This is a genomic window from Sporomusa rhizae, assembly GCF_041428845.1.
Lineage (GTDB): Bacteria > Bacillota > Negativicutes > Sporomusales > Sporomusaceae > Sporomusa > Sporomusa rhizae.
The window spans coordinates 4,880,586-5,341,958 of record NZ_CP156925.1 but is presented as its reverse complement, the minus strand read 5'-3'; the positions used below and the strand labels follow the sequence as shown (position 1 = coordinate 5,341,958).

Genomic DNA, 461,373 nt, shown 5'->3' with positions numbered 1-461,373 from the left:
AGAAGGGTACTTCAGAGAAGTTTTACTGCTCGCACTTATGGCAAGTCTCAAGAACAGAAGTTATGGAGAAGGTCACGAACTATTTGCCAAAGCGCTAAAAATGATGCCGTTAGATAGTGATATTTTATTTTTGTCAGGCTTGCGTCAAGTGTTGCTAGGTAATTTTATTCTTGCCGGGGAGATGTTTGGTAAAGGGGGAATTAACACCGTTTTAGTGCCGCCGCAGCTAGCTTACGCCATTGTTGGCGAGACTTTCTTTCGGCAAGGAATTTGGCATGAAGCAGTTAAGAGTTTCACCCGATCAATACAGGCATATCCTTCGTTGTATTGTATTGTGAGGATAATTGATATTGTAAGACAGGGCGAACCGGAAGCCGTCCGGATTTTAGCAGAGGCCGTTGGTCATGATTACAAACGCCTGGTTCACGAGGCTATTTACCAAGAGGATTATTATGCGGCTGCTATCATTTGTCTTGCCGCAATAGATAGGGATTCGGAAAAGAGTTTTAGTCAATGGAGAAGTTTATATCAATCCATTGTTGTCCGAGTAAATAAAATGCCAGCCGTTATTAAAGATTACTTGAATATTTTATGTCAGCAAATGGAGATATGTAATGGTGCCTTAGTTACCGATAAAGGATCTCAATTTGTACACAGCTATCTGGTAAATGCGGTAAATAGAAGTCTGGGAGTATGGTTAACATTGTGGCCGGAGCATATTGTGCCGGTAACTATTTGGGAGTGTTGTTTGTGATGAAGGTAGTCATTGGTAGTCCTGTAAAGCAGAAAGAGGCCATATTGGAACAGTTTTTGCAATCGTTGGATAATTTGGATTACCAAGGGTTAGCGGTAGACTATATATTTGTTGACGATAATGAGACACCAAGCAGCCTGTTACACGATTTCGCCGCTAAACATGCCAATGCTCTGATTGTAAAGGGAGATATCCAGTCAGAATATCGCTGTACAGAAGAAACCCATTGTTGGCAGGAAAACCTTATCTGGAAAGTAGCTGCGTATAAAGACCGGATGATTGAGTATGCTCTGAAAGCGGATGCCGAATATTTATTTTTAGCTGACTCGGATTTATATTTACAGCCGGAGACAGTTCGGCATCTAATCGAACTGAAAAAGGACGTCGTATCGGAGGTGTTCTGGACAAAATGGACACCGGAGCTCGCGCCTTTGCCTCAAGTATGGGTAGGTGATCAATATAGGCTGTTTAGCGCCAAGCGAGGAGTACAGTATAGCGAAGCGGAACAAGAGGAAAGAAGTCAGGAATTCATAAATATGCTTAAGACACCAGGGGTTTATAAAGTTGGCGGGCTGGGAGCCTGTACAATGATAAGCCGTCGAGCACTTGAGAAAGGAGTTAATTTTAAAGAGATATATAATCTTGGCTTAATTGGTGAAGACCGGCATTTCTGCGTGCGCGCAGCCGCCTTGGGGTTAGAGCTTTATGCGGATACCCGGTATCCGCCGTTTCATATATACAGGGAGTCGGAGCTGGTAACGCTGGCTACGTATAAAAATAGAATAAGAAAAAGCGTAAAGCCGCCTAAATTAACGGTTGGAATGCTGGTAAGGAACGAAAGCGGCCGTTACTTAGAAAAAGTTCTGGATCATATTACCAGGTATGCAGATGAAGTGGTAATTTTAGACGATGGCAGCACCGACAATACTGTCGCCATCTGCCGCCAACAATTAATAAATATACCTCATTGTATTGTGGAAAATAGCATAAGCAGATTCAATAATGAAGTAGAGTTGCGCAAAGCCTTGTGGGATATGGCTGCAAGCACTCGGCCGGATTGGATCATGATTTTGGATGCCGATGAAATATTTGAGACCAAAGCTGTTAAAGAAATCAGGGAGTTAATTACTGATGACAGCATGGATGTGGTTTATTTCCGGTTATATGATATGTGGAATGAACGCAGCTATCGGGAAGACGGCTATTGGATGGCTCACCGGGTATACCGGCCGTTTTTAGTCAGATACCAACAAGATTATTCGTATGAGTGGCAGGAACAGGCGTTGCACTGTGGCAGATTTCCGGCAAATATACATAATCTTCCCGGTAAGAAAAGCAATTTGCGGGTGCAGCATTTTGGCTGGGCCCGGCCGGAAGACAGGGTCGCAAAATACTTACGCTACAAAGAGCTTGACCCTATAGCGAAATATGGAATACATGAACAATATCTTTCCATTCTTGATCCTAAACCAAATTTAATAGAGTGGCGGGATGATGAGTAATTACAGAAAACCACACTGCGTCGAACATTTGCAGTGTGGTTTCTTATTGTACGCTATTAAGATGTTGAAATATTAAGCGGGTTGTTAGGCTGCACGGAACAGTGTTCTGTATGGTATGCGGATACAGCTCCTGGCGGGTTTCCCGTCGCAAGGAAATTAGCAAGAAATGGTTTACATTCATGAGGTGGCAGATAATGATTGGCTCGCGCGAGTTTCACACTCGAAATCTTTACATTTAGTCTTAATTCTATCTCTCTTGCGTTAGAAAGCTGCGGGAACTGGGTAGCAATATTACATTTCAAACAAGCATTCATATCTGTACGTGCATGGGAATAAGCAATCGTTTGGTCAAAAGGCAGTTTAAATAGCGCAAAAGTTACCGGCTGTGTCTCGGTGCGAACTGCTGCTACATATTCTGTAAAAATATTGATATAGCCAGTAATACGTATTTGTCTAGTTGAAACGATACATTGCTCAATTACCGGTGTTGATGTAACTCGCAGCAAAAATTCAATATCAGGTTTGTCATCAGGGATGGATAAGGTATTATTGACGGTAAACTCAGGGACTCTTCTGTACTTTTTACGCGACATAACATGATCCTCCTACTTATGATGTACGCTAATATATCGGTACATAACAATTTTATAGAAATTGTAATATACAATGCTTTAAGAGCTTATTAGTTATATTTACTAATAGTGTATGATCTAAAATGAAAAGTGTTCCTTTGAGATGAAAGTACAGTGTTTGCATAAGAAAAAAGATTAATTACAAAATGAGGTTTTTTAAATTCTTGTTAGATGCGAGATTATCCGACCTCACCACCTTTTATGTAACTGTGTTTTGGAACTATCGCGGGGTATGTAACATATAATGAAACAGATGATAAAAGTACATCCGAAGAATCTTGATAGCGAAATCATTCAATTTCGAGGAGGAATATACATGGATGACAGCTTGGTTACCGTTGCTGGTCTCTGTGATCTTAAAGGAATTAATTTTACTAAAGGCGTAGATAATTTCTGGACTCAAATCTCGATTCAGGATAGTTTAAATATTCCTGAGATAAAACCAGAGATCGAGCAAATCACAGGAGTAAACGTAGCAGTAAAGATCATTAGAAAAAAGGTAATTGTAACACCTAGTACAGACTCGTGTCCAAATTTTGAAGGCAAATTACTTACGGGGCGAAAACTAATTGTTGAAGGAGAACTTTGCCAGACAATAACCTTTATCGCTGATCGCTGTGAACAACCTGTGCACACAGCGCGTTTTATAATTCCTTTTTCTGCTTTTATCGTCATTCCCAAAAGAGTGCGGGTATGGTTTAAGGAGAAAGAGCAAGAGGTCGATTCGCTCAATATTATTTTTCAGGTTAATACTTGCTTAGAGGACGTGTTTGTTAAAAAAATCACCCCAAGAGAGATATTTGATAATGTATTATTACTACTGCAGGCTGTACCGGTTACAGTTAACATGTGTGACGAGTAGTTAAGGCATATGTGCAAAAAGGAGGAATAAATATGAGGTATTGCGATAAAGACCCTGCAAAAGAGAATGCTGCCATAGATTATGTGGATTGTAGAGTTATGGGGACGTTTGAAAACCCAATGCGGTCTGACAGTAAAGATCGAACTCAACTTCTTACTATTAACGGAATATGCCCCCGGGAAAAACTCGAAGATTTTTTGGATGATGGTCGTATCCGGCGATGGACGGAACTAGTGGTACCGGAAGTGTTATGCATTCCATCATATAAACCTGATATTGAACAAATAATAAGCATTTCTTTGGTTGTAGAGATTATCTGTGAGCGGGTGATAAACACACCTTTTAAAACAAACAACCCTAGGCTGTCCCCGCCCATTTTTAATCAGGAAGGCACAGCAATAACCGGGAAAAAGCTGCTGGTAGAAGGAGTTCTTCGCCAAAAAATTGTGTACGCTACTATTGAGACGCAAAGTGTGCATGCCGTACATTTTGATACGCCGTTCTCCGCTTTTATTGTCCTTGAACCGCAGGATTCGTCTGCAAAAAAATTCAAAGTTGACGTTTGTATCGAAGATGTTTTTGTCACAGACATTACTTCGAGAACAATAATAAAAAATGTTACATTGGTTATTAGGGCACTGCCTTTCGTACGCTAACATAGACAGGGAGGGTTTCACCGATGAAAGTATGTCAATGCTTTGGGCAAAGCGCTGTTGAGATAATTGGTTTGTGTGATCCGGACGAAGTGATTATATGTGTAGAACGCCAGGATAAGGATGATTGCCTTGAGGCGGGAGCCTGGACGCAGATATCTGTTCCGGAATTATTTAGATTGCCGTGCGATAAACCCGATATTGGAACAATTGATAAAGTATTTATTGAAGTGAAGAGTATTTCAACAAGAATGGTAAATACTCCAATTGGTCCCTGCCCCGATCGAGAGAACTTGGAAGGCACTAGGCTGACAGGAAAAAAACTGGTTATTGAAGGAGTGCTAAAGCAAAAAGTCGTCTATACTGCAGCCAGACCGGATCAGCCAGTTTTTACAGTGCATTTTGAAGCTCCGTTCTCCGCATTTATCGTTATGCCACCGAAGGCCGAGATGAAAGAATTTTGTGTAGAATCCTGTATTGAAGATGTTTTTGCAATCCCCTTTAATCCTCGAGAAATATTTAAAAATGTAACAATATTTTTGCAGGCGAAACCACTTTGTACCGATGGCCGCGTTTATATTGAATAGAACTCTAAATAGGAAAAAGAGGTCGACTGAAGCTAGTTGCTTTCAGGCGGCCTCTTTTTTGAAGTTTATCCTTCGTAACTGTATCCGAATGATATACCATGACTATTTCCCATTGTGCACGGCTGAATATCGGTTGGTACATGGTAATCATCAGTGAAAACAGGGTCTCTAGCCTGAGGTTTGCAATAACCGCTGTGATATGACTGATAATTGTAAGAAAATGGAGAAGAATTACTGTCGGGATGAGGTTTGTAGTCATGATTGTGAGGGGAAGGCATATAATCATAGCTGTGAGGCGGCTTATAGTCATGCTTGTGAGAATGCGGCATGCAATCGCACTTGTGAGGTGGCGTGCAGTCATGGTCGTGAGAAGGAGGGTAATTGTAGCTGTGGGGCGGCTTACAGTCCTGCTTGTGAGAATGCGGCATGCAATCGTACTTGTGAGAAGGCTTGCAGTCATGGTCGTGAGAAGGAGGGTAATTGTAGCTGTGGGGCGGCTTACAGTCCTGCTTGTGAGAAGGCGATATGCACTCGCATTTGTGAGGCGGCATGCAGTCATGGTCGTGAGAAGGAGGGTAATTGTGGCTGTGGGGCGGCTTACAGTCATGCTTGTGAGAAGGCGATATGCACTCGCATTTATGAGAAGGCTTGCAGTCATGATCGTGAGAAGGCTTGCAATCATGATCGTGAGAAGGCTTGCAGTCATGGTCGTGAGAGGGCTTGCAATCATGATCGTGAGAAGGCTTGCAGTCATGATCGTGAGAAGACTTGCAATCACAGTCATGAGAGGGCTTGCAATCATTGTTATGAGATGACTTGCAATCATTGTCATGAGAGGGCTTGCAATCATTGTTATGAGAAGGCTTGCAGTCATGGTCATGAGAAGGCTTGCAGTCATGGTCATGAGAAGGCTTGCAGTCATGGTCATGAGAAGGCTTGCAGTCATGGTCATGAGAAGGCTTGCAGTCATGGTCATGAGAAGGCTTGCAATCATGATCGTGAGAAGGCTTGCAGTCATGATCGTGAGAAGGCTTGCAATCATGGTCGTGAGAGGGCTTGCAGTCATGATCATGAGAAGACTTGCAATCATGGTCGTGAGATGACTTGCAATCATTGTCATGAGAGGGCTTGCAATCATTGTTATGAGAAGGCTTGCAATCATGGTCATGAGAAGGCTTGCAGTCATGATCGTGAGAAGGCTTGCAATCATGATCGTGAGAAGGCTTGCAGTCATGATCGTGAGAAGACTTGCAATCATGATCATGAGAGGGCTTGCAGTCATTGTCATGAGAGGGCTTGCAGTCATTGTCATGAGAAGGCTTGCAGTCATTGTCGTGAGAAGACTTGCAGTCATGGTCAGGAGAGGGCTTGCAATCATTGTTATGAGAAGGCTTGCAGTCATGGTTATGAGAAGGCTTGCAGTCATGGTTATGAGAAGGCTTGCAGTCATGATCATGAGAAGGCTTGCAGTCATGATCATGAGAAGGCTTGCAGTCATGATCATGAGAAGGCTTGCAATCATGATCGTGAGAAGGCTTGCAGTCATGATCGTGAGAAGGCTTGCAGTCATGATCGTGAGAAGGCTTGTAATCATGGTCGTGAGAGGGCTTGCAGTCATGATCATGAGAAGACTTGCAATCATGGTCGTGAGATGACTTGCAATCATGGTCATGAGAGGGCTTGCAATCATTGTTATGAGAAGGCTTGCAATCATTGTTATGAGAAGGCTTGCAATCATTGTCATGAGAGGGTTTGCAATCATGGTCATGAGAAGGCTTGCAGTCATGGTCATTTGAAGGCTTGCAGTCATGATCGTGAGAAGGCTTGCAGTCATGGTCATTTGAAGGCTTGCAGTCATGATCGTGAGAAGGCTTGCAGTCATGGTCATTTGAAGGCTTGCAGTCATGATCGTGAGAAGGCTTGCAATCACAGTCGTGAGAAGGCTTGCAGTCATGATCATGAGAGGGCTTGCAGTCATGGTCATTTGAAGGCTTGCAGTCATGATCGTGAGAAGGCTTGCAATCACAGTCGTGAGAAGGCTTGCAGTCATGATCATGAGAGGGCTTGCAGTCATTGTCATGAGAAGGCTTGCAGTCATGATCATGAGAGGGTTTGCAGTCATGGTTATGAGAAGACTTGCAGTCATGGTCATGAGAAGGCTTGCAATCACAGTCATGAGAAGGCTTGCAGTCATTGTCATGAGAGGGCTTGCAGTCATGATTGTGAGACGGCTTGCAGTCATGGTCGTGAGACGGCTTGCAGTTATGATCATGAGAAGACTTGCAGTCATGGTCGTGAGAGGGCTTGCAGTTATGGTCGTGAGACGGCTTGCAGTGATGATCGTGAAACGGCTTGCAATCACAATCGTGAGAAGACTTGCAGTCATGATCGTGGGGTGGCGGCATGCAATCACAGTCATGAGACGGCTTGCATTCTTGCTCAAGGACACAGTGTTTATCCGTATGTTTTGGTGAACAATTGTGGCATGGTTCGGAACAATGTGGATGCAAGTGCTTAAATTTATGTGAAAACTTAACTTTGCATAGTTTTAAAAGGATTACGGTGTTAATGATCCTTGAATTTCTAAGTGTAGTCTCACAAAAAGTAATTCTAGTTTTCAGAAAAGCACATAAGCGATCACGGGCAAACGGGTGGATCAACAAACCGTTAAAAGGTATCTCAGTGCGCCAAAAGTGTATAGGCTGCATACAGTCAGATGCGCAGGCCACATACTCTACACAGATATCGACATGTCCAGTAAAGAAAATTTTTTTCCGTGTAGTAATCGTTTTAGCAATTCTTGGTGTTGCCCAGACGCGCAGTATTGAATAGATATCAGGTTTATGTTTAGGGATAGTGAGAATACCATTTACGGAAATTTGAGTACATCCCATATTCAAATCTCCTCCTATCTTATGTGGTATAGCAGGTGCATTTTTTGATAATGGCTAGTGTTTGGTAGAGAGGCTACCTGCCGAGTACTGTGTGTGCCTAACGTCGATAATTGTCATTGTCATCGCGTGGGTAAGAGCTATAATTATGAGGTTTTTCAAATTCCGGGCAGATAAAAATGACTGTTGTTACTGTCAGGCATCTGCAATCTAAGCAGCGAACTGAAATGTCTTCTATTGCGGAACATACCTGTACCACTTCATCTTTAAAAGATCCTAACAGTATTAAGGTGCAAAACGGGATTTCAAAATGAGCACAATGGACAGACTGGCAGGGATCATCGGCAGCAAAAGTAACTTTAATCTGCTTTTTTCCTTCGACAACTACCTTTTTTCCTACAGGGGTACAAATTAGCCTGGATGATAAAAGAATTACGTTTACGCACACTTCTAAAACATCTCGAATGTTAGGATTCGGGTGTGGTATACATAATTTATCAGTTTCACAGAATTCGGTGCAGGGATGACGGGGAGGACACTTTGGAAATTGTGATGTGGGAGTAATACCCGAAACATCAACAAACTTACTATTCATGAGGTTTCCTCCTTGCATTACAAAATATCTTCATATTTCCGTTTAATCCATTTTATGATTTTATGAGGACTTATGTTACAATAAACAGATATTAATTAAAATTATTATGTTTGGTTGAGCCCGCTTGGCGTTACTTATAAGTTTCTTAGGGAGTTAATGGGCCGGAGTGCCAAAATGGCGAAGTCAACTGAAAAATGCCGGTGCGTCTGTGCGCCCCGGCATGGTGGCTTTATGGTATATTATCTGTGAGACAAGCGGTACCGCTGGTTAGTCCTATTGAGGAAATATCATCCCAATTAATTAATATGGAGGAATTCACTGCGTAAAGTGTCTCGGCGGCTCCGGTGAAGCCGATTATCGGTGTAATTCTTGAGGGACTAACTAGGAGGTCGGCAGAAAAAGTCGGGCAGCAGATGTTTCCGGGAATACATTCTAGCGTCAAGCGAATAAAGCGAGGGCCACAACACTCTTCCATGCGTTGTGCTGAGGTCTCTTTTAGGCTATCATCTGCATCAGATGTGGAACTATCCGGGCGGGTATTTGTCAGTCGGCCACAATCCCAGTCTTCAATTGTCCCTTGATAGACAATACCGCATTGAGTGACAACAGTAGCTCTTATATCTCCCAGTATGCAACCCAAATTTACTCTATCTTCATCTCTCAAGGTCATAACTTACGTTACTCCTTTCTTCTAAAATTCATATAAGCGAAGTACAGTGGTCACTATATTTAACTGTTAGTAAGCACGAAACCCCGGAAGACCGGGGTTTCGTTTTTTTCAACAAAGCAAGACATTAACCGGTAACAAGGCAGTTACGGCTTGGGCCTATGACGGCAACATCCTCTAAGTTAATTAATATAGTGTCATCCTCTACAAATAATGGTCCTGCTGCTGTTAAACCTACGATTCTGGCATCACCTGTTGTTGTTTCTGGACAGCACACAAAAGCAGGAGGGCACTCTAGGCGCAGGCAGATGAATTTGGGTTCATCTTCGCATTTGACATCAATATCAATCGGTTTGGGGCAATGATGTTTTTTCTCTTCGTGCTCTTTGCATTCTTCTTTCTCATGTTTCTCATGGCCGCAGTCCATAGTCATAGCTGGGAAAACAACTGGGCAGCCATATTGCGCACGGGTATGCTCGTCGTCTTCTTCAACGATGACTCCTTGGAATATAAAGCCACAGCAGGTTACGACAGTAACATTCACGTTTCCTAATACGCAGTCGAGATTAAATCCTTTTCCTTTTTTCTTCCCACCAAATGGCATAATTGAATCTCTCCTTGTTAAATAATTTTTTTGGCGTTTGCCTACTATATACTATGCAACGCTATTGTTAAGTGCTTATGAAAAATAGATTTTTTTTATTTTCGCATACCTTGTTGCACACTGTAATATATGCATTAACATTGCTGTGGTTAATTGTCCCCACAAAAAAAATAATATTAGAGAAACTATATAGGCTGCCTGCCCCGGAGGCAGACGGTTGTCCTGGTATTCGTTAATTCGAGGTTATTGTTGATCAAGCAGCTCCTCGTCGCAGAGCACCTTCGCACTGCGGTCAATCTCGTCTTGCAGTATCTCATCGATGGGGAGAACTGCAGTAGGAGCCGTTAGAAAATGATAGTAGTGCTGTCTGAAAAGTCGCATCACATGCTCCACTCCTGCCGGCTTCACTGCGCGTAGGTCGGCTTCAAAATACCGGCCACGATTAAAGTTTCCAGTAATGATTTCGTAAGAAGGAAAGTAATCCACCTGGTCGAACTCGTCCGCGATTTCCCCGGCAGCGACCCGAAGGATGGATTTGCTGTAGGTGGTAGATACAAGAACGTGTCTTTGCTCATAAGTTGCGATCAGTGGCACGGGTGAGACCGTGATGATAATCCGCACCCGGGGGTTTACCGCTTGCAGCTTGGCTATGAAGTCGCGCATGTCTTTGCGGATTTCAGTCACGCTGAAATTGACAAATTCGTAGTCGGCCTCATTCAGGCCAGTCGCCACAACGCAGGGGGCTACCGGAAACACTGAGCCATCGGATTTTGCCTGCCAGGATTCGGTCAGGCCAAGAGTGAAGACGAAAACATCCATTGTCTCGAACATGTGTCGCACGGCGGCAAAGTGCTCTTCGCGCGCGGTGATGACGGCCTCGGTGTTAGGGAAGCCGTCGCTTTCCATCTGCGGCCGGAACGGATCAATGAACCGCCCATCGTGCCTGATCCAGGAGATATCGCACGGCTTGAATCGGCCATAGGCACGGCCCAGAAGTTGCACTAATTGACGGGCGGTGTAGATATTGCCGTAACGGGCGCTGAACAGGCCATAACTGCTTGCTGACGCCTGCTCGCTTGATAGGTCCTCGGGAGCAGTCTCGGTTACATAGTAGTTATAGCCGTTCTTGACCAGAGTGCTCGCGATATGCTGGGCAAAACAACTGCCCGCCGTCGCGATCCGGTCAGTTTCGGTGAGCTGGAACTTGGTCCGTACCACCGGATCTACTTCGTTCCAGGGCACTTTGGCTACACTTTTGCGCCAGAAACAAAAGTCGGGAAGACTAGAGTAGGGATTAGCGCTTTTACGTTTTGCGCGAGAGGCGATTTCCGCGAGATTATGGTATAGTTGACTCTGTTCAAGGACCCGACTACAGCGCAGCTCCTCATGGGGAAAGGGAGTAAAGCATTTGAAGGAGCCTTCGATGTATTCCCGCAGCGTAAGGCATAGATCATTCGAAACCCTAAAAACATAATCTCCTTCGAGGCCAAGGCGTTGGGCAATGGGTGGATAAACCGGCCAAACCAAGGAGCTCAGCCTGTCAGGGAGGAATTCCTCCGGCCGATGAGGCATGGGTGTGGGGATGATGCCGAGCTTCTTAAGAATAGCTTCCGCAATACTACTAAGTACAAATAGCTTAGGATGATTCACCGAGTAGGCGAAGCAGCCACGTGCAGCCCAACAGTCGAATGAGCCACTTAGATCAAGGTCTGAGTGGCGGATATCGCTCAACAGCGCTTGTTTGGACGTTTCCCAAAAATCAAAGAACTTAAGATGCTCAAATACCGGTTCGCAAAACAGCTCCTCCGTTTGGTCGACAGTTAATCCCTTCATCCAGGCATAAAATATGATGGAGGACTGATAGTCGCTCATCGGCGATTTCACGATACCTTTCGTGCTAGAGATGTAGACAAGATCAGGATGAAACGCGGGAAAGTACCATGTTGGACAACTCAGGATGTATTTATCTTTAAGACTATCCAACAAATTTCCTTCATTAAGCAGATCGCTAAAATGCGTCTGCAAAATAATAGCGTCACAGCTTTTGGCAGCTTCTACGGAATCTCTGATATCGGGGTGGACGCCGAGATTGGTGGATAATATTTGGCATTCTGGTGCCATAACCCTGAGGCACTGAGAAATACCATCTACTTGGCAACTGCCAAATAGAGCAATCTTCATGGGTTTTCCTCCTATCTTGTATTATGATTAAGTCCATTAGATGTCAAGCAAACAATTTTTTTCGTAAAGTGCTTGATGCAATTCTCACTGCATACTATGTCGACATATACAAATCTGTTCTAAAGCAACTTATTTGAATAAACCTATAAAAGAGACCATTAAAAAAAGCCAGATTCTGTCCCTTGCTGGTTTTTATAGGCTCACTAAATTTAATATTCTTTCTCAGTTGATTATCTAACATTAATAGGAAAAGCTGATCCATTGTAAGGGGATCAGCTTTTTTTCACATATCAGTGCCTTTAGGCATAGAGTAATTATTGACTTATAATCTTTAGGAGGTAGTAACATGCCGGATAGTGCTAAGCAATCTCAGTCACCTATAACTATTAGTTTATGTATGATAGTAAAAAACGAGGAAGCTACAATTGAGCGTTGTTTGCGATCGGTTGAGCAAATTGTAGATGAGATTATCATAGTAGACACAGGTTCAACAGATAAAACAAAAGAACTGGTTAGGCAATTTACTAATAATATTTATGATTTTGAGTGGATAGATGATTTTTCTGCCGCACGCAATTATGCATTTAGTAAGGCTACGCAGGACTACATTCTTTGGCTAGATGCTGATGATGTTATTTTGGATCAAGACGGTCAAGAGTTACTTGAATTAAAAGCAACACTCAGTCGGGAAGTTGAAGTCCTTACTATGCTTTATTATTTAAGTTTTGACACAGATGGAAATGTATTATATCAAATTCGTAGGGAGCGCTTAGTTAAGCGAGAAAAAAATTACCAGTGGATGGGAGCAGTTCACGAATTCTTAGCAGCGAAAGGCATCCAGTTAGATACAGAAATTGCTGTAGCCCACAAGCCTGTAAAACATGATAGTGATCGCAATCTTAAAATCTATGAAAAACAGCAGTTAAAAGGAGAAGAATTCTCACCGCGAGATTTATATTATTACGCCAAAGAGTTAAAGGATCATAATCTCTATAACCGGGCCATAGAATGTTACCAAAAATTTTTAGCAACAAAACAAGGGGCGATGGAAGACAATATTGCCGCCTGCGCTAGTTTGGCCGATTGCTTTTATGAACTCCATGATGCAGAAAATGAGCTTAAATATATATATCAATCTTTTCAGTATAGTACTCCCAGAAGCGATTTCTGTTGCCGGCTTGGTTTCCATCATCTTAATAATAATCAAATAAAACAGGCCATATTCTGGTATACACTGGCTACCCAGCTAAAGACCGCGAATTCCTCATGGGGGTTAGTGAATAATCAATGTGAAACCTGGCTGCCTCATCTTCAGTTGTGCGTATGTTATTCACGTTTTGGAGACTACAAATTAGCTTACGCACACAATGAAAAAGCGGCAAAATTTATTCCCGATAATCCAATGATTCACCACAACCGGAAGTTGCTACAAAGTAAACTGAATATTGAGCCTTCTAAAGAGTGATTAACTGGCATTTTAGAGTTGTATTATGAGCCTGTATAAGAGGAGGTCTCAGATTGGAATACAGCTTAGCCGATAATAAACAAACTGAAGATATCGCCGGAACAGATAAATGTAAGACAATTCCACAAGGTCTTACCAGTATTCTTGTCGTAACTTACAACAAGCTAGAGTATAACAAGTTTTGCATTGAGAGTATTAGACAATATACGGAACCGGACTCTTATGAACTTATTGTAATAGATAACCACTCAACCGATGGGACGGTTGAGTGGTTGCAAGGCCAGCCAGATATCAAAGTAATTCTAAATAGTGAGAATGCCGGTTTCCCCGTAGGCTGTAATCAAGGGATAAAAGAGGCTAAGGGAAACAATATTCTTTTATTAAACAATGATACTATTGTGACGCCCAACTGGTTAACTAACCTTACAAAGTGTTTGTATAGCGCCAGTGATATCGGTGCCGTCGGTCCAGTTACTAACTCCTGTTCAAACTTCCAAAGTATTCCCTGCGAATATTCCAGTGTGGAAGAAATGATACGGTTTGCCAGACAAGTGAACAACTCTAATCCGGAGCTTTGGGAGGATAGAGCAAGACTTGTTGGTTACTGCATGCTAATTAAGGCCGAAATAATAAAGGAAGTCGGTTTATTCGACGAGGCTTTTTCACCTGGAAATTTTGAAGATGACGATTATTGTTTACGTATCAGAAAGGCCGGATATCGTTTGGTTTTGTGCCGGGATAGCTTTGTACACCATTTCGGTAGTGTATCTTTTAGGGAGCAGGCGAATCAATATACCTCCCTTTTGGAAGTTAATAAACGAAAATTTGCCCAAAAATGGGGTTTGCCTCCGCACTTGGCCGCACCATATCAGTTGACAAAAGATCTAGAGGCAGGAAAGTGGTTTAGGTATCAATGCGAATTTAGTTATTATCAGCATTGGATAGAAAATACGAGAAGAAAATTTCTTTCTTTCATTGATCAAGCGGAATTTAGCTTGTTGTCCGGTGACTTGGAGAAAGCTGTGCTGGTAGTGAAGCAGGCAGCCGATTATGCATATCACTCTCATCCTGGTTTTTATATTTCACCCAGGTTAGAACTAATTCTTCGCAAAGTGGCAAAGACACTTAATAGTCGGGTAGCTACACATTTGCCTCCAAAAAATATGGATAAGAGAAATATATTGCATGTACTAAGCCAAGGTTGTGCCGCCAATAGTCACATAAAAACACTAGAGCGCTGGATATGTATGGATTCTGAATCAATTCATTCTATCATAGTCACTCTCAATAGTACGACGAATCCTCAATCGGTAGTAGAGGCGGCAATTCGCTCCGGTGGGTGGTATACTACTCTTGATACGGAAAATCTAAGTCTGTGCCAAAAAGGTAAAGCGCTACGTGATGCGGCAGCTATGTGGGCCGATGTAGTTGTTTTGCATATCCATCCTCACGACCCGGTTGCGCCGATAGCTTTTGGCGTTGCCGGCGGTCCTCCAGTGGTCTTTGTTAACCATGCAGACCAAGCTTTTACGATAGGCATGAGTGCCGCTGATATAATAGCCGATCAACGGGCTGTCGGACAAAGAATAACTTTGTCCCGCCGAAATATCAATAATTCCTTTTTATTGCCGATTCCTTCAGGAATGCCAGAGAATGTTCACGATAAGAAAGCAGCAAAAAAGGATCTGGGGATAGGCGAGGATAGTGTGGTCTTTTTGATTAATGCTACGCCATATCAATTAGTAGCTTGCGGTGAATATAGTTTTTTACATTTGATTAAAGCATTGATTAACAGGTACCAAGATATCGAGATTTTAGTGGTTGGGACTTCTGGAGTTGGAAAATGGACACAACTTAAGAGGCTAAGTGACAAACGAATAAGGGTTTTTGATTTCCAGCAGGATTTGAATAAATTCTACAGTGCGGCCGACGTATTCCTTGATTCAGTCCCATTAGGGTCACTTGCAGCAGCACTTGAAGCAGGTGCTTTAGGTATTCCGGTTATTGGCCTAGCTACTGATTTTACCGAACATTTTAGTGGTGATATAGTTCCCAATAGTATCAAGACTCATTTTCCTAGCCATGAAGAGCTGTTCACGATTATCGATAAACTAGTAACTGATGAAGTATATCGTATTAACGAAGGGAAGCAGCTAAAATCTGCTATACTTCAGTATCATCATTTAGGGTGGCAAAAGAATTTAAATACGTTATATTCGATTCTGCCTATGACTCATCAACCCACGGAACTATCGGTTGTCAGGGAGCAGACCGCTACTAATAGTGATATCGTCTGGGCCTATTTTCAGTGCCGGTCCGGGATCAGCCGTTCAAATTTTGGCTAAAACATCAATCCCCATCTACTCCGGGTGGGGATTTTTTGACGGTTTTTTCCGCCTCCTTCGAGCCGCTAGGGTTAATTGCACAGCTTTAGAGGATAGAGCATAAAATATACTATACTGAAAAAACAGTAACAACTATTTGAAACGCCTTTCAATCTACCTAGTTGCCGCGGCGGTTACGTTTTGCCGATAATTACTCCAGGGATGTAAAGAAAGGAGCATTTTAAATGAGTGGTATAAAAGTTTTAGATGGAAAAGATGGCTGGCTTTTTCTGCAAAACGATACGAACCGTGTTGTAGAGCAAAATAGCAGTGCTTTACAATTAACAGAAAGTGAAATAAAAAAATGGCTGCGTACGTTAGAAGCTAGAGTTGCTATGTTAAAGAATAGGGGTATTAAATATTATTTTTTAATTGCTCCTAATAAAGAGAGTATATATCCGGAATATTTACCGGATGATTATAAAATAAATGACGATCGCGTAGTTTATCAGTTAATAAATGCGTGCAAGCCTTATCATTTACCGGTATACTATCCTGTCGATATCTTAAAATTATATAAGTCGGAATATCAATTATATCCTACCGGAGACACTCATTGGAACGGAATAGGCGGATTTATTGCCTATAAATATGTAATGAATATTATAAAAAAGGACTTTAACATAAACATATTAGATTGGGAGGAAATAGAAATCGTGGAGAAAGAAGCGCTCCTCGATTTAGGTAATAAATTGACTCCTCCGCAAACATCCCTATTTTCATGGGGAATGGTTAAACAACCTCGAGCCCAAATAATCTATGATAATAAGGGAATTAATTCGGGACATATGCGAGTAACGTTAAATAAAAACACGAGCTTGCCTACAGCGGCTATTTTTCATGATTCATTTATTGAAATCATCATACCTTTTCTTATGGAAAGTTTCAGCAAAGTATATTTGCTCCGTACACCTTGTGTTGATTACGATCTAATTGAAGAAATTAATCCAGACGTTGTTATTTCGGAATTAGTAGAGCGTTTTTTGATACAGCCTCCGGTTGACTTTTAAAGAAGGGAAGAAATGAGTTTGAGCGATTTTATTATATTATTTGAGGCTTTCAAAAAATCAATGGATAGCTTACCAGGGTGTACTTCTATCGGGTTAGCAAAAGAATTACTTTTATTTGATAGTGTCAATGTGTATCAAAGCATCAATGAGTATTTCGAAAAATATCCCATTACGGTAAAAAGTATTGATGAGATTCAGGATAATGAATTGGAAGTTTTAGGCTTGAATAGGCAATATCTAAAATATAATTTTATTGATGAGTGGACGCATGAACAGGCAATGAGCAATAGTTCATTTTCAACAGAACGATATCAATATATGCTTCCACAAAGACAAGGAAGTCCACCTCTCTATAACACATATATCTATGCTGCGCTTGAACAAGGTATAGTCAGAGCCATATGCCCTAATTCTGGTAAGGTACTTGAGACATCAACATCATTTCCCATATATCTTGAAGAAAGAGGAACACAGTTTGTTTTCTATAGGGTTAAAGGGAGCGAGGATTTTTATATAGCTACGGCAGGTTATCCAAGTTTGAAAGGTTTTCTTTATTTGCCTAAGCATAATTTAATCATTGTTTCGCCATCGTTTTTTCAGCTTGGCTATCCAAAGGAATATATACTTTTAGCGATTTCTCAATTATATAGAAAGTTTCTACTATTTACAGAAAAAACGATTCGCTTTTTGCAAAGCCCTTCCCGAAAATTGGCTCTATTATATGGTACGCAGACTAATTTGGGGCATTTTTTTCTAAATGAGTTTAGTGGCTTTTTCCGCATCATCATGACTGGCTTATATAGAAAAGTACAGAATATAGTAATTTATAAAAATAGCAAAGTTCCGTTATGCCAGCTTTTTCCTGAGTTTAAAAAAGCAGCTTGTTATAGTTGTGATGATGCAGATGCGTTATTTGAAACATGCATGACACAGGGATTGTTTTTACTGTATCCTTGTGCCTCTCATTTATCTGCTGAAGCAGCTTTTCATATCCAAAAAGTTGCTCAAGGTTACTGCAGTGAAAGTCAAAAACGACAGCTAGCCGATTGTGTGGCAGATCCTCTAATTTTCATTAATCTACGTAAACATAATAAAGCATGGCTGGAGCAGGTTGATGGCATCATTAATCTGGTGAGAGCCTTAAAACAAAACTATCCCAATGTTGGGATAGTTTTAGATGGTTTAAGTGATTGCCAAGAAGATGCAGAATTGATTGAGCATTCGTTGCGGCAGGAAATAGCGGTCTATAATGGGGTTAATATTTCTTTGCTGGATACAATTTGTTGGGCATGCAGGGCAGATACTTATCTGTGTGTTATCGGATCGGGTCTAGTATTGTTAACCTGTATTGCGAATAAGCCCGGGATTGTACATTCTGAACATGGTCATATGGGGCAAGTGCGTCCTGGTGGCTTTTGGAGTGGGCTTAGAAATGATATATTTGCTCCTATCCTAGTATCAGAACACGAGGTTGTAGTAGTAAAAAAAGAAGGCTATTACGCACTTACCAGTTATGAAAATTATTCTATGGATTGGCATTCACTGTATAATCGGTTAATCAAGATATTATATCCACCATCATTATAGAATAATAGTTTAGTCTGTAAGGTGATTTTTTCTACGCTAGCATGAGGTTAGGTATCGTTCCGATGGATTAATCCAGTTTATAAATTACGGGGGGTATACCATGCAGGCTAAAGTGGCAATTGTAGTGACGTCGATCAGCAATCCCAATAGGGTGTTAAGTTCCATTGCCAGCGGTGCTGTGGAACATGGTTACGAATTTATTGTAGTGGGAGACACCAAAAGCCCTGCGGATTTTTATATTGAAGGATGTAAGTATGTTGGAATTGAGGAGCAATTAAAATCCGGATTTGAGTTTGCGGCAATTTGTCCTACGCAGCATTATGCACGTAAGAATATAGGTTACCTATTGGCTATTCGTGATGGTGCAAAAATCATCATTGAAACAGATGATGATAATATACCGAGAAACAGTTTTTTTCTAAAAAGGCAAAGAGATAAAGTGGCTCATACCTTAACGAATGGCAACTGGGTTAACATTTACCGCTATTTTTGTGAAAACCTCATTTGGCCAAGAGGATTGCCCCTGAATGCCATTCACAACTCACTGCCTGACTTAGCTTCTTTGCCTTTAAATACAGTCGATTGTCCGATTCAACAAGGTTTAGCTGATGAAAATCCCGATGTGGATGCGATTTATCGCTTAATCCTGCCCTTGCCACAAATATTTCATAAGAAAAGAGAAATAGCATTAGGTATCAATAGTTGGTGTCCTTTTAATAGCCAAAATACAACATGGTGGTTAGAGGCGTTCCCTTTGTTATATTTGCCAGCTTACTGCTCGTTCCGTATGACTGATATTTGGCGTAGTTTTGTAGCGCAGCGTATCGCATGGGAGAATGGCTGGCATATTCTTTTTCATGATGCGACTGTTTGGCAGGAACGGAATGGGCATGACTTAATGAAGGATTTTGTTGATGAAATACCGGGATATACGCATAATCACCGTATTACCGAGACACTCGGCTCTTTGTCACTGAAGGGTGGCCATAACCATATTTTTGATAATATGAGACGGTGCTACGAGGCACTTATTGAATTAGACCTGGTAGATCAGCAAGAGTTAAGACTCTTAAATGCCTGGTTATCGGATCTGGTACAAATTGGCTGGAGCAAATAAGCCAGTTAGGGCTTATCAATACTTCGCTAAAGTATCCTAAACTCAATGGTATTTAACCCATCGCTTAAAAACCTAATCGATCACCCTGAAGTAATAAGAGTATACAAAAGGGTGATCTTTGGCAGGAATGATTGGAGGTAGTTATGAACGCAAGCAAAATTTGCTTTATAACCTGCGTTAATGATGACGATATCTATCAAAAAAGCCTCTCCTATATTAATAATCTGGATGTACCAGCAGGCTATAGTATTGATATTTTTTTCATAAAAGAAGCGGAATCAATAGCAAGTGGCTATAATAACGCAATCCGTCATAATGATGCTAAATATAAGGTTTATTTGCATCAAGATGTATTCATTATTAATAAGTCTTTCATTCAAGATTTTCTAAATATTTTTCGTGATGAAAAAGTAGGAATGATTGGAGTAGCCGGTAGTTCCCAGATTCCTTCGAATGGAGTTTGGTGGGAATCGCGCTATACTTTTGGCAAAGTATATGATAGCCATACAGGGATATTGCGTTTATTATCCTTTCGCAACGTGAAAACGGAATTTGAAGAAGTGCGATGCGTAGATGGTCTGATAATGATAACCCAATACGATATACCGTGGCGCGAGGATATTTTTACCGGCTGGCATTTTTACGATCTATCACAAAGTTTAGAATTTATACGTGCTGGATATAAGGTAATCATTCCCCAGCAGTGTACGCCATGGTGTATTCACGATTGCGGGCTTACATTTGTAACTAATGATTATCATCACTATCGCCAGGTATTTTTGAACGAGTATGGCAAAGATTTAAAGAGAGGGCAACTGAATAATGAACCTATAATTTACCGTATGTCCTTTAGAAAACAGGCAAACCGCTGGGCCATGGGCGGTGTGGGCAAAGGAAAATCTATGTAACGCGGAGATTGGCGACCTTGTTGTAGTAATCCGGAAAGGAGATGGCAACTTGAACGACATTGAGTATGTCGATTATAGCTTGGGTCAAATTAGTGAAGAAGAAAAAGAAAGAATGCTTAACTACTATCGCTATGACGTCGAAAGTAATGTGTTTATTGCCCAGTCGTATAAGAAGCCGATTGACTACGCCGATGGCAGCGAAGAGTATCTCGAAAAAGTATTCGAAGAATTACCAGAGTTCGGAAGTGAACAAAACACCGGACTCCAGAAATATATTGTTAATTGGCCCAGCCGGTATCACCTGTCCGGTATGCGCGTAAATCTTTTAGAAGCCGTGACCGAGTTGTTTAAACCCGACTGGAACGCTCTTGAGCTCGGCGGAGGCATGGGGGCGGTTACACCGTGGCTGGCTAAGCGGTTTCAGACCGTGGATGTGGTTGAAGGCAGTCTACTTAGGGCAAAAGTATTACGGCGACGCGTACAGGATGTTAATAATGTAGAAGTTTTTGTGGATGATCTGCTCCAGGTTGCGTGGCCGCGTCCGGCTTACGATTTTATTTCCCTACTGGGAGTGCTGGAATACCTGCCGTATTTTTCTGATACAGCCGCCCCGGAACAAGTGTGTATAAATTTCCTGCAAAAGGTAAACAAAACGCTTACGGCTGATGGGATATTGGCAATCGCTATCGAAAATAAACTGGGAGCAAAATATTTTTCAGGCTGCTCAGAGGATCATAATGGCCGCTTGTTTTCAGGCCTGATCGGTTACCCGGAAAAGTCCGCGATAACATTTAGCCGCTATGAATTACTTGAGATACTCAAGAAAGCCGGATTCATCCAGATTCAATTTTATCACCTGTTTCCTGATTACAAATTGCCGAAAGTTGTCATTCGGGAAGACCCAAGTATGTACGATTTCAATGTCGGCGGGATTATGCGGGGATTGTTTGAAGACTATACCGGGCGGCGCGAGTACCTTATGCCTGACCCATTGCTGCTTACTACTTTGAGCAAGGCAAGACTCCTGCATGAAATGTCCAATTCCTTCCTCGTGTTATGCTCCAAATCAGAGGTAGCAAACTTAAAGACGCAAGCCGTTATGACAAAGTTTTGGAATAACGACATTACCAAGCCAATGTATCATCATAAGATTGAATTTTGTAATACCCCGGTTAAGAGCGTAAAGAGAGTTTCGCTGGAAGTTGGCCAAAGAGAAGTTTCAGTTGCGGGGCTACAGTTTTGTTTGGCGGCCGATGAGCCTTTTATCGAAGGCGAGTCTTTGATTTCAGCGGCGTACCGGGCAATCATGCGGCGGGACGGCTACAGCAGTTTACATGAGTTATTAAAAGTTTTGCGCCAGCAGCTTATCGCGGCTTATGGGACTGGCAGGAATGATGAGGAAGGATATCAGCTTATTAGCGGGCAAGCCGTGGATTATTGTTTTAACAATTTAATCCGCACGGAGGCGCAGATAGCCTTTATTGACCGCAAATGGGCACTGGAATCTGAAATCTCCGAGGATTATGTTATGTTTCGGAGTCTTTTTGAGTTGTTCAAAGAAATGTTTCCGTTTATACAGGAAAGTAAAGCATCTGAGTTTGTAGTCAAACTTATGAATAAGATTTTTCCACAATACAACTATAGCAGATTTGATTCCAATCTGGATCTTGAATCAAAATTTCAATCGCTTGTTAATATTAGGCCTGTAATATGTGCAGATATTGATATTGATGCAGGTAAAAAGGCGCTTGAACTGCAGAAGAAATAGATTAGAATTTGCTTTAGACGTTTCCGTTTCCTTACTGGAGACCAAAGGGAGTGGCGCATTTACTCCATTTGGTTTCTTTTTTATGTCTAAAAATAAAATTGGCCACCGCAGAGTGATAGCTCCCAGTGACCAAGGCTTTCCATACAATTTTCATAGGGCATTTTGGTAGCCCTTATTCTATGTCATAAATACCGGACACAGTCTAGATCATCCATTATTTATTTAGGACATTGTTGAGCGTATTGGCAAAGGCGCTACTGCCATAATCTGCGATAATCCTATTTATACTGTTTTCTCTAATACGTAGCCAAAGCTCTTTATCATTATATAGACGCTGACATTGTTCGGCAAATTTTGCTGCCGTATCTCCAACCAGAATCTCTTGCTCATGCCGCCAATTCAACTGCTTTTCTAAAACAGTTGTTAACACAGTAGGAATTCCATGAGCACAAGCCTCAAGCACTTTGAGGGGAATGCCTGCTGCAAATCTCGTCGGCGCAATAAAAATCCGGCAATTATTATACCACTCTGTAAGATCATCAACTGTACCTAACAGAACTACATCCGGAGAATTTATCTTATTGAGCGCGATTGCGCCATTTTTACCAATTACATATAACTTAATTCGGTCTTGACCACCTGCATTGATTAATGGCAGCACTTGGTTAGTAAACCACATCACAGAATCAACATTAGGCGAGCCGTCGTCCGCCAGTTGTCCTACAAACAATATATTTTTTCTTTCTTCAAATATCTTACTCGGGGGGTTAGCGGCTAATGCATGACTTAAAACATGCACATTCTTATGCCCGGCGTTCTTAAAATACTGTGCTTCCTGATTAGAGACAGCTAGAACAGTGTCCGATATCTTGGCTAATGCCACTTCATTGTTAATGCGTCTGGCCGCTTCCTTTTCCGAGAGTAGTTTTCCTTGAATTTTTAAATTGTGAATATCCCTAATTGACCAAATTGCTTCGGCATCATAGATTATTTTTAGTCCGGCAAACAAATCTGGCCTTCTGTCATGTAGTTCCTTTACTCTTAACATATTTGGTGGCCGGCTAATAAATAAAACATCATAATACCCAGCACGCTCTGTCAGGAATTGCTCCAATTTATTTGCGCCATATCCACGCATAACCTCGATCGTATCAGGGATAACTTCATAAATATCTTGCCAATCATCTACCAGGTTCGGTTCGTAAAATGGATAAAAAGTAATAAACCAGCCATTGGCGGAAATTGTCTGTAAGATGCTTCTAGCCCTCGGATAACCGGCTCCTAAATTTCTCAAAGGAACGCGATCATCTATAAATAACACGCGGCCCTTATAATTATTATTCATCCGGGCGTACAATATATTTTTAGCAGCGTAGTTATGACGCGTAGGCAAGAAATCATAGTGAGTGCTAAGAAACTTAAATCTATTTACTCGCATTTTATGCAGGGCGTGCTCACTGACCGCAGCACTTCCATATTCAAAATGGTCTACTATTACGGCCGGATCGTATACAACTCTAAGGCCGCGTTTCCATAACCGCACACAATAGTCAGTTTCTTCATAATAAGCAGGGGCATATCTAATATCGAAGCCACCCATTTGACGAAATAATTCTGTCGGCGTCAGTAGAAAAGCACCGGTACAGTAATCTACATCTCTTACAAACATGGCCTCATTAGTATCAGGTAATTCTCCACGCTGGTAACCCAGGCAGGTGCCGTCCTGCCAAATGATAGACCCTGCTTCCTGCAGCAATCCGTCAGGGAGGATGATTCTGCCGCCAACAGCACCAATAGCAGGAGACGATTCAATTCTGGCTATTGCCTGCTGGATGCTTCCAGGTCGGACAATCGCATCATTGTTTAAAAGTAGTAAATATTGGCCGTGAGCCTGGTCGATCACCTGATTGACTGCTTTTAAAAAACCCATGTTTTCCTTGTTGGTAATGATGTGAACACCATTAATCAGAGATAACAGCTGTGTTGTAGCGTCTGATGAAGCATTATCGACAAGCAGCACTTCGAAGTCGCCGTACTCCTGACGCTGAAGAGCTTCCAAACAAGCAAGGGTCAACTCGGCCTGATTCCATAAGACGAGTAATATGGTTATTTTAGGTGAGACAGGTGTATTAAAATTTAGCTGTTGTTTCGCAGATAAAAAAGCTTCCAATTCTTTTTTGCGAGCTATTCGAAAATCGGATTTAATACTGTTTATATCGGGAACACTTTTCTGTTCTGCTATTGTTTTGCTTCTTGGCGCTGAATTGCTACTAGAAATATTATCCAAAAACGTTTTTCCTAGACTAGTATAGAAACTCCTTCTCAACTCTTTGTGTTTGAGTAGCTGGGTTATGAGCAGACTGTTATTCGGCTTAATTTCAATACTTCTATGGTCTTCCTTTGGTATATCTTCAAAATTTATAGCAGCATTGTTATAATACGGATCACCTTTTTTCAGCTCACTAGCCCATTTAATCAGAAAATTATTCCGCTCATGGGTTGCACGTGTTTTGTTCAAATTAGCAGCATCATTTTTACGTGATTTTGATTCATAATGATATAATCTTGCCATCGGAGTAAATACCACTAATTTGCCAAGTTTTCTTATTTTCATACATAAATCAACATCGTTAAAATCAATGGTAAATAAAGCCGCGTCAAGACCTGCTGCTGCATGATATAAATCCTTTTTGATCATCAAACAAGCTCCCGTTACCGCGCTAACATTTTGGATAAGACTTGTTCTGCTAACCTGCTCCTGGTGATCTTGGGGCAATTTGTAAGAGATATGACCGGCAGCAATTGTTTTATCAATGTATACGCCTGCATGTTGGATGGTGCCATCAGGATAATACAGTTTTGCACCAACAATACCGACATCATCACGCTGTAAATACATTACCATTTTCTCTAACCATGTGGGAGTAATAACTTCTACATCGTTGTTTAATAGTAATAAGTATTCACCTTCGGCAAATAAGACGCCATAATTAACAATGGCAGCAAAATTAAAGCCTCTTTCTTTCCATTCGACGACCGTAAGGTTAGGATGTTTTTTTAACGACTCATAATAGTTGAATGTCTGTTCATCGACACTATTGTTCTCTACAATAATGATTTCATAGTTATCATAGGTCGTTTTACTATAAATTGATTTTAGACAGCGATCCAAATCCGTAACATGATCTTTATTAGGAATGATGATCGATATTTTCTTTCTACTGCTGAGTTCATAGTTGATCTTATAGCTGGCTGAATAGTTACTAAAATCAATACTGCCTTTTAGCCCTAATCGCTGCAAATGTTCTAATAGTGCCTTTTTACCAGCTTCAACTGCGTACATGTTAGAGCTGACGTCAACCGCTACTGAATTTTCATGGGAGCGCTGATGGTATAATATTTTGGGGATGTGCACCACACGATTTGCCTTTTCGGTTGCTCTTAGAATTAAGTCGTAGTGCTGGCTGCTGTCAAAACCGGAACAAAAACCACCGATTCGATTGATGAGGGTCTGTTTAAAGACACTAAAATGACAAATATAATTGTAGCTTCTTAACATATCCGGTGCGAAATCTGGTTTAAAAAATGGGGCAAACCGCTTTTTATTTTCATTCTCGATCTTATCCATATCCGAATAAAGGAAATCAGGTTTCTGATACTCATTTATCGCCTTAATGACCTCATACAAAGCAAATGGCGCTAATAGATCGGGTTGTTCCAATACCCCAATATAATCCCCTTGCGTACAATGTAGCCCAGTATTACTATTAGCGGGATGGTTTTTGTTTTCGCCAAGTATCCTATATTTTATTCTCGGGTCATGCATATACTGACTAGTGATTTTTTCAATAGGATTTTGCTGCTCACTACTGCCAACAATAATGCATAATTCCCATTTCGGATAAGTTTGCTGCCGCACGGATTCAATTAGCTCACATAAAAACGGCCCTAACGTAAAAGTCGGCACAATAAGACTGACTACCGGTTGATAAAGGAAGGTATGTTTTTTCTGTTTTTCCAGCTCGGCCCTGGTAGGTTCATTATTCAATATCCAATGTTTATACTTCTCACCCAGCACGGTGGTATCCCCCCACAGAAGTTTTAATATAAATAAAGGTCTTACATTTAGCTAGACCCTCGTAAGTCATTTATAAACTCTCTAAGGACTACATGTGCCCATTCTAAAAGTTCTTAATTAGAAACTTCCCAAGGCTTTTTAATCCGCTCTTATTTATGTTATTCATCTTTTAAGAAACTGTGAAGAATGCGAGTCGACTTTTTTCCATGACCCAAAGATGAATTGCATATGATAGAGAGTCGAAACCACATTAGCCCGAACTCGGCGCTCCATGTAACCCAACTTCAAGGCTCAGATTTGTAATCAACGATATTTTGTAAATGGACATCAAAGTACACAATTATTGCAGAGTAAAACTGCAAAAAATTGTGTATTTTGTATTTTTAGGTTAGTTCTGGTGTGTAAGTTTGTTTAAAGAATGAGTGAGGGGAGCACTTTTTGATAAATAGATTCATACTATGTAGGAGATAAAATCCGATAGTGTTACAGAAGATAGAAGAACCCTTGGAGGGATAGGTAAATGGCGTTGGAGGATACTCAGAAAAAGATTAGATTTGTTACCCTCTTTCCGGAAACAGGATTTATCCACCTGATTAAAGATGTTGGAATGATACCATATACTATGTATAAGAATTATAATTATGATGCTTCTATTGCAACTTATCAAAATGGCCCCTATCTGTATCTTGATAACGAGGTAAAGGGGTTAAAGCTGGAGTTTTTAGACCGTAGTAATAATGATACGAAAGATGGTATCGATTACTTAACACATAATGCGCCCAATATTGATGTCTTGCACTTGTTTCATTTGTCACAACGAACTTTTGACTGGATTCATGTTTATAAAGAACTAAATCCTAACGGCAAGGTGTATTTAAAGTTAGATACAACTGAAGATATAAAAGGGGCTGACCGAGGATTTTGGAATTGGGTTAATAGTGCGTTAACAAAATGTCATGTAGTGAGTGCTGAAACCTTGGAGGTATGTAAATGTCTTAATGAAAAGTGGCCGATCAGAGTTGAATATATAACGAATGGGGTTTACGAGTGTCCTAAGCGTCTAATAGACTATCAAGAAAAAGAAAATACCATTCTGACAGTTGGCAGAATTGGTGCACCGCAAAAGTTTAATGAAGTTCTATTAGCGGCTTTTAAGTTGGCTCACACCCATATGCCAAACTGGAAACTGAAGCTGCTTGGACCGTCATCGCCTGAATTTCAGCAGGTAATGGCTAATTATTTTCTTGAAAGTCCTGAATTAAAAGACAAAGTTATTTTGCTAGATCAGACTGCTGACAGATCTTTGATAAATGAGGAGTATAAAAAAGCGAAAATTTTCTGTTTAACATCCCGATGGGAAGGATTCCCGCTGGTCTTCCCGGAGGCTGCTATATATGGCTGTTTTATTATTTCCTCAGACCTTGCTTCCGCTAGGGATATCACTGGAAACGGGAGGTATGGTGAAACTTTCCCGGTAGGTGATAGTCAACAACTGGCGGAGCTTTTGATTACGACCAGTAGCGACGAGAATAAAATGAAGGCAACTTGCTCGGACATTCAGCAATTCGCGCGGGATAATTTCCAATGGGTGAAGATTTGCCAAACACTTCATACGGCATTGTCAAATCCAATCGCAAATAAAAACTAGATATTACTGAAGTACGAAACCTAACCACACTTCCCAATGGCTAGAAACTGGTGATTAAGGAGTAATATGCAATAATTGTTGAGAGGTGGGGATTTAATGATAGTAGTACAACTATTGGGCGGTCTGGGAAACCAAATGTTTCAGTATGCCTGCGGACGTGCCTTGGCGTTACGAACAGGAAAGCAGCTCTTCTTAGATGTTGGTTGCTATTCTGTATATTCAGGCAGGCGGTATGAACTGGACGTATTAAATATACAAGCGAATATTATTAATTTAGAAGAGGATAAAGAAATAGGGCAGCGGCTGGGCATCCCAGGTATTCCAGTTTATTCCGAACGCCACTATAATTTTGACCACAATGTTTTTGTCTTACGGGATAGCGTATTTTTGCAGGGCGGGTTTTGGCAGACGGAAAAGTATTTTCAGGATTTTGCCAGTGTGATTCGGGAAGAATTGTCGCCGAAGCTTCCTAGTTTGTCTGCAGAAAGCTTGAACATTGCACGGGACATAAAGAAACAGTTGTCAATAGCTATTCATGTACGTCGTACAGACTATGCAATATACGATAAGCTTGGTTTTTTGCCTATGGGTTATTATGAAAATGTCAGGCGGTATCTTGAAACCGTATTTCCTGCTGCTCGGTATTATGTTTTTTCCGATGATGTTGCATGGTGTAAACGTGAATTTACGGTTTTTCCAAATGCTTATGTGGTAGAACGCAAAGGCGAGGTAGGTTGCCATGAAGATTTATGGTTAATGAGCCAGTGTCAGCATAACGTAATCGCTAACAGCACGTATAGTTGGTGGGGAGCTTGGCTTAACGATAATTCACAAAAACTTGTAATTGCGCCAGACCGTTGGTTTGCAGGCGAACACCTTGATACTCAGGACTTATTGCCAGATAAGTGGATTAAGATTCCGGTACAAAATAGTTTTACGGAGTAAAAGGAGAGCGAATAAATATATGCAAGATCTTTTTAATGAAGTTACCGAATTATTGGGTGAGTTTAGTGAGCAGAACCTTTTGGATTTTAAACAGAATTTAATTAGCCCATTAACACATTGGATAGCATCAGGAAAACCTGTTCCTCCACCCGATATATATAAACATCAAACGATTAAGTGGTATGGAGAACGATTTGACCTAGATACTCTGATTGAAACTGGGACATATTTAGGTACAACTGTTTGGTCAGTTAGAAATTATTTTAGGAGAATAATTTCAATTGAACTAGGTCAGGATTTGTATGAAAGAGCCAAGAAACTGTTTGAGAGTTTAGAACATGTTTCAATTATTAAAGGGGATTCCGGCAAAGTTTTACCAATAGTTCTTGACTTTATTGACAAGCCCTGTTTGTTTTGGCTAGATGGCCATTATTCTGAAGGAATTACTGCTTGTGGAGACATTCAAACCCCCATTATCCAAGAAATTGAAGCCGTTTTTGCACATCCTGTAAAACAGCACGTTATACTAATTGATGATGCTCGCCTCTTTGTGGGTAAGGATGATTATCCCAAACTAGATGAGTTTATTCAGCATGTTAAGCGTATTAATAATAATGTCAACGTAGAAGTAGTTGATGATATTATAAGAATAACACTAGATAAAGGTATGGCGTAAATAAGATGGGACTTTATTATAGTAATGTAACTACTGGGTGGTCAGGAAATCAATGTCCCAGTAGGCGTGTAGCTTACCTCTTTCCTAATTTGTAACATCGGGTTAGTTTAAAAAAAATCACCCCGCACAGCATATTCGTGCTACGGGGTGATAAATTTATATTAAGCTATTATTGCCTAATATAATATAGATTCAGGCCTGTTTGTAAAAGGGGAACATAAAACTCTTCTTACTTGGACAAGTAGGGCTTATATTGTTATATATGCATTGAGTTTGTATCAACCCGATAGCGTATTGGGGTAATTAGCTATGCTGAAATGTTTATTCGTAATAAGCCATGACCAAAGTAGGGGGACAGTAAGTTGCCATGCTTTTTGACTAAGATGGATGGTATCGAAATAATATTCCTGCTTCGTTTCCAACGAATCTGTAATTAAAGCGGGAAAAATGGAAAGAAAATCAATTTCATTGTCCGCGCTATACTTTGATAATAATTTTGTAAACTCCAGAGTGATTTGGTTTCTTTCGATTATTGATCCATAGTTTGGATAATCTGGATAATTTATTGAAAAAAAGTTGGTTGCCACCGGTCCCCAGATTATTGGATGGTAGCCTAGGAGTTTTACTTCATGCATAAAAGATAGATAGCGTAATGCAGTAACAGCAATTGAGTGCTTTACATCATCTGTTAACAGGGCATTTTGATGTCCTAAACGTTTAACTATATGGAATCTGCAGTCGATTTCCCCAAAAGCAAATAGTACGCCATGCCATTCCGACGGCTTTTCACGTTTTAAAACTTCGAAGATATTCTCTCTTGCCATAAGAGTTGATTGTCGTTCTACCAAGCTTGCGGCTAAAGCGGGTCCTACGTGATATATGTGAAAGTTCATATTGAACAGGTTACTTTCCTTTAAGCCATATACAATTAGGTCTTCACCGGAAAAAAAGGAAGAGTGGCTATCTCCAAACACCATAAAACGGGCATTGTCATTAATGTCCACGTTATCACCTTTCTTACAAAATATGGATGAACGATGGGTAAGCCTAGAATCAAAAGTAATCATAAATATACACATGTCCCGACTAAAAAAGTTTATATACGTACTATTGATGATTTTTGCATCGAACAGGGTAAGTAAATTGGATTGTTAAAAATAAGATGTTGAAGGCTGGAAAAATGCTTTCTTAACACAAATACCGGTTGAACATTTCCGGTCGGCGTAGAAATTTTTTATAAATCGCAAGTTTTTCAGTGCCTTCACATATAATGAGTTAATTCTCAAAAAAAACCTTTTATAGGTAAGTTGACTGTGTTAATCCGAAAATTTCTCAATAATGACATAGGAATAGGGAGAGGTGAATTATGGAGAAATCATCAGTAAATGAGTGTATTTCGACCAGCTTATCGGATAATCAAGTATATCCTCAAGTATGCATCGATGCAAGCCGTGATTATAAGATTTTCAATAATTTTAGAAGACATCCCAGCTATACGCAAATTTTAGAGCATGTTACAGAAGAACAAGGTAGTGCTTATCTTCAAATATTAGCTAATGATCCAGATATCTTCGCGGAAATGAATACTTTTAAACTGAATGATAATTATGGTAATCCTGAAATGTATGAATATCCGGATATTGGATTGATTTCGCCTACTACTCTTCGGTATATTAAAGTTCTCGTTGATATCAAAAAGTACTTTCTTACAGCGGATAATCTGAATATCTGCGAAATAGGTGTCGGGTACGGTGGACAGTGTCGGATTATAAATGCATATTATAAACCTGTAACATATTGCTTAGTTGACTTACAGCCGGCTCTTGCACTTACCCAAAGATATTTGGATAATTTCATTCTCAATTCAGTGATAAGTTATAAGACTATGAACGAACTAGATATTAAACTTTATGATCTAGTGTTAAGTAACTATGCCTTTACGGAATTGCCCCGATCGGTGCAGGATATCTATTTAAGAAAAGTTATTTTAAATTCAAAGAGAGGTTATATAACCTATAACGAAATTACACCAAAAGAATATAATTCTTACAAATTAGATGAGTTGCTTTCCGTGATTCCTGGTTCTAAAGCCTTCAATGAAGAGCCACTCACCTATCCAAAGAACTGCTTAATCGTATGGGGAGCGAATGCGTAAAGAACGAATAATGTTTGGACAATAAGTTTTTGTTTGCCAGTTATGGCTACAAAAAGCCCGTTAACAGCAATTTGTAAGTATTTTAATGCAGGTTCAAAAATTTGCTTCTTCGCACAAAATTTTCTACATTCGGCTTGACGCCATCAGCCCCTCTTTTGAAAACCATTGATAGGTTCTCTCAATTCCTGCTCTTAAGGGTGTGCGTGCATACCATCCGAGGTTGTTTATCTTACTGACATCAAGGCGCTTAATTGGTGTTCCATCCGGTTTCGTTGTATCATAAATAATTTCACCGGTAAATCCAATGATTTCAGCCATCATAGCAGCAAGGTCGGCGATAGTAATGTCGTTTCCTGTACCAATATTAACAATTTCGCCATCGTCATAGTACTGCATTAGAAAATAACAAGCGTCAGCCAAGTCATCTACAAAAAGAAATTCCCGCCTGGGCTTCCCGCTTCCCCAGATATTAACTGAAGGTGTACCAGAGAGCTTTGCTTCATGAAACTTTCTCATAAGCGCAGGAAGCACATGGGAAGTGTCTAGGTTGAAATTATCATTGATGCCATATAAATTAGTTGGCATTACTGCTATAAAGTTATCTCCATATTGTCGGCGGTAAGCCTGGCACAGTTTGATTCCTGCTATTTTGGCTATGGCATAGGGTTCATTTGTCGGTTCTAATTCCCCTGTTAATAGGTATTCTTCTTTTAAAGGCTGCGGGGCATATTTCGGATAAATACATGAGCTGCCAAGAAATAAGAGCTTACTGACTTTATACTTGTGAGCACAGTGAATTATATTGGATCCAATTATTAGGTTGTCATAGATAAATTCTGCCGGAAAGCTATTATTAGCCCAAATACCGCCTACTTTGGCAGCGGCTAAAAAGACATATTCCGGACGTTCATTGCAAAAAAAAATTTCGACTTCTGCTTGATTTCTCAGGTCAAGTTCTTTGCTTGTTTTTCCCAAGATATTTGTATAACCAAGTTCTTTTAATCTACGTACAATGGCGGAACCTACTAAACCACGGCTTCCTGCAACGTAGATTTTAGCATTTAGGTTCATTGTATTCCTCCAGCGCAGTAGTAGCACTGCTTTTTACTCGTTCCAGTTGCTAACTTTGAAACCGTTTTTCTTGCACAATAAATCCCGCTCTGTATTTTTGAGGTCTTCTATCACCATCATACGTACAAGCTTTTCGAAACTGGTCTCCGATGTCCAGCCTAATTTTTCTCTTGCTTTGGCCGGATCGCCTAGTAAAAGATCTACTTCGGTCGGTCTAAAATAACGCGGATTTACATGGATAATTTCCTTGCCGCTAGCTGCGTCTACTCCTTTTTCTTCTAATCCCGAACCCTGCCAAACAATAGCAATGCCAACATTTTTGAATGCTAACTCTACGAACTCTCGTACCGAATGAGTTTCTCCTGTGGCAATAACATAATCCTCTGGGTGCTCTTGCTGAAGCATCATCCACATTGCTTTCACATAGTCGCCGGCATAGCCCCAATCTCGTTTAGCATCAAGATTACCTAGAGATAAGCTTTCTTGTGCCCCAAGTTTAATCCGCGCGACTGCTCTGGTGATTTTACGAGTTACAAAGGACTCGCCGCGGATAGGGGATTCATGATTGAATAAAATACCATTGCAGGCAAAAAGTCCGTAGGCTTCCCGATAGTTTACGGTTATCCAGTAACCGAAAATTTTAGCGACGGCGTATTGACTACGGGGGTAAAAGGGAGTCGTTTCCTTCTGCGGTATTTCCTGCGCCTTACCGAATAACTCACTAGTGGATGCTTGGTAAAACCGGGTCTTTGTTGTCATTCCGAGGATTCGGATAGCCTCAAGTATTCTTAGAGTGCCGACAGCATCGGCATTGGCCGTATATTCCGGTGTTTCAAAGGAAACCTGTACGTGGCTTTGCGCAGCAAGATTGTAAATTTCATCAGGTTGAACTTCTTGAATGATTCGAATTAAGTTTGTAGAGTCGGTAAGATCGCCATAATGGAGAATAAACCGAGAATCATTTTCGGGATTATCACATAAGTGATCAATTCGATCCGTATTAAACTGAGAACTTCTTCGGTTTATTCCATGTACGTAGTACCCTTTATTTAACAAGAACTCAGCTAAATATGCTCCATCTTGACCAGTGATGCCGGTAATCAACGCTATTTTTTGCATACAATACCCTCTTTCTTTTTCTTGGAGTAGGACGAATACGGGCTTATATAAAGGAAGTCTTTACTCTATATAAAGTTTTTTACCCTATACTATATGAGTTAGGGCCTGGGAGTGTTACCTATCGAATCTATGTAAAGATGATTCTAAAAAACACAAATATAAAGCCAAAAGTCCCGGTATAGTCCGGGACTTTTGGCTTTATTTCATGTATGTTAGCATGCCAGGCAAGTTAGCTGATGGTTTGGTACTAGACGTGTTGAGGAGGAGAGTCTTTCACGCTTGCAGGCTCTGTTGTCCTCCTCGTAGGACCTTGTGGCAAAAGAGTTTTCGTATCATATAATGGAGTATTCGAGATGATGAGACTCATATCATGGAATAACCAAATAAACTATCAGGAAGTGATTTTTTAGTTGCAAACACTACTCATAACAGGCGGGGCTGGTTTCATCGGTAGTAATTTTGTTCATTATCTTATGGCAAATACCAGTTATAGAATTATAAATCTCGATAAGCTGACCTATGCGGGTAATCTGGATTCTCTGAAATGCGTATTCCATCATCCTCGCCATATATTTATTAAAGGATCCGTTCTGGATCAGTCTCTGATAAACCAACTCCTTGAACAGTATCGGCCTGACGGAGTTGTTCACCTGGCAGCTGAATCCCATGTAGATCGGTCAATTGACAGGCCGGAAGACTTTGTTCAAACCAATATTGTAGGAACTTTTACCCTATTAGAGTGTGTGCGGGATTACTGGTTGCGTCAAACTTCTGCACAGAAAGCCGCTTTTCGTTTTCTTCACATATCTACCGATGAGGTTTACGGTTCACTAGGGTCTGAAGGTTATTTTACAGAAGAAACAAAGTATGCGCCTAACTCGCCGTATTCTGCATCAAAGGCCGCAGCGGATCATTTGGTGCGGGCTTATCTCAAGACCTATGGTTTACCGGTGTTAATAACCAACTGTTCTAATAATTACGGGCCGTACCAATTCCCGGAAAAGCTTATTCCTTTAATGATATTGACTGCGCTTACAGGTGAGCCCTTACCTATATACGGTGACGGCGGCAATATTCGGGATTGGCTATTCGTACTTGATCACTGCAGCGCTATTCTGAAAGTGTTGACACAGGGTCAACCCGGAGAAGTCTATAATATCGGTGGTAATCATGAGAAGTCAAATTTGCAGGTAGTGCAGGGTATATGTGATTTGCTTGATGAAATGCAAGTGCGCCCGAATGGTGGCAGTTTCCGTGAACTCATTACTTTTGTAAAAGACCGACCTGGTCATGATCGCCGTTATGCCATCGATTCTTCTAAGCTGCAAACTAAGCTCGGCTGGATTCCGCAGGAAACGTTTGAAACTGGTCTGCGCAAGACTGTTAAGTGGTATTTAGGTAATCTGGACTGGTGCGAAGGTGTCAGAACAGGCAGTTATTCGGTGCCCAAGCCGCTCGAGACTGCTAATTTCTATAAACGCTAGTTTAAGAGTGGCTTGGGTCCTGGATAAGGTCAAGTAAACTTCAAATGGGTTAACGCTCTGCGGGGAAGCTAAGTCTTGCTTTATCGCAGAGGGCCTGGGGCTTATTAAACGGCTAGGAGTGTTTTTATGATTAAAAAGGGAATCGTCTTGGCTGGCGGCTTAGGTACAAGGTTATATCCGTTAACCAAAGTTATCAGCAAGCAACTTATGCCTATCTATGACAAGCCGATGATATACTATCCACTTACCACGCTAATGCTGGCGGGAATATCCAACATACTGGTGATTTCAACCCCGCAAGACTTGCCTTTGTATCAGCAGCTTCTCCAGGATGGAACACAATGGGGAATAAATATTTGTTATGCGTCTCAACCACGACCTGAGGGAATTGCCCAGGCATTCATTATTGGGCAGAAATTCATCAAGGACGAAGGTTGTGCACTAGTGTTAGGGGATAATATTTTTTACGGTGATGGACTGGCAGCTAAAATGCAGCTGGCGGCTAGTAAGGACGCGGGGGCAACAGTCTTCGGGTATTGGGTTAGTAACCCAAATCAGTATGGTGTGGTCGAGTTCGATGAGACCGGAGTTGCTGTCGGTCTGGAAGAAAAACCCAAACAACCTAAATCAAATTATGCAGTAACAGGACTATACTTTTATGATCACCAAGTAGTCAACATGGCGAAAAATCTCAAGCCAAGTGCTAGAGGTGAACTTGAAATTACAGATATCAATAAGCTTTACCTTAGTCTAGGGCAACTTAGTGTTGAACGTCTGGGACGTGGTTACGCATGGTTAGATACCGGAACACATAGTTCACTTCTTCAGGCGGCAAATTTTATTGAAACAATTGAGCAAAGACAAGGATTAAAGATTGCATGCCCGGAGGAAGTTGCTTTGCGCATGGGGTATATTTCCGATCGGCAACTACTAAAAATTGCAGAGTCTTATAGGAATAATGGCTATGGTAGCTACCTGCTAAAACTAGCACAAGGGGAGGCAGGCTTATGAGGTGTTATGATACATCCTTGCCGGGTGTAAAGATTTTCGAACCTAAAGTCTTTGAAGATAGACGCGGATTTTTTATGGAGACATGGAATGCATCCCGCTATGCAGAGTGGGGTATTTCGGCGGATTTTGTACAAGACAACTTATCGTTGTCAGCAAGAGGAATTTTACGAGGGCTTCATTATCAACAGCCTAATCCACAAGGAAAATTGGTGTATGTACTCTTGGGAGAAGTTTTTGATGTAGCTGTAGATATAAGATGTGGATCGCCGACTTTTGGACAGTGGACGGGGGTCAGCTTGTCTCAACAAAATCGGCGGCAGCTTTATATTCCGGAAGGATTCGCCCACGGCTTTTGTGTAGTGAGCGAAATGGCATTGTTTGCCTATAAATGTACTGAATCTTATTTACCGGCCAATGACAAGGGAATCTGTTGGAATGATCCGGAGTTAAATATTCAGTGGCCGATAGTTGAACCTACGTTATCGGCAAAGGATAAACAACAGCCGCAGCTTAAAGACATACCGATAGAAAGCCTGCGTTTTATATGAAGTATAAAGGATGATAGTATGAAGATTATGGTTACAGGCGGCTCCGGCCAACTTGGGAGGGCCTTCGCATCTCACGCCGAATCATTCGCGGATCAAATGGTTCTGTTAAGTTCAAGCGATATGAATGTTACAATACCGCACCAGGTGAATAGCATCTTCAGTCAAATCCGGCCAGATGTAGTCATCCACGCTGGTGCCTATACCAAGGTTGATGCTGCTGAGACGGCACCGCAGGAAGCTTTCAAAATAAATGTAATCGGTACTCGCAATATAGCTGTAGCTTGTTTAAACTATAATTCCAAAATGGTATATCTCAGTTCCGATTACGTTTTTGATGGACAACAGACCCGGCCGTATACTGAATTTGACCGCACCAATCCTTTAAATGTTTACGGCAGCAGTAAATGGGAAGGCGAAATAATTGCTGCCAGGATTTGTCCTAAGCTCTTTATTATAAGAACTTCGTGGTTATATGGCGATGGGCATAATTTCGTTCGTACTATCCTCAAGTTAGCTCAAGAAAGGGAATTCTTGGCTATTGTCAATGATCAAACGGGAACACCTACCTATACGGTAGATCTAGTACAAGGCATTATGTCACTCATTGCAACTGACGGATATGGTACTTATCATATGTCAAACAGCGGTTATTGTACTTGGTACGATTTTGCAACAGAAATTCTAAGACTTGCTGGCCGGCCAACCATAGTGCACCCGATAACCTCAGATGAATATGTCACAGCTGCTAAGCGGCCCAGGTATTCGGTCTTACGCAATTACATGTTGGAATTGAGTGGCCTTGATAACTTTCGTTACTGGCAGGAGGCACTTGCGGAATATTTAAAGCACAGTGGAATGTTTGCCGGCGATGTTTAATGTAAAACTAGGAGCGGGTTTTTTGGAAACTTGGCTCTCCTCTTTTTTTATGTCAAAAATAAGGAGCTGTCTCAAATGAGACAGCTCCTTAATGTTATTCTGTTCTAGGCGGTAAGGTGGTTTTGCCCATAATGGCCAGTATTTGACTTACTGCGGTATCAAGTGAACCCATGTTTTTTACTACATGGTTAGCACTTTGCCAGTTGCAGAATTCGCCGGTGTTTTTGGCGTATTCAATCCGGCGGTTGATTAGATCACTGCTATCGCCGCGCTCGATCATCCGGTCAATGATAGCCTCTTCATCAGACATAATAAAGATGGATTCTACCCGATTGGCCAGAAGTTTTTTGAGTTGAGCAAGTCCCTGGGTATTGACGGCTACGGCAGTTACCGGGTGTTTGTTGACTTTCTCCAAAACCTCTGTCTTGCTTAGCCCATATAGATTTCCCGAGTACTCAGCACGTTCAATTAGTTCAATCTTTTGGAATTCTTCCTTACTGACAAAGTAATAATTGATGCCATGGACTTCACCGGCCCGGGGTTTACGTGTAGTATGGCTTACCATTTCTGGTATGCCATAGCGGGCAAGCTCATTAATAATACTCGTTTTTCCCGAAGCAGGGGGGCCTATAAGTACATATACTTTGTTCATGCATTCCTCCGTTATTTTTTTATTAATTAACCGTTAGGAAAAAAGCCTCTGAGTTAACTCAGAGGCTTTTGAATTAAACAGATATATCAATGTTGTTACCAAGATGTGGCAATGAAATGCTAGGAGCCGATGTCGACATAAGCGCAAGTAATCCCTGGCTTTGATCGGAAGCTGTATCCATAGCTTTTTTCATAACAAGAATGCTGGCTTGATTATTAACACGGGCTTGTGAGGCTGTTGTTGCAAGCGCGGCAATATCCATAACGATTCGCCTCCTATGTTATTATACACAAATTATACTGCGATCAGGAATATTTAGTCAATGAAATAAATGGAATTATAACCATAAATTAGAAAAAAGCTATACAAAAGATAAAGATTCCAAATTAGTTTTTAAGCTTTATATGAGAATAGTTTGCTGTGTAAATAATTATTTGTTTTACAAATACAACTCAACATGTTACAATGTTTTGTACATAAAGAGTCCGACCAAGGAGGACGATTGTCCTATAAATATCGTACAACAAGCAAAATTTGTATGTATTTCAAGTAGTGGTTAATCTTTCTGAAATGTTAGCCGTGTTTTTTAAAAAAACAAAAAAAATTTTAGTCTATTTTTCGGTTAGCCTCATATACTGTTTATTGTGGTATTAATTTAGGAGGTGGCAGAATGCTGGTGCATATTCAATGTGGCGCCGTAATGGAAGTCGATCAGGAAGGTAATCATACCTGTCCGAAATGCGGTAAGACAATCAAACCACGCGTCTCCCGAAAATAAGCGAGCTGCGAGGTAGTTGACTGGTTTGGGGAAGTTTGCTAAACTAATCAAAACACTAGTCAAGGAAGTATTAAAGTAGAATAAAGGGTGACAAAATGTTGCATGAGTTTTCCCGGACAGAATTGTTGATTGGCGCAGAGGGACTGCGGAAACTGGCACAAAGCAAGGTTGCTGTGTTCGGAATTGGCGGAGTGGGAACATTTGTTGTGGAAGGTTTGGCGCGCTCTGGTGTTGGCAAATTTGTGCTGGTGGATGACGATTGTATTTGTTTAACCAATATAAATCGGCAATTACATGCTACCAGAAAGACAATTGGCAGACCCAAAGTTGAAGTTATGCGTGATCGCATTCTCGAGATAAACCCTAAAGCGGAAGTAACTATATTCCAGGCGTTTTATTTGCCGGATACGTCTGAAGGGATTATTGCCAATGATTATGATTATATTGTTGATGCGATTGATACTGTAACCGCCAAAATAGACCTTGTTTGTAAAGCTAAGGCGAAAAATATTCCGGTCATCTCCTCAATGGGGGCCGGCAATAAGCTTGACCCGACAAAGTTTGAGGTGGCCGACATTTTCAACACTTCAGTTTGTCCGCTGGCTAAGGTTATGCGCCAGGAACTGAGAAAACGGGGGATTGATTCTCTTAAAGTCGTTTACTCTAAAGAGGAACCGCTTAAACCTGTGGAAACTGAGAATTCAAGCTGTAGTTTGCATTGCGTGTGTCCGCCCGGAACAACACGTAAGTGTTCGACTCGCCGCCAGACACCCGGCAGTATCGCCTTCGTGCCGTCAGTCGCAGGCCTCATTATTGCGGGTGAAGTGGTGAAGGATATTGTATTTGAAAGGGTATAACCGCCTGCTGTTTAGAAAAAAATGAATTGTAAAGAACAAACAATAAGAAGCTTTATGGGAGACGTGCCCCATAAAGCTTCTTTTATTTATTAGCTCGTTTGCTGTTGTACGTTTCCCAGGCAGTCATAATTTTTTGGCGGGAAAACTCTAGACGCTTGGCAGTAACTTTGCTGCCTTCTCTTTCTGCATCGGTAGATAAATCGTAAAGGGTATTACTTAAAGCTGCAATAATAGCCGATAATAATTCATGCACTTCATCTTTTGCTGGTTCCATTACTAAGCCTCCGTTCCTCAAGGTATGTTTCTTATTCAATAACAAGAATATATAAATTATAAACGGATATTTATGGGAATGCAATCAGGTTTTCCGCATGAAACCGGCCAATGTGCAGGAAAAAAGGGCAACTGTTCGTCGCCCTTGCCATTTAATATTAAAACAACTGATGATCTTCTCCGTTACTATGTGCTTCGCGAGCTTTTTTAATATTAGCCTGTATCCGCTGAGTCGTGCGCGGTTCAGAGAGAACCGTAATTGAAGAAAGGTTTTTGCTGAAGCCTTTACCGTGAGCATATTTTATCGTAGTTTTCACGGCGGCACCTCCTCTCAGGTAATTAGTTGTTTAAGCGCTGATAATATTCCCTATACTTTTTAAGCACGGGGTCTGTGGCTAAGTCATTTTCCAGATGCAGGTCAAGACTTGCCTTAGGGCAAAATTCGGAGGAAAACTCACAGGAACCGCTTTCAATACAATTATTACATCCCATGATTTTGCGCTGGTGCACAAAATCACCTCCCGAAAGAGCTAAATTCAGCACTAATTTTAGCGCCTGCTATAGTTTTTTGAAAATATGGCGTTAATTATTACGAGTTTTTATACCAATTTTTATTCTGCTTTGTAGAAATTTGATGCTTTGGGTTTTATAGTAAAAAAGCATAATGGCTTGAAAGTTTTGAATGGAAGTAAGAGAGCGTAGGCTACTTTATCATTAATAGCGATGGTATAATAGAATAAGAAAAAACTGACAGAAAAGAGGTGGAAGGTCATGCAAATAGGGCAGGTAGGTCAGGAATTACTACCTGGACAGGCCGCTCTTGAAGAAAAAACTTTGTACCGGTTGGATTGTGATGGTCACGGTCTTTTGATTGTAAAAGAAAGGGTTTGTAATCAGGATGTCGATAATATTCAAAATGCTGGTGTCGAGTTGGGTATATATATTGACGGTCCGATAATTTTTTTACTTTTTAAGTTCGGAAAAGGGACATGGAATGATGCACCATATTCTTGGCATACCGTGCCACGAGAGTCACGGGTGTATCCAGAAGAAGCTGCTGACGCCGGAACTCTTAGGATTGCTCTTGCTGAGACTGGTGCCGGTATCATCAGGGCCGTAAGGAATATCACGTTTACCCAGGAGTTTGCCGATAAACTGAATACTGCAATAACGGTTCAAGCCAATGGTAGCTTTAACGGATTATCTTATGCAAAACACATAAATATGGTTTATAACCAGTATACATCTGAAGATATGATAGAAATGGCTGCAGCGCACATGAAAGTGGAAAAGTAATTTTTGCGTTGCTATAATTAACCATTAAAAAAATGGAAGGGGATTTTTACATGAATGAATTAAAAAGCTGGCACAATCAAACAATTGGCGCTAAAGTAGTGGAGGCTTTGCAAAAGAACAACTTTACCGCCAGTTACGTTGCAACCAAACAGGAAGCATTGGACAAATTGGCTATGCTCATTTCTAGTGATGCGACAGTTGGCATTGGCGGCTCCTGGACAATCAAAGAAATTGGGATTGATACTTTATTAGAAGAGCGCGGTAATACGGTATTCAATCATAACAAACCCGGTTTGTCCCCGGAAGAATCATTGGAATTACGGCGAAAACAAATGACTTGTGACGTATTTTTAACAGGCACTAATGCACTTACTTTAAAGGGTGAACTTGTTAATGTGGATGGCGCTGGCAACAGGGTAGCCGCAATGATCTTTGGACCTAAGAAGGTTATAATCGTTACAGGAATTAATAAAGTTGTTACAAACATAGAATCAGCAATGGAACGGATTGAATTATTTGCTGCTCCTATCAATAATAAGCGCTTGAATCGTCCTAATCCTTGTACTGTTACTGGAGAATGTATGGATTGTCAAGGCCCTACCCGCATTTGCAACGTTACTACAGTCTTGCATAAAAAACCATTTAGTACCGAAATTGAAGTCATTATTATTGGTGAAGAGTTAGGCTTCTAAAATTTAGTATGGCTTAAGTTTATGCGACAGCACTTTAAAGTGCTGTCGTAATTTTTTTTGCTTGTCCAAGATTTAACCCGCATACTGACAGTTGTGTCATCATATATGTTATTGTCTTAGGCATTTGGCATATAAGGGGATGACTGCATGTGTAGGCGAGTAGGTAAGGTTGCTCTTTGGTCTATCCTATGGTTTCTTGTAGTGATTTTGGTAGCTCCCGGGCAGGCAACAGGACAGGAAGATACATCCCGCATTGTTGTTAATCTGCCAAGTCGAACCCTGGAATTATATAAAGAGAATACAATTATTAAAGAGTATCCTATTACCATCGGAAAACCGTCTACTCCTACGCCGGTAGGAGACTTTTCTATTATTGAAAAAGATATTAATCCTTGCTGGTATCCACCAGGTAAGGATTACATAGTTCCTTCTGGCCCAGACAATCCGTTAGGGTATCGCTGGATGGGAATTGGTTCTATGTACGGAATCCACGGAACAAATACGCCTTGGTCAATCGGGTACGCCGTATCCAATGGCTGTGTGCGTATGCAGGAAGAAAGTGTTGAAGAATTATTTGAACTTGTTGGGTGTGATACGCCTGTTACTATTGAGTATGAGCGAATTAAAGTACGGGTAGATGGTCATGGTAAAGCTTCTATTGGTATTTATCCCGATGTATATGGACGACAGCGTGTAACACTGGCTAGTGTAAAGGCTGTGCTAGCTGAAGCAGGAATGGACGGATTGGCTGACGATTCCTTGCTGCAGTCATTGATTGATGAAGTTCCTGACAGGCAAGTAACATTTGCGCAGTTACATAATTTAAAAATTAATGGTGTGCCACGGGCCGAACGTATTGTGTCGTGGGAAGGAAAGAAGCATGTGCCGGTCATGGTATTAGGAGACAGTTTGCAAGCGTCTATTAAATGGGACGAGAGCAGTCAGACTATATCCCGTCAAAATCATATTGCTCCGGCTATTAAACGTGGGAATACAGTTTATGTTAGTGTTGAAAGTTTACCTGCTTTGTTTGGCGGGAAAGAAGTTTGGAATGAAAATGAAAATTGCTTGGAATTATTGCTGCCAGTGGCCAAATATGACGGTCAGCTATTAACAGGCGATATCCAGCGTGTTGGTGATGAACTGTCTTTGTCGGCTTTAGCAGTGGCTAGAAGCATTGGCGAGCGCGTAAAATGGCAGCCTGCATCTGGACAACTAGTTGTACATGGTAAGCCTGCGCCGGTTGTGATTGTGGGAGAAGAGCCCTTTATCAGTGTAAAAAATATTGGCGCGATATTTAATGTGTCAGCTATTTGGAATGACCAAACCCAAACCCTTGACTTGACCTATCCGTTACATCCAATTGATTATTCCATGTATATGGACCCGGGAGAGGAGTATCTTTAATAGAGTGTTCTGGAATTAATTACAAGAAAACAAGTAATTGACATAATGTATAAAAGCATGGTACTATAAGCAAGTCGCTTCGGTGCGAGGGAAAAATAACCAGCGTTGAGGCAACAAAAAATACCAAAAAGATTATGTTGACACGATGAAACAAACGTGATAACATAAATAACTGTCGCCGCTGAAAACGCGGTAACAACAAAAACGATCCCGGACAAAGCGTACCGTCCATGGTACGTCCGTGACACTAGCGCATCCGTGCGCGTCGTTCCCTGAAAACTGAACAATGTAAGTAATGCATCATAAAAAGCCAGATGTGCGGTGCTCATTGAGCACACAAAACAATTTCTTTTATGAATTTTATGAGCCATCAAGGCTCCATAAATATAATTTTTATGGAGAGTTTGATCCTGGCTCAGGACGAACGCTGGCGGCGTGCCTAACACATGCAAGTCGAACGGAGTTGTTAGCAATAACAACTTAGTGGCGAACGGGTGAGTAACGCGTAGATAACCTGCCTCTAAAATGGGGACAACACCGCGAAAGTGGTGCTAATACCGAATGTGGTATCTCGGTCGCATGATCGAGATAAGAAAGATGGCCTCTACTTGTAAGCTATCGTTTAGAGATGGGTCTGCGTCTGATTAGCTAGTTGGTGAGGTAACGGCTCACCAAGGCGACGATCAGTAGCCGGTCTGAGAGGATGAACGGCCACACTGGGACTGAGACACGGCCCAGACTCCTACGGGAGGCAGCAGTGGGGAATCTTCCGCAATGGACGAAAGTCTGACGGAGCAACGCCGCGTGAGTGAAGAAGGTTTTCGGATCGTAAAACTCTGTCGTTTGGGACGAACGTGCTTTGGGTAAATAATCTAAAGTAATGACGGTACCAAAGGAGGAAGCCACGGCTAACTACGTGCCAGCAGCCGCGGTAATACGTAGGTGGCAAGCGTTGTCCGGAATTATTGGGCGTAAAGGGCGTGTAGGTGGATTCTTAAGTCGTGTGTCTAAGTGCGGGGCTCAACCCCGTATAGGCGCAGGAAACTGGGGATCTTGAGTGCAGGAGAGGAAAGTGGAATTCCCAGTGTAGCGGTGAAATGCGTAGATATTGGGAGGAACACCAGTGGCGAAGGCGACTTTCTGGACTGTGTCTGACACTGAGGCGCGAAAGCTAGGGGAGCGAACGGGATTAGATACCCCGGTAGTCCTAGCCGTAAACGATGGGTACTAGGTGTAGGAGGTATCGACCCCTCCTGTGCCGGAGTTAACGCAATAAGTACCCCGCCTGGGGAGTACGGCCGCAAGGTTGAAACTCAAAGGAATTGACGGGGGCCCGCACAAGCGGTGGAGTATGTGGTTTAATTCGACGCAACGCGAAGAACCTTACCAGGGCTTGACATTGAGTGAAAAACTTAGAGATAAGTTCCTCCCTTCGGGGACACGAAAACAGGTGGTGCATGGCTGTCGTCAGCTCGTGTCGTGAGATGTTGGGTTAAGTCCCGCAACGAGCGCAACCCTTATCCTTTGTTGCCAGCGCGTAAAGGCGGGAACTCAAAGGAGACTGCCGCAGACAATGCGGAGGAAGGCGGGGATGACGTCAAGTCATCATGCCCCTTATGTCCTGGGCTACACACGTACTACAATGGGCTTAAACAAAGCGAAGCAAGCCTGCGAAGGTAAGCCAAACGCATAAACAAGCTCTCAGTTCGGATCGGAGGCTGCAACTCGCCTCCGTGAAGTCGGAATCGCTAGTAATCGCAGGTCAGCATACTGCGGTGAATACGTTCCCGGGCCTTGTACACACCGCCCGTCACACCACGAAAGTTGGAAACACCCGAAGCCGGTGGGGTAACCGCAAGGAGCCAGCCGTCTAAGGTGGGGCCGATGATTGGGGTGAAGTCGTAACAAGGTAGCCGTATCGGAAGGTGCGGCTGGATCACCTCCTTTCTAGGGAGAACTGTTCGGTGTAACAACTGAACTACTTCCAGGTCGGTACATCAGGCAGATGCACAAACCTTACATTGTTTGGTTTTGAGGGAATGCAAATTTCTTCAAACAAAATATCTAGTGACGATAGCTGTGGGGCTCCACCTGTTCCCATACCGAACACAGTAGTTAAGCCCATAAACGCCGAAGGTACTTGGTTGGAAACGGCCTGGGAGATTAGGAAGTTGCTGGTTTAGGAACGAAAATTACCAGAACTTACTTGTTGAAATACACGAGTAAATCTGATAACATAGATGTTCCGATGTTCCTTGAAAACTGCACAGAAGAAAGCAAAAGTAAAGTAATGCCTCATATATAAATATGAGAAGTTCTTTACGCGCAATTAGGATACTAAAGGCAAAACGTAAGCTATGTAACGGCTTAGGCTGTTTAGTGTGCGTTAGCTGCTAGGCGGACCGGAGAAGTGAGCCGCGCGCGTACTGGTAAGTACGTAAGCAAACACTTTGAGGACCAACGACGCAGATGACGTGCAATAAACTGCCGTAATTAAGTCAAGTTAGTAAGGGCATACGGTGGATGCCTAGGCGCCAAGAGCCGAAGAAGGACGCGGTAAGCTGCGAAAAGTCATGGGGAGTCGCAAGCAGACATTGATCCATGAATGTCCGAATGGGGGAACCCGGCGGTGGTAATGCACCGTCACCTAGCTTATGCTAGGAGGGCACCCGGGGAACTGAAACATCTAAGTACCCGGAGGAAAAGTAATCAAACGAGATTCCCTAAGTAGCGGCGAGCGAACGGGGAAGAGCCCAAACCAAAGAGCTTTGCTCTTTGGGGTTGAGGACTGACAGAAGTTAGGCCAGGTCTAGTCGAACTACCTGGAAAGGTAGGCCGCAGAAGGTAAAAGCCCTGTAAGCGAAAGACAGAGCCTAATGGTCAGAATCCAGAGTACCACGGGACACGAGGAACCCTGTGGGAAGCAGGGGGGACCACCCTCCAAGGCAAAATACTCCTTGGCGACCGATAGCGCATAGTACCGTGAGGGAAAGGTGAAAAGCACCCCGGGAGGGGAGTGAAAGAGAACCTGAAACCGTATGTCTACAAGCAGTCGAAGACCCTTATGTGGTCGACGGCGTGCCTATTGAAGAATGAACCGGCGAGTTACAGTAACTAGCGAGGTTAAGTGGAAAACACGGAGCCGAAGCGAAAGCGAGTCTAAATAGGGCGAGAGTTAGTTATTGTAGACCCGAAACCGCAGTGATCTATCCATGTCCAGGTTGAAGCGCAGGTAAAAATGCGTGGAGGACCGAACCCGTGAGCGTTGAAAAGCTTTGGGATGAGATGTGGATAGGGGTGAAATGCCAATCGAACGCGGAGATAGCTGGTTCTCCCCGAAATAGCTTTAGGGCTAGCCTCAGGTAATGAGTATAGACGGTAGAGCTCTGATAGGGCTAGGGGCCATATTGGTTACTGAACCTTGTCAAACTGCGAATGGCTATACTTTAGCCTGGGAGTCAGACTGCGAGTGATAAGATCCGTAGTCAAGAGGGAAACAGCCCAGACCATCAGCTAAGGTCCCAAATGCCGTGCTAAGTGGCAAAGGATGTGGAATTTCCGAAACAACCAGGATGTTGGCTTAGAAGCAGCCACCATTTAAAGAGTGCGTAATAGCTCACTGGTCGAGAGATTGTGCGCCGAAGATGTCCGGGGCTAAAGCACGGAACCGAAGCTATGGCATGTCTTATGACATGGGTAGGGGAGCGTTCTTATTGGGTAGAAGCATGACCGTAAGGACATGTGGACTGATAAGAAGTGAGAATGCCGGTATGAGTAGCGAAAAGACAAGTGAGAATCTTGTCCACCGAAAGCCTAAGGATTTCTGAGGAAGGATCGTCCGCTCAGAGTAAGTCGGGACCTAAGCCGAGGCGTAAATGCGTAGGCGATGGACAACTGGTTAAAAATCCAGTACCACCTAAAATCGTTTGAGCAATGGAGTGACACAGCAGGGTAGATGAGCGCGAGGATGGAAATTCGCGTCGAAGCTTGTAGGGTGCTTGGTAGGCAAATCCGCCAAGCTGGAACCTGAGGAGTAACAGATAGCTGTTAGAGATAACGGCGAATTCATTAATCCCACACTGTCAAGAAAAGCTTCTAGTGAGAAATTAGGTGCCCGTACCGTAAACCGACACAGGTAGGCGGGGAGAGAATCCTAAGGTGCGCGGGAGAACCCTCGTTAAGGAACTCGGCAAAATGTCCCCGTAACTTCGGGAAAAGGGGAGCTTGTATACCGTGTAGACTTGAAATCGGTCGAAGCGGGAATGAGTTGCAAAAAAGAGGCCCAAGCGACTGTTTACCACAAACACAGGTGCCTGCTAAAGCGAAAGCTGACGTATAGGTGCTGACACCTGCCCGGTGCCGGAAGGTTAAGAGGAGGGGTTAGAGGCAACTCGAAGCTCTGAATTGAAGCCCCGGTAAACGGCGGCCGTAACTATAACGGTCCTAAGGTAGCGAAATTCCTTGTCGGGTAAGTTCCGACCCGCACGAAAGGTGTAACGACTTGGGCACTGTCTCAACGAGGGACCCGGTGAAATTGAAATACCTGTGAAGATGCAGGTTACCCGCGACTGGACAGAAAGACCCCATGGAGCTTTACTGCAACCTGACATTGAGTTTTGGTAAATGATGTACAGGATAGGTGGGAGACTTAGAAGATAGGACGCAAGTCTTGTTGGAGTCGATGTTGGGATACCACCCTTTATTTACTGGAGTTCTAACCGAAAGAGTAACGACCTTCGGGACAGTATCAGGCGGGCAGTTTGACTGGGGCGGTCGCCTCCGAAAGAGTAACGGAGGCGCCCAAAGGTTCCCTCAGCGCGGATGGAAATCGCGCGAAGAGTGTAAAGGCAGAAGGGAGCTTGACTGCGAGTCAGACAAGACGAGCAGGGACGAAAGTCGGGCTTAGTGATCCGGTGGTACCGAGTGGAAGGGCCATCGCTCAACGGATAAAAGCTACCCTGGGGATAACAGGCTAATCTCTCCCAAGAGTCCATATCGACGGGGAGGTTTGGCACCTCGATGTCGGCTCATCACATCCTGGGGCTGAAGTAGGTCCCAAGGGTTGGGCTGTTCGCCCATTAAAGTGGTACGTGAGCTGGGTTCAGAACGTCGTGAGACAGTTCGGTCCCTATCCATCGCGGGCGTAAGAGACTTGAAGGGAACTGCTCCTAGTACGAGAGGACCGGAGTGGACGGACCAATGGTGTACCAGTTATTCCGCCAGGAGTACAGCTGGGTAGCTACGTCCGGAAAGGATAAACGCTGAAAGCATCTAAGCGTGAAACCAGCCTTAAGATGAGGTCTGTCATTCGAAAGAAGTAAGGCCCCTTGTAGATGACAAGGTTGATAGGCCAGATGTGTAAGTGGCGCAATCCACTCAGCTGACTGGTACTAATAGGCCGAGGACTTGACTTAAACCTCGTTTGCATGAAGTGCAAACATTGAATATATCTAATGCGTAGTCTTTCTTCTGTGAAGTTTTTAGGGAACATGACACTCACTTTTTGTGGGTGTTTTTTATTCTTATTGGTTAGATGCGGAAAAATTTTGATATAGGAATAATAGAACCTTATGCAAGAGTGGTATTCTAGGGGGGACGGTTAATAAGGATGTTCCGCGCTACCACTTGGAACTAAGCGATTCACACAAGTTCTAGCGTCGCTGGCGCTCCTAATAACTTGGTTCTCTGCTTATTGCTGTGCTCCTAATAACCCGGTTCGCTGCTTATGTGAAGCTTTTTAGGGAATATGACACCTCTACTTTGCGGGGTGTTATTTTTGTATATTGTGGAATTAAAATCATGAAAAGCAATGAATTCCTGGAATTCAGGGGATTAATTAGGGAGTTCGGGACTAACACCAACAGTACTCTTAATCTTAATAGCTTGGTTTTCTGCTTAAATCTGTGACTAAATGAATACCTGCGTCATAGTATACATTGAACTAACCCACAAGATTGTTAAGTGGAAGGAGGAAATGTATATGGGTTTTGGTCGCGGTAATTCGAGCGTTTGTATTATTATCATCATAATAATACTGCTGTTCTTCTTCTGTAACGAAGACAGCAGCATTACTTGCTAAGCCCAATATAGTTAATCCATTACTTACAATGAGCCGGAGCATTTTTGTTTCGGTTCATTTGCTATTTATCTTTAATAATGCCTCAATGCTCTAATTATATCTTTCTTGTATGATTCGGTCTAAAAACAGAGAAAGGCAAGTTTGCACATATTTTCCGGGCAAAAGAAGGTAATTTCTGGTATAAGCCACGTATGAACAATTATAGTGTACATTTAAGTGCTAAAATAGATAGTATGTTTGTAGTGGGAAATTTTGTATTTATCCAGTATATTCCTAAAAAATTTCAGATTGATTTTTGTATACACGAATGATATAATATATTTAAGAATAAAGTATACATAGCCGATCGTCGACAGAATGAATCTAAGAATTCGGGGTCTGCCGTTGGTCGTGTCAAGTATACTCGTAAAAAGACCCCATCCTGAGTTCCGGATAACCGGAGTCGCAGGATGGGGTCTTTTCATTTTTTTTTGTTTTTTACCGCGCGCTGCAAATCGGGCATCCTTGCATGCGGAAAGGTTTTTCTAAATGTGCTTGGGCCAGAAGTTCTTCATTGTTAAAGATATCTAGTGTTGGGCCATCGGCCAGCACTTTACCCGCGTGTAAAACTACTGTGCGTTCACAGAGATCCAAGACTAAATCAAGGTCATGAGTAGCAATAATTTTGGTGTGTTCAAAGGTTTTCAGGAGGCTAATAAGCTGGCGCCTTGCTAGTGGGTCAAGGGCGGCGGTGGGCTCATCCATTACCAGGATGCAGGGATCTATTGCCAGTACTGCGGCTATGGCGACTGCTCGCTTCTGGCCGCCTGACAGGCGATAGGGCGTACGGTCCTTCAAGTGCAATGCGCCAACAGTAGTTAGGGCTGCTGTTACCCTGGCATCTACTTCTTCGGGGGGGAGCCCCAAATTCAGAGGACCGAAAGCCACATCGTCATAGACCGTAGGCATAAATAACTGATCATCCGAATTTTGGAATACCATACCGACTGAACGCCTAATATGAGGCAAGGTTTTCTTCGTAACTGGATAGCCACCGATGTTGATAGTTCCTGCAGTAGGAAAGAGTACTCCGATCAGATGGGATAGTAAGGTGGTTTTTCCTGAACCGTTTGCTCCTACAATGGCGACAGACTCGCCATGAGTAATACGTACAGACAGACCTCGCAAAGCTTCTGTTTGGTCGGGATAGGTAAATTTTACTTCTTTTAATTCAACAATATGATGGCTCATTATTAGACCCCCAGAATTAATTTTCCGAGAAGCTGTGGAAGATTAAATAAACGGGCACACAGGAAGAAAACAATCCAGAAAATAAGGTAAAAAATATCAGTTGTTGTTAGCGTGCTTGTGCGCATAAGCCGAACTTCACCGTCAAAACCTCGGCACATCATGGATTGATAGATACGGTTGGCCCGGTCAATTGATCGGATAAGCAGCTGACCGAGTAGTGATCCCCAGGCCCGGAAACGAACACCTTCTCCATGGAACGAACGCAAACTATACGCTTGAATGCTGCGCACGAATTCTTCCAGTAACACATATAGATACCGGTACATGAACATTAATTGCACAACAAAGATTTTGGGGACACCGATACGCAGCAGGGCTGAACCCAAAGCATCTATTCCGGTTGTTGCCATTAGAATCAAGGCTGTGGATACTGTTAAACATAAACGAAGAGTAATTGAGAGAAAGGAGATCCAGCCGCCTGTCAGTATCCAGGAACCAATTTTAGCAACTGGCGTATGATCAAATATCGGATTGAAGATTCCTACAAAAACGACAAACGGCGATACTAGCAGTAATCGTTTTAATATTGGGGCCGCCGGCAGATTACCCAAAGAGAGTAAGGCAGCCGGGAAAATGAAAAATGGTAACAGGGCGGTAATTTCGTATTTGGGGAAGGAAGTAACGGCAATAATAAACGCCAAAACCACTAATAACTTAACCCGGGGATTCAGGCGATGAATTACCGTTTGTTTGGTGGCGAGAGTGTCAAGATAACGTAAATCTATCCAATTGGCTTCAATTTTTAGCATTTGCCACCTGCTTTCCGATAAAGTAGACTTTGCTGCAGATCAGATTTTAAATTAATCGAAAGGTAGTCATTGGAATGAAATAAAGGGCGGAATCGGTAAACCGTCTTCCGCCCTCAAACTATTACTATTTTGCCAACCGCCGCAGGCCTTTGCCGATCGTATAGGCCAAAACTAATGTTAAGGCTGAACCGACGATACCGGCAAAAGAGGTTCCGGTATCAACCGAAGGCCAGGAGGCAGCTTCTTCTTTAGGTTCTGTTGCAGCGGGCTTTTCGCTTTGTTTAAAGTTATAGTCAGGTAAGAATGCGATTTTTTCCTGTAATTCGGCGAGTATGCCGTGAATTCCTTCCGGAGCTTCTAACTCTCCTTTGCCTGTTACGTTGACAATTGACCATTCCAGTCCGTCAGGATCACTTGAAGCAAACCAGGATAAAGCTCCGCCGGTAATAACAGTTGCAATCAAAAGTACTACCAAAACCGGTTTAATAGGAATATTACCAAAAGGCTTACCGCTTGCGGAACGTTTTAAAATTTCGGGAGATTCTTTTAGAATAAAGAGAACTACTGCTGCGGTAACGAGACCTTCAACAATGCCGATAGCCAAGTGAATAGGCTGCATTAAAAGAACAAAAGCAGCAAAAGGCAGTTCAGATATTCCGGATAAGAGTGTTTCCAAAACGACGCCAAAGGCACCCATTTGCAGGCCAATGATTGCCGCTACTAACGAAGCGAAAAAAAGGCGGCCTTGAGAAGGATTATTGCCGGCAAGAGGTTTATAGATTAATGGGTAAGCGATAAAACAGGGGAAGAATCCCATGTTAAAGATATTGCAACCCAATGCCAGCAGGCCGCCATCGGCGAAAAACAAGGATTGTATTGTTAGGATTGAGGCTATTGTTAAAAGGGCGGCATGTGGACCTAATAAGAGTGTTAGCAGCAACCCTCCACCTAAGTGGCCGCTTGATCCTGTACCTGGAATGGAAAAATTAATCATTTGAGCCGCGAAAACAAAAGCTCCCAGTACGCCCATTAAGGGAATTTTGCGATCATCAATATCGTGTTGAACTTTTTTTGCGGCGTAAGTAGCCAAGCCAGCGGTTACCGCCCACATAGCCCCGCCAACGGCCGGGGAAATTAATGCGTCTGCCATATGCATGATTCAATCACTCCTAATAATTTGTCCGACGATTAACCTTCAGTTGGGTTAAAAACCCATCTGAAGCAAAGTCTGATTTATCCAGGGTAGGTTTTGATTTCCGAGTTCAGAAGAACTTCGTTACCGACAAAAAAAGACTACAAAAGAACCCCATGCACTGCTGCTGGGAATAGACTTTCGTAGCCTTGTTTCAACGATATACAGCTTAATGAAAATATAATTCCACGGGTTCTTCTGAACGAAGGCCTCTTCATGATGCCTATATTGTGAATATTTTCATCTGCGTAGTAATATTCTTCATAGAAATTTTTATTCCTGCTGCCTAACAGAATCTTTTTTCAGAAATTTAACTGAATTTATGGAAAAGCAGGTTTTTATCATATCGGACAGAATATTATGGAGTGGATTTAAAAAGATTATGTTATATAGTATGGATAGAATGCGTCGTTCGACGCTGAAATAGTACGGTTGACCCTGACGTCATTACTATGTTCAAGCTCGAAATCATTACCCGGACTTGAGGGAATAATTGAACTTTAACTGTTGTTGCGGGACAAATTTTGGGCTTGCTATAATTACGGTATGGCATATAGCCGCTAAGTAGAGGTGAAACGATGGATACCCATAAATTGCGAACTGCCTTGGCCGGAGTTCTATGCGGTCAGTCAGGCAAGATTACCAATGCCGAAGATTTTTTGCAATCGGCCGTAACCGTACCGCTAATAGATATGGATGGGAAGCCGGCAATTTTATTTGAAGTCCGTTCCAGCAAATTACAATGGCAGCCGGGAGAAATTTGTTTTCCCGGTGGCCGCATTGAGAGCTATGATAGTAGCCCTTTGCAGGCTGCTTTACGGGAAACTGTTGAAGAACTCGGTGTGTCTCAAGAAAATATTGAAGTTCTTGGGGAAATGGATTATTTGGTTAGTCCTATTGGCGTTATTATGTACCCGTATGCAGTTCACATTTCTGAGCAACTTCCTTTTACCCCAAATGAGGATGAGGTTGCTGATGTATTTGCGGTACCGCTTGATTTTTTACTTACCACGAAACCAGAAATTGCTTCCATGGAAGTAGCAACAAAGCCCCTTGAGGGATTTCCATATGAGCTGCTGCCTGCTGATTACCCTCAGGGATACCGGCGCCGGGCTGAATATCAGGTGCTTTTTTACCAGTATAATCAATATGTTATCTGGGGGCTTACAGCCAGAGTACTGACAAGTTTTCTTGATATATGCAGGAACCGCTTAGCGGGAGGTTTTGGAGTGTGATACCTCATGTCATTTTACTGGTAAGCATAACTGGACTGGTATTTACCTATCCTTTTGATGGGTACTTCCGATTTACGCTCAGTGTGGCTGTTCTAGCCACACTGCTCTTATACTTTCAACGATTGCCAGTCATTAGTATTTCGGCTGCTGCCGGCGCGCTTATCCTTATGTTTAGGGTAGCTATTAAATATCCCTTTGATGAAACCTTTGTAAGTACTTTAATACATAACTTACCATCATTTGGTTATTATCTGGCGTACGGTTTGCTGTTTAGGTTAGCAAGGGTTCGTGATTATACAGGAAATATACTGGCACTAATTTTGCTTTTGAGTATATGCGATATTGCCAGTAACTGTGTAGAACTTATTATTCGCTGGGAACTTATCGGACGCAATCTGGAAACTGTATTGACAAGTGTAGTAGCTGTAGGAGTTGGACGGGCTGTAATCGCTGTAGTCGGCTATTACTCTTTGAAACGCTATCGCGATTTCGTGTTGGCTGAAGATCATGCCGCCCGGTATGCGGACCTTATTTTCATTATTGCAAAGCTTAGGGCGGAGCTGTTTTACTTGAAAAAATCATCTGCGGATATTGAAACTGTCATGGAAAAAGGCTATACGCTATATCAAACTCTTAACACCGCAAACCCGGGAGAATTGGCGCAAGCTGATTCTCCCTCGGCGAGGGCCTTGGCGATTGCCCGCGATATTCATGAGGTGAAGAAGGACTATTACCGTGTAACCAGAGGCATTGAGGAAATTCTCAAGGTTGCGGTTAGCGAAGAAGGATTGCCGTTAGCGGAGTTCTTCCAAATTATCGAGCAAAATACCAGGCGGTATATCAACGGTTTGGACAAGCCGGTTACCATTACCTTCGACTACGATGGTACTTTGGTTACTGATAAATATTATGCTATTGTGTCTATCCTGAATAATTTGATTATCAATGCCGTTGAAGCTGTTGAACCGTCAGGAATTATTGTTGTAAGCGGGCTGTGTGGCAGGGGGAAGCTGACACTTGCCGTGTTTGATAATGGCCCGGGCATCAGCCCGGAAGAAATGGAATTGATTTTTGCTCCCGGTTATTCTACTAAATTCTCTGAGGTAACAGGACAAATGTCGACCGGCCTGGGACTCAGCCATGTCAAAAACCTGACCGAATCGTTGGGCGGCCAAATAGACGTAGCTTCCAGGCCAGGGAAAACAGTATTTACAGTTACAATACCGCTGGCTAACTTAGTTGTAAATGGGACAGGTCCTCATCCCAACCGGATCGTTTGATCCATAGCTGCTCCAAGACTTTGGTTTCACAAATGGAGTCGAGAACAGATAAGTTACGGAATTTGTGCGACTAACCTTCAGATGGGTTAGCCCCCAATTGAAGCTAAGTCTACTCTACGGGAGGCAGAAACAGTGCGATTTGTTATTATCGAAGATGACGTAAGTGTCCGAAAAATTGTCAGCAATATTATTGAAAAGTATAACCTAGGAGCAGTTGTTGCTGAATGCGGGGATGGCCTTAATGCCGAGGAAATTATTAACGAGTATGCACCAGATGTAGCTTTAGTCGATTTGTTACTGCCAGGGCAAGATGGCGTTGAACTAATCAAAAAGCTTAAAGAAAAAGGTGTAGAGGCGTCTTTCATTATGATCTCTGAAAGTACCAGTCAGCCAATGATAACCAAGGCATATCATGCCGGAATTGATTTTTACATACATAAACCAATTAATGTATTGGAGATTGTATCAGTCATTCGTAAGGTGGAAGAAAGCCGCCGGCTGCGGCAAGTCATGTCCTTGATTTCTCAGACAACAGCGAGGTACGTCAGTCCGACACCGCGCGTGGGGGAGCTTGATGAAAATACAAAAAAGAACCGGATAAACAGAATTTTTTCTGAACTAGGTATTATTGGTGAGGCCGGGGCTAAGAATATACATCAATTAGCGCAATTAATTGATGTTCGTCTGACGGGAGGAAGTGACAAGGCCTATCAACTGCATGAATTGTATCAGGAACTGTCGGTTTCTATCGGACAGGATGTAAAAACCATTGAGCAAAGGGTGCGGCGAGCTATTGCCAAGGCAATGCAAAATGTAGCCAATATGGGGATTGAGGACTATCATAATGACAAATTTGAAACCTACAGCGGCGCATTGTTTGACTTTAAGGAAATTAGGCAGGAAATGAATTATATCCAAGGCAAGGGTTCTTATCGCGGCAAAATTAATATCAAAAAGTTTATTGAAGGGTTACTCTTCTTAGTTGCTGAATAGCAGCAATCACAAATCCGGTAAGTTTTGTATACTGGGACATACAGGGTGAAACTTTGTGTCTGTTTTTGTAGTTTTTTATAGAGGGACATTTACACTAAATTCTGAAAGATAGCTACAATTAAAAATACAAAGGAGGTAACCTGCTCAATGTCTCATGAACAAAAAACTGAGAAGCCCAAAAAAGGCATGGGCCTAACAACTCAAATTTTTATTGGTCTTATCCTTGGTGTTATTTTTGGCTATGCCTTCCCTAACTATGCCGTACAACTGAAACCGATCGGCGACATGTTCATCCGTATGATTAAGATGATCGTTGTGCCGTTGGTAGTAAGCTCCCTGGTAATGGGTATTGCCGGCACTGGTGACTTCAAAAAACTTGGTCGCTTAGGTGTTAAATCCATCCTCTGGTTCGAAGTTGCAACAACCATTGCGTTGTTTGTCGGTCTCTTTGTAGTTAACGTGTTCCAGCCTGGTGTTGGTGTTAACGTTACTGCCGGTTCTGCAGCCGATGCTGCTGCCGCTGCTAAGAAAACTATCGACATGACCCAAATGATGGTTAACCTTGTTCCTACCAACTTTGTTGATGCAATGGTTCGCGGTGATATGCTTCAAATCATCGTATTCTCAACTTTCTTCGGTGTAGCCGCTGCTGCTATGGAAGCAAAAGGCAGACCAGTTGTTGATCTTTGCATCAGCGTTGCTGAAATCATGTTCAAGTTTACCTACTATGTAATGAAGCTGGCTCCTATCGGCGTATTTGCTCTGATTGCCTTTACTGTTGGTAAATTCGGTCTGGGAATGCTGTTGCCGCTGGCTAAATTAATTGGTTCCTTATATTTTGCATTGATTCTGTTCCTCACAGTGATTGTAACCGGTGCTACACTGGCTCTGCGTGTAAACTTCTTCCACCTGATTCGCGCTATTAAAGAGCCAATGCTTATCGGTTTCTCGACAGCTTCCAGTGAAGCCGCTTTGCCGCTTGCTATGGAAAAACTTGAAAAATTCGGTGTGCCTAAACATATTGTTACTTTCGTATTACCTACCGGTTATACTTTTAACTTGGACGGTTCCACACTGTACAGTGCTCTGGCTGTTGTGTTCATTGCCCAAGTATACGGTATTCCATTTGACTATTCACAACAATTGCTCATGTTAATTACCTTGATGTTATCTACTAAAGGAATTGCTGCCGTACCTGGTGCTTCACTCATCGTTATCGCCGGTACTCTTGCTGCCTTCGGTCTGCCTGTTGAAGGTGTCGGTATCATCCTTGGTGTTGACCGTATTCTTGACATGGCTCGTACCGCTTGTAACCTCACTGGTAACTGTATTGCTGCCGTTGTTGTTGCTCGCTGGGAAAAAGAATTGCCTGACGAAGTACTTCAAGTGGCTTATTCACAAAGCTACGACGACTAATTGTAAAAAAAGAGCTGCCGCAAGGCAACCTTCGAATGTAGACAAAACCCGCTTCAAGCCGAGAGAGAGGCTTGGAAGCGGGTTTTTTGTGTATATTTAAGATTTTGTGAACTCCGATAGTAAGAGGGAAAAAGCTTTTTCTTCCCCATTGCAAATTTCTTTAAATTCATACACGCAAAAGAAGCACGAAGTAGTGCTGTACTTTCTCCAAGCCGCAGTAACGAGTATAATCGTTCTTTTTATTACTTATTTTGTATAGTATTCTGAAGCTTTTAATTGATGAATCAATTTTTTTGCAAATTTCTTCTTGATATTGGGCACTTCAGATTCAACATACTTATAGAATCCTTCGCCAGTCTTAATCCCTAGTTTGCCTTCCGCTACTTTTTGTTTGAGAAGGTCATTTGCATCTAACCGGTTATCCATTTCTTTTAATAAATTATCACCGACAACACACCAGATATCCAGTCCGCCGAAATCGGCTACTTCTAATTGACCTGTTGTTGCATAGCGGAAAGCCGGGCCGAATTTGAGTGCTTTGTCTATGTCGGCTGGCTCGGCGACACCCATTTCAATTAACGAAAATACTTCTCGCGCAACGCCTTGCTGAATTCTGTTAGCGACAAGACCGGGAATGTCTTTTAAAATCTTAACTGTTTGCTTTTTTATTGATACAAATAGGCTCTCTACCTCTTTGTACAGGTTTTGCGGCATATTGCCAAAGCAGGAAAGTTCAACAATTGGCATTAGATGGGCGGGATTATACCAATGGTTAACAATCATCTTTTCCTTTCGTTCTGGTGGCAGCAAAGTCATCATTTCGTCTAGTTTTAGACTTGATGTGTTACTGGCGAGAATCGTATGTGAAGGACAAAGCTTGTCTAATTGTTCAAATAACTGTTGCTTAAGTTCTATTTTTTCCGGGGCGGCTTCGATAACATAATCTCTATCTTCAACAGCTTGGTTAAGATCAGTGCAAACTTTTATGCGATTAAGAGTGGCGTTGATCGCTTCTGGTTTGATAAAATCCTCTTCAGCTAACAGGGACAGCTCATCACTAATTTCGGCCATAGCTTTAGTTAACTGATTTTCATAAGCATCATACATTGTTACCTCATAGCCATATAAGGCAAAAGATAAGGCAATGCCGTGTCCCATTGTGCCCGCGCCAATAACTCCGATTTTATTAATCATTTTTTCACCTACTAATTCTTTTTTAATCCAAGGATCTCTCTTGCTTCATCAGGTGTTGCTGCTGTGCTATTCGCTTCTTTGATGACTCTTGTGGCGCGTTCTACAAACTGAGCGTTTGATTTTGCCAGTTGACCTTTGGCATAAAATACATTGTCCTCCATTCCGACACGAACGTGGCCTCCAAGTGCAATCGACGCAAACATAATAGGCAGATGGCCCTGGCCGATTCCGAATGCTGACCAGGTTGACCCTTGAGGTAACAAGTTTTTAAGATATACTAGGTTTTCGACTGTGGCAGCTGTGCCGCCGGCGGCACCCAATACAAACTGATAATGGGCGGGCTGGGCGATTATGCCTTTTTTTATATAGTAAAGAGAATTATAAATCATACCGGCATCGAAAATTTCTATCTCGGGCTTCACACTGTTTTCGATCATTGTTTTTCCAAGTTTCTCAAGGAATTGCGGTGGATTTAGGAATAAGCTATTATGCATCCAGTTCATTGAGCCACAGTCGTAAGAAGCTAGCTCCGGTTTTAGTTCGATAATATGAGCCATTCTGGTTTCGTCAGTCGCATAAAGGTCACCCGAGGTGGTAAGATTGAGTACAATATCACATTTGCTTCTGATAAGCTCTACTGTTTCCTTAAATTTTTCTTTGGACATGGTACCTCTGCCATTTTCGTCACGCATGTGCAAGTGCGCCACGGATGCACCCGCCTGCCAACATTCGTAAACATCATTCGCGATTTCTTTGGGAGTTAAAGGAATGTTTGGGTTGTGTTCCTTAGTAGGAAATGCTCCCGTTGTTGCGACCGTAATAATTGTTTTTGACATAAAATTCACCTCAAAATAAATTAAATTAATTTTGGTTATTGCGTTGTGGGATGTTTTAGGCTCATTTTTATGATTATGCAATATTTATGCCAAAACGCTGAAAGGCGAAATTAAGTACGATTGTTTACATTTCGGAAAAGGTCCGGTATTCTTATGGGATAAGAACTAGTTGGGCCAATAAAAGGGGGGATATAATGATTAATTCATTGGAAAGCAGCGAGGTTATTATAAAAGAAATTATAAGCAAAATAGAGAAAAGCAGCTGGGACTCTATAACTTGCCAGGAAACGGTGAAGGGATTGCTAAAGGTGATGGACGACCTTGCTGACTTTCGTGATATTGGTGATCATTTATATGATGGAATATATATAACCGACGGTGAGGGGAAGACTCTATATGTTAACAAAGCATATACTAGAATTACTGGTATACGGCCTGAAGAGGTAGTAGGCCAGTATGTAGATGATTTGGTAGCGAAGGGTGTCTATCTTAACGCAGTAACTCCGGAAGTAATTAAAAGTAAAAAACGAGTTAATGCGATGGGTGAAAGCTTGCGTAATGGGACTAAAATGCTTATTACTGGTAGCCCGGTTTTTGATGCTGAGGGAAACGTCAAAAAAGTAGTTACCATTGATAGGGAGATTACCGATTTATTGAAAATGAAAAGCGATTTAGAAGCATCGCAGCGCAAGATACAAGCAGTGAAAACGGACAAGGCGAAAAGTATCATGGAAGCAGAACACCTTAGAAAATCCCAACTAAAGAAGACTTTGATAGGATCTAGCATTGAAATTCAGAAGGTTATGATGCAGATTCAGCAGGTTGCCGATCTTGATGTCACAGTGTTGATTACAGGAGAAACCGGCTCGGGTAAAGAAGTCGTAGCTAATGAAATATACTTAAACAGTAATAGAAAAAAGAGACCATATATTAAGGTTAATTGCGCCGCAATTCCTTTAAACTTGCTCGAAGCAGAGCTTTTTGGCTATGCGAAAGGAGCCTTTACCGGAGCTACCAGTTCAGGAAAAATGGGTTTGTTTGAATTAGCTGATAAAGGAACAATTTTGCTGGACGAAATCGGTGACATGCCCTTAGAATTGCAATCAAAACTGCTTCGGGTGATTCAACACAAAGAAGTAACCCGTGTTGGTGGAACTAAGCCAATTGCGCTTGACGTAAGAATATTGTCGTCAACAAACTGTGATTTGAAGAATTTAGTAAAGCAAGGACGGTTCCGTGAGGACTTGTACTATCGATTAAATGTCTTTCCGATACATATTCCGCCATTAAGATCCCGTATTGAAGATATTGAGCCGCTAGCTAAGCATTTTCTTGATATATATAATACGAAATATGCGAGGAATACAATTATAGATATACCTGGGTTTGAAATGCTGCATAAATACCTTTGGCCAGGGAATATACGTGAACTACAGAATATCATTGAACGGCTTGTTATTATTGCAGAACAAAAGGGTAATGTAAGTAATGAGCAATTAGGAGCGCTTCTAAACCTAAATCCATCCTATTTAGCACAGCCTAGTTTGGAAAAAGCCGGACTTAAAGATATTGTAAATACTGTAGAAAAGAAGGCAATTGAAGAAGCTTTGGCTCTATATGGTAGTACCAGAAAAGCAGCCAAAGTTTTAATGGTAGACCAATCAACTATTGTTAAAAAAGCTAAGAGATTAGGGATTGTTTTAAAAGATGAAAAAACGCATCAAGCCTGATGCGTTTTTTCATCTTTTAAATGTTTAATGTTTGTATAACTTTCTGGAATATTACCATTTTATTTTGATGATTTTTTTCATCGGCCAAAAGAGAAAAGACTGATTTTTTTAATAAGATGCTGGTGTATTCTGTTGGCACTATTATTGCTTATATTAATAGCGTGGGTGTTAATGGCTAAAGATGATGATACATATGGGGGGAATATCGATTTATTTTATAGGATTTACTGCAAGGAGTAAGGTTTTGCAGATATAATACGGAAGAATCAAATGAGTTTGTATAATGTTGATACTTATAAAGGTAGTTTCTTATATTTTTCTAACATCAACGATAAGAATGGATGTGTAAGAATGATAAATCGTATACTAGCGTTCTTTGTAAATTTGATGCAAAGATATTTACCGGATCCCTTTACCATTGTTTGGGTTATTACTTTGTTTGTAGGTGCAATGGCATTAATAATTACCAATACATCTCCGATGGCGGTAATTGACTATTGGGGTAAAGGGTTCTTCGATATTTTAGGCTTTGCTATGCAGATGTCTCTAGTATTAATAACTGGGTACGCGTTAGCTTCTGCAAACATAGTACGTAGGTTTCTGCAGAAAATAGTACTTATTCCCAAAACACCAAAACAGACCATTCTATTTATTGGTTTTGCCTCTATGGCGCTTTATTATTTTAACTGGGGATTAGGCTTAATTGCAGGCGGATTTCTTGCACGAGAAGCTGCAAAACAACACCGTGATACTGATTTTCGAGTTTTAGTAACGGCAGCGTTTTCTGGAATTATTATAACACATGGAGGACTATCCGCCTCCGTACCGTTAGTAATTAATACAAAGGGGCATTTTTTAGAAGGTCAAATTGGACTGGTTCCGTTAACTCAAACAATTTTTCACCCCCAAACGTTACTTATAACATTGACGTTAGCAATTGTAATTCCTCTTGTTTGTGTTCTCATGTTGCCTAAAAAAGAGGAAACAGTTGTAGCTGATATTTCTTTGCTGGAAGATTATACGGTATCTGAAGCGGCTGTTGCGACAGAGGTTCATTTAGCAGATAAAATGGATAATAGCCGTTTTCTGAATTATTCTCTAGGTTTAGCTGGATTGATCTATCTGGTCGCTTACTTTACGAAAAACGGTTTTAATCTAAATGTTAATATATTAATATTTATGTTTATAGTATTAGGAATACTGGCTCATGGTACGCTGCTTAATTACGCAAGAGCTATTTCTAAAGGTACTGCTACTGCTAGTGGTATAATTTTGCAGTTCCCTTTCTATGCTGGAATCATGGGAATTATGCATGGCAGTGGGCTAGTACATGTTATCTCTAACTGGTTATTAAGTATTTCTACTTACGAAACTTTTGAATTAGCATGTTACTTCTCATCGCTAATTATTAGTATCTTTGTTCCGTCGGCTGGCGGACACTGGGTTGTTCAAGCGCCATTTATGTTGCCAGCAGCCGCAACTTTAGGAGTTGAGCCGTGGAAAGTCGCAATGGGAGTTGCATGGGGGGAAAGTATTTGGAATATTGTTTGTCCGTTCTGGGCGCTACCTCTTCTTGCTATTGCAAACATGAACCTGCGAGATTTAATGGGCTTCTCTGTTTTGCTGTTTATAATTGGCAATATAGTTGCGATTGCAGGTATTCTTTTAATAACTCACTAAAACAATCTTCGGAAGATTATAATACTGAATTCTCCTAAACTTCTGCTTTTGCCAACAAAAGTTTTCTTAGCATAATAACTGTCGTTCAGCCAATACTAAGATTGATAGAATTCAACTACTTAGTAACGGAAAGGGTGACAGTTTTGCGCGTTAAAGTTAATTACAAAGTAATCGCAAGTGTTTTCCTCATTCTGTTTGCCGTAGCTGCAGTTTTTGCCGGTGGCTGCGGAACAAGCAAAAAGCCTGCTCCTAAACCTTTACCCGGCCAAACCGAACCGGGGGCTCCTGGTAATGTGGCAATGCCGCCGCGAATGGTTATTGGTTACTATGAAAATCCTTGGCCAGGCACACCTGACCAGTCCGGTTCCTTCCCCAGCATGAAAGCATACGCTAAAAGCATGTCGGCAGTCGGCCCCTTCTGGTACAAGGCGACCAAAGACGGCACATTGGAGGCTAGAGACAGTCAGCTGGTATATGATACAGCGCGTCAACTAGGGCTCAAGATGTATCCATTAATTACAAATAAAACGGGTGCAACAGATGATGTACTAGGCGACCCTGGTACTCGCACCAAAGTAACCGATAGTATTGTTAAACTGGTACAAGAGAAAGGCTACGATGGCGTCAACATCGACTTTGAATTGCTGCCGCCCAAGCATAAGGATAACCTGACTGCCTTCATGGCGGAATTGTACCCCAAAATGAAAGCAATCAATAAATTGCTTATTATTTCGGTATTTCCACAAGTTGATGTTGCTGAAGATGTTTCCGGAGCTTATGACTATCCGAAGCTGGCGCAAAACGCGGATTTCCTTCAAATTATGACCTATGACAATCACTGGTCGACTTCCGAACCAGGTCCTATTGCTCCGATCGACTGGTATGACAAAAATATCAAATACGCTATTGAAAAATGCGGTGGGCCGCATAAAGTCATTATTGGTGTAGGAGCTTATGGCTACGACTGGGTAGGCAAAAAAGGAGAAACAATTAAGTATTCGGATGCCATTGTTTTGGCCGAAAAAAATGGTGTTAAAGTGAATTACGATGAAAAAAATCAAGCTCCTAATTTCAAGTACAAAGACCATGAAGTATGGTTTGAAGATAATAAAAGCACTGCGGCCAAATTAGATGTTGTAGCTAAATATAACCCAGCTGGTATTGCTGTTTGGCGATTAGGACAAGAACAGCCCGAGATTTGGGGAACTATCGACAAAAAGTTTCCGAAAGGTCAGTAAAATTTAACCCTGCCGTAACTGCGGCAGGGTTTTTCTGGTAGTAGTAAACGGTAACTCGGAAGGAGTGATAATATGGCTATTGTTGAAGTGACCATTATTCCCCTGGGTACAGCCTCGCCCAGTGTTAGTCAATATGTGGCAGGCTGCCACAAGGTACTGAAACAGGTGACAGACCTAAAATACCAATTAACGCCAATGTCCACAATTATTGAAGGCGATCTTGGCCGCATTTTGGAAGTCGTACGTCAAATGCATGAAACTCCTTATCAGGAAGGCGCCCAGCGGGTATCAACTACTATTAGAATTGATGACCGAAGGGATAAAGAACTTACTATGGCAGGAAAAATTAAAGCTGTTGAAGATAAAGTAAGCTTAGCTTAGGGTGGGGTTGACCTATCGCAGAGTGTCAGGCGCAGGTATTTTTGTTAATTCACTAAGGAGGTTTAGCATATGGAAAAGCAAGTAATAACAGTAATAGGTATGCGTTGCGGGCATTGTAAAAGCGCAGTAGAAAAGGCAGTAGGTGCGTTAGCAGGCGTGGCAAGCGCCAGTGTAGACCTGGCAGCCAAAACTCTCACTGTGGAATTTGATCCTGCTCAAATTAATATTACTAAAATAAAAGAGAGCGTAGAAGAGGAAGGAGTTACTGTCGAATAAACCAAAAAGTTCTTGACGTAAAACCGCAAAATTTGCTATACTTCAAGACAAGCCCCCGGCGACAGGGGGCTTGTCTTGTTATGTAGTTTCATGGAATTAAATTATATAAATGAGGACGAAAGGGTGATTGTGTCATGACATCACGCCTCGAAAAGCGACTGGGTGAACAGCGCAAAACCCGGCGAAACCGGTTTTTGCTTATTGTAACATGTCTGCTGTTATTTATCAGCGTAGCCGGTGCTACCTACTACTGGTCAACAGGGGGTAAGTTTGAGAAGGCTCGTCGTGCCGGTACCGGATTACCGAATAAAGTCAATATCCTGGTAATGGGTGTAGATGAACGCAGTGATGATGTTGGGCGTTCTGACACCATGTTTGTAGTTACCATTGATACGGCAACAAACCAAGTTTCCTTATTATCGATACCGCGTGATACCAGGGTTAAGATTCCTGGCTATGGCTGGGATAAAATCAATCATGCCTATGCTCAGGGTGGTCATAAACTGTCTAAACGTGCGGTAGAAGATCTATTGGGTATTCCTATGGATTACTATGCAATAGTCAACTTCGCTGCATTTAATAAAATTGTTGATGCGGTTGGCGGTGTTACTATCAATGTTGAAAAGCGTATGTATTATGAAGATCCGTACGACAACCTCTTAATTGACCTTAAGCCCGGTGAACAAAAACTCGATGGCCGGACGGCCATTAAGTACGTGCGGTACAGGGACGAAGAGGGTGACATTGGCCGGATTGAACGTCAACAGAAGTTTATAAAAGCAATGCTTAAGGAAGTAACCAGTCCTTTAATTTTGCCGCGGGTTCCCGGTATTATCCGCGAGGTTAACTCCGCTATTAGCACTGATATGACAACAGCTGAGATGCTCAATTTAGCTAAAATATTAAATGACGCATCCAAATCCGGCTTAAAAGCCGAGATGGTTCCCGGAAAACCTGCCTATATCAGCGACATTAGTTACTGGCTGCCTGATATCCAGGCTTTAAGGAGCTATGTGGCTACGACCCAGGGAATGACGGTAGATGACAAATATGCGTCAGAGGCTCGAACTACAGCCAGCCAGTATGAGAAGTCTATCCCCCAAGAAATGAAAATTGTAGAGCTGCCTAAAAAGCCAACAGATTCCAAGCAGGTACCCGATCCGAAAACTGTAGATAAATCGCAATCAGATAAAACTAAAACAACGGAAGCAAAAACCGCATCCACTTCTGCTAAATTAAGGTTTGAAGTAGTTAATGCCAGTGGTGTTCCCGAGGCCGGTGACAAAATGGCGGCTGTTCTCAAAAGTCAGGGCTATGAGGTTATCAGTGTTGCGGGCATCAGCGCTTCCAATAAGAATACTGTAGTTATTGCTAATAGCAGCGATGCCAGCAGTAAGTTAACAAGTTTGCCTTTCCGCTACGCGCTGCAAATCAATAAAGATGACAGCAGAGCCAATATAGTCAAAGTAATCGTAGGCAAGGATTACGTCCAGTAATAATCCTAGCTTTCCGCTTTAGCGGAGAGCTAGGCTATTTTTTTTTGCCTATCATGGGATACTATCTATGTGATTTTGATGTTTTCGTGGACGGGGGACAGATATGTGGGATGAAACAAGCCGTCGTATTAAGATATTAGCGGTTATTGTTGTCGGGGTAATTGGTTTGCTGATTGCTAGGCTGGTTTGGATGCAGTTGGTTCAAGGGACACAATACAAAAAAATTGCTGAGGAAAATCGTATCAGGCAGATTACTATGCAGGCGCCGCGAGGCAGTATCTATGACAGAAACGGGGCAGTTATTGTAGCTAACAGACCGAGTTTTGCAGTATCCATTATTCCGAATGAGTATATCAATGGTCAGGTGGCCACCCCGCTGCTAGAGTCTATTACCGGAGTTACGGCCGAGGAGATTGGTAAACTTCTCAATGCCAACAAAGATTTTCCATTTAGTCCGGTGCGCATTAAACGGGATGTGGATGAGGCGACAGTAGCCAAAATTGAAGAACGTCAATACTATCTGCCGGGAGTAATTATCGAGGCCATCCCCTCACGGCAGTATGTTTATAAGGAACTCGCAGCTCATGTCATGGGGTATGTCGGCAACATTAGTGAAGACGAATATGAGGAGCGCAAGTCGTGGGGGTATCATCCCAATGATTTGATTGGCAAAGATGGTTTGGAACGGGAATGGGAAGAAGTGCTGAAAGGTACTGATGGTGCCCGCCAGCTTGAGGTCAATGCCGAAGGTAAAGAAGTTCGCCCGCTGGGGGATCGTCCGTCAATTTCGGGACGGGGGCTTGTTTTGACTCTGGATGTGAATTTGCAAAAAGCTGCGGAAACTGCCTTGGCGGAGCAAGTAGAAGCAAGCCGCAAGCTGGGTCAGCCGGCAAAAGGCGGTGCAGTTGTTGTGTTAGACGTAAAAACCGGCGGGGTATTGGTTATGGCCAGCAACCCTGCGTTTGATCCCAATATGTTTGCCGGTGGGATATCTAGCCGGAATTGGAATCAGCTTATGAAGAATCCCAATAATCCGCTAAATAACCGGGCTATCCAAAACGCTTATCCACCCGGATCGGTATTTAAAATTGTCACAAGCGCTGCCGCTCTGGAAATGAACTTGACCACCCCACAGGAAGTATTTGACGACAAAGGTGTTTATGTGCTTAACGGCTGGAGTTTTTACGGCTGGCAGACGAAAGGCTTGGGGAAATTGACAGTAGCCGATGCTCTGGCCTGGTCGAGCGACCCAGTGTTTTATGAACTTGGCAGGCGGTTGGGATCTGACAATTTGGCTAGCTATGCATTGACTTTTGGCTTAGGAAAGTTGTCAGGTATTAAGCTTGCGGGAGAAGCTAAAGGAATAGTGCCTGATAGCGAGTGGAAGCAAATCAACTACGGCGAACCCTGGTATCCGGGCGAAACGCTAATTGCCGCGATCGGGCAGGGATATTATCTGGCAACTCCGTTACAGCAGGCACTCTTAGCCCAGGCTGTAGCCAATGGCGGTATTGTTTATAAACCTATGCTTGTTGATAAGACACTTACGCCTCAAGGCAACCTTGTGGAAAAACTACAGCCAGAGGTGTTAAGGACAATTTATCTCAGGCCGGAAGTCTGGGACACAATTCGCCAAGGTATGATTGGTGTTACCGCTCATGGCACAGGGGCGGCAGTTTTTCAAGGGTTTCCCAAGACGGTAGCGGGAAAATCGGGTTCGTCCGAGACCGGACGGGGAACGACTCATTCATGGTTTGCTTGTTATGCACCGGCGGAGAGCCCTGAGATTGCAATGGCTGTGCTTGTAGAAGAAGGGGGAGAGGGCTCAATGGCAGCCGCACCTGTCACTCGCCGGGTATTGGAAGCTTACTTTGGCCTTAAAAATAAACCAGTGCTTCCTGCAACGAGAACTGATTAAAGCAGCTTTTTTCATCATACTTAAAAATCATAGCGGGGTTGCACGTCAATCTTGTTTTTTTCTATTGCAGCAGAAAGGAAAATTACCATTTGGCCGCGAAATATGGTAAGATATTTATGGCACTTACTCTGTTAGGACGTGAATTTATGGAGTTATATCCCATCAATCTCAAGCTGACGGGGCGGCGGTGCGCTGTTGTCGGCGGCGGTACGGTAGCCGAGCGAAAAGCGGTGGCACTCATTGCTGCCGGAGCGCAAGTGAGTATCTTTAGCCCGGTTTTGACGGCTAAGCTGACTGGGTTACAACAGGACCAATGTTTAACCTGGATACCACGCAGTTATGAGATTGGTGATTTAGATAAATTTTTTCTTGTTTCTTGTGCCACCGATCAACCGGAAATAAACCGCCAAGCGGCTGAGGAGGCGAGGGCGGCGGGCGCGTTAGTGAATGTCGCCGATGCGCCGGAAATATCGGATTTTTATGTACCCGCTCATATAGCACATGGCGATTTGCTGATAACTGTATCTACAGGCGGGGGCAGTCCCGCGTTAGCGCGGCAGTTGAAACATAAAATTGCTGAAGATTTTGGTCCGGAATACGGCTACTATCTCGCGCTTGTGGCCAAGCTTAGGCTTGAGATGAAAGAACGGTTGGCCACTTCTAAAGACCGGGAAAAATTTTGGCGGGAAACTATTGACCATGAGACGCTTGATTTGCTTAGAGCAGGCAAGTTTAGCGAAGCAGAGGAGAGAATACGACATGCAGTTAGTTGTGCTTGGCCTGAATCATCGAACGGCTCCCGTGGAAGTTAGGGAGTGCTTCTCTTTTTCCGAGGAACAAATCAAAGCAGCTTATAAGCGTCTTCATGAATATGATGATATTCGGGAATGCGTTATTTTGTCTACCTGCAATCGAACCGAGATGTATGCGGTTGTAGAGGATGCTGATGACGCTTTGCCGGTGATGCAGGAATTCCTTGATCATATGTCGCCTGGTGTATTAGCCGAGACGATCTATGATTATTTATTTTATTTTCAAGAAGAGGAATGTATCAGGCATTTGTTTCGCGTTAGCGCCAGTCTTGATTCGCTGGTGCTTGGCGAAGGCCAGATACTTAGCCAGGTAAAGACGGCATATGCCATAGCTCGGGCAGCCGGTTCGACGAGTACGGTTCTTAATACTTTGTTCAATCGAGCGATTGCTGTTGGCAAAAAAGTTCGTACAACCACCCGGATTGCTTATAATGCGGTTTCTGTCAGCTACGCTGCCGTGGAATTAGCCAAGAAGGTATTAGGCGATTTGTCATCGTCTAACGTTTTAGTGCTGGGCGCAGGCGAAATGAGTGAGCTGACAGCCAAGCACCTCGTTGCCAGCGGTGTTAAAACCGTGTTCGTATCCAATCGCAATTTCGACCGGGCTGTCGCCTTGGCTGATAAATTCCGTGGTGTGGCTGTGCCATTTGAAGACTTTATGAAATGTGCTGTCGACGCTGATATTGTGATCACTTCAACCGGTGCCCCGCATTATATCATCAGGGCGTGGGATGTTGCTCACCTTATGCCTAAACGGCAGGGACGTCCTATCTTCTTTATTGATATTGCTGTGCCGCGGGATATTGAGCCGGAAGTTGGTGCTATCGCCGGCGTAACTTTATATAATATTGATGATTTAGAGGCTGTTGTTGAGTCAAATATGCGCGAACGGGAACAGGAAGCTAAGCAGGCGGAGCATCTTATCGATGAAGAAATGACCGATATTATTGAAAGGTTTCGCTATTTGTCTTACCGGCCTACTTTGGCGCGGCTGACTGACAAAGCCGAACGAATCCGTCAACGGGAAATTAAGCGGGCTTTGGCCAAATTGCCTGATATTTCGGCCGACGACCGGCGGATATTTGAGAATATGTCAAAAATGATTGTGAGAAAACTGCTGCGTGATCCGATAATCCGGCTTAATGAAGCAGCAGGTACAGATAAAGAGTACTATTACCAGGATGCCCTCCGTGACATGTTTAACCTGGATATCGCCCTGGAAATGTCTCGGGAACGGCAAGATCATCTAGGAGAGGAACGAAACAGTGAAACAAAAACTTGTCATCGGTACGCGCGGCAGTAAACTGGCTTTATGGCAGGCGAATCATGTGGCTGCCTGTTTGCGTGAGCGTTATCCGGAAGTAACGATAGAACTAAAAAATATGGTAACAACAGGCGACAAAATTTTGGATGTGCCGTTGGCAAAAATCGGCGGTAAAGGACTGTTTACAAAAGAATTAGAAGTAGCCATGCTGAGCGGCGAGATTGACTTGGCGGTGCACAGTCTTAAAGATATGCCCACCGAACTGCCGGAAGGCTTAGTGCTTGCCGCCGTTACCAACAGGGTTGACCCCGGTGACGCCCTAATCAGCCCTAAATACAAAACCTTGGATAAACTGCCGGCTAAGGCACGGGTGGGTACTTCCAGCCTTAGGCGTAAAGCCCAGTTATTAAATGCACGGCCTGATCTCACTATTGTTGATTTGCGGGGTAATCTTGATACCCGGCTGAAAAAGCTTACCACCGAGAACCTTGACGCCATTCTGCTGGCCGTTGCCGGTCTGAGAAGGCTGGGCTGGGATGAACATATTACTCAGGTTTTGCCGCAAGATGTTTGTCTTCCAGCGGTAGGCCAGGGAGCGTTAGCTATTGAAGCACGGGGGAATGACGCAGAGACACTGGCTATGCTGGAGTTTCTGAATCATGAACCAACCCGGCAGGCGACACTGGCGGAACGTGCTTTTTTGGCAGAAGTTGAGGGCGGCTGTCAGATACCTATTGGTGTCTATGGGCAGGCTGGAGACGGAGAGGTTACACTAAATGCGGTAATCATGTCTCCTGACGGCAAAGAAGTTGTGCGTGATACTCTGACCGGCCAAGTGGAAAACGCACCCAAATTAGGCCGTATGCTGGCTGTACGTATGCTCGAAAGTGGTGGACGCGAGATATTGGCCAAGCTGTTTGAGATAGAAAAATAGGTAAGAGATGCAAATTTATCCGCTCGCCTGTAACCGTAGGGGGTATAACCTACTTATAGAATCTGGGAGTCTTAGAGCGGATTAGTCGCAGGATAAAGATAGAAGTAATAATTAGGAGGACTCCAATGAAACAGGGATTTGTCTACTTAGTTGGCGCTGGTCCCGGCGATTACGGGTTAATTAGCATAAAAGCAATAGAGTGTATTAAACAGGCCGATACAATTGTATATGATCGGCTCGCTGATGACCGGTTACTGGATCATGCCAGGCCCAATGTAGAACTTATTTATGTTGGTAAAGCTTCGAGCGATCATACCATGCGGCAGGAGGATATTAACCAGCTGCTGGTGGATAAGGCTCAGGAAAATAAAGTGGTTGTGCGCCTTAAAGGCGGAGATCCTTTTGTTTTTGGCCGCGGCGGAGAAGAAGCGCTTAAGCTACTCAAGAATAATATCAAATTCGAAATAGTACCTGGTATTACTTCGGCTATTTCGGTGCCTGCTTATGCGGGTATCCCAGTTACTCACCGGGGAATAGCGACTTCGTTTGCTGTGATTACCGGACATGAAGACCCGACTAAGGCTGAATCCAATATGAAATGGGATAAGCTGGCTACCGCTGTTGATACCTTGGTATTCCTGATGGGGGTGGAGAACTTACCTCATATTACCCGTAAACTTATAGAACATGGCCGTCCGGCCGAAACTCCGGCGGCTGTTATCCGCTGGGGTACAAAACCGGAGCAGGAGGTCTTGGTTACAACTGTAGGGCAGGCAGCCGGTGATGTGGCTGCAAAAGGACTAAAGCCGCCGGCCATTTTTATTGTCGGTCAGGTTGTTGCCTTACGCGATAAACTTGCTTGGTTCGACAACAAGCCAATGTTTGGGAAAAAGGTGCTTGTGACCCGGGCGCGGGAGCAGGCAAGCGCTCTTACAGAAGGGTTAGCTAAGCTGGGTGCTGACTGTATTGAGGCCCCGGCGATAAAAATTATGCCGCCGGAAACGTATCAACCATTGGATGATGCTATTGCCGCGATAAAAGAATATGACTGGTTAATTTTTACCAGTGTTAATGGGGTAGAGCATTTCTTCGCCCGCCTGGCTGCTGCAAAGCTGGATACCAGAGCTATCGCGGCTAAAGTTGCAGCTATTGGTTCCCAAACCGCCAGCCGTCTGCAAAGCTATGGCATTACCGCTGATATTGTTCCAGCGGAATTTAGAGCCGAGGGCATTATCGAAATGCTCGAACCTCACATAACGGCAGGTATGAAAGTGCTTATCCCCCGTGCTGTTGTTGCCCGGGATATCCTGCCCGAAAAGTTGAAAGGATTGGGAGCTTGTGTAAATGTAGTACCAGCTTACCGCACCGTCACCGGTGATACCGACGGCCAGGTGTTGGCTGATAAGCTGACCGCAGGACAAATTGATCTCGTTACCTTTACCAGTTCCTCTACTGTGACAAACCTTTTGCATTTATTAGGAGCTAACGGTGCTCAGCTTGTTGCTAAAGCCAAGATTGCTTGTATCGGTCCAATCACGGCCGAAACTTGCATGAACCATGGCATAAAGCCTGATGTGATAGCCGAAGAATATACCATCAAAGGGCTAGTGGAAGCCATTACGACATTGTTTTGTGACTAACTCTCGCAAAACTACATGGAAGTGCAAGATAGCTTCAGGTGAAATATATTTTACCTGAAGCTAAGTCTACTTTATCCGATAACTAACCCGCTCTAGAACCTCCGACTTCAGTCATTTGGAGTTTAGAATGGATAAGTTTCTGGATAAGGGCGACTAACCTTCGGCAGGAGTTAAAACTCCTGCCAAATCTAAGGCTACTTTATAGCAAGGAGGAATAACTATGTCTATTATTCACCGTCCCCGGCGGCTCAGAGTAAGTGCCGGAATTCGTAGTATGGTGCAGGAAACGACATTAACAGCGGCTAACTTAGTCTATCCGTTGTTTGTTGTGCCGGGTACCAATGTAAAAAAAGAGATTTCTTCGTTACCGGGAAATTTTCATCTATCATCGGATAAGGCAGTAGAACTGGCGAAAGAGGTATATGACTTAGGTATCCCTGCTGTATTGGTTTTTGGTTTACCTGAGTACAAGGATGAACGCGGCAGCAGTGCCTGGGATATGAGCAGCCCGGTACAGCAGGCTATTTTAGGTATCAAACAGGCTGTTCCCGACCTTGTTGTCATTAGTGATGTTTGCTTGTGCCAATACACAAGCCATGGTCATTGCGGTCTGTTAAACGGCCATAAAGTAGACAACGATCCGACGTTACCCTTGTTGGCGGCAGTAGCGCTTAGTCATGCGAAAGCCGGTGCGGATATGGTTGCTCCGTCCGATATGATGGATGGCAGGGTGGCCGCCATTCGCGAAGAACTTGACCGCTCAGGCTACAGCGATGTCAGTATCATGTCTTATGCCGCTAAATACGCTTCCGGCTATTATGGTCCTTTCCGTGATGCCGCTGATTCGACTCCACAGTTTGGTGACCGCAGGGCTTACCAAATGGACCCGGCAAACTCCCGGGAAGCACTCAAAGAAGTTGCTCTGGATATTGAAGAAGGAGCCGATATTGTTATTGTCAAACCGGCATTGGCCTATCTTGATATTGTTCGTCAGGTAAAAGACCAATTCATGCTGCCTGTGGCTGCTTACAACGTTAGTGGTGAATTTGCCATGGTTAAGGCTGCAGCGGCACAGGGATTTATTGACGAGGAACGTGTAGTAATGGAAACCCTTGTTGGCATGAAACGAGCCGGTGCGGATATTATTATTACCTACCATGCTCTTGATGCTGTACGGTGGTTAAAGAGCTAAGAACGGGGAGGATGAAGAGCATGGCATTTAACTTGAAAAAATCAGCTACCGCTTTTGCTGAGGCTAAGCGGCATATTCCTGGTGGAGTAAATAGTCCGGTACGGTCATTCCGGGGAGTTGGCGGAACGCCGCCGTTTATTGCCAAGGCCGCCGGCAGCCGGATTTATGATATTGACGGCAACAGCTATATTGATTATGTCGGCTCGTGGGGCCCTATGATTTTGGGACACGCTCATCCTGAGGTAGTCAGTGAAATTCAGGATGCAGTAACCCGAGGCACCAGCTATGGCGCTCCGACTTTATTAGAAACCGAACTGGCGCGGATGATTACCGAAGTTATGCCGTCAATGAAGCTCGTCCGGTTTGTAAATTCCGGTACTGAAGCTACTATGAGCGCTTTGCGACTGGCCCGCGCTTATACTAACCGTAATAAGATAGTTAAATTTGTTGGTTGCTATCATGGCCATCACGACAGTCTGCTGGTTAAAGCCGGCTCAGGTGCTGCCACTTTCGGTGTCCCTGACAGCCCTGGTGTACCGCCGGCTATTGCCGGTAATACCATCACCGTAAACTATAATGATGAGCAAGCGCTGGCCGAAGCTTTTGCTCAGAATGGCCAAGAAATTGCTGCCGTAATTATTGAGCCGGTTGCGGGTAATATGGGTCTGGTTCTGCCGAAAGAAGGTTATTTGGAGAAAGTACGGGCAATTACCGAAGAGTACGGCGCGTTGTTGATTTTCGATGAAGTTATGTGTGGTTTCCGGGTAGCATATGGCGGAGCACAGGAAGTCTATAATATCACTCCGGACCTCACCTGTTTGGGTAAGGTAATCGGTGGCGGTTTACCTGTCGCTGCCTATGGGGGCCGCCGCGATATTATGGAAATGGTTGCCCCGGCCGGCCCGGTGTATCAAGCCGGTACACTAAGCGGCAATCCGCTGGCGATGACGGCCGGACTTGCCACTTTACGAATTTTAGCACATACACCGGATTTTTATGAAAAGGTAATCGCCGTAACTACTGCCTTGTGTGCAGGGCTTAAAGAACAGGCGGAAGCTTACGGTTTCAACTATCAATTCCATCAGGCGGGAACAATGTTTGGTATCTTCTTTAATGACAAACCTGTTTACGATTACGACAGTGCCAAACTTTCCGATATTGGTGCGTTCAACACCTTCTTCCACGCCATGTTAGAACAGGGAGTATATCTGGCGCCTTCTCAATTTGAAGCCGCTTTCATGTCTGCTGCGCATACCCAGGCGGATATTGAAGCAACGATCGCAGCTAGCCGTAAGGCATTTGCCAAAGTAGCAGAATATTGTCAGAAAAAGTAAAGAGCAATAAAAAGTAAAGAGAATTCCCTCTGTACAGTGTTGCAAAGGGAATTCTTTTTTTATGACGAATAATGTAAAATAATACGAGAAATTGCGAACATTTTTCTTACCAAATTCTAAGATAAGTCTTTGCTTTTACTTCCAAAATACGTTAATATATTACCAGAAGATTGCAAAAAAATATTACTCCGGCAATTGTAAAGGAGTTTTTGAAGCTATATGAGCACAAAGAAACGCCTGCATGCGGCGAGAATGGGAGGAGATCCAGTCTCACAGCTGCAGATTATAGCTAGGCAAATTAGCACTATTTCAGCATTGTTTACTATGCTTGTGGCGATAATTACCCCCGGTACACATTGGGGGATGGTTGTAATACTTGCTGCTTTGTACATAGGTTATAACATGTATTTAAGTTTGAAACGGGCAAAACCGCATCTTGGGGAATTGGCCATTGACTTAATGCTGTGTGCTGGCCTTACTATATCTGGTGCTATGTATAGTAATGTCTTGTACTATCTGCTCTTAATGCGGATGGTGCTAAAGGTAGGTCGTGACCGGGCATGGCGAATGACTATGGCTGTTTCTTCTGTATATTTGCTTGCAAACGCTATTGTTTGCGATGAGGTTGCGTTAACTTTCCTGATGGAACGTTTATATAACGTTCTGGGATTTGCCGTTCTTGCTTTTACTGCCGTTTATATGCTCAATGTAGTAACCTTGCAACTTAAGCATGAAGGGCAAATTGCTGAACTAATGAAAGAGAACGCCCATCACTATGAGTTGGCTCATACCGACGAGCTAACCGGTTTATTGAATCACCGGGCTTACTTAGAGAAGACGGCCGAGTTGCAACAATATGTGTTGCTCATTGTAGATATAGATCATTTTAAGAAACTGAATGACACCTATGGCCATTTGTTTGGCGATCAGGTACTAAGTACAGTAGGTAATATTATTAAAACACGTGTGCGTGGCAACGATATGGCATTTCGTTATGGCGGCGAAGAGTTTGCTCTCGTATTTCCGGATATTCCATTGGAGGTCGGTTTGAAAATTGCCGAAAAATTGAGATTTCAGGTAGCTAACTGTGACTTTTTCCATAACAATGAACGGGTAAAGATTACTATTAGTATTGGTTTATCCCGAAAAAAACCCAGCATAGCAAGTCAGGATGCTTTCCGCGAAGCGGATAGTGCTCTATACAGGGCAAAGCGTCAGGGACGCAATCAATGCGCAGTGTTTTAAAAGTAATTAAGGGACGAATCACTTGGTGATTCGTCCCTTATTGTTTAGCCCATAATGGCTTTTAAATCTTCATCCGGAGTGGTAATTGGCTGGAGACCGAAGTTTTCATTAAGCACTTTGAATACTCCCGGTGATACGAAGGCCGGAGCAGTTGGGCCAAGACGGATGTTTTTAACACCCAGGTGTAATAGAGTAAGCAGAATCGCAACTGCTTTTTGCTCAAACCAAGACAGTACGAAGGAGAGCGGCAAGTCGTTTACGCCACAGTTAAATACTTTGGCAAGAGCAATCGCAACTTGGATACCGGAGTAGGCGTTGTTGCACTGGCCAAGGTCAATCAGGCGGGGAATACCGTCAATATCGCCAAAATCCAGATGGTTAAAGCGATATTTACCGCAGGCTACTGTAAGGATTACGCAATCTTGCGGTACTTTTTCCGCCAGCTCGGTGTAGTAGTTGCGGCCTGGTTTGGCACCATCACAGCCGCCGATAAGGAAGAAACGCTTGATTTTGCCTGCTTTAACAGCTTCTACGATTTTATCAGCTAAGCCAAGAATGGCATTGTGGTGGAATCCAGTAGTCAGAGTGTAGTCGCCTGCCTTTTCGGGAAGAACAGGCAGAGCTTTGGCTTTAGCAATAACAGCTGAGAAATCGTGACCCTCTACGTGGGTGCCTCCTTGAAGGCCGGTTACGCTGCGGGTGAAGATGCGATCGCCATAAGTTTCGTTGGCGGTTAATGGCATTACACAGTTAGTAGTTACTAGGATAGCACCAGGGAAGGCTTCAAATTCTTTGCGCTGGTTTTGCCAAGCGGTACCATAGTTGCCAACAAGATGCTTGTATTTTTTGAGTTCAGGATAAGCGTGCCCTGGCAGCATCTCGCCGTGGGTGTAAACGTTAATACCAGTACCTTCTGTTTGTTTAAGCAGTTCTTCTAAGTCCAGAAGATCATGGCCGGTAACCAGAATGCCATAGCCTGCCTTGAATCCTGTAAATACTTCGGTAGGTACAGGTGAGCCGAAGTGGTCAACATGGGCTTTGTCGAGGAGCTCCATAACCCGCAGGTTTATTTCGCCACATTTTAATACCATTTCTATATGTTTTTCCAAACTGAAATTTACGTTAGTCAAAGTGAAAAACAGGGCATCATGCATGAACGCATCCACTTGCTCATCACGAGCGCCCAGTTCGCGGGCATGATGTGCATAGGCGGCAATACCTTTCAAACCGTAAATCAGAGTGTCTTGAAGGCTGGCAATGTCTTCGTTTTTACCGCATACACCAACTTTAGTGCAGCCTGTGCCACCGGCCGTTTGTTCACATTGATAGCAGAACATACTCATTAGTAAATCCTCCTTGTTTTTGTAGGTTATGGCTTTATTATAGGGGATATAACGGAAAAGGACTGTGACGCGTGTCACAGTCCGGTGTGATTTTAATACGATTATGCTGTTTTTATTTCCACACTGTCGCCGTTTTTTACAATGGCTGTATATTCTGTCGGCTGGCCATTAAGGAGTATTGCGAATTTGCTTGTAACAGGCAGGGTTCTAGGATCAAAGTCGGCCGCCAGCAAGACATCGCTTATTAGCGCCTGGCGGTCTGAGGTAATGGCAAAATTAATCGTACTGCCGGGTTTGGCCGGTTCACTGGCTTCTGTTACTTGACCGTCAACCTGTATCGAATGACTCTGAATAGGGATTGTGCAGGGCGCGCCGTTAAAGGTAACGTTAACCGAGGTATTCTCATAAGTGCCGTTAATGCCCAGTATTTCTGCCAGTGTTGGCGGAGGCAGCTTTACTACTTCGACGGAGTCGCCCGATTTCAGCTGGCTTTCGGGAGCTGCCAAGGACTCATTAATCGTAAACTTCGGCCAAACTTTATAGGAACGTTCAGCACCATTTACTGTATAAGTATATTCGGCAGGCTCAGGATCAAGCTGTAACTGCTGCAAAGCCTCAGAAAGCGTGAGTGATTTGCTGACACAAATTTGGTCACGGTCATATAGCACAGTGTCGGGCGGGACCGCTTTTCCATTGACAGTAACTTTCGGCTCAATTAGATAACTTTTTCCGTCAACGGTAAGGGTGAGTGATTCGGGGCTTGGTACTATTTCGCTAAGCATAGGAGCTGGGGATGTGCCGTCGGCTCCGAGGGTTACACAGAGAGTATCCCGATTTGACAATGGGTCAGTTAACTTGCAGGTTTCTCCGTTTCTCTCAATTTCGCCGGGGGTTCCATGCCCACCGGCAATAAAACGGGTTTCATCGTTGACAGATATGGTGATTCCCATACCTGGACGGCCGCGCAGTGCCCGGATATCTATGCCTGCAGCCAACAGCGCGTCGGCTGCAGTTAACCGGTTCAAATTAAATAACCGGATCGGGCGTTCGTTTACTATAATATTAATGAAATTAAGAGTATGTCCGCCGGCAAGTTTCAAAATCCCTAGCGGGGTTACCGAGTCGGGAGTGCAAAATTTAGCCGGTATGCCGGTAATACCTTGAATTGCGTCCGGACGGCGAATAGCTACTCTGGCAGGCGGAATATTTAACGCGGCCGCCAGTGATTCCGGGAGCAGCGGGGTTAAAGCGCCGCCGCCAACTAATAGTACTGCCTGTGGCTGCTCAGCATTAAGCGCCAAAATTTCGGTGGCAATGCCTTGGGCCAATTCGGATACTTTAGACATCATAGCATCAATAATATCTTTGGCTGGCAGCTTTTGTTCCATGCCAAGCACATCAGTGAAGGAAATCTTTTTATTTTTACTGCCTAGCTGACGCTTAACGGCTTCGGCAACGTTAAAATCAAGCAGGAAATGCTGAGAGATGGCTTCGGTAATTTCATCTCCGGCCAACGGCACCATGCCGTAGGCAATAACTGAACCGTCACGGGTTATAGCTACATCCGATGTACCGGCGCCGACATCAACCAGAACCAGGTTGAGATGACGCATTGTAGAAGGAATGAGCACATTGATCGCTGCAATAGGTTCAAGAGTAAGGGTATCCATCTCGAGGCCCACAGATTGAATGGCAGATTGTAGAGAATCAATAACCTGACGGGGTAAAAAAGTGGCAATAACCTCGATGCTTGAACGTTTGCCGCGTTGACCAACAAGACTTTTGATACGGCTGCCATCTAAACTGAAGCTGACGACACTGTAACCAACACAGTAATAATCGGCAGGGTCGGTAACCGCGCCGGAAGTAGCTAGTTCGGCCTGCGCCGTTTGGATGGCGGCTAGTTCTAACGAACGTTCATCTTCTGAAGTAAGAAAGCCACGGGAGGCTGTCTCAAGTTCAGCGGAAACCCGAAGTGTGCATAACGCCCGACCTGCTGCGGCAACGGACACTTTGGCAAGCTTGCCGGTAGTGGTTTCAAGGCGTTCTTTGACTGTTTTCATTACATCGGCGACTTCTTGCACATCATGGATTTGTCCGTCAAGCATTGCACGGGTATGATGTTCTTCCCGGTCTGTTGCTATAAGTTTTATTGTGCCATTTTGCATTTCGCCAACAAGCCCGATGACACTGCGGGTACCTATGTCTAAAGCGAAGAGGAGTTGTTTATCGTCCATATGTACTCCTTCTGACTTGGAAATATTCTATAAAAAATCAGTTCATTATATAAATTCGCTGCAGGATATCCTATTTCCTGTCAGGTGAAAGAAGATTATCGGTTTTGTTTACGATTTTTGTCAGGGCTTTTTATCAATATTTTAGTATATTTGCAGCAGATTATTTGGTAAAATATAGCTTAGGTAGTAGGAGAGGAGTTTACGTAAGTTGTCCAATATACATATAGTAATTGACAGTACTTGTAACGTGCCTGCTGAGATGCTGGCAGCTTACCCCAATCTACATGTAGTGAATTTAAAGATAATGCTAGGCAGCGATGAGTGGAACGAACCTGAAATAAGTTGTGATGAGTTGTTCAAGCTAGTCAAAGAAAAGGGTATATTTCCCCGCACATCACAGCCGCCTCTTGGTGAGTTTTCGCAGGCGTTTGCACAAGCTGGCGATAATACCCCAATCATTGTTATTGCCGTATCAGGAGGAATAAGCGGTACGGTTAATGGAGCCAGAGCGGTGGCAAAAGACTATAAAGACCGTGAGATATATGTTATAGATTCTTCGACAGTCTCTATCGGTGTAATCAAAATGGCCGAAAAGGCGTTTCAGTTAGCGGAAGAAGGTAAGTCGGCCGCAAGTATCGCTCACTATTTGGAGCGGATGGTGGAAGCCACCCGGACTTTGCTTATACCCGACACGTTGGAGTTTCTTCATAAAGGTGGGCGTATTGGCGGGGCAGCTGCACTATTTGGTTCGATTTTGCAGATTAAGCCGCTGCTTAATCTGCAGGAAGGCAAAGTACAAGTGCTTGAAAAGGTGCGGACAAGGTCGCGGGCGATCAACCGAATGCTGGATGAATTAAATAATTACAAGGATATAGAATATATTGGTATTGGGCATGGGGCAGCACCGGACGTTGCCGAAGAAATATATAATACACTTAGTCAACGTTACCCGGGTGTGCCTGTATCAATCAGTGTAATAGGTTCTGCAGTCGGTGCTCATACGGGCCCGGGGGTTGTCGGCTTAATATTTCAAACGAAGATAGCTGATTGTTGACCTTCAAGGGGGGAAAGATATGCAGCCAAGTATTGATGTAATTAACGGTAAAGATTTTCGACGCATGATTGCCGGGGCATATGGGGCTTTTATGCGCGAACACGAATATATTAACAGTCTCAATGTATTTCCTGTCCCGGACGGTGATACCGGTACAAATATGCTGATGACGCTGGGGGCGGTGGCTAAGGCTGTCTCGGAAGCCCCGGATGAGGGGATTGGTTCTTTGGCTCGCCGCGGGGCAGACAGCGCTATCATGGGGGCCAGAGGTAACTCGGGAGTAATTCTTTCCCAACTGTTGCGCGGTATTGCCCGGGGATTATCGGGAAAAGATACTGCAGCCTCTGCCGAAGTCGGCAAAGCTTTTCAATATGGTGTTCTTTACGCTTACCGGGCAGTAGCCAAACCGGTGGAAGGTACAATCCTGACAGTGGCAAAGGGTATTGCAAAAGGTGCGCACCGCGCAGTGCGGGAACATGTGGCATTTGCTGATATTTTAACCGAAGCGATTAATGCCGGTAAGGAAGAGTTAAAACGGACGCCGGAACTGCTGCCGGCATTAAAAGCTGCCGGTGTGGTAGACGCCGGCGGGTATGGTCTTATTGTGTTTCTGACCGGCTGCCTGGAAGGTTTGGAGGGGCGGTTTAGCGGACCTGAAGCTGATTTTGGCCGCACTCTTTCCGTCCCGGGTATGACAACTGAACTCAATATCGCCCATCCGTACTGTACCGAGTTTATTGTTAAACATTTTGCTGCCAGTTTGAATGAAGTAAAACGTCGGCTGGGGCAAATGGGAGATTCCTTGGTACTGGCGCTGGGGGAAGACATTTTAAAAGTACACATCCATACCGCTCACCCTGGGGCTGTTTTGGAGTCTGCGATCACCTGGGGAACGCTTCATGATATTAAAATCGACAATATGGCCGATCAACACAGGCAAACTGTGGAGATGGGAGCAACTGCCCAAGCCAAAAGCGGTCTGGCGGTAATTAGCGTGGTATCAGGCGAGGGTCTGATTGAAATTATGAAGCAAATGGGAGCAGACGTTGTCATTTCCGGCGGGCAAACTATGAATCCGCCGGTTGAGGAATTTGTTGCTGCCGTGCATAACGGACCGGCAGAAAAGTATATTATCCTGCCCAATAATAAAAATATCTTGCTTGCAGCGGAGCAGGCCAAAAAGCTGCTTGGTGACAGGGTTGCCATTGTACCGACATTCAATGTACCCCAAGGGTTAGCTGCAGTAGTGACTTTTGATGCCAATAGTGACATAGAAACAAATGTCGCCAGAATGAAAGAGGCTCAGGCAACCGTCAAATCGGGCGGCCTGACTATCGCTGTTCGTGATTCCAAGGTTGAAGGGCAAACCGTACCGGAAGGATCATACATTGGTGTGATTGAAGGCAGGGTAGTTGTTTGGGCCGATACGCTGGAGGAAGCATTGACTATGCTGGTATCCCGACTTGCCGATGCAGATGCCGAAGTAGTAAGCTTGTATTATGGAGCTGAACTGACTGAGGAACAGGCCGCAAAATTGACTTCTAAACTTAGCGAACAGTTGGAAGACATTGAGATACAAGTATATTTTGGTGGACAGCCGCATTATCAGTTTATTGTAAGTGTAGAGTAAAACTGTGAAGGCAAGGTGATATAGATATGCTTAGCTCCCTAAGTATCAATGAATATGCCGCAAAGCTGGCTTCCGATGAAGTACCTCCCGGGGGAGGAAGTACGGCAGCTATTTATGGTTTAATGGCTACGGCTCTTTTAGAGATGTCAATTGCATATTCACTAAGAAGCCCGAAACTGGTTGAATGCAGCGAAGCTTTGATTGCTAAGCAGGCTGACTTGAGCCGGCTGCATATAGAGTTAACGATTTTAATTGACCGGGATGCACTTGCACTTCGGGGATTACTGACTGTCGCCGATATGCCGGAGACAACGGCGGAGAAAAAACAGGCGCGGGCTGTAGCTTTGCAAAAGGCGCTCAAACAAGCGGCTGAAGTCCCTGTTGAAACAGCCAGATCCTGTTTAGAAGTTATGGAGATAGGCAAAGCCATACTTAATAAGGTGGATAAATTAGTGGTAAGCGACATGATGGCTGGGGTGGCTGCCGCACATGCCGGTGTTGTTGCCAGTCTGCTGAGTACGGCAATAAATTTAAGCGAAATTGAAGATGAGACGCTGGTAAGTGCCCTCAAAGGACAAATCTATCTATTGCAGAGCGCAGCAGATGAACTGAAAGCAGCGGTTGAGGGAAAAGTATATAGTACTATGCCCTTCAAAGTACTGCGGGGGTAAATATGTGGATAATACTTGTTGCTCTGGGAGCCGGTGTGCTGCTTGGTGCTAGCGGCCGCTTGCCGGAGCGTTTTCTCGTCCATCTTGATAAGCTAACTGCCGGAACTTTATTTATCATGCTAGCCGCCCTGGGCGCCCAGATTGGCGGCAATTCCGAACTGATTGCCAACCTGCCTGTGCTTGGTTGGCGAGCTATGGTGATTACTGTTATGGCGGTTGCGGGTAGTGTTGGCATGGTGTGGTTTGTTGGGCGGTCTTTGCAAAAAGGTGGTGAAGGCTAATGATTTACTCGGTTGTTATAGCCGTTATCGCCGGCCTGTTGGCAGGCAGGTTTCTGCTGCCGCCGGGACCATCTGAGTGGCTGGAACCACTGGTCACCTATACGCTGGCTTTAATGGTCTTTATCGTGGGTGTGGATATCGGCCGCAATAAAGCAGCGCTCATACAGTTAAAACAAGCAGGTTTTAAAATACTCTTAGTACCTTTGGGAGTCGCCTGCGGAACCCTGCTGGGTGCACTGGCGGCCATGCCGATGGTTGGTCTTCCGTTTAAAGAAGTAGCTGCCGTAAGTGCGGGATTCGGATGGTATAGCCTGTCAGGGGTGCTGATAGCCGATATCTACAGTGTTGAATTGGGGGCTACTGCGTTTTTATCAAATGTATTTCGCGAGCTGATAGCTTTTATTATAATTCCGGTTGTTGTAGGTTTTGCCGGTAAACTGGCTGCTATTGCTCCCGGCGGAGCTACAACAATGGACTCTACCCTGCCGCTCATCACCAAGGTTACTGATACAAATACCGGGTTAATTGCATTTTTAAATGGATTGGTTTTATCGGCAGTTGTTCCGCTCTTGGTCCCGTTCTTATTGTCTTTATAATCGAGATACAAAGTTGAAAGAAACAGACCCTGTATCCTTTTATATTTAGGTTACAGGGTCTGTTTCCTTATTCTTTAGGGACTTGCTTTAAGCTTAAGCCGATACGTTTACGCTGTTCGTCAACACTAACTACCATCACATCAACAATATCACCGACGGAGATAACATCAATAGGGTGGCGGAAATGCGTATGGCTGAGTTCTGAACGGTGAATCAAGCCGTTAATTTTGATGCCGATATCGACAAATGCACCAAAGTCAGTTACGTTGTGTACAGTTCCTTTGACAATGGTACCGGGAGTAATATCGGATAACTTAACAATATTTTTGCGGGTTTGCGGCGGAGGAACATCTTCCCGCGGATCCCGGCCCGGTTTGGCTAAAGCCGCAAGAATGTCACGTACGGTCGGCTCACCGGCATTAAGTTCGGCGGCCAGTTTGGCGGCGTCTACTGCCGGTGCTGCCTGCTGCAGGGCTGCTAGTTTGGTTTTGGCTGACAAGTCGGCAAGTGTGAAACCGAGCTTAGCTAAGATCGCTTCGGCCAAATCGTAGGATTCCGGGTGAACCGGAGTATTATCAAGCGAATCTTTGGCTTGGGCAATGCGTAAAAAACCGGCACATTGGGTAAAGGCCGCCTTACCTAGGCGGGCAACTTTTAGCAGTTCTTTGCGGCTTTTGAATTCGCCGTTTTCGGTGCGGTAGGCGACAATATTTTTGGCCACACCGGCGTTGATACCCGCTACATAGGTGAGCAGGGCCGGAGAGGCAGTATTAAGTTCGACACCAACGTGGTTAACGCAGGATTCTACAACATTGGCCAGAGTGCCGCCGAGTTCTTTTTGGTTTACGTCATGTTGATACTGGCCGACGCCGATGGATTTGGGATCAATCTTAACAAGTTCGGCTAACGGGTCTTGGACACGGCGGGCAATCGAGACAGCTCCTCTAATAGATACGTCCAAATCCGGCAATTCATCTTTGGCCAGTTTGGATGCCGAATATACTGAAGCGCCGGCTTCGTTGGTGATTATATAGTGGACATTTAGGTTATTGTTGTTAATAAGGTTTGCGGCAAATTCCTCGGTTTCGTAAGACGCTGTGCCGTTGCCAATCGAAATAAGAGTAACGCCGTATGTTTTGATGGCATCAAGAACTCTGGCAGCCGCTTCTTCCCGTTGGCGTTCGCTCATAGTTATATACAGGGTGTTGATAGTAAGCACAGTGCCGGTAGGGCTGACAACAGCCATTTTACAGCCGGTGCGGTAACCTGGGTCCAGACCCATAACGGTATGGCCGGCCAAAGGGGCTTGCAGCAGCAGTTGGCGTAGGTTAAGTCCGAATACTCTTATGGCTTGTTTTTCGGCATTTTCGGTTAAGAGGGCACGGATTTCGCGCTCCAATGCTGGAAATAACAGCCGTTTATAACCATCGGTAATTGCGTCGTTAATGGTTTGCGTAAAAATAGAATTGCCCGTAATAACTTTATTGGCAACAAGTTTACAGTTGACTTCATGCTCGATTAAGAGATCAACTTTTAACGTACCTTTTGTTTCGCCGCGATTTACGGCCAAGATTCGGTGAGATGGCATACGTTTTACAGGCTCGCGGTATTCTTTGTACATGAGGAATTCTTTGGCTTCAGCTTCGTCGACAGCAAGCTGGGTGGCGATTTCCGCTTTTTGCCACAGTTCCTTACGGAGCAGTGCCCGGATATCAGCTTGTTCGGTTACCGTTTCGGCAATTATATCCTGTGCTCCGGCCAAAGCTTGCTCTGCGGTGGTTATTTCGTGTTCTTCATTTATGTACTGTGCCGCAATATCCAGAGGTTCTCCGCTGGTAAGCTCTTGCGCCAATATGGTTTCTGCCAACGGTTCTAAACCTTTTTCCCGGGCGATTTGAGCCCGCGTCCGTTTTTTAGGCCGGTAGGGGAGATATAGATCTTCCAGTTCTTGCAGTTTGGTTGCTTTTTGGATGGCTTCGGCTAATTCCGGGGTTAACTTTTCTTGCGCTTCAATGCTGGCGAGGATTTCTTCCTGACGCTTAATCAAATTACGCAGGTATTGGGTGCGCTCTTCAATCGTGCGAATATGTTCTTCATTGAGTTCGCTAGTAGCCTCTTTACGGTAACGGGCAATAAACGGGACGGTGTTGCCATCATCCAAAAGGTTTATGGTTGCTGTTACCTGGTGGGGTTTAACTGCTAATTCGCGGGCAATAATTGCAGGAATTTCAGTAATAAGCATATATTCACCACTTTATGTATAATTTTTGACCTTTTATATTATAACAGTTTGTACCATCAGGGCAATATAATTACAATACCATGTTGGCAAAGGAAATTTTTTTCATCACGGAGAAAGTAACTAAAAACAAGATTAGATGTTACAAGGCTTCAGGGGGATCATATTGTGATTGTTTCTATTAGAGATTATATGTGGCGGCAGATTATAAAGCTGGCTTGGCCGGTAATATTTGAAGGCGTTATCATCATGGCCGTCAATGTTTTGTTAACAGCTATGGTGGGCCGGCTGGGGGCAGTGCCGCTGGCTTCCGTCGGCTTAGCGGTAATGATGCAATTTGCGTCGGCATTGGTATTTGCCGCTGCCGGCACAGGGGCCGCCGCGATAGTAGCCCGTGAGACAGGGGCTGGCCGCTGGCAGGAAGTTCGGAGCATAACCGGGCAGGCCATAATGCTGGGAGCCGTTCTAGGTGTAGTATTAGCAGTTGCGGGCTTGCTGGCGGCTGATTGGGTGCTTAGTTTGACGGCAGCCGAACCGGAGGTAAGTTCCCTAGCGGCTGGTCTGGTAAAAATTACGTTTATGTTTACGCCATTCTACTTAATTTTGTCTATAGGTACTGCGATTTTGCGGGGAATGGGGAAAACGCAAACAGCTTTTTATATCACTATCTTTAATAATGCTTTGGCACTAATCATTGCATATATGTTGATCTTTGGCAAAGGTTTGCCGCTTCTAGGGGCCTACGGTGCAGCCTGGGGGCTGGGTATATCGCAGTTGGCAGGTGCTGTGGCCGCTTTGGTGGTTTTACATAAGTTAAAAACGGTACGCTTGTCTTGGCGGCATATATTGTCCATTCAAAGACCGGTGATTAAGCGAATTGTTGATATAAGCGTACCGGCGGGGCTGGAACAGTTTGCTATGCAGAGCGGGAGGATTGTATTTAATTTTATGCTGGCCGGTGCAGGAGCAGCACAGTTTGCCGCCCATCAAATAGCCCTGCAGGTGGAATCTATGTCATTTATGCCCGGCTTTGGTTTTTCGGTCGCAGCTATGACGCTTGTCGGTCAGTATTTAGGAAAGGGTATGCCGCACCGGGCAGTACAATTTGCCTGGCTGACCAATAAGATTGCTTTTTGGAGTATGACCGTCATGGGAGCGTTCATGTTTGTTTTTGCCAGGCAGCTGACTTCCTTATTTATCAATGACCAACAGGTTATCCAGTGGGGAACGCTGTTAGTTATGGTTGCGGTCTTAGAGCAGCCGACTCTTGCCTTATGTTTTGTGTTTGGCGGGGCGCTTCGCGGTTCCGGTGATACGCGCTGGCCAATGTATGTTACGACTTTCGGGGTATGGCTGCTAAGATTACCGCTAATCTATCTGTTTATTTTTGTTTGGCATTATGATATTGTTGCCGCTTGGTATATTACTGCTGCAGATTTTTTAATTAGAAGCATTATCTTGTGGTGGCGGTTTGAATCAAAAAAGTGGGTGTAAATAAGGAACGTCACGCGATTGTTGCGTGACGTTTTTTTAGTCGGCGATAACATCAACAATACTAATAGACGGTTTCATTGCCAAATCAATAATCTGGGTCGGAATAAAACCCTCGGGGCTGGGGCTTGGTTCGGCAATTTGTACAATCGGTGTGGAGGTAAAGCGAACTTTATTCTTTATTACATAGGCCAATTGGTTGGTGCTTAGCCGTACCATACTGCCTATCGGATAAAGAGACGTAGTATGGAAAAACGCGCGTAATAAGTACATATCAAATAGGGTATTTCCATTAGCCATCATGTTTTCGATAATAGCAGAGCGGGGGGCACCTGTCATTGCAGCTGCATTCATAGTATTGTCAAAGTAGTTGGCAATAGTAACCAGGCGTGATAATGGGTGAATTTCTTTTCCAGCCAGTCCGGAAGGCGATCCTTGGCCATCATAGCGTTCATGGTGCTCGGCGGCAATGCGGGCGATGATCGAACCAACTTTATTTTTTAATAAAAGCTGCTGACCGTAAATTGGATGGAGATGGCCGTGGTCGATGGTGGAATAACCGCTAACTGTTGGCATAACGCACTTTCCCAGATCGTGAAAAAGCGCTCCTAAGGCCAAATCCATCAGTACTGAGCGGGGCAGCTTGATATAAAGGCCTGTAGCCACTGACATTAAACAAACGTTAACCGCATGTCCAATTTCATCTTCAAAAGGTTGACGTACTTGAACGTTAATGATTTGTGCGAGATTTTGTTCTGTTTCATCAATAACCTGTCCTATTGTATTTTGAATTTGTTTCAAATACACAGTCCTGAAGCCAGAATTCAACAAATCCTGACTTTTCTTGCTAAATAATGACCGGAAGCATATCATAAGTTCCTCTCTGACTTCCGGGGCAACTACTGTGTGATTTTTTAGCTCAGCTGCAAATCGGTCATAAATAGGAATATTTGTTATCCCCATTTGGGCAAGCCGGGAAATGTAGTATTCTGTAAGGGCGATGCCTTGTTCGAGGAGCAGATTGCCATTGTCATCAACTAGATCCTGTGCCAACACCATGCCGGCTTTTACTTCGCTAATAAACATAGGGTTCCTCCTTGTATCCTTGCCATTATTATACAGAAAAAACTGCAAAAAAGGAATAATTTTTTGCCTGCTAAACCTAGGACTTAAGTCTGAAATAACGACACAAACGCTTATTTTCCGGCATATTATGTTAGTAGTAGTTAACGTAAGGTTTGTCTGAAAGGAGGGATATTATGTCGTTATTTGTAAACACGCTTAGAGCTAATGTGCAACTGGCGGTGCTTACATCTTTGCTCTTTACAATACTGGGTATAGTTTCCTGGATGCCTAACCCCTTTTATATGGTTTATCCTGACAACGTGTACTTGATTATCCATAGTATTATTGAAATGATTTGTTTGGCGATTAGTTTGAGCGTATTTGTTATAGTATGGTATGGCTGGCCGCAGACCAAGAATAGTCGAGATTTGGTTATTGCTATGGTTTTCTTAGCAGTTGGTCTTTTAGACTTTGCTCACTTACTGTCGCATAAAGGAATGCCGGATTTGTTTTCGGCTAATAGTGATAATAAGTCTTCCCTGTTTTGGATTATGAGCCGTCTACTGGCCAGTATTGGCCTGCTGGTTGCCGCTTATATTCCCCGGCGCAGTAAAAATCCGGTGTTCCACCGATTATATCTATTAACGGTGACACTATCTGTTACTACGGGATTGTTAGTCAGTGTGTTGTTTTTTGAAAATTTGTTAATGCCAATGGATATTCCCGAACAAGGTCAGACTATTGCTAAGATTGTTTTGGAATATGTCATAATGGCGTTAAACCTATTAGCTATTTATTTATACGGTTTCCGGAACCCGGCTCAGCAGTCTGTGTTTTTGTTGCGTGTTGGTTTAGTATTTAATTTAGTGGGCGGGATGGCGTTTGCGCTTTACAACAACTGTTACGATAGTTTCAATTTGATAGGGCATATTTACAAAGTTTTGGCGTATTACTGCATATTACGTTCGCTGTTGCAAACCTCCATTCTTAAACCGTATATGCGCATATCAAGGCTTAACCAAGCGCTAAAGAATATGGCAGCCAAGAAAATGAGTCTGTATAAAGAGACCAAAGAAAGTCAAAGTATATTACAGCAAGCATTTATTCAATTAGGCGCAACCTTAGCATCCAAACATGATTTGGAGGCCATGCTTCAGCAGGTTGTGTTGGCCACGGGGACTGTTTTTCAATGCGAGCATGTTTATTTATCGCTTGTTGAAGATGACAAGTTAAAGATAGTGGCGTATATTAGCAGCTTTAAACCTCCGGAAAAGATCGATATTAAAACAAGCTTTATGGGGAAAGTTTTTACTGAGAAAAAGTCACTGGTAATTGATCAAATCGGCAATTACTCTGAAAGAATCATTGACGCTATACAGCAAGCCGGTTTAAATTCAATGGTTGGGGCGCCAATTCGCCATAATGGGAATGTTATCGGTGTACTTGGAGTATTCTCTTATAGAAAAAAGGATTTTACTCAGCACGAAGCACAGTTCTTAAGTGTCTTTTCCCACCATGCCGGTGAAGCGATCAAGAATGCGAAAGCCTATGAGACGACAGTCGAAAGTTTTGCTGAACTTAGCTTGCTATATGAAATTGTTAAAGATATTGCCATGCAAAAGTCACCGGCGGCAATTCTGACAAGGGTAACAGAGAAACTGTACGGTCTATTTTCAGCCAATGGGGCATTGGCCTTTATTATGCATCATCGGGATGATGGGATTCATACTCAACCGGCGTTTATTGACGGGTTTGAACAAAAAGAAGTCGACCATTTGCAGCGGGTGTTTTCAGACAGCAAAATGGTTTGGCCTTGGAGCGGCCTTAGTACTATTGAAGAGAGTACAGTCGAAGAAACCGAGCGGGGTCTTATTATCATGTCGGTGCTAATGTCCAAACGGCTTAATATCCTGCCGCTTTTAGCCAGTGGCAAGCTGCAAGGATTAATTGTGCTTGGCTGGAACGATCCCTTGCAAGAAATTCCGCCAGGAAAAGAACTCGTGCTAGGAACGATCGCCAGCCAGGCAGCCATTGGTCTGGAACGCGCTTATCTTTATGATCATTACCAGGCTATGGCGCTGACCGACCCATTAACTAAGCTGGCCAATCGCAGGCAATTTGAAATTGTTTTGGGGCGTGAAATCAGCCGTACTCTTAACTACCACCGGCCAGTCAGCCTTATTATGCTGGATATAGATTTTTTCAAAAAGGTTAACGATACCTGGGGGCATTTAGCCGGCGACGCAATTTTACAGAAGATGGGGGCTATGATAAAAGAACACTTTCGACCCACAGATATAAGTGCGCGATACGGTGGAGAAGAATTTGCGATTGTACTGCCTGAGACTTGTCTGGAAGAAGCAGCCGAGTGGGCGGAGAATTTGCGTAAACTTGTTGAAGCAGCCAAGTTTGCTTTTGAGGAGGCAGTCATTGCGATTACCATAAGTTTAGGGGTAGCCACATTTGAGAGTGACATTTCCTGGGAGCAGCCGGAAACCAATTTAATCGATGCAGCTGACCAGATGTTATTCCGTGCTAAGCAGCAAGGTCGCAATCGCGTGGAATGCTTTAGAAAATAAGCAAAAAAATGTATAGAAAGAGAATAGCTGGTTGTTGACTTACACATGCTATACCTGATAAACCGTAAAGGAGGGATACATGTGTTATCATCAAAAGAGTTAATGCATTTGGAAGATTTTCTGAGTATGGAACAAACCTGCGCTAAGACAATGAACTATTTTGCCAGCAACGTTCAAGATACACAGATTAAACAGGTTTTCCAACAAATAGCCCAAAAAAATCAACAGAATTTCCAAACTATGAGTAAGCATTTAAACGCAGGTCAAAACTTACAATAATTGAGGTGAAATATTTTGGCACAATTTGGTCAACAATCTGGTCAATCCGGTCAGCAATCCGGCCAAAGCATGCAGGCAGGCATGAGCGGTCAAGGGGCTATTATAACTGACCGTGATATGTTGCAGCTTGCTCTTAACGAAAGCAAGCACGCAGCGGCTGCAGTTAACACTTTTGCCTTGGAGTGTAGCAGTGAATCGCTGCGTCGCGATTATCTGACAGTTTTGGGCGATATCCATAGCCAAGAAAAACAACTCTTTGATATGATGCAGCAAAAAGGCTATTACAATGTTCAAAACGCAAGTTCACAAGACATTTCTCAAGCTAAATCGAAATTTAGCGGTCAATCCCAATAACTTTGTTTATAAAGACTATCCCGCTTTATAAAACGGGATGGTCTTTTGGTTTTTAATTCTATTCGTGCCGCTTTATTTTTTTGCAATATAGAACGATTTGCGTGTTTTACAGGTCGCATTTTACTTTTCCTCTACACCTCTGACGGTGCATCAGGAAATAATCCTAAAATTACGTCTGTTGATACATTAAGGGCATTCGCTAGTTTTTTTACTACTACTTGTCCGGGATTCTTCTTTACGCCACGCTCCAGTGCAGAAATGTACCCCTGAGTTACGCCTGCTGCTTCTGCCAGTTGTTGCTGTGACATATTTTTCGTCAATCGCAATTTTTCAAGCACTATCGCAACACCTCCTATTATAATATTCTAACTCTATAGAGTTAGCTAGTCAACGCCATTGAGTTAGGGGTTTTTATTAATAATTGTGGTATATTATTACTATAGAATTATTGTTAAGGTGGCTTAAATATGGATATCTCTAAAAGGATTATTGAGTTACGCCAGTTAAAAGGATATAGTACAAACAAACTAGCAACTCTAGCAGGATTATCACAAGGTTTTGTCCGTCAAATTGAATTAGGTGAAAAACATCCAACTATTGAATCTTTGCGGAAGATATGTAATGGTTTAGGAATCAGCTTATGCGAATTCTTTTGTGACGAAACAGCAGAACTTCCTTTAGATATTCAGCGTCTGGTAAGAATTGCTCAGACGCTAACCCCTAAACAACGCCAAGCTTTGCAAACGTTTTTAGAATTGATGAAGGGCTAACGGTATATTTAAAAAAAATCTACGTGATTTTATCAAAATAGCACTCTACGTTCTTGCGCAAAGTGCTGTTTATTTGTTTAAGCTGGTTTACTATAAAATAGGACACCCCGTTTAACAGCAGTATGGATTTTATACTTTTTTCTACTTGCATAAAATTACCTTGACAGCAACTAGCAATAAGAGTTATTCTTAAGTAAGAATTACGGAATAACTATTTTCCAGTGATATTTGTAGTAAGGGAGGGGAAAAGAATGGACATTTGCGTTACATCACTGTTAAGGGACAAGGGGTTCAAAGTTACGCCACAGCGACTGGCGATATATAACGCCTTAGCCGCTACTACTGCCCATCCTAGCGCCGAAATGATTTATAATGAGCTCCAGCCGATTTATCCTACGATGAGTCTGGCGACTGTGTATAAGACAATTGAAATTTTGAAAGAATTGAATTTAGTACAAATACTTAATGTTGGGGAAGACAGTTTCCGCTATGATGCCAATACTAGTAATCACCCGCATGTACGCTGCATGTGCTGTGGACGGGTTGATGACTTGCATGGCATAGATTCTATTGATTTTGTTAGTAGGGTTTCGTCGCAAACGGACTATACTATTCAAGGGCAGCAATTTTACTTCTATGGGATCTGCCCTAAATGCCAGAACGAGTCCGCGGCCAAACAGTAGAAGTACGGATAACAGAAAACAGATAAAGAGATTGCCGCATTCCGGCAGTCTTTTTGCTATGTAACCCATTCAAAACAAAATTTCTTTTTCGCTGCGGCTAGACCTCAGAAGGATTGAAATCCCACCTAGAGCTAAGTCTACTTTATAGAAAGGCAGGTTAGGATATGAAGTTGGCAAGTTATATTGACCATACTCTACTCAAACCGTCGGCAACTGTGGAAGATATTATTACGTTGTGTGAAGAAGCCGTTAAACACGAATTTGCGGCAGTATGTGTAAATCCAATCTATGCGGATTTGGCAGCTCACCACCTGGCTGGTACGGGAATAAAAACAGCTGTTGTTATAGGTTTCCCGTTAGGGGCAACGATAACTGCCATCAAGGCGGCTGAGGCTAAAGAAGCAGTGCTGCGCAAAGCCAATGAGTTGGACATGGTCATAAATATAGGCGCAGCTAAAGCCGGACTTTGGGAAGTAGTAACCGAGGATATCAGACAAGTAGTTGAAGCGGCTGATGGCGCTATCGTCAAAGTTATTATTGAAACAGGTTTGTTAACTGAGGAAGAAAAGCGACAGGCATGCCTGGCTGTGATTGATGCCGGAGCGCACTTTGTCAAAACATCTACTGGTTTTGCCTCTACTGGCGCGACAGTGGAAGATATTCATTTGCTCAAAAAAATCGCAGGGGACAAAATTGGTATCAAGGCTTCGGGTGGTATTCGTACCCGTGAACAAGCTCTTGCGCTTATTGCTGCCGGAGCTACCCGCCTGGGAACTAGTGCCGGAGTGACTATTACCGGCGGTTAGTATTGCCTATCGTATTTCTGGTTTATATACTTCTAGCCGATAAAAAAATTGTAGAAAAAGACATAGTTTACATAAAACACCTGTAGAAGTAAACTTGAATGCATGATATAATGTCCTTTACTTGCTCGAAAGGAGGGCAGCATATCATGCGTAATATAGTTGAAATTGTACCCGGCGGCATGCCGGTAATCGTTGGGCTGATTTTAGCCTGTTTGCTTCTAAGTATGATACCTATTCGTCCGCAAATGTGGCTGTACCCTCTGGTGCGGGAGGTAGTCGTGATGAAAATTGAGTATCAGACGCGTAGCATGCTGACAAAAGAAACGCCGCATTTTATTATTAGATATACCGACAGTGACGTCGACATAGTTGATATGGTGGCTGAAGCCTCAGAAGCTGCCTATCGGCCTGTTACCGCGGCTTTTAATTATGAGCCAAGCGGTAAAACGCTAATTCTGGTTTATTCTGACCGTCAAGCCATGAAACAGGCATATGGCTGGTCTGGTGATGCCAGTGCTATGGGCTTTTACTGGGGTGGAATTATCCAAATTCTCTCGCCAAAAGCGTGGATGAGAAACAACCCCTCGGTAGACGAGTTTATCAGAACTGGTCCGTTGGCGCACGAATTCACTCACTTGGTGTTTGACCATTTGACCAGAGGAAACTATTCCCGCTGGTTTACCGAGGGATTGGCACAGTATATGGAATACCGGGTGAATGGCTACGAATGGGTAACAGCTGATAACCGTTTAACAGGAAAGCTATATACACCGGAAGAACTTGACCAGAATTTTGACGGATTGTCCAATCAATCCCTGGCATATCGTCAATCACTGGCGGCAGTTCGCTATATTGCCGAAGTTCAGGGTGATGCTAAACTAAACCAAGTATTGCTGTATCTTAAAGCTGGTGAAAGAACTGACCGTGCTATTGAAAAGACACTTGGTATGGATTACGCCACCTTTATGTCGCTTGTTAATCTGTGGGCGCAAGGCAATATGCAACAATATAGCAAAGCAGCTAATTAAGGAACGTGCTAACGCATGTTCCTTTTTCTTTGTGCGCCCGGCATGGGCGCAATCTAACGGGTGAAAGTCCCGAGCGCGGGTAGATAGTGCCAAGCGCATAGCTCAAGACAAGGGTGTCCACCGCGAGGTGGAATCTGAAGGAAGTCGGCGGCAAATCTCTGGTCTGACGAACAGAAATCACATATAAGGCAGTGTAAACTGGGTAAGGTTGCATAACAAACCGAAGCCCGAAACTATCCGAAAGTTTGCGCTGTAAATGTGGCAGATAGATGGAGAGAAAGATTGCGTTCTTACCCGGGGAGATCTCACAGACATGTGAAGATAACTCAATCGAAGCATGGTTGAAATAAGATTTACTGTGAGAAGTCAGCAGAGGTCATAGTACCGAAGTTTTTCGAGAAGGACTGAACAATAATCGAGTTCTTGAGCAAAGGAAGGTGAAGTCATGTTAAGAGAGCAGAAAACCAGTAAAATGGGCTGCCCTTGCCAGGGTATGCTGGAAGCAGAGAGTAACAAGGGAGCGCGGAGCATGACGACACTGGAAGATGCAAAAGAGAACCGCGTAAATCTGTTAGAAGAAATACTAGACCGAAACAATCTCAATGCAGCATATGCCCAGGTACTGCGCAAGAAAGGTGCAGGCGGAGTGGATGGCATGCAGGTTGGAGATATGAAGCAGTGGCTGAAAGACAATAAAGAAGAGTTTCTTGAATCCCTGCGAACCGGAAGATACACCCCTCAACCCGTGAGAAGGGTAGAAATACCTAAGCCGGATGGAGGAACCCGAAAGCTAGGAATACCGACCGTACTAGACAGGTTAATACAACAAGCCATAACCCGAGTGTTAACGCCCATCTTTGAAAAGAAATTTTCAGAAAGAAGTTATGGTTTTCGAGTAGGCAGAAATGCGCATCAGGCGATAAAGCAAGCCGAAGCATACTATAGGGCAGGATACACGAAAGTAGTAGACATTGACCTGGCGCAGTACTTCGATACGGTAAATCATGACATGCTTATCAACATGCTCCGTGAAGAAATCAAGGATGAACGAGTCATCGTCTTAATCCGGAAATACCTGAAAAGTGGAGTCATGGAAGGCGGTATAGTCAGCCCCAGTACATCGGGAACCCCGCAGGGAGGAAACCTGTCACCGCTGCTATCCAATATCTACCTGACGAAATTTGATCAACTGCTGGAGAAGCGCGGACATAAGTTCGTAAGATATGCAGATGACTGCAATATCTATGTCAGGACGGAACGTGCAGCCAAGCGGGTCATGGCGAGTTGTGTGAAATTCCTTGAGGGAACTTTGAAGTTACAAGTAAATCAGCGGAAAAGCCAAATCGGCAGTCCGCTGAGGGTGAAGTTTCTGGGATTTGCATTGCATAAGGTAGCGGGACAAATCGGAATACGTCCGCATGGGAAAGTCTTGAAACGTTTCAAAGAGAAGATCAAGGAAATAACCAACCGAAGTCGTGGGTGGGCAATCCAAGACACACTGCAAGAACTGAGGAAATATACAACAGGCTGGTTGAACTACTTTTCCATTGCAAGCATGAGCAATAACATGAAAGAAATGAACAAATGGATACGGCGCAGGCTGCGAATGTATCTATGGAAGCAATGGAAGAAAGTTCAGACTAAGTTTGTGAATCTACAAAAGCTGGGACTGGATAGGAATAGAGCTTGGCAGTATGCCAATACACGGTTAGGGTATTGGCGTGTTGCGGGAAGTGCTATTTTACAAAGGACACTAACAGACAAATACCTCGAATCTCTAGGCTATATGAACATAGCGAAGAAATACGAGGCATTTCATTTACGTTAAAATTATTGAACCGCCGTATACCGAACGGTACGTACGGTGGTGTGAGAGGTCGCTAAATAAATTAATTATTTAGCTCCTACTCGATTACAGGGCAACATCGGCATTTGCTGTCGCTATCGCTCAGAACAAGCCGTGTTTTCTTTACCCTAACAGAAAGCAGAGCTTTCTTAAAAATAGGATAAGGGCAACATCGGCTTCCACTATCGCCAAAGGTTCTGTGCAAGCCGTGTTTTCTTTACATAGATAAACCAAATATGGGAAAATTAAGACCGATATGCCTAAGGGGGGAAGTCAATGCTTACCCGACGGGAGTTTCTAAAGATTTGTACGTCGGCAGTTTTATCTGTCAGCTTAACCGATTATTTAGTGCCGCTCATGCGTCAGGGCTATGCGGAAAGTAAATTAACCAAACCGCCGGTAATCTGGCTGGAGCTTGGTTCTTGTACCGGTAATTCAATTTCACTTGATAATGCTGTTAATCCGGAGCTTGTCCAGATACTTACCGACATGATCGACTTGCGTTACCACTGGCTTTTAAACCTTGCCCAAGGAGAACAGGTGGTAAAAGTATTAATGGATACGGTGGAAAAGGAAGCGGGGAATTTCTGGCTGGTGGTTGAAGGTTCGGTCATGACAGCTGAAAATGGCCGCTTCAACCATGTTTTTTTGCGAGGTAACGAGATGGTGACAGGTTTAGCGGCTTTGCAGGAATTTGCACCTAAAGCTAAATATATTATTGCGGCCGGTACTTGTGCCTGTTATGGCGGTCCGTCGGCCGCTTATCCGAATCCCGGCGGTGCAAAAGGAGTATGGGATGTCATAAAACAACCGGTTATTAACGTACCCGGCTGCCCAATTAATCCGGATTGGCTGTCAGGAACATTTAGTCATCTTATTATGTATGGGTTGCCGGAGATGGATAGCTATAACCGTCCCAAGATGTTCTTTGGCCAGACCATTCACGATTTGTGTCAACGGCGGCAGCAGTTTGAGGACGGTATTTTTGCTTCGTTTCCTGGTGAAAGCGGCTGTCTTTATAAAGTAGGCTGTAAAGGCCCTGTTACTCACGCCGATTGTCCGAAACGCCAGTGGAATCACTATGTTAATTGGCCGGTGCGGGCGGGGGCTCCGTGTATTGGCTGTGCTAGTCCCGGCTTTCCTGACAGCACTATGCCTTTCTATAACCACCTGCCTAATTTACAGACTCCGCTGGGTACACTTAACATCAAAAGATTCGGTGCCGCCGCAGCCGGGCTGGGAGCGGCGGGAATCGGAGCCTACTTAGTTACCGGGGTTGTTGCCAAGCGGGTAGGCAAACATTGGCTTGATGGTACCAATCCGCCGGAACCCGATCCGCCTGAAAACCTGGAGCAGCTAAAACAGGAGTTAGATGATCTGATTCGCCAGCAGAATGCGCTGATTAGTGAGAGTAAAGGCTTGGCCAAGACCAAAGTCAAACGCAAACAGCCCCGAACCTTTCGACAGAAGGTTGTTGACTTCTTTCGTCCGGGACAAAGATACAGGAGGTAACAACGATGGCGGTACAGACAATTTTTCCGGTAACACGTATTCATGAGCCGTTGAGAGTTGATGTAGAAGTGCAGAACGGCAAAATTGTTAATGCTTGGTTAGGATCTCATTTGTTCAGGGGGATGGAGGCAATGCTGCAGGGGCGTGATCCGCGTGATGCGTCGTTGTTTACGCAACGGATTTGCGGTATATGTTCTTCTGCTCACGCCATTGCTGCCGGTATGGCTCAACAACAGGCGTTTGACGTGCGGCCGACGCCGACAGGACAACACATTACTAATTTGATATTTGCCGCAGATATAATCCAAAATAACTTACGCCACTTTTACATGCTGGTACTGTACGACTATGTGCGGGGACCGGATATGCCGCCGTACTTGCCACGCCCCGCAGCGGCGGATTACCGTTTGCCGCAGAAGGTAAATAACGAACTTTTGCAGCATGCCAAAGAGGCTGTCACTAAAGGAGTACGTGCTCACGAAGCGATGGCTGTTTTCGGAGCCAAAGCACCGCATCAACAAACTATTTTACCCACAGGTACAACCGAACAGGCATCGGTGGAACGGCTTATGGCCTATAGCAGTATTTTGCAGGAGTTAACCGAATGGGTTGAAAATATTTTTACCAGTGACGTTATGACAATTGCTGAATACTATAAAGATTACTATAATATTGGGGGTGGATACGGTAATTTCTTTTCAGTCGGTATGTTTCCGGCACCTTTGACAGGGGAGCGCGCCTTTAAGTCAGGACTTGTTCTTAGCCAGGGGCAGCCGGAACCGTTCGATATTAACCAAATTACCGAAGAGATTCAATATAGCTGGTATAAAGATGACGTCATCAGCAGACCGCCGGCACAAGGGCGGACAGATCCAAATATTGATAAGCCGGAAGCGTATTCGTGGATAAAGGCTCCCCGCTATAAGAATATGCCGCTCGAATGCGGCCCGTTAGCCAGAGGGTTTATTAATGGTGAGTACCGACGCGGTGTCTCAGTTATGGACAGGCTGGTGGCCAGAGCCAGGGAGACGTTAAAAATATGTAAACTGGCCCAGGGATTTTTCCAGGAGATTGTGCCCAACACGCCCAGTTTTCAGCCATATACGCCGCCTGAGAGCGGCACAGGCGTAGGCTTGACCGATGCCATGCGGGGTGTACTTGGCCACTGGATGGAATATAAACATGGCAAAATAACTCATTACCAAGTGGTTACCCCGACTACCTGGAATTTTTCGCCCCGGGACAGTCGCGGTGCGCGGGGGCCGGTCGAACAGGCATTGATTGGTACACCTGTGGTAGAAGGGGCAGGGCTTGTCGAAGCCGGCCGGGTTATCCGTTCCTTTGACCCCTGTTTTACCTGTGCGGTACATTTACTAGAAATGTGACGGGATATAAGAGGTGTTGAAGCCGGAGTAACAGCGTGATACAATATTTGCTATAAACGATAGGGCAACATCGGCTTTCACCGTCGCTAAGAGCTCGGCGCAAGCCGTGTTTTCTTTAGATAATGAGAGAGGGGCTATCCTATGAGTATTTTTCAAGCTTGTGATATACGCGGCGTAGCAGGCAAGGAACTAACCGACGTAATGGCCAGGCGTATTGCCCTTGCTGTTGGCGTTAAACTAACAGGACAAAGAGTAGTAGTAGGCGGCGATATCCGGCTGTCCACTCCGAGTCTGCAGTGTATAATGATTGATGGCCTGGAGGAATCAGGCTGTCAGGTGATTGATATTGGCACAGTGGCGACCCCTGTGTTTTACTATGCGCTAAAAACCACCGGCGCAACAGGCGGTGTAATGGTTACTGCCTCCCATAACCCGGCGCAGTACAATGGTTTCAAACTGGTACTGGGCCCTAAGCCAGTCACCGAAGAAGAGGTAGCTGAGATTGGCCGGATGGTGATGGCTAACGAAAGAACGCAGGGGAACGGATCGGTAACTCAGCTTCCGGTTATTGCCGATTACCTTGAGTATACCGCCGGTAAAGCCAAGCCAGGAAAGCTAAAAGTAGTTCTGGATGCCGGTAACGGGGCTACTGCCACGATCGCACCAAAACTATTCAAGCGGCTTGGCTATGAAGTGATTGAACTGAATTGCAAGCCTGACGGAAGTTTTCCCAATCACCCGCCTAACCCGGCGCTTGCTGAAAATCTGGCAGCGCTCGGACAAGCTGTACGTGCGCACAAAGCGGCGCTTGGTGTTGGGTTTGACGGAGACGGTGACAGAGTCGGTTTTGTTGACGAAAATGGCCGTCCCCTTGATAATGACGATATTATGGTGCTTATTGCCAAACAATACTTGGCAAACGGGAATGGCGCAATCATTTACGATGCCAAGTGCTCAATGGTTGTGCCTGAGCAAGTGGCCAAAGCCGGCGGGCGGCCTGTTATGGCGCGCGCCGGTCATACCTTTAGCAAAGCGGCTTTTATACGGGAGATGGCCTTGTTTGCCGGAGAAATCAGCGGCCATTTCTTCTTCCGCGAATTAGGCTATGATGACGGCATGTTTTCCGGCTTGAAAATATGCCAACTTGTGGCCGAGCTTGGCAGTCTGGCTGTTCAGATTGATGCCATACCCAACTATCTCCTGACACCTGATATCCGGGTCAAGTATTTAGGGTCGGATAAAGCGGCCGTATTGACGCAAGTGGCTGATAGACTGGCAGCTTACAATCCTAACCTGATAGACGGTGTGCGGATTGAATTCGAAGATGGCTGGGGGATGATTCGCGCCTCCGTTACTGAGCCTCTGTTTACACTGCGGTTTGAGGCTAAAACGGCAGAAAGGCTGAGGGATATTACCAGCATACTGTTAGGTGCATTGCCGCCGGAAATACAGACAACCGTCAAGGAAAAACTACCGGCAGAGTGCATATAAATATAAGCATATAGGGGCTAGCTATCCGGGAGGTTCTGATCACTGATAAAAGCAGGATAATAATTACTGGCAAAGAGGAATTTTAGACAGTTAAGTCGAATACATAACTGTTTTCCTTAAAGTAAAAAAAATAAGAGGTAATTATGCAGATTCATGTTTTGGCCAGCGGCAGTACCGGAAATGCTACGTTCATTGAAATGGAAAATACTAAACTGTTGGTGGATGCTGGGATAAGTACCCGGCGTATTAAGCAGTCACTGGATGCTATCGGTACCAAGGTAGAGGATATTGACGGTGTACTTATAACGCATGAGCACCGTGATCATGTCAATGGACTGACAACACTGTTAAAAAAATATAAAATTCCGGCGTATGCCCGACCGGATACCTGGCAGTCAATGTACTGCCGGGGAGTACTTCCCGAGGAGTGCTGTAAGGCGCTTCCCGACAGCCTTAGCATTGGCAGGATAAAAATTGAGCCTTTTAGCATATCCCATGATGCGGCTGACCCTGTCGGGTTTCGCTTGTATGCGGGCAGCAGCAAAGTCAGTGTTGCCACAGACCTTGGTTTTGTTACGCCTACAGTAAAAGAGGCCTTGTCTTTATCCGACGTCATGGTGTTGGAATCAAACCATGATGTGGAGATGCTGAAAAACGGCAGTTACCCATGGCATCTGAAAAAACGGATCATGAGTAACCGTGGTCACTTAGCTAATACTGACGCCGGCTGGACATTGGCCAGAGTTGACCGTAAAGCGCATACCCATGTTTTTCTGGCCCATCTTAGCCAGGAAAATAACCGTCCGGAACTGGCGGAAGATACAGTAGCTGAAATTTTAACAAATCAGGGCTGCCGGCTGGGGCAGGAGGTTACTTTGCATCTTACCTATCCCGAACAGATTTCAGGACTATCTGAACACAAATAGGAGGCGATATAATGGGATGGTTTAAACGCTTGACTCCTTATATTGTGGTTTCATTAATCAGCATGGTTATTGGCGCTACTTTTGTGGTAGGCTGTGCCGGTAATATTACCGGTGATAAAGCGCAAAAACCTGACACCGCCGGTTCCCCTTTTAAGGCACTTCAGCCGCCGGCGGCACAGGCACATATCTCTGATGCCCGTAACACGCCTATTGTCCGGGCAGCTCAGACCGTTGGCCCGGCTGTTGTCGGTATTACTAACAAAGGGATCGCCCGCGACTTTTTCAGCAATCGTCAAGTCATGGTGGAACAGGGCACAGGTTCTGGCGTTATTTTTGATGAACAAGGCTATATAGCCACAAACTATCATGTTGTCCAAAATGCTCAGGAGATTTCGGTTTCCCTAGCTGATGGCCGCACACTTGACGGCAAGGTGGTTGGCGGTGACCCCGCTACCGACTTGGCTGTTGTTAAAGTTGATGCTTCAAACCTGCCTGTAGCGGTATTGGGTGATTCCGATTCGCTAATGGTAGGCGAACCGGCGATTGCTATTGGCAATCCGCTGGGACTTGAATTCAAAGGCAGCGTAACGGCCGGTGTAATCAGTGCCCTCAACCGTTCGTTGGATATCGGCGAACGTCGCTTCAAACTGATTCAGACCGACGCTGCCATCAACCCCGGTAACTCGGGTGGTGCTCTTGTCAACGCCGACGGTGTAGTTATCGGTATTAACAGCGCGAAAATATCCCTATCCGGCGTAGAAGGCATTGGTTTTGCCATTCCTATTAACAGCGCCCGGCCTATCCTCCAGTCACTTATTGACAAGGGGCGGGTTATTAGAGCTTATCTGGGCGTAGGCGCCCTTGACCAAAGCACTGCGGCAAAATACGGTTATGAACTCAAACTGGATAAAGGCGTTTATGTAGCAAAAGCATCGGCCAGCGGCCCTGCTTACAAAGCCGGTATTCGTGAAGGGGACATTATCCTCAAAGTCGCCGGAGCCGAAACCAACAGTGTCGCGGAACTTAGAGCAGTTCTTGATACTCAGCAAGTTGGTGGAAAAGTAGAAGTCGTTATTCAGAGAAACGATCAGAAACAAACGATTAACGTGTTATTAGAGGAAATGCCAGGACAATAAGATGAAGATTACTATTATTACCGTAGGTAAGATCAAAGAAAAGTATCTAACCGCCGGGATTCAGGAGTTCCAAAAACGCCTTACCCCATTTTGCAAACTGGATATCATCGAACTTGTAGAAGAACGAATGCCTGATGCCCCGTCAGCGGCCGAAAAAACACAAGCGCTCACCCGGGAGGGTGAGCGCATTTTAAAAGCCGTACGGCCGGGAACGTATCTTATCGTGCTGGACGTAGCCGGACAAGCCCTGTCGTCAGAACAACTGGCTGCCAAGTTTGAGAATCTGGCTTTAACCGGACAAAGCGATCTAACATTCGTCATCGGCGGTGCTTTTGGGTTGTCGGCAGAAGTAGTAAGTGCGGCTAAGGAAAGATTGTCGTTTTCTAAGATGACATTTACACATCAGATGATTAGACTATTGCTCGTTGAGCAGATTTACCGGGCGTTTAAGATTTGGCGTGGAGAACCGTATCACCTCTAACGGCGAAAAGTGGCCTCAACCCTTGAAAATCCGGGTGGAGGCTTTGTTTTTTTTTGTACATAACTTGGTCGAAATAAAACGTCTTGACAAAAAAAGGCAAATTATAATACACTTAGGTTAACGAATGTTAACCTAAGTGGGTGTGAAAATACAACAAAGCGGTAACGATCTATGTAAAATGCGATAGGGGTAGATAAGTAAAGGAGTTAGAAGAGAATGGACTACAGATCTGTTAAGATTGCAGCGACAGGAACGTATATCCCGCCTATGGTGGTAACAGATCGTGATCTGGAAGAAAGGTTACAGTTACCGCCAGGATGGATCGAGAAGAAAACTGGAGTATGTAAACGACATTATGCATTGGGAGAAACACAGTCGGAGATGGCAGCGAAGGCGATTCTCAATGCACTACGTAGTGTAAATCTGACAATGGATGATGTGGACTGCCTAGTTGGTGCAAATGGTGCAATGGAACAAGCCATCCCAAGTAATGCGGCTTTGACAAAAGAGGCATTAGGGGTAAAGAATGCTATTCCGGCATTTGATATAAACTCAACATGCTTAAGTTTTGTGGTGGCAATGGATATCGTATCGCACATGATTGCAGCTGGACAATATAACCGCGTCGTGATATTTTCCAGTGACATAGCCTCTAATGCATTAAATTGGGACCATAAAGAAAGTTGTGTATTATTCGGCGATGCCGCTGCTGCCGTTGTAGTTGAACGAGAAACAGATGCCAATGGAGCAAAAATATTAGCATCGCATATGGCTACCTATATTGATGGTGTGCATTTAGCCGAAGTAAAAGGTGGAGGTACGAAGCTTCATCCCAGGGAGTACCGGGAAGAAAATAGAACAGATTACTTATTTCATATGGAGGGAGAAAAATTGTTTCGTCTCTCCATGCAATATATCCCAGCGCTATTTAATGTGCTTCTCGATACCGCGCAGTGTAAGATAAGGGATATTGATCTGGTTATTCCACACCAAGCAAGCTTACTTGGCATGAGGCTAATCCAACGGAATTTAAGAGTTCCTGACGAACGGTTTATGGTTACAATCAGAGAATATGGCAATACAATTGCGTCCTCAATACCTTTAGCCCTTCATGAAGCAATCTCGCAGAGTCGAGTTAAGCGTGGTGATCGTCTGATGCTATTTGGGACATCGGCTGGCTTATCCATTGGAGGGATGATTCTTGTCTATTGAGCTTCAAGGTAAAAGTGTATTGCTTACAGGCGGACGAGCGCCGGTAGCCCTTGATTTGGCACGGAAACTTAGTGCATGTGGATGGACTGTATACGTAGCTGAAAGTGTACCCACCCATTTGTGCACATATAGCAGGGCAGTGAAAGCCAGTTTTTTTCTACCGGCCCCCAGAATATCTCCCAAAGAATACATTCAGGGTCTTAGTAAGATCATTATTGCCAAGGAGATTGATTTACTAATTCCAACCTGTGAAGAAGTATTCTATATTGCACGTTATAAAGAGCAGCTCATTTCAGTACGGCCGGGACTGAGTGTCTTTGTAGACAGCTTTGAAAAACTCAAGATGCTTCATAACAAGTGGGAGTTCATTGAATATGCTCGTAATTTGGGAAAGATTGTCCCTCGTACATGGGTTTCAACATCGCAGGACGATATGAGATGTGTGAAACAGCAGCTTCCTTCCCACCTGATCTTAAAGCCAGTTTATTCGCGCTTTGCCTCGAAAATATATGAAATCAATAATAACAATATACCTCTGCCACAGATAAATGTATCAGAAAATGATCCCTGGGTAATGCAAGAATATATCGATGGGAAGCAATACTGTTCCTACTCGATTTGCCATGATGGTATTATTTATGCTCATACGGTATATACTGCCAATTTCAAAGCCGGGAAGGGAGCCTGTGTGTGCTTTGAGCATACAGGTCATGCCGGTATCTTACATTGGGTTCAAGAGATAGTGGAGAAACTTAAATTCACGGGTCAGATTGCATTTGATTTTATCGAGACACCTGAGGGAGACGTGTATCCTTTGGAGTGTAATCCACGGGCAACGAGTGGCATCCATCTATTATCCGCTCAAAAACTAAACCACGCGATATCGTTTCTTCCTACTTCGATAGAGCAACAAGAGTCAAAGCCGAAAATGTTAGGTCTAGCTATGCTGCTGTTCGGAATAGGCCAATGCAAGTGCTGGTCTGATTTTAAAAATTGGATCGGTGTTTTTCGGCGTTCTCAAGACATTGTTTTTTCTCCAGCAGATCCGATGCCTTTTTTTCATCAACTACTAATAGTGAAAACATTTTATGCTATTTGCAGGAAAAACGGAACATCGATACTCGAGGCAACAACGCATGACATTGAGTGGAATGGCGAAATGCTATGAGGATACTTGTTACTGGCGGAACAGGTTTTTTGGGAGGGGCACTGGCAAACAGGTTACTGTATGATGGCCACGAAGTTACCGTTATTGGGCGGAATGAAGCACGGGGAAAAGAACTGGCTTTGTTGGGAATGAACTTCATAAAAGCGGACCTGGCAGACGGAAATGCCGTCATAGAAGCTTGTCAGGGGCAGGATTATGTTGTTCATTGTGGAGCATTATCGGCTCCTTGGGGCAAATATGTAGACTTTTATAAAAGTAACGTGCTTGGAACGGAAAATGTTGTTCGTGGATGTCAGCAGCACCGGATTCAGCGGCTGACTCACGTCTCTACCCCCAGTTTGTATATGGAATACCGGGATCGCTATCAAATTGCAGAGGATGACGTCTTGCCATCAAAGGCTATTAATACCTATGCACAGACGAAGCGTATATCAGAAAGTATAGTGGATACGGCATATAAGCAGGGATTACCTGTAATTACAATCCGTCCAAGGGGGATTTTTGGTCCGGGAGATACAACAATATTTCCTCGGTTAATACGTGTCAATGATTCCAAGGGGATTCCCGATTTTGGCAAGGACGTTACGGTGGATATAACCTATATCGAAAATGTAGTAGATGCATTGGTGTTGTGCTTACATGCATCAGAAAGGTGCTTTGGTGAAAAGTACAATATTACAAATGGAGAACCGATGCAGATGCAAGAGTTATTGCAATTACTCTTTGCGAAACTGAACTATCCTTTGCGGCTGAAAAAATTGCCGTTTTTCCTCGCATATTCTGCAGCATCGCTAGCCGAGTTCTACGCGAATATCATGCCAGGAGCGAGAGAACCGGAAATTACGCGTTATGGAGTTGGTGTTTTATATTACTCTCAAACGCTGGATATAACGGCCGCACGTCGTGAGCTGGGATTTAAGCCTAACATAAGTATTAGCGAAGGTATTGAAAGATTTGCTGATTGGTGGAGAGGGGAGCGGTAATGAGTTCACTTGAAGTGTCTTTGTTACGCGCGGGGTATTGTGTTCATCCTGAGATAATAGCTATGCGTAATGGATCTTTTCAGTTGCGTGAATTTCCAGCCATGGCAGCATTGATTAAACATCCTGAGAAAGGGTATATCCTATTCGACTCAGGATACACAAGGCGTTTTTTTACTGAGACAGCGCGCTGGCCTTTTTCGTTATACGGTCATATTACTCCTGTTTATCTGAAAAAAGGGGAGAGTATCACGGAGCAACTTCATCTACAAGGAATTGAAGCAAATCAGGTTCGATATATTCTGTTATCCCATTTCCATGCGGATCATATTGGCGGATGCAGAGACTTCCATTCTGCTACCTTTGTTGCTCACCAGGAAGCCTTTGCGACCGTAAAGAGTCTGACAGGGATGAGAGCATTACGTGCGGGATTTATAAAAGCATTGTTACCAGAGGATTTTGAAAGTCGGTTAGTGACTTTAAAAGATTCCCAGGCTATAAAGTTACCTGAGTTGCATCGTCCTTTCGAATACGGATTCGACGTATTTGAGGACAAAACTTTATTTTTGGTTAAGCTGCCCGGGCATACAACAGGACAGATGGGGCTAATTATTCCTGAAAGTTCTACGGGGGGATATTTTTTTATTGCTGATGCATGCTGGCAGAAGGCTTCATTCCGCAAGCTGATTCCACCCCACTGGTTAGCCCGGTTTATCACTGCGGATTGGAAGGAGTATTTACAGACGCTGCATCGAGTACATGAATATGCGGGTAACCACCCGCATATAGCGGTTGTCCCTTCCCATTGCAAAGAAACCTTGGAGGATATGTTCAATGCTGCAAGAGGTTAAGATACTGGCGCAATATATTACAACAAAATACGGCCATAAATTTGGAAGTCGAAAGGAACTGGAAGATTGGCAAGAACGAAAGGTTCGAGTTCTCTTGCAGCGTATTTTGCTAATCTCAGAATTCTATCGAGACTATTTTGCGGGGTTGGATATTGCTGAATGGCGTAATTGGCCAACAATCAATAAACAAATTATGATGAAGAATTTTACGCGCCTGAATACGGTGGACGTTTCCAAAGAAGAAGCATTTAGAGTTGCATTTGCTGCGGAAGAGTCTCGTAATTTTACACCCACTGTTCATAACATTACAGTGGGGTTATCATCTGGGACTTCGGGCAATAGGGGACTTTTTTTGGCTAGCCAGGACGAACAAGCCAAATGGGCCGGTGCGATACTGGCTAAGGTATTACCTGGATCCTTATTGAAGGAGCATCGAATTGCCTTTTTTTTGCGTGCTAACAGTAATCTATATAAAACTTTAGGGAAGCACCGGATCCGATTTGAGTTTTTCGACCTACTAAAACCTATGGCAGAACATATAGCTAGCCTTAATGCCCTGCAGCCAACGATAGTGGTGGGCCCGCCGTCCCTATTGAGGCTCTTGTCCGATGCGTTGTGTCGGGATTTGCGCATAGTACCGGAGAAGGTAATTTCAGTTGCAGAGATACTTGATCCATTGGATAAAGTATACTTAGAACAACGGTTCCAGCAGATCATTCATCAAGTTTACCAATGTACGGAAGGTTTTTTAGGGGTAACATGCTCCCTGGGAGTGCTCCATCTAAATGAAGATCTGGTTGTAATTCAGAAGGAATATTTGGATGATGAATATAAACGATTTAGTCCGATTATTACTGACTTTAGCAGGATATCGCAACCTATTATCCGGTATCGTTTAGATGATGTTTTAAAGGAAAAAGTTGGGGGCTGTGCTTGTGGATCTCCACATGTTGCTATCGAGAGCATAGAGGGGCGATGTGATGATATCTTTTATCTTCCTGCGAAAAATCAACAAGGCGTAATTCCGGTTTTTCCTGATTTTATACGGCGAGCCATCATTACAGCTGATGAATCCATTGTGGAATATATAGCCATACAAAGAGATGAAAGCCATATTGATATCGGGCTTCGCTATATAGGTTGTGATAATGTTGAACAACGTGTCAGGCTAAACTTAGCTACATTATGGGAGAGTATGGGTATCGCTCCACCGCACGTGAATTTCATTGAGATTCCCGTGCAAATTCCAGGACGAAAGCTCAGACGAGTAGAGAGGCAGTTTGAAGTGGCATGGAAAAAGTAGAGTTGTTCGGTAAGCAGAATCTTCATCTCTTAATATGGCCCGAAACATGCGATGGCCAATATGCAAAAGAATATCTTACGCCCCTCATTCTGGATGGAGTTGAGCCGTACATTAAAAATGTAAACACTGAAGTGATGATAGTTAAAGTAGGAGATTGCATACTCCCGATTACTATAAACAATGGTGAATACGATAATCCGTATGTGTGTTCACCTTATAACCACTATGTTTCCTATGCGGTGGAAGAGTTACGCGAATTGAAAAATCCGACTTTAGAGAAAATGTTATCCGGGGTAATCAATACCGTGGGGTATTTTCTTCGGAGAATGGATTTTAATAAGGTCGTGCATGTGAATAATTGGTTACTTTCCACTAATTTGTATCCAGCTCTAACTGATGATGAAATTTCGGAAATCCTGGGTTTTTTACAGATGAGATTTCCTTGCCATACACTCGTATTCCGTTCAATAAACGCGGAGACGAACAGTTCAACTATTAACTCGCTAACAATGCAAGGATGCGTTCCTGTAGCCAGTAGACAAATATATGGGGTAAACCTAAGATCGGGGGTACTGCCATCTACGTATGACCTAAAAAAGGATATAAAACTGCTGGTTAATACTCCTTACGAGATACACCAGGTTTCCCAACTGTCTGCTGAGGATGCCTTGCGAATAAAGGAAATATATAACATGTTGTATCTCGATAAATACTCTTATCATAACCCCTGGTTTACGGAGAAGTTTATCGAATATGCAGCACGGTCAGGAATTTTAAATTTTGTTTGTTTTTGCAAAGAGCAACAGATTAATGCGGTGATTGGCTATTTTCAACGAAATGGAGTTATGACAACACCTATCGTTGGCTATGATACTAATATTCCGACGAAGACAGGATTATATCGATTGATTTCCATTAAGATTTTGTTAGAAGCCGCGAAGAACCGATTGTATTTAAACAATAGTTCCGGTGCGGCACAATTCAAAAGGAATAGAGGATCAGTCGGACATATTGAGTATAGCTTAGTGTATTATAAACATTTACCGTGGTGGAGGAGGCTACCATGGCTTGTTCTAGCGGCTATCGTTAATAAGATTGGAATTCCGTTGATGAAAAAGTACCGCCTATAAGATTTGAAATCCCGCACGTTAGAGATGATACGGAGAACCATATCATTGGTAACGGCAAAAATGGCTGCAACCCTTGCGAATGCAGGGTTGCAGCCATTTTGATTCATGGGAGGCGCCACGAATTAATTGTAAGAAGACATAAACGAATCTTGGATAAAGGAGTGATTTACGGCTTTACTGATAAATCTTGGTTTTCCTTTTCGTTTTTTGAACGGAATTTATCGTCCCAATTAATTTTCGCCGTTAAATGCATTACTATTCCAAGCGTGAGAATAGAACCTATTGTCACTATCAACCCGGTTAATCCCTTGAAGAAATGGGAGAAAGTAAATAATACAAGGAATATGAATTGCGAAATGGCTACTTCTCTAAAAGCAAATTTTGAGTCGACAACAATCCTCATATACGAAACTACAAGCCCCATTGAAATGATAGACGAAATAACAAATGTAAGATAGATATCAACTAAATCTACCAAATAAGAAAAAAGGAGGCTAAAGGCGAAGAATGATGCGGCAAGAAAGAAGTAATTCATGGGATGAACGGATATATTTCTTATCACGCAGAACATAAAGAGAACAAAGAACAGGAGGGAGATAGGAGCAAAAAAGCTCATTTGACTGGCCAGATGTCCTGGACTAGGTTTTTTGGGCATATCTATACCTAATTTTGAACCGGTTAGAAGGTTAGTAAAGCTCCATTGCAACTCCCACCCGTTACCAATCTTTGTTTTAGACGAAGGCGACAATGTGTTTTCAGGAAAATCAATATCGTTAAAGTTTGTTGTCATCTTCATTGTAAAGTTATTCACAGCAATGACCTTATCGCCAAACTTGTAAAACCACTTATCCATACCCTGGGATACATATGCTATCTCAACGGTAGCCTCTTGGTTTGCTTCAAGTTGAATAGGCACTAAAATATTGTTGAAGTCGCGAACCTCAACCGGCTTGCCGTTTACCAGAACCCGGAAGTTGTCATAAGTGCCCTTTTCAGAAGGCATCTTATGGTTGACAAAGAAACTTTTGGGGGTGGGTTATATTAATAGATTCCGTTTCTAAGTGCCTTTCCCTTCAAATTATGGTAAATAATGGGGGTGAAGGGATGACCGGACAAAGCGTACCAATTGCCTACGCCGACGGCTGATGCTTTTTAATTTCATTTCAACTTCATCAATTGTAGGTACCGTCTGTAACGATTATTTAACTTGCTCCATATAAGGAGCCATCATCATGAGTGTCAGAATTTGTTAAAACCTCTAGAATCATGTGTAATTTCAAATTGAGTAATCATTCCGTTAGAGCTGCAATAGCGACATTATTTTTGCGGCATCCTACATCCACACCAACTAGCAATTGTTGCTGCATATTTCTCCTCCATCCTTAAGTTATCCAATGTCACATCTACTAACAGAGCCATTTCCCACAGGCCGGCATAATCCCGGCCAACGTCACAGATAACAAAAAAACGAGGGCGGCATTTCAGAGCTGAGTTATCTCATTTATGAGAAACTAACCCCGCGAGCCACACCCTCGTCTATATTTTATTATATCATTTTTTTAGGGTATGGCTTACATTTACCATGGTAGACCCTGTTTGCTTTTCTAAAGAAAAAGTGGGTGAAAGTATAAGCCTAAATGGAATTCTGTAGAATTAGAAATTTTATCCAGAGTGATTGACGATGGTTTGAGAATTGCCAACATGCAATTTGCGACATGAATGGTAAGAAGCGGCCACAATGTTCCATTCGGCCATAAACAAAGCGTGGCGGAAAGTGAACTCGTCTCAGCAATGCTGAAGCGAGTTCACTGTGTTAGGGCCGTAGGACGGATAGATATACGAAGCTGTTCACAATGACTTTCGTAGTAATTAAGCGCAATCGCCAAGATCTATTATTATATTATTTTCCAAGAACCTTTCAAAGCCGGCAGCGTCACGAATAATGGCATCAGTTGACACATTGTTGTACTGCGCAAGACATATTGAACCGTGGAAATTCACACTACGCCCCTTGGAGACGTCGAAGGTTATTTCACACAGCGCCTGGAAATGGTTGACGTCTTGGCGTAGGTCTTCAAATATCTCTTTGAGGCAAGAATCAAGCTGTAAGTTGTGTGTATTTATACGAGCTCTGTAGCATGAAATGACTTTTTGTTCGTCCTGTTGTAGGTGGTTTTTCGCTATACCCCAAAGCAACATCCCGATGCTGTTGCCGACCAATGAGCCTAAAACAGGCAAAGGGACCAAAGCTTGGCCTACTGCTGAAGCGACTGCGCCGATCGTCACATCAAGGCAGAGCGCCTCCGCGTTAAGGACAAATTCATCGCGGCCAATTTCGCTTTTTCGAAGTCGGTTGGCTTGTTCGATCACACCGAAAGATGCGGAAAACACTGCGGTTGCGGCAGGCGCAGGAACGCCTGCAATTTTTGTCAGTGAATATACGCCACCACCCCGAATACTGCCCTTGACCACGCCAACTCCTGCCTCAGCGGCAATTTCAAGCCAGTCGTCTGAGGTGTAGTCGGCCAGAGTCAGGCCTTTTTTGTGACGCTTAGCTATGCTCATCACAAGCGCGGTTCCGCCTTCGAGGGCAGCGCCGATGGTTGCGGCCTGTAAACCAGCTTTCATAGTAGGACGCGCTTTTTCGATGTGTCTTTGGCGAAGCTTTTTATCGATTTTCTTGAGTTCCTCCTCCTTTTTGGCAATAGTGTCGTCCACTTTGTTCAACTGAACCTCACCGTAAGTCGTGATGGCGGGTTTTACAGCTCGCTCGAACTTAAAACCGGTGGCCTGCTCGAAAGCTCGGATGTTCCGTACCAAAGTCGTCTGACTGCCTTGCAGTTCTGACGATTTTTTCGCAAGAAGTTTTGTTATTTCCATATAACGGTCTTTGGGGATATGATAAAACCCACCATTAGCTAAAAAATCCTGGTATTTTTCAAGATGCTTCTTAATATGGTTGACCGTGGCGGCAGCGCCGTTTATGTATTTACTTTGAACCTCAGCGCCGTTTAGTAAGTAGTCGGCAGGAGCAAACCGCTCTGCACCATTCAACCAAATATAGATAGGTTTGCCGCCCTTGATTTGTTCAAGGGCATTGCCGATAAAAACCTCACAAGCTTCGGCTATTTCACCATGCTTCGTCGTTTGGCTTCCCAAAATGTGAGAAGGATCGCTAATGAAATTACGGAGGGCGTTAATTCCATCTATAGCAGCATTTAGGTTGATCTCCTGCATCTTCAAAGCGTGAGCAAGCTGCTCCGTCTCCATCTGTACGATGTGTCCCAACCATGCCGCATGAGCGTGGGCGATTGTTTCATTAACAATTGCCATTATGCCACCTCTTTTTTGTATTTTCAGGCTGTATAGCAGACACAAGCGCCATTGCCGCGTTTACCAATGTCCAAAGTTGCTGCTGGTCGTTGCCGGGTAAATCTTCGTAATTTGTCGCGCGTAGTCTTCCACAACGCTCGAGCAAGTCTGCGACGCCCTCACTAAGCGACTTGATTTTCTTGGACAAAGCATTAGTTTTTGCAATATCAGTTGACAAATCATGCGAGTTCTCTCGCAGCTTTTGCGCCGCATTGAGCGCATCGTGTGCGATTTTTGCGTTTTTCTTTCTGATTGAACACGCGGCCCATACGACCTCAGTGCCCAAGAGAGCCCAGCCAATCGGTCCGATAAGCCCTCTGAGTGCAACGCTTCCCCCCGCTTTGAGGGCGGCGGTACCAATAATTTTTGGTGCAGCCTTTACCAAAAATCGATTTGCTACTTGTGTACCAACTATAGTTGTAGTTCCGCTAACCGCAAGCACCCCACCAGTAAAAAGGGTTTCCTTGCGAGCTTCTGCATTAAAGTCGCGGGCGTAATACCGCCCCCTTGTGGGTGTAATTTGCTTAACCTCCTGCGCCAGCTTGATTGGGATACCCGTAATGCTCCCGATGAGGTATTCGACCGCATATAAGGAAGACACACCACCTTTGATTGTTTTGTTAAAGTTTGCAGCTGTCGTCTGCGATTCGTCGATTAATGTATTGAAAAACGCAGCAGCAATTTCATATTCCCTGACAGCTTCGCTTTTAAAATCGTGATTGAACATTTTTCAACCTCCTTATTGTATACTTTTTATTGACGGGTTAATTGCGTTGTTGTATTATAAGTTTACAGCACAACGCAACTGGCGTCAATGGGTTACGCAAATATCGTTTTAGCGCCATTCGGTGTTTTGGGATAAATAGTAACAATGCAATTGCATGCAATAATGCAACTGTGCAATAATAGGAGGTATCTAATGGCAACAGTCCGATTTGAAAAAGACAGATACGATTTTTACATTGGTGGTTACGCTCCGTTCAGCAGTGACAATAATAGGCATGACTTACTGTTCAACTACGTTAACAAAGATTTATCACAGCTTCCCGTGCTGCTTGAGGGTTATATATCGAAAGCATTGGACATTCGAAGATTTGATTTAACAGGCTATCGTTACAGCAAAAACGATGCTGCACAAATAAACGATATATTAATGTCACTACATCCTTACTATAAATTCGATTATGAATTTAATCATTACAGCACCTTTATAAACGCGATAGGTGAATATCTGAATGTGCTATTGCTTAATGCGAGTTGGAAAGAGGAAGATGGCAGATTCGCCGGGTTTGAGCGCTTGTATGAAAGAGAAGAGGAAAGAGAATGGTATAACAAGAGATTTAGCATTCTGACTGAGCCTTATTTGGACTTTTTTCTTTCTGATGACTCTAGTCATCCTAAAAACAAGTTTTACGAAAAGTATAGATATCTAATAGGCGAAGACTGCCCCGACGATTTTGAGGTCATGATCAGTATACCGTATTGGAAAAAAAATGAAAAAGGATTTGACCATGAGCTTAAAACGCAGGAATTTGTAAAACGTACGTTGTTTTGGACAATGGATTTGTCGGCACCTTATTTAGGGAGGATGACAGTTCCGCAACGCGTGTGGCTTTATGGGAATATGTTCGGGGCTTGGCATAAGGAATACGAGTTAAAAGTAGAAAAACGGCTTTCGTTTAAAATCCCTTACCTGTACAGGCATGGAGAAACCGCCGATAAATCGAGAATATCCCTTGAGATGGACGGGTTATCAAGACAGCTTGAAGCATTATATGATTCCTATATTAGCAATACCGAGATATCAGAAGAAGCGAAAGATGCTCTTGATATTGCGGCGAATTATGCAGCAAGGTTGGCCAGCGATGTAGTAGATCATGAGGAATATGAAATCGTAGATATTCGCGAACTGCTTTTCCTTGAGATATTGCATATGATAGAATGCCGTATGCAAATAAAAAGATGTAATAACTGTGGACTGTACTTTGTCGTCACAAACCGAAATCAATTATATTGTGACAGACCAACCAGTGATGCAAAGCAGACTTGTGCTGAAGTCGGCCCAATGCGTGCTTTTAGCCGCAAGAAAGAGAGCGAGCCCGCACTGAAAAAATATACAAAGGCATATAATACGCACCGTATGCGGGTTAAAAATAAAATCATGACACAGGATGATTTTGAAGCATGGCACAAAGAGGCGAAAGAAAAGCTTGAAAAAGTCAGGGCGGGAAAGTTGGACGAGGACGAATACGCTAAGTGGCTTAAAAAATGAATATCTTAGCACAATACCCCAAGTTACCTACGAGAACCCGTTTCAGCATAGAAGAAGCGCAGGGGCGGTTCCTGAGCTTGCATTGAAGAAAAATAAATTTGGTCGTTATACCGATACGGAGAACCGTATCACTGGTAATGGCGAAAAGAGGCGTCAACCTTAAATCTTAAAGACTGACGCCATTTTAATTATTGGGAGGAGTCAAGAATTAGTTATAGAAAATTGATTAAACATACAGTGAAAATGCCCAAAAACTAATGCTCATGGGTGAGCAAAAGGACAGCATGAAGGAGAGATGTCTATGTGGGATGAATTTTTGAAAATACTAAAATTATACCCTAGTGTGCTTAAAGACTTAAATGAAGGATGTACAAAGGAAGAAATTTTAAGTGCTGAGAGTAATATAGGTGTCAAATTTCCTTCCACATTAATACAGGTTTACTTGAAGAACAACGGTCAATGTATAGATAGTAAAGGGATATTTAAGGCCGTTTCTGGTTATGACAAATATTCTCGTCTGAAATTGCTTAGTTTGAAGTCAGTAGAAAATATATGGAAGATACTTTATCATACAGATGGTCTTGATGTGTTTGAGAAAACATATATACCTTTTGCTGCAGATGATGAGAAGTGTATTGATGATGTTTATTGTATAGATGCGAAAACAGGGGAAGTATTTTTATTATGGACGTCAATTTATGACTGGAATTATCCCATTGACTGGCAGACACATAGATTTTCTAGAGGAAAGAATATGGAGTTATTTTTACAGAAACAAATAGAAATGTACTGGTGATTTTTATGAAGTTAACTCAAACCTGACCCTTTTTTTCCTAGTCTATCAAATTATAAGGGCAACAATATAAACACAACCGCAAAAAGAGGATACGAACTACACTGCGTAATTCGTATCCTCTTTTTGATTTTCATAACGAGACCGACCAATCGATCGACATGGACATTCCTCAGACTTACCGTATGAAAGCCTCGGTGTCAGGGTGACAGAGAGTTTATCAGGTGAAAGCCCATTAAGGAAAGAAATACAGCAGGATTGTCATGTTAGGTCAGCGTGATTGACACTGACACGCCTTTGACACAGAGTAACGGCGAAGAATAACTTGTTATATAAGCAGATACACAAATAGTCGAAGTTCCTGCAGAAAATTCTAATAATTTGCAGGAACTTTGCATTTTTATGATAAATTTATTAGTTGTAAGGCTTAATAGGACTTTTAGACTTAAGAGAATCGTCATTGTGAGTCCGGGCATGCTATTTACATGGTTTCTGCTGTGCTTTAGTCACGGGGAAAGCACATTTTACGTCGTAGGCTTTACTCAGGCAGAGTTTTAGACATTTAAGATAAGAGAGAGTATTAACAATGTTTGATAAAATATCGATCTTTTATATGACCGGTACAGGCAATTCCTTTAAAGTTGCTCTGTGGTTTGCCGAAATAGCGAAAAGCTTAGGGTTATTAGTTAACTTAAGGCAAGTGAAAATGACAAAGTTAGAAACTAAGACTGATATAAGGACATTATGTGTTTTTGTATTTCCAACCCATAGTTTTACTGCTCCGATATTGATTTTAAAACAAATATTTTTTCCCTAAGGCTAATGGAGCATGTGCTGTAATTTTGCCGACGCGTGCTGGAACAAGGGTGAAAGGATTGTGTTTCCCAGGGATGGAAGGGACAGCCGGGTATTTGACTGCGTTCTTGCTGCTGTTAAAAGGCTATAAAACTCGGGGTGTGATGGGGATTGATATGCCCAGTAATTGGACTGCCCTCCATTGGGGCCTATCCATAGAGAATGTAGAGCATATTATTTCACAGGCAGAAAGTAAGGTTAAGCGTTTTGCAACCCTTATACTGCAAGGAGATACAAAATTTAATGGAATTATCTCTTTGGTATTAGGGCTGATGCTAGCGCCAATTTCACTGATGTATCTTGTATTGGCGCAGTTTATGTTAGCTAAATTATTTTTTGCATCAGATAAATGCGTTGGGTGCGGAGTTTGTGCTCGATACTGTCCCAAGCAGGCTATAAGAATGACCGGAGAAGATAAAGAAAAACGGCCGTATTGGCGGTACTCCTGCGATAGCTGTATGGCCTGTATGAATTATTGCCCGCACGAAGCTATTGAAGTAAGTCCGCTATTAGCAGTCGTTTTTTATTATATAGCTACTGTACCGTTTATCTCTTATCTGATAAGTAATTGGACTGGGTATTATATCGAAAAAAACTGGATTGACCTTATTCAATATATATCAATATTAATAACAGTTTATTTGGTGTACTTAATCAGCCACCAGTTTATGAGGTTTCCTTTAGTAAGAACTATTTTTAGCAAATTAACACATACCCGTTATTTTCGCAGGTATCAGGCACCGGGAGTACCTTTTGCGAAATCAGATAAATAAAAAGCATGTCACTGAGTATCAAGAGTTAACCGATACAGTGTCGATAGTAATGGCAAAAGGGATATGTGTCAAAGATAAAAAACGCGCGAAAGACCTATGGAAAACGCTGTGTTTTAAATCAAAAAACTCAAAAATAAATAAAGATCGGAGAAAATACTCTTTTAAGTTAAATAGCCAGTTGAAAGGAGTGGTGGTATGAAGGAAGAAAAAATTGCTTATATAAATCCGGAGAATATGATGACCCCGCGAGGGTTTTCGCAAGTTGTTACGGTATACGGCAACCATAAAACAATATATGTTGGCGGACAAGACGCAGTAGACGAAAATGGAAATACTGTCGGCAAGGGTAGTCTTAAATTGCAAACAAAGCAGGTGCTTGTAAATATTGAGAAAGCACTGGCGGCAGCTGGAGCCGGGCTGGAAAATGTGATTAAATGGAATGTCTATCTAGTCCAAGGCCAGAATCCGCAAGAAGGCTTCGAGGTTTTCCGGGAAAAATGGGGTAGCCGGCAAAATCCTCCAACTTTGACCGTTTTATTTGTGGCAGGATTAGCAAACCCCGAATGGTTGATAGAAATAGATGCTATTGCGGTAATTACGGAATAACGCTCGGATAAGTACAATCTGTAGTTTGACGAGGGAAGGAGAGTCGTTCTTCTTCTAGCTCAGCGATCTCGGTATAATTTATTTTTGGTTTAAGTACTACGCACATTTTGATATCTCTCCATTAGCGAGAATAATTGTTCTGCCATATATTCTGATGAATAGGGCATTGAATTTGTAATCCACCATTCAACTACACCGATGGTTGCCGAAGCAAAATATTGTACCATAATTTCCTTATTCACATCTTCATTGATGCCATTCAAATCAACTTGTTCTTCAATACTCTTCACCATTAAAGCATGTAATCGGTTTCTAAAAGCAGTAATGCTTTTACTCATTAGCATTTTTGAATAGAAAAAAGCATGTTGCTCTAAATATTTAAATGTTTTACAAAGCGAATCCTTACCAGAAATATTGTTATCATTTCCTTTTTGCTGACAAGTTTCAAATAATTTATTTAAGTGATTCTCTATGCATTGATTTAATAAATCAAATATGTCTACATAATGCGAATATACAGTTCCCCGATTTACATTTGCCAGTTCTGCAATTTCGTTAATTGTAATTTTTTCAAAATCTTTTTCTAACATCAGCTTAGTAAAAGCATCCATAATGGCTTGCTTAGATTTTTCAATACGCCTGTCCATAAGAGATTCTCCTTAGTATTGTAAAAATGAACATTTTTATCTGTTTTGTTTATTAATCAACATATGTGGTCGTTTTACTCATTGATTTCAGTTAACAGCGTTGCTACTATTATATTAAACAAATGTTTGAAACTCAACATTTGTCGGTTATTTTTATTAAGGAGATGACTACAATGAGCTTAATAACGGTCAATGAACGGTGTATTAAATGTGGGCTTTGCATTAAAGAATGCCCAGTATATGTTCTAAAGATGGGAGAAAAAGGGCCAGAAGAAGTGGCGAGCACCAATTGCAATGCCTGTGGACATTGTGTTGCAATATGTCCTAATTCTGCAATAGATAACGAAAAAGCACCGCTAGCACTACAAGTTGATGCTAATGATTTTCCTAAGTTAAATTCGCAGCAGGCGGAGTACTTTTTAAGATCTCGTCGTTCCATAAGAAATTATCATGACAAGTCTGTATCAAGAGAAATTTTATCAAAATTAGTAAATATAGCTAGACTAGCTCCTACTGCGTCTAATAGTCAAGGTATATCCTATGTTGTAGTAGAAAATAAACAACTACTTGAAAAAGCTGCTGAAATCACTATTCAGATGCTAGAAAATTCCCCTGTAAGGCATTTATTAGAAGTGGCGATTATAGGTTATAGGGAAAAAGGACTTGATTCAGTTTTCCGCGGCGCACCAAATTTAATTATAGCTATTGCAGACAAGAATTTTCCATACGCTAGAAATAACGCTATTTCATGCTTAACTTATCTGGAGTTATTTGCCACTTCATTAGGACTTGGAACCTGTTGGGCTGGAATTTTTGAGCATTTTGCATCTATCGAAAATTCACCGCTAACTAATTTATTCAATATTTCAGAAGAAAAAACTGTAGCAGGTGCAGTTATGGTTGGTTATCCTAAGTATAAATATATGAGATTAGTGGATAGAAATTCACTAGATGCTACATACATAATTTAACGCAGTTTTTTCCTGCAGCAATACTCTGGGTTCGTAATTAATGCGATGAGTGCGATTAATCTATTGGAGCAAATGAGACTTGTGGAGTTGTTGCTAATTTATGGGGCAACAAGCGAGGGAAATTTTTGGATAATGGATAGCAAGGGTTCTAAATCGTAGGTGATAAATTTAAAAATGGAAAAGCAACTAGGTCTCCCATGGTGAGAGTCTAGTTGCTTTTTTTTTCGTTTATAGGGGACGAACATCGACTACTATCCAGTTTCCGTCATTAGATCGTTCCAAAAGTACATTGTATAATTTGCCGGTGTCATTTTTACGTACTTCGACGAGTGCCCTTCGATTATTAACAGTGAGAAGAGAAAATGAGTCACGGTCCGAATCAAAACCTAAGCTTGCTGCGCGAGCTTTGACGTAATCAACAGGACTATTGATTTGATACGCATAGTCTCTAAGGTAACGATGGCTATTATTATTATCACTTCGATAATAAATTTTACCATCCTGATACCAGGCTTGGTTCTCATCTGAAGTTGGCCAGCTATGATTGTGCTCATGCCAGCCACGACCTGGCGGACGCTGATCTTTAGTAACTTGTACGTTGGAAACTTTGCCTTGGTAACTGGGTACAGCTTCTGCAGCAAGGGCCTTTGTTACTGGGATACCAGACAATACTGCGCCTGTCATGATTGCGGTGCCCATTAAAGCAGCGGCACGGCGTTTGAATTTTAGTCTCAGTTGCTTGCGTTTAGCTGAGTTTTTCGCCATTATTTTCCCCCCCTCGACGTTACTTAATTCTAGTGTCTCAGCTTTAATTCACCATAATTCAAGGTAATTATAACAAGTGATGAGGTTATTGCAGAAAATAGTTATGAATTTTGTAGGTTGCTTTATTTTTGTTGGATAGTCAACCCATTTAACTGTGATATGATTAAAAATCAACCTTTGTATAATGCGATCCTTTGCAGATGGTAATACTGCATAGGGTCGCGACACCTTGACCTAAATATATTGATCAATCTGATCATAGCCGAAACAGTTGAGCTACACGAAGGCTATAAACTGGCAGCTGCCCGGCTCCTCTCCATTTCGCTAAAACGAGACTATAGCGGATTCAATCCGCGATGTAATACAAAAGTGGCGTGCTGCGAGGCGTGTTTCTACTCGACTGTCAGCCCTGCTTACGAATGGCCTCGCACCGTTCGATCGGCTTTCAGCGATCCGACAGTGGAACACCGTGATACCAAAGTGGCGGGCCGGGGAACGGAAGAAATCAAAACAAATGAGATAACGGGGCGGATTAAGCGAGGTTTTGTGGGGATTTCCTGCGAGATGGGTCGACCCAGTGTCGGCGCTCGCTTTTACGATATTGAAAAAATCGCTGTCGCCCTGGCGCGGCTCGGTGTAGAGTTTGAACCCAATAACCCCTGCACTAGACTCATGACTGATCCGAAAACAGGCTTCTTTAAGGATGAGGTAAAGCAGGAAAAGGTTCTTTCGGCAATTATTGAGATGCTTGTACCCATAGAAAAGATGAGAAGCATCCTGGAGACCATCCGCCAAATCGGGAAAGAAGTTGACTGCGTATTATCTGTGGATCTGATTTCTATTCTTGAGGAGGATCATACTATTCCGACGCTTCCCATATTACCGGCAATGCAGTGGCCGGTGCTGCCGAACGGCAAGATGAATACCGGACTTGGCAGGCCGCTTGCAAAGGAGGATTAACCGATGTCTCATACCTTGCACCGCCGGGGTACACCGGAAAACCTGGCGCATGATTTTCCTATGCATGCTATGCCGGCCCGCGGGTTTAACCATGAAGGTGCGCAACCAAAACTGCAGGAGTTTCTGCGTATTGCGCATGGAAATAACCCGGTTAATCTAGGCGACGTCAAACTGGGCAATCAATTTGTGACTGATTATGATGAACTGCATGAAAAGCTGACCATCAGCAGTACCCATGCTGTCTTGGCAAATGAAAGCGATCTTGTCACTTTGCTCCAGGAAGTTAAGGAGGCCGAGCTTGGCATGTCTCTCACCATATCCGGCCTTTTTGACAAACTGTTCGCATGCTGTGCCCACGCGGGGATTCAACCCCACGCCGTTGAACATTCGCTGGGGGTATTGGGAAAAACGGAAAAAATGCCTGAAGACGAGATCGCTCAGGTAACCAGCATGTGTGGACATGCCATGGTGGCGCAGGGACTAGTCCGCCGCCTGATACGCCAAGTGAAAAAGGGGACTATTACGCCGGAAGAAGCGGGTGTTGAACTGGCTAAACCCTGCCGGTGCGGCATCTTCAACCCTGTGCGAGCTGCAACGCTTATTGACGAATACTGTGCGTTGTATACTGTTTCTGATCGATAGCCGCTTTAGCTGCTGCGGCAGCCTACGCTATTCGCCGTCAAAAAGTCTGTGGCGCCCTAGCATTATACCTAGTACGGAGAACCGTACATGGTAACGGCGGCGAAAAAAAGAGTTAGTGAGACAAAAGACGATGGTGGTGTCTGTACATAGACACCACCATCGTCTTTTGTCTTCTGAGGGAAAAATATCAAATTAATATTACTGAAATTGCAGAACAGGATTATGAAGTATGACTTTTATCAACCTCTGCCGGAAGCTCAACCTTGAAGATATTAACATTTTTATCAAGGGAAAGGGCGATATCATCGTCTTGCGCCGCTGTCATCGACTTTAATTGAGGCCTATGGCGTTTTTGAGTACTTTTAAATTCTTGGAGTAGTATATTTAATTATCATTTCGATCGGTACAATGTTTGTTCAAACTGCACCGCCGGGGTTCCGGTTGGCTGGCTGGATACCGCCAGCCGCCTACGGCAGCTACGATTGCCGGCTGCTGCTGCCTCATCGGCAAGCTAGCGTAACGGCTCAATATAAGAATTAGTAAATCGTTATATGAAGGGAGAAAGGGTATGAACAAGGTTGTTGGGATTGATCAGGCGATTGAAAAGGTTTACGATGGCGATAGTATGTTTTTAGGTGGATTTTTGGGGGTAGGGTCACCGCTGAAATGTATCGAAAAACTGGCTGCATCCGGGAAGAAAGAGTTAACCATTATCAGCGAAGTAAGCGGGATGCCAGGCGGTGGCTTTGATATGGCTGTCTTATTTAAAAACCGTCAGGTAAAAAAAATCATTACCTCGCACATCGGCACCTGCCCGGAATTATTAGAAGAATACCAAGCCGGGCGTTTGGAGGTAGAACTCTATCCTATGGGAACCTGGGCAGAAAAAATCCGGGCAGCGGGAGCAGGCTTAGGTGGCGTCTTAACGCCAACTGGAGTGGGGACTCTGGTGGAAGAAGGAAAGCAGAAGTTAACGATTAGCGGTAAAGAATATTTGCTGGAGTTACCATTATCGGCAGAGTTTGCCTTTATTAAAGGGTATCGTGGCGACAAAAGCGGTAACATTGAATATCGCGGTGTAGCAGTCAATTGCAATAAGGTGATTGCCGCCGCAGCTAAGTTCACGGTAGCTGAAGTGAATGAAATTGTCGAAACCGGCGAAATTGACCCCAATCAGGTAGGAACACCGGGCATATACGTCAATGCAGTGGTACAAGGCTATAATTTTGATGAGCATGTTCAGGTGTTTAAACAACGTTGGGACGCAACCGGACAATTAAAGAAAGAGTAGAAGGAGGAAAGTCTCATGGATATAAGAGAAAAAATTGCTCGTCGTGCCGCTCTGGAATTAAAAAATGGAGAATTTGTAAACTTGGGCTTTGGCATGCCTACTGCAGTACCAAACTTCTTGCCTGAAGGGGTGCAAGTTACTCTGCAGTCGGAAAATGGCTGCCTTATGATGGGACCTACTCCTTCTGCCGGCGAAGCCGACCCTGACAATGGCAATGCTGGCGGACAGCCAATTACTTTACTGCCGGGTGCTGCAATTTTTGACCTGTGCGAATCATTTGCTATTATTCGGGGAGGTCATGTGAATACTGCTATTCTGGGAGGGCTGGAAGTAGACCAAGAGGGGAATATTGCAAATTGAGCAAAGAATGCAGCCAAAGGTGATTTTTCGCCAGGAATGGGTGGTGCTATGGATTTGGTCAGAGGCGCCCAAAAGATTGTCTGCACTTTGCAGCACAATGACAAAAAAGGCGAATCCAAGGTTCTGAAAAAATGTAGTTTGGCAGTAACCGGCCGTGGTGTGGTCAATGTTATCATAACGGAAAAGGCCGTGTTCCATGTTGTTGACGGGGGGCTTGTATTAGTAGAAAAAGATCCGGCGCTGTCAGTAGAAGATCTGAGAGCCTGTACGGAAGCCGAATTTACTGTATCCCCGGACTTGAAAGATTATCGCATGAGTGGCATTAATGCGTAGTTATCTAACCTAAGGTAAGGAACAATTCATTAGATAGAAGAACTTAAATATTGCTTGGCGACGTTCAGAGTTGTGCTGCCAAAAACAAGAGGATCCATACACTTAGTCGAAGCGAATGGGTCCTCTTTTCGTTACTTAAAAGATTATTACTTTATTTACCTGCATGAAACTATAGTTTGGCTTTTATCAATTCACTTTTAAAAAACAGTCACAGATTCTCTGATAATCAAATTTGAATCGTACTGTACATGGGATGGGGTGTCAATTCTATGTTCTAAAACATCAACAATTAATTTCACACACCCCGCAGCGAGTTTCTCAATCGGTACCTCTACCACTGAAAGTGGTGGATATTTGTCCCCGTTTTGGCCCGGATTTCACAATCACGTTTGTTAGCTAAGTCGCTTATATGCATTTTTTAGAAATCAAACAACAGTCTAAAGCATCCCCGGCAATGGGAGCTTTAGACTGTTGTTTTAAATATAGTAGCTTACTTACGTACATTTTATTGCTACTAGGATTATTGGATAGTCCAACCTTGACAGTCACCATCTAAGTGACTGGGATTAAGGCCTTTTTCAATTTCGAATTCGGAAACTGTTGGAGATTTTTAAAATTAAGATTTCAGGTCTACTTGTTTCGCAAATATTTTCCTCTAATCTCAACATCAATAGGATTAAAAAATGCTGCTACTTCGATATTTAGAGCTTCCGCAATATCGAAAAGAATATCTAAGCTAAATTCCATATCGGAGTTTTCTGCTTCTATCTTTGATATATAGGATCTTGACTTATCGATCATTTCACTGAGACGCTCTTGCGATAAATTACGAAGTTTGCGGTAGAATGCAATTTTACGGCCAATTTCTCTATATTTGGCTAGATGTTTACCTCTCATATTAGTCACCTCATAAAAAATGGAACTGTCTAAATTATAGAGATAATAGACTGAAATATCTGTACAGTTTTAATGAAATATTATTGCATAAATACTGAACAATATGGTATAATATGGATTGCGAGTTGTGTTTACTCTATAAGATTTCAATAGTTTCGGCGAAATCTCAATGATTCCGCTTGCATACGAGGTGATAAATGTGCGAGTCTTTTATAATTATGCTCCACTAGCACTTGCTGTATTAGGAATGTTAGTAGGCCTAGCAGGTTATTACTTGGACATGGTTTTACAGATAAGCCATGAAAGCCTATTATGGGCGGGAATAACCCTGCTATTATGCCTAGCCGGATTTATGACCGGCGGGCTGATCCGCCGGTTGGATTTGACTTCTCACACCGATCCGGTGACATGCTTATGGAATAGAAGGTACTTCTACCGGCGGCTGGCGGAAGAAAAGATCCGCGCGAACCGGAGAAAGACACCGATATGTGTTGCTATGATTGATATAGACAACTTTAAAACGATTAACGATAAATATGGTCATGCCGCCGGGGATTTGGTATTGTTGAAGCTGGCGGCTATCTTTAAGAATACTGTCAGGACTACCGATATTGTTACGCGTTGGGGTGGTGATGAATTTGCCATCATCTTTTCCGGGGCTCCGTTACGGGAGGCATATGCCGTTATGGAACAAATCCGCTATAAAGTCGAGACAAAGTTTAATTCTTCCTATGGTCTAGCCATAAGCGCAGGCGTCATTCCTCTGGGACCTGACCAAGCGGTAAAAGACCTGCTGCTAACAGTCGATCAGGCCTTATATAAGGCAAAGGTCCAGAAAAACTTAGTTATTGCGCAGGCGGATCTTCTATGTTAGTGTGGCGAACATTATCACCAAACCGCCAACGAGAAACTGAGATATATGATAAAATATGTGAGGCATCTGATGAGGTTTCCCGGCTTAGTAAAGCAGGTATGGACACAACCGAAGCGCTCCGGCGGCTAGAGGCGGCATTAGTAGAATTTGAGTTATTTAGGTGTATACGAATATTGCGGCAATAAAATGATACAGGGACGGTTTGACATGTTTCCTTTAAATAATAACAAGTAAGCAGCCGGTTGAGGTGATTAAATCCGCCTAACCGACTGCTATTTGCTTTGAGAAGAGGCAAAGGGGAAATATGGATATAAAGAGAATGTAACTATTGTTAAAAGCCTGAGTCAGGGGACGGTTCCCTGACTCACTCATAACATAACTTAGAACGAACGCATCGTAGCATCACTTTTTCCTCCGGGACAAGGGACCTGTTCCTCCAACCTTGTTGCATAATAGAAATAGCCTAAAGTTTCAGGCACAACAAACTCGGGGAATCCGCTCCCTTAGCCTTGCTGTACCTGTTTTTCATTTTTTAGGGTCAATCGATGGCTAATCGCCTTAGTTGGGGTTACCCAATTGAAAAGAGGGAGTCTCAAACTGGTTTTTATACCTGTTATGAGACACCACCAGTTTAAAGCTTACCGAACCGCCGTATATCGAACGGTATGGTACGGCGGTTAGTCATGCCTCCTACTCAACTTCCAGTACCACTAAGTGATAGAGTAGTTCTAGTTTGGTTAGGCAGGGGTATCTTCAATTCTCGACTGTTATAGCAGGTATAATTGTGTCGGATATAGAAGAAAAATATCATGCTATGGTATTTAAGAAAATTGAGCGGAAAATAGAGGAGAGGGGGTAAGAGATGTGAATATAACCGTAGCGCAGCTCTGTAGGTTACCACTCTTTGTGAAAGGGTTTAAACTAATTGCCGGCGCTGAAGGTTTAAACAGAGAAGTCCGGCTTGTTACCGTTATGGAAGTTCCCGACTTTCCCGAGTACATGCAAGAGAATGTTTTTGTGCTTACAACTTTATATGCACTTAAAGAAGATCAAAATCTTGTAGGTGAAATTGTTGCTAAACTTGGTAACATGAGGATTGCGGCTTTGGCGATAAAAGTAGGGCGTTTCATTGAAGAAGTGCCATCCTATGTGATCGAGACTGCCAATAAATATGGATTGCCACTTTTTTCGATGGATAAGGATATAACTTTCCGTGAAGCTATTAGTACAATATCTACAGAAATAATTGAAAGTCAATTTAATACATTTAAAGATTTGAACAACCAATATGAATATCTCCTATCGTCCGTTTTAAAAGGAGATAAAATTGAGGTATTTGTTAGGAGTCTTGGAGAGAGTCTAAATTGTTATTGTGCTTGCGTATCGCCGCTAGGACAAATAGTGGCTCATTATTTCCCTGCTGAATTTCAAGGGGGGGAAGAGGACGTTGAATTGCTGGTTAATGAAGCCGGTAAATCACGACGAAGCCTTTTGGGATACACGCAAATAGATAATGATTACTTGTTTCCCTGCGTGGCGCGTGATCAGTTCTTGGGGTATCTTGTATTAAAAGATATTGATCCAATGAGTGACAGTCAATTGCTTTTTGTAAGGCAGATGGTCGCGTTCTTGTCAATAAAACTATTGGAGAAACATCTCGTTATCGAAACAGAGCAACGTATGATAATCGCTATTGCGGATGAGATTCTTTTTCAGCGTTATGAAAATGAAGCTTTATTGAAGGAGCGAATTAAGCTTTTAGGATTAACTCCCCAAAAATATCATTTTGTTATATTCATCTCCTTTCGTCATACAGATTCTAACGATTCGCTGCAATTTGAAAGTCACCAGTTGCTTACACGATTGCGATCGGTATTTACCCATAGCGCCGTTTTTCTTAGATCGACAGAGATTGTGGCGATTGTTTCATTACCTGACCAACCTGGGACTACTTACCATAAAACTATAAAACGGGCTATTACGACCCTTATGAAAAGCGGGCAAGGGCAACAGAATAATGAATTTGATTTAGGGTATAGTCAGATAATTAGAGATTTAAGGCAAATTCCGGACTGTTATGAGCAGGCGAATAAGGCTGTAATGTTAGGAAGAATTTTTAAACCCGAATCTAATTTATTTTGGTATGAAGAGTTCATCAAGGAAGGTTTACTTCTCCACAGTTTGGATACTAACGAGTACAACATGATGGCAAGAGCGATTATAGAGCCAATTAGGGAATATGATAAAAAGTGTAATGCTGAATTATGGGCAACGCTTGAAGCATGTCTTGTCAAGAGTTCTTTAGAGAAAGCGGCGCAAGCGCTGCATATTCACTCTAGTTCGCTTCGTTATCGGTTGCAGAGAATACATGACATAACCGGTACTAACTTCTTTTTGCCGGAGGGAAGATTTGTCTTGCAGATGGCCTATGTTTTATCGAAGCTGGATTCCGGGGTAACTCCTGAGGTTTCTCTTAAGTAATATCAGATGTAAGAATATTGGTATTTATAATGTTATTCGTAGAAAATTAGGAAAATAGCCTTGTTCTTTTAGAGCCTTTTTGCAAAGGCTCTATTTTTATTTTGCAGAAATCAAATAATGTAGTCAAAAACAAAGATAAGGGGGGCTTTATGATGAGTGTGGGAATTTCATCATTGAGCGCATATGTGCCGTACTACCGTTTAAAACGGGAATCTATAGCACGGGCATGGGAACGACGTGCAATCAAAGGGGAACGAGGTGTAGCAAATACGGATGAAGACAGTTTAACAATGGCTGTTGAAGCGGCAATTTCGTGTCTCCAAAATTCTGATCGCCAGGAAATTGATGCACTGTATTTCGCTTCGACGACTGCACCATATGCGGAAAAGTCGATTGCAAGCACGATAGCTGTTGTATGTGATTTAAAAGATGATCTTGTTACATCGGACTTTTCCAATTCGACGAAAGCTGGAACAGGCGCCTTGAACGCAGCAATTAACGCGGTAAAAGCAAAATCGGCAACAAAAGCGCTAGTTACTGCAGCTGATTGCCGCAACGGTTTTCCAAAATCCGATCAAGAGCAGCTATTTGGCGATGCGGCTGCTGCTCTGGTGATTGGTTCGGAAGACCTAGTTGCAGAAGTAGTCGAAACCTATTCGGTAAACACCGAGATTATTGATGTATGGCGAAATGTTGGCGAAAAATACGTAAATCATGGTGAAGGACGTTTCATCACTGATAAAGGCTATATTGCCGCTATGACCCAGGCAGTAAAAGGTATCTTAAAGAAAGCCGGGAAAAAACCGGAGGATATTCAAAAGGTAGTTTTGACTACTCCTGGCCTGAAAGATAATGCTGCTGTTGCAAAAAAAACTGGCTTTATACCTGAGCAAATTCAAGATTCCTACATGCTGCAAATCGGATACTGCGGTACTGCTCAGCCGCTATTGCTGCTGTCTGCTGCGCTGGAAGAAGCCAAGCCTGGTGATCTCATATTGCTGGCCGCATACGGAAACGGTGCAGATGCCTTTTTGTTCCAAGTAACAGATCAGGTATCTAAAATCCAACAAAAACCGAGCGTTAAAGCCGCGTTGAAAAACAAGAGAACGTTGGAATCGTATAGTCGGTATTTGTCTTTCCGCGACCTGCTTGAGACTGTTCCCGGCGAGCCTTTCCGGACTTTTCCATCTAACTCTGCCTACTGGCGGGAACAAAAAGGCATCCTGCGTCTTTATGGCAGCAAATGTACAAACTGTGGTCAGGGAATTTTCCCAATAAACAGAGTCTGCCCTTCCTGCGGTGCAAAAGATGAGTTTAAGGAAGTTAGGCTTTCTGACCGTCATGCAAAAGTATTTACCTATTCCATTGATAATTTGGCAGGGCGTGGTGACGACCCGGTAGTTGTCCAGACAGTTGCTGAAGACAGTGAAGATTTTCGCTACTATCTGCTAATGACTGATTTTAATAATGAAGAAGTAAAGGTCGGTATGGAAGTAGAGTTTACCTTCCGGAAGATATATGAAGGCGGCAATTATATTAATTATTTTTGGAAATGCCGCCCAGTAAGAAATGGAGGTGACCAGTAATGTCAATTAAAGATCAGATTGCAATAGCTGGTATGGGATGCTCGAAATTTGGCGAGCGTTGGGACTGCGGAGTGAGTGACCTGGTCGTTGAATCGGCCTATGAAGCCTATGCGGATGCAGGCGTAGGTCCTAAGGACATCCAGGCGGTATTTGTCGGGCAAATGTATGCGCCGGTTGGCGGTTTGGCGGGCGCTCAAGTAATTGATGCGTTGAAACTTAAGAATATTCCGGTCATCAGAAACGAGAACTGGTGCTGTGCCGGTCACGTTGCTCTGATTTCCGCAATTATGGCTGTTGCCAGCGGCGCGTATGATGTTGTCATGGCAATTGGCGTAGAAAAACTGAAAGATACCGGATTTCCGGGACTGGGAGCCGGGCGCGGCATGAACCCTGTTTATGAAGCCAGAAGGACAGCCCCCGGGTCGTTCTCCTTGATTGCCACCCGGTACTTTGAACAGTACGGGCTTACTCTGGAGGAAGGCAAGCAGACCATTGGCAAGATTGCCGTTAAAAACCATAAGAACGGTATGCTGGCACCTAAGGCCCACTTCCATAAGGAAATTACGCTTGAGGAAGTTATGAAGGCGCCCATTATTGCTTCACCGCTTGGTTTATTTGATTGCTGCGGCAACAGCGATGGCTCGGCCTGCGCAATTATTACCCGCGCCGATACAGCAAGAAAATTACGCCAAGATCCCATCTATGTAAAAGGATTTGGCATGTCAATGGATACGGTTCTGCCTCATTCAAGACCCGGATTTAGCTGGACAAGTTTTGACGCTTTAAAAACCTCTTCAGCCAAAGCTTACGAAATGGCCGGTATTAAAAATCCGCGTACCGAGATTGACGTGGCAGAGGTTCATGATTGCTTTACCATCACAGAAATGCTGATTTATGAAGATTTTGGTTTTAGCGCCAGAGGAAAAGCAAAAGAAGATATTGACGCCGGTTTTTTCGAACTGAACGGAGGATTGCCGGTCAACGTCGACGGAGGACTTAAATGCTTCGGCCATCCCGTTGGTGCCAGCGGTTTGCGTATGACTTATGAAATCTATAAGCAACTTCAGTATAAGGTGGATAATCCCCAACGTCAGGTAAAGGATGTAAGCCGTGGCCTTTCACACACCTTTGGCGGGGGACCACAATTGAGTTGCGTGTTCATTGCCGGCAACGAACGAGGTTAACAACAGTGTTGCCAAGTTAGTTTCGCATGGAAATAGAATGTAGGCTTGTACTCGGCAGAATATAAAAGGAGGATTTCGTGATGGCACAAAAAGGAGCGCTTGAGGGAATAAAAGTGCTTGATTTGACTAGGGTATTGGCAGGTCCCTATTGTTGCGCTATTTTGGCGGATATGGGCGCCGATGTTATAAAAATTGAGCAACCGGGCACAGGTGATGATGCAAGATTTTTCAACCCGTTTAAAAATGGCGAGAGCTCCTATTATATGAATATGAACCGCAGCAAGCGGGGAATTACCTTAAATCTGAAAAAGGGTAAAGATATATTCTTGAAGATGGTCGAAAGTGCTGACGTTGTGGTTGAAAATTACCGTCCCGGAGTCATGAAGAAGCTTGGCTTAGATTATGAGGAACTGAAAAAAGTCAATCCACGGATTATTTATGCAGCTGTTTCGGGATTCGGGCAAACCGGGCCCTATAGCCAATGGCCGGGTTATGACCTCATCGCTCAGGCAATGAGCGGCATTATGAGTGTTACCGGTGAGGAGGACGGAGATCCGACCCGGGCGGGGGGGCCGATCTGCGATGCTGTCGGCGGCTTGACGGCCAGTATTGGAATTTTGGCCGCGCTGCAATACCGCAACAAGACTGGTATTGGGCAAATGATTGACATTTCGCTGCTTGACTCGGCGGTCTCTATTATGACTATCATTAATCAGCATTATTTAGTGGATGGCCGGATACCTCAACGCCGCGGCAATTCGTACGAATCGGGGGCGCCAATGGAATCTTACAGAGCAAGTGACGGTGACATCGTTCTTGCTGTCGGCAATGACAAAATGTGGAAAAAACTGGTTGAATTAATGGAAATGCCAGAACTTCTTGAAAAGCCTGAGTTTGCAACCGTTCATAAGCGCGTACAAAACCGAATTGCGTGCAAAGAGTATATTGAGCAGTGGTCGCAGCAACGGACGGTAGACGAATTGGTAAAAATAATGATTGATACCGGTATTCCGGCAGCCCCCATTTATAATATTGCCCAGGTATGCAATGATCCGCATATTGCCGGGGCTCGCAATATGTTCACCGAATTTGATCATCCGGTTGCGGGTAAAGTGAAAGTCACAAATACCGCAATACGAATGAGTGAAACAGATGCATGCGTCAAATGTCCGCCTCCTGTTTTGGGGCAGCACAATGACGAGGTATATAAGGAGGTCTTTGGCTTTAGCGAAGCAGAGGTGGAAGATTTCCGTAAAGCGGGCATTATTTGATATTAGATTGACAGGTTAGTGGAGTCAAACCCGACTGTCTGTCATGGGTGATCCATTTTCAGTTTGACAGCGGCTTCTATTGAGAGAAGAGATTGTTGAACTTCAAAAGAAAGGTACTATCTAATTCCAGACCGATTATCCAAATATAGTTGAGGGGGAATTTATATTATATGAACGCGCAAACGAACACGGTCACTCCAGCAGATCAGCCGGTAACCAGTGAAGTCTGGAAAGTATTTGTTTTTGTCTTCCTGGGTTGGACCCTGGTTAATTTCAGCAATGTTTATACACTTGCTTCACCATTTATGATTGAGGAACTTCATTTCGAAATTGGCATGATCGGTATTATCGCCAGCGTCTACTCGGCGGGAGGGTTTATCAGTTCTCTCTGGCTGCCGCTGTTAGCGGATAAAAAAGGCAGACGCCTGGGGATGAGTTTGAGTATCCTGGCAGCTGCTTTGTTTAACGGCGGTTTGGGGATAATTAATAATATTTTTCAGGTATTCGGACTTCGTTTTATTGCAGCACATGGACAGACCTGCCAGTGGGGAATAGGTGCATCCTATCTTTCTGAGATGGTTCCTGCCAAAAATCGCGGGGCATTTTTAGGCGCTATGCAAAGTGGAACACCGGTGGGGACCTTCCTTTGCTCCGGCGTGTTTGCGCTGGTATCCGGCTGGGGCTGGGGCTGGAGAGAGTTTTGTTATGTAGGTTTGTTCGGGCTTATCCTGATCCCATTTATTATGGGTATGCTCAAGGAAAGCCCTCAATGGATCAAGTATAGAGAAGATGTGGAAAAAGGCTTGATTGATCCTGCCCAGAAAAAAATCTCATTGTCCGAGCTGTTTAAGCTAAAATATCGCAAGAACACGTTGATCGCGATGTCCTTGCATATCGTTGGCGCATTCTGGGCGTGGGGAAATATGACATGGTTTCTTGTTGCCATGCGGACAGACTTCCATTTTGACGCTGTGACATGTGGTAAAATGAATATGCTTCTCTGGGGAACTGCTATTATTGGCTATCCGATTATGGGTAAGATTTCTGACATCATTGGCCGGAAGAAAGGAATGCTGCTGGCCAGTTCGCTGACAGTAATCTCCTGCATATTGCTGTATATCGCTTCGAAAGGCAGCGCAGCGGTAGCCTCACAGGGTAGTATGCTTTTATATATGGCAACCATTATGCTGGGATTCGGTATGGGTCAACATTCTGTTTTGATAGCTTACTCGAGTGAAATATTCCCGTCTCACATTCGGGCTGTTGGTACTTCTGTTTCAATCGGCGCAGGGCGTGCCTCTGCCGTCTTTACCATGCTTTTGCTTGGATATATTGCGCAGAATTCCTCTGCTACAACAGCGGAATTAGTTGCGGCATTTGGTGGCTGGCTAATGGTTCCGATAGTCTGGATTTTCGGTAAAGAAACCGCCAGAAAGAATTTGAACGACATCATCGATTGAGTGGACTAGGTGAACAGGAAAACAGTGCAAGCTTAGGCTGACAATGAAGTTCTTTACAATAGCCTATTTGCTCATTGACAGTTAAAGCTGCTGGCTTTCTGCTATATATAATTTAAGAGGAGGATCATTAATGTTTGAAAAAATGATGCAGCTTCAAGCGCTTATTAACGGCGCGGAGGCAGAAAAGTTTCGGGAGTTTTATTATGGAAAGTTTTTTACGGGAGATATTACCATTGCCGACAGCGGTGAAACAGCTACACTGTCGTTTCATTTGGGAAAGTGCGTCAGTGTAGTAAGGGGAGTTCCCAACACCGGTGTGGACATTGGTGTAGCTGGTGCTAAAGAGGACTGGGAAAAGTTCTGCACCCACAAATCCCTCAGTGTGGCCACGAATAGGGGAAATACCAACAATCTAACCACCATGGGCGGCGCCATTCGTTTCAGACAGAATTTTAATGTTGTGGCACAACTGATCCGGGTATATGCGGGTATTCGCTAACAATTATAGGTAAAGGGAAAGGGGAAATAACTATGGCAATTACAGGTTTTTATATTAAAGTGAACGGTATTAATATATATTGCGAGACCAATAATGCACCCGATGACAAGGCAACAATCATTTGCCTGCACACAGCAGGGCGTGAAAATAGGCAGTATCATGATATGATGAATATTTTTGCCGACAAGTATAAGATGATTTCATTTGATATGCCGGCTCATGGTAAGAGCTGGCCACTGCCCGGTAATAAGGTTATCAATAACTATAAAGACTACGGTAAGTTTGTTTGGAGTGTTATTCAGGAGCTTGGAGTAGACAATCCCATCGTTATTGGTTGCTCGATGGGCGGCAACATCGTCTACCATATAGCCCAGGAATATCCTGTCCGCGCAATTGTTTCGATGCAGGGCTCCGACTATACTCCTACTATTGATGAACGTATTTTGGAACTGTTGAACCATCCTTATGTTAGTTGCCAGCATTCTCACTTGGAATTTTCCGAGTGCCTGATTGGAAAGGCCACTACACAGGAAAGGAGAGATTTCATTCTCTGGGGGGTTATGTCGGAAATCGGTATTACCAAACAAGGGGATCTGACACAGTATAACGGCTTTGATGTCCGGGACAAAATGGACAAGGTTACCTGCCCGACACTTGTTATTCATGGACTTGACGACCAGATTGCTACCGAGGAGATGGCAAAAGCCACTATTGCCCGTATTACCAATTGTAAAAAATTGGTTTATAAACCGATTCCAGACTACGGTCATTTTATTCTTGTCGAAAATCCGGAAAAGGTTTGCGAATACATGGACGAATTCATCTTGCAACTTAACTAATTAAATGATGTTAGCCCCTGCACCGGAGGGCAGGGGCTAACATCCAGTATTTATGGATGGTTCCTACAAGAAGTATGACGAAAATAAATTGAATATATAGAATACTGAAAGAACAATTAACTTTATGCGAGTTATTTATGAAACGCTAATTTTTAATATAGGAGAGAATTTTAGTGAATAAACTTCAGTCTATAATTCATGTATCTGAGATTATTCAAAAACTAAATGTTTTTGATTGCAGCGTTACAATATGTGATATGACAGGGACGATCATCCATTATCTTTCGCCAGCAACTTTCGAACTGAGGTTGGTTGAGGGTGACAAAATTTCACCTAGCGGCGCGCTGGCGGCGTGCTTGAATACAGGCAGACGACAGCAGGTATTTATGCAGAAAGAATTGTTTGGTACTGCCGTAAAGGTTGTTGTTGAACCTATTTACGATGAAGGAAAAATGGTCGGTATTGTTGGGCTGGCGATTAATTTGTCTACCCACAACACCCTGCGGGAAACATCGCAGACTCTCGCCGCTGCCTCAGAAGAAATTACGGCTACCACAGAGGAACTAAGTGCTGCATCTGTCTCATTCGCCAATGACTTGGAGAAGCTGCGAATCAAAGGTGACGGCATTATGGCAAAAATTGCACATACAGACGATATCTTGAGGTTTGTCAGCGATGTAGCCTCCAATTCTAACTTATTGGGACTTAATGCGGCTATTGAAGCTGCCAGGGCGGGGGAAAATGGGCGCGGATTTACTGTTGTCGCAGGGGAAATACGCAAAATGGCTGAAAATTGCAGCAGCGCTGTCAAAAATATAAAAGACACGTTAGTAGAAATACGGCAGGAAACCTCTGAAATTGTTTCAACAATTAATCAGGCTGCAGCCTTTGGCGAGCGTCAAGCCGCAGTTGCAAGTGAAATTACGGCTTCTATGCAGCATTTGGCTTCATCTGCTACTAATATCGAAAAAATTATCGAAACTATATAAATTGGACTATCATTTCTGTATATTTTTGCAAAGGAAGGAAAACGGAAAAGCTGAATTTTTGGAACATTGAGATATAATAATGAGTCTATCTTAGTGCTCGCGGAGTATCCTGTAAGACCGGTTATAAAAGCACTATTAAAATTATACTGTTTTTCACTATGCTAAAGTTCATCTGTGAGGATGTTGCATAAAGGTCGTAGATCCGAAAAATCACAGTTATTCGGTCAATGTAACAGAACAAATCTTGAAACACAAGGGGTGAGTAAGATGATGCAGGAAGCAAATCAAAAAGAAGTCATGCACGAAAGTCAGGAAATGACTCCATATTCATGGAAAGTATTATGGTTTGTATTTTTTGCATGGGTTTTTGATGCTGCTGACGGGACTATTTATGCATTAACTTTACCGATGATACGCGAAGAATTTGGGCTTTCACTATCTCAAATGGGGATGATTGGATCAATTTTTTTGGGTGGCGCGGTTATGGGGTCAGTTATTCTGCCTTACTTAGCAGACCGTAAAGGGAGACGGTGGGGTATGGCTGGATGCATAGGTTTATATTCGGTCTTTTCCGGCTTTACTGGGCTTGCCCAAAATTTTTATCATTTGGCAATGGCAAGGTTTTTCACCGGTGCTGGGACTGGCGGTGAGTGGCCAGTAGGAGCAGCGTACTTGTCAGAGGTAGTTCCCGCCCAAAAACGCGGGTTTGCCATGGGACTTATGCAGTCTGGATACCCGGTTGGTTACTTTCTTGCAGCAGCAATTTTCGCAGGATTTGTAGCGATGAATCTAGGGTGGAGAGGTTGTTATTTTATATTGCTGATCCCTGCAGTGATGTGTTTCTGGGTGCTTACGACACTGCAAGAAAGCGAGCGCTGGCTAAAAGGGCGGGAAGAAGCTTACTTGGACAGTAATAAAGCTAAAGTAAGTTTCGGGGAACTGTTTAAGCCGGAATACCGGAAGTTCACAATCATTGGGACTTTCCTTCACATTTTTGGTGGTTTTTACTCGTGGGGACTTGTACTATGGTTTCCCAGCGTACTAATGATAGATTTCAACATTGACAAATTGACAACTTCATATATAACAATGTTTATGTGGGGAATTGCCACCATCGGCTATGTAGCTGCAGGGCCTCTTTCCGATAAAATTGGTAGAAAGCCAACACTGACAATTTTTGTAACGTCTAGCTTGATCTGCGTAGCCTTCATAAACTACTTGAAAACTATTCCTGGAGTGCCTCTGTCGGCGATTTATATTATTGCAGCATTGATTGGTTGTGGTATGGGTGCTCATACCGTGCTGATTAGTTACAGCAGTGAGATATTTCCGTCTCATGTAAGGTCTTTGGGTCTTGGCCTTGCTGTGGCTGTAGGCAAAGGAACAGCAATGCTAGCCCCCTTTTTATTAGGGGTTATTGCGCAAAAATACTCGGTTTCTGCCGGTGTGCTTGTCGCTGTGTTTATAGGCTGGCTGATGGTACCAACCATCCTTACAGGGCCTGAGACAGCGCAAAAACGCCTGGAAGATATAGTAGCAAGTCCGACTATCAGGCAATGAGTCAGGGAACCGTCCCCTGACTCACTTAAATACCGATTTTTTCTTGGTTATTCATGGAATATCCACCTTTTTCAACATCATTTATATCGGATGTATTGTCTTTTATCTCAATATGATTAAGCTTTTTAACGACCCCATAAGCTTCTTTTAATGATAGCTTATCTCCTCTCCCGGAAATAACCCATAACGTTTTATACCCCCTAGGTATTGAGAGAAGCTTGTCTTCCCCTTTGCCATCAGTAAAATACACTAATAAATTAATCTTCTTAGTATTAGCATATTCAAAAACTGGAGTAAACCGGGTGTTGCCTCTAATATTGATTCTATCTTTTATATCCTTTGCAGATTTCACTTTATACACACGCCTAATTTCACTATCACATTCTATAATCGTAATTTCATGATTATAATTTTTCACGATACTGAGTACTTCTTTAATAGCTTGATTAAATTCTTCATCACTAATGCTGCCACTGATATCAAGGGCAACGGCAATTTTTGCTTTATGGCTCCTAAGCTGGCCTCGTAAATCCAAGCGATCAGGCTGTCTTCGATTTCTTCTTGTTATCGTTTTCTTTTGATTACTTTCAACAGTTCCCACTAACCTCTTAAGATACAAATTCCAAGGTAATTCACCCTTGCTATTTTTAAGTGATGATAGAATGCTTTCTAAATAGTTTGGAATAGTGCCTTTTTGCGAAGCATCAATAAAATTCTCCGTAAATTCTTTGAGCGTTTGTTCATCCATCTCACTGGAATCTTCCCAAACAGCATGGGTTTTTTCAGGATCATAATCAGTTTCTATTTTTTCATCTTTATTGCTATCATCCTCTGCCGCATCTTCATCTTCTTCTAGTAAATGTATGGCGGTTTGAATCTTTTCCACATAATATTCAAAAGGTTCGAATGGCAAGAGCTTCAAAGAATAATTTAAATTTACCCATTCCAAAGTAGTAGCATAGGGCGGTAGATGATCTAAATGTGTGTTTACTACGATATCCATTGCGATATTAATCGCTAAGGTGCTATAATTACCCTTTAATTCTTTTGCTCTGATTAAATGCATAGAGACTATATGGAGTATTTCATGCTTAATCGTAGTTTCCATTTGTTTTATAGTAAGAGTCAAAAAAATGATAGGATTAAAATAGATAACATATTTCGTTCCTTTAAAATTCACAGCAGTAGGACTGCTGATATCAAATCGTATTTCCCTTGCCATTTGAAACAAAAAATATCCATAGAAATTATCTTTGTCTTCCATAAGGCTTAAATTCACTTTGTCTACAAGGCTAAAAAACTCTTTTTTAAAATCTTCCGGAATCTGTATCTGAGCAGTATCCTCTTGCTGTTTTGCTTTTAAAAAAGAATTAATAATTTCATATGCTTTTTCATAAAGTCTTTCTACGTGAGTTTCAAAATAAGTTTCCATCCATTATCACCTGATTGAATGATAAGATTCAAAATATGCTTCGACAAAAGCTTCATTTTCTATGGCATATTTGTATACTTCCATATAATTATTTTTGATGTCCTTCATAATTCCGATCATTAAATCTACCGGATATATTTTCAAAAACTCAATCAGCCTGTCAATAGAATCGCTTGGGTCACGATCGCCATTGTTTATATTTGCTTCTAAGTGTTTTAGAATATTTTTTGCAGCTAAATAAAGTCTTGTATGACTTTCATTTTTTATCTTAACTTTGACCGATTCAGGCAGAGAATTTCCTGAAAACACATCTTCATAAGAGAGTAGTGCGTTATAATCGGATTCAACAAAGGTAACAAACTCTTCGGCAATGAGTTTCCCGACATTTCCTCGGATGACATTTAAAAATACCGACCTAGGTACGGAATCCTTTTTCTGCTTATAAACTTTATAAATGCCAGAAATTCTTTCATAGCTTCTTGGCGTTGCTCTTATATCATTTTCGTTGACTTTATGCAAATATTCCGGGAAGGTGGAAATAAACTCGATAACCTTTTGCTCCAGGCCTGCAGCTATTGCCCAATCTAACCACTGCATAGAATCAGGTTCCATGTGTAACCAGACAAAGCGATTTTCTTGGGCTACATCCATATCTACCACTTGATAATCAAAATCCGCACCATATTTACTGGAAGGATTCATAGCGGCTACAATTTTTACATGTTCATGTAACTTATAGCCATTAATTTCTCTATTTAATATCAAATTCATGAGTTCCTGTTGTACGGTATGTTCACAACGATTAATCTCGTCGATAAATAAAAGAACGGTTTTTCCTTTTGCTATTTCTTCATCAATTTCTCGTAGCGTATTATGAACGGCATATACGGTAGTTTTCTTTTCAACGGTATCTCCTTGATGGTTGACTTTTGTATAAGATTCTATCGTTGGCAGGCCACCTATTTCCCCTTCTTTAAGGAGATTCCCATCAATGATAATTAAACTCCACTTATTTTCATGAGCAATTTCCTTGACTAACGCCGTTTTTCCAACTCCGGTTTCCCCAACGATTAAAGGCACTTCCCCTGTAGCCAGTACTAAATCAACACTCTTTAATGTATCGTTAAAATTCATGATATCTCCCACCTATTTGATCTTCAGCTTTTCATCTACAGCTATTTTTTTTGCCTTTTTACTGCCATATTTATAAATAAACATTAACTTGTCAATGGGTAGAATGTCGCTATTTTTATCTATAGTACTACAATTTAAATAATCTCTAACATACTTTTCTTCAACATCTTCATTGGATAATGCTTCTTTTAGCACTTGTTCTAATTCATCTTTAGACAGTTCTATTTCTTTTATAACATATTTAATCACTAAAATATTTACTTTCAAAAATTCCAGCACTTTATTTTTATCAAGATTATTGATAAGCCGAATTGCCCGTTCGTCATTCTTGATAGCAATAAGCTCTGCATGATGTGTGGGTGAATTGATATATCTTAATGCCTCATAACTTATTTTTACTGCCTCTTCCTGTACGCTTTCGTAAGGTTCTTTTATAAATTTTATGGAATCGTAATTTTTGCTTACTGCTAATAGTTGTAATTCCTCGCTTGGATTATTGACATATTTAATAGCCCAGCCAGCTTGCTTGATAGCTAATTTAATTAACTTATCTGTTGGATTTTTAATATACTCTAAGTTATTCCAGCCATCGTTTATAGCTTTGATCATCATAGTTTCTGTAGGATTATTTATAAATTGAATCGCTCGGGCATTATTGGCTATAGCTAATTCTTGCATCTCTCTCGTTGGACAATCTATATGCTGTATCGCAAGTCCATTTTTTTTAATGGCCACTAGCTTCATCTCGTCTGTAGGGTTATCTATGTATGCTATAGCATAAGGATTATTCTTTATCATTTCAATAAGCTTTAATTTTTCCATAATGAACTTTCCTTCTGTTATTTTTTATATGTAATGATTACTTATTATTTTAAGTGTTATAAATAGATTAATTATACCACTCTATAAAAAAAGGATCTATAAATGCTATAGAAAAGCCTCAACCTTGTAGAAGCAAAGATTGAGGCTCGATTTCTGGCGTATTGAGTTTGAAAGAAATTTATATACCGTCTCCGTCTAATCCTGAAACGGAATAAGTATTACTTCGTTTAGTCGTAGCTGCTCTGGTAATTAAGATTACGGCTGCTAATATGCTGATAGCTGCAAAGACATCATTTTTAGTCAACTGTTCATTAGCAAAAAAGCAACCGAGGAAGACGGCGACAACAGGATTGACATAGGCATAAGTAGAAACAACGGCAGGCTCTGCTTTTTTTAATACCCAAATATAGGAGCTAAAACCAATGAGCGATCCGATGAAAATTAAATAAGCTAGAGATAATAAGGAACGCGTCGATATATTGTCAACATGCAGTTGACTTAACTCGCCGAGCGAAATGCCAACAAGCAGGCAAAGAATGCCTCCTGACAAATTCTGAATGGCTATTGACATAAGAGACGAGGAAGGTAGCTGGGCTTTGCGCGAATAAACGGAACCTGCTGCCCAAAAAAATGCGGAAAAAGTTAATATAAGATACCCGGAAAATTGTTCCGACTGATACGTTGAACTTTGCCAAGAATTAATGACCAATAGAATTTGACCTAAAAAGCCTAAGAGTAACCCGGTTATTACATACCTATTAGGTTTCGCACTTCCTTGCCATAACCAGGCTAATAAGGTCATCCATAAGGGAACGGTCGCGATGATTAGGGCCGCGATTCCTGAGGGAATCGTTTGTTCTGCCCAAACGACGAGGGAATTCCCACCCAAAAGCATTAGACCTCCAATAATGGTAGCGTTACGCCAATGTAGCTTTTCCGGATTCTTTGTACCTCGTGCAATTTCCCACAAGTATAACAACAAGCCGGCGATCACAAAGCGAATGCCCGCCAGTAAAAATGGCGGTAGAGTCTCCACGGCGAACCTCATTGCAAGGTAAGTTCCTCCCCACGCAAAATAGACTGCTAATAAAGCTAAAGCGATTGGATAGGAAACACGACTGGCAGAACTCATGGTTTTTCCTCCTGTTAAAAAAATTAATTAAAAATTGAGTTGTGTAGTTTCTTTTAAAGTACTCAATACAATGATAGTCTTCGTAGATATTGACTCTCCCCGTACTTTTTCTTTCAATAACTGACTTAAGGATTCCGTATTGCGGGTTCGTATTTTTATAAGGTAACAATCGTCACCGGCAACGTTATGCACTTCCTGCACGCCGGGGATAGCGACAAGAGCACTTTCAATATCCTTATCTCCCGTTACTTTGATTAAAACAAAAGCAAGCATATCCATGCCAAGAGCATGAGGATTTAGTTTAGCTTCATAACCTGCGATGATGCCTTTTTCCTCCAATTTGCGTATACGGGATAAAGTAACTGAAGGCGCGAGTTTGACTTCACGTGCAATATCTGCGTTAGACATTCTCGCATTAGATTGCAGTAAATCAAGAATTTTTCTGTCGATATGGTCCAAGATATCTTCACCTCGGTCTAATTATATTCTTTAGGATAATACGTGTAAATAATAAAATTCTTTAAATATCTTTAAACACGGAATATTATTCTTTAAAATGCAATATAAACAGGATAATATTCTTTAAATATGAATTGATAAGAAATTTTTTTTGTCTTAGTTGATTTTGGGGATCTGTAAACCGGTACCAAATCCTGCTTGTTGAGTTTTGAAAAGCAATATGATATAGTATTTACAAATGAAGAGATTGGAGTTGAAAAGATGATTAATCTTTCTTGCTAATTTTAGAGCATAATAAATTGGAGCAGAAAATGCCTCTTGTTTTGTTATGCTTATGCAAGAAAGATACTAATTCTTTTCACTCAAAAATATATCCTCGTCATGCCCGATCATGGGCTTGGCTTTGCTGTATTTATGAGCTGCAAGAAGGTACTTTCTTGCAGCTTTATAATTTTTATACAGGAGGATAATTCATGTCATTAATAAACGTTTCAAATCTGACCTTTGGTTATGACGGCAGTTATGATAACATATTTGAACACGTGAGTTTTCAAATAGATACAAATTGGAAATTAGGCTTTACAGGAAGAAATGGCAGAGGCAAAACCACATTTCTCAACCTGTTACTTGGTAAATATGAATATAGCGGTACTATCTCGTCACCAATAAGCTTTGAATATTTTCCGTTCGCGGTAACTAACGCGGAGAGTAATACCATTGATGTAATTGAAGGCATCTATCCAGACTATCTTCTTTGGAAAGTTATGCGTGAGCTTTCCCTGCTGCAAGTTTCAGAGGACGTATTATATCGTCCTTTTGATACACTTTCCAACGGAGAACAAACAAAGGTATTGCTTGCTACTTTGTTCCTTAAAGAAAATAGCTTTTTGCTGATTGATGAGCCGACCAACCACCTTGATATGAAGGCAAGAAAAATTGTTGGTGATTATCTCCGTTCCAAACGTGGTTTTATTTTGGTTTCGCACGACAGAGCATTTCTTGATAATTGTGTTGACCACATCCTATCAATTAACAAAACAAATATTGAAATTCAAAAAGGAAACTTTTCTTCGTGGTGGGAAAACAAAAAAATGCAAGATCAATTTGAGCTTGCAGAAAACGAGAAACTCCAAAAGGATATTACACGCTTACAGTCTGCTGCGAAACGCACAGCTGAATGGTCGGATAACGTGGAAAAAACAAAGTTCGGAACAAAGGATTCAGGCTTAAGGCCGGATAGGGGTTATATCGGTCACAAGTCAGCCAAGATGATGAAACGTTCAAAGGGAATTGAAGCAAGGCAGCAAACCGCTATTGATGATAAGTCAAAGCTTCTCAAAAATATTGAAAGCGCCGAGAGTCTTAAAATTTCCCAACTGAAATTTCATGCTGACCGCTTGGTAGAACTTGATAAAGTATCAATATTCTATGACGAAAAGACAGTCTGTGAGGGCGTAAGTTTCATCATTGAACAGGGTGACAGAGTAGCGCTTTACGGTAAAAACGGTTCGGGCAAGTCAAGCCTTATCAAACTTATCTGCGGAGAAGATATCAACTATACCGGCACTTTCCGCAAAGCAAGTCAGCTTAAAATATCCTACGTTGCGCAGGATACCTCCCATCTTAGCGGTAATTTAACCGACTATGCCAGGGAGAATGGCATTGATGAAAGTCTTTTCAAAACTGTTTTAAGAAAATTAGATTTTTCAAGAGTTCAATTTGAAAAGGATATGGCTGCTTTTAGCGGTGGACAAAAGAAAAAAGTGCTGATTGCCAAAAGCCTTTGCGAGAAAGCGCATTTGCATATCTGGGATGAGCCACTTAATTTTATTGATGTTATCTCTCGCATGCAAATAGAAGAGTTACTGCTTGAATATTCGCCAACGATTCTATTTGTGGAGCATGACAGTGAATTTTGCAAAAACATTGCAACAAAGGTTTTTGAACTGTAAGTTTGTTCAGACAAAAACAACAAGAACCCGTGAATTTCGCGGGTTCTTGTTGTTTTATGTTGGGTTTGAGTATTTACACTAAAAAACCGGAGTCTTAGTGTCGCCTACGCAAACCGCAATCGTTGAACTGAAATAGTTGACCATTAAAAAAAACAATAATAAAATTAAATTGTCTCCATAATAAAAGAATGATTTTACGAATGTGAAGGATACGGTTTTGTGAGGTGATTAACAGCATGATTGTACTGAATGAACAGTTAAATGAGCCTTTATACTTTCAGATTTACAAGCAGCTAAAGGATAAAATATTATTAGGTGAATTTGCTGAAAACAGTAAGCTTCCCTCAACACGAATGCTTGCTAAAACGTTACATGTCGGCAGAAATACGGTTGAATATGCTTATTTGCAGCTTTGTTCGGAAGGATATGTGGAAGGCAAGACCGGCAGCGGCTTTATCATTAATAAAATCGATACTATTTCTTATCCTGCATTTAGTAATCAAAATTCGCCTGACTATATAATAGCACCGGATAAATGCGGTAAACTGGATTATGAGTATAACTTTCAATATGGCGAATTAAATCCCGCTGATTTTCCTTTGAAATTGTGGCGTAGGTATACAAATCAGGTTTTCTCGTCTGTCGATATAGGAAAAATGGCAGCTTATAATGATCGGCAAGGCGAACTGGGGTTACGAATAGAAATCATGAAGTATTTGAAATTGTCCAGGGGTGTTAATTGCCAACCGGAACAAATAGTAATATGCGCCGGTACTCAGTCATGTTTATTTTTGCTTTGCCAGCTTTTTAGACAATATTCAACCATAATAGCCTTTGAAGATCCTGCATACGACGGGGCTAGGGATGTTTTTATTAATAATGGCTACAATGTCATACCCATAAGGCTGGAGGAAGACGGTATTGATTTAGTTCAGCTTGAGAAATCACAGGCTAAAATAGTATATATAACACCGTCTCACCAATTTCCAACAGGAGCAGTTTTGCCTATTAGAAAACGGATAAATATTTTAAACTGGGCCGTACAAAAAGACGGATTTATTATTGAAGATGATTATGATAGCGAATTAAGATATAATTCAAGACCCATACCATCTGTGCAAAATCTGGATACTAAGAATCGAGTGGTTTATATCGGTACTTTTTCAAAAACACTGGCACCGGCGCTAAGGTTAAGCTATATGGTTTTGCCACCGACTTTACTGGAGCGATACCAGAAGATCTTTACAAAATACAATAATCCTGTTCCCTGGCTTCAACAAAAGACCCTGGAGTACTTTATGAGTCTGGGCCATTGGGAACGCCATCTACGAAAAGTATGTCTTTCGCAAAAAAAGAAGCATGATATCCTGATTAGGACTATTCACGAATTAATGGGGACTCGTGTCACCATCCATGGAAAAAATGCAGGGTTGCATGTTTTATTGGAATTTAACGACAAAAAAGAGCACGAACTAATCGATAAGGCCAAACGCGCAGGGGTCATTGTTTATCCCGTATCCAATTATTGGCTGAGAACTGATAAATATGCCGACAATATGGTTCTCCTGGGCTTCAGCAGTTTACAGGAGCCTGATATTATCAAAGGATTAAAGTTACTAAAGTCAGCCTGGTTTGGTAATCAACGCTGAGCCGGCTTCACAAGTACTTTCTACGGTTTGCCGATCTGTCTTGGTTTAAACTGTATCCATAAATATTGCTTGTATTGGCCCTTCTAAAGATGGCAATTTTTATGTATTATTGTTTATAACTGAAATACAGAGGAGAAGATAAACGATGAAAAAGTTTCTTGTCATTATTCAATGCGATATTGCCCAGAGAAGGTGTAGTGGCTGGGCCTGTATGAAATCCTTTTACGACAGAACCGGTTCCTTCGAGGATCTTGGAACGGAAGACGTTAAATACATATCCTTTACCTGCGGTGGCTGTTGTGGAAAAGGTGTAGCTGCAAAGATTGAGCATTTTGCCAACAAACTGGCGAATCAGAGCGATGCTTCAAAAGATGAAGTAGTAGTGTATCTATCTTCTTGTATGGTGACGGACCACCATCATTATAGCAGATGTCCCCACGTTGCCATGATAAAAGGAATTCTTGCCAAACATGATTTTTCAAATGTTATCGAAGGCACTTATATAAGCCCAAATGCTGCGCAAAAAAGAGAAGACGGGATTTACAAAGAATATCATAAGGTTCAGGGGCGTTAAGGTCCAATAACCCATAGCCTGCTTACTGCAGGCTATGGGTTATTTAATATATTAGTAGGTGGGAAGGTTCAAAACCAGGCCTCTTTCAATAAACGGATCGCTGCTGGCATTTCGGCGGCAGGAATCTTAGAAAAATATAAGATGATTTGGGAAGGCGTAACCGGAGCCTCGCCCAGATAATAATCCTGCAAGAGAGCAATCCGGCACCCTTTTAGTAGCGCTCTGTCGTATAGCTCATTTGGCGTTAAGTTAGATTTTACGGTCAGAACCATATGGAGGCCCGACTCCGTTTCATTGATTTCAACCCGCTGGCCCAACATGGTTCGAATATTGTCCAGGAATAGAGCGTGTTTCTCATTATAAAGCTTTCTAAGCCGGCGGATTTGCCGCTCCAAATGACCGTCGGCCATGTAGCGGGCCAGAGCCACTTGTTCAATGGTGGAAGTCGCCTGATTGTACAGCGACGCTCTTTTCTGATAAATTTCCAGCAGCCGGTCTGGCAGCACCATATAACTGATCCGAATGGAAGGGGGGATTACTTTAGAAAAAGACCCCATATAAATTACCGCCCCCTCGGTATCCAGCCCCTTCAGCGCCGGAAGAGGGCGTCCAAAATAACGGAATTCACTGTCGTAATCATCCTCAATTATGGTTGCTCCCGTTTGTCCAGCCCAGTTTAAAAGTCTTATCCGCTCGCCGATCGGCATAATATAGCCGGTGGGAAACTGATGGGACGGCGTCACATAAACAAGCCGCGCACCGCTGCCGGCAAGTTCGTCGGTATCGATACCCTCCCGCCTGAGCCCGACCGGAATAATCCGAAAACCGCGATCCTCCCATATCCTCCGGCCGATTTTAAATCCCGGTTCTTCAAAGGCTATGCCATCATGACAGGGCTTTAAAATACTGGCCAGCATATTTAACAGACTTTGCACGCCTGGCCCGACAATGACCTGCTTGTGATGGCAATTTACTCCCCGGGAACGGATATAACCGACAATCTGGCGGCGAAGTTCAGCCTCGCCTTGAAGGTCGCCATAACGCATAAGACGGTTTTGATCCATAAAAGCTTTATTGATATAACGCTTCCACAGGACAAAGTCAAAGCCCTCCATATCCATTTCGCCGCTGGCAAGATCGTATCTGAGAGGAACTTCCACAGTACTACTCTCCGCCGGCAGCGCGACAGCAGGCACAGGATCCGGCCAGGAACTTTCGACAAACCGGTTAACTGCATATCGTGTCCGGTTACCGTTTTTGATATATCCCTCGCAAAGTAGCTGCTGATAAGCTTTTTCGACCGTTATCTTGCTAATGGACAAGCTGTCGGCAAGCCCGCGGATAGAAGGTATTTTATTGTCTTCCTTCAGATTGTTTTGTTCTATTTCGGTGCGAAAATGGCGGTAAAGCTGCATATATAAAGGTTCTTTGCTTGCGTGGTCAAGAAGTATCAATTTCGGCATTTTTTCACCCCTTTATCTGTACCTATCTAAAATATAAATTCTGTATATTTTAATAGTATCAGATTTGATTTATAATACAACCATGTTTTGCAAAGAATTAGTGAAAAGTACTATTTTAGGTTGACAGGGGGATTTTTCGAAATGAAAGTACCTAAGGCACTCACCATAGCCGGATCAGATACGAGTGGCGGCGCCGGCTTGCAGGCCGACATAAAAACGTTTCAGGAGTTTGGCGTATATGGTATGACGGCAATCACCGTGCTTGTTGCCCAAAATCCTGCAAATAACTGGGCTCATGATGTTTATCCGTTATCGCTTGAAGCTTTGGAAGCTCAAATCAATACTGTGCTCGGCGGTATCGGCGTAGATGCCATGAAGACCGGTATGCTTGGCACCGTTGAGATAATTTCGCTTGTTGCCAAAAAACTGGACGAATACCCGGTAAAAAACATCGTAATTGACCCGGTCATGATCTGTAAGGGCACTGATGAGGTGCTGCATCCGGAATCGGCAGTTGCCATAAGCCAGCAGCTTGCTCCGCGGGCTACCATTATTACTCCCAACGTGTTTGAAGCCAGCCAATTGAGCGGTGTTCGCATTCAGTCCGTCGATACAATGAAAGAGGCGGCCGTTAAGATTTACGCACTCGGTTCCAAGTACGTTCTGATCAAGGGTGGCGCCAAGCTGGGTACGGAAAATGCGATTGACATATTGTATGACGGCAAGGACTTTACTATTTTCGAAACACCGAAAATTAACACAAATTACACGCACGGCGCCGGCTGCACCTATGCTGCCGCCATCACGGCCGGATTGGCTCAGGGCTTACCGGTGCCGGACGCAGTCGCCCAGGCCAAAAAATTTGTTACACAGGCCATCCAGTATGGGTTTCCGATAAACTCCTACGTGGGTCCGACCTATCACGCCGCCCATCGTCTTGCCAGCGCATCCGATCTCAGCGGCAATAGTAAAGTCAGGATTTAATAAGGTGGGAAAAACTGTGGAGCAACGGACCTTAAGTCAAACCAAACAATTAGTTTATGCAGCATTGGGCATAGCGCTTGTTTTTACTTGTACGGTATTTGTAAATGTTCGTCTTCCTGTTGCCGCCAATGGTGGTTTAATTCATTTGGGGAATGTGCCGCTATTCATTATCGCCATTCTTTACGGGCGCTGGTTAGGCGCTTTGGCGGGAGGAATCGGCATGGCTCTTTTTGATGTGGTGGGCGGCTGGTTTTTGTGGGCGCCCTTTACACTGATTATTGTCGGGCTCATGGGATATACAGTTGGCGCTATTTGCGAAAAAAAACAGACGCTGACGGCCTATGTCCTGGCCTTGGCGGCGGCCTGTATCATTAAAATAGTTGGTTATTATGGTGCTGAAGGGATTATTTACGGCAATTGGCTTGCACCGATGGCATCGGTACCCGGTAACCTCGTTCAGATTGGCGTGGCGTCAGTACTTGTGCTACCTGTCGTGCCCAAGTTGAGAAAGTATGGAGCTGTTTTTTCCTGGGCAGGAAGCCGTAGATAAAAATTTAATTATTGCATAGCAAAAGCCATGTTGGTTCGGCTCAGGCAATATCCTGGGGACCAACATGGCTTTTATTTTCCTGACAGAAAGTATACTTTCTGTTGGATAAAGGTAAGAACCGTTTGCTTTTTCGTCAAAGGCTCGGCGCAAGCCGCAGCATCTTTTAAGGAATTTTTTACTACTTGGTATAGTCAAAGAAGCCTTTGCCGGTCTTGCGTCCAAGATATCCGGCCTGCACCATTTTCTTAAGTAAAGGACATGGGCGGTATTTAGGATCTCCGTAGCCGGCGTATAACACTTCCATAATGTACAATACGGTATCATTGCCGATTAAATCAGACAGAGCCAGTGGCCCCATGGGGTGATTAAAGCCTAACTTGGCCACGGCGTCAATGTCCTCAGCACTGGCCACTCCCTCCATTAGCGTGAAGATGGCTTCATTAATCATGGGAATCATAACCCGGTTACCGACAAAACCCGGGAAATCAGCGACCTTTACAGGAGTTTTACCTAATTTCACGGCTAATTCCTGCACAGCCAAAAAGGTTTCTTCGCTGGTAGCTAAGCCGTTAATTATCTCTACAAGCTTCATAACAGGTGCCGGATTGAAAAAGTGCATGCCAACTACCTTTTCCGGGCGTTTAGTAGTTGCGGCTACGGCAGTGAGCGGCAGGGAAGAAGTATTGGTTGCCAATATAGTATGAGCAGGGCAGAACTTGTCCAATGTCCGGAAGATTTCTCTCTTAATATCCATGTTTTCAACTGCGGCTTCAATAACTAAATCTACGTTACAGGCGGAAACATCCAAATCCACTACGCCGGAGATTCTTCCGGTGATAGCAGCCTTCTCTTCGGAGCTAAGCTTGCCTTTCTCAATCGCTTTTGTCAGGCTTTTCTCAATACCTTTTATGCCTTTTTGAACATACTCTTCGGCGATGTCTCTGAGTATAACAGTAAGTCCGCCCTGGGCCATAACCTGCGCAATGCCGCTGCCCATCTGCCCGGCGCCGATAACTAAGACCTTATTAATTTCCACGATAATGACCTCCCGAATTATTTTGGTGTGAAATATGGAAATGCAATAGGCGTTGTTTGTTAGACAGCGCCTATTGCTGACAATTTAATTTTTTTTCATTACAGTGGCTTTGCCGTCAGTGACCAAAGTGCCTTCCTGGTTGGTGACTGTGGTTTTTAAGATAAGCCGGTTTTTGGCTTCGATTTTTTCTATAACTTCTACTGTGGCAGTTACGGTATCACCGATTTTTACCGGAGCTTTGAAGGCCAGTTCCTGGGCAAGGTAAATGGTATTGGCGCCAGGCAGTGTTGTGCCAAGTAACGCCGAGATAAAGGAGGCTGACAGCATGCCATGGGCGATACGCTCTTTGAACATAGTGGTTTTGGCAAATTCCGCATTGATGTGTACCGGATTAAAGTCGCCGCTGACACCGGCAAAGGTATAAACGTCATGCTCGGACACGGTCTTGGCCATGCTGGCTTTGTCGCCAACTTTGATGTCGGCAAATTTTACATCTTGCACCATAGAAAACACCCCTTGTTATAGAATAGTAACCCTGTGTTAGTCTGCGGATTTAATCTTTTTAAACTCGGTAATCAAAGCTGGAATTACTTCCAGTACGTCTCCGACAATGCCATAGTCGGCCGTTTTAAAGATAGGAGCATCAGCGTCTTTGTTGATAGCGATTACAATATCAGACGAGGACATACCGGCTAAATGTTGAATAGCGCCGGAAATGCCGCAGGCAAAATAGACTTTGGGGCCAACGGTTTTACCTGTCTGGCCTACCTGGTTTAAAGCCGGTATCCAGCCGGCATCCACAGCCGCGCGGGAAGCGCCTATAGCTCCACCCAGAACTTTGGCCAGTTCTTCGATAAGCGTGAAGTTTTCAGGTTTACACATACCGCGGCCACCAGAAACAATAATTTCGGCTTCTTCCAAATTGCAGGAAGCCGTACACACTTGGATTACATCAATAAGCTTGGTACGAATATCTTCCAGATTTACTTTACTTACTACCTTAACGATTTCACCGGTGCGGGAGAAATCTTGTTCCGGACGCTTAAATACTTTAGGACGAACGGTACCCATTTGCGGGCGGTGATCAGGACACAAAATGGTAGCCATGATATTGCCGCCAAAAGCCGGGCGAGTCCAGGCGACCAGGCCTGTAGCCTCATCTATGTCTAAATTTGTGCAGTCTGCAGTAAGGCCGGTACCGACGCGGCAGGCAACACGGGGGCCCAGATCACGGCCATCATTGGTTGCGCCCATAAGAATAACCGATGGGCGGTAGGTATTAATTAAATCGGTCAGGGTTATGGTGTAGCCATCGGTCGAGTAGTGCTTAAATTCAGGGCCTTCAACCAAGTAGATTTTGTCCGCACCACTAGCAAAGATATCTTTGGTTAGACTGGCTACGTCCTGGCCAATTAAGACGGCTGCTAATTCCTGTCCCATGGCATTGGCCAGCTTACGGCCTTCACCCAGGAGCTCATGGCTCACGTTGCGAATGGTTCCCTTTACTTGCTCGATATATACCCAAACACCTTTATACAGGTTTTTGTCGACAGCAACCGTTTTCTCCTCTGCTTCCCGCAGGGTGGCTCCCACCGGACAGACATCCACGCAGGCGCCGCAGGCAGTACACGCTTCGGTGATTACCGCTTTATCGTTTTCCATGTTGATGGCACCGAACGGGCAAGAGCCTACACAGGCGCTGCAGCCGATACATTGTTCCGCGATTACTTTTACAGCCATTGTTTACTACCCCCTAGACAATCTTGGCATCTGATAATTTTTGAATCAAGAGCGCAGCCGCTTCGCGGGCTGTATCTGCCAGAATAATCTCACCCTGAGTACGCCGCCTGGGGGTAAAGATTTTACGTACTTGTGTAGGTGATCCTTTGAGACCGATTTTCTCGGCTGCTACCGTAACTTCGTTTGCCGTCCAGACAGGAATTTCTTTGCGGTTGGCTTTCATAGTGGCTTTAATTGTTGGCGTCCGGGGAATGTTGATGGATTTTACCACAGTCAGCATAACCGGCGTGGATACTTCGATCACTTCATAGCCTTCTTCCTGTTCCCGCTCTACTCTAAGCTTGTCGCCGTCTGCGTCAATTTTGGACACATAGGTAACCTGAGGGATATCCAGGTGCTCGGCAATTTCCGGGCCCACCTGAGCAGTATCGCCATCTATGGCTTGTTTACCGCAAAGAATAACGTCTACCTTGCCCAGCTTCTTAATACCGGCGGCCAGAGTGTGGCTGGTAGCCAGGGTATCGGCACCGCCAAAGGCCCGGTCGCTTAAAAGGATGGCTTCGTCAGCACCCATGGCCAGGCACTCTTTAAGGGCATCTTTGGCTTGGGGCGGTCCCATGGAAATGGCGGTTACTTTGCCGCCATGTTTATCTTTAAGCTCTAAGGCTGCTTCTAGCGCATTTTTGTCAAAGGGATTGACAATACTGGGTACACCTTGACGAATTAGGGTATTGGTGACTGGGTCGATTTTTACTTCGGTAGTATCAGGCACTTGCTTGACACAAACTACTATTTCCATAGGTAAATTGCCTCCTGTTAATGAACGTGTTGCACCACTGCGGGTATAAGGGCGACATCGGCTTCTGCTTTCGCTAACGCTCGGCACAAGCTTTGTCTTCTTAACGTAAGAGAGCGCCGGAAATGACCATACGCTGTACTTGGTTAGTTCCTTCGTAGATTTGTGTAATCTTGGCATTGCGCATGAGGCGCTCGACAGGATATTCGCGGCTGTAACCATAGCCGCCAAAAACTTGTACGGCATCGGTGGTAACGGCCATAGCCGCGTCGGAAGCATACAGTTTTGCCATGGCTGCTTCTTTGGAATAAGGCAGACCTTTGTCTTTAAGAGAAGCTGCGCGATACACCAGAAGGCGGGCTGCGTCCACTTTGGTGGCCATGTCAGCCAGCATGAAAGCAATGGCCTGGTTGCTGGCAATAGGTTTACCGAACTGAACCCGCTCTTTGGAGTATTTTACAGCATGGTCAAGAGCCGCCTGAGCGATACCAAGAGCTTGTGCCGCTACCCCAATACGGCCGCCGTCAAGGGTAGACATAGCGATTTTAAATCCGTCGCCTTCTTTACCTAACATGTTTTCTTTAGGCACTTTAAGTTCCTGGAATACCAGTTCCATGGTAATGGAGGTGTTGATGCCCATTTTGTGCTCTTTTTTGCCAAAAGTGAAACCAGGCATGCCCTTTTCGATAATGAAGGCCGAGATGCCTTTTACACCTTTGCTTTTATCTGTCATGGCAAAGATGACATAGGTTTCTGCTTCGCCGGCATTGGTGATAAATATTTTGCTGCCGTTAATGACATAATGGTCACCTTCCAAGACTGCAACTGTCTGCTGGGAGGCGGCGTCAGTGCCGGCGTTTGGTTCGGTCAAACCAAAGGCTCCCATTTTTGTGCCTTCAAGGAGAGGGGCAAGATATTTTTGTTTTTGTTCTTCTGTGCCATAAGCGAAAATCGGCCATGCGCACAAGGAAACTGTGGCGGAGAGGGTAATACCGATACCGTCATCTACTTTAGAGAGTTCTTCAACAGTCAGGATGTAGCTTAAGACATCGCCGTCAGCCCCGCCATACTTCTCGGGGAAACAGATGCCTGTCAGGCCCATTTCAGCCATGGCGTCAAAAAGTTCGCGGGAGAATTCACTGTGTTCATCGCGCTCGGCAACACTGGGTGCTACTTGCTTTTCAGCAAACTCCCGTGCCACCTTCTGAGTCATTTTTTGGTCTTCGCTAAGTTCAAATAACATAATACAGACCTCCTTATTTTTAAAAAAATATTGATAACCACCTCCCGTTCTGGTGCTTCATCCGGCGGGGTTGTGAAGTATAGCGCCGAGAATTTTTGTCGTCAGGCGCGGCGGAGGAGCCGCGCATATCGGGAATATGTAAGGCGACGACAACAAAGCCTGGCGGCAAAAAGGCCGGTGATATACTTCATGTTCTCGCTGGATGAGGCACTAGGGAATGGGAGGTGTCAGCTAACATAAGAAATTAGATACGTTCTACGATAGTGGCAACGCCCTGGCCGCCGCCGATGCACAATGTAGCTAAACCAAGCTTGGCATTTCTGGCCTGCAGGGAATGCAGCAGGGTGACAAGGATACGGGCGCCGCTGGCTCCGATCGGGTGGCCCAGGGCAATGGCGCCGCCATTGACATTGACCTTTTCCTTGGCAAAGCCAAGCTCTTTGCCTACTGCCAGGAATTGAGCGGCAAATGCCTCATTGGCTTCAATTAAGTCGATATCGTCGATAGTAAGTCCTGCCTTTTTCAGGGCTTTGCGGGTTGCCGGTACCGGACCCATGCCCATGATAGCGGGGTCAACGCCGCCTGAAGCAAAGGAACGAATCCGGGCCAGGGGTTTAAGTCCCAAAGCATTTGCTTTGTCTAGTGACATAACGACTAAGGCAGCAGCGCCGTCGTTAATACCTGAAGCATTGCCGGCGGTTACGGCTCCGTCTTTTTTAAAGGCGGGTTTTAAACCACACAGAGATTGTCCTGTTGTACCGGCTTTGGGATATTCGTCAGTATCAAAAGTGATATCGCCTTTTTTACCTTTTATGACAACCGGATAAATTTCTTCTTTAAAAGAGCCGGCTTCGATGGCTTTGATTGCTTTTGACTGTGATTCAAAGGCAAGTTGATCCTGCTCTTCCCGGGAGATGTTGAATTTGGCGGCCACATTTTCGGCGGTAATTCCCATGTGATAATCGTTGAAAGCGCACCAGAGGCCGTCGTGAATCATAACATCAGTGAGTTTGGCATTTCCCATGCGAAGACCCCAGCGAGCTTTGCTGTCAAGCAAATAGGGAGCCTGACTCATGCTTTCCATACCGCCGGCAACTACAATATCAGCATCGTCAGTCATAATAGCCTGGGCTGCCAGGTTTACTGTTTTTAAGCCGGAGCCGCAGACTTTATTAACGGTGTAGGAAGGCACTTCGTATGGAAGACCTGCTTTTATGGCCGCTTGCCTGGCTGGATTTTGACCCAGTCCGGCTTGCAGTACATTGCCGAATATGACTTCGTCAACAGCATCGTTATTGACGCCGGCTTTTTCAAGAGCTGCTTTAATGGTTAGCGCTCCCAGGTCTGTTGCGGCTACCGAGGCCAGGGAACCGTTAAAATTTCCGATGGCAGTACGTACTGCACTTACAATGACAACTTCTTTCATAATTGCACCATCCTTATGATGTATTTAGTGTGTAATTTACTGCTTATTCAGACCCATGGGCTCATCACGGAAAATGCGCTCATCCATGGTCTTTAAGTTAGGAGCAATAATTGGTTTGAAGTCCATAAGGGCAAGAATATCTTTTTCTAGGTTTATGCCTGGAGCGATTTCGGTAAGCATCATACCGTCGGCGGTTAATTCAAATACCGCCCGTTCGGTAATGTACATAACCGGTTGTTTTACTTTTTGGGCGTACTGACCGCTAAAGGTAATCTGTTCGACTTGTTCTAGGAATTTTTTGGCCTTACCTTCGTTCAGGATGGAAAGCTTGCCGTCAGCAACCTGGACTTTGAGACCGCCGGCAGTGAAGGTACCGCAGAAGAAAACGCGCTTGGCATTTTGGGTAATATTGATGAAACCACCGCAGCCGGCTACGCGTCCCTTGAATTTACTGACGTTAATATTGCCGTGCTTGTCGGTTTCAGCTAGTCCAAGGAAGGCAAGGTCTAAGCCGCCGCCGTCATAAAAGTCGAATTGCTCAGGCTGGCTTAAAATGGCTTCGGCATTGATGGCAGCGCCAAAACTCAACCCGCCGGCCGGGACGCCGCCTACCGGGCCTGCTTCTACCGTCAGTGTTAGGGTATCACCGAGGCCTTCCTCATTAGCCACTAACGCTACACCTTCAGGAATGCCGATGCCCAGGTTTACTTTGGCATCAGGAATTAGTTCAAGTGCGGCGCGTCTGTTAATAACCTTGCGCTCATTAAGCGGCAGGGGAGCAATGGCTGACAGCGGCACGCGGGTTTCACCGGAATAGGCGGGATTATACTGCTCACCAAAGGTTTGCATATGATGGGCGGGGTTATCGGCGACGACAATATAATCTACACTGATTCCCGGCACTTTCACACCCATTGGTTTAAGGCTGCCGTTGGCCACAATCCGTTCTACCTGGGCGATAACAATACCACCGGAGCTTTTGGCTGCCTGGGCAATTGCTAACGATTCTGCGGAAACGGCTTCCCGCTCGATGGTAATATTGCCGCGTTGATCGGCACTGGTACCCCGGATTAGGGCAACATCAACGGGGAATGGTTTGTACCATAGCCACTCTTCGCCGCCAAGTTCAATGACTTCAACCAAGTCTTCTGTTGTGATATCATTGATTTTGCCACCTTCAATCCTTGGATCGACAAAGGTATTTAAACCTACTTTAGTAATTACACCCGGCTTGTTGCCTGCAATACTGCGAAACCAATGGGTAAGGGTTCCCTGGGGAAAGTTATAAGCTTCTATTTTATTTTCAACTGCCAGTTTGCCGAGTTTTGGGGCAAGGTTCCAGTGACCGCCGATGGCCCGTCTAACCATGCCCTCTTGTCCAAAATGGTTAAGGCCGCGGTCTTTGCTGTCGCCTTGCCCGGCACAGTATACAAGTGTTAAGTTTCTGGGAGCGCCTTCCTCAATGAATCGTTCTTCCAATGCGGCTGTCAAGGCTTCCGGGTGACCACTGCCGACAAAACCGCTGGTAGCAACTGTAGCGTCGTCTTGTGCGAGTTTGGCAGCTTCCCGTGCGCTGATTATTTTTGCCATTTGTTCACTCTCCTTGTTGAAGTATTACACTGCTAAATTAATGCAAAGAGCGATGCCTTCGGATTGTAAAACTACTTTGTTAATAAAAACCTGTGTTGATTTAGCAACACAGGTTTTTGGTTGTTCGTTATATTACAGTAATCCGGTTATTGCGTGAATGAGAATAACTACAAACACCATAAAGGCCTTGAGGCAAGTCAGGACAAAAATATCACCATAAGAGTCTTTGTGAGTTAGGCCGCATACCGCAAGCAAGGTGATAACTGCGCCGTTGTGTGGGAGAGTATCCATACCGCCTGAAGCCATAGAAGCTACCCGATGCAGGATTTCCGGCGACATGCCGATAGAATTGGCCCAGGTCAGCCAGTCTTTGGCCATAAGGTCTAAAGCGATAGACATACCGCCTGAGGCCGAACCGGTAACACCGGCAAGGACATTGACTGTCACTGCTTCGGATACTAATGGAGAACCGCCTACCTTAATTGCCATCAAAGCATCTGAGATGGATTTGAAGCCGGACAGAGAAGCAATAACGTTGCCATAGCCCACTTCGGAGGCCGTATTCATGATTGCCAGGAGGGAACCGATGGCACCGGCGTTAAGTGATTTTGCCAGCATGCTGGTCGAACCGAGGTTTCGATAACCTAAGGCTATTGCAAAGGCAATACCGGTAATAAGCGCGATAATTAACGACCAGATACTGATAACATTTTTAACGGCTGCAGCAGTTAACGGCAGTTTCATGGCCTTAAAAGGTTCGAGCAGTTCGGAATTCCAGGTGAATACATTGGTCATAAGGAAGTTAACTACAAGTACGGATAACAGCGGCAGAATGGCTATTTGCCAGGAGGGAAGCTTTGTATCATTTTTGATTTCAGGCTCGTTGAGCGTATGATTGCCATAGCCTTCACCTGCAGCGGCAGCTTGTTTCCGACGGTAGTCCAGCCATAAAATACCAAATCCCAGAATCGCAAAACCGCCTATCAGACCCAGAATAGGAGCGGCATAAATATTGGTGCCAAAAAAGTTAGTGGGGATCAGATTCTGAATTTGTGGTGTGCCGGGAAGACTGTCCATAGTGGCAGTAAATGCACCAAGTGCAATGGTGGCTGGCAATAATCTCTTGGGAATATCGGCTTCTTTAAACAGCGCCGAGGCAAAGGGGTATATAGCAAATACGACGACAAACAGGCTAACGCCACCGTAGGTAAGCACACAACCTGCCAAAACAATGGAGAGAATAGCGCGATCCCTACCCAAGCCTTTAATAATGGCGTGGGCAATGCCTTTGGCTAAGCCGGTATCTTCCATCATTTTTCCAAACACTGCACCCAGTAAGAATACAGGGAAAAATGATTTAATGTAGGTGACCGCTTTAGCCATGAACAGTTCGGTATAGGCCGGCATGAGGGCAAGCCCGGACAGGGAAGCGGCCAGTAAAGCAAAAACAGGAGCAAATAAGATTACTGAAAAACCACGGTAGGCAAAGAACATGAGTAAAAATAAACTAAGGAGAATCCCGATTACTTCCATTGAATAACCTCCTAAAATAGTAAAGAGTTTTAGCAATAATGGACCTTCTATAATATCAAAAATACCTCTTTTTTGATAAAATATACTTCTTAGGATACAGACGGCTTTGCCGGCGTCCTAAAGAATTTGGCATACGCCAAGTCTTTTTTGCTTATGCTAACCTCCTTTCTTACAGGTTGCTACATTTCAAATAATTTTATGAGCAAGTAAGTGACATTTTATCGCGATAATCTACAAGGTGACATTATCACAAGTTAAACACACATGCCCCATATTTATACTTGACATACAGGAGCTCCTATTTTATAATGTCATTGAGAATGAAAACCATTATCAATTAAGAGAGAGCCTAAGAGCTCCGTGCCAACAAATGTATAGCACGGAGGTTTCTTTTTTGGAGATAACCATCCATGCGTCATTGTTGCCGACTATGCCAAGGAAGGTGAACTCATGCGAAAAGTTTCTCTTACAGTTACAGTCCAGAATGCAGAACCAAGAACGTTTCGTTGTCCTAATTGCAATCGTCTGTTATTTAAAGGTTGTATAAAGTATGTGGAAATAAAATGTCCTAGATGCGGCCATATACAGTGTATGGAAGCGAACGATTTCAACTGGTACACTGCCAATGCCGGTTGCCCCCAAAGCCATATAGAATGAGGAGAGAGCCAAGAGCTCCGTGTTGATGCACGGGGTTTTATTTTTTTGTGAGAGGTGCGGTTATGGATAGTATACGGGAAGCAATACGGTTATTCCAGCAAGGGGGACTAGTTATGTATCCGCTCTTGTTGTGTTCCATTTACGTTGTAGCAATTGTGTTGGAACGGTGGCGCTATTATCGTCGCAGCAATCGGCAGTCACCAGGATTCTTTCAGCATATGCAAGAGAAAATTAGTAATGCCGACTGGGCGGGTGCAAGTAAGATTTGCGAACAATCACCGGGAGTGGTTGCGCGCGTTCTTGCTGCCGGGCTGCGTTATCGCGGCGATATAGCGGGGATGAAGGAGGCATTTGAAAATGTTACCGCCTGGGAATCTGCCCAGTTGCGCAAGCAGCTCGGACAACTGGATACCGTTGTTACTCTGGCACCGCTGTTGGGACTATTAGGAACGGTTGCCGGCATGATTGGCTCCTTTAGTGTATTTAACGTGAATAATAGCAATCCGGCGGCGATAACCGGTGGCGTTGGTGAAGCTTTGGTGGCGACGGCGACCGGATTGAGCGTAGCGGTTTTAGCTTTGGTGTCGCATAGTTACTTTTGCCATCGTCTCGACGCCTTGATAACAGAGATTGAGAAAAGCTGCGCGTTTATTATTGAAAATGTCAAAGGTGAACAAGTATGAAGCTTCGTGCGTACCGGGTGGAAAGTTCGCCCAAATTGATGATTATTCCGATGATTGATATTATTTTCTTTTTATTGGTGTTTTTTATGATGAGCACTTTACATATGGTTTATCAGAAAACTATGCCGGTGAATTTGCCGCTGGCCGCGACGGTTCAACAGGATGTGGCGAAACCGCTGACGATCACCATTTCACATTCAGGCACACTTCATTGGGAACAAGAGGAAATAGCGCCAGAAGCATTGCGGGGGCGGCTTCGGCAGATAATGGCCAGTCAGCCGCAGCAAGCCGTTGTTTTGCGGGCTGATCAATCTGTCGAACACGGCAAAGTGATCGCTGTTATGGATGAACTAAAATTAGCCGGTGTACAAAAATTAGCCATTGCGGCTCAGCATAAGCAGAGGTGAGTATTGTGACACAGGCTGCATATTGGCCCAAAGCCTTTGGAATCTCCTGCATTATCCATTTCATGCTGATACTTTTACTAGGATTATTGATAGGGAATCTGCCTGCCCGTCAATCGCCGGAAGAATATATTGTGGTTGATTTATCGTTAGTTAGTGGCAGCGAAAGTGGTACTGGTGGGGCTCCTATTCATTCTGCGGAAAAAGCGGCTGGATTGCCTGCCACACCGGGGATATCTTCGCAGGCGTCCAATCAATCGCTTGCGTCGGAACCAATGCGGAATTTTTCAACTGCTGGACTACAAACAACGAATTTGCCGCAGGCCGGGTCTGATAATGCCGGTAAGACGATGGCTGCGACGGTAGGCGGAAATGCTGCGGGTATAAGTATGGGGAATGGTACGGCCATAAGTGCAGGACCGGGAACCGGTAGAAACACAGGCAGTGGTAGCGGCTCTGGCATTAGTTCGGGAAGCGGGGAAAGTACAGCGCCTAACATTGATGGTGCTATTTTAGCTTTCCTGGCCGAGGTGGAAAAACATAAGGAATATCCTTATATCGCCCGCAAGCGGGGGTATGAAGGGGTGGTTACCGTATTTGTTGAGTTAAGCGCCGGTGGCGAATTGCGGCAAGTACGGGTTGAAAAATCGTCGGGATTTTCTTTGCTGGATGAGGCTGCCGCTGCAGTGGTCCGGCGTGTATCTCCGTTCCGGCATGGGCTGGGGCGCCCGGTAGCGATGAAAATACCGATTAGTTATCAGTTGTTGCCGTAATTGGCCGGAAAGGTGTTGATGATAGCATGTATGGCATGATGAGGTGGAAAAGTGCATAAACGGATTGGCATGATATTGAGTATTTTAATCATAGCTATGTTGGCGGGGGGGATGGCTTTATTTCAAGATGATTTGGTGGGTAAACAAGCGGATACAGCGAGTTTGCGGTCAGTAACAGACAGCGCCGGCCGGACAGTGCAAATTCCCACCCGGCCGCACAGGGTCATTGTTTTGAATGCTTCGAATCTTGATTTATATTATGCCGCAGGCGGCAGTGTGGTTGGCAAGCCGACGACAGAAGCGCTTTCGCCGGAAGTTAAAGAGGCGGTAAAGTCCATTCCTGCGGTTGGCACTACCGCTAACCCCAGTGTAGAGAAGCTGGTGGCGCTGAATCCTGACTTGATACTGGGTGTCAATGTGCCGCCCCATCACAATTTGCTCGCAGTTTTGGAAAAGGCCGGTATCCCAATTCTGCTGCAGACATTGGATAACTACCAGCAGATTCTCGATACTCTGCGTTTTTACGGTGAACTGACCGGACAGCCGGAACAGGCGGCCGGAGCAATAGCCGGTATCGAAGATGCATACCGGAAAGTAATTGATAAAAGACGTACCGGCCCTGCGCCCAAAGTCTTGATTGTCTGGGGTTCTACCGAAAGCTTCAATATGGCGACTCCGCGCAGTTTCTCCGGTGATTTGCTGCAACGGATCGGCGCGGAAAATATTGCCGACACGCAGACTGTTGTGAGTGCAAAAATGAATTATGTGCCGCTGAGTATGGAATATGTAGCCGCAAAAAATCCGGATGCCATTTTATTAATTACCCATAGCTCTGATGAAAAAGTGGGCGAGAAATTTCGTAATGAATTGGCGAAGCATCCTGCTTGGCAAGGCCTGAAAGCGGTAATGAATAACAGGGTGCATATACTGCCCTATCACTTGTTTGCCGTTAACCCCGGCACGCGGGTTGGCGAAGCGTTGGCGCTGCTCGAACAATTGGTCTATCCGGAGGTGGCAGAGCCGTGAACGAATGCAATGTAGATCCGCGCGCCAGAGTGCGAACATGGGTCAGTGTCTTAGGCTTTGCGGCCATTCTGGCTGCGCTGCTTAGTGGTGTCATGGTAGGAGCTGTGAATGTCACTATAGCGGAAATAGGGGCGGCAGTATCCGGACAAAGCGGCAGCGAGTCGTATCAAATCATTCGCAATATCCGTGTGCCACGTCTATTAGTCGGTGCTTTTACCGGCATGAATTTGGCTTTAGCCGGTTGCATTCTGCAAGGAGTTTTGCGCAATCCCCTGGCCGATCCCGGAATTATCGGCGTTTCGTCAGGAGCAGGATTGGCTGCCATGGTGGTAATGATTCTATGGCCGACCCATAGTGCACTTGTGCCGGTCGCTGCTTTTGCGGGAGCGCTAATTGCTTTAGCTGTCGTATTTACATTGGCATGGGAGCGTGGTGTTCATCCGCTGCGATTGATTTTGGCGGGAGTGGCGGTTGCCGCATTTTTTGGCGGCGGCATGAGCACACTGATGGTTTTCCATTCTGATAAAGTGCAGGGAACGGTTAATTGGATGGTTGGTGGTTTTCAGGGACGCAGTTGGGAACATGTGCGCATGATTTTGCCCTATAGCTTTGTCGGTATCATTGGCTCCTTGGTTGGCTACCGGTACCTGAACACTTTGCAGTTAGGCGATGAAGTAGCTAAAGGACTGGGAATTCGTGTGGAAACTGCCCGGATTTTATTGGTCGGACTGGCGGCGTTGTTAGCGGGGTCTGCGGTCAGCGTTGCTGGACTACTGGGTTTTGTCGGTCTGGTTGTACCGCATCTCACGCGTATGATGGTTGGTTCCGATTTTGAATATCTGATGCCATGCTCCGCTCTGCTTGGGGCCGCGTTGGTAGTGGCGGCCGACACTGTGGCGCGCACTGTTTTCAGCCCGGTAGAACTTCCGGTCGGTATTTTCATGGCTTTTCTGGGAGCTCCGTTCTTCCTGTATTTGTTGCGAAAGAGAGGGATGCATCGATGAGTCATTGTATAGAAGCGCGTTCTGTTCTTCTGGGATACGGAGCAAAAGTGGTCGCGACACGCCTGGATCTATGTATTGATAAACCGGAAATGGTTTCGATTATAGGACCGAACGGTTCAGGAAAATCCACTTTATTAAAAGCTCTTTGCCGCCTTTTGCCACCAAAAACCGGCAGTGTTTTGCTTGACGGCAAAGACATTCACCGTATGCCGCCTAATGAGGTCGCGCGAATTATGGCGGTCTTGCCGCAGTCGGTGCAGGCGCCTAGCGATATTACGGTACATGATTTAGTTTCTTATGGTCGTTCGCCGCATCAAAGTATGTTTGCTACGGTGAGTGAGATAGACAAAAGCCAGGTGATGGATGCGATTATTGCCACCGGCATGACGGAATTTGTGCACCGCCGCTTAGATACCTTATCAGGCGGTGAAAGGCAAAGAGCCTGGCTAGCCATGGCTCTTGCCCAACAACCGCAAATCCTGATGCTGGATGAACCTACAACGTATTTAGATATTTTTCATCAGCTGGAGCTGATGAAGCTGGTGCAGCGGCTTCATCAGGAAAGGCAGATCACCGTTGTCATGGTATTGCATGATTTGAATCATGCGGCTCGTTTCAGTCAGCGGGTTGTTGCGGTAAAAGCAGGGAAAGTCTTTGCTGACGGTGCTGTGAATGAGGTTTTTACCGCTAATACGCTCAAACAACTGTATGGAGTGGAAACGACAGTAATGACGGTTAAGCAGGGAGGTGATGAGCATCTTGTCTGCTTCCCCCACGACATTTGCCTGTCTTGCGGCGCCTGAGAGTGTCCTTAGTCTGCGGCAGGTATCCAAGCAATATGGCAAAGATACCGTTGTTGATCAGGTTTCTCTGCAGGTTGGCAAGGGCGAAATTTTTGGTTTGTTAGGTCCGAACGGAGCAGGCAAAACCACGCTGATAAAAATGATTGCCGGCTTAAGCCGCCCGGATGCCGGCAGCCTGGATTTTTTTGCAGACGGTAAGGCGGTGCCTATGTTGGAACGCAAACGCTTTATCGGTCTTGTACCGCAGGAAAGTAACCTGGAAAGAGAATTGACAGTCGAAGAATCCCTGCTGCTGTATGCCCGCCTGTTCGCTGTCGCTTATCCCCGCCGGCGAGTCGAAGAACTTATGGAGGAGTTTAATCTGATCGACATTAGAAGCAAGAAAGTTGGACTTTTATCAGGCGGTATGGTGCGGCGGGCCTTGATTGCGCGGGTTCTACTGCCGCAGCCGCAGCTATTGCTTATGGATGAGCCAACAGTCGGGCTTGATCCTGATGTGCGGCAAGATATTTGGCAGATTGTCCGTAATCTGGCTGCAGAGGGTAAAACCATATTAATGACTACGCATTATATGGATGAAGCCGAAGTATTGTGTCACCGGATTGCCTTGCTAAAATCCGGCAGGGTTGCGGTCACCGGTACGCCGGAGACGCTAAAAGCGCTTGCCGCCAATAAAACGGAATCGCAGATAACCTTGGAAAAAGCCTTTCTGCAACTCATTCGGGAGGAGAGCGCCTAATGGGGTGGTATGCGGTATACGTCCGGGAAATGGTGCTGATGAAAAAGAAAATTGGCAAACTGGGTCATGTTTTTTCTTCCATCTTATTTCCGGTTATTTATTTATTCGCCTTTGGCTTGGGACTGGGTTCGCGGGTTGATGTCCCTGGCGGTTATGTCCCGTTTTTAGCAAAAGGAATCTTAGGGATAACGGTTATGCTCAATGCTTTTCAGCAGACGTCGTTATCTACCAGTGTCAGCCGGTTACATTTTCGCACCTTTCAAACCCTGGTCATGAGCCCGATTTCACCGCTGCAGACAGGATTGGGTATTGTACTGGCAGGCGTGACCCGGGGGCTCTTGATGGGAACCTTGCTGTACAGTATTGCCTATTTTTTGTTTGCTGCGCCCGCCTTATCCGTCATCGGGATTGCCGGTATGTTTTTAACCGCTTTTTGCTTTGCCTCTTTGGGCATGGCGGTAGGGTTATGGGTGTCTGATCCGGACGAAATCTCACTGGTCAACAATTTCTTAATTACACCAATGATTTTTTTCTGCGGCTCATTTTTCCCCATTAAGAATCTTCCGGTACTTGTTAAGCCGGTGGTAGCCGCTTTGCCGTTGAGTTTGGCCAATAATCTGCTGCGGACAGAGGCATGGGAGAATGCCGCACAACCTATTCTGCTGCTAGGCATCGCCGGCATGTTCCTGTTATTGGGGGGAGTGCAAATGCTGAAACAATATAATGAATAGTTTTGCCAACGATAAATTACACCTGAAAAATTTTTCGAAGGAGGCTTATCCAATGAAACACTTGATTGTTTATTCCAGCGTTACCGGTAATACGAAAAAAATCGCAGAAGCGATTGCACAGATCTTTGATGAAGGTGCAGATATTTTTCCGGTTGAGGCTGCTCCGCCGGCGGATGACTATGATTTCATTGCTATTGGTTTTTGGGTGGACCGGGGAACTGCTGATCACAAAACGCAAGCCTATCTGCGGACCATCCATGGGAAAAAAGTGGCGCTCTTTGCCACGCTCGGTGCCTATCCGGATTCCGAACATGCCGCCAAATCGATGGCTAACGCCGCCGCATTGCTGGCAGATGACAATAAGCTGCTGGGAAGTTTTATTTGTCAGGGAAAAGTAGCTTCGCGCCTGCTGGAAAAGTTTAAAGACCTGCCTGAGGGCCACCCCCATGCGATGACGCCTGAACGGGAAGCGCGTCATCGCGAGGCAGCCAAGCATCCGGATGCCAACGATCTTCAAAAAGCGCAGGAGATCTTTGCTTCACTATTAACGAAAATAAGCCTGGTTCATTAGGTTAAGGAGGGAGCTGCGACTTGACAGGCGATAAATTAAACCAACTTTTTTCCGCGATGAGCCCCGAACAGTACGAGCTATTGGTGGGCATGGAAACCAGCGATCCACTGACCTCATCTTTTATCAAAAAACGCGTGATTCATGCCGGGCTTGGCGGCAGCGCGATACAACCGGAAGAATGGCAGACCACGTGGCAGAAACTAATGCATCAACCCGCAGAAAAGGGCAAGCGGGTCGCCTATCTACATATACCATTTTGTTTGAAGCGCTGCCTGTATTGCGGTTTTTTCCAAAATATATCTGCTGAAGAGAGAGAAACCGCCTATATTGACCGATTGATTCGTGAACTAGCGATGAGCGCACATGACCGCTATATAAACAGCGGACTGGTTCATGCTGTTTATATTGGCGGCGGTACTCCCAGCACCCTTTCGCCCTATAACGCAGCCCGGCTGCTGCAGGCTATCCGATCCTACTTGCCTTTGGCCAATGATTACGAATTGACACTGGAAGCGCGGATCCATGATTTAGTTCCGGGCAAGATGGAGGCTTGGCTGGAAAACGGAGTCAACCGTATCTCGATTGGCGTACAGTCTTTCAATACCCTTGTGCGTCAGGCGGTCGGGCGGCTGGATGCCAAGGAATTTATTCTGGAGCGGTTGCAGCAGCTTTCGCATTATGAGCAGGCGGCAGTTATTATTGATTTAATGTATGGATTGCCGTACCAAGATTGGGAAGTTTGGCTGGAGGATCTGGCACTTTTAAGTACAGCGGACATAGATGGCTGGGACTTATATCAATTAAATGTTTATGAAAGCAGCTTACTGAAAAGATCCATTGATACCGGACTCCTGCCACCGGCGGCTTCAACCGCAGAGCAAGCCAGGATGTTTGCGGCGGCAGAGGCAATCTTGGCAGATAATTTATTTTCGCGCATCAGTGTTTGTCACTGGGCAAAAAGTAACCGCGAACGCAATATGTATAACACTCTGACCAAGAATGGCAATGCAGTCCTTCCCTTCGGCTGCGGCGCCGGTGGTTCTATTAACGGTGTTTCGCTTTCGCTGGAAAGAAAGTTGGAGCAGTATCTAGCCAGTATTGACAAGGGGGAGAAACCGATTAAAGGCATGAGGCAGCCTCACGCTGTTCACGGATTGCAAAATGCCATTCTCGGGCAGATAAAGCAGGGTTATCTAGCGATACGGCCATTAGCGGCCCAATACGGATCGGATGTCCTGGAGATTGAGCCGCTATTGAAATTATGGGAAGCGCGGGGACTGATGCATTTTGGCTCCACTGCCGCCCGGCTGACTGTTGCAGGGCAATTTTGGTATATGAATATTGCGCAATCGGTGTTGGAATGCCTAAACGCTCTCATTACGGGTGAGCAGGTCGTACAAGCTAACATGTCCTAGGGTGAGTCTTTATAATAGAAAACAAGGAGCCGGGATTTTATGCAAAAAATACTTTTAAGAAAGAAATGCAATGTCTTGCTGACTTTGTCCGTCGCAACCTGGATGCTTACTCCCGTTTATGCGGCGGAAGAGGCGGTAGCTACCCGTGATGTTGTCATCACCGCCACACGGACTGAACAAGAGGTAAAAGATGTCCCCTCGTCAGTCGAAATTATCACCCAGAAGGAACTGGCGGCGAAAGGAGCGGCAACGCTGCGGCAAGCATTAGAAACAGCGACCAACATATCCTTTGGTGTGGACGGCATGAAGGGATCGACGATTTCCATTCGCGGCTCGGATGCGCGGCATGTTCTTATCCTGATTGACGGCAGAAGGATTAGTGGTGAGGTATCGCTGGAGCGCGGCAACTCCTTTGAAATTGACCGCATCGGTATGGAGAATGTCGAAAGGATAGAAATTGTCCGCGGGGCAACCAGTGCCTTGTACGGTTCTGACGCCATGGGTGGCGTGATTAATATTATTACGAAACGGCCGAATAAACCGCAGGTAAGCCTGGAACTGGAAGGGCGTAAAGCCGATGATTTTAGTAACGGCCGCAACTGGTTATTTCGCTATGACGCCGGCAAACAGGGACGTTTCGGCTGGTCTCTGAGTGCCGGTGAGCGTAAAGAAGACCCCTTTACGCAAAGTAACGGCGATACCAATAACTATTATGGCACGCGCCGTCCCTTTAACTTTCAAGGTGAATGGCAATTGAATGATCAGAAAAAAATCACTTTTGGTCTGGACTACCTGCAGGAAGATACACAGCGCATCAGCGGTAATACCCGTTATGTCAATGATAATCAGAGAACAGGTTACCATATTGGATATGAAGGAAAAACGACAGATACAGACTATAAAATCCGCTTTTATCAATCCGTCTATGAAAAGGATTATGAAAGCAGAAACAAAAATACAGGTGCTTTAAGCAGCTTTGATGTTATTAAACGCACGATTAACACTTTGGAGGCCAACGCCAGCACCGTTCTGAATCAAAACCACATCTTGACCTACGGTGCCGAATACCGGCAGGAAGAGGTACGCGGGACCCGGATCAATTCCGGCAAGAATCCCTATATACTGAAGCGTGAAGGAAAAACTTCGGCGGGATCTGAGGCGGAGTTAGACTATTATGCCGGTTATTTGCAGGATGAGTGGGTCGTTAATGACCGTTTGCTCGTTATTTCTGCATTGCGTTATGACGACAGTGATAAATTTTCCGGCGCTTTAAGCCCTAAACTCGGTGCAACGTATAAACTTAAGCCTAACAGCCGCCTCAAGGCGAACATCGGGTATGGTTTTAAAACACCAACAACCACTGAGCTATATCACTCCTTCCAAATGGGTGGACTATACTATTTTGTTGGTAATCCTAATCTTGATCCGGAGCGGTCAGTCAACTATGACCTGAGCTGGGAAGGAGAGAATGGTCCGCTGTCAGGGAAAATCGGAATTTTCCATAACGAAATTAAAGATCTGATCAATACATACGATACTGGTGAAATACTGCCCGGAGGAAAAATTAAAGTCAAATCGTATAATAATATTGCGGAAGCAAGTATGCAGGGCATTGAAGCAGAGATCGGACACCAGCTTACGGATAAACTGAAGTTTAAAGTCAACTATACCTACTTGGATGCGCAAAACAAAAAGGACGGCATTCGCTTAGAGGATCGGGCCCGGCATTTAATTGGCGCCAGCCTGTCCTATATTAATAACGAGAAAGGCTTGACCGGGAACTTATGGGGAACCTGGAAAGGGGATGTCATTGATTCTGATCGAAATACGAAATCTTATGCCGTCTGGAATGCTCTGGTCAGTAAAGAACTTAACCCGACGACTACCGTTTATTTAGGCGTAGATAACATTTTCAACTATAAGGATTATGATAATTGGATTAACGGTACTATTTACCGTACAGGAATAAAAATGAAATTTTAGCAACTCATAAAAACAAACCTTCTTTTCGAGTATAACGGTGAAACTGGCCCCAACCCGTGCAACGCACGGGTTGGGGCCAGTTGGATATAAATGGAGGATTCGTCATGTCAAAATGGGCCATCAGATAGCGTATAATGAAGTGCTTAATTCAGAAATGAATTATGATCAACTTAATATATATACGTAATCGATATTCAGACTTCCATTTGGTATTGTTGCATTTAACGATGACCATATTGTTATACCGAAACAATAGGCCATGAAGGTCCGAATAAGATACACATATTATGTGCATTTTATTTGGTTCTTCTTTTTTTGCTTATTATCAGAACGTATATCCTCTTTCTGATAATAAGCAAGAACGACTAAAGCTTCTGCCCCGCTCTGAAGGGCTTGGAAAACCTGATTATAACCGTCTGACACTAGCCGCACAGCAAATCATTGCCTCTTTGGGTTATCCCCCTGGCAATCCTGACAGTAGCCATAAAATTCAAGCGAATGAAAAGTAACCTTAAAGCCGTTTTTTTCGGCTTTTGCCACCTCATCGGCATGTATTGGACAAAAATTTAAGCATTCCGCTTTGCCACACTCCAGGCACACCAAGTGATGATGATGCTCTGCCAAGGAAATTTCAAATATGTTACCATCGCGACGCCGGGTGTTTATTTCATGAACTAACCCTAAATTAGTCAATAAGCTTAAATTTCGGTAAACGGTATCCAGGCTCATATCAGGAAAATTTTCTTTTACATGATCCAGTACCTGTTGAGCAGTGGTAAACTTGCCACAAGCTCGGAGTGCGCCAATTACCGCCCGGCGTTGGGGTGTTATTTTATAGCCGTGACTGCGGAGTGCAGCAATAAATTCTTCCAATTCGTATCCTCCTACTTAATAATTATACTACCTACGATTATACTTTGTTTTAGGCATAAATGTCATCAACCGGCATTATATTACTTTAGGTGTAAGTTTTTTGGATTATGGGATAAGAGCCAGCGCTCTTAACAATGAAAAAGCCAGGGGTGAGAAGATGCCGGATAGAGAAGGAATACTGAATGCCGTTTTATCAACCATTGTAAATATGAACTGGAGTGACATTCTAAATCTAAGAATCATTTTTTTGAGTATCATTATTGAAGCACTGCCATTTATTCTTCTAGGGGTATTCGTTTCTGCTCTTATTAACCAGTTTGTGTCCGAACAGCTCATTCAGCGTCTGCTGCCAAAAAATAGACTATACAGTATCATACCGGCTTGTTTCCTGGGGGTACTTTTCCCTGTTTGTGACTGCGCGATAGTACCCATTGTCCGCCGGCTCATTACTAAAGGGGTACCCCTGCCTGCCGGTATCGCGTTCATGCTTGCCGCGCCTGTCATTAATCCGGTTGTAGCTTCCGCCACCGCGTTTGCTTTTAATACCCAGGCTGTGATGTGGCTCCGTTTGTCGATGGCTTTTGTTGTTGCGGCAGGTGTAGCGCTCTGCCTGGGATATTGTTTCCGTGGCTCCGGACTGAAGCTTCAGTTTAATCTACAGTACCACAGCCAGCCCTGCGGTTGCGGACAGCATCACAGTCACTCCCGCCAGACCGGCTATGACCGTTGTTTTAATGTCTTAGCAGATGTCTGCGATGAATTTTTTGAAATGGGTCGTTTTTTAATTTTCGGGGCGTTGTTTAGTGCTATTGCTCAGACCTTAATACCGAGTGCAGTTATGATGGGCATAGGCAAAGACCCTGATTCGTCCATACCGTCTATGATGGTTTTTGCTTTCCTTGTCTCCGTTTGTTCTACCGCAGATGCCTTCATTGCCGCTTCTTTCAGTGGTACCTTCACGCTTGCTTCGCTTCTTGCCTTCATGACTTTCGGCCCCATGATTGACCTAAAGAATACTTTCATGTTATTTCACACCTTCCGTTTCCGTCTGGTCATAGCACTTATTCTGCTTACCAGCATACTGTGCTGGGCCAGTGCCTATCTGCTCAATATCTTCTTGACGGAGGGTCTTATAATATGAAATACTCTGCTATTTCTATAACTGCAGTTTTCCGTACTATCGTTCTCGTGGGTTTTTTTCTACTATTGGCCTGGCTTACTCAGACCGGGGAATTAGCTAAGTTTATTAATCCCCGCTTTGCTAAACTTATGGAATTAACAGGCTGTCTGCTTTTTGTAATGAGTGCCGTTCAGGCTGCTCTGATTTTTTGCCAGCATTCAGGACATAGCTCTGACCATTGCTGTAACCACAACCATAAAGCATCCTGCCTGCCTTTTATTTTGACACTGTTAGCTGCTGCCTTTCTGCCCAACAATAACCTGGACGCCAGTGTCGCGGCCAATAAGGGACTAAACTCACGCCTTATTATCGACGACTCCTATGGCCGGCAAAGTGTTCCCAGACCGCTTGCAAAGCAATTAGCCCAAGTCCGGCTCATTCAGGTAACAGATATCAACTACACGGAAGTAATGTTTGAAATTAATAATTTTCCAAAAGAGTATATTGGCAAGGAGATTGAAATGACCGGATTTGTAATAAAGGATGCTTCATTTCCTGCTGCCCGCATGGCATTGGCCCGCTATGTGGTTGTGTGCTGCGCCGCAGATGCCAGTCCCTACGGACTGCAATGTGAGTCAGAACATACAGGGCAATACCCGCCAGATACCTGGCTAAACATTCGTGGAATTATCCAAATGGGAAAAGATCAGGAACAAAATATTCCTGTTATCAAAATTACCACTGCAAAGCCCGTGCCTGAACCCGCCCGTCCCTACGTATATCCTGGGTACGAATAAAACAGAGACTTTAAAAAATCAAAGTCTCTCTATGAAACGTATCTTCTTTACTCAAATTATGAAACTCTAACAAGTCTAAAAAACAAAGATTTATTCTGTCCAGTGTATCGGAGCCGGTACTATATTACCCCATAGACCCTGACGTGCTTATGAAAAGAATTCATATGGAATTTGACGAAAGAATGGAAGACCTGACGGATTGCTAACTGTTTTAAGGGGAACGTATAATATAAATACCTTTTTAAGGGCGGCAACGAGTCAATGGCATAAGGCTTGAACAAAGTGAAAGGCCAGCGCCTTTAGGCGCTGGCCCAGGTCGTTCTGATTTTATAATATTATGTAGGTTTACCATTTAGCTCGAGTTAAACGAGTTGAGATACTATTTAATTCAATACCACCATCTTCACCCACAATTACCGTACCGCCTAAGTTAACTACCTTTTTACCAATAGCACAGTTAGGCTCAAAAGCAAATACCATACCGGCTTTTAGAACTGTTTCTAGCCCCATAGAGGGGATCATCAGTACTTTGCTGCCATAGTTTTTAGCTTCAGGTACATCGAGCATCCTGTCGCCTACCCCTATTAAACCAAAAGGGCAAATCGAGTGTATTAGCGGATGAACATGCCAACAATTCTTAACATCATGCATCGGAGCCTTCATAGCTTCAACTATATCACCAAAAGTCGTACCCGCCTTAAGAGCCTTTACGCCCGCTTCATATGATTTTCGCGCTGCATTAGCGGCTCTTTCAAAATCCGGATGAACTGCACCAACTGCGATTGCTAGCTGGTGCTGTGTTTCTAACATGCCAAAGGAAGAAAATACTTCAGCTAATATGATGTCTCCTTCCTGAATGACTCGTGGTTCTTCGGGGCGATATAACCAGGCAGGTGCTCCCCAGCCTACATGTTCTGGGCCAGAACCCAGTAAGATCTCTGATGTAAAACAAGCATTTTCTGCACAGACTTTTACAGCAGCAGCGTAAATTTCACTTTCACGCACACCTGGTTTGGCTGCATCAAGCATCGCTTGACACATTTTTTCGCCGGTAGAAGCTGACCATTTGATGACAGCAAGCTCTTCATCGCTTTTGGCCGCAGTTAATTCGAAGAAGCGGCTGCCGACAGTTTCGAAAGTTGCATTTGGAAGTTCTTCTAATAAGGTTTGCCAAGTATTATATGGCATCGATCCATCAAAATGAAAAGGTGGATATGCTTCTAAGCCAATAACCCCAAACTTACAATTCTGCATACCTCTATCTTCAATAACTTCAACAACTTTAGAACCCATTTTTCCAACATAAATATTTTCAGATTTTAACCAGCCGGATTTTTTAACATATCCCGCTTGAATGTGGTCTCCAATAACAGTTGGTATGATAACGAAAGCGATTGGTTCTTGTCCTCTTGGGAAAAGTACAATTGAGCCTGGGCGATCGTTCGTAAAATAGGTATCTGGACAAAATGGCGCAGGGGAAGCTCCCTCGCGATCACCATAGATAATCAAAGCATCTAATCCCGCTTCACCCATTATTTGGTTAGCTATAGTCCAACGGCGATCTCTCTCGGCCAGTGAAAAAGTGGGGACATTTAAAGGTGGCTGAGTTTTCATAATGGTTACGCCTCCTCTCTTCGAATGCCATGAATTTGAGCTGAGCCTAACTGTAATTTTGCTACTGCAGTTAGCTGATTACCTTCAACTGCTCCAGTAATATGGGCTTTCATTTTACCCATTGGAGTAGGGATTTTTGTGAAAAAATCCAACTTGTTACCAATAATTTTTCCATCCGTTAAATCAACAGTGCCTTTAGGTGTAGTGAATGAACCGGTTAATCGTTCTCCCTCAACAACGAATACGAAAACGCCAGGTTGTTCACCTACTGGTGTTTTTGCGGTAATATCAAAAGTTCCTGCAATTGACATCTTATCTCTCCTTAGTGCTAAAATATTATTTACGTTGTTAACCATGATGCAGAGTTTCTATTAATTCAGCCAGAGAAAGTCCTCCTTTCTTTAATCATTCATTTAGGTTTTGAAATATCTTTCTAAGGATTTTTTTAGTTACGTTAATTTCGTCTTGATCAATGTCATTAGAAGCATTCTCCATTATTTTATTAACAATTTTAACAATATCGGTTTTTATGGCATAACCTTCTTCAGTTAAATAAATAATATAGTTTCTGCGATCCGCCTCATCAGTCTTTTTAGTTACATAGGATTTTTCAATCAAGCGGGTAAGCAAACGTGTCACTCGAGTCTTATCTTTTAATGTTTTTTCTATCAGTATGGTTTGTTGAATTCCGTCTTCCTCCCAAAGTCTGCTGAGTAATGCGAATTCTTCAGGCGTAATGTCATATCCCGCCTCTTTTGTCATTTTTGCTAGCCGTTTTCTAATGATTATTGCCGCTCTATTGATGATAAAACCAAGCGTATCTTCTATCTTAAAAGGGTCAAAGCCTACACCGAAATCATATTCTTCCTTGTCTTCTAATGTGTCTTTTAATGATTCTTCTTTGTTCAATTATGTCACTCCAATCTGTTTGATCTAAACTTTCTTATGTTGTGGCATCATCGTAAATTGTCTTTGCGAACCCTACCGATGCGCTCTTTTGTAATAAGCTGGCTCGTTAATTATAAAATACTGTAATTCGTTGCTATTGTCAACAGTTATTGATTGCTATCAGCAACCTTTTTATTGTCTAAATTAAAATAATGGTTAAGAGACGCTTCTTTGACATAGATAAAAGCCATTCGTCCAGGCAGTTACTTAATCGCCTTGAAAGGGGGAGACAAGGCTATAGATCGATTTGTATTGTACAATATGAGGCTACCGCTGATAAATGCTTGGACAATAAAGGGACGGCACATCTATCCGACAAAGCAGTGATGAAATATTTGAATGAATTAGGGATTTCCAGTAGCAGTGCATTACAGAGGATGGAAAAGGAAGAGCGAGATGCTATAATAAGAAAGATGAAGGCCATGCAGGATGTCTCGATAAGGCAGTTATCAAGGATAACTGGGATATCGAAGAGCGTGATTGATAGAATCTGATTGGGACAATGAACCTGTCCCCTTGTCCCTCTCCCCTTGTCCCTCCAGTGGGCAACGATGATTTTACGAGATTTTGCCATTCGCGGCTATGTATTGGACAAAGAACGGTTTATACAGGACAGGTTGTATGAATCTGATTTTAATAAGCATATTAAGAAGTTTTTCGCAAATGAACATGGTGATAAAGATTCAAATTAGAGAATGCCTAGTAGGAAAGGAGTAAACATAAATTGAAAATTCGTTTGGGCGTAATTGGCGATGAAGCATGCATAAAAATTGTTGAAGAAATTAGCAATGAATATCCGAAATTCTCAATTCGTTATTTTACGTTTAATACTAGGGAAGATACCGTTTCTATTATACAAGCGCAAGAGGATGAAACAGACATGTGGCTGCTGTTGGAACCGTGCGCTTATTTATATGTGAAAGAGTGGGGCGGGTCGAGAAAGCCGCTTTTTCATATTCCATATCGCGGTGCAAGTCTCTTCAAGACGTTGTGTGAAATATTTTACAACGCAAACCTTGCAATTCAAGATATCAGTTTTGATACAGTTCCTTATAATGATATAAAACGTGGTTTGGCAGAGATGAATATCCAATGTGGTGATACCATTTTTGTTAATGACTTTTGTGTGCAGACGCCGGTAAATGAAGTATTTCAGTATCATTACGATTTGTGGAAAAACAGTAAGACAAAGGCGGCCGTAACCTGCATAGACAAGGTTAAAGATATGCTGAAGGAAGCCGGAGTGCCGGTTTACCGGGTTTTGCCGGTGCGGCTTAGCATTCGAAGTATGTTTTATAATATGTTGAGGGAATTTGATTTGCAAATCGTCAAGGATGCACAAATTACAGTTCAGGTATTTGAGTTTTGCATTTTGACTGATGACGAAAAGGTGTACTCTACTGATGAAATATATAATGAGGAAATTAAGCTTACGCAAAAACTTATTGCTTACGCCAAGAAAGTACGAGGATCTTTAAAATCAGTCGGGCAAGGAAAATTTTTTGTTTTTACAACACGTGGTTTATTGAAATACATCACTGACAATTTTAGTGCAATTCCCCAAATAGAAGAATTTGAAGCGAGTGAACACAAATTGATTGCATGCGGCATCGGCATAGGCTTGTCGGCATATGAAGCAGAGTTTAATGCGACAACAGCTTTACGGAATGCCAAACGATATGAAAAGGGTACTTGGATGATTGTTTTTGATGATAAAACTATCACGGGACCGCTTGGGAAAAAAGAACAGTTAACCTATTCGCATTTCTCGGATGAGCTCCAGAGTATCAGTTACAAAACATCGATTAGCGTTGCCACTTTGAGTAAAATTGTTGGGATTATGGAGAAAAAAAAGAGCGATACGATTAGCGCACAGGACTTGGCGCAATATATGCATATTTTACCGCGTAGCGCGAGGAGGATCATTGCCAGGTTGGAGGAATGCGGAATTGCCATAGAAGCGGGGGAGGAGAATCCAAACCCGCGCGGTCGACCTAGAAAGCTATATTGCATGAAATTGGGACAGGCTTAACATGCCTGTCCCAATTTCATGTCGGTATGCATTTATGAGTTGGCCTATATTTACAAGTATATTTTGGGATGATAAAATAATTATAGTCGTGACCGAAAATAGTCCCTTAAATAAAATATAATATACGCGGTGGTGTTTGCTGGGAAAACATTTGAGTTTTACAATCGGTTATGTATGAAGGAAAAAGGAGTGTGGTTATGCAAATAGCAGCAGGTGTTTTAATTATTTGCGGGATGCTTTACATGTTGGCTAAACGTTATGAAACAAGAATGGTATTGTTTGGGGCCGGTCTTTTGCTGGCGTGCGTTGCTGGCAATCCGGCGGGAGCTTTGGTTGAGTTTTCAAAATCAATGAAGCAAAGTAACATATTTGAAGTTATTATAGCTAGCATGGGGTTTGCTGCGGTCATCAAAGCAACAGAGTGTGATAAGCACTTAATTGCTGTGTTTATAAAGATTTTAAAGAAAATGGGGCCGTTTTTGATTGTTGGCGTTTCATTAGCAACAACGATTGTGAACATCTCCATTCCTAGTGCTGCAGGAACGTCTGCTGCAGTAGGAGTTATTTTCATTCCGCTGCTGATTTCGGCGGGGGTGCCTGCGCCAGTTGCAGCGGCTTCCATTCTGGCAGGTTTATACGGCGGCAATTTAAATCCCGGCCATGTACATCCAACGATTGTTGCGGAATTGGCTAAAAGCACGCCTATGACTTTTGTATCTACGGTTGCAGTACCGCTCATTGCTTCTGTTGTCGCAAGTTCAATTGTGCTGATGTTAACTTCAAGGTGGATAAAGAAACAGCAAAAACAGAACGCAAGTATCGAAAAGCCGTACGAAAATGAACAGGGTAAGCTTGAGAATTTCAAATTAAACTACTTATATGCCATACTACCGCTTTTCCCGCTAATTATTCTCTTTATCGGCAATACGCAAATGATTCCGGCGCTTAAAATGGAAGTGTCTCATGCAATGATTATCGGCGGAATGCTTACACTTCTGATTACTCGCTCGAATCCGCAGAATGTCACCAAGGTCTTTTTTAAAGGCATGGGGGATTCGTTTGGTGAGATTTTTGGTTTAATTGTTACAGCCAATATATTCGTTGCAGGCCTGCAGGCACTAGGCTTAATCAAATTTTTGATTAATTATATGACTACTTCTCCGGCGATTGCTAAGGCGGCAGCTATCTTGGGACCGCTTGGCATGGCTATTATTTCTGGTTCAGGAGAGGCGGCGTCAATCGCATTTAACAAAGCAGTTAGTGTGCATGCGTCGCAATTTGGTATGGATGTAATGCATATGGGGTCATTAGCCGTATTGTCAGGTGGAATTGGGAGATCTATGTCGCCTGTTGCCGGTTGCGTTATTATTTGTGCAGGTATTGCAAAGGTTAATCCGCTTGATGTTATAAAATACAATTCACTGGCCATGATAGCAGCGCTTTGCGTTGCGATTGCATTACTCCTGATTTAAATGGGTAAACGGTGATCAACTAGGAGAAGGCGGTACGAAATGAAAGAGTTATTAATTGTAAAAGAGTTTATTGAACTTGTTAAAATTGATGTGCAATCACGTAATGAAAGAAGGATTGCCGATGTTTTAAAAGATAAATTAACTGCGCTTGGTCTTGCGGTCACGGAAGATGATTCGGCGATAAAGGTTGGTGGCAATGCGGGGAATATTATAGCCCGCTTAAAGGGGGAGCCCGGCATTCCGACCGTGTTGCTTTCGGCGCATATGGATCGCGTAATGAATTCTGGTAATATTAACCCGGTCGTTCATGCGGATACAGGTATTATTACGAGCGATGGAAACTCAATTCTGGCAGCTGACAATATCGCCGGTGTGTGTGCCATCTTAGAAGGAATACGTAAAATTAAAGCAAACAATACGCCGCACGGTGACATCGAAATAGTTTTTTCAGTATGTGAAGAGATAGGAGTTGTAGGTGCCAAGCATCTTGATTTTGAACAACTGAAGGCGCAGATTGCGTATGTTTTTGATGCGCCAGGCAGAATTGGGCGTATTATTACGCAGGCACCGACAAAATGCAAGATTAAGGTTGGCGTAAAGGGACGGAGTGCCCATGCTGGCAATGAACCGGAAAAAGGCCTGAGCGCCATTAGAGTTGCGGCAGTTGCGTTGAGTCGGCTAAAGGAAGGGCGCATTAGTCCGTGTACGACTTCAAACTTTGGGTCTTTTCATGCCGGAAACGCTACTAATGTTGTATGCGATTATGCTGAGATTTTGGGAGAAGCCCGCAGCACTAATGACTACGAAATGGAACAGTATTTGCAAGAAGTAAAGCAAATCTTTGCAGCCATCGCAGATGAATATCAGACTGAGATCGAAGTGAGTATGCAAATGCTTTACCGCGCCTTTTCGATAAATGAGACGGATGCAGTTGCCCAGATTGCCGCCAGGGCAATGCGAAATATTGGTATCGAAGCCAATTTTACGTCTGGCGGCGGCGGTATGGATGGTAACCATTTCAATGCCAACGGCATTCAGGCAATTGGCATAGCCTTGGGGTATTCTAAGAATCATACGCAAGATGAACAGATTGTCATTTCCGACATGGTGAAATGTGGAGATTTAATTCAGGAACTAGTGAAAGAAATATATAGGTCTGCTAGTAGGTAAGACGGACAGGAAAAAGAACTCAAATTGGAGGCGATAAAACGTGTCAATTTCTATTGTTGCAACTGGCGATGCATTACTTACGCAGCGGTTGCCGCGTAATGATGAAAGCTGCTTGAAAATCAAGACTTTGTTGGAACAAGCGGATGTCAGGTTTACGAATTTCGAACTGCAAATTCATGACTTTGAAGTATCTCCTGCTGCTGTTAGCGGCGGAACTTGGGTTGCGGCCCGTCCGGCAGTTATTCAGGATTTGAAATGGCTCGGTTTTAACATGTATGCCTGCGCTACCAATCACGCGCTGGACTGGGGACAAGAAGGATTAGTAACTACCATGAGGCACTTGGAAAATGCAGAATGTATTTATGCCGGTGTCGGTAATAACATGGCGGAAGCAAGCCAGCCCCAATACCTGGACACGCCAGAGGGACGGGTTGCACTGATTAGCGTATGCTCTACAGGCAAAGACTGGCATATTGCCGGTGAACAGCGACCAGATGTTAAGGGTCGTCCGGGAATCAATATGCTGCGATTTAATGCGATACATTATCTGCCTAAAGAAGATATCGAGAAATTGAAAACAATCGTAAATAAAACAGATGTTAACGCCCGGCGCTTGCAATTGGAAAGAGAAGGGTTCGCTAAGCCGGAAGAAGGTTTTGCCATTGGTAATATCCGTTTTGAAGTTGGCGATACTGGATCGGTTACTACATACAATAAAAAAGATGCTGATCGCATTGTAAAAGCGATTAACGAAGCGAAACGTCAGGCTGATGTCGTTCTTGTAAGTCATCATGTCCATGAATTTAAAGGGGCAACAAAGGATATATCCGCCGACTTTACCCGCGATTTTGCCAGATTATGCATCGACAGCGGTGCTCATGCTTATCTTGGGCACGGGCCACACATTTTGAGAGGCTTCGAAGTCTATAAAAATCATCCGATATTTTATAGTTTAGGCGATTTTATCATCCAAAACGATTCAGTTGAAAGGCAACCAGCGGATTTCTATGATATTTACGGCTTATGCGCGGATAATACGCCTTCGGACGGATTTGATGCGCGCAGCGGCAATGGGACAAAAGGGCTGGTGGTGAACCGCAAGGTTTTTGAATCGGTTATCGTCTCGTTTAAAGTGGAAGATGGAGAAATTGATTGCGTGGAGATTATTCCGATTACACTCGGTTTTGAGAAAAAACGATCAAGAAAGGGTAGACCGGAATTAGCTGCTGTCGAAGACGGTGAGCGCATTTTAAAAGACTTAGCTCAACTTTCAGCAGAATATGAAACGAAAATAGAAATTAAAGACGGACGTGGTCATATTCGATTGTAGAGTCTTTATAATTTCACTATAACTGTCTTGGAGGAATATGTATGGGTTAGCACCGGTAAAAGTCAATAACAAATGGGGATTTGTAGATAGGAAAGGAAAGTTAACTCCTTGGAGTTATTAATGCGGTGAGACTAAAAAAACCTGCCAAATTTCGTTAGTTTGGCAGGTTTTTTGTTTTTTTAGGGGAAACAATATGACTTTTTACATATATAAAAGTGAATCAAGGAATCAATCTCTGATTTATGCTTAACTAGCTGGTTTTTGTTTCCACCGGTAGCCAGGGAGTGCTTGTTGTAGGAAAAATATTATGTGCCCAAAATTTGGTTATGTCTTCTTTGGAAACAGGTTTACTTATCAGATAGCCTTGGATTGCATCACAACTGTATTGTTTCAGATAAGTGATCTGTTCCGGCCGTTCAACGCCTTCGGCAATGACACGTAAGCCCATTTGTTTGGCCAGCATAATAATGGAGCCTATGATACGATCTTTGCTGTTAACTTGCAAAATATCAGAAACAAAGGTCTTGTCAATTTTCAAGACATCAATCGGCAGCTGCCTTAGATAGGTGAGGGATGAATAACCGCAGCCAAAATCATCTAAGGCGATTTTAACGCCAGTTTGGCGGATTTCCAGCAGTGTAGATATAATCTGATCAAAAGACTCGATTAAAACGGATTCAGTAATTTCCAGCATGAGATAGTCAGGAGGGAGGTTTTCCGTGGTTAACACATCACACACCAGTGCCGCAAAGTTATTTTGCAGGAGCTGTATAGCAGAAACGTTGACAGAAATATGAAAATCACGATAGCCTAGTTCGTAAAGCTCTCGCAAAAAATGGCAGGCATTTTTTATGACCCATGTGCCGATCTCAATCATTTTGCCGGATTCTTCGGCAATGCCGATGAATTTATCCGGTGCAATAAGCCCTTTGACCGGATGCTGCCATCTGATCAAAGCTTCAAGCCCGCTTAGATGTCCGGTCTGCAGATCAATAATAGGCTGATAGTATAACATGAACTCGTTAGTTTCAATCGCTTTATGCAAATCATTCTGAATGCTGATTTTTTTTAGGACTGCCTCACCCATAGCATTGTTATAGAAGGTATAGGTCCCTTTTCCCGCTTCTTTGGAATGATACAAAGCCATATCGGCACTTTTAAGAAGATCATCGCAGCTTGACGGGATGTCGGGCGAAAATACTATGCCGACACTGGCATTAATGTGAAAGTAGTTATTTTCTATGTAATAGGGCTTGGATAATGTTCTAATCATGTTTTGCGCAAACTGTTCCGACTTTTCCTGTTCGTTATAATAAGGACAGATGATGATGAATTCGTCGCCGCCAAGGCGAAAAGCTATCGCCTCTTTCTCTATTATTTCGCATAACCGTCCGGCTACCGCAGCTAATAATTTATCACCGGTTGAATGGCCGAAAGAATCATTTACCATCTTAAAGTTATCTAAATCTATAAAGAACAAAGCCGTATCTTGCCTGGTTTTTATTAGTTCATTTACTTTTTCCTGAAATGCTGCCCGGTTGGGCAGCCCGGTAATGGTATCATAATAGGCAAGCTTATTTATTTTTTGCTTCTGTGCTGTTAATTCATCAAAGTTCTGCCGTAGTATTTTTTTTGATGCAGACATTTCCTTATACAGGGCTGAAAGTTGTTCATTATTAGTTATGAGGTTTGCTTCCACTTTTTTTCTTAGTCTTATCGTATGGAAAAGATAGAGGATTAAAGTCATAAGCAGTAAAAATACCGCACCTATTATATGAATTTGTGTTTTATAGGTTTCATATGTCGAAAAGGGCTTATTAATGATGATAGTGTTTTCAGGCAGCCGTTCAGGCGGGATTGCGAATTTTGTTAAAACACTATTGTCAAAGGAGTAATAGACGGACTTTTCGTCTACGATTGGCGTGGCATTAATATCTTGTCCTGCTAAGATTTTTTTTGCGAGGTTGCCGAGCATCTGCCCATGCAGGCTAGGACTCAGTAGGCTTCCTCCTATGGGACCCTGGCCGAGTATTGATTCGGCAGTAGTAAAGACAGGCACAGCACTTGTTTTACAAAGCCTGCTTGCAAAGTCTGTTATTGATAGTGACGGGCCGGATGCGTCGAGATTATAGGCATCCATAAGGATAATGCTATGGTTGTCCAGCTTTGAAGCAATTTTGCATATCTCCTCAAATGAATAATCGCTGAGGTCGTGCAGAACAATACTGCTGTCTATCGCAGCACAGGCGGCTTTTATTAAATTCCCGAAAATGACACCGGTTTCTGTCTTGTCGTGTACAATATATATGTCTTTAATTTCAGGTACCATTTTTTTTGCCGCGGCAATAGTGCCTTCCGGATCCGCTTGTTCATATATCCCTGTTACGTTACTGACTCCGGCCAGCAACACATCGCTGGTTTCTTTATACACACCGCCGAAAACGATGGGCGCGTCAGAAAAAAGTTCCTGGCGGTGTTTAAGCGCAAAGAGTAAGGCGGCATCATCGGTGGTTATAACCATGTCGATTTTTTTTGCGGCGTACTTATATTTATAATAGTTATATAAATATTCCAGGTTTTGTTCGGTCGGGTATTGTTTCCAGTCCATATATTCAATACACAGCGATACACCCTGATCTGCGCTAAATGCTTTCTGGAGGCCTTCGCATTCTTGCGCAGACCAGTCATGATTCTGGCTGTAGGAATTAATAATTAATACATTCTTATTTAGATCACCGGCACTTGCTAGAGGTGCATAATTGAAAAATCCGAATAATGCTAGTAGGAGAAATACTATTTTTCTGAATTCGGTACTTGTTCTCAAATATTGCATCTCCTTATAAGACATATCAAATAATATATGCGCTAAGAGAATAATATGTAACAGCTTTCTACAGAAACATAAATTTTCCTTTTAAAAATGTAAGTGTCCTAGTAGAGCTCATAGCAATACCGGATCGTGGTACAGGTAATCTACTTTCAATCAAATGAATTCGTTATCCAGGACTCTCCTCGCTCGTATACAAGAGGCCTCAATCCTTTGTTTTTAGGGATTGAGGCCTTGCCTTTGGAGGGAGACATCAAAATGAAGTATAGAGGGCATGGATGTATTGCATAATGGGCAGAATAACTGCCAATGTACGAAATAACCAAAGGAGACCAAGAAAAGCATGATTAATAAAGTCGGAAAAGTCACAGTATATGTTAATGATCAGGAACAGGCAAAAGATTTTTGGGTAAATAAAATCAATTTTGTTTTAAAGTTTGAACAACAGATGGGGCCAGATGCATCTTGGATAGAAGTCGCTCCAAGTAAAGATGAATTTACTACTTTAGTACTATACTCGAAATCACTTATGGAAAAGCAAAATCCGACCAAGGTATCTCATCCGAGTATTTTATTTAGCACAACTGATATCGAATCAACTTATGAAAAAATGAAGCAAAATGGAGTAATAGTTGCGGAAATGTTACGAATGCCTTTTGGCACAATGTTCACATTTAAAGATCAGGACGGCAATGAATATTTGGTAAGGGAAGATAAAGGGTGACAGCGGGAGGGGGTTATGGTTACGTGAGATATCAGTGGTTATAATAAAATTAAAGCGGAGAATTCCTCGATTGGAATCTCCGCTTATTTTTTACGTTGCTATTGTTCTCCCTTTTTAATTATGCTAGGCTTGTTTTGAGAGCATATAAGGGAGGGTTGAATATGGTTGAAGGTATTAGCCATCTAACATTTATCGTGAAAGACCTGGAATGTGCGACACGATTTTTCAAGTTCGTTTTTGATGCTGAAGAAATCTATGCAAGCGGGGATAAAACATTTTCGCTAACCCAAGAAAAGTTTTTCCTGCTTGGTGGTCAATGGATTGCAGTAATGGAAGGGGACTCGTTATCTGAGCGCACTTATAATCATGTTGCCTTTAAGATCCGGGAAGAAGACTTCGACATTTATAAATCACGCGTGGAAACGTTAGGCTTAGATTTTAAACCACCGCGCCCACGCGTGGAAGGCGAAGGCCGTTCACTGTATTTTTACGATTTTGATAATCACCTGTTTGAATTACATACGGGTACACTAACAGAACGGTTAGCAAGATACTCTAGAGGATAGGGTGCAGTGCTTTTCCTAATGCAGAGGCCTGTTCCATTAGGCGAGTATTTGCTGCGATTTCGCCTGCGGCAAGGGCGTTGCCGTGAACTATGCCCACGAGATTGGCCTGGGCATAATTAAACTCATCTTTCAACGCATTTATGGCATTTATTGCGCCAGATTTATATTCATCAGAATCTCCATAGGTTAACACTACGCCAACCCGCTTGCCCTTAAGTGCCTGGGATACGGCGTAACACCTGTCCAGAAACAGCTTTAACTGCGCCGAGACATTGAACATATAGATTGGACTGGTTATAAGCAGGGAGTCGGCTTCTGGCAGTTGGGGATATAAAAGATGCATATCGTCTTTGATGACGCACGTATTAAGGTTGTTTCTCTTGCAGGAATCACAGGCCTGACAGGGGCGAATGTTCATGCCATTTAAATAAAAAGTCTCATAAGTTCCGCCGGCGGCGGTTATTCCTTCGATGACCTTGTTTCCCAGAATGGCGCTGTTGCCGTTTTTTCGCGGACTGCCCAAAATGACGAGAGTTTTATTCATAATATTTTACCTCCAAAAGTAATGGATTTTTTTATGGGAAATTCTTCTAGAGCGCAAATGGATATTCCTTCCAAAACGTAAAAAGACCTGTAGTCCTTTTGGCTACAGGCTTTATCATTTATAGGAAGTTTCGCGGCAAATGCAGTGAACTAAAGCAATCAGCGGGGAATAACCCTGCATTATGGCAATCATTCAGGATTAAAAGTTTGGGAGGTATCTTTTAATTTATGGAGATTGTCAATGAAAGCTGTAAGCGAACTGGTCATGAGAGAATCTTGATGATATATAAACGATGTAATTACGAAAGCATCTTTCTTATGGATAGGATAACACTTAACAATACCGCTTTTGGTATATTCCTCGGCAAACGTTTTTACCATTATAGATACCCCGAGATTTGCTTTGACGTAATTCATCATATTATCAAGAGTATCCAGCGATGTTATGTTACTAGGAAAGATCCCTTCTTCTTTAAGCCATAGATCGAGTTTCGTCCGATAAAAACAGCCGGTTTTATGCAGGAACAGCTTCGTATCATATAAGTTAGCAAAGGAAAGAACCGGCGGGTGTAATGGTCCTGCAACAAATACCAGTTCCTCTGTAAAAAGCGGCTGTCGGACGATAGCGGGATGGTTAACGGGTCCGCCAACAAAAGCAACATCAATTTTTCTTTGCAAAATCATGGAAACCAGGGCTTCCGTCGTATCTGAAAATAACGAGATATTTACCTTAGGGTACTGTGTATGATATTCGGCAAGAATACCGGGCAGTCGAACGAAAGCCGTTGATTCAATGGCACCTACCGAAATTGATCCGTTGGGAATGGAATCATGCTTTACCGCTTTTTCCGCTTCTTCTAATAGTATATTTATTTTATTTGTGTAGTCCAGAAGGGTCTTACCCACCGACGTCAGAGTGATACCACTCCGGTTCCGATAAAAAAGCTGAGTTTGGAGATCTTTCTCTAAATGCTGAATTCGTGCCGAGACATTTGATTGAACATAATTCAGGGCATGGGCTGCCTTGGTCATGCTGCCATATTGCGCTACGGTACGAAATATCATCAAGTCATTTACATTCATCAGGGGCTCCTTGTATTATCATAATAGATATTTAAAAGCAATTTCTAACAACAATATAGCAGATGTTCGATAGGAAGGAAATATGGCCAATGATTACGCAGGCCATCACTGTCGATGATGACCTGCGTAATTTTTAATCGTTTTATCTGAATCGCCTTTAGGATTTATAATAGAATTAATTCATAATTTGAAAAATATGCCGGCTTCTTTAGTTGGGAAATAAGGAAACCAAATATCTATATTGTTATGATTGAGAATTCATAATAACTCATAAAAAAATGGAGGGTTTGCCATGACGAAAAAAATAGTTCCTGTGATTCATACTGTGGTTTTTAGTGCGGGGCCTGGCGGTGGTAATCCGTGTCCGGTCGTATTTGACTGCGAACAATTTACTGGTAGAGAGATGAGACTTTTTGCTGCTCATTATATGGAAGAAACCGCTTTTATAATTCCCTCGGAAAAAATCGATTGTGATATACGGCTAAGATATTTTGTTCCTAATCATGAAATGGAGATGTGTGTGCACGCGACGATGGGAGCGATTGCGGCGCAGGCTCATAAGTCCGTGTTTAATAAAAAGGAAGTTCAGGTTGAAACTTCTATGGGGAAAATATCTGTACTTTATGAGCAATGCGACGGTTACTACGAAGTCACTGTGGGACAGTTTTTACCTCGTTTCTCTACGGATAATCCAAATATTTCACAGGTTGCGGCCGCACTAAATATAAGCGAAGAAGCCTTTGACCTCACCTTTGGGCCTATCCAGTCTGTATCCACATCGCGGGCTAAATTAATGGTGCCAATAAAGGATAGAAAGACGTTGGACTCATTATCGCCGCAATTTGAGTATTTATGGCAGCTTTGTGCCGAACATAACATTACCGGATTCTATCCTTTTACAATTGAAACGGTACAAGGAAAGACGGTTATTTATGCCCGGCAATTTCCTAACAGAGCGGGCTATAATGAAGATGCAGCCACCGGTTTGGCTGCATGTGCTTTAGGGGCTTACTTATCGCAATACGACATCATAGGTTCGAAGGTGGATGGTTGGCATACCTTTGAAATCCATCAGGGCTATGCCATGGGGAGGCCAAGTGTATTATATGCTGAAATATTGATTAGGAATGAGGAAATATCTGACGTAAGAATTAAGGGAAAAGCGGAAATAACTAGGGAGGAATTACTCTCTTTTCCATTTGAATAGTTAGTACTACAATAAAAGTATCTTTGTTATCTTAGAAAGTGAGGATATGATTATGAAATATCAGTTTATATGCTATCCGAAATGCACTACCTGTCAAAAGGCAAAAAAATGGCTAACTGATAATGGAATTGCCTATGATGAACGGCATATTAAAGAACAAAATCCAACGGCAGAGGAATTGAAGGAATGGCGAGAAAAAAGCGGTCTTCCGTTAAGAAAGTTTTTTAATACCAGTGGGCTTTTGTATAAATCCATGCAATTGAAGGATAAGCTGCCGAATATGTCTGATACAGAGATGGTCACGATACTTGCGTCCGATGGAATGCTGGTCAAACGGCCGATTTTACTTGCCGGCAACAGGGTTTTGGTAGGATTCAAAGCAGAGGAATGGGAGCAAGTCAAATAAATTAATTAAAGGTGTAAAAAATTAATCCAGTACCCAAAGGGTATCTGGATTAATTTTTGTTAGCCTAATTTCTGTAAAGCGAGCTTAGTTAAAAGTTCAACACTGTTTTGTAAAGCCAATTTGTTAAAGGTCGTATTATTGACACGCAGAACTCCTGTAAAATTTTAGAAATTGGCAGGAATTTCTGTTCGTTTTTAAGAACAGATGTAAAAAGGATGGTGATTTTTATGCCAATATCACTTCATACATGGAGAGTTTATCCATTGACATGGATATCTTTACTGCTGGTGGTGCTGTTATTTCCCTTAGGGATTTTGCTTCCCTCGTGGTGGAGCTGGGAAAACGGACCGATAGAAAACACGCAAGTGGTTATCCTTAGTGCCGGGGTGGTATTGTCATGGTCGGCGGCGTATCACAACCGTGACGATAACCAAATGCGCAAGTTATGGTTATGGACAATTCCTGTTTGGCTGTTAATAATTGGGCGCGAACTGAGTTGGGGGCGGGTATTTTTTGATCCGGTTACTGTTGGGCCAGACGGACCGATATTCCCATCAATTTGTGCAATTTGGTATGGACGATATGTGTACCCGGCAATTACTATTGTCACTATTGTCACTTTATACGGTCTTTGGCATAACTTTAGTTGGATCAAAATTAAACAGAGATGGTGTATACCTACTATTGACGGGATATTGTTAATTCTGGCTGCAATAGCTGCGCAGCTTGTTTTCGAAAGAGACCTGATTGCTGCGTTTGAACCTTATTCGCAGATGCTTGAAGAATGGTCCGAACTGATAGTTTATTGGTGCATGATTAGTATTGTAAGGGTGTGTGGCTTTAAGCGTACAGGGGATGTTGGGATGAATGAAAGATTTTTTTAAAAAAAGTTACAAAAAATCAAAGAAATATAAATAAGACCATTGACAATGTTACACAAATGGTAGTAGTATTGTGTACAATATACTATAAATATTTATCAGTGGCATTTAGCTGCCAGCAAGGTGGAGACATCATGGAGAACGTACAAATAGTGAGTCAGCTCAATAATGTTGTTTGGTTTAGCTACTTTAGCCAAAGCTTTTATTTTAGCTTTGGTTATTTTGCTTTTCCAAAAACTGAATACGAGGCGGACTATTTGGAGGATCTCACTACTGCCGGATTGATATAAAAATACTTGTAAAGAATTTATATTAATACTATACGGGAAAAAAGGAAGAGGTTCTTACCAAAGAACCTCTTCCTTTTTCTATATCGGTAACCTTGCTCAGGTTTGCAGCTAATGAGTAATGATACGTAACAAATTTTATGAAAGATGTTAAGGAGGAAGGGCTTATGTTAGTAGTCATGAAAACAGGCGCTCCCCAGGAGGAAGTGGAGAAAGTGCATAGGAGGCTGGAACAAATGGAGGTAAACATCGCAAAAATTGAAGGAGCACAGCAAAGTGTTTTCGCATTAGTCGGGGATACCGCTAAACTGGACTTAGAGTCAATAAAGTCAAATCAACATGTGGAGAAAATTATCAGAGTTCAGCAACCATATAAACTAGCCAGCCGCACGTTCCATCCGGCCGACACGGTTGTGGAGATCGGAGACTGCAAAATCGGCGGAGGCAATATAGCGGTCATTGCCGGTCCCTGTTCGGTTGAAAGCGAGGAACAAATGGTACACACGGCCACTCTTGTTAAAAGTTACGGGGCTACTATGTTACGCGGCGGAGCCTATAAACCCCGAACTTCTCCCTATGCCTTTCAAGGTATGGGCGAGGATGGCCTACAATTGCTGGTAAAGGCCCGGGAAGCTACGGGATTGCCTTTTGTGACGGAAGCGATGGGGGTGGAAGCATTTGATGCCATTGAAGAAAGCGCCGACCTCATTCAAATTGGCGCAAGGAATATGCAGAATTACGATTTGCTCAAAAGAGCAGGCAAAAGCACTAAACCTATTTTGCTGAAACGGGGTCTTAGCGCAACGCTGGAAGAATTTCTGATGTCCGCCGAGTATATTTTAGCCGGCGGCAACCCGAATGTTATTTTATGTGAGCGGGGAATACGTACATTTGATACGTATACACGAAATACTCTTGATTTGAGTGTTATACCGGCAATAAAGGAGCTCAGCCATCTGCCCATAATCGTCGATCCAAGCCATGCCTGTGGTAAATGGTCGATGGTGGAGCCACTGGCTAAAGCAGCCATGGCTGTCGGTGCCGACGGGCTTATTATTGAAGTGCATCATAATCCCGAAAAAGCCCTCTGTGACGGGGCACAGTCATTAAAACCCGAAAAGTTTGGGCACCTGATGTCCGCAGTGCAAAAAATCATCGCTGCAGTATAGACCCGATTTTACGAACTATCTTAACGGAGGAGAACCACATGCTTATTATCGAAAAAATTGGCAGAATTTCTGGAACGATTACCGTGCCAGGAGATAAATCGATCTCTCACCGGGCCGTGATGCTGGCCGCTATCAGTAAGGGAAAAACTATTGTTGAAGGATTTTTACAGGGGCAGGACTGCTTAAGCACTATAAACTGTTTCCGTAGTATGGGGATTGATATAAAACAGCAGGGACAGAGGGTAGAAATCGCAGGCCGGGGACTGACGGGTCTACAAGAGCCCAAGGAGGTTCTGGATGCCGGAAATTCCGGAACGACAATGCGGCTATTATCAGGTATTCTAGCGGGACAGAACTTTTTTAGCGTACTCACCGGCGACCAATCACTGCGTCAGCGTCCGATGGCACGCGTAATCGAGCCTTTGAAACAGATGGGCGCTTCCATTAGCGGCAGGCAAAGCGGACAATTAGCGCCGTTAGGTATTAGTGGCGGCGGTTTGCAAGGCATAATCTGGGAGACTCCCGTAGCTAGTGCTCAGATCAAGTCAGCTATACTACTTGCGGGATTATACGCCAGCGGCAAAACCACAGTGAAGGAGCCTGCTATATCCAGGGATCACACCGAACGTATGCTAGCCGCGTTTGGCATTCAGGTGGAGCGTGAGGGGACTGCAGTGACAGTCCGGCCGGGTATTCTAGAAGGGCGGCATATCCTGGTTCCCGGTGATATTTCCTCCGCTGCTTTCTTTATGGTTGCCGCGGCCGCGAAACCTGGCTCGCATTTAGTTATCAAGGATGTGGGATTGAATCCCACCCGTACCGGCATTATCGATGTGCTGCGTCAGATGGGCGCAGATATAGAGATAGAGAATCTGCGCAGTTTCGGTGGTGAGGAGGCCGGTGATATTATCATCCGTGGCGCGCAGCTTAAGGGAATTGAAATGCAAAGCGAAATAGTACCGCGGTTAGTTGATGAAATCCCAGTTATAGCAGTAGCGGCGGCATTGGCAGACGGAGTCACCTATATCCGGGGAGCGGGTGAACTCAAGGTTAAAGAATCCAATCGTCTGGCTGTCATCGTCTCCGAGCTGCGGAAGATGGGCGTCCAAATTAACGAACTGCCCGACGGATTGGAAATTAACGGGCCCAATAAGATCCGGGGCGCCGCCATAAACAGTTATCATGATCACCGGATCGCGATGGCCATGGCGGTTTGCGGTCTGTTTGGGGAAGGTAAAACCACGATTGCCGACAGCGCTTGTATCGATATATCCTTTCCCGGTTTCGGCGAACTGCTCCGGCAAATTGCCAGGTGAAGTGCCGGCAAATGAGGTGAATATATGAAAATTGGTTATCTTGGGCCTCCTGGGTCGTATAGTTATGAGGTGGCTTGCCAATATGCGGCAGAAACGGCCGGGGCGGCAGAGTGCATAGCGATGCCCAGTTTTTCTTCTATCATTGAGGGGGTAGAGCAAGGGCAGTTGGATACCGGTATTATTCCGATTGAAAACTCAACACATGGGGCTGTTGCCTCTGTCATGGATTTACTTGCAAATTTGCGGCAAAGCTCGGTTTGTGGTGAGATGGTTCTTGCTATCGAACATTGCCTGTTAAGTCAAGGTACCAGCATCGAAAGTATCAAACATGTCTTTTCCCATGAGCAAGCTCTCGAACAATGTCGTGGATTTTTTAGCAGTCAACATCCCCATATGGAGCTAATCCCTTGTTCCAGTACTTCGCAGGCCTGCGAAATGGCTCAAAAATATGGCAATGCTTATGGCGCGGTGGCGAGCAGGGCAGCGGCTCAGCTTTATGATTTGGCGGTAGCGGCACAAAACATTCAGGACAATGCGTTCAACCAAACCCGGTTTTTAGTAATTGCAGTTACAAAGACTAAACCTACCGGCCGGGATAAAACTTCTATCGTTTTTGCTTTTCCTGATGATTGTCCGGGTAGTTTGTTTAACGTATTAAAGTCCTTTGCCAGCCGCAATATTAATTTGACGCGCGTTGAGTCGCGGCCGGCCAAACATATAATGGGAAAATACATTTTTTATATTGACTTTTCGGGGCATGTTGACGAGCAAATCTGCATTGCCGCCTTAGCGGAAATTAGTGAGCAAGTGTGTTGGCTGAAGGTGTTGGGGTCTTACCCGATTGATAGCAGAAGAATGGGCAGGTGACTAAATATGCTGCGGTATTTAATCGGCGGTGAATCGCATGGTCCGGCCTTAACCGGAATTATTGAAGGATTTCCTGCCAACGTGGGTATTGACATTAACGAAATTAACAGAGATCTGGCACGCCGCCAGCACGGTCATGGACGCGGTGGCCGCATGAAGATTGAAACAGATAAAGTACGTTTTTTGTCCGGTTTGCGGGGCGGAAAAACGTTAGGCAGTCCAATCACTTTTTTAATCGAAAACAAAGACTACGAAAATTGGAGTGATTACATGGATCCCTGTCAGGTTGACAGGGAGACCAAAAAGGTTACCGCACCCCGTCCGGGGCATGCTGACTTGGCGGGAAGCATCAAATATAACTTTGACGATATCCGCAATGTGCTTGAACGGAGCAGTGCCCGTGAAACCGCTACGCGCGTCGCTATTGGCGGCATCATCAGGCAATTTCTGAAAAACTTTGGCATTACTGCTGCGTGTCATGTAATCCATATTGGCGGTATCTCATCAAATGCCCGGGTTCCGTCTGCCGATGATCTGAAAAAAGCGGAGCTGTCGCCGGTCAGGGTTGCCGATAGCGCCGCTGAAAAGCAAATTATTGAGCTGATAGACCGGACCAGGGAGGACGGTGATTCTCTAGGAGGCGTGTTTGAAATCGTCATTACTGGTGTACCTGTCGGTTTGGGGAGCTATGTCCAGTGGGATCGAAAACTTGACGCTAGACTCGCGTATGCTCTACAGAGCATTCAGGGAATTAAGGGAGTTGCATTTGGCCGGGGTTTTGACTGTGCCTGTCAAAAAGGATCAGAAGTGCAAGATGAAATCTATTACAGCCAGGAAAAGGGATATTACCGCCGGACAAATAACGCCGGCGGCATTGAAGGCGGTATGTCTAATGGACAGACGATCGTTATCCGCTGCGCCATGAAGCCAATACCTACCCTGTATAAACCTCTGCAGACTGTGGATATCAGAACCAAGCAGCCGTGTACGGCAACGGTGGAACGCAGTGACATCTGCGCCGTTCCTGCCGCCGCCGTCGTTGGTGAGGCAGTTGCCCTGACGGTCATCGGTGAGGAACTGCTGCGTAAACTCGGGGGAGATAGCATGGAGGAGGTACGGTTGCGGTGGAAACAGTGGCAGTCTCGTTAGGAGAGAAAAGCTACCTTATTCATATAGAAGAAAACATACTCGATCGTTTGGCCGCGCAGATTGGCAAAGCTGACAAATGGTTTGTGTTGACGGATGAAAATATTGACCGGTTATTCGGTGATCGTTTATCTAAAGCCTTGGGCGACTTGCCACACAGTAAAATGACCGTGACGGAAGGCGAAATATCTAAAAATTTTCAAACCGTCGAGGCGGTTATCAATGCCATGGTTACAGCCCGGCTTACCCGCCATTCCGTCGTAATTGCTTTCGGTGGTGGGGTTATCGGCGATTTGGCAGGGTTTTGTGCTTCCATCTATATGAGAGGAATTCGGTATGTACAAATACCGACAACGCTGCTGGCTCAGGTTGATAGCAGCGTAGGCGGAAAAACTGGTGTCAACGTTGTGACGGGAAAAAATATGGCCGGTACTTTTTATCAGCCGGAAGCAGTAATCATTGATACAGCGCTGTTAGAAAAGCTGCCGGAAAGGGAGTTTACTGCAGGTTTGGGCGAGGTTATCAAGTATGGTATCATTTACGACTACGATCTATTAACCTTCCTAGAGAAGCACTTCCGCAGGTTTTATGTTCCCGATTTTACTCTGTTGAATCAGCTTATCAGCCGGTGCTGTCAGATTAAAGCTGAGGTTGTGGCGCAAGATGAGCGGGAGAGTGGTTTGCGCAAGATACTGAACTTCGGTCATACCTTTGGCCATGCGCTCGAAACGCTGACTGACTACCGGGGTTATTTGCACGGTGAGGCTGTGCTGGTTGGCATGCATTACGAAACGCTGATGGCGCAGAAACTGGGACTTATCAGCGAAGAGTACGGACGGCAAATCACTGCACTTATCGGCCAGGCAGGAATATCCGTAGATATAAGCGGTACACCGTTAACCGCAATTGTAAGGCAAATGACTGCCGATAAAAAGAACAGCGGGGGCTTACTATCTTTCATTCTGCCGACAGGCAGGGGCAGGGTTGCCGAGTATATGTTGACTCCGGAACAAACTCACTCATTACTTTGCGACACATGAGGGGGAGTTCCATAAAGAAACGATACAAAATAGTATTGTTTTTTCGTGTAAAATCTAAACAGTATAAGTAGAATGGTAGGAGAGTTTATGTTAGATGTATTACGGTCAGAAATAGACGAGTGTGATGCCATAATAATAGAGGCACTACTAAGACGCCTCATGACTGCTTCCCGCATTGCTGCCTATAAAAAGGAACAAAACCTAGCTTTATATCAGCCTGAGCGTGAGGCCGCCATCTTAAATAGAATTGAGAAAAGCTTGGAAAATACTCCTTATGCAAAACATATACAGGAGTTGTATCGGTGTATATTCCGGCTAAGCCGCTGTATTCAAATGAAACATGTATTTCCCCATAATATTGTTCTCGTTGGCTTTATGGGCAGCGGCAAGACGACGGTAGGGCAATACTTGGCGGACATGAGCGGGTATGCCTATTATGATATAGATACTATCATAGAAGAGGAGGCTGGTTATTCCATTTCCGAGATGTTTAGCCGGCACGGCGAAGCTTTCTTCCGATCAGTGGAGCGGAAGACGATTGAACGCGTTAGCAATAACGACCAGGCAGTTATCTCCTGCGGCGGCGGGTGTATCTTAGACCAGAGAAATGTGGTTTGCCTGAAGCAAAAGGGGAAAGTGGTCTGGCTTATGGCAGAGCCGGAGACTCTGTATGAGCGAATTAAGCTTCAGGGCACCCGGCCGCTAATAATTAATAGAACTTTTGCGGAAATTGAAGATATGATAAAAAAGCGTCAGCCGTTATACAGCGTCGCAGCCGATTATAGAATATCAATTGACCGTAAGCCGGTCAGCGACATTGTTGATGCCATTTTAGACCTGGTTATGCGTTAGTCATAATAGTGATCAGATAGCAGCCGCTTCTTTACTTTTTAAGCGTGTAGATAGTACAATTAGCCTGAGAACTCTGGATTTTATAATTCTATAGGAAATAGAGTCGGAAAAGGGGAAATAGCATGAGTGGAATACAATTTTATCGCGATAGAGATTTGCCCTTTTTTGAACTGAAAATATGTAATACAAGCGAAATGTCTTATAAAAAGCATGCTCATGAAGAGTATTCTATTGGTATTATTGATCAAGGTAGAAGTTGCTTTTGGTATGAGGGAAAGGTCGATGAGGTATATCCGAAAACTATGGTTTTCCTTCCGCCTGATTTAATACATTCCTGTAATCCTGTCAATAGGGACTTGTGGAAATATAAAATGCTATTTATAAACCGGGACTGGGTGCAAGGCTTTATGAAAAGCAAGGGCAGCTTTGTATTCAATAATCCAATTATCAAAGATGTTTCGCTCTATAGGACTTTCCAGGTGGTAAACAGCATGATGAATAGTTTAACCGGTAATGCTAGTCCATTGGAAAAGGAAGAAAGCATAATCGCTGTGTTTGAGCAATCTTTGCAAGGGGAAAAAAAGACAGGCGGCAATTGCCCAAAAACGCACCCTAAGCTGAAAATCATCAAGGAATATTTGGATAGTCTCTTTTTGGAAAAAATCACCTTGGAACAATTGGAACATGCTTCAGGTCTAAACAAGTTTCATATTATCCGTTTATTTAAAGAGGCGTTCACTATACCTCCCCATGCCTATCAAACCTTGCTTAGAGTAAATTATGCTAAAAAAGAGCTGTGCAAGTATAGACAATTAGCAGAAGTCGCTGTTGAATCGGGATTTTATGATCAAAGTCATTTTGTCAAAGTATTTAAGAGTTATACCGGTACAACTCCGGATCGGTATCAAAAGTTAATGTGAATAGTTTAATTGACGGCACTATAGCAGTGCCGTCAATTTTTTACAATACATTGTCAGCGTTTTTAACTAACATAAGTTGTAAGAAGGGGGATAAATGAAATGAAAATCGCCATGGTTATTAATAAAGAACTGCCGGTAGGCTTGGTAGCGAATACCTCTGCTGTCCTGGGAATTAGCTTGAGTAATCTGCTTCAACAAGATATCGTAGGGGGCGATATTAAAGATGCTACCGGCAATGTACACGCAGGCATTACTACCAAAACAATTCCTATACTAGGAGGCAGCCGGGAGCAGATAAAAGATATTCGGGATACGATGTTTGACAGTGCTTACTCTGATATTACGGTTATCGATTTTAGCGAAGCTGCCCAGAAGTGCCTGGAGTATGAGGAATATATAAGAATGCTGTCCTTTTTGCCAAGTTCCGACATTTACTATTTAGGGGTTTGCTTGTACGGTCCCAAGAAAAAGGTTAATAAACTGACTGGAAGTTTTGGCTTATTGCGATAGGAAGTCTATTTTACCTGGGACAGGTGATTTGTCCCGGTTTTTACCGGCTAAAGCCTTGCTGTTTCTAAATGAAGAAAAACTCCTGTCAATTTTTTAATTTTGACAGGAGTTTAGTTATATAACGGTAAAACTGCATATCGTACCTTAAAAGAAACATCGTTAGATGCTTCTTTTTTTATAGATTTTTAAATAAATATTTTAGTGTAATTATTTGATTGCCATGAAATATATGGTAAGTCTGTTTAGCGAAATATTGTTATATTGGAAGGGAGAAATAATGCGGCCGCATGTCCGAGAATTTGTCCGAATTTGTTCAGAAGTATTGCCTTTGATGGAACCCATTGTAGAAATCGGCGCACGTTTGCCCGAAGGTCAGGAGAAAATTGCTGATTTACGACCTTTATTTCCGGGGAGGCGCTACATAGGCTGTGATATGATCGAGGGACCAGGTGTGGAACGCGTGGAGTCTCTAGAGAAGATGACATTTTCCTCAGGCGAGGTAGGTACATTTCTTATATGTGATACCTTGGAGCATGTTAGAGATCTTTCCCATAGTATTGCTGAATTGAAACGTTGCCTTTGCAGTCAGAAAGGTATTCTAATAGCTACATCAGTAATGTCTTTTCCTATTCATGGATATCCGAATGATTACTGGCGATTTACACCTGAAGGATTCCGGGAGTTATTTAAAAGTTTTGAGATGGAGTTAATTTTTTTTGCCGGCGATCCTGGTTTTCCCCATACAGTTTGCATAATTGCGGGTAAGCGTGAATTACTGGAATGTTATCAAGAGAAACTTGTTAATAGATTCTCTCAACAAGCAGTCTATGCGCCGCATTATACGGATTGCTTATCACAATTGCTGGTTCAAACGCTAGCTAGAGATATTGTCCTTTCGGAAAAAGTAGAGCAGCATACCCAGGATGCTTACTTTGGCTTTACAGAACAGTTATTACAACCAGGATGGGTTATTTTGCCGGGGACGTGGATTAAGGCTACTATCAAGGAACAATCTGATATAAATTCCTTTCATCTGCGAACTGACAACACCCTTTTGATGACTTTACAGCCATCTCAGATGAATGCTCTCACTAATTGCTAGGTGATATTTGCTTTCAATTTTATCCTTCTCAAGGTCCTCAATATCGAATTACATCACTATATTTAGATGCTATTACAAAAGACGGCAAGACGAAATGTATTGCAAGAAGTCCAAGAGGACTGCTGGTAAGTCATACCGGTTTAAGTTCTGCTTTTGTATTCTACGAACCACCACTTTCGGAAGTAGTTGTATCTGAAGCAGACAAGGGGAAAGAACTTATCAAGAAGTTACAAAAGCAAAAAGAAAAAATTGTTGTGGATATTGGCTGCGGTTTTCGAAAAAACGGTAACATTGGCATTGATTGCAGACGATTGGAAACAAGTGCCGATATTATCTGCCTTCTTGGATTTGAAAAAATTCCTCTGGAAGATGGTGTAGCGGATGAAATTTTTTGTCGAGATTTTCTTGAACATATACCAAAAGCCGTATTCCTTGAGTCGCAACGAACACTTTATTATCCTATAATGCAGCTATTTGATGAGATCTGGCGGATATTAAAACCAGGAGGAATTTTCACATCCTATACTCCAATGTATCCTCATGGTGAGATATTTCAAGATCCTACCCATCTCAGCGCTTGGACCATAAATAGTATGAATTATTTCTGTGGGGAGCACCCTGGTGCACGTCGGATTTATGGAATTCGTGCTTGCTTTGAAAAAATTGTCTTGAGGGAAGAAGGATTTTATTTGTATGCTCAATTACGCAAACCGCAGGAGGACGTTTGATGGCTTTATTATCAATAATTGTAGTTGTCTTTAATATGAAACGGGAAGCGCCGCGCACCTTATTCAGCTTATCGACACAATATCAGCGTTCAGTATCTGAATCAGACTATGAGGTTATTGTTGTTGAAAATGGGTCGTCAGAGCCACTCGGAGCAGAGAAGGTGCAGTCTTTCGGAAACAACTTTCATTATATTAACTTGCAAGAACGGTCGCAGCCTTCTCCTTGCAAAGCAATTAATTATGCTTGTTTAAAGGCAAGTGGAGAATGTGTAGGCATATTAATTGATGGTGCTCGAATCGTTAGTCCGGGACTTGTGCACGCTGCAATTAACGCTCTAAAAATTGCTCCATCCCCTGTTGTTGCAACGCTAGCATGGCATCTAGGTCCTGAACATCAGTCTATTTCTATTAAGCACGGATATACTCAAGAAGTAGAAGATTTACTAATTGCCTCAGTTAACTGGGAAGTAGACGGGTACAATTTATTCACGATCAGTGCATTAGCCGCTTCAAACGCACAAGGCTACTTTGGAACATTATTTGAGAGCACCGCTATTTTTATGGAAAAGAGCAAATATGATCGCTTAGGTGGATACGATGAGGGCTTTGATTTAGCTGGTGGTGGATTAGCTAATCTAGACTTTTATAAGCGAGCCTGCGAGTATGATAATGATGAATTAATTATTTTACTTGGTGAAGGAACTTTTCATCAATTGCATGGGGGAATTTCATCTAATACTAAGACGCCAGATTATTTTGAAAACGCTTCCCGCCAGTATTTTCAGCTAAGGGGCAACCCGTTTACTCCCCCCAGAAAAAATCCGCTTTATTATGGGCATGTGGCTTCACAAGCTTCGCGATGGATTAGTTTATGACAGTATTTTCTAAAGCAGTTGTACCTATGATTCGGTAAAGTTCAGCGTATCGAAATAGTCCTTTCAGAAAAGTGAACGTTCTGAGAGGACTATTTTTTATAATTTATCTTTAGAAACTGAATTTTACTGTGAGACACAGGGCAGAAAAGCGTCCGAGTGTCTTTTTTATTTTCCTGTTATTAGAATACCGTTAGTTTTTGTCAAAAAAATTTTACAAATCGTTAAAAACCTTCCGCTAATAGACGGTAAGGGGGTGACAAAAATAATTTACTTGTCAAAATAATTTGACAAAATGAATAAATTAGTTAACTTTAGTTATTCATTTTTTGCTTAAAATTCAAATTTAGGCCCGTTTTTTTGTAATTTTTTGCTGTATTTTACGTGGAAAGTGTCGAAAAATTGGTACAGATATTGCAATATAAATCATTACAATGCCAAGTAGTTCTTAAAAGTCAATGCACACTGCGCAAAAAAAGGGGGTGATGAATAACGTAAAGCTATAGAAAGGACAAGTACGCCGAGCAGGACGAAGCCTGCAAAATGGAGGGAGAAACCGAATGTCAGAACTAAAAAAAATGAAAATTGACCATGTAATATTCTGGCCGCCAATTATCCTTATTTCAATTATTTGCGGGTTAATCATCAAGGATCCGAAGACAGCCAATGATATCTCGAATAAAGCGCTGAGCTGGACCACCGATAAGCTGGGGTGGGCATTTGAATGGTATGTAGTCATTCTTTTCCTTATTGCTATGTATTTGACTTTTGGCAAGTTCAAAGATAAGAAGTTTGGCGAGGGCCAGCCGGAATTTAAAACAAGTACATGGTTAGGCATGATTTTTACTTCAACCTCAAGTGCTGCTCTTGTTTACTGGGCAACCATTGAATGGTATTACTACATGCAAACCCCGCCGTTTGAGGCTGCGCCTTTTTCCGTTGAAGCCTCACGCTGGGCGGCGGCGTATGGGATGTATCACTGGGGACTAATCCCGACCGCGATGTATGTTGTGATTGGAACGGCAATTGGGTACAACTTTTTTGTCAGAAAACGGAGTGTCATTAAACCGAGTAGTGTTTGTGGAATTTTAGGCCAGCAGAAAGATGGCTTCGCAGGTCAGGTCATAGATATCCTGTATATCATCGGCATGGTTGCCGGAGTGGGAACGTCACTTGGCCTGGGAACTCCCCTGGTAGCAGAATTGATCTGCAAGATATTTGGAGTTCAACATACGTTATCTTTAGATGGCTGGATTATTATTGCATGGATGGCCTTATTTTCCACAAGCGTCTACTTAGGCTTGCAGAAAGGAATAAAAGTTTTAAGCGATATCCGGGTTTACTTAGCTTTTGGGGTCATTATCTTTATAGCTCTGTTCGGGCCGACGGCATACATTTTAAACGGTTTTACAGATGCTCTTGGTACCATGCTGCAAAACCTTATCAGAATGACTTTGTATACCGACCCTTATGGAAAATCAGGATTCCCTCAGGGCTGGACAATTTTCTACTGGGCCTGGTTTCTCAACTGTGTGGTTACGTATGCTATTTATCTTGTGCGAATTTCCAAAGGCAGAACAGTCCGTGAATTTTGCCTGGCAGTGTTAGGCGCTATTGTTCTTGGTGAAATGGTATTTTTCGCCGTATTTACAAATTACGCGATGTTCATTCATAGTCAGGGCGTTATGGACATTGGATCGATCATGGAGAAATTTGGGGCGGCCAGGGCAATTGTGGAAATTTGGTCAACAATTCCTTTAAGTGCAGTGGTATTACCTGTGCTGCTTATTTATTCTTTTGTTTCAACTGCAACATTTATTAACGGTGTGGCTTACACTTTGGCTATGGTAACAACCAAAGAAATAACTGAGAATGACGAGCCTTCCCGTTTAAACCGCGTTGTTTGGGCCTTGTTACTCGGTGTTTTAGCCATATCCCTGCTGCTATTGGGAGGGCTGAAGCCATTACAAACAGCAGCTGTCGTCGGGGGCTTACCCATGATGGTTGTCTGTATTATTATTCCCATCTCCTTCTTTAAAGAAGTTAAGGCCGGTTGGATAACCGGGGAAGAAAGTCAGAAGAGACAGGAGTAATCCTGAAAAAAATCAGAGTGTGTGGAGGTTAATATAAATGGATTTTCGACTTACCGACGAGCAGGAACTGTTAGTAGCGGGTATTCGGGAACTGATGGCCCGGGAAAATTGGGACAACTACTTTGCCGAATGTGATGCTAATAGCCAGTATCCGGAACGATTTGTGAAAGAACTGGCCGGTATGGGAATTGACAGCCTTTTATTACCGGAGGAACATGACGGCTTTGCTGCAGGCCTGGTAACGGTAACAGCTGTCTGGGAAGAACTCGGAAGATTGGGTGCGCCTACCTATGTACTATATCAACTGACAGGATTTAACACGATATTGCGCGAGGGAACCCAGGAACAAATTGAAAAGATCATGGCCCTGCGCGGCACCGGCAAGCAAATGTGGAATTCAGCCATTACTGAACCGGGAGCAGGATCCGATGTTGGCAGCCTTCAGACCACGTACACCCGCAAAAACGGCAAAGTATACTTAAACGGTCATAAAACTTTTATTACTAGCAGCGCCGGGGTTCCTTACCTGGTAGTTATGGCCAGGGATTCCGAAAATCGCGATTGTTTTACCGAGTGGTTTGTGGATATGTCGAGGCCGGGTATCAAGATTGAGAAACTTACAAAGTTAGGCTTGAAAATGGATAGCTGTTGTGATATCTATTTCGACAATGTTGAAATGGAAGAAAAAGATATGTTTGGTAAAGAAGGCAATGGCTTCAACCGCGTTAAGGAAGAATTTGATGCAGAGCGCTTTTTGGTTGGTTGTACCAATTATGGTATTGCTTTATGTGCTTTTGAGGATGCGGCTAAATACGCAAACCAAAGAGAGCAATTTGGGCAAAAAATCGGTAGATTTCAATTAATTCAGGAAAAGTTTGCGCATATGGCCATTAAACTGAAAAACATGAAAAATATGTTATATGAAACGGCTTGGAATGCGGATAACGGCAAGATGAATTCCGGCGAAGCCGCAATGTGTAAATATTATTGCGCCAATGCCGGCTTTGAAGTTGTTGATTCGGCAATGCAAGTTTTTGGTGGGATCGGTGTTGCCGGTGATCACCGTATCAGTAGGTTTTGGCGTGATCTGCGTGTGGACCGGGTGTCCGGGGGCAGCGACGAAATGCAGATTCTTACCGCCGGCAGAGAGGTACTTAAAAAGTACCGGTAAGCTCTTTTAGAAACCCGGCGCAGCAGGCAGAACGAGAGGAGGCAGTAGCAACTTATGGCAAAAGGAATGAACATTCCTGCTTTTGGAAATTTACAGGGGCTAAAGGTTGTGTATTCGGCAGTGGAAATTGCCGGACCGGAGTCGGCCCAGTTGATGGCTGAATGGGGAGCAGATGTAACCTGGATTGAAAATGTATTTACCGGTGATTCCATGCGGGATACAACGTATGTAAAGGAACTGGAGCGGCGGAATCAGCGCAGTTTATCGCTGAATATCTTCTCAGACGAAGGCAAAGAAGTATTCTTAAAACTGATTGAAACCGCTGACATTTTTATTGAATCAAGTAAAGGTCCGGTTTATGAAAAGCGCGGCCTTACGGATGAGTTACTTTGGAAACATAATAAAGCTTTAGTTATTGTACATGTTTCCGGGTTTGGCCAGTATGGGGTAGAGTCCAGGGTGAACCGTGCAGCTTATGACCAAACGGCGCAAGCGTTCAGCGGCTATTTAAGTCAAAATGGAACCCAGGACCAGCCAATGATTGCATCACCGTATACGGGTGATTATATGACGGCCCTAATGGTAGTGGGATCATCCCTGGCAGCTCTTTACAGGGCGCAGAAGACGGGCGTTGGTGAAAGCATTGATGTTGCCATGTATGAAGTTATGCTTCGCCTCGGGGCGTACTATATGATGGACTACCTCAACGCGGGAATAACTTATCCGCGGGCAGGTGCCAGACATCAGAACTTATGCGGGATTGGCGTATACAAATGTAAAGACGGGTTCCTCAGTTTATGCCTGTATGGGGCCAAACAGAACAAAGCCATTCTTGACAGGATTGGTCTTAGTTATCTTTGGGGCACAGATGAGTATCCGGAAGGGACCAGTGCGCTTTGGCTCAATGGTCCGAAAGCAGCTCTCATTGAGAAAAAGCTGGAAGAATACCTGTTGACCAAGCCGGTAGCCGAAGTGGAAGAGGACTTTTCCAAATGTAATATTGCGGCGAACCAAGTGATGAGTGTTGAGGAACTGGTAGATCATCCGCATTATTTGGCACGGGAAGCATTTGTTGAATGGGAAACAATGGAGGGAAAAAAATGCAAGGGCCCCAATATATTTCCCAAATTTAAAAGGAATCCGGGGCAAATTTGGCGCCCCATGCCGACCTTGGGGATGGATACGGAAGATATCTTAAGCAATCTGGGCTATTCCAGCGAACGTATACAGGATTTAAGTGACCAAGGTATCGTTAAAAAATCCGCAGCACCGGAAAAAGGGTGAAGGTATAAGTGAAATGTGCGGAATGGGGTGCATCGAGCGGCTTTAGATGCACCTCGCCGCTCAAAAACGGTATGTTATGTTGTGGCACAGACTACTAAAGGAATGAGAAGGTGAACTGATGAGAGTGATTTCATGTTGTAAGGCGGTACCGGAAGAGCAGGATATTGACGTTGCCAAAGACAGACAATTATCCGTTGAAAAAGCGGAGTGGAAGTTCAGCCAATATGATCTCAATGCCGTTGAGGCCGGAAAACAAATTATTGAATTGGCCGGCGGGCAATTATCCGGTTTGAGTGCAGGGGGAAAGGCCCTGGAAAATTCCAAACTGCGCAAAGATATTCTTTCCCGCGGGCTTGACGATCTATATCTGGTGATGGATGAAATGCTGGAACAAGCCGACACGTATCAATCGGCCAGAGTGTTGGCTGCGGCTATTAAGAAAATAGGTGCTTTTGATTTGGTGCTGTGCGGAGCAGGCTCGTCGGATCTGTATGCCCAGCAGGTGGGGAATCAGCTAGGTGAATACCTCGGCATACCAGTCGTCAATGCGGTCAATAAAATTACGCCGCAGGGAGACAAAGTCATTGTAGAACGGGCGCTGGAAGACGCGATTGAAGTTTTAGAAGTGTCTTTGCCGGCAGTCCTGTCTGTTACTTCGGAAATCAATATCCCGCGGATTGCAGGCATGAAAGATATTATTACGGCGAACAAAAAACCTGTTACAAAATTCAGCCTGTCCGAGATTGAGGCCGCAGATACGCAAGCGTCCAGTGTGGTAGTGAGTACGCTGGCACCGGAGCAGGTCGAGCGCCGGATGAATATTCTGGAGGGCGAATCGGAGGAAGTTGTGAACGCGTTTGTGAAGCTGCTCCGGGCCGAATTGAAGTAATTCAAAAACGAGGTGAAGATTTATGACTATGAATCATGTTTGGATTATAACTGACGACCAAAGTGCCGTAGGCGAGCTGTGCGGCGGCGGCCGGCAACTTGGCAGCCAGGTATCTGTCATTTTATTTAGTGGTCATGAGCAGGCGGAAGAGGCTATAGCCGCAGGGGCCGATCAGGTATATCTGTTTGGCAAGCCTGGGGAGGACGTGATCCCTGAAACCTATTCCAGATCGATTGCGGAATTGCTGCGAGAAAAAACAGCGGACTTAGTAATGGTCCATTCTTCTATACGCGGCAAGCTAATGGCCGGACGGATTGCCACCCAATTCGCCACAAGTGTTTTATCGAATATCGTGGAGCTTACGGTAGAAGACAGCAGCATGATTGCCAAACACATGGTTTACGGCGGTTTAGCGATCAGGACAGTGAAGGCGTTATCCGAAACGGTTATTGTAACGGTAGGATCGGGAATATTTGAAGCAATGCCCAGGGATGCAGCAAGACAGGGAAGAGTAATCGCCGTCAATCCGGAGGTTGTCAATTCCGGTATTCGTGTTCTGGAAACCCGCCCCAAACAAGGTGAATCGATAAATCTAAGCGCGGCGAAACGGGTGGTTGGTGTTGGACGAGGCTTTGCCAACAAAGAGGATTTGAAGCTGGCCGAAGATTTAGCTGCTATAGTCGGAGCCGAGATGGGGTGCAGCCGGCCAATCGCCGAAGGTGAGAAGTGGATGAGCAAGGAGCGTTATATTGGGGTATCCGGCGTGTTTCTGAAGCCGGACATCTATATTTCCCTGGGTGTGTCAGGGCAGATTCAGCATATGGTAGGTGTACGTCAGGCTAAAACGCTGGTAGCCATCAATAAGGATAAAAATGCGCCGGTTTTCAAACAGGTAGATATTGGTCTTGTAGGCGATATCTATAGTGTTCTACCGCAAATCCTTGCCAAAATGAAAGTGCAGCATTAGAACCTATTAGCAGCAATCCTATTTTATTAAGGTGGTGCTACAAATTGAGTGAGGACAAATTTGACGTCATTATCGTAGGCGGAGGACCGGCTGGTTCTACTGCGGCTTATGTTTTAGCACAGCAAGGGTTAGAGGTTTTGCTCATTGAACGGGGCAATTATGCCGGTGCTAAAAATATGACCGGGGGACGCCTCTATGCTCACTGTTTAGAAAAATTAATTCCTAACTTTGCCGCGGAAGCACCGGTAGAGAGAAGAGTTGTCAAAGAGCGCATCAGCATGATGACGGATAATGATGCGGTAACGATGAGTTATCGTTCACCCCGCCTGGCCGTGGCAGGCAATGATTCGTATGTGGTACTGCGCGGTAAGTTTGACCGCTGGCTTTTTGAAAAGGCCGAAGCGGCAGGAGCCATTGCTACGACAGGAATTAAGGCCGATCAATTAATTATGGAAAATAACCGGGTAGCGGGTGTTAGCTGCGGCGGTGAGATAATGAAAGCCGATGTAGTAATTCTGGCCGATGGTGTGAATTCGCTATTGGCGGAACAAGCGGGATTGCGGAAACGGGTTCTGCCTTCACAAGTTTCAGTGGGTGTCAAAGAAACCTATGAACTGCCGGCAAAGGTGATCGAAGACCGTTTTGGTCTAACCGGTAATGAGGGAGCCGCCTGTTTATTTGCCGGTTCTTTTACAAACGGACAGGTTGGCGGGGGGTTTCTGTACACCAATAAGGAAAGCCTTTCTGTTGGTTTGGTTTTGGGACTCCAGCATATTGGTGAAAGCAATAAAACAATCGAGGATATGTTTGCTGATTTTACCAGCCATCCTGAAATCGCTCCATTAATTAAGGACGGTAAGCTGCTGGAACGGAGCGGTCATGCTGTACCGGAGGCCGGTATCTCGATGGTATCAGCCTTATATGGTGACGGCTTTCTGATTTGCGGCGATGCGGCCGGCTTTTGCCTAAACCTTGGTTATATGGTAAGAGGAATTGATTTGGCGGTTACTTCAGGCGAGTTGGCGGCTAGGGCCGTTCTTGCTGCCAAAGAAAAGCGGGATTTTAGTACGGAGTCTCTTAGAATTTACAAGAAAATGCTGGATGAAAGCTATATAATGAATGACCTTTCTCTGTATAAAAACGTTCCCGCGTTCATGGAAAATCCCCGTATGTTCAACCAATATCCCGCGATGGTATCCGGTATTATGGCAGATATGTTTGTTATCGACGGCAAACCTGCCGTTCCATTACGGAAAAAGGCTATAAAACATGTAAAGGCTGCCGGTTTGATGAACCTGATAAAGGACGGACTGAAAGGGATGACAGCAATATGAGGATAACCGTTGAAGAAAAACTGGCGGTAAATAAATATTTTGTTGATGAAGGGAATGCTCATATCGAGATAGACCCTGCCTATCCGGATATGAAAGAAAATATGAAATTGATTAATGCTTGTCCGGCGGGATTGTACAAGCTTAACGAAGATAAAACCTTATTCTTTGATTATGCCGGTTGTCTGGAATGTGGTGCTTGCAGGATTTTATGTGTGGATACAATCATTAAAAAATGGGAATTTCCAGAAAACACAATGGGGGTAGAATTTCGCTACGGATAGTGAGAGGGTGTATTACCTTGGGTATTCCTGGTTGAGGGGGTGAAGTGAATGGATATAGTAGGAGACAAGACTTTGCGGGATTTGTGGGACGAGCTGGCTCGAAATTACAGCGAAAAAACCGCCTTAATCTTTGAGGATTGCAGTGGCAAAACCAGTGAATTAACTTATGCGCAGCTTAATGAGGAAATTAATAAAACCGCCAATCTTTTTCTTGATTTGGGAATTCAAAAGAATGAAAAGGTTGCAATTCAACTTTATAATTGCCCGGAATTTTTAATGTGTTGGTTTGGACTGGCTAAAATCGGAGCGGTTATGGTTCCGTTAAACACACAGTACACCCAGGAAGAATGTGGCTATATTATCAATAATTGCGGTATTCAAACCGCAATTATTGAAGAAGAATTTTTGCCTATTTACGATGGAAGCAGACCGAACAAGGATATCGGTATTAAAAATATATTGCTGGCAAGAAGTGAAAAACAAATTCCCGGAACTATAAACTTTGGGGAAGGTAAGGGCAGACAACTCGGAACATTACAGGAGTTTAGGCCGTTAAGCAGTGACGATGTTGCGGAAATTTTATTTACCTCAGGAACAACAGCACGGCCCAAGGGGGTTGTGATTACCCAGTGCAATATGTTATATGCGGGTATTTTTACTGCCTGGCAGGTTTCGCTCAGACAGGAAGACCGTTATTTAACAATCATGCCGGCTTTTCATGTTGATTTTCAGCTCAATAACTTAATGCCTGTACTTACCGTGGGTGCAACTATGATTGTGGAGGAAAAATACAGCGCAAGGCGGTTTTGGCGGCAGATCTGCGACTATAAGGCAACAATCACCGAGTGTATGCCGATGATGACCCGTACCCTCATGCTGCAACCGGAGCAAGCATGGGAAAAAGACCACTGTGTCAGGGAAGTGTTCTTTTATCTTGCTTTTACCCGACAGGAAAAGCTGGCTTTTGAAGAGCGTTTTAATGTGCGGCTTTTAAATACCTATGGTTTGAGCGAGTCGCTTGTTGGCGTAATCGGTGATGCTCCCTATGGCATGAGAAACTGGCCTTCGATCGGTAAGCCGGGCTTATCTTACGAGGCGAAGATTATTGATGAGTGCGGCAATGAGCTTCCGCCGAATACGATTGGCGAGATTTGTATAAAAGGCGTACCCGGCAGAACGCTTATGAAGGAATATTATAATAATCCGGAAGCAACCGCAAACACCTTGCAGCCCGGGGGGTGGCTGCATACCGGGGATAAGGGCTATATTGACGAGTCTGGCTGGTTTTACTTTGTTGACCGCAAGGTAAATATGATTAAACGGGCGGGCGAAAACATTTCGACTATTGAAATTGAAAATATTCTCATGTGTCATCCCAAAATTGCGGAAGCGGCGGTAATCGGAGTGCCTGACCTGATTCGCGACCAGGCTGTAAAGGCCTTTGTCATATTTAAAGAGGGGGAAGAACTTAGTAAGGAGGAGATTTTGGAATATTGCAGAGGCCGTATGGCTAAATTCAAAGTGCCATCTTTTATTGAAATAAGAACCTCTTTTCCCCGAACCTGTACCGGTAAGATCCAAAAAAAATTATTGGACTAAAATGAAAGGGTGATTGAAAATGACAATAAAAATGGAAATGGTTGGGAAAACATTTGGACCTTTTGAACGGGAATATGATTTCAGAGAATTGATGCTTCTCGGACTCGGCTGCGGTGCCGGCGCCGATGGGATCACGGATTTGGAATATGTTTACGAAAAGAACTTAAAAATTCTTCCTATATTTGGGGCGATGCCGATCGTGGATCAAATAGTCACCAAAACCATTGATTATGGCTATAATTATGCAGGATCACTACATTGGGGATTTGATTTAAAATTTCACCAGCCACTGACAAAAACGTCGGGTAAATTAAGTACATATGTGCTGCTTAAGGGTTTATATGATCGTGGTCCCGATAAAGGTTTGTTAGCGCAGCATATAGGAGATACCTATGATGAAACAGGTGCCAAAATATTTACCAACGAAAGCTGGGATTGTTTGATTTATGATGGTGGTTTTGGCGGTCCCAAACCACCGAAGGATATAGTGGAAATCCCGGACAGAGAGCCCGATTATGAGGTTTCGGAGCAGATACCTTTGAATCAGGCGCTAATTTACAGATTACAGGGGGATTATCACCCTCAGCACGTTGATTGGGAATATGCTAAAGAAATTGGCTATGAAAAGCCCATTCTTCATGCTGTGAGTACGGCAGGAGTTGCTTGCCGGCATATCATTAAAACATTGTTCCCTGGGGAACCTGAGAGGTTGACGCGTTTCAAAACTCGTATTACGTCTCCGCTCCTTCCGGGGGTAACCATCAAGACTCAAATGTGGAAAATGGGCGAAAATCTGGTTCACTTTAGGGTCATAGATGCAGCAACAGAAAAAGCTTATTTAAACTTTGCCTTGGTTGAATGGAAATAACTTAATATCAACAGAGGGTTAAACTACCGGAAGCAAAAGAAGTGTATTTTGTTATAAAATATTGAAAGGGAGCCAAAGCGAAGTTTAAACAAACATGCTTCGCTTGGCTTCCCTAAAATAATAAAATAAGCAATAATCAAAACAAAGAAGTAAAGAAATATTACAATAATAAGTCGGAATATTTATAAATTTTCGTTGATTATGGTTCGATGATATTGAGTGCCTTAGTAGTGTTAGCCGCAGTTACTATATAGAACCTTGGATGTAATGATGTTTGGAATAATCGACGGATAGCCGCTTCCTTGGTCAAGTATTGATACCATTGTTATAAAGCATCCTTTTTGGCGTTTTAATTTGCATGAATGGTCATAGTGCAGTCAAAAAAGACCGGTGATGGTTTACCAAAAAGGGAGATGAAAATATGCAATCAAAAAAAACGCTCGATGATTATGAATTAACGCCTTATCTTAAGAAAATGATATTTTTTGCCAGTGGTGGTCCGTTTTTAGATGGGTACGTCCTGGTTATTATTGGTGTCGCCCTTGCTCAATTGGGGCCTGAAATGAATTTAAACGCCCACTGGAGCGCGCTGGTTGGCGCCGCTGCCCTGGCGGGAATTTTTATCGGCACCGCCCTTTTCGGCTATGTAACAGATTTAGTGGGCCGTCAATTGATGTTTACTGTTGATATCTTCGCAATTGCGGTTATTTCTCTCGGGACTATGTTTATTGATACGCCAACACAGCTTGTTGTCATGCGGTTTTTAATAGGAATTGTTATTGGAGCGGACTATCCGATTGCAACTTCATTGGTGACGGAATTTACACCACGCAAATACCGTGCTCTTTCTATCGGATTTATAGCCGCAGTTTGGTATGTAGGCGCAACTGCAGCGGATATTGTGGGGTATTATTTGTGCGATGTTGCCGGCGGTTGGCGATGGATGCTAGGCAGCGCGGTTATTCCTTGTGTGATCCTGCTGGTAGGACGGTGGGGCACGCCGGAATCACCCCGGTGGTTGGCACGTAAAGGGCGGATTGATGAAGCCCGGGCAATTGTACAAAAGATATTTGGTGCGGATGTTGCATTAGAGCTTGAAGAAGCTACAGAGACACGTTATAGCAAGATATTTGAAAAGGGATATTTTAAAAGAATGGTGTTTGTTGGTACCATATGGGCATGTCAGGTCGTGCCTATGTTTGGTTTATATACATTTGGTCCGGAGATCATCAGTGCTTTTGGCTTTGGGTCAGGTAAGCAAGCTATTTTAGGTGATATTGTTATAAGTATGTTTTTTTTAATCGGCTGTATTCCTGCAATGTTCTGGCTGAATTCGATAGGTCGCCGTCCCTTAATTATAGGAAGCTTTACCATCATGAGTGTCGCGTTGGCCGTTTTAGGTTTTTTCCCGAAGGCCAATATATGGATTGTTGTTGCCGCTTTTGGAATTTATGCATTCTTTTCCGGTGGCCCCGGCATTTTGCAATGGCTTTATCCCAATGAACTGTTCCCGACTGAAATTCGGGCTTCTGCCGTAGGAGCAGCTATGGCATTTAGCCGGATTGGGACAGTTTTATCAACTTATGCATTACCAATTTTCATGGAAGCTTATGGAATTGGACCAACAATGCTGGCCGGATCTGCCATATCGGTTCTTGGCTTAATTGTATCAATTACTATGGCGCCTGAGACAAAGGGATTGACGTTAGCTGAATCAAGTGTAGTGGATTGTAAAAAATAAGTGAATAGGTGCTGTGACTGCGGATGCATTCAGAAGTGAAAAAACCTCAATTATTCGATATGAATCTCGTGCTGAATGGCGATATCTAATCGTTTTAGTTTATAAAACAAACATTGCCTGGACAGATTTAGTTCCTTGGCGGTTTGATTAATATTTCCGTTATTTTTTTTGAGGGCTTGTGTCAATATATCTTTTTCCACTTGCAGCATGAGTTGTTTATAATCATTAAATTTAGGCATTATGATCGGCAAAATTTGATTCTTGAGGGTTTTGTCCAAAAGAAATGCAGGTAAATGCTGTACTGACAGGGAGGTATCCGCAGTATCAACCATATTCATCGCATGCTCGATACAGTGGCTTAATTCGCGGACATTGCCCGGCCAGTTATGGTTTTCCAGTATTCGGATTACTTCTTCCGAAATCCCGTCAATTTTTCGCCCCAGAATTTTATTGTATTTGGCTATGTAAAATCTGGCTAAAGTAAGGATATCTTCTTTTCTGTCCCGTAAAGGAGGGCATTTTATGGTGATTACAGCAAGCCTGTAATAAAAATCACTCCGTAATTTTTCGGTTTCAATGGCTTCTTCAGGTTCGATGTTCATAGCACTTATAATGCGGGGATTCACCGGGATTTCTTTGTTGCTGCCTAACCTACGGATTCGATTTGTTTCTAATGCCCGCAACAGTTTGGACTGGAGGACGAGACTCATTGAATTTATTTCGTCCAGAAAAAGAGTGCCGTTTTTCGCCTCTTCAAATAATCCGGGTTTTGTCTCAGCCCCGGAAAATGCCCCTTTATTTGTTCCGAACAGGATGCTTTCCAATAAGGTTTCAGGAATAGCGGAACAGTTTACCGCGATAAACGGCTCAGTTGCTCTTGTACTGTCATTATGGATGCTCTGAGCCAAAAGTTCTTTGCCTGTTCCTGTTTCTCCCAGAATCATGACCCGTGATTCCGAGCGGGCCACCTTTTTCGCTGTGTTAATCACGTTTTGCAGGGCTTTGCCGGAACCAATGATATCATCAAAACAGAATTGGGTTACGTTGGTGTTGTTTTTTTGTGATTGATTATAAAGCGCTTTCTGCAAATCAACTACTTTAGTGGTAAGTACTTGTATTTTGCTTGTGTCGCGACTTACGGCAAAGGAGCCGATGACTTCCGGTCCGGAAAATACCGGATAGATATCCATTACCAGATCGACCGGTTGACCATCGGCGGAAGTATAGCGCAAACGGGTATTTTTCAATATCCGTTTTTCCGTCATCGCTTTCATGTGTACACTATTTTCTTCACCCAGTTTGTAAACATCCAATACGTTTTTTTCCAATATATCATTAATTTTAAAACCATCTACTTTTTCAAATTCCTTTGACAGAAAAACAATTTTGCCTGCTGCGTCCACTATGGAAAAATAACAATCTTCCAGGCAATTTAAGGAATGAATCAGCAGGTCAAACTTGGCACTGTTGTTTTGCCGGTTTTTCTCCAGTTCGGTGAAATCTTCTTGAGATTTAGACAGTTGGTTTCTTTTCATCTGGTGCATCTCCTTTTTTCGATAAGACGGACTCAGAATAAGGTTTTAGAAAGTTTTATCCGATGACTAACCCGTTCTAATACTCCCGTCCTCTGTAGGCGGGAGTAAAGAACGGCTAAGTTCCTGGATAATTCGACTAAGATTCAGGTGGGGTTAAACCCCAGCTGAATCAAGTCTCATTTATCGGATTGTTATAAACAAAAGTAGATAGGTCGCTAACCTATCTACTAAAACTTTTGGCACCTAACTGTAAAATACGAGTTCTATTTGCATCCTATTATTAATTATTATACTTGGATTGGTGAAAAAATCAAATCAATTTGCAATATTAAATTAATTGCAAAACAAGTTCAGGCACCAAAGAAATTGTTGCTTATATTTCTGCAACTACCCGGCATGGCAAGCCTGTAAGACCTTTGTAATTAACGGGGTAGGTATGAATGATGAAATTGTTGGTTCCGGCTTTCTGGAGTAATACATCCAGTTGATTTAGATTTTCGATTACAAAGACTCCGTTATTAGCGCAATACATATCCGCTTCCTGATGTTCGGACGCTCTCCGTATTCCTGCGGCGTCTATACCAATCATACTGACTTTTTTATTTACCAGATAAGTTATCAATGCGTGGGATAGTTGCGGATGATTTGTGAAGTATTCCAGATTACCATATTTTTTTTCTTTCAGCCAGCCTGTATAAAACAGGATAAAATCCTGGGTTTCAATTTTGGTCTCGTCAATATCTGCTATTTCGATATCTCTATCTTTTATATGACTGACATCAAAGATTTTTCCTTTTCTTTCGGTGTTTTCTAATTGAAATTCCTTATCCATAACGTCAAAATGGGTGCCAATATGGCCAAATTTTCCGACCGGCGGTATCTCACCGGTTTTATTTAGCGTTAAGAAGTTATTCAGTATTTCCTCAGTGATAGCAACAGACAAATCAATCTTCATAGTGTAAGCCTCCTTATAATCACATAGTTTCCCTGGAAACAATGTGATTATACCATGATTATAGTTTCCTTGTAAACTATTCTGGCGAATCTATTTGGAATAGGTTGATAACCTGTTATAATATAATCAGCTCTTAGTATTAAAACTATTAAAAGTCAGGTTGGTAAAATGAAAAATAATACGTCGCCAGTTCAAGATCTGGTACATAAGATTGAAACGCTAGTGTATTCTGTTAATGATATAGAAGGTTATGAGAAAAAATTATTGCGGGAGATTTTAAATAAACAGGGATGGGAAGAGCTCCGGGATGTGAGTATTTCTGTGGCGGAATGCCATGTCATAGATTGTATTGAGAGAAACGGGCTGATCAATACAACGGCAATTTCACAAAAGTTAGCTATTACGAAAGGCGGCATTTCTAAGATAACCGCTAAATTGATAAAGAAGAACATGATTGAGGTCAAACGATTAGAAAATAACCAGAAAGAAACATATTATGAACTAACGCCGTTGGGAAAGAAAATTTTTCAGATACACGACATTCTCCATAAGCAAGTTACGGAAAAATTTGCTGCGATCTTTCGCGTTTATAGCTCTGAAGAATTGAATTTTGCCAGTAAGTTCGTGGGGGATTTGATCTCAGGATTTACAACTCCATTGCCACAAGATAAAAGATGAATGTTTTAAGTAGGCGTAGATTTATAGTCAGCAGCTAAAACCAGACAGCCATCCGTACATATAATAGGGAAGAGTTAGATTTTACAAAAAGGGGGAACTGATATGTCTATAGATTCTGAAAAAGATCTCAAAAAATTAGCCGCAATAGGAAAAATCGTTGCTGTAGTACGGGATGAAATGGTTAAACAGGTGAAACCCGGAATTACGACGAAAGAACTTGATGAAATCGGTAAGAGAGTTCTTCGAAATTATGGAGCGCACTCGGCTCCTATGTGTGAGTATAATTTTCCGGGCTATACCTGTATTAGTGTAAATGATGAAGCTGCTCATGGAATCCCGGGTGCGAAAATTCTTAAACGAGGCGACAGTGTAAATATAGATGTATCAGCCGAGTTAAATGGCTATTTTGCCGATACAGGAGCCACTGTTGTTGTCGACAATGCCGATCAACTAAAAAATAACCTATGTGAATGCTCGAAAAGTGCTTTATTAAAGGCTATTGCCAAGGTGAAAGCCGGTACTCCGATTAATCGGATTGGTAAGGCTATCTATGATGAGGCTGCAAGCAACGGGTTTAAAGTAATAAAAAATTTAGCAGGCCACGGTATAGGCAGAAGATTGCATGAAGAGCCTTCTCGCATCCTGAATTACTTTGATAAAAGGGATAGGAAAAAATTAACTTACGGACTTGTTTTAGCCGTAGAAACCTTTGTTTCGACAGGGGCGCGATATGTCATTCAAGATCGCGACGGCTGGACATTGAGAACGCCTGATAAGAGTATTGTTGCACAGTTTGAGCATACAGTCGTAGTAACGGATAATACTCCTATTATTTTAACGATATAACAAGAAAGAGGCCTTATAGAGCAATCACGATTATGAGTTATCTATATTTTTCTCTTTTTTTGCTATTGTCAGATGATTTGTGATATGGTATTATGAAATCACAAATAGTATTTTTCTAATACGCTACAATTCCATATTGTGGCGGCAAATGTATATATAGGTGGACCGATGGGAACAGACCCATTTTGAGAAACCGAAAAATACAAGCCGTGCAGTTACGGTTTATTGCTTTAAGCGGCAATAAATACGAGTATTCTACACCTGGTTTGTTTTGAATTAATCAAAACAAACCAGGTGTTCTTATTTGTAGTTTTTGAAAACCAGATCATGTAGTATTGGAAACTATATGATCCGCTCATAGCAATAAAGCGGACAGGAAGTACGTCCGTTTACGTCAACCATTTGCAAAAATCAAGTATACAATATGCAGTATACAAACGAAAGAAGTTGGATATACCGGAATTGGTGGCTGGCGTTATGCAAAACGAGTTTGGAAAAGGGGGCCGAAAAGATAATATTTCATCTTCCATCAGCATTCGAGATATACAAGTGCATCGCTAATAAAATGAAAAGGAGGAATAAGCATGACAGTACCTGATACTATGGAGGGCGCTATTGTATTGAGCGTGATTGACTTTTTTCTAAGCATTGTAATTATTTGGGGGATTAGCTTCATTCTTCACATTTTTCCTCTTCTGAATAAAGTAGGAAAAATAAATGACGATGAGTTGACGAGTGGTCACTAAGCAACACATTTTAATGGAAAGGGAGAATTTATAATGATAGAACAAATATACTCGTTGATGTCGTCCCTGGCCGAACAAACCGGGCTTGCCCAGCTTTGGTGGGGCAATGTCGTCATGATTTTGGTTGGCGCTAGTATGGTTTATCTTGCCCTTGCGAAAAAATACGAACCATTCCTACTGCTCGGCATTGGTTTTTCGTGTATTGTTTCCAATGTTCCAGGTTCTGACCTTACTCAGCCAGGTGGACTTTTTTACTATGCTTTTCGCGGTGTAGAGTTGGTTATAATTCCTCCGCTAATTTTTCTTGGTGTAGGTGCTATGACGGATTTTGGACCGATGATCGCCAATCCAAGTCTAATGATTCTTGGAGCGGCGGCACACTTAGGCATTTTTATTGCTATTATTGGGGCAAAAGCGCTTGGCTTTACATTGGCTGAAGCGGGTGCGATTGGAATTATCGGAGGCGCTGACGGCCCCATGGCAATTTTTGTTACTATGAAACTGGCCCCGCATCTGTTGCCGCAAATAACGGTAGCTGCTTACTCCTATATGGCCTTAATGCCGCTTATTCAGCCGCCTATAATGAAGTTGCTCACAACCCCGGAGGAACGGCAGATTATGATGTCTCAAACCCGGGAAGTCAGTCGGCTGGAGAGGATTGTGTTTCCCTTTGTAATAGCAATAATTGTAAACCTTCTGTTACCGCCGGTAGCACCGCTAATTACCATGTTAATGTTAGGAAATATGTTAAGAGAGGTTCTGATTGTAGATCGCCTTGCCAGTACTGCCGCCAATGATTTAATGAACGTGATTACAATTACCTTAACCGTCGCTGTTGGCTCAACCATGGCGGCTGAGCGTTTCCTAAACATTCAAACGCTTGAGATTGTCCTTCTTGGATTAGTTGCTTTTGTGGGAGGCACTGCTTCGGGGCTAATAGCCGCTAAGATTATGAATAAGTGCAGTGGCGGCAAAATCAACCCATTAATTGGTTCCGCGGGAATTGCCTCAGTACCTATTGCCGCTAGGGTTTCGCATACGGTTGCATTAAAAGAAAACCGTTTCAACTTTCTAATTATGCATGCTATGGGACCAAACCTGGCTGGAGTATTCGGAACGGCTATTTCCGGAGGTATCATGCTGGCATTGCTTGGCGCAAAATAAAGTAGACTTAGCTCCTGGATAAACTCATTCGAAAGAGGTGTTTTTAGTGAACGCTACTGCATTTATTGTGGGCTTAGTGATTAGTTTGGCTTATTATTTTTACACAGCGCGAAAGTGCCGCTAAATCTTCTCCCAAAATAGAAAGAGGCTATACCGCTACTTTAGCCACCCTAGGTGTTGTTTCAATGCAGTCGGGTTGCATTCCGGTAAAATATAAACAAGGGCAAAAAATACAACGATCTTTTGCCCTTGTTTTTTATCGCTTTTTTTATAGCATTTGCAGTTGCACCAATCTGGGGCTACACCTTAAGCTGTAATCCAATGTGCCTGCCTTATCTGCGTACCATATCTTTTGTAATTTCGCTCAGGCTAAAAGCACCGCACATAGCCATTGTATCCTTTAATTCTTCGGCCAACTTTTCAATATAAAGCTTCACGCCTTCCTTTTCACCGCCATAAACGGCTGTTACAAAAGGACGACAAATGAGGACACCGTCTGCACCAAGTGCGAGAGCCTTGAAAATATCTGTGCCGGAGCGGATGCCGCCATCAACGAGAATCTTCATTTCGCTTCCAACCGCCTCGGCAATTTCTGCAAGCACTTCTGCAGTTGACGGACATTGATCCAGTACCCTGCCGCCATGATTAGAAACGACAATTGCTTTTGCGCCCGCTTCTTTTGCCTTCAATGCGCTTTTTATGTTCATGATCCCTTTTACAATAAACGGTACTCCGGCAATTTCAGCTATGCGACGAAGCTCGTCAATTGATTTTCCGCCGGCCGGAGGTGTCATGTTTTTCAAGAAAGGCAATCCGGCGGCATCAATATCCATAGCAACAGCAAAAGCGTCTGCTTTACGCACTAGATCCATTTTCACGTGAATGGTATCAATATTCCACGGTTTAATTGTCGGAATACCACGCCCATTCACCTTAGCAATTGCCGTTGTTGCACTCTCCATGACTTGTGGATTTGTACCGTCTCCGGTAAACGCAGCTATCCCGTTTTCCATGCAGGCAGAAACCAGAATATCATTGTAGGTCATGTCGGTAAATTTCTCACTGTAGTGCATATTTACCGCGCCAACAGGACCCGCGAAAAATGGATATTTGAACGTCTGACCAAATAAATTCAAGGTTGTATCTACAGGTCTATTTTCACACAACGTGTCCATATTAACACGAATTTCCTGCCATTTTTGATAGTTGCGGATGGCTGTGTCGCCAACGCCCTTAGCCCCTGGTCCAGGAATGCAGTTTTTACATGCAATGCCGTTACAGATGCCGCAGGCCTTGCAGTAACTACCAATACAGGTACGTGCATTTTTCAGTAATTCTTGGTAATTCATAGTACTCTCTCCCTTTCCTTTTCTTTAATAATGTACATGATCAGAGGTATATATGTATTTTTATAGATTTGGTTGACCTGAAATAATCGGCTGCAGTAGTAGCAGGAATAAGGCAGCTACACTGGTTTTACCGGGAAATCCCCATGTTTTATACTCTTCAATACTATTACATGAAATCCTTCTTTGCATTTCGAGGAAACGATGAGCCTGACACGTTGATAGCAGACAATGGTATTGTGATGAGGCTCACAGTGCAGATAGAGCCAAGCGTGTAAAATAAGGGTAAAGCATGGGCGTACGAAGCTAAGTAAAAAGCAGGCGGGTGCATAAAATATGTTAGGAAAAAGAATTTTGCGCGAGCGCACGAGTATTGAAAAAATGATTGTTATGTATTGTAAGGCCAAGCACGGAACCAATACAGGCTTATGTGATGACTGCAGCTATTTATTGGGATATGCACTTCAACGGCTTCAGCATTGTATTTTTGGTGAGGCTAAACCCGTATGCGCTAAATGTCCAATTCATTGTTACAGCAAAGTTATGAAAGATAAGATTATCGCTGTTATGCGTTATGCAGGACCGCGTATGATATATAAGCATCCAATATTAGCTTTGCTTCATTTATCTGATTCATTTAAGAGTAAATCAATAAGTTGGAATAAGTAATCCCCACGGTCGTTGCTTATTTTTATTAGAATATATTTATCTCGGGATTTAGATTAAAGTACGCTATAGTGCTTATTTCATTTTATGACACATATAACAGGAGCTGGATGTCTTGAGTCTACCGCAATATGGGGCTGCAGAGTTTTTTATTCTGCAGCCCCATATTTTTTTGCAATCCTAACTTTTTACGTTTTTTCTTATATGTTCAACACAGATTTGCACAGGTACTATGTAAATACTGTGGGACGAAATAAAAAAGTAATTCAGGAGTGTATAAAGAATCAAGTATATGAGTAGGGTAGTAGATCAAATGAGTATAGAAGAATAACGGCCCTTTTAAGGGTGGCGGGTAACAGTTGCTGGCAGGGTTTTTAAGATGCTGATAGGTGATATCTTATTTTTGCTATTTAACCAAAGAATGATTAAATAGTAAAGTAATTTATCAACTATCGGTTTTTTGTTACTATTGCTGTTTTTTCGTAAAGATCGTTGATAACTGAATATCGCATAGAAAAACTTGTTCATGGGCATTAGGACTGCCGTGCAGAAGAGCGGCAAAAGGAATGTGCCATGCCCTGCAAGGGCTAGAAAAGCTGGTGGTAAAATCATTCATTACATGTCAATATGACGAGGGGGAAAAGAGTTGGAAAAGTTATTTGATTGTAGCCCGGGACAGGGCAGGGGTGCTTCTGGGAAAGGAAATAGTAGTTGCTTCAATAGGGATGAAATAGTTGTATCTTCCTTGCGGGATGCTTTTATCATTATTGATAATACCGGGAAAATCGTTTTCTGGAATGAAGCCGCAACTCGTATATTGATATATACAGCCGAGGAAGCTTTAGGAACGGAGTTGTGTGAATTAATTGCACCAAAGCATCATAAAGATCAATATAAACAAGTATTTCGAGTTTTTCAATCAACAGGAGAAGTTGGTGAGATTAATCATAAGATTGAACTGCAGGCGATACGAAAAGATCAAGTTGAAATTGCGGTTGAACTTTCAGTATTTTCTGTAAAAACAGTGGACAAGGAGTGCACTGTTTGTATACTGCGGGATCTTTCCGGGCGTGAATGGGATGAGCAGGTTTTACGGCGCGCCAATGAACAATTGGAAGCCGGGACGGCAGAGCTAACGGAAACAATGTATGCTCTTAATCGAAAGCTTGTGGCTGTACAGGAGGAAGTAGTAGCGGTCAAGCAAAAACTGATCCAGACCATGCGCGAAAAGGAACAAGAGATTGAGGTTCGTCGGCAGGCCGAGCATGCCCGGATGCGTAAGACCGAGGAAATGGAACGCTTTTTTTTATTGAACCGGGATTTACTATGCTTTGTTGATATGCAAGGCAGTTTTATCAGGGTAAACAAAGCCTTTGCGTTGACTTTAGGATATTCGACAGAAGAAATAACGGGACAGCCATTCCTCTATTTTGTCCATCCCGACGATATAACGAGCACAAAAGATGCATTCACCGGCGTTTTAAGAGGACAAGTAATCAATGGTTTTTGCAATAGATACCGGTGTAAGCAGGGAAACTATCGATGGTTCGAATGGACAACTCTCATTGACGAGATAACCGGTATTGTCTATGGAACGGCTAGAGATATCACCGCGCGAAAAAAAGCCGAAGAGGTATTGCAGAGAAAAAATAAGAAAGTTGTCGTGGCTAGAAGGAAGGCCGAGGAAGGCTGGCATCATCTGAATAATGTTTTACAAAATGTAGACGCGGTTATTTGGCAGTTGAACAAAAATGGCGTATTTACGTTGTATGAAGGTCAAATGTTGAAAAAAATGGCCCGCAAACCAGGACATAGCGTTGGAATATCCATATTCAAGCTATGCAAAGAATACCCGGATATTATAAAGACAGTGAAACGTTCTTTACAAGGTAAATCATCCAAAATTGAAACTCAGTATAAAAATATGATCATAAGTATGATTTGTACCCCTTTGATTGATTTAGACGGAAATATTAACGGAGTTGTGGGCATAACGATAGATATCACTAAGCATTGCGATTTGGAAAGACGCGTAAAATTCATACAGGAAAACTATCGGCGGAGTGCGGATTTTAATGATATATTGACAGGAAGGGGGAGTGTAGAAGAACAAAATCGACGATTGGGTAACTACGGTATTGATGTTATAAAGCCGGTGACATGTTATTTGCTCACGGTTTCTCCTAAAAGTATGGCGATAGAAGACGTACCATTTTCTAAGGAAGATATTATGGAATGGCTGGTTGAAGAGGGGTATATCTGGAATTGGTATACCCATCATGGTATTGGGATGTTAATGCAACCTCGCATAGGGGTATCGAGGGATGAGTATGATGAGCGGTGCGGGGCTAACGCGTTGAAGGAAAATTTGGAGAAGCATTTTCCTGAGATTATGGTAAAAATCGGTGTTGCCACTACCGGAAGTGGCACTTTGAATTTGAGTCAATTGTATTACAAAGCTTACGCCGCACTGCTTTTGACTTTGGATAAAGAGGGTTCGGCTGTTTGTTGCTACAGCGACAGTGGAATATACCAGGTATTGCCGTTTGTTATGGAAAATATGGATATTGATGATTTTGTGAATCGAATTCTTGGTGGGATTATTGAGTATGAAAAAAATAAGGGGGGAGATTTATTCGCAACGTTAGGTGCAATACTTACCTATCCTAATTTGAAGACTGTAGCCATAGAACTTCAAGTTCATCATAATACGGTTTTATGGCGCAAGAATAAGATTGAGACAATTTTAGGCTATACTCTTGATGATGCGAACCAAAGAATAAATTTAGCAGTAGCCATTAAACTACAAAAAATACGAAAATTCATGCAAGGAAAATTCTGAACTAATAACTAGTTATGTATATAAAATGTTTTTTTTGTAGTGAAAGGGATAGTTATTGTGAGGAATCACAAAATTATCCCTTTTCTGTTTGGAATTATACTAATGAAATCGATTATACCAATATTTATAATATATACATACTTATCGAAAAAGATGAAATATCCCCGAATTTTGTCATGATAGTAGGCAGACTTTGGGTTTATACCCCTGGGTTTGCCCAAACTGGTGTTGCTGAAATAGATGAAGTTTTGTATAGCAGTGCTTTTCATGCAGTTTATTTCCGGGAGGTACTTGTTGGTGAGGCTTGAAACGAAATTCCTTATACCTGGTATGCAAATTGCGCAACCAATTATGGCGCCTACAGGACAAATTTTTTTGGAACAAGGTATGATTCTTACGATTAGAGATATAAAAAGGCTTGCGCAATGGGGCATTGCAAGAGTTAATGTAGTTTTACCCGCAAATTTCGATCCTTCAATGCTGCCTTGTTTCCTTACCGACAGGGAGACTGTTGAATTGGTTGCTGCAGCTTTTGAAGAAGAACCGATTTTTGGAAAAATTCCCCTCGCCGAATTCAGGGAACTGGCGGGAACTTATAGAGAACTCATGATGGACGTGCTGGGAGTTGTGGATTATTTGTCCCAGTTGCGAGCTCATAATCATTATACCTTCAGACACGCAATCGACGTGGCAAGTATTTCCGGCTTAATCGGAAGATGGTTAGGATACACTGGAGAGAAACTGAAAGACCTTATTTTAGCAGGCCTCTTGCACGATATTGGCAAAATAGGCATTCCTTTGGAGATACTTAACAAACCGGGAAAACTTACGGTAAAAGAAATGTGCGTTGTGAAACAACATTCATGCTATGGCTATGACTTACTAAAAAGACTTAAGGTAACTTCAGACGCGGTAAATTGTAGCATCTTACAACACCATGAGAGACTTGACGGCAGTGGTTATCCTTTTGGATTATCTAAGGATAAAATATCTGTTTTCGCTAGAATTATCGCTATTGCTGATATATATGATGCCATGACAAGCGAAAGGGTATATCGAAGAAAAAAGTCGCCTGTCTCTGTCATGAAGACTATAGCAGGCGATATGCACGATAAACTGGATACCGGCATATGTATAACCTTTTTGGCTAACACACGGGATTATTTGACAACTAACTCCGGTTTTGCCCGATAACAGATAAAACACTGAGCGCAGTATCTGCAGCAATCATTCGGTAGCTAAGCGGTTAACACAGCAAACTATAAAATATGGGAAAACAGTAAAAGGGGGAAATAGGATGAGTTTTTTTAACGATATGAAAGTACGTATGAAATTAGGTGTCTTACTTCTGGTTGCATTCCTATCATTAGCTATTGTGGGCGGTATTGGGTATTATTATCTACAACAGATCAATAAGCAGGCGACGGTCATGTATCGGGAACGCTTTGTGCCTAATGATCTGATTACGAGCAATCTTGCAGCCGTACATTACATTAACAGTTGTGTATTGGAATTGATGTTAACCACTGATGTGAAGAGGAATCAGGAATTGTCCCAGGGGATTCAGGAGCGTTCGGAACTAATCGGCAAGAATTTTGCAGAGGTAGAGAAATTGCCGTTGGATGATAAAACAGCAGGGCTGCTGGATAAGGTAAAAACATCGCAGCAAAGTTATCTTGCCGTTCGAAGAGCGATTAGTGAGTTAGCGATGCAAAATAAAAATGCGGAAGCCTATGCACTATACGTCACGAAGGGAGCACCTTTGAGCACTGCATATGTTACCGATATGAGAGAACTTTCCCATCATTACACCACAATCGCAGATCAAATGAATAAAGAGAATGCTGCAGCATTCGAGAAGAGTAAACAGATTACAATAGGGTTTACGATAATCATGTTTGTTATATTAGGCGCAATTGGGGTATTCATTGCCAAGATAATAACAAGTCCACTGCAAGCGATGGTAACCATTTGTAAAGAATTGGCTGCCGGCGATTTTCGTGATAAGCCCCGGAGCGTGATAGGAAAAGATGAGGTTGGTCAATTAGGTGATGCTTTGGCAAACATGAGCGGAAGTATCCGTATTATTCTAAAACAGGTACATGAATCGGCCGAACAGGTGGCAGCTTCTTCGGAAGAATTGACAGCCGGGGCCGAACAGTCGGCTCAGGCTGTAACACAAGTAGCCGGATCCATTAACGATGTGGCACAAGGCGCAGAAAAGCAATCAAAGGCAGTAGATGAAACATCTGCCGTGGTTGAGCAAATGTCAGCCGGTATTCAGCAAGCGGCCGCTAGTGCCAATCAGGTAGCCGGCAATTCATCTCAGGCTGCTGAAAAGGCAAACGAAGGCGATAAGTCGGTGGAGAAGGCAGTCAGCCAAATGGCTTATATTGAACAGACTGTCAACAATTCCGCGCAAGTCGTTGCTAAATTAGGCGAGAGGTCGAAAGAAATCGGTCAGATTGTCGATACGATATCCGGAATTGCCGGACAGACAAACTTATTGGCGCTTAATGCCGCTATTGAGGCCGCCAGGGCGGGCGAACAGGGAAGAGGCTTTGCTGTTGTTGCGGAAGAAGTGCGTAAGTTGGCCGAACAATCCCAAGATGCGGCAAAACAAATTGCCACGCTGATTAGCGAAATTCAAGGAGATACAGATAAAGCCGTTGTCGCTATGAATGAAGGTACCCGGGAAGTCAAGGTCGGGACAGATGTTGTTACTATGGCAGGCCAGGCGTTTAAAGAAATTAAAATGTTGGTCACGCAGGTATCAGAGCAAGTAAAAGAGATTTCTGCCGCGATGCAGCAGATGGCTGGTGGCAGCCAACACATTGTAACGTCGATGAAAGAAATTGATAAGCAAAGCAAAATGGCGCTTGGAGAAGCTCAGACGGTGTCGGCAGCCACGGAAGAACAATCCGCATCCATGGAGGAAATCGCATCTTCCAGTCAGAGCCTTGCTAAGCTGGCTCAGGATCTCCAGACAGCCGTCAGCCAGTTCAGGATTTAGTATTTATTAGTATTTAGAGGAAAGGATGGTGATATTGTGTCATCCGAACAATTAGTTGTTTTTCAGTTGGCAACGGCAGAGTATGCAATACCCATATCTCAGGTCAAAGAAATCATCCGCTATAACGGCGCTACTAAAATACCTACCACGCCTGAATATATGGAAGGAATTATTAATCTTCGGGGTAAAGTGATATCAGTTGTTGATCTGTCAGGAAAGTTTGCCTTACCAACTGAAAAAGGCGTGGCAAAACAAGCTCTTATTATCGAAGTGGCAGGCCGGGAAGTAGGGCTTGTGGTTGATGAGGTTACTGAAGTAATACGGCTGGAGGAGACTGAAGTAGAAGCCGCAAATGATTTAGCGCAGTCGAATGTGTTTATCAAGGCCATCGGTAAAGTGGATAAGAGATTGCTGATTATATTGGATTTGAGTAATCTTTTTACCGAAGAAATGTTAGCCATGAAAGCGGCCGGGTAACAATTCTCAATAAAAATTTTATACACACCGGAACGGATTACCTCACCTATCTAATATGCAAAAGATCCTTAACCTACGCTAAGCGCGGGTTAAGGATCTTTTATGTTCCATGATAGGGCAACAGCAGCTTCTGATGGTGCCAAAGCTACTGCTTACTAATTTGTATCTTGTGCAGCGTGAGAAGCTATCGTATGGATGAATCGTTGTTTAGCGTGCATTGAGTTTACTATTTGCCATGTGCCGGCCTTGCGTGTTGATTTTTTCAATTACCTCTCTCATGTATCGATTACTTCCAGACATGATGTCCTGTAAGGATTCACTTTTGAATTGCAGCAAATCGGCTTTAGTGGTGTAGCCGATTGCTTCTGTCATCATCAGGCATTCATCGGAAATATCTGTTGGAATGCCCAGGGCCGCAATTGCGGTTCTTAACCTACCTGTTTCTTTTATAATTTCAGGCGTGGTTTTGCCCTGTAAGGAAAAGCCCAGATTACCCCATAACTCGACCGGCTTATAAGTTGAGTATTCGTATTGCATCATATTGTAGACAAAATCCGGAGTGATAGAAAAGCCAAATGCGTTTGCGTTATTCATCCAGCTAGTTTTAGGAAAGACCGCCGGTGGGTTGACAATTACCGTGTCCGGCAGTGTTTCTTGAATCAAACGCATATTCTCTTCAAAAACGTCCTGCAAAGTAACACCGTCAACAACTGGGGTGGGGTAGATTAGGGACAACCCAATCCGGCAGCTTTTGCCTACGGCTGTGGCGGCAAGCCTTATGCAGGTGATGGTGTCCACAAGCTCTTTCTTATGAATCCCTTTATTCATGACCTTTTCATTGATTAGATCATGACCGGTTTCACCTCCCATAAACACGGCTCGCAGTCCGGATTGTATTAGCAGACAATAGGCGTCGTAAACTTCAGGGGTCACTTTAACCGCCCGGATGAACATCGAGTAATTTACTGTAAGTCCTTTCTCTAGAATCGCCTGGGCGATATTCTTGCCATGTTCGACAGGCGTCTCTGAACTGCTGAATCGAAAAAAGCCAATACCCTGCCGGCTCATCAATTCGAATTCTTTTACTATTTCTTGTACCGGGCGTGGTTGGTAGAAGGCCTGCCTGGTATGAGAACAAAAGTTGCATTTATTCCAGGTGCAGCCAAACCCGTCTACTAAGGTATGGAATAGCAGCTTGTCTTCTAAATCTACTGCCCTATATCTGGGGATAATAGTAGGCTGGTATCTATGTTCCTGATCTGCGTCTACGCCGTCCATGCACTGGAAAATTCCCGATTGGACCAATCTTGACGGGTCAATTTCCGCATGAAACCTGTGTAGAAATTCGCTTTTACTGCTGACCTGCCGGTCTAAAACAATCATTTTTTCCAGGATTTCCTCACCGGGACCCATGATCGCCACATCAAAATCAGATTCATGGAAGATGTGTTCCCCATATACTTTTACCTGTGGACCGCCCGCGATGATAATCACTTCGGGGCAGGCTGCCTTAACTTTGGCTGCAAGCAGTTTGCTCCATTTAAAGGAATCACCGTACCAAACCTTGATTCCTAATAGATGGATATTGTTATCACGGAGGGTTTGGATGATGTCGTCAATTTTGCAGCTTAAATATTGGTTTCGATAATGCATTGACAGAGCTTGGATGGGCCAGCCAATCAACATGAGGACAAGCCAGAAATACCTCGCTTTACGATAGGCTTTCATCTGCAGCCGGACTATAAGTTGCAAAAGTTGCAAGCACCACTTAGGCACACCTGCTTCTGTCGCTGAAATCCTCTGTTCGTCAATAATTTCTACCAGGAATTCCTTGTCTTCCAAATATGTGCGCAGGGTCGCCAGACTATTTTCCAGCGCTGCATCTGAGGCGATGCGTTGACGCGGAGCCATACTGTTAACAAGCAATATATCAAGTTTACTTCGCATTATTATCCCTCCGTACATTCGTCATGTGAGACAGATTATCTAGTACCTGATTGGCAATAGCCGGGTAGCGGTGACGGAATTTTGTAAAACAAATTCGCGACAGCACCAGTATGTCTGTCATAGTAGTCGCAATAATATCCTGGGTATTAATGGCCGGGTCGACTAGACCGATTGCTCCAAAGTGCTGACCAGGATAAAATCCATTTGCACCTGGACCAGCATTGGCTATTTGCAATTTTCCCGAAAGCAAAATGTTAAGCTCGTTGCTGGGGTCACCGCTGGTTGTAATACAATCACCCGCATGGCACTGGGCAACCAGGCTGCATTCGCGTAAAAATTTCATTGCTTCCGTTTCAGACAGTCCTTGTAGTATAGGCATAACTTTTTCCGGAGAGTTGCCTAAACGAGCAGATAGGGCGCTCCATAACTCTTCTTCTGTGATTAATCGACTGTTTATTACATTGGTGGCTTCGGGAAATTCATTAAAAAACCAGTCAACAACTTGTTTGTTTACTCCTTGTCTTTTGCGCGCTAGACGATAGAACGGGGAGTGCAGTTTTTTCATATACTCGATATCATCGACAAGCCAAACGATCGGCGTAATTAATCCGTATCCTGGATCTGTAAAATTCCTGCCAAAACGCCGGAGCCCTACCTCTTCATATAACCGGAGCAAATACATGTTACAACCCCCAAAGCTAAATTGCACCCGATGCTCGCAATATAGTTCATATGCTTTTGCTATGACTAGATATAATACTTGGGAATTACGGTATTCTGGCGCCACAACAACCTTTGTGCTAAGAGCAAATTTACGATCTTCCTTTCTTTCATAAAACTTCTGAAACCTATCTAAGGAGAGTTGGTCGATTAAGTCTGGAGGAAACTTTTCAATCTCTCCGATGTTAACCCTGGCGGTACCGACGATTTGTAATCCGGCTTTGACGTAGACTAGATAGCTCCAATCATCCATTTCATCATAGAGCAATTCCTCTTCATTTTCCGTTGACTCCAACTTTCGTGACATTTCTTCCACATAGACTTGATAGCGAAAAGCATAGATTTCTTTCTTTTCTGCAGCAGTTGTTGCTATCCCCACTTTAAGATTTTTTTGCACCTCTTCGCTGTAATTTTCCGTTGCTTGTAAATTGTTGTTCATTGTTTTTCACTCCTTTAATTTCTTTGCTGGTGGCAGTACATAAACTAGGTCTTCATAATACGCACCTCCCTCTGACGAGAGATACGTGAAAGTGGTACCTGATTCCTATAAAAAAAATGTAGAAATTGGGAATATTATGAATTGTTTTGGTGTATGAATGGCAAAAAAACCCCCCTTTTCTTAAAAATAAAGAAAAGGGGGGGAGCAATTATCTAACCGTATAGGATTAGGGCTGTCTTTTTCATTAATTAAGCAATACTGAAGCGAATGAAAAACGTTGTGCCCTGATTGCTTGTTTTGACTTGAATATCAGCCTGATGCCGCTGGGCAATTCGATAACACATTGGTAATCCTAAACCAGTTCCGGTGTCCTTAGTTGTTAAAAAGGGTTTACCCAAATTATTCAATATGTGATCAGGGATGCCATGTCCTTTATCGTTCACTGATAGAATGACCTTGCCTTTGTCCATGAACGTGCGTATAGTTAGGCTGCCGCCTGTGGGCATTGCCTCTAAACCGTTACGGACCAAATTCAGCAGTAGCTGCCGAATTTCATTTTCATCTAATTGTAGTTCGGGTATTTCAGAAAGTTCATGGGCTACGTCTGTCGCGGATGCAATGGCCTCGGCTTGAATAAGCGGCAGCAATGATTTGATAATGCGGTTCAGGCAGCATTTTTTGAGGTCAGTCCGTTTTTCCTTTGCCATGCAAAGATATTCCTTAATAATCGAATTCGTTCTGTCAAGCTCCTGAATCATCAACTCAAACCGGTCCCGATAGAGAGAAAATTCCTCTTTGCTTACTAAAAACTGCAAGTAGCCTCGTACCGTTGTCATAGGGTTTCGTATTTCATGAGCGACACTGGCAGCCATCTCTCCTACCGTATTTAACCGATCCGCTCGTAAGGCAATTTGTTCCAGACTTTTTCGGGAGGTGATGTCGCGAATAATACCTTCTAAGGCCAGAAGGTTGCCATCGTTGTCATAAATAGGAACACAGGTCTGTTCAACCCATATCGTATTTTTGTCTTTGCGGGTTAAACGAAATGAATGAGGGACGTAGTCCACGAAGGCCGGATTATTGAAGAACTGGTAAAACGTCGTGAAATCTTCGGGATGGATCAAGCTAAACAAAAGATTTGCATCCACATAGAATTCTTCAGGCGTATAACCGGTACAAGCATAAATGGATGGGCTTATGTATTCCAGTTTTGGCGTTGGCATAAGACGGTAACGGTAAATGCTATCGACAGCATTTTCTGCTAATAATCGATAAAGAGCTTCTTTATCCATCAGATCTGATCTTGTTTTTTCAAAATATACTAACAAAGTGGCAATGGCAACAAAAAGTCTTAGCAAGCTTTCAATTAAATATCCCCAGGGCAAAAGCCATGTCTCGTTAATTAAGAAGGGCAGGTCTAGGAAATGGATGCCCCAGAATATAAAGCCATAGCCAAGTAAAAATTTACTTATACTTTTTAGCTGCAAATGGCGCATGAAGGTTATACCTAGCCATATGCCCGTAATTCCGCCAAAAACGGTGCAAGGTAAGAGACGATACCCTAAAGGCAAATGCATTATTGCAAACATACAACCCAGAAAAAAGAAGCTTGTTGCCGCATATTGCCATCGTCTATTTACCGGTTTGCCGACGAATAGATAGGTACCTTGTACAAATATTAAAAGAATACCAAATGTTATGATTTGAAAACAGCTAAACCATACCAACGATTGCGTCCAATCAAGCATACCGGAATCGAAAAGAATATTCCGCAGAAAAAGGAGTAACCAGCTTAAAATCCAAAAGCCAAAATAGCGTTCACGATAAACGATATATAGATAAGTATAAATCAGTATCATTAACGCTGTCCCTATTATCGAACTGGCTATAGATACAATAAAATAATCCATACTATCATCCTCTACTACATGCTCGTTTTAATGTCTGACAAGACTGGTGCAAACTGGAAAACATAAATAGTATGTTTTTCTTACCGTGTGTTAAAATATCCTTCTAATTTATGGAAATATATTAATATTATTTTGAATAATCCGTTCAATAGTACTCACAGAGGTCATGCGGGTCCTATTTAGTCACTTGGCTGTTAGTGCATAAAGGAGTGTGCCGGACATGGTGAAACTATTGACAAAAATTAAAATGACAGGTAATATTGATACTGCTTTTAATAATACTTATAATAAGTATTATTAAATACTGAGGGGGTAAGATATGATTCCCATAGTAAATAATACGATGAGAGTGAAGCAGGTCAATGTTGAACTTGTTAAGGCTGCTTTGAAGGCTTCAAATGTTGGGACTAAATCAACGATAGCCAATGCAACAGGGTTAAGTGTAGCAACTTGCGGCAACATTTTAAATGATCTGTTAGAACGTGGCGAGGTGCTAGAAGCTGATTTAGAGCAGTCGAGCGGCGGACGTCCGGCACGACGTTTTATGTATAACGCAAATTATTCTTATATTGTTTGTATTTATGTAAGTAATGAAGGCGGAATCAATAGAACGGTTTATGCTGTTGTCAATTTAACTGGTGAGATAATTGAGGAAAAATCGTCGACAGTAGAACGCATTAACTATGAAGCCATAGATAACCTAATCGAAAACCTGATTGGCAGGTACGAAAATATCAAAGCTGTTGGTATCGGTATACCAGGGATTATACATAAAGGTGTAATTGGAGCCGGTGATATTGAAGAGTTGATAAATATTCCGTTGGCTGCCTGGTTAAAAGACAAATATAATCTGCAAATTACAGTTGAGAATGATATGAACTTAACTGCCTACGGTTTCTACCAAAAGCAGTACTATGAGGAAGATAAAACGGTTGCGGTTGTAATATTTCCACAGGATAACTGCTCCGGAGCGGGTATCATTGTCAACGGACGCATTATCCGGGGGAATACAAACTTTGCGGGTGAAGTGTCCTATTTGCCTTTGGATTATTCACGTGAAGAGCAAATCCGGCGAACCCAAAATCCAGAGGCTTTCTTCAGGCTAATAGTGAAAACAATTGCCTCTATCATTGCTGTTATTAATCCGGCGACAATCGTAGTAACAGGGGGGGCAATCCGATCTGCTATGATGGAGGGTGTTTTAAATGCCTGTGAAGCGATTATACCTAAGGAACATATGCCCCAGCTTATTGTTGAAGAGAATATGCAGGCGGATTATATCAATGGCTTGATTGCGATTACATTAGAAAGCCTGGCCTGTGATATTCAACTGATAGAAAAAAAGCTGTAAGAAATTCTGACGTAATGAGAGGTTACAATGGATGAAATAAGTGTGAACAAAAACGGGTCGAAATTACGATTAGATGACGATCCAACTTCTAAATATCCAGTACCGGGTCTTCGGGAAAAATTTCCACACGGGTAGCTTTCTTTATTGCCGGATTTGGGATATCCGCATGGGCGCCGCTTGTTCCTTATGCCAAGGATCGTCTTGGTGTTGATGCGGGGGAACTGGGTCTGCTTTTGCTGTGCCTGGGTGCTGGAGCTATTATAATGATGCCTTTCGCCGGTGTGCTTGCAGCACGCTTTGGCTGCCGTTTAATGATTTGGATTGCCAGTTTACTTATCTGTGTCTCTTTGCCGCTTCTTGCCGTAGCTGCAAGTGTTCCGGCAATCGTGATTGCATTGCTGAGCTTTGGTGCTGCAATTGGTATGGTTGATGTGGTGGTCAATATCCAGGCCGTAATTGTTGAGAAAGCCAGTGGCAGAGCAATGATGTCCGGATTTCATGGACTGTGGAGTGTTGGCGGTTTTGTTGGGGCAGGTAGTGCTAGCGGGCTTCTTTGGGCAGGTGTATCACCACTAGCGGCAGTGTTATGTGTCGCAGCAATGATTGTAGTGCTGTTGTTGATTTTTGGCAGGTACTTGCTGCCCTATGGGAGTGAAGAAAAGAATGGCCCATTGTTTGTTTTTCCTAAAGGAATTATCCTGCTTATAGGGATATTATGCTTCATGGTTTTTCTGGCGGAAGGGGCAATGCTGGATTGGAGCGCTGTATTCTTGACTTCGCTGCGCGGGGTTGAGTTTTCTTATGCAGGGCTTGGCTATTCTTTATTCTCAGTTGCGATGGTGATCGGCAGATTAACTGGTGATCGTATTGTTTCTAAATTTGGCGGCAAGAAGATACTTCTTTATGGGGGAATAGGCTCGGCGTTAGGGCTTGTCATTGCCATATTCATTCCTAACTGGATAGCATCACTTTTTGGTTTCTGGCTGCTCGGCCTGAGCGCTTCCAACATTGTGCCGGTACTGTTTTCTGTGCTGGGCAGACAGAAAGTCATGCCGACAAACTTGGCAGTGTCAACCGTTACTACCCTTGGATATGCAGGTATTTTGGCGGGACCGGCGTTTATCGGTTTTATTGCTCAGGCAATGAGTCTCTCTCTTGCTTTATTGGTTGTAACCGTAATGCTGCTGGTTGTGGCAGCCAGTTCTCATATTGCAGCTGAATCATAAAAAAACTAGCCTCAGCCCTTGGAGAGTGCGGGTTGAGGCTAGTTTTTATGTTCTATGAATAAGGCAACAGCAGCTTTCGTTGTCGCCAAAGGTACTGCGTGATTACGCAAATAGTCTCATGATTATCATGGCAATACAAGAATTAAGAATACTTGCCACCATTAGTAAAGGCCAGTATTTTTTAGGAACATCCGCTACTCCTAGCAGACGCCCCATATATTGCAGTTGAGCACCCATCAGGAAAATGGCGGGAATCAGTATGGTAGCATGAGTACTGTTCAAAATTCCTTTATTCAGCAGGCTGACTGCGATGCCTGTTCCGGCCGAGGATGAAAGCCAGGCTGTAAGCAATACTGTGACGGCTTCACCGGGAAGACCGAATATACCCATTAAAGGTCCGAATAAACGGCCGACAAATTCCATGGCACCAATGATATTTAAAATTTCTGCGACAACGTAAGCCATAAGTACATTCGGCATTAAATTGTTGACGGCAATTTGAAAGCCTTTGCGTGCACCGATTACAAAAATGTCAAAAGGATTGCTGGGCGTAGTTGTTTTTTCATTATTACTCATTGCAGAAATCCTCCTTATATACGGTGTTTAATACAAAACGTACAAATATCGCGCCCACGAATTTCAGCACAAACATCAGCAATAACGGAAGGATAACCGGTACTGTCAAAAAAGCAAATAAGGCCGAGCCGATAGCAAAGAAATTATTGATAAGACCAGCACCGGAATATTGCCAAGCACCCATTACTACCAGATCTTTTTTGGTAATTTGATTTTCATCATATAATTCCTTGGTCAGTGCCGCACCGGCATCTGTACTCTGCAAGTCTGTGATTAATGCCAATCCTGTAAGTCCTGGAAGCCCTAATAGTGGTTTGAGTAAAGGTGTAAGTAGTTTGTGAGCCGCCCGGATAGCCCCATAGTGGGTAAAAATTTCTAAGACGCCTAATGCCAGCATAACGGTCGGAACTAAGGATAAAGCGAATAAGAATCCCGCTTTTGCACTGACTCCGCCTGCACCTAAAAAAGTATTTTTGGCCGGTTCTTTCATGGTACCGAATGTGCCACCCAGAGTAGTGAAGTCAAAAGCACTTAACCATTTCATGCCATCGACTTTCATAAAGAGTCCTGAAAAAAATAAAATTGCAGCAAGCAAAGCTACATATGCCCCTGTGCTGACTTTCCACTTGTTGCAAGATGGCTCTTTTTTTTCTTCTGCCATTAGTAACCCCTCCCAATAAAAAAATTAGTACTATATACATAACTTGTTTATTTGTACTATTACATAAGGAGTATACATAGTAATAAAAAATATGTCAATGAATAGTTGAAGCTGTATCAATAAAGAAAACAAAAACGGAAATTTTGCTATAAATGTATCTGTGAAAAGGACATAATGCATTTTAGCCTTGAATAATATGCTTATATCCGATACAATGCAAATAGGAGGCGATATTATGTCAAGAGTTATAGAATTGTACGACTTTTTACATACCATACCAGAGCTTGGTTTTGAGGAACATAAAACAGCGGCTTTTTTGGCCGGGGAACTTCAAAAAGCCGGCTTTACTGTCACAGAACGCGTTGGAGATACCACCGGAGTCATTGGTGTGTATGACAGTGGAATAGACGGCCCAACATTAGCGTTGAGAGCGGACATAGATGCTTTGGGCCATATGATTGATGGAAACTTGTGTGCTATGCATACTTGTGGACATGATGCTCATTCTGCGATGGTACTTTCCGCGGCTGAGGAACTGATTAAAACAGGTTCTGTACAAAAAGGAAAACTGAAAATAATTTTTCAGCCGGCAGAAGAGTTGGGAACCGGTGCTCCTGCCATGATTAAGGCCGGGGCTATTGCTGATGTGGACATAATTTTGGGTGCCCATTTACGTCCTATTGAAGAACTAACAATAAAGCAATCAACTCCTGCCCTTTATCACGCTGCATCCCAAAGACTGAAAGGTTTGTTTCATGGGGTTCCGGCGCATGGTGCACGACCCCATTTGGGAGTCAATGTGATCGATGCCGCCGTCGCTGCGATTACTGCTGTCAATGCCATCCACTTAAATCCGAATGAGTCGTATAGTATTAAAGCAACCAGGTTTACGTGCGACTCAGGCGTAACGAATGCCATTCCTGCGGAAGCAAGCGTGATCTGGGACGTACGGTCTGAGCTGAACAGCACCATGGAGAAATTAATTGAAAAAGCAAAAGCAGCCATTGAAGCGGGAGCTGCCACTGTCGGAGCTACCGTGGAGGTCACTAATTATCAAGGGATTCCTGCTGCAGAGTATTCGGATGAGATGGTAGACTTACTAGCAGAAGCCATTACGGCAGCATATGGCGCGGGAGGATTGCATGCGCCGGTTAAAACGGCAGGTGGCGAAGACTTCCATTTCTATAGTAAAGAAAAACCATCAATCAAAGCCGGCTATTTTGGTTTGGGCTGTGATTTAATGCCTGGGCTTCATCATCCCGATATGAAATTTAACAAAGACTCACTCGAAAAGGGAAAAGAGATATTCTTATATGCAGCCAAAAAGATACTACAAGGATGAGGCTGGTACTCGCGGCAGAGCCTTTGGTTTTTTATTAGAAAAACGTGTACGGGCAATTGTATAATTGGTTAAATCAACAGAACTCCTATCAGTTTATCGCTAAAATGAGTAGGGGTTCTGTTTGATTTTAGGCGCTGGGTTATGTAATATTGGTTATAATTACTGCGGTAATGAGTAAGAAAAATGACAAGAAAATTCATGTATTTGATTCTTGACAAGACAGGTAGGGTATGATATTCTCTGAATGAGAATAGTTATCATTATCAAACCCATTGCAACGCGCCTTGTTTATATCTTTGCGAAGCAAAGGTTTTTCTTTTGATCACTTAATGAGAATGATTATTAATTTCGATTAATTAGACAGGGGGAACTAGTATGCTCAAAACGTTAGACTCGTTACTACCTGGCGAAACGGCTGTAGTAACAAAAGTTGTGGGGAGTGGGCCGGTGAAGCGCCGCATTATCGATATGGGGCTGGTTGCCGGAACGTCAATTAAAGTGCAGAAGTACGCTCCGCTCGGTGATCCCATGGAAATCAAGGTCAAGAATTTTAATCTCTCTTTACGTAAATCCGAGGCTGCATTGATCGAAGTGCGCGAAGGATAAGCCTGGCTTTAATCATACCTACAAGAAAAGTTGGTAGATAGAACTGTAATAAATAGCAAGGAGATGACGAAATGACGACTACAAGTATGACTGTAGCGTTGGCCGGCAATCCCAACTCCGGCAAGACAACTATCTTTAATAATATCACGGGGGCTCGCCAGCATGTAGGCAATTACCCCGGCGTAACAGTGGAAAAGCGAGAGGGTTTTCGCCGGTTTCAGGGCAAGGATTTACTCTTTGTGGATTTACCCGGTACATATAGTCTGACGGCAAATGCGTTAGACGAGTTAGTTGCACGTAATGTAATCATTGATGACAAACCGGATATTATCGTTAATATTCTTGATGCATCCAATTTGGAGCGGAACTTATACTTAGCGGTACAATTGCTAGAGTTAGAACGCCCGGTAGTACTAGCGCTCAACATGGCCGATATGGCTGAAAAAGCGGGGCAGACAATAAATGATCATATATTAACACGAAAGCTGGGGGCTGCCGTGGTGCGCACGGTAGGCAACCGAAACCAGGGAACGGCTAATTTGCTCCAGACTGTCACTGAAGCAATAAAGATGAACAAACCCAGCTCTTTTGCTTTAGATTATGGAAACGAAATTGAGGCAAAGATTACTGAAGTAACAGGTATTTTAGCCACCATGGCCGCCGTCAAATATCCCTTGCGTTGGTTGGCCATCAAGCTTTTAGAAAATGATCAAGATGTGATAAACTCAATCAAACTTATGCCCCGGGGATCGGAAGTCCTCGCCGCAGTCGGAAATGCGCGGGCAGAATTACAAACTGTGTTCAATGACGAACTGGAGCTTGTGATTGCCGAAGCTCGCTATCGCTTTGTTGGTCAGGTCTGTCAAGAAGCGATTTCTTATCAGAAGCATGGAGCGCAAACGACATCGGACAAAATTGACCGTATTTTGACTCACCGGATATTAGGGTTGCCTATCTTTTTTGCAATCATGTGGCTATTATTTAATTTCGTCTTTACCGTTGGGAACTATCCGAAAGAATGGATTGAGGGTGGCATGGGCTGGCTAGGTGCATTTGTCGGGCAGCACATGGCCGAAGGTGATCTTAAATCCTTACTGGCTGATGGCATTATCGGGGGCGTAGGGACGGTTATTAGCTTTTTGCCTCAAATATTGTTGCTGTTTTTTGGTATTGCTTTACTGGAAGATACGGGATATATGGCGCGAGCCGCTTTTGTTATGGACCGTGTTATGAGGGCGGTTGGTCTGCATGGCAAATCTTTTATTCCATTGCTATTGGGCTTTGGTTGCAGTGTTCCAGCCATTATGGGAACCCGAACATTAGATAACCCGCGGGATCGGATGGTAACCATCTTGGTAAGTCCGCTGATGAGCTGCAGTGCGCGGCTGCCGGTATACACCTTGTTGATTTCGGCCTTTTTCACAGAACAAATCGCCGGTAGTGTAATGTTTTCCATCTATCTTATTGGTATTTTGTTGGCCGTTATTATGGCACTTATCTTCCGTAAATTTTTGTTCCCTGGAAGCACAGAAGCTTTTGTCATGGAACTGCCGCCTTATCATCTTCCCACACTTCGCAGCATTTTGACTCATATGTGGGAGCGAAGTGTACTGTACCTGAAAAAAGCCGGAACGTTGATTTTGGCCGCATCCATCCTAGTATGGTTTTTGACCAATTATCCTAGTGAAGTGCCTTATAATAAAGATTTTGATGGGTTAAAGGCAACTGTGGAAGAGAGTTTTACTGCCCAAGTAACGGAAAAAGTTTTGGTGCCGTTGCAAATAGAAGCACTTGAGGACAACTCTTCCTTACAGGCGCTGATTACGCAAATCGACGAAATTAAATCCCAGGAAGAAGTGGATGAAGAAGCTGCGGGCAGTACTGAAAAGGCAGATCTAATGACTGCAGTCAAAGTCGGAAACGATACTGGGGACGAAGCAAGTAATCCTGTTGCCGCTGTTACGAATAGTGCGGCGGACGAAGAGGAGAATCCTAACAATCCGCAGTTAGCAGAACTCAAACAGGCTAATCCGGTGCTTTACCCCTATGCGTTAACTTACTGGCAGTTGGATGATGAACGGAAAGCGCAAATGGAAACGCTGGATAAGGAGCAAGCATCGGAAAAGCTATCCTATAGTTACGCTGGCCGTCTTGGGCATTTCGTCGAACCAGCCATTCAACCCTTGGGATTTGATTGGAAAATGGGCGTAGGCTTAGTTTCAGCCGTCGCAGCAAAAGAAGTATTAGTAAGTACTCTGGGGACCATCTACAGTGTAGGCGCTGTTGAGGATGATGCATCTGGATTAGAAAAAGTTTTGTCTAATGATCCGGCATTTACTCCGCTGGTGGCTTATACGTTAATGATTTTCACATTAATTTATTCGCCATGCCTGGCAGCATTGGCTGTTATTCGCCGGGAGACTAACTCCTGGAAATGGCCGGCGTTCAGTTTTGTATATTCTACAGTTCTGGCTTGGGTGGTAGCTTTTGCCGTATACCAGATCGGAACGCTTCTCGGATATTAATATTGGTTAGGCTCTAGCGAGAAAAAAAATTAGTACAGCTCGAATGTTATACTTTCGAGCTGTACTAAAAAGCGGTTTACACATGACGTTCCCATTCTTGCAGTATATGTTTTGTCTTAAAAAGGAGAGTCTTTGTATGCAGCTTCAAAAGCTTGAAACCGTTCTCAATGATTATCTAGCTCTAGGAGAACGAAAACTAACACCACAACGTAAATCTATTTTAGCTGTGTTTGTTAATTCGGACTCCCATGTAACCATCGAAGATTTGTACATTAAAACCAGACAAAAGTATCCCAACATTGGCATAGCGACTGTCTACAGAACGGTAAAATTACTGTGTGAATGCGGATTAGCCAGTGGTTTTAAACATAGTGACGGAACTTTTCGATATGAGCTTGAAAAAGAGCATCATAATCATCTGATATGTATAAAGTGTGGACGGCTTATCGAGGATACCGATCCCCAAGCCGAGGCAATACAAAATAAATTAGCTCTGAAGAATAAATTTAAAATTTTGCACACAAGAATGGAAGCGTATGGTATTTGTCAAGAGTGCCTTTGTACTTTTGGACGAATGAATTAAGATACCGGGAAAAAAACGGAGGTGATTTTTTATTTTCCTTTTTGATGATAATGATTATCAAAAAGGACTCGATGAGATATTTGGCCATAAATGGCGTTGTGTGGTGCTTGGTTTATAGGGGGGATATACTTTGGTAAGTAAGCTTCGATTGGCCCTGTTGGCGCTTGTGGTAATACAACACGGAGTTGTTTTTGGGATGACCTATAAATCTGTGTTGATTACTGAAAAATCTTTTAGTCAAATTGAAGCAATATCTTTAGTGAGTGCCCTGCTTTTAGCCTTAGCAACACCAGGAGTAATTGTAGAGTGGTTGATCGGGAAGTCCTTACGAAAAGTGCGGCAATTTTGCTTGCGGGTCCAACAAGGTAATTACCAGGAACGTCTGGTTCTGCCTAATGAATCCTGCGACGGGGAAGGTGAGGACGAAATCGTTATACTAATGCGTGATATGAACTGGATGGCCCGGCAAATTAATATACGGGAAAACCACTTGCAGCAGGCAGTTGACGATTTGAGCGAATCCCGTCGGCAGATAGCAGAGCAAAACCAATACTTAGTTTCTACCAATGCGGAACTGATGGTTATGCAAAAACAGTTGAAAGAACGAACTACCGAACTGGAAAATGCCTGCTTAAAAATGCAGGTCATGGCGATGACTGATCCGTTGACCGACATTGCCAATCGACGGTGCTTTTTTGACACCTTGGAGCGGGAGTTCGCAACTCAGCTATGCAATTGTCCGCCAATGTCATTACTCAACATAGATATTGACTGGTTTAAAACCATCAATGATACATATGGCCACGAAGCCGGGGACAAAGTTTTACAGGAATTGGCTGGAATTATCCGGGCTAATTCCAGAAACGGTGATCTGGCAGCGCGCATTGGCGGTGAGGAATATGCATTACTGTTGACTAATGCCGATTCTCAAAGAGCAATTACTGTTGCGCGCCGAATTCAGACTGCGGTTGCAGAACATAATTTTATTTTGGATGAAAACCGCAGGGTTTCAGTCACGGTATCGATTGGCGTTTGCACCCTGGAAAAATACCCTTGCTATAGCAAGAGAAAAATATATAGTTACGCCGATCAGGCGCTCTACCATTCTAAGCGTTGTGGCCGTAACCGTATATCTTTTTTTGATCCTGGTACCCGGTTAATAAGCCAGGTAGTCTAAGCTAGCCGCTTAGGAGGAATTTTATGTTTAAACGATTTACACAGGAAGACTTACACGAGATTGTTGAGGGATTAACTACTGCGTTAGATGCTAAAAATTCATTCATGTGCGGGCATTCCGAGCGGGTGGCCGAATTATCATTGCTATTAGCAAAAGGGATGGGTCTGCCTATAACGGAACAGGCAAGGATTCATATTGGAGCCCACTTGCATGACATCGGTAAAATTGGCATTCCTGACGCTATTCTTAATAAACCGGGGAAGTTATCGGAAGCAGAATTCGTCATGATTCGCAAGCATCCTGAAATCGGTAACAACATTATTAACAAAATTCGAGTTCTTCACCCGGTTGTTGATATTGTAAGGCATCACCATGAACGTTTTGGTGGTGGTGGTTATCCCGATGGACTTCGTGGTGAGGAAATATCATTAGGCGCTAGAATCGTAGCTGTCGCCGATGCCTTTGACGCCATGACAAGTACTCGTGCCTATCGGTCTGCGCTTAGTATCGATAAAACAATGCAGGAAATGAGGCACTGTCAGGGGAGTCAATTTGATCCGGCTGTTATCAATGTTTTGGTTACTCTTCAGAGGAAGGGCAATTTAGATAAGCACTGGTGTATACAAGGGGCTTCATAAGTCTACCTATAAATAAATCATACTAAACAATAAAGAACAGGGCGAGCGATCGCACAGAAACTTCGAGCAGGGATGTTGTTGGTCGAAAAGTGAATGGATAGTGGAAGGGGGACAGTACGATGGAAACAGTAGTTTTGAGTGGAATTGGCGCAGCGGCCTTTGGGTATATTGCTTATCTAATTTGGCGGGGCATCAAGGGCAAGGATGTATGCAATTGCGGCGACGGTGGTTCTTGCCAAGGTTCATCAGGAAATTGCCATTGTGGGTCAAAACGATAAGTGGTGGCCAAAAAAATTCGAAACTGGAAGCAACGTTCAGCCATAGTTTTTAAACCAAACTCACAAAATTTACATAAGATGTGACAAAAGCAAACAGAACTCCTATCAATTTATTATTAAAAAAGTAGGAGTTCTGTTTTGTTTTATTATTTTGATATTATTTGTAATAAAACTGGTGGAGCGGAAGTTCAAAATCGATAATGGACTACAGGCGAAGTTGAATTTCCAGGAGTGATTACCAAAAGTTGAAGTTAGCAGAAAATTAAATTTTATGCTACAATATTATGTAAACATATAATCTGTCAAATTGCTCAATAGAGAGGAGATGTGATATGAAAAGAGCAAGGTGCAAAATTATTCTCAGTTGGATTTGTCTCCTGATGGGCGGGTATTTTATGCTCGCACCCTTGACGACAACTGGATACGCGGCTGAAAAAATGATGGTTGTACCGGCAAATATTGAACCAGCTCAGCAAGTGGCACTGAGCTTTGGCAATAGTATGGACCCTGTGGCAGTCGTTACTAGTGCATCCGAGATATTAGGCTTTAATCCCAAAATAGATACATTTACGCTAATAAGCCAAGATGCTTCTAAGGCAATTGTTCAGGTTACGCATAACGGAATTAATTTTAATGTAACCTTGGAAGCCTCCGGTGGTTCATGGACGATTTTGGCGATGAATTCCCGGATCTAAATAGCCTCGTAAAACCACCTTTCTATTTATGGGAGGTGGTTTGTTTTGTGTTAACTGCGATATTTTTTTTGATAGTTAATAGAAATTCTAAAGAAAATCTAAAGATTACCGTGTAAAGTAATTTTGGGTAAATAATTACAATGAAAATTATGTTACCTGGACAGTCTGCATCAAAAAAGGTTTAGTGAACTATTAATTTGTGGGGAGGATTTACCATGAAAAAGAGTCTGTTAATTTTAGGTGCTTTTGTTACTTTAAGCACGGCCACTAGTTTTGCTGCTCCGCTCAACAACTTGAACAGCCAACAAACAGCGGTGGGCGTAAGTGGCGATACAGTTTACATTGAACACAAGTTGGGGGATCGTTTTACGCTTGGATATCAATCAGTTGATCGTGATTACTACGGCGATATGAAAGATATCTATGGACAAATTCAGCTTTCTAACAATTTAAGAGGTATCGTTGGCAACCGGGATTTTGATTATAGGGATTCCTCCATGTATGCGGGAATTGGCTTGCATGGTTCTTTAGGACAGAACCTTAATGGCTTTACCTCTTACATTGCTGGTGATAAATTCAGCGAGGTACAGGTGGGTGCGAGCTGTCAAGTAGCAACCAATGTTGATTTAAACGCTACATATACTAATTTTATGCCTGATGTTGGTAAGGATAAAGATAAATTTTCAGTTGGTGCAACCCTTAAGTTTTAAACACTTGAGGATGCATTTGCTAAGGCATCATACGCCTTGCAGTAACACCATTGAAGGTAAACAAAGGCCTCAGCCCTTGCAAAAAAATGCGGGGTTGAGGCTTTGTTCATTTGGCGGAGGGCCTTTTTCCCTGTTCCAGGAAAGCATTAATTTTTTCAATTACTTGTGGCAGGTCTTGCATTGTCTTTATAGTAAAATCGGCCCCATACTGCAAAAATGCTTGTTCTGTATTTTCAATTGCTTGTTGTTTTTGTAGTAGTCTCTAATATGGTCTTTTTTGAGCATACCCATAGGACCTCTTGCCTCCTGAACACTTATCTCTACACCTGCTTCCTTAAATATTTCCAGAAAAACATGCACGGGTGCGAAACAACCAAAATCAACTGTGGTTCCGGCCCAGTCAAATAGTACACCTTCTACTTTGTTCACTTTTTTGCCCTCCCAAACGCTATTTGGGGCTGAAGCGTGTGAATGCGCGATTGCTCCCTTTCATTATTATTCTTAGAAAGACTGCGAACTCCTGCGTTCAAGAACCCCGGTTAATTTCGGGTGAGAGTCTAAATTACTTAGATGGAATGCAATTAAAGAAATTTTTCTCATAGGAGCAACCAAAATGAAAGGGATATTATTTTTGTTGTTGAATGTATACTATGTAGCTTTTTTTACGTTGTAGTAATAATCTGAAAACAATCATTATTCAAATGGAGGACTAACTTAAATGGCAACAACTCAAACTACTGAAGTTGTAAGAATTCGCGGCAGACTTTTGGAAGAAGTTGCAAAACTGGCTTATGCGGGTCGGCTGGAAAAAGATATAATGGGCATAATGGACAGCATCGTATCTGAGGATGGACCTAGGTACCGGTGTTGCGTTCATAAAGAAAGAGCTGTGTTACGGCAGCGGATTAACTTGACACTGAGTCAATCGTTAGATATTAGTCAGGAAGAAGCCGTAGCGGAGGCTTTGGCCGGTAAGGTGGCCGACGTGCCTTGGCTGAGAGTATTACCGGAAGCTTGTGACCAGTGCCCTATTGATAAATATTTGGTTACAGATGCTTGCCGTAATTGCCTGGCTCATAATTGTATCCACAGTTGTCCCAAAAAGGCCATCATGGTGGTTCAAAACCGGGCTTATATCGACAAAAGCCGATGTGTGGAATGCGGCTTGTGCAAAAAGTCCTGCCAATACGGCGCTATCATTGAGATAAGTCGTCCCTGTGAACGCGCCTGCGCTGTGGGAGCTATCGTTGCCGGTGGTGACCGCAAAGCCGTAATCGACAAGGATAAGTGTGTTGAGTGTGGGATTTGCCGGGAGGCTTGCCCTTTTGGCGCTATTGGTGACAGCTCAGTTATAGTACAGGTTATTCGTCAAATTCTGGCCGGCAAGAAGTTATATGCAATGCTTGCGCCTGCGTTTGTCGGACATTTTGGCCCTAGAACCAAACCCGGGCAAATTGTGAACGCCATCAAAAAATTAGGCTTTTATGCCGTAAAAGAAGTAGCGTATGGTGCCGATATTGTAACCCTTAAAGAAGCACAAGAGTTTTTGGACACTGTTCCAAGCCAGCGCTCTGTTATGACATCTTCTTGTTGCCCGGCCTTTATCAGTATGATAGAGAAACATTTTCCGGATGTAAAAGATATGGTATCGTCTACCGTTTCTCCTATGGTGGCTACAGCCCGGGTTATTAAAGAGAATGACCCTGAGGCGGTTACCGTTTTTATTGGGCCGTGTATTGCAAAAAAAGCAGAAGCCCGCAAATATGCTGAGCTAGTGGATTATACCCTAACCTTTGAAGAGGTGGCCGCCATGATTACCGGCAAGGGACTGGATATTGACTTAATGCTTGATGATGGTTTTGAGTCAGCCGCTTCCGGTACCGGCAATGGTTTTGCCTGTGCCGGAGGAATGGCTGAGGCTGTTGTGGCAGCAGTCGCCAGCCTTGATCCTGATGCTATAGTTAAGCCGGTTAATGCACAAGGGCTTGAGAATTGTGCTGAAGCCATTAAACAGATCCGATCCGGCAAAATAGAGGCCAACCTTCTGGAAGGCATGTCATGTTCCGGCGGGTGTATCGGTGGTCCCGGTGCTCTGGGTAATGTACGGGTAGCCAATAAACTAGTCGAAAATTTTGCCAAACAGTCAGCGGCAGCCAATGCTAGCGCAAACGAAGCGGCAAAAACCGACAGTGAAAAACTGGGTCATTTGCATCGCTAATAAAGAGAATTCTCTTTTCAGCCGGGGAGAGAAAGATTTTCGATAATTTGACAGGACTGAAACCTTTAGATATAAGGGTTTCAGTCCTGCTTTTAATGTGGCGGGGTAAGCCTTAGCCTTTTTAAGTCTGGGGTTGGGTTTTTGTATTAACGTTTAGATGGATAATTAATTTATAGCTTATAGTAGGGCCGGTTGAGGAAATATAAAAAAATGAAGACAAAAGTGTGTACTTTACACTGATATTTTTCGCCAATTTATACTAGAGTGGATATACAAAGGCAAGGAGGTATTAAAATGACTTCGAATGAAAGCAAACTGCAGGATGTATTGAAAAAACGCGGCATTAGCATGGAACGTGTGGATAAACTTTTGGAAGCTGATATTCCGGAAGCGAAAGAAAGCACGAAAAAGTTAATGGACATTTATTATACTTTAAAAGTTACCGCTGATATGGAGGCGGCATATTGGTATAACAGAACCTGGTGGGAAAACGACGGCGATATCCTTGAAGTAAGAAGAGCGAAAGCGGTAGCAGCTTCCTTAGCCCATATGACACCGACCATTTTACCTTATGAAAAGCTTGTTATGAATAAGACCAAAAATGTCAGAGGAGCCTTTCCCTTTCCCTGGGTATGCGCAAGTTTCTTTAATGCCCAGGCGGAAGCTTTAATGAAGGAAGTGGATGCTCCGGCGGAAAGCGAAGCTGATGCGGTCAGTATGGTTGGCGCCGGCGGCGGCAATGTAACCGAAAGTTATGGCAATATCATTTCCATTGCCAAGAAGTTTGGCATGCGCAAAGAAGAAATTCCTGTGCTTGTTAAAACATCGGAGCCTTGGAAAGGCATTTCAATCGAAGAATTAAGCGACAAGTACTCACGGATGACACCCGGCTATGATCAGTTTAAACGTATCATGGACAGCGTTATCTGTATGTTTGATTCTTTTGCCATTCCGCAGGGACGTGAGGTTATGAACTATTATCTGCCCTTGCAATATGGTTTCGACCACATCATCGAAATGTGTGATGAAAAAATTGCCGAAGTTATGGGCGAAGCCGGCGATGATGGCGACTTTGGCATGAGCCGGGGCTATTACTATGTTGCAATGAAAGAAATTACCAAGGGGCTAAGCACTTGGTGTGAAAACTATTCAAAACAAGCCAAGTATTTGGCTTCCATTGAAAACGATGATGCATTGAAAGCTAACTATGAAAAAATTGCCGAGGTCATGGGCAATATTGCCCACAAGAAACCGGCAAGCTTTTGGGAAGCAATCCAGATGACCCTTTGCTGTCATTTAGGCGTTGTTAATGAAGATCCCCAGTCCGGCCTTTCCATTGGCAGACTTGGACAAGTATTGCAGCCCTTTTACGAAAAAGACATGGAAGATGGTGTCATGACCGAAGAAGAAGTAATTGAAATTCTGGAGTTATACAGAATTAAAATTACTTGTATTGAATGCTTTGCTTCAGCTGGCGTATCCGGCGGCGTTCTTTCCGGCAATACCTTCAACAACCTTTCCTTGGGCGGGCAGAATTACGATGGCCTTAGTGCAGTTACTCCCCTGGAATATTTAATTATCGAAGCAGGTATGCGAAATCAAACCCCACAGCCGACACTGAGTGTATTATATGATGAAAAAACTCCGGAAGATTTCCTGATGAAAGCGGCTTCCTGTACAAAAATGGGACTGGGCTATCCGGCATGGATGAATAACCAGACCGGTATGAATTTCATGCTAAGAAATTATGGACCGGAAGGTATGGACCTTCATGATGCAAGGGCCTGGTGCCTTGGCGGTTGCCTGGAATCGGCGCCTGGTTGCTTTTTGCCCCTTGATTACAACGGAAAACAAACCATGATTCCTGGCGGGGCATCGCCTACCTGCGGCACAGGTGTTCATTTCATTGCCATGCCTAAAGTTCTTGAACTTGTTCTGACGAACGGGTTGGATGAGCGAACAGGCAAACAGGTATTCCCGCCTCATAATAAGAAAATTGACTCCTATGAAGCAATGCTGGCGCAGTGGAAAGAATACATGGAGCTGACCACCGAAGTTGTGAACAGATGCAATAATATTCAGATGGATATTTGGCGCAAATACAACATGCCTGCCGTTAACTCCTTATTAAAGCCTGATTGCTTCACCAAAGGCAAACACATTGGCACCATGGGCGCAAGATATAACGCCAGTATTAACTTTGAATCCTGCGGAACGATTACTTTCATTAATTCCCTGTCTTCCCTCAAGAAAAATGTATTTGATGACAGGAACTTTACACTGGCGGAAATGACCGAGGCAATGGTCAATAACTTTGGTTTCAAGACTGCCTATGCAACTAATGTATTTTCCCCTGATTTCCGGGAAAGTACGGAAAATAGTCCTAAATATGATAACATCTTTGCCGCCTGTGTTAATGCGCCGAAATACGGTAACGCTGACAGGTATGTGGATGAGATTTTTAAAGCATACCACAATTATATGTACGACATGGTTCATAGCTATCGTTCCTACTATGGAAAGCCTTTATATCTGTGTCAAATCTCGGTATCAACACACGGCCCGCAAGGTTTTGTGACTTTGGCGACGGCTGACGGCAGACTGGCAGGTACAACCTATTCAGATGGTTCGGTATCGGCAGCAGCCGGCACCGATAAAAATGGTATTTATGCAATATTTGAATCGGCAACCGTTTATGACCATTCCCTGCATCAGAATTCACAGATGAATTTAAAACTCCATCCGTCGGCAGTCAGAGGTATCAGCGGGACAAGAAAGCTTCTCGATGTTGTCCGTGCCTATATGCGAAAAGGCGGTTTCCATGTTCAGTTTAATGTTGTCGATAGTAAAACCTTAAGGGATGCGCAACTTACGCCGGAAAAATACCGGGAGCTTATGGTGCGGGTAGCCGGATTTACCCAATATTGGTGTGAGATCGGCAAACCTATCCAGGACGAGGTTATCTACAGAACAGAATACGATGAGGCGTAACGGAAATTAATTACGGGAGGACATGGGCATGAGCATGAGACATTATGATTGTAAAAATTATATAAACTTAGATTGTGAAAAGGGAATGTGCGCAGTAAGCAAGGGTTTTGTCCCTATTGACGGCGAAGGAAGCCAGGCTTGCCCCCAGTTCAAACAAGCCGAAAAATGCGGCAACTGCAAAAACTTCATCAACAGTGATAAATACGGAGTCGGGACCTGCACAGGCTTAGAAAAGGAAAATTGGGCTTATGCTACCTGCGGCGCTTTCGCCTGTCGGGGCTATGCGGCTAAATAAGGTAAGCTATGAACAACAAAGGGTTACTGTTTGATATCCAAAGTTTCTCAGTCCATGACGGCCCGGGCTGCAGAACGAACGTGTTTTTCGCGGGCTGTCCACTAAAGTGTAAATGGTGCGCCAATCCGGAAAGCTGGCTGAAGAAAAAACATATCCTGTTTGCCGAAGCGGTTTGCAAATGGGAAAAGGGCTGCCGGGCATGCAAAAACGCATGTCCCCATGGCTCAATCGCCTTTTCCCCTAACGGCAAACCAGGTATAACCTGGGACATCTGTAGACAATGCACTACCTTCGACTGTGTGCTAATTTGCCCTAATCAGGCGCTAAAACAGTGTGTCAAAGAATATACGGTCGATGAGCTTGTGGCCGTTTTGCGGCGTGATTTCAATAATTGGGGATCCGAGGGTGGAGTAACATTTTCAGGCGGAGAGCCCCTGCTGCAGCATGAGTTTCTTACAAAGGTATTGAAAAAATGTCATGAGCTGCAAATTCATACGGCAATTGAAACCAGCGGCTACGCAAAACAGGAGCTATTTTTAGAAATAATGAAATACATCGATTTTGCCTTCATTGATGTAAAGCACATGGATGGGGAAAAACACCAAGCAGGAACCGGCGTTAGTAACGATGTAATACTTGTTAACATGGAAGCGCTTACAAGATCCGGCTGGAAGGGAAGGCTTGTTCTAAGACAACCTACGATTTCAGGATATAATGACAGTGATGAAAATGCACACAATTTGATTGCGTTCATGAACAAAAACTCCTTGTATGAAATTAATCTTTTGAAATTTCATAGGCTTGGGCTGACTAAATGGAATCAATTGGGGAAAGACTACGAATACAGTGAGCATGGACATGTGGATGATGAAAAAATGGTACATCTGCAGGAGTTGTACCTGGATAATAATATAGCCTGCTACATTGGTGACAATACTCCATTCTAATACTTATTAAATAGCAATTACAGCATTGTGATTGCTATTTTTTTTCTTTATAATTTAGCTATAAACAAGTACTGAAAGGACAGAGGTATGGAATTGAGCGATATATATATATATGGCTTCATAAAAGAATATTTGAATGAAATATCCATTGTGCAGTATAAAAAGGGACAATATATAGCGCGTGCTGATGAAAACTTTACCGAGGTCTTTTATATTTTAGACGGCGATGTTATTGTGGAATGCATTACTAAGTATGGCAAGATATTTTTAGTGGATGAACTTTCTAAAAATGAATTTGTGGGCAAATTTAGTTATATGTATGAGCAAAATCTGTTTTGTGATATTAAAGCCGCGAGTAATGTTTCTCTCTTGAAAATAAATAAAGATACTTTTGACAAATTGCAAAAGAATCCCGAGTTTCTGAAGTTCTTCTTATATAAAATTAGCAATAGAATATATTATATGTACAAAAAGCTAATGATGAAAAATTTATTTACTTCGGAAGAAATGTTTGCCTTTTATTTGTTAAAAAATTCGAAGGACGATGTCGTCAAGTGTAAAAACATGAACGAATTATGTAATACTATCCCCATGAGCAGAAAGGGTTTGTATAATGTAATTAATAAATTTATAAAGAAGGGCTGTATAAGAAAAGAAAAAAATTCAATTATTATTACCGATAAAAATCAGTTGCTTGAACTTTCCATGCATGTTAGAGAATTTAATATGACAAATGGCAGCAATATTAAATTTGATATATAGGTTCTAGTGTATTAGCCGCATAATGAATCGATGAGGTGATCTAAAATGGATTGGATTCTGCAATCCACGCGCTTGGGTTTTCGTGAAATAGTAGAACATGATTTTAATGATCTATGTGCAATTCTTCAGAATATCGAAGTAATGTACGCCTGGGAACATGCATTTTCAGATGTGGAGGTCCGGGAATGGATTGCGAAAAATCTTGACAGGTACGCCAACGAAGGCTTTAGTTTTTTTGCGGCGATAGAAAAGAATACACAGGAATTGGTTGGTGTAATAGGTCCGCTCCTGGAAACGGTTGACGGTGTTTCGTATATTGGCATTGGATACATAGTTAATAAAAATTTTTGGGGTAAGGGTTATGCCTTGGAAGGCGCAAACGCCTGTATGCAGTTTGCGTTCGAAGCTCTGCATGCCGAAAAAGTAATTGCTCAAATCAGGCCTGGTAATTTGCGATCGCGCAAGGTTGCAGAGAAATTGGGCATGAAGATCGAAGGCGAATTTACGAAACAGTATCGGGGGGTAAATATGCCCCACCTGATATATAGCATGGAACGCAGCGTCTGGCTGCGGGAGGGCTGATAGATTATGGAGATGATGGCAGTGGAAGTAAGAGAGCTCATGGCAGTGGAAAAGACGGACGCTATCCGCCTGGTATGGGACGTATTCTTGGAGTTTGAGGCTCCTGATTATTCCCAACAGGGTATCCAGACTTTCCGGGATTTTATTCATGATGAAGCAGCGATGAATGCACTTAGATTCTATGGTGCTTATGAAAAAGAAAACCTTGTCGGTGTTATCGCCACAAGGCATGCAGATACTCATATTGCATTATTCTTTGTACCCGGCAACTATCATAGACGAGGGATTGGGCGGAAGCTTTTTGAAGCAATACTAAAAAACTGTACAGCAAGTATCGTTACAGTAAATTCTTCGCCCTTTGCCGTCGAAGCGTATCACAAATTGGGATTTATTGATACTGATACGGAGCAGACCATCCAAGGAATAAGATTCACGCCGATGCGGTATCAAAAAATCACGCCTTGCAAATCTTTGCAATAAAAGGTAACATCGGAAAGCAGAGTCCTGCCATTTTGAAATTCGGCGGGATTTTTTGTATTTATAAGGAGTAATGCTTTCTGGTATATTCTTATACGATGCAATATAATTTGGCAATAACCACCTTGAAATATGTGGAAACAATGTATATGCTTAGTAATAGCAAGGAATAGGAGGGGACCTATGTTTAAAATCGGAGAATTTTCCAAGCTTATGCAGGTTTCCGTCCGGATGCTGCGATACTATGATGAAATAGGTCTTTTAAAACCTGGCAAGATAGATAAATATTCCGGCTATCGGTTATATTCTATTGAACAAATTCCTATTTTGCAAAAAATCATTTTACTGAGAGATATAAAATTCAGCGCGCCGGAAATTGCATTTGCTTTAGAACATTGGGATGAGCATTTTATGATTCAGCAATTAGAAAACAAAAAGGAAAAAATTCAAGCTGAAATACGGTTAGAAGAACAGAGAATTGATAAGATAAAAATAGCGATCAATGCTTTTAAAAATAAGGAGATTATTACTAATTGCAATGTTTCGTTTAAAAGTATTCCCAGTTTTATAATTCTGTCGTTACGAAAAGTAATCCCTACCTATAATTGTGAAGGTATATTGTGGACCGAATTGTCTAGGTTCGTTGAACAAGAACATATTGAAATAGTACGTCAAAGTAATAATAACCTGGCAATTTATCATGATGAAGGGCACAAGGATGCTGATGTAGATGTTGAAGTTGGAGTTATGGTTAAAAAAATAGGCAAAAATAAAGATGGTTTTACATTTCGAGAAACGGAAAAGATTGATAGAATGGCTTGTATGATGGTATATGGGCCATATGAAAATATCGGTTTGGCATACCAATCGTTTGCGTATTGGTTGGAACAACATGCACAATATAAAATGACAGGATTAAACAGACAAGTTTGTCACAGGGGGCCATTTGAAGAGAAAAATCCAAATAATTATCTTACAGAAATTCAAATGCCTGTTATAGAAAAATCTAAAAAGATACATTAGCAATAAGTCAGCAGACATAATCTGTTGATTTATTTTTTTGTTATTGACTCTCACATTATGTGAGGGTTTAAGGTGATTTTATAAATAAGTAGGGGGTATAACAATGACACAATTTTATGTAAAGCCTATTGGAAAAATAAGAATTTGTGACGAGGGAATGTTTGTAGATGTGGATAAACAATATATTCAGGCGTTGAAGGAACTGAAAGGTTTTAGTCATCTTGTTGTTCTCTGGTGGTTTACTGAATGCGATACTGAAAAATCCAGAAGCATACTTGAAATTAAAAATCCATACAAAAACGCTCCTGCGGTAATGGGGACATTTGCTACAAGATCACCAGAACGGCCTAATCCGGTCGCAATTTCTACCGCGGAAATTCTCTACCTTGATGAAGTTAAGGGCGTGATTCAGATTGCCTACATTGACGCAAATGATGGCAGTCCCATCATTGACTTAAAACCGTACACACCGAGTCTTGATCGGGTGCAAATGCCAGGCGTACCCGCATGGTGCAGCCATTGGCCCAAAAGTTTAGAAGAATCCGGTAAGTTTGACTGGGAAAATGAATTAAATTTTTAAGTAAAACTGCAGCTTGGTGGGACCGGAAAAAGTTAGTTGTATAGTCTCGCAAAAGAATGCTACCGTTCATTCTTTTTGCGGGACTATTAATTTGTCCTCGTGTCCATATGTAGACAGGAGCCAAGGTAATCGCAGTGATAGGGAGGGCACTCGGATTGCATCGACTCATTTAGTCGGAATGTGGTGAAACAACTGTTGTTAATGAATTACTCGTTAATATAAAGATAGCATTACTTCTAAAGAAATAAACAACAAGAGCAAGAGTTGTTCATTATTTACTAAATAGGTGTGGTAAATTTGTTACATGAAAATACTATTGCAGTGTTCTTCATGACTGTGGATTGCTGTTATTACCTTTAAAGTTAAAGGAAATTTAGACTACGATTTTAAATTGGAGGTGTTACCATGGAAAGACGTGTAGTCATTACTGGTATGGGAGCAGTAACTGCTCAGGGAGTAGGGGCAGATACTCTTTGGCAATCAATAAGAAATGGAAAGTCTGGTATTACAAGAATTGAGCGAATAGAGGTAGCCGACCTTCCCACACAGATTGGTGCGGAAATAAAGGATTTTGACCCAAATGTTTTTATAGAAAAGAAAGAATTAAAAAGAATGGATAGGTTTGCGCAATATGCCATGGCGGCAACAGGCTTGGCTGTAGAGGATTCACAGCTGGATTTAGCTGCGATTAATCATAAACGCCTGGGCGCAATCATTGGGACAGGTATCGGAGGCATTGAAACCTTAGAAAAACAGCATAATGTCCTAATAGAGAAAGGGGCCGATAGGATTAGTCCTTTCTTTGTACCGATGATGTTACCCAATATGGCTAATGGACTTGTTGCTATCAAGTATGGAATCAAAGGTTTTTCTGAGTGTATTGTGACTGCCTGCGCATCTTCTACGAACGCAATTGGTGATGCTTACAAAGTAATCCAGAGAAACATAGCCGATGTTATATTCGCGGGTGGAACGGAAGCACCGATTACAAGGTTGGCGATGGCTGGTTTCTGTGCTATGAAGGCTATGACAACAAATACGGATGCGTCGCTAGCCAGTCGCCCCTTCGACTCAAACCGGGACGGTTTTGTCATAGGAGAAGGATCTGGTGTTTTGGTTCTCGAAGAACTTAACCATGCTTTACAAAGGGGTGCGAAAATCATTGCGGAAGTAGTAGGGTATGGCTGTACCAATGATGCATATCATATTACTGCGAGCGACGAAGCAGGGGCGGCTAATTGTATGAGAGTGGCTTTGGAGGATGCAGAAATAGCTCCGACCGATATTGGCTATATAAATGCCCACGGGACATCGACTCCCATCGGTGACCGGAATGAAACGACGGCAATAAAATCGGTTTTTGAAAAGTATGCCTACCAGCTTCCTGTCAGTTCCACAAAATCAATGACCGGTCACTTACTTGGTGCAGCAGGCGCAATTGAAGCAATTATTACGGCTTCAGCTCTTAGAGACGGTTTTTTACCACCTACTGTTAACTATAAATCTCCAGACCCGGAGTGTGATTTGGATTATATCCCCAATGAGGGGAGAAAAGCACGTATTACGTATGCGATGTCTAATTCTTTTGGTTTTGGCGGTCAGAATGCTACACTGATTTTAAGGGCGTTCTAATTTAAGATTTCCCCTTTGTATTCCGCGTCTGCGCGTTACCCTACGGAATGTCAGGTAGAATATGCACTTTGTATATGGGTGCGAATTTAAATTAAAAGCGTTGTGAGTGAGGCGTCATGATAGACACAAAAGATACTATTGCCAGATGTATTAATTTCATCGAGGCTAATCTTTCGAATAAGATTAGCCTTGATAACGTTGCGCTGCACTGCCATATTTCTAAATACCACCTGCACAGAATGTTTAAATCATTAACAGGCGAAGCGTTAATGGATTATTTCCAATCCCGAAAACTTTCGGCGAGTATTAATGATTTAATCCATACGAATATGAGAATTGTTGATATTGCTTTCAACTATGGGTTTGATTATGAGCAGTCTTATATTAGAGCCTTTCGTAAAAAATTTGGCTACACTCCGCAAAAAGTTCGGTCAGGACAAATGTCACTGAGAGTTACAGAAAAGTTAAACCTCAATGATATTTATGCGGTTGATAATTCGGCTATATACAAACCTTTCTTTGTATTTAGGCCGAAAACATATCTGGTAGGCGCTAAGCATAAGATAATGAGCAAATCGGGGGATAAGACGGCTAATCGTTTTGGCAGAGAGTTTTTCTTTAATCAGAAGCAACACATTACAAATCCGATTAACCCGCATGTTTACTATGGGTACACGGATTGGAGCGGCAGCAATGACGGCTATATTTACTATATGCCATCTGTTCAGGTTCAGGATTTGTCAAAGGTTCCCCCAGAAATGTTCGGAGTGGAAATTCCAGCATATAAATATGTAGTTTTTCGTTTTGTAGGTTTTTTTCGGCCGGAGGAGATCAATGGAAGGCAAGTTGGTAGATTGTTGGTTCACATGTATTCTAAATGGATATTGAATTCTGGCTTTACGTTTGCAGATACGTTTCGATTTGAACTGATAGATACCTCAATATCAAGAGATAATTATTGTGAACTGGATATTTATCAGCCGATTACGTCCCTACATGATATGTTCCAGCACAAAGACAATATAGATTATTGAATAGGTACCACACTGAACCGTGGTATAAGATAAACGCTTGGATATATAACGGCTAAGAACCAACCAATCCGTATGGTTTGTTGGTTCTTTTTATTATGAAAAATTCGGGATGCCTGAGGAAGTAAAGCAGGAAAAAAAGAGAAGTTGACGAATAATATATTATGTAAATTTAAAAAGCTGCTACACTGTGAGAGGAGCCAATGCTCATGATATTTACTGACATAGTAAACCAGATCATAAACGGCGGCTTCAAAACGCATTTGATGGTTTACTTACTTAGCTTAGCATTAGGGATTTTCATAATTCAGCTGGTATTTAACAAACTGCTCAAAATAGTAGTAAGAAAAACCAACATCTCATATTCCTTGTTGCAACAGACATTAAAAGGAATCCCGACGTTGTTGGGCATTGTTATTGGCCTCTATGTTGTTATGGAAATCTTGACAATTCCACCGCGGCCGCTGCTCTTTCTCCAAAGGCTATTTAACGCCCTTGTTATTATGTCCCTGACTCTCTTGGTTGCACGTTTATTCTCCGGCTATCTTAAGCAAAAGTTCGGGAAAACATCCGGAGCTTTCGCTTCCACTTCGATCTTAGCAACAACAATTGACCTGACTGTTTACACTATCGGCATACTGTTTTTGCTAGAATCTTTTGGAGTTGCGATCTCTCCTTTGCTCACTGCTTTGGGCGTTGGCGGTTTGGCTGTCGCATTGGCGTTGCAGGACACTCTGGCGAATTTGTTTTCCGGCATCAATATTCTGGTGGCCAAACAAATCAAGATTGGTGATTTCGTTAAACTCTCGACCGGCGAAGAAGGTCATATAGTGGATATGAGCTGGCGCAATACCACAATAAAAACCTCCAATGAGAATATGGTGGTCATACCTAACCAAAAATTTGCTACATCTACAATCACCAATTATGCACAACCGTTTGCTGAATGTTCCATTGCCATTCCTGTAAGAGTCAGTTATGAAAGTGATTTGGATCATGTGGAGAAAGTTTCTATTGCGGTTGCAAAAGAAATTCTCCAAGAAACGAATGGCGGAGTCAATAGTTTTGAGCCGTTGGTCCGGTACTTCAGTTTCGCTGAGTCCAGCATTGACTTTAACGTCATCATGAGAGTGAAGACCGTAACAGACCAGCACCTCATTCGCCATGAATTCATTAAGAGACTTCATGACCGGTATCAACAGGAAAAAATAATAATTCCGTTTCCGACTAGAACGGTCAACTGGGAGCGGGCACCGCTGTTGTAAGAACGCTGGGGCCTACCATGAAAATATGAACCATGGTAGACCCCAGCTTTATAAGAAAATATAGTTTTGTGTAAATGTACATAATAAAAAAGATTAGAATTAACCAGGTAATACAGGTAAGATTCCGTTACCTTACTTACAAAGGGGTGCTATTATGCTTACTGCTAGCAGCGAAACTGAATACAGAATTTGTGATTACTGTGGTAAAGAAAGAAAATGTTTCGTAGAACGAAAATTGGATAGCGAACAGGCCATGTGCGCCTATTGCTTAGCCGTTATGTATTGCTATTATTGAGAGGCAGTATAGCGAATTCGGCATAACTTGACTTTAGGGGATAAGTTGGACTGACCGCAATCTTTGCAGTAGGCAAGGTTGCGGTCTTGCTTTTTAACATATGTTTGGTTTGGCGGTGTCTGTCCGGAATGCTCTGCTATTTTGAAAGGGAGAGTGGAGCGTGATCATACCAGTCAAATATGGGAGTGCTCTCGTATTCTCTAGAATAAAAGATTTACTTGCACAGCGGGAGTAGGTAAAATGGAATATATAAATGGCAAAATTCGTCGAAAAAAGAAGGAATTTAGAAATTGGTTGACGGTAATAAATTGATGCTGAAGATTTCACGGATAAGCTTGTTACTAATCTTAATTACGATATTTATCAATGGTTTACCTAATGTGGTGTTTGCTTGGCAACGTCTTGAACAGCCTGACGTGTACTCCATAACGAATTTTGAAATTATTGAAGACGTAAACGGCGTATATGATTTTGCTGCAATAAATTCTGATGCTTTTACAAATCAATTTCAGCAGTACACGGAAAAGGTGATTTCGCTGGGAATTACTAAATCAGTCTACTGGATACGCTTTCACTTGCCGCACAACGATAACAAGGCAATGGAGTACGATCAACTGCTACAGCTTAATAATCCTAATATAGACAAGATTGATGTGTTTATCCCTGTTGCCGATAAAAGCAGTAGTTTAGGGGTGCAGTATTTTGTAAAAACAGTGGGAGTGAGCAGACCTTCAACGAATAGGGACGTTTGGGATAACACATGGGTGTTTCCTATTCCGCATCAATTTTGCCAGGATCAATTTGTGTACCTCCGGCTTGAAAGTAGTTCGGCCTTGCGTTTGCCGGTTTTAGTGTGGCAGAATAAGTCCTTCCTGTCACAGGCTTTTTTGAAGAATATGGGTTTTGGCATTTTCTATGGTATCCTTTTCGCGATGTTTCTTTATAATCTTTTTATTTTTTCCGTTTTGCGGGATAAAGCCTATTTATTTTACATTTTATATATTGGGTTTATGCTGCTTTATCAGTTGCAGGTGCACGGGCATTTAAAACTATGGTTGGATACTTCCTATCAAATATATAATTCGATATTTTGGGTAGATTTAGCGGCCGCTTTTATAGCATCAATTTATTTTACCTATAATTTTCTTCAGGTTCACCATGAAGACGCTCCTTGGAGCAAAATTAGAAAGGCCTTCGTGGGAATGGCGATAGTACAAGGAATATTAGGTGTTTGGGGCTATAATCTTTGGGCTAACCAGATTGCCCATGGCTTGGGTCTGGTTGGTCCATTGTTTATCATGGGTCTGGCTGCGTTTCGTTTCCGTCAAGGGTTTAGGCCGGCTCGCTATTACTTCTTGGCCTGGGGGATACTTTCCGTGGGAATCGTGGTATGGGTGCTGGCGGCTTATATACCAGACACATTTTCTGCGATTAACTATCTAATGGTTGCTACCGCTTCCGAATCAATTTTGCTTTCTTTTGCTTTATCAGATAGATTTAAAACTATGCGAATGAAAGAATTGGTAATGAAGAAGTATATTCAGTATTACCGCGATTTAAGTTTAACCGATGAATTAACCGGTTTATATAATAAACGTTATTTAAAAAAGAGAATGAAACAAGAAATAGATATAGCACACCAGAATGGCGAGCAGCTTACGCTTATGGTCATTGATATTGATCATTTTAAATCGTATAACGATCGGTATGGACATTGGGAGGGAGACCGGGTGTTGCTTAGGTTCGGTGAAGTATTGTTAACTGTTTTGGAAAGTTGGCATTTGGCGTTTCGTTATGGTGGAGAAGAATTTGTCATATTGCTGCCTAATGTAAGTTGTGAGGATGCTATGCCTATTGCCGAAAGTATTCGAAATAAATTCAAGAATGAAGAGTTTACCCCCGTTTCCAATATAAAGGCAACGGTGAGTGTCAGTATCGGTTTAGCTGAGTTAAGGTCTGATGATACTGTTGAATCGTTGTTTCAAAGAGCGGACGACGCGATGTATAAAGCGAAGACAACCGGAAGAAACCGGGTTGTTTATTATGCGGATCAGGTGAAAGCCTCTGGTTAATGAAAAACTTATCTGCCTAAAACACATTTATTAGTTTTTTGCGCCTGTCACTTTGACACTTGAAGTTGAATAATTTTATAATTTTTTTAGCAAATTTTATAAAGTTTTTAAACATCCTTTATAGCCAGTTTATATTCGGCTTGTATAATGAGCTCATAACAACGAGGGAGGTTATTATACATGAACAAACTGCTAGTACTCTACGATATGCTGAAAACCATGAAAGGCAAAGAAGTGATTACAGGCAGTCTCACTGCCAAGGTGGAAAAAGGTCAGGTAAAGATGTTTGGCCTGGAAAGTGAATTTGAAAAAAATCTGGTAACCGGGCAAACCAAGTCCAAGGTGAATGTGGAAATGGACTATGAGGGAAAAACGGCAGACGGTGAGGCTGGGAAATCTCAACACGAGCATTGTTGGGCGGGGGAAAGGCACCGTGGTTTTGAGCACCACCATGGTTTTCACGACCGGGGCGATCTACGGGCCAGGTTTTCCCGCTTGGCCGTTTGCATCAGTCTCCTGCACTCTTTGCAATTGGATAAAAGGGAAGACAAAAAGATGGTTTTCACTCTTAATGGTCAGGATCTCCCCGAGGATGTTAAGGAGTTGTTTCAGCAAAGAATGAGACATGCTGCTTGCCATCATCCTCAGGGTGGCGGACTGATGAAAGTATTTCAGTCGTCGACATCCCTGGATTTTGTAATGACGGTGCTGGTCAATGAACAGGCAGAAGTGGAAAAAATCCGGGTTGTGGCTGTCAATGAGGAAGAGCTAACGGCCACCGGAGAATTATCCCTTCGGTGGTGATGATAAACAGCAAGGGGGCGGAAAAGCTTTGCACCCTTGCTGTTTTCTCCTATAATAAGGAGAGAATAAGGAGTGGCAACGGAAGGGGAAACCTATGAAGCGATTCAGAGGCCGGCGTAACCATCATGAGCATTTTCTCCGGCATTATAAAATGTTCCGGCTGCTGCGGCCGGCCGGAGTATTATTTAATCTTGTCGTATTTTACTTACTGTTTATCTGGGCAGTCGATAAACAATTGGTTATTCTGTTCGGGACACTGCTGATCCTGAAAGAAATCGCCCATTTTCTTTTTTTACTGCGGTTTGATCGCCGAACTATCCAGCCCATGATTAAATTGAAGCAGGGCCTGGATGAGGTAACCCAGGGAAACTACCTCGTGAAGGTAGAGAATAGTTTGCCCAATGATATGGCCATTGTCCTTGATTCCTTTAATCAAATGACAGCCAAACTCCATGAAGGGGAACGGCTGCAGGCCGAGTATGAGGAAAATCGGAAGGCTCTGTTGGCTAATATTTCTCATGATTTAAAGACTCCTATTACGGCCATTCAAGGGTACGTAGAAGCTTTACTGGATAGTTCACCGGGAACCGGGGAAAACCGAGAAAAATATATCCGGACGATTTACCACAATACGGTGTATGTAAATAAATTAATTGATGACCTGTTTCTTTTTGCCAAACTAGACATGCAGAAGCTTGAGTTTCAATTTAAACGGACGGATATCGGGGCCTTTATGGATGACCTGATGGAAGAGTATGGTTTTGACTACCACGAACGAAATATAGTTTTTGAGTACCAAAACTCCCTGAAGGAACCGGTTTGGGTGGATCTGGACGGCAAACGGCTGCGGCAGGCCATCAATAATATCTTAAACAATGCACTAAATCACGGACCTAGCCAGGGACTTGTCCTGGAAGCTAGTCTATCGAGACAAGGAGAATTGATCTGTCTGGATATCCGGGATAACGGACCAGGTATTCCTGCTGAGAAACTTCCGTTTATCTTCGACCGGTTTTACCGCATTGACCAGGAACGGCCCAAAGAAATTGCCGGCACCGGCCTGGGGCTGGCAATCGCCAAGGAACTGGTTGAGGCCCACCGGGGGGAGATTACCGCTCAGAGCGTGGAACACGAAGGCTGCTGTTTTTCCGTTAAACTGCCGGTAAGCGAGGACGGGAAGAGGAGATGGACAGATGAAACAAATCCTGATAATTGAAGACGATTTGGATATCGCGGAATTGGAGCGGGACTATCTCCAGCTAAACGGTTATAAGGTTGATATTGTTCAGGACGGCCTGACCGGGGCCCAAAAAGCAGCTTCCGGTGTTTATGACGCGATAGTGGTGGATCTGATGCTGCCGGGAAAAGATGGTTTTGATATCATCCGGGACATCCGTAAGATCCAGGAAATTCCTGTCCTGGTGGTATCGGCCAAGACGGAAGAAATTGATAAAATTCGTGGTCTGGATGTAGGCGCCGACGATTACTTGACCAAGCCCTTCAGCCCGGCGGAGCTGGTGGCAAGAATCAAGGCGCATCTCAACCGCTACCAACGGCTGAAAGGCGCTGCTCCGGGCCAGGATATTTTGCAGGCTAAAGGCTTGGAGATTAATATGGCATCCCGCAAGGTTTGGGTAAATGACCGGGAAATTCAGCTCACTACCAAGGAATATGAGCTTCTGCTGTTCCTGGTTTCCAATCCTAATATTGTCTTTAGTAAAGAGCATTTGTTTGACGCCATCTGGGGCAATGATAATTTTGGCGAAGTTGCCACCGTAGCTGTTCACATCCAGAAGATCCGCAAAAAGGTGGAAAGGGACCCAGCCAATCCTGAACTGATTGAAACCCTCTGGGGAACTGGGTATCGCTTCAATTCTGTTTAAAATATTATTGCAAACATGTTACGGCAGTCTATTTCTCTTTAAAGAACAGGAGGAATAGACAACAACATGTCAGAAAGAAGACGTGAGGTCATCCGGAGGTAGTTATGATAAAAGATCGTTTCAGCATAGGGGAAATGTCAAAATTACATAATATTCCTGTTAAGACCTTGCGCTATTATGATGAAATTGGGCTATTCAAGCCGATGGAGGTTGACGGCAATAATAGCTACAGATATTATTCGATTGAACAGTTTGAGAAACTGAACACCATCAAATATTTAAAATTCCTGGGGCTGCCCCTTAAAGAAATACAGAGACATCTGGAGATACGCGATGCAGGGTTGTTTTTAGAATTGCTTAAGAATCAAAGAGAAACTACTCAAACTATCATCGAACAACTGGAATTGGTAAAAAACCAATTCCATAATCGGATTGAGGAAATAGAAGGGTTTTTGAATAGAGAGTTAATAGAGGAGCCGATTATGAAGACATTGCCATTGCGTATGATTGTCAGTCTTCATGAGCCAATCTCTTCTGAATATGAGTGGGAACTTGCGTTACGGCGACTAGTAGAAAAAACTAATGGAAATCCGATGCTGTTTATTGGCAGAGTAGGGTTAACCGTTTCTCAAGAGAATTTACGTATCAATAAGTTTGACGAATACAATTCGGTGTTCATTCTCTGGGAAGAACCGCTCGATGAAATGCAAAGGGTAAGTTATTTGCGGGAAGGCGATTATGCATGTATTCATTATCGAGGAAATCATAGTATCTCAAAAGAGTATTATGAGCGGCTAATGCAATTTATTGATGATGCTGGTTATGAAATTGAAGGAGATTCAATAGAGCGGACGGTCATCAATCAGTATATAACCTGCGATAAAAGTAAATATATTACGGAAATACAAATTCCCGTCAAAAAGACCGATTGACACTCCAGTTACTGGATACTTTATAATTGATATTATCAATGAAAAGCTATATATGCAGGTAAGAACCAGGGGGTTCAATTCGGTTTTGGGTTGGAGGTTACTATGCGATATTCTGTGGATACATCCGTATTTGAAATCAATCCCAACATTAAGTTTGGCATCTTAATAGGTAAGAACATAAGGAATTCGGAGACGACGCCCGGTGATGAAGGAAAATTAAGAGATGCTGAGAGAAGGATGCGTGAAAACTTTCGGGCTGATCAGGTGAGAGAACTGCCTAATGTATTGCTGTATAGGGAATTTATGACCAACGCAGGTATCAACCCCAATAAGTTTCCTCCTTCTGTTGAAGCAATGTTTAAAAGAATTCTTAAAGGTGGGACGCTGCCGATTATTAATGCCGTAGTTGATTTATGCAATGCTGTATCGATAGCGCGGACTATATCTTTGGGAGCACATGATTTGAAGGACATACAGGAGGATCTTGAAGTTCGTTTTGCCGGGGAAGGAGATAGATTTCTTCCTTTTGGTGCCACAGAATATGAAAATGTAGACAAAGGTGAGCTGATTTTTACGAGCGGAAATACCGTTCAAACCAGGAAGTGGATTTGGCGGCAAAGTGAATTAGGAAAAACTGCAATTGATAGCAAGGATATTTTCTTTCAGCTTGTAGGATTTGAAGCAGCTGACCTTGCCAAGGCCATGGCTGATATAGAAAACTTAGTCATAGCGAGGTTTCAAGGGACATGCCAAAAGCATATTGTTGATTTGAATAATAGATACATTGACTTTTGAAAATTTATAACTATTTGGTGGTCACCCGTAAATGATCAATCATGCCCTAAATTCTTAGCTGGATCAGGATTTACAAGAAATATCAGATACCTGTGAACTATATCGCTGGAGATGGCGAAAAAATAAGAGCCAGAATGTCTCGATTGTAGAGATGTTCTGGCTCTTTACTATGAAAATGCTTTGTATAGGTCAATTTAGGCTTAAAACTCGGCAGGAGTATGGCGATAGGCGTTTCTGATTTGGGAAAAACGCGACTTATAGTTATAAATTTAATACAAAAGTTAAATTTACAGGGACGATTATGAAATTACATTAAGTAAATAATGTATACATGTAAATAAAAACAGCAAAAATGGAGGATTTTTCTAATTTATGTATAACATTTACAGTTATTGTAGTAACTCAGTTTCAGGTGGAGTTTTCACTCCATTTGAGGCTAAGTTTCCCTATCCAGGACTTAGCACTTTTAAACTCCGTCTAAACCCTTGAGGTCAAGGAGAAGAGAGAGTCGCAGAGTGGATTAGTCATCGGATAAATTTATATGAGGAGGAGTTTGTGTTGACCAAGAAAACAATATGCTGGCTGGTTGCGCTTGTTTTGGTAATGGGTGTTGCCTTAACTGGCTGTGGCGGAGCCAAGAGTACTTCGGGGACGAAAAATGCTTTAGTGTTTGCCCAAGGTTCAGACCCCCGCGGCCTTGATCCGGCGTTTGTCGATGACGGGGAATCCGCTAAAATTCTTACCCAGGTTTTTGAAGGATTGGTGCGTTATAAGCCCGGCAGTACTGAAATCCAGCCGCTGTTAGCTACCGAATGGAACACTAGTGCCGACGGTAAGGAATGGACATTTAAGCTCCGTAAGGGAGTAAAATTCCATGATGGTACACCCTTTAATGCGCAGGCAGTAAAAATGAGTATTGAGCGTCAACTTCCTCCTAATCGTAAAGAAGATATGCCTTATGCTGAATTTACTTATGACGGGGTTACGAGTGTAGAAGCAATAGATGAGTATACTGTGAAAATTACTTTGGAAAAACCATCGGCAGCCTTTTTAGCCAACATGGCTATGCCGCTTTCGGCGCAAATCGTAAGTCCGGAAGCAGTGAAAAAATATGGCGACAAATTCATGGAAAATCCGGTAGGTACCGGGCCCTATAAATTTGTGAAGTGGGAAAAAGGGCAGCAAATTGAATTAGCCCAGTTTGATGATTACTGGGGCGATAAGCCGAAAATGCCAACGGTTATTTATAAATTCACGAAAGAAAACTCCGTCCGTGCCTCTGACTTGATTACCGGTGCTACCGATATTATGGACGGAGTAGATATCAATGATTTAAAAATGCTGCAGGACAAAGGTATGAAAATTGTTAAAGAGCCTGGTATGAATATCAACTATATGGGTTTCTATACTAACAAAAAGCCTTTTGATAATCAAAAGTTGAGAAAAGCGATCAGCATGGCTATCAATCGCCAATATCTAGTTGATTACTTGTATCAGGGAAATGCCCTGTTGCCCAACTCCATTCTCCCGAGCTTTATTCCTGGTTACTCTAAAGATGTTAAGCCGTATGATTTTAATCCGGAAGAGGCTAAGAAATTGTTAGCAGAAGCCGGTTATCCCAATGGATTCGAGTTTACGGCTATCACCTATTCAAATCCTCGTCCTTATAACCCGGCCAATGGTGAAAAACTGGCAGCAGCTATTCAGGCTGATTTAGCTAAAATCGGTGTGAAGATGAACATCAAGTCCTATCCCTGGAAGGAATACAAGCAGGTTCTGTTTAATGCGGAAGGCGATGCGTACTTCTATGGCTGGATCGGCGATAATGGCGATGCGGATAACTTCCTGATGTTATTAGACACTACGCAAATTAAGGGAAGTCTGAACTCTTCCAAATACTCTAATGCTGTGCTCGACAAGTTGCTGGAAGAAGGCCGGGCCTGTTTAGAGCCTGCCAAACGGGCCGCTATTTATGCAGAGGCTCAAAAAATTGCTGTGGAGGACGCTCCCTGGGTACTGTTAAGTCATAACATGGATATGGCTGCGTACCGGCCAAACGTGAAAGGATTTGCTTTGCATCCGACCGGGGTTCACTGGTTAGATATTGTGGCCAAAGAATAGAAAATATGAGTAAGAAGGTGGTTTCATAGTGAAATCACCTTCTTTTGTGAACAAGCGGTTGTAATTAAATGCAAGAGGTGGAGAATTTGACGAGTTATATTATCCGCAGGCTGTTACTCTTAGTGCCTGTATTGTTTGGAGTGTGTCTGGCAACCTTTTTAGTCATGCATTTGTTTACCGTTGATCCGGCTGTAGTAATATTGGGCGAACATGCCACAACGGATAAAATTAAAGCTTTGCAAGAGGAGTTAGGACTTAATAAGCCGATATATGTGCAATTCTGGGACTATATTTCTTTAGCGGTGCAAGGTGATTTCGGGAAATCGGTAATTACGAAAACTTCCATTACTGAAGAACTAATGAAGCGATTCCCTGCTACCGCTGAACTGGCCATTGTATCTATTGTTATTGCCTCCGTGTTTGGTATCCTTTTTGGTACCATCTCTGCGGTAAAGCAAAACTCCGTCTTTGATTACGGGACAATGGTGGTCGCTTTGCTAGGCGTCAGTATGCCCATTTTTTGGCTGGGGCTTATGATGATTATCCTTTTCTCTGTAACCCTTGGCTGGCTGCCGGCTTCCGGACGAATTTCCATAGGTATGGATCCTGGCCATATTACCGGAATGTATTTAGTGGATGCCCTTCTTACCTCGGATATGCCTGCTTTCATTGACGCGCTTCAGCATTTGCTGATGCCGGCTATCGCTTTAGGGGCCTACTCTATGGCTATTATTGCCCGGATGACCCGGGCTACTATGCTGGAGACCATTCGGCAGGACTATATTCGTACTGCCAGAGCCAAAGGACTGGCGGAAAAAGTGGTCATTGTCAAACATGCACTGCGTAATGCTCTTATTCCGGTTGTCACCGTTATCGGCTTGCAGATGGGTGCCTTGCTTGGGGGCGCGGTTCTTACTGAGACGGTGTTTTCCTGGCCGGGGATTGGTTCTTATGTAGTGGATGGAATTATGAAAACAGATTACCCGCGCGTGCAAGGTGCAGTGCTATTAATCGGCACAATTTTTGTTCTGGTCAATTTGATTGTTGATATTATCTATAGCTACTTAGACCCACGAATTCAGCATAGGTAGGAGGCGCGACTGTGGAATCAAATGTACAACTTCAAAGCAATCCTATAGCACACGCACCGGTAAAAGGTCCTGTTGCCGACTTTATCAGCCGGTTTATAAAATCGACTTCGGCGATGATCGGGTTAGGACTTTTGGTTATTCTGCTTTTATGTGCGGTATTTGCGCCGGTTTTGGCGCCCTACGACCCTTATGAAAGCAATCTTCCCCAGGCCTTACAGCCGCCTAGTGGGTCACATATTATGGGGACAGATGAACTAGGCAGGGATATTTTATCCCGCATTTTATACGGCGCGCGGATATCGTTGATAGTAGGCGTGGAAGCCGTAGGGTTAGCTCTCCTATGTGGAGTAATTCTTGGAGCCTTGGCCGGTTACTATGGCGGAAAAACCGATACGGCTATAATGGGGATTATGGACATTATGTTATCATTTCCTGACATTTTATTGGCTATAGCCTTTATGACCGTGATGGGGCGTGGTGTGGAAAAGGCTGTTATTGCTATCGGAATTGTCTCCATTCCTCAATATGCCCGTATTGTTCGCGGTAGTGTGCTGTCGGTAAAGGAAAATGTGTATGTCACTGCAGCCAGAGCCATTGGCAATAGCGATTTCCGGCTCATTTTCGTACATATTCTCCCCAATGTCCTGGCGCCCATTATTGTTCGCGCTACTATTGGTGTATCGGTAGCTATTTTGGAAGCGGCCGCACTGGGCTTTTTGGGTCTGGGTGTGGTACCGCCTGTTGCCGAATGGGGAACTATGCTGGGCTCTGGCCGGCAAACTATTTTTAATGCCCCCCATATAGTTACTTTTCCTGGCTTAGCTATCACGCTTACCGTAATGGCCTTCAACTTATTAGGGGACGGCCTGCGTGACGTGCTGGACCCGCGGTTGAAATAGGAGGAACAGCTGATGACACAAAAACCACTATTGGAAATTAAGAATCTACAAACTCATTTTCATGTTGATAAGCGGGTAGTAAAAGCAGTGGATGGAGTTAACATTAGTGTGAACGCGGGCGAGATGCTGGCAATAGTAGGGGAATCCGGGTGCGGAAAAAGCGTAACAGCCATGTCTGTTATGCGCCTTCTGCCTGAGCCGCCTGCCCGAATTCAGGGAGAGATCTTTTACGACGGACGCAACCTACTAAGCCTGTCGATGGATGAGGTCCGTGACATTCGTGGCAAGGAAATTTCCATGATTTTTCAGGAACCGATGACCTCCCTAAATCCCGCTTATACTGTGGGTGAACAGATTTCCGAAGCCATTCGGGTTCACGGTAACATCGATAAAAAAACGGCCTGGGCCAGAGCGGTGGAAATGCTGGAGAAGGTCGGAATTCCCGCGGCTGCTCAACGGGCCAAGGAATACCCTCATCAGATGAGCGGCGGTATGCGACAGCGGGTCATGATTGCCATGGCCTTGGCCTGTAATCCCAGAGTTTTGTTGGCTGATGAGCCGACAACAGCTTTGGATGTGACTATCCAGGCGCAAATTCTTGATTTAATCCGCCAATTGACTAAGGAGTTTAACACCGCGCTAGTGATGATTACCCATGACTTGGGAGTAGTAGCTGAGACTGCTCAGAATATGGTGGTAATGTATGCGGGAAGAGTGGTGGAGCAGGGAACGGTAGCCGACGTATTTGATAACCCCTGCCACCCGTATACAGTAGGTTTAATGAACTCCATTCCCAAACTGGAGGGGGTCAAGAAACAACGATTGCATACCATCGAGGGAACAGTGCCTGACCTGGCTTACCTGCCTATAGGCTGTGCGTTTGTTGACCGCTGCGAATACGCCAGAGAAAGTTGCCGGAATGAGCAGCCCCAACTTAAAACGTTGATGAATGGAAGGCAAATAGCCTGCCATTATCCGCTGGGAGGGAAACCGGTATGAGCGCACAAGAGGTATTATTAAATGTACGAAATCTTTATAAACACTTTCCCATCAGAGGCGGCATTTTTGGGCGTCCGGTAGGAGCTGTCCGGGCGGTAGACGGAATATCTTTTGATATTAAAAAAGGTGAGACGTTAGGTTTAGTAGGGGAATCAGGGTGCGGTAAGTCTACGACCGGTATGCTGATCCTGAGGCTGTTGGAGATGACTACGGGCGAGGTAATGTTTGAAGGCCAGAATGTGGGAAAAATGAATAAAAAGGAACTTCGTGGTTTTCGCCGGCATGCGCAGATCATTTTTCAGGATCCGTATGCCTCTCTTAACCCCCGGATGACAGTAGGCGAAATCATCGGCGAGCCGTTAATGCTTCATGGAATAGCCTCCGGACCGGAACGTGCCAAGCGTGTGGAGCAATTGCTGAATCTGGTAGGTTTAGGGTCTCATCAGGTGATGCGCTATCCGCATGAGTTTTCCGGTGGTCAGCGCCAGCGGATAGGTATTGCCAGAGCCCTGGCTGTAAATCCCAAACTTGTTGTATGCGATGAGCCGGTATCCGCCTTGGATGTGTCTATTCAATCTCAGATTCTGAATCTGTTAGTAGAACTTCAGCAGGAAATGGGGCTAACTTATTTGTTTATCGCTCATGGTTTGAATGTAGTAAAACATATTTCTGATCGTATTGGTGTCATGTATCTAGGAAAACTGGTGGAGTTAGGCGAAGGTGACGAATTAATCAGTAACCCCCTTCATCCCTATACCAAGACCTTGATCTCTGCCATTCCCCAGCCTAATCCCCAGGCGCAAAATAGCAGGATTCTTCTCTGCGGTGATGTGCCTAGCCCGGCCAATCCCCCAGCCGGCTGCCGTTTTCATACACGTTGTCCCAGCTGTCAAACCGTTTGTAGCGAAAAGGAACCGGAATTTAGGCAAATTGATAAACGGTTTGTTGCCTGCCACTTAGTAACCGGATAAAGAGAAAACATGTAAAGTCTTTAACTAAACCCTGTAAAAATGACTAATTTTTTACAGGGTTTTAAATTTAATTGGCGTATTCCCTTAGTAGTCCTTTGCGGGAGTGGAAATTCAGTGATGGAGGGACAAGGAGTGCGTAGCGATATCACTTTTGTTGTAAATCAAGCGATAAATTATATATATACCAATTTGGATAGAAACTTGACAGTCGAAGAGATAGGCGATAAATGCTGCTTTTCGAAGTATTATTTTAATCGATTATTCAAAGTAGTTGTAGGCGAAAGTATTTATTCCTTTATTAAGCGAATGCGGTTAGAAAGAGCAGCCTTCCAGATGAAGACATCGCGGAAATCGATTACTGATATTGCAGTAGAAGCCGGTTACAGTCCATCGAATTTCGCTTCGGCCTTTAAGCAATATTTTGGTATAAGTGCGTCCGAGTTTAGGCAAATGAATACTGAACCGTTTAAGGATTCCTTTGCACGTGTGGCCGAACACATTCAAAACCTAAAAAAGAACGAGAATGTATTTTGTGAAATTGACGCGAAGATGCAGATTAAGAAGATACCAGGTATGCGGCTTGTCTATAAAAGAGTTATTTGTAACTATTCGAGAGAACTAAAAGAAGCCTGGGAGCTCTTTTGCAAGGAAATAGAAGAGAAATATTCATTAGATAAGGTAGGGAGATTTGTAGGAATATCCTATGATGATCCCTTAATTGTTGACGAGGATCGGTGCATTTACGATATGTGCATGGAAGTCGACGAGGCCTCAGGTCTCAATGTATATCAGATTGAAACTGGGATATATGCTTGCTATGAGTTTTATGACAAACCGGATAAGTTGATTCTAACTTTTAACGAGATATTTTCTTTGTGGCTTCCTTTTTGCAACTATGAGCTTGATAATAGACCAAGTTTGGAAATCTATCATAGCGGGATAGATGAAAAAGGCAATATTCATGCTACTATTTGTCTGCCGATACAGCAACCGTAATAATAAAGTTATAGGATAAAGCCCGAATTCAGAAGCCCCTGTCAATCAAAAAGTTTAAACTACAATAGCAAACGGATTTTTAGACGGGGGTAATCAAATGCTTGAAACAAATAAGGACAAAAGTATTGTAAAGATATTTCTTAGTTATTCCATACCGACGATAATCGGCTTATTTCTGACATCTTTCATTATTATCGTAGATGGAATTTTTATCGGCTGGAAGATAGGGGAGAATGGTCTTGCCGCAGTAAATCTTACCTTGCCGGTGATGTATCTTTTGTTAGCCTTAACGACTACCATAGGGGTTGGGGGAGTAACTCTTGCTACCCAGAGCCTTGGTGCCAAACAAAATGACAGAGCAAATTATTACTTTTCATTTTCTCTGGCAGCAATTTTGGCTATTAACGTAATTATAGTAATCCTATTGGCGGTATTTATGGATGAAATCGTAGTGCTGCTAGGTTCAAAAGGAGTTGTGTATCAATATGTAAAGGACTTCCTTGGAGTTCTGAAATACTTTTATCTATTCAGTATGCTAAATATAGCTTTTTCTATGTTCATCAGAGCCGAAGGTAAGCCCGGGCTGTCTTTATTTTTCGGAGTGTCCGGGAATGTCATAAATCTTATTCTTGATTATGTGTTCATCCTGAGGCTGGAGTGGGGAATGAGCGGAGCGGCATTAGCATCAGGCATAGCTGTTTTGCTGCCTTTCTTATGTGGTCTGGGATATTTTTTGACCAATAGATCCGTCTATAGATTTGTTAAATTTACTGCTGATTGGCACGATTTCAGAGCCATACTATTGAACGGTTCGGCGGAATTTATCTCACAAATTTCTGTGTCTATCACTACGGCAGTGTTCAACTTACTATTGCTGGAAAGGATGGGGGTCAATGGGGTTGCCGCAATGACCATTATTGGCTATGTGTTTTTCGTCCATAGTATGGTAATTACCGGTGTTGCCGTAGGTATTCATCCGGTTATGAGCTATAATTATGGCGCGAAAAATACAGAAATAATATTTAAGCTGCTGACAGTAGCCATAAAAGCAGTGTCTTTAGTAGGCGTATTGCTATTTGTAGTGTCCTTCGCAGCCCCTGAAATAATTATAGGTATTTTTTCTAAAGGAAATGATGAACTTTTACAAATTGGTAAATTCGGACTGCAGTGCTTCTCCTTAGCTTTTTTACTAAACGGATATAACTTCATCGCGGCGGTGTTCTTTACTTCCATTGGTGAACCCAAAACCGCTGCAATTGTTTCCTGTTTGCGAAGTCTTGTGCTAGTAGTTACTTTTCTAATGGTTTTACCGCCAATTTTTGGCGATATAGGAATATGGCTTACCACACCGTTGGCAGAGGTTGTGACTTTTGTGATTGCGTACCTATTTTTGAACAGTTATAAAGGAAAACTGAGCTATCCAGTAAACAAGTAGGCAAGTATTAGCATAATATCTTCATTATTTCTTTAGCGCAGGACTAGAGCAAAGACAATTTTCGAATATATAAGGGGAACGTAACAATAAAACCCTGCAGATTTTGAACTGCAGGGTTTATTCGATCCGACGGTATTTTTCAACTTACCGGCACTCTAATTAAACACTCTGCTTATCTTATTTAAATTAGCTGATAAAATAGCCCGTGACTTGAACAATGAAAATAAAGTTTGCCGTGTCCAAGCTTATGAAAGCGAAATTGCAGATTCCATTCAGGATATTGCTTTACAATAAAAACCTTATCTCCTGTCACATAGGCAACAAAAGATATATAATGCTCTTTTTTCATCTCATGCGAAGATGACACATACAGTTCATCTTCTACAGAATCGATATTTAGTAGATGGCTTTCGTTTGCCTTTGCCGCAGCTAATGGTTCCATTCTCTTTCCGCAACAGGAAATGTGGGCATCTCCTGTTGCCGTTATCAGATTTCCGCATTGCGGGCAGATATAAAATGTTAGCTTTTTCATATTTCCTCCGACTGTTTCATTTATCACCATTTCCCCCAATAGGATCTCTTCAATATTGACTCCAAGTATTTGTGATAGTTCCGGGAGTAATGACACATCTGGACAACCAAGGCCACGTTCCCATTTACTTATTGCTTTGTCACTGATATTCAACAAATCAGCTACTTGCTTTTGTGTCATATCTTTTTCTTTTCGCAAAGTGTATATTAACTTGCCGATTTTATCGCAATTCATTAGTTTCACCTCACAAAGTTAGTTTAGACTATATTAAAAATACTATCAATAAACGAACCGTAGAGTTGCGAGTAATCATTCGTGACGGCTCTTGTCTTTATCGGGTCGGATCAAAGGACGGGGTATCGACATAGAGCGCTCCTGCCTTTGGCCTAAGTAAAAGGAAAAACCGACCCCAACGAGGTCGGCTTTCTGCAGGTTTTGCTTTACTTTATATGTTTGATCAAGGAAGCGGCCACACCGACATACTGTGACGGTGTCAAGGCCAGCAGGCGTTTTTTGTCTGCTTCCGGCAATTCTACACTTTCGATAAAGGCTTTAATGTCTTCTTCGCTAATACCTTTACCGCGGGTAATGGCTTTCAGTTTATCATAGGAATTGGCATGGCCGTGTTTGCGCATCACTGTTTGCACTGCTTCGGACAGAACTTCCCAAGCATGGTTCAGATCGGCGTCAAGTGCATCTTTATTAACTACTGTTTTTCTAAGGCCTTTTAAAGTATAAGTAATCGCAAGATGGGAATGGGCGATACCAGTGCCGATATTGCGCTGCGCCGAAGAGTCGCTGAGGTCACGCTGCAGACGGGAGATAGGCAGTTTGTTGGCCAGATGATCAAGAATTGCGTTGCTTAGGCCAAGGTTTGCCTCCGCGTTTTCAAAGTCGATGGGATTTACTTTATGCGGCATGGTCGATGAGCCTACTTCGCCGGCAATTGCTTTTTGCTTAAAGTAGCCAAGGGAAATATAAAGCCACATGTCGCGGTCAAAATCCAGAAGAATGTTGTTAAACCGTGTCATAGCATGGAACGATTCAGCCACATAGTCATGGGATTCAATCTGGGTTGTCAGCGGGTTGTAAGTCAAGCCAAGACTTTCGACAAAAGAACGGGAAACAGCTTCCCAATCAAGGTCCGGGTAGGCAATGTTGTGCGCGTTGAAGTTGCCGACGGCGCCGTTGAATTTGCCCAGATATTCCTGGGAGCGAATTTGTTTTAACTGACGGTTCCAGCGATAGACAAACACGGCTAATTCCTTGCCTACCGTTGTGGGGGAGGCAGCTTGTCCATGGGTATGGGCCAGCATAGGTATAGCTTTTTCTTCTTCCGCCATAGCTGTAACGGTTTGCACCAGATTTTCCGCAGCCGGCAGCCAGACTTTCTCGATGCCGTGCTTAAGCATCAGTGCGTAGGAAAGATTGTTGATATCTTCTGAAGTACAGGAGAAATGGATAAATTCCAGTATATCCGTGAGAGTCATGGCGCCTAGCGTTTCGCGGAGGAAATATTCGACCGCCTTTACATCGTGATTGGTAGTGCGTTCAATTTCTTTAATCCGTAGAGCCGCTTTATCATCGAAATTATCGACAATGTTGCGCAAAAAAGCGGTTTCTTCCGGGGTGAATTGGCGAATCTCAGCAAAGGCAGGATTATTTGCCATGGCAATGAGCCACTCTACTTCTACATGTACACGGTATTTTATTAAAGCCCATTCCGAAAAATAGTCGCCCAAAGGCTGGGTAATAGCTCCGTACCGCCCTTCCAGCGGTGTAAGCGATTTAATACTCATTTGTATCCCTCACCATTCTTTCAAAAATTAACAGCATCTATAAAATTGCGTCAAAATATATGCCTAGTATACTACATTACAGCCATAAAATGCCACGTTCTGGAGTAAATTCTTAACGGTTATCTCTTATTTTTTGTTTCCGCTTGGATGGATAAGCAAGGGAATACAGATTATTTAGAGTATTGTTAGATATACGACTCAAAAAGAGGTGGCAAAAGTGGGAGTGCTCGCAAGAAATTCACCCCTTAATAAGGTGTTCAGATGCTTCATCTGCGCCAAATTAAGGGGTGGTTTGTTTCTGCCCGAATCCGAATTTGTTAGCGGCTTTCCGTATTGTATAGGTTTTTATTATGCTGCTTGGTGATGTCTCCAGTCGTTTCAATCATTCCGGCAGATTTTAATTCTTCAGCTACCTGGAATAATGATTGGCGCTTAGTTTCAGGAAGATTGCTGACGAAACGGTTTATAGTTTTTCCAAACCTTATGAATACAGTCCTTATTTTTTGAGATTCAAAGACGGTAATTTTTGAAACTTGCGACTCATAAGATTGATTGGGTATTGTTGACCGTAAGGACATTTAGAACCGCCTGGCTGAGTTTAAAAATGCAATTGCAGGTAATTTGTAATGGTGATAGAATTTAATAGAATCAAGCTTATAGGTAAGGGGTTAGAAGGTATGAACCAGCATTGGGTTAGGTTCGCAGTATGGTCGTTGTTAAATCCAATTTGCATCATTGCATCTTTCGCTATTACGAATTACCTTGGAATGTATTATACAATCTCACCGAATGTCATCAGTTTTGCTAAAGAATTCTTCCCGGTATACGTCTTTTCCGGTATGTGTGCTCTAGTAGTGCAGATTATATTGGCTTGTGTGATAAGCAGAGCGATTTCTCCACAGGCGACGATTGCGAGAGTATTGGAAGCATTCCTTTATGCTCAGTATCCATTTATCGTATTTGTTTTTATCGCACCCTGCCTTTTTTCTAATATAGAAGGGAATATTATGGGCTTCTTATATATTCCGATCTTTTTAGTATTATCGGCGATAAGTGGTGTGGTTTCCTTACGTATTTATTACAAAAAAATTACGAGGCTTACAGAGAGCGAAGAATTCCATAAGGGTGGTTTCAAAGGAGTCGGTTACGTCCTACTGGCCTTTCTTATAATATCGCTTTTCTCAATCTACCAGTTCGGGTTCAATACTCACCTGGTCAAATACATGGGATGGCGGACTGACATACCGCAATACGCGGTCTCGCAGGCAATCAAGGCGATAAAAGAACGAAATTCCGAAGTTTTCGCTCAGTATGTCGACATTGATTCATTTCTTGTATCAACGGAAATGGCAGATAAAGCATTAGTAAAGGCTGAAATTCTTAATGCCGTTGAGCAAGGCCGTCTCTTAACCGGCGATGGTGAGAGAATGAGAATAGGCGAATGGGTCCTGGCTAAGCGAAATGCTAGGCGGGAAGTCGGTACATTTACCCAAATACCGGTTGTTGATTCATTTGCATTTTCCAACAAAGGCGATGTAACGAAGATGACGGTGAAGTTTAACTCAGATATCAATGGTGATGGGATAAGCGTGCCGGTTGTCCTTCAAAAAAGAAATGGAAGATACATAATTGCTAGCGGCTCAGATTTTCGTGCATTATTAAACAAAATTAATGATTACCATAAAGCTCTTGAGGCTTTTCCTTACCTTGCCAATGAGGACATTGCTCAATCTGCGATAACTGTAAATTTGCAAGATTTTTCAGCAAGTCTGCCGAAAAGCGGTTCCTTAGTAGATTCCTATTGGGTCGAGAATAAAGGGGAGATGAAGTCAACCTTTGAGGTGCTGCCTGTTAATATTACGGCTGAAGTAAATAATACCACTAATATACAATTGAACCGCGTTAACATTGTCGCAGTCTATCGCGATACGCGGACTAATCAGGTATTGGCCGTCGCGAGTGGTTATATGTATGGTGGTAAAGAGCTTATACAACCAAACGAAAAAAGAAATATTACTTTCGTCAGCCTTGTAAGTCCGGTATTAGTAGACGCGGTTGCAAGTGGCAAAGCAAAAGTAGCCGAGATATATCCCTCGAAAGCTTTTTCTGACGATGGGCAGAATTTAGATTTATTAAAAGTGCAAAGTCCGAAATTATGAGATGAATTAACATAAGGCAAAACTCGGGGTAGCGGAGGTTTCATCACATAATAGGATAAATAGACACCAAAGGCTTCAACCATCATCATGGTGGTTGAAGCTTTTTGCTTTGAAAAAATCGTAGTTTCCATATGTGAAGAGTCTGATTGCAAAAACATTCGAAGATGAGAACCGTATAACTGCTTATGGCGAAAATCTCCTGCTTATTCTACTGAATTTGGCAGGAGGTTTATAATTTTAAGGGAAGTAATATGTGTTAGCCCCAAAATGTTCCAATGGGAATTTGTGTACGCCAAGGTGATATAGAAAGTAGGGATACTGTGGTTCGTTTTGCAGTAATAGGAACGAATAAAATAACAGACAAATTTATAGCGGCTGCTGAGCGATGTAAAGAGTTTGAACTGGTGGCAGTTTATTCGAGAACTAAGGAGAGGGCAGTAGAATATGCCGGCAAGCATAATATTCCATTGGCATATAACGACTTAGACGATTTGGCGGCATGTAATGAGGTAGACGCCGTTTATGTGGCCAGCCCAAATAATTTACATGCTGAACATACTATTAAGATGTTAAACAGTAAAAAACACGTATTATGTGAAAAGACAATTGCCTCAAATAGCAGAGAATTAGCAGATATGCTACAAGCCGCTAACTATAATAGTGTTATTCTTCTGGAAGCAATGCGTCCTGTATTTGATCCTGGATTTAAAGCAATAGAATATGGTATAAGTAAGCTTGGAACAATTCGAAGAATTACGTTTCAATACTGCCAGTACTCTTCCCGATACGATAATTTTAAAAAGGGAATTATTGAAAATGCATTCAATCCCGTTTTTTCAAATGGAGCATTAATGGATATTGGCGTGTATTGTATTCATCCGTTGGTGAAACTCTTTGGTATGCCGCAAAAAATATGGGCTAACGCTATTATTTTAAATAATGGAGTAGATGGCGCCGGAACTATTATGGTCAAGTATGAAGGTATGCAAGGTGAATTAATCTATTCCAAGATTACCAATTCGATATTGCCAAGCCAAATTCAGGGGGAAAAGGGCTGCATGATCATTAAGGAAATCCATGATCCAAAGGAAATTACTATTATTTATAATGATGGCAATAAAGAGGATATTCCTATTGATAAGTGTGATAACAATATGTACTACGAAGTAGAAGAGATGATTCGGTTAATCAAAACCAAGTCTGATGCCCGGAAACATAATCAATATTCTCTCATGCAGCTCAGTATCATGGATGCAGTAAGGAAGCAGCTGGGAATTACCTTTCCCGCCGATTGCCGCTGGATTAACGACTGAAACTTAAAATGATTAGTGGTATTCACAAGGAGTGGTGCAAAATGGATTTTAACAGCCAGGCCATAATGTGGGATTCAGAAAGAAGAATAAAAAGGGCAAAACTTATTGCAGACCAGATAGCAGAGGCCGTTGAAATTAAAAAACACTATAATGCTTTGGAATTCGGTTGTGGAACAGGCCTGATTAGTTTTAACCTGTGTGACAAGCTCAACCATATAACCTGCATTGATACCTCGGCAGGAATGATTGATGCATTACATGCCAAAATTCAGCAGTGTAAAGTGGATAATATGGTGGCGTTCCAATGCGATATTAATGCCAGCCAAACAGTAGTACCTAAATATGATTTGATTTTTACATCAATGGCATTGCATCATATTGTCGATATTGAAACAACGCTGGTAAACTTATATCGCTCCTTGAACATAGGTGGATATTTATGTATCGTTGAGCTCGATGAGGATGACGGAAGTTTTCATAAATTGGAAGAAGGTTTTAATGGACATAATGGGTTTAATCAAAACGATCTAAAAAATGTACTCGGAAAAATTGGCTTTAAAGAAGTGGATTCGAATACTTTCTATAATGGCAAAAAAGTAATGGAAGAGGTAAGTGTCAATTATTCCTTGTTTATTATGACTGGAAAGAAATAATTAGCTAAAGTAATGATTATGAGCTTTATTCCAATAAAACCGGTATTGGAAGGATATGTTTTTAGAATTGAATGCTAATGAATTAGGGTTTTGATACTCGAAGCAGTTGTTAGAGAAAAGGAGGCAAATATGCGTAAAATAATATTCAAGACGTTTATCCTGTTTATGTTATTGGGGATAGCTGCTACTTCCATAGCCTGTGCGGCAGGTATTGAAGAAAAGCGCCAATCAATACGGGACATGGGAGATAGAACACTGGCAAGGCTGTACAAGCTACATCCGTCAGCCAGGGATGCGGTTGAGAACTCTGCGGGATATGCTGTATTCAGCAATCATGGGATAAAGCTATTGGTATTAGGTAGCGGTCATGGCCGGGGTATAGCTGTTAATAATAACAGTGGACGGGAAGTTTTCATGAAAAAAACTGAAATTGGTGTTGGGCTAGGTTTGGGATTAAAAGATTATAGTGAAATATTTGTCTTTGAGAAGGAAAGGGATTTAGCTCGGTTTATTGACAAAGGGTGGAGCTTTGGCGGCCAGGCTACATTAGCGGCAACCGACGGCGTTAATGGTGGTGCTTTTCAAGGGGCCGTCTCAATTTGGCCGGGAGCTTGGCTATATCAATTAACCGACAAAGGACTTGCTCTTGAAATTTCGGGACAGGGCACTAGGTATTATAAAGATAACGGCCTAAACCGCTAAACGGCATACAGAGTGAAAAAGTAATTAAGTTTGATACAAACTGCAAAAATTTGACAAATGGCTGTCTTTTGTACTACAATGGAATACATATTTAATAAGATCAAAACTGTGATAGAGAGAGTATCTGTTAATGAACCCGAGCAGAGATAGGATGTCACCGGCTGAAAGCATCCTTTCGGAGTTAATAGAGAAGACCACTCTTGAGTTGCGTGCTGAACGGAAATCATTTCATTTTCAATTAAGCATAGCCGCACACCTTGCGTTATCGAGGTTTTAAGCGATGTGCAAAGGATTGTTTCCTATTGGGCATAACCAGGGTGGAACCGTGTGAATAAAAGCTCTCACCCCTGATTTTTCAGGGGTGAGAGCTTTTATTATATAAAAAATAAAGAAAGAGGTGTTGATGGTGATTCGAGTAACGCTGAAGAACGGAATTTCAATAGAGGTGCCGTTCTCTACCACCTGTGCTGAAATTGCTAAACAAATCAGTTCGGGCCTTGCTAAAGAAGCACTTGCTGCTGAATTTGACGGAAAGGTGGTGGATCTAACGACCACCATCAGTGCGGATTGTTCTTTGCGCGTGGTTACTTTTGACGATGAAGCCGGTAAAAAGGTGCTGCGCCATACGGCTGCCCATGTTCTTGCACAAGCGGTTAAAAATCTTTACCCCCAGGTGAAACTTGCCATTGGACCGGCAATCGAAACCGGATTTTACTATGATTTTGACTCGGAAGTTTCGTTCTCAGCAGATGATTTGGGGAAGATTGAAAACGAAATGAAGCGGATTATCAAACAAAATTTGGCTCTGGAACGCTTTGTACTTAACCGCGCGGAGGCAATACAGTTTGCCGAGCAGAGTAATGAACCGTACAAGGCAGAATTAATTAGGGAACTGCCTGATGGTCAGCCAATTACATTTTACCGGCAGGGGGATTTTGTTGACCTTTGTGCGGGGCCCCATTTACCCAATACGGGCAGGATAAAGGCCGTGAAGCTTATTTCCTGTACGGGAGCTTATTGGCGAGGCAATTCCAATAACAAAATGCTCCAACGTATTTACGGAACAGCTTTTACTAAGCAGTCGGAGTTAGATTCTTATCTGACTGCGCTGGAAGAAGCAAAAAAACGTGATCATCGAAAAATTGGCAAAGAACTCGATTTATTCTCCATTGATGAATACATCGGTCCGGGGCTTATCCTTTGGCATCCTAAGCTTTCTGTTGTGCGCGAGGAAATAGAGCTATACTGGCGTAAAGAACACCGCAGGCGTGGCTATGAATATATCTATACTCCTCACATTGGACAAAGTAATCTCTGGGAAACTTCAGGACATTTGGACCATTTTGCCGAAGGCATGTACCCGGCAATGAAAATGGCCGCCAAGGATGAAGCTGAGAATACTCGCTATTATGTAAAACCTATGAGTTGTCCGTTCCATGTGAGAATGTATAAGACCAGACCACGCAGTTATCGAGAACTGCCAATTCGCTGGTGCGAGCTTGGCAGTGTTTACCGCTTTGAAAAATCAGGGGCTTTGCATGGTATGCTGCGTGTACGGGGCTTTACTCAGGATGACGCTCATATTGTTTGTACCGAAGATCAGTTTGTGGATGAAGTAAATAATGTTCTTGATTTTGCGCTTGCTATCAATAAGGCGTTTGGTTATGACAAACTTAACGTATATCTCTCTGTGCGTGATCTTCAGGACAAAGAGAAATTCATTGATAATGAGCCTGTGTGGCAACTGGCCGAAAGCACCCTGGAAAAGATTCTCGGGGATCGGGGAATTGAATTTAAAAAGGATATTGGCGGTGCTAAGTTTTATGGTCCGGCCATTGATTTAAAGGCCGTAGATGCTATGGGACGTGAATGGCAGGGAACAACGATTCAATTAGACATGAACTTACCCGAGCGGTTTGGCATGACCTATGTCGGCTCTGATGGTAAAGAGCACACGCCCATCATGCTGCACAGAACTTTGCTTGGCTCGATGGAACGCTTTGTTGGAACATTGATTGAACACTATGCGGGGGCTTTTCCGGTATGGCTTGCACCTGTGCAAGTAAAGATATTAGCCATATCGGAAAGAAATCATGAGTATGCAAATAAAGTTCTGAAAACATTAAGGAAGTCAGATATAAGGGTCGAACTGGATGACCGGAGTGAAAAAATCGGTTACAAAATTCGTGAAGCTCAGTTGGGAAAAGTGCCATATATGCTTATCCTCGGGGATAAAGAACAAAATGAGAATGTGGTTGCGGTCAGGGACCGGAAGAACGGTGAAACAAAAACAATGAGTATGGAAGCGTTTCTTGCTTTAATCGACGACGAGATAGTGAACAAGAAGTAATATGAAGGGGAGTAAGGCTGGAATGCTTTACTCCCTTTTCATGATACAGTTTAACCGTATTGGCTTAATCACGTAATAATATAAAAAAACAATAAAGTCTGGGAGGAATTGGGTGGCGAGTACCGAAAGTATACAATGAAACATATTTGAATATGTGCACTGCTTTGTTTCCATACGCATTTGTAATCCGGATGCGGACGCAGACAAAATCCAGTAAAAGGAAGACTTTGGGGTCAGAGTCGTCGTTTTGCTGGATTTTTTTATTGTCTGGCGGCGCGGCCCCTAGGGCAAAGGGCGGCTCCATTACTTACAGGCCGAGGCTTGGAAGCTTTTGGTTGAACCAAATTAGGAAGGGAGAGAAAAATGAAAAACATGAAGTTTGTAGTAGTAGCATTTACTTTGGTTGTACTTCTGGGTGCGGCCATTTTCCCTGGTACAGTGAGTGCCAGCGAAAAGATCACGCCGCAATGGATTGCTGATCAGATCAAAAAAGAATGCAAAGACCAGACCACCTATCATTCGGTTTATGTTAAGCTTCTAGACTCAGGCGAGGAAACATACCTGAACCCCATGCGGCACAAATCGGCTAGCTTGATTAAAGTGTTCATCATGGCCGAAGCTTTCAACCAGAAAAACCAGGGAAAGTTAGACTTCAATGAAATTATCACCATTAACAAGCAGGACAAATTTGCCTGGGGTGCTCTGGACAAAGTTCCCGATGGTACTAAGGTAACGGTTGGCGATCTTGTCGAACAAATGATAGTAGTCAGCGATAATACCGCTACCAATATTCTTATTTCCAAGCTGGGTATGGATAACGTCAACGCGCTGATCAAGAAACTTGGCTGTAATGAAACTGTTCTTGGCCGAAAAATGTTGGATTCGGCTGCGGCCAAAGCTGGCCGTGAGAACTATACTTCCCCTCGCGACATGGCAATAATTCTTGAGAAAATTTACAGGAAACAATGCATTGATCCGAAAAGTGACAAAAAGATGCTGGAAATCCTCAGTAAACAACAATGGAATGAACGTATTCCTGCTAATTTGCCTCATGATTTGAAAATTGCCCATAAAACCGGTGAACTCGGCGGTGCCTTGCATGATTGCGGTATTGTTTTCGGTCGGCAGCATGATTATATTATTTGTATGATGACCAAAAACGTTCCTGATGAGCATCTTGGTTATGACGATAACAACATTCTAATTTACAATGACATGGCCCTTATCTCTAAATTAATCTGGAATAAGATCGATGACCCAATTTTGTCTAAAAACTAAATAAGTGTTCAAAAGCCAGTCTTCGTGTTATTGAACGGGACTGGCTTTTTGGTGTAACAGTGCCCCGATCTTTGCAGAATGCAGAGATGGGGGCACTGTTGTTTGTTTCTGTGAAAACTAGGTTAATCGTTGGTGACATAAAGCGATAAACGCTTGCATGGCAGGAGATAACCATTTGTCGCGATGATAAGCCAACTGGGCATTTATGTTGAAGGTAGGGCCGAGCCACTTTAATGATACCAGGCTGCCCGCAGCTAATTCACGTGCAACCGCCCGCTGGGATAAAAAGGTAATGCCCAGTCCCTGGATTGCAAACTGCCGAAGGACTTCGACACTGCTAATCTCCAATAGGGAATGTGGCTTTATTTGATATTGGCGCAGCATGCCTTCAAATAATAATCGGTAGCTGCAGCCTGGCTCGGTTAAGAGTAGTGCTTGCCCGGATAAGTCTTGAGGAACTACGCTTTCGGCCTGGGACAGGGGATGTTCGGGAGCGGCTAAGAGTGACATAGGCTCTGGAAATAGGGTATGAATGACTAAGTCTTGATCTTTTAGCGGTTCATCAAGAATTAAAGCTATGTCTAGGGTGCCTTTGCGTAAGGCGTTACGGAAATTTTGGCAGGTATCGAAGCGGAGCTGCAAATCCACTTGCGGATAGGTGAGACAATACTCCTTAACTAAGGCAGGGAGGATTTCCGCTGACAAAGATTCAGGAGCGCCAATAAACAGTTGGCCACTGGGGCCGGTCGGATTTTTTACTTCTGCTTCCGCTTGTTTGGCCATGTTTAAAATGGCCTGTGCATGACGGTATAATATTTTTCCGGAAGCCGTTAAATTTATTTGGCGGCCGATTCTTTCAAATAGACGTGTTTCTAAGCTTTCCTCCAAGGCTTGGATTTGTCCGGTAACCGTAGATTGTGCATAATCTAATTGCTCGGCAGCCGCAGTAAAGCTGCCGGTATGGACTATGGTCACAAAGGTTTTAAGGTGATGTAAATTCAAGATAAATCCTTCTTTCCATCGGATTTAATGAAGAAATAAATCGAAATAATCAATTTTACCGATTAATATATATGTGCTATTATAACAAACAATACATGGATTTCCAAGGTGTCATTGGAGGGGAAGGCATGGAGCAAGAGTTAAAGAAAAGTATTGGCTGGTTGCAGGGCAGTGCTATGACTATTGGTGCTGTTTTAGGCTCAGGAGTTCTGGTTTTACCGAGTTTGTCGGCGGATATGGCCGGGCCGGCATCATTAGTGAGTTGGGGACTAATGGGCATATTGACCATTCCCTTAGTAATCGTATTAGCGAATTTATCAATATTGTATCCCAGTGCCGGTGGTATTGCAGCCTATGCCCGGCAAGCGTTCGGAGAAAGGGCGGGGCGTATTACCGGATGTTTGTTCTTGGGTACGGTACCCTTCGGTGCACCTATTTGCGCTTTGATTGGCGCCTATTACTTAGGGCACTTTTTCTCGCTGAATGTTGCCGGTGTTACAATGATTGCGATTAGTATGCTGGCTATTGCCTTACTGGCCAATTATCATGGTATCCGGTTTTCCGGTAATATCCAGGCGTTGGTGGTAGGTAGTATTGCCGCGGCCTTGTTAGCTAGTATTATAGCGGCTTGGCCTACTGTAAAAACGCATGCATTTTATCCTTTTGCGCCCAAGGGCTGGCAGCCGGTAGGAAGTGTTATGGCTGTGCTATTTTGGGCCTATGTTGGCTGGGAAATGATTTGCCATTTGGCAGAAGAATTTCAAAATCCTAAACAAGATATACGCCGTAGTTTAGGTGTGTCGCTGGTGGTTGTTAATTTGCTATACTTAGGCCTGGCTTATGTAACTGTTGGTACTGGCATTTATTTAGGACAAGATAAACTAACTGCACTGACGGGCTTGCTTGAAGGTGGCTGGGGCCGGATTGCGGGAAGTGTAGTAGCTATATTAGGTGTGGCTGCCTGTTATGCTACTATTCATACGTATGTAGCTGGATTTTCACGGCTTGTTTATGCAGAAGCAAGAGAGGGACATTTCCCGGCTTGGTTCGATAGACTGCATGCTGTCCATGGGACCCCCTACCGGGTCTTTATGGTATTGGGACCATTTTCGATGCTGGTCTTGCTTATTGGAATGTGGTTAAATTTGGATATGAGTATGTTGATCCAATTTCCCAGCTCTATATTTGTTATGTTATATATAATCACTACAGCGGCAGGTATTAAGCTCTTACCCGCTAAGAGCTTAGGCTATTACTGCGCGTGGGTGGCGTTTATTGTATGTGTGCTGATCTATCTATTTAATGGCTGGGTAAGTTTATATCCGCCAATTTTAGCTGGTATGACATGGTTATTTGAACGCCGGGGCGCGATAGGTGTTTTAAGAAAAGTGTCGTGACAGTTTCGAAACAGAGTAGGCAGCTCACTTACTTTATTAAATACTGTATAACTAAATAAAAGAACTCCTGCATATGATTGGCAGGAGTTCTTTTATTTAGTTATCAAGGTCCTGATTAAAAAAAAGTAGGTAACTGGAAGATGTGGAAATCTGAGCATGTATTGGTATTATAACTACGATATCGCAGGGGATTTGCGGTTGTATCCCCAAAGGGGAAGCTATATTGTCGTCTCATTAATAAAGTACTTTGTGAGTTGAAAATAATAGTACAAGTGGTATAATAAATCGAAGAAATTTTTAGGAGAAGTAAAAATGCAAGACTTGATACGTTTGGCGATTGTTGGGCCGCCGGATTCTGCGGCTATTGCCTATGAGATTGCCTTGGAAAAACGTGATTGCCTGATTCCTATGGTCTTACCTTATGAGGATGCTTCAGAAGTACCCGATATTCTGAAGAAGAATAGCAATGATTTTGATATGTGGCTATTTTCCGGGATAATACCATACCAGCGGGCGCTAATCGCAGATAGTAATAAACCATTATTTTATGTTCCTCATGCTGGATCAAGCCTATACCGGGCGTTACTGGAAATTTTGTATATAAAAAAATTGACTTGTGACAGTGTTAGTTTTGACACTTTTAGTGAGAAGGAAATTGTCGAGACGTTTAAAGATACCACATTGCCGTTGCCGAAGATTTATGCAAATCAGTATAAAGGCATAGTAACAGCAAGCGAAGTTACCGAGTGGCATTACGACTTATGGAAAAGTGGCAAAACCAATATTGCTGTGACCTGTTTTCTGGCGACTTATAATAAGCTGGCAGAACTTGGTGTGCCGGTAGTAAGAATATGGCCAACTCGCTGCAATATCAGGACAACTTTGCAATTGGCAATAAAATCATTTGAAACGCAGCGTGTTAAAAGGAGTCAGCTAGCAGTACAACGAATCGTCATTGATGATTATGACGATATTATTCGTTCAAGCTCTAGTTATGAGGCTAAGCGGCTGGAATTAAAACTGTACGAAATATTGCTGGCATATATCGAAAAACTTAAAGGCTCGATCAGCATGAATGGCGGCGGTAAGTTTACTTTATATTCGACACGGGGTACTCTTACCGAAATTACGGAAAACTTTACGGTCATGCCGATAATCGAGGAAATGACCCGGCAGGTTGATGTCAATATTAGTGGCGGGATTGGTTTGGGGCTTACTGTTTATGATGCGGAGGAAAACTCTTTCTCAGCGTTGGGGTTAGGCAAGCAGCAGGGCAAAGGTGTTTGGATGGTAGTTAATGACGATCATACGGTTATCGGTCCGTTGAGTTCGAAGGTTCATCTGAAGTATTCAGTTCGTACCAATGATCATGCATTAAGGAACCTTGCCGACCAGCTTAACATCAGCGTTACCACGATAAACAAACTGTTGGCGACTATTGATAAACTGGATCGTGATGATATTGTTGCTGATGACTTGGCAATGTATCTGAAAATTACCGTGCGCAGTGCCAGGCGAATGCTTTCCAATCTTGTTGAAAAAGGTTTTGCCAGAGTAGTTGGTGAGGAACTTGTCGGGAAAGGAAGGCCTCGGCGGTTATATAAAATCAATATCAGGGAACTTTTGCAGCCTGTCCAAGAGTAGATAGAGGCAGATTTTTTCTAAAACTGTTTTGAACCCCGCGGTCAAGCGTGGGGTTTTCAAAATCTTATAAAAGTTTTTAAGGAAATGTCTTTTAATTGTCCTAATATCATGCTATAATCAAATTAACTTAAACAATCAACGCAAAAAAAATGCGTAATTGAGGAAGGAAATGGTAAAAATGGATACGGCATTTGACCAGCAATTAGTTAAATGGCGGCGAACTTTTCACATGTTCCCCGAGGTCAGCAGAAAAGAAGAGAATACCGCTAAAGTCATCGTCGAAGAATTAAATCGCATGGGGATAAAAGCGCAGACGTTTAACGATCATTTTGGTGTGTGTGCGGAGATTCGCGGAGCTGCCGATGGACCTGTAATTGCGGTACGGGCAGATATGGATGCGCTGCCTATTAAGGAAATAAATGAGGTGCCGTATAAATCGGTCAATGATGGCGTTATGCATGCATGCGGTCATGACGGACATATTGCGATAGCGCTGGGTGTCGCAAAAATGCTTGCTGATGCCAGAGACAGTTTCAACGGAACAGTAAAGGTTATTTTTCAACCTGCGGAAGAATCATCACCTGAAGGTGGTGCCTTGCTCATGATGAAGGAAGGCATACTTGATGATGTTGATATGATTTTTGGATTGCACTTGTGGCCGGAATTGCCTTTTGGTAAGGTTGGTGTACGCAAAGGAGCCTTAATGGCGGCCTCTGACCGAGTGACGATCAAAATCCTGGGTCGTGGCGCTCATGCTGGTCAACCGCAGAATGGTGTTGATGCGATTACGATATGTGCCGATGTTATTCAAGGTATTGGCCATATTATGAGTCGGCAGCTTGATCCTTTGGAAACGGCAACCATTAATATTGGTATGATTCAGGGCGGCGAACGCTACAATGTAATTGCAAGAGAGGTAGTGATGAATGGAACAGTACGTACATTAAGCGCAAAAGCTAGAAAGGAAATTCCGCAAAAAATTGAAAGAATGCTCAAGGGCAATACCGAAGGTCAAGGGGGCAGCTATGAACTTTCTTATCAGTTTGGGTATCCGGTGCTAATGAATGCCGATGAACCTGTTGAAATAGTAACCCAGGCTGTACAAGAAGTGCTTGGCAGTGAGGGGCTCTGCAAAACGATTGTACCTGTGCTTGGCGCTGAGGATTTTGCCAATTACCTAGAAAAAATTAAGGGGGCATTTTTCTTTCTTGGCTGCGGTAAGGAAGGCGAATCAAAGGTTTTGCATGGGCCGGATTTCGATTTTGATGAGAGTATTTTGGCGCATGGTGTCCGCGTTATGTATCAGACAGTTCTTAAAGCAATAGAAACAAGCGCAAAAGAACAAAAATCAGAAGCCATTTAGGGACAATTCCTTTAAAAGACCTAATTGATGTCCGTAAATAATGTATTATAATAGTCTTAGTGAGTTTGTAGGCAATAAAATATTAGGTTATGTAGAAAAAGGGGAGAAACTGTATGAATCAGGTGGCGATACAAAACGATCCTAAACCGTCTGGCGGTTTTTTGAAGAAGGTTGAAGTATTAGGTAATAAGTTGCCTAATCCTGCGGTATTATTTTTGTATTTGATTGCGATTCTAGCTATTATTTCAGCTGTCTTGGCCTATATGGGCGTAAGTTCCGTTCATCCGGCCACTCATAAAGTCATTAAGATCCAAAGTTTGCTTAGTGTCGAAGGTCTCGACTGGATCATGAGCAATATGATAAAGAACTATATCAATTTCCCGCCACTCGGCATGATTATGGTATTGACACTGGGGATTGGGTTAGCGGAAAAGGTTGGGCTGATGGATTGTGCCATTAAATCATCGATCCACTCCATACCCAAAAGCTGTATGACAGCGGCAATTGTATTTATCAGCTTAATGAGCCATATTGCTTCAGACGCTGCCATTGTTGTGGTGCCGCCTATCGCCGCTATGCTGTTTTATTCACTGGGCAGACATCCTTTTGCCGGTTTTGCGGCATCACTGGCTGCAATTTATTCAGGTTTTACAGCCAACATTCTGATTGTTACTACAGACGTTCTGTTGTCTGGTATTACAACGCAGGCGGCACAGATCGTCGATCCCAAAGCTGTGGTTACACCGATTGATAACTGGTATTTCATGAGTTTTTCGGTATTTTATCTTACCGCCATTACTACTATCATAACCGAAAAATTTGTTGAGCCGCGTTTAGGAAAGTATACCGGGCGCATCGAAACGATAAGTCTGGAAGCACCTACTCAGGAGCAGAAGAAAGCGCTTAAAGCGACCGGCTTTGCCGCACTGGCTTTTATCGGCGTACTTTTACTGCTTGTTGTACCTGAAGGCGCAGTTCTGCGTAATCCTCAAACCGGTGGCGTACTTGGTTCACCATTAATGAGAGGTATCGTACCTCTGCTGTTTATGTTCCTTCTGACTTTAGGTTTGACATTTGGAATCAAATCCGGATCAATCAAAAATGCCGACGATGTTATTAAGAAGATGGGTGAAGCCATGAAAGGACTGGCTGGTTTTATGGTCATGGCTTTTGCGATTGCCCAATTTATTGCCGCTTTTACTTGGACCAACATCGCAACTCTTCTTGCAACCAGCGGTGCTGAATTCTTAAAATCTATCGATATGGTTGGTCTGCCGGCATTTATCTGCTTTATGCTGTTTGCTCAGTTCTTGGGCTTGTTTACTGCCAGTGGTTCTGCTGTGTGGGCATTGCTTTCACCAGTATTCGTACCAATGTTCATGTTGCTTGGCTATCACCCGGCATTTATTCAGATGGCTTTCCGTGCCGGTGATGGTTCTCTGAATACTGTGGGTATTGTTAATCCGTTCTTACCTCTGTTTTTGGAAGGTATGGGCAAATACGAGAAAAACGTGGGTATCGGTACGTATCTGTCGTTGATGATGCCATATGCAATAGCATTCTTAATAATGTGGTATCTATTGTTTAGTTTCTGGTTTTTCATGGGATGGCCGTCCGGCCCGGGGGTTACCCAACGTTTATGGTAAGAAAGTAAATGATGTGTAGTCTGAACCCCAAAAGTGGGAATCCTTAAAAAAGTCTTATGCCGTATGTAGCTGCTCTCGATATTTTATCGGGGGCAGCTTATTTAATTTTAATTGTAGCCGTTCATTGTTATAATAATAGATGTATTCTTCCACAATCTCAATGATTTGTTCGTTGGTAGCGTTGAAATCTTGAGAGTAGAAGGGTGATGTAGCGAAGAAGTCATTTAATTTAATTGCCAAGAAGAACACGAAGAAGAATGTCATACCTTCAGGTTCAACATATAAAATACGGGAAAACGAGTATTACTACGGTACTGTTCGAGTGTTTCCATCCTATATAATGACAGGTGGAAATATTTTAATTGAAAAATCAAAGTGTACCATGATTTCCGACGATATAAAGCGTATGATGCGGCTTTTGTAATAAAAATGTCTGCAAAGTCTAATTTGAGTTTACTAGCCTAAAGTCAGAGGAGTGTTATAAGAGTGAGAATAAGAATGGCGCAGCCTGGCGATGAGCAGAGCATAGCAAGTGTTATTATTGCTACCTGGAAAGTTTGTTACCGGGGCATTGTACCAAATAGTTTTCTGGATTCGTTAACAACAGAAAAACATGAAGAATTATTTAGAAATAATATTGCGAATAAAACTGAAACAATACTTGTGTTGGAGAATGATAAAAACCAAATAGTCGGCATGATTTCCGGCGGGCAAGACCGCTCAAAGTTATATGATTGCGAGCTGGTAGCGATATACATATTGCCTGATTATCAAAAAAAAGGCTATGGCAAAAGGTTGTTTCAAGAATTAATCCAAGCGCATAGACAACATCAGTTCGAATCAATGCTAGTCTGGACATTTAGAGATAACCGAGATAGGGAATTCTATGAAAAGCTTGGCGGTCTGGTTAGGGAAGAAAAAAGTTACTCTTTTGCCGGGAAGGAACTTGCTCTTGTGGGATACACCTGGAGTAACATTAATAAAATAAAATTCTAAATCCCGGTGATCCCGGCTGACTAGAACTCGCACAACTTTTTTCGATATGTAAGAACCGTAATTGATAACGAAAACAAAGAACCAGAATATCTCTTTATAGCGAGAAGTTCTGGTTCTTTGTGCTGTAGTACTATTAGGTGATCTCAGTTAGCAGGATACACGCACGTTACGGTACAGTTGTGTGGTCACAGATCATTAATTCGTATACTGCTTAAGTTTTTCCAAGACCACAGTCAATTGTATATGTTGTCGAAAGTTATGATATGGCAGGCTGCGGTGTCGGTTTAGAAGTTGCCGGGTCAATATTGTCCATAGGTACGGTTACCTTTACTGATTGTGAGCTCCATACTGTTCCATCATATTTCAGTGTTGTTTCTACATCGGCTAGCCCATCTGCCCGATAGGCGCCGGAAATACGCTGAACGCCTTTCAGTTCGAAAACGCCGTCATTGTCAATATCTATAGGATCTAATTTACTAAATGGAGCGGTCATTGTTTTGGTTTCGCGCTTAACAACGCCATCTTCATTATAGATTCCCAGACGAAGATAGTCGCTCTTGTGTGCACTTATATCAATGGCTAATGTCTTGGTGCTGCTGCTATTCGTTAGTTCCACCTTCCAGCCGTCGATAAATCTGCCGGTAATGTTTTGATTCGGATTCTCCTGGATATTGAATATTTGTTTTGGTTTTTTGTCTTTGAAAGAAACTATATTGTAATATGACCAGCCGCCGCTGCCGCCGGATGCGGTGGCAACATATACGTCTGGCACCTTATCACCGGAGAAATCACCGATAAAGAGGTGCGGTTGATAGCCGCCTACTTTGTTGAGCGGAAAGGTAGTTAAAACTTTATCGGCCCCGCTCTTTACCGTTACGCTTACATCGTCTATATATTGAGAAGTGGGCTGAACTTTATGACCGGAAAGATATATTGTATCAGTTATACCGTCACCGGTCACATCGGCTTCGGCAATCTCGAGGATGGATTTATCGGCAGACAAGTTTATTTTTGTCGCCGGGATAAAGGGCGCTTGCCCTTTGTTGTTATATACGGGTTGGGGGAAAGTGCTTGCATTGGCCGATAAAATTGGTGTAATAAATAAGCCTAGTGTAAGTACTGTTGTAAGTAACTTTGCTTTTTTCAATGGGATTTACCTCCGTTTACTCAAGTTCCGATTTAATAAACGTTAAACAAGCCAAAAAGTAACGGGTAACCGATTGGCTGCTTTATTTCAAATGACCGACAAAATGAAACCCCTGTCAGCGACAGGGGAATTTGCAATTTATCCGCACTCATCCACAAAACACACCTGATTTCTGCCTTTTCTTTTAGACTTATACATAGCCATATCTGAGTTCCGGATTAGTTCCGTGATGTTCGTTCCGTCGTAGGGAAACATGCTCACACCGATGCTTGCAGAAACACACAATTTATTTCTTTTTATGGTAAATGGTTTTCTGCAGACTTCCAGTAATCGTACAGCCATTAGCTCGGCTTCTGCTCTTTCGTGAATATTAGGGAGAATAACGACAAATTCGTCGCCCCCAATACGGGACACGGTGTCACTATCACGTACACACCTTACAATTCGGTTGGCAAGATGCTGTAGCAGCTTGTCGCCGGCATCGTGTCCATAGGTATCGTTAACAGGCTTGAAGTTATCCAAATCCATAAAAATTACTGCAACATTTGTATTTGTGCTTGTTGCTTGCAAAATAGCATCTGCTAGCCGGTCATCAAGCAGCCGACGGTTAGGCAGTCCGGTTAAGTAATCCTGATAGGCATATTTTTGGATTTCCTCTGCACTTACTTTTTCCTTGGTTATATCAGATACTACAGCGCCTAAATAGCCTTTTTTGGGACTATAGATGGATAAACGAAACCACTTTGAAAATATCTTTGAATGATATTCCAGTAAAGATGATTCTCCGGTAGTATATACTTTATTCATGACAACCAACCACTCCGGAATTTCATCGCCTACGCCGTCTGGCAGCAGCACTTCGGTAATAGGCCGATTTATTACATCTTCGCGCGACTACCCTAATATTTCTTCGTACTCTTCGTTGACGTCCAGAATAATGAAGTTATTCATTTGCCCATTATCCATAGGAACAGCCTGAAGAAAAACAAACCCATTTATCATATGTTTAAATAATGAATGATAGTTTTCCTCGCTCTCTTTCAGTTGAGCTTCCATTTGTTTGCGAGCTGTGATATCGAGGATGACACCAACCACACCAACGGATTTATCTGTATTAGTAAAGGATGCTTTATTGAAAATAACACTTCGTTCTACTCCGGACGCATCGGCTACTATATATTCGTAAGATTGATTCTGATGAGATTCAAGTAGTGCGGTATCCATTTTGCTATATTTATTCGCGAGGTGAGCAGGCGCTATATCCGAGGCCTTCATACCGACTATTTCTGCTTTTGAACGCCCTAGAAATTGAGTAAACGCCTTATTACAGCCTAAGTATACACCGTTGTTATCTTTAAAAAAAACGGGATTTGGTATTGATTCCAGTAGAATATCTTTAAAAATTTTAGCTGCTTTTGCTTCTAGAACTTGAAAACCCAAATTCGCAAGTATCGACGCCAGTTGAGAAAAGAACTCGATTACCTTGGACACTTTTTTTTCGGATAGTATGGGTACTTTTTGTACCGCGTCTAAATAGCCTTTTTCATCAAACCCAAAGGTTCGCGCCTGTTGTTTGAAAAATTCCAGGTTGGGCTCTTCTATAAAATACTGGCCAACAAATAAAGAAGCCACATGCTGCCCATCGATTATGATAGGACAGGCGCAGTCATAAAGTCCATTATCACATCGATAACTTATCTGCTTATCGTCTGCTAAATGCTCAGAAATGAGTATATCATTTTTATGGCAGCGTTTTGAAGTTTCGGGACAGATCCGGTGATAGTTTTTACAAATATCCTGCCAGCCACTAGAGGTTAAGAAGTTTGAGTTGTTATCCAGGATCGCAGAGGGCATCCCTGTTGCAGCATACATGGCATCGAGCAGCTGCTGTAATTTTCGTATATCAATCAAATCCGAAAATTTCATTCTGATAGTCCTTTCGATAGATTTTATGTCTGAACCTTGGGCTGCTAGGATAACAAAAAAATTGTAACGAGACTATCGAACATTTATTTGTATGCCAGATGTCTATTTTTGTCTAATTTTATCATATCTTGTGAGGGGGTCGCAATCAAAATCCATATTGTTTCGCTAGTGTACTTGGGATACATTTTTATCGTGTATATTTGTTGCCGAAGTCCATGCTTTTCTCAATGCTGACGTACAATTTGATTTGATTAATAGCAGGAATAACAAGCGTTATCCGAACATGACAAAGATACAAATTTTTGCTAGGAGATGAAGTCGAACAAAACCAATTTACGACATTGTCAGACATCAGGAAAAGTGCTATTCTGAAACAATGGAGGTATAATCTATGTCTGAACATTTATTGCTAATAGAAATGATTGAGCGTATGAGCGTAGCTGCGACGCTTGCTTTTATATTGTCTCAGACCAGCGTATTCAGGCGGCTGATTAACCAACGCAATACCTGGCAGGATGCGGTGTTGCTAACCGTGTTTTTTGGGCTTGTCGGTATTGTTGGCACATATGCCGGCATACCGGTAAATGATGCTATTGCTAACTCGCGTGTTATTGGCGTCATGGCGGCCGGTCTGATAGGCGGGCGGCTCATGGGCGTATCGGCCGGGATAATTGCTGGCGGTCACCGCTATCTCTTAGGTGGCTTTACCGCTTTTTCCTGTGCGTTAGCTAATATTTGCGAAGGTCTGCTTGCAGGTATGATCTATCGGCTATACCCTGGACGACCCATCCCGTGGTGGCTGGCGTTAGCTGCGGGAATGCTGGGGGAAATAATCCAAATGGGCATCATCCTGTTAACTGCACATCCCTATAACTTGGCCCGGGAGCTTGTTGGCCAGATTGCGTTACCAATGATTGTTTCCAACTCGTTGGGCCTGGCAATTTTTATGATAATAATTAAAACAGCCATGGATGCCCAGGAAAAAATCAGTGCCGAACAGTCACACAAAGCGCTTGATATTGCCAACAAGACCTTGCCGTATTTACGTCGGGGCCTTAACGCACAGTCCGCTGGTGAAACCGTTCAAATCATATTGGCGGCTGCCGGTTATGATGCGGTAGCCATCACCGACAAGGAAGGCGTTTTGGCTTTTGTCGGAGCCGAAAGTTCTCATCATGCTCCTCCAGCCAGCAACAGCCTAACGACTGTTACCCGTCAAGTCCTTGCTACCGGTCAAATGCAGATTGCCCGGGACAAGGAAACCATCGGCTGCCAACATGCCGGTTGCCGCCTGACAAGTGCTATTATTGTGCCGCTCAAATGTGCCGACAGAGTGATTGGCGCCTTGAAATTATATTACACCCGCAGCAATCGGGTGGGTCAGTCTGATATAGTTTTTGCTGCTGGTTTAGCCCATCTCTTTTCGACTCAATTGGAACTTACCGAGATTGATCGTCAGGCTAAATTGGCTGCGCGAGCTAAGATGAAAGCACTTCATGCTCAGATAAACCCGCATTTTTTGTTTAACACTTTGAATACCATAACTTCACTGGTTAGGACCAAACCTGATTTGGCTCGTGAGCTATTACTCAAACTGAGTGCCATTTTCCGCTATACCCTTCACAAAAACGGTCAAAATATTACTATCGATGAAGAACTGGCGCAAGTTAAGGCTTATCTTTCTATTGAGCAGGCTCGTCATGGTGAAAAACTTTTGGCATCAGAAGATATAAAGCCAGGCCTCGGACACTACCGAATTCCCTCTCTCTCCATCCAACCGCTTATTGAGAATGCGATTAAACATGGATTGCAGCCAAAGCCGGAAGGTGGTTCCATTTTTTTAAAAGTCACCGATTATGGTCAAACTATTGAAATCAGTGTTGCCGACGATGGTGTAGGTATGGATTTAACCGCCCATAACCCGCTTGAACACCCTAGCGGCGAGAGTATTGGCCTAATTAATGTGCACGAGCGTCTATATAGTCAGTATGGCGACAATTACGGCTTACAGCTTGCGAGTCAGCCTGGCCACGGAACAACAATAACATTACGTTTGCCCAAGTGCGCAAGCGACGAGGGGGAAGACTGTGCTTAAAGCTATTATTGTTGACGATGAACTACCGGCCCGCGATGAACTAAAGTTTCTCCTGTCACAACTATCAGGTATTACTGTAGTGGGAGAGGCAGACAATGGCCCGGCGGCAATAGGGCTGGCCGCTCAGCATTGCCCAGATGTTATTTTTTTGGACATTCAGATGCGTGGCATGAATGGAATGGATACAGCGCAAGGCCTCAGGACAGTCGCTCCGGATTCACTCATTGTTTTTGCCACAGCCTATGATGAATATGCGATAAAGGCCTTTGAGATCGGGGCTATTGACTATCTTTTAAAACCATTTGACGGCGAACGGGTAGCCGCTGCCATCGAGCGGCTGCAGAAGTATCATCCGGACGATTGGCAAGCGGCAACTGCACAGCTTGATCAAGTGCTGACGGTGGCCGCCAAAACGTCTGTGCACAAGTTAGCCGCTGAAAGAAACGGCAAAATTGTATTGGTGAATTATACCGATATCATCTATGCACATACCCAAACCGGAGCAGTTACCATTGTTGCGGAAACTGGTGAATATAACTATTCAGGTACACTATCAGAATTACAAGAGCGCTTGCGTGGTACAACCATCCTCAGGATACACAAAAGCTATCTTGTTAACATGGAAAAAATCAAAGAGATTATTCCCTGGTTCAAAGGAACCTACTGGCTTAAATTAACCGTGCCCGGCAGTAAAAAGATTGAAATACCTGTCGGCAAAGGGCAAATAAAAGAAATTAAGGAACTGTTAGGATTGAAATAGGCGCCGTCCAGGCGCCATTTCTTTTTGTCCCCGTATATTTCTATTGAACGCCCAATTTGTTCTGTTGAAAGAAATTATGTACCCAAGAGCCAGTTCGCTAAGTTATTATAAGTTTGCAAATTATCAATCTTTATTAAAAGGAGGAACAATCTTGAACGGTATTTCTTTAGTTATTGTCGCTGCACTTGTATTAACCCTAACTTACCGTTACTATGGAGCCTTCATGGCAGCCAAGGTACTAGCTCTTGATCCCAACCGTATTACCCCGGCTGTTCGTCACAATGACGGCCGCGATTATGTGCCAACTAACAAATGGGTGACTTTTGGCCATCACTTTGCCGCCATTGCCGGTGCCGGTCCCCTGGTAGGCCCGGTTTTAGCCGCCCAATTCGGTTATCTTCCCGGAACAATTTGGCTTTTAATCGGTGCCGTTTGCGCCGGTGCGGTACATGATATGGTTATTCTGTTTGCCTCGGTTCGTTACGATGGCTTATCTGTTGCCGAAATTGCCAAAAAGGAAATAGGTAAAGCTTCCGGTTTGGCAACCAGCATCGCTGTTCTTTTTATCCTTGTCATCACCATGGCCGGTCTGGCTATAGCCGTTGTTAATGCTCTGTACGACAGCCCCTGGGGTACCTTTACAGTAGCTGTTACTATCCCAATTGCTATCTTCGTCGGACTGTATCTGCGTTACTTACGTCCCGGTCACATTGGCGAAGCTTCCTTTATCGGAGTAGCACTAGTCTTACTAGGTGTTTTTGTAGGTCCTATGGTACAAGAATCCTGGCTGGCTCCTTACTTTACCTTTAATAAATCCCAGTTATCGATTATGCTTGCAGTTTATGGTTTTGTAGCTGCCGCTTTGCCGGTATGGCTGCTCTTAGCCCCGCGCGATTATCTTAGCACTTATATGAAAATCGGGACAATTGGGGCGCTGGCTATGGGCATTCTGGTTGTCCAACCGGAAATTCATATGCCTGCCTTAACCCAGTACATTCATGGCGGCGGACCGATTATCCCGGGTCCGGTTTGGCCCTTCATGTTCATTACTATTGCTTGTGGCGCTATATCAGGTTTCCATTCTTTGATAAGCACAGGCACTACTCCGAAAATGCTGACAAACGAATCCGAAATCAAAGCAGTAGGCTTTGGTGGTATGTTGGTAGAGTCATTTGTGGCTCTGATGGCACTCATCGCAGCTACCAGCCTCTTTCCTGCCGATTACTTTGCCATTAATACTGCACCTGCTGTATTTGAAAAACTAGGCATGCAAATAAACGAGCTGCCGGTGCTTTCTCAAATGGTTGGTGAAAATGTAGCCGGTCGGCCGGGCGGTGCGGTATCACTTGCTGTAGGTATGGCTCATATTTTCAGTAAAATTCCTGGTATGCAGAGCCTTCTCTCCTTCTGGTATCACTTTGCGATCATGTTCGAAGCTTTGTTCATCCTGACCACCATTGACGCCGGTACTCGTGTTGGCCGTTACCTGCTTCAGGAATTGGGCGGCATGGTTTACAAACCGCTTAAAGACGTAAATTGGACTCCCGGTCTTATCCTAACCAGTGCCCTTATGTCTTTTGCCTGGGGCTATCTGTTATATGGCGGTTCTATCTCAACTATCTGGCCGCTGTTTGGTGTTGCTAACCAACTGTTAGCCAGCATGACGTTGGCTATTGGCACAACCGTCCTGTTTAGAATGGGCAAAGGACGGTATACCTGGACGACTATCATTCCGATGTGCTTTCTGACGGTAACCACCATCGCTGCCGGCTATCTCAATATTACCACCATCTACCTGCCGCAAAACAACTATCTCCTGGCTGGTGCCAGCGGTATCATGATTGTACTTGTTGTCTTTGTTATCACTGATGCTATACGCACCTGGCTGAAAATTATTAATGGTGAGCAACTGGCAGTGAAACCGGAGAGCAGTACAGCCGGTAACTAAAAATATTATAAATAATATAAGACAGACTGCGTCGTAACAGATGCAGTCTGTTGTCATTTACGTAATTGCCGCGTATACTTTTATGGACGGGTTTTATTGGTGTCGGAGAAAGTTTTTGATTATAGTAGTAAGGAGATTAAATAGTGGCTGAGAAAAATGTGTAAGATTCTAATGAAGCTCGGATTTAAAGAGGAAGGTCTCCTTAGACAATATGAAAAGGCCAGAGGGAATTTTATCGATATAAATATGTATTCAATAGTGAAGAACGATATCCAGGGCTGACTTTTACAAGAAATTTTTTTGATAAGAAATATATAATAAATATAACCCAAGAGGAATACACATAGAATAAGAAGAATTAAGGGAGCTCCTGCCAAATTTTGTAGGTTGGCAGGAGTTGTTGTATATTTAAGAGAAATAAAAAATATCTGAGTCTGAGAAATAGAAGGAATTAACCGGCCAGCTTCGGCTGGCTTTTGGAATTCTTTAGATTGTGTAATCTGGAGTGATTAGGATTGAATCTGTTTAGAAATGTGCCCAAAACAGTTTGGCTTATTGCGTTTGGCCATTTGGTTGCCGATTTATCACCAGGGGCTCTTTATGTGGCGTTGCCTTTTTTGAAAGCTAAATTTGCTTTGTCTTATGCCGAAGTCAGTGCTATTGTGTTAATGCAAAATGTGGCATCATCGATAAGTCAGCCTATATTCGGGTATCTAAGCGATCAAAAGCATCGTCCCTGGCTGATGCCTGCAGGATGTATGATTACCGGGATATTTATGGCATTGTCCTTATTGGTTCCCAGCTATTATCTGGTCATGGTGTGCACAGCCATCAGCGGCCTGGGAAATTCAGCTTTTCACCCTGAAGCGGCGAAAACGGTAAACTTTATTGGGGGACGAGAAAAGGGGAAAGCTGTCAGCATCTTTTCATTCGGTGGCTATGTCGGTGTTGCCCTGGGATCCATGTTGCTGGCAGCATTGCTGTTAGAAGGGCAAAGTCTCAGAATTCTGTTGTATACATTGCCTAGCCTTATTATTGGCGTTGCTTTATTTAATGAGACAAACAGAATGCCAAGCCCGGAAATCAAAGGTAAAGGAAGTCTGGTAACACTCAAAGAATGTGTCAACTGGTCTCTCTTAGCGCTATTGGGTATGATTTTAACCAGGGCTACGGTTACATCAGGGATTGCTACTTTTGTACCGTTATATTATGTATCTTATTTAGGCGGGGATTCGATATATGCCAGCTCGCTGCTTACTGTTTATTTAGCGGCAGGCGCAATCGGAACCATGGCCGGAGGAATTTTAAGCGACAAGTATGGCAGCAAGACAGTTATGCTGTACTCCATTCTGCCCATTGCCGTAATGATGTACTTATTTTTATCGGCCAGTGGCCCATGGATTTTCGTCCTTCTGGCATTGGCAGGTATTTTGTTGTCGGCAACGGCAACAAGCAGTTTAGTGCTAACTCAAAAAATGATGCCGAAAAACGTAGGAATGGCTTCCGGTTTTACTCTTGGGTTCAGCGTAGGCTTAGGAACTATGGGCGTTTTAGGTTTAGGACAAGTGGCGGATTATTGGGGGATTACCTTTGTTTTTGATATACTGGTATTACTGCCTATTATTGGCTTTATCTTAACGTTATTTATAAAAGAACCTGGTCATCTCGGAGCAAATGCAGTCAACCGGGATGTAGGGACAGATTCGACTTAAGTATAAAAAAATGGGCTGTGTACTATGAGAAAGATATTTTTATGGTACACAGCCTTTATATTTTCTTTATTTCTTTCCTGTTTTTTTAGTCATTTATTATGTGAAATAAATATGTAGTAAAATTAATAAAAAGTCTTCTTGCAATAGACAGTAAATGGAGTTACAATTATTCAGCAATAAAAAAATGTAATCAACGATTGGGTGGTGTTATATGAAAAAAACAGTTTCAATTCTTGGCGTTCCTATGTGGCTTGGTCAGACCCGGTATGGTACAAATTTGGCCCCGGATACTATTCGGTCAACAGGGCTAGTTGAACGGCTGCGGGGCTTGCATCTTGAAGTCAAGGATGAAGGTAATATTCCTATAGATCTAACGGGTCGATGTAAGCGCGATGGGAAAAATATTAAGAATGTAAAAACCATTGCCAAATGCAGTGAAAAGCTGGCGGCAAAGGTTTCGGATATACTTGAACAACAATGTTTTCCGCTTATACTTGGCGGTGACCACAGTATTGCGATTGGAACACTGGCAGGGGCGGCAAAACATTTTAACAATCTAGGTGTTATTTGGTATGATGCGCATGCTGATATGAATACACCGGAAACTTCTCCGAGCGGTAATATTCATGGTATGCCTTTGGCGGCAAGTATGGGGCTAGGGCACCCTGCGTTAACAGGTATTGGGGGTTACCAAGGTAAGATAAAACCTGAGAATATAGTACTGATTGGTGCACGCGATATTGATGACGGTGAAAGACAGCTCATTGCCGAGAAAAATATAAAAGTGTACACTACGGATGATGTAAATAAGCTGGGAATTGAGCGAGTGATAAGAGAGACGATAGAGTATTTAGCGCAGCGTTGTGATGGTATACACCTTAGTTTTGATCTTGACGGTATAGATCCAAAGGAAATACCAGGGGTGGGAACACCGGTAGCCAACGGCATCAGCTATAAGGATAGCGAAAAAGCGGTGCAGCTCTTATTTGCAACTGGCAGAATTACCTCAGCGGAGTTTGTTGAGGTTAATTCTATTTTGGATAGTGATAACATAACGGCACAATTAACTACTAATTTGGTTTGCGATATGTTTGGTGAAAAAACCAAAGGTAAAATGGCCGCTGAACCACGTAGGCAGGCACTACCTGCAGTGGGGCAATAGAACCTGCCGGCAAGGGGCACGCAACCTTGCCTTATATTCCTGATTGACGACGTTGTAGAAAAGGTGTTTGCCGATAAATAAGAAGCTTGAGAAAAACTCCTGCCGGAGAATGTACAATTCTGGCAGGAGTTTTTTTAACATTCCCTGGCACACAGCAGGCCGACGGCGTCCGCACGGCAGCGGCGGCAGTGGTAGATTTGCGGAATATGACCAGAGACTAATTTTCGGATAGAAGCTATCTCGATCTCCGATGGAGGCACAAGATTCTCGAAGGGTGTATCATGAACGGGAATCAGCGGTATGCAGTTCATAACATCAGCACCCCACAAGGCTGCTTTTTCGGCGATTTCAGGAATATGACCGGTATTGATGCCAGGCAGGACGACCGTATTAATTTTGACGGTTAGTCCTCTCTGCTTCAGGCCAATAATGGCTTCTTCCTGACGGCGCAAGAGGAGTTCGGCGGCTTCGGCACCTTGATAGGTCTTGTGATTCAACGTGACCGAAGAATAAATCTGCTGGGCGATATGGGGATAAATGGCGTTAACAGTGACAGTAACATGAGTCACCCCGGCGTCGGCCAGTTCATCGATATGCCCGGACAGATTCAGGCCATTGGTGGAAACACAAATCAGGAGTTCAGGATGCCTAACGTGCACGGCGCGCAGCGTTTCCAGTGTGCGGTTAGGTTCGCAAAGAGGATCGCCAGGTCCGGCAATTCCTACGACCGCAATATCTGAGCGCTGTTTCAGGAGCGTATTTAAATACTCTAGGGCTTGTACAGGTTCCAGGGTTTGGCGGGTTACCCCCGGACGGCTTTCGTTAACGCAGTCATAGAGACGGTTGCAAAAGTTGCATTGAATATTACAGTGGGGCGCCACTGGCAGATGGATTCGTCCCCAGCGAGTACTGGCTTTTCCCTGGAAACAGGGATGATCCTCACGGGTTCTTCGTTTACTCATTGGATTGCTTCTTTCGTCCGAATTTAATCGCGTCTACGGGGCAGGTTTTCAAACAATCACCACAGTTAGTGCAATTTGCTTCATCGGGACGGGTTCCCATTTCGCAGTTTCTTAAACAGGCATCGCAGTTATTGCAGGTGCTGGTCTTGAAAACACGGAACAAAGCAACGCCCTTGAAGAGTTCCAGTAAACCGCCTGTAGGGCAGGCAAAACGGCACCACAGATTGGCAATGAGCAATCCGCCTGCTACCATTCCCAGAACAACAAATGTGCGAATAAGCCAATAGGGAGAGGCGTGCTCGAAGGAAAGACGGATCGAACCCCAGAATTCGCCGACCCGGATTGGAACCATCGACCGGGGATTGTGAAGGCCAAGCCAGAGTATGAGAACGACCGCAATACCGATGGCCATCCCAAAGGGAGCATACTTCAAAAAACGATTGCGAATGCGCAGTTTTGCAAAGGATAGTTTACCTATCATCTGATTGACAAAACCGCCGGGACATAGCCAACCGCAAAATGCCCTCCCGACAAGTATAACAGATAGGGGAAGTAACAACCAAAAACCCCAGAAGTAACTCGTAATTCTTCCCCAACAAGTTATGACCGGGCATTCCTGGCAATTTACGAAAGGAACGAGAAAAGGACAGCGGAAGATACCATAAAAGGACCATTGCCCTAGTACAGCCAGCATGCCCAATTGAACGATTCTGCGAGCTTTTGTCAGAAAGAGACTGCTTGTCTTTGATGAACAGTTTTGATTACACATCTTTAACCCCCAGCTTTTCAATCATGGTACGACCCTTCGCTGAGGCGGCGGGGATGAAGCCATTCCGTTCAAAAATCGCCTGGGCCTCATCGGAACAGATGAAATTAACGTAGTCGTCGGCCAAGACGCGATCCTTGGCATACTTCATTACTCCGACGGTAAATGTCAGCGGACCGGGCGGGAAGAGTGTCTCCGGAATGGGAATCACTTCGACTTTATCTGTAAATCTAGCCATACGGGTCAGACGCCTTTCTACGATGGAAGCCATACCTTTACCATTTATGATTTCCGGCATCATCTTAATGACACAGCTTTCCTTCTCAATCGTGTTTGCGAGAACAGCCTGTTCGATGTTTGCTTTTTTGAGAATGCCCATGACGGCATCTCCGCCCGGTGGGGAGGCTCCTAACGGCAAGATGACCCGTACCCCCGGTTTTGTCAAATCTTGAACCGATTGGATTCCTGCGGGGTTCCCAAGAGGAGTGACCAAAACGTACTCGGTAAAGCATAAGGGGCGGAAATAGATCATTTTTTCGGAGGCTCTTAGGTTTTTGGCCAATTGCAGCACCCGTCCGGCGAAAATTTCTGTGACAGCTCCGCCCAGGAGCGATTTTCCCAATGCGCCTGCGAAAGCTCCAGTATAATTGATCTTGATGCCGTTTCTTTGCTCATACAGGCTGTTGGCCTCCATGAAGGCATCGGACAATCCTCCGCAGGACCATACTTGTAGCGAATCGGATTGAAAACGCCCCGCGAATAGGAGACTTGGTGTCAGGGCTGCGGCAACCGTTGAAGCCATGGCCGCCTTGAGGAACGATCTTCTATTTACGCCATTTTTTTTGTTTTCCATAATTTACTCCTTTCTTGTGGGATTTAGGTATGCATGTAGATGGTTTTTCCGAATGAGAGAATTCATTATAGGCATAAGAAAAGCCCATGAAAGGCAACTGATTTAGCAGCCGTTTTGGCCACAAGCATTACCTGTATCAGCCCTGCGCTAATCTGGAAATACAAGTATTAAATCAGCCTGCTTCATTGGCAATATCTAGTTAAATTGGATTTTAAAATAAGATCGTAGCTGCAAATCCGTCAACTCTTTGAAAAGATGATATTGATAAAATAAATAATTAATAATCAATTTTTCTTTAATACTTTTAAATTATAGCATGAACTTCTTATTCCGACAATTAATTTGTTTTTAGTTTTATGGGTAAAAGCAGTGACGCGCATTCCGCTTAGTGTACTAATTCATAATAGGGAAGGATGAGTGACTCTATAAAGCCAAGACTCTTTGCTAATTTGTACGATCCAGTATTTTCTTTTCTGCAAGTCCAGACGGGAATATAATTATTTTTTTGACAATAAGTCAGTAGTTCTTGGCAGACTTGTCTTGCGAAGCCTCTACCTCTGTATTTTTCAGCTGTTTCCACGCCGATTTCTAAATAGTTTTCATGTTTGCATGAGGAAAATGCTATTGATACGATATCGTTTCCGTTCATTAAGGCATAGCCTATTCCGTCTAATAAAAAGTTTTCTTCTGATTTCCAAAAATACTTAGGAATTACAGATCCCTCAATTCTTTCCCAAATATTCGAATCAATTAATTTTATTTTGTATTGGGGATCAATATTTATAGTTTTATTAGTACCGGCATATTTAAAATTTACCCGCTGCCATTGAAATACATGACTTTTTCGATGTTTTTCAAGCATTGCTTCAAGTTCCCGCTGGGGATATTGATTTGCGAGTGTGTCATGATTTATTATTTTTCCTTTGAGTAATGCTTGTAATTTACTATTCCACTTATCAGGATAAACCTGGAGATACTCATATTTGGAACGTTCTCCATCTTTATTTAACATATAATGCCGGAGGCTGGTGTTAAAACCTTGCCTTTCAGTATCACCGAAAAGAAGCGACATGCCATACGAATTGGCGATAAATACAGTTTTAGGATTATCCTGGTTATCAGCCCATACCAAGCCATTAGCTTTTAATTCCAATACGGATCTTGCAAATAGAGTATTGAAGGGAATTCTGGATAATTGTTCTAAAATTTCTCCATATTTATTTTGTGGCAATACATTCATTCCGCCGTTCATTTTAGTCACCTCGTTTTATCAATTTTGTTACTACTTAGTATATAATGGGAAATAGAGTAGTTCAATTTTGAAATATCTGCTCTGTACTAGTACAGGGATTCTTTTGAGGTGTACTAATGAGCAAAACGAGCAAAACTCAAATGGTTAAAGAATACATCTTTAATGAAGCTGAAGCTGGGAGAATAAAGAGCGGTAAACGTCTTCCCAGTTGCCGGGAAGTAGCAGCAAAGCTTTCCGTAAATAAGCTAACTGTTAACAAAGCGTACCATGAGCTTGAAAGTGAACATAAGGTATTTAGTATTCCTCGCGGCGGATTTTATTTGGTCGATTGTGGCGAAAAACGGTTAATTGCACGCAAACCGCTTGATTTTATCACCGTAAAACCTGATGAAAAGCTAATTCCTTACCGGGAGTTTACTCATGTCATAAATAAAGCTGTCGATTTATACAAAGACAGCTTGTTTGAATATGAATCAACGGCGGGGTTAACAACTTTGCGCGATACACTTATGAATATGTTTCAGCAGGAGGGTATCTACACAACCGCCGACAGGATAGTTATTACTCACGGAGCTCAGCAAGCCATAAACCTCGTGCTTCAGGCTATTTTCCAGAATAACAAAGGTAAATTAATTGTTGAAGTGCCTACCTATGGGCTGGCACTGGAGTATGCAAGTTATCTGGGAATAGATGTTATAGGTATTGAAAGAAAAGAGAATGGCTTTGATTATCATGAACTGGAACTACTGTTTAAGCAAGGTGATATCCTGGCATTTTATGTAATTCCGAGACATCACAATCCGACGGGCTATAGGCTGTCGGAGAGCCACAAGAAAATAATTGCTGAGCTTGCCGGTAAATATAATGTACTTGTTATCGAAGATGACTATTTGGCAGACGTGGGATATAGAAAAGGATCTATGCCGATTCATTACTATGATATAAAAAAACAGGTTGTTTATATCCGAAGCTTTTCCAAGACCTTCATGCCTGGACTAAGACTGGGAGCTGCCGTACTGCCCGAATCTATTATTGAATCAGTTACAAAGCTTAAAAAACTAAGCGATCTTAATACTTCCAGGCTGCCGCAGGCAGCTTTGGATATTTTTATAAAATCGGGTATGTATGAAAAACAAGTCAAGAAAGTGCGAAAGTCTTATGAGGCTAAGCTAAACAAGGCAAGGGAAATATTACTGTCGCTGAGTCCGTCAGAACTTAGCTGGCATGTTCCGGAATACGGAATCTTCATCTGGCTGCGGCTGCCGGAGTATGTAAATATAAATACACTGGAAAAAAAGCTTGAAAGCCAAGGAATTCTGATAAAATCAGCAAGGGAGTTTTTTTTGAAACAAGAAATAGTCCAAGAGGACAATGTAAACCATTTAAATTATATAAGGTTATGTATTTCCGGTATTCCAGAAGCAGATATTAGCAGTATAGCTGCTATAGTTTCAGCAATTCATAGTTTTGATGTGTAGACTTAACCTCAACTGAAGGTTAGTCGGCCAACTTCCAGGGACTTAGCCGCTCTTACTCCCGCTTGGCGAAGAGGGAGTCTTAGAGCGGGTTAGTCATCGGATAAAATTGAGCTTTAAAAAGGAGTTAAAGGAATGGGATTGCCTATGATATGTAAAGATGATAATAAGAAGATTATCTGGATTTTATTAGTTACAGTTCTGACAGTCTGGATGCTAACTATACCGGCTTGGGCAGTTGAACAGGCTGGGAGCAAGTATCGGGCTCCAGAGGTTCAGTTCTTAGAAGAAAAATACGATATTTGCTTTGGCAGCGTTGTTACAAACGGAGAGTTTGCTGCAGCATTGGCTAAAGTGTTGAATTTAGACTATACCGATCAGGTCGGCCTGATTGACGATGTTGCACCTGGCTCACAGTATTTTAGAGCGGCGAACGCTTTGTACAAAAGCGGCGTGTTGACAGAAAGTAAGCTGGCTGCTGACACCAGGCTGAGTAATAGTAAGGCAGTTGCTCTGGCTGTACGGGCTTCCGGCTTGAAAGAAGTAGCTAATACTTATGACAGGCATAAGACCAATGCGGCACTAACCAAACTGAAAGTGTCAAAAAGCAAGCTTGAGTCAGCTGTGGCAAGGGAGTTAGCGGTTGCTGTTGACAGTGGTCTCTTGCCAAAGCCATGGTACAAAGAAATCCAGCTAGACGAACCGGTTACACCGGAATTCGCAACGGTTTTGTTAGCTAGGATATTGGCTTTTCATGGTGAGTATTTACCGGCAAACTATCTTGGCTACATTGCCGACGAGGATATATATGGCAAGGTGTACAAAACATGGACAAGTGCAAAGCTGATTAGGGATGAAAATTTGCTGGAACTAGTCAACAAAGCAGTTTCGGACGGATTAATAACCGGCTATAATCTTCGGGATACGTCTAATGCACACCGATTTGATGAGCGCCGTACTATTCGCTATGGGCATAGCAGTATTAAGCATGCGTTGCAGTTGATTGCGCTTTTAAAGAGTGAAGGGTTAAACGCCAAAGTACAGTTTGAACCAAAAACTTCGGCATTTATTTATTTGAAAGAATGGGGCGAACCGACAATAACGCCTGATTACGCAGTTGCGCAATTAGCTAATGATAAGTATGTTGCTTATGCTAAAGAGTATGATATTTCTTTTGAATTTCAGACAATTGAACAAAAACAGGCATTTCAAAACATCATTTTCCGATTTGCTAAAAAAGACCGTGAAAACCAGCAGGGTTTGCTTTGCGACTCTTGGTGGCAGCCGTTGTATACGTCGTTAACACCGATTGACAGTTATCAGGCAATTACCGATCATGTAATTACGCAAGGACATTATGAAATTCACTCGTTTTCGTTACCGGAAAAATCAGCGCTTGTAAAAGCAGGCTTGCTGCTTATTAATCCTGCTGTAAAGGTGGATTCATGTACGGTGTGGGTGGACGAGCCTTTTTATCAATACTTAATGGGAGGGTATAAATAGTGCGTGAGTGTTAATATTGGTATTGACACTCAAGTTTTCTGTTGCTATAATTGCCATTAATAACAAATAAGTAAAAGCGAAGATCAGGAAAAGTAGGTTATCATGCTTTGCAGAGAGCCGGTGGGTGGTGTGAACCGGTAAGCGGAGTAACTGAAATACACTTGTGAGCAGCAGGTTGAAAAGCAATGAGTAGACTGTGCCGGTGTGCCACCGTTAACAAGGCTAGGGTATCGGACTCTGTTCCCGTACCTGAAAAAGAGCGGCTTGCCAAAAGCAAGCAGGGTGGTACCACGGATTTTTAATCCCGTCCCTGTAGAAATACAGGAGACGGGATTTTTTATTTTTATTCGCTCTCGCCTTGTCAGAAAGCAAAAATATTGGAGGGAAAACAAGATGTTAATAACAGAAATATTGTCCCGTAATGCAATGCTGTATGGCGATGAAGTAAGTCTGGTTGAAATCAATCCGGAGTTACAGGAAAAGCATGAGGTTTCCTGGCGAGAGTATGAACTTATAGAAACAAATCCAATGGCAAGTTTTCGCCGCGAGATAACCTGGCAGGAGTTTGATGATAAAGCAAACAGATTTGCGAATTTGCTGCTTAATAGCGGGATAAAAAAAGGAGACAAAGTGGCGATACTGTTAATGAATTGCCTTGAATGGCTGCCGATCTACATGGGGATTCTCAGAACCGGTGCATTGGCAGTGCCGTTAAATTTTCGCTATGCCGCGGATGAAATAAAATATTGTCTTGAATTAGCGGAAGTTTCCGCTCTGGTTTTTGGACCGGAATTTATTGAACGCATGGAAGTGATTTGTGATAAGATTCCGGGAGTTAAGGTGTGCTTTTTTGTCGGCGAAGAGGGCCCTGCATTTACTAAAAACTACGAACAGCTTACGGCAAAATGTCCGGCTGAAGCGCCGCAAATTCATATTACGCTGGAAGATGATGCGGCAATATATTTTTCCTCCGGTACCACCGGTTTTCCTAAAGCCATTCTTCACGACCACCGCAGCCTGGTATCTTCTTGCCATACTGAGCAGAACCATCATAAGCAGACGCGGGAAGATAATTTCCTGTGCATTCCGCCACTATATCATACCGGTGCCAAGATGCATTGGTTTGGAAGCTTTCTGGCCGGAAGCAAAGCTGTTTTGTTGCGCGGTATCAAACCGAATTGGATACTGAAAGCGGTCTCGGAGGAAAAGGTTAGCATTGTTTGGCTGCTTGTTCCCTGGGTGCAGGATATCCTTGATGCTATTGATAGCGGCGCTGTCAAGCTTGCGGATTTTCAGCTGGAACAATGGCGGTTAATGCATATCGGCGCCCAGCCGGTTCCGCCCAGTTTAATTCAACGCTGGAAAAAACATTTTCCCAACCATCTCTATGATACTAACTACGGTTTAAGCGAATCAATCGGCCCAGGCTGTGTTCACCTGGGGATAGAGAACATTCATAAAGTCGGGGCAATCGGTAAAGCAGGCTACCATTGGGAAGCGGTGATTGCCGACGAACACGGCCGGGTTGTACCGCAAGGCGGTGTTGGCGAACTAGTTGTCAAGGGCCCGGGGGTAATGAAATGCTACTATAACGACCCGGAGGCTACTGCTGCCGTATTGAAAAATGGCTGGCTGTTTACCGGCGATATGGCCCGCATGGATAAAGACGGATTTATTTATCTGGTTGACCGCAAAAAAGATGTAATAATCAGCGGCGGTGAAAATCTCTACCCGGTACAGATTGAAGACTTTTTGCACCGGCATGACGCGATTAAAGATGTAGCGGTGATTGGCCTGCCAGATCAACGTCTTGGTGAAATTGCGGCCGCCATTATCGAACTAAAGCCTGAGTGCAAGTGTACAGAGAACGAAATAAGGGAATTCTGTTCCGAACTGCCGCGGTATAAGCGTCCGCGAAAGATTATATTTGACTTTGTGCTGCGTAACCCCACCGGTAAAATAGAAAAGCCCAAGCTGCGGGAAAAGTATTATGCAGGCAGCTTGGTAGCAGCACAAAACGAATTGGGATGATATCTCGAAATTAACCGTTTACAATAGTTCCACCGTTGACGTGCAGTATTTGGCCAGTCATATAGGAGGAGTCTTGTGAGGCTAAAAATAGATAAGACGGTGCAACTTCGGCCGGCTGGCCGGCACGTTTCATGGGGGTGTTTTGTCCAAATTGGGCTACATGCTGCTCGTTGAATGAGGCAGGAATAAGGGGTGTCCAGATTGGCCCGGGGGCTACACCGTTTACGCGGATTCCTTTGCCGACAAGTGACTGCGAGAGTGAGCGGGTAAAAGAGACGATGGCGCCTTTGGTGGCAGCATAGTCCATCAATTGTTCGTGGCCCTGATAAGCAGTAATTGATGCTGTATTTATAATGGAAGCCCCCTTGGTTAAATGCGGCAAGGCAGCTTTGCTGAGGTAGAAGTAAGAGAAAATATTCGTGCGGAAGGTTCGTTCCAACTGCTCGGAAGTAATGTTTTCAAGAGCTGTTTGAACATGCTGTTCGGCCGCGTTGTTGACTAAGATATCAAGATGCCCTAATTCGGTAATAACTTGATTTACCGCCTGTTTACAAAACTCTTCGTTGCCAACATCACCGGCAATGAGAGTGCAGCGCCGCCCAAGTTTTTCGATATCGCTTTTGGTCATATTGGCATCGTCATGTTCATCAAGATAAACAATGCCGATGTCGGCACCCTCCTGGGCAAATAACAGGGAAACGGCCCGGCCAATTCCGCTGTCGCCGCCGCTGATTAGCGCAACTTTTTTATCTAATTTGCCGCTTGGCTTATAGTCTTGCTTGGTAGAAACCGGGCGAGGGTTCATAGCTATTTCACTGCCTGGCTGTTTATTTTGGTGTTGTGGTGGAAAAGAGGGCATTGTATTGGTTTGCTGGTTGTTATTATCCATTGGTAGACTCCTTTGCTGTAATAACTAATTTGGTTTAACTGAAGCTCGCTACTATTACTATACCGATAAGCGGTATAAGCTATACAACGCTGACTAATCTGATTGGTCACATAAAGTAGACTGAGTTCAGATGGGGTTTTAGCCCAATCGAAGCTCGGTCAGCGAATAAAATAATAATATTTTCCGGAGTTACGTCATATACATATTATGTATAGCTTACATTTTCGAAAGAAGGGAAAGTATGACTAACAAAATTGTATTGGTGATGGTACTCCTGATGTTATTGACGATGCCAGTCTGTTTAGCCTCAAGCCCGGATCATTTTAACGGCTACGATAATATAGCCTGGGGGAACTCGCCGGATGATGAACGGCTAGTACTGTTAGGGTATGATCTGGATGCCAGCTTTTACGAACCGATTGGCAAAGCTCGGGTTGTAAAAGTTGGCAGTAAGAATTTCAGATTAAAGGATATTCAATATGTATTTTTTAATAAACAGTTTAGCCGTGTTTCGATTACTGTAGATGAAATCAGCAGCCCGGCGGTTTTCCAGGAACTTATATCAACCTACGGTCAACCCGATAAAGTAAACCAGTTTCCCGTGTCAACCCGTTATTGTTGGATTGGTGACGAAACCATTATCACGCGGCAAGGAGCGCACATAACGATTGAGTCGAGAAATCTGGTTGGAGCCCAAGTTTTAAAAGAAGGTGGCAGCACTTCTGAGTATCCTTGACGTAAAAAGGGCGTTCCTTTTTGTCATTGGTGACAAGAAGGAACGCCCTTTCAATTTTATTTTGTTTTATTTCTCTACCCGTTCTATAATTAATGGTCTTGTGGGGATATCTACTCCGAATTTATAGGTAAGAGTCTGACCGTTATTCTCAACTTTCTCTACATTTTGGTACACAGAAGCGTTAGGACCGGCTAGGAAAGGGATTTTTATTTGATAAGTTGCACCCTCTGCCCCGGTGTGTGTAAAAGTTAATTCATTTTGTCCTGGGGTTAGAGTTTTGAATACTTGCGGTAATCCTTTATCCAGCAAGACTACGCCGATACCGCTAACTTGTGCTTTATTGCCATTGGGGAACGTAATTTTGCTATTCCAAAAATCTTCAGCAACGATAATCTTTACCGTGAGGGTTTTGTCAGCGGCATAAGCATTCGGAGAGAAAATCCCGAAAACAAATAGCATTAATCCGGCTAATACAAGCGCTATTTTTGTTCTACTCATTTTATTACCTTCCTTTGTTAATTTTTAATATTGTTATGTTTCCGCATTCCAACGACGGTCTCCTGCTAAGGCGGCCATTTTTTAGATCGCTTATTTTGCGTCAATCTTTACGACTGCATCATTGGCTAACGTCATAATCTGAGCGGGAGTATGGATATAAGAAGGTTGTTTGCCGGGAAGATGTACCTTTTCCGGAAGCGTGTCTATAAGATTATTTACATAGTTGATTTTCATGGCAAAGTTAACATTCTGCGGGAATGTCCCTGTTAAGACCAGCGATTTATATGGATCGACACCGGCGGTGACAATACCTACAACTTGCCCCCTGGCGTTTATTAAAGGCCCGCCACTATTACCGGGTTGTACCGGGATACTAATCTGAAACATTCTTACGTCATCCTGAATGCCTGTTACACTATTAATTATTCCTTCGCTTAGCTTGGCTTTAGTGCCTAAGAGACCAGGCAAAGGGAAACCTATAGTATAAACGGTATCGCCATACCTAGAGGGGTGGTTCGTTTCTATTGATAGGGGGGTTACGGCTGCTTTTAATTTATTTACTTTTAACAATGCCAAGTCATTGATAGGGTCTTTGGCAATAACAGTGGCGGTTGCTTTTTCGCCGCTGTTATGTTTTATTTCGATAGTTTCGGCACTGTCTATGACATGATAGTTGGTTACAATTAGGTCAGGGGTTATAAAAAAGCCGGTTCCGGAGCGGGTGCTGGTATTAGCCGGGTCAACATTTCCCGGATATATTCTAAAGAGCAGCCTTTTTTCTCTCTTTTCGTTAGTGAATTCCATAAGATGTTCACGAACTATCCGAAAGATACTACCAGGGGATTGCTCACTGTTTAAAGTGAGGTAACTATCTGGCTTTTTGTGAGATAATCCAACAAAAAACTTAGGAATAGCAGTAGTTTTTAACTGAAATTTGACTTTCCCTTTACTCCATCCAGAATCGGTAGATTCCACTATGAATCCAACATAATCGTAACCTTTGCATATTTCAAAATCGTTTTTGATAATAGCAATTTCATACTTATTATCATCAGTCACCCAAATGCCTTCCAGAGCATTTTGCGGTTTGTCTTTAAAGTAGGTATCAATTGCCTGCTGACGGTCAAAATCTCCATTCGGCAATGGCAGGGCAAACGCTGTCAGAGTTAAAGAGCAAAGTACAAAAAAAACAAAAAAGAATAGTGATAACTTTTTTATCACGGAAAATCCTCCTTAGATACTGCAAAAAATAACCAAATCTAATTCTACCATATTTTGCCCCATGGTGGCTGGGTTTTTATAGAAATAATCGTAGTTAAATTCCTTTATTCAAATAATAGTAGACTGATACACATTGGCTAGTGGGAATAAGTGCTTCTTTTTACTCACTTTCTCAAGCGTTGCTTCATGTACCTTTGAGTATTGCTTATGCAATTTGGTCTGGTGTCGGTACGGCTTTAATGGCCGATGGTTGCTATGCTGGTATGGAAGGAACCTATTAATGCCTATGCCGCAATGGGGATATAAGGAATTTATTTCCTAAATCAGAAATTTCCCCTGAATAAGGGGGGGGGATAGTGCGTCAGCGTTATCACTGATATATTTATCGGCATGTAGCACAAATGCTTCCTGTGTCATAGTATGTAGTATCATCCAACTACATACTTAAAGGAGGTATATATTATGGGTTTTGGTTTTGGTGGAGGTAGTTGTGGCCGTCGCGGCAACAGTATGTGCATAATTATCATTATAATTATCCTACTACTAAGCTGCTGTAATGAAGATTGCAGTTCAACTTGTTAATACTCTGATAAGTAACACTTTAAGCTAATAGAACCTGAATTATTATCACCCGGTTAGGTCTGGTTGTGTGTCATAAGAAGCTATCTTAAAATGGGTTTTAAAAACCTATGAGAGATAGCTTCTTTTATTATCCTGATAGAAAGAGTAACTTTCGCATGGATAAGGGCAACATCGACTTCCACTTTCGCCAAAGGCTCGGCTAAAGCCGTGTTTTCTTTATAGAAATAGAACTGCCGCATGGGTAAATGTAAATATCGACTTTCGGCTGTTTTGCCTTAGCGTTCGCCGTTTTACTATAAAGGTATTAAGAGCGTAAAGAAGAAAATAGTACATATTATAGCTAGTAAGTGCTTCTTTGCCGGAGATAGCTGACTTGACAAGATGCACTCTCGTAAAAAAACTCTGAAGGAGAATTTACGTGATCGCGAAATTTAAAGGTACGGTGCAGCAGGTTAAGCTGAGTACACAAAATCAAATTTACATTGATCCCAGTCCAGCGCTCCGCCGATACATAGCACACTATACGCTATCTTTTGCTAACGACAGTGCTGTACCAGACAGTCTTACACTCATTCCTGATGCCAGCGGCTGCTTGGTTTTTACTTATGACGGAACCTCTCTAACAAGTAGACTATGGGGCGCTACCACTAAAACGGTTATCGTGAAAAATGACGTAAATACTTGTCCTATGCGCTTCTTTATTGAATTTTTGCCTGGCGGTTTATTTTGCCTAACGAGAATAAGGCAAACAGATTTGGCGGATTTGCAGCTCCCCATTTGGCAAGTAAACGCTCGGCTACATTCGCTTGTTGCCGACGCTTTTGAGAATGCCGAAAGCATCGGCAGCTTTATTGATAGTCTTAATACTATCTTCTTATCCTATATACAAAACAGGACTTTGCCGCCTGGCCTATGTTCCGCAATAGATAATATTAACCGGTTCAAAGGCTGTTTGGCGGTAAAAGAACTTGCCAAAAGGGAGTTCTACAGTGAGCGGCATTTGAACCGGTTTTTTAACGACTGTCTGGGGATGAATATTAAAACCTTTTCAAACATTGTAAGAATCAATTACTTGCTCCAAGAAATGAATAAAGGATATTACCGGCCTGTGGATGTTGCTCAGAATACCGGGTTTTATGATCAAGCTCATTTTATTCATACTTTTAAATCAATATGTGGTGCCACTCCCAAAACATATTTTGAAAACATGTCCGAGTTTTACAATGAACCATTTAAATTTAGGGGTAAGATGTAAATGTATTTTTTTAGAGAGGGGCGAGAAACTTGAAATTTACCTGTCCACTTATTGCGGTAAATGATATCGAGGTTTCAAAAAAATTTTACCAGGAAATTCTTCAACAAAAAATTATTCTTGATTTTGGTGCTAATGTGACTTTTGAAGGGAATTTTGCTTTGCAAGCAAATTTCGCGGAATTGGTTGGCTTTAACAGAGAGGATATAATCCAAGGCGCGAAGAATTTTGAACTTTACTTTGAAGAAGAAAACTTGGACAGTTTTGTAAATAAACTCAAAACCAGGCCTGAAATTAAGTATTTGCATGATGTAAAAGAGTATCCCTGGGGTCAGCGTGTCATTCGTTTTTATGATCCTGATCGGCATGTAATTGAGGTTGGCGAAAGCATGGAAATTGTAGTTAAGCGTTTTTTACAGCAGGGATTATCTGTGGAAGAAACAGCGAAACGTACAATGCATCCAATTGAATTCGTGAGGAGATGTTTATAACAATAGGGTGCTAAGCTGGTGCATACTTACCGGGCGTTCCCCAATACTGCGTTCGGCGAAATTCCGGATATACAGATGCGAAAGTAATCCAGATTGGTGCATCATCCAACGTGGGATGGGCTTCAAAGAACTTTCTATCACCAAAGCGAATGGCCTCTAAAGCTAAAGGCAGTTCCTGTTGGAATATTTTATAGCGGATAGAAGATATAGTTTTATCTGCTTTTCCAGCATCTACTTGCACAAGGCCATACAAAGCATTTCCATTTAGATACCGGCGCCATTTTGCCAGAACTTGACCCTGGATAGGGCTGGTTGGCTTACCGTCAAATTGCCGTCCTACTGCAAGGAAAAGCTCGGCGGTGATATCTGAGTGGGTTAGGATGTATTTACGGGGGATAATCGGATTTCCTGGAGTAACGTCGTTAAACGTCGTAAATAGTTTTGATGGATCTAGCCTTTCCACTATGTCCCCTCCTTGCGATTGCTATTTGTTACATACTATGTTGAATAAATGACAAGTGCTACGGTTTTTAAACTCAACAACAACAAGGCCCGGCGGTTTAAATTGAGCTACCTCATCTGCCGGTAAATGTACAAAAAGTCCTGAACCATTGAATTTTATGGTTCAGGACTTCTTTACTATGCGATTAGATAAGAAAGTGAATCGAAATTACGTAAATTAGTATTTATTTTATTTGATTAAACCTAGCAGCTATAGCTTGTGCATCTTCATTTCCTATTGCCGAGATGGTTTCTCTTGCGCTGCCGTATGTAATAACAATTTGATTATCTTCTACTCCAGCACTCGGAGCTTGTTTGCTGTGATAAACCCTAGCAAGCATTCCGGCGATCAAATAGCCGCGTTCTTGAGCAGACATCGAGCCGGTTTTCTCAGGGTTGTACCAATTTTTACCGTTAATAAACAGGGTACTTCCGTTGAACTTGACAACATTATTACTATACTCTGTTAACTTAGTGTCATAATTTTTGATTCGCTGCCCATTTGTCGGGTGGTCATTGGGATTAAGTATATCTCCGAAAAAGTTTTGGTGATTATCGCCGAATTTTTCCTTAACACGAGTCCAGAGTGCTGCTCCGGCTCCGGGATTATATCCGGCATCGACGGCATAGGTAAATCCATAGTTGTCAGCTTCCCATTCCTGCGGCAGAGTAGCTTCTTTGGCAACAAGATAGTTACCGGCCACTTTGGTCATGATGTCGACACGGGCATTATTCCCGGCAAAAATCTGTTGTAGAACAGTGAGGGGAACCGTCTTATTATAGGATTTTATCGAATGGTCGCCCTGACCATGTCTGAATTCGTGACTGAGTAGAAATGCCAGTTCGTCTTCGTTGTAATTCAGAAAGTCAATAGCGCCGGTATTAACTGAAACATTGTGGCCTAAGGAACAAAAGGCATTGAATTCCTTTTTCTGATTAATAAATATTGAGTATTCAGGAGTGACTGGTTCTGTTTTGCTTATTGAATTAAATAAATTTTTGCTGACCCTTTGTATTAGCTCATTTTTTTCGGGATTATTATCGACCCCGTATTTTTCGCGAAAGTGGTTGCCGAGGTCTGCGCGGCCATCAAAATTATAATATTGTAATTCTTTTTTTGTCTTCTCATGTTCACTGACTACCGAGACAATTTTGCCAAAATTGCCAAGGTCTAAGGCATAGACTTGGTACGGAAGTACAGTCAGTATTCCTGCCAAGAGAATTAATGTTACTAGCTTTTTCAATGTATAGAACCCTCCTTGAAACAAACATAAATTTCCAACAAAAAACAGTATATTATAAATTTACCATATTGTCCATATTGCTGGTGTTATGAAATTCGAACAGATGAGTCGCGTTTCATACGGTTAGAGTCAAAAAGGGCTTTAATCATTATGCAGCGATGACTTACAGCATTTTGCCTGATATTTGCATAATTGGAAGTATTGTAACGTTGTAACAATATGGGGCATTTTTATACAAAAATAAATGTAAAATACTCTAGAGGATTTTTAAAGTTATTAATTGAAAATTTAAAATATTAGGGATAATGGAGTATTCATTTCAATATATAAGGCAAGGAGGATGATGAGCGGGACAGGAATAACGATGTGAATATGGCTGTTATCCTTAACGGCTTAAGGGTGGATGCCGTGTAGTGCTTATGACGATGGTTAGTGAGAACGTCCAGAGGTATAGCAAATTTTGCAGTATTGGAGGATGGAGCTAATGCATTCAGAAGAAGTGCACTTAGGGGATGACCGGAAAGACCTAATTGTCGGTATCGAAGACAGGATGAGTTTAAAGGAGTATATAATCTACGGGTTTCAGCAAGTTCTGGTAGAAAGTTCTGCTCTGACGTTCCCTGTTGCAACCGGCCTCGGCTTGGGGCTGCCCAAAGAGACAATTGCTTATATGGTTCAGGCCTATTTAATAGGAGCCGGACTAGTAACAATTACGCAATCATCTAGATTATTAAAATTACCCTGCGTTCAGGGGCCGGCAGCTGTATTCATCTCAGTAATGATTACTGTCGGCAATACATTGGGTGTCGCGGCTGCCTGGACAGGTATGATTATTGGTGCGATTTTATCTACACTGCTATCCTGGCCGCTGGGATGGTGGGGGAAGCTGCGGCCTATAATTGCGGCTCCGCCAGTATACGGTCCATTGGTAACTTTAATAGGACTTTCACTTACAGGTATTGTTATCGGCTTAATTATCGGCAAACCAGGTACGCCTAACTTTGGCAGCGGCTACAATTTCTTTTTGGCAGCAGTTACTTTCCTGATAGCCACCGTATTAACAATATACTTTAAGCGGGGCATTTTACGGTTTGGCGCGATCTTAATTGCTGTAGGCGTGGGTACAATCTTTGCAGCCGTTAGCGGTAATGTTAATTTTGACAGTGTTGGCAAAGCTGCATGGTTTGGTATGCCCCAACTTCTACCATTCGGCTGGGAGATCAATACGGCGGCCATCGTCATCGTATTTGTCGGCTACCTGATAGCTATCGTCGAGTCTATTGGCAATTACGTTCTGCTTGGAGAAGTTATGGGTGGTCAAAAAATGGATGAAGAGCGTATTAACCGCGGTATTCTTGGTGAATCTGTCGGTTCGATAGTTGCCGGGCTGATTGGCGGAGCGGGAACAACCTCTTATGCGCAAAATATCGGTGCTATTTCTATTACCGGTATTGGCAGCCGCCATGTAATCACTGCGTCAGGCATTATTGTTCTGATACTCGGTTTCATTCCTAAGGTTGGGGCTACTGTGGCAAGCATTCCTCCGGCAGTACTTGGCGGAATCTACATACTGACCTGGGGTATGCTGATTATGCAAGGAATACGTGTTCTCGGAAGAATGAAACTGAGCAATCTCAATATGATTATCGCTGGGACAACCTTTATGACCGGCATGGGTGCCTATTTTATCCCGCCACAGTTCCTGGCTACTTTGCCGCCGGTAGGCAAGGCAATCCTTTCAACAGGGCTTATTGTCGGCACGATTGTGGGGATGACGCTATTTATTGTCTTTAAGATGATTTTACGAGTGGAAGAAGAGGGGAAATCTGCGTCTACCGATAATGAAGCGTGTTAATCAGTTCAAAAAAACCACCGCGGTGTGTGAATCGCGGTGGTTTTGCTTTAGTCAGCTTGCTCCATAATAATATCTTCATATTTAAAGAGGCCCAGAGGATTCATTTTTATGCCGGAGATATTATTTCTGCAAGCGTAAGCCATATGGGGATGGTAGAGGAAAATCCAGGGGAAGTCCTGTGCAATTGTTTTTTGAATGTCCTTATATAAGTCAAGTCGTTTTGTTGGGTGCAGCATATGGTTGGCTACGGCTAATTTTTTATTTACTGTTTCGCTGTTGTAGCTGGACCGGTTTGTACGCAGACCGGGAGCAAATAACGGCTGTAGGAAATTATCCGGATCACCTGTATCCGCTACCCATCGGGCAATATACAAATCCGCGCTGCTCTTTATCAGGTTGACATCAAGATATTTTGCACTCGGGACATTAACTAATTCGCAGTCGATTCCGATACGGGTAAGATCTTCAGAGATATACTCTGTAATTTTATTAAACACCGTCGGACCTGCGTCTTGCCGGTACAGAATTTTAAATTTTCGCCGTGGGCCGGTTAAGGAACTCTTCGCCAGTAGCTCTTTTGCTAAAGCCGGATTATAGCTGTAGCCTGTGAGAGTGGGGTCATTTACAATGCTGGGCGGGAAAGGGCCTTTGCTCTCAGTGCCTAAGCCGCCAAGAATTTCACTGATAATACGCTGTTTGTTGACAGCATGGTTAAAGGCTTGTCTTGCCTCACGGCTTTGTACATAAGGAGAATCCGAAGTAAGGTTAAAACCGGCGTAGTAAGTACCCATAATACTGTTAGTATATACTTTTATATCCGGCAAGTTTTTTACTTTATCAAGTAAAGCCTTGTTGTCAATGAATATAAAATCATACTTTCCCTCAATAAAATCTTCAGCTACGTTATTTTTAGTGAGCCGGACATGTATGTTTTTAATATACGGTTCTCCATTAAAATACTCGGGGAAGGCTGCAAGAGTACAAGAATCTTCCTGAGTAGTAAGAATATATGAGCCGCAGCCGATAATATTACCTTTAACATCTTTAGTAACTATGGAGGAGTAGAATTGCCCCAGATTAAGCAAAAAGCCGCTATACGGGAAGGAAAGTTTTATACTGAGACGATAACGATCAAGGATCGTGATTCCGCTGACGGTGTTAGCTTTACCCGAACAGTATTCTTCCGCTCCTTCTACATATTGAAGGCACCAGGCATTAGGGGAGTCTGTCGAAGGATGCAAAAGATATTCAAAGCTTTTCTTTATCACCTCGGCTGTAATTTCCTGGCTGTTATGGAATTTTGCCCCCTTGCGAAGGTTAAATACCCATGTGCAATCATCTTCCAAGTGCCAGCTCTTTGCAATTCCCGGCGACAGATTACCGGCTGCATTAATAGAAAGCAATCCGGCATGAGCATTGGAAAGAATGTGGCCGCCTAAGTATTCGGATGACATAGTCGGATTAAAAGTGGTAATCTCATTAGGCAGGCTTGTCCGTAATGTTGCTCCGGTAAAAGGTGGACAGGACATTTTTTCAAGCATTTGTGTTGATATTTTTTGGAGTCCTGTCGAAGCCTCGGTCAGTGAGGATAGTGTGGTTTTTACAAATTGGGTATAAAGAGAGGCAACTTCAACAGTAGAGATGAGTTGCTGAGAAGTATTAGACATCAGTTCGGTAGATCCCATTACACTTTCCAGACTTGCTGTTTGTTTGGAAATAGCCGTGCTTATTTCTTCATAAACAGCACCGCTGTTATTGACAGCATCGATGATGGTGTTAAAAACCTGAGCGGTATTATTGGCAATCTGCGCGCCTAATTCCACTTTGGTTGCAATGGCATCCATAGCTTCCAGGGTTTGGTTTATGCTTTTATTGATTTCGACAATTGTTTTACTGATGTAATCAACCGATTCGATACTCCGTTCAGCAAGATGTTTTACTTCCTGCGCAACAACGGCAAATCCCCGGCCTGCCTCGCCAGCGCGGGCTGCCTCGATTGAGGCGTTTAAGGATAATAAATTGGTGTTTCCGGCAATGTCTTTAATAACATCGAGGAGATTGTTAATTTCAGCCGCTTTGGTGTCAAGCATTCTGACTACGCCTTTGGCGTTAATAACCGATTGTCCAATGTCGTTCATTGCCTGGATAGAACTGCGGACGGCATCGTGACCTTGGCCAGCCACTTCCAAAGTTTGTCCTGATATCTGCTTGGAACTTTCCGTGCTTGCGCAGACTTCCTGAGCCAAGGCGGAATAATTGCTGATTTCGGATACAACTTTTTCGATAGAATTCATCTGGACTTCGACGGACTGATTGATACTATTGGTGATTTGTATCAAACTGTCTGCCGCGATTTCCGTTTCCTCAATTTTATTGCGAATTTTGCTTACGGCGCATTCCTGATTGTGTTTAAGCAAAGCGGTAGCTGTATCATTAGTTATGCTGCAAGATGTAGTGGAAATAGTAGATGGTTGAAGGAGTGCGGGTTTTGAACTTTTCTTAGACCCAAAAAACAACATATAGTCGTCAGCTCCTTGGAAAAATTTATCATATTCATATTAATACGCCCTTTTACTGGGAAACCCTCTAAATTTTTCCTGTAAATGTTTTTTCGGAAAGGACATTGGGCAAAGTAATCCGGGGAAACAGAAAAAGCAAACTGCAAAGAACGCAAAACTAGAGGTAATTATTGAAAAATGGGGAATCAAGTGTTAATATAAATAAATTGGTCAATGCGGCAAATATCCACGTGAATCTAGGAGGCGTATCGATGGAAATGAACCCCCAAAAAGTACTTGATATGGAAACCGTAGCTTTAGATGATACCAATAGTGAATTGATTATTATTGATCAGACATTATTACCGGGTGAAACCAAATATTTGAGGCTTACATCGCAGGGCGAAATATGGACAGCTATTTATGAACTGCAAGTCCGCGGGGCGCCAGCTATTGGCATTGCGGCGGCATATGGAGCCTATTTGGGTATAAAAAATTCCGCAGCTGCAGACTATGATGCCTTTTACGCGGAGTTCAAAAAAGTTAAAGACTATCTTGCCACCTCCAGACCAACGGCAGTAAATCTATTCTGGGCGCTTGACAGAATGGAAGACTGTGTAAAGTGCAATAGGGAGAAGTCTATAGCAGATATCAAGACAGCTCTGCGCAAGGAAGCGGATGATATTAAAGCGGAAGATATATGGGTATGTAAATCTATTGGCGAGTATGGCCTTACACTAATCGAACCCAATATTGGCATACTAACTCACTGTAATGCCGGTCAGCTTGCCACGGCTAAATATGGCACAGCGCTTGCTCCTATCTATCTTGGTCATGAGAAGGGCTACAAATTTAAGGTGTTTGCGGATGAAACAAGACCGCTGCTGCAAGGCGCGAGACTTACCGCTTATGAGCTTAAAAGTGCCGGTGTTGATGTTACGCTGATATGCGATAACATGGCTTCTATGGTTATGAAAAATGGTTGGGTTCAAGCTGTATTTGTTGGCTGCGACCGGGTAGCGGCCAATGGTGACGCAGCCAACAAGATAGGTACCTCGGGTGTCGCAATACTTGCCAAAAACTATGGCATACCGTTTTATGTATGTGCACCTACTTCGACAATTGATATGAATTGTGCGACAGGCCAGGATATTCATATCGAAGAAAGAAAATCGGAAGAGGTTACGGAGAAATGGTATGCAACGCGGATGGCACCGACAGACGTGAAGGTTTTCAATCCTGCTTTTGACGTTACCGATGCCCCTTTTATAACAGCGATTATTACCGAGTACGGAATCGCGAAGCCTCCATATAATAAATCTCTTACAGAAATTTTTGCCAAGAAGGATGCAGCAAAAAAATGACTAACCGCCAGTTTGGGCTAAAATCCCACGCTGCGAATTCCACTTTATAACTAGAGGAAAACTCCTGCCGGAGTTCTTAAGGAATCTGGCAGGAGTTTGTAATTATTTATTACATTTTGCCGCTGTTTTAGCCAGGACATGGCTATGGCTTGTGAAATTATCACAAAAGGAATAATTTTTATTCTAATATAAATGTAGATAATTCTAGAGGACTTCATTGTCTATAAATTGAAAAAATGGGTATGAGTAATATTAATTCATTTCGGTTTATCCTGTGACTAACCCGCTCTAAAACTCCCATCTTCTACAAATGGGAGTTAAAAGCGGCTAAGTCCCTGGATAAAGGCGACTAACAACCTTCAGATAGGGTTAAAACCCCATCTGAAGCTAAGTCTACTTTATAAGGAGGAGAATAGGAAAGAATTAAACGGTAAAATAGTAGTTGTTATTATAGATAGCGATGCCTGTTTACGTACGCGAATTACAAAAATAAACTAATGGAGGACGACTAGATGACTGAAGCGATGCGGAATTTTTGTCTTGAAGAAGCAACCATTGCTGATGTACATGCAGCCATGTTGCAAGGTAAACTGACCTGCAGAGAATTGGTTGAGATGTATCTCAAAAGAATAGAGGCTTATGACCAACAAGGTCCACGCTTGAATTCGATAATTACGATTAATCCGGCAGCGCTTGAAATCGCTGGTAAATTAGATCAGGCCTTCCAGAAAAACGGCTTTGCCGGCCCGCTGCATGGTATCCCGGTACTTTTAAAAGACAATGTGGATACCAGCGATATGCCGACAACGGCCGGTTCGCTTTCGCTGGAAGGGTTTACGCCTGAAGATGATGCTTTTATCACTAAGAAGATTATAGATGCCGGCGCCATTATTTTGGCAAAGGTAAATCTACACGAGTTTGCTATCTGGGGTGAAACAGCTAGTTCGCTCTTAGGTCAAACTCTTAATCCCTATGATTTAACCCGTACGCCCGGTGGCTCAAGCGGCGGCACCGGCGCTGCTCTTGCCGCCAACTTTGGTATGGTTGGCATTGGTACAGATACCATTAACTCTGTCCGGTCACCGGCTTCAGCCTGCAGTTTAGTTGGTTTTAGGCCTACCCTGGGACTTGTAAGCCGCGATGGGATCATTCCTTATTCCTTGACCCAAGACACTGCCGGCCCTCTTGCCCGGACAGTTGCCGATACGGTAAAGCTGCTTGACGCAATTGCCGGCTATGATTCCGCTGATGAGGCTACTGCTTGGTGTGTCGGTCACGTACCCGAAACTTACACTGCCTTTCTCAACAAGGGTGGAATGAAGGGTAAACGCATTGGGGTGCTAAGAAGCTTCTTCGGCAAGGGCGCAGAACATCAAGAGGTTAACGCTTCGGTAAACCGCTCTATCGGGATCATGCAGGAGCTTGGCGCTGCTGTAGTTGATATTGACGAGACAATTGACTCCAATTATCTGGTATCAGAGGTTAGTGTGCATCTTTATGATTTTAAGGATCATCTGAACATGTATCTTGAGAGTTCTAAAACCCAAATCTCTTCATTAGCGGATGTTATTGCTTCCGGAAAATATCACGCCGGTATTGAAGAAAATATCAAGAAGGCGCAAACCCTTAGCACCAAGAGCCCTGAATATCAAGGCAGATTAATCGCCAGAATGAATTTGCAAACCAAGGTCATGAAACTAATGGCCGATAAGAACCTTGATGCGCTTGTTTACCCTCACCAAAAGCGCCTTGTTGTGCCTATTGGTGAAGTTCAGATTGAGCGTAACGGTGTACTCGGTGCTGTGGCAGGCTTTCCTTCCTTAGTAGTTCAATCTGGTTTTTCTAAGCCGACCGATTCGGTTCCGGAAGGCGTACCAATTGGCCTCGAAATACTGGGAAGACCCTGGAGCGAACCAATCTTAATCGAAATCGGTTATGCCTTTGAACAAGCTACTAAATTTCGGCGACCGCCTGTCACTACACCGGCGCTCTAAGCCTGGAAATACGAACACGAAAAAAGCTCTGTACAATCAAATTGATGTGCAGGGCTTTTACCATTTTTAAGGGAATTATGGTATTAGAAACTTATTCTATAGTAAAGTAACTAGAGAGGAAAGCGGTGCATTACTAATGAAAAAAATATGCTTATTTTTACTCATCCTATTATGTTTTACGACTACTGGTTTTGCAGAAATACAAAACCAGGAAAGCCAAAAGCCTTGGAAGTATTGCGAAGAAATTAGGGGATTTGCCGACACAAAAACGGAAAGTATGCTTACAGCACTCAATAATGATAATTATACCGATTTCAGCCGGGACTTTAATCAGCAGATGCGAGAAAGCATTCCAGTGAATAAGTTTGGGGAAATGACTGCTATTATAAAGAGTAAGTTTGGCAAGTACATTTCGATGGAGTTCGTTGGGATCGAAATTAGAGAAAACTATATCACTGTAGTCTATAAAGGCAAGTTTTCGCAAGGACAGGATTCTGTGTTGATTCGTAGTATTTTTACCCAAGACAATGGGAAAATAGTTGTTGCCGGATTCTGGTTAACGCCGCTGACAGCAGCAGGTAATACAGAAGCCGGGAAGTAATTGGCTAGTTTTTGGCTGCACATAAACATAAATAGCGGATAACACGAGGAGACAGTTCGGATTTCTCTAGCCGTTTGACGAAGAGGGAAGTCTGAACCGTCTTTTTATTTTAAAAAGCATTAGGTAACAGCAGGATTATTTGTTTTTGCATAGAAGATGTGCAGTATAAAAACACAAAGCAGTCTACCGTAAAAACGAAACACTGTTCCATAATACGAAACAAATAGTTATTGGATAAAGAAGGTGCAATATGGCTGGTGACGGCTCAGTAAGCTCTCTGCATAGAGCGATTGATATATTATTTACACTACAGCTCGAAGGTAAGGAAATGGGAGTGACAGAGATTGCCCGCGCTGTTTCTTTGCCCAAAAGCACGGTGTTTCGTCTGCTTTCAACACTGGAAAGCAGAGGCTTTATAAAGCAAAATACGGAAAACGGGAAGTATTGGCTGGGAATTAAACTATATTCCCTTGGCAAAGTAATTAGCGATAAAATGCGAATTAAAACAGTGGCTGCTCCTCATGCCAAAGCATTGTCACAAAAGTTTAACGAAGTATGCAATGTGGCAGTGTTAGATATGGTAGACTGTTCGCTGCCTAAGCAAATCATCATTGAAAAGGTCCAGAGCCAGCAATTGCTTACTTTAACTCCGCCGGAGGGATCAAGTGGTCTGTGCCATTGCTCCGGTGCCGGCAAATGTCTTTTGGCATACAGCCCGCAATCGTTTTTAGAAAAATTCGCACACGTAGAATTACCGCGTTGTACGAAGAAGACAATTGTAGATTGGGATATCCTGCGTGAAGAACTGGCGGAAATAAGAAAACGGGGGTATGCAATTGATGAAGAGGAATTGGAAGAGGGGCTTTCCTGTGTCGGCAGTCCGATATTAGGCAGACACCAGGAATTGATCGCAGCGATTAGTATTTCCGGTCCTGCTGGCAGAATAAGATCCAATCGCGCTGAAATTATTGAAGAGATAAAGAAAACGGCGCAGGCAATTTCTTATCAACTTTATTAGCAGCAAGTTTGCCGGAACATATAGTATTAGAAAGCTGATTGCATTTACCTCATGGTTATTAGCGTCTTTCCTACGGGTTGGGCAAAGTAGGGGGACGTAGTTATCACTATAAAAAAATGAAACGTTGTTTCATAATGCGGAACATAAGGAGGGTTGTTATTGCTGTGAGGTATCTGTTTTAGCTTGCAGCAAAAGTGCTGGTGCAACGAGAAAGTTGCTGAAAATATAAGAAAAATAGGGGTGAAGGATTACTATGCTTAGCAATTTCCAAGAAGTGCTTGATAAGGCCAGAAAATTTGGCCGAAAGACAATCAGCGTAGCAGCTGCCCAGGATAAAGAAGCTCTAGGTGCAGTCAAAGCTGCTTATGACCAAGGTCTTGTACAGCCGATTCTCGTAGGAGATGCGAATATTATAAGACCGTTAATGGTGGAGGTTGGGTTACCTGCAGATACAAAAGTCGTTCATGAACCTGACATGCGGCAGGCGGCGTTAACAGCAGTTACGTTAGTCCGCGAGGGGGAAGCCCAAATCCTTATGAAGGGGCTTGTTAACAGTAGTGACTTTTTACGGGCAGTCGTGAATAAAGAGTGTGGCTTGCGCACTGGAAGACTGCTTTCCCATTTAGCCGTATTTGAGGTTCCGGGCAGTAAAAAACTGATTTTCCATACAGACGGCGGCATGAACGTCGCACCAACGCTGGAAGAGAAAAAGGACATTTTGGCAAACGGATTGCTGGCTCTGCAGGCGCTAGGCGTTAAAGAACCCAAAGTCGCAGTTTTAGCAGCTAGCGAGGTAGTGAATCCTAAAGTATCCGCGACAATGGATGCCAAAGCAATTGCTGATCTTTATGCAAGTGAGCCGCCTTATCCTGCCATTGTTGAAGGACCAATTGCGATGGACGTAGCTTTAAACCCGGAGGCTGCCGAACATAAAGGAATTAAAAGTAAAATATCCGGGGATGTGGATTTATTCCTGATTCCTAATATTGAAACAGGCAATGCCGTTGGCAAAGCCATAGCATTTTACGCTAACATAAAAATAGCAGGGATTATTCTTGGTGCTACTCATCCTGTTGTTATGATTTCAAGAGCAGACAAAGCCGAAGCCAAGCTGCATTCAATTGCTCTTGCCTGTCTCGCAGCTCAATAAGGTTACACCATAACCTTTTGCTGCCGCCCGAATACCGGGTGCTGGTAGCGGCCTATCTCTCAATAGCTCTTGGTACCATTCTGTCTTACGCCAAAAGACGGCAAATGAAACAGCGTAATGTAACAAAATATATGTTAGGAGGATTTTAAATGAAAAAACTATTAACCGGTAACGAGGCTATCGCTCGCGGCGTGTACGAAGCAGGTGTAAAATATGCCTCGGCCTATCCGGGAACACCCAGTACCGAGATATTGGAAAACATCGCGACCTACAAGCAAGATATCCTGGCAGAATGGGCACCCAATGAAAAGGTAGCTTTAGAGGCAGTTATCGGTGCGTCGATTGCCGGGGCAAGAGCCATTGCTTCCATGAAGCATGTAGGTGTTAATGTGGCGGCAGACCCGCTGTTCACCTATGCGTACACGGGTGTTAATGCCGGTATGGTCTTAATTACGGCTGACGAACCTGGCCAGCACTCCTCACAAAACGAGCAGGATAACCGTAACTATGCTAAATTTGCTAAAGTCGCCATGCTTGAGCCAACCGACAGCCAGGAATGCAAGGACATGGTAAAAACCGCATTCGAGGTTAGTGAAGAGTTCGATACTCCTGTTATTATCCGGATGACTACCCGGGTTTGCCACGCCAAAGCAATCGTAGAGTGCGGTGAACGCCAGGAAGTTGGGTTTAAACCGTATGTAAAAGACGTTAAAAAGTATTTAACCGTGCCGGCACACGCCAGAGGCCTCAGGGTAAAAGTGGAAGAAAGACTGCACAAACTACGCCAGTATTCCAATACTACCCCTTTGAATTTCATTGAGTGGAATGACACTAAGGTTGGCGTAATTGCGTCAGGCGCCTGTTATAGCTATGCCAAAGAAGTGTTTGGCAATACAGTGTCTTATCTAAAACTTGGTTTTACTCATCCGCTGCCTGATGAAAAGATTAAGGAATTTGCCGGCAAGGTTGAGAAACTGTATGTTATCGAAGAAAACGACCCATATATTGAAGAACAGGTAAGAATTCTTGGCTTTGACTGTCTTGGTAAAAACCTGTTCCCGTATAACGGTGAGATGACCTCTGATATTATCCGAAAGGCGGTTTTTGGTCAAGAGAACCCGGCAATTGCTTATGCGGAAAACAAAGTAGTTCCCAGACCTCCTGCACTTTGTGCCGGCTGTCCGCATAGAGGTTTCTTCTATCAATTAGGCAAGCGGAAAAATGTGCTGGTTTCCGGCGACATCGGCTGCTATACTTTAGGTTTTGCTGAACCTTACAACGCAATGGACTACAATATCTGCATGGGGGCAAGCATTAGCTGCGGCCACGGTGCTCAGCAAGTTTTCAGCATGCAGAAAGATTCGCCAATGCGGGTTGTAGCTGTTCTGGGTGATTCGACATTCTTCCATACCGGCGTTAACTCTCTGCTGGACGTAACATATAACCGCAGCAATACCATTACCGTAATCCTTGATAACCGGATCACCGGTATGACAGGACATCAGGAAAACCCCGGTTCCGGTTATACCTTGCAAGGCATGGAAACAATTCCGGTAGACATTGAGAAGCTCGTAAGAGCCTGCGGTATCGAGAATGTAAAAACTGTCAATCCGAATGATCTTGCCGCAATGAACGAAGCGCTTGACTGGGCATTAAGCCTGGATGCGCCGTCGGTTATTATTACCAGATGGCCGTGTGTGTTAAAGAAATTATCCCAGCAGGATAAAGAAGAGTTTAGAGGCGTGTTTAAAACCCATTGTTCTGTTGATACCGAAGTATGCGTCGGCTGTAAATTGTGTCTCAAAACCGGCTGTCCGGCAGTTCATTTTGATAAAACTACTAAGAAGTCAAATATCAGTGGTGATTGCGTAGGCTGTGAAGTATGCCTCCAAGTTTGTCCGAAACAAGCCATTAAAAAGGAGGAAGCATAACAATGGTGAAAAGCATTCTTTTAGTAGGGGTCGGCGGTCAAGGTACCATTCTTGCCAGTAAGCTATTAACAACCGGACTTATGGAAGCCGGTTATGATGTAAAGATGAGTGAAATTCATGGTATGTCCCAACGCGGCGGTTCGGTATCTTCCCAAGTCCGCTATGGTGAAAAAGTTGAGTCACCGGTTATCGAAGTTGGCGGCGCAGATATCCTTGTATCCTTTGAGAAAATGGAAGCGTTGCGGTGGTTAAAATATTTGAAGCCTAACGGCAAAGTTATCGTTAATAACTATCAAATCAATTCAATGCCAATCCTTTCCGGCAAATTTGATTATCCAGAAGGCATCATAGAAGAATTATCCAGCAAGGTGCAAACAACAGTAGCCGACGCGGCCAAGCACGCAGCGGAGCTTGGCAATCCCAAGGTAATGAATGTTATACTGCTGGGCGCTACTATCAAATCGATGGGGCTGGAGTCCTTACATTGGGATAAGATTGTTCGCGATAATGTCAAAGAACAATTTGCTGAGTTGAACTTGAAAGCGTTGCAAGTAGGCATGGGTTTGGTGTAAGAATAAAGGGTGAACATCGAAAGTGGGAGGCTCTGAAAAGTGTCGTTTAAAATATTAGCAATAAATCCCGGATCAACCTCGACCAAAATTGCTCTATATGAAGACGAAAAGGAAATTTTTGTTACCACTCTCAATCATCCGGCCGAAGAAATTGAGAAATACAGCAAAGTGCAAGACCAGTTTGAAATGAGAAAGAATGTAGTACTTTCTTGTCTAAAAGAAAATGGTTTTGAGGTTAAAGAATGTGCGGCTGTTGTTGGCAGAGGCGGCATGTTACCGCCTGTAAAATCGGGTGCGTATCAAGTGAATGAGCAGATGGTGGATAGACTGATAAATAATCCGGCTATGGAGCACGCTTCCAACCTTGGAGCGCTGATTGCCTACGAGATAGCACGCAGTATTAATGTACCGGCATATATCTACGATTCTGTTCGCGTAGATGAACTTAGGGATATTGCCCGTATTTCCGGCATGCCTGATATACCTAGAACAAGCACAAGTCATGCCCTAAATTCACGCGCTATGGCCATTAAAGTTGCCAAAAAGTATGGTAAGCCCTACTCGGACATGAACTTTATTGTTGCTCACCTGGGCGGCGGGATTTCCCTGAGCGCCCATGAAAAAGGACAAATGGTCGATATCGTCTCAGACGACGAAGGTCCTTTTTCACCGGAACGGGCAGGCAGAGTACCTTGCAAGCAACTTATCGATCTTTGCTATTCCGGAAAATTTGACAAAGCCATTATGCATAAGAAATTGCGGGGTAATGGCGGCATCAAAGCCTATCTTAACACTGTTGATGTACGGCAAGTAGAAAAAATGCTGGAAAACGGTGACAAAAATGCCAAGCTGATCTTTGAGGCCATGGCTTATCAGGTTAGCAAAGGTATTGGCGAACTAGCGACAGTTCTCGAAGGAAAAGTTGATGCCATTATTATCACCGGCGGCATTGCGTACTCGGAGCGGATGACCGCTTTGATTAAAAAGCGGGTAGACTTTATTGCTCCGGTAGAAATTATGGCTGGTGAGAACGAAATGGAGTCTTTGGCCTTAGGTACGCTGAGAGTACTGAAAGGGGAAGAAATTGCCCGGCAGTATGTTGAGTAAAAATTTCACTTAAATTTGGGTTTGTTAATGCTGAGTTCGGAAAAAGAACCGCTCAAACTATGGCGTACTTGCTATAGCCGGGCGGTTCTTTTTTAGGTTCAGTATCTCATTGCAGGCTGCAGTATGATAAAGGTTTTTTGCTTAAAGAAGAAAAGAAGTTATATATACTAAAGACACAACACTAGCCCTTCTGAAACAAGGCTCCCTGCAGCAATTCTAGCAACTTTTTACGTTGTTCCCTTCGTTCGGGGGTAATTTTTCTTCGTGCCATAATTAAAACCTCCAAGTTGATGCTTCTATTTTACACCAACTTGGAGGTTTACACAGTTTTTGGGATAGTCTCGAAGTGGATGAGAATGAAGTATTTAATGGGTTTTTAGAAATTACATAATAACTTCTTTTGGGAATTAATGACATAAAAAAACTTCCTTTTTGACTTGAATAGAATTCCTACTCTTGCCATTAAGGAAGATTTTTCATACCTATTTACACGAAATTTCTGCGGCCTCTTGTAAGGTAATTTCTTTAAGTGTTTTCAGCCAAGTGTTAACGCGGCAACCTGTTCTACGTCCTTATCCCCGCGGCCTGACAAATTAACAACGACAATTTGGTCTTTTGGTAAATTAGGCACTAATTTAGCTGCATACGCTAACGCATGTGAGCTTTCCAGTGCCGGAATAATACCTTCCGTTCTGCTTAGCAGGTAAAAAGCATCAATTGCCTCTTTGTCGGTAATTGCAACATATTGGACGCGGCCGCTGTCTTTGAGGTAGGCGTGTTCGGGTCCGATTCCCGGGTAATCAAGTCCTGCGGATATTGAATATACCGGCAGGACTTCGTTGTTTTCATCCTGCAAAACATAGCTTTTAAAGCCATGCAGGATGCCTTTAGTCCCTACCGTTAGTGTTGCCGCATGATCCTTTGTATCTAAGCCTCGGCCGGCTGCCTCTACGCCATATATTTTTACACTCTCATCATTGACAAACGCGCTAAACATCCCAATTGCATTACTGCCGCCGCCAACACAAGCAATAACATGATCAGGCAGGCGTTCTTCCAGTTCTAGTATCTGACTGCGAGTTTCATTTCCGATACATTCCTGGAAATCACGCACTATTGTGGGGTAAGGATGCGGGCCGACTGCCGATCCGAGAAGATAAAAGGTGTCATTAGCATTGGCGACCCAATAAGTAAGAGCTTCGTCAACCGCATCTTTTAATGTTTTAGTACCGCTTTCGACGGAAATTACTTCAGCGCCCAGCATTCTCATCCGAAAAACGTTTAAAGCCTGACGCTCTACATCTTCGGCGCCCATGAACACTTTGCATTCCATTCCAAACAAAGCGGCAACTGTAGCAGTTGCAACTCCGTGCTGCCCGGCACCGGTTTCAGCAATTATCCGTTTTTTACCCATTTTTTTGGCTAACAGGGCTTGACCAATTGCGTTATTGATTTTGTGGGCTCCGGTATGATTGAGGTCTTCACGCTTTAAATACACCTTGGCACCGCCCAGGTGTTTAGTCAGTCTTGATGCGAAATATAGCATCGACGGGCGACCTACATAAGACTTCAGGTAAAAATTAAATTCTTCCCGAAACTCCGGGTCTTCTTTGACTTGGCTATAAGTTTGTGCCAGCTCATTTAATACCGGCATTAGTTTCTCCGGTACATATTGGCCACCGAACTCACCGAAAAATCCGTTATCTTTTACTGTCATAGTTTTCCGCCTCCGTTTAAATAATTTAAAATAAAAAAGCTTTTCATCCTCGAAAGGACGAAAAGCTTACTTTCCGTGGTACCACCTTATTGGGCATGAACGCCCACTCTTAGATACAGGAACTCCAATACCTTAGCTTTGTTGGTATGCAACCGGAAAAATAAAAAAATCCTTCATCCAGTTAAGGATGAAAGATTTAACTTCCATGGTGCCACCCTATTAGGTCTTGCGACCTGCTCTAAGATACGGGAATAACCGATATCCTGTCTCCATGGTAACGGTGAGACGTTCCGGCCAAGCCTACTATACTTTCGGTTGGCGGCTCAGAGGCCCATTCATCAAGCTGGCATCTATCAGGCTTGCACTACCCCTGACTCGCTGTAAGACTCATTTCCTGACTACTCTTCCTCGTCAAAGCTGTTACAGGCAATATGTTTTTTTAAACAAATATTAAAATTATTATATTAAATATTGTTTTCCTTGTCAAGGAATGCCAGGATAAAAGACCTGACCCTAATCCACAAAGGCTAGGGTCAGGTCCTTACAAACAATCTGCTATCCTTTTACTTCAAACGACTGAACCGGCTTGGCTGACACGTGCAACAGCCATTTTGTAAACTCTGTAACCAGGAAAGGAATAACGGATACTGCCAATAAAAACGGCCACTCATGTATTCCGGGCTCAATGGTTTTAAATAGTAAATGCAAGGGACCATAGACAGACAACAGTAACAGCACGAAAGAGAGGGCAACACCACCGTTTAAGAACTTGTTGCTAAAAAAGCCGAGGGCAAAAGCCGAATAGTATTCGGAACGAGCGGCGTAGGCACAGGTAATCTGCGTTGTGATCAAGGTAACAAAAGCAAAGGTCCGGGCAATTTCAAGGTCGCCGTTATAGGCAGCCAAGGCGTATTGGAAAGCTCCTAATACCGTGGCGGCAATCGCTATACTTTGTACGCCAATCATAATTTTTAAGGTTTTATCCATTAGCGGTTCGGCCGGGTCTCGGGGCTTCAGCCGCATTACATTAGGCTCTTTCTTTTCCACACCTAGAGCCAAAGCCGGGAAGGCATCAGTTACCAGGTTAACCCATAGTAACTGAATCGGCAGCAGCGGAATCGGCCAGCCAAACAGAATAGCGAAGAAGATGACCAGAACTTCAGAAGCATTACAGGAGAGTAGGAAGTAGACAAATTTCTTAATATTGGTATAAATAACCCTGCCTTCTTCTACCGCCGTGACGATGGTAGCAAAATTATCGTCCGATACGACCATATCGGCAGTTTCTTTGGTAACATCGGTTCCGGTTATGCCCATAGCTACGCCGATATCCGCTTTTTTCAAAGCAGGTGCGTCATTTACACCGTCCCCCGTCATAGCCACAATATGGTGATTGCCGCGCAGATTTTCGACAATGGCTACTTTGTGTTCCGGTGATACACGGGCGAAGACACCGGTAGTTTCTACAGCCTTTTTAAATTCGTCAGCAGACATAGCGTCAAGTTCTTTGCCTGTAAGCACTTGGGTGCTATTTGTGACAATACCGAGTTCTTTAGCTATCGCAAAGGCCGTATCAGGATGATCGCCAGTTATCATCACTGGCCGGATACCAGCACCTTTGCACACCTCAACAGCATCTTTGACTTCGATACGCGGCGGGTCAATCATTCCTAAGAGGCCAATGAACACTAGTTGGTTTTCCACTTCTTCAGGATTGGTCATAGCTGGCTGGACGTCAAGATCGCGGTAGGCTACAGCCAGCACGCGCAAGGCGTGAGAAGCCATTTGTTTATTAGCCTCTTGAATGGCTGCAATATCCTTCTCGGTTAAGGGACGGGACGTTCCGTCAGCGGTAATTCCGGTACAACGACTTAAGAGGACATCCGGGGCACCTTTAGTGAAGATGCGAAGCTGCCCGTCAAATTTGTGCAACGTGGTCATCATTTTCCGGCCGGAATCAAACGGAATTTCCTGCAAGCGGGGAAATTTCTCTGTCAGTTGTGGCTGGTTATAACCGCCTTTGCAGCCGGCTACAACCAATGCTCCTTCTGTTGGATCACCGATAATCGACCAGTTCTTGTCAGCGTCGGAGGATTTTAGTTGAGCATCATTGCATAAGACAGAACCACGCAGCAGCAAGGCAAGATCCGGCTCTCTTACCAAATCTACCGGTTGTTCATCGCGCATGATTTGGCCGACAGGGTTGTAGCCTTCGCCGCTTACAGTAAACATTTTAGCCGGAGTGAACATTTTAACCACTGTCATTTGATTTTGGGTGAGTGTCCCGGTTTTGTCAGAGCATATTACCGAAATACTGCCTAATGTTTCTACCGCGTGAAGCTTTTTCATGATAGAGTTTTTCTTGGCCATTCGCTGCATACCCAGTGCCAGTACGATAGTTACAACCGTAGGCAAGCCTTCTGGTATAGCGGCAACCGCCAAGCTTATGGAAGTCATCAGCAGCAACTGAACTTCGCTAAAGGCTAATGCGCCATCCTGTTGCCCCTTCCATAGCCCGATCGCAAAAATTATGGCGCAGACAGCTAAACAGGCGATACCAAGGCCTTTGCCGAACTCTGCCAGTTTCTTTTGCAGCGGCGTGCTTTCCTCTTCCACAGTCTGGAGCATTTCTGCAATTTTACCGATTTCGGTATTCATGGCCGTACCAACAACGATTGCTTTACCGCGGCCATAGGTTATGACGGTGCTCATAAATCCCAAGTTATGGCGGTCCGCTAGTGGCGGCTCACCTTCAAGCGCCTCAGAAGACTTTTCTACCGGTACAGATTCACCGGTTAATGAAGCTTCCTGGACCTTTACGTTAAACGAATCGATGATTCGTACGTCAGCAGGAATATAGTCTCCGGCATCCAGCAGGATAATGTCACCGGGAACTAATTCACGGGAAGGGATAGTCGTAACAACACTATCTCGGATAACCTTGGAAGTGGGCGCACTCATCTTCTTCAACGCCTCGAGAGCTTTTTCAGCTTTTGCCTCCTGAAATACACCTAATGCAGCGTTGAGCATTACGATAGTGATAATCACCAGGGAATCGGCAAGCTCACCAACGGCAAGAGATACTACACTGGCAGCTAAAAGAATCAACACCAGAAAGTCCTTAAATTGGTTTATAAATTTTTTCCACATCGGATCGCGGGGTTTTTCCTGTAATTCATTATAGCCATATTGCGACAGACGACTGGTAACTTCGGCTGATGATAGACCGTGCTCTAAGTCGGAGTTAAGTTCTGTTACTACACTTGATGCTGGCAACTGGTGCCATTGTTTTTTCATTACAAATTAACCTCCCTATTTTGAAAGTAAGGGGCAGAAAATTAAAATGGCAAGCTGTCATTTTGTTTATTGAGTTTGGCAAATGCCCGAAAGAAATAAATCAGCGCTACCGGTACCGTAAGCCAGTTAATCAGGCATAACCCACCCGCCAACAAGCTGATGAGTAATTCTAAAAACTGCCCGGTTTTCTTTTTGAGATAAATTCCGGTTACAACGACAGCGTAAGCCCATAGATATATCGACCAGCGAACAATTGCTTCAGACTGTTCCAGTTCATAATAATTGGGGGCTACAGAGGCAATCATTTGGGCTAAGACGGCAACTATAATACACAGCAAGCCGACGTAGCCCGTTATTTTTGCCCAGTCCAAGTATATCCCCCCTAGATAGTCTTTTGTTCATAACGTTAAATTTGTCAATATTACAAACATCTGACAGCAGGTTAATCGGAATCACCCTTTCTTTTTGTTATATATATAAAAAGACCTTGCCTTTTAAAAAAGGCAAGGTCTTACCAACAACAGTATGTTGCCAACAAAGCCGGGGCCTGAGCACCGCACTGACGACTTTGCTGTAAAGGTTACTCCCCTTGGAATAACATTTAATTGTGCATTTATTATAACTTTCCTGATAATAGCTGTCAAGTGCAAAATATAGCTGCGAGAATGAGTCGTTGTTAGTAACGGCAATAAACGAATCCATACCAAGCCATTTGTTGAAAAGAGTATTATCTGCAATCTGTACTAATTTGTCCGATGTAATTTTAACATAGGGCAAAAAAATTTGCTTAATGTTAAAAAAATTGGCAGTTAGTTCCTAAAAATTTTGCCCTAATCAAATTCATTCCAATTAAACTTAAACTATTTTAATGAATACCCTGAAACATAGGAAGCCGGTTAGATAGGGATTTGGCTGGAATTAGACCAATAGATGTTTGAGATTTGTTTTATTGGCATCAAACTTGCAAATTGAAAATGGCGGTGAGTATTATTCTTGCAATAGCGGTTATAGATTGTGTAGACAAGAACTCTATATTTGCCGGTAGATTCCATGCGCACATTTTCATTACTATCTAAGTCACTAGCGTTAGCGTTACATGGAGGTTAATATGGAAAAACAGCTAAAATATGATTTGCTACTTTTAGTGGTGGCGTTGGGATGGGGGTTTTCTTTCTATTTTATCGATATCAGTCTGAAATACATGGGTCCATTCACATTAAATGCCTATCGCTTCATTTTGGCTTTTTTAATAATCGGAGCAATTTTTTTCAAAAGATTAGGGAAACCTTCCAAGTCGACTATAATGCACAGTTGTCTCATTGGATCGGTCTTTTTTGTGATGTATGCATCTTCAAATATTGGTATTATGTTTACTTCGTTATCAAATGCCAGCTTTCTACCGGGATTGTCAGTCGTCTTTACTCCTTTTTTGTCTGCAATGATTTATAAGAAAAAGCCGGAAAATAAATTGTTATTGGTAGTTTTATTAAGCGTAGTAGGCCTTGCTTTTCTAACATTAACGGATGGGCTTGTAATAAATTTTCACCATATTTTAGGTGATCTGCTGTGTATTCTTACTGGTTTTGCCAATGGGCTGGCTATTGTTTTGACCGGTGGCGCCGTTGTAAAAAAAGAAGTTGATTCGTTTCAATTAGGTGTTTATCAGTTATTAGTGACAGGTACCCTCAGTCTGATTTTAACTTTTATTTTTGAAGAACCTTCAGTTCCTGCGGTTCCGGAGGCTTGGTTCACAGTTTTGTTCTTAGCATTGTTTTGTACAGGGCTGGCTCTGGTTCTCCAGCCTATTGCTTTACAATATACAACAGACGACCATGTTGCGGTGATCCTCGCGTTGGAACCTGTGTTTGCCGGTTTTGTGGCTTATATTTTTGCGGGGGAAGTTTTAACAAAAATAGCGTACATAGGTGCCATAATGATGATTTCAAGTACATTCATTATGGAAATTAATTTTTCTAAATTAAGAGTAAGCTTATTCAATAAAAATGAATATAAAAAGCCAACACGGGGTAACCGGGAGAATTAAACATAAAAGCGGTGAGGATTCTTTGTCCTTTTTGTCGACGGTCTGAGCAGAATAAATTAAAGTGGGGTTAAAACCCCACTTTAATTTATTCTGCTTTATTTTTGTACCCTTAGCCAACAGACAGGGCGATAAGGCCAATCAGCATAGTTCCGGCACCGGCTAATCTAACTGTAAGATTACTTTCTGACAATAGTTTAGCACCGGCAATAGCACCAATCAGAATGCTTATTTCCCGGGCTGGGGCTATATAGCTTACCGGGCTGAATACCATTGCTGTTAACACGAGAATATAGGCCAGCGGTGAGAAAATGGCAACTCCCAGCGCTTCTTTTTTATGAGTAAGCCATTGTTCTTTGACTTTATCCCAGTTTTTTAATGAATAAGGTGTTAATAATATAACTCTCCCTAAGTTTGTCGACCAATCCATTAACAATGGGGGAATCAAATAGGTGCTTACGGCAACTTTATCGACGACGGTGTAGCTGGCAATCGCACTGCCGCAGAGCAGAGCGTATAGTATTGATTTGCGAGCGCCGGATTTTTTATCCTGTAGGAAAGTATAACTTTCCGCCTGGATAAGGGCAACATCGGCTTTCGCTTTCGCCAAAGGCTCGGCGCAAGCCGTGTTTTCTTTACTGCTAAAAGGATTGCCGGTGATAACAACAATACCTATCCCGATGAATAATGCCCCGATTAAAGCGATGGGGGTAGGGTGCTCTCCCAGTAAGAAGATGGCTGTCAATATGGAAAGTAAAGGGCCGGTACCTCTGGCAAGCGGATATATTACCGACAGGTCGCCGAAACGATATCCTTTGTCCAATAAAATGAAATATATGGAGTGCAATACTGCACTGCCCATGATTAGCCAAAGCTGATAGGAACCGATGACCGGTTGTTCGATCAGCAATATCCACAAAGCCAGTGGAAAATACAGTATTGCGGAAAGACTGGCGAATATCCAGATGAAAGCAGTGCCGCCGCAGGCCTTTTTGGCCAAAAGGTTCCAGCCTGCGTGACAGAACGCGGCTACTATTATTAATGAAAGTGCAAAGCTTGTCATAGTTTAGCCCCTTCCCAGTAAATACTTGGTAATTATACTTTTTTATGATAAGTTTAATATATAAAAAAGTGGAAGTAAAACAAATAAATTTGGGAATTAATATTTAAAACTTTTATATTGTGAGCGGTGATGTATATGGATTTTATGGGTATTGAGGCATTTCTGGCGATTGTTCAAACTCAAAATTTAACGAAGGCGGCTGAAATATTGCATTTGACGCAGTCGGCCGTAAGTTACCGGCTAAAAATGCTGGAAAAAGAAATGGGCACAACTTTGATTGAGCGCCGGAAAGGAATTCAATCAATAACCTTGACACCTTTTGGCGAAAGCTTTGTTCCCTTGGCGGAGCGCTGGCGATTGTTAAATAGAGAGGTGGAGTTTTTACAGGCAAGGGGACCCGAGATTAGTCTCACGATAGGTGCGGCAGATAGTCTAAATGTTTATGTACTGCCGCCGCTTTACCGTGCGATAAGCCAGCAATATCCCGCCTTGCGTTTGAAGATTCGTACGCAACATACGGTGGAGTCTTATGAAAGTATGGAGCGCCGGGAAATTGATGTGGGTTTTGTAAAAATGGAGAGAGTGGTGCCCAACATAATCGCTCAGCCATTTTATGTTGATGAAATGGTGCTAGTCCGGCGTAAAACCGAGGATAGGAATCAGCAAGAATTTGTAGCGCCGTCAGAATTGGATTGCCGTCATCAACTTTATTTTAATTGGGGTCCGTCATACCAGATATGGCATGAACGGTGGTGGGGAGTTTATAGTTCTTCAACCTTGCAGATTGATTCAGCTGCATTGATATTTTCACTTATGTGGGATCAACGGCAATGGGCGATTGTGCCCAAATCAATTGCTGCCGTTTTAGCCAAACCGGATGAATTTATCGTTCAGCAATTATCAGATCCACCGCTGCCAAGAGTGTGTTATAAAATAGTGCCCAAGTATCCGGAGCCGATTAAAGTTCCGTCCATTACTATGATTAATCAATTAGTTGAATTGATGTACTTAGTAGAGTCTAAGATGCAAGGAATCTTTTGACGCAGTTAGAACGGCTCATTTCTCAGTCAAAGATAAAAAACCGGACGATCCGACTAACGGATGGTCCGGTTTTCTTCACAAAATCTTAAATTACAAATCTCAATGTTAGCTGGCCATTACCATGCTGGCAATAGAACAAGCTTGCGATTTAGTCATTGCCTTAATATTCTTCTGAAAGCGTTCATATCTGATACGACAGTAGTCCAGGAAGTCATCACCGTTGTAATGCCTGATCAGCGCCCAGGCTGTCCACAGTAAATCCTGAGCCATTATAAAGCCTTTTATCTTCACTTCTTCTCCGGCAGTCAGCGGCTGGCCGAAGTAGTTTAGAATTAAATAGTCGATGGCCTCGGCAGGGAGTTTGGATTCGAGAATATAGGCGGCTACGTCCCAGCAGGGGTCGTTCATTCCGGAATATTCCCAGTCAATCAGATAGGTTCTGCCGGTGTCGTCGATGATAAAATTTTCCGGAACTGTGTCATTATGGCAGGGAAGCAGGATTGTATTTTCTATATTTTTCTGGACAAAATCGACTAGTTGTTCTTTACGGGTTGGATAGTCAAAGAAAACGTCGCCATTTAGCTGTTTGATAATTTGCTCGTATTTGGACAGCTCTGCCTGCCAGTCAAAACGGTTGGGGAAATGTTTTGGTGCGGAGTGAATTTTCTTCATCAGATGGGAAACTGCATTGAGATTTTTGGGGGAGCAAGGGTCGGCAAAAGCAAGGTTTTGACTGTTTTTGATATATAAGCTTATTTTGATTCCTGTGGTTTCATCAAAATAAATACAATCAGAATTCACGCCGTATTCCGAAGCAATAGTATTATTGACCCTTTCTATTTTGCGATCAATAATCTGTTCAGTCATGCCGCCAGGCTGTCTGATAACATATTCAGTGCCTTTTATATCCATTATGTAGTTGTAGTTGGTAAGGCCACCGGCAAAACGGGATTTGTCGAAGATAATGCTTTCATCATTAAAAACGAGGCGCAGTGTATTTTGTACAAGTTGTTCCATGTTCATATAACTCCACCAAGTAATCTACTTGGATTTTTGAATTTTGATAATTTACTATAGCAAAAAAAGCTAATAAAATCAATGGATTGAGGCCATATGCCGGTTTATCCTTTTATTGGACTTTTTTAGTGAAATGGTATAAATGAAGCTATAGATTTGGTTAAAAAATGTATCCAGCTATGTGGCGCTGGTGCAGATGGCGCCTAGACTACAACAGGATAATTTTTTTGAATGCATCTCCGTTTTTTTTTGCAAAACAAGGGATGCTTATTTTTTTGCCGTTAAAAATAGTCTCGATTTTCCCAAAGAATTGTTTTAGTACAATATCTTAATTTTACTTACTATAATAATGCTAATTTTAATACTGATTTTTCAAAAAAATAAATTGTACAAGCTATATTATAAGGGCTTATTGGAATAAAGGCATCAAGAAATACTTGAGCGCCGGTTCAGACCAGCATGAGGCTACTTCCGGTCTATATCCAGGCATAATCCGAATCTACGCGCACGTAGATGGTAATGTTACCACAGAAAAATATCTCAAAGCTATAAAGGATGGTCATTCCTATGTAACAATGGGACCAATCTTTACCCCGGCAGCAAATACAATGTTTGGATCAACACAAAAAGTACCCGCAGGCGGTAAGTATACGTTACATACCGAAGTTCAAGCGGTTGATGGTCTGGCACGTATTGACGTTTACTGTGAAGGAAAGGCTATTGCTTCACAAGAGTTCAATAATACGCAAGATGCTGCCCAATACACATTAATTGTCGAGCCGACAAAGAACTCTTGGTATAGTTTTGTTGCGATAGACAGCAAGGGTCATTATGCTGTTACAAATCCTATATGGGTTGATGTTGCCGGTACCGTTAAATAAACTGAGTAAATAAAAAAAAGATAACAGATAGGGTCTGCCTGTCTGTTATCTTTTTTTACTTTAAAACTATTTGTAAAGCCGGGTCAGACTGGAGTTACGGTTGGTTAAGAAGGCCTTTTCTATTTTTATTAGTGAATTCTCGCTCAAAGTTCTCGATTTTTCAATAAAATCACTTTTGTACAATATTGCTTTTTACTTAGATATAATAATGCCAATTTTCTATATTGTTTTTTCAAAAAAATCTTTTTTGCTTGCGATATTATATGATTAACAAATAATCAAACAATTTACTCGGTTGAACATAGTGAAGTGACAATCCCTGGAATTCTAAATCTATAGGCAAGAGGAGTTGTATCGATGGAGTACTTTGGAGAAGAGGCGTTGGGTCTTATTGAAACAAGAGGTATGGTTCCGGCTATTCAAGCGGCGGATGTAATGCTTAAAACTGCGGATGTTGTTCTTGTTTCGTACGAAAATATGGGTTCCGGGCTTGTTACAGTCATGATTAAAGGCGACGTGGCGGCAGTGCGGGCAGCTGTAGAAAACGGTGCGGCAGCAGCAGCAGCCATTGGTGAGCTGACAGCCTCCAATGTTATGCCGCGCCCCATCAGCCGGGTAGGCAAGATTGTTTCGAGACATGACATTGATGCGGAATAATACGAATTAATTTTTTAGAAAGGGGAATGCGTATGCACCAAAATGATGCTTTAGGATTTATAGAAACATATAGCCTGGTTTCCGTGCTAGAGGCTGCGGATGCAATGTGCAAGGCTGCAGATGTAGAATTGGTCGGTTACGAAAACGTGGCTTCTGGTTTGATTTCTGTAGTGGTACGCGGTGACGTGGGCGCGGTGAAAGCGGCTGTAGATGCCGGTGTCAAAGCAGCTAGCGCGGTTGGTCCGATTTATAGCTCCAATGTGATTGCCAGACCGCATGCGGATATACAAAAGATTATTGCCAAATATGTTGTGGACTGGTAATTAAAGCTGTTGGTTGGAATATGCGAGTGGAAAGGGGGAGTAATTGAGGTATGGACAGAATGGACAACGATTTGCGCTCGGTGCAAGAGGCGCGGATTCTAGTGGAAACCGCCAGGGAAGCGCAAAAGGTACTGGCGACTTTTCCTCAGGAAAAATTGGACAAAATTGTCCGCAATATGGCCGAAACAGTACAAAAAAGTGCCAGAGAACTGGCCATTATGTCTTGCGAAGAAACGGGATTTGGTAAATGGCAGGACAAGCTTGTCAAAAACATATTTGCCAGTGAGTTTCTTTATAAGAAACTCAAAGACATGAAAGTTGTTGGTATCATTAGAGAAGATCAGGAAAACAGGACAATGGATATTGGCGTACCTGTTGGCGTTATTGCCGCGTTACCCCCAACAACAAACCCCGTATCCACTTCCATTTACAAAGCTCTGATTGCCATAAAGTCTGGTAATGCTATTGTTTTTTCTCCTCATCCTAAGGCTAAAAAAACGATAACCAAGGTGCTTGATATCCTGATCCGAGCGGCCGAAGAAAGTGGGCTGCCCGCCGGCGCTATCGGATATTTGCGAACGGTGGCGGTCGACGGCACGGTTGCCTTAATGAACCACAAAGACACCTCGCTGATCTTGATTACCGGGGTGCCTAAACTGGTCAGGGAGGCCCATACTTCCGGCAAACCAACGATTTATGGCGGTCCGGGGAATGGACCGGCGTTTATTGAGCGGTCTGCCGATATTAAAAAAGCCGTAGCCGCTATTATTGCCAGCAGAACTTTTGATTACGGAATTGTCTCAGCTTCAGAACAATCAATAGTGGCTGAGGAGTGTATCGCCGAGGAAGTGAGGCAAGAACTCAGAAAAAATGGCGCTTATTTCATGACAAGCCAGGAATCCGAACAACTCAGTAAGTTCTTTTTCCGGCCGGATGAAAGTATAAATCCGGAATTTGTCGGGAAACCGGCGGTAGAGTTGGCTCAGCTAAGCGGCCTGTGTGTTCCGGCAGAAACAAAAGTATTGATTTCAGAGCAAAAATATGTTTCTCACGCCAATCCGTATGCAAGAGAAAAGCTTTGTCCGGTTCTGGCGTTTTACGTGGAAAAGGATTGGCTGAATGCCTGTGAAAAATGCATAGAACTGCTGGTGAATGAGGGACGCGGACATACTCTGGTTATCCATTCCAAGAATGAAAATGTCATTCGGGAATTTGCCCTGAAAAAGCCGGTATCTAGAGTACTTGTGAATACTCCCGCCACCTTAGGCGGGATAGGAGCGACAACCAATCTGTTCCCGGCACTGACGCTGGGCTGCGGAGCTGCCGGCGGCGGGTATACTTCGGATAATATCTCACCCCTGAACTTGATTAATATCCGGAAAGTTGGCTATGAAGTGCGGCAACTGGAGGATATAACCAATGGGGCGGCCTGCTTTACAGCCAACCGGCATCCGCTTGAGGATGTGCAAGAATTAAATAAGCTGCTGGAAAAATTACTTAAGCAAATTAGGTAGTACCGCGATGCTGTGAGGTGATTGTCGTTATGAAAAAATTTGTTATTAAACCCAAGATTTATTTTAATGAGGGATCTATGGAATTTCTCAAAGAAATCACCGGATTTTGCGCGTTTATAGTTTCTGATTCGGTTATGGAGAAGCTGGGCTATCTCCAAAAAACCATTGACTATCTTAATGAGACAGGATAAAATCTGCAGTCTTTACCGATGTAAGGCCTGATCCTGATGTGCAAGTGATTGCCGCAGGCATGAAAAAATTCATGGAAATCCAGGCAGATACCATTGTTGCCTTAGGTGGAGGCTCGGTGATTGACACGGCTAAAGGCATTCTATATTCCATGTGGCAGTTCAGCAACGCTGCCGGACAGGAATTTAAGAAACCATTATTTATTGCCATTCCGTCGACAAGCGGTACAGGCTCGGAAGTAACGAATTTCTCGGTAATTACCGCCGAAGGGCAAAAAGTGGTTATTGTCGATGAATGGATGGCGCCCGATATCGCTATACTTGATTCCACTTGTATCCAGCATGTTCCCCAGCACGTTGTGGCTGATACGGGTATTGATGCGCTGGTGCATGCCATTGAGGCCTATGTTTCGACCGAAGCCACCGATTGTACTGACGCTCTTGCCGAAAAAGCGGTTGAATTAATTTTTACCAATCTCAAGACTTTGTACAACGATGTAGGTAATGCCAACGCCCGGGAACGTATTCAGAAGGCATCTTGTCTGGCAGGTATGGCGTTTACCAATGCTAATTTGGGGATTAACCACAGCCTGGCTCATGCGCTCGGAGCAACTTTTCATATTTCCCATGGACGCTCCAATGCATTGCTCCTTAGCGCAGTGGTGGAATATAATGCGAACCTGAGCAGCAGGGACAGCCGGCATGTCGCCGAAAAATACGCGAAATTGGCGGCTGTGATTACTCTGCCCGCCCGGACTTACCGGGAAGGAGCCATAAATTTCATTCAGGCTGTCAAGGATCTGAAAAAATCGCTGGGCATCCCGAAGGGCATTCGTGAATTGGGAATTGATCAAAGCAAGTTCGAGAACGAAGTATTAAATATGGCTGAGCTTGCTCTTCATGATCGCTGTACCCCTACTAATCCGAGACAACCGTCCAGAGAAGATTTAATCACTATTTATCAACAATCATTTTGATACAGTAATTACTAATTAAATAACGAAGAGGGAGGACAAGAGGTTGAACATTCAAGAGTTTTCAAGCAAATTTGCGGATGCAACAAAAAATTTGTCTCCAGAAGAAACAGCCGCTATTATGAAGCTGTTTCAGGGGATTTCCCAGGAACTGTCCGCAAACAGCCCGGTAACTCACAGCGCTCACAAATCGCCTGTGTTTGAAGGGGAAATAACAGGATTGACACCGCGCTTAGAACGACTGCGAGCTGCTTATTTAAAAGTTAAACCAAGTATCAGTACCTATCGTGCCAGAGCTTTTACTCAGGTAACTAAAGAAAATGCGGGGTTGCCTAAAATACTTTTACGGGCCAAGTGCTTCAGAAGAGCCTGTGAGACAGCGCCGCTGGTCATTCAAAGCGATGAACTCATTGTCGGACATCCTTGCGGGAAACCTAGAGCTGGCGCGGTATCACCGGATATTGCCTGGAGATGGATTAGGGACGAATTGGATACCATCTCCACCCGGCAGCAGGATCCTTTCGAAATCAGCGAAGAAGACAAGCGTATTCTACGGGAAGAAATTTTCCCCTACTGGGAAGGCCGCAGCCTTGACGAGATTTGCCAGCAGCAATATCAAGATGCCGGTGTATGGTCATTCTCAGGCGAAGCGTTTGTTAGCGATTTGTCTTACCATCAAGTAAATGGCGGCGGCGACACCTGCCCAGGCTTTGACGTTATCCTGATTAAAAAAGGCATTAACGGTGCAAGACAGGAAGCTGTCGACAGATTAAACAAATTATCCATGGAAAATCCGGAAGATCTTGATAAGATTTACTTCTATAAAGCGGAAATTGAGACTTGTGACGGTATTTTGGCCTATGCCAAACGACTTTCTGATTATGCCAGAGAGCTGGCGGACCGGGAGGGTGACTCAACCCGCCGGAAAGAACTTTATAAGATTTCCGACATTTTGACTCATGTACCGGCCAATCCTCCCCGTACTTTCCAGGAAGCGCTGCAGTCCATCTGGACACTGGAATCACTGTTTGTTGTGGAAGAAAATCAGACAGGCATTTCCGTAGGACGTTTGGACCAATACATTTATCCAATGTTCAAGGACGACATGGAAGCTGGCCGCATGAATAAACTGGAAGCTTTTGAACTGCTCTCCTGCTTTATAATCAAGTGCTCGGAAGTAATGTGGCTGTCCAGTGAACTTGGCGCGAAATACTTCGCCGGCTATCAGCCGTTCATCAATTGCACTATTGGCGGACAGAAACGGACTGGTGGCGATGCGACCAATGAACTTACTTATCTGATTATGGATGCCGTTCGCTTTACCAAGATGTATCAACCGTCCCTGGCTTGCCGGATTCACAACAAATCACCACAGCAATATCTGAAGAAAATTGTCGATGTTGTTAAAGCCGGTTTGGGCTTCCCTGCCTGCCATTTCGACGATTCTCATATCAAAATGATGCTTGCTAAAGGATTTGGCATTGAAGATGCACGGGATTACTGCTTGATGGGTTGCGTTGAGCCTCAAAAATCTGGCAGAATCTATCAATGGACATCCACCGGGTATACGCAGTGGCCGATTGCTATCGAATTTGTCTTAAATCGCGGAATGATGAAATGGCATGGTTCTATGCAAGGCATCGATACTGGTGATCTTGATCATATCAAGACGTATGAAGAGTTTGATGCTGCTTGCAAAAAACAAATTGAACATATTATTCGCTTGTCGGCCATCGGCACTGTTGTCAGCCAGCGCGTTCACCGCGATCTTGTTCCGAAACCCCTTATGTCTCTATTGGTAGAAGGCTGTATGGAAAAAGGCACAGATGTTACCCATGGCGGCGCTCTTGTCAATTACGGTCCTGGCCTGATATTCTCCGGTCTGGGAACCTATGCTGATTCTATGGCTGCCATTAAGAAACTGGTCTTTGAAGACAAAAAATATACCCTTAAGCAAATCAGGGATGCTCTGGATGCCAATTTTGAAGGCTATGAAACTTTACGGACAGATTGCATGAATGCACCGAAATACGGCAACGATGATGATTATGTTGATGAAATTGCCGCAGATCTCGTCAACTGGACGGAAAGGGTTCACCGGTCCTTTAAAATGCTATATTCGCATTTTAGTCATGGTACACTTTCTATTTCCAATAACACGCCTATCGGGGAAATTACCGGAGCCATGCCAAATGGCCGGTTGGCTTGGACACCATTGTCAGATGGAATCAGCCCGACCCAGGGCGCCGATAAAATGGGGCCGACTGCTATCATCAAATCGGTCAGCAAGCTGAGTGTCGAGTCAATGAATATTGGCATGGTCCACAACTTCAAGCTACTTCGCGGGCTTCTGGAAACTCCGGAAGGGGAAAATGGCTTAATTACCTTGCTAAGAACAGCATCCATCCTTGGAAATGGCCAAATGCAATTCAGCTATGTAGATAATGAAGTGCTGAGAAAAGCCCAAATCGAACCTGACAAGTATCGTGATTTGATCATTCGGGTGGCCGGATATAGCGCTTACTTCGTAGAATTATGTAAAGAAGTACAGGATGAAATTATCAGCAGAACCGTTTTGGAGCATTTTTAAACTAGCTATAAGGAATATCTGAAGAATATAGGTTCTTCAGATATTCCCCAAATAAGGAGGGAGAACAGTTTATATGAACATATCGGGAAATCAAACGGCCATTATGATGAAGCGGAAATTGGATGCCGGTTTTGCGAAAAAAGGTATTTTAACAGGTCTTTTTAGTGGCTGTACCTGGGGTGCGAACAATGTAATCCTGGGACTTGCGTTAGGCCTTGTGCCGGTAATGGGTGAAGATGCTGCCTTATATGCTGTACCCCTGGCTGCTGCTTGCCTGAATGATACTTTAGCAGGCTTATGGCTACTCATCTATAACTGTGGGGGCGGACGTTTTCAGGAAATCATTCGTAGTCTTAAAACCGTTCCCGGTCTTATGGTTTGCGTAGCTGCCTTAATGGGGGGGCCTGTTGCGAACAGTGGTTATCTGCTTGGTATTTCCATGGCAGGACCTGCGTATGCGTTGACAATTACCGCATTATATCCGCTAGTTGGCGCTTTGCTTTCCCGGATTTTTCTTAAGCAAGAAATCCTGCCCCGTGTTTGGGCCGGTATGCTGCTTTCGGTTATCGGCGCGATCGTAATATCCTATGTGCCGCCTGAAGGCGAGAACAGTGCAAACTTCTACTTAGGTCTTCTCTTCTCATCGCTAGCCGCTTTCGGTTGGGGCGCTGAAGCCGTTCTGGCCGTATTCGGTATGTCCATGATCGATCCCAAAATTGCAATTAATATCCGCGAACTGACTTCCGGTCTGGTTATGGCGCTTTTTGTTCTGCCAATTGTCGGTGGATGGGCTGTTATTTCTCAGGTTGTTGTTTTGCCGGCAACGATAGGAACCTTTGCCATTGCAGCCTTGGCGGCCGGGGTATCTTACCTGGCATGGTATACGGCCAATAGCAAATGCGGCGTAGCCAAAGGTATGGCGCTTAATGGAACCTATGTCATGTGGGGCGTTATCTTCTCGGCCGTATTCCTGAGCCAGCCTGTTACCCAAAACCTGGCGATCGGCAGCGGTTTGGTACTAGTTGGCGCAACGCTTGTGGCGATTAACCCGAAGGAATTCTTCAGCAAGGGGGAGGCATAATCATGGCAGATTTATTACCGCTGCGGTTTAGAATGCTTCATTATATTTCCACCGTTGACAAAACCTGCGCCAACGATATTATGAAGGCGCTGGAACCCGAATACGGCACCGAGAAACAGTTTAGAAAAGAGGTTTTTGTAGAACATCTATTGGATCTGAAAGCCAACTTCGTTATTGACGATAACGATGTGGCCATTGACGACAACGGGGATTTAGTTGTTTATTACTCTATCAACGAGGAAGGCCTGAGACTTCTTAAAAAATATCTTCCTAAAAGCTGGAGCCAGAAAGAAGCAGATTTATCAGGAGGGTTTTAATCCTAGCATCCTAGCTGATGTTAGTTACCCTATCAGGACAGGCTGTTCCTGACGATAGCCGCAGGATGGCTTTAATAGGTAATTACTAAGGGACGGGACATTATGAGTACAGAAACGGGCAGCAGAATAGAACGAAAAGCGAGAATCTTCAATGTCCAGAAATATTCCATCTATGATGGGCCGGGCATTCGCACCTTAATTTTCTTCAAGGGGTGTCCCCTGCGATGTAAGTGGTGTTCGAATCCCGAGGGACTGGAAAGAAAATATCAGGTCATGTTCAAAGAAGATTTGTGCATTCACTGTGGTAATTGTATTCCTGTTTGTCCCGCCCAAATCCATAGTCTTTCGGCTGAGCAAGCCGGGCAGTTAGAAGCCCAGAGTCAAGTACCTCGCCATAAAGTAAACAGAAGTGTTGACTGTGTGGGATGCCGTAAATGCGAAACAGCTTGTCCCAAACAGGCACTGTCAATTGTCGGCTCAGATAAAACAATTTCTGAAGTACTGGAAATCATCCAGCAAGATTCGCTCTTTTACTTAAGCTCAGGCGGCGGCGTTACACTTGGCGGCGGGGAAGTGACAGCCCAGCCGGAATTTGCCGCCAATCTGCTGATGGAATGCCAGCGCATGGGGATCCACACTGCCATTGAAACAAGTGGCTATGCCAAACTGGACGCGATACTTATGATCGCCCAGTTTACCGATTTGTTTTTGTATGATATTAAGCAAATTGACCCTGATCGGCACTATGAGCTTACCGGTGTTGGCAACGAACGCATTCTTGATAACCTAACCGAACTCCTACGCCGTGGGTTTAATGTCAAAGTCAGGATGCCTCTGATCAGGGGCTTGAACGACAGTGAAGACACCATTCGTAAAACGCTGGAATTTCTTCAGCCTTTTAACAGATACAAGAATTTTCACGGTATTGACTTACTGCCCTACCACAAATTAGGCATTAACAAATACAAGCAATTGGACATGCAGTATCCGATCACCGCAGACTTAAGCTTCAAGCAAGATGAACTGGATAAAATTGAAGCACTCATAAAAGACAGCGACTTACAGGTCAAAGTCATCAAACATTAAAACAAATACCGCTAAAGGTGGACGGAGGGATGTTGTGAGCGCAGCCGATGAATTTGATAAAAAACGCATTATCCAGGAGTATGTGCCCGGTAAGCAAGTAACCCTGGCTCACATTATAGCTTCGCCCGTACAAGACATATATGAACGCCTGGGGATAGAAGAAACAGGAGCCATTGGCATTTCAACCCTTACACCATGTGAGGCGGCCATTATCGCGGCCGATATTGCCACTAAGACATCCGATGTCGAGATTGGCTTTCTTGACAGGTTTACCGGCTCTCTCGTTATATCCGGTGATGTGGCAAGTGTCGAAGCAGCGATGGTTGCCATTAATGAAACTCTGGAAAAATTGCTAGGCTTTACACCTGCCAAAATAACACGCACATGAAGAAACGCATTATGGTCGTCGGACCAACTCAAGCGGGTAAATCAACCCTTGCCAATGTTTTAAACGATGCGGTAAGGCCACTGAAAAAGACCCAGGATGTTATTTATGGGAAAAATACCATGGATACACCGGGGGCCTATATTGAAAACGCTTCGATGTACAGATACCTGATTGCAACAGCCCAAACCGCATCCCATGTGCTCATACTTATTGATCAATCCCGACCTACAGAAGTGTATCCGCCAAATTTTGCAAAGTCGTTTAATTGCCCGGTCATTGGCGTCATTACCAAGATCGATCTGGCTTCGGAAAATACCGGGCTGTGTGCTGAGCAACTAAAAAGAATCGGGGTTTTAGAACCCTGCTTCCGAATTTCGTTAAAAGACAATACCGGCGTAGAAGCCTTGAAAGAGTATTTACAACTGAGAAAGCAAGAAACATCTGAAGAGAGTTGAGTTTCTTTATATATAGACTCCGTATTTTTGTCCAGCGATTATAGGTGATTTCGGCAAAAGAAGAAGGGTGGGTGAGGCAATGAAATTCATCACCGAAATGGAATTACGAGATTTATATAAACGCGAACCCTTTACTACTTATGTTCTGGAACCAGGTACAAAGATCACACCAGGCGCCCGCCAATTTCTTGTAGACCGACGCGTTACGCTGACAACAGCTCAGGCTGATGCCCCCCGAAAGGCAAGTGCCGGCAAGCCGCTAAAGACAGAGGAACGGGAGAAATGGTGCAACCTGAGATTGCAGCGCAGAATGGACAGCATTGAATCCTTATTTATTCTGATTGCGGCAGAACTGTTACACTCCGGGAATGCTCTTATGTCAGAAGAAATCATGTCGTTGGGACATTGCTTTCGCAACGTAGCCAAAGCGGAACAGGAACAGACGGCCCCGGATATCATTCAGTTTTGGGGTTGGACGGCTGAAGAGATCAAGAATCGTGCCGATAATTTGGAGAAATTCGTAGATATCAGTGATTTTCACGTAGGCCTGGAAAACGGAAAGGAGATTGCCCTGTTACATTACCTGCGTGCTTCCCTGCGCGAAGTCGAACCGGCCATTCTGGAAGTCTACTGGAATGAGGAGAAGCAAGACTGTTCACGACAGGATTTGATTGATGCGGTAAATCTGATTATTAACATAATCTGCATGATGATGTGGAAGTGTCTGGGAGGACAAAAATGGAAACGGTAAATTCAACATTTCAATACTGCGACCAACTCGTTGCTGATTTCGAGAGAGTTATACAAACTCCAATAGTGGGTAAATCCTCTGTGTATTACACCGGAGTTGACCTGGGAACTGCCTACATTGTACTTGCAGTTCTTGATGAGAATTATAAGCCGGTTGCCGGCGCATACCGTTTCGCTAGTGTTGTCAAAGACGGCATGGTCGTGGATTATATCGGCGCTATCCGTATCGTCAGAGAACTAAAACAAGAACTCGAAGAAAAGCTTGGCGTAGAACTCATCTATGCAGCGGCAGCGCTGCCTCCGGGAACCGATAGCCTTGACTCAGGAACTATCAAGCATGTGGTCCAGGGGGCCGGGTTTGAAATTACCAATGTGCTTGATGAACCGACTGCGGCCAACGCCGTATTGAAAATTCAGGACGGCGCCATTGTTGATATTGGCGGCGGTACTACGGGGATTGCCATACTGAAGGAAGGCAAAGTCCTGTATGTTGCCGATGAACCTACCGGCGGCACTCATTTTTCATTAGTCATTTCTGGTGCCTATAAAATGAACTTTGACGATGCCGATCAATATAAGCGGGATTTCAAAAACCATAAAGAATTGCTGCCCGTGCTCCGGCCTGTTATTGAAAAAGTCTCATCCATTATCAGCCGCCATGTAAGCGAAAATCCGGTTAAAGAAATTTATCTGGTCGGCGGAACCTGCTGCCTGGAAGGCATTGAAGCTATTATCGCCAAAAAAACCAATCTGCCTACTTACAAACCGAAAAACCCCATGTTTGTAACCCCTTTAGGCATTGCGCTCAACTGTACACAGGAAAGTCTTTAGACAGGAGTGACCTACACATGGAGTACCGGATTATAAAATCCCCGTCTAAAGGGACATTAGACATTCTTTTGCGGCGCCGGGGTTCGGTTGCAAACAGCGCGATCGAGAACTGCGACGCAGTAGGGTTGGTGCAGGGACGGTTGATTGATATGGTGTACGCTGCCGATATTGCCGAAAAAGCGGCCGGGGTAGTAGTCGAAGACATTAAAGGCCATTGTCCGCAAAACCTGATTATGATCGCCATCTTTGGCGATACGGCATCTGTGGAAGCAGCTATTAACGATATCCAACTTAAACTGAAAAAACCAAAAATGGGTGAGGGCTTATGATAGCAGCTAAAGTAATTGATAATATCTGGTCAACCAGAAAAGCGGATTCCCTCGTGGGGTTAAAATTCATGCTGGTAGAAGTCCTTGGTGGTAGTGAGGCCGGTCGATTAATAATAGCAGCCGACACCATCGGTGCCGGCTTTGGCGAACGGGTGCTTGTCTGTACTGGCAGCTCAGCTCGCAAAATGCTGGGGCGGGATGATGTGCCAATTGATGCAGTCATTGTCGGAATTATTGATGAAGACTGCGTATTTTAAGAATTTTGGGGGTGGAAAAATTGGACCTACTAAACGTAGTCAAAGAGGCAGGGATTATCGGAGCTGGAGGAGCCGGATTTCCAACTCACGCCAAACTAACGTCTAAAGCTGAGTATATATTGCTTAACGGAGCCGAATGTGAACCGCTTCTCAGAGTAGATCAGCAATTGATGGAGCTGTTCCCTGATGAAATTATCAGAGGACTCGAAGCGGCGGGGCGCTATATTGAAGCCGGTAAAGCCATCATCGGCATCAAGGGCAAACACAAACAAGTTATTGTCCTTATGCGGGAACGAATTACCGCACTGGGACTTGACGGATACATGGAAGTTATGGAACTAAGAGATATCTATCCTGCCGGTGATGAGCAGGTTCTGGTGCATGAACTTACCCAACGAGTTGTTCCGGAAGCCTCCATCCCACTAAAAGTAGGGTGTGTGGTCATAAACTCGGAAACGGCGTTAAATATATCCCGGGCTCTTGCCGGAACCACGGTTACCGAAACCTATCTTACCATCGCCGGCGATATTCCTCAGCGCATGACGGTTAAAGTACCTGTCGGTGTAGCTATCCGGGAAGTATTCAAACAATGCGGTGTAGGAAACATCGATGACTATGCCGTAATCGACGGCGGCCCGATGATGGGCGGTGTAATGAGTAATATTGACGGGTTTGTCACCAAGAAAAGCAAAGGCTATGTACTCTTAAAAAAAGATCATTTCCTCATCCGGAAAAAGTCTGTCAACCTTGCTCAAGCCAGAGTAATAAGCAGAACAGCCTGTGAACAATGCCGCATGTGTACGGATCTGTGTCCCCGATATCTCCTCGGCCACAATATCCAGCCGCATAAAGTCATGCGGGCACTGAGCTACAACCTGGATGTGAAAGACCAGCAAATTGCCCAACTATGCTGCGAATGCAATGCCTGCGAATTATTCTCCTGCCCCGCCAATCTCCATCCGAAATCTGTCAACATTCTGTTTAAGCAAAAGCTGGCAGAACAAGGGCTTAGATATCAGCCCGTACAAATGGAATTTGCGCCACGGGCCCCCAGAGAATACCGCCTGATTCCCAGTAAACGGCTTGTTGCTAAAATCGGCTTAACGGCTTTTGATAAACCGGCTCCTATGACCCAGGTCGAATTTAAGCCTGAATATATCCAAATTGCTTTAAGGCAGCATATTGGAGCGCCCGCAACACCTGTTGTCACCGTGGGGGAACAGGTTAAAGCCGGACAGCTGATTGGGAAAATTCCGGAGAACAGTCTGGGAGCTGCGGTTCACGCCAGCATGAGCGGTACTGTTGTCGAGAGTACAGATACTTCAATTGTGATAAAGGTGGGTTAGGATATGTTTAGGGCAATAGGTATGATTGAACTTACAAGCATTGCAAAAGGAATTTATGCGACAGATCTGATGCTTAAAACAGCCTATGTTGACGTAGTTAGCGCAACTCCCGTCTGTCCGGGGAAATATATCGCCATCGTTCATGGAGACGTTGCCGCTGTAGAAAGCTCGATCAGCATAGGGGTAGAAACCGCGGGAGAATATCTGGTAGACAGCTTTATTCTTCCCAACGTTCATCCGGCTGTTTTTCCAGCCATTACGGCCACGACGCTGCCGGAGGGATCAGGAGCCCTGGGAATCATGGAATCCTTTTCGGTGGCATCGATGATTATTGCCGCCGATGCGGCACTTAAAGCTGCTGATATTCAGGCTTTGGAACTGCGTTTGGGCAGTGGACTGGGCGGTAAAGCCTACTTTACCTTTACCGGTGATGTCGCTGCCGTCCAGGCAGGTATTGATGCCGGTAAAGCCGTTGTCCTTGAAAAAGGCCTGTTGGTTGATATCGAAGTAATTCCATCACCGGCTGAAAAATTGTGGACATCCCTGTTCTAACTTTAGAATTACATAAAGTGAGACTTGCTCCAGGTGGGGTTTTAACCCCATCTGAAGTTTAGTCGAACATATCCAGGAACTTAGACGCTCGCCAGTGTCCGTAGGGGTATAACTACCGCTTGTAAAAGCGGGAGTCTTAGAGCGACTTAGTCATCGGATAAAACATTTTAGTAAAAGGAGGTGCTACCTTGAAAAGACTTGTTAGTGCAAGTGCGGTAAAAGCAGCAGCAGATCAGGGGCAAAAAATATTTTGCATAGACTGTCAAACCATCATTACCCCGGCAGCCAAGGATCTAGCCAAGGAACTGGGTGTGGAATTTACTACAGAGGCTGCTCAGGTAAATCCCGTCAGTAACGGCAGTTGTGTACAGAAGCAGGAAAGCCAGGCAACAGACATTGACCGCGATATGATCTATCAAGTTGTAAAAGCGGTATTGGCCAACGGACTTCTCGCAAGTATTCCTGCCTCATCTCCCGAAAATCCCTACCGTGCCGACGGAAATCCAAAAAACGGACTTAAAATCGTGCGCGGCAGGACAGTAAAGTTTGACACTTTTGACACAGGCGATCCCAGCACCAACGTAACGTATCAGGAAGTGGTAAGTAAAGATGACTCCCAAATGAGCGCAGGCTTTTTGACAATTGAAAAATCCAGCTTTGATTGGGAATTGTGCTATGAAGAGATCGACATTATTCTTGAAGGAACCCTATCCCTTACCATTGATGGCGAGACTTACTATGCTCATCAGGGAGATGTCCTCTTCGTACCGAAAGGTTCCAAAGTAACCTGGGGTTCACCCGAGTATGTCAAGCTCTTTTATGTAACTTACCCGGCAAATTGGGCAGATCTTATGGCGCAGCAATAGGAGGATAAGCTATGCAGGCTCTTGGCCTAATTGAGACACGAGGACTCCTACCTGCTATTGAATGTGCAGATGTCATGCTCAAAACGGCGCAAGTGGAACTTGTGGGGAAAACCTTGGTAGGCGGCGGTCTTGTAACAATTATCGTAACCGGCGATGTGGGGGCTGTAAAAGCCGCGGTGGAAGCTGGGGCGGCAGCAATTGAAACCATTGGCCGCTTGTCATTGGTTTCTCAACATATAATTCCCAGACCGCACAATGAGATTGAAAGCATAGTTGTTCAACCCATTTCTGTTCAGGAGCAGTCAGAAATCCCTGAACGCCAACAAGAGCAATCAAGCTTTCTGCCAGACTCTGATGTAACCACCGGCATCGACGATTCCTTGCCAGACCAAGACGGCGAACCAGAAGCGACAGAACCTGAAAAGCCAACAAAGGAAAGCGCTGACCCGGCTCCAATAACGCTGAAACAGCTTAGCAAACAAACGGTTGATGCTTTTATAAAGGAATTTGGCTTGGAAGAAAGCATCAACGTCCTCAAGTCGTTTTCTGTGATAAAACTTCGCCATCTGGCAAGAGAATACAAAGAACTTGGTGTAGCAGGCAGGGCGATATCCAAAGCAAACAAAGATTTACTTATTCAGATACTTCAGGAATATTACACGAGGGTGACTGAAAAGTAACTTGGCCCTGTAAATAGGTAAAGACAGTGGAGGGAGAAATCGCATTGGAAAATTTTGATTATGATTTACAGTCTGTGCAAGAGGTCAGAAATCTTGCCCGTCAGGCTAAACTGGCACAAACTCAACTCGCAAAATTCAATTGTGAACAGATCGATAAAATCATCCGGAATATGGTGAAAGTAGCTGAGGAAAATGCCGTTTCCCTGGCAAAAATGGCCGTAGAAGAAACCGGATTTGGTAAAGTAGAAGATAAGATATTTAAAAACCAGTTTGCTTCTACCGAACTATATAAATTCATTCAACCGATGCAAACCATCGGCGTAGTGAGACAAGATACCGTCAATAAAGTCATGGAAATTGCCGAGCCGGTAGGTTTGCTTATGGGGATTATTCCTTCCACCAACCCCACATCCACGACAATATACAAATCGATTATCGCCATTAAATCCCGTAACGGAATTGTATTCTCCCCGCATCCGTCCGCTTTGAAGTGCACATTGCAGGCCGCAAAATTAATGAACGAAGCTGCGGTAGCCGCCGGTGCCCCGGCCAATATCATCGGCTGCATTTCCAAGCCTTCGATGGAGGCAACCAATGAACTCATGAAATGCGACGAAGTGGCCATGATTATTGCGACAGGTGGATCGGCCATGGTAAAGGCCGCCTATAGTGCAGGCAAACCGGCCTTGGGCGTAGGTCCCGGCAACGTTCCGGCCTATATCGAAAGAACCGCCAATATTCCCAAAGCGGTAAAGAACATCATCGCCAGCAAAACCTTTGATAATGGCACCATCTGTGCATCCGAGCAATCGGTTATTGTGGAAGAATGCATTCGCGAGCAGGTAATGGACGAGTTCCGACGTCAGGGCGGCTACTTCATGACTGCTGCCGAGACGGAAAAAGTTGCCAAAAAACTGTTTGTTCGCGGCCATGCTATGAACGCCAAAATGGTGGGAAGATCGGCACAGGTTATCGCCGAGAATGCCGGTATATCCATTCCGCCGGGAACTAAAGTATTATTAGGTGAACAACAAGGTGTTGGCGAAGAATATCCGTTATCTTATGAAAAACTGACTACTGTACTGGCATTCTATACCGTAAAAGATTGGGAAGAAGCTTGCCAGCTGAGTATCAAACTCTTAAATAACGGCGGGATAGGTCATAGCTTATCCATTCACACCGAAACTCCGGAAATGGCAATAAAATTTGCCGAAAAACCAGTATTCAGGATCTTGGTAAATACTTCTTCCAGCCAAGGCGGCGTGGGGGCAAGCACCGGACTAGCTCCGTCCTTCACCTTAGGTTGCGGTACCTGGGGCGGCAGCGCCACTTCCGACAATGTAACCCCAATGCACCTCATTAATATCAAACGTGTGGCTTATGGCATCAAAGACTTCACTGAAAACACAACTCCTTCCTACTCAACCTGTGCTCAAAGCGGCAATGCTAATGCTATCAGTGAAGATCAGATAATGAATGTTGTGAATGAAGTGATTTCCTTACTGAAAAAAAGAGGTGATAACTAAAGTGGGTAAGTATGACGCTTTAGCAGCGCTTCTGCTAGAAGCAATCAAAGAAGGGGGGGATTTTAGAAAGGATACAAATGCCATCCCTGTAGGAATATCTAATCGTCATATTCATCTATCGCAAGCCGATTTGGATACCCTGTTTGGTGCCGGATACCAATTAACGAATACCAAGGACTTGTCTCAACCTAAGCAATACGCCTGCAAAGAAACGTTGACGATCGCCGGTCCCAAAGGCGCTATCGAAAAAGTCCGCATCCTTGGCCCGGTGAGAAACGAAACTCAAATAGAAATACTTCAGGCAGACTGCTTCAAGCTTGGTATAAAAGCCCCGGTAAGAATGTCGGCAGACCTTACTGGAACGCCCGGACTAACTCTCATTGGCCCCCAAGGAAGTGTTATTCTTACCAAAGGCGCTATCATCGCCCAGCGGCATATCCATATGACCCTGGAAGATGCCGCGCGCCTCGGGGTAACCGATGGACAGCAGGTAACTATTCAAGTAGACGGACTGCGGGGAGGAACTTACTCGCATGTCGCTATCCGAGCAAACAACACTTCGGCACTTGAATGTCATATCGATACAGAAGAAGCAAATGCGATGAATCTCTCCGCAAATTCAACAATAACGATTGTAAAATAAATTAAAATTTTAGGAGGAAACAAAAATGAGTAAATCGGAAGCGTTAGGATTAATTGAAACAAAAGGTCTGGTAGGAGCAATCGAAGCAGCTGATGCCATGGTTAAAGCAGCAAACGTTCATTTGATTGGCCGTGAATTAGTTGGCGGCGGTTTGGTGACTGTAATGGTAAGAGGCGACGTTGGCGCTGTAAAAGCGGCCACTGATGCCGGTGCTGCTGCTGCTCAACGTGTTGGCGAACTTATCTCGGTTCATGTAATTCCTCGTCCGCATGGTGACGTGGAAATGATTCTCCCAGTTAGAAAAGAAGCTTAATATTTAATTAGGCAGACATTACGGGTAAAGGTCAAAATCTCCTTTGGGGATTTTGACCTTCATCTTTTGTCAAAAAGTGCCTTAAACACATGAAATACCTGAGTTTATGAGGGGTCAAGTCCTTGTCACTAATAACGTTTTATTTTATAATAATAGTAGGTTGCAAAATAAATGTAATTTTTTAACATGTTTTGTAAAAAAAGCAAAAATATGCTAAATATACTTATAAATAATGGTAATACATTAAACTCAAGCAGTCCTAATAAATCATGTATGATGGGGTTGCATCCGGAACTGTGCCCATCATTCTTTTAGTCTCGTTAACTTAAAGAATTTGGTCACAAACTCGCGGATGCCTTTATTTTTTATCCTGCTTTTAACCATTACTGCTAATACTTCGTTTAATCCGCCAAGCGAAATACAATCAATCATAGAAAAGGAATTTTGGCGAAAAATGAATAAGACTGACAAAACATTGAAGATTTTAATGGATTCCAATCTGTATTCTCGATATAGCGGACTATTATCTTTATCTAATATATCTTTGCTGCTGATAGATCCAAATGGTGATATTTTGCTTGAGTTTAACCCGTCGCCCGAGTTCTGCAAAGTGATTTGCCAAGAATGTGAAACGCGGCTATGCTCAGACTATATTTCTAGATTAAAGCCAGGTAAGGGAGAAAGATTTGTCTGCCGGTATGGACTCGAAAATATTGTTTTGCCAATCCATATTGATAACCAAGCAATTGGTTATGTTATCGGAGCACAGGTTTTTTCTACAGATAGTGAATATCAGAAGTATTTGATTGATATAATGGCCATTGCCACGGAGAAAAAACTGGAACCTGAATTTATTGCAAAATCGATTTCCACGATAAAGACCATTGAAGAAAACAAAATCGAAATTCATGAACAACTATGCAATCACATTGCCAAAAATATTTGTTATGACTTTTCGGAAAGCATTAATAATACCGATAAGGCTATCGCCCGATTATCCATTGAAAAAGAAATGCTGGAAAAAAAGATCATTGACTTGGAAGCAAAAAACATGTCTTTGGTCATTAACCCGCATTTCTTGTTTAATACCTTAAACTCAATCGCGCGTATCGCTTATTTCGAAAAGTCCCATACAACAGAAGAACTTATTTATTGTCTTTCTGATTTATTGCGGTACAACTTAAAGCAAGACGATGAGCTGCATACCATCGGCTCCGAAGTGGATAATATTGAGAAATACTTGTATATCCAGAAAATTAGATTTAAAAATCGTTTGGAATACGAAATTGATATTGCCGAACATATTAAACCCCATAGAATTCCCAACATGATTATCCAACCGATCGTCGAAAACGCGCTTATTCATGGTATTACCCCGAAACGGGATGGCGGCAAAGTAAAAATTTGCGCGGAAAAATATAAAAATAATATCACAATTTCTGTCATTGATAATGGGAATGGGTTTCCCAAAGCGGTTTTGCAAAGTCTTCAGCAACCGGAAAGTAAGCTGGGAATAGGTTTTCGCAGTACTGACAAACGGCTGAAACGTTATTTTGGCGATGAGTATGGCTTAACAATTGTAAAATCAGACTATAGCGGCAGTACTGTAACTATCTCGATTCCCACCAAACCCAATGCGAGGCGATAGCGATGAGTGTAGTTTTGATTGTGGAGGATGAATTACTCGAATTGGAATTTCTCAGATCCATTGTTGAGGAAATTCTTCTGCCCGAGGATACAATACTTACCTGTGAAAGTGGAATTCAGGCTGTCAATCTGGCCAAACAATACCGGCCGGATATCATAGTGATGGATATCCTTATCCCTGAAATGGATGGTTTACAAACTCTTCAGGAGATTAAGAAATTCCTTCCGCGCGTATGTGTAATGATCCTATCCGCCTATTCAGACTTTTCGTATGCGCAAAAAGCCATTCGTCTGCGAGTTCAGGAGTACTTACTCAAACCCATCAAGCCGTCGGCTTTCAAACAGGCATTCCGCGAACTGCTTGCTACGGTAGCTGAATGTCCGGAACAGTTCGAGGCAGAAGTTACCGACACTCAAATTGACCAGATCTACTTCATTGAAAAGTCGCTAAAATATATACACGAAAACTTTAAACAAAAATTGCCCTTGCAGTTGGTTTCCTCCTATGTATTTGTTAATCCTCAGTACTTCAGCCGCATCTTTAAAAAAGAAGTCGGGATTAACTATATAGATTATGTAAATAACTTAAAGATTGAATATGCGTGTAAATTGCTGGAGACGACGAATTATCCCGCCTATCGTATTTCCAGTGAATGCGGTTTTGCTGATCCCTCCTATTTTAACCGCGTATTCGTGCAGCAGAAGAATATGACTCCCAAAGTATACCGAAGAAAACATCTATGTGAAGGTGCAGCAAATAATAGTTGATGCGCCTTGCGGTCTTTTTATAAAATAATATTAATAAAAACAGGTTTTCGCTTTCAGAGCAAAGCGGAACCCTGTTTTTTTTGCCCTTATAGAAAGTATAACTTTCGCCTGGATAAGAGCAACATCGGCTTCGGCTTTCGCCAAGGCTTGGCGTAAGTCGTGTTTTCTTTAAAGATGAGTTATAACATAGCCTCGCTTGGCAGATACTTGTAAAGAAGTAGTTAACAAGGAGGGGCTGGAGTGAAAAGTCAAAGTGGAGGATTATCGGCTTGGCAGCTCACAATGATGGCATTGGGAACAGTAATCGGGGGCTCCTTTTTTCTGGGGGCTGCTGTCGCTATTCGGGCTGCAGGGCCGGCAATCATAATATCTTTTATAATAGGTGGCGCTCTTGTATACGCTATTCTTTATGCATTGTCGGAAATGACCGTAGCTGATCCGGCACCAGGATCATTTCGAACCTTTGCGGAAAAAGCGTATGGTCCTGCTGCCGGTTTTGTTGTAGGGTGGGTGTACTGGACAGGGCTGGTGCTGGCTATGTCCAGTGAGGCAATTGCCGTGTCAGAGTTGCTCAAGACCTGGCTGTATGGATTTTCATTGCCTTTGCTTGGGGCGGCAGTTATTATTGTTGTTACCGTTCTCAATCTGTTTGGTGCCGAACGCTTAAGTAAACTGGAAGGGGGGCTGGCAGCGGTAAAACTGTTTGCCATCGTTGGCTTTGTAGTCTTAAGTGCGGCGATTGTTGGCGGATTAATGCCAGGGACAGCGCCGGCAAAAGCCGGAGCATTGATGACAGAACCAATATTTCCGAAGGGAATCGGTGGAATTGCAGGGAGCATGCTGGTGGTAATGTTTAGCTATGCCGGGTTTGAGGTTATTGGCTTAGCGGCTTCTGAGACTCCCAATCCGCATAAGACTGTACCGCAAGCAATCACTTATACTGTTTTCGGCTTAGTCGGTTTATATATAACAGCCGTCACAGCGATACTGCTGCTTGTACCAACGGAGGGATTAACCACAGAACAAAGTCCTTTAGTGACTGCGCTGACGGCGTGGGATTTACAATGGGCTGGCAATGCAATCAACATTGTGCTTGTCACTGCCATTCTATCAACAATGTTGGCGGCGATGTTTGGGTTAGGACGCATGCTCCGGTCACTGGCGGATGAGGAGCATGCACCGTCCTGGCTTAAAGATGAAGGTGATATTCCTTATCGCGGCATCCTCTTTTCGGGAGCAGCAATGCTCACAGGCCTTGGCCTGGGACTTTTACTGCCGGCACAAGTATATCTCTTCCTTGTAAGTTCCGGTGGTTTTGCACTGCTTTTTTCCTATTTCGTTATTCTGGCAACCCACCACAAACTGCGCAAGCAGCAGGGTTGTCCACCTGAAGGAAAATGCCAGCTTCCCGGTTTTCCCGCTACTTCCGGGCTGGCATTAGTCAGCATTGCAGGAATCATTGCCAGTATGCCGTTAATCCCCGGACAGGGGGCGGGGCTGTTTGCCGGGCTGGGTTTTGTAGTTTTGTTTTCGCTAATTTATTTTGTTAATAAGAAGCTTCTAGTGAAAGAAGCAGGCCCCAATTGGTTGGTTAACAGGGAGGCGCACATAGCAGACCTGCAGTTTGAAACTGCAGAAGAGTTAAGTGATGAGAGTAAATCGCTGCTGGAAAAAAAGAGTGAGAGCAGTAAGGAGATAAAGGATAAACAGGTGTAGAAAAATGTCGTATTACTGCATAGTAAGCTTATACTATTTAATTATTTAGTGTAAAAAATCTCCGCTTTTCAGGCGGGGATTTTTGGCGTTAGATGGAACGTTGGAAATTAATATTTGAGTAATGCTTTAAGATTTCTTTGTAAAGTAATGATTTCATAGTCATTAAGATTGATTTTTTTTAGAGCTTCGCAGAGTTTTGAAGGAAGTTTAGTAAAGTTATTTGCATGTAATAGTTCATCGATATCTGATTCATCCAAGATATCCCTGTAATCTGTTAATATGTTTTGATTCCGGTTTTGAGGACATGCTAGTTGGCAGCGAATACATCCGACTAAGGAGTTGTGCCAATTGTCGTTAATCCAAACGGGGAATGGTTCGGAATTTTCGTTAATATAGGTAAGACATCGTGATGCATCGATAATTTTTTGCTTTATGTCAATACACTTTGTGGGGCAGTTATTTAAACAGGCCCAGCAGTTGTCGCAGTGTGGCATCATTTGTATGTCTTGCCAGGTAGCATTGTCACACGGCATATCGGATATTAGAGCGATTAGGCGATAAAAACTTCCCATACCCGAAATATAGGAGATATTATTTCGCCCGTACTGACTGAGTCCACTTCTCACCGCAAGAATTTTTAATGGGAGCTTTCCGCGAATAAAAGAGTAATTTTCTTTTTTTAATTCATTTTCGACAATATTGAATACAAGTTTTTCTGCTTCGGTATATATGTAAGTCGGTGGCACAACAATTCTTTGTTCTTTTTTGCGATAGGTAAAGCGCAGTATTGTCATTGGCTGTGGTACTGCCGTGATAAGTATCGATTGTGCATTAGGGAATACTTCGGAGTAATCGTAATAAAAATGTCTCAAATATTTGTGTATAAGATTTTTGCTGAGAATACCGGAATTGTATAACTCGTCCATTTCTTGCTGCAGATTAATTAGAAGATGAATAGGTATAATTGCAGCTTTACAATTATTCTGCTGTAATTTTGTAAGTAATGAAGTTTCCTGTACGTTCAATACGGACCCCTCCTTGTAACTGTTATTTTGATTAATGGGGGTTACAATGAAATAATTAGTATAATATCTTGCTTTGTAACTGTCAATAATAATATAAGGGGTTACGAGAAATGAAAGAGCTATGTTTGGATTTTTTAAATACACGATGGTACCTTACTCATAAAATCAACAAGGAGATATTGGCAGATCCCGAATTGCTTAAGGAGTTTCTTGAATCGCACCAGTTGCATATTGACAGTCCTTTTTCTACTGAAATAATAAATGGATTATTGGAATTGCGGGCATTTCTTGCTAAAAATTTAGAGGATTATATGAGAGAAAGAGCAATATCGTCTGAGGCCATTAAAAGGATAAATTACTATCTTGCAATATCAACCTGCATAAGGGTGATGGAAAAAAGGGAGAAAGGATTCAGTCTAGCAATACGGCCGGATGTTGTTGATTGGAGTTGGATTATGGCAGAAATAACCGCTTCTTTTGTTGAATTAATCGAATCTGGTGATTACAACCGCATTAAACTTTGTGAGAACCCGGAATGCAAATGGTTTTTTTACGATGAAACAAAAAGTCGCACAAAACGATGGTGCGATGACCGCTGTGCAAGCCTAATGAAGGTAAGAAAGTTTCGTTCTAAACAGAAAAATATCCTCAAAAAGTAAATGGCATTTTTTTGAATTTGAGTGTAATGTAAATAAGCTGGAGGTTTATATGAAATTAACCGTTTTAGTTGATAATAATACTATAATTGATAGATACTTTCTGGGGGAACCCGCTGTTTCGTATTATATAGAATGTGAAGGGAAAAAATATCTGTTTGACACAGGTTACTCAAATATTCTCTTAACAAACGCAAATAAAATGGGGATAGACCTTTTAGCGCTAGATACAATACTTATATCACATGGCCACAATGACCACACATGGGGATTAAATGGATTAGTCCGTTTGTATACCGAAGCTATATTTGAAGGTCGCAGTTTGAAAACACCCACGATAATTGCTCATCCTGATGCTTTTTTTGAGAAAAGAAAAAACGGACTAACAATAGGTTCAATGTTGTCCGGTCGCCAATTAGAAAATACTTTTCCATTAAACCTTAGCAGAAAACCTGTAATGTTGTCGGATAAACTTATATTCCTCGGCGAAATTGAACGGAGTAATTTATTTGAAGCAAAAAAATCAATCGGTGAGACGCTGCAGGATGGTATGTGGCAAGAAGACTTCGTGCTGGACGATTCTGCTTTAGTGTACAAGTCTGATCAAGGTTTAGTTATAATTACCGGATGTTCCCATTCCGGGATTTGCAATATTATTGAATATGCCAAAAAAGTTTGTAATGAAGAAAGAATATGTGACATTATCGGCGGATTTCATCTTTTGAATCCAAGTCACCAGCAGTTAAGCAATACCTGTGAATACTTAAAAAGAAATCGGATTTGTACTATTCATGCCTGTCATTGTACCGATATGCAGTCGAAAATTAAGCTGGCTCAGGTAGTAAATATTAAGGAAGTTGGTGTAGGCTTAGTAGTTGAATATTAACAAAACCGAAGGTTGCCACAGATTCTCTATAGCTACATTAATTCCCGCTTTTCCTCAAGAAAGAGTATGATAGATACTTTAAAACCCCACTACCTTGCCTTACGGCTTGGTAATGGGGTTTGTTTACTCCGGGCTTCCTAATGTTTAGGCAGTCTGAAGGCCCAAAGTGTCACTTTATGGGATGGAAAAACGATTGTTTAATCATGTTTTCTTGAGTAAATACTCCTTGCCCGTTAATGACCATACCAGTTTTTACTCTTATATTGCGGGCAAGACCATATCCCTTTAATACTCCTCCCCGGACATCCGGATCGGAATTCATGAATGATTCCCCTTCATCTAAATGGCAATCTTGCACAGTTATATTACCAATAACTTGTGAACAAGAGCCTAAGTAGGAACATCCTAATATTTGTACGCCATTAATATAGCGGCCATGATCTCCAATATGTATATTGGATTGTTTAGTATTTGCCTTAATGCTTACTCCACCGTCACCAAATTGGTTGCTGTCTCCAATTTGGACTTTTCCATATTCGGCGCGAATCAAAGAATTAGGCCAAAAGGTGTTACCGTTTCCAATGTATATAGTGCCATTATTTTTTGTTTCGATAATAACTCCACTATAAAATTTATTATCAGTACCAATTTCTACGGAAGAACTTATTAATGTCGAAAATGGATCTAATATCAAATTGCCCTTTGCTTCTAATTCTAGTAGTTCCGGTATAGAAAAAAATCCGTTCTTTTGGCGCTGCTCATTAATTTTCGAGAAAGCTTCTGCCATATTCACGAAATTATCCCCCTATTACATTTATAAATTAATCCTCAAATGCTTTTTGAAATCCGCGCAGATTTTCTTGTAAATGCTGAGGAGATTTTGTTCCAGTTAGTATTACCCCACGAAAATTCTTCTTAATAATAAATTTAAATGCTTCTTCGATAGTATCTGAACTATTATCCAGATTATTTTTATACATTATTTCGCCCATATGAAATGGCCTATTACTAATTACAAATTTATTATTTTCTTTGGCTAAATCTAAAATTTCTTCTAAAGAAGTAAAATTCATATTGTAAGGAATTTGTATCACTGAAAAGGTATTGTTTTTGCATACAATACAACCGGACTCTACATCACTGACACTTGCTCCAATAATATTAATTCCTTTTTGCTTTGCATATTTGACAGCGTCTAGCAAAGCCTCACTTTGCAAAACCTCCACATTAGTTTTGTGAAGTTGAAGAATATCGATACGCCCTAATCTTTCTAAGCTCTGATCAATGCTGCTGCAAAGAGCTTTATAAGAATGATCTACATAGGTAGATGATGTCGTTTCGTCAAAAAATTCTCCAAATTTAGTGGCAACAACAACGCTATTTCTTTGTTTCGTATCTAAACTTTTCAGAAATTTTCCCAGTCGTACTTCACTTAGTCCATAGGCAGGAGCAGTATCAAAAAAATTAATACCCATTTCGAAAGCTTTCATCAAAAAATCCAGAGAATTTTGTTCCTCTGGTATTGAAGATGATTTATATCCCCACGTTCTTCCTATGCCAATTAAACCTAACCCCAGCTCTATATCTGCATTTTTATTTGTCATCCTTACGCTCCTTTTTTATATAAAACTTGAAGTGAATTACTAACGTTGCTGTAATAAATTGCATATATTCGAAATTCTATACAAAACATTTTTTCCCTACTGCATAATAAAAAGAGTATGCGCTTTTTCCCTATTCAGGGAGAGAGGTAAGAGCGAGGCAATAGATTTATTCCGGCTATTTTTAGTGTCCGCAAAAGGAGAATATGCTCCTGAAGGTGAGTGAAATAAATAAATGTGCGTACTGGATAAATAAGTATTGACAATGTTTGTTAATTATGATTAAATTAACAAAAAAAGTATATACTTTTTAAAACTATAACATAAACCGATGATAGGGAGATTAAATCAATTACGCGCTTACAGAGAGCCAAGGGTAGCTGTGAACTTGGTAGAAATGCGGATTGAACAAGTGGACCCTTGAGGGTGGGGCGAAACGTCTGGGGACTTAGTAGCTTTCAACGTGTGCTCACGTTATCGAGCCGGGAATGTGTTAGCATTCTTTATGAGATAGTCAAACGTAATAGTTGTTTGGCAATCAAGGTGGTACCGCAGATGAAACATCTGTCCTTGTAGAGGATAGGTGTTTTTTTATTTGACAAAATTATAGGTGAGGAGCGTTTGAATTATGAAGGCGGAGCAGTTTGCAAAATTAAAGACCTTGCTGCAGCGTGTGCAGCAGAATAGTGTTTTTTATCAGAATAAATTTAAAGAAGCGGGCTTTGATATTGATACTATTCAGGACCCGTCTGATATTGCTTACATTCCATTTACCACTAAAGAAGAGTTGCGGGAAGCTTACCCGCTCAATATCCAGGCTGTTCCTGATGAAGAAATTATCAGAATACACTCTTCCTCGGGGACGACCGGCAAGCCGATCATTATTCCCTACACCGCTAAAGATGTGGACGATTGGGCCGAAATTATGCGGCGCTGTCTGATTGTTGCCGGTGTAACAGCAAAAGACAGGGTGCAGGTTACCCCTGGATATGGTTTATGGACAGCCGGTATTGGATTTCAGGCTGGTGTGGAAAGAGTGGGAGCCATGACGATTCCCATGGGGCCGGGAAATACCGAAAAACAACTACAGATGATGATGGACTTAGAATCCACAGCAATTATTGCAACCTCCTCCTATGCGCTGTTATTGGCGGAAGAAATTCATAAGCACGGATTGAAAGAGCATATCCACTTGCGAAAGGCTATTCTTGGTTCAGAACGCTGGGGGGAAAAGATGCGCACGAGAATAAGCGAGGAACTGGGGGTAGAGTTATACGACATTTATGGACTGACTGAAATATATGGGCCAGGAATTTCGATAAGCTGCAGTGCCGGGAACGGACTACATTATTGGGATGATTATTTGCTGTTTGAGATTATCAATCCCCAGACAGGCCAAATCGTACCTGATGGTGAATTCGGCGAATTGGTTATTACTACTTTGACAAAAGAAGGTGCGCCGCTTATCCGCTACAGAACCAGAGATATTACCCGCTTCTTAACCGGGGAATGCCCCTGCGGTATGACTCACCCGCGCCACGACGTAATCTTAGGCAGAACTGATGACATGGTTAAGGTCAAGGGAGTTAACATCTATCCAGGTCAAGTGGACGATGTTCTTAAACATGTCGAAGGTATAAGCAGTGAATACCAGATTGTCCTGGAGCGGGAAGACGGTAAGGACACCCTGCTTTTGAGATTTGAACAACAGCCCGGTTTTGATGGCAATAATCTGGAAGCGCGTGTAAAAAGGTATTTTAAAACGAAAGTCGGCTTGTCCATCAATGTCCAGGCGCTTAGCATTGGTGAGCTGCCGCGCAGTGAGAAGAAAACGAAACGGGTTATCGACAATAGATAGTAAAAACAACTCTGCGAAAAAGCCCTCGGCCTTGCAAATATATAAATGAGGTTTCTCTCTGGGGGGACAGTAAAGAAGGAATGCTCCTTAACTACAGGACATTCCTTCTTTGTCGTTTAGGCTCGTTACCTAATTATAATGTTTTGCACGTATATACAGCCGCTGCTTTTTTTTCTCAAAATAGTCCTGCCAAATTACATTGACCAAAGCATGGATAATCATCGGCACTACTATATTGAAATCGGAAAGAATATAGCTTCCTCCGTAAACAAATCCGGCAAGTGCCGCCGTAACTGCAAAACGGTATCCGAAATGGGGAATATGCGCCAGCCCAAATATAAGTGATGAAAAGAAATATGCACCGAACAGGCCAATATTAGGATTTAACCGCATATGATTCAGTAAGCCCCAACGAAAAACAACTTCCTCAAATATGACGATGAGTGGTTGGCGCAGAAGTATCGGTTGGATTACTTCCAGTGTCGAATTATATAAATTACCTGGGACAAAATCAACTTTGATGATCCGCCGCGCTATGATGAAAAGCACTAGAACACCTACGATGCCTGCTCCAATTCCAGTAAAAAAACTAACCATATGTTTTTCCTCCTTAATTTTTATTGGACTATTAATAGTCTAATTGATGTGGGAATGGATATTGCATAATACGCAAGGGGGACGCTGAATGTTAGTTTTTTTGCAATACATAATTTTAGCCGTTACCGTATTATTTGTGTTAGTATACAATATTTACATAAAATACCGGTTAACAAATTGATAGCTGAAAACAGGGGCTATGGAGCGATGTTGAATTTATATACAAGGGAGGGCAGCGTTGTGGCGTATTGCTTTCGCAATCTGATTTTCGAGGGAGGCGGAGTAAAGGGGATCGGATACGTCGGAGCTATGCAGATCCTGCAAGAAAAGGGGATAATGGATAGCATTACAAGGGCTGGCGGGGCTTCAGCCGGAGCAATTGTAGCAACGCTCGTTGGTTTGAATTATAGCCATAATGAAATAAGCGATATTCTAAACGGGCTTGACTTTCGTAATTTTCTCGATGATTCATGGGGCCTTGTTAATGATATCAATCGATTAATCGTTAACTACGGGTGGTATAAAGGAGATTTTTTTCTTAATTGGATTGAAACCCTTATACAGCAAAAAACAGGTATTACCAGAACAACTTTTGCTGATGTCAAAAATCTGCAAGACCGCTTTGGGTTTAAGGATATATACATCATCGGGACAAATTTATCTACACGATTTTCCGAAGTTTTTTCCTATGAGAAAACACCACAGATGTGTCTTGCCGATGCTGTGCGTATTTCTATGTCCATTCCGCTTTTTTTTACTGCGCCGCAAAATAGTCAAGGTGAATATTATACAGATGGTGGCGTATTAGATAATTACCCAATTCGCCTGTTTGATCGCCAGAGTTATGTTGACAATGATTACATTATTCCCAACTATTACAAAATGTGTAATCTAAGGATGGATGGCAATGGGCCGGAGAATAATCGCTATGTTTATAACAAACAGACTTTGGGTTTCCGGCTTGACTCCCAAAGCGAAATAGGCGTATTTAAGGATAAAGCAGATCCACCCCGCTGCAAAATAAATAATTTTTTTGATTTTACCTGGGGTTTGGTTGAAACTGTACTGGAATGTCAAAGTAATGAACACCTGAATAGTTATGATTGGCCACGAACCATATATATTGATACATTAGGAGTTCGAACGTTGGATTTTGGCATCGACAATGAAAAAAGACATGCTTTGATACAATCGGGGCGGGAATGCACAGAAAAGTACTTTGTCTGGTATGATGATGCGGAAAATCTGCCAATAAACCATCCTGCATCCAAAAAATCAGCGATAACGTAGACTGACTTTCAGGTGAAGTGTTAGCTCCATAGTTTTATTATCCTTTCGCCAGGTAGGATAGAAAGAAGGAATGTTCCTTTACATAAGAGAACATTCCTTCTTTTCGTTGGGTGGTGATATACTAATAAACCTATACGGGATGAATAATTTCTATTTCATCCGCATTGGATTGGTATTGTTAATCATCTTTGCACTTACAGTCCTTAGGATTGTGCTCTTTTTTCTCTTGATTTGGTGTAGTATCTGTCATACTGTTAAACTTGTGGGCGTGCCCAAGAGAAATACTGGTTTCGCCGCAGAATTGATGGGTATGCTCGCCCCCGCCTACTTCAATAGCTGGCCCTGTCACGGCGTCAGCTACATGCCAATGAATTGGCCCGCATTTTGGCTCAGAAGTAGTTAGAAGGCAAATAGTATGAAAATGACTATTGCCTGAATAGATTGCCGGACCAGTTGTTCCCGGAATTCCATGCTGGTGATCTCGGACTACATCAGCGATAGTGATAAACGCATGATTGTGATCTGTGCTTTCGTAGGCAGGTACTACATAATGCTGCTGTCTTTGATCTTCGTTACTCAATAATTTCACCTCCTTTATTAACATAATATTCATTATGATGGAATAAGTGATTACTTAATCCATAACTCAAATAATTTTTTAGCACTAAATGAATAGACTCAAAATCCAGCTAATTCAAAGGGAAAATACTAAAGAGAATCACCCACCGCAAATGCGCATACAAAATAGTCCTTGCAGAGAGGTGAATGTTTCTGCAAGGACTATTTGTGTTATGATTCGTCTCAAAGAAGCGAATGTAAAGCAATTTTTATATCGCTTTTCCTGCCTTCAATAAAATAGAATATGCGTATTTGTTTTTTCAATTTTACCAATATCTCTATTAATGGTATTATAGGTATTGACAGATGTAGAGCAGTAATCATTCAACAAAGGCTGACCATTGCTCAAGAGTCTATTTTAAAATATCTAAATATTACTAAAGTTTTTAATAGTGGAATTTATTATTCCCAAATTACAACTCCTCGGAACAGTAAGTAGTTTAATGGGGTATTTATTTTTCTTATAAATATAATACAATATATTAAATACTGTATACTGTGTCATGTTTATAAAAACATAATAGAATTTATATTTTACAAAAAGAGGGGTGTTATGTTTGATATTGACCGTATCAAGTGTAAGGATGTGACTCTTGTGTAGGATTTTGTCTTAAAAAGTACTCGCATTAAATTCAGTAAAGTATGTTTTCCTGAAGAGGCGTAATTAAAGTTGATTGGATGCATTGATCAACAAACACATTGAGGGGGATTTGACATGAATACAAATGCTAAAAAGTACATTGACGAACTTTATCGCTGCGTTGTTGAGCGAAATGCGAATGAACCGGAATTTCACCAAACTGTCCAGGAAGTGCTGGGTTCTTTAGTACCTGTCCTTGAGAAAAATCCCGAATATATAGAGCAGGGAATTGTTGAACGGATCGTGGAGCCTGAGCGGCAATTTATATTCCGGGTACCTTGGATGGATGACACTGGTAAGGTAAGAGTAAACCGTGGATTCCGTGTTCAGTTCAACAGTGCAATTGGACCGTACAAAGGCGGGTTACGTTTTCATCCGTCAGTTAACGTTGGTATCATCAAATTCCTCGGTTTTGAACAAACCTTTAAAAATTCACTTACCAGTTTGCCGATGGGCGGCGGCAAAGGCGGCTCTGATTTTGATCCAAAGGGCAAATCTGACGCGGAAGTTATGCGATTTTGCCAGAGTTTCATGACGGAGCTGTATCGATATATTGGTCCTAACACAGATGTGCCAGCCGGTGACCTTGGTGTCGGTGGCAGGGAGATTGGCTATCTCTTCGGACAATATAAGAGAATAAGAGGCAGTTACGAAAATGGTGTTTTAACCGGTAAAGGTCTTACCTATGGTGGCAGCTTGGCTCGTCCGGAAGCTACCGGTTTTGGTATTGTTTATTTCTGCCAGGAAATGTTAAAAGCTAAAGGAACTTCCTTCGAAGGCAAAACAGTTGCTGTGTCCGGTTTCGGTAATGTTACCTGGGGGACAATTAAAAAAGCTACTGAATTAGGTGCCAAAGTTGTTACTCTTTCAGGTCCTGACGGATATGTGTACGATCCCGATGGCATCAGTGGCGAAAAAATTGATTTCTTGCTCGAAATGAGAGCGTCTTGCCGTGACCGGGTTCAAGATTATGCTGACAAATATGGCGTTAAATTCTTCCCGGGCGAGAAGCCTTGGGGTGTTAATGTTGATGTCGTCATTCCCTGTGCTACTCAAAACGAGATTCTTATTGAAGATGCTAAGAAAATCGTTGCGAACGGGATTAAGTTTGTTTGTGAAGGCGCAAATATGCCTTGTACCAACGAAGCAATTGAGTACTTTCTCGAAAACGGCATATATCTTGGGCCATCAAAAGCTGCCAATGCCGGCGGCGTGGCCGTATCCGGCCTGGAGATGTCCCAAAACAGCATGCGGTTAGCCTGGTCTTTTGAAGAAGTTGATGCTAAGCTCAAAACTATTATGCTTAATATCTACAAAAATGCCAGCAAAGCGGCAGAAGAATATGGTTTTAAAGATAACCTGGTTGTTGGCGCCAACATCGCTGGTTTTATTAAGGTCGCTGAAGCAATGAAAGCGCAAGGTTTGGTTTAAGACAAATAACATTCTATAATTAGTTGAGAAGCAATGGGATATTCGAAGCCTAAGGTTGGATCGAATATTCTCATTGCTTTTTAAGGTTGAAAAGTTTAACATTGTGGAGATCTCAAACAGGGATTTAATTGAGGCTACCGGGGTTAAAAAAGAGCGCCCCTAAGGGCGCACACAAATTAACAGCACCAGTCATGCTTGCATTTGTGATGGCATTTCGGACATTCACATTCATGGTCATGATCAAAACAGTGGTCACACTTAGGACATTTATGCCAGTCTTTGTCACAATCACAGTGACATGTAGGGCATTTATGCGGAAATTCATGACAGCACTTCGGACACTTCTTGAAGTGTTGTTTACAGCAATCACCGTCAATATAGATAGCCAATCGTTAATCCTCCTTTTCTAATTATATTACATAATATGTTTACTATACAAAGAAGGTTCCTTTAAGTTCATGGTAAATTGTGTAATAGTCCCTATTCCTTAAAAAGGATCTATATACGTATAGGTGAATGGAAAGAGGTCGCTCCCCCAAGCATAACAAAGCTTTTGGGACGACCTCTTTTACAAAATTTGATTAGTATTTTTGTGGTTTGTATTTTTTGTGACTTTAGTTAGTTGGTTTTTGCGTCTTGGAATAGGAACCTCTTGAACATCAATCCTACTGTTATTCCATAACCAGAGGCACCCACTAGGTGGATATAATAATCAGTTATTGGTCTTAATTCAATGTAACGGCCCTCGATAATTGCCGTAAATATTATTTCCGAAAAGAACCAGAAAGTAAGACTTGCGGCAAAACTCTTTATAACTAAATAATCCGTTCCTAATATACCAAGCGCGTAATAAAAAACAACGCCAAGGAAACCGCCTATTATAAAATTAACAATCATGCCTACGATTTCAGTAGGCCTATTGATGGTAATGATAAAACTAATTAATTGATAAATGCTATACTTACCAATACCTGACAATACAAAACCTCGTGTTATAATCTCACCAATGATTGTAGATACTGCTCCAATACTACACGCTATTAGTGGTTTATCATATGTCAAATGAAATCCTCCCCTGGATTAGAGACTATCATCGTATTTAGTATATCTAAATCTGGTGTAGCCATACGGATGGTTGAACAATACTGGCTTTTCCCGGCGTTATTTCATTAGTTATATACTTTACTGGATGCAGGCCTCATTTTTGCAATTTTATAAATTCCAGGTATTGAAAATTTGATATAATATCAGATATAATATAATTAATAAAAAATAGTGTAGTAATAGCAATAACTAAAAATATTGAAACTCGTTAATTGGAGTGAGTATTCTGCAAAAGAATTATGTAACAAAGAATGATTATGTATATAAACAGCTAAAGTCCGATATCCTCGAGGGTAGGTTAAGGCCGGGAGAGCGTATTGTTGTTGCGGATCTTGCCAGTCGTTTTGAACTCAGTCCTATGCCGGTAAGGGAAGCTTTGGTACGGCTCCAGCAAGAGGACTTAATTGAGATTATTCCTCATACCGGAGCGAGAGTTGCCTTCACGAACATGAAGAAGTTCATGGAAATTGTAACCATTCGGATTGAACTGGAAACCTTTGCAGCCAAACTGGCCACCAAACATATTACTCAGGAACAAATAGAAGAGCTAACTAAACTGGTGAATAAGATGGAACAGGTCGATGATAGGGACCCTGTTGCCTATGAAAACTTAAATAGAACTTTTCATGAGTTAGTTTACTCTTCGTGCCAAAACCAGCAACTCTATGAACTTATTATGTCCTTGTGGGAAAAAAGTCAAGTTTCACGGACCATTTTTCTGCGCTTATCTGATCGCGTGGCTACATCCATAGAAGAGCACAAAATGTGGTTAACGGCCATTATGGAGCGTAATGAGGAAAAAGTAGCCGCCATTGTTCGGCAACACAAAGAAAAGGCATTCAAGCGGTTGTCGGAAGTTTTGGCGAACGAAAGTATTTAATAACCGGGTAAGCGCGTTTAGCGCTATATTATATTTGATATAATATCAAATATAATATAGCGCTAAATAAAGGCGCAAAGCAAAGGGGGATGATAGAAGAAAGGGAGGCAAGCAACTACCATTAGTTTTTGAGGAGGATCAAAATGAAGGATGTGTCTTATTTATTAAAAGGAGCAGTAGACCTTCACGTACATGCTGGTCCTTCGGTTATGCCGAGGGAACTTGATGGCGCCGAGATGCTGCTTAAAGCAGAACAATCCGGGTACCAGGCTTTTGTAATCAAGGATCATTACTTTCCCACGATGATGAGTGCAAGCATTATCGAAAAACACATTGGCAAAGGACAGGTCAAAGTATTCGGAGGCATTGCTCTCAATGATGCAGTAGGCGGCTTAAATGTAAGGGCCGTTGATGTAGCGTGCGCCATGGGGGCCAAGTTTGTTTGGATGCCGACAATTTCGACGAATAACCACATTGTTAGTCATTCTCATGGCTTGAAATTCCCTAGTTCACAAGGCATGCAGCTAGAAGAAAAGCCGCTGGTTTATGTTAATGAACATGGTGATTTGGACAGCCGGGTCATTGCCATCTTAGAATACATAGCAAAAACCGATATGATCCTGGGTACCGGCCATGGTTGCCTGGCAGAAGTCGACGCGCTAGTGCAAGCTGCCCGCAAAATTGGCGTAAAAAAAGTATTGGTGAATCATCCACTCTACATGATTGGGGCCAGCCTAACTGATATCAAACGATGGGCTGCTTTAGGCGCGTATATTGAATTAAATGCAACCGTTTTTGTTCCTGAATCTAAATTTGGGGTAGTTTCGATTGACAAAGCGGTTGAAGTCATTCAGGAAGTCAGCCTGGAGCAAATTGTGATTGACTCTGATTACGGACAGAAGAACAACGGTTGCCCGGTAGAAGGCACGCAAAGATTTATCGAATTACTTGTTAACCAGCATGGTGTCAAGGAAGAGGCTATCGTAAAGATGGTCAGAGATAATCCCGCGCAATTGCTGGGACTAGCCTAGAATCAGAGAAATTTATTATTAATAAAAATGGGGGAGAAGATGGATGTCTAAATGTGTAAAGCTTGATTCTTTGAATTGGGAGCAGGTTCGTTCCGGCGTTTGCCGTAAGGTAGTTCACGGAGAAGGTGGCACTATCTCATTGAATAAGTTAGCGGCAGGACATGAGCCGAAACCTCACCAACACGCCCACGAGCAAATTGCCATCATATTGAAAGGAAGAACAAAGTTTACCGTTGGGAATACGGTATATGAATTACAAGAGAATGATATTGTAGTGATACCGCCCAACGTAGTTCATTTTGCCGAAGTCATTGGTGATGAAGATTGCTACAACCTCGATGTCTTTGTCCCGCGCCGTGGTGACTATGTAGAAACAGCGTTGGGAAGTGAAAAATAGTGACATCTGTTAAGAAAAAGTTAGCTGATAATCAACCGGTTATAGGCACTTTTGGCAAGTTCTCCTGCCCGACTGCGGTAGAAATTCTCGGCTATCTCGGTTTCGACTTTGTTATACTGGATATGGAACATTCCTCACTGGATTATTCTCAGATCGAACATTTAATTCAGGCAGCCGATGCAGCCGGGATATCCACGGTAGTACGTGTGCCGGGTATTGAGGAAAGCCCGATTCTCCGTGTTTTGGATACCGGCAGTCAGGGTATCCAGGCGCCTGGTGTGGATTCGCCGGAAGCTGCGCGGAAAGTTGTAGAAGCAGCCTGCTACCAGCCTCTGGGTTCACGGGGCTTGTCTTATTCGACCAGGGCGGCAAGATACACGCTGAAAGATAAAGGCCAGCATCTTCTCGCTTGCGAACAAGAGCAACTCGTTGTAGTCCAGATCGAGAGTAAAGAAGGCATGGACAATATTGAAGAGATAGCCCAAGTGGCAGGGATAGATGTTTTATTCCTGGGACCGGCAGATCTGAGCAACTCGCTGGGGATTCCCGGACAAACCAATCATCCGCTTGTGCAAGCTGCCTTAAAACGTCTTTGCGATGTTGCGAAGCGTTATGGAAAAACCGCAGGCACCTTTGTCGCCAACCGGGAGCAAGCGGCTAGGGCTCTGGCTGCCGGGGTACGATATCTCGCTTATGACAACGATGTGTCGTTCTTTGTACAGGGGTCCAGGACTGTCCTGGCGGAAGTTAAATCCCTATTGAAAGAGCAGGAGGCTATATAATTGAATAGTACAGCTGCGGTCAATACCATTCAGGGACCATGGTATAAACAGATCAACAGACTACAGTGGAATGCCCTCTTAGCAGCGTTTTTAGGCTGGGCACTTGATGCTTTTGATTTTTTACTATACAACTTTACCATTGTTACTTTGATTAAAGAGTGGGGACTTACCACAACAGAGACTGGTTTAGTCGCTTCGTCCACCGTAATTGCGTCGGCCCTGGGGGGCGTATTATTCGGATGGATTGCCGACCGTATCGGACGTATGAAAGCGCTGACGATGACGATTCTGCTATATTCCTTGGCTACCGGTGCCTGCGGCTTATCGCAGAATATATGGCAATTAATGGCGGCCCGGCTTTTGGTTGGTTTAGGAATGGGTGGAGAATGGTCGGCTGGGGCCGCTCTGATTTCAGAAACATGGCCCAAAGAGCATCGTGGTAAAGCCATGTCGATTATGCAATCCGGCTACGCCGTAGGCGGTTTGGTGGCTGCTTTTATTGCAGGGCCTATTATCCAAACTTACGGCTGGAGAATCTTGTTCGTAATCGGAATCCTGCCAGCTGTCATGGTGTACTGGATTCGGCGGCATGTGGAAGAGCCCGCTATTTGGAAAAATCAAAACCTGGAACAAGCTACCGGCAATACCGGATCCTCGGTATCGATACTCGAAATTTTCCGAGGCAACTTGCTGAAGGTTACTGTGATAGGATCACTTTTTTGTATTGTAGGTTTAGGTGCAAGTTATCCAATCAGTATTTGGCTGCCGGCTTACTTAGGTACCCCTGTGGCGAAGGGTGGCGCCGGTTTACCTATCATTCAAAGCTCGCTGTACGTAATGCCTTATTATATTGGAAGTATTTTAGGTTATTGGGTTTTTGGCTTCCTGTCCGATACGATAGGCAGAAAACGTTCTTTCGCTCTGTATTTCGTAGTAGCCGCGGTCGCTATTCCAGCCTGTTTGCTGGCGGGTACTGAGAACTTAGTTTTATTTTTTGGGCTTCTTACGCTCGTAGGTTTTGTTGCGGTAGGATTTTATGGCGGCTTTGGAGCTGTTCTGGCCGAACTATATCCAACACACGTCCGGGGGACGGGACAAGGATTTTGTTACAATCTGGCTAGAGGAATAGCCGCTTTTGCGATTACAGGAGCAGGAGCTTTAGCAAATTCCATGGGCATTGGAAAAGCGCTTATGTATTCTGGTGGTATCTTTATCCTCGCTCTTATCGCGACCATGATGCTGCCGGAGACTAAAGGTAAGGAATTAGATTAAAAAAAATACCCAGGAAAACACTTGATGAGTGCGCTCCCAGGTGAAAAAAATGCTTAACGTTTATTTTACTATAAAAAAAACACTTATGCAACTAAACGAGTGACTCAAGTCAAAAAGGCATAAAGTGTTATCTACGACAAAAAGATCAGTGGGGAAAGAGGGGGATGAAAGATGAAAATACTAGGCATAAATGGGAGTGCGCGCGTAGGTGGAAACACCGAAATCGTGTTATCGAATATCTTGATGGCGGCCGAAAAATTGGGTGCAGCCACGGAATATATTGCTATAGACAAACTCAAAATCCAAGGCTGTAAAGGGTGCCTTTGGTGCCAGAACAAGGAGACCGGGCGTTGTGTGCAAAGAGATGATATGGTAGAGGTGTATGATAAAGTCGCCTCCGCTGATATCGTTGTTTTTGCATCGCCTGTTTATTTCTCAACTATGACCGGACAGCTAAAAACCTTTATTGACAGGCTGTACCCGTTTTATGGGAGAGGTGGGAAGCCAAGCCGCCTGCCGAAGCAAATTCAGGCTGCCCTTATTTTTACGCAAGGCCAACCGGATGACCTTCTCTATTCTCAGTCGTTTGCTATTGCGGCCAACTCCCTCAGACAGATTGGTTTTAAAGTAAAGGAAGATGTCTTAGTTACCCCGGGAATCCCCAACTTGGGTGATGTCTTAAAGAGTGAACCCCTCCTGAATAAGGCCAGACTATTTGGAGAAAGCTTGCTTCAGAAGCTATAGTGGTATAAAAGCAAAAACCACTTGAAGTGCTGCCAATCAAAGTTATCTAAGGAAAACAAGAAATCCCGCCATGAGCGGGATTTCTTGTTTGGTATTACGTTTTAAAATCCGGTTAAATTCATCATATCTTAAACTTAGCTACTTCTGATTGCAGATCATAAGCAAGGTTAGCTAACGCCTGACTTGAGCTGGCTATTTCCTCCATTGAGGCAAGCTGCTCTTCAGTTGCAGCTGAGACGCTTTGGGATTCATCCCCCGACTTCTTGCTTAATTGATCAATTTTCTTAACCGAATTTACAATTTGTTCACTGCCGGACGCGATTTGCTGAATAGAAGCAGATATTTCTTTCACCTGCCCCGATACCTGATTTACTAAATCGGCTATTTCCCAGAACGCTGATCCAGCGGCATTTACTGCGTCCGCTCCGGTCTTAACCTCTCTGGTGCCGTTATTCATTGCCGCAACGGCTTTTTCCGTATCTCCTTGAATTTCCCCAATCAAATCCGAAATCTTCTTCGCGGCATCCTGAGACTGTTCAGCCAATTTACGGACTTCATCGGCCACTACCGCAAAGCCACGGCCTTGTTCGCCTGCGCGCGCAGCTTCAATGGCGGCGTTAAGTGCCAAAAGGTTGGTTTGACCGGCGATTCCAGAAATAGTATCTATGATCTCTCCTATTTCCTTGGACCTTTCTCCTAGTTTCGTTACCGTTTTAGCTGACGTATTAACCGTCTCTTCAATTTGCGCCATCTGGCTTACCGCTTTCTCGAGCGTTTGCCCTCCGTTTTGGGCTTTGTCGGCCGCTTGCGCCGATTGCGTGGCAACATGATGCGCGTTCTTGGCTACCTGTTGAATGCCGTTTGACATTTTTTCCACCACAACAGCAGCATCATTTGCCGCTCCCATTTGCTCAGACGCACCGGCTGCCACCTCGGTAATCGATTCGGCTACTTGATTTGACGCTTGTGCCGACTGGTGGGCGCTTGCAGTTAATTCCTCCGAGGAGGCGGCAAGACTTTCAGAGTTCTTCTGGATGATTCGAATCAGAGACGTCATATTTGTCGTCATTTTTTTAAAACTTGTTGCTAATTGGCCCAACTCATCCTGGGAATTAATAGCTATATTCCCAATTCTTAAATCACCATCGGCAACCTGTTCGGATATTTTTCGGATAATATCAATCGGATTTACAATCCGGAGGGTAATTTGATAAGTTACGAATATACTAATCGCCAAAACGGCAACTGTTAAGATAAAAAATATCAACATTAACGACGTTAGCTTGCCGGTCAGTTCACCTTTTTCAATGTTAGCGGCTATAAACCAATCGGTACCAGGTATCGGCTGATAAGCCGCAATTTGTTCAACGCCATTATATGTATATTTCGCAATTCCGGTTTCCCCTTGCGTCATCTTTTTGCCTAAACTTTTCAAGTCCTCCGTTATGTTACTGTCATTCAATAAATTGAGTTTCATTACTAAATCGGCATTATTGTGGACAATAACAAAGCCGTCTTTTTGCACCATAAAGTTATGGCCGGTCTCGCCGACTTTAGTTGAATTGACTTGCTCCTGAATTACGCTAAAAGGGATATTGGCCCCAATTAATCCGACTACTTTGCCATCTTTTTTGATGGGTGAAGAAACGATAATTGACAGTTTACCGGTGGACTTATTTACTAGTACTTCGGAAAAAACGGTTTTTTCACTTTTCATTACATCCTGAAAATATTGTCGTTCTTTAACCGAACCTTCCCATCCCCGTGATGAAAACCCATTGCCATTTACATCGGCCACAAATATTCCATCATAAAGAGTAAGCCGTTTATCTTCCTGTATAATATAAGTGAGAATTGCTTCTTTATTACCCGAACGCAAATCCCTGGTACTTGCCAGCGTTTCCATATCACTCTGACGCGCAGTTAACCATAAACTATTTTCTTTACTAATAGAACTAGTTTGCAACTTAAGCGTATCCTCTACCTGCCGAGTTAATAAATCGCTCGTTTTCCAATAGCTAAAACAAGCAATACTGGCTAATGCTAGAATCATCATAACTGCAATAGCAAACATTAACTTTGTTTTGATACTTTTCATAAATATGCCTCCTATTTAACTTCTATTGGTTTAATAAAACTTGCTGCAATTCCGGCTCATTGCTTTTTTGTACCTATGGGCAATCGCTGTTTTCCTGAATTTACTTAATTTTTTTTACTTTAAGAATATTATAAGTCCGAATATTTGTAAATTAATGTCGAAATATAAAAATTGGAGTCGGATTTTTCTTTAGCTATTTACGTATAATACAGTTATGAGGGCGTTAAGACAAATAGCAAATACATCAATAGAACCGCCTCCTTGCGTCTCATTATTATCTTCTCATTGGAAAAAATCATCTAGTGATTTATCGTAATAATTTAGACAACTATTAAGTTTTTGCCAAAAGCCCTATTTACGCAGCTAGTGCTTATATTCTACTTGAATCAGATTAGGTGGGAGACGTTTCAACCGCCTGCCGGGTTTGTCCTGACGGGCGGCTGTGAGAAAAACGTTTGCTATAGGTATAAATTCCAAAAGATATTGGGAACACTTAAAATGAGGTGAATGGTATACATGTCCATAAAAACTACGCGTACATTTTGGTTTTGCTTTTCTATGCTTTTAGCAAGTGCAGCATTAACAGGTGCCTTCGGCCTATTACTCCTTTTATCATCAAATCCATACGTTAGTAAAACCGGCGCCATTATTGGGGTAATAGGAGGTATAATTACCTGCTGTCTAACCTGGAGCGTTGGTATAAGAAAGGATTTGTCACAAAATGAGTCCAAACTCTCCCAACCCAAACTCTGTCGATAAAAAAGAACTGCTACGACAGTTTGTTGAAAAATTACCAATTGACAAGTTAGATAAAAATCAAGTTTTTCTAATTGTCATAGCCGGGGGATTAATTGCTGTTAATATTTTTTGCGGTAATTATTGGCGTAGTGATAATCCATACAAGTTTTGTGTAATTGATATTATTACTTTATGGGTCCTAATACTCTCATTTATCATATTGGTCAGTAATATCATGAGAAAGAAAGATTAATAGTTACATTCCGCTCTGTCCTTAGGATAGGGCGGTTTTTCCATTTTAGTAACTTTCTAAAGATATTCTAAAATTAGGCAAATATAATTAAATATGGACAGACGGTCAAGCTACAGGAAGTAGTAACTTCCTGTTTATATAGACATTCCTATAGGAACTCAAGAGGACGGTTATTGTTTTGACAATGACCGTCCTCTTTAAATTTCACAGCGCTGATTTTTTGGTATGATTTTTGCATTAAAAATATAGTATAGGATTGTAGAAGATAGTAAAGGAAGGATGATCATATGAGAGAGGCTGTTCTAAATCGATTTTTGCGCTATGTGCAAGTAGACACACGCTCTGAATTCGAGAGTGAAACTTATCCCAGCACGCTTAAACAACTAAACTTGGCAAAGATGCTGCGCGATGAATTAATTGAAATAGGTGTAGCACAAGTAGAAATGGATCAAAATGGCTATATCATCGCGAAAATACCCGGTAACGTTGAGGCTAAAGCACCGGCTGTTGGTTTTTTGGCGCACTATGATACTTCACCGGATATGTCCGGCGAAAATGTTCGTCCCAAAATTGTAGAGAATTATGAGGGTACGGATGTTGGGCTTGACGAAGGCGGCAATTATATTTTGTCACCGGCGGAATTCCCGGAACTTTTAAATTATAAAGGGCAGACCTTGATAACTACCGATGGCAATACGTTATTAGGTGCTGACGACAAAGCCGGTATCGCCGAGATAATGACGGCAGTCGAATACTTACTGCAACATCCGGAAATTAAGCATGGACCGATATGCATTGGCTTCACACCTGACGAGGAAGTCGCCCAGGGTACCCAATATTTCGATATTGCCAAATTTGGCGCCGAAATCGGTTACACTATTGATGGAGAAGGTTTTGGCACAATTAGTTATGAAAACTTTAATGCTGCCAGTGCGACTATTACCATTAATGGCTGCAATATTCATCCTGGCTCAGCCAAACACAAAATGATAAATGCTTCGCTGCTCGGAATCGAATTAAATGAAATGCTGCCGTTATTTGATCGGCCAATGTTCACCGAAGGATATGAAGGTTTTTATCACCTTACGGATTTCCGGGGAATTGTAGAAGAGGCAGAACTTAATTATCTCATTCGCGAACATGACCGGAAAATCTTTGAACAACGTAAAGTTATCCTGCAACAGGCTGTAGGTTTCATGAAATTAAAATATCCGAAGGCTAAAATTAATTGTGAAATTAAGGATAGCTACTACAATATGCGGGAAAAAATTGACCCTGTTATCCACATTATTGCCGCAGCAGAACGGGCAATGCGGGATATTGGCATTGAGCCTGAGGTTATCCCCATTCGTGGTGGTACAGATGGAGCAAGATTATCGTTTAAAGGACTGCCATGTCCAAACTTATTCACCGGCGGTCATAATGCGCACGGACGTTATGAATATATTCCGCTTGAATCAATGGAAAAAGCCGTAAAAACAATTATCCGGTTAATAGAAATATTTGCAGAGCCAGATTCATCCCTAAAATAGATAACAGTGCCTTGTATGCCAATAGTATGTATGTAGATGCTGAAGCAAAGCCGATGGCCCGTGTTGTTTTCCAGAAAACAACACGGGCCATTCTCATTTCTGTAAATTTTTCGGCTTCCTTGCTAAAAGGTGAATATTTAGGTTTAAAAATAGGTTGTTACATAAACCTATTTAACCTATTTTTCTTATAGTTATCATAGTTGCTATGATTGTTCTTTAGTTATTGCTTGAGTTATTAAGTAGGATTTCAATGGCACACTTTTTGCACTTACATGCTATTGCAAATATCTTAAACTAAAGTTAGGAGGAGTATTATGTCTGAAGATCAAAACAATTTTGATTCTCACGAACCACCAATGTCCCCCCATAAAGATTATCAGGAAATTAATACGTATGTCGTATGCTGGGGACTATTTTATGCTGCTATTTTTGCTTTGGCAGTAGGCTATCTTTGCCTGAAAATAGGTCAAACAGTGGATGCGTTTGCTCCGGTTTCAATAATGGCGATGGGGATGGCTGTCATGTTGAAGCGCAAGAACGCTTTCCCTGAGAACGTGCATATTCAGGCCATCGCCAGTGCCGGTACCAACGGAATTGGCGGCGCCATGTTTATTCTGCCGGCGCTTTACATTCTCGGAAATAACAGTCTCAGTTATTTTCAATTAGCTGTGCCAGTAATCCTGGGTGGTCTTCTTGGTGTTCTGATTGCCGCCGTATTCCGCCGTTATTTCTGCGAAGAGATGCATCATGCCTATCCCTTTCCTGCCGGGCGAGCGGCTGCCGAGGTCCTGAATTCAGGTGAGGGCAGCAAGGCAAAACTCATGATATTTAGTGGAACAATCGCTCTAATTTACGACTTTATTCTCAATAGCCTTGGCTGGTGGCAGGAGGTTATTGCCAGTCAGACCTTTAGCTGGGGTCAGCAGCTTGCCGCCAAAACCAAACTGGCTTTCAGCTTGGACAGCGAAACAGCGCTCTTAGGCATTGGGTACTTTACCGGGCTGCGCTATGCGGCTATTATTACTGCCGGTTCTTTTTTCTCCTGGTTTATTTGCATCCCGGTCATATATTACCTGGCTGGCGAACACCACATGATAGTAGGTGGCAAAGATATCCTGTTAGCGAATGCACCGGTCAACGCGGTTTTTCGTGAATATGTACGTCATATCGGCATTGGTATGTTGGCTATGGCCGGGGTTATCGGACTCTTATCCATGTCCAAAGCCGTATCTAACGTGGTAAAAACCGCGGTGAGAGGCTTATTTAAAAGAAACAGTGACAGCACCAATCAATTGCGTACCCAGCAAGATATTCCAATGCCTTATATTGTTATCGGCAGTTGTGTTATTATTGGACTATTTACCTTATTTTTCCATATAACTTTTGCCCAAAGCATTTTGCAGACCGTATTGGCATTAGTGATAGTTGTTGCTTTTGCTTTTCTGTTCTCTGTAGTTGGCATAAGTTCGATTGCGTTTACCGGTACTGAACCGGTCTCCGGCATGACAATTTTTATGCTTATCGTTTCTGCGGTAGTGCTTGGCAGTACCGGTATGCACGGCAGTGTAGGTACTGCGGCAATTTTAATGATGGCAGCCTTCCTTTGCACTTCTTTAGGTGTTTCAGGAAACTTTATGTCAGAACTGAAAGTGGCTCACCTCCTCGGGGCAACCCCGCGTAAGATGCAGCAATGGCAGTTGGTTTCCGTTACATTAACCGGTGTTTTATCGATAGGAGTCATGATTCTTATCAATCAAGCCTATGGGTTTGTTGGCCAGGGAGCTTTGCCGGCTCCGCAAGCCAATGCTATGGCTGTTGTTCTCCAACCATTAATGGAAGACGGTACTGCTCACTGGCCGCTGTATATGGCCGGCGCCTTTTTCGCCGTAATTCTCTGGATGGTTCAGGTTCCAGTTTTAGCTTTTGCCCTTGGTACCTATCTGCCGATGGAAATTAATACCCCGCTGTTGGTCGGCGGTCTCATTTCCCACTTTGTTTCTCACAGCAGTAAGGACGAACTGCTAAATTCCCTGCGGCTTAGCCAAGGTCAAACTATTGCAGCTGGTTTGGTCGCAGGTGGCGCTATTGGCAGCTTAATTAGTGCGATATTGCGTATTATGGGAGTTAATTATTTTATGGATAACTGGGTGGAAACACCTGAGGCAACTTATCTGGGAGCTTTTTGCTACCTGCTGCTTTGTGCTTTTCTCTACAAGAAAGCCATGGATGCCAAACCTACTACAACAAGTTTAGAAAAATCGGTAAGTGGTTGATTATAGAGTAAATTTGCTCGGCATTTACTGATTATAAAAAAATGGTCCAAAACAAGAAACCATGTAAGGTTTAAACCAAAACCTACATGGTTTCTTGTTTATTAACAAATGATTTATTCGTTAATAGGTAACTAATCTATTCATAACCCTAATTTGGGTTTATAATAAGTATGACCAAATTTATCCATAAACTAGGGATTTAAGGAATTTTAGAATTTTAAATGATGGTTGATAATTAGAAAAGGATGAGAAAAGATGAAGTCAATTGGCATTCTTACTTTAATTCCATCTAATTTGAACGATTTTATCTCCAACAATCTCGAGAAAGTTTTTAGTAATTATGTGATAGTTAATAATTACTATTTATCCCAGCTACATCCAGGGGATGTCATCACCGATGATATTATCGTTGTTACGGCACAAAGTCATGCACGGAAGGCACAAAAATATATTTCAAACCATAGCCGCATAATCGTTTTGCGGCGAACTCTGCCTAACAATGAGATATATAAAATTTCCGCGATTCCGAAAGGTACTAGCGTATTAGTTGTTAATGACTCACCGGAAAACACTAATGAGGCCATTGCTTTTTTATGCCAAATTGGTATTACTCATTTAAACTTTATCCCTTATGACAGCCACAAAGAATATAAGGACGTTAATATTGCTATTACCCTAGGGGAAGCCAGTTTTGTTCCACCCCATATTCTGACAATTATTGATGTAGGACACCGCTGCGTTGATATTACTACATTTTTGTCCATATTGAATTACTTTAATATGGATAAAAAAGAAATAAGCAGTCGTTTGATAAAATATTCTGATACAGTCGTAACCTTAGATACCGGTATCAAGAGCCATTATAAAGAACTTTTTATGAAAAACGTTCAACTTGATACGGTTGTGAATCTTTCCCACAATGGAATTGTACTTACTGATGAAAATGATTTCATTTTGCTATACAACAAAAAATTTAGTCAACTATTTAAAATTGATGATTCGGTCATTGGACAACATTTCCCAACCATTTTTCAGAGTATAGTCGCCCAGGAATTCAGCAAGGAGTATGTTGACGAATTAATCGAATTCCAAAACCGATCCTTACTTATAAACAGCAGTAAATTTGAATATTTCGGTGAAACAGCCGGAACCTATTTCGAAGTTCAGGAAGTAACCCGTATTCGCCACCTGGAACAAAGTCTTGCCAAGAAATTGCATAACAAAGGTTTGGTAACCCGGTATACTTTTGCCAGCATTCAAGCCAAATCAGCTAAAATGCAGGAATGTCTCCAGCTTGCCCAGCGCTTGGCTTTATCAGATCTTACTGTACTAATTATGGGGGAAAGCGGGACAGGTAAAGAGCTGATTGCTCATTCCATTCATGCTGCTTCTCCCCGCTCTATTTATCCGTTTGTCGCTATCAATTGCGCTTCTGTTCCGGAAACCTTGTTAGAAAGCGAGCTCTTCGGCTACGAGGCAGGATCTTTTACCGGAGCAGTTAAAGAAGGGAAACCTGGTTTGTTTGAGCAAGCGAATAATGGCACTGTTTTTTTAGATGAAATTGGCGATATGCCACTGTCACTGCAAGTACGCTTACTAAGAGTACTGCAGGAACGTCAAATTATGAGGGTAGGCTCACGCAATGTGATCAATGTTAACATTCGCGTTATTGCTGCCACCAATAAAAATCTTTTGAATGAAGTACAAAGAGGTTCGTTTCGTCAAGATTTGTTTTACCGGTTAAATGTTCTCCCCATCACGATCCCGCCTTTACGGGAACGCGCGGAAGATATCCTGCACTTGTTTCATTTTTTTATGAAGCAACAGAACAAAAAAGTGACTTTTACCCAAGAAGCGGAAAGTCAACTTTTGAAATACCGGTGGCCAGGCAATGTCCGGGAACTGGCTAACGCAGTAGCGTATATCTCATTTATGGCAACAGACGTTGTCGATGTATGTGATCTACCTGCTTATATTTTGGATATTAATTCGGATTTTAGCATGGAATTCCGCTACATTTCCACTATCTGTGATACAGAAAAAGTGTTTCAGGTACTGTCTATTTTTTCGCAGCACAATGCGGGTGGTGTGGGCAGAAAGTCTCTCGAAGCAGAGTGCCTTCAGACAGGACTTGTTATTACCGAAAGTGAAATCAGACGATTATTATCTATTTTTACTAAATTAGGCTGGGTTAATTCCAATGTAGGAAGAGGTGGCAGTCATCTGACTGCCAAAGGACTTGCTTTTATAGACTGGATGAAACGCTATAATACTAGTATGGGGCAAGATGAAAGCAATGTAGGCAGTTTTGCGTGAATTTTAGCACCCTAACAGTAGGCATATTTTATCCCAATTTATCACCCTTATCTACTTTATGGCTTGGGGTTATTAACACTACTCCATTTTTTGAATAAATACCTAATACTAGTACTTCCGACATAAAGTCAGCCACTTGTCTCGGTGGGAAATTTACCACTCCCAACACTTGTTTTCCCACTAAATCTTCTAGTTTATAGCATTCGGTAATTTGAGCACTTGATTTTTTTACACCGATGGATTCTCCAAAATCAACCCAAAGCTTATAGGCGGGTTTCTTTGCTTTATTAAATGTTTCAACCTTTATGATTTCTCCGACTCTAATGTCCAGTTTAAGAAAGTCTTCAAAAGTAGCCATATATTATCCTCCAATTATGTTATATCAATTATTATATACAATTGGAGAGTTTTAACAATAATTTACGGGAGTATTTGTTTTCCTGCTGGTGGAGTCCAGTAATTTATATTTCAATTTGTGTTTTAAATACAATGACAGCTTTTCCGCCAATTTTAACCTCTATGGGTTCACCATTTTCTATTTTTACTTTTACCTCGACTGTTCCACTGCGCCCGATAGCTTCTCCCTGAGCTCCTGTGAATGAAAATAAGGAGTCATCATGCGCAACTAACCTATGTTTAACCAGATAGGCTCCCAGTGGGCCGTTAGCATTTCCGGTTACAGGATCTTCGGTAATGCCAATCGCCGGGGCGAACATTCTGCCATGAGTTAAAACATCACCGGACGGGGCCGCAAAAGTAAAGACATAATAGCCATTACATCCAATCTCTTTACTTAATTCCGACAACCGGCTCATGTTAGGAGATAAGCTGTTGAGCTTGGATCTGGATTTGATGCCAATCATTACTTTTGAATGTCCGGTAGAGACTATTTGAATGGGGCAACGTTCGTCTACTTCCTGTTCGACTAGCCCCAGGGCTAACAACAGATTCCGGCGATCTTTACCAGAAAGCGGCTCGGAAAATGTAATAGTTCCCTGGGTCATCCATATAGTATAATCATCATTTTTTACAACATCAACCGGTAAAATGCCAATCCCTATCTTTTGAATAACTCTGCCGGAATTGAGTTGTTTTTCTATTGCTCGAACATAATGCGCAGCAATGGTGGCATGCCCGCAGGAAGGCACCTCAGTAGTTGGTGTAAAATACCTAAGCTTGATATCATGACTTGTATCATCAGGCGGAAAAATGAATACCGTTTCAGAGTTATTAAGCTCACGTGCTATACACTGCATATCTTGTTCAGACAATCCTTCCGCATTTGTGACCACCCCGGCAGGATTTCCTTTAAACTTTTTGGACGTAAATGCATCTACTTGATAAACTTTATATGTTTGCATTACCGATCTCTCCTATAATTAATTTTTGCTTTTCTTATTGATTATTTTAGTGATAATCGGGATATAAGTAAAATTCAATATAGTAAATAAAATTATTGAAAATTTTAATAGAGGGGAAATCAATGATATGGCACGAATAATTGGAATAAGATTCGAAGTGGTTTTCGAGGTGTAACATGGATATTAGGCACTTGATTACATTTAAGACGATTGCCCGGCTGGCAAGTTTTACAAAAGCTAGTGAAGAATTGAGTTACTCTCAGTCAACCTTAACGATACATATTCAGGCAATTGAAAAAGAATTGAATGGAAAAGTGTTTGAGAGAATAGGGAAAAACATCGCAATAACTGATTTAGGTAATGAGTTGCTATCGATTGCGGATGTTATATTAAAGGCGCATGAAAAAATTGAAGTATTGAAAAAGGGTGGGGATAGTAATAAAAGCACCATCAAAATAGGTGCTCAGGAGTCGGTGGCAGTCTATCGATTGCAACCAATACTCAACCGTTTTCAAGAAGAACACCCGCAAATACAGATAATTCAAATTTTAGGCCAGAAGGCTGAGCTGACCGGCAAACTATTGTCGTCAGAAATCGATGTAATGTTTGTTATGCAGCGGCAGCGTGAAAATGATAATTTATTTGCTATAAAATTGGCCGAAGAAAAAATGGGGATAGTGGGAACGCAGCGGGATTTGCACTCAGTAGAGGATTTGGAGAATAAAAGTATTGTATTCATATATCCCAAGAATGATTGTAGTTACCGGAATACATTTGATAAATATTTAGGAAATTATTTAGATAATAGACGGAATATAATTGAAGCGCTGAGCATTGAAGCCATAAAACAGAGCGTAGTAATAAACTCTGGAGTAAGTATTTTGCCTTATAGTACAGTAAAACATGAAATTGAGTCAGGAAAAATGATCTTTTTTGAACTTGATTTGTCCGTAGAGGATGAGATTAGCACTCAACTTATCTATCATAAGAGTAAGTGGTTTTCTCCTTTGTTAAGAGAGTTCACGAATTTTATAGAGCGTGAGATGAACACGTAAAGGGATACTGGACTGGTTCCTTGTCCTGGCAAATCATATACAAGCCGCAAAAGGCTAAAAGCCGGTAAAAGAGATTGACAACAAAAAGCAGTTTGATTTAGCGTGATAACTAATTCAAACTGCTTTTCTCTGTTTATAGGGTAAATTCGATTTTTCTACTTTCGAATCTATATATTGCGATCCAAAATTAGCTATGAAGTTGTCCGGTGCTTATTGGAGTGAAGCAAGTTTTTTGCCAAGTTCCCGGCACTTTTCGAGGTCTTGATCAACCGGTGCATTATGTACGGCAAGTCCTTCGCCCAAAACAGGGAAGCCCATTGCAGTCATTCTTTCCACCCAATCACGCATCCACTGCCCGTCACCCCAATCATACGAACCAAATAACGCAACCTGAGCCGCTGCTGCTTTTTTACCGTCTAGCAACTCGATAAACGGTTCCATTTCACTTTCCTCAAGCACTTCATCTCCCATGGCCGGGCAGCCAAGCGCTAAAGCGTCAGCCGCGAGTACATCAGTCGCGGAAACTTGGTCGACTGAAGCGATTTGTATTTCGCCCGGCCACACGGGCGCTGCCCCTTCGCCAATGGCTTCTGCCATCAATTTAGTATTTCCGGTTCCACTCCAATATACGATCATCATTTTTTTCATATTCATCTCTCCTAATAAATTTTTATTAGACATGCATCACAGGTCTTTCCTGTGGTATTGCCCATTTAATTAAGCCGATGCCGACCCTTGTCGAAAATCCAGTTTTCCACACAAAATTTCATGACAAGTCATTCCGCCGGATAGATGTTCCAGCACAACCGACCGGTTCCGCGCAAACCGCTCAATCGTCCTTATTGACTCATCCGGATTACCATATATGCACCACTCCTTGCGGCAGGTCAGCGGCAAATTCGATAACCCCATAAAACCTAAGACATCTTTTAACGGAATCCCCAGTATCAGCCCAATTTCGTGCGGGCAGGCAGCCTGAAATCGCCGCCGCAGTAAATCAAGGCAGGCTTCTACGCCTTGTTCTATTGGATAGCCTAAGCTCCTGAAGAAATATTGATGTCTCTTGTCTTTTAGGCAGGCTTCCAGTGCCTCCGGCCGATAAAATAAGACTGTTTCCCGGTTGACGGATTTACGCAAAACCAGATACCGGACGCGAGTCTGCTGTAAAAAATCAATTCCGTACTGACGCCACAGAGTTAATAGCGCCAGTCCTCTGGTATCGACCAGCGACAAAACCGTGGACGGCTTGCATCCTTGTACTGTCGACGCTAATTCAACCGTCAGCCATTTATAAAATTGCAATAGGCTTTCTGCTTCTGAAATCCATCCACCCGAAAGTAGTGTTAAACTCTTATCCACTAGCGACTCTCCCATCTTATAGTACAGTTAAATAAGAAAACCGGAACCCCTGATGTCTAATTTATTGATAATGAGAATCGTTATCAATTAATTTAATTTTAGGCAATTACTTTCTTCTTGTCAATCCCTGTAAGTAAAAAAAATAAAACCGCCTCCAATTTTTTAGGTTTGGAGCGGCTTATCCACGCAGCGGTATTTGCTTTTCTTCGTATGGTGCCCGCAGAAACATTCCTAACAAGAGTGTGTGTGGCCTATAACGATGATATTCACGCGTTGCACCCCTGGTCCTTCAAGTCCCAAAGTGCCTTATAAAAGTAGTAGCCGGAAAGCAAAATTATCACCGTCGTACTGGCGAAGAGGGTCGAAAAGCCCATAGTTTCGGCTACAATACCAAGGACAGAGGACCCCAGAGCATAGCCAACATCACCTGCAGCCGCAATGACACTCAGAGCTGCCCCTTTGTTGGCGGCATTCACTTTATCAACAACATACGCCGCTAGTGTCGGGTAAATTACACCAAAACCAAAGCCAATTAGCGCTCCGGATAAAATAGAAGTAATTGTCACCGGAAAAATTCCCAGCAGCATCGTACTGATAGCGTTAATAATTGTTGCCGCAAGCGCTGTACGTTCGGCATCCCAGCGGCTGTTAATTTGATGCACCACCCCCCGGGCGCAAACAACAGCTACACTAAAGGCAATAAAAAATACCGAATAGGCGGTGATGTTCAAGCTCAACGCCAACAGCGGCACATAGGTAAAGGCTGTACCTAGGGCAAAGTTGGAACCAAACAAGCAAATTGATGGGGCGAGTACTTCCTTCGTCCGCAAAACATCCCGATAAGGCACACGCTGGCCGTCACCATTCAGCGGCACTTCATGACCTCGCAGCCACATTAATCCGGTGGCTGCAGTCACACTGGCCAAACCCAGAAAAATCAAGCTGGAAAGACCATACTCGGTGAAAATCGATGGGGCAATACTGGTAGCTACTCCCATCCCAATCATAGTGCATAACGAAAAGTAAGCAATGGCGGCAGAGGTATTTTCCGAACTTTCTACCCCACTGGCAAAACTAATTGCGCCTGTTCCGTAGAATGCCATTGCTATTCCCTGATAAAAGCGAATCAGCAGATACTGCCAAAAGTCGGCAGCCCACAGATAAACCGCTAAGCCGCCTGCTGTTAATACTTGCCCAAAGAGGGTAATAATTCTGCTGCCCCGGACGTCGACACTCATTCCTGCCCACGGTCGAACAATTAGGGCCCCCAGGGAGACAATACCCATAATCAAACCTATTTGGGATTCACCCATTCCCTGCATTTTTAAATATATGGGCAACACAGGGGAAAGCAAGTTAGTGCTAAATACATTTAATAACTGCACCGCAGCAATGACTTGGAACTGTTGGTTACTTAATAACCGGAATACCATTGACATAAAAAACACCTTCGTCTAAATACGCATCAGTTAAATTCTATGCGTGACCTAAGTATACTCTATAGGATATACCAGATGGGAGCAATCTTCAAGGGTAAATGTATTTCCCCTAGCTCTATAATGCATTAAGCCGCTCCGTATCAAACGACAGAGCGGCTGTTTGCCAAGACTTTACTCAGTATTCTTATTAGTTGCTTGCCGACCCAATCGCAATGCCGATTAGAAGGGCGGCAATGGTACGCAATTCACGATCATGGCGTTCTCTTTCGCGCTCCTGGCGTTCACGCCATTCTCTTCTGCCTTCATTATGACGCCGTCTCATTTCTCTTTCATGTCGGTCATTCTCCCGACGCATCCGTTCATCATGGATCCGCCGGCGGTCATTGTCATGACGATCATGACGATCAAGCTGAACGATTTGCTGCGAGTTATCAAACTGTGCCGGTGCTGCGGCTGCTACCGATGGGAACATGCTAACTGGCATTAAAGCGAGCATAGAGTATATAATTCCTTTTTTGGCAACGATTTTCATAGAATCACTCCCTTTTTGTCTGTTAAGTCCATTGTATTGTCCATATTTTTGAATTTCATTAGAAAATACTTGATAATAACAAAAAATATTCCTCTGTTGCCAGAGGGTGGGAAGGTACCATAATTGTTATGTAAGGTTAACTTGACAGTTGCGATGAGAAGTACTATATTTATAATGTAAAGTTAACGTTACAGAGGTGGACGCGAGTGAAAAATAGATTAAAAGAGTTTCGTGAAATACTTGGATTAACCCAAGAACAATTAGGAGAACTTGTAGGGGTTTCACGGCAAGCAATCAATGCCATTGAAACGGAAAAGTTTGAACCATCAATATGGTTAGCTTATGATATCTGTCAAATATTTCAGTGCCCCATTGAGAAGGTTTTTCTTTTTGAAGAAAGCAAAAGGAAGTCTAGAGCACAGCAAAGCCGAGGGATAATATAGATGGCAATAAGACAGATTAGGCTTCTTGATGATGAAATCTTAAGAAAGAAGAGCAAAGTGGTTGAATCTGTAGATGATGAAATAAGACAAATACTATATGATATGGCGGATACTATGTATAATACGGAAAATGGCGGGGGATTAGCAGCGCCACAGGTAGGCATATTAAAGCGATTGGTTGTAATAGATATGGGGCAGGGTCTTATAAAATTAGTCAACCCAAAAATAATTAAGAAGGAAGGAAAGCAAAAAGTTATAGAGGGATGTCTAAGCATTCCCAATACCTTTGGAAAGTTAATAAGACCTGCAAAAGTAACGGTACAAGCGTTAAATGAAAACGGTGAGGAAATTATAGTGACAGGTACAGGTGGTTTAGCAAAATGTTTTTGTCATGAAATAGACCACTTAGATGGCGTTCTTTTTACTGATTTAATTGTGGACTAAAATGAGTACAAAACATTACAGATTTTTGCCATATTCCGGCAATTTGTAGAAATAAAAGCTCCGCTGTAGCCAAATGGCTGTCGCGGAGCTTTGTTTAGATAGTTGCATCAAAATAACCGTTCCCATGATGCGCTGGCGAATTATTAATTATAAATTCTTTTTTAAGTAAATCATATCTATAAGTTGATTGCCATTTTCAAATATTGGATGGTCATAGTTATCTACAAAGAAATTTTTTACTAAATGAGAATAAACAAATCCGCACTTTTGGTAAAAATCAATAGTCATTGGGCTATCTCCCGTGCCAACGAGCATAGTTGTTCCTAAGCCTTTATAGTAATCAAAAAGATAAAAGATCAATTTTTGACCATAGCCCATTCTTTGATAGTTGGGATTGGTGGCGATATTTTTTATTTCAAATACCCTATTGTCTTCCTCCGTAACAATACAAACTGCTTTTAAGCCATTATCATATAGGGAGAACATTTTCCCACGATATAGATATTTATTTATCATGCTTTCCTGTTCATCTGCTATAAGAAGCAAGTCCATAAATTTATCTCTTTCAGTATTATCTATCTGAACAATATTCATGTGAAACCTCCAAAGTGAATGATGAAATGGTTTATTTAAAGAGGATTCGGATAAAATAACGAATATTTTGTTTTCAGTACTACTAATTAATGGTAAAATAGATAAAAACAACTAATGAAAAATTATTATCTATTATTTTGAAGCTGAGATGAGGAGGGAAAATGATGTATGATATTTGTATTATTGGCGCAGGGGTAGTCGGCATGAATATTGCCAGGTATTTGTCCCGGTATGAGCTGAAAGTATGTGTAGTGGAGAGACAGGAAGATGTCGGCTGCGGCTGCTCAAAAGCGAATAGCGGGATTGTACATGGCGGTTACTCTGACGAACCTGGCAGCCTAAAGGCTGAGCTGTGCGTGAAGGGGAACAGAATGTATGAACAATTGGAGAAAGAGCTGAATTTTGGCTATCGTAAGACGGGCTCACTCGTTGTGGCATTCCGAGACGATGAATTACCGGCATTACAGCGCTTGGCTGAACAGGGAAGACAAAATGGGGTAAAAGGTTTGGCAGTCATAAGTGGTGATGAAGCACGGAAAATGGAACCGCATTTAAGTACTGATGTATGTGCAGCCTTATATTGCGAGAACGCTGGAGTAACATCTCCCTATGAACTTGTCATTGCCTTAGCGGAAAATGCAGTTGCTAACGGGGTAGTGCTAAAACTTAACACCGAAGCCACAAACATTATGAGACTTGATCATTATTTTAAAATTTTTGCCGACAATGGGGAAGAAATAAGTTCACGGTATATAATCAATGCGGCTGGTATTCATAGTGATAAGATCGCGCGAATGGTTGGTATTGATGAATATAAAATAACTCCGCGTCGTGGTCAATATATTCTACTCGATAAAGATCAAAACTATTTGGCTAAATCTGTGATTTTCCAAGTTCCAACAAAGCTTGGAAAAGGTATTTTGGTGACAACGACCTATCACGGTAATCTTATGCTTGGACCGAATGCGGAAGAAATTGAAGATAAAGAAGACTTAAGCACTGACGAAACAACACTTAAATTTATCATCGATACGGCCCGGCGGTCAGTTCCTGATTTTAACATAAAAAAAGCATTGAAATCTTTTGCTGGCAACCGGCCGGTATCCAACAAAAAGGATTGGGTTATTGAAGAAAGCAAGGTAAAAGGGTTTATCAATTTAATTGGTATTGATTCCCCGGGCCTGACGTCTTCGCCGGCAATTGCCTTAAAGGTAGCTGATATACTTCAGGCAGCAGGGATATCCTTTCAGCCCAAGAGAAATTTTGAGCTTTTGCGGAAACCCATAATTATTAAGAAGGCTGATAACTTTAGCGGTGATATTAATGCAAGTGATCCAAAACAGCATATTATTTGCCGATGCGAACAAGTCACTGAGACGGAAATCATTGATTGTTTACACAGGGGTATTCCTATTAATTCTCTGGAGGCTGTTGCCCGCCGGACAAGGGCAGGTATGGGCCGGTGTCAGGGGAATTTTTGCGGGCCAAGGGTCAGAGACGTTATCGCCCGTCAGCTTACTATCTCACCGGAAGATGTCCCGGGACGGGGTGAGGCTTCTTCGACATTAGTCCAGCGGGTAAACCGGATGAATATACTGAAGCTATAGCCGAAAGACTAGGAAACGGTTTTCCTGCGTTGAAATTGTAATGTTAGGGTGCCTATAACATAATGTATGAGGAAGGGGTCTTATTGCATGCGGCAAAAGCTTACTATAGTTACCTTGGGCGTTAGTAATTTAAATCGGTCACGAGTATTTTATCAGGATGGATTGGGATGGAAGCCATCAAACGCCAGCGAGGAAAATATTATCTTTTTCGATTTAGGCGGCGTAGGGTTAGCATTATTTCCGTTTGACGAACTTGCCAAAGATGCAACGGTGAGCCCTGAACGAGTTGGTTTTGCCGGCATTACCTTAGCACATAATGCCAATAGTATTGAGGAAGTAGATGCTGTGATGAAAAAAGCAGAACAAGCAGGAGCAAAGATCGTCAAGAAAGCGCAAAAGGTTTTCTGGGGCGGGTATAGCGGCTATTTTTCCGACCCGGATGGATACTTATGGGAGGTGGCTTGGAATCCCTTTATAGAAATTGATGAACAGGGTGCATTGGTTTTCCCATAATACCCGACTATTTTATTATAACTTCTGACAGTGAATTGTCAGAAGTTATTTTTATTATAGGAACGAATCTTGTTCCATCGTTCCATTTCGATGATGGTTTTAGGAGAAGAGTGTCTAGCATCCAGGTTCCTTTAACTCTAAATATATTTTAAATAATTACATGCGATAATGAAAAAAAATATATATTGAGGGCGCTGTAGTGGCGGATTTTATGGCTAGAGGAGGAACTTATTTTGGTGGCAAAGCTAATTCCATTTCCAGATAGATCCGAACCTGATTTGACGGAAATAGAGACGGTTATCCGGCAATGGTTGTTGTATATGTCGGATGAAACCGACTTCATTGAAACGGTTGCCGGACGAATGATGAGTTTTATTGCTAATTATACCGATAAATGGATTGAGCCTACGTTTGACTTGGTTGTACCGTCAACTTTGTCGCTGGAAGACAGAAGAAACCTGTTGACCTCGATAGAAAAAGGCGTTGACGATTTGTCTGGACAGGTGCAGGAGATGGTTAACAGAATTATTATCGAAAGATTTTTCTTTGAAGTAGAATTTTATGAAAGCCAGAAAAAAGGAAATTTTCTTGTCTTAAGTGGTAAATGATAAGTTGCGCCAATAAACATTCGTGTGATCGACAACGAATGTTTATTTTTTTGTATTATCTTTCTTATGAGGAATGTGTTTGATGCGATTGAAAAGTAGTTACGCTGTTAGGTAGATTCTTTAGGTATCTTAGCTGGCGAGATTTTTTTATATCTCTTGAATAAGCGGCTAAAATAGCTGCTGTCACTAAAGCCGACAGCTAGGGCAACTTCACCGACGGGCAAATGGTGTCGTTGTAGTAATTCCATCGCCGCATTAATCCGTAAAAAATTAATATATGCGATAGGCGGCATACCGGTAATTTCTTTAAATAAACGACACAAATAATGAGGAGAAATATTGGCCATGGCGGCAAGGTCTTTAAGGGTAATTTTTTGATCATAATGCGCATCGACATATTTTAAAACCAGCCGTAGTTGATAATGCTGCCGGCTTTGAATTTTATCTGTGACAGGTACCGTATGCCGCCGCATAAGCAGAACAATAAGGCGGTAAACACCGGCTTTTATCCATAATTCATAGCACGTACTTTTCTGCTCATATTCGTCAATCAGAGTCAGAAACTGGCTAACTAGTTCGTCATCATTTTCTATCTTGTTTTGAAAGCGGATGCGATTCTGCAATAAAGGGGTGATGTATTTGGTTTGACATACGTCATCATTATGGCTGCATAGGAATGTTAAGTCGATAAGCATGAAGGAGTCAACAAGGCGGTTACAACAATTTTCTATATAATGTAGGTCGTTGCAATTTATGACGACCAAGTTTCCTGCACTAACCGGGATTCGTTGGGAGTTGCAGTGAATCACGGCACTTCCAGCCTTTATAAAGAAGATCATTAATTCTTCATGCCAATGTTTTTTAAAAATAGGCCCAGAATCATAATACTCCCTATGACCTATATTAATCGGAAAGTCACCTTTTGTGTTTGCGTGAACCATCTGGCCGTTACTGGCAATAATCATAAAGTTTACTCCTTTATTTGTGAAATAACAATATCGTGCTAATTTAGGATAGTATTATTCATGGAGTATTCAGTGTTTCTGTATATAATTAGGATTATGAAAGATGTATTTTGATTAATATTATCCAAATGGACGATGGTTGTCAATTTGATATGAGGAGATTCAATCAATTTTGGGAAAAGGGGAGGAAAATAAGCATGACGGAAATGCTGAACACGATTTGCGGGGTTTGCCCGGGCGGATGTGCGATTAAAGCACTAATAGAAGATGGCAAGCTGGTTGACGTTAAACCGCAGACCGGGGCTCCTTTTGGTGCATTGTGTGTGAGGGGGAAGCATGCTGCTGAAGTGGTGCACTCTCCTGACCGGCTGCAAAAACCGCTTATCCGGGTGGGAGAACGGGGCGAGGGTAAATTCCGCGAGGCCAAGTGGGATGAAGCGCTGGATTTAGTAGTCGAAAAAATGCTGGCCATCAAAGAAAAATATGGACCGCAAGCGTTAATAAGCCATTCGGGACGTGGGGCCTTTGAGCAGTCCGTGCTGGACTTCAATAGCGCGAAGGATTTGAATGATTCAGTAGCTTCCAAATTATTGCTGCCTTTTGGGTCGCCGAATATTGCTAGCGTGAGTTCTTTATGTTATGTCTCATATGGTGTTTTTGCACCAATGACCACATTTGGTCTTGATGGGCGGCTGTTATTGTCTGATTTCGAAAATAGCCAGCTGATTGTGGTTTGGGGCGCAAATCCAGCCACTGATTCCCCACCCTTTATCTATGAGCGTATTATAAAAGCCCAACAACACGGCAGTAAAGTTATTGCAATTGATCATATGCGTAGTGATATTGCCGGCCGCGCTGATCAGTGGGTCGCTGTACGTTCCGGGACAGACGGGGCGTTAGCCTTAGGATTGTTGAGGGTAATCATTAATGAAAAGCTATATGATAAGGAGTTTGTTAGTAAGTGGACCAAAGGATTTGAGGAGTTAAGGGAATATGTACAGACTTTTACTCCCGAAAAAGTAGAGGCCATAACCGAAGTGCCACAGGAAACGGTGCTGGCATTGGCGCGGGAGATAGCCGGAACAAAACAGGTTACGCTTAAGACGTATACTGGTCTTGAATATTCGAATTGCGGCGTGCAGACCATTCGGGCCGTGTATATTTTGTGGGCGCTGACCGGAAATTTGGATGTACCCGGTGGTTTGTATATTGATTCTCCGGGAGAGCCGTTTTTTACAGCTGGTGAATTCGTAAAACCTGAGGGTCTTTTGCCGATCGGTGCGGCCGAATATCCATTATTTTATAGACTGACCGGGTGTGCTCAGTTTATGGAATTTCCCAAAGCCGTGCTGGAAGGTGAGCCGTATCCGATAAAAGCTCTTTTGAATAACGGGGCATCGATATTGACCTCCTATCCGCAACCCCAAATTTGGGAAGAGGCTTTTAGAAAGTTGGATTTTATGCTGGTAATCGACCGCTTTATGACTAAGGATGCATTGTTTGCTGATGTAGTATTACCGGCTACCACTTATTTTGAGAACACTTCTTATCAGCGGTATCCCGGCTATGTGCGTTTGCGACAGCCGGTGATTAAACCAATTGGTGAAGCAAGAAACGATTTGTTCATTTTTTCAGAGCTTGCTAAACGATTAGGTTATGGGAATTTTTATCCGCAAAGTGAAAGTGAACTGTTAGAAAAAGCTTTTGCCCGCAGGCCGGAGTTATTAGCCGAGCTTCTCAATCACCCAGAAGGTGTCCGCTTGCCTGTGTCTCCGCGGCAGTATAGAAAGTATGAGACAGGGTTACTGCGTCCTGATGGGCTTTCCGGATTCAATACGCCGTCTGGCAAGCTGGAAATTACATCCGATCTTCTGGCAGAATGCGGCTATGATCCACTTCCGATATATCACGAACCGTTGGAAGGGCCGCTGGGCAGTCCGGAATTGCACCAACAATATCCGCTAGTAATGAACAGCGGGGCCAGAATCCATTCCACCTTTCGCTCCCAGCACTTAAATATTCCTGGATTATTAAAACTGCAGCCTAGACCGCAGGTATTGATTCATCCTAAAGATGCGGCAGACAGAAATATTCAGGATAAAGATAAAGTGATTATCCGGACAAAACGTGGCGAGATTGGCTATTATGCGAAGGTTACCGTCCGAGTGATGCCAGGAACGGTAGAGGTAAATATGGGTGGCGGAGCCCCGGTGCAGGCATCCGAATGGCGGGATGCTAACGTCAATGTGCTTACTGATTTTACTAACAGGGATCCTATTTCCGGGTTCCCGGTTTTCAAGACGTTACTTTGTCAAATTGAAAAAGCAGAACACATAGAATCAATCTGACTAACCAAAAGTATACATTGCAGTGAATGATTAATGGATAGAATCATTAAAATACTGCTAGATAGGAGGAGTTACAAATGAATGAAATTGACAAATATACGGCCATGTCTTTGGAACAATTAGAGGTGGTACTTTCTGAAGAAAAAGATCTTTTAGAAGATGTTGAACAAGAAAGGAAATTTTGGCTTATTAATACAACAGTTCATATTCCTGGTCATAAAGCCCGGCATTATGAAACGGAAATTAATACTATAACAAATAATATAGCAATGATCGAACAAGTAATTAAACAAAAAAGGGCAAAATAAAAGTAACCGGTTAATGGCTAGAGAGTGCCATGACCGGAATGTAAACCATCTCTTGACAAAAATTTCAATTACTCATATAATTTTATTGACTCGGGTCAGTATTCTTTTAAATACTACTGGGTAAATGGTCGTGTACCCTGTCAGGAGGTGCTGTTTATCACTAGAATCAGAAAAGATCCCGAAGTCCGGCGGTTAGAGTTAATCGATGCGGCCTTGGAGCTATTTAATTCAGCCGGCTATGAAAAAACAATGATTATTGACATTGTAAAAAAGGCCGGCGTAGCCAAGGGAACCTTCTTCTACTACTTTTCCACTAAGGAAGCCATTCTGGAAGCCATCTGCGCCCGCTGGGCCACCGAGCTGGCCACTTCCTTCCAATTGAAAAGCCGCCAGCTCTCTGGATTAAACAAACTACAATCTTTTCTTTTACAGTTGTTTCTTCCCGATCCGCTTGATGTTCTTTTTGACAGGCTATGGAATGAGAAACAATTCAATTTACTTTACCATATCTGGCAACAGCAGGTTGAAACCGTCTTTAACCCTCTTCTGGCTGACATAATCCAACAGGGAAATCAAGAGGGAACCATGTATGTGATTCATATAGACGAAACCATTGCCTTTTTATGGAGTACGCTAAATTGTATATGGGATGCCATTTTTCTCAAAGAACCTGCTGAAATCCTTCGCGTTAAAGCAAAAATTGCCGAATCCGTATTGGAACGAATCCTGGGGATTAAAGAAGGAATACTCGAATTATCTATTACCTAGCTGAAAAATTGTGTAAAAACATCTTTTTTACCTTTTAACTGACTGTGGTCAGTATATTTGTATCAGCAATCAGAGAGGAAAGAATCATACTTGTCGCCAGGCATTTTTTTGTCTTATAACTGACTAAGGTCAGTAAAGGGACATCATCAAGGATATTGGGACAGTCGCCCGTTATGATGGTATACCGAAGCACAGCCACATCCTAGCATCGAACATAGCATGCTCAGTACAAAAACATAATAGGATAAACGAAAGCAAACAGCCATTATTTCAGTGATTATTACTATTTTAGCTGTAAATTAAGGAAAGAAGGAAATACGTATGCAATATAGGCCTAATCAAAATGTAATCCATCCAAACGAAGCGATAAATACAAACTACAACTTGATTTTGGCTGAAAAATCAAATTTTCCAAGGATTTATGAAATCATGCATGCTTCGTTTCCGCCCAGTGAAAAACGTAGCTATGATGGTCAGCGTGAATTGATGAATCGTCGTCACTATAAACTGTATGTACGAAAGAAACGAGAAAAAATCATTGCTTTTCTAGCCGTGTGGGAATTTAATGATTTTAATTATATTGAACATTTTGCAGTAGATGCTGCATACCGAGGCGATGGCTTGGGTGGAGAAATTCTGAAAGAGTATCTTTCCCATGCTTTGAAAACTGTCTTTTTGGATGTAGAGCCTCCTGCAACGGAGGTCGCCTACAGACGGATTAAATTTTATGAGCGGTTAAATTTTCATCTGAACCAATTTGATTACTATCAGCCACCACTGCAAGCGGGACAAAAACATCTGTTACTGAAAACCATGACCTACCCGAATCCGGTAGAAGAAGATTTCTTCTGCTATCATAAAAAAGTGCTTTTTGAAACTGTATACCGGGGAAAAAATTAATAGTCAGGAGTATCAACGAGAAATGAGAATTGATAAAAGCTCAAAAAGGCAAGATTATATGAATAGTACACACAGTCAACTAACATATGCAGCGATTAAACAATTGTTTAACAAGTTATCATCAAATGAACCAGGTTGTGCTTATATTGCAAGTTTTGATGATGGCGTAACTTATAAAGGAGCAGTTGGCTTAGAATCGATAGAAAAAAAACTACCGATAACAACAAAAACAATTTTTAATCTCGCATCAGTCTCTAAACAATTCACCGCATTCGCCATCTTGCTATTAGAGCAGGACGGTAAACTGAGTCTAAACGATTCAATTTTAAAGTATATACCTTCCCTGGGAGCTTATGCTGAACCTGTGACTCTAAGGCATCTAATTCATCACACCGGTGGATTGGTAGATTATATGGAGTTAGCTGAAAAAGAGAAGATTTCAGAGACGGATAAATTAACTGCTGAAACATCACTAGAACATCTGGAAAATCATCAAATTGCCGATTTTCCAGTCGGAACAAAATTTGATTATAGTAATACAGGGTATTTTTTATTATCTTTAGTAGTTGAAAAAGTTAGCGGAGAATGTCTGCGTGAATTTTCAAAGGAGCGTATTTTTGAACCTTTAAACATGAACGACACAACAATTGTGGATTGCTATCCCACCAATCTCCCAATTGCCCGTGGCTACTTGAAGAATGAGCAAGGGGCATATGAAATATTTGAAAGCCCCTGGGAACAAACTGGAGATGGAGCAGTTCATACCAACGTGGAGGACTTAATAAAATGGGGACAAAACTTTACTGCAGGTACTGTTGGTGGAAAAGAACTTGTTAAAAGAATGGGAGAGATAGGACCGAAAACTTTGCCAACGGGTGAACTAATTATTGAAAATGAAAATTATGCTTTTGGCTTGTCTATTGGCGAAGATTTTGATTGTCATTACTTAGAACATTCAGGACTCTGGGCTGGCTACCATTCACATTTTATGCGATTCCTGGAAGAACGTTTGACTATTGCAGTATTAAGTAATTATGAGGATTTTGGTACTCAAGAATATGCTAAAAAAATTGTGGAAATTATTACAGAAAAAAGTGCAAAGAAATAAAGAGCATATATGGCAAGAATATTTGTTACTTATGCAATGTAAAGAGCCGTCTCGTAATCATGACTATGCCTTTGTCTTTTCTTCGAAAGTGGATTACTAACTCAATTCAAAAGGAGATTCCATTAAATGAATATAACCCTTACCGATGTGAATAAGAGTAATTATGAGGATGTTTGTGACCTATCTGTAGCTGAAAACCAGTATGAATATGTAGCAGAAAATATGTGGTCACTCGTTGAGTCCAAATTCAACACCTCCTATCAAACACGCGCAATTTGTTTAGACGGCAAACCTGTCGGATTTTTCATGTGGGTGCCTGAAACAAAACAAAGAATATCAATTTGGCGATTTATGGTGGATCAAAACTATCAAAACAAAGGTATCGGGCGCAATGCTTTGCTGCTAGCAATTGATGAAATTAAGCGGACAGATGGATTAGAAGAGATCGAAATCTGTTACAACCCCAATAATCCTGTAGCGAAAGACTTTTACGCCACCTTTGGATTCGTTGAAGTCGGTATGGATCAAGAAGGTAATGATGTATTAGCAATTATTAAAATTTAACTAATAAATTATGTTCAACATAACGTATCCTAAAATTTTTATCAAGAGAGGGAAGCCCATTATTGAAATGTTTTGCCTTCCTATAAACCTTATTTAATAACGTCAAAAAAAGGAGAGAGGGCAATAATATGAAAATAAGAAATTACGAGAAAAAAGACTGGAAAAGATTAAATGAAATTCACGATGCAGCAAGAATAATAGAGCTTAATAATGCAGGTATTCCAGATGCTTTTTTGTCTTTAGAAGAAACGTATGAAAATGAAGGTTTGTTTGAGTATAAACTATTAGTAGCTGAGGATGAAATCGGACTGGTAGTAGGATTTACAGCATTTTATGATGAAGAGATTGCCTGGCTGTATGTTGATCCCCAATATCATAGAAAAGGCATTGCTACAAAATTATTAAATGTGGCAATGGAACAAGCAGGTAAAGTTATATCTATTGAAGTATTAGAAAACAACATAGAAGCTATTAATCTTTACAAAAAAATAGGATTCAAAGTCGTTGAAAAAGCATCTGGAAGCCTAGTGGGAAATGAAAGTTTTATAGTGACAGGATATGTACTTGAATATAAAAAATAACAAGTTTTAGTAAAATGAATATGTTTGAGTCAGTTCCTGGGTGCCGATAACCCCGTCACCCTGGAAATGCAAAAGTTACTTCAGTGGAGGGTATAAATGGTTATGACAGATGAGGTAGCCTCCTAAAATAGGTTAACGAAACTTCTCAGGAGGCTAGGATTATGAAATTTAATTTAATAGATATTGAACATTGGAATAGAAAGCCATACTTTGAACACTATTTGAATGCTGTTAGGTGTACTTATAGCATGACAGTAAATATAGAAATAACAAATTTACTGCATGAAATTAAACTGCAAGAACTAAAACTATATCCAACAATTATTTATATCATTGCAACTGTGGTTAATAATCATAAGGAATTCCGCACTTGTTTTGATAGAAACGGCAATTTAGGATTCTGGGATAGTATGAGTCCGAGTTATACTATCTTTCATAAGGAAACCGAAACATTTTCAAGTATCTGGACACAGTATAACAAAAGTTTTTTTTGTTTTTACAATAATTATCTTGATGATATCAAAAACTACGAAAATATTATGAACTTTACTCCGAAGTTAGATGAACCAGCCAATACATTCCCTGTATCCAGTATCCCTTGGGTGAATTTTACTGGATTTAATCTGAATGTATACAATGATGGAACATATTTACTCCCTATTTTTACTATGGGCAAATATTTCGAGCAGAATAATAAAATATTTATTCCTATGTCCATACAGGTGCACCATGCCGTTTGTGATGGTTACCATATCAGCAGATGTATAAATGAGGTACAAGAAGTAGCATTAAATTTGCAAACATGGCTAGGATAATAAGCGTCTATTCCCTATATTCATAGATCAGAAATAAGCCCTTACAGCCGAAATCACGGTCTTGTAAGGGTTTTGCCATGCTTTCTTGATCGTCTTTTCAAAAAGTCACTAGAACAGCTTAGAATTTTATTCTATTTTTTACTAAGGTACTCCTTTCCCCATTCATCTAGAGAAAGTATAATTGTTTTCAAACTTTCTCCTTGCAGTGTAAGCGAATATTCTACTCGCAGTGGAACCTCCGAATGTATGTAATATTTTCCAGAATCAAAACTGATTCTTCCTCATATACTGAAATGTTCTTTGTTTTTTAAGGAGGGATTTGTAGTGTTTTGGGATATTGTTTGTGGATTAATTACGGTTGGCACCATTACCTTTTGTTCTTTGTTTTATGCTTTTAACTGGATACCATAAAATTGATTAACCGCACACTGAGGCGGTTTTTCTATTTATTCCCGTTTTATTCATCGAGCGTTGTCTGAAATTACTCCGGGAGGGTAGGAAATATTCGTAGTATCGTCAGAATCCCGTAGGGTGAAGCAAATCTTGCAGGATTTTTATATTATAATGGTAAACAGAGTATGGATATGTGAAGCTAGGATTGTTATGCTAAGCTTAGTAACGATGAGTAAAAAAAACGGTCACCTGACTCATCCAATTGTCTGAAGCAGAGGAAATCACCTGATAATGGCAGGTTATAAATCGTTTGGAAAAAGAAAGAACTCCACCGGGTTAGGAGGAACAATTTGCTTTATAACTATATTGATGTAAATCCTTTTATGCTTGTAATGGGAATTATGCCAGCAGTGTCGGCCATTGTAGGGATATTAGTTATGATTATCTCTAAAAGAATATACTTAGCACCCGCCATTGCTTTTTTCTTGCCGTTATTATTTATAACAACAAACAGGGAAACCTTCCTTGCCAATATTGATGCCTGGTTTCTTTGGGGTGCAATATACGGATTAATTGCGTACTTTGTTGGAAAACTAATGAAAAAGTAGTTCTGATAAAGTAAAAAGGGTAAAGTATTGCCATTTTTTACCGCATAGGATATAATAGTTAAACATGGTTAACTAATTTTAACAGTAGGTGTTCAATGGTATTACCAGATCTTTATATGAAGCTAAGAAAAATAATGATTGAGATATCACAAACATATCGAGAAGCTAACGCGGAATCAGATTTACCAAATTTGACGGTCAAGCAATATTATTATCTCGATACTATATACAGAATGGGTAATCCCACTTATAGCGAGATAGCGGAGAAGCTAAAAGTGACCAAGCCTGCAGTTACTGCTATTGTCAACAGACTGAAAGAAATCGGCTTTCTTGAAAGAGTACAATCAGCAACAGATCGTCGGTTTTATTCTATTACGGTTAGCAACAAAGGTAAAAAACTGATCGAAATTAATGATGCCGCAGCGAATGTTTACGCCCAATATGTGGAAGAGTGTCTAACAGAAAATGAATTAAAGACATATGTGGATATATTGAAAAAAATTATTGAGAATTATGAGTCTCAAAGAGCTAAATAATTTCTATTAAAAAAATAGTTAATTCAATTTAATTAATTAATTGAACAGGGAGGTTGGGCTGTGGAAAAGAACACACTGTGTTTTCCGGTGGTAGCACAAGATGCTGTTAATTATCTCATTGATAAGTATCTTGCCAATAGTCAAATCAGTTGCATTTTAAGACTTAATGGAAAATTAAATAAGACTATCTTGCAACAAGCTGTACGAATATCCCTAGATGCTGAACCAATCCTTGGATGCTGTTTCATAGCAGATGACGATCATCCTTTTTGGGAACTGCAAACAAACTTTGAAACATCTGATTTTTTTTCTATCATTGAAACTAATAATCTTGACCAAGAGTTGCAAAGGTTCGTTGGTACTCGCAATAATTTATCCCGGGATTGCCAAATAAAAGTGAGACTAATCAGGACCGAAGTAGATACTGTTTGTATAAAAGTTAATCATGCTTGTTCAGATGCAGCAGGACTTAAGCAATACTTATGTCTTCTAGTCTCAATTTACAATCAATTATTAAAAGGATTGCAGTATGTTGTAGAATCTAAAACATCAGTGAATCGCGGGCAGGATCAAATATTCAATCTTGACTATGTTACTAACGGATTGAATGAACTAATGAAAACTGGGGTTAATCAATCTGAGCCCACCGTGGCATTTCCCTGCAAATCCGGTGAAGAGAAAGAACAAGCATTTATAGTTAAGAACTATCCAATCAAGAAGATCTCAGAATATGCAAAGGCCAATTGCGCTACGGTTAATGATGTTTTACTAACTGCTTTTATTAGAAGTATACCAAAAGTTGCGGATATACAAAACAATACTATATCTTTATATTTTACGGTAGACTTGAGGCGGTATTTAGCTGATCACAAAGCAGGAAGCATGTGCAACCTTTCGGCAATGCAGGTTGTCACCCTTACTTATGATTTGGTTGAATCATTTGATGAGACTCTATCACGTTTATTGATGGAAACAAGAAGAATAAAACGTAATTATCCTGGGATTAAGAGTGCGTACTTACTGGAAATGGCACACCGGAAACTGCGATTTAAAGATGCCTGTGTACATTTTCAACAACGTCGCAAACACATCTCTACGACCGGATTGTGTATTCCGACTCTCTCAAATGTTGGAGTTATTACTGAGAAATCAACTACGTTTGGATCATTAGAAATTGTCGATTGTTATCTGGTTGGGCCGGCTGCCTTTTCACCTGACTTGGGGATTGTTACAAGTACGTTTAATGATACAGTAACCTTTGCCGTTAATTTTTTTCAGTCCACGATGCCGAAAGTAATTGTAGAGAAGTTTCTTGATGCACTATGTAATGAACTTCAGAGCTGTATAAGTAGTACGGAAAGCTAATCCCTAACTCAACGTAGATTCGAGATAATAAGGGTTGAGGAACCTCAACAAAAGTCCTGTAAGGTAAAGGCTCGAAGCTTCGAAGTCCGCGCCAGTAAACCGAGGCTCCAAGCAATTTGCTTGGAGCCTTTAGCTGTTGTTGTATGCATATTTATATGCTGCGGTATTTGCTACAGCGCATGGAAGAGAAACAATCCTTGAATTTAATTGGCAAAGTTTGAAACGAGTGATACCCGATCAGAAACTTGATTTTAACATAAATCAGAGTCAGAGTCACAGTCACAGTCAGTATCGTGATGGAATTCAATCTCCGTTGCGGTAAATGTGATTGGTCCAATAACTGTTGCTGCGCTGCCGGCATCTGTTAATTGAGCTGTAAGGAAATAGGTTGTGCGACTCGTAATACTGGTATCGACATGATTAAAGCTGGTTACTCTGTTATTATCGCCATTGGCTTCACCACTATCGTCAGCACTGAAAATTAAAGAACCTCCTACAGCATTGCGTCGGATTTGAAACAATACATTAGCTTTGCTTAATCCTGTACCATTGGTTACAGCTCGCCAACCGACGGTTCCAGTCAGAAATACTACGTCATCCCGGTCGGAGTGAATAGTAATGGTGGCTAAAGTAGTAGGGCTGGCAGAAAGGGGGATTGATACACTACCACTGGTGTTTGTCGGCAAGACAAAAAACGCAAATCTCTCAAAGTCATCATTATGATGATGTGATATAATAATCACCTCCTGGTAACAGTATATTCTTTGATGCTTTATACTGTTACACTTAACATAAAAATACGACGGACCTATTACTGAGACCCGAAGGGACACCGGGACAGGTTTTTCGTTCCAGCAAATAATATACGAAATCGCAAAAAGACTATTTAAATTTCAGAATTACGGAGTTTAGTAAGTTAGAATTGAAAATGCAAGGGTATAAATCCTGTTAGTGAAGCCCTTTGCAGGTTTTTTGTATTATAATGTAAAAGAGTATTGATAATTAGTATTGCAAAGAAAGTGTGAATTTAGTTCAAGGGATTTAATAATTAGGGGGGAACTAGTTTGAAACAAAATGTCTATGATAATGAGATTTTTTATAAATCCTATATTGAACTTAGAGAAAAATCAACAGGTCTTAATGACGTTCTTGAGATTCCAGCATTTAGAACACTGTTGCCCGAAAATTTAACTAATATGGAAATCCTAGAATTAGGGTGTGGGTTTGGGCAATCCTGTTATTGGTATATATATCAAGGAGCCGCGCGGGTCGTAGGCATAGATATTTCTGAGAAAATGATTTCCAGGGCAAGGCAACTCTATCAGCATGATAAGATAGAATATGTATGTCTTCCTATTGAAGATATAAATTGTCCTAAGGAACAATTTGATTTAGTACTTAGTTCGTTAGCATTTCATTACGTTGCTGACTTAAAAAACATTCTTGAAAGAAGTTATCATTGCCTAAAAAATAATGGATTTTTGATTTTTTCGCAAGAGCATCCCATTGCAACTGCCAAAAAGGTTCCTAACGGTTGGGTCAAAGACGAATACGGCAAAAAAATTCATTGGATATTGGATAACTATAATGATGAAGGTATTAGAAAACAAAACTGGTTAATCGATGGTGTAATTAAATATCACCGAACAACATCAACTATTATCAATACTTTGATTGAAACAGGGTTTAAGATTGTAAGAGTGCTAGAGCCATCAGCAATTAAAGAAGCGGAAATGAAAAATGATGATTTGAAAGAGGAAAGAAGAAGACCACCTTTTCTTATTATAAAAGCGCAGAAAATATAAGTTGATTTTTTGTCCCGTTAAATTATATAGCTTCAGCCAATTAAGTTTTACTAAAAAACAAGTAGCAATTAGGACTTTATAAATAAAGTAAGCCCCCGATAATGGACAGGATAAAAGTCCATACCGGGGGTTTTCGTATGCTCAGAAGACGTAAGAATATCTATATGGATGAATTAGCGGGAACGGATTTTTTCTAACTGGAATTAGCTTTTTTGAGACGGTGAACGAAGCGGCTGAGCGCAAGTTCTGGCTTTCTAATGCTTGCCAATATGGAAAAGCGGTTAGGTGATGCCGGATTTTAAGCGGAGACTTAGGAAATCTTTTCCCCAACTGCATATGACATTTAGTACAGGAATAAAACTTTGACCGGTTTCAGTCAGCGAATATTCAACTTTGGGTGGAACTTCTTTATAGACCTCCCGATGTACGAGCCCGTCCTGTTCTAGTTCCCGCAATTGCTGGGTGAGTATCCCCTGTGAGATTTCGGTTAATAGTTTTTGCAACTCATTAAATCTTTTGGTTCCCTTGCTTAACTCCCATAAGATAGGAAGTTTCCACTTGCCTGCGATAATGTTTTGCACAATCAGCATAGGGCAGGTTCCTTCATGATAGACCAATTTTGCCATAGGATTTATCCTTTCCAATAGTACTATTTCTAATAGTATATAATAAAAAAGTGCGTACTTGCAATAAACGATGTATCACGGTACTATTTTGTTAGAGTTCAAAAAAATGGGAAAGAGGTGTTCGTATGGAATTTTTCGAGGTAATCAACAAACGGAGATCCATTCGCAAGTTTAAACCTGATCCTATTCCCAAGGAGGATATACTCAAAATATTAGATGCGGCAAATTGGGCCCCGTCGGCGCTAAACTTACAGCCGTGGGAATTCCTGGTAGTGACTGGAAATAAGAAAAATATGCTTGGCAGTAATTATGGGAAGATTGTTGATCATTATACGAAGGATTGGGATGCAGCGCCAGACAAAGCGTTTATGCCGCGACAGGAATTTATTCAATTTGCAAATATTTATGGAGGCGCACCGGCTGTCATCATCGTATTAGTCGAGGCGCATAAAGATCCCAAGTATCAGAAGGCTTTTATAGAGAGTGCCAGTGCGGCAATGGAAAACATGCTTTTGGCGGCAACTGCTCTAGGCTTAGGCGGTTGCTGGATGACCGGCCCTTTAGATGATGAGCAATATCTGCGCGAAGTGTTGTCTGTTCCGGACGACAGAGAAATTGTTGCAATTAGCCCTTTGGGATATCCAATGCTCATTCCTGATGCCCGGCCACGCCTGGACCCGGATTTGACGCGAAAAGTCAGATGGCTGGAATAATTTCAGTATAATAAAACGGGCATGACTTTAGTTAGTGGACTTTGAGCCAGTAACGGCAAAATCCTGTAAGGTAAAGCAAACCTTGCAGGATTTTTGTATTATAATGGTAAACAGATATGATAAATAATATTACCAAGAAAGTATGAATATAGGTCGAATTAAGGTGGGGTCATTGTAACCAGGTTTAGTAACGATGAGTCAAAGAACCGTCACCTGACTCACATAACTAACTATGAAGAGAGGTAATTAACTTGTATCATACAAAAATTAAAGTTGGCTCAATGCGGTTAAGCGATTTTATCAATAAATATCAGGATCAAGAGAAGTTTATGGCCTACTGCAGAGAGTGCAAGAATTATAAATCACGCTGGTCTTGCCCACCGCTACAATTCAATGCTAATGAATTTTTGCAGGACTTTCATTATATTTATCTCTTCGGTGCCCAAGTGATTTATGATGCAGAGACAATCAAATCGGCTGATACTCCCGAAAAAATCAGAGATATTACTACACAAACCTTAAAGGAAGTAAAAAATAAACTTGCGAATGAACTGCTAGCCCTTGAAGTAAAATACCCGGGTAGTATTAGTCTAGCTTCTGGGGGTTGCCACCTATGCGAGCATTGTAAAAGAACCGATAATCATCCCTGCGTATATCCCGAAAAAATGCGCCATTCATTAGACTCGTTTGGCTTTGATCTTACCGCAATTACATCAGAACTACTTCAAATTGAGTTAAAATGGTCGAAAGATAGCTTACCTGAATACTATACTCTCATACATGCATTGCTAACCAATAATTTGCATGAGAATATCCTGGAGAATTTCAAACTCTAAAAATAAAAGATGGTGCATGGAAAGAAAATGATTTATGAGGAGTAAGGATAAATGAAACTAACAGTAAACAAAAAATTATTCCTAGACCAAGCCCTCCCCATAATTGACTTTGACCGAATCTCGCTAGCAGGCTATGGTGGCGTGCTAGCGGTAGCCAGTTTTGGTAACACTGTCAATTTTCGTGTGCCAGCTCACGTTGTAGAACCTGGTCAGGTTTTTCTTACTATAGAACAATGGCGTGATCTGGTCGCTGAAATTAAGGATTCTCCGGGCAGCATGGCAGATATTGAATTATAAGAGACAACACTCATCCCCTTTGATTATGACTTCTGACAGAGAGCTGTCAGAAGTCATTTTTAATTTACGAAAATTATTGTCATTTTAGGCAGCTTTTCTAAAATTATTCTAAAATTAGGCAGATATAATTCTAAAAGATACTAAAACTATTATATTTTGGTAAACGCGAGGGGGTATAAATAAGAAGAAGTGAATGAAGCCGTAAAACTGTCGACTACTATTGTTTCCGTTTCCAAATTTTTGTTACATAATCGAATCAAACCTACTTTAAGGAGATGATTTTCTTGAAAAAACTTTCTATTTTGGTTTTGTTTACTTGCTTTCTTGTTACCGTATCAGGAAATGCTTTTGCGTGGAGTGACCGCGCGGAAGGCCGTCCTGAGCAATCTCTAAGACAAATGATGCATATCCCTAGTTTGTCTGTCTGGCATAACGACAGAAACGAATTCCATCTAAAGTCCACCAGCTTGCGTTCTCAACATGTGTTCACAGGTCTAATTCGTACCGACGGACGTTTTTATGATATCGAGGAGAAAGACATGGAAAATGGCGATTTCGTTAAAGTTGACCGGAAACGTGACACCATCCGTTTTCGTTTAACCGGCCGCGGCATTGACGAAATTAGCTTTAAAGTCAGGAACGGCGATTTTGTTAAGTTTGATCTGTACAAAGACGGCGATGAGATGCCCCGCGAAAATATATTTATCGGCAAAAAGGGCTGGCATCCTCGAGAAAATCGATTTACCTTAAAATAACTGCAGCAATACCCGGCCTTTAGGCCGGGTCAGGCTGTCGACAAAGTCGGCAGCCTTTTTATATTTGAGAACCTCTTCTAATCCGGTGTGAAATATAGTAAAATAGAGATAATAAGAGATTGGGAGAGATAATCGTGCTTAAGAAGAAAAACAGAGTGATAATCGACCAAGTCGAATTTGTTTGTCTAAGCGAGCTAGTTCCACAAGATCATTTACTGCGCTTAGTTGATGCAAGCATAAAATTCGATTTTATATATGATGAAGTTAAAGATTTATACAGTGATACTACTGGCAGACCCAGTATCGATCCGGTCGTTCTGATAAAATTGCTAGTACTGCAGATTTTGTACGGTATTACATCTATGCGTCAAACAATTAGCGATGCTCAAGTCAATCTTGCTTACCGCTGGTTCTTAGGCTACGGCTTTCAGGAGAAGATACCGCATTTTTCTACCTTCGGGAAGAATTATGAAAGACGGTTTAAAGAAAGTGACCTCTTTGAAAAAATCTTTGAAAGAGTGTTATTTGAGGCCATAGAATGTGGTTTTATCAAAGCAGATGCTGTATTTTTTGATGCTAGTCATGTTAAGGCCAACGCCAATAAAAACAAGTATGTTAAAAAGATGGCCCAGCATCGAGTACATAAATATAAGCGTGAATTGATGATTGAAATTAACGCTGACCGTGAATCACATGGCAAGAAACCTTTTACCGATGACAACGACAATGATTCTGACGGAACAATGATTGAAGAAAAGGAAGTCAAAGAAAGTACAACTGACCCAGAAAGTGGTATGTTCCATAAAGGTGAAAAAGAGCGTTGCTTTGCTTACACCGCCACAGTGGCCTGTGAGCGCAACAATTTTATTCTTGGTGTTAAAACAGCCCCAGGTAATGTTCATGATAGTCAGGTGTTTACCGATGTATTTCAAGATGTCATTGAAAAATTTAATGACATAAAAGCAGTAGTTGCCGATTCTGGTTACAAAACGCCGGGAGTATGTCGTGAAATTATGCAAGCAAATAAAATACCGGTTATGCCCTACAAACGCCCTATGACTAAAGAAGGATACTTTAAGAAATACGAGTATGTTTATGACGAATACTATGACTGCTATATCTGCCCCAATAACCAAGTGCTAAAATATTCCACTACAAATAGAGAAGGCTATCGGGAATACAAAAGCAATCCCAAGATATGTGTCCAATGCTCACTGCGTATGCAATGTACCCAAAGCCAAAACTTTACAAAAGTCGTAAACCGGCATATCTGGGAATCTTGCGTTGAATATGCAGAGGATGTCCGTCATACTCACCAAGGCCAAGACCTATATCGCCGCCGAAGCCAAACCATTGAACGTGTCTTCGCAGATGCGAAAGAAAGACATGGAATGCGCTATACTCGCTATCGTGGCTTGAGGAAAGTACAACACTACCTCACGCTTCTTTTTGCGTGTATGAATTTAAAGAAGTTAGCAATGTGGAAAAAAAAGCGCGGTATGTTACCGCCTTTTTCAAGAACTTTTCCGTCTATGTTATCAAAATTTATGAAACTCGTAACTATTAACAAAATCCCGCTTGTTGGCCTTCCGGCCTGAAGCGGGATTTGTCTACACTCTGACCCGGCCTTTAGGCCGGGTATACTTATTTTTGTCCAACTGAAGCCTGCATTAAAAGAATCGTCACCTGACTCTCCCACCATTGAAGAATTAAAAAACCATGGTTGCCCTGCTTGTCAAAATGATACGTTCGACCTGATTGGAAAAGAATATCTTTAATGCTGACAGATTGTTTCGTTTTGCGGTAAGCCGTTAGTTGGCTGCCCGTTGCGTTAAGGAACGTCATAGTCTTATAAGATAAAGTAAGCCTTGCAGGATTTTTTTGTATTATAATGGTAAATAGAGTATGAGAAGTAATAGTATAAATAGAAAGGAGAAGATAGCAAATGTTAAATTATAAAATATTAGATAAAACAAGCACGGAAACACTTCATAAAACCTTTTTAGATGCATTTTCCGATTATCAAGTTAAAATAGATTTACCATATTGGAAGTTTATGCAGATGCTTCAAAGAAGAGGTTATGTCCCCGAAGTGTCCATCGGTGCATTTAAAAATGAAGTGTTAGTTGGATTCGTTTTAAATGGATTTCGAAAGTGGAATGGGAAATCAACTGTGTATGACCTTGGAACAGGTGTTATAGGTGAGTATCGGAGACAAGGTATAACAAGTAATATGCTTTTAGCTATTAAAGAATTGCTTAAAGATAAACAAGTGGAGCAATATTTGCTCGAAGTAATTAAATCGAATACATCTGCAGTTCAACTTTACAAAAAACAAGGCTTCCAAATTCAAAGAGAGTTTGCCTGCTTTCAGTTAGATAAAAATAAATGTAACCTAATAACAACTCATAAGGTTGAGCATGTTGACAGTATTAACTTGAAACAGTTAACGGAGTTCTTGGACTTTGCGCCTTCTTGGCAGAATTCTATTGATTCAATCAGCGCTATACCGGAAGCATTCCTATATTCTATCGTACGTGTTGATGATACCATTGTTGGCTTTGGCATTATTGACAAAAAAACAGGAGATATTCCCCAAATAGCAGTAAATAAGGATTTTAGAGGTAACGGAATAGCAAGAAGTATAATGACAGATATGATAAAAAATACAGAGTCATTTAAAATTAGTGCTCTTAATGTTGATGATCAATCAAAATCTACTAAAGATTTCTTTCTTAAATTGGGGTTTGAGTATAGTGTTGGTCAGTACGAAATGCTTTTGAGAATATAATTCTATTGATTTGCCATAGTATAAGGCTAAGGTTCGCCTCTAATATGTAAATATCAAATAGCGAAGAACCCGTGAATTTCACGGGTTCTTTGTGCTTTTTCGGCAGTTGTGCCTACGCTATAAGAAAAACAATTGGATGGATTGTAGAACCGTCTCTTTATGTTTAACTATTAAAGCATTTGTTTCGCTGAAGTTACGGTTACTTCCAGGATAGCACGCATCCAGGAGAATCTTTCTTTCATACGATCGAAATCTTCCCCGGCTGTAATAAAACGTGTAGAACCAGTTACGATAAACCCGGTTCCGGTTCCTTTGTATCCTTCGATTTTTTTGCTGGCAATCGAAAGAATCATCTCGTTCCGGTTTTTTAAATTCTTTTCTGTTTTGTTATAACCGTAAGCCGGGATGAGGAGCTTATCATCAGGGGTAACTTCGATATAGCTATTCCAGGTATTTACCAGATGAGGACCATCTTCACCGCTGGTTACCATGGAGACCGCCCCGTCGGCGGGATGAGAAAGTATGGACAATAATTTTTCGTTTAACATGAATTGCACGTCCTTTCCGAATAGTAGTCTGCGCAGTGGTTTGTTAGGTATCGTTAGTATGTCCACATTATAAAATGAAACTAACCCCAGCGAAAGGGTTAGTTTGTAAAAATAATACAGGGACAGTTTGTTTTCATAACATTGACGTTGATACGCATTCTATATATAATGGCGGTAAATCATAGAGAATCGTCGATGAAGAATGCAGGTGAGAATGTGTTGATAGTAGACAAGGTAGAGCGTAAGCCATTACACGTCCAAATCTATGAGCAGTTAAAAAAACAAATACTGTCTGGCAAACTGCTGCCCCAGACTAAACTTCCCTCAATACGTGAACTCTCCATAGAGTTATCTGTAAGCCGTAACACGGTAGAGTATGCGTACCAACAGCTATATACAGAGGGTTATATCTATAGTAAACCAAAAAGCGGCTATTTTGTCGCTGTACTAGATTCCGATTTTGTTGCTCACCCCGCCAACGTTACATCACTTGCTATAGAACAAGTCGCTGAAGGGGGAGTAACATATCAATATGATTTTCATCCTGCTAGTCTTGCACCGGATAGTTTTCCGTCAAAAATATGGCGGAGCCTCTATATTGATTGTCTAAAGGAACAATCTATACAATTTAATGTATACAGTAATCGGCAGGGTGAGCATTCCTTGCGTCGAGAAATTCAGCTGTATTTGGAACGGTCCCGCGGTGTTTTTTGTGATCCGGCCCAAATTGTCATCGGTAGCGGGTTACAAGACAGTCTAACACTTATCGCCCAACTATTACGGGATGAACATACAATGTTGGCAGTCGAAGAGCCGGGCTATTGGATTCCCCGATCTGTTTTTAGCAATAACGGGTTTGAGCTCCGTACCGTTTCGGTGCATGAAAATGGTCTTGCGGTGGAGGCGTTAAAACATACCGGTAGTACTGTCGTATATGTTACTCCCTCACATCAATTCCCTTTAGGGTATGTGATGCCGGCAGAAAACAGAATGAATCTAATTAATTGGTCAAAAATGGTGGGGGGCGTCATTATTGAAGACGACTATGACAGTGAATTGCGTTATCACGGTAAGCCCATTCCCGCCCTGCAAGGCTTACATCCAGGGGGCAATATCATATACATAGGCACTTTTTCCAAAGTCCTTTCTCCGACATTGCGTATAAACTATATGGTTTTACCACACCGATTACTCCGGAAGTATAATCAGCTTTTTAGTGATTACGCCTGTACTGTTCCTTTGTTGGACCAGCGAACATTAGCCCGATTTATGGAACAAGGGTATTGGGAACGGCATTTGCGTAAGATGAGGAACATTTACAAAAAGCGATATGAGGCAATCATACAAGCCGTTGATCGGCATTTTGGTTCGAGCGCTCAGATTGTGGGGCAAGGGGCAGGCCTGCACATCGTTTTGACGCTAAGGGACACCCGTTTTACGGAAAACGAAATTGTCCGGCGTGCTCAGGAAAAGGGAATCCGGTTACTTTCTCTCGCAGACGCCTACCTGCAGCACCGGGCAGGCTATCCCCAATTCATGATGGGGTTTGGCGGTATGCAGCCTGCGGATATTGAACGGGGTGTTGCACAATTGTATCGTTATTGCCTATAATCTTTCTATCGCCTCCACCAATAATACAAAGTACCCGCGAATTCCGCGGGTACTTTGTATTATTGGGTTTTTGAAGGATATGGTGCCGCCATCAGAACAGTTCGCCAAGGTTATGACTCTTGTCGGGCTTTGACAAACGCTGTTACTGTGCGATCAAGATCGGTCTTAGTTGTCCGATAGGAGCAGACGCTGATTCTGATTATTTTTTCCCCTTTCCATTGGGCCGGACCGCACCAGCATTCTCCGGATTGCTGAATATTATCAAGAACTTTATTCGTTATATCTGAGTTGTCACACGAGACAAGAACCTGATTAAAGCAGACTTCATTGCGAATTTGGAATCCTTCCTTTTCCAGACTCATTGCAAGATACTGTGCCTTCTGGTGTAGGTCTTCAACCAGTTCAGCCGTTCCGGAGCGGCCTAGCGCCATCAACGATGCCCACAACTCTACAGCTCGGCCTCTTCTGGACATGTCCGGCGTGTAGAGCATACCATCCCTGTTTTGGCTGTACACAATGTATGAGCCAGTCATATGTAACGCCTGCGCCAGGGCTTCGCGGTGGCGGCAAAGAATGATTCCGTTGTCATAAGGTGCGTTTAGAGTTTTATGCGCATCAACTGACCACGAGTCCGCCTGAGAATAACCGTCTGTCAGGGATTGTAACTTGGGAGAAGCCGCTGCCCATAGGCCGAAAGCTCCGTCTATATGAGTCCATGCCCCCGCGGCTCGGGCATTGCCGCAAATTTCAGCGAATGGATCAAAGGCTCCCGAATTGACATTTCCAGCTTGAAGTATCAACAGGGTTTTATCATCCAATTCAGGAAGGCTATCAGCTCTGATTCGCCCCTGATCGTCTTCCGGGACTTTGATAAGCCGGTCTTTGCCCAACCCTAGTATCGACAAAGCCTTATAGACTGTAGAATGCGCTCCTTCGCCCAGTACTACCCGGATTGGGGGGGCACCGAACAACCCTTGGCCATTTACATCCCAGCCTTGGCGGCGGAGTAAATAATCACGGCCAGCTGCTAAGCCACATAATGTCGCAGTAGATGAACCGCCGACAAAGCCCGCCGCCGTGTTTTCCGGCAGTCCTAATAAGTCGACCAGCCATTCTTCGCAGATTTCCTCGAGTACAGACATTACTGGAGAAATCACATAAAGTGCGGCATTTTGATCCCAGGCGTCACCAAGCCATTTTGCTGCCAGCGCTGCGGGGATAACACCGCCGTTGACAAAACCAAAATAGCGGCCGCCAGTCTGGGCTACTGTTGCCGGCGAACCGAAGCGGTTCAATTTGGTGAGGATTTCGTGAGGATCGACCGGGTCCTCAGGAAGTTTGCTGCGAAAAGCTTCCAAACCTTCAATAGCATTCTTTTCAGGAAAAACAGGCCGGTCCAAAACCGTACGCATATAATCTAAAGCATAGTCCTTTGCTTGTTCAAAAAGTGTCCAATCTTCCGCATGTTGCCTAAAATGATCAGAAACAGTTTTCAAGGCCATTTTTTACCTCCTTTGAGTCGGTTGCCCGACTATCTTTTTATCCAGTATAACCCTTGAAATTGTATGCAGTCAATTATATAATTGTATGCAAGACAATGATTTTAAGGAGAAGCAAGATGAATGACAAGTTTTGGCGCCCTCAAACATTGAATCTGGACAAGCCCCTCTATATTGCCATTGCTGACGCTGTCGAAAAAGATATTCGTTCCGGGGTCCTAAAGCCTGGCCAAAAATTGCCGCCGCAACGCGAACTGGCAGATTCGATCGGGGTCAACCTAAGTACCATTACCCGGGCTTTCCGGGAATGCGAAATACGGGGGCTAATCTTTGGAACTGTTGGACGAGGAACTTATATCGCTCCCGATGTTCATGTTCCAGTTGCGATGAATTCAGCGAGAAATACGGAGCAGGAACTGGTGGAGATGGGACTTATTCTGCCTCTCTATAATATAGATGAAAAAAATGCGTCCGAGATTGGTTCGATCCTACAGACGACAGATTTGGCTCCGCTGTTAAGATATTCGGAACCTAGCGGCCTGTTGCATCATCGGGCGGCTGGATCAGAATGGATCAACCGGTATGGTTTGTCTACGACGCCACATGATATTTTGGTTACTTCCGGATCACAAAACGCTCTTGCTTGTTGCCTGATGGCGTTATTTAATTCCGGAGACCGGATTGCCGTGGATGCATTTACCTATCCGGGAATTAAAACTCTTGCGTCTATGCTTGGAATTCGACTAGTTCCTATAGAGATGGACGAGTCTGGCATGAATCCGGCTGCCCTTGCGGTTGCTTGCCGGAGGGATAACATCCGGGGAGTTTTCTTGATGCCGGAAGTACAAAATCCAACCACAGTGGCTCTGTCTGATCTGCGGCGGGAAGAGTTGGCAGCACTGATTAAAAAGCATGATTTGGTGTTGATCGAGGACGAATCATATGGCTTTATCGGGCGCCTTGCGCAAACTGCCTTGAGCTCATTAGTACCGGAGCACGGGATCTATATAGCAGGCATATCCAAACTGTTGGGGGCAGGATTACGCATTTCTTTTATCGCGGTACCAGAGCGCTTTCGCAATCATTTGGAAAAGGCCATCCTTAATACCGTCTGGATGGCGTCCCCTATCAATGCGGAGATTGTAAGCCGGTTATTGATAAGTGACAAGGCGAATACGATTATCCAGGCCAAACGCCAGGAAGCGAGAGCGCGTATGGAATTAGCGGTTGCGAAACTTTCTTCGTACACAACGTACAGTCGCCCCGAGGGCTTTTTTTTCTGGATGCTTCTTCCTAACGGCTGGACTGGTCGGGAATTTGAACTTGCCGCTCAGGCAAAAGGGGTAAAAATATTTTGTGCGGAAAAATTTATGGTCGGCAACAAGCGACCCTTTCCTGCAGTGCGCGTATCGTTGACCGGACCGGAAACACAGGCTGATTTGAACCGAGGACTGGACGTTTTAGTCAGTATTTTATCGAATCATCATGGCGAAGCGGAAATGATTTTTTAATAAATTTATTTCTTAGAGATGAACTATAAAAATAGTCCTTTCAGAAACTTTTGCTTTCTGAAAGGACTATTCGTATGCGCATTTTTAGAAATACGATTATTTTAATATTTTTTCTTGACTTTAGCCAGCTGACTCGATGCTTCCCGAAAAGTAGCTATCTTACGAAGGTGCTGAAATGTCGACTATAAAATTAAAAACCAAACCACGGCTGCAGCAATAATAAACGGCAATAACTTTAATGCCAGGCATAGAATTAGAATTGCGGCCACAAGAAACAACAAGATTAACATAGTAGCCCTCCGAACAAATTTTTATGTTGTATCTTATGTCGATTAGCCGCAAATGTTCAAATTAATTTGGGAGGTTCGCTGCTTTCTTGTTTCGATTGGGTGACTTTCTTCGGCGCCGTTCTTGACTGTTTATTTTTGGAGGATGAAGTATGGGTAAAAGGAGGTAGGGGATAACCAGACAGGAATATGAAGCCATGCGAAATGCTGCCATTCTAATTTAGATTATCTGAAAACCCGCGAATATCGTGGTTTTTTTGTTGGTTGTGGCAAATGTTGGTGGCGGTAGGAAGAGACGAAATGTGTCGAGAAAACTGTCTTTTTATATCCTTTTAAAGGGAATTATGGATAAAAAGGGAATATATAATGGGATGGTTATTCGTTATATTTACGCTTTTCCGGTAGAATTCCGGGTTGTACGACATTTATTCGGAGCAGCCATTCTAATGAACCTGTTAGAAAGGAGGATAAAATATGAAATGGTATTTAGGTGTTTTAAAAAAATATGCAGTATTTAGCGGCAGAGCCAGACGTAAAGAATATTGGTATTTTGCTCTGTTCAGCACCCTTGTCCAGCTTTTGCTTATGGTGATTGACTATTCTATCGGTACTTCCGACTTAAAGACTGGTACCAGCCTACTAGTAGCTATTTATAGTTTAGCTGTTGCCATTCCCTACTTAGCTGTATCTGTTAGGCGTCTTCATGATACCGGCCGTAGTGGATGGTGGCTTCTTATAGTACTTGTTCCAATCATTGGTGGTCTTGCGTTGCTCGTATTTACATTGCAGGACAGCAAGCCGGGTGAGAACCAATATGGTCCGAATCCCAAGGGAGAAGCGTCACCTGTTTTAGGATACTAGTTTCTACCCGTGCCTTTATGTATAGTAAAGTGACAGGGATCTAAAAGTGTATTAAAGATAGTTTGAATGGAACGAGGAACCTATCTATAATTGTCCCTCAAGATAAGCAATAACCGGGTTACAGCCAACAATCGCGTTGGTTGTAACCCGGTTTGCTATATGGGGGTGGCCGCCAGATGCTTTTTGTGGCCGCTCAATCCGGCGAGTGTGGCAGGGTTAAAGCATCTACCGTGCTCAGGTAGACGGTGTACCGTAGTGCTTTGGCAGTTAGTTGGACTCAATGCTTCTTGTATCATCTGCATCGTCGGGGATGCTTCTGTTATTCCGAACTAGCGATAGGTATTTTCTTAGGAACTGTCTTTTTGATGGCGATAAGAATTGCAGTCATTGCCATTATTATACCTATAACATGCCTGATTGTAAGGCTTTCGTGCAGAAACAATACTCCGCTGAAGGCCGAACTGACCGGCATAAAAACCGTAAACAAACCCGCTAGGTTGGCAGGGACTTTAGTTATTCCCCTATACCAGAGAATAAAGGATAGCACACTTGCTGTCAAAGAATAATAAATAATTAACAACCAGATAACTGGGTTAATTTTTAGATCTACCATTAGCAACTGGTGGACTGAGAAGGGAGTAAAGAGAATAAAACCAAAAAGATTCACCATAGCCGCCATTTGTAAAGGTTTAAGTTTAATGGATAATGGTTTGGCAAGGATGGTAAATAATGCCTCTGAAACAACGGCGCAGATAACAAGCACATTTCCCTGCAGGGTATCGGTACTAGTAACGGCATTATTTCCCCACTTAACCGATATCAAGATAATACCTATAACAGCCAAACATATCGCGATAAAATTGTTTCGGCTCAGTTTCTCCTTGAGAAAAAGCAGGGCTATTAAAGCTATACAGGCAGGAGTTGTGCTTGTAATTATGCCGGCAGAAATAGCGGAAGTATAACTGACACCGTATAACATAAAAATACTGAACAGGAATACTCCAAAAAAAGCCTGCAAGAACAGCATTAACCACTCTTTTTTAGTTAAATTGAATCTTACATCTCGTTGGATGAACAGCATCGGTACTAAAACCAGCGATGCTATAATAAACCGGATATCAGAAAATAAAAAGATGGGAACTGACTGGATAATTATTTTACCGACAGCGATATTGATACCTACCAAACACATCGATAAAGCTAGCTGAATATACGCAAGATTCACAGGCTTCCCCCTTCACTATTAAAATATAAGCCTAAGTCAAATAAATCCCCCTTCTTGTTTCATATTAGCAAGAAGTAGTGGCTCTGTGCAGAGCCACTACTATATAATATTAACAGGGCCACTTTGTTTCGGAGGGGAGGATATTTATTATGAACTGGCTGCCTTTAGATCGTTCTTCACCGAGTTCTCTATCCCGTCAGATTTATCTTCAGCTGCGGAAAGCCATTCTGGCAGGTCACTTACAAGCAGGTGAACGAATTCCTTCTACCCGTGAACTGTCCGGTCGTCTCAATATTTCAAGAAACGTTGTTGCGGATGCTTTTGACCAACTCCAGGCGGAAGGCTACATCGTTGGCAAACATGGTTCGGGCACTTATGTAGAAGAACGTCTCTATCTCTCCGGACAGAAAATTTTGTCACCTCAACTATTTCAATCTTCGGCTATTGAGGAAGAGAAAAATTTGTCATGTGTCGATTTTGGCGTAGGGGTACCTTGTCTGGAGGCCTTTCCCAAGCGAAAATGGGGTACGATCCTCAAAGAAGTATGTACTACTGCCCATGAAAACTATTGGCGGCTCGGTCCTAGTGAAGGTATTCCTGAATTACGCCGCGCTCTTGTTGAATATTTGCGCCAATACAGAAACGTAGTCTGTGAGCCAGAACAAGTGATAATCACTGCTGGTGCGGTTCAAGCTCTTTCCATTGCCGCGCGTGCCCTGCTAACTTCTTCCGCCTCTGTACTAATGGAGGACCCTGGCAATAAAGTTGTTACCAGAATTTTTTCTCTTGCTGGAGGAACTGTCATTCCCTGTGCAGTCGACCGGTACGGTTTATTGACAGATCGTTTGCCACGGAATACGAATCCGGCTCTCATCTTTGTCACACCCTCGCACCAATTCCCTATCGGCGGTCATCTACCGGTACAGCGCAGAGTAGAATTGGTTCAATACAGCCGTCACACTGGAAGCTTTATCATCGAAGATGATTATGATAGCGAGTTCCGCTACGAAGGATATCCCATCAGTTCTCTGCAAGGTTTGGCACCAGATAATGTCATATATATCGGCTCATTCAGCAAAAGCTTGTTTCCCTCTCAGCGGCTTGGTTATCTTATCGTTCCCGCTTCGCTCGTTTGTAAGTGCCGTGAAATAAAGCACCTGTCAGATAGGCAATGCCCCGCTTTGGAGCAGTTGGCTACAGCTCGTTTTATCTTGGAAGGGCATTTTGTCCGGCACATTGCCCGGATGAGGAAAATGTATAAAGCAAAACGAGATCATCTGCTGAGAGAATTGCAGTCACGATTTAATCAAATTGAAATTTTCGGAGCTTCGACAGGAATGCACGTAGTTGCCAGGTTTTCTGATAGAGTCTTTGATCAGGCGTTGTTAAATGTTTGCAGGAAAGAGGGTGTGATTGTTTATCCGGTTGAGGAACGTGCTTTACTAAAAGGCAACTATTCCGACCATATAATTCTTGGCTATGGTCATCTTGACTCAGCCCTTATTTCCAAGGGAGTAGAGCGTCTGGCAACGGCACTCCGATGAGAAAATATGGTATTACTTTTGCCGAACTAGGATTAACTCTAGTAACTATGCGGGTGGCAATAGCTTAGATTACTTTTAATACTTTTTCTTGACTTTAGCTAGCGGAAATTTAAGTTTCTGTTTGTCGGTTAATGTAAGAATAAGATAGAATGAATACATTTACATTTAATGGAAAAGTGGTAAACTGTAATTACAGAGTGATTATTCCTTCGTATTCATCCATTGGACTTATTTAATAAGGGGGTGGGTATTGTGGGGTTTATCACGAATAAAGACATACTAGCAGCAATTGCATCTATTTTACCAATAATTGCATCTACTTTAGCAATATTAAAAATAATCCTCGAGTTTTGCTTGAAGTCGCAAAACAAAAAACGTTCTAATACCCGCAGAAAGTATCATCACAAGTGAGCCCTTTGGGCTCTTTTTTTATACTAAAGTAGCTGCAGGATAAGGATCGTTTTGATAAAGATAAAAAGAAGACGATCGGATAAACCGACGTATTTTGAATGATCTTAAACAAAAAAAGACTGCCGACAATATTATCGGCAGTCTAGGCCTTTGAATTATTTTGGCAATTAGACTGGCTTCTGGCAGATCATCTTTGGGATTTAGTTTCTAATCGACGATGCTTCCTTCTTAAATTAAAAGAAGTTATTGACTCAATAGTCATATTTAATTTCTCTTTTGGCAGAAAAAACGGTATTATAGAGATTGCGGACACATTATATTGTTTGTCAGTTATAAAATGATGTCCGGCAATATAACTTCCCTAAAAGTATATTGGTCAATAATATGTAAAATTGTTGGATGGGTTAAACTATATGGATTTAAGACTACTACAAACGTTTCTTATGGTCACAAAAACCGGTAATGTAACCCAAGCTGCGGAGCAATTGGATTTTAGTCAGCCTACGGTAACAGCGCAAATCAGAACACTGGAAGATCATTTTGGCGTCTTATTGTTCGAGCGGGTAGGTAAAAAGCTATATATAACAGAAGCGGGTCGCCGGTTAATCAGTTACGCGGAAAAATTACTGTTAATACACGGAGAAGCACAGGCCGTCTTACAAGAGTTCGCACAGGACCGGACGATTAAAATAGGTCTTGGTACGGCTGTTGCGGCGCATACGCTTTCGCCTATTCTGCTTGAATATCAAGACTTAGTTAAAAATGTGACAGTGAATATTGAACATTGTTTCAATATTCCGGCTACGATTAAAGGAATTTTAGATAATAGCTTTGATTTTGCATTTGTTCATGATAATATTTCCAATAGCCGAATTGTACAATTCGAAGTAATCGTCCAAAAACTCGTCTGGGTTGCGCGTCCGGATTTAATTAAACGGTATGGCAATAATATTTGGAACCTTCCTTTTATCGCACTAAAACAAGATAACGTCTATCGTCCCAAGTATGACCAGTATATACAGGAAAAATCAATAACCCCTGCTTTGATATACAGTGATTCCGAGGCAATTAAGCAGGCGGTCATAAATGGATTAGGAGTAGGAGTGCTGCCGGAAGTATTAGTTAATCCTAATTTGGCAGATGGAACACTGCTGGAGCTTAGTAATACACCAGAGTTGGAAATTATTTTTTCTGTGGTATTTCACAGAGACAAAACATTTACTCCGGCTTTACGTACGTTACTAAACCTTGTTGCGGAGCACGCAAATATTAGCGGCGGATTATCTGAGTATTTACAGTCGCTGTAATTGAAGATGCCGGGGCTGGGTGCAGGGAAAACTAAGACTTTGGGGGATTCGGTGTATGCGGCTGTATTATGGTTATGAAGAGATTAAAAACTTGACGGTAGAGCTATCTTGGCAAGTAGATAAGATTAATAATAATCCTTCTGTTTCAAGCGACTGGAAAGAGCTTGGAAATGAAATAGATAAGCTGCTTACATATTACATTGCAATATTAAATCAATTAAAGCCAGGCGAAACAGTGACTGATTTTCAAATGATTCAAGAATTCAATGAAACGGAAATGTATATCGAAAAATTTAGGAAAATTTTTAAATAGTGAAAAATGACCCGGAGTTAAACTTCGGGTCATTTTTGGTTAAGTAACTTGACCGAAAATGACAATAGGGAAAATATGTTAGGACGTTACACTGTAAGAAGTGGCTTCAGCCCTTGTGATTTAAGGCTGAAGCCACTATATTTTTCTAAAGAAAGATATCATTGGTGTCTCTCTCTTTATTATGACAAAAAAGCGCCAAAATTAGAAGGAATTGGAAATTTAAGATCGAATAGCACAATTATTAGGCTGTAAAGAAAAACACTTGAAAGCTGAAAGCGGGACTAGAGGGGGGGCATGTTCTTTGAACTGTAATGAAGAAAGAGCTGTATGGGCGTGATTTGAAATAAAAGATGGCTAAATGCTGAGAGGTTGATTATATACCTATTAAGAAGGGGAGATTTTTATATGTTTAAAAATGTTAAGATATTTTTTATAACATTATTCCTCGTGGGTGTTTTATTTTCAACAACACATGCAACGGAAAACAAGGTAACATCACCGTCAAGTTCTTTATGTGCAGCCAATTATTATGAGTTAAAGCCAAGCAAATATTTTGTTTCATTAGGTGTTAAGGGGTACCAGCAAACAACTGATTATACCTGCGGGCCAGCCGCCGCTATGTCTCTGGTACGGTGGTATAATGTGTTTAGTGATGGCGACTTAAATAGTGCTACAGAAATGCGAATAGCCCAGGAAATGAATACAGGAAGCCATACCTCTTCTCATCCTGGAACCATGGCTCCCGCGATAGTAGCGTGGCTTGAGAAAAATGGATTTGATGCTACCTGGGGAACCAACGGAAGTTTAGAAATGATAAGAGATAATCTTAAAAAAGGGATACCAACAATAGTTGAATGGTCAGATTGGGGAGGGCATTGGGTAGTTGCGACTGGCTACTATGCTGGAAGCCAAGCACCGGAAAAAGGTCGTGATACAATATTTTTTGCTGATTCAGGTGCCCATTGGACTAGTGTAAATAACCCTGAGGGTATAGTATCATTTAATGCTGATCGCTTCTATTATATGTGGTATGATGCTCTATATTCGGATAAGGTAGTTAAAGGTGTATATATTACTGCAGTTCCTCATAAAAAAGATAATTAGTACTACAGTATCTAAATGAGGGGGACGAATTAAAGCTGCCTATTTGGCCGAGTTACCAGAAATGGGAAACCCCGTTTCAAAAAGAAGTGGACGATGCGCTGTGAGTAGTGACCCGTGGATTCTAGAACTCGCATTGTATGGCAAAAGGAACAGGTTTTTACCGTTAAACCTGATGGCGAAAAAACGATCCCTTGAGTCCCCGGTAACGTAGAAATCCTGCAAGGAAAGCAAACCTTGCAGGATTTTCTATTATAATGGTAAACCGCGTATAGATATGTAATATTACTAAGAAGGTGTGAATTTAGTTCGAATTGAAGCCAGGATTACCGTAACTAGGCTTAGTAGTGATGAGTCAAAGAACCGTCACCTGACTCATTCGATTTATATATTATTTTAACCCGAGGAACTTGCATAATATCAAAGCCAATGACAATCAGTTCCCGATTGGTCTGTAGCACCTCATTTGCTAGTTTTAGAGGAATATTCCCCTGTGCTACGGGAACAGCTTCAATTTTAAAAGCTGATAAATCCTGTATAACTGACTCTTTCGACACCCAATTGCCTATAGTTTGCGGTGTAGTATTGACCCACCGGTTCATGCGTGGCACTAAGTCTACGATATCCAGGACCGGTGTTTTGTTGGGGTAGATAACACTAACAACATTAGCAGTATAGCTGCCCAAAGCAGGATCGGCACGATATAAACGTATAGAGGTAATGCCTTCAGTATTTTTAATCATAGTAAAGTCATTTTCTTTCAAATTTGAAACTTTGTAGACCCCTAAATCTCTAATGGTCTCGTCAGAAAAACCATACAGCCGTTCTTTTTGCTTCTGCGATAATGCTCCGACTACTCTTAGCAAACTTAGCGCAGTTCCTGTGCCATCCAAATCAGCCTTTTGCGCTCCGGGGTAGAGACTAAAAGCACCTTCCTGCTCAATGTAAAATTTTTCAAATCTATTCCTGACAGTGCTCTCCATAAGTCTTCTGGCACGGGCTTTCTCTTCCGTCGAAGCGTCGCTCCACAAAAAATCAGTTAACAGTCTTATTCCCTGGTATCTTGTAAACGACCAGTCGTGTACTTCAGCTACATCAACCGGCATAGGTTCAGAAAGCTTCTGAAGCGTTGTTGCAAACATTTTGTCTTTATACCGCAAGGGAAATTCAGGGGAGTATTCCTTGCCTTCCTCATCTACAAACAATTTAGCAACATGATATGTAGTACCCAGTTCGCCTGAATTAGCAAACTCTCCGCTGTCTCTTAATCTAGGACCCCAGAAACCGGTTTTAATGTCCTGATTGTCGTAATACCATTGCATCAGCGCCCGTTTCCACTCCGGAGAAAAAGTATATAATTTATTGCGCTCTATTTCACGGTAATCAATTATTTCAGTTACTGCTATGTATGGAGTTTTTGGTAATCGGGAACCAATTGGCCCCACTAAAGCAAAATCATCTAAATAGGCTTTTAATTTTTCACCAGTATTGATTTTATCTAAGAAGCTTAGCGGATATTTAAGCCGCAAGGGTTGGCCTGTTTCCTTTGCCAAAAACTCAAGATGTTCTAACATATTTAATGTAGGTGCAACGTAAGTAAACAGCGGATAAGAATCATCCATAAATGCACCCGTTTTAGGATTTTGCAGGTTTAGATAATATTCTAGTTCTTTATTTTTATTAGCAAACCTCGGTACTTTGATTAACCCTTCCTTTGAATTTAACTGATGATACAACTGATCCAATTTAGTAGATGCTGTAGCAAAATCCTCCCTGTCGAGATAATAAGCAATCCCCAAAAGCTTGAACTCCACTTCACTCAAATAATAGCCTTCGGACTTACGTTCACCGTTTAGTCTTATCACTTCCGGTATTTTATCTGCGCCAGGTATAGAAAGGGCTGCGGGATTTGCAAAAATTATTCCTGACCACATAAAAAAAGTCGCCGCAAAAATAACTATACCAGCAATTAAATGCTTCTTTTTTATGATTTTTCCCCTCCACTCTTCTTTGTTCCGTGACAGTTCGGTCTGTTTTTATGTCATTGCTATTGCATGAGGTTATTTTACCATGAACTTCTCTTTCAGTAAATTTTTACCTGTGCGTCACCTGCTAATTGGAAGGATTTCAAGTATTAATAAAGAAATGTATTTATAAGTAAAAATTTTGCATGCAAAATAATGGGTAGCAAATTGCTTGGTCCGGTTAGTAATTCGTAGTTTCGCCAGAAAAGACTGAAGATTGCGAACGATATAAAGGCAGTTGCTACTGGTCGCGCGTTACATAGGACAAAGGTAAAGAAACTTTAGAGAAGGGGTGTGTAATCTTTGAAGTGGCTGGCAAGTATGAGTGTAAAAGCGAAATTGGTATGTATGTTGATTCTCATGAGTGCGGTTCCTCTCGCTATTTTTATTGTTATTAATTTTTACAGTACGTATACAACTGCGATGACAAATGCTGAAGGGGACTGTCAGAAGCGATCTCAGTTGGTCGAGGAAAATATTAATGCCTTACTAAAAGAAAATTTTACAGGTTTGAGAGCACTCGTTGCAAATCCTTTAACTAATTTGTTTTTCGAGGACCCGGTAGCTTATCTTGCGCCAATGAGGGGAGCGGTGATTAATACAAATAAAATTTATCATGATGCTAACCCGACCCACCTTAGCAATGCCAACGGGATGCAGATAATTCGCAGCGATGGTTTACCGGTAGTTGATATATCCTCGCGCGCTTATTACAAGACGGCTATGCAGGGAAAGGAAGAAATTTCGCCAGTTCTGATAAGTAAAGCTACTGGAAGATTTATTACCGTTCTTGCCGTTCCAGTTCTAAATCAAGACGGCAAGGTGATTGGAATGTTGCAGCGAGACTATGACTTATCTGTGCTGCAGGAATTTGTAAAAAGCCAGTCCGATGAAAAAAAACAAGTATTTATTGTGGATAAAGAAGGAAAGTTATTGGCACACTCGGCAAAAAAAGTGGAAACAGAAGCAGACAGAGTTGATGAAACAGGCTATGAATTTATAAAAAAAGCCTTAACCGGTGAATCTGGCAATGCCGCAGTGGATATGGAAGGAGAAAAAAGCCTGCTTAGTTACCGACAAAATCCGCAGACCGGCTGGGTTATTATTACTTCAAATTCTTATGATGCCGTGCGGAAAAAAAGTATCAATGATGCCCTAGTCTTTGGCGGTATAGGCATTTTTCTAATTTTGCTATTTGCTGGATTAGCCTTTATGTTATCCGGTAAATTTATAAGACCATTGCTAAAAATGGTAGAGGCAGCTTCTCTTATTTCCAAAGGAAATCTAGTTGTCGAAAAACTTGACAGTTCATCTAAAGATGAGATGGGCTTGATGGCAGAGGCTTTCAATAATATGGTTGAGAAATTATCCCAGGTACTCAGAAATACTCAGATCAATGCGCAATCGGTTGCATCCTCTTCAGAGCTGTTAAACGCAAGCTCTGAGCAATCAGCACAGGCTGCGAATCAAGTGGCAATTTCAATTACTGAAGTAGCTAGTGGGGCGACTAAACAGAAAGAAGCCGTAGATAGAACCAACCGTGTTGTTAAAGCAATGTCCGGACATTTGGATGTTATTGCAGAGAATTCGCAGGGAGTATCAAGTGCTTCCACTCAAACAGCTTACACAGCAAAAGAAGGCGGAATGGCAATCGAAAACGCCATACGAAATATGGCGGATTTAGAGGTTGCGGTAAAAGATTCGAACAATATTATTAGCGAACTTGGTGAACAATCAAGGGAGATTGGCCAAATTGTTGATACCATATCGAGTATCGCCGGACAAACTAATTTGTTGGCATTAAATGCAGCAATCGAAGCTGCAAGAGCCGGCGAACAAGGGCGCGGCTTTGCTGTGGTGGCGGAAGAGGTCCGTAAATTGGCAGAGCAGTCTCAGATGGCAGCAAAAAAAATAGAGACCTTGATTGCTGATGTTCAGCAAAAAACGGTTGAGGCTGTAAGAGCTATGAGTGAAGGTACGACAAAAACCGAAACCAGTGTTAACGCAGTTAACGTGGCTGGAGACGCATTTCATAATATTATTGAAATGATTGATTCGCTTACCGTAAAGATAGAAAATACAGTAGAAGCCATCAAGCAAGCAGACGCAAGTAGTAAAGAAATTGTTGAAGCAGTAGAGCATATTGATAAAGTTACCAATATACTGACAGGGGAAGCACAGACTGTTTCTGCGGCTACTCAAGAACAATCGGCAGCTATGCAAGAGATTGCTTCTTCGAGTCGTCAGTTAGCATCCATGGCAACTGCACTTCAAAATGCGGTAAGTGCTTTTAAGATAAAATAAGAGTATTTACTAATTTTAATGCTCTAATGATATTAAAAGGCGTTCTTGTTTTAGCGCCTAGGTACTCCTAAGGTAAAGTCGCAAAAAGAAATTCTTAAAAGACTACGGAAAACCCGAGAGATAACCTTCGCTTTACAAAGGCTATTTCTCGGGTTTTTTTAGTTTAATATGACTAATGAATCGGTCAAATGGCTTGATATTGTAACCTTTCTTCTCATCTTAACATAAAATATTAATAAACAGGAAAGGAGCAACACATGAAAGCGGAACTGGGTTGGGAGATACAAAAGCCATTGCGTTCTTATCAGCCATTAAATGAATGGTCTAAGGACCTTCTTCAGAAAAGCCCAATATCCTGTAATAGTTTTTCATTTATAGTCTTAAGTGACAGCCATTTACAGACCTTAGGGATTTCCCCTAGTACAGGACAATATAAATTAAACCGTAATGGAAGGCTTTATGAAAAAATATTACGCAATATTGCAGGGAACATTGCAGCGGGAAAGATTAAGCCAAACTTCATGATTCATGGTGGCGATGCGGTTGATATTGGAATGAAAGATAATTTTGAGGCGTTTGTAACAGTTACAAAAGGCATCCTGGGCAACTTTCCCGTCTTTGTTTCACTCGGCAATCATGATTTTGATTATCCGGGGCCAAGGTCTCAAACCAATCATTTTCAAAAGTATATCGGTAAAATTAGAGAATCGTTTCTAATCCCAAATACCAATGTTAAATTGATTCGTATGTGTAATGTTTCCTTTAAAGAAGAAAACAGAGAACCAGAATTTAACGCCGAAGATTTACATCTCCTTCCGGGATATAATATGGAAGTGGGTTACCATTATATCGTTGATTTTCATGTTCCGCTTCGATTATGTCATGCACCGTCAGAGTATAATGATCATTATTTGTCAGAGTACCAAACCCACTCCTTTTTAAAAGGTATCAATGGTTTGAACAAACGTCTTCTCGGAGTTTTCGCCCACCATCATCACGGATCATGGTGCTGCAACGCAGGCAACTATAAATTCCCTTTTATTATAACTGCTTGTGGCGGCACTAATGTGGGATGCCACCTTCCCCATTATTTTTATGTAACGGCTACTTGGGATGAGAAAAGCAAAGTATATCAGGTTCAATATCGCATGTATAACGAATACGGTACGGAAGTCAAGTGTAAATCTCCCCATCCTAACTAAAACAAATGCTGTGGGCCCGATTTGCCAACAGCATTTTTGTACTTTCTTTCAAAATTGAATGGCTTTAATACAAATGACAGGCACAAAATGCCATTTCATTATCCTTTAATTCAGGCAGGCTTCCTGGCAGCGGGGTGAAAGCAGCAGCCTGTGGGGCTAACCTCGGAAGTCGATGTAACCAGCTTCGACACATTGGCTGTTTTTTGCTCAAAAGGGCGTGCCGCTTTGCATTTTCTTTTAAACGTTTTGCGCGACACGACCTTTGAATATTTATGAATAAATTTGCTGTATCCACTGCCTGTCCAGGTACCACAGGCCGGCCTGCATATCTGAATACAGAGAAGAGCCGGTCTCCTTTACCTGCTGATCGTGGCGGAATAGCTTTTGCCAGCTGTTCCGGATCTCCTTTTTGAGATGGGGATAAAACGGTGTGGTATGCACATCTCCCTCATAACCAATGCCATAACGGGCCAGTTTTTCAGCAAATTTCACCTCTTCCTCTGCCGACTCCCCGATATATCGCAGGTTTAGTACCTTGTTCCAGTCGCTCATCCGGAAAAACACCGCGCTCTCCAGGGGAATACAGAGCTTCAGGATTTGGCATCCGGGATGGCGCTCCAGGTATTTTACATCGCAAAAAGACCAGACGGCCGACTCCGCTTGCTTGGGCTTAGGCAAAATACGCTGGGCATTTTCGGTATACCACGAATAGGCCTGCAAAAATACGCCAGATACTTCTGCGTATTTCCGTGTGATGTACTCCAGTTTGACGTAATGATATCCCTGTTCCAGCAAGTGCTGGACTACTTCATCCGTCTGAGTCGTGTACAGTGTTATCTGGTTATGCCGAGAATCCATTCTTTTCTCAGTTCCCATATGGTGCCCACCCTGACCTTACTCAAAATGATACTCTCGTCAAATAAGCGATCCCAGCTTTTGATAATCTTTCGTTTGATATTGGGATAAAATGACGTCATATAGGCGGTACAGTCGTCGATTCTGTAACGAGCCAGCAAGGCGGCATGCTCTTTTTCATCCTGGTCATTGGCCGGGATATACATATAATTGACAATCCTGCCCCATTTATCGATGTCCATGGTAATTAGCTGAGCCTGTTCGACCTCAATTTCCAGCTCGACATTTCCGGGGCTGCTTGTTATCTTACCTTCCTCGGTTAAAGACACCCAGATGGGGTAGAGTACATTCTCAGGCGGTCGTACTAGTTTGCTTGCCGCTTGATAATACCAATTGTATACATCCAGGTACAGTGAGGCATGCTCCTCCATTTTGTTGATAATGTATTCTTTTTTCACTATATAGCGTCTATTTAATTCTAAATCTTTTAGTATATCTTCATGCTGCTTTGTCCACACTTTTACCTTGTTATCCATATTATTCCCTACCAAACTCCCGAAGGATAATAAACTAATTATCAAAATTTTACAATAAGTAAAATTTTGCTGTCAATCTTTATTGATTATTTCTATAGATATTCAATTCGCCAATTGGAAAACACGATTAGTGCATTTTAACTGTCTATGTTAGGATAACACCATTGAGGCAAACGTAAAAGGGGATAATTAATGAGACAGATTAATGCAATCGGGGATGCCTGCCCTCTACCGGTAATCAAAACTAAAAAAGGCCTTGCAGAACTAGCGAATGGTCAATTGCAGGTGCTAGTGGATAATGAGGCAGCTGCCCAAAACATCCGCCGCTTAGCCGAATCGGAAGGCTGCCGGTTTGACGTAGTGCAAAAAGAGGGTGTTTTTCATATCATGCTACTAAAAGGAGATGTCCAGACAGGTAGTGCTTTGTCAAGCGATAAGGCGACTGCCGGAAAAACCGTGGTTGTTTTGTCTGCCGATACCATGGGGGCCGGCGATGATGAACTGGGACGCCTTTTGATAAAGGGATTTGTTTTTGCGCTAACCCAGCTGGATACATTACCTAATACCGTTCTGCTCTATAACACCGGTGCCAAGCTGGCGATCCAAGGATCAAGCTCTCTTGAAGATTTAATTACTTTGGAAAAAGCTGGGGTTGCTGTCATGACTTGCGGCACCTGCCTGAATCACTTTGGAATTGCCCAGCAGCTGGGTGTAGGGGAAGTAACTAATATGTATCGTATAGTGGAAGAGATGCGTGACGCTGAACGCATCCTCCGGCCTTAATATTATGATTTACTTTGATAATGCAGCCACAAGCCTGCCCAAACCACCGGCAGTAGGACTGGCGGTTTTAGAGGCCATTAATACTTTTGGCGGAGCAGGTAGGGGTGGACATCCTGCTTCGTTAGCGGCTACCCGTTGTATTTTTCAGGCGCGCAAGGCCGTAGCTGAGCTGTTGGGAGTTTCTGTCGACCAGACGGTTTTTACGGCTAACGCGACGGAAAGCCTGAATATTGCCATAGCTGGTTTGCTGACACCAGAAGACCATGTTATTACCACCGCACTGGAGCATAATTCTGTTTTGCGCCCGCTTTATAAGCTACGTTCCCAGGGCATGGGATTATCGATTATCGGTTGTGATCAACAGGGAAATTTGGATTACGACGGGTTTCGACGCTGTCTCAGGTCTAATACGAAAGCCGTAGTTTGCACCCATGCATCCAATCTGACCGGTATACTCACCGATTTAGACTTTATCGTCGGCTTCTGCAAGAAAAATGACCTGCGGTTGATTGTGGACGCGTCGCAAACAGCGGGTGTGTTTCCCATCTGTGCAGACAAGCTGGGGATTGATGTTCTCTGCTTTACCGGGCACAAAGGACTTTTAGGGCCGCAAGGTACCGGCGGACTTTGCATTCGCAAAGGGCTCGCTGTGAGACCGCTCAAGGTGGGCGGCAGTGGCATTCACAGCTATTCCGAAATCCATCCGGCGGATATGCCCGAGGCTTTGGAGGCTGGCACGGCCAACGCCCATGGCATCGCCGGTTTGCTGGCCGGAGTTGAGTACATTCTGGCAACAGGTATGGATACTATCCGCAACAGGGAACTGGAACTGGCGAAACGCTTTCGCCAGGGTATTGCCGCAATCCCCGGGGTTCGTATTTATGGAGATCCGACCAGGCCTCACGCGCCCATTGTAACGCTGAATATCGGTTCCCTGGATTCAGGTGAGGTAGGGGACCGTTTGGCAACCCTTTACGATATTTGCGTACGGAGCGGTGCCCATTGCGCCCCGCTGGCTCACTTGGCTTTAGGAACCCGGGAGCAGGGGGCGGTGCGGTTTAGTTTCTCCTCATTCAATACGGAAGAGGAAATCCAAAAAGGAATTCGGGCGATTGCGGCGATTGCCGCAGAAGGGGAGCAGGGATAAATGGAGAGAAAGAAACAGCCCAAATTGGTGATTACCTTTCCTACCACCACTGCCGCGATGGCTATGGAGGCCGCCTGTGAAGCTAAACACGGACGATTAATACCTATTCCACGGGAGATCAGTGCCGGCTGTGGTCTTGCCTGGTGTGCAGAACCGCATTTGGAGGGCACTTTGCTCCAGGTTATGGATAAAAACAATATTGAATATCAGAAAAAGCAAGTTATTTCTCTGTACTAATAAGCATCTGGTGTAATTGATACAAAAAATTAGGGAGGACAAAATTGCAAAATCGCAGAGACTTATTGAAGCAAGGCATTATTGCAATAACCGCTACTCTGCTGCCAGTCAAGGCAATTGCCGAAGAAGAGAGCGCGACTCGGTATCAAATGATTGTTGATCAGAACTGCTGTATGGGCTGTCAGACTTGTGTTTGGCCTGCAAAGCCCAGAATGATGTTGCGCAAAATCAGTTCTTGACCCGGGTTCTTATCAAGGAAGAGAAAAGAGGAATAGGCGCCAGGCAGATATTCAAACCTGTAGGATGTGAACCAGTGTGAGAGTCCGAGATGTCTTGCCGCTTGTCCGTTTAAGGCAATTATTAAGTTGGAAAATGGCATAGTGGTTACCGATTGGTCTCTTTGTCAAGGTGAGCAGGCCGCTTATGAAAAAACCACAGAATTTAAGCGGCATGGCTATCCGGCCAAACGGCCCTGGTTTCCGTTTACTGTCGGCGGGCTTTGTGTTGAGGCCATGAGCGGTATTGATGAGCAGTACCCCTATCCTTGCAAGATACTTACTGTCCTATACTTTGTTCCGTTGGGAATGCAATATGCGCTCGGCAACGGTGCTTGGTTTTGTTGGTGCCGGCGGAATCGGTACACAATTAATGATCAGTATGAAGCTGTTCATGTACCAAGAGGTTTCAACACTCATCATGGCAATATTTCTACTGGTAGTTGCTGTAGAAATGATTGGCCAGTACTTACGAACCCATATCCTCGGCGATCCCGGGCAGGTTAAGCAACCCTGCCGGCTACTGTCGGAGTGAAAGAAATGAGCTTTATATTAATAAAGGGAGAGATCTGTACATGATCGAGAGGAAAACCGAGTTACCACAAATATTTGAAAGTTTTGCCGAGGCAAGGCGGAATGGATTTCTCGCTATGAAGAAAATTAAAGACAGCGGCAAAGGAGTGGTGGGCCAGTTCTGTACCTATACCCCGCTGGAGATTTTTATGGCTGCCGGCCTTGTCAGTGTGGGGCTGTGTTCTACCAGTGACGAGACCATTCCCGAGGCGGAGAAAGTATTACCCAGCAACCTGTGTCCGCTGATTAAGTCCAGCTACGGCTTTGCCATCACCAACAAATGCCCGTACATGTATTTTTCCGATTTGGTGGTGGGCGAGACTACCTGTGATGGTAAAGTGAAAATGTACGAACTTTTGGCTGAGATCAAGAATGTCCATATTCTGGAGCTGCCCCGGCGGCAGGATACCCCGGAGGCCATGGCTCTCTGGCGGGCAGAGCTGGTGCGGCTGAAGGAACGGGTGGAAAAGGATTTCGGCGTTACCATTACCGATGACAATTTGCGGGATGTCATTCGCCGGCGGAATATCGAGCGCAGGCTGCTGAAGGAACTGTATGAGCTGAGCACCATGACGCCCCCGCCCATTACCGGCCTCAGGCAGCTGCAAATCCTTTTTGGTTCTCAGTTTAAATTTGACTGGGACGAGAAGGTTGCGGAAATTCAGAACGCCATTGCCAGCATCAAGGCAGCCTATGCCGCCGGGGACCGCCCGGTTGCAGACACTGCGCCCCGGATTCTCATTACCGGCTGTCCTATGGGTGGTGTTACTGAAAAGGTGGTTAAAGTCATCGAAGAAGCCGGTGCCGTTGTTGTTGCTTATGAAAACTGTACCGGTGCCAAGCAGTTGGATCGGCAATGCCCGGAGGAAGGAGATCCTCTTACCAATATAGCTGACCATTACCTGCAGATTGGTTGTTCTGTCATGACGCCCGACAACAACCGCTTTGAGCTTTTAGAGCGTCTCTGTAAACAGTTTCAGGTGGATGGTGTAGTAGAAATGACACTGCAAGCCTGTCATACCTATGCGGTAGAAGCGTATTCGGTTAAGACGTTTCTGCAGAAAAAGGGAATCCCATACCTACAATTGGAAACCGACTATGGCACTGCCGATATCGGCCAGTTATCCACACGGGCCGGTGCCTTTGTGGAGATGTTATAGACAATGATAAAAGCATCGATTGGTATTGATTGTGGTTCTGCTGCATGCAAAGGCATTCTTTTTCAAGAGAACGACATCCTTGCTTCCTGTGTGAAACTGACTGGCTGGAGTCCGCGGGAAACTGCTCAGACGGTTTTGGAACAGCTATTGATGAATACAGGGCTTGAAAGAGACGATGTGCATATTGTAGCGACCGGATATGGTCGAGTAAGTATAGAGTTTGCCAACCAAGCTGTGACGGAAATTACCTGTCACGCACTAGGTGCGGATTACCTGTTGCCTGGTGTTCGCACGGTTATTGATATTGGCGGTCAGGATTCAAAGGTCATTGCCGTGGAAGCCGGACAGGTCCGCTCCTTTCAGATGAATACTAAGTGTGCCGCAGGCACCGGTCGCTTTCTGGAAATGTCGGCCAACCGGATGGGGATTGGTTTAACAGAATTCTCGGCCCTGCTCTCTGCGGGAAAAAGCTGTTCCTTAAGCAGTATGTGCGCCGTATTTGCCGATTCGGAAATCGTATCGCAACTGGCAGCAGGAAAAAGCCGCGAGGAAGTAGCTGGCGGCATTGTTCAGTTAGTTGTAGATCGTACGGTTGCCTTGACGGCCCGGGTGGAGTATTCTCCGCCGATACTACTGACAGGTGGTTTGGCGGGCATCCAGGGACTTCGAACCGCGTTAGAGAAGCAGACTGGTTACCCGGTAGTTTCTTCGGAGTTGTCCAGTTTTGCAGGCGCTATTGGCGCCGCAAGAACCTACTGGGTGAAAAGAGCAAGGAGTGTCAATAAAAAGTCCAATTTTAGTGAACCCGTTCAGGTACCTGCAAATGTATTATGAAATGAGAGGGAAATTATGAAAAAAATTCTTCTGGTATTACTATCTATTTGTGTGATCTTCGGAACGGCTGCCTGTGGAAAGAATGAGAAGACTTCTGTAACACAAGAAAAATCGAGTGCGCCAACAGAAATTATAGTAGCAGCTGGTTCGGCGTCCGTTCCGAATTCCTATATAGAAAATGGAATACATAAGGGACATGAAGTAGATATCTGGAATGCTATTTCAGAGAAAACCGGACTCAAAGTTAAATTTGTAACAGGGGAATTTAACACGTTATTTGGATATCTGGATTCCGGTAAAGCGGATACAGTAGGAAATACCATTACTCTTAATGCCAAGAGAAAAGAGAAGTATGATTTTTCAGAGCCATACGCTTATATTCCTGAAAGGTTAGTTGTTCATTCCAATAGAACTGATATTAAAAACTTAAAAGATATAGCGGGGATGACCTGTGGATTCTCGTCAGGATCAAATGGTGGGAATTTATTTCAACAGATTGCCAAGGCGCAGGATATAAAAATAAATCTAGTAGTATTCGATAGTTCCGAATTATTAAATGAGGCCTTTCGCCAAGGAAAAGTGGATGTAATGATTTTTGCAGGTGCTGAGGCAGCCTATAAAATCAAAAATAAAATTATTGATGCCAGGATGGTTGAAGAAAATATTGTAGTTGGAGCGAAAGCCTATCCTTTTGTAAAGGGAAACGCAAAATCAGAAGAAGTGAACAAAATTGTTACAAAAGCTATTAAGGAAATGCAACAAGATGGAACGCTGGAAAAAATATATAGTAAATGGTATGGAATGGACTTTAGTAAGAAACCGGCTAATACAAAGATAGCAGATTAATTATGCAGACAATAGTTGCCTACCGGATAATGCCGCTATGGCGCTGGTAGGCACTTGTTTTCTAAGACTCAGTTATATAAAAGAACGGGAACCAGGCAAGCTAAGATAAGGCATTAATACGATTATATAACACAGCAGGTGAGCCAGTAAATGATTACAATAGAGCATTTAAAAGTGCAATTTGGAGAATTGGTTGTCTTAAAAGATATAAATGTTCAAATTGCTGACGGAGAAGTCGTAGTATTAATTGGTCCGTCAGGAAGCGGTAAATCTACTTTTCTTCGGTGTCTTAATTTTTTGGTTAGGCCTGCGGAAGGTAAAATTACAATTGATGGATTTTCCGTAGATGCCAGAACGGCTTCGAAGAGAGAGTGTGATCATTTGAGATTAAAAACATCAATGGTCTTTCAAAATTATAATTTGCTGAAGAATAAGACTGCTATACAAAATATTATGGAACCTATGGTTACAGTACAAAAAAAAAGCAAGAAAGAAGCCGAAGAAGTGGCGGTTAACTTACTTAAAAAAGTAGGACTTTTGCAAAAAAAAGATGCGTATCCTAAGGAAATGTCAGGGGGACAACAACAAAGAATAGGAATTGCCAGAGCTCTGGCTGTAAATGCAAATGTTGTTTTATTTGATGAGCCGACATCATCATTAGACCCTGAATTAGTGGGGGAGGTTCTGGGTGTAATTAAACAACTGGTAGCGGAGCATAACAAAACGATGTTGATTGTGACTCATGAAATGAAGTTTGCCAGAGAAGTTGCGGATAAGATTCTTTTTTTAGAAGACGGATGTATTATTGCTACGGGAACTCCGCAGGAACTATTTGAAAATTGCCCAAATGAAAGAGTTGGAAAATTTTTAAATACAATAAATTCGAACTAACTGACAATATTGTACGAGGATAAATAGATGAATTTTGATTTTGTATGGTTTATTAATTTGTTTCCCATTGTTTTACCTGCGCTAGAATTAACAATTAGTATGTCCCTTATATCGCTGATACTCACATTGCTATTATCTGTTTTTATTTCCATTATAAGGCATTTTGAAGTGCGGGGACTATCACAGTTTTTTGGTGCTTATATTACATTTTTTAGAGCAACGCCATTGGTGGCACAGCTTTTCATCCTGTATTTTGGTTTTCCCTCTATAATTCCGGCAATGAAATCAATGTCAGCATTTCAAACTACTATAATTGCTCTTACATTAAACACATCGGCTTTTATGGCAGAAACACTCAGAGCTGCTATTGAATCTGTTGATAGGGGGCAAATGGAAGCCTGCTATTCTATGGGGATGACAAGATACCAAACAATGGTACGTGTTGTTTTACCACAGGCCTTTGTCGTAGCATTACCCACACTTGGAAACCAATTTATAGGGATCATTAAGGGAACAGCTTTGGGATTTACTGTTGGACTTGCTGACATAATGGCAAAAGCAAAAATAGAAGCGGCATTAGACCTTCGTTTTTTTGAAGCCTATTTATGTGTCACGTTGATTTATCTAGTAATTGTGGTTATAGTTGAGAAATTTCAGGGACTATTGGAAAGAAAGGTTCAAAATTATTCTTAAGGAAACCTGTAAATAGTATGAGTTACACGCCGATAAAGAGTAAGGAAGTAGGCTGTTTGCTGCGCAAGAATTCAGCAATACGTGCATGTTCTATTGATTATTTCAATGAACAGTTGAAGCAATCTCAGTGCTGTAACAAGGGGCAGAGCGCCCTTGCACTGTATTTTCAAGCATTGCCGTAAACAGCTTCTCCTGCATTTTTATAAGGCATTATAGAACATATCAATAGTAGTCGAATTTATCAATTGAAAAATGCGATTAGTGCATTTGTGTTATCTATGTTAGGATAACACAGAAAAATTTTTGCATGTACGGTATATATATGCATATAAGGAGGTGAGTGCGATACATGATGTGAAAATTACAGGGCTTTCTTTTGCCTATAAAAACGATAACAGATTAATTTTGAAAGACATTAACATCGAAGTGGCAGCAGGGTCGTTTGTGGCTCTGCTGGGCCAGTCCGGCTGCGGCAAGAGCACCTTCTTGCGCCTCTTAGCCGGTTTGGAGACTTCCACAACAGGCACAATTCTTTTAGGTGATCGTCCGGTAAACGGGGCCAGTCTGGATAAAGGCATGGTTTTTCAAGACTATGGATTATTTCCGTGGATGACAGCCGGCGAAAATATCATGCTGGCTTTAAAACAGCGCTTTTCTCAGCAGGACAAAAAGAAATTGAAGCAGTTGGCACTTGACACATTAAATGCAGTGGGACTGGATGATTCAGTATACCATAAGCTACCTAAAGAGCTATCCGGCGGTATGAAACAGCGATGTGCCATTGCCCAAGCCTTCAGTATTGATCCTCCTATTTTGCTAATGGACGAGCCATTTGGAGCGTTGGATGCAGTGACCCGTGCACGGCTACAGGATTTGGTGTTGAAACTGTGGTCGCAAGAGAATCCTAAAAAGACTGTTTTTTTCGTCACCCACGATGTAGATGAGGCACTGCTCCTGGCTAACCGAATCATTGTTTTTGGACAGTCTCCCAGCAACATAATTTACGAATGCTCTATTGCGGAGGATCAGCGTCCCACCCGGGAAACCCAGTTTGACAATCCGGAAATTATGAAGCTGCGCAATAAGTTGATCTTCCAAATCAATAAAGATGTGGCAGCCCGCATTTCCTAAACGGTAGTATTACAAAAAAATTATACGAGGAGAATACACATGAAAATAAGAATTGTTTTACCAATTTTGGCATTGACCGTCATGCTTACCTTGGCGGGTTGCGGTGGAAACAGCGGCAATTCTACCCCTGCCAACGCTCCACAATCTGCTGAGTCAGGGAAAAAAGGGCCTGAAACCAGCGTAGTCAGGTGGAACTATGGCACCAGCGGCAACGTAATGGTTACCATTGCGGAAAAAAAAGGATATTTCAAGGACGAGGGCCTAACACTTGAAATGGTTCCTGCCACCGCCAACGCTGATGCTATGGCACTGCTCTCCACCGGCAAGGCAGATGTTGCTTCCAATTCCGGCACCAGCAACCCCTTGCAGCAGATCGCTTCCGGCGTAGATTTGACCATATTCGGCGGACATATGGTGGATGGCAGCATGCCTGTTGTCGCACGCAAAGGGACTAAATGGAACGGTGTTCAGGACCTAATAGGCAAAAAATTCGCCTGCAATCCTTCCTATTTCGCATTCACTGGCGCTATTATGGATCTGGGGTATAAGGATCCTCTTACCGCAGTGGAATGGGTTACCTATACCAATTATAATGATGCTTTGGCCGCTGTGGTGCGTGGCGAGGTGGATTATGCCCTCATGGGTACCGGCCAGAATTATGCTGTGAAAAATATGAAAGAAATTGATATTGTGGCCTGGCAGGGCGATGTAATGAAAAACTATTCCTGCTGTCGGCTGGTTGCCCCAACGTCGTTTGTAAAGAACAATCCCAATACCGTCAAGGGTATAATGAAGGCATTGATTCGTGCCCAGCGCTATTATGAGGCTAATAAGAATGAGGCTATTACCCTGCAGGCCGAGAACATTAAAACCTCTAAAGAGTATGTGGCTGCCTATATGCTTAATGATAACTATGTAGTCAGCCCGGACCCCCTCAAAAATTCAGTTATCCGTGCATGGGGGATTCTGGATAAGACTGGTTTCCTGAACAAAAAAGCCAAGGACATAAACATTGTTGACCATATCAATACAGATCTGTACAAGGCTGCTTTGGATGAAGTAACCGCACAATATGGAAGCGAAGACCCCGAATTCTATAAAAAGCTGCAGGCTTTTTACCAAGAAAATAACTCCTAATCAGCCATATAAGGAGTACTATGGACAAGTTTAAGATTTTTTTTAAAAAATACTGGCTTACTGTCTGCATATATGCAGCATTAGTGCTATTGTATGTGTATGCGACAGAAAGCGGGCAGGCCAATCCGTACCTATTCCCCGATGTTGAGGCTATTATGAATGCCTTTTCCAACGATCAGGGGGTTATGTTATTGAACATGGTGTCATCCTTCAAATTGATGATTCCGTCTATCCTGATATCCTTGGTTATTGCGTTAAGCCTCGGTACAATCCTGGGATTAATCGAATGGCTGAGAGATGCGCTTTATCCGATAATTTACGCCTTCAGCGTGATACCATCTATCCTGCTGTCGCCATTTGTGTTGTTGTTAGCCCCCAATTTTGTGGTAGCATCGGTATTCTTGATTTCGTATGGCACTGTCTGGACAACTCTTTTTGCTACGATAACCGGTATCATGACTATTGATAAGCGTTATCTGGACAAAGCGGCCACCTTGGAATTGCATGGGATCAAACTGATGACCAAAGTGATTCTTCCGGCGGCCAGTCCGTCTATTTTAGCAGGCTTCGTTAGTTCCCTTCGCGGGACTTTCTTGATGCTGGTCTATGTGGAGATGTACGGCACCCAGTATGGTATGGGCTTCTTTGTCAAGAAATACTCTGAATTCGGCCTGTACGATCATACCTGGGTCGGTTTTATTTTCATGGTAATCATACTGGTTATTGTAATGCAGCTTTTTGAACAACTGAAAAACTATATACTTAAGTGGACAATTTAATAAAAGAGCCGCTATCTCCAATATTGAAAAACACAATTAGTGTATTTTAATTATCTGTGTTAGGATAACATACAAAAAATTATCAAAGGTGATTTGTCATGGAAACACAATTTGATTGCGTAATCGACCGTTACCAAACTGCTTCCCTGAAATGGGACAATGTTAGGTCAATGTTCGGGGTTGATGATGTTCTGCCTATGTGGGTCGCAGACATGGATTTTATGGTTCCGGCGCCTGTTCTTGAAGCAATCAGGCAAAGACTTGAGCATGGAATCCTGGGTTATACGGAGCGGCCTGATTCATATTTCGCGGCTGTCAGCGAATGGATGCTTACCAGATTTAACTGGTCAGTCCGCAAGGAATGGATTCATTTCGCCCCAGGGGTCGTTCCGGCCATAAGTTTTATCATCCAGGCATTTTCCTCGCCCGGCGATAAAGTGGTTGTCCAGCCCCCGGTATATTATCCCTTTATGAATACCACCACAAATAACGGCCGCCAGGTTGTGTACAATCCGCTGAAGCTGGCAAACGGCAGATACACAATGGATTTTGCCGATTTGGAAAGGAAGCTGGCGCCGCCGGACGTAAAGCTGCTGCTGCTGTGCCATCCCCACAACCCAGGCGGTGCTGTGTGGACCAGAGAGGAACTTACGAAACTTGGCAAAATATGTCTGGAGCACAAGGTGCTGGTCGTTTCAGACGAGATTCACGCCGACTTGATTTTCAAAGGGCATACCCACATTCCCTTTGCCAGTATTTCGGAGAATTTCGCCCAGAATACCCTGGTATGCACTGCGCCCAGCAAGACCTTTAACCTTGCCGGCTTGCAAACGGCAAATATCATTATCCCCAATCCGCAGCTCGGTGCAGTGTTTGCGGCCCACATGAAAACGGTCCACCTGGTACGGCCCAATGTTTTTGGGACGCTGGCAACTGAGAGCGCCTACCGCTATGGAAGCGCGTGGCTGGAGGAGCTGCTGGATTATCTGCAGGGCAATATGGAATTCCTGGTAGACTATTGCGAAACCAACATCAGGCAAATCAAGGTGATGAAGCCGGAAGGAACATATCTTGTCTGGCTGGATTGTCGCGCCCTGGGCATGAATGATGAGGAGTTAAATCAATTTCTGCTCACGCAGGCTAAAGTAGCTTTGGACGGAGGAACTTGGTTTGGCCCCGGCGGCGAAGGGTTTGTTCGGATAAATATCGCCTGCCCCAGGGCAACGCTTGCAGACGGACTCAAACGGATCGGGCAGGCACTTAATGCTTGGGAAGCTTCAAAGAGGTGATAGCGGCGTGATCGAAATCCGGGGTTTGAAAAAGAGCTATGACAAGCTAGATGTGCTGAAGAACATTAATATCACCATTGAGGACGGAGATATCTATGGGCTGGTAGGCAGAAGCGGTGCAGGAAAGTCTACTTTGCTGCGGTGCATCAATGGATTGGAGACATTTCAGGAAGGAAGCTTGCAGGTCAATGGCGTGGATGTGAAAGCTTTGTCGGCACGAGAAATGCGAAACTTACGCAAAAGTGTTGGCAGCCCTAAGCGGCAAGGGAAACGGTTGCATTTTGAGAGCCAAAGGAATCTTGGAGCTTGATACACAGCACTCCATTCTCTTTAACTTTACGCCTCAGCACTGCCGATGGGTGTCTAGGGAGATTATTGTTTGTGGTAGCCGTTGCTTGGTAAAAAATAAGCTATCCTGTGAAAAAAATAGGATAGCTTATTTTTTATTTGTTTATTGCGCAAGAAACAAAAAAAAAAATTGAATTTTAGTATTGTTTTTTAATTATCTAAATAGTATTATATTAATAAGATCGATTGTCGACAAACGACAAAAAATACGGAAGCAGAGAGGTACTGGTGTGCCTACCGGTCTTCAAAACCGTGTTGCGGCCGAACAGCCGTGGGTGGGTTCGATTCCCATATGCTTCCGCCACCAAGGTTTGTGGCGGAAGCCGTATTTATTGTAAATATTTAAACAACGCAGACTTATTGCGACACTTACAGTCGAAGAATGAAATAATAAGACTTTTTGTGAGAGCATGCGAGTTGCTGTTTAAATATTGTTCAAAATAGTACAATGTTACTAATTGTGATTGCTGACAAACGACAAAAAATATGGAAGCAGAGAGGTACTGGTGTGCCTGCCGGTCTTCAAAACCGTGTTGCGGCCAAGCAGCCGTGGGTGGGTTCGATTCCCATATGCTTCCGCCATAAAAAAATGAAAACTAACAGAAAGGAAATAGCTGCAGATCTCAATGAGCTTAAAATTATATTTAACGGTAGCGGCCTTAGGCGCAGCCGTTTAAATAAATTATTTAAGGAGGAATCAAATAATGTTGCTGAAAGACAGAAAAGTTATTATTATCGGCGACAGAGAGGGTATACCCGATCCTGAGATTGCACTTTGTGCTAAGACCGCAGGCGCGGACGTAGTGTTCTCATCGACAGAATACTTTGTCTGAACCGCCGCGAGTGCTATAGACCTGGAAAACCAGAAGCAGGCTAAGGAATTTACGGAGGAATTCGGCGCAGGACTGGCAGCCGAAACCGTAACAGCCGGCGATCCTATTTTTGCAGGTCCGTTAGCGGGAGTCCAGTTGGGACTGAGAGTATATCATATATGCGAGTCTGTGTTGTACGTTTTGGCGACTATATTTTTGTCGTCTATTGCGTTTAATATATTTTTGTCCGCTCAAATGGGAAAAGCGGCTAATGGTGTATCAGAATATGTACCGGCCTATCTTGGTTGGTTGTATCTACTGTCAGTGTTTATTTTTACATTGACAGCTTTTGGCATGGCCTTTAGCCGTTTTAGCAAAGGCCTATTTGCCTATTCAAAAATCTTAAACAGGCAGATGTGGATAGCAGAGCTCATAAGTAATTAAACAGTTCGGAACCAGCCGTACTGTTTAAATAAATTACATGAGGAGGAATCAGGTAATGTTGCTGAAAGACAGAAAAGTCATAATTGTCGGCGACCGGGACGGCATTCCCGGACCCGCGATTGCGTTGTGTGCGCAATCAGCAGGCGCGGATGTAGTATTCTCATCAACAGAATGCTTTGTCTGAACTGCCGCGGGCGCTATGGACCTGGAAAATCAAAAGCGGGTTAAGGAATTTGCGGAGGAATACGGTGCGGAAAACATCGTGATCCTGCTCGGCGCAGCCGAGGGTGAGTCTGCAGGACTTGCAGCTGAAACCGTAACTGCTGGTGACCCTACTTTTGCAGGTCCTTTAGCAGGAGTCCAGTTGGGACTGAGAGTGTACCATGTATGTGAGCCGGAAGTGAAGGCTGAGGTAGATCCACAGGTATATGAAGAGCAAATCAGTATGATGGAAATGGTGCTGGATGTGGACAACATCATCACAGAAATGCAATCCATTCGCGGGCAGTACTGTAAATTTTAGAAAGGGGGAAGATACATATGTCAAATGGTCAAGGTTCGCAAGATCGCTCTGTTTTGTACGTTTCCGCAACGGTAGCCATGGCGTTTGTAGCATTTAGTGTCATAATGCCCACTCAGATGGGCGCGGTAGCTAAGAGTGTGTTGGGATTTTTAACCTCTAATTTTGGCTGGCTATATCTTCTCTCGGTATTTATCTTTACAGTGACTGTCTACGGGATTGCTTTTAGTCGTTACGGCAAAATCAAGCTCGGTAAAGATGATGAAAAACCTGAATTTACTGATTTTCAATGGTTTTCGATGCTCTTTGGTGGCGGCATGGGAGTCGGGATGGTCTTTTGGTCAGTCGCTGAACCGATGATGCATTACATGTCTCCTCCTGTAGGTCAGGGTGGGACCCCGGAAGCCATGTTACTGGCTATGCGGATTGCATTTAATGATTTTGGAATTCATGTCTGGATTATTTATGTAATTTGTGGCCTGGCGCTGGGATACTTCCAGTATCGCAAAGGCCTTCCGTGTATGATCAGTTCTGCTTTTTATCCAATCCTTGGTGACCGTATTTACGGGCCTATCGGTAAGTCTATTGATATTCTGGCGGTATTTGCCACCATATTTGGTGTAGCTACCAGTTTGGGTTTGGGCGCCAGTCAGATAGCTACCGGTATGCAATATATATGGGGGATTCAGTCGTCACCGGGAATGATCGCAATTATTATCGCGATAATGACTGCGATCTTTACCTTTGCTACTGTATCCGGTCTGCATAAGGCTATGCAGGCTGTTGCCGATGTCAAGGTCTGGCTTTCGATTGCTTTTATGGTATTTATCTTCCTGTTCGGCGGAACAGTTTTTATAATGAATATCTTTACTCATGCGCTTGGCGATTACCTGCAAAACTTTATCGGCCAGGCTCTGTGGATGGGGAATCCAGAGTGGGCACAAGCTTGGCCGGTGTTCTATAGAGCTTGGTATATTGCTTGGGCGGCGTTTGTTGGTCAGTTTATAGCCCGGGTTTCCAGGGGACGTACCATTCGTGAATTCGTTCTTGCGGTAACCACTCTTCCTGCTGGTTTTTGCTGCGTTTGGTTGGCGATATACGGCGGAGCTGCCTTTAATCTGGATATGATGTCAAATGGTGCTATTCAGGCAGCTGTTAAAGCGGATTATACAACATCCTTGTTTGTTACTTTGAAACATTTACCGTTTTATGTAATTACCGCACCTTTGTCGCTTATTTTGATTGTGGCTTCTTTCGTAGGCGCCGCCAACTCCGCTACATATGTGCTTAGCATGCTGACCTCGGGCGGAGACATGGAGCCTGGTAAAAAACTACGGACTTTCTGGGGCATTGCGCAAGGATCTGTTACTATTATGCTGATTCTGGTTGGTGGAACTGCGGCTCTAAAGACCCTGCAGACGGCTTCCATCGCTGCGGCCTTCCCGTTTATGCTGGTTATGATTGTCATGTGCTACAGCATATATAAAGCACTTGCTGAGGAAGAAACGGAAATGGGTCAAACGACTCAGGAGAAAAACAATAACGGTGCTGCACTCTAACCGGAAAGAATCCGGGTATAGATACCAGAAAACTTAATAAATTCAACGCCTGCGGTGGCTGCATTGCCAAGCTGCCGCAGGGGCTTCACAAGGGTGCTCTGTATTGTAGGTGAAGAGGTAGAACACGCGGAGCACAATATTGTCGTATATGGTTGAGGTGTAGATGGAAAGTATTGTAGTTGGAACAGCCGGGCATATTGATCACGGAAAAACTTCGCTGGTAAAGGCTTTGACCGGCTTTGACGCCGATACGCTGGATGAGGAAAAGCGTCGCGGCATTACCATCAACTTGGGTTTTGCCTATTGCACGCTGCCTTGCGGAAAAACAGCCGGTTTTGTCGATGTACCGGGTCATGAACGATTTGTCAAGAACATGCTGGCCGGTGCAGGCGGCATTGATATCGCTATGGTGGTAATTGCCGCCAGCGAAGGGATTATGCCGCAAACCCGCGAGCATATTCATATCCTGCAGTATCTGGGGATCGAACAGGCCATTGTGGTTATCACCAAGATTGGCATGGTGGACGATGATTTCCGGGAACTGGTGGTGGAAGATACCAAAGAATACCTGGAGGCTACCTCGTTAAAGCATGCACCGATAGTGCAGGTAGACTCCCTCACCGGACAAGGCATCCCTGAACTCATCGCCTTGCTTGACAGCATGGCGGCCGGAATTGAACGGGAGACGGTGTTAAAGCCTGCCCGGCTGCCGGTAGACAGGGTATTTTCCATCAAGGGTTTTGGCACCGTTGTTACCGGTACATTGCAGGAAGGCTCAATTGCCTTAAATGACGACCTGATGATTTATCCTGAGGGACTGCCTGTGAAAGTGCGAGGCATTCAAATTCACGAACAGACCGTGCCTGCAGCCCGCGCCGGACAACGAACTGCCCTCAACCTGACCGGCATAACGGTAGAACAGATCAGCAGGGGCTGTGTAGTAGCCAAGTCAGGCTCGGTGCAAGCCACCAGCGTCTTGGATGTACATCTTTCTGTGGCTGCCGATGTCAGCCAGCCGCTTAAGCGATTGGAACAGCTTAAACTGTACCTGGGTGCCACTGAAGTAGTAGCAAAGGTAGTTCTCATGGGTCAAAAAGAAATACATCCCGGCGAAGAATGCTATGCCAAGCTTCTGACCGAATCCCCTGTGATTGCCCGCAAAGCTGACCGTTTCGTGCTGCGGAGCCTGTCGCCGGTTCAGACCGTCGGCGGCGGCAGAATCATCGACCCGGCTGCCAAGCGGTCCGGGTATACAGATACCCAGGCACTGCATATCATGCAAATCAAAGACCAGGGGGAGCCGCAGCAAGTGCTGGAAGCCTTTGCCCGCGAGAACCTGTTTGGCGATAAGGAGGCTATTGCCGCCGCCGCCAACCTGGAAGATGCGGCAGCCTACTTTGACCTTCTGCTGCAAGAAGGCCGACTGCTGGCATTCGAAAACCGGGTAATCCATATTGAGGAGCTGCAGGCTTTACTGGAAAAAACACTGCACATCTTGGCGGTCTATCATGACGAATACCCCTTGCGAGCCGGCATGATCAAGGCAGAACTACAGGCGCGGCTGGATTTTACCGGTCGCTCCCGAGAATTTGAATGGCTGCAGGGCTGGATGAAAGCAACCGGACAGCTTGGACAAAATGGCTTAATGTTCCACAAAGCAGACTTTATACCGGTATACTCCCCTAAGCTGGGCGCTATACGCGATGAAATGCTTGCTGCCGTGCACCAGGCCGGCTATTCGCCGCTGGCTGACTATGAGCTTGTCGGCAGTGACAAAGACAAAGACAGGCAAGCCGTGCTAGAAGCCTTACTGCAATCCGATTTGCTGCCCATTGACGGACATGTCGTCATATTACGGGAACTGTATGTTCAGGCAAAAGAAACGGCTGCCCGGCTAGCTCGTACGGAGGGGGCTATCCGCCTCTCCGATTTTCGCGACAGCTTGGGAACCAGCAGAAAATACGCGCTATTACTACTGGAGAAAATGGACAGGGATAAATTCACCGTTCGTCAGGGCGAAGAGCGGGTATTGATATAAATAGTAGGAGGACGAAGAAAGATGCAAATATATGACGTTATCATTATCGGTGGCGGCCCCGCAGGACTTTCCGCAGGCCTGTACGCAGGCCGTGCGAGGCTGAAGACACTCCTGATTGAAAAGGATAAAGACGGCGGCCAAATCGTAATTACCTCCGAGGTAGAAAACTATCCCGGCTGCATGGAAGAAGAATCTGGTGTCTCCTTAGTAGCCCGCATGACTCATCAGACCGAAAAGTTCGGTGTAGAGCGCGCCCTGGATACCATTACCGCAGTCGACTTCTCCGGCGATGTTAAAGTGCTGAAAGGCAAAAAAGGCGAATACCACGCCCGCAGCGTCATTATCGCTACCGGCGCATTCCCTCGCCCTATTGGTTGCGAAGGAGAAAAAGAACTTATCGGCAAAGGTGTCTCCTATTGTGCCACCTGCGACGGCAACTTCTTTGAAGACATGGATATCTATGTAGTCGGCGGCGGCGACACTGCCGTAGAAGAGGCCATGTACCTGACCAAATTCGGACGTAAAGTCACCATCGTTCATCGCCGCGACCAACTGCGGGCTGCCAAGTCCATTCAAGAAAAAGCCCTCAAAAACCCAAAAATAAAATTCATGTGGGATACCGTCATCACCAAATTAAAAGGCGACGGCTTGCTGGAAGCCATGGTGGTAAAAAACCTGAAAACCGGCGAAGAAACAGAAATCCAAGCCCCCGAAGAAGACGGTACCTTTGGTGTATTCGGCTTCATCGGCTTTCTGCCGCAATCCAGCATCTTCGAAGGTGTTATTAACCTGGAAGACGGCTATATTCCTACCAATGAACGCCTGGAAACCAACATCCCCGGCGTATTTGCCGCCGGCGACATTCGCGTTAAAGATATCCGTCAAGTAGTCACAGCTGCATCCGACGGAGCCATAGCTGCCATGATGGCGGAAAAATATCTGGAACACTAAAAACCGGACACCCGGTAACATAAAAGGAGAGTGCTGATATGTTAGTAGTTGACAAAGAAACTTTTGAACCCGAAGTACTGAAAGCCGAAGGAACCATACTGGTAGACTTCTACGGCGACGGTTGCGTGCCTTGCCAGGCTCTGCTGCCCCACATTGAAGGCTTTGAAAAAAACTACGGAGATAAAATCAAATTCACCAAGCTCAACACCACAGGCGCCCGCCGCTTAGCTATCGGCCAGAAAATCATGGGTCTGCCGGTTATCGCCATCTACCAAGGCGGCGTTAAAGTCGAAGAATTGGTAAAAGAAGACGCTACTCC

The 461,373-nt window shown here is 42.9% G+C and carries 420 protein-coding genes, 2 tRNA genes, 3 rRNA genes, 7 pseudogenes and 4 other annotated features (2 of these 436 running past the window's edge); of the genes and pseudogenes, 323 read left to right on the top strand and 109 right to left on the bottom strand.

Annotated features, from left to right (window positions below; genetic code table 11):
* Together SRRS_RS24960 and SRRS_RS24955 are read left to right on the top strand one after the other, a co-directional pair.
* Window positions 1–754, top strand: the 3' portion of a protein-coding gene (locus SRRS_RS24960; protein ID WP_371364201.1) for a glycosyltransferase. Its footprint begins 701 nt before the window's first position; the window shows 754 of its 1,455 coding nt (coding positions 702–1,455); the start codon falls outside the window, past its left edge; its stop codon occupies window positions 752–754.
* Window positions 694–2,256, top strand: a complete 1,563-nt coding sequence (locus SRRS_RS24955; RefSeq protein ID WP_371364199.1) for a glycosyltransferase — start codon at window positions 694–696, stop codon at window positions 2,254–2,256. Before SRRS_RS24960 ends, SRRS_RS24955 begins: the two co-directional genes overlap by 61 nt.
* 56 nt (window positions 2,257–2,312) lie before the next feature.
* Here the strand turns inward: SRRS_RS24955 and SRRS_RS24950 are convergent, their stop codons facing one another.
* Window positions 2,313–2,849 carry a DUF3794 domain-containing protein gene (locus SRRS_RS24950; protein WP_371364197.1) on the bottom strand — a complete coding sequence of 179 codons (537 nt, stop codon included), beginning with the start codon at window positions 2,847–2,849 and terminating at the stop codon, window positions 2,313–2,315.
* A 355-nt stretch (window positions 2,850–3,204) separates the two neighbouring features.
* On the opposite strand from SRRS_RS24950, the gene SRRS_RS24945 reads away from it, so the two are divergent.
* The 8 genes from SRRS_RS24945 to SRRS_RS24910 all read left to right on the top strand — a co-directional run bounded on the left by SRRS_RS24945 (window position 3,205) and on the right by SRRS_RS24910 (window position 7,464).
* Window positions 3,205–3,750 carry an SPOCS domain-containing protein gene (locus tag SRRS_RS24945; protein ID WP_371364195.1) on the top strand — a complete coding sequence of 182 codons (546 nt, stop codon included), beginning with the start codon at window positions 3,205–3,207 and terminating at the stop codon, window positions 3,748–3,750.
* A gap of 32 nt (window positions 3,751–3,782) precedes the next feature.
* A complete protein-coding gene (locus tag SRRS_RS24940) occupies window positions 3,783–4,406 on the top strand; it encodes a DUF3794 domain-containing protein (protein WP_371364193.1) in 624 nt (207 codons plus the stop codon).
* A 23-nt stretch (window positions 4,407–4,429) separates the two neighbouring features.
* Window positions 4,430–4,990, top strand: a complete 561-nt coding sequence (locus SRRS_RS24935; RefSeq protein ID WP_371364191.1) for a DUF3794 domain-containing protein — start codon at window positions 4,430–4,432, stop codon at window positions 4,988–4,990.
* A 257-nt stretch (window positions 4,991–5,247) separates the two neighbouring features.
* Window positions 5,248–5,805 carry a hypothetical protein gene (locus tag SRRS_RS24930; protein WP_371364189.1) on the top strand — a complete coding sequence of 186 codons (558 nt, stop codon included), beginning with the start codon at window positions 5,248–5,250 and terminating at the stop codon, window positions 5,803–5,805.
* 15 nt (window positions 5,806–5,820) lie between these two features.
* Window positions 5,821–6,093, top strand: a complete 273-nt coding sequence (locus tag SRRS_RS24925; RefSeq protein WP_371364187.1) for a hypothetical protein — start codon at window positions 5,821–5,823, stop codon at window positions 6,091–6,093.
* Between the two features lie 15 nt (window positions 6,094–6,108).
* Window positions 6,109–6,645, top strand: a complete 537-nt coding sequence (locus SRRS_RS24920; protein WP_371364185.1) for a hypothetical protein — start codon at window positions 6,109–6,111, stop codon at window positions 6,643–6,645.
* Between the two features lie 9 nt (window positions 6,646–6,654).
* On the top strand, window positions 6,655–6,786 hold the full coding sequence (locus SRRS_RS24915; protein ID WP_371364183.1) for a hypothetical protein: 132 nt from the start codon (window positions 6,655–6,657) through the stop codon (window positions 6,784–6,786).
* A gap of 204 nt (window positions 6,787–6,990) precedes the next feature.
* Window positions 6,991–7,464 (top strand): hypothetical protein, encoded by a 474-nt coding sequence (locus SRRS_RS24910; RefSeq protein WP_371364181.1) that lies wholly within the window; start codon window positions 6,991–6,993, stop codon window positions 7,462–7,464.
* Window positions 7,465–7,590: 126 nt separating this feature from the next.
* Here SRRS_RS24910 and SRRS_RS24905 read toward each other — a convergent pair.
* The 5 genes and pseudogenes from SRRS_RS24905 to SRRS_RS24885 form a co-directional block, all read right to left on the bottom strand.
* Window positions 7,591–7,884: pseudogene (locus SRRS_RS24905) on the bottom strand (DUF3794 domain-containing protein); the annotation flags it as partial.
* Window positions 7,885–7,981: 97 nt separating this feature from the next.
* Window positions 7,982–8,476 (bottom strand): DUF3794 domain-containing protein, encoded by a 495-nt coding sequence (locus SRRS_RS24900; protein ID WP_371364179.1) that lies wholly within the window; start codon window positions 8,474–8,476, stop codon window positions 7,982–7,984.
* Between the two features lie 229 nt (window positions 8,477–8,705).
* Window positions 8,706–9,146 carry a hypothetical protein gene (locus SRRS_RS24895; protein WP_371364177.1) on the bottom strand — a complete coding sequence of 147 codons (441 nt, stop codon included), beginning with the start codon at window positions 9,144–9,146 and terminating at the stop codon, window positions 8,706–8,708.
* 124 nt (window positions 9,147–9,270) lie between these two features.
* Window positions 9,271–9,747, bottom strand: coding sequence for a hypothetical protein (locus tag SRRS_RS24890; protein WP_371364175.1), 477 nt, complete (start codon window positions 9,745–9,747; stop codon window positions 9,271–9,273).
* Window positions 9,748–9,990: 243 nt separating this feature from the next.
* Window positions 9,991–11,928: a GSCFA domain-containing protein gene (locus SRRS_RS24885; RefSeq protein ID WP_371364174.1), complete on the bottom strand. Its 1,938-nt coding sequence runs from the start codon at window positions 11,926–11,928 to the stop codon at window positions 9,991–9,993.
* A gap of 346 nt (window positions 11,929–12,274) precedes the next feature.
* On the opposite strand from SRRS_RS24885, the gene SRRS_RS24880 reads away from it, so the two are divergent.
* From SRRS_RS24880 to SRRS_RS24850, 7 genes are all read left to right on the top strand, one after another.
* Window positions 12,275–13,393: a glycosyltransferase gene (locus tag SRRS_RS24880; RefSeq protein ID WP_371364172.1), complete on the top strand. Its 1,119-nt coding sequence runs from the start codon at window positions 12,275–12,277 to the stop codon at window positions 13,391–13,393.
* Between the two features lie 53 nt (window positions 13,394–13,446).
* Entirely contained in the window at window positions 13,447–15,738 is a 2,292-nt protein-coding gene (locus tag SRRS_RS24875) for a glycosyltransferase (protein WP_371364170.1), read from the top strand.
* 224 nt (window positions 15,739–15,962) lie between these two features.
* Window positions 15,963–16,787, top strand: coding sequence for a hypothetical protein (locus SRRS_RS24870; RefSeq protein ID WP_371364169.1), 825 nt, complete (start codon window positions 15,963–15,965; stop codon window positions 16,785–16,787).
* Between the two features lie 12 nt (window positions 16,788–16,799).
* Window positions 16,800–18,374: a hypothetical protein gene (locus SRRS_RS24865; protein WP_371364167.1), complete on the top strand. Its 1,575-nt coding sequence runs from the start codon at window positions 16,800–16,802 to the stop codon at window positions 18,372–18,374.
* Between the two features lie 100 nt (window positions 18,375–18,474).
* Window positions 18,475–19,491, top strand: coding sequence for an STELLO glycosyltransferase family protein (locus SRRS_RS24860; protein ID WP_371364166.1), 1,017 nt, complete (start codon window positions 18,475–18,477; stop codon window positions 19,489–19,491).
* Window positions 19,492–19,634: 143 nt separating this feature from the next.
* Window positions 19,635–20,399, top strand: coding sequence for a glycosyltransferase family protein (locus tag SRRS_RS24855; RefSeq protein ID WP_371364164.1), 765 nt, complete (start codon window positions 19,635–19,637; stop codon window positions 20,397–20,399).
* A gap of 49 nt (window positions 20,400–20,448) precedes the next feature.
* Window positions 20,449–22,167, top strand: a complete 1,719-nt coding sequence (locus SRRS_RS24850) for a class I SAM-dependent methyltransferase (protein ID WP_371364162.1) — start codon at window positions 20,449–20,451, stop codon at window positions 22,165–22,167.
* Window positions 22,168–22,381: 214 nt separating this feature from the next.
* On the opposite strand, the gene SRRS_RS24845 is transcribed toward SRRS_RS24850, so the two are convergent.
* Window positions 22,382–26,245: a glycosyltransferase gene (locus tag SRRS_RS24845; protein WP_371364161.1), complete on the bottom strand. Its 3,864-nt coding sequence runs from the start codon at window positions 26,243–26,245 to the stop codon at window positions 22,382–22,384.
* A 520-nt stretch (window positions 26,246–26,765) separates the two neighbouring features.
* Between SRRS_RS24845 and SRRS_RS24840 the strand changes: the two genes are divergently transcribed.
* The 3 genes from SRRS_RS24840 (at window position 26,766) to SRRS_RS24830 (ending at window position 29,514) form a co-directional block, all read left to right on the top strand.
* Entirely contained in the window at window positions 26,766–27,893 is a 1,128-nt protein-coding gene (locus SRRS_RS24840; protein ID WP_371364159.1) for a glycosyltransferase, read from the top strand.
* Window positions 27,894–27,989: 96 nt separating this feature from the next.
* Window positions 27,990–28,838 carry an alpha-1,2-fucosyltransferase gene (locus SRRS_RS24835; protein ID WP_371364157.1) on the top strand — a complete coding sequence of 283 codons (849 nt, stop codon included), beginning with the start codon at window positions 27,990–27,992 and terminating at the stop codon, window positions 28,836–28,838.
* 19 nt (window positions 28,839–28,857) lie between these two features.
* Complete coding sequence (locus tag SRRS_RS24830) at window positions 28,858–29,514, top strand: hypothetical protein (protein ID WP_371364155.1); 657 nt, start codon at window positions 28,858–28,860, stop codon at window positions 29,512–29,514.
* Window positions 29,515–29,792: 278 nt separating this feature from the next.
* Here SRRS_RS24830 and SRRS_RS24825 read toward each other — a convergent pair whose 3' ends face one another.
* A complete protein-coding gene (locus SRRS_RS24825; protein WP_371364153.1) occupies window positions 29,793–30,518 on the bottom strand; it encodes a hypothetical protein in 726 nt (241 codons plus the stop codon).
* A gap of 362 nt (window positions 30,519–30,880) precedes the next feature.
* On the opposite strand from SRRS_RS24825, the gene SRRS_RS24820 reads away from it, so the two are divergent.
* The gene (locus SRRS_RS24820) at window positions 30,881–31,669 is read left to right on the top strand and encodes a putative sugar O-methyltransferase (protein ID WP_371364152.1); all 789 of its coding nucleotides are present in this window, start codon (window positions 30,881–30,883) and stop codon (window positions 31,667–31,669) included.
* A gap of 123 nt (window positions 31,670–31,792) precedes the next feature.
* Here SRRS_RS24820 and SRRS_RS24815 read toward each other — a convergent pair whose 3' ends face one another.
* Window positions 31,793–32,740, bottom strand: coding sequence for a GDP-L-fucose synthase family protein (locus tag SRRS_RS24815; protein WP_371364150.1), 948 nt, complete (start codon window positions 32,738–32,740; stop codon window positions 31,793–31,795).
* A gap of 33 nt (window positions 32,741–32,773) precedes the next feature.
* Complete coding sequence (gene gmd / locus SRRS_RS24810) at window positions 32,774–33,859, bottom strand: GDP-mannose 4,6-dehydratase (protein WP_371364148.1); 1,086 nt, start codon at window positions 33,857–33,859, stop codon at window positions 32,774–32,776.
* Window positions 33,860–34,269: 410 nt separating this feature from the next.
* On the opposite strand from gmd, the gene rfbB reads away from it, so the two are divergent.
* The 4 genes from rfbB (at window position 34,270) to rfbD (ending at window position 37,778) form a co-directional block, all read left to right on the top strand.
* A complete protein-coding gene (gene rfbB / locus SRRS_RS24805) occupies window positions 34,270–35,343 on the top strand; it encodes a dTDP-glucose 4,6-dehydratase (RefSeq protein ID WP_371364146.1) in 1,074 nt (357 codons plus the stop codon).
* A gap of 126 nt (window positions 35,344–35,469) precedes the next feature.
* A complete protein-coding gene (rfbA, locus tag SRRS_RS24800) occupies window positions 35,470–36,354 on the top strand; it encodes a glucose-1-phosphate thymidylyltransferase RfbA (RefSeq protein ID WP_371364145.1) in 885 nt (294 codons plus the stop codon).
* Window positions 36,351–36,902: a dTDP-4-dehydrorhamnose 3,5-epimerase gene (rfbC, locus tag SRRS_RS24795; protein ID WP_371364143.1), complete on the top strand. Its 552-nt coding sequence runs from the start codon at window positions 36,351–36,353 to the stop codon at window positions 36,900–36,902. The genes rfbA and rfbC overlap by 4 nt, the downstream gene beginning before the upstream one ends.
* A gap of 18 nt (window positions 36,903–36,920) precedes the next feature.
* The gene (rfbD, locus tag SRRS_RS24790) at window positions 36,921–37,778 is read left to right on the top strand and encodes a dTDP-4-dehydrorhamnose reductase (RefSeq protein WP_371364141.1); all 858 of its coding nucleotides are present in this window, start codon (window positions 36,921–36,923) and stop codon (window positions 37,776–37,778) included.
* Window positions 37,779–37,872: 94 nt separating this feature from the next.
* Here the strand turns inward: rfbD and SRRS_RS24785 are convergent, their stop codons facing one another.
* Window positions 37,873–38,430 (bottom strand): guanylate kinase, encoded by a 558-nt coding sequence (locus tag SRRS_RS24785; protein ID WP_371364140.1) that lies wholly within the window; start codon window positions 38,428–38,430, stop codon window positions 37,873–37,875.
* Window positions 38,431–38,503: 73 nt separating this feature from the next.
* A complete protein-coding gene (locus SRRS_RS24780) occupies window positions 38,504–38,692 on the bottom strand; it encodes a YjfB family protein (protein WP_371364138.1) in 189 nt (62 codons plus the stop codon).
* 611 nt (window positions 38,693–39,303) lie between these two features.
* On the opposite strand from SRRS_RS24780, the gene SRRS_RS24775 reads away from it, so the two are divergent.
* On the top strand, window positions 39,304–40,065 hold the full coding sequence (locus SRRS_RS24775; protein ID WP_371364136.1) for a ThiF family adenylyltransferase: 762 nt from the start codon (window positions 39,304–39,306) through the stop codon (window positions 40,063–40,065).
* Between the two features lie 82 nt (window positions 40,066–40,147).
* Here the strand turns inward: SRRS_RS24775 and SRRS_RS24770 are convergent, their stop codons facing one another.
* From SRRS_RS24770 to SRRS_RS24760, 3 genes are all read right to left on the bottom strand, one after another.
* Window positions 40,148–40,339 (bottom strand): hypothetical protein, encoded by a 192-nt coding sequence (locus tag SRRS_RS24770; protein ID WP_371364134.1) that lies wholly within the window; start codon window positions 40,337–40,339, stop codon window positions 40,148–40,150.
* A 157-nt stretch (window positions 40,340–40,496) separates the two neighbouring features.
* Window positions 40,497–40,655: a hypothetical protein gene (locus SRRS_RS24765; protein WP_371364132.1), complete on the bottom strand. Its 159-nt coding sequence runs from the start codon at window positions 40,653–40,655 to the stop codon at window positions 40,497–40,499.
* A 22-nt stretch (window positions 40,656–40,677) separates the two neighbouring features.
* The gene (locus SRRS_RS24760) at window positions 40,678–40,848 is read right to left on the bottom strand and encodes a hypothetical protein (RefSeq protein ID WP_371364130.1); all 171 of its coding nucleotides are present in this window, start codon (window positions 40,846–40,848) and stop codon (window positions 40,678–40,680) included.
* Between the two features lie 261 nt (window positions 40,849–41,109).
* Here SRRS_RS24760 and SRRS_RS24755 point away from each other — a divergent pair, with 261 nt between their 5' ends.
* The 6 genes from SRRS_RS24755 (at window position 41,110) to SRRS_RS24730 (ending at window position 49,147) form a co-directional block, all read left to right on the top strand.
* Entirely contained in the window at window positions 41,110–41,634 is a 525-nt protein-coding gene (locus SRRS_RS24755) for a hypothetical protein (RefSeq protein WP_371364128.1), read from the top strand.
* Window positions 41,635–41,684: 50 nt separating this feature from the next.
* Window positions 41,685–42,326: a lactate utilization protein gene (locus SRRS_RS24750; RefSeq protein ID WP_371364127.1), complete on the top strand. Its 642-nt coding sequence runs from the start codon at window positions 41,685–41,687 to the stop codon at window positions 42,324–42,326.
* Between the two features lie 147 nt (window positions 42,327–42,473).
* Window positions 42,474–43,733, top strand: coding sequence for a L,D-transpeptidase family protein (locus SRRS_RS24745; protein WP_371364125.1), 1,260 nt, complete (start codon window positions 42,474–42,476; stop codon window positions 43,731–43,733).
* A gap of 392 nt (window positions 43,734–44,125) precedes the next feature.
* Window positions 44,126–45,680 (top strand): 16S ribosomal RNA (locus SRRS_RS24740).
* 116 nt (window positions 45,681–45,796) lie between these two features.
* Window positions 45,797–45,913: ribosomal RNA gene (gene rrf, locus SRRS_RS24735) — 5S ribosomal RNA — on the top strand.
* A 316-nt stretch (window positions 45,914–46,229) separates the two neighbouring features.
* Window positions 46,230–49,147 (top strand): 23S ribosomal RNA (locus tag SRRS_RS24730).
* Together the 16S, 23S and 5S rRNA genes form the textbook arrangement of a ribosomal RNA operon.
* Before the next feature lie 1,142 nt (window positions 49,148–50,289).
* Here the strand turns inward: SRRS_RS24730 and SRRS_RS24725 are convergent.
* From SRRS_RS24725 to SRRS_RS24715, 3 genes are all read right to left on the bottom strand, one after another.
* Window positions 50,290–51,042, bottom strand: coding sequence for an energy-coupling factor ABC transporter ATP-binding protein (locus SRRS_RS24725; RefSeq protein ID WP_371364123.1), 753 nt, complete (start codon window positions 51,040–51,042; stop codon window positions 50,290–50,292).
* 2 nt (window positions 51,043–51,044) lie between these two features.
* A complete protein-coding gene (gene cbiQ / locus SRRS_RS24720; protein WP_371364121.1) occupies window positions 51,045–51,851 on the bottom strand; it encodes a cobalt ECF transporter T component CbiQ in 807 nt (268 codons plus the stop codon).
* Between the two features lie 124 nt (window positions 51,852–51,975).
* Entirely contained in the window at window positions 51,976–53,007 is a 1,032-nt protein-coding gene (locus SRRS_RS24715) for an energy-coupling factor ABC transporter permease (protein WP_371364119.1), read from the bottom strand.
* Window positions 53,008–53,621: 614 nt separating this feature from the next.
* On the opposite strand from SRRS_RS24715, the gene SRRS_RS24710 reads away from it, so the two are divergent.
* The 4 genes from SRRS_RS24710 (at window position 53,622) to SRRS_RS24695 (ending at window position 57,967) form a co-directional block, all read left to right on the top strand.
* A complete protein-coding gene (locus SRRS_RS24710; protein ID WP_371364117.1) occupies window positions 53,622–54,278 on the top strand; it encodes a CoA pyrophosphatase in 657 nt (218 codons plus the stop codon).
* Complete coding sequence (locus tag SRRS_RS24705; RefSeq protein WP_371364115.1) at window positions 54,275–55,558, top strand: sensor histidine kinase; 1,284 nt, start codon at window positions 54,275–54,277, stop codon at window positions 55,556–55,558. The genes SRRS_RS24710 and SRRS_RS24705 overlap by 4 nt, the downstream gene beginning before the upstream one ends.
* A 132-nt stretch (window positions 55,559–55,690) precedes the next feature.
* Complete coding sequence (locus tag SRRS_RS24700; RefSeq protein WP_371364114.1) at window positions 55,691–56,551, top strand: response regulator; 861 nt, start codon at window positions 55,691–55,693, stop codon at window positions 56,549–56,551.
* A 147-nt stretch (window positions 56,552–56,698) separates the two neighbouring features.
* Entirely contained in the window at window positions 56,699–57,967 is a 1,269-nt protein-coding gene (locus SRRS_RS24695) for a dicarboxylate/amino acid:cation symporter (protein WP_371364112.1), read from the top strand.
* Window positions 57,968–58,213: 246 nt separating this feature from the next.
* Here the strand turns inward: SRRS_RS24695 and SRRS_RS24690 are convergent, their stop codons facing one another.
* Together SRRS_RS24690 and SRRS_RS24685 are read right to left on the bottom strand one after the other, a co-directional pair.
* Window positions 58,214–59,161 carry a 3-hydroxyacyl-CoA dehydrogenase family protein gene (locus tag SRRS_RS24690; RefSeq protein ID WP_371364110.1) on the bottom strand — a complete coding sequence of 316 codons (948 nt, stop codon included), beginning with the start codon at window positions 59,159–59,161 and terminating at the stop codon, window positions 58,214–58,216.
* Between the two features lie 11 nt (window positions 59,162–59,172).
* The gene (locus tag SRRS_RS24685; protein WP_371364109.1) at window positions 59,173–59,997 is read right to left on the bottom strand and encodes a 3-keto-5-aminohexanoate cleavage protein; all 825 of its coding nucleotides are present in this window, start codon (window positions 59,995–59,997) and stop codon (window positions 59,173–59,175) included.
* Between the two features lie 194 nt (window positions 59,998–60,191).
* Between SRRS_RS24685 and SRRS_RS24680 the strand changes: the two genes are divergently transcribed.
* The 14 genes from SRRS_RS24680 to SRRS_RS24615 all read left to right on the top strand — a co-directional run bounded on the left by SRRS_RS24680 (window position 60,192) and on the right by SRRS_RS24615 (window position 77,137).
* Window positions 60,192–61,727, top strand: coding sequence for a sigma-54 interaction domain-containing protein (locus tag SRRS_RS24680; RefSeq protein WP_371364107.1), 1,536 nt, complete (start codon window positions 60,192–60,194; stop codon window positions 61,725–61,727).
* 270 nt (window positions 61,728–61,997) lie between these two features.
* Window positions 61,998–63,407 carry a short-chain fatty acid transporter gene (locus tag SRRS_RS24675; protein ID WP_371364106.1) on the top strand — a complete coding sequence of 470 codons (1,410 nt, stop codon included), beginning with the start codon at window positions 61,998–62,000 and terminating at the stop codon, window positions 63,405–63,407.
* 134 nt (window positions 63,408–63,541) lie between these two features.
* Window positions 63,542–64,645, top strand: a complete 1,104-nt coding sequence (locus SRRS_RS24670) for a glycosyl hydrolase family 18 protein (RefSeq protein ID WP_371364104.1) — start codon at window positions 63,542–63,544, stop codon at window positions 64,643–64,645.
* A 72-nt stretch (window positions 64,646–64,717) separates the two neighbouring features.
* Window positions 64,718–65,026 carry an MTH1187 family thiamine-binding protein gene (locus SRRS_RS24665; protein ID WP_371364102.1) on the top strand — a complete coding sequence of 103 codons (309 nt, stop codon included), beginning with the start codon at window positions 64,718–64,720 and terminating at the stop codon, window positions 65,024–65,026.
* A gap of 69 nt (window positions 65,027–65,095) precedes the next feature.
* Entirely contained in the window at window positions 65,096–65,302 is a 207-nt protein-coding gene (locus SRRS_RS24660) for a heavy-metal-associated domain-containing protein (RefSeq protein ID WP_371364100.1), read from the top strand.
* Between the two features lie 134 nt (window positions 65,303–65,436).
* Window positions 65,437–66,798 carry an LCP family protein gene (locus SRRS_RS24655; protein ID WP_371364099.1) on the top strand — a complete coding sequence of 454 codons (1,362 nt, stop codon included), beginning with the start codon at window positions 65,437–65,439 and terminating at the stop codon, window positions 66,796–66,798.
* 103 nt (window positions 66,799–66,901) lie between these two features.
* Window positions 66,902–68,716: a penicillin-binding protein 2 gene (mrdA, locus tag SRRS_RS24650; RefSeq protein WP_371364097.1), complete on the top strand. Its 1,815-nt coding sequence runs from the start codon at window positions 66,902–66,904 to the stop codon at window positions 68,714–68,716.
* 89 nt (window positions 68,717–68,805) lie between these two features.
* Entirely contained in the window at window positions 68,806–69,528 is a 723-nt protein-coding gene (locus SRRS_RS24645) for a bifunctional precorrin-2 dehydrogenase/sirohydrochlorin ferrochelatase (protein ID WP_371364096.1), read from the top strand.
* On the top strand, window positions 69,476–70,831 hold the full coding sequence (gene hemA / locus SRRS_RS24640) for a glutamyl-tRNA reductase (RefSeq protein ID WP_371364094.1): 1,356 nt from the start codon (window positions 69,476–69,478) through the stop codon (window positions 70,829–70,831). The genes SRRS_RS24645 and hemA overlap by 53 nt, the downstream gene beginning before the upstream one ends.
* On the top strand, window positions 70,794–71,726 hold the full coding sequence (gene hemC / locus SRRS_RS24635) for a hydroxymethylbilane synthase (RefSeq protein WP_371364092.1): 933 nt from the start codon (window positions 70,794–70,796) through the stop codon (window positions 71,724–71,726). The genes hemA and hemC overlap by 38 nt, the downstream gene beginning before the upstream one ends.
* Before the next feature lie 125 nt (window positions 71,727–71,851).
* Window positions 71,852–73,366, top strand: a complete 1,515-nt coding sequence (cobA, locus tag SRRS_RS24630; protein WP_371364090.1) for a uroporphyrinogen-III C-methyltransferase — start codon at window positions 71,852–71,854, stop codon at window positions 73,364–73,366.
* Between the two features lie 220 nt (window positions 73,367–73,586).
* Window positions 73,587–74,558 carry a porphobilinogen synthase gene (gene hemB, locus SRRS_RS24625; protein ID WP_371364088.1) on the top strand — a complete coding sequence of 324 codons (972 nt, stop codon included), beginning with the start codon at window positions 73,587–73,589 and terminating at the stop codon, window positions 74,556–74,558.
* Window positions 74,559–74,578: 20 nt separating this feature from the next.
* Entirely contained in the window at window positions 74,579–75,892 is a 1,314-nt protein-coding gene (gene hemL / locus SRRS_RS24620) for a glutamate-1-semialdehyde 2,1-aminomutase (protein WP_371364087.1), read from the top strand.
* Between the two features lie 219 nt (window positions 75,893–76,111).
* A complete protein-coding gene (locus tag SRRS_RS24615; RefSeq protein ID WP_371364085.1) occupies window positions 76,112–77,137 on the top strand; it encodes a GGDEF domain-containing protein in 1,026 nt (341 codons plus the stop codon).
* 44 nt (window positions 77,138–77,181) lie between these two features.
* Here the strand turns inward: SRRS_RS24615 and hcp are convergent, their stop codons facing one another.
* Complete coding sequence (hcp, locus tag SRRS_RS24610) at window positions 77,182–78,480, bottom strand: hydroxylamine reductase (RefSeq protein WP_371364083.1); 1,299 nt, start codon at window positions 78,478–78,480, stop codon at window positions 77,182–77,184.
* Between the two features lie 101 nt (window positions 78,481–78,581).
* Entirely contained in the window at window positions 78,582–80,717 is a 2,136-nt protein-coding gene (locus SRRS_RS24605; protein WP_371364081.1) for a cell division protein FtsA, read from the bottom strand.
* Between the two features lie 208 nt (window positions 80,718–80,925).
* Between SRRS_RS24605 and SRRS_RS24600 the strand changes: the two genes are divergently transcribed.
* The 5 genes from SRRS_RS24600 to SRRS_RS24580 are packed head-to-tail and all read left to right on the top strand — an operon-like array spanning window position 80,926 to window position 84,949.
* Entirely contained in the window at window positions 80,926–81,771 is an 846-nt protein-coding gene (locus tag SRRS_RS24600; RefSeq protein ID WP_371364079.1) for a DegV family protein, read from the top strand.
* Window positions 81,772–81,790: 19 nt separating this feature from the next.
* The gene (locus SRRS_RS24595) at window positions 81,791–83,401 is read left to right on the top strand and encodes a DAK2 domain-containing protein (protein WP_371364077.1); all 1,611 of its coding nucleotides are present in this window, start codon (window positions 81,791–81,793) and stop codon (window positions 83,399–83,401) included.
* Between the two features lie 26 nt (window positions 83,402–83,427).
* Complete coding sequence (locus tag SRRS_RS24590; protein WP_371364076.1) at window positions 83,428–84,072, top strand: cyclodeaminase/cyclohydrolase family protein; 645 nt, start codon at window positions 83,428–83,430, stop codon at window positions 84,070–84,072.
* A gap of 2 nt (window positions 84,073–84,074) precedes the next feature.
* On the top strand, window positions 84,075–84,353 hold the full coding sequence (locus SRRS_RS24585; protein ID WP_371364074.1) for a LysO family transporter: 279 nt from the start codon (window positions 84,075–84,077) through the stop codon (window positions 84,351–84,353).
* Window positions 84,353–84,949, top strand: a complete 597-nt coding sequence (locus SRRS_RS24580) for a lysine exporter LysO family protein (RefSeq protein ID WP_371364072.1) — start codon at window positions 84,353–84,355, stop codon at window positions 84,947–84,949. The genes SRRS_RS24585 and SRRS_RS24580 overlap by 1 nt, the downstream gene beginning before the upstream one ends.
* Window positions 84,950–85,016: 67 nt before the next feature.
* Here the strand turns inward: SRRS_RS24580 and SRRS_RS24575 are convergent, their stop codons facing one another.
* Window positions 85,017–87,191, bottom strand: a complete 2,175-nt coding sequence (locus SRRS_RS24575) for a Tex family protein (RefSeq protein WP_371364071.1) — start codon at window positions 87,189–87,191, stop codon at window positions 85,017–85,019.
* A gap of 165 nt (window positions 87,192–87,356) precedes the next feature.
* Between SRRS_RS24575 and SRRS_RS24570 the strand changes: the two genes are divergently transcribed.
* Window positions 87,357–88,682, top strand: a complete 1,326-nt coding sequence (locus tag SRRS_RS24570) for an MATE family efflux transporter (RefSeq protein ID WP_371364069.1) — start codon at window positions 87,357–87,359, stop codon at window positions 88,680–88,682.
* A 36-nt stretch (window positions 88,683–88,718) separates the two neighbouring features.
* Here SRRS_RS24570 and SRRS_RS24565 read toward each other — a convergent pair whose 3' ends face one another.
* Entirely contained in the window at window positions 88,719–89,765 is a 1,047-nt protein-coding gene (locus tag SRRS_RS24565; protein WP_371364067.1) for an HD-GYP domain-containing protein, read from the bottom strand.
* A 173-nt stretch (window positions 89,766–89,938) separates the two neighbouring features.
* Between SRRS_RS24565 and SRRS_RS24560 the strand changes: the two genes are divergently transcribed.
* The 3 genes from SRRS_RS24560 (at window position 89,939) to SRRS_RS24550 (ending at window position 92,956) form a co-directional block, all read left to right on the top strand.
* Window positions 89,939–92,323 (top strand): MASE3 domain-containing protein, encoded by a 2,385-nt coding sequence (locus SRRS_RS24560; protein WP_371364065.1) that lies wholly within the window; start codon window positions 89,939–89,941, stop codon window positions 92,321–92,323.
* 81 nt (window positions 92,324–92,404) lie between these two features.
* Window positions 92,405–92,602, top strand: coding sequence for a ferritin-like domain-containing protein (locus tag SRRS_RS24555; RefSeq protein ID WP_371364063.1), 198 nt, complete (start codon window positions 92,405–92,407; stop codon window positions 92,600–92,602).
* Between the two features lie 15 nt (window positions 92,603–92,617).
* Window positions 92,618–92,956, top strand: coding sequence for a spore coat protein (locus SRRS_RS24550; protein WP_371364061.1), 339 nt, complete (start codon window positions 92,618–92,620; stop codon window positions 92,954–92,956).
* Between the two features lie 131 nt (window positions 92,957–93,087).
* On the opposite strand, the gene SRRS_RS24545 is transcribed toward SRRS_RS24550, so the two are convergent.
* Complete coding sequence (locus tag SRRS_RS24545; RefSeq protein ID WP_371364059.1) at window positions 93,088–93,294, bottom strand: helix-turn-helix domain-containing protein; 207 nt, start codon at window positions 93,292–93,294, stop codon at window positions 93,088–93,090.
* A 129-nt stretch (window positions 93,295–93,423) separates the two neighbouring features.
* Between SRRS_RS24545 and SRRS_RS24540 the strand changes: the two genes are divergently transcribed.
* The 17 genes from SRRS_RS24540 (at window position 93,424) to SRRS_RS24460 (ending at window position 111,664) form a co-directional block, all read left to right on the top strand.
* Window positions 93,424–93,726, top strand: coding sequence for a helix-turn-helix domain-containing protein (locus SRRS_RS24540; protein WP_371364057.1), 303 nt, complete (start codon window positions 93,424–93,426; stop codon window positions 93,724–93,726).
* Between the two features lie 251 nt (window positions 93,727–93,977).
* A complete protein-coding gene (locus SRRS_RS24535) occupies window positions 93,978–94,409 on the top strand; it encodes a Fur family transcriptional regulator (RefSeq protein WP_371364055.1) in 432 nt (143 codons plus the stop codon).
* A 164-nt stretch (window positions 94,410–94,573) separates the two neighbouring features.
* Entirely contained in the window at window positions 94,574–95,215 is a 642-nt protein-coding gene (gene deoC / locus SRRS_RS24530; RefSeq protein ID WP_371364053.1) for a deoxyribose-phosphate aldolase, read from the top strand.
* A gap of 146 nt (window positions 95,216–95,361) precedes the next feature.
* On the top strand, window positions 95,362–96,243 hold the full coding sequence (locus SRRS_RS24525; protein ID WP_371364051.1) for a peptidase MA family metallohydrolase: 882 nt from the start codon (window positions 95,362–95,364) through the stop codon (window positions 96,241–96,243).
* 445 nt (window positions 96,244–96,688) lie between these two features.
* Window positions 96,689–98,071: a group II intron reverse transcriptase/maturase gene (ltrA, locus tag SRRS_RS24520; protein WP_371364049.1), complete on the top strand. Its 1,383-nt coding sequence runs from the start codon at window positions 96,689–96,691 to the stop codon at window positions 98,069–98,071.
* 294 nt (window positions 98,072–98,365) lie between these two features.
* A complete protein-coding gene (locus SRRS_RS24515) occupies window positions 98,366–99,601 on the top strand; it encodes a hydrogenase small subunit (protein WP_371364047.1) in 1,236 nt (411 codons plus the stop codon).
* A gap of 5 nt (window positions 99,602–99,606) precedes the next feature.
* A complete protein-coding gene (locus SRRS_RS24510; RefSeq protein ID WP_371364045.1) occupies window positions 99,607–100,986 on the top strand; it encodes a nickel-dependent hydrogenase large subunit in 1,380 nt (459 codons plus the stop codon).
* 141 nt (window positions 100,987–101,127) lie between these two features.
* Entirely contained in the window at window positions 101,128–102,477 is a 1,350-nt protein-coding gene (locus SRRS_RS24505; RefSeq protein WP_371364043.1) for a phosphomannomutase/phosphoglucomutase, read from the top strand.
* Window positions 102,478–102,620: 143 nt separating this feature from the next.
* Entirely contained in the window at window positions 102,621–103,403 is a 783-nt protein-coding gene (locus SRRS_RS24500; RefSeq protein WP_371364041.1) for an MBL fold metallo-hydrolase, read from the top strand.
* Between the two features lie 11 nt (window positions 103,404–103,414).
* Entirely contained in the window at window positions 103,415–104,539 is a 1,125-nt protein-coding gene (locus SRRS_RS24495; protein ID WP_371364039.1) for a S1C family serine protease, read from the top strand.
* Between the two features lies 1 nt (window position 104,540).
* Window positions 104,541–105,020 carry a 23S rRNA (pseudouridine(1915)-N(3))-methyltransferase RlmH gene (gene rlmH, locus SRRS_RS24490; protein WP_371364037.1) on the top strand — a complete coding sequence of 160 codons (480 nt, stop codon included), beginning with the start codon at window positions 104,541–104,543 and terminating at the stop codon, window positions 105,018–105,020.
* A 216-nt stretch (window positions 105,021–105,236) separates the two neighbouring features.
* Window positions 105,237–106,232 (top strand): beta-ketoacyl-ACP synthase III, encoded by a 996-nt coding sequence (locus SRRS_RS24485; protein ID WP_371364035.1) that lies wholly within the window; start codon window positions 105,237–105,239, stop codon window positions 106,230–106,232.
* A complete protein-coding gene (locus SRRS_RS24480; protein WP_371364034.1) occupies window positions 106,222–107,400 on the top strand; it encodes an ATP-grasp domain-containing protein in 1,179 nt (392 codons plus the stop codon). The genes SRRS_RS24485 and SRRS_RS24480 overlap by 11 nt, the downstream gene beginning before the upstream one ends.
* Window positions 107,397–108,383: an NAD-dependent epimerase/dehydratase family protein gene (locus SRRS_RS24475; RefSeq protein ID WP_371364032.1), complete on the top strand. Its 987-nt coding sequence runs from the start codon at window positions 107,397–107,399 to the stop codon at window positions 108,381–108,383. Before SRRS_RS24480 ends, SRRS_RS24475 begins: the two co-directional genes overlap by 4 nt.
* Window positions 108,383–109,231, top strand: coding sequence for an MBL fold metallo-hydrolase (locus SRRS_RS24470; protein ID WP_371364031.1), 849 nt, complete (start codon window positions 108,383–108,385; stop codon window positions 109,229–109,231). The genes SRRS_RS24475 and SRRS_RS24470 overlap by 1 nt, the downstream gene beginning before the upstream one ends.
* Window positions 109,215–110,534 carry a F390 synthetase-related protein gene (locus tag SRRS_RS24465; RefSeq protein ID WP_371364029.1) on the top strand — a complete coding sequence of 440 codons (1,320 nt, stop codon included), beginning with the start codon at window positions 109,215–109,217 and terminating at the stop codon, window positions 110,532–110,534. The genes SRRS_RS24470 and SRRS_RS24465 overlap by 17 nt, the downstream gene beginning before the upstream one ends.
* Window positions 110,522–111,664 carry a hypothetical protein gene (locus SRRS_RS24460; RefSeq protein ID WP_371364028.1) on the top strand — a complete coding sequence of 381 codons (1,143 nt, stop codon included), beginning with the start codon at window positions 110,522–110,524 and terminating at the stop codon, window positions 111,662–111,664. The genes SRRS_RS24465 and SRRS_RS24460 overlap by 13 nt, the downstream gene beginning before the upstream one ends.
* A gap of 166 nt (window positions 111,665–111,830) precedes the next feature.
* On the opposite strand, the gene SRRS_RS24455 is transcribed toward SRRS_RS24460, so the two are convergent.
* From SRRS_RS24455 to SRRS_RS24445, 3 genes are all read right to left on the bottom strand, one after another.
* The gene (locus tag SRRS_RS24455) at window positions 111,831–112,667 is read right to left on the bottom strand and encodes an inner membrane CreD family protein (protein ID WP_371364027.1); all 837 of its coding nucleotides are present in this window, start codon (window positions 112,665–112,667) and stop codon (window positions 111,831–111,833) included.
* An 866-nt stretch (window positions 112,668–113,533) separates the two neighbouring features.
* Window positions 113,534–114,997 (bottom strand): hypothetical protein, encoded by a 1,464-nt coding sequence (locus SRRS_RS24450; protein WP_371364026.1) that lies wholly within the window; start codon window positions 114,995–114,997, stop codon window positions 113,534–113,536.
* Window positions 114,984–115,763: a hypothetical protein gene (locus SRRS_RS24445; RefSeq protein ID WP_371364025.1), complete on the bottom strand. Its 780-nt coding sequence runs from the start codon at window positions 115,761–115,763 to the stop codon at window positions 114,984–114,986. The genes SRRS_RS24450 and SRRS_RS24445 overlap by 14 nt, the downstream gene beginning before the upstream one ends.
* A 192-nt stretch (window positions 115,764–115,955) precedes the next feature.
* Here SRRS_RS24445 and SRRS_RS24440 point away from each other — a divergent pair, with 192 nt between their 5' ends.
* From SRRS_RS24440 to SRRS_RS24425, 4 genes are all read left to right on the top strand, one after another.
* On the top strand, window positions 115,956–117,308 hold the full coding sequence (locus SRRS_RS24440) for a DUF6076 domain-containing protein (protein ID WP_371364024.1): 1,353 nt from the start codon (window positions 115,956–115,958) through the stop codon (window positions 117,306–117,308).
* 301 nt (window positions 117,309–117,609) lie between these two features.
* The gene (locus SRRS_RS24435) at window positions 117,610–118,104 is read left to right on the top strand and encodes an SMI1/KNR4 family protein (protein WP_371364023.1); all 495 of its coding nucleotides are present in this window, start codon (window positions 117,610–117,612) and stop codon (window positions 118,102–118,104) included.
* Between the two features lie 839 nt (window positions 118,105–118,943).
* Window positions 118,944–119,729 (top strand): EFR1 family ferrodoxin, encoded by a 786-nt coding sequence (locus SRRS_RS24430; RefSeq protein ID WP_371364022.1) that lies wholly within the window; start codon window positions 118,944–118,946, stop codon window positions 119,727–119,729.
* A 195-nt stretch (window positions 119,730–119,924) separates the two neighbouring features.
* Window positions 119,925–120,335 carry a RidA family protein gene (locus SRRS_RS24425; protein WP_371364021.1) on the top strand — a complete coding sequence of 137 codons (411 nt, stop codon included), beginning with the start codon at window positions 119,925–119,927 and terminating at the stop codon, window positions 120,333–120,335.
* 89 nt (window positions 120,336–120,424) lie between these two features.
* Here SRRS_RS24425 and SRRS_RS24420 read toward each other — a convergent pair whose 3' ends face one another.
* Complete coding sequence (locus SRRS_RS24420; protein ID WP_371364020.1) at window positions 120,425–120,982, bottom strand: TetR/AcrR family transcriptional regulator; 558 nt, start codon at window positions 120,980–120,982, stop codon at window positions 120,425–120,427.
* Window positions 120,983–121,155: 173 nt separating this feature from the next.
* Here SRRS_RS24420 and SRRS_RS24415 point away from each other — a divergent pair, with 173 nt between their 5' ends.
* Entirely contained in the window at window positions 121,156–121,953 is a 798-nt protein-coding gene (locus tag SRRS_RS24415; RefSeq protein WP_371364019.1) for a nitroreductase family protein, read from the top strand.
* 228 nt (window positions 121,954–122,181) lie between these two features.
* Here SRRS_RS24415 and SRRS_RS24410 read toward each other — a convergent pair whose 3' ends face one another.
* Window positions 122,182–122,718 carry a hypothetical protein gene (locus tag SRRS_RS24410; protein ID WP_371364018.1) on the bottom strand — a complete coding sequence of 179 codons (537 nt, stop codon included), beginning with the start codon at window positions 122,716–122,718 and terminating at the stop codon, window positions 122,182–122,184.
* Between the two features lie 243 nt (window positions 122,719–122,961).
* Between SRRS_RS24410 and SRRS_RS24405 the strand changes: the two genes are divergently transcribed.
* The 4 genes and pseudogenes from SRRS_RS24405 to SRRS_RS24390 all read left to right on the top strand — a co-directional run bounded on the left by SRRS_RS24405 (window position 122,962) and on the right by SRRS_RS24390 (window position 126,304).
* Window positions 122,962–123,678 carry a 4Fe-4S ferredoxin gene (locus SRRS_RS24405; protein ID WP_371364017.1) on the top strand — a complete coding sequence of 239 codons (717 nt, stop codon included), beginning with the start codon at window positions 122,962–122,964 and terminating at the stop codon, window positions 123,676–123,678.
* Window positions 123,679–123,681: 3 nt separating this feature from the next.
* Window positions 123,682–124,320 carry a hypothetical protein gene (locus SRRS_RS24400; protein WP_371364016.1) on the top strand — a complete coding sequence of 213 codons (639 nt, stop codon included), beginning with the start codon at window positions 123,682–123,684 and terminating at the stop codon, window positions 124,318–124,320.
* A 568-nt stretch (window positions 124,321–124,888) separates the two neighbouring features.
* Window positions 124,889–125,611, top strand: coding sequence for a CoA transferase subunit A (locus tag SRRS_RS24395; protein WP_371364015.1), 723 nt, complete (start codon window positions 124,889–124,891; stop codon window positions 125,609–125,611).
* A gap of 15 nt (window positions 125,612–125,626) precedes the next feature.
* A pseudogene (locus SRRS_RS24390) lies at window positions 125,627–126,304 on the top strand (3-oxoacid CoA-transferase subunit B).
* A gap of 197 nt (window positions 126,305–126,501) precedes the next feature.
* Here the strand turns inward: SRRS_RS24390 and SRRS_RS24385 are convergent.
* A pseudogene (locus SRRS_RS24385) lies at window positions 126,502–126,645 on the bottom strand (hypothetical protein); the annotation flags it as partial.
* A 289-nt stretch (window positions 126,646–126,934) separates the two neighbouring features.
* Window positions 126,935–127,201 (bottom strand): helix-turn-helix domain-containing protein, encoded by a 267-nt coding sequence (locus SRRS_RS24380; RefSeq protein ID WP_371364014.1) that lies wholly within the window; start codon window positions 127,199–127,201, stop codon window positions 126,935–126,937.
* A gap of 199 nt (window positions 127,202–127,400) precedes the next feature.
* Here SRRS_RS24380 and SRRS_RS24375 point away from each other — a divergent pair, with 199 nt between their 5' ends.
* The 11 genes from SRRS_RS24375 to SRRS_RS24325 all read left to right on the top strand — a co-directional run bounded on the left by SRRS_RS24375 (window position 127,401) and on the right by SRRS_RS24325 (window position 139,944).
* Entirely contained in the window at window positions 127,401–128,075 is a 675-nt protein-coding gene (locus SRRS_RS24375; protein WP_371364013.1) for a GGDEF domain-containing protein, read from the top strand.
* Complete coding sequence (locus tag SRRS_RS24370; RefSeq protein ID WP_371364012.1) at window positions 128,069–128,260, top strand: hypothetical protein; 192 nt, start codon at window positions 128,069–128,071, stop codon at window positions 128,258–128,260. Before SRRS_RS24375 ends, SRRS_RS24370 begins: the two co-directional genes overlap by 7 nt.
* A 679-nt stretch (window positions 128,261–128,939) precedes the next feature.
* Window positions 128,940–130,556, top strand: a complete 1,617-nt coding sequence (locus tag SRRS_RS24365) for a PucR family transcriptional regulator (protein ID WP_371364011.1) — start codon at window positions 128,940–128,942, stop codon at window positions 130,554–130,556.
* A gap of 149 nt (window positions 130,557–130,705) precedes the next feature.
* Window positions 130,706–132,142 (top strand): hydroxymethylglutaryl-CoA synthase, encoded by a 1,437-nt coding sequence (locus SRRS_RS24360; protein ID WP_371364010.1) that lies wholly within the window; start codon window positions 130,706–130,708, stop codon window positions 132,140–132,142.
* The gene (locus SRRS_RS24355) at window positions 132,142–133,326 is read left to right on the top strand and encodes an acetyl-CoA acetyltransferase (protein ID WP_371364009.1); all 1,185 of its coding nucleotides are present in this window, start codon (window positions 132,142–132,144) and stop codon (window positions 133,324–133,326) included. Before SRRS_RS24360 ends, SRRS_RS24355 begins: the two co-directional genes overlap by 1 nt.
* A gap of 80 nt (window positions 133,327–133,406) precedes the next feature.
* Window positions 133,407–134,597: a CaiB/BaiF CoA transferase family protein gene (locus SRRS_RS24350; RefSeq protein WP_371364008.1), complete on the top strand. Its 1,191-nt coding sequence runs from the start codon at window positions 133,407–133,409 to the stop codon at window positions 134,595–134,597.
* 170 nt (window positions 134,598–134,767) lie between these two features.
* Complete coding sequence (locus SRRS_RS24345) at window positions 134,768–136,057, top strand: MFS transporter (RefSeq protein ID WP_371364007.1); 1,290 nt, start codon at window positions 134,768–134,770, stop codon at window positions 136,055–136,057.
* A gap of 130 nt (window positions 136,058–136,187) precedes the next feature.
* Window positions 136,188–136,556 carry a hypothetical protein gene (locus SRRS_RS24340; protein ID WP_371364006.1) on the top strand — a complete coding sequence of 123 codons (369 nt, stop codon included), beginning with the start codon at window positions 136,188–136,190 and terminating at the stop codon, window positions 136,554–136,556.
* 32 nt (window positions 136,557–136,588) lie between these two features.
* The gene (locus tag SRRS_RS24335; protein ID WP_371364005.1) at window positions 136,589–137,395 is read left to right on the top strand and encodes an alpha/beta fold hydrolase; all 807 of its coding nucleotides are present in this window, start codon (window positions 136,589–136,591) and stop codon (window positions 137,393–137,395) included.
* A gap of 173 nt (window positions 137,396–137,568) precedes the next feature.
* Window positions 137,569–138,384 carry a methyl-accepting chemotaxis protein gene (locus SRRS_RS24330; RefSeq protein WP_371364004.1) on the top strand — a complete coding sequence of 272 codons (816 nt, stop codon included), beginning with the start codon at window positions 137,569–137,571 and terminating at the stop codon, window positions 138,382–138,384.
* A 267-nt stretch (window positions 138,385–138,651) separates the two neighbouring features.
* Window positions 138,652–139,944: an MFS transporter gene (locus tag SRRS_RS24325; protein ID WP_371364003.1), complete on the top strand. Its 1,293-nt coding sequence runs from the start codon at window positions 138,652–138,654 to the stop codon at window positions 139,942–139,944.
* 25 nt (window positions 139,945–139,969) lie between these two features.
* Here SRRS_RS24325 and SRRS_RS24320 read toward each other — a convergent pair whose 3' ends face one another.
* The 5 genes from SRRS_RS24320 to SRRS_RS24300 all read right to left on the bottom strand — a co-directional run bounded on the left by SRRS_RS24320 (window position 139,970) and on the right by SRRS_RS24300 (window position 144,923).
* The gene (locus SRRS_RS24320) at window positions 139,970–141,376 is read right to left on the bottom strand and encodes a VWA-like domain-containing protein (RefSeq protein ID WP_371364001.1); all 1,407 of its coding nucleotides are present in this window, start codon (window positions 141,374–141,376) and stop codon (window positions 139,970–139,972) included.
* A gap of 6 nt (window positions 141,377–141,382) precedes the next feature.
* Window positions 141,383–142,510 (bottom strand): ATP-binding protein, encoded by a 1,128-nt coding sequence (locus SRRS_RS24315; RefSeq protein WP_371364000.1) that lies wholly within the window; start codon window positions 142,508–142,510, stop codon window positions 141,383–141,385.
* Between the two features lie 12 nt (window positions 142,511–142,522).
* Entirely contained in the window at window positions 142,523–143,332 is an 810-nt protein-coding gene (locus tag SRRS_RS24310; RefSeq protein ID WP_371363999.1) for a hypothetical protein, read from the bottom strand.
* Between the two features lie 178 nt (window positions 143,333–143,510).
* Complete coding sequence (locus SRRS_RS24305; RefSeq protein ID WP_371363998.1) at window positions 143,511–144,464, bottom strand: EamA family transporter; 954 nt, start codon at window positions 144,462–144,464, stop codon at window positions 143,511–143,513.
* A gap of 27 nt (window positions 144,465–144,491) precedes the next feature.
* A complete protein-coding gene (locus SRRS_RS24300) occupies window positions 144,492–144,923 on the bottom strand; it encodes an Lrp/AsnC family transcriptional regulator (RefSeq protein ID WP_371363997.1) in 432 nt (143 codons plus the stop codon).
* Window positions 144,924–145,396: 473 nt separating this feature from the next.
* Here SRRS_RS24300 and SRRS_RS24295 point away from each other — a divergent pair, with 473 nt between their 5' ends.
* The 3 genes from SRRS_RS24295 to SRRS_RS24285 all read left to right on the top strand — a co-directional run bounded on the left by SRRS_RS24295 (window position 145,397) and on the right by SRRS_RS24285 (window position 149,098).
* Entirely contained in the window at window positions 145,397–146,875 is a 1,479-nt protein-coding gene (locus tag SRRS_RS24295; RefSeq protein WP_371363996.1) for an Lsa family ABC-F type ribosomal protection protein, read from the top strand.
* A 236-nt stretch (window positions 146,876–147,111) separates the two neighbouring features.
* The gene (locus tag SRRS_RS24290; protein WP_371363995.1) at window positions 147,112–148,524 is read left to right on the top strand and encodes a PLP-dependent aminotransferase family protein; all 1,413 of its coding nucleotides are present in this window, start codon (window positions 147,112–147,114) and stop codon (window positions 148,522–148,524) included.
* A gap of 145 nt (window positions 148,525–148,669) precedes the next feature.
* On the top strand, window positions 148,670–149,098 hold the full coding sequence (locus SRRS_RS24285; RefSeq protein WP_371363994.1) for a CGGC domain-containing protein: 429 nt from the start codon (window positions 148,670–148,672) through the stop codon (window positions 149,096–149,098).
* Window positions 149,099–149,166: 68 nt separating this feature from the next.
* On the opposite strand, the gene SRRS_RS24280 is transcribed toward SRRS_RS24285, so the two are convergent.
* Complete coding sequence (locus SRRS_RS24280) at window positions 149,167–150,561, bottom strand: PLP-dependent aminotransferase family protein (protein WP_371363993.1); 1,395 nt, start codon at window positions 150,559–150,561, stop codon at window positions 149,167–149,169.
* 141 nt (window positions 150,562–150,702) lie between these two features.
* Between SRRS_RS24280 and pdxK the strand changes: the two genes are divergently transcribed.
* Both pdxK and SRRS_RS24270 read left to right on the top strand, forming a co-directional pair.
* Window positions 150,703–151,545, top strand: coding sequence for a pyridoxine/pyridoxal/pyridoxamine kinase (gene pdxK / locus SRRS_RS24275; protein WP_371363992.1), 843 nt, complete (start codon window positions 150,703–150,705; stop codon window positions 151,543–151,545).
* A gap of 16 nt (window positions 151,546–151,561) precedes the next feature.
* On the top strand, window positions 151,562–152,095 hold the full coding sequence (locus SRRS_RS24270; RefSeq protein ID WP_371363991.1) for an ECF transporter S component: 534 nt from the start codon (window positions 151,562–151,564) through the stop codon (window positions 152,093–152,095).
* 178 nt (window positions 152,096–152,273) lie between these two features.
* On the opposite strand, the gene SRRS_RS24265 is transcribed toward SRRS_RS24270, so the two are convergent.
* The 8 genes from SRRS_RS24265 to SRRS_RS24230 form a co-directional block, all read right to left on the bottom strand.
* Window positions 152,274–153,131 (bottom strand): 3-hydroxybutyryl-CoA dehydrogenase, encoded by an 858-nt coding sequence (locus SRRS_RS24265; RefSeq protein ID WP_371363990.1) that lies wholly within the window; start codon window positions 153,129–153,131, stop codon window positions 152,274–152,276.
* An 84-nt stretch (window positions 153,132–153,215) separates the two neighbouring features.
* Complete coding sequence (locus tag SRRS_RS24260; protein ID WP_371363989.1) at window positions 153,216–153,635, bottom strand: MaoC family dehydratase; 420 nt, start codon at window positions 153,633–153,635, stop codon at window positions 153,216–153,218.
* A 36-nt stretch (window positions 153,636–153,671) separates the two neighbouring features.
* Window positions 153,672–154,871 carry an FAD-binding protein gene (locus tag SRRS_RS24255; RefSeq protein ID WP_371363988.1) on the bottom strand — a complete coding sequence of 400 codons (1,200 nt, stop codon included), beginning with the start codon at window positions 154,869–154,871 and terminating at the stop codon, window positions 153,672–153,674.
* A 13-nt stretch (window positions 154,872–154,884) separates the two neighbouring features.
* The gene (locus SRRS_RS24250; protein WP_371363987.1) at window positions 154,885–155,670 is read right to left on the bottom strand and encodes an electron transfer flavoprotein subunit beta; all 786 of its coding nucleotides are present in this window, start codon (window positions 155,668–155,670) and stop codon (window positions 154,885–154,887) included.
* 100 nt (window positions 155,671–155,770) lie between these two features.
* The gene (locus tag SRRS_RS24245; RefSeq protein ID WP_371363986.1) at window positions 155,771–156,910 is read right to left on the bottom strand and encodes an acyl-CoA dehydrogenase; all 1,140 of its coding nucleotides are present in this window, start codon (window positions 156,908–156,910) and stop codon (window positions 155,771–155,773) included.
* Window positions 156,911–157,154: 244 nt separating this feature from the next.
* On the bottom strand, window positions 157,155–158,336 hold the full coding sequence (locus tag SRRS_RS24240) for an acetyl-CoA C-acetyltransferase (protein WP_371363985.1): 1,182 nt from the start codon (window positions 158,334–158,336) through the stop codon (window positions 157,155–157,157).
* A 36-nt stretch (window positions 158,337–158,372) separates the two neighbouring features.
* A complete protein-coding gene (locus SRRS_RS24235) occupies window positions 158,373–159,926 on the bottom strand; it encodes an acyl CoA:acetate/3-ketoacid CoA transferase (RefSeq protein ID WP_371363984.1) in 1,554 nt (517 codons plus the stop codon).
* A 132-nt stretch (window positions 159,927–160,058) separates the two neighbouring features.
* The gene (locus tag SRRS_RS24230; RefSeq protein WP_371363983.1) at window positions 160,059–161,459 is read right to left on the bottom strand and encodes a GntP family permease; all 1,401 of its coding nucleotides are present in this window, start codon (window positions 161,457–161,459) and stop codon (window positions 160,059–160,061) included.
* Between the two features lie 450 nt (window positions 161,460–161,909).
* On the opposite strand from SRRS_RS24230, the gene SRRS_RS24225 reads away from it, so the two are divergent.
* The 12 genes from SRRS_RS24225 (at window position 161,910) to SRRS_RS24170 (ending at window position 172,248) form a co-directional block, all read left to right on the top strand.
* Window positions 161,910–162,116, top strand: coding sequence for a Com family DNA-binding transcriptional regulator (locus tag SRRS_RS24225; RefSeq protein WP_371363982.1), 207 nt, complete (start codon window positions 161,910–161,912; stop codon window positions 162,114–162,116).
* Between the two features lie 62 nt (window positions 162,117–162,178).
* Window positions 162,179–162,799 carry a MotA/TolQ/ExbB proton channel family protein gene (locus SRRS_RS24220; protein WP_371363981.1) on the top strand — a complete coding sequence of 207 codons (621 nt, stop codon included), beginning with the start codon at window positions 162,179–162,181 and terminating at the stop codon, window positions 162,797–162,799.
* Window positions 162,796–163,206 carry an ExbD/TolR family protein gene (locus SRRS_RS24215; protein WP_371363980.1) on the top strand — a complete coding sequence of 137 codons (411 nt, stop codon included), beginning with the start codon at window positions 162,796–162,798 and terminating at the stop codon, window positions 163,204–163,206. Before SRRS_RS24220 ends, SRRS_RS24215 begins: the two co-directional genes overlap by 4 nt.
* A 5-nt stretch (window positions 163,207–163,211) precedes the next feature.
* Complete coding sequence (locus tag SRRS_RS24210) at window positions 163,212–163,976, top strand: energy transducer TonB (RefSeq protein ID WP_371363979.1); 765 nt, start codon at window positions 163,212–163,214, stop codon at window positions 163,974–163,976.
* A 51-nt stretch (window positions 163,977–164,027) separates the two neighbouring features.
* Window positions 164,028–165,002 carry an ABC transporter substrate-binding protein gene (locus SRRS_RS24205; protein ID WP_371363978.1) on the top strand — a complete coding sequence of 325 codons (975 nt, stop codon included), beginning with the start codon at window positions 164,028–164,030 and terminating at the stop codon, window positions 165,000–165,002.
* Complete coding sequence (locus tag SRRS_RS24200; RefSeq protein WP_371363977.1) at window positions 164,999–166,006, top strand: FecCD family ABC transporter permease; 1,008 nt, start codon at window positions 164,999–165,001, stop codon at window positions 166,004–166,006. Before SRRS_RS24205 ends, SRRS_RS24200 begins: the two co-directional genes overlap by 4 nt.
* The gene (locus SRRS_RS24195; RefSeq protein WP_371363976.1) at window positions 166,003–166,809 is read left to right on the top strand and encodes an ABC transporter ATP-binding protein; all 807 of its coding nucleotides are present in this window, start codon (window positions 166,003–166,005) and stop codon (window positions 166,807–166,809) included. Before SRRS_RS24200 ends, SRRS_RS24195 begins: the two co-directional genes overlap by 4 nt.
* Window positions 166,757–167,548 (top strand): ABC transporter ATP-binding protein, encoded by a 792-nt coding sequence (locus SRRS_RS24190; protein ID WP_371363975.1) that lies wholly within the window; start codon window positions 166,757–166,759, stop codon window positions 167,546–167,548. The genes SRRS_RS24195 and SRRS_RS24190 overlap by 53 nt, the downstream gene beginning before the upstream one ends.
* Window positions 167,548–168,279, top strand: coding sequence for an ABC transporter permease (locus tag SRRS_RS24185; RefSeq protein ID WP_371363974.1), 732 nt, complete (start codon window positions 167,548–167,550; stop codon window positions 168,277–168,279). The genes SRRS_RS24190 and SRRS_RS24185 overlap by 1 nt, the downstream gene beginning before the upstream one ends.
* A gap of 52 nt (window positions 168,280–168,331) precedes the next feature.
* Window positions 168,332–168,850, top strand: coding sequence for a flavodoxin family protein (locus SRRS_RS24180; RefSeq protein ID WP_371363973.1), 519 nt, complete (start codon window positions 168,332–168,334; stop codon window positions 168,848–168,850).
* Between the two features lie 20 nt (window positions 168,851–168,870).
* Complete coding sequence (hutW, locus tag SRRS_RS24175) at window positions 168,871–170,265, top strand: heme anaerobic degradation radical SAM methyltransferase ChuW/HutW (protein ID WP_371363972.1); 1,395 nt, start codon at window positions 168,871–168,873, stop codon at window positions 170,263–170,265.
* Window positions 170,266–170,304: 39 nt separating this feature from the next.
* A complete protein-coding gene (locus SRRS_RS24170; protein ID WP_371363971.1) occupies window positions 170,305–172,248 on the top strand; it encodes a TonB-dependent receptor plug domain-containing protein in 1,944 nt (647 codons plus the stop codon).
* 438 nt (window positions 172,249–172,686) lie between these two features.
* Here the strand turns inward: SRRS_RS24170 and SRRS_RS24165 are convergent, their stop codons facing one another.
* Window positions 172,687–173,121 carry a Fur family transcriptional regulator gene (locus SRRS_RS24165; RefSeq protein ID WP_371363970.1) on the bottom strand — a complete coding sequence of 145 codons (435 nt, stop codon included), beginning with the start codon at window positions 173,119–173,121 and terminating at the stop codon, window positions 172,687–172,689.
* 100 nt (window positions 173,122–173,221) lie between these two features.
* Here SRRS_RS24165 and SRRS_RS24160 point away from each other — a divergent pair, with 100 nt between their 5' ends.
* Together SRRS_RS24160 and SRRS_RS24155 are read left to right on the top strand one after the other, a co-directional pair.
* Window positions 173,222–174,262: a permease gene (locus SRRS_RS24160; RefSeq protein ID WP_371363969.1), complete on the top strand. Its 1,041-nt coding sequence runs from the start codon at window positions 173,222–173,224 to the stop codon at window positions 174,260–174,262.
* Window positions 174,259–175,038: a TIGR03943 family protein gene (locus tag SRRS_RS24155; RefSeq protein ID WP_371363968.1), complete on the top strand. Its 780-nt coding sequence runs from the start codon at window positions 174,259–174,261 to the stop codon at window positions 175,036–175,038. The genes SRRS_RS24160 and SRRS_RS24155 overlap by 4 nt, the downstream gene beginning before the upstream one ends.
* A gap of 345 nt (window positions 175,039–175,383) precedes the next feature.
* Here SRRS_RS24155 and SRRS_RS24150 read toward each other — a convergent pair whose 3' ends face one another.
* The 3 genes from SRRS_RS24150 to SRRS_RS24140 all read right to left on the bottom strand — a co-directional run bounded on the left by SRRS_RS24150 (window position 175,384) and on the right by SRRS_RS24140 (window position 177,561).
* Window positions 175,384–176,652 (bottom strand): M24 family metallopeptidase, encoded by a 1,269-nt coding sequence (locus tag SRRS_RS24150; protein ID WP_371363967.1) that lies wholly within the window; start codon window positions 176,650–176,652, stop codon window positions 175,384–175,386.
* A 5-nt stretch (window positions 176,653–176,657) separates the two neighbouring features.
* Window positions 176,658–176,963: a hypothetical protein gene (locus SRRS_RS24145; RefSeq protein WP_371363966.1), complete on the bottom strand. Its 306-nt coding sequence runs from the start codon at window positions 176,961–176,963 to the stop codon at window positions 176,658–176,660.
* 94 nt (window positions 176,964–177,057) lie between these two features.
* Window positions 177,058–177,561, bottom strand: a complete 504-nt coding sequence (locus tag SRRS_RS24140) for a MarR family winged helix-turn-helix transcriptional regulator (protein ID WP_371363965.1) — start codon at window positions 177,559–177,561, stop codon at window positions 177,058–177,060.
* Window positions 177,562–178,151: 590 nt separating this feature from the next.
* On the opposite strand from SRRS_RS24140, the gene SRRS_RS24135 reads away from it, so the two are divergent.
* The 5 genes from SRRS_RS24135 to SRRS_RS24115 all read left to right on the top strand — a co-directional run bounded on the left by SRRS_RS24135 (window position 178,152) and on the right by SRRS_RS24115 (window position 183,604).
* Window positions 178,152–178,292 (top strand): hypothetical protein, encoded by a 141-nt coding sequence (locus tag SRRS_RS24135; protein ID WP_371363964.1) that lies wholly within the window; start codon window positions 178,152–178,154, stop codon window positions 178,290–178,292.
* 32 nt (window positions 178,293–178,324) lie between these two features.
* Window positions 178,325–179,632, top strand: coding sequence for a helix-turn-helix domain-containing protein (locus SRRS_RS24130; protein ID WP_371363963.1), 1,308 nt, complete (start codon window positions 178,325–178,327; stop codon window positions 179,630–179,632).
* A gap of 197 nt (window positions 179,633–179,829) precedes the next feature.
* Complete coding sequence (dcuC, locus tag SRRS_RS24125; RefSeq protein ID WP_371363962.1) at window positions 179,830–181,104, top strand: C4-dicarboxylate transporter DcuC; 1,275 nt, start codon at window positions 179,830–179,832, stop codon at window positions 181,102–181,104.
* Between the two features lie 39 nt (window positions 181,105–181,143).
* Window positions 181,144–182,274 carry a M20/M25/M40 family metallo-hydrolase gene (locus tag SRRS_RS24120; protein ID WP_371363961.1) on the top strand — a complete coding sequence of 377 codons (1,131 nt, stop codon included), beginning with the start codon at window positions 181,144–181,146 and terminating at the stop codon, window positions 182,272–182,274.
* Between the two features lie 40 nt (window positions 182,275–182,314).
* Window positions 182,315–183,604 carry a CapA family protein gene (locus SRRS_RS24115; protein WP_371363960.1) on the top strand — a complete coding sequence of 430 codons (1,290 nt, stop codon included), beginning with the start codon at window positions 182,315–182,317 and terminating at the stop codon, window positions 183,602–183,604.
* Window positions 183,605–183,854: 250 nt separating this feature from the next.
* Here the strand turns inward: SRRS_RS24115 and SRRS_RS24110 are convergent, their stop codons facing one another.
* Entirely contained in the window at window positions 183,855–186,428 is a 2,574-nt protein-coding gene (locus SRRS_RS24110; protein WP_371363959.1) for an ABC transporter substrate binding protein, read from the bottom strand.
* 346 nt (window positions 186,429–186,774) lie between these two features.
* On the opposite strand from SRRS_RS24110, the gene SRRS_RS24105 reads away from it, so the two are divergent.
* A complete protein-coding gene (locus SRRS_RS24105; RefSeq protein WP_371363958.1) occupies window positions 186,775–187,155 on the top strand; it encodes a VOC family protein in 381 nt (126 codons plus the stop codon).
* A gap of 161 nt (window positions 187,156–187,316) precedes the next feature.
* Window positions 187,317–187,721 carry a FosX/FosE/FosI family fosfomycin resistance hydrolase gene (gene fosX, locus SRRS_RS24100; protein WP_371363957.1) on the top strand — a complete coding sequence of 135 codons (405 nt, stop codon included), beginning with the start codon at window positions 187,317–187,319 and terminating at the stop codon, window positions 187,719–187,721.
* Here the strand turns inward: fosX and SRRS_RS24095 are convergent.
* Both SRRS_RS24095 and SRRS_RS24090 read right to left on the bottom strand, forming a co-directional pair.
* The gene (locus tag SRRS_RS24095; protein ID WP_371363956.1) at window positions 187,711–188,265 is read right to left on the bottom strand and encodes a flavodoxin family protein; all 555 of its coding nucleotides are present in this window, start codon (window positions 188,263–188,265) and stop codon (window positions 187,711–187,713) included. The genes fosX and SRRS_RS24095 overlap by 11 nt on opposite strands.
* Before the next feature lie 188 nt (window positions 188,266–188,453).
* Window positions 188,454–189,347, bottom strand: a complete 894-nt coding sequence (locus tag SRRS_RS24090; protein WP_371363955.1) for a LysR family transcriptional regulator — start codon at window positions 189,345–189,347, stop codon at window positions 188,454–188,456.
* Window positions 189,348–189,639: 292 nt separating this feature from the next.
* On the opposite strand from SRRS_RS24090, the gene SRRS_RS24085 reads away from it, so the two are divergent.
* From SRRS_RS24085 to SRRS_RS23965, 25 genes are all read left to right on the top strand, one after another.
* Entirely contained in the window at window positions 189,640–190,554 is a 915-nt protein-coding gene (locus tag SRRS_RS24085) for a PhzF family phenazine biosynthesis protein (protein ID WP_371363954.1), read from the top strand.
* 52 nt (window positions 190,555–190,606) lie between these two features.
* Window positions 190,607–190,960 (top strand): arsenate reductase family protein, encoded by a 354-nt coding sequence (locus SRRS_RS24080; RefSeq protein WP_371363953.1) that lies wholly within the window; start codon window positions 190,607–190,609, stop codon window positions 190,958–190,960.
* Window positions 190,961–191,223: 263 nt separating this feature from the next.
* A complete protein-coding gene (locus SRRS_RS24075; protein ID WP_371363952.1) occupies window positions 191,224–191,844 on the top strand; it encodes a hypothetical protein in 621 nt (206 codons plus the stop codon).
* 131 nt (window positions 191,845–191,975) lie between these two features.
* Window positions 191,976–192,131 (top strand): hypothetical protein, encoded by a 156-nt coding sequence (locus SRRS_RS24070; protein ID WP_371363951.1) that lies wholly within the window; start codon window positions 191,976–191,978, stop codon window positions 192,129–192,131.
* A 164-nt stretch (window positions 192,132–192,295) separates the two neighbouring features.
* On the top strand, window positions 192,296–193,297 hold the full coding sequence (gene aroF, locus SRRS_RS24065; protein ID WP_371363950.1) for a 3-deoxy-7-phosphoheptulonate synthase: 1,002 nt from the start codon (window positions 192,296–192,298) through the stop codon (window positions 193,295–193,297).
* Window positions 193,298–193,335: 38 nt separating this feature from the next.
* Window positions 193,336–194,613 (top strand): 3-phosphoshikimate 1-carboxyvinyltransferase, encoded by a 1,278-nt coding sequence (aroA, locus tag SRRS_RS24060; RefSeq protein ID WP_371363949.1) that lies wholly within the window; start codon window positions 193,336–193,338, stop codon window positions 194,611–194,613.
* 24 nt (window positions 194,614–194,637) lie between these two features.
* Entirely contained in the window at window positions 194,638–195,480 is an 843-nt protein-coding gene (pheA, locus tag SRRS_RS24055; RefSeq protein WP_371363948.1) for a prephenate dehydratase, read from the top strand.
* Between the two features lie 6 nt (window positions 195,481–195,486).
* Window positions 195,487–196,629: a chorismate synthase gene (aroC, locus tag SRRS_RS24050; RefSeq protein WP_371363947.1), complete on the top strand. Its 1,143-nt coding sequence runs from the start codon at window positions 195,487–195,489 to the stop codon at window positions 196,627–196,629.
* Complete coding sequence (gene aroB / locus SRRS_RS24045) at window positions 196,605–197,666, top strand: 3-dehydroquinate synthase (protein WP_371363946.1); 1,062 nt, start codon at window positions 196,605–196,607, stop codon at window positions 197,664–197,666. The genes aroC and aroB overlap by 25 nt, the downstream gene beginning before the upstream one ends.
* An 87-nt stretch (window positions 197,667–197,753) precedes the next feature.
* Window positions 197,754–198,518: a shikimate kinase gene (locus SRRS_RS24040; protein WP_371363945.1), complete on the top strand. Its 765-nt coding sequence runs from the start codon at window positions 197,754–197,756 to the stop codon at window positions 198,516–198,518.
* Window positions 198,519–198,640: 122 nt separating this feature from the next.
* Entirely contained in the window at window positions 198,641–199,438 is a 798-nt protein-coding gene (locus SRRS_RS24035) for an AraC family transcriptional regulator (protein ID WP_371363944.1), read from the top strand.
* A 99-nt stretch (window positions 199,439–199,537) separates the two neighbouring features.
* On the top strand, window positions 199,538–199,948 hold the full coding sequence (locus tag SRRS_RS24030) for a DUF2000 domain-containing protein (RefSeq protein ID WP_371363943.1): 411 nt from the start codon (window positions 199,538–199,540) through the stop codon (window positions 199,946–199,948).
* A gap of 277 nt (window positions 199,949–200,225) precedes the next feature.
* On the top strand, window positions 200,226–201,050 hold the full coding sequence (locus SRRS_RS24025; protein ID WP_371363942.1) for a hypothetical protein: 825 nt from the start codon (window positions 200,226–200,228) through the stop codon (window positions 201,048–201,050).
* A complete protein-coding gene (locus SRRS_RS24020; RefSeq protein ID WP_371363941.1) occupies window positions 201,044–201,778 on the top strand; it encodes a methyltransferase domain-containing protein in 735 nt (244 codons plus the stop codon). Before SRRS_RS24025 ends, SRRS_RS24020 begins: the two co-directional genes overlap by 7 nt.
* Window positions 201,778–202,653, top strand: coding sequence for a glycosyltransferase family A protein (locus SRRS_RS24015; RefSeq protein WP_371363940.1), 876 nt, complete (start codon window positions 201,778–201,780; stop codon window positions 202,651–202,653). Before SRRS_RS24020 ends, SRRS_RS24015 begins: the two co-directional genes overlap by 1 nt.
* Before the next feature lie 557 nt (window positions 202,654–203,210).
* On the top strand, window positions 203,211–204,743 hold the full coding sequence (caiT, locus tag SRRS_RS24010) for an L-carnitine/gamma-butyrobetaine antiporter (RefSeq protein ID WP_371363939.1): 1,533 nt from the start codon (window positions 203,211–203,213) through the stop codon (window positions 204,741–204,743).
* Window positions 204,744–204,780: 37 nt separating this feature from the next.
* Window positions 204,781–205,914 carry a crotonobetainyl-CoA dehydrogenase gene (caiA, locus tag SRRS_RS24005; protein ID WP_371363938.1) on the top strand — a complete coding sequence of 378 codons (1,134 nt, stop codon included), beginning with the start codon at window positions 204,781–204,783 and terminating at the stop codon, window positions 205,912–205,914.
* A 54-nt stretch (window positions 205,915–205,968) separates the two neighbouring features.
* Window positions 205,969–207,198 carry an L-carnitine CoA-transferase gene (gene caiB, locus SRRS_RS24000; RefSeq protein ID WP_371363937.1) on the top strand — a complete coding sequence of 410 codons (1,230 nt, stop codon included), beginning with the start codon at window positions 205,969–205,971 and terminating at the stop codon, window positions 207,196–207,198.
* A gap of 118 nt (window positions 207,199–207,316) precedes the next feature.
* Complete coding sequence (locus SRRS_RS23995; RefSeq protein WP_371363936.1) at window positions 207,317–208,087, top strand: electron transfer flavoprotein; 771 nt, start codon at window positions 207,317–207,319, stop codon at window positions 208,085–208,087.
* 22 nt (window positions 208,088–208,109) lie between these two features.
* Complete coding sequence (locus SRRS_RS23990; RefSeq protein WP_371363935.1) at window positions 208,110–209,054, top strand: electron transfer flavoprotein subunit alpha/FixB family protein; 945 nt, start codon at window positions 208,110–208,112, stop codon at window positions 209,052–209,054.
* A 44-nt stretch (window positions 209,055–209,098) separates the two neighbouring features.
* Window positions 209,099–210,388 (top strand): FAD-dependent oxidoreductase, encoded by a 1,290-nt coding sequence (locus tag SRRS_RS23985; RefSeq protein WP_371363934.1) that lies wholly within the window; start codon window positions 209,099–209,101, stop codon window positions 210,386–210,388.
* Window positions 210,385–210,669 carry a ferredoxin family protein gene (locus tag SRRS_RS23980; protein WP_371363933.1) on the top strand — a complete coding sequence of 95 codons (285 nt, stop codon included), beginning with the start codon at window positions 210,385–210,387 and terminating at the stop codon, window positions 210,667–210,669. The genes SRRS_RS23985 and SRRS_RS23980 overlap by 4 nt, the downstream gene beginning before the upstream one ends.
* 48 nt (window positions 210,670–210,717) lie before the next feature.
* Window positions 210,718–212,268, top strand: coding sequence for a crotonobetaine/carnitine-CoA ligase (gene caiC / locus SRRS_RS23975; protein ID WP_371363932.1), 1,551 nt, complete (start codon window positions 210,718–210,720; stop codon window positions 212,266–212,268).
* 19 nt (window positions 212,269–212,287) lie between these two features.
* On the top strand, window positions 212,288–213,136 hold the full coding sequence (locus SRRS_RS23970) for a MaoC/PaaZ C-terminal domain-containing protein (RefSeq protein WP_371363931.1): 849 nt from the start codon (window positions 212,288–212,290) through the stop codon (window positions 213,134–213,136).
* Between the two features lie 421 nt (window positions 213,137–213,557).
* On the top strand, window positions 213,558–214,877 hold the full coding sequence (locus tag SRRS_RS23965; protein ID WP_371363930.1) for an MFS transporter: 1,320 nt from the start codon (window positions 213,558–213,560) through the stop codon (window positions 214,875–214,877).
* A 50-nt stretch (window positions 214,878–214,927) separates the two neighbouring features.
* Here the strand turns inward: SRRS_RS23965 and SRRS_RS23960 are convergent, their stop codons facing one another.
* Window positions 214,928–216,412 carry a sigma-54 interaction domain-containing protein gene (locus SRRS_RS23960; RefSeq protein WP_371363929.1) on the bottom strand — a complete coding sequence of 495 codons (1,485 nt, stop codon included), beginning with the start codon at window positions 216,410–216,412 and terminating at the stop codon, window positions 214,928–214,930.
* Between the two features lie 373 nt (window positions 216,413–216,785).
* The gene (locus SRRS_RS23955) at window positions 216,786–217,367 is read right to left on the bottom strand and encodes a cyclase family protein (RefSeq protein ID WP_371363928.1); all 582 of its coding nucleotides are present in this window, start codon (window positions 217,365–217,367) and stop codon (window positions 216,786–216,788) included.
* A gap of 168 nt (window positions 217,368–217,535) precedes the next feature.
* Between SRRS_RS23955 and SRRS_RS23950 the strand changes: the two genes are divergently transcribed.
* The 4 genes from SRRS_RS23950 to SRRS_RS23935 all read left to right on the top strand — a co-directional run bounded on the left by SRRS_RS23950 (window position 217,536) and on the right by SRRS_RS23935 (window position 220,801).
* Window positions 217,536–218,045, top strand: coding sequence for a MarR family transcriptional regulator (locus SRRS_RS23950; RefSeq protein WP_371363927.1), 510 nt, complete (start codon window positions 217,536–217,538; stop codon window positions 218,043–218,045).
* 102 nt (window positions 218,046–218,147) lie between these two features.
* Window positions 218,148–218,891 (top strand): type I methionyl aminopeptidase, encoded by a 744-nt coding sequence (gene map, locus SRRS_RS23945; protein ID WP_371363926.1) that lies wholly within the window; start codon window positions 218,148–218,150, stop codon window positions 218,889–218,891.
* Window positions 218,892–219,475: 584 nt separating this feature from the next.
* Window positions 219,476–219,637 carry a hypothetical protein gene (locus SRRS_RS23940; protein WP_371363925.1) on the top strand — a complete coding sequence of 54 codons (162 nt, stop codon included), beginning with the start codon at window positions 219,476–219,478 and terminating at the stop codon, window positions 219,635–219,637.
* Between the two features lie 33 nt (window positions 219,638–219,670).
* Window positions 219,671–220,801 carry a sodium ion-translocating decarboxylase subunit beta gene (locus tag SRRS_RS23935; RefSeq protein ID WP_371363924.1) on the top strand — a complete coding sequence of 377 codons (1,131 nt, stop codon included), beginning with the start codon at window positions 219,671–219,673 and terminating at the stop codon, window positions 220,799–220,801.
* Window positions 220,802–221,133: 332 nt separating this feature from the next.
* Here the strand turns inward: SRRS_RS23935 and SRRS_RS23930 are convergent, their stop codons facing one another.
* Window positions 221,134–222,150 carry an alpha-hydroxy-acid oxidizing protein gene (locus SRRS_RS23930; RefSeq protein WP_371363923.1) on the bottom strand — a complete coding sequence of 339 codons (1,017 nt, stop codon included), beginning with the start codon at window positions 222,148–222,150 and terminating at the stop codon, window positions 221,134–221,136.
* 333 nt (window positions 222,151–222,483) lie between these two features.
* Here SRRS_RS23930 and SRRS_RS23925 point away from each other — a divergent pair, with 333 nt between their 5' ends.
* From SRRS_RS23925 to SRRS_RS23905, 5 genes are all read left to right on the top strand, one after another.
* Window positions 222,484–222,816, top strand: coding sequence for a nitrous oxide-stimulated promoter family protein (locus SRRS_RS23925; protein ID WP_371363922.1), 333 nt, complete (start codon window positions 222,484–222,486; stop codon window positions 222,814–222,816).
* 643 nt (window positions 222,817–223,459) lie between these two features.
* Window positions 223,460–225,655 carry a PAS domain S-box protein gene (locus tag SRRS_RS23920; protein ID WP_371363921.1) on the top strand — a complete coding sequence of 732 codons (2,196 nt, stop codon included), beginning with the start codon at window positions 223,460–223,462 and terminating at the stop codon, window positions 225,653–225,655.
* A 297-nt stretch (window positions 225,656–225,952) separates the two neighbouring features.
* Window positions 225,953–226,849, top strand: coding sequence for an HD-GYP domain-containing protein (locus SRRS_RS23915; protein ID WP_371363920.1), 897 nt, complete (start codon window positions 225,953–225,955; stop codon window positions 226,847–226,849).
* Window positions 226,850–226,952: 103 nt separating this feature from the next.
* Window positions 226,953–228,668 carry a methyl-accepting chemotaxis protein gene (locus SRRS_RS23910; protein ID WP_371363919.1) on the top strand — a complete coding sequence of 572 codons (1,716 nt, stop codon included), beginning with the start codon at window positions 226,953–226,955 and terminating at the stop codon, window positions 228,666–228,668.
* A gap of 36 nt (window positions 228,669–228,704) precedes the next feature.
* Complete coding sequence (locus SRRS_RS23905; RefSeq protein WP_371363918.1) at window positions 228,705–229,145, top strand: chemotaxis protein CheW; 441 nt, start codon at window positions 228,705–228,707, stop codon at window positions 229,143–229,145.
* 207 nt (window positions 229,146–229,352) lie between these two features.
* On the opposite strand, the gene SRRS_RS23900 is transcribed toward SRRS_RS23905, so the two are convergent.
* The 3 genes from SRRS_RS23900 to SRRS_RS23890 form a co-directional block, all read right to left on the bottom strand.
* Window positions 229,353–231,092 carry a radical SAM protein gene (locus SRRS_RS23900; protein WP_371363917.1) on the bottom strand — a complete coding sequence of 580 codons (1,740 nt, stop codon included), beginning with the start codon at window positions 231,090–231,092 and terminating at the stop codon, window positions 229,353–229,355.
* Window positions 231,082–232,251: a GNAT family N-acyltransferase gene (locus SRRS_RS23895; protein WP_371363916.1), complete on the bottom strand. Its 1,170-nt coding sequence runs from the start codon at window positions 232,249–232,251 to the stop codon at window positions 231,082–231,084. Before SRRS_RS23895 ends, SRRS_RS23900 begins: the two co-directional genes overlap by 11 nt.
* Before the next feature lie 248 nt (window positions 232,252–232,499).
* Entirely contained in the window at window positions 232,500–234,161 is a 1,662-nt protein-coding gene (locus SRRS_RS23890; RefSeq protein ID WP_371363915.1) for an ATP-binding protein, read from the bottom strand.
* A gap of 319 nt (window positions 234,162–234,480) precedes the next feature.
* Here SRRS_RS23890 and SRRS_RS23885 point away from each other — a divergent pair, with 319 nt between their 5' ends.
* Entirely contained in the window at window positions 234,481–235,512 is a 1,032-nt protein-coding gene (locus SRRS_RS23885; protein WP_371363914.1) for an ROK family protein, read from the top strand.
* Between the two features lie 92 nt (window positions 235,513–235,604).
* Window positions 235,605–236,738 (top strand): MFS transporter, encoded by a 1,134-nt coding sequence (locus tag SRRS_RS23880; protein WP_371369922.1) that lies wholly within the window; start codon window positions 235,605–235,607, stop codon window positions 236,736–236,738.
* Window positions 236,739–236,840: 102 nt separating this feature from the next.
* On the opposite strand, the gene SRRS_RS23875 is transcribed toward SRRS_RS23880, so the two are convergent.
* Together SRRS_RS23875 and SRRS_RS23870 are read right to left on the bottom strand one after the other, a co-directional pair.
* Window positions 236,841–237,314 (bottom strand): YjiG family protein, encoded by a 474-nt coding sequence (locus tag SRRS_RS23875; protein ID WP_371363912.1) that lies wholly within the window; start codon window positions 237,312–237,314, stop codon window positions 236,841–236,843.
* Entirely contained in the window at window positions 237,307–237,975 is a 669-nt protein-coding gene (locus SRRS_RS23870) for a nucleoside recognition domain-containing protein (protein ID WP_371363911.1), read from the bottom strand. Before SRRS_RS23870 ends, SRRS_RS23875 begins: the two co-directional genes overlap by 8 nt.
* Before the next feature lie 235 nt (window positions 237,976–238,210).
* Here SRRS_RS23870 and SRRS_RS23865 point away from each other — a divergent pair, with 235 nt between their 5' ends.
* From SRRS_RS23865 to SRRS_RS23825, 9 genes are all read left to right on the top strand, one after another.
* On the top strand, window positions 238,211–239,317 hold the full coding sequence (locus tag SRRS_RS23865) for an amidohydrolase (RefSeq protein WP_371363910.1): 1,107 nt from the start codon (window positions 238,211–238,213) through the stop codon (window positions 239,315–239,317).
* A 375-nt stretch (window positions 239,318–239,692) separates the two neighbouring features.
* On the top strand, window positions 239,693–239,923 hold the full coding sequence (locus SRRS_RS23860; protein ID WP_371363909.1) for a ferrous iron transport protein A: 231 nt from the start codon (window positions 239,693–239,695) through the stop codon (window positions 239,921–239,923).
* A gap of 71 nt (window positions 239,924–239,994) precedes the next feature.
* Entirely contained in the window at window positions 239,995–242,448 is a 2,454-nt protein-coding gene (feoB, locus tag SRRS_RS23855) for a ferrous iron transport protein B (RefSeq protein ID WP_371363908.1), read from the top strand.
* Between the two features lie 136 nt (window positions 242,449–242,584).
* Window positions 242,585–243,031: a Fur family transcriptional regulator gene (locus SRRS_RS23850; protein WP_371363907.1), complete on the top strand. Its 447-nt coding sequence runs from the start codon at window positions 242,585–242,587 to the stop codon at window positions 243,029–243,031.
* 130 nt (window positions 243,032–243,161) lie between these two features.
* Window positions 243,162–244,208, top strand: a complete 1,047-nt coding sequence (locus tag SRRS_RS23845; RefSeq protein WP_371363906.1) for a GGDEF domain-containing protein — start codon at window positions 243,162–243,164, stop codon at window positions 244,206–244,208.
* A gap of 23 nt (window positions 244,209–244,231) precedes the next feature.
* The gene (locus tag SRRS_RS23840; protein WP_371363905.1) at window positions 244,232–244,846 is read left to right on the top strand and encodes an HD-GYP domain-containing protein; all 615 of its coding nucleotides are present in this window, start codon (window positions 244,232–244,234) and stop codon (window positions 244,844–244,846) included.
* Between the two features lie 119 nt (window positions 244,847–244,965).
* Window positions 244,966–245,124, top strand: a complete 159-nt coding sequence (locus tag SRRS_RS23835) for a hypothetical protein (RefSeq protein ID WP_371363904.1) — start codon at window positions 244,966–244,968, stop codon at window positions 245,122–245,124.
* A gap of 332 nt (window positions 245,125–245,456) precedes the next feature.
* Complete coding sequence (locus tag SRRS_RS23830; protein WP_371363903.1) at window positions 245,457–245,819, top strand: hypothetical protein; 363 nt, start codon at window positions 245,457–245,459, stop codon at window positions 245,817–245,819.
* Window positions 245,820–246,034: 215 nt separating this feature from the next.
* Window positions 246,035–246,529, top strand: a complete 495-nt coding sequence (locus SRRS_RS23825) for a hypothetical protein (RefSeq protein ID WP_371363902.1) — start codon at window positions 246,035–246,037, stop codon at window positions 246,527–246,529.
* 186 nt (window positions 246,530–246,715) lie between these two features.
* Here the strand turns inward: SRRS_RS23825 and SRRS_RS23820 are convergent, their stop codons facing one another.
* On the bottom strand, window positions 246,716–246,958 hold the full coding sequence (locus SRRS_RS23820) for a hypothetical protein (protein ID WP_371363901.1): 243 nt from the start codon (window positions 246,956–246,958) through the stop codon (window positions 246,716–246,718).
* A 289-nt stretch (window positions 246,959–247,247) separates the two neighbouring features.
* On the opposite strand from SRRS_RS23820, the gene SRRS_RS23815 reads away from it, so the two are divergent.
* The 25 genes from SRRS_RS23815 (at window position 247,248) to SRRS_RS23695 (ending at window position 275,625) form a co-directional block, all read left to right on the top strand.
* Window positions 247,248–248,747, top strand: coding sequence for a 4Fe-4S dicluster domain-containing protein (locus tag SRRS_RS23815; RefSeq protein WP_371363900.1), 1,500 nt, complete (start codon window positions 247,248–247,250; stop codon window positions 248,745–248,747).
* A gap of 294 nt (window positions 248,748–249,041) precedes the next feature.
* Complete coding sequence (hpdB, locus tag SRRS_RS23810; RefSeq protein WP_371363899.1) at window positions 249,042–251,738, top strand: 4-hydroxyphenylacetate decarboxylase large subunit; 2,697 nt, start codon at window positions 249,042–249,044, stop codon at window positions 251,736–251,738.
* 28 nt (window positions 251,739–251,766) lie between these two features.
* Window positions 251,767–252,033, top strand: a complete 267-nt coding sequence (gene hpdC, locus SRRS_RS23805) for a 4-hydroxyphenylacetate decarboxylase small subunit (RefSeq protein ID WP_371363898.1) — start codon at window positions 251,767–251,769, stop codon at window positions 252,031–252,033.
* 8 nt (window positions 252,034–252,041) lie between these two features.
* Window positions 252,042–252,980 carry a 4-hydroxyphenylacetate decarboxylase activase gene (hpdA, locus tag SRRS_RS23800; protein ID WP_371363897.1) on the top strand — a complete coding sequence of 313 codons (939 nt, stop codon included), beginning with the start codon at window positions 252,042–252,044 and terminating at the stop codon, window positions 252,978–252,980.
* Between the two features lie 87 nt (window positions 252,981–253,067).
* Complete coding sequence (locus SRRS_RS23795; RefSeq protein ID WP_371363896.1) at window positions 253,068–253,742, top strand: Crp/Fnr family transcriptional regulator; 675 nt, start codon at window positions 253,068–253,070, stop codon at window positions 253,740–253,742.
* Window positions 253,743–253,787: 45 nt separating this feature from the next.
* Window positions 253,788–254,324 carry a GNAT family N-acetyltransferase gene (locus SRRS_RS23790; protein WP_371363895.1) on the top strand — a complete coding sequence of 179 codons (537 nt, stop codon included), beginning with the start codon at window positions 253,788–253,790 and terminating at the stop codon, window positions 254,322–254,324.
* A 6-nt stretch (window positions 254,325–254,330) separates the two neighbouring features.
* Window positions 254,331–254,804, top strand: a complete 474-nt coding sequence (locus tag SRRS_RS23785; protein WP_371363894.1) for a GNAT family N-acetyltransferase — start codon at window positions 254,331–254,333, stop codon at window positions 254,802–254,804.
* Between the two features lie 180 nt (window positions 254,805–254,984).
* Entirely contained in the window at window positions 254,985–255,824 is an 840-nt protein-coding gene (locus SRRS_RS23780; RefSeq protein WP_371363893.1) for a MerR family transcriptional regulator, read from the top strand.
* A 103-nt stretch (window positions 255,825–255,927) separates the two neighbouring features.
* Complete coding sequence (locus tag SRRS_RS23775) at window positions 255,928–256,404, top strand: SAM-dependent methyltransferase (RefSeq protein ID WP_371363892.1); 477 nt, start codon at window positions 255,928–255,930, stop codon at window positions 256,402–256,404.
* A 405-nt stretch (window positions 256,405–256,809) separates the two neighbouring features.
* The gene (fabF, locus tag SRRS_RS23770) at window positions 256,810–258,036 is read left to right on the top strand and encodes a beta-ketoacyl-ACP synthase II (RefSeq protein ID WP_371363891.1); all 1,227 of its coding nucleotides are present in this window, start codon (window positions 256,810–256,812) and stop codon (window positions 258,034–258,036) included.
* A gap of 116 nt (window positions 258,037–258,152) precedes the next feature.
* Complete coding sequence (locus SRRS_RS23765) at window positions 258,153–259,070, top strand: helix-turn-helix domain-containing protein (RefSeq protein WP_371363890.1); 918 nt, start codon at window positions 258,153–258,155, stop codon at window positions 259,068–259,070.
* A 206-nt stretch (window positions 259,071–259,276) separates the two neighbouring features.
* Window positions 259,277–260,332 (top strand): mechanosensitive ion channel family protein, encoded by a 1,056-nt coding sequence (locus tag SRRS_RS23760; protein WP_371363889.1) that lies wholly within the window; start codon window positions 259,277–259,279, stop codon window positions 260,330–260,332.
* Between the two features lie 585 nt (window positions 260,333–260,917).
* Window positions 260,918–262,699 carry a diguanylate cyclase gene (locus SRRS_RS23755; protein WP_371363888.1) on the top strand — a complete coding sequence of 594 codons (1,782 nt, stop codon included), beginning with the start codon at window positions 260,918–260,920 and terminating at the stop codon, window positions 262,697–262,699.
* A gap of 180 nt (window positions 262,700–262,879) precedes the next feature.
* Window positions 262,880–263,503, top strand: a complete 624-nt coding sequence (locus SRRS_RS23750) for a hypothetical protein (RefSeq protein ID WP_371363887.1) — start codon at window positions 262,880–262,882, stop codon at window positions 263,501–263,503.
* Between the two features lie 94 nt (window positions 263,504–263,597).
* The gene (locus tag SRRS_RS23745; RefSeq protein ID WP_371363886.1) at window positions 263,598–264,719 is read left to right on the top strand and encodes a sensor histidine kinase; all 1,122 of its coding nucleotides are present in this window, start codon (window positions 263,598–263,600) and stop codon (window positions 264,717–264,719) included.
* Window positions 264,697–265,386: a response regulator transcription factor gene (locus tag SRRS_RS23740; RefSeq protein WP_371363885.1), complete on the top strand. Its 690-nt coding sequence runs from the start codon at window positions 264,697–264,699 to the stop codon at window positions 265,384–265,386. Before SRRS_RS23745 ends, SRRS_RS23740 begins: the two co-directional genes overlap by 23 nt.
* Window positions 265,387–265,490: 104 nt before the next feature.
* The gene (locus tag SRRS_RS23735; RefSeq protein ID WP_371363884.1) at window positions 265,491–266,318 is read left to right on the top strand and encodes a MerR family transcriptional regulator; all 828 of its coding nucleotides are present in this window, start codon (window positions 265,491–265,493) and stop codon (window positions 266,316–266,318) included.
* Between the two features lie 102 nt (window positions 266,319–266,420).
* Window positions 266,421–267,113: a B3/4 domain-containing protein gene (locus SRRS_RS23730; RefSeq protein ID WP_371363883.1), complete on the top strand. Its 693-nt coding sequence runs from the start codon at window positions 266,421–266,423 to the stop codon at window positions 267,111–267,113.
* 558 nt (window positions 267,114–267,671) lie between these two features.
* Complete coding sequence (locus SRRS_RS23725; RefSeq protein WP_371363882.1) at window positions 267,672–269,234, top strand: ABC transporter substrate-binding protein; 1,563 nt, start codon at window positions 267,672–267,674, stop codon at window positions 269,232–269,234.
* An 86-nt stretch (window positions 269,235–269,320) separates the two neighbouring features.
* A complete protein-coding gene (locus SRRS_RS23720; protein WP_371363881.1) occupies window positions 269,321–270,325 on the top strand; it encodes an ABC transporter permease in 1,005 nt (334 codons plus the stop codon).
* 11 nt (window positions 270,326–270,336) lie between these two features.
* The gene (locus SRRS_RS23715; RefSeq protein ID WP_371363880.1) at window positions 270,337–271,224 is read left to right on the top strand and encodes an ABC transporter permease; all 888 of its coding nucleotides are present in this window, start codon (window positions 270,337–270,339) and stop codon (window positions 271,222–271,224) included.
* 12 nt (window positions 271,225–271,236) lie between these two features.
* Window positions 271,237–272,223 carry an ABC transporter ATP-binding protein gene (locus SRRS_RS23710; protein ID WP_371363879.1) on the top strand — a complete coding sequence of 329 codons (987 nt, stop codon included), beginning with the start codon at window positions 271,237–271,239 and terminating at the stop codon, window positions 272,221–272,223.
* Window positions 272,220–273,194 (top strand): ABC transporter ATP-binding protein, encoded by a 975-nt coding sequence (locus SRRS_RS23705; protein ID WP_371363878.1) that lies wholly within the window; start codon window positions 272,220–272,222, stop codon window positions 273,192–273,194. Before SRRS_RS23710 ends, SRRS_RS23705 begins: the two co-directional genes overlap by 4 nt.
* Window positions 273,195–273,311: 117 nt before the next feature.
* Window positions 273,312–274,190, top strand: a complete 879-nt coding sequence (locus SRRS_RS23700) for a GyrI-like domain-containing protein (protein WP_371369920.1) — start codon at window positions 273,312–273,314, stop codon at window positions 274,188–274,190.
* Window positions 274,191–274,287: 97 nt separating this feature from the next.
* Window positions 274,288–275,625 carry an MATE family efflux transporter gene (locus SRRS_RS23695; protein ID WP_371363877.1) on the top strand — a complete coding sequence of 446 codons (1,338 nt, stop codon included), beginning with the start codon at window positions 274,288–274,290 and terminating at the stop codon, window positions 275,623–275,625.
* Window positions 275,626–275,806: 181 nt separating this feature from the next.
* On the opposite strand, the gene SRRS_RS23690 is transcribed toward SRRS_RS23695, so the two are convergent.
* The 3 genes from SRRS_RS23690 to SRRS_RS23680 all read right to left on the bottom strand — a co-directional run bounded on the left by SRRS_RS23690 (window position 275,807) and on the right by SRRS_RS23680 (window position 278,534).
* Window positions 275,807–276,391, bottom strand: a complete 585-nt coding sequence (locus SRRS_RS23690; protein WP_371363876.1) for a helix-turn-helix domain-containing protein — start codon at window positions 276,389–276,391, stop codon at window positions 275,807–275,809.
* A gap of 206 nt (window positions 276,392–276,597) precedes the next feature.
* Complete coding sequence (gene purB / locus SRRS_RS23685) at window positions 276,598–277,956, bottom strand: adenylosuccinate lyase (protein ID WP_371363875.1); 1,359 nt, start codon at window positions 277,954–277,956, stop codon at window positions 276,598–276,600.
* 317 nt (window positions 277,957–278,273) lie between these two features.
* Entirely contained in the window at window positions 278,274–278,534 is a 261-nt protein-coding gene (locus SRRS_RS23680; RefSeq protein WP_371363874.1) for a hypothetical protein, read from the bottom strand.
* Between the two features lie 99 nt (window positions 278,535–278,633).
* On the opposite strand from SRRS_RS23680, the gene SRRS_RS23675 reads away from it, so the two are divergent.
* From SRRS_RS23675 to SRRS_RS23645, 7 genes and pseudogenes are all read left to right on the top strand, one after another.
* Window positions 278,634–280,115: a hypothetical protein gene (locus tag SRRS_RS23675; protein ID WP_371363873.1), complete on the top strand. Its 1,482-nt coding sequence runs from the start codon at window positions 278,634–278,636 to the stop codon at window positions 280,113–280,115.
* A gap of 320 nt (window positions 280,116–280,435) precedes the next feature.
* Complete coding sequence (locus SRRS_RS23670) at window positions 280,436–281,428, top strand: Gfo/Idh/MocA family protein (RefSeq protein ID WP_371363872.1); 993 nt, start codon at window positions 280,436–280,438, stop codon at window positions 281,426–281,428.
* A 41-nt stretch (window positions 281,429–281,469) separates the two neighbouring features.
* A complete protein-coding gene (locus SRRS_RS23665) occupies window positions 281,470–282,081 on the top strand; it encodes a class I SAM-dependent methyltransferase (protein ID WP_371363871.1) in 612 nt (203 codons plus the stop codon).
* Window positions 282,082–282,210: 129 nt separating this feature from the next.
* The gene (locus SRRS_RS23660) at window positions 282,211–282,783 is read left to right on the top strand and encodes a hypothetical protein (protein WP_371363870.1); all 573 of its coding nucleotides are present in this window, start codon (window positions 282,211–282,213) and stop codon (window positions 282,781–282,783) included.
* Window positions 282,784–282,882: 99 nt separating this feature from the next.
* Window positions 282,883–283,135: a binding site (T-box leader), on the top strand.
* Between the two features lie 51 nt (window positions 283,136–283,186).
* Complete coding sequence (gene thrS, locus SRRS_RS23655; protein ID WP_371363869.1) at window positions 283,187–285,133, top strand: threonine--tRNA ligase; 1,947 nt, start codon at window positions 283,187–283,189, stop codon at window positions 285,131–285,133.
* An 82-nt stretch (window positions 285,134–285,215) separates the two neighbouring features.
* A pseudogene (locus SRRS_RS23650) lies at window positions 285,216–285,272 on the top strand (KxYKxGKxW signal peptide domain-containing protein); the annotation flags it as partial.
* 224 nt (window positions 285,273–285,496) lie between these two features.
* The gene (locus SRRS_RS23645; protein WP_371363868.1) at window positions 285,497–286,411 is read left to right on the top strand and encodes a serine hydrolase; all 915 of its coding nucleotides are present in this window, start codon (window positions 285,497–285,499) and stop codon (window positions 286,409–286,411) included.
* 117 nt (window positions 286,412–286,528) lie between these two features.
* On the opposite strand, the gene SRRS_RS23640 is transcribed toward SRRS_RS23645, so the two are convergent.
* Window positions 286,529–287,413: a LysR family transcriptional regulator gene (locus tag SRRS_RS23640; RefSeq protein WP_371363867.1), complete on the bottom strand. Its 885-nt coding sequence runs from the start codon at window positions 287,411–287,413 to the stop codon at window positions 286,529–286,531.
* Window positions 287,414–287,541: 128 nt separating this feature from the next.
* Here SRRS_RS23640 and SRRS_RS23635 point away from each other — a divergent pair, with 128 nt between their 5' ends.
* The 4 genes from SRRS_RS23635 (at window position 287,542) to SRRS_RS23620 (ending at window position 293,463) form a co-directional block, all read left to right on the top strand.
* Window positions 287,542–288,810 carry an amino acid permease gene (locus SRRS_RS23635; protein ID WP_371363866.1) on the top strand — a complete coding sequence of 423 codons (1,269 nt, stop codon included), beginning with the start codon at window positions 287,542–287,544 and terminating at the stop codon, window positions 288,808–288,810.
* A gap of 312 nt (window positions 288,811–289,122) precedes the next feature.
* Window positions 289,123–290,454, top strand: a complete 1,332-nt coding sequence (locus SRRS_RS23630; protein WP_371363865.1) for a GTP cyclohydrolase — start codon at window positions 289,123–289,125, stop codon at window positions 290,452–290,454.
* Window positions 290,455–290,623: 169 nt separating this feature from the next.
* Window positions 290,624–291,817: a M20 family metallopeptidase gene (locus SRRS_RS23625; protein WP_371363864.1), complete on the top strand. Its 1,194-nt coding sequence runs from the start codon at window positions 290,624–290,626 to the stop codon at window positions 291,815–291,817.
* A 113-nt stretch (window positions 291,818–291,930) separates the two neighbouring features.
* A complete protein-coding gene (locus SRRS_RS23620; protein ID WP_371363863.1) occupies window positions 291,931–293,463 on the top strand; it encodes an AbgT family transporter in 1,533 nt (510 codons plus the stop codon).
* Window positions 293,464–293,517: 54 nt separating this feature from the next.
* On the opposite strand, the gene SRRS_RS23615 is transcribed toward SRRS_RS23620, so the two are convergent.
* On the bottom strand, window positions 293,518–293,727 hold the full coding sequence (locus SRRS_RS23615) for an IS3 family transposase (RefSeq protein ID WP_371363862.1): 210 nt from the start codon (window positions 293,725–293,727) through the stop codon (window positions 293,518–293,520).
* Between the two features lie 222 nt (window positions 293,728–293,949).
* On the opposite strand from SRRS_RS23615, the gene SRRS_RS23610 reads away from it, so the two are divergent.
* Window positions 293,950–294,459 carry an N-acetyltransferase family protein gene (locus tag SRRS_RS23610; protein ID WP_371363861.1) on the top strand — a complete coding sequence of 170 codons (510 nt, stop codon included), beginning with the start codon at window positions 293,950–293,952 and terminating at the stop codon, window positions 294,457–294,459.
* A 256-nt stretch (window positions 294,460–294,715) separates the two neighbouring features.
* On the opposite strand, the gene SRRS_RS23605 is transcribed toward SRRS_RS23610, so the two are convergent.
* The 3 genes from SRRS_RS23605 to SRRS_RS23595 all read right to left on the bottom strand — a co-directional run bounded on the left by SRRS_RS23605 (window position 294,716) and on the right by SRRS_RS23595 (window position 297,532).
* Window positions 294,716–295,606, bottom strand: coding sequence for a hypothetical protein (locus SRRS_RS23605; RefSeq protein WP_371363860.1), 891 nt, complete (start codon window positions 295,604–295,606; stop codon window positions 294,716–294,718).
* Between the two features lie 138 nt (window positions 295,607–295,744).
* A complete protein-coding gene (locus tag SRRS_RS23600; protein ID WP_371363859.1) occupies window positions 295,745–296,413 on the bottom strand; it encodes a diguanylate cyclase domain-containing protein in 669 nt (222 codons plus the stop codon).
* An 87-nt stretch (window positions 296,414–296,500) separates the two neighbouring features.
* A complete protein-coding gene (locus SRRS_RS23595) occupies window positions 296,501–297,532 on the bottom strand; it encodes a PocR ligand-binding domain-containing protein (RefSeq protein ID WP_371363858.1) in 1,032 nt (343 codons plus the stop codon).
* A 391-nt stretch (window positions 297,533–297,923) separates the two neighbouring features.
* Between SRRS_RS23595 and SRRS_RS23590 the strand changes: the two genes are divergently transcribed.
* The 5 genes from SRRS_RS23590 (at window position 297,924) to rocF (ending at window position 305,209) form a co-directional block, all read left to right on the top strand.
* Window positions 297,924–299,627 (top strand): LytS/YhcK type 5TM receptor domain-containing protein, encoded by a 1,704-nt coding sequence (locus SRRS_RS23590; RefSeq protein WP_371363856.1) that lies wholly within the window; start codon window positions 297,924–297,926, stop codon window positions 299,625–299,627.
* Entirely contained in the window at window positions 299,620–300,387 is a 768-nt protein-coding gene (locus SRRS_RS23585) for a LytR/AlgR family response regulator transcription factor (RefSeq protein ID WP_371363855.1), read from the top strand. The genes SRRS_RS23590 and SRRS_RS23585 overlap by 8 nt, the downstream gene beginning before the upstream one ends.
* Window positions 300,388–300,538: 151 nt before the next feature.
* Window positions 300,539–302,335: a carbon starvation protein A gene (locus SRRS_RS23580; protein ID WP_371363854.1), complete on the top strand. Its 1,797-nt coding sequence runs from the start codon at window positions 300,539–300,541 to the stop codon at window positions 302,333–302,335.
* 515 nt (window positions 302,336–302,850) lie between these two features.
* Complete coding sequence (locus SRRS_RS23575) at window positions 302,851–304,047, top strand: MFS transporter (protein ID WP_371363853.1); 1,197 nt, start codon at window positions 302,851–302,853, stop codon at window positions 304,045–304,047.
* Between the two features lie 211 nt (window positions 304,048–304,258).
* A complete protein-coding gene (rocF, locus tag SRRS_RS23570; RefSeq protein WP_371363852.1) occupies window positions 304,259–305,209 on the top strand; it encodes an arginase in 951 nt (316 codons plus the stop codon).
* A 134-nt stretch (window positions 305,210–305,343) separates the two neighbouring features.
* Here rocF and SRRS_RS23565 read toward each other — a convergent pair whose 3' ends face one another.
* The 4 genes from SRRS_RS23565 to SRRS_RS23550 all read right to left on the bottom strand — a co-directional run bounded on the left by SRRS_RS23565 (window position 305,344) and on the right by SRRS_RS23550 (window position 309,042).
* Window positions 305,344–306,171: a radical SAM protein gene (locus SRRS_RS23565; protein WP_371363851.1), complete on the bottom strand. Its 828-nt coding sequence runs from the start codon at window positions 306,169–306,171 to the stop codon at window positions 305,344–305,346.
* Window positions 306,164–306,940 carry a 4Fe-4S binding protein gene (locus tag SRRS_RS23560; RefSeq protein WP_371363850.1) on the bottom strand — a complete coding sequence of 259 codons (777 nt, stop codon included), beginning with the start codon at window positions 306,938–306,940 and terminating at the stop codon, window positions 306,164–306,166. The genes SRRS_RS23565 and SRRS_RS23560 overlap by 8 nt, the downstream gene beginning before the upstream one ends.
* Window positions 306,933–307,790 (bottom strand): substrate-binding domain-containing protein, encoded by an 858-nt coding sequence (locus tag SRRS_RS23555; protein WP_371363849.1) that lies wholly within the window; start codon window positions 307,788–307,790, stop codon window positions 306,933–306,935. The genes SRRS_RS23560 and SRRS_RS23555 overlap by 8 nt, the downstream gene beginning before the upstream one ends.
* A 385-nt stretch (window positions 307,791–308,175) precedes the next feature.
* A complete protein-coding gene (locus SRRS_RS23550) occupies window positions 308,176–309,042 on the bottom strand; it encodes a GNAT family N-acetyltransferase (RefSeq protein ID WP_371363848.1) in 867 nt (288 codons plus the stop codon).
* A gap of 116 nt (window positions 309,043–309,158) precedes the next feature.
* On the opposite strand from SRRS_RS23550, the gene SRRS_RS23545 reads away from it, so the two are divergent.
* From SRRS_RS23545 to SRRS_RS23535, 3 genes are all read left to right on the top strand, one after another.
* Window positions 309,159–310,520: a PLP-dependent aminotransferase family protein gene (locus SRRS_RS23545; protein WP_371363847.1), complete on the top strand. Its 1,362-nt coding sequence runs from the start codon at window positions 309,159–309,161 to the stop codon at window positions 310,518–310,520.
* Window positions 310,521–310,652: 132 nt separating this feature from the next.
* Window positions 310,653–312,020: a hypothetical protein gene (locus SRRS_RS23540; protein WP_371363846.1), complete on the top strand. Its 1,368-nt coding sequence runs from the start codon at window positions 310,653–310,655 to the stop codon at window positions 312,018–312,020.
* Between the two features lie 70 nt (window positions 312,021–312,090).
* Window positions 312,091–312,335, top strand: a binding site (T-box leader).
* Between the two features lie 78 nt (window positions 312,336–312,413).
* On the top strand, window positions 312,414–314,051 hold the full coding sequence (locus SRRS_RS23535; RefSeq protein WP_371363845.1) for an AMP-binding protein: 1,638 nt from the start codon (window positions 312,414–312,416) through the stop codon (window positions 314,049–314,051).
* Between the two features lie 10 nt (window positions 314,052–314,061).
* On the opposite strand, the gene SRRS_RS23530 is transcribed toward SRRS_RS23535, so the two are convergent.
* Window positions 314,062–314,940: an SDR family oxidoreductase gene (locus SRRS_RS23530; RefSeq protein ID WP_371363844.1), complete on the bottom strand. Its 879-nt coding sequence runs from the start codon at window positions 314,938–314,940 to the stop codon at window positions 314,062–314,064.
* Between the two features lie 241 nt (window positions 314,941–315,181).
* On the opposite strand from SRRS_RS23530, the gene SRRS_RS23525 reads away from it, so the two are divergent.
* Window positions 315,182–315,676, top strand: coding sequence for a hypothetical protein (locus tag SRRS_RS23525; protein ID WP_371363843.1), 495 nt, complete (start codon window positions 315,182–315,184; stop codon window positions 315,674–315,676).
* Window positions 315,677–315,742: 66 nt separating this feature from the next.
* Here SRRS_RS23525 and SRRS_RS23520 read toward each other — a convergent pair whose 3' ends face one another.
* Together SRRS_RS23520 and SRRS_RS23515 are read right to left on the bottom strand one after the other, a co-directional pair.
* Entirely contained in the window at window positions 315,743–316,174 is a 432-nt protein-coding gene (locus SRRS_RS23520) for a hypothetical protein (protein WP_371363842.1), read from the bottom strand.
* A gap of 90 nt (window positions 316,175–316,264) precedes the next feature.
* Window positions 316,265–317,395 (bottom strand): S1C family serine protease, encoded by a 1,131-nt coding sequence (locus tag SRRS_RS23515; protein ID WP_371363841.1) that lies wholly within the window; start codon window positions 317,393–317,395, stop codon window positions 316,265–316,267.
* Between the two features lie 140 nt (window positions 317,396–317,535).
* On the opposite strand from SRRS_RS23515, the gene SRRS_RS23510 reads away from it, so the two are divergent.
* From SRRS_RS23510 to SRRS_RS23500, 3 genes are all read left to right on the top strand, one after another.
* Window positions 317,536–317,676 carry an SMR family transporter gene (locus SRRS_RS23510; RefSeq protein WP_371363840.1) on the top strand — a complete coding sequence of 47 codons (141 nt, stop codon included), beginning with the start codon at window positions 317,536–317,538 and terminating at the stop codon, window positions 317,674–317,676.
* A gap of 719 nt (window positions 317,677–318,395) precedes the next feature.
* Window positions 318,396–319,232, top strand: coding sequence for a helix-turn-helix domain-containing protein (locus SRRS_RS23505; RefSeq protein WP_371363839.1), 837 nt, complete (start codon window positions 318,396–318,398; stop codon window positions 319,230–319,232).
* Window positions 319,233–319,261: 29 nt separating this feature from the next.
* The gene (locus tag SRRS_RS23500; RefSeq protein ID WP_371363838.1) at window positions 319,262–319,720 is read left to right on the top strand and encodes a glyoxalase/bleomycin resistance/dioxygenase family protein; all 459 of its coding nucleotides are present in this window, start codon (window positions 319,262–319,264) and stop codon (window positions 319,718–319,720) included.
* 10 nt (window positions 319,721–319,730) lie between these two features.
* Here the strand turns inward: SRRS_RS23500 and SRRS_RS23495 are convergent, their stop codons facing one another.
* Window positions 319,731–320,183: a staygreen family protein gene (locus tag SRRS_RS23495; RefSeq protein ID WP_371363837.1), complete on the bottom strand. Its 453-nt coding sequence runs from the start codon at window positions 320,181–320,183 to the stop codon at window positions 319,731–319,733.
* Between the two features lie 223 nt (window positions 320,184–320,406).
* Window positions 320,407–321,465, bottom strand: a complete 1,059-nt coding sequence (locus tag SRRS_RS23490; protein ID WP_371363836.1) for a M48 family metallopeptidase — start codon at window positions 321,463–321,465, stop codon at window positions 320,407–320,409.
* Between the two features lie 484 nt (window positions 321,466–321,949).
* Here SRRS_RS23490 and SRRS_RS23485 point away from each other — a divergent pair, with 484 nt between their 5' ends.
* Window positions 321,950–323,320 (top strand): uracil-xanthine permease family protein, encoded by a 1,371-nt coding sequence (locus tag SRRS_RS23485; protein WP_371363835.1) that lies wholly within the window; start codon window positions 321,950–321,952, stop codon window positions 323,318–323,320.
* 47 nt (window positions 323,321–323,367) lie between these two features.
* On the opposite strand, the gene SRRS_RS23480 is transcribed toward SRRS_RS23485, so the two are convergent.
* Window positions 323,368–325,839 carry an ABC transporter substrate-binding protein gene (locus SRRS_RS23480; RefSeq protein WP_371363834.1) on the bottom strand — a complete coding sequence of 824 codons (2,472 nt, stop codon included), beginning with the start codon at window positions 325,837–325,839 and terminating at the stop codon, window positions 323,368–323,370.
* Between the two features lie 251 nt (window positions 325,840–326,090).
* Between SRRS_RS23480 and mtnA the strand changes: the two genes are divergently transcribed.
* The 8 genes from mtnA (at window position 326,091) to buk (ending at window position 335,555) form a co-directional block, all read left to right on the top strand.
* Window positions 326,091–327,182, top strand: coding sequence for an S-methyl-5-thioribose-1-phosphate isomerase (gene mtnA / locus SRRS_RS23475; protein WP_371363833.1), 1,092 nt, complete (start codon window positions 326,091–326,093; stop codon window positions 327,180–327,182).
* A gap of 512 nt (window positions 327,183–327,694) precedes the next feature.
* The gene (locus SRRS_RS23470) at window positions 327,695–329,176 is read left to right on the top strand and encodes an amidase family protein (protein ID WP_371363832.1); all 1,482 of its coding nucleotides are present in this window, start codon (window positions 327,695–327,697) and stop codon (window positions 329,174–329,176) included.
* 136 nt (window positions 329,177–329,312) lie between these two features.
* Entirely contained in the window at window positions 329,313–329,777 is a 465-nt protein-coding gene (locus SRRS_RS23465; RefSeq protein WP_371363831.1) for a DUF3887 domain-containing protein, read from the top strand.
* Window positions 329,778–330,027: 250 nt separating this feature from the next.
* Window positions 330,028–330,795, top strand: a complete 768-nt coding sequence (locus SRRS_RS23460) for an IclR family transcriptional regulator (protein ID WP_371363830.1) — start codon at window positions 330,028–330,030, stop codon at window positions 330,793–330,795.
* A 253-nt stretch (window positions 330,796–331,048) separates the two neighbouring features.
* Window positions 331,049–331,945 carry a phosphate acyltransferase gene (locus SRRS_RS23455; RefSeq protein WP_371363829.1) on the top strand — a complete coding sequence of 299 codons (897 nt, stop codon included), beginning with the start codon at window positions 331,049–331,051 and terminating at the stop codon, window positions 331,943–331,945.
* Between the two features lie 149 nt (window positions 331,946–332,094).
* On the top strand, window positions 332,095–333,876 hold the full coding sequence (gene iorA / locus SRRS_RS23450; RefSeq protein ID WP_371363828.1) for an indolepyruvate ferredoxin oxidoreductase subunit alpha: 1,782 nt from the start codon (window positions 332,095–332,097) through the stop codon (window positions 333,874–333,876).
* Between the two features lie 2 nt (window positions 333,877–333,878).
* Entirely contained in the window at window positions 333,879–334,448 is a 570-nt protein-coding gene (locus tag SRRS_RS23445; protein WP_371363827.1) for an indolepyruvate oxidoreductase subunit beta, read from the top strand.
* Window positions 334,449–334,487: 39 nt separating this feature from the next.
* Window positions 334,488–335,555 (top strand): butyrate kinase, encoded by a 1,068-nt coding sequence (gene buk / locus SRRS_RS23440; protein WP_371363826.1) that lies wholly within the window; start codon window positions 334,488–334,490, stop codon window positions 335,553–335,555.
* Between the two features lie 535 nt (window positions 335,556–336,090).
* On the opposite strand, the gene trpB is transcribed toward buk, so the two are convergent.
* From trpB to SRRS_RS23425, 3 genes are all read right to left on the bottom strand, one after another.
* Complete coding sequence (gene trpB / locus SRRS_RS23435) at window positions 336,091–337,272, bottom strand: tryptophan synthase subunit beta (protein ID WP_371363825.1); 1,182 nt, start codon at window positions 337,270–337,272, stop codon at window positions 336,091–336,093.
* 50 nt (window positions 337,273–337,322) lie between these two features.
* Window positions 337,323–337,696: a binding site (T-box leader), on the bottom strand.
* Window positions 337,697–337,827: 131 nt separating this feature from the next.
* Window positions 337,828–340,569, bottom strand: coding sequence for a cation-translocating P-type ATPase (locus SRRS_RS23430; protein ID WP_371363824.1), 2,742 nt, complete (start codon window positions 340,567–340,569; stop codon window positions 337,828–337,830).
* Between the two features lie 41 nt (window positions 340,570–340,610).
* Window positions 340,611–340,940 carry a hypothetical protein gene (locus tag SRRS_RS23425; protein WP_371363823.1) on the bottom strand — a complete coding sequence of 110 codons (330 nt, stop codon included), beginning with the start codon at window positions 340,938–340,940 and terminating at the stop codon, window positions 340,611–340,613.
* A 737-nt stretch (window positions 340,941–341,677) separates the two neighbouring features.
* Here SRRS_RS23425 and SRRS_RS23420 point away from each other — a divergent pair.
* A complete protein-coding gene (locus SRRS_RS23420; RefSeq protein WP_371363822.1) occupies window positions 341,678–342,613 on the top strand; it encodes a DMT family transporter in 936 nt (311 codons plus the stop codon).
* Between the two features lie 109 nt (window positions 342,614–342,722).
* Here SRRS_RS23420 and SRRS_RS23415 read toward each other — a convergent pair whose 3' ends face one another.
* On the bottom strand, window positions 342,723–343,673 hold the full coding sequence (locus SRRS_RS23415; RefSeq protein WP_371363821.1) for an EamA family transporter: 951 nt from the start codon (window positions 343,671–343,673) through the stop codon (window positions 342,723–342,725).
* A 135-nt stretch (window positions 343,674–343,808) separates the two neighbouring features.
* Between SRRS_RS23415 and SRRS_RS23410 the strand changes: the two genes are divergently transcribed.
* Window positions 343,809–344,714, top strand: a complete 906-nt coding sequence (locus SRRS_RS23410; RefSeq protein ID WP_371363820.1) for a LysR substrate-binding domain-containing protein — start codon at window positions 343,809–343,811, stop codon at window positions 344,712–344,714.
* Between the two features lie 105 nt (window positions 344,715–344,819).
* Here SRRS_RS23410 and SRRS_RS23405 read toward each other — a convergent pair whose 3' ends face one another.
* Complete coding sequence (locus tag SRRS_RS23405; RefSeq protein WP_371363819.1) at window positions 344,820–345,731, bottom strand: phosphotransferase; 912 nt, start codon at window positions 345,729–345,731, stop codon at window positions 344,820–344,822.
* A 380-nt stretch (window positions 345,732–346,111) separates the two neighbouring features.
* Here SRRS_RS23405 and SRRS_RS23400 point away from each other — a divergent pair, with 380 nt between their 5' ends.
* The 26 genes and pseudogenes from SRRS_RS23400 to SRRS_RS23275 all read left to right on the top strand — a co-directional run bounded on the left by SRRS_RS23400 (window position 346,112) and on the right by SRRS_RS23275 (window position 368,409).
* Window positions 346,112–346,612: a CehA/McbA family metallohydrolase gene (locus tag SRRS_RS23400; protein ID WP_371369918.1), complete on the top strand. Its 501-nt coding sequence runs from the start codon at window positions 346,112–346,114 to the stop codon at window positions 346,610–346,612.
* A gap of 357 nt (window positions 346,613–346,969) precedes the next feature.
* The gene (locus SRRS_RS23395) at window positions 346,970–347,269 is read left to right on the top strand and encodes a BMC domain-containing protein (RefSeq protein ID WP_371363818.1); all 300 of its coding nucleotides are present in this window, start codon (window positions 346,970–346,972) and stop codon (window positions 347,267–347,269) included.
* Between the two features lie 32 nt (window positions 347,270–347,301).
* The gene (locus tag SRRS_RS23390; protein ID WP_371363817.1) at window positions 347,302–347,592 is read left to right on the top strand and encodes a BMC domain-containing protein; all 291 of its coding nucleotides are present in this window, start codon (window positions 347,302–347,304) and stop codon (window positions 347,590–347,592) included.
* A gap of 50 nt (window positions 347,593–347,642) precedes the next feature.
* On the top strand, window positions 347,643–349,106 hold the full coding sequence (locus SRRS_RS23385; RefSeq protein WP_371363816.1) for an acetaldehyde dehydrogenase (acetylating): 1,464 nt from the start codon (window positions 347,643–347,645) through the stop codon (window positions 349,104–349,106).
* Between the two features lie 29 nt (window positions 349,107–349,135).
* Window positions 349,136–349,297, top strand: coding sequence for a hypothetical protein (locus SRRS_RS23380; protein WP_371363815.1), 162 nt, complete (start codon window positions 349,136–349,138; stop codon window positions 349,295–349,297).
* On the top strand, window positions 349,294–350,271 hold the full coding sequence (locus SRRS_RS23375) for a 1-propanol dehydrogenase PduQ (RefSeq protein ID WP_371369916.1): 978 nt from the start codon (window positions 349,294–349,296) through the stop codon (window positions 350,269–350,271). The genes SRRS_RS23380 and SRRS_RS23375 overlap by 4 nt, the downstream gene beginning before the upstream one ends.
* A 43-nt stretch (window positions 350,272–350,314) precedes the next feature.
* Window positions 350,315–352,858 carry a choline trimethylamine-lyase gene (gene cutC / locus SRRS_RS23370; protein WP_371363814.1) on the top strand — a complete coding sequence of 848 codons (2,544 nt, stop codon included), beginning with the start codon at window positions 350,315–350,317 and terminating at the stop codon, window positions 352,856–352,858.
* 73 nt (window positions 352,859–352,931) lie between these two features.
* A complete protein-coding gene (locus tag SRRS_RS23365) occupies window positions 352,932–353,939 on the top strand; it encodes a DMT family transporter (protein WP_371363813.1) in 1,008 nt (335 codons plus the stop codon).
* A 2-nt stretch (window positions 353,940–353,941) separates the two neighbouring features.
* Entirely contained in the window at window positions 353,942–354,256 is a 315-nt protein-coding gene (locus SRRS_RS23360; RefSeq protein WP_371363812.1) for a hypothetical protein, read from the top strand.
* Between the two features lie 102 nt (window positions 354,257–354,358).
* Window positions 354,359–355,342 (top strand): choline TMA-lyase-activating enzyme, encoded by a 984-nt coding sequence (gene cutD, locus SRRS_RS23355; RefSeq protein WP_371363811.1) that lies wholly within the window; start codon window positions 354,359–354,361, stop codon window positions 355,340–355,342.
* A 34-nt stretch (window positions 355,343–355,376) separates the two neighbouring features.
* Entirely contained in the window at window positions 355,377–355,730 is a 354-nt protein-coding gene (gene eutS / locus SRRS_RS23350) for an ethanolamine utilization microcompartment protein EutS (protein WP_371363810.1), read from the top strand.
* Complete coding sequence (locus tag SRRS_RS23345) at window positions 355,727–356,185, top strand: EutP/PduV family microcompartment system protein (protein ID WP_371363809.1); 459 nt, start codon at window positions 355,727–355,729, stop codon at window positions 356,183–356,185. The genes eutS and SRRS_RS23345 overlap by 4 nt, the downstream gene beginning before the upstream one ends.
* 79 nt (window positions 356,186–356,264) lie before the next feature.
* The gene (locus SRRS_RS23340; RefSeq protein WP_371363808.1) at window positions 356,265–356,936 is read left to right on the top strand and encodes a hypothetical protein; all 672 of its coding nucleotides are present in this window, start codon (window positions 356,265–356,267) and stop codon (window positions 356,934–356,936) included.
* A complete protein-coding gene (eutJ, locus tag SRRS_RS23335) occupies window positions 356,924–357,766 on the top strand; it encodes an ethanolamine utilization protein EutJ (protein ID WP_371363807.1) in 843 nt (280 codons plus the stop codon). The genes SRRS_RS23340 and eutJ overlap by 13 nt, the downstream gene beginning before the upstream one ends.
* A 17-nt stretch (window positions 357,767–357,783) precedes the next feature.
* Entirely contained in the window at window positions 357,784–358,095 is a 312-nt protein-coding gene (locus SRRS_RS23330) for a BMC domain-containing protein (RefSeq protein ID WP_371363806.1), read from the top strand.
* Complete coding sequence (locus SRRS_RS23325; RefSeq protein WP_371363805.1) at window positions 358,092–358,352, top strand: EutN/CcmL family microcompartment protein; 261 nt, start codon at window positions 358,092–358,094, stop codon at window positions 358,350–358,352. Before SRRS_RS23330 ends, SRRS_RS23325 begins: the two co-directional genes overlap by 4 nt.
* 20 nt (window positions 358,353–358,372) lie before the next feature.
* The gene (locus tag SRRS_RS23320) at window positions 358,373–359,698 is read left to right on the top strand and encodes a 4Fe-4S dicluster domain-containing protein (RefSeq protein WP_371363804.1); all 1,326 of its coding nucleotides are present in this window, start codon (window positions 358,373–358,375) and stop codon (window positions 359,696–359,698) included.
* A 3-nt stretch (window positions 359,699–359,701) separates the two neighbouring features.
* A complete protein-coding gene (locus SRRS_RS23315) occupies window positions 359,702–360,250 on the top strand; it encodes a BMC domain-containing protein (protein WP_371363803.1) in 549 nt (182 codons plus the stop codon).
* 188 nt (window positions 360,251–360,438) lie between these two features.
* On the top strand, window positions 360,439–361,116 hold the full coding sequence (locus SRRS_RS23310) for a cupin domain-containing protein (RefSeq protein WP_371363802.1): 678 nt from the start codon (window positions 360,439–360,441) through the stop codon (window positions 361,114–361,116).
* A gap of 11 nt (window positions 361,117–361,127) precedes the next feature.
* Window positions 361,128–361,391 (top strand): annotated as a pseudogene (locus SRRS_RS23305) (BMC domain-containing protein); the annotation flags it as partial.
* 449 nt (window positions 361,392–361,840) lie between these two features.
* The gene (locus tag SRRS_RS23300) at window positions 361,841–363,322 is read left to right on the top strand and encodes an acetaldehyde dehydrogenase (acetylating) (protein WP_371363801.1); all 1,482 of its coding nucleotides are present in this window, start codon (window positions 361,841–361,843) and stop codon (window positions 363,320–363,322) included.
* A 1-nt stretch (window position 363,323) separates the two neighbouring features.
* A complete protein-coding gene (locus tag SRRS_RS23295; protein WP_371363800.1) occupies window positions 363,324–363,965 on the top strand; it encodes a phosphate propanoyltransferase in 642 nt (213 codons plus the stop codon).
* 25 nt (window positions 363,966–363,990) lie between these two features.
* The gene (gene eutM, locus SRRS_RS23290; protein WP_371363799.1) at window positions 363,991–364,278 is read left to right on the top strand and encodes an ethanolamine utilization microcompartment protein EutM; all 288 of its coding nucleotides are present in this window, start codon (window positions 363,991–363,993) and stop codon (window positions 364,276–364,278) included.
* A 454-nt stretch (window positions 364,279–364,732) separates the two neighbouring features.
* Complete coding sequence (locus tag SRRS_RS23285) at window positions 364,733–365,926, top strand: histidine kinase (RefSeq protein WP_371363798.1); 1,194 nt, start codon at window positions 364,733–364,735, stop codon at window positions 365,924–365,926.
* Between the two features lie 2 nt (window positions 365,927–365,928).
* Window positions 365,929–366,693 carry a response regulator gene (locus SRRS_RS23280; RefSeq protein WP_371363797.1) on the top strand — a complete coding sequence of 255 codons (765 nt, stop codon included), beginning with the start codon at window positions 365,929–365,931 and terminating at the stop codon, window positions 366,691–366,693.
* Window positions 366,694–366,933: 240 nt separating this feature from the next.
* The gene (locus SRRS_RS23275) at window positions 366,934–368,409 is read left to right on the top strand and encodes an amino acid permease (protein WP_371363796.1); all 1,476 of its coding nucleotides are present in this window, start codon (window positions 366,934–366,936) and stop codon (window positions 368,407–368,409) included.
* 107 nt (window positions 368,410–368,516) lie between these two features.
* Here the strand turns inward: SRRS_RS23275 and SRRS_RS23270 are convergent, their stop codons facing one another.
* The gene (locus SRRS_RS23270) at window positions 368,517–369,434 is read right to left on the bottom strand and encodes a 4Fe-4S double cluster binding domain-containing protein (RefSeq protein ID WP_371363795.1); all 918 of its coding nucleotides are present in this window, start codon (window positions 369,432–369,434) and stop codon (window positions 368,517–368,519) included.
* A 110-nt stretch (window positions 369,435–369,544) separates the two neighbouring features.
* On the opposite strand from SRRS_RS23270, the gene SRRS_RS23265 reads away from it, so the two are divergent.
* Together SRRS_RS23265 and SRRS_RS23260 are read left to right on the top strand one after the other, a co-directional pair.
* Complete coding sequence (locus SRRS_RS23265; protein WP_371363794.1) at window positions 369,545–370,093, top strand: CGNR zinc finger domain-containing protein; 549 nt, start codon at window positions 369,545–369,547, stop codon at window positions 370,091–370,093.
* A 49-nt stretch (window positions 370,094–370,142) separates the two neighbouring features.
* Window positions 370,143–370,976 (top strand): MBL fold metallo-hydrolase, encoded by an 834-nt coding sequence (locus SRRS_RS23260; RefSeq protein ID WP_371363793.1) that lies wholly within the window; start codon window positions 370,143–370,145, stop codon window positions 370,974–370,976.
* 169 nt (window positions 370,977–371,145) lie between these two features.
* Here the strand turns inward: SRRS_RS23260 and SRRS_RS23255 are convergent, their stop codons facing one another.
* Window positions 371,146–371,769 carry a hypothetical protein gene (locus SRRS_RS23255; RefSeq protein ID WP_371363792.1) on the bottom strand — a complete coding sequence of 208 codons (624 nt, stop codon included), beginning with the start codon at window positions 371,767–371,769 and terminating at the stop codon, window positions 371,146–371,148.
* A gap of 28 nt (window positions 371,770–371,797) precedes the next feature.
* Window positions 371,798–372,580 carry an aldo/keto reductase gene (locus SRRS_RS23250; protein WP_371363791.1) on the bottom strand — a complete coding sequence of 261 codons (783 nt, stop codon included), beginning with the start codon at window positions 372,578–372,580 and terminating at the stop codon, window positions 371,798–371,800.
* Between the two features lie 319 nt (window positions 372,581–372,899).
* Window positions 372,900–373,152: a binding site (T-box leader), on the top strand.
* 53 nt (window positions 373,153–373,205) lie between these two features.
* Here SRRS_RS23250 and SRRS_RS23245 point away from each other — a divergent pair.
* On the top strand, window positions 373,206–374,435 hold the full coding sequence (locus tag SRRS_RS23245; protein ID WP_371363790.1) for a phenylacetate--CoA ligase family protein: 1,230 nt from the start codon (window positions 373,206–373,208) through the stop codon (window positions 374,433–374,435).
* Between the two features lie 129 nt (window positions 374,436–374,564).
* Here SRRS_RS23245 and SRRS_RS23240 read toward each other — a convergent pair whose 3' ends face one another.
* A complete protein-coding gene (locus tag SRRS_RS23240) occupies window positions 374,565–375,032 on the bottom strand; it encodes a CPBP family intramembrane glutamic endopeptidase (RefSeq protein ID WP_371363789.1) in 468 nt (155 codons plus the stop codon).
* Window positions 375,033–375,272: 240 nt separating this feature from the next.
* Here SRRS_RS23240 and SRRS_RS23235 point away from each other — a divergent pair, with 240 nt between their 5' ends.
* Window positions 375,273–376,322 (top strand): patatin-like phospholipase family protein, encoded by a 1,050-nt coding sequence (locus SRRS_RS23235; protein WP_371363788.1) that lies wholly within the window; start codon window positions 375,273–375,275, stop codon window positions 376,320–376,322.
* A gap of 178 nt (window positions 376,323–376,500) precedes the next feature.
* Here SRRS_RS23235 and SRRS_RS23230 read toward each other — a convergent pair whose 3' ends face one another.
* On the bottom strand, window positions 376,501–376,902 hold the full coding sequence (locus SRRS_RS23230) for a YmaF family protein (protein WP_371363787.1): 402 nt from the start codon (window positions 376,900–376,902) through the stop codon (window positions 376,501–376,503).
* A 753-nt stretch (window positions 376,903–377,655) separates the two neighbouring features.
* Here SRRS_RS23230 and gdhA point away from each other — a divergent pair.
* On the top strand, window positions 377,656–379,011 hold the full coding sequence (gene gdhA / locus SRRS_RS23225; RefSeq protein WP_371363786.1) for an NADP-specific glutamate dehydrogenase: 1,356 nt from the start codon (window positions 377,656–377,658) through the stop codon (window positions 379,009–379,011).
* Between the two features lie 618 nt (window positions 379,012–379,629).
* Here gdhA and SRRS_RS23220 read toward each other — a convergent pair.
* Window positions 379,630–380,073, bottom strand: coding sequence for a hypothetical protein (locus SRRS_RS23220; protein WP_371363785.1), 444 nt, complete (start codon window positions 380,071–380,073; stop codon window positions 379,630–379,632).
* Between the two features lie 259 nt (window positions 380,074–380,332).
* Between SRRS_RS23220 and SRRS_RS23215 the strand changes: the two genes are divergently transcribed.
* The 6 genes from SRRS_RS23215 to SRRS_RS23190 all read left to right on the top strand — a co-directional run bounded on the left by SRRS_RS23215 (window position 380,333) and on the right by SRRS_RS23190 (window position 385,221).
* Window positions 380,333–380,995, top strand: coding sequence for a GntR family transcriptional regulator (locus tag SRRS_RS23215; protein ID WP_371363784.1), 663 nt, complete (start codon window positions 380,333–380,335; stop codon window positions 380,993–380,995).
* A gap of 143 nt (window positions 380,996–381,138) precedes the next feature.
* Complete coding sequence (locus tag SRRS_RS23210) at window positions 381,139–382,026, top strand: DUF6282 family protein (protein WP_371363783.1); 888 nt, start codon at window positions 381,139–381,141, stop codon at window positions 382,024–382,026.
* A gap of 43 nt (window positions 382,027–382,069) precedes the next feature.
* Window positions 382,070–382,423, top strand: coding sequence for a cupin domain-containing protein (locus tag SRRS_RS23205; protein WP_371363782.1), 354 nt, complete (start codon window positions 382,070–382,072; stop codon window positions 382,421–382,423).
* A complete protein-coding gene (locus SRRS_RS23200; RefSeq protein ID WP_371363781.1) occupies window positions 382,423–383,205 on the top strand; it encodes an HpcH/HpaI aldolase/citrate lyase family protein in 783 nt (260 codons plus the stop codon). The genes SRRS_RS23205 and SRRS_RS23200 overlap by 1 nt, the downstream gene beginning before the upstream one ends.
* A complete protein-coding gene (locus tag SRRS_RS23195; protein ID WP_371363780.1) occupies window positions 383,206–384,477 on the top strand; it encodes an MFS transporter in 1,272 nt (423 codons plus the stop codon). It begins immediately after the preceding gene.
* Window positions 384,478–384,648: 171 nt separating this feature from the next.
* Window positions 384,649–385,221 carry a flavodoxin family protein gene (locus tag SRRS_RS23190; RefSeq protein ID WP_371363779.1) on the top strand — a complete coding sequence of 191 codons (573 nt, stop codon included), beginning with the start codon at window positions 384,649–384,651 and terminating at the stop codon, window positions 385,219–385,221.
* Window positions 385,222–385,342: 121 nt separating this feature from the next.
* Here the strand turns inward: SRRS_RS23190 and SRRS_RS23185 are convergent, their stop codons facing one another.
* Window positions 385,343–387,319, bottom strand: a complete 1,977-nt coding sequence (locus tag SRRS_RS23185) for a methyl-accepting chemotaxis protein (RefSeq protein WP_371363778.1) — start codon at window positions 387,317–387,319, stop codon at window positions 385,343–385,345.
* Between the two features lie 1,278 nt (window positions 387,320–388,597).
* Here SRRS_RS23185 and pepT point away from each other — a divergent pair.
* The 3 genes from pepT to SRRS_RS23170 all read left to right on the top strand — a co-directional run bounded on the left by pepT (window position 388,598) and on the right by SRRS_RS23170 (window position 394,431).
* Window positions 388,598–389,842, top strand: coding sequence for a peptidase T (gene pepT, locus SRRS_RS23180; protein WP_371363777.1), 1,245 nt, complete (start codon window positions 388,598–388,600; stop codon window positions 389,840–389,842).
* A 314-nt stretch (window positions 389,843–390,156) separates the two neighbouring features.
* Window positions 390,157–392,115, top strand: coding sequence for an OPT family oligopeptide transporter (locus SRRS_RS23175; protein WP_371363776.1), 1,959 nt, complete (start codon window positions 390,157–390,159; stop codon window positions 392,113–392,115).
* A gap of 255 nt (window positions 392,116–392,370) precedes the next feature.
* Entirely contained in the window at window positions 392,371–394,431 is a 2,061-nt protein-coding gene (locus SRRS_RS23170) for a sigma-54 interaction domain-containing protein (RefSeq protein ID WP_371363775.1), read from the top strand.
* 28 nt (window positions 394,432–394,459) lie between these two features.
* On the opposite strand, the gene SRRS_RS23165 is transcribed toward SRRS_RS23170, so the two are convergent.
* Window positions 394,460–394,789 (bottom strand): tRNA-binding protein, encoded by a 330-nt coding sequence (locus tag SRRS_RS23165; RefSeq protein WP_371363774.1) that lies wholly within the window; start codon window positions 394,787–394,789, stop codon window positions 394,460–394,462.
* A 103-nt stretch (window positions 394,790–394,892) separates the two neighbouring features.
* On the bottom strand, window positions 394,893–395,792 hold the full coding sequence (locus SRRS_RS23160) for a PhzF family isomerase (RefSeq protein ID WP_371363773.1): 900 nt from the start codon (window positions 395,790–395,792) through the stop codon (window positions 394,893–394,895).
* Window positions 395,793–395,968: 176 nt separating this feature from the next.
* Here SRRS_RS23160 and SRRS_RS23155 point away from each other — a divergent pair, with 176 nt between their 5' ends.
* Window positions 395,969–396,847: a LysR family transcriptional regulator gene (locus SRRS_RS23155; RefSeq protein ID WP_371363772.1), complete on the top strand. Its 879-nt coding sequence runs from the start codon at window positions 395,969–395,971 to the stop codon at window positions 396,845–396,847.
* 210 nt (window positions 396,848–397,057) lie between these two features.
* On the opposite strand, the gene SRRS_RS23150 is transcribed toward SRRS_RS23155, so the two are convergent.
* The 4 genes from SRRS_RS23150 to SRRS_RS23135 all read right to left on the bottom strand — a co-directional run bounded on the left by SRRS_RS23150 (window position 397,058) and on the right by SRRS_RS23135 (window position 400,177).
* Complete coding sequence (locus tag SRRS_RS23150) at window positions 397,058–397,495, bottom strand: flavodoxin (RefSeq protein ID WP_371363771.1); 438 nt, start codon at window positions 397,493–397,495, stop codon at window positions 397,058–397,060.
* 69 nt (window positions 397,496–397,564) lie between these two features.
* Window positions 397,565–398,206, bottom strand: coding sequence for a DUF3793 family protein (locus SRRS_RS23145; RefSeq protein ID WP_371363770.1), 642 nt, complete (start codon window positions 398,204–398,206; stop codon window positions 397,565–397,567).
* 266 nt (window positions 398,207–398,472) lie between these two features.
* Window positions 398,473–399,645 (bottom strand): MFS transporter, encoded by a 1,173-nt coding sequence (locus tag SRRS_RS23140; RefSeq protein WP_371363769.1) that lies wholly within the window; start codon window positions 399,643–399,645, stop codon window positions 398,473–398,475.
* A gap of 187 nt (window positions 399,646–399,832) precedes the next feature.
* Complete coding sequence (locus SRRS_RS23135; protein WP_371363768.1) at window positions 399,833–400,177, bottom strand: hypothetical protein; 345 nt, start codon at window positions 400,175–400,177, stop codon at window positions 399,833–399,835.
* 206 nt (window positions 400,178–400,383) lie between these two features.
* Here SRRS_RS23135 and SRRS_RS23130 point away from each other — a divergent pair, with 206 nt between their 5' ends.
* Window positions 400,384–400,620, top strand: coding sequence for a helix-turn-helix transcriptional regulator (locus SRRS_RS23130; protein ID WP_371363767.1), 237 nt, complete (start codon window positions 400,384–400,386; stop codon window positions 400,618–400,620).
* Complete coding sequence (gene def, locus SRRS_RS23125) at window positions 400,621–401,064, top strand: peptide deformylase (protein WP_371363766.1); 444 nt, start codon at window positions 400,621–400,623, stop codon at window positions 401,062–401,064.
* Between the two features lie 147 nt (window positions 401,065–401,211).
* Here def and SRRS_RS23120 read toward each other — a convergent pair whose 3' ends face one another.
* Window positions 401,212–401,658, bottom strand: a complete 447-nt coding sequence (locus SRRS_RS23120) for a GNAT family N-acetyltransferase (protein ID WP_371363765.1) — start codon at window positions 401,656–401,658, stop codon at window positions 401,212–401,214.
* A 161-nt stretch (window positions 401,659–401,819) separates the two neighbouring features.
* Between SRRS_RS23120 and SRRS_RS23115 the strand changes: the two genes are divergently transcribed.
* The 3 genes from SRRS_RS23115 (at window position 401,820) to SRRS_RS23105 (ending at window position 404,386) form a co-directional block, all read left to right on the top strand.
* Window positions 401,820–403,265: an NAD(P)/FAD-dependent oxidoreductase gene (locus SRRS_RS23115; RefSeq protein ID WP_371363764.1), complete on the top strand. Its 1,446-nt coding sequence runs from the start codon at window positions 401,820–401,822 to the stop codon at window positions 403,263–403,265.
* An 87-nt stretch (window positions 403,266–403,352) separates the two neighbouring features.
* Window positions 403,353–403,778, top strand: a complete 426-nt coding sequence (locus SRRS_RS23110) for a VOC family protein (protein WP_371363763.1) — start codon at window positions 403,353–403,355, stop codon at window positions 403,776–403,778.
* Window positions 403,779–404,011: 233 nt separating this feature from the next.
* Complete coding sequence (locus SRRS_RS23105; RefSeq protein WP_371363762.1) at window positions 404,012–404,386, top strand: hypothetical protein; 375 nt, start codon at window positions 404,012–404,014, stop codon at window positions 404,384–404,386.
* Between the two features lie 107 nt (window positions 404,387–404,493).
* Here the strand turns inward: SRRS_RS23105 and SRRS_RS23100 are convergent, their stop codons facing one another.
* Entirely contained in the window at window positions 404,494–405,351 is an 858-nt protein-coding gene (locus tag SRRS_RS23100) for an AraC family transcriptional regulator (RefSeq protein ID WP_371363761.1), read from the bottom strand.
* A 197-nt stretch (window positions 405,352–405,548) separates the two neighbouring features.
* Between SRRS_RS23100 and SRRS_RS23095 the strand changes: the two genes are divergently transcribed.
* From SRRS_RS23095 to catA, 8 genes are all read left to right on the top strand, one after another.
* A complete protein-coding gene (locus SRRS_RS23095) occupies window positions 405,549–407,699 on the top strand; it encodes a molybdopterin-dependent oxidoreductase (protein WP_371363760.1) in 2,151 nt (716 codons plus the stop codon).
* A gap of 77 nt (window positions 407,700–407,776) precedes the next feature.
* The gene (locus tag SRRS_RS23090) at window positions 407,777–408,007 is read left to right on the top strand and encodes a hypothetical protein (RefSeq protein ID WP_371363759.1); all 231 of its coding nucleotides are present in this window, start codon (window positions 407,777–407,779) and stop codon (window positions 408,005–408,007) included.
* Between the two features lie 147 nt (window positions 408,008–408,154).
* The gene (locus SRRS_RS23085) at window positions 408,155–408,775 is read left to right on the top strand and encodes a TetR/AcrR family transcriptional regulator (RefSeq protein ID WP_371363758.1); all 621 of its coding nucleotides are present in this window, start codon (window positions 408,155–408,157) and stop codon (window positions 408,773–408,775) included.
* Window positions 408,776–409,096: 321 nt separating this feature from the next.
* Entirely contained in the window at window positions 409,097–409,675 is a 579-nt protein-coding gene (locus SRRS_RS23080) for a GNAT family N-acetyltransferase (protein ID WP_371363757.1), read from the top strand.
* Window positions 409,676–409,697: 22 nt separating this feature from the next.
* Window positions 409,698–410,783 carry a serine hydrolase domain-containing protein gene (locus tag SRRS_RS23075; RefSeq protein WP_371363756.1) on the top strand — a complete coding sequence of 362 codons (1,086 nt, stop codon included), beginning with the start codon at window positions 409,698–409,700 and terminating at the stop codon, window positions 410,781–410,783.
* 126 nt (window positions 410,784–410,909) lie between these two features.
* Window positions 410,910–411,347 (top strand): GNAT family N-acetyltransferase, encoded by a 438-nt coding sequence (locus SRRS_RS23070; RefSeq protein WP_371363755.1) that lies wholly within the window; start codon window positions 410,910–410,912, stop codon window positions 411,345–411,347.
* Between the two features lie 128 nt (window positions 411,348–411,475).
* Window positions 411,476–411,928, top strand: a complete 453-nt coding sequence (locus SRRS_RS23065; protein ID WP_371363754.1) for an N-acetyltransferase family protein — start codon at window positions 411,476–411,478, stop codon at window positions 411,926–411,928.
* A gap of 161 nt (window positions 411,929–412,089) precedes the next feature.
* The gene (gene catA, locus SRRS_RS23060; protein WP_371363753.1) at window positions 412,090–412,743 is read left to right on the top strand and encodes a type A chloramphenicol O-acetyltransferase; all 654 of its coding nucleotides are present in this window, start codon (window positions 412,090–412,092) and stop codon (window positions 412,741–412,743) included.
* Window positions 412,744–412,874: 131 nt separating this feature from the next.
* Here the strand turns inward: catA and SRRS_RS23055 are convergent, their stop codons facing one another.
* Complete coding sequence (locus tag SRRS_RS23055) at window positions 412,875–412,991, bottom strand: winged helix-turn-helix transcriptional regulator (RefSeq protein ID WP_371369914.1); 117 nt, start codon at window positions 412,989–412,991, stop codon at window positions 412,875–412,877.
* Window positions 412,992–413,486: 495 nt separating this feature from the next.
* Between SRRS_RS23055 and SRRS_RS23050 the strand changes: the two genes are divergently transcribed.
* The 3 genes from SRRS_RS23050 (at window position 413,487) to SRRS_RS23040 (ending at window position 415,645) form a co-directional block, all read left to right on the top strand.
* Window positions 413,487–413,744 carry a hypothetical protein gene (locus SRRS_RS23050; RefSeq protein WP_371363752.1) on the top strand — a complete coding sequence of 86 codons (258 nt, stop codon included), beginning with the start codon at window positions 413,487–413,489 and terminating at the stop codon, window positions 413,742–413,744.
* A gap of 95 nt (window positions 413,745–413,839) precedes the next feature.
* Entirely contained in the window at window positions 413,840–414,280 is a 441-nt protein-coding gene (locus SRRS_RS23045; RefSeq protein ID WP_371363751.1) for a MarR family winged helix-turn-helix transcriptional regulator, read from the top strand.
* A 60-nt stretch (window positions 414,281–414,340) separates the two neighbouring features.
* Window positions 414,341–415,645 carry a hypothetical protein gene (locus tag SRRS_RS23040; protein WP_371363750.1) on the top strand — a complete coding sequence of 435 codons (1,305 nt, stop codon included), beginning with the start codon at window positions 414,341–414,343 and terminating at the stop codon, window positions 415,643–415,645.
* Between the two features lie 251 nt (window positions 415,646–415,896).
* Here the strand turns inward: SRRS_RS23040 and SRRS_RS23035 are convergent, their stop codons facing one another.
* Window positions 415,897–416,331: a hypothetical protein gene (locus SRRS_RS23035; protein WP_371363749.1), complete on the bottom strand. Its 435-nt coding sequence runs from the start codon at window positions 416,329–416,331 to the stop codon at window positions 415,897–415,899.
* A 378-nt stretch (window positions 416,332–416,709) separates the two neighbouring features.
* On the opposite strand from SRRS_RS23035, the gene SRRS_RS23030 reads away from it, so the two are divergent.
* The gene (locus tag SRRS_RS23030; protein ID WP_371363748.1) at window positions 416,710–417,450 is read left to right on the top strand and encodes a class I SAM-dependent methyltransferase; all 741 of its coding nucleotides are present in this window, start codon (window positions 416,710–416,712) and stop codon (window positions 417,448–417,450) included.
* Between the two features lie 281 nt (window positions 417,451–417,731).
* Here SRRS_RS23030 and SRRS_RS23025 read toward each other — a convergent pair whose 3' ends face one another.
* On the bottom strand, window positions 417,732–418,076 hold the full coding sequence (locus tag SRRS_RS23025; RefSeq protein ID WP_371363747.1) for a winged helix-turn-helix transcriptional regulator: 345 nt from the start codon (window positions 418,074–418,076) through the stop codon (window positions 417,732–417,734).
* A 125-nt stretch (window positions 418,077–418,201) separates the two neighbouring features.
* Between SRRS_RS23025 and SRRS_RS23020 the strand changes: the two genes are divergently transcribed.
* From SRRS_RS23020 to SRRS_RS22995, 6 genes and pseudogenes are all read left to right on the top strand, one after another.
* Window positions 418,202–418,789 carry a nitroreductase family protein gene (locus SRRS_RS23020; RefSeq protein ID WP_371363746.1) on the top strand — a complete coding sequence of 196 codons (588 nt, stop codon included), beginning with the start codon at window positions 418,202–418,204 and terminating at the stop codon, window positions 418,787–418,789.
* 251 nt (window positions 418,790–419,040) lie between these two features.
* Entirely contained in the window at window positions 419,041–419,625 is a 585-nt protein-coding gene (locus SRRS_RS23015) for a DUF2284 domain-containing protein (RefSeq protein ID WP_371363745.1), read from the top strand.
* Between the two features lie 51 nt (window positions 419,626–419,676).
* Complete coding sequence (locus SRRS_RS23010) at window positions 419,677–419,922, top strand: hypothetical protein (protein WP_371363744.1); 246 nt, start codon at window positions 419,677–419,679, stop codon at window positions 419,920–419,922.
* 284 nt (window positions 419,923–420,206) lie between these two features.
* Complete coding sequence (locus tag SRRS_RS23005; protein ID WP_371363743.1) at window positions 420,207–420,677, top strand: hypothetical protein; 471 nt, start codon at window positions 420,207–420,209, stop codon at window positions 420,675–420,677.
* A gap of 134 nt (window positions 420,678–420,811) precedes the next feature.
* Window positions 420,812–422,170 (top strand): annotated as a pseudogene (locus SRRS_RS23000) (IS1182 family transposase); the annotation flags it as partial.
* A gap of 452 nt (window positions 422,171–422,622) precedes the next feature.
* Window positions 422,623–423,468, top strand: a complete 846-nt coding sequence (locus SRRS_RS22995; protein ID WP_371363742.1) for a GNAT family N-acetyltransferase — start codon at window positions 422,623–422,625, stop codon at window positions 423,466–423,468.
* 170 nt (window positions 423,469–423,638) lie between these two features.
* Here SRRS_RS22995 and SRRS_RS22990 read toward each other — a convergent pair whose 3' ends face one another.
* Window positions 423,639–424,016: an FMN-binding protein gene (locus SRRS_RS22990; RefSeq protein ID WP_371363741.1), complete on the bottom strand. Its 378-nt coding sequence runs from the start codon at window positions 424,014–424,016 to the stop codon at window positions 423,639–423,641.
* 195 nt (window positions 424,017–424,211) lie between these two features.
* On the opposite strand from SRRS_RS22990, the gene SRRS_RS22985 reads away from it, so the two are divergent.
* Entirely contained in the window at window positions 424,212–425,627 is a 1,416-nt protein-coding gene (locus SRRS_RS22985; RefSeq protein ID WP_371363740.1) for a PLP-dependent aminotransferase family protein, read from the top strand.
* A 110-nt stretch (window positions 425,628–425,737) separates the two neighbouring features.
* Here SRRS_RS22985 and SRRS_RS22980 read toward each other — a convergent pair whose 3' ends face one another.
* On the bottom strand, window positions 425,738–427,129 hold the full coding sequence (locus SRRS_RS22980) for an aspartate aminotransferase family protein (protein ID WP_371363739.1): 1,392 nt from the start codon (window positions 427,127–427,129) through the stop codon (window positions 425,738–425,740).
* A gap of 116 nt (window positions 427,130–427,245) precedes the next feature.
* Here SRRS_RS22980 and SRRS_RS22975 point away from each other — a divergent pair, with 116 nt between their 5' ends.
* A complete protein-coding gene (locus SRRS_RS22975) occupies window positions 427,246–428,637 on the top strand; it encodes a PLP-dependent aminotransferase family protein (protein ID WP_371363738.1) in 1,392 nt (463 codons plus the stop codon).
* 761 nt (window positions 428,638–429,398) lie between these two features.
* Window positions 429,399–429,785 (top strand): DUF805 domain-containing protein, encoded by a 387-nt coding sequence (locus SRRS_RS22970; protein WP_371363737.1) that lies wholly within the window; start codon window positions 429,399–429,401, stop codon window positions 429,783–429,785.
* 319 nt (window positions 429,786–430,104) lie between these two features.
* Here SRRS_RS22970 and SRRS_RS22965 read toward each other — a convergent pair whose 3' ends face one another.
* Window positions 430,105–431,010, bottom strand: coding sequence for a DMT family transporter (locus tag SRRS_RS22965; protein WP_371363736.1), 906 nt, complete (start codon window positions 431,008–431,010; stop codon window positions 430,105–430,107).
* 149 nt (window positions 431,011–431,159) lie between these two features.
* Between SRRS_RS22965 and SRRS_RS22960 the strand changes: the two genes are divergently transcribed.
* The 4 genes from SRRS_RS22960 to SRRS_RS22945 all read left to right on the top strand — a co-directional run bounded on the left by SRRS_RS22960 (window position 431,160) and on the right by SRRS_RS22945 (window position 435,689).
* Complete coding sequence (locus tag SRRS_RS22960) at window positions 431,160–432,554, top strand: PLP-dependent aminotransferase family protein (protein WP_371363735.1); 1,395 nt, start codon at window positions 431,160–431,162, stop codon at window positions 432,552–432,554.
* A gap of 824 nt (window positions 432,555–433,378) precedes the next feature.
* The gene (locus SRRS_RS22955; RefSeq protein ID WP_371363734.1) at window positions 433,379–434,272 is read left to right on the top strand and encodes a LysR family transcriptional regulator; all 894 of its coding nucleotides are present in this window, start codon (window positions 433,379–433,381) and stop codon (window positions 434,270–434,272) included.
* Window positions 434,273–434,327: 55 nt separating this feature from the next.
* Window positions 434,328–434,585: a hypothetical protein gene (locus tag SRRS_RS22950; protein ID WP_371363733.1), complete on the top strand. Its 258-nt coding sequence runs from the start codon at window positions 434,328–434,330 to the stop codon at window positions 434,583–434,585.
* Between the two features lie 405 nt (window positions 434,586–434,990).
* Window positions 434,991–435,689 (top strand): C39 family peptidase, encoded by a 699-nt coding sequence (locus SRRS_RS22945; RefSeq protein ID WP_371363732.1) that lies wholly within the window; start codon window positions 434,991–434,993, stop codon window positions 435,687–435,689.
* 338 nt (window positions 435,690–436,027) lie between these two features.
* Here the strand turns inward: SRRS_RS22945 and SRRS_RS22940 are convergent, their stop codons facing one another.
* Window positions 436,028–437,620: a hypothetical protein gene (locus SRRS_RS22940; protein ID WP_371363731.1), complete on the bottom strand. Its 1,593-nt coding sequence runs from the start codon at window positions 437,618–437,620 to the stop codon at window positions 436,028–436,030.
* 393 nt (window positions 437,621–438,013) lie between these two features.
* Here SRRS_RS22940 and SRRS_RS22935 point away from each other — a divergent pair, with 393 nt between their 5' ends.
* Both SRRS_RS22935 and SRRS_RS22930 read left to right on the top strand, forming a co-directional pair.
* The gene (locus SRRS_RS22935) at window positions 438,014–440,014 is read left to right on the top strand and encodes a methyl-accepting chemotaxis protein (protein WP_371363730.1); all 2,001 of its coding nucleotides are present in this window, start codon (window positions 438,014–438,016) and stop codon (window positions 440,012–440,014) included.
* Between the two features lie 257 nt (window positions 440,015–440,271).
* Window positions 440,272–441,216 (top strand): metallophosphoesterase, encoded by a 945-nt coding sequence (locus SRRS_RS22930; RefSeq protein WP_371363729.1) that lies wholly within the window; start codon window positions 440,272–440,274, stop codon window positions 441,214–441,216.
* 270 nt (window positions 441,217–441,486) lie between these two features.
* On the opposite strand, the gene SRRS_RS22925 is transcribed toward SRRS_RS22930, so the two are convergent.
* On the bottom strand, window positions 441,487–442,092 hold the full coding sequence (locus SRRS_RS22925; RefSeq protein ID WP_371363728.1) for a DUF3841 domain-containing protein: 606 nt from the start codon (window positions 442,090–442,092) through the stop codon (window positions 441,487–441,489).
* Window positions 442,050–442,607, bottom strand: a complete 558-nt coding sequence (locus tag SRRS_RS22920; RefSeq protein WP_371363727.1) for a DUF3841 domain-containing protein — start codon at window positions 442,605–442,607, stop codon at window positions 442,050–442,052. Before SRRS_RS22920 ends, SRRS_RS22925 begins: the two co-directional genes overlap by 43 nt.
* 192 nt (window positions 442,608–442,799) lie before the next feature.
* Between SRRS_RS22920 and yedF the strand changes: the two genes are divergently transcribed.
* The 23 genes and pseudogenes from yedF to SRRS_RS22805 all read left to right on the top strand — a co-directional run.
* Window positions 442,800–443,390, top strand: coding sequence for a sulfurtransferase-like selenium metabolism protein YedF (gene yedF, locus SRRS_RS22915; RefSeq protein ID WP_371363726.1), 591 nt, complete (start codon window positions 442,800–442,802; stop codon window positions 443,388–443,390).
* Entirely contained in the window at window positions 443,362–444,537 is a 1,176-nt protein-coding gene (locus SRRS_RS22910; protein WP_371363725.1) for an aminotransferase class V-fold PLP-dependent enzyme, read from the top strand. The genes yedF and SRRS_RS22910 overlap by 29 nt, the downstream gene beginning before the upstream one ends.
* Window positions 444,538–444,774 (top strand): DUF3343 domain-containing protein, encoded by a 237-nt coding sequence (locus SRRS_RS22905; protein ID WP_371363724.1) that lies wholly within the window; start codon window positions 444,538–444,540, stop codon window positions 444,772–444,774.
* A gap of 44 nt (window positions 444,775–444,818) precedes the next feature.
* Window positions 444,819–445,013, top strand: a complete 195-nt coding sequence (locus SRRS_RS22900) for a hypothetical protein (RefSeq protein WP_371363723.1) — start codon at window positions 444,819–444,821, stop codon at window positions 445,011–445,013.
* Window positions 445,014–445,299: 286 nt separating this feature from the next.
* The gene (locus SRRS_RS22895) at window positions 445,300–445,584 is read left to right on the top strand and encodes a PhnE/PtxC family ABC transporter permease (RefSeq protein WP_371363722.1); all 285 of its coding nucleotides are present in this window, start codon (window positions 445,300–445,302) and stop codon (window positions 445,582–445,584) included.
* Window positions 445,585–445,624: 40 nt separating this feature from the next.
* The gene (locus tag SRRS_RS22890) at window positions 445,625–446,782 is read left to right on the top strand and encodes a double-cubane-cluster-containing anaerobic reductase (protein WP_371363721.1); all 1,158 of its coding nucleotides are present in this window, start codon (window positions 445,625–445,627) and stop codon (window positions 446,780–446,782) included.
* A gap of 3 nt (window positions 446,783–446,785) precedes the next feature.
* On the top strand, window positions 446,786–447,616 hold the full coding sequence (locus SRRS_RS22885; RefSeq protein WP_371363720.1) for an acyl-CoA dehydratase activase: 831 nt from the start codon (window positions 446,786–446,788) through the stop codon (window positions 447,614–447,616).
* Window positions 447,617–447,631: 15 nt separating this feature from the next.
* The gene (locus SRRS_RS22880) at window positions 447,632–448,462 is read left to right on the top strand and encodes a transporter substrate-binding domain-containing protein (RefSeq protein ID WP_371363719.1); all 831 of its coding nucleotides are present in this window, start codon (window positions 447,632–447,634) and stop codon (window positions 448,460–448,462) included.
* Window positions 448,463–448,612: 150 nt separating this feature from the next.
* Entirely contained in the window at window positions 448,613–449,353 is a 741-nt protein-coding gene (locus SRRS_RS22875; protein ID WP_371363718.1) for an amino acid ABC transporter ATP-binding protein, read from the top strand.
* A 27-nt stretch (window positions 449,354–449,380) separates the two neighbouring features.
* The gene (locus SRRS_RS22870; RefSeq protein WP_371363717.1) at window positions 449,381–450,046 is read left to right on the top strand and encodes an amino acid ABC transporter permease; all 666 of its coding nucleotides are present in this window, start codon (window positions 449,381–449,383) and stop codon (window positions 450,044–450,046) included.
* Window positions 450,047–450,400: 354 nt separating this feature from the next.
* Window positions 450,401–451,177: an ABC transporter ATP-binding protein gene (locus SRRS_RS22865; protein ID WP_371363716.1), complete on the top strand. Its 777-nt coding sequence runs from the start codon at window positions 450,401–450,403 to the stop codon at window positions 451,175–451,177.
* Window positions 451,178–451,216: 39 nt separating this feature from the next.
* Window positions 451,217–452,314, top strand: coding sequence for an ABC transporter substrate-binding protein (locus SRRS_RS22860; protein WP_371363715.1), 1,098 nt, complete (start codon window positions 451,217–451,219; stop codon window positions 452,312–452,314).
* A gap of 20 nt (window positions 452,315–452,334) precedes the next feature.
* Window positions 452,335–453,093, top strand: a complete 759-nt coding sequence (locus tag SRRS_RS22855) for an ABC transporter permease (RefSeq protein ID WP_371363714.1) — start codon at window positions 452,335–452,337, stop codon at window positions 453,091–453,093.
* Window positions 453,094–453,191: 98 nt separating this feature from the next.
* On the top strand, window positions 453,192–454,382 hold the full coding sequence (locus SRRS_RS22850; RefSeq protein WP_371363713.1) for a MalY/PatB family protein: 1,191 nt from the start codon (window positions 453,192–453,194) through the stop codon (window positions 454,380–454,382).
* A 7-nt stretch (window positions 454,383–454,389) separates the two neighbouring features.
* On the top strand, window positions 454,390–454,692 hold the full coding sequence (locus SRRS_RS22845) for an ATP-binding cassette domain-containing protein (RefSeq protein WP_371363712.1): 303 nt from the start codon (window positions 454,390–454,392) through the stop codon (window positions 454,690–454,692).
* Window positions 454,693–454,940: 248 nt separating this feature from the next.
* Window positions 454,941–455,034 (top strand) — tRNA-Sec (locus SRRS_RS22840).
* A gap of 184 nt (window positions 455,035–455,218) precedes the next feature.
* Window positions 455,219–455,312 (top strand) — tRNA-Sec (locus SRRS_RS22835).
* Window positions 455,313–455,431: 119 nt separating this feature from the next.
* Window positions 455,432–455,728, top strand: a pseudogene (locus SRRS_RS22830) (glycine/sarcosine/betaine reductase complex selenoprotein A); the annotation flags it as partial.
* 313 nt (window positions 455,729–456,041) lie between these two features.
* Entirely contained in the window at window positions 456,042–456,509 is a 468-nt protein-coding gene (gene grdA, locus SRRS_RS22825) for a glycine/sarcosine/betaine reductase complex selenoprotein A (RefSeq protein WP_371363711.1), read from the top strand.
* A gap of 17 nt (window positions 456,510–456,526) precedes the next feature.
* Window positions 456,527–458,065: a BCCT family transporter gene (locus SRRS_RS22820; protein ID WP_371363710.1), complete on the top strand. Its 1,539-nt coding sequence runs from the start codon at window positions 456,527–456,529 to the stop codon at window positions 458,063–458,065.
* Window positions 458,066–458,228: 163 nt separating this feature from the next.
* The gene (gene selB, locus SRRS_RS22815; RefSeq protein ID WP_371363709.1) at window positions 458,229–460,103 is read left to right on the top strand and encodes a selenocysteine-specific translation elongation factor; all 1,875 of its coding nucleotides are present in this window, start codon (window positions 458,229–458,231) and stop codon (window positions 460,101–460,103) included.
* A 21-nt stretch (window positions 460,104–460,124) separates the two neighbouring features.
* Entirely contained in the window at window positions 460,125–461,054 is a 930-nt protein-coding gene (trxB, locus tag SRRS_RS22810) for a thioredoxin-disulfide reductase (RefSeq protein WP_371363708.1), read from the top strand.
* 38 nt (window positions 461,055–461,092) lie between these two features.
* A protein-coding gene (locus tag SRRS_RS22805; RefSeq protein ID WP_371363707.1) for a thioredoxin family protein crosses the window boundary here: on the top strand, window positions 461,093–461,373 show its 5' portion. 37 nt of this gene lie beyond the right edge of the window; only the first 281 of its 318 coding nucleotides appear in the window; the start codon lies at window positions 461,093–461,095; its stop codon lies beyond the right edge, outside the window.

Excerpts from the sequence above, each read along its gene's own strand:
- SRRS_RS24955 (WP_371364199.1), top strand. The coding sequence starts at position 694 with ATGGTTAACATTGTGGCCGGAGCATATTGTGCCGGTAACTATTTGGGA.
- SRRS_RS24950 (WP_371364197.1), bottom strand. The coding sequence starts at position 2,849 with ATGTCGCGTAAAAAGTACAGAAGAGTCCCTGAGTTTACCGTCAATAAT.
- SRRS_RS24945 (WP_371364195.1), top strand. The coding sequence starts at position 3,205 with ATGGATGACAGCTTGGTTACCGTTGCTGGTCTCTGTGATCTTAAAGGA.
- SRRS_RS24940 (WP_371364193.1), top strand. The coding sequence starts at position 3,783 with ATGAGGTATTGCGATAAAGACCCTGCAAAAGAGAATGCTGCCATAGAT.
- SRRS_RS24935 (WP_371364191.1), top strand. The coding sequence starts at position 4,430 with ATGAAAGTATGTCAATGCTTTGGGCAAAGCGCTGTTGAGATAATTGGT.
- SRRS_RS24930 (WP_371364189.1), top strand. The coding sequence starts at position 5,248 with ATGATTGTGAGGGGAAGGCATATAATCATAGCTGTGAGGCGGCTTATA.
- SRRS_RS24925 (WP_371364187.1), top strand. The coding sequence starts at position 5,821 with ATGAGAGGGCTTGCAATCATTGTTATGAGAAGGCTTGCAGTCATGGTC.
- SRRS_RS24920 (WP_371364185.1), top strand. The coding sequence starts at position 6,109 with ATGAGAGGGCTTGCAATCATTGTTATGAGAAGGCTTGCAATCATGGTC.
- SRRS_RS24915 (WP_371364183.1), top strand. The coding sequence starts at position 6,655 with ATGGTCATGAGAGGGCTTGCAATCATTGTTATGAGAAGGCTTGCAATC.
- SRRS_RS24910 (WP_371364181.1), top strand. The coding sequence starts at position 6,991 with ATGATCGTGAGAAGGCTTGCAATCACAGTCGTGAGAAGGCTTGCAGTC.
- SRRS_RS24900 (WP_371364179.1), bottom strand. The coding sequence starts at position 8,476 with ATGAATAGTAAGTTTGTTGATGTTTCGGGTATTACTCCCACATCACAA.
- SRRS_RS24895 (WP_371364177.1), bottom strand. The coding sequence starts at position 9,146 with ATGACCTTGAGAGATGAAGATAGAGTAAATTTGGGTTGCATACTGGGA.
- SRRS_RS24890 (WP_371364175.1), bottom strand. The coding sequence starts at position 9,747 with ATGCCATTTGGTGGGAAGAAAAAAGGAAAAGGATTTAATCTCGACTGC.
- SRRS_RS24885 (WP_371364174.1), bottom strand. The coding sequence starts at position 11,928 with ATGAAGATTGCTCTATTTGGCAGTTGCCAAGTAGATGGTATTTCTCAG.
- SRRS_RS24880 (WP_371364172.1), top strand. The coding sequence starts at position 12,275 with ATGCCGGATAGTGCTAAGCAATCTCAGTCACCTATAACTATTAGTTTA.
- SRRS_RS24870 (WP_371364169.1), top strand. The coding sequence starts at position 15,963 with ATGAGTGGTATAAAAGTTTTAGATGGAAAAGATGGCTGGCTTTTTCTG.
- SRRS_RS24865 (WP_371364167.1), top strand. The coding sequence starts at position 16,800 with ATGAGTTTGAGCGATTTTATTATATTATTTGAGGCTTTCAAAAAATCA.
- SRRS_RS24860 (WP_371364166.1), top strand. The coding sequence starts at position 18,475 with ATGCAGGCTAAAGTGGCAATTGTAGTGACGTCGATCAGCAATCCCAAT.
- SRRS_RS24855 (WP_371364164.1), top strand. The coding sequence starts at position 19,635 with ATGAACGCAAGCAAAATTTGCTTTATAACCTGCGTTAATGATGACGAT.
- SRRS_RS24840 (WP_371364159.1), top strand. The coding sequence starts at position 26,766 with ATGGCGTTGGAGGATACTCAGAAAAAGATTAGATTTGTTACCCTCTTT.
- SRRS_RS24835 (WP_371364157.1), top strand. The coding sequence starts at position 27,990 with ATGATAGTAGTACAACTATTGGGCGGTCTGGGAAACCAAATGTTTCAG.
- SRRS_RS24830 (WP_371364155.1), top strand. The coding sequence starts at position 28,858 with ATGCAAGATCTTTTTAATGAAGTTACCGAATTATTGGGTGAGTTTAGT.
- SRRS_RS24820 (WP_371364152.1), top strand. The coding sequence starts at position 30,881 with ATGGAGAAATCATCAGTAAATGAGTGTATTTCGACCAGCTTATCGGAT.
- SRRS_RS24815 (WP_371364150.1), bottom strand. The coding sequence starts at position 32,740 with ATGAACCTAAATGCTAAAATCTACGTTGCAGGAAGCCGTGGTTTAGTA.
- gmd (WP_371364148.1), bottom strand. The coding sequence starts at position 33,859 with ATGCAAAAAATAGCGTTGATTACCGGCATCACTGGTCAAGATGGAGCA.
- rfbA (WP_371364145.1), top strand. The coding sequence starts at position 35,470 with ATGATTAAAAAGGGAATCGTCTTGGCTGGCGGCTTAGGTACAAGGTTA.
- rfbC (WP_371364143.1), top strand. The coding sequence starts at position 36,351 with ATGAGGTGTTATGATACATCCTTGCCGGGTGTAAAGATTTTCGAACCT.
- rfbD (WP_371364141.1), top strand. The coding sequence starts at position 36,921 with ATGAAGATTATGGTTACAGGCGGCTCCGGCCAACTTGGGAGGGCCTTC.
- SRRS_RS24785 (WP_371364140.1), bottom strand. The coding sequence starts at position 38,430 with ATGAACAAAGTATATGTACTTATAGGCCCCCCTGCTTCGGGAAAAACG.
- SRRS_RS24780 (WP_371364138.1), bottom strand. The coding sequence starts at position 38,692 with ATGGATATTGCCGCGCTTGCAACAACAGCCTCACAAGCCCGTGTTAAT.
- SRRS_RS24775 (WP_371364136.1), top strand. The coding sequence starts at position 39,304 with ATGTTGCATGAGTTTTCCCGGACAGAATTGTTGATTGGCGCAGAGGGA.
- SRRS_RS24770 (WP_371364134.1), bottom strand. The coding sequence starts at position 40,339 with ATGGAACCAGCAAAAGATGAAGTGCATGAATTATTATCGGCTATTATT.
- SRRS_RS24755 (WP_371364128.1), top strand. The coding sequence starts at position 41,110 with ATGCAAATAGGGCAGGTAGGTCAGGAATTACTACCTGGACAGGCCGCT.
- SRRS_RS24750 (WP_371364127.1), top strand. The coding sequence starts at position 41,685 with ATGAATGAATTAAAAAGCTGGCACAATCAAACAATTGGCGCTAAAGTA.
- SRRS_RS24745 (WP_371364125.1), top strand. The coding sequence starts at position 42,474 with ATGTGTAGGCGAGTAGGTAAGGTTGCTCTTTGGTCTATCCTATGGTTT.
- SRRS_RS24725 (WP_371364123.1), bottom strand. The coding sequence starts at position 51,042 with ATGAGCCATCATATTGTTGAATTAAAAGAAGTAAAATTTACCTATCCC.
- cbiQ (WP_371364121.1), bottom strand. The coding sequence starts at position 51,851 with ATGCTAAAAATTGAAGCCAATTGGATAGATTTACGTTATCTTGACACT.
- SRRS_RS24715 (WP_371364119.1), bottom strand. The coding sequence starts at position 53,007 with ATGCATATGGCAGACGCATTAATTTCCCCGGCCGTTGGCGGGGCTATG.
- SRRS_RS24710 (WP_371364117.1), top strand. The coding sequence starts at position 53,622 with ATGGATACCCATAAATTGCGAACTGCCTTGGCCGGAGTTCTATGCGGT.
- SRRS_RS24695 (WP_371364112.1), top strand. The coding sequence starts at position 56,699 with ATGTCTCATGAACAAAAAACTGAGAAGCCCAAAAAAGGCATGGGCCTA.
- SRRS_RS24690 (WP_371364110.1), bottom strand. The coding sequence starts at position 59,161 with ATGATTAATAAAATCGGAGTTATTGGCGCGGGCACAATGGGACACGGC.
- SRRS_RS24685 (WP_371364109.1), bottom strand. The coding sequence starts at position 59,997 with ATGTCAAAAACAATTATTACGGTCGCAACAACGGGAGCATTTCCTACT.
- SRRS_RS24680 (WP_371364107.1), top strand. The coding sequence starts at position 60,192 with ATGATTAATTCATTGGAAAGCAGCGAGGTTATTATAAAAGAAATTATA.
- SRRS_RS24675 (WP_371364106.1), top strand. The coding sequence starts at position 61,998 with ATGAGTTTGTATAATGTTGATACTTATAAAGGTAGTTTCTTATATTTT.
- SRRS_RS24665 (WP_371364102.1), top strand. The coding sequence starts at position 64,718 with ATGGCTATTGTTGAAGTGACCATTATTCCCCTGGGTACAGCCTCGCCC.
- SRRS_RS24660 (WP_371364100.1), top strand. The coding sequence starts at position 65,096 with ATGGAAAAGCAAGTAATAACAGTAATAGGTATGCGTTGCGGGCATTGT.
- SRRS_RS24655 (WP_371364099.1), top strand. The coding sequence starts at position 65,437 with ATGACATCACGCCTCGAAAAGCGACTGGGTGAACAGCGCAAAACCCGG.
- mrdA (WP_371364097.1), top strand. The coding sequence starts at position 66,902 with ATGTGGGATGAAACAAGCCGTCGTATTAAGATATTAGCGGTTATTGTT.
- hemA (WP_371364094.1), top strand. The coding sequence starts at position 69,476 with ATGCAGTTAGTTGTGCTTGGCCTGAATCATCGAACGGCTCCCGTGGAA.
- cobA (WP_371364090.1), top strand. The coding sequence starts at position 71,852 with ATGAAACAGGGATTTGTCTACTTAGTTGGCGCTGGTCCCGGCGATTAC.
- hemB (WP_371364088.1), top strand. The coding sequence starts at position 73,587 with ATGTCTATTATTCACCGTCCCCGGCGGCTCAGAGTAAGTGCCGGAATT.
- hemL (WP_371364087.1), top strand. The coding sequence starts at position 74,579 with ATGGCATTTAACTTGAAAAAATCAGCTACCGCTTTTGCTGAGGCTAAG.
- SRRS_RS24615 (WP_371364085.1), top strand. The coding sequence starts at position 76,112 with ATGAGCACAAAGAAACGCCTGCATGCGGCGAGAATGGGAGGAGATCCA.
- hcp (WP_371364083.1), bottom strand. The coding sequence starts at position 78,480 with ATGAGTATGTTCTGCTATCAATGTGAACAAACGGCCGGTGGCACAGGC.
- SRRS_RS24605 (WP_371364081.1), bottom strand. The coding sequence starts at position 80,717 with ATGGACGATAAACAACTCCTCTTCGCTTTAGACATAGGTACCCGCAGT.
- SRRS_RS24595 (WP_371364077.1), top strand. The coding sequence starts at position 81,791 with ATGCAGCCAAGTATTGATGTAATTAACGGTAAAGATTTTCGACGCATG.
- SRRS_RS24590 (WP_371364076.1), top strand. The coding sequence starts at position 83,428 with ATGCTTAGCTCCCTAAGTATCAATGAATATGCCGCAAAGCTGGCTTCC.
- SRRS_RS24585 (WP_371364074.1), top strand. The coding sequence starts at position 84,075 with ATGTGGATAATACTTGTTGCTCTGGGAGCCGGTGTGCTGCTTGGTGCT.
- SRRS_RS24580 (WP_371364072.1), top strand. The coding sequence starts at position 84,353 with ATGATTTACTCGGTTGTTATAGCCGTTATCGCCGGCCTGTTGGCAGGC.
- SRRS_RS24575 (WP_371364071.1), bottom strand. The coding sequence starts at position 87,191 with ATGCTTATTACTGAAATTCCTGCAATTATTGCCCGCGAATTAGCAGTT.
- SRRS_RS24565 (WP_371364067.1), bottom strand. The coding sequence starts at position 89,765 with ATGTTTATTAGCGAAGTAAAAGCCGGCATGGTGTTGGCACAGGATCTA.
- SRRS_RS24560 (WP_371364065.1), top strand. The coding sequence starts at position 89,939 with ATGTCGTTATTTGTAAACACGCTTAGAGCTAATGTGCAACTGGCGGTG.
- SRRS_RS24540 (WP_371364057.1), top strand. The coding sequence starts at position 93,424 with ATGGATATCTCTAAAAGGATTATTGAGTTACGCCAGTTAAAAGGATAT.
- SRRS_RS24535 (WP_371364055.1), top strand. The coding sequence starts at position 93,978 with ATGGACATTTGCGTTACATCACTGTTAAGGGACAAGGGGTTCAAAGTT.
- deoC (WP_371364053.1), top strand. The coding sequence starts at position 94,574 with ATGAAGTTGGCAAGTTATATTGACCATACTCTACTCAAACCGTCGGCA.
- SRRS_RS24525 (WP_371364051.1), top strand. The coding sequence starts at position 95,362 with ATGCGTAATATAGTTGAAATTGTACCCGGCGGCATGCCGGTAATCGTT.
- ltrA (WP_371364049.1), top strand. The coding sequence starts at position 96,689 with ATGTTAAGAGAGCAGAAAACCAGTAAAATGGGCTGCCCTTGCCAGGGT.
- SRRS_RS24515 (WP_371364047.1), top strand. The coding sequence starts at position 98,366 with ATGCTTACCCGACGGGAGTTTCTAAAGATTTGTACGTCGGCAGTTTTA.
- SRRS_RS24510 (WP_371364045.1), top strand. The coding sequence starts at position 99,607 with ATGGCGGTACAGACAATTTTTCCGGTAACACGTATTCATGAGCCGTTG.
- SRRS_RS24505 (WP_371364043.1), top strand. The coding sequence starts at position 101,128 with ATGAGTATTTTTCAAGCTTGTGATATACGCGGCGTAGCAGGCAAGGAA.
- SRRS_RS24500 (WP_371364041.1), top strand. The coding sequence starts at position 102,621 with ATGCAGATTCATGTTTTGGCCAGCGGCAGTACCGGAAATGCTACGTTC.
- SRRS_RS24495 (WP_371364039.1), top strand. The coding sequence starts at position 103,415 with ATGGGATGGTTTAAACGCTTGACTCCTTATATTGTGGTTTCATTAATC.
- rlmH (WP_371364037.1), top strand. The coding sequence starts at position 104,541 with ATGAAGATTACTATTATTACCGTAGGTAAGATCAAAGAAAAGTATCTA.
- SRRS_RS24485 (WP_371364035.1), top strand. The coding sequence starts at position 105,237 with ATGGACTACAGATCTGTTAAGATTGCAGCGACAGGAACGTATATCCCG.
- SRRS_RS24475 (WP_371364032.1), top strand. The coding sequence starts at position 107,397 with ATGAGGATACTTGTTACTGGCGGAACAGGTTTTTTGGGAGGGGCACTG.
- SRRS_RS24470 (WP_371364031.1), top strand. The coding sequence starts at position 108,383 with ATGAGTTCACTTGAAGTGTCTTTGTTACGCGCGGGGTATTGTGTTCAT.
- SRRS_RS24465 (WP_371364029.1), top strand. The coding sequence starts at position 109,215 with ATGCTGCAAGAGGTTAAGATACTGGCGCAATATATTACAACAAAATAC.
- SRRS_RS24460 (WP_371364028.1), top strand. The coding sequence starts at position 110,522 with ATGGAAAAAGTAGAGTTGTTCGGTAAGCAGAATCTTCATCTCTTAATA.
- SRRS_RS24455 (WP_371364027.1), bottom strand. The coding sequence starts at position 112,667 with ATGCCTTCTGAAAAGGGCACTTATGACAACTTCCGGGTTCTGGTAAAC.
- SRRS_RS24450 (WP_371364026.1), bottom strand. The coding sequence starts at position 114,997 with ATGGCAATTGTTAATGAAACAATCGCCCACGCTCATGCGGCATGGTTG.
- SRRS_RS24445 (WP_371364025.1), bottom strand. The coding sequence starts at position 115,763 with ATGTTCAATCACGATTTTAAAAGCGAAGCTGTCAGGGAATATGAAATT.
- SRRS_RS24440 (WP_371364024.1), top strand. The coding sequence starts at position 115,956 with ATGGCAACAGTCCGATTTGAAAAAGACAGATACGATTTTTACATTGGT.
- SRRS_RS24435 (WP_371364023.1), top strand. The coding sequence starts at position 117,610 with ATGTGGGATGAATTTTTGAAAATACTAAAATTATACCCTAGTGTGCTT.
- SRRS_RS24425 (WP_371364021.1), top strand. The coding sequence starts at position 119,925 with ATGAAGGAAGAAAAAATTGCTTATATAAATCCGGAGAATATGATGACC.
- SRRS_RS24420 (WP_371364020.1), bottom strand. The coding sequence starts at position 120,982 with ATGGACAGGCGTATTGAAAAATCTAAGCAAGCCATTATGGATGCTTTT.
- SRRS_RS24415 (WP_371364019.1), top strand. The coding sequence starts at position 121,156 with ATGAGCTTAATAACGGTCAATGAACGGTGTATTAAATGTGGGCTTTGC.
- SRRS_RS24410 (WP_371364018.1), bottom strand. The coding sequence starts at position 122,718 with ATGGCGAAAAACTCAGCTAAACGCAAGCAACTGAGACTAAAATTCAAA.
- SRRS_RS24400 (WP_371364016.1), top strand. The coding sequence starts at position 123,682 with ATGTCTCATACCTTGCACCGCCGGGGTACACCGGAAAACCTGGCGCAT.
- SRRS_RS24395 (WP_371364015.1), top strand. The coding sequence starts at position 124,889 with ATGAACAAGGTTGTTGGGATTGATCAGGCGATTGAAAAGGTTTACGAT.
- SRRS_RS24380 (WP_371364014.1), bottom strand. The coding sequence starts at position 127,201 with ATGAGAGGTAAACATCTAGCCAAATATAGAGAAATTGGCCGTAAAATT.
- SRRS_RS24370 (WP_371364012.1), top strand. The coding sequence starts at position 128,069 with ATGTTAGTGTGGCGAACATTATCACCAAACCGCCAACGAGAAACTGAG.
- SRRS_RS24360 (WP_371364010.1), top strand. The coding sequence starts at position 130,706 with ATGATGAGTGTGGGAATTTCATCATTGAGCGCATATGTGCCGTACTAC.
- SRRS_RS24355 (WP_371364009.1), top strand. The coding sequence starts at position 132,142 with ATGTCAATTAAAGATCAGATTGCAATAGCTGGTATGGGATGCTCGAAA.
- SRRS_RS24350 (WP_371364008.1), top strand. The coding sequence starts at position 133,407 with ATGGCACAAAAAGGAGCGCTTGAGGGAATAAAAGTGCTTGATTTGACT.
- SRRS_RS24345 (WP_371364007.1), top strand. The coding sequence starts at position 134,768 with ATGAACGCGCAAACGAACACGGTCACTCCAGCAGATCAGCCGGTAACC.
- SRRS_RS24340 (WP_371364006.1), top strand. The coding sequence starts at position 136,188 with ATGTTTGAAAAAATGATGCAGCTTCAAGCGCTTATTAACGGCGCGGAG.
- SRRS_RS24335 (WP_371364005.1), top strand. The coding sequence starts at position 136,589 with ATGGCAATTACAGGTTTTTATATTAAAGTGAACGGTATTAATATATAT.
- SRRS_RS24325 (WP_371364003.1), top strand. The coding sequence starts at position 138,652 with ATGATGCAGGAAGCAAATCAAAAAGAAGTCATGCACGAAAGTCAGGAA.
- SRRS_RS24320 (WP_371364001.1), bottom strand. The coding sequence starts at position 141,376 with ATGGAAACTTATTTTGAAACTCACGTAGAAAGACTTTATGAAAAAGCA.
- SRRS_RS24315 (WP_371364000.1), bottom strand. The coding sequence starts at position 142,510 with ATGAATTTTAACGATACATTAAAGAGTGTTGATTTAGTACTGGCTACA.
- SRRS_RS24310 (WP_371363999.1), bottom strand. The coding sequence starts at position 143,332 with ATGGAAAAATTAAAGCTTATTGAAATGATAAAGAATAATCCTTATGCT.
- SRRS_RS24305 (WP_371363998.1), bottom strand. The coding sequence starts at position 144,464 with ATGAGTTCTGCCAGTCGTGTTTCCTATCCAATCGCTTTAGCTTTATTA.
- SRRS_RS24295 (WP_371363996.1), top strand. The coding sequence starts at position 145,397 with ATGTCATTAATAAACGTTTCAAATCTGACCTTTGGTTATGACGGCAGT.
- SRRS_RS24290 (WP_371363995.1), top strand. The coding sequence starts at position 147,112 with ATGATTGTACTGAATGAACAGTTAAATGAGCCTTTATACTTTCAGATT.
- SRRS_RS24285 (WP_371363994.1), top strand. The coding sequence starts at position 148,670 with ATGAAAAAGTTTCTTGTCATTATTCAATGCGATATTGCCCAGAGAAGG.
- SRRS_RS24280 (WP_371363993.1), bottom strand. The coding sequence starts at position 150,561 with ATGCCGAAATTGATACTTCTTGACCACGCAAGCAAAGAACCTTTATAT.
- pdxK (WP_371363992.1), top strand. The coding sequence starts at position 150,703 with ATGAAAGTACCTAAGGCACTCACCATAGCCGGATCAGATACGAGTGGC.
- SRRS_RS24260 (WP_371363989.1), bottom strand. The coding sequence starts at position 153,635 with ATGGTGCAAGATGTAAAATTTGCCGACATCAAAGTTGGCGACAAAGCC.
- SRRS_RS24255 (WP_371363988.1), bottom strand. The coding sequence starts at position 154,871 with ATGGCTGTAAAAGTAATCGCGGAACAATGTATCGGCTGCAGCGCCTGT.
- SRRS_RS24250 (WP_371363987.1), bottom strand. The coding sequence starts at position 155,670 with ATGGAAATAGTAGTTTGTGTCAAGCAAGTGCCTGATACTACCGAAGTA.
- SRRS_RS24245 (WP_371363986.1), bottom strand. The coding sequence starts at position 156,910 with ATGTTATTTGAACTTAGCGAAGACCAAAAAATGACTCAGAAGGTGGCA.
- SRRS_RS24240 (WP_371363985.1), bottom strand. The coding sequence starts at position 158,336 with ATGAAAGAAGTTGTCATTGTAAGTGCAGTACGTACTGCCATCGGAAAT.
- SRRS_RS24235 (WP_371363984.1), bottom strand. The coding sequence starts at position 159,926 with ATGGCAAAAATAATCAGCGCACGGGAAGCTGCCAAACTCGCACAAGAC.
- SRRS_RS24230 (WP_371363983.1), bottom strand. The coding sequence starts at position 161,459 with ATGGAAGTAATCGGGATTCTCCTTAGTTTATTTTTACTCATGTTCTTT.
- SRRS_RS24225 (WP_371363982.1), top strand. The coding sequence starts at position 161,910 with ATGCGAAAAGTTTCTCTTACAGTTACAGTCCAGAATGCAGAACCAAGA.
- SRRS_RS24220 (WP_371363981.1), top strand. The coding sequence starts at position 162,179 with ATGGATAGTATACGGGAAGCAATACGGTTATTCCAGCAAGGGGGACTA.
- SRRS_RS24215 (WP_371363980.1), top strand. The coding sequence starts at position 162,796 with ATGAAGCTTCGTGCGTACCGGGTGGAAAGTTCGCCCAAATTGATGATT.
- SRRS_RS24195 (WP_371363976.1), top strand. The coding sequence starts at position 166,003 with ATGAGTCATTGTATAGAAGCGCGTTCTGTTCTTCTGGGATACGGAGCA.
- SRRS_RS24190 (WP_371363975.1), top strand. The coding sequence starts at position 166,757 with ATGAGCATCTTGTCTGCTTCCCCCACGACATTTGCCTGTCTTGCGGCG.
- SRRS_RS24185 (WP_371363974.1), top strand. The coding sequence starts at position 167,548 with ATGGGGTGGTATGCGGTATACGTCCGGGAAATGGTGCTGATGAAAAAG.
- SRRS_RS24180 (WP_371363973.1), top strand. The coding sequence starts at position 168,332 with ATGAAACACTTGATTGTTTATTCCAGCGTTACCGGTAATACGAAAAAA.
- SRRS_RS24170 (WP_371363971.1), top strand. The coding sequence starts at position 170,305 with ATGCAAAAAATACTTTTAAGAAAGAAATGCAATGTCTTGCTGACTTTG.
- SRRS_RS24155 (WP_371363968.1), top strand. The coding sequence starts at position 174,259 with ATGAAATACTCTGCTATTTCTATAACTGCAGTTTTCCGTACTATCGTT.
- SRRS_RS24150 (WP_371363967.1), bottom strand. The coding sequence starts at position 176,652 with ATGAAAACTCAGCCACCTTTAAATGTCCCCACTTTTTCACTGGCCGAG.
- SRRS_RS24145 (WP_371363966.1), bottom strand. The coding sequence starts at position 176,963 with ATGTCAATTGCAGGAACTTTTGATATTACCGCAAAAACACCAGTAGGT.
- SRRS_RS24135 (WP_371363964.1), top strand. The coding sequence starts at position 178,152 with ATGATTTTACGAGATTTTGCCATTCGCGGCTATGTATTGGACAAAGAA.
- dcuC (WP_371363962.1), top strand. The coding sequence starts at position 179,830 with ATGCAAATAGCAGCAGGTGTTTTAATTATTTGCGGGATGCTTTACATG.
- SRRS_RS24120 (WP_371363961.1), top strand. The coding sequence starts at position 181,144 with ATGAAAGAGTTATTAATTGTAAAAGAGTTTATTGAACTTGTTAAAATT.
- SRRS_RS24105 (WP_371363958.1), top strand. The coding sequence starts at position 186,775 with ATGATTAATAAAGTCGGAAAAGTCACAGTATATGTTAATGATCAGGAA.
- fosX (WP_371363957.1), top strand. The coding sequence starts at position 187,317 with ATGGTTGAAGGTATTAGCCATCTAACATTTATCGTGAAAGACCTGGAA.
- SRRS_RS24095 (WP_371363956.1), bottom strand. The coding sequence starts at position 188,265 with ATGAATAAAACTCTCGTCATTTTGGGCAGTCCGCGAAAAAACGGCAAC.
- SRRS_RS24090 (WP_371363955.1), bottom strand. The coding sequence starts at position 189,347 with ATGAATGTAAATGACTTGATGATATTTCGTACCGTAGCGCAATATGGC.
- SRRS_RS24085 (WP_371363954.1), top strand. The coding sequence starts at position 189,640 with ATGACGAAAAAAATAGTTCCTGTGATTCATACTGTGGTTTTTAGTGCG.
- SRRS_RS24080 (WP_371363953.1), top strand. The coding sequence starts at position 190,607 with ATGAAATATCAGTTTATATGCTATCCGAAATGCACTACCTGTCAAAAG.
- SRRS_RS24070 (WP_371363951.1), top strand. The coding sequence starts at position 191,976 with ATGGAGAACGTACAAATAGTGAGTCAGCTCAATAATGTTGTTTGGTTT.
- aroF (WP_371363950.1), top strand. The coding sequence starts at position 192,296 with ATGTTAGTAGTCATGAAAACAGGCGCTCCCCAGGAGGAAGTGGAGAAA.
- aroA (WP_371363949.1), top strand. The coding sequence starts at position 193,336 with ATGCTTATTATCGAAAAAATTGGCAGAATTTCTGGAACGATTACCGTG.
- pheA (WP_371363948.1), top strand. The coding sequence starts at position 194,638 with ATGAAAATTGGTTATCTTGGGCCTCCTGGGTCGTATAGTTATGAGGTG.
- aroC (WP_371363947.1), top strand. The coding sequence starts at position 195,487 with ATGCTGCGGTATTTAATCGGCGGTGAATCGCATGGTCCGGCCTTAACC.
- SRRS_RS24040 (WP_371363945.1), top strand. The coding sequence starts at position 197,754 with ATGTTAGATGTATTACGGTCAGAAATAGACGAGTGTGATGCCATAATA.
- SRRS_RS24035 (WP_371363944.1), top strand. The coding sequence starts at position 198,641 with ATGAGTGGAATACAATTTTATCGCGATAGAGATTTGCCCTTTTTTGAA.
- SRRS_RS24030 (WP_371363943.1), top strand. The coding sequence starts at position 199,538 with ATGAAAATCGCCATGGTTATTAATAAAGAACTGCCGGTAGGCTTGGTA.
- SRRS_RS24025 (WP_371363942.1), top strand. The coding sequence starts at position 200,226 with ATGCGGCCGCATGTCCGAGAATTTGTCCGAATTTGTTCAGAAGTATTG.
- SRRS_RS24015 (WP_371363940.1), top strand. The coding sequence starts at position 201,778 with ATGGCTTTATTATCAATAATTGTAGTTGTCTTTAATATGAAACGGGAA.
- caiT (WP_371363939.1), top strand. The coding sequence starts at position 203,211 with ATGTCAGAACTAAAAAAAATGAAAATTGACCATGTAATATTCTGGCCG.
- caiA (WP_371363938.1), top strand. The coding sequence starts at position 204,781 with ATGGATTTTCGACTTACCGACGAGCAGGAACTGTTAGTAGCGGGTATT.
- caiB (WP_371363937.1), top strand. The coding sequence starts at position 205,969 with ATGGCAAAAGGAATGAACATTCCTGCTTTTGGAAATTTACAGGGGCTA.
- SRRS_RS23995 (WP_371363936.1), top strand. The coding sequence starts at position 207,317 with ATGAGAGTGATTTCATGTTGTAAGGCGGTACCGGAAGAGCAGGATATT.
- SRRS_RS23990 (WP_371363935.1), top strand. The coding sequence starts at position 208,110 with ATGACTATGAATCATGTTTGGATTATAACTGACGACCAAAGTGCCGTA.
- SRRS_RS23980 (WP_371363933.1), top strand. The coding sequence starts at position 210,385 with ATGAGGATAACCGTTGAAGAAAAACTGGCGGTAAATAAATATTTTGTT.
- caiC (WP_371363932.1), top strand. The coding sequence starts at position 210,718 with ATGGATATAGTAGGAGACAAGACTTTGCGGGATTTGTGGGACGAGCTG.
- SRRS_RS23970 (WP_371363931.1), top strand. The coding sequence starts at position 212,288 with ATGACAATAAAAATGGAAATGGTTGGGAAAACATTTGGACCTTTTGAA.
- SRRS_RS23965 (WP_371363930.1), top strand. The coding sequence starts at position 213,558 with ATGCAATCAAAAAAAACGCTCGATGATTATGAATTAACGCCTTATCTT.
- SRRS_RS23960 (WP_371363929.1), bottom strand. The coding sequence starts at position 216,412 with ATGAAAAGAAACCAACTGTCTAAATCTCAAGAAGATTTCACCGAACTG.
- SRRS_RS23955 (WP_371363928.1), bottom strand. The coding sequence starts at position 217,367 with ATGAAGATTGATTTGTCTGTTGCTATCACTGAGGAAATACTGAATAAC.
- SRRS_RS23950 (WP_371363927.1), top strand. The coding sequence starts at position 217,536 with ATGAAAAATAATACGTCGCCAGTTCAAGATCTGGTACATAAGATTGAA.
- map (WP_371363926.1), top strand. The coding sequence starts at position 218,148 with ATGTCTATAGATTCTGAAAAAGATCTCAAAAAATTAGCCGCAATAGGA.
- SRRS_RS23940 (WP_371363925.1), top strand. The coding sequence starts at position 219,476 with ATGACAGTACCTGATACTATGGAGGGCGCTATTGTATTGAGCGTGATT.
- SRRS_RS23935 (WP_371363924.1), top strand. The coding sequence starts at position 219,671 with ATGATAGAACAAATATACTCGTTGATGTCGTCCCTGGCCGAACAAACC.
- SRRS_RS23930 (WP_371363923.1), bottom strand. The coding sequence starts at position 222,150 with ATGAATTACCAAGAATTACTGAAAAATGCACGTACCTGTATTGGTAGT.
- SRRS_RS23925 (WP_371363922.1), top strand. The coding sequence starts at position 222,484 with ATGTTAGGAAAAAGAATTTTGCGCGAGCGCACGAGTATTGAAAAAATG.
- SRRS_RS23910 (WP_371363919.1), top strand. The coding sequence starts at position 226,953 with ATGAGTTTTTTTAACGATATGAAAGTACGTATGAAATTAGGTGTCTTA.
- SRRS_RS23900 (WP_371363917.1), bottom strand. The coding sequence starts at position 231,092 with ATGCGAAGTAAACTTGATATATTGCTTGTTAACAGTATGGCTCCGCGT.
- SRRS_RS23895 (WP_371363916.1), bottom strand. The coding sequence starts at position 232,251 with ATGAACAACAATTTACAAGCAACGGAAAATTACAGCGAAGAGGTGCAA.
- SRRS_RS23890 (WP_371363915.1), bottom strand. The coding sequence starts at position 234,161 with ATGGATTATTTTATTGTATCTATAGCCAGTTCGATAATAGGGACAGCG.
- SRRS_RS23885 (WP_371363914.1), top strand. The coding sequence starts at position 234,481 with ATGATTCCCATAGTAAATAATACGATGAGAGTGAAGCAGGTCAATGTT.
- SRRS_RS23875 (WP_371363912.1), bottom strand. The coding sequence starts at position 237,314 with ATGAGTAATAATGAAAAAACAACTACGCCCAGCAATCCTTTTGACATT.
- SRRS_RS23870 (WP_371363911.1), bottom strand. The coding sequence starts at position 237,975 with ATGGCAGAAGAAAAAAAAGAGCCATCTTGCAACAAGTGGAAAGTCAGC.
- SRRS_RS23865 (WP_371363910.1), top strand. The coding sequence starts at position 238,211 with ATGTCAAGAGTTATAGAATTGTACGACTTTTTACATACCATACCAGAG.
- SRRS_RS23860 (WP_371363909.1), top strand. The coding sequence starts at position 239,693 with ATGCTCAAAACGTTAGACTCGTTACTACCTGGCGAAACGGCTGTAGTA.
- feoB (WP_371363908.1), top strand. The coding sequence starts at position 239,995 with ATGACGACTACAAGTATGACTGTAGCGTTGGCCGGCAATCCCAACTCC.
- SRRS_RS23850 (WP_371363907.1), top strand. The coding sequence starts at position 242,585 with ATGCAGCTTCAAAAGCTTGAAACCGTTCTCAATGATTATCTAGCTCTA.
- SRRS_RS23840 (WP_371363905.1), top strand. The coding sequence starts at position 244,232 with ATGTTTAAACGATTTACACAGGAAGACTTACACGAGATTGTTGAGGGA.
- SRRS_RS23835 (WP_371363904.1), top strand. The coding sequence starts at position 244,966 with ATGGAAACAGTAGTTTTGAGTGGAATTGGCGCAGCGGCCTTTGGGTAT.
- SRRS_RS23830 (WP_371363903.1), top strand. The coding sequence starts at position 245,457 with ATGAAAAGAGCAAGGTGCAAAATTATTCTCAGTTGGATTTGTCTCCTG.
- SRRS_RS23825 (WP_371363902.1), top strand. The coding sequence starts at position 246,035 with ATGAAAAAGAGTCTGTTAATTTTAGGTGCTTTTGTTACTTTAAGCACG.
- SRRS_RS23815 (WP_371363900.1), top strand. The coding sequence starts at position 247,248 with ATGGCAACAACTCAAACTACTGAAGTTGTAAGAATTCGCGGCAGACTT.
- hpdB (WP_371363899.1), top strand. The coding sequence starts at position 249,042 with ATGACTTCGAATGAAAGCAAACTGCAGGATGTATTGAAAAAACGCGGC.
- hpdC (WP_371363898.1), top strand. The coding sequence starts at position 251,767 with ATGAGCATGAGACATTATGATTGTAAAAATTATATAAACTTAGATTGT.
- hpdA (WP_371363897.1), top strand. The coding sequence starts at position 252,042 with ATGAACAACAAAGGGTTACTGTTTGATATCCAAAGTTTCTCAGTCCAT.
- SRRS_RS23795 (WP_371363896.1), top strand. The coding sequence starts at position 253,068 with ATGGAATTGAGCGATATATATATATATGGCTTCATAAAAGAATATTTG.
- SRRS_RS23790 (WP_371363895.1), top strand. The coding sequence starts at position 253,788 with ATGGATTGGATTCTGCAATCCACGCGCTTGGGTTTTCGTGAAATAGTA.
- SRRS_RS23785 (WP_371363894.1), top strand. The coding sequence starts at position 254,331 with ATGGAGATGATGGCAGTGGAAGTAAGAGAGCTCATGGCAGTGGAAAAG.
- SRRS_RS23780 (WP_371363893.1), top strand. The coding sequence starts at position 254,985 with ATGTTTAAAATCGGAGAATTTTCCAAGCTTATGCAGGTTTCCGTCCGG.
- SRRS_RS23775 (WP_371363892.1), top strand. The coding sequence starts at position 255,928 with ATGACACAATTTTATGTAAAGCCTATTGGAAAAATAAGAATTTGTGAC.
- fabF (WP_371363891.1), top strand. The coding sequence starts at position 256,810 with ATGGAAAGACGTGTAGTCATTACTGGTATGGGAGCAGTAACTGCTCAG.
- SRRS_RS23765 (WP_371363890.1), top strand. The coding sequence starts at position 258,153 with ATGATAGACACAAAAGATACTATTGCCAGATGTATTAATTTCATCGAG.
- SRRS_RS23760 (WP_371363889.1), top strand. The coding sequence starts at position 259,277 with ATGATATTTACTGACATAGTAAACCAGATCATAAACGGCGGCTTCAAA.
- SRRS_RS23750 (WP_371363887.1), top strand. The coding sequence starts at position 262,880 with ATGAACAAACTGCTAGTACTCTACGATATGCTGAAAACCATGAAAGGC.
- SRRS_RS23745 (WP_371363886.1), top strand. The coding sequence starts at position 263,598 with ATGAAGCGATTCAGAGGCCGGCGTAACCATCATGAGCATTTTCTCCGG.
- SRRS_RS23740 (WP_371363885.1), top strand. The coding sequence starts at position 264,697 with ATGAAACAAATCCTGATAATTGAAGACGATTTGGATATCGCGGAATTG.
- SRRS_RS23735 (WP_371363884.1), top strand. The coding sequence starts at position 265,491 with ATGATAAAAGATCGTTTCAGCATAGGGGAAATGTCAAAATTACATAAT.
- SRRS_RS23730 (WP_371363883.1), top strand. The coding sequence starts at position 266,421 with ATGCGATATTCTGTGGATACATCCGTATTTGAAATCAATCCCAACATT.
- SRRS_RS23710 (WP_371363879.1), top strand. The coding sequence starts at position 271,237 with ATGACACAAAAACCACTATTGGAAATTAAGAATCTACAAACTCATTTT.
- SRRS_RS23705 (WP_371363878.1), top strand. The coding sequence starts at position 272,220 with ATGAGCGCACAAGAGGTATTATTAAATGTACGAAATCTTTATAAACAC.
- SRRS_RS23700 (WP_371369920.1), top strand. The coding sequence starts at position 273,312 with ATGGAGGGACAAGGAGTGCGTAGCGATATCACTTTTGTTGTAAATCAA.
- SRRS_RS23695 (WP_371363877.1), top strand. The coding sequence starts at position 274,288 with ATGCTTGAAACAAATAAGGACAAAAGTATTGTAAAGATATTTCTTAGT.
- SRRS_RS23690 (WP_371363876.1), bottom strand. The coding sequence starts at position 276,391 with ATGAATTGCGATAAAATCGGCAAGTTAATATACACTTTGCGAAAAGAA.
- purB (WP_371363875.1), bottom strand. The coding sequence starts at position 277,956 with ATGAGTATTAAATCGCTTACACCGCTGGAAGGGCGGTACGGAGCTATT.
- SRRS_RS23680 (WP_371363874.1), bottom strand. The coding sequence starts at position 278,534 with ATGTCCTTACGGTCAACAATACCCAATCAATCTTATGAGTCGCAAGTT.
- SRRS_RS23675 (WP_371363873.1), top strand. The coding sequence starts at position 278,634 with ATGAACCAGCATTGGGTTAGGTTCGCAGTATGGTCGTTGTTAAATCCA.
- SRRS_RS23665 (WP_371363871.1), top strand. The coding sequence starts at position 281,470 with ATGGATTTTAACAGCCAGGCCATAATGTGGGATTCAGAAAGAAGAATA.
- SRRS_RS23660 (WP_371363870.1), top strand. The coding sequence starts at position 282,211 with ATGCGTAAAATAATATTCAAGACGTTTATCCTGTTTATGTTATTGGGG.
- thrS (WP_371363869.1), top strand. The coding sequence starts at position 283,187 with ATGGTGATTCGAGTAACGCTGAAGAACGGAATTTCAATAGAGGTGCCG.
- SRRS_RS23645 (WP_371363868.1), top strand. The coding sequence starts at position 285,497 with ATGAAAAACATGAAGTTTGTAGTAGTAGCATTTACTTTGGTTGTACTT.
- SRRS_RS23635 (WP_371363866.1), top strand. The coding sequence starts at position 287,542 with ATGGAGCAAGAGTTAAAGAAAAGTATTGGCTGGTTGCAGGGCAGTGCT.
- SRRS_RS23630 (WP_371363865.1), top strand. The coding sequence starts at position 289,123 with ATGCAAGACTTGATACGTTTGGCGATTGTTGGGCCGCCGGATTCTGCG.
- SRRS_RS23625 (WP_371363864.1), top strand. The coding sequence starts at position 290,624 with ATGGTAAAAATGGATACGGCATTTGACCAGCAATTAGTTAAATGGCGG.
- SRRS_RS23620 (WP_371363863.1), top strand. The coding sequence starts at position 291,931 with ATGAATCAGGTGGCGATACAAAACGATCCTAAACCGTCTGGCGGTTTT.
- SRRS_RS23615 (WP_371363862.1), bottom strand. The coding sequence starts at position 293,727 with ATGACATTCTTCTTCGTGTTCTTCTTGGCAATTAAATTAAATGACTTC.
- SRRS_RS23600 (WP_371363859.1), bottom strand. The coding sequence starts at position 296,413 with ATGAATAAAGTATATACTACCGGAGAATCATCTTTACTGGAATATCAT.
- SRRS_RS23595 (WP_371363858.1), bottom strand. The coding sequence starts at position 297,532 with ATGAAATTTTCGGATTTGATTGATATACGAAAATTACAGCAGCTGCTC.
- SRRS_RS23590 (WP_371363856.1), top strand. The coding sequence starts at position 297,924 with ATGTCTGAACATTTATTGCTAATAGAAATGATTGAGCGTATGAGCGTA.
- rocF (WP_371363852.1), top strand. The coding sequence starts at position 304,259 with ATGAAAAAAACAGTTTCAATTCTTGGCGTTCCTATGTGGCTTGGTCAG.
- SRRS_RS23565 (WP_371363851.1), bottom strand. The coding sequence starts at position 306,171 with ATGAGTAAACGAAGAACCCGTGAGGATCATCCCTGTTTCCAGGGAAAA.
- SRRS_RS23560 (WP_371363850.1), bottom strand. The coding sequence starts at position 306,940 with ATGTGTAATCAAAACTGTTCATCAAAGACAAGCAGTCTCTTTCTGACA.
- SRRS_RS23555 (WP_371363849.1), bottom strand. The coding sequence starts at position 307,790 with ATGGAAAACAAAAAAAATGGCGTAAATAGAAGATCGTTCCTCAAGGCG.
- SRRS_RS23550 (WP_371363848.1), bottom strand. The coding sequence starts at position 309,042 with ATGAACGGCGGAATGAATGTATTGCCACAAAATAAATATGGAGAAATT.
- SRRS_RS23545 (WP_371363847.1), top strand. The coding sequence starts at position 309,159 with ATGAGCAAAACGAGCAAAACTCAAATGGTTAAAGAATACATCTTTAAT.
- SRRS_RS23540 (WP_371363846.1), top strand. The coding sequence starts at position 310,653 with ATGGGATTGCCTATGATATGTAAAGATGATAATAAGAAGATTATCTGG.
- SRRS_RS23535 (WP_371363845.1), top strand. The coding sequence starts at position 312,414 with ATGTTAATAACAGAAATATTGTCCCGTAATGCAATGCTGTATGGCGAT.
- SRRS_RS23530 (WP_371363844.1), bottom strand. The coding sequence starts at position 314,940 with ATGGATAATAACAACCAGCAAACCAATACAATGCCCTCTTTTCCACCA.
- SRRS_RS23525 (WP_371363843.1), top strand. The coding sequence starts at position 315,182 with ATGACTAACAAAATTGTATTGGTGATGGTACTCCTGATGTTATTGACG.
- SRRS_RS23520 (WP_371363842.1), bottom strand. The coding sequence starts at position 316,174 with ATGAGTAGAACAAAAATAGCGCTTGTATTAGCCGGATTAATGCTATTT.
- SRRS_RS23485 (WP_371363835.1), top strand. The coding sequence starts at position 321,950 with ATGCATTCAGAAGAAGTGCACTTAGGGGATGACCGGAAAGACCTAATT.
- SRRS_RS23480 (WP_371363834.1), bottom strand. The coding sequence starts at position 325,839 with ATGTTGTTTTTTGGGTCTAAGAAAAGTTCAAAACCCGCACTCCTTCAA.
- mtnA (WP_371363833.1), top strand. The coding sequence starts at position 326,091 with ATGGAAATGAACCCCCAAAAAGTACTTGATATGGAAACCGTAGCTTTA.
- SRRS_RS23470 (WP_371363832.1), top strand. The coding sequence starts at position 327,695 with ATGACTGAAGCGATGCGGAATTTTTGTCTTGAAGAAGCAACCATTGCT.
- SRRS_RS23465 (WP_371363831.1), top strand. The coding sequence starts at position 329,313 with ATGAAAAAAATATGCTTATTTTTACTCATCCTATTATGTTTTACGACT.
- SRRS_RS23460 (WP_371363830.1), top strand. The coding sequence starts at position 330,028 with ATGGCTGGTGACGGCTCAGTAAGCTCTCTGCATAGAGCGATTGATATA.
- SRRS_RS23455 (WP_371363829.1), top strand. The coding sequence starts at position 331,049 with ATGCTTAGCAATTTCCAAGAAGTGCTTGATAAGGCCAGAAAATTTGGC.
- iorA (WP_371363828.1), top strand. The coding sequence starts at position 332,095 with ATGAAAAAACTATTAACCGGTAACGAGGCTATCGCTCGCGGCGTGTAC.
- SRRS_RS23445 (WP_371363827.1), top strand. The coding sequence starts at position 333,879 with ATGGTGAAAAGCATTCTTTTAGTAGGGGTCGGCGGTCAAGGTACCATT.
- trpB (WP_371363825.1), bottom strand. The coding sequence starts at position 337,272 with ATGACAGTAAAAGATAACGGATTTTTCGGTGAGTTCGGTGGCCAATAT.
- SRRS_RS23430 (WP_371363824.1), bottom strand. The coding sequence starts at position 340,569 with ATGAAAAAACAATGGCACCAGTTGCCAGCATCAAGTGTAGTAACAGAA.
- SRRS_RS23420 (WP_371363822.1), top strand. The coding sequence starts at position 341,678 with ATGGAAAAACAGCTAAAATATGATTTGCTACTTTTAGTGGTGGCGTTG.
- SRRS_RS23415 (WP_371363821.1), bottom strand. The coding sequence starts at position 343,673 with ATGACAAGCTTTGCACTTTCATTAATAATAGTAGCCGCGTTCTGTCAC.
- SRRS_RS23410 (WP_371363820.1), top strand. The coding sequence starts at position 343,809 with ATGGATTTTATGGGTATTGAGGCATTTCTGGCGATTGTTCAAACTCAA.
- SRRS_RS23405 (WP_371363819.1), bottom strand. The coding sequence starts at position 345,731 with ATGGAACAACTTGTACAAAATACACTGCGCCTCGTTTTTAATGATGAA.
- SRRS_RS23395 (WP_371363818.1), top strand. The coding sequence starts at position 346,970 with ATGGAGTACTTTGGAGAAGAGGCGTTGGGTCTTATTGAAACAAGAGGT.
- SRRS_RS23390 (WP_371363817.1), top strand. The coding sequence starts at position 347,302 with ATGCACCAAAATGATGCTTTAGGATTTATAGAAACATATAGCCTGGTT.
- SRRS_RS23385 (WP_371363816.1), top strand. The coding sequence starts at position 347,643 with ATGGACAGAATGGACAACGATTTGCGCTCGGTGCAAGAGGCGCGGATT.
- SRRS_RS23380 (WP_371363815.1), top strand. The coding sequence starts at position 349,136 with ATGAAAAAATTTGTTATTAAACCCAAGATTTATTTTAATGAGGGATCT.
- SRRS_RS23365 (WP_371363813.1), top strand. The coding sequence starts at position 352,932 with ATGAACATATCGGGAAATCAAACGGCCATTATGATGAAGCGGAAATTG.
- SRRS_RS23360 (WP_371363812.1), top strand. The coding sequence starts at position 353,942 with ATGGCAGATTTATTACCGCTGCGGTTTAGAATGCTTCATTATATTTCC.
- cutD (WP_371363811.1), top strand. The coding sequence starts at position 354,359 with ATGAGTACAGAAACGGGCAGCAGAATAGAACGAAAAGCGAGAATCTTC.
- SRRS_RS23345 (WP_371363809.1), top strand. The coding sequence starts at position 355,727 with ATGAAGAAACGCATTATGGTCGTCGGACCAACTCAAGCGGGTAAATCA.
- SRRS_RS23340 (WP_371363808.1), top strand. The coding sequence starts at position 356,265 with ATGAAATTCATCACCGAAATGGAATTACGAGATTTATATAAACGCGAA.
- eutJ (WP_371363807.1), top strand. The coding sequence starts at position 356,924 with ATGGAAACGGTAAATTCAACATTTCAATACTGCGACCAACTCGTTGCT.
- SRRS_RS23330 (WP_371363806.1), top strand. The coding sequence starts at position 357,784 with ATGGAGTACCGGATTATAAAATCCCCGTCTAAAGGGACATTAGACATT.
- SRRS_RS23325 (WP_371363805.1), top strand. The coding sequence starts at position 358,092 with ATGATAGCAGCTAAAGTAATTGATAATATCTGGTCAACCAGAAAAGCG.
- SRRS_RS23315 (WP_371363803.1), top strand. The coding sequence starts at position 359,702 with ATGTTTAGGGCAATAGGTATGATTGAACTTACAAGCATTGCAAAAGGA.
- eutM (WP_371363799.1), top strand. The coding sequence starts at position 363,991 with ATGAGTAAATCGGAAGCGTTAGGATTAATTGAAACAAAAGGTCTGGTA.
- SRRS_RS23285 (WP_371363798.1), top strand. The coding sequence starts at position 364,733 with ATGAATAAGACTGACAAAACATTGAAGATTTTAATGGATTCCAATCTG.
- SRRS_RS23280 (WP_371363797.1), top strand. The coding sequence starts at position 365,929 with ATGAGTGTAGTTTTGATTGTGGAGGATGAATTACTCGAATTGGAATTT.
- SRRS_RS23265 (WP_371363794.1), top strand. The coding sequence starts at position 369,545 with ATGAAAGAGCTATGTTTGGATTTTTTAAATACACGATGGTACCTTACT.
- SRRS_RS23260 (WP_371363793.1), top strand. The coding sequence starts at position 370,143 with ATGAAATTAACCGTTTTAGTTGATAATAATACTATAATTGATAGATAC.
- SRRS_RS23250 (WP_371363791.1), bottom strand. The coding sequence starts at position 372,580 with ATGACAAATAAAAATGCAGATATAGAGCTGGGGTTAGGTTTAATTGGC.
- SRRS_RS23245 (WP_371363790.1), top strand. The coding sequence starts at position 373,206 with ATGAAGGCGGAGCAGTTTGCAAAATTAAAGACCTTGCTGCAGCGTGTG.
- SRRS_RS23240 (WP_371363789.1), bottom strand. The coding sequence starts at position 375,032 with ATGGTTAGTTTTTTTACTGGAATTGGAGCAGGCATCGTAGGTGTTCTA.
- gdhA (WP_371363786.1), top strand. The coding sequence starts at position 377,656 with ATGAATACAAATGCTAAAAAGTACATTGACGAACTTTATCGCTGCGTT.
- SRRS_RS23210 (WP_371363783.1), top strand. The coding sequence starts at position 381,139 with ATGAAGGATGTGTCTTATTTATTAAAAGGAGCAGTAGACCTTCACGTA.
- SRRS_RS23205 (WP_371363782.1), top strand. The coding sequence starts at position 382,070 with ATGTCTAAATGTGTAAAGCTTGATTCTTTGAATTGGGAGCAGGTTCGT.
- SRRS_RS23190 (WP_371363779.1), top strand. The coding sequence starts at position 384,649 with ATGAAAATACTAGGCATAAATGGGAGTGCGCGCGTAGGTGGAAACACC.
- SRRS_RS23185 (WP_371363778.1), bottom strand. The coding sequence starts at position 387,319 with ATGAAAAGTATCAAAACAAAGTTAATGTTTGCTATTGCAGTTATGATG.
- pepT (WP_371363777.1), top strand. The coding sequence starts at position 388,598 with ATGAGAGAGGCTGTTCTAAATCGATTTTTGCGCTATGTGCAAGTAGAC.
- SRRS_RS23175 (WP_371363776.1), top strand. The coding sequence starts at position 390,157 with ATGTCTGAAGATCAAAACAATTTTGATTCTCACGAACCACCAATGTCC.
- SRRS_RS23170 (WP_371363775.1), top strand. The coding sequence starts at position 392,371 with ATGAAGTCAATTGGCATTCTTACTTTAATTCCATCTAATTTGAACGAT.
- SRRS_RS23165 (WP_371363774.1), bottom strand. The coding sequence starts at position 394,789 with ATGGCTACTTTTGAAGACTTTCTTAAACTGGACATTAGAGTCGGAGAA.
- SRRS_RS23160 (WP_371363773.1), bottom strand. The coding sequence starts at position 395,792 with ATGCAAACATATAAAGTTTATCAAGTAGATGCATTTACGTCCAAAAAG.
- SRRS_RS23155 (WP_371363772.1), top strand. The coding sequence starts at position 395,969 with ATGGATATTAGGCACTTGATTACATTTAAGACGATTGCCCGGCTGGCA.
- SRRS_RS23150 (WP_371363771.1), bottom strand. The coding sequence starts at position 397,495 with ATGAAAAAAATGATGATCGTATATTGGAGTGGAACCGGAAATACTAAA.
- SRRS_RS23140 (WP_371363769.1), bottom strand. The coding sequence starts at position 399,645 with ATGTCAATGGTATTCCGGTTATTAAGTAACCAACAGTTCCAAGTCATT.
- SRRS_RS23135 (WP_371363768.1), bottom strand. The coding sequence starts at position 400,177 with ATGAAAATCGTTGCCAAAAAAGGAATTATATACTCTATGCTCGCTTTA.
- def (WP_371363766.1), top strand. The coding sequence starts at position 400,621 with ATGGCAATAAGACAGATTAGGCTTCTTGATGATGAAATCTTAAGAAAG.
- SRRS_RS23120 (WP_371363765.1), bottom strand. The coding sequence starts at position 401,658 with ATGAATATTGTTCAGATAGATAATACTGAAAGAGATAAATTTATGGAC.
- SRRS_RS23115 (WP_371363764.1), top strand. The coding sequence starts at position 401,820 with ATGATGTATGATATTTGTATTATTGGCGCAGGGGTAGTCGGCATGAAT.
- SRRS_RS23110 (WP_371363763.1), top strand. The coding sequence starts at position 403,353 with ATGCGGCAAAAGCTTACTATAGTTACCTTGGGCGTTAGTAATTTAAAT.
- SRRS_RS23100 (WP_371363761.1), bottom strand. The coding sequence starts at position 405,351 with ATGATTATTGCCAGTAACGGCCAGATGGTTCACGCAAACACAAAAGGT.
- SRRS_RS23095 (WP_371363760.1), top strand. The coding sequence starts at position 405,549 with ATGACGGAAATGCTGAACACGATTTGCGGGGTTTGCCCGGGCGGATGT.
- SRRS_RS23090 (WP_371363759.1), top strand. The coding sequence starts at position 407,777 with ATGAATGAAATTGACAAATATACGGCCATGTCTTTGGAACAATTAGAG.
- SRRS_RS23080 (WP_371363757.1), top strand. The coding sequence starts at position 409,097 with ATGCAATATAGGCCTAATCAAAATGTAATCCATCCAAACGAAGCGATA.
- SRRS_RS23075 (WP_371363756.1), top strand. The coding sequence starts at position 409,698 with ATGAGAATTGATAAAAGCTCAAAAAGGCAAGATTATATGAATAGTACA.
- SRRS_RS23070 (WP_371363755.1), top strand. The coding sequence starts at position 410,910 with ATGAATATAACCCTTACCGATGTGAATAAGAGTAATTATGAGGATGTT.
- SRRS_RS23065 (WP_371363754.1), top strand. The coding sequence starts at position 411,476 with ATGAAAATAAGAAATTACGAGAAAAAAGACTGGAAAAGATTAAATGAA.
- catA (WP_371363753.1), top strand. The coding sequence starts at position 412,090 with ATGAAATTTAATTTAATAGATATTGAACATTGGAATAGAAAGCCATAC.
- SRRS_RS23045 (WP_371363751.1), top strand. The coding sequence starts at position 413,840 with ATGGTATTACCAGATCTTTATATGAAGCTAAGAAAAATAATGATTGAG.
- SRRS_RS23025 (WP_371363747.1), bottom strand. The coding sequence starts at position 418,076 with ATGGCAAAATTGGTCTATCATGAAGGAACCTGCCCTATGCTGATTGTG.
- SRRS_RS23020 (WP_371363746.1), top strand. The coding sequence starts at position 418,202 with ATGGAATTTTTCGAGGTAATCAACAAACGGAGATCCATTCGCAAGTTT.
- SRRS_RS23010 (WP_371363744.1), top strand. The coding sequence starts at position 419,677 with ATGAAACTAACAGTAAACAAAAAATTATTCCTAGACCAAGCCCTCCCC.
- SRRS_RS22995 (WP_371363742.1), top strand. The coding sequence starts at position 422,623 with ATGTTAAATTATAAAATATTAGATAAAACAAGCACGGAAACACTTCAT.
- SRRS_RS22990 (WP_371363741.1), bottom strand. The coding sequence starts at position 424,016 with ATGTTAAACGAAAAATTATTGTCCATACTTTCTCATCCCGCCGACGGG.
- SRRS_RS22985 (WP_371363740.1), top strand. The coding sequence starts at position 424,212 with ATGAAGAATGCAGGTGAGAATGTGTTGATAGTAGACAAGGTAGAGCGT.
- SRRS_RS22980 (WP_371363739.1), bottom strand. The coding sequence starts at position 427,129 with ATGGCCTTGAAAACTGTTTCTGATCATTTTAGGCAACATGCGGAAGAT.
- SRRS_RS22975 (WP_371363738.1), top strand. The coding sequence starts at position 427,246 with ATGAATGACAAGTTTTGGCGCCCTCAAACATTGAATCTGGACAAGCCC.
- SRRS_RS22970 (WP_371363737.1), top strand. The coding sequence starts at position 429,399 with ATGAAATGGTATTTAGGTGTTTTAAAAAAATATGCAGTATTTAGCGGC.
- SRRS_RS22960 (WP_371363735.1), top strand. The coding sequence starts at position 431,160 with ATGAACTGGCTGCCTTTAGATCGTTCTTCACCGAGTTCTCTATCCCGT.
- SRRS_RS22955 (WP_371363734.1), top strand. The coding sequence starts at position 433,379 with ATGGATTTAAGACTACTACAAACGTTTCTTATGGTCACAAAAACCGGT.
- SRRS_RS22950 (WP_371363733.1), top strand. The coding sequence starts at position 434,328 with ATGCGGCTGTATTATGGTTATGAAGAGATTAAAAACTTGACGGTAGAG.
- SRRS_RS22945 (WP_371363732.1), top strand. The coding sequence starts at position 434,991 with ATGTTTAAAAATGTTAAGATATTTTTTATAACATTATTCCTCGTGGGT.
- SRRS_RS22940 (WP_371363731.1), bottom strand. The coding sequence starts at position 437,620 with ATGTGGTCAGGAATAATTTTTGCAAATCCCGCAGCCCTTTCTATACCT.
- SRRS_RS22930 (WP_371363729.1), top strand. The coding sequence starts at position 440,272 with ATGAAAGCGGAACTGGGTTGGGAGATACAAAAGCCATTGCGTTCTTAT.
- SRRS_RS22925 (WP_371363728.1), bottom strand. The coding sequence starts at position 442,092 with ATGGGAACTGAGAAAAGAATGGATTCTCGGCATAACCAGATAACACTG.
- SRRS_RS22920 (WP_371363727.1), bottom strand. The coding sequence starts at position 442,607 with ATGGATAACAAGGTAAAAGTGTGGACAAAGCAGCATGAAGATATACTA.
- yedF (WP_371363726.1), top strand. The coding sequence starts at position 442,800 with ATGAGACAGATTAATGCAATCGGGGATGCCTGCCCTCTACCGGTAATC.
- SRRS_RS22905 (WP_371363724.1), top strand. The coding sequence starts at position 444,538 with ATGGAGAGAAAGAAACAGCCCAAATTGGTGATTACCTTTCCTACCACC.
- SRRS_RS22895 (WP_371363722.1), top strand. The coding sequence starts at position 445,300 with ATGAGCAGTACCCCTATCCTTGCAAGATACTTACTGTCCTATACTTTG.
- SRRS_RS22890 (WP_371363721.1), top strand. The coding sequence starts at position 445,625 with ATGATCGAGAGGAAAACCGAGTTACCACAAATATTTGAAAGTTTTGCC.
- SRRS_RS22885 (WP_371363720.1), top strand. The coding sequence starts at position 446,786 with ATGATAAAAGCATCGATTGGTATTGATTGTGGTTCTGCTGCATGCAAA.
- SRRS_RS22880 (WP_371363719.1), top strand. The coding sequence starts at position 447,632 with ATGAAAAAAATTCTTCTGGTATTACTATCTATTTGTGTGATCTTCGGA.
- SRRS_RS22875 (WP_371363718.1), top strand. The coding sequence starts at position 448,613 with ATGATTACAATAGAGCATTTAAAAGTGCAATTTGGAGAATTGGTTGTC.
- SRRS_RS22870 (WP_371363717.1), top strand. The coding sequence starts at position 449,381 with ATGAATTTTGATTTTGTATGGTTTATTAATTTGTTTCCCATTGTTTTA.
- SRRS_RS22860 (WP_371363715.1), top strand. The coding sequence starts at position 451,217 with ATGAAAATAAGAATTGTTTTACCAATTTTGGCATTGACCGTCATGCTT.
- SRRS_RS22855 (WP_371363714.1), top strand. The coding sequence starts at position 452,335 with ATGGACAAGTTTAAGATTTTTTTTAAAAAATACTGGCTTACTGTCTGC.
- SRRS_RS22850 (WP_371363713.1), top strand. The coding sequence starts at position 453,192 with ATGGAAACACAATTTGATTGCGTAATCGACCGTTACCAAACTGCTTCC.
- SRRS_RS22820 (WP_371363710.1), top strand. The coding sequence starts at position 456,527 with ATGTCAAATGGTCAAGGTTCGCAAGATCGCTCTGTTTTGTACGTTTCC.
- selB (WP_371363709.1), top strand. The coding sequence starts at position 458,229 with ATGGAAAGTATTGTAGTTGGAACAGCCGGGCATATTGATCACGGAAAA.
- trxB (WP_371363708.1), top strand. The coding sequence starts at position 460,125 with ATGCAAATATATGACGTTATCATTATCGGTGGCGGCCCCGCAGGACTT.